At 39.1% G+C, this 461,373-nt stretch carries 462 protein-coding genes, 2 tRNA genes, 1 other RNA gene, 4 pseudogenes, 3 riboswitches and 7 other annotated features (2 of these 479 cut by a window edge); of the genes and pseudogenes, 386 read left to right on the top strand and 83 right to left on the bottom strand.

Annotation, left to right across the window (positions count from 1 at the left end; all coding sequences use genetic code 11):
• From dnaI to RE409_RS20610, 10 genes are all read left to right on the top strand, one after another.
• Positions 1-658, top strand: the 3' portion of a protein-coding gene (gene dnaI / locus RE409_RS20655) for a primosomal protein DnaI (RefSeq protein WP_053347256.1). It extends 281 nt beyond the left edge of the window; the window shows 658 of its 939 coding nt (coding positions 282-939); the start codon falls outside the window, past its left edge; its stop codon occupies positions 656-658.
• A 120-nt stretch (positions 659-778) separates the two neighbouring features.
• Positions 779-1,615, top strand: a complete 837-nt coding sequence (gene ytxC / locus RE409_RS20650; protein ID WP_053347255.1) for a sporulation protein YtxC — start codon at positions 779-781, stop codon at positions 1,613-1,615.
• 440 nt (positions 1,616-2,055) lie between these two features.
• Entirely contained in the window at positions 2,056-3,987 is a 1,932-nt protein-coding gene (gene thrS / locus RE409_RS20645; protein WP_056529270.1) for a threonine--tRNA ligase, read from the top strand.
• A gap of 104 nt (positions 3,988-4,091) precedes the next feature.
• Entirely contained in the window at positions 4,092-4,262 is a 171-nt protein-coding gene (locus RE409_RS20640) for a hypothetical protein (RefSeq protein ID WP_201223415.1), read from the top strand.
• 84 nt (positions 4,263-4,346) lie between these two features.
• Complete coding sequence (locus RE409_RS20635) at positions 4,347-4,841, top strand: GNAT family N-acetyltransferase (protein ID WP_053347253.1); 495 nt, start codon at positions 4,347-4,349, stop codon at positions 4,839-4,841.
• Positions 4,842-4,967: 126 nt separating this feature from the next.
• Positions 4,968-5,104 (top strand) — a sequence feature (ribosomal protein L20 leader region).
• A 98-nt stretch (positions 5,105-5,202) separates the two neighbouring features.
• On the top strand, positions 5,203-5,703 hold the full coding sequence (gene infC, locus RE409_RS20630; protein ID WP_053347252.1) for a translation initiation factor IF-3: 501 nt from the start codon (positions 5,203-5,205) through the stop codon (positions 5,701-5,703).
• 34 nt (positions 5,704-5,737) lie between these two features.
• Entirely contained in the window at positions 5,738-5,938 is a 201-nt protein-coding gene (rpmI, locus tag RE409_RS20625) for a 50S ribosomal protein L35 (protein ID WP_034309070.1), read from the top strand.
• Between the two features lie 35 nt (positions 5,939-5,973).
• On the top strand, positions 5,974-6,333 hold the full coding sequence (rplT, locus tag RE409_RS20620) for a 50S ribosomal protein L20 (protein WP_034309067.1): 360 nt from the start codon (positions 5,974-5,976) through the stop codon (positions 6,331-6,333).
• Between the two features lie 70 nt (positions 6,334-6,403).
• Positions 6,404-6,676: a DUF1294 domain-containing protein gene (locus RE409_RS20615; protein WP_053347251.1), complete on the top strand. Its 273-nt coding sequence runs from the start codon at positions 6,404-6,406 to the stop codon at positions 6,674-6,676.
• Positions 6,677-6,739: 63 nt separating this feature from the next.
• Positions 6,740-7,312 (top strand): TVP38/TMEM64 family protein, encoded by a 573-nt coding sequence (locus RE409_RS20610; RefSeq protein WP_201223417.1) that lies wholly within the window; start codon positions 6,740-6,742, stop codon positions 7,310-7,312.
• A gap of 64 nt (positions 7,313-7,376) precedes the next feature.
• On the opposite strand, the gene RE409_RS20605 is transcribed toward RE409_RS20610, so the two are convergent.
• A complete protein-coding gene (locus RE409_RS20605; protein WP_201186142.1) occupies positions 7,377-7,757 on the bottom strand; it encodes a sigma-w pathway protein ysdB in 381 nt (126 codons plus the stop codon).
• Between the two features lie 109 nt (positions 7,758-7,866).
• Here RE409_RS20605 and RE409_RS20600 point away from each other — a divergent pair, with 109 nt between their 5' ends.
• Positions 7,867-8,355: a dUTP diphosphatase gene (locus RE409_RS20600; RefSeq protein WP_309557995.1), complete on the top strand. Its 489-nt coding sequence runs from the start codon at positions 7,867-7,869 to the stop codon at positions 8,353-8,355.
• Between the two features lie 64 nt (positions 8,356-8,419).
• On the top strand, positions 8,420-9,505 hold the full coding sequence (locus RE409_RS20595) for a M42 family metallopeptidase (protein ID WP_309557994.1): 1,086 nt from the start codon (positions 8,420-8,422) through the stop codon (positions 9,503-9,505).
• A 60-nt stretch (positions 9,506-9,565) separates the two neighbouring features.
• Here RE409_RS20595 and RE409_RS20590 read toward each other — a convergent pair whose 3' ends face one another.
• The 4 genes from RE409_RS20590 to RE409_RS20575 all read right to left on the bottom strand — a co-directional run bounded on the left by RE409_RS20590 (position 9,566) and on the right by RE409_RS20575 (position 13,344).
• On the bottom strand, positions 9,566-10,267 hold the full coding sequence (locus RE409_RS20590; RefSeq protein WP_309557993.1) for a LutC/YkgG family protein: 702 nt from the start codon (positions 10,265-10,267) through the stop codon (positions 9,566-9,568).
• Positions 10,264-11,694 (bottom strand): LutB/LldF family L-lactate oxidation iron-sulfur protein, encoded by a 1,431-nt coding sequence (locus tag RE409_RS20585; RefSeq protein WP_056529253.1) that lies wholly within the window; start codon positions 11,692-11,694, stop codon positions 10,264-10,266. The genes RE409_RS20590 and RE409_RS20585 overlap by 4 nt, the downstream gene beginning before the upstream one ends.
• A gap of 22 nt (positions 11,695-11,716) precedes the next feature.
• Positions 11,717-12,433: a (Fe-S)-binding protein gene (locus RE409_RS20580; RefSeq protein ID WP_201223423.1), complete on the bottom strand. Its 717-nt coding sequence runs from the start codon at positions 12,431-12,433 to the stop codon at positions 11,717-11,719.
• Between the two features lie 179 nt (positions 12,434-12,612).
• Complete coding sequence (locus tag RE409_RS20575) at positions 12,613-13,344, bottom strand: FadR/GntR family transcriptional regulator (protein ID WP_309557992.1); 732 nt, start codon at positions 13,342-13,344, stop codon at positions 12,613-12,615.
• Positions 13,345-13,586: 242 nt separating this feature from the next.
• Between RE409_RS20575 and RE409_RS20570 the strand changes: the two genes are divergently transcribed.
• The 7 genes from RE409_RS20570 (at position 13,587) to RE409_RS20540 (ending at position 21,917) form a co-directional block, all read left to right on the top strand.
• Positions 13,587-15,278: an L-lactate permease gene (locus tag RE409_RS20570; protein WP_309557991.1), complete on the top strand. Its 1,692-nt coding sequence runs from the start codon at positions 13,587-13,589 to the stop codon at positions 15,276-15,278.
• A gap of 75 nt (positions 15,279-15,353) precedes the next feature.
• Complete coding sequence (locus RE409_RS20565; protein ID WP_309557990.1) at positions 15,354-16,469, top strand: CdaR family transcriptional regulator; 1,116 nt, start codon at positions 15,354-15,356, stop codon at positions 16,467-16,469.
• A gap of 114 nt (positions 16,470-16,583) precedes the next feature.
• Positions 16,584-17,996: a glycolate oxidase subunit GlcD gene (gene glcD, locus RE409_RS20560; protein ID WP_309557989.1), complete on the top strand. Its 1,413-nt coding sequence runs from the start codon at positions 16,584-16,586 to the stop codon at positions 17,994-17,996.
• Positions 17,993-19,318, top strand: coding sequence for a (Fe-S)-binding protein (locus tag RE409_RS20555; protein ID WP_201186130.1), 1,326 nt, complete (start codon positions 17,993-17,995; stop codon positions 19,316-19,318). Before glcD ends, RE409_RS20555 begins: the two co-directional genes overlap by 4 nt.
• 259 nt (positions 19,319-19,577) lie before the next feature.
• Complete coding sequence (locus RE409_RS20550; RefSeq protein ID WP_201186129.1) at positions 19,578-20,333, top strand: YsnF/AvaK domain-containing protein; 756 nt, start codon at positions 19,578-19,580, stop codon at positions 20,331-20,333.
• Between the two features lie 179 nt (positions 20,334-20,512).
• Positions 20,513-21,343, top strand: a complete 831-nt coding sequence (locus tag RE409_RS20545; RefSeq protein ID WP_201223433.1) for a YflT domain-containing protein — start codon at positions 20,513-20,515, stop codon at positions 21,341-21,343.
• Between the two features lie 190 nt (positions 21,344-21,533).
• Positions 21,534-21,917 carry a general stress protein gene (locus RE409_RS20540; RefSeq protein WP_309557987.1) on the top strand — a complete coding sequence of 128 codons (384 nt, stop codon included), beginning with the start codon at positions 21,534-21,536 and terminating at the stop codon, positions 21,915-21,917.
• Positions 21,918-21,951: 34 nt separating this feature from the next.
• Here the strand turns inward: RE409_RS20540 and sspI are convergent, their stop codons facing one another.
• The gene (gene sspI / locus RE409_RS20535; protein WP_053347237.1) at positions 21,952-22,161 is read right to left on the bottom strand and encodes a small acid-soluble spore protein SspI; all 210 of its coding nucleotides are present in this window, start codon (positions 22,159-22,161) and stop codon (positions 21,952-21,954) included.
• 122 nt (positions 22,162-22,283) lie between these two features.
• Between sspI and RE409_RS20530 the strand changes: the two genes are divergently transcribed.
• The 4 genes from RE409_RS20530 to RE409_RS30755 all read left to right on the top strand — a co-directional run bounded on the left by RE409_RS20530 (position 22,284) and on the right by RE409_RS30755 (position 27,180).
• Positions 22,284-23,042, top strand: coding sequence for a TrmH family RNA methyltransferase (locus RE409_RS20530; protein ID WP_056529226.1), 759 nt, complete (start codon positions 22,284-22,286; stop codon positions 23,040-23,042).
• Positions 23,043-23,385: 343 nt separating this feature from the next.
• Positions 23,386-24,426, top strand: a complete 1,041-nt coding sequence (gene pheS, locus RE409_RS20525) for a phenylalanine--tRNA ligase subunit alpha (RefSeq protein WP_201250586.1) — start codon at positions 23,386-23,388, stop codon at positions 24,424-24,426.
• Between the two features lie 27 nt (positions 24,427-24,453).
• A complete protein-coding gene (pheT, locus tag RE409_RS20520; protein ID WP_309557986.1) occupies positions 24,454-26,868 on the top strand; it encodes a phenylalanine--tRNA ligase subunit beta in 2,415 nt (804 codons plus the stop codon).
• 18 nt (positions 26,869-26,886) lie between these two features.
• On the top strand, positions 26,887-27,180 hold the full coding sequence (locus RE409_RS30755) for an alanine-zipper protein (protein WP_397444189.1): 294 nt from the start codon (positions 26,887-26,889) through the stop codon (positions 27,178-27,180).
• On the opposite strand, the gene rnhC is transcribed toward RE409_RS30755, so the two are convergent.
• A complete protein-coding gene (rnhC, locus tag RE409_RS20515) occupies positions 27,171-28,124 on the bottom strand; it encodes a ribonuclease HIII (protein ID WP_207196164.1) in 954 nt (317 codons plus the stop codon). The two genes, RE409_RS30755 and rnhC, sit on opposite strands and share 10 nt — an antisense overlap.
• Positions 28,125-28,296: 172 nt before the next feature.
• Here rnhC and zapA point away from each other — a divergent pair, with 172 nt between their 5' ends.
• The 25 genes from zapA to RE409_RS20390 all read left to right on the top strand — a co-directional run bounded on the left by zapA (position 28,297) and on the right by RE409_RS20390 (position 54,561).
• The gene (gene zapA, locus RE409_RS20510; protein ID WP_053347231.1) at positions 28,297-28,557 is read left to right on the top strand and encodes a cell division protein ZapA; all 261 of its coding nucleotides are present in this window, start codon (positions 28,297-28,299) and stop codon (positions 28,555-28,557) included.
• Positions 28,558-28,561: 4 nt separating this feature from the next.
• Complete coding sequence (locus RE409_RS20505; RefSeq protein ID WP_098175815.1) at positions 28,562-29,095, top strand: CvpA family protein; 534 nt, start codon at positions 28,562-28,564, stop codon at positions 29,093-29,095.
• A gap of 216 nt (positions 29,096-29,311) precedes the next feature.
• Positions 29,312-31,030 (top strand): DNA polymerase/3'-5' exonuclease PolX, encoded by a 1,719-nt coding sequence (gene polX / locus RE409_RS20500; RefSeq protein ID WP_309557985.1) that lies wholly within the window; start codon positions 29,312-29,314, stop codon positions 31,028-31,030.
• Between the two features lie 35 nt (positions 31,031-31,065).
• Positions 31,066-33,420, top strand: a complete 2,355-nt coding sequence (locus RE409_RS20495) for an endonuclease MutS2 (protein WP_309557984.1) — start codon at positions 31,066-31,068, stop codon at positions 33,418-33,420.
• A gap of 65 nt (positions 33,421-33,485) precedes the next feature.
• Positions 33,486-33,893, top strand: a complete 408-nt coding sequence (locus RE409_RS20490; protein ID WP_053347227.1) for a DUF350 domain-containing protein — start codon at positions 33,486-33,488, stop codon at positions 33,891-33,893.
• Positions 33,894-34,107: 214 nt separating this feature from the next.
• Entirely contained in the window at positions 34,108-34,269 is a 162-nt protein-coding gene (locus RE409_RS20485; RefSeq protein WP_201223441.1) for a hypothetical protein, read from the top strand.
• 65 nt (positions 34,270-34,334) lie between these two features.
• A complete protein-coding gene (gene tnpB, locus RE409_RS20480; protein WP_201186117.1) occupies positions 34,335-35,540 on the top strand; it encodes an IS200/IS605 family element RNA-guided endonuclease TnpB in 1,206 nt (401 codons plus the stop codon).
• Positions 35,541-35,709: 169 nt separating this feature from the next.
• Positions 35,710-36,018 (top strand): GNAT family N-acetyltransferase, encoded by a 309-nt coding sequence (locus RE409_RS20475; RefSeq protein ID WP_201186116.1) that lies wholly within the window; start codon positions 35,710-35,712, stop codon positions 36,016-36,018.
• Positions 36,019-36,468: 450 nt separating this feature from the next.
• Positions 36,469-38,136: a propanediol/glycerol family dehydratase large subunit gene (locus tag RE409_RS20470; protein WP_190271076.1), complete on the top strand. Its 1,668-nt coding sequence runs from the start codon at positions 36,469-36,471 to the stop codon at positions 38,134-38,136.
• Between the two features lie 13 nt (positions 38,137-38,149).
• The gene (locus RE409_RS20465; protein ID WP_190271077.1) at positions 38,150-38,725 is read left to right on the top strand and encodes a propanediol/glycerol family dehydratase medium subunit; all 576 of its coding nucleotides are present in this window, start codon (positions 38,150-38,152) and stop codon (positions 38,723-38,725) included.
• A gap of 12 nt (positions 38,726-38,737) precedes the next feature.
• Positions 38,738-39,184, top strand: a complete 447-nt coding sequence (locus RE409_RS20460) for a diol dehydratase small subunit (protein ID WP_309557983.1) — start codon at positions 38,738-38,740, stop codon at positions 39,182-39,184.
• Positions 39,185-39,190: 6 nt separating this feature from the next.
• Positions 39,191-41,026: a diol dehydratase reactivase subunit alpha gene (locus tag RE409_RS20455; RefSeq protein ID WP_309559297.1), complete on the top strand. Its 1,836-nt coding sequence runs from the start codon at positions 39,191-39,193 to the stop codon at positions 41,024-41,026.
• Positions 41,023-41,355, top strand: a complete 333-nt coding sequence (locus RE409_RS20450) for a glycerol dehydratase reactivase beta/small subunit family protein (protein WP_201186114.1) — start codon at positions 41,023-41,025, stop codon at positions 41,353-41,355. Before RE409_RS20455 ends, RE409_RS20450 begins: the two co-directional genes overlap by 4 nt.
• Positions 41,356-41,374: 19 nt before the next feature.
• Positions 41,375-41,791, top strand: coding sequence for a GlcG/HbpS family heme-binding protein (locus RE409_RS20445; RefSeq protein WP_309557982.1), 417 nt, complete (start codon positions 41,375-41,377; stop codon positions 41,789-41,791).
• Between the two features lie 287 nt (positions 41,792-42,078).
• Positions 42,079-42,630, top strand: coding sequence for a cob(I)yrinic acid a,c-diamide adenosyltransferase (locus RE409_RS20440; protein ID WP_201186113.1), 552 nt, complete (start codon positions 42,079-42,081; stop codon positions 42,628-42,630).
• 191 nt (positions 42,631-42,821) lie between these two features.
• Positions 42,822-44,075: a sensor histidine kinase gene (locus tag RE409_RS20435; RefSeq protein ID WP_201223445.1), complete on the top strand. Its 1,254-nt coding sequence runs from the start codon at positions 42,822-42,824 to the stop codon at positions 44,073-44,075.
• The gene (locus tag RE409_RS20430) at positions 44,062-44,820 is read left to right on the top strand and encodes a response regulator transcription factor (RefSeq protein ID WP_242486980.1); all 759 of its coding nucleotides are present in this window, start codon (positions 44,062-44,064) and stop codon (positions 44,818-44,820) included. The genes RE409_RS20435 and RE409_RS20430 overlap by 14 nt, the downstream gene beginning before the upstream one ends.
• Positions 44,821-45,207: 387 nt before the next feature.
• Positions 45,208-46,905 carry an AMP-binding protein gene (locus RE409_RS20425; protein WP_309557981.1) on the top strand — a complete coding sequence of 566 codons (1,698 nt, stop codon included), beginning with the start codon at positions 45,208-45,210 and terminating at the stop codon, positions 46,903-46,905.
• Between the two features lie 205 nt (positions 46,906-47,110).
• Positions 47,111-47,698, top strand: coding sequence for a fatty acid metabolism transcriptional regulator FadR (locus RE409_RS20420; RefSeq protein WP_201223449.1), 588 nt, complete (start codon positions 47,111-47,113; stop codon positions 47,696-47,698).
• Positions 47,699-47,824: 126 nt separating this feature from the next.
• Entirely contained in the window at positions 47,825-48,598 is a 774-nt protein-coding gene (locus RE409_RS20415; RefSeq protein WP_201223450.1) for an enoyl-CoA hydratase, read from the top strand.
• A gap of 140 nt (positions 48,599-48,738) precedes the next feature.
• Positions 48,739-49,512, top strand: a complete 774-nt coding sequence (locus tag RE409_RS20410) for an electron transfer flavoprotein subunit beta/FixA family protein (RefSeq protein ID WP_201186103.1) — start codon at positions 48,739-48,741, stop codon at positions 49,510-49,512.
• 71 nt (positions 49,513-49,583) lie between these two features.
• Entirely contained in the window at positions 49,584-50,561 is a 978-nt protein-coding gene (locus tag RE409_RS20405; RefSeq protein WP_201186102.1) for an electron transfer flavoprotein subunit alpha/FixB family protein, read from the top strand.
• A gap of 242 nt (positions 50,562-50,803) precedes the next feature.
• Positions 50,804-51,124: a thioredoxin gene (gene trxA / locus RE409_RS20400; protein WP_328113193.1), complete on the top strand. Its 321-nt coding sequence runs from the start codon at positions 50,804-50,806 to the stop codon at positions 51,122-51,124.
• 103 nt (positions 51,125-51,227) lie between these two features.
• Positions 51,228-53,000 carry an excinuclease ABC subunit UvrC gene (gene uvrC, locus RE409_RS20395; protein WP_201186100.1) on the top strand — a complete coding sequence of 591 codons (1,773 nt, stop codon included), beginning with the start codon at positions 51,228-51,230 and terminating at the stop codon, positions 52,998-53,000.
• Positions 53,001-53,061: 61 nt separating this feature from the next.
• Positions 53,062-53,238, top strand: a riboswitch (Lysine riboswitch).
• Between the two features lie 90 nt (positions 53,239-53,328).
• Complete coding sequence (locus tag RE409_RS20390; RefSeq protein WP_201186098.1) at positions 53,329-54,561, top strand: aspartate kinase; 1,233 nt, start codon at positions 53,329-53,331, stop codon at positions 54,559-54,561.
• Positions 54,562-54,623: 62 nt separating this feature from the next.
• Here RE409_RS20390 and RE409_RS20385 read toward each other — a convergent pair whose 3' ends face one another.
• Positions 54,624-55,082 carry a YslB family protein gene (locus RE409_RS20385; protein ID WP_201186096.1) on the bottom strand — a complete coding sequence of 153 codons (459 nt, stop codon included), beginning with the start codon at positions 55,080-55,082 and terminating at the stop codon, positions 54,624-54,626.
• A gap of 381 nt (positions 55,083-55,463) precedes the next feature.
• Here RE409_RS20385 and RE409_RS20380 point away from each other — a divergent pair, with 381 nt between their 5' ends.
• From RE409_RS20380 to RE409_RS20360, 5 genes are all read left to right on the top strand, one after another.
• Positions 55,464-56,072, top strand: coding sequence for a succinate dehydrogenase cytochrome b558 subunit (locus RE409_RS20380; protein ID WP_201186095.1), 609 nt, complete (start codon positions 55,464-55,466; stop codon positions 56,070-56,072).
• A 70-nt stretch (positions 56,073-56,142) separates the two neighbouring features.
• Positions 56,143-57,894 carry a succinate dehydrogenase flavoprotein subunit gene (sdhA, locus tag RE409_RS20375; protein ID WP_201186093.1) on the top strand — a complete coding sequence of 584 codons (1,752 nt, stop codon included), beginning with the start codon at positions 56,143-56,145 and terminating at the stop codon, positions 57,892-57,894.
• Between the two features lie 17 nt (positions 57,895-57,911).
• Complete coding sequence (sdhB, locus tag RE409_RS20370) at positions 57,912-58,685, top strand: succinate dehydrogenase iron-sulfur subunit (RefSeq protein WP_053347215.1); 774 nt, start codon at positions 57,912-57,914, stop codon at positions 58,683-58,685.
• 165 nt (positions 58,686-58,850) lie between these two features.
• Positions 58,851-59,375: an HNH endonuclease signature motif containing protein gene (locus RE409_RS20365; protein ID WP_201250592.1), complete on the top strand. Its 525-nt coding sequence runs from the start codon at positions 58,851-58,853 to the stop codon at positions 59,373-59,375.
• Positions 59,376-59,398: 23 nt separating this feature from the next.
• Positions 59,399-59,947, top strand: a complete 549-nt coding sequence (locus RE409_RS20360) for an SMI1/KNR4 family protein (protein ID WP_201186090.1) — start codon at positions 59,399-59,401, stop codon at positions 59,945-59,947.
• A gap of 52 nt (positions 59,948-59,999) precedes the next feature.
• Here RE409_RS20360 and RE409_RS20355 read toward each other — a convergent pair whose 3' ends face one another.
• Positions 60,000-60,194 carry a hypothetical protein gene (locus RE409_RS20355; protein ID WP_201186089.1) on the bottom strand — a complete coding sequence of 65 codons (195 nt, stop codon included), beginning with the start codon at positions 60,192-60,194 and terminating at the stop codon, positions 60,000-60,002.
• 593 nt (positions 60,195-60,787) lie between these two features.
• Here RE409_RS20355 and RE409_RS20350 point away from each other — a divergent pair.
• The 14 genes and pseudogenes from RE409_RS20350 (at position 60,788) to RE409_RS20285 (ending at position 69,415) form a co-directional block, all read left to right on the top strand.
• Positions 60,788-61,252: an acyl-CoA thioesterase gene (locus RE409_RS20350; protein WP_309557980.1), complete on the top strand. Its 465-nt coding sequence runs from the start codon at positions 60,788-60,790 to the stop codon at positions 61,250-61,252.
• A 122-nt stretch (positions 61,253-61,374) separates the two neighbouring features.
• A complete protein-coding gene (locus RE409_RS20345) occupies positions 61,375-61,599 on the top strand; it encodes a helix-turn-helix domain-containing protein (RefSeq protein WP_028392149.1) in 225 nt (74 codons plus the stop codon).
• Between the two features lie 226 nt (positions 61,600-61,825).
• Positions 61,826-62,269 (top strand): MarR family winged helix-turn-helix transcriptional regulator, encoded by a 444-nt coding sequence (locus RE409_RS20340; RefSeq protein WP_057218537.1) that lies wholly within the window; start codon positions 61,826-61,828, stop codon positions 62,267-62,269.
• A 10-nt stretch (positions 62,270-62,279) separates the two neighbouring features.
• Positions 62,280-63,083: a glutamate racemase gene (gene racE, locus RE409_RS20335; protein WP_201186085.1), complete on the top strand. Its 804-nt coding sequence runs from the start codon at positions 62,280-62,282 to the stop codon at positions 63,081-63,083.
• 45 nt (positions 63,084-63,128) lie between these two features.
• Positions 63,129-63,653, top strand: a pseudogene (locus tag RE409_RS20330) (dihydrofolate reductase family protein).
• A gap of 62 nt (positions 63,654-63,715) precedes the next feature.
• Positions 63,716-64,789 (top strand): GerMN domain-containing protein, encoded by a 1,074-nt coding sequence (locus RE409_RS20325; protein WP_309557979.1) that lies wholly within the window; start codon positions 63,716-63,718, stop codon positions 64,787-64,789.
• An 88-nt stretch (positions 64,790-64,877) separates the two neighbouring features.
• Positions 64,878-65,660, top strand: a complete 783-nt coding sequence (gene rph / locus RE409_RS20320) for a ribonuclease PH (RefSeq protein WP_309557978.1) — start codon at positions 64,878-64,880, stop codon at positions 65,658-65,660.
• Entirely contained in the window at positions 65,629-66,240 is a 612-nt protein-coding gene (locus tag RE409_RS20315) for an XTP/dITP diphosphatase (RefSeq protein WP_056529166.1), read from the top strand. The genes rph and RE409_RS20315 overlap by 32 nt, the downstream gene beginning before the upstream one ends.
• A gap of 2 nt (positions 66,241-66,242) precedes the next feature.
• Positions 66,243-66,755: a metallophosphoesterase family protein gene (locus RE409_RS20310; RefSeq protein ID WP_309557977.1), complete on the top strand. Its 513-nt coding sequence runs from the start codon at positions 66,243-66,245 to the stop codon at positions 66,753-66,755.
• Between the two features lie 177 nt (positions 66,756-66,932).
• Positions 66,933-67,006, top strand: a tRNA-Arg gene (locus RE409_RS20305).
• A gap of 132 nt (positions 67,007-67,138) precedes the next feature.
• Positions 67,139-67,264, top strand: a complete 126-nt coding sequence (locus RE409_RS20300; RefSeq protein ID WP_274608353.1) for a hypothetical protein — start codon at positions 67,139-67,141, stop codon at positions 67,262-67,264.
• A gap of 329 nt (positions 67,265-67,593) precedes the next feature.
• Positions 67,594-68,340: an alpha/beta fold hydrolase gene (locus tag RE409_RS20295; protein WP_201186074.1), complete on the top strand. Its 747-nt coding sequence runs from the start codon at positions 67,594-67,596 to the stop codon at positions 68,338-68,340.
• Positions 68,341-68,759: 419 nt separating this feature from the next.
• A tRNA-Arg gene (locus RE409_RS20290) sits at positions 68,760-68,833 on the top strand.
• 381 nt (positions 68,834-69,214) lie between these two features.
• The gene (locus tag RE409_RS20285) at positions 69,215-69,415 is read left to right on the top strand and encodes a hypothetical protein (RefSeq protein ID WP_201186072.1); all 201 of its coding nucleotides are present in this window, start codon (positions 69,215-69,217) and stop codon (positions 69,413-69,415) included.
• 161 nt (positions 69,416-69,576) lie between these two features.
• Here the strand turns inward: RE409_RS20285 and RE409_RS20280 are convergent, their stop codons facing one another.
• Complete coding sequence (locus RE409_RS20280) at positions 69,577-69,723, bottom strand: DUF5412 family protein (RefSeq protein ID WP_397444188.1); 147 nt, start codon at positions 69,721-69,723, stop codon at positions 69,577-69,579.
• 242 nt (positions 69,724-69,965) lie between these two features.
• On the opposite strand from RE409_RS20280, the gene RE409_RS20275 reads away from it, so the two are divergent.
• The 3 genes from RE409_RS20275 (at position 69,966) to RE409_RS20265 (ending at position 71,559) form a co-directional block, all read left to right on the top strand.
• Complete coding sequence (locus RE409_RS20275; RefSeq protein WP_201223465.1) at positions 69,966-70,721, top strand: DUF2087 domain-containing protein; 756 nt, start codon at positions 69,966-69,968, stop codon at positions 70,719-70,721.
• Positions 70,722-70,739: 18 nt separating this feature from the next.
• Positions 70,740-71,096 carry a GIY-YIG nuclease family protein gene (locus RE409_RS20270; protein ID WP_309557976.1) on the top strand — a complete coding sequence of 119 codons (357 nt, stop codon included), beginning with the start codon at positions 70,740-70,742 and terminating at the stop codon, positions 71,094-71,096.
• Between the two features lie 184 nt (positions 71,097-71,280).
• Entirely contained in the window at positions 71,281-71,559 is a 279-nt protein-coding gene (locus tag RE409_RS20265) for a 2TM domain-containing protein (RefSeq protein WP_056529148.1), read from the top strand.
• A 111-nt stretch (positions 71,560-71,670) separates the two neighbouring features.
• On the opposite strand, the pseudogene RE409_RS20260 reads toward RE409_RS20265, so the two are convergent.
• Positions 71,671-71,869, bottom strand: a pseudogene (locus tag RE409_RS20260) (IS5/IS1182 family transposase); the annotation flags it as partial.
• 491 nt (positions 71,870-72,360) lie between these two features.
• Here RE409_RS20260 and RE409_RS20255 point away from each other — a divergent pair.
• From RE409_RS20255 to yihA, 18 genes and pseudogenes are all read left to right on the top strand, one after another.
• Entirely contained in the window at positions 72,361-72,534 is a 174-nt protein-coding gene (locus RE409_RS20255) for a hypothetical protein (protein ID WP_162878664.1), read from the top strand.
• Between the two features lie 179 nt (positions 72,535-72,713).
• Positions 72,714-73,073: a YidH family protein gene (locus RE409_RS20250; protein WP_201223467.1), complete on the top strand. Its 360-nt coding sequence runs from the start codon at positions 72,714-72,716 to the stop codon at positions 73,071-73,073.
• 165 nt (positions 73,074-73,238) lie between these two features.
• Positions 73,239-73,784, top strand: a pseudogene (locus RE409_RS20245) (sigma-70 family RNA polymerase sigma factor).
• The gene (locus tag RE409_RS20240) at positions 73,774-74,181 is read left to right on the top strand and encodes a PadR family transcriptional regulator (RefSeq protein WP_309557975.1); all 408 of its coding nucleotides are present in this window, start codon (positions 73,774-73,776) and stop codon (positions 74,179-74,181) included. Before RE409_RS20245 ends, RE409_RS20240 begins: the two are co-directional and overlap by 11 nt.
• A gap of 151 nt (positions 74,182-74,332) precedes the next feature.
• Positions 74,333-74,608 (top strand): GNAT family N-acetyltransferase, encoded by a 276-nt coding sequence (locus RE409_RS20235; RefSeq protein WP_053347192.1) that lies wholly within the window; start codon positions 74,333-74,335, stop codon positions 74,606-74,608.
• A gap of 543 nt (positions 74,609-75,151) precedes the next feature.
• Positions 75,152-75,410: a binding site (T-box leader), on the top strand.
• A 116-nt stretch (positions 75,411-75,526) separates the two neighbouring features.
• Positions 75,527-77,242 (top strand): acetolactate synthase large subunit, encoded by a 1,716-nt coding sequence (ilvB, locus tag RE409_RS20230; RefSeq protein ID WP_201223471.1) that lies wholly within the window; start codon positions 75,527-75,529, stop codon positions 77,240-77,242.
• A gap of 3 nt (positions 77,243-77,245) precedes the next feature.
• Entirely contained in the window at positions 77,246-77,758 is a 513-nt protein-coding gene (gene ilvN, locus RE409_RS20225) for an acetolactate synthase small subunit (RefSeq protein ID WP_053347190.1), read from the top strand.
• Positions 77,759-77,813: 55 nt separating this feature from the next.
• Positions 77,814-78,842, top strand: a complete 1,029-nt coding sequence (gene ilvC, locus RE409_RS20220; RefSeq protein WP_053347189.1) for a ketol-acid reductoisomerase — start codon at positions 77,814-77,816, stop codon at positions 78,840-78,842.
• The gene (locus RE409_RS20215; RefSeq protein ID WP_201223472.1) at positions 78,829-80,364 is read left to right on the top strand and encodes a 2-isopropylmalate synthase; all 1,536 of its coding nucleotides are present in this window, start codon (positions 78,829-78,831) and stop codon (positions 80,362-80,364) included. Before ilvC ends, RE409_RS20215 begins: the two co-directional genes overlap by 14 nt.
• 15 nt (positions 80,365-80,379) lie before the next feature.
• On the top strand, positions 80,380-81,492 hold the full coding sequence (leuB, locus tag RE409_RS20210; protein WP_053347187.1) for a 3-isopropylmalate dehydrogenase: 1,113 nt from the start codon (positions 80,380-80,382) through the stop codon (positions 81,490-81,492).
• A 69-nt stretch (positions 81,493-81,561) separates the two neighbouring features.
• Complete coding sequence (leuC, locus tag RE409_RS20205; RefSeq protein WP_201186064.1) at positions 81,562-82,971, top strand: 3-isopropylmalate dehydratase large subunit; 1,410 nt, start codon at positions 81,562-81,564, stop codon at positions 82,969-82,971.
• 28 nt (positions 82,972-82,999) lie between these two features.
• A complete protein-coding gene (gene leuD, locus RE409_RS20200) occupies positions 83,000-83,599 on the top strand; it encodes a 3-isopropylmalate dehydratase small subunit (protein WP_201186063.1) in 600 nt (199 codons plus the stop codon).
• 166 nt (positions 83,600-83,765) lie between these two features.
• Positions 83,766-84,800, top strand: a complete 1,035-nt coding sequence (locus RE409_RS20195; protein WP_309557974.1) for a tetratricopeptide repeat protein — start codon at positions 83,766-83,768, stop codon at positions 84,798-84,800.
• 185 nt (positions 84,801-84,985) lie between these two features.
• The gene (tig, locus tag RE409_RS20190) at positions 84,986-86,278 is read left to right on the top strand and encodes a trigger factor (protein ID WP_201186062.1); all 1,293 of its coding nucleotides are present in this window, start codon (positions 84,986-84,988) and stop codon (positions 86,276-86,278) included.
• A gap of 432 nt (positions 86,279-86,710) precedes the next feature.
• Positions 86,711-87,979, top strand: a complete 1,269-nt coding sequence (gene clpX, locus RE409_RS20185) for an ATP-dependent protease ATP-binding subunit ClpX (RefSeq protein WP_053347182.1) — start codon at positions 86,711-86,713, stop codon at positions 87,977-87,979.
• Positions 87,980-88,173: 194 nt separating this feature from the next.
• A complete protein-coding gene (lonB, locus tag RE409_RS20180) occupies positions 88,174-89,844 on the top strand; it encodes an ATP-dependent protease LonB (protein WP_053347181.1) in 1,671 nt (556 codons plus the stop codon).
• Between the two features lie 253 nt (positions 89,845-90,097).
• On the top strand, positions 90,098-92,419 hold the full coding sequence (gene lon, locus RE409_RS20175; RefSeq protein ID WP_053347180.1) for an endopeptidase La: 2,322 nt from the start codon (positions 90,098-90,100) through the stop codon (positions 92,417-92,419).
• On the top strand, positions 92,416-92,997 hold the full coding sequence (yihA, locus tag RE409_RS20170; protein ID WP_053347179.1) for a ribosome biogenesis GTP-binding protein YihA/YsxC: 582 nt from the start codon (positions 92,416-92,418) through the stop codon (positions 92,995-92,997). The genes lon and yihA overlap by 4 nt, the downstream gene beginning before the upstream one ends.
• A gap of 72 nt (positions 92,998-93,069) precedes the next feature.
• Here the strand turns inward: yihA and RE409_RS20165 are convergent, their stop codons facing one another.
• Complete coding sequence (locus RE409_RS20165) at positions 93,070-93,552, bottom strand: LiaF transmembrane domain-containing protein (RefSeq protein WP_309557973.1); 483 nt, start codon at positions 93,550-93,552, stop codon at positions 93,070-93,072.
• 252 nt (positions 93,553-93,804) lie between these two features.
• On the opposite strand from RE409_RS20165, the gene hemA reads away from it, so the two are divergent.
• The 8 genes from hemA to ysxE all read left to right on the top strand — a co-directional run bounded on the left by hemA (position 93,805) and on the right by ysxE (position 103,677).
• A complete protein-coding gene (gene hemA / locus RE409_RS20160; RefSeq protein ID WP_201186056.1) occupies positions 93,805-95,154 on the top strand; it encodes a glutamyl-tRNA reductase in 1,350 nt (449 codons plus the stop codon).
• 10 nt (positions 95,155-95,164) lie between these two features.
• Positions 95,165-95,995, top strand: a complete 831-nt coding sequence (locus RE409_RS20155) for a cytochrome C assembly family protein (RefSeq protein WP_053347176.1) — start codon at positions 95,165-95,167, stop codon at positions 95,993-95,995.
• 9 nt (positions 95,996-96,004) lie between these two features.
• Positions 96,005-96,937 carry a hydroxymethylbilane synthase gene (gene hemC, locus RE409_RS20150; RefSeq protein ID WP_053347175.1) on the top strand — a complete coding sequence of 311 codons (933 nt, stop codon included), beginning with the start codon at positions 96,005-96,007 and terminating at the stop codon, positions 96,935-96,937.
• On the top strand, positions 96,937-97,734 hold the full coding sequence (locus RE409_RS20145; protein WP_309557972.1) for a uroporphyrinogen-III synthase: 798 nt from the start codon (positions 96,937-96,939) through the stop codon (positions 97,732-97,734). Before hemC ends, RE409_RS20145 begins: the two co-directional genes overlap by 1 nt.
• Positions 97,731-98,726, top strand: coding sequence for a porphobilinogen synthase (gene hemB, locus RE409_RS20140; RefSeq protein ID WP_053347173.1), 996 nt, complete (start codon positions 97,731-97,733; stop codon positions 98,724-98,726). The genes RE409_RS20145 and hemB overlap by 4 nt, the downstream gene beginning before the upstream one ends.
• A gap of 36 nt (positions 98,727-98,762) precedes the next feature.
• The gene (hemL, locus tag RE409_RS20135; RefSeq protein ID WP_056525582.1) at positions 98,763-100,052 is read left to right on the top strand and encodes a glutamate-1-semialdehyde 2,1-aminomutase; all 1,290 of its coding nucleotides are present in this window, start codon (positions 98,763-98,765) and stop codon (positions 100,050-100,052) included.
• Between the two features lie 964 nt (positions 100,053-101,016).
• Positions 101,017-102,435, top strand: coding sequence for a stage VI sporulation protein D (gene spoVID / locus RE409_RS20130; RefSeq protein ID WP_201250602.1), 1,419 nt, complete (start codon positions 101,017-101,019; stop codon positions 102,433-102,435).
• Positions 102,436-102,597: 162 nt separating this feature from the next.
• The gene (ysxE, locus tag RE409_RS20125) at positions 102,598-103,677 is read left to right on the top strand and encodes a spore coat protein YsxE (protein WP_309557971.1); all 1,080 of its coding nucleotides are present in this window, start codon (positions 102,598-102,600) and stop codon (positions 103,675-103,677) included.
• 56 nt (positions 103,678-103,733) lie between these two features.
• Here the strand turns inward: ysxE and RE409_RS20120 are convergent, their stop codons facing one another.
• Complete coding sequence (locus RE409_RS20120; RefSeq protein WP_056525571.1) at positions 103,734-103,925, bottom strand: hypothetical protein; 192 nt, start codon at positions 103,923-103,925, stop codon at positions 103,734-103,736.
• 236 nt (positions 103,926-104,161) lie between these two features.
• Positions 104,162-104,391: a binding site (T-box leader), on the top strand.
• A gap of 45 nt (positions 104,392-104,436) precedes the next feature.
• Here RE409_RS20120 and RE409_RS20115 point away from each other — a divergent pair.
• Entirely contained in the window at positions 104,437-107,088 is a 2,652-nt protein-coding gene (locus tag RE409_RS20115) for a valine--tRNA ligase (protein ID WP_201223481.1), read from the top strand.
• Between the two features lie 81 nt (positions 107,089-107,169).
• Here RE409_RS20115 and RE409_RS20110 read toward each other — a convergent pair whose 3' ends face one another.
• Both RE409_RS20110 and RE409_RS20105 read right to left on the bottom strand, forming a co-directional pair.
• A complete protein-coding gene (locus RE409_RS20110; RefSeq protein ID WP_309557970.1) occupies positions 107,170-108,030 on the bottom strand; it encodes an ATP-grasp domain-containing protein in 861 nt (286 codons plus the stop codon).
• Entirely contained in the window at positions 107,999-108,940 is a 942-nt protein-coding gene (locus RE409_RS20105) for an ATP-grasp domain-containing protein (protein ID WP_201186048.1), read from the bottom strand. The genes RE409_RS20110 and RE409_RS20105 overlap by 32 nt, the downstream gene beginning before the upstream one ends.
• Positions 108,941-109,039: 99 nt before the next feature.
• Here RE409_RS20105 and RE409_RS20100 point away from each other — a divergent pair, with 99 nt between their 5' ends.
• The 10 genes from RE409_RS20100 (at position 109,040) to minD (ending at position 118,656) form a co-directional block, all read left to right on the top strand.
• Positions 109,040-110,323, top strand: a complete 1,284-nt coding sequence (locus RE409_RS20100) for a bifunctional folylpolyglutamate synthase/dihydrofolate synthase (RefSeq protein WP_309557969.1) — start codon at positions 109,040-109,042, stop codon at positions 110,321-110,323.
• Between the two features lie 453 nt (positions 110,324-110,776).
• Positions 110,777-111,529, top strand: a complete 753-nt coding sequence (locus RE409_RS20095) for a prepilin peptidase (RefSeq protein WP_397444130.1) — start codon at positions 110,777-110,779, stop codon at positions 111,527-111,529.
• Positions 111,530-111,871: 342 nt separating this feature from the next.
• Positions 111,872-112,843, top strand: coding sequence for a hypothetical protein (locus RE409_RS20090; RefSeq protein ID WP_201223487.1), 972 nt, complete (start codon positions 111,872-111,874; stop codon positions 112,841-112,843).
• 182 nt (positions 112,844-113,025) lie between these two features.
• Positions 113,026-113,595, top strand: a complete 570-nt coding sequence (locus tag RE409_RS20085; RefSeq protein WP_201186040.1) for a Maf family protein — start codon at positions 113,026-113,028, stop codon at positions 113,593-113,595.
• 60 nt (positions 113,596-113,655) lie between these two features.
• A complete protein-coding gene (gene radC / locus RE409_RS20080) occupies positions 113,656-114,330 on the top strand; it encodes a RadC family protein (protein WP_201187977.1) in 675 nt (224 codons plus the stop codon).
• A gap of 148 nt (positions 114,331-114,478) precedes the next feature.
• Positions 114,479-115,498 (top strand): rod shape-determining protein, encoded by a 1,020-nt coding sequence (locus RE409_RS20075; RefSeq protein ID WP_053347162.1) that lies wholly within the window; start codon positions 114,479-114,481, stop codon positions 115,496-115,498.
• A gap of 165 nt (positions 115,499-115,663) precedes the next feature.
• Complete coding sequence (gene mreC / locus RE409_RS20070; RefSeq protein WP_053347161.1) at positions 115,664-116,536, top strand: rod shape-determining protein MreC; 873 nt, start codon at positions 115,664-115,666, stop codon at positions 116,534-116,536.
• On the top strand, positions 116,533-117,051 hold the full coding sequence (gene mreD, locus RE409_RS20065; RefSeq protein WP_057218889.1) for a rod shape-determining protein MreD: 519 nt from the start codon (positions 116,533-116,535) through the stop codon (positions 117,049-117,051). Before mreC ends, mreD begins: the two co-directional genes overlap by 4 nt.
• 115 nt (positions 117,052-117,166) lie before the next feature.
• The gene (minC, locus tag RE409_RS20060) at positions 117,167-117,850 is read left to right on the top strand and encodes a septum site-determining protein MinC (RefSeq protein WP_053347159.1); all 684 of its coding nucleotides are present in this window, start codon (positions 117,167-117,169) and stop codon (positions 117,848-117,850) included.
• A 2-nt stretch (positions 117,851-117,852) separates the two neighbouring features.
• Positions 117,853-118,656, top strand: a complete 804-nt coding sequence (gene minD / locus RE409_RS20055) for a septum site-determining protein MinD (protein WP_053347158.1) — start codon at positions 117,853-117,855, stop codon at positions 118,654-118,656.
• 165 nt (positions 118,657-118,821) lie between these two features.
• On the opposite strand, the gene RE409_RS20050 is transcribed toward minD, so the two are convergent.
• Positions 118,822-119,265 carry a S1 domain-containing RNA-binding protein gene (locus tag RE409_RS20050; protein WP_053347157.1) on the bottom strand — a complete coding sequence of 148 codons (444 nt, stop codon included), beginning with the start codon at positions 119,263-119,265 and terminating at the stop codon, positions 118,822-118,824.
• A gap of 281 nt (positions 119,266-119,546) precedes the next feature.
• Between RE409_RS20050 and RE409_RS20045 the strand changes: the two genes are divergently transcribed.
• The 11 genes from RE409_RS20045 (at position 119,547) to RE409_RS19995 (ending at position 128,302) form a co-directional block, all read left to right on the top strand.
• Positions 119,547-120,296 carry a M23 family metallopeptidase gene (locus RE409_RS20045; protein WP_201186038.1) on the top strand — a complete coding sequence of 250 codons (750 nt, stop codon included), beginning with the start codon at positions 119,547-119,549 and terminating at the stop codon, positions 120,294-120,296.
• Positions 120,289-121,155, top strand: a complete 867-nt coding sequence (locus RE409_RS20040; protein WP_201186036.1) for a M50 family metallopeptidase — start codon at positions 120,289-120,291, stop codon at positions 121,153-121,155. Before RE409_RS20045 ends, RE409_RS20040 begins: the two co-directional genes overlap by 8 nt.
• A gap of 42 nt (positions 121,156-121,197) precedes the next feature.
• Positions 121,198-122,667, top strand: a complete 1,470-nt coding sequence (locus RE409_RS20035; protein WP_309557968.1) for an Rne/Rng family ribonuclease — start codon at positions 121,198-121,200, stop codon at positions 122,665-122,667.
• 75 nt (positions 122,668-122,742) lie between these two features.
• Positions 122,743-122,826 (top strand) — a sequence feature (ribosomal protein L21 leader region).
• 13 nt (positions 122,827-122,839) lie between these two features.
• On the top strand, positions 122,840-123,148 hold the full coding sequence (gene rplU, locus RE409_RS20030; protein WP_034308849.1) for a 50S ribosomal protein L21: 309 nt from the start codon (positions 122,840-122,842) through the stop codon (positions 123,146-123,148).
• Between the two features lie 13 nt (positions 123,149-123,161).
• Positions 123,162-123,494 (top strand): ribosomal-processing cysteine protease Prp, encoded by a 333-nt coding sequence (locus tag RE409_RS20025; protein ID WP_201186032.1) that lies wholly within the window; start codon positions 123,162-123,164, stop codon positions 123,492-123,494.
• Between the two features lie 12 nt (positions 123,495-123,506).
• Positions 123,507-123,797: a 50S ribosomal protein L27 gene (gene rpmA, locus RE409_RS20020; RefSeq protein ID WP_034308845.1), complete on the top strand. Its 291-nt coding sequence runs from the start codon at positions 123,507-123,509 to the stop codon at positions 123,795-123,797.
• A gap of 543 nt (positions 123,798-124,340) precedes the next feature.
• Entirely contained in the window at positions 124,341-124,880 is a 540-nt protein-coding gene (locus RE409_RS20015) for a Spo0B C-terminal domain-containing protein (protein ID WP_098174964.1), read from the top strand.
• Positions 124,881-124,928: 48 nt separating this feature from the next.
• Positions 124,929-126,218 carry a GTPase ObgE gene (obgE, locus tag RE409_RS20010; protein WP_056525531.1) on the top strand — a complete coding sequence of 430 codons (1,290 nt, stop codon included), beginning with the start codon at positions 124,929-124,931 and terminating at the stop codon, positions 126,216-126,218.
• A gap of 40 nt (positions 126,219-126,258) precedes the next feature.
• The gene (locus tag RE409_RS20005; RefSeq protein WP_053347150.1) at positions 126,259-126,708 is read left to right on the top strand and encodes an ACT domain-containing protein; all 450 of its coding nucleotides are present in this window, start codon (positions 126,259-126,261) and stop codon (positions 126,706-126,708) included.
• Between the two features lie 131 nt (positions 126,709-126,839).
• A complete protein-coding gene (pheA, locus tag RE409_RS20000) occupies positions 126,840-127,715 on the top strand; it encodes a prephenate dehydratase (protein ID WP_201223491.1) in 876 nt (291 codons plus the stop codon).
• 326 nt (positions 127,716-128,041) lie between these two features.
• Positions 128,042-128,302, top strand: a complete 261-nt coding sequence (locus RE409_RS19995; protein WP_309557967.1) for a hypothetical protein — start codon at positions 128,042-128,044, stop codon at positions 128,300-128,302.
• Positions 128,303-128,841: 539 nt separating this feature from the next.
• Here the strand turns inward: RE409_RS19995 and RE409_RS19990 are convergent.
• On the bottom strand, positions 128,842-129,375 hold the full coding sequence (locus RE409_RS19990) for a transcription repressor NadR (protein WP_201187975.1): 534 nt from the start codon (positions 129,373-129,375) through the stop codon (positions 128,842-128,844).
• Positions 129,376-129,421: 46 nt separating this feature from the next.
• A complete protein-coding gene (locus tag RE409_RS19985) occupies positions 129,422-130,549 on the bottom strand; it encodes an IscS subfamily cysteine desulfurase (RefSeq protein WP_201223495.1) in 1,128 nt (375 codons plus the stop codon).
• A 103-nt stretch (positions 130,550-130,652) separates the two neighbouring features.
• Between RE409_RS19985 and nadB the strand changes: the two genes are divergently transcribed.
• From nadB to nadA, 3 genes are read left to right on the top strand one after another with little or no spacing between them, the layout of a single operon-like run.
• Complete coding sequence (gene nadB / locus RE409_RS19980) at positions 130,653-132,236, top strand: L-aspartate oxidase (RefSeq protein WP_201223497.1); 1,584 nt, start codon at positions 130,653-130,655, stop codon at positions 132,234-132,236.
• Entirely contained in the window at positions 132,217-133,068 is an 852-nt protein-coding gene (gene nadC, locus RE409_RS19975) for a carboxylating nicotinate-nucleotide diphosphorylase (RefSeq protein ID WP_309557966.1), read from the top strand. Before nadB ends, nadC begins: the two co-directional genes overlap by 20 nt.
• Positions 133,065-134,171 (top strand): quinolinate synthase NadA, encoded by a 1,107-nt coding sequence (nadA, locus tag RE409_RS19970; protein ID WP_309557965.1) that lies wholly within the window; start codon positions 133,065-133,067, stop codon positions 134,169-134,171. Before nadC ends, nadA begins: the two co-directional genes overlap by 4 nt.
• 144 nt (positions 134,172-134,315) lie before the next feature.
• Here the strand turns inward: nadA and RE409_RS19965 are convergent.
• Positions 134,316-134,621: pseudogene (locus RE409_RS19965) on the bottom strand (neutral zinc metallopeptidase); the annotation flags it as partial.
• A gap of 498 nt (positions 134,622-135,119) precedes the next feature.
• On the opposite strand from RE409_RS19965, the gene safA reads away from it, so the two are divergent.
• The 10 genes from safA (at position 135,120) to yajC (ending at position 144,071) form a co-directional block, all read left to right on the top strand.
• Positions 135,120-137,150 (top strand): SafA/ExsA family spore coat assembly protein, encoded by a 2,031-nt coding sequence (gene safA / locus RE409_RS30750; RefSeq protein WP_397444129.1) that lies wholly within the window; start codon positions 135,120-135,122, stop codon positions 137,148-137,150.
• Positions 137,140-138,087: a phosphotransferase gene (locus RE409_RS19955; RefSeq protein WP_201223505.1), complete on the top strand. Its 948-nt coding sequence runs from the start codon at positions 137,140-137,142 to the stop codon at positions 138,085-138,087. Before safA ends, RE409_RS19955 begins: the two co-directional genes overlap by 11 nt.
• Before the next feature lie 100 nt (positions 138,088-138,187).
• Entirely contained in the window at positions 138,188-138,793 is a 606-nt protein-coding gene (locus RE409_RS19950; protein ID WP_309557964.1) for a YhcN/YlaJ family sporulation lipoprotein, read from the top strand.
• 132 nt (positions 138,794-138,925) lie between these two features.
• Positions 138,926-139,426, top strand: coding sequence for an intercompartmental signaling factor BofC (locus RE409_RS19945; RefSeq protein WP_053347138.1), 501 nt, complete (start codon positions 138,926-138,928; stop codon positions 139,424-139,426).
• 248 nt (positions 139,427-139,674) lie between these two features.
• Positions 139,675-140,289: a Holliday junction branch migration protein RuvA gene (gene ruvA, locus RE409_RS19940; protein WP_056528317.1), complete on the top strand. Its 615-nt coding sequence runs from the start codon at positions 139,675-139,677 to the stop codon at positions 140,287-140,289.
• Positions 140,290-140,300: 11 nt separating this feature from the next.
• The gene (ruvB, locus tag RE409_RS19935; RefSeq protein WP_201223509.1) at positions 140,301-141,302 is read left to right on the top strand and encodes a Holliday junction branch migration DNA helicase RuvB; all 1,002 of its coding nucleotides are present in this window, start codon (positions 140,301-140,303) and stop codon (positions 141,300-141,302) included.
• Positions 141,299-141,502, top strand: a complete 204-nt coding sequence (locus RE409_RS19930; RefSeq protein WP_201223511.1) for a DUF2905 domain-containing protein — start codon at positions 141,299-141,301, stop codon at positions 141,500-141,502. The genes ruvB and RE409_RS19930 overlap by 4 nt, the downstream gene beginning before the upstream one ends.
• 40 nt (positions 141,503-141,542) lie before the next feature.
• Complete coding sequence (queA, locus tag RE409_RS19925) at positions 141,543-142,571, top strand: tRNA preQ1(34) S-adenosylmethionine ribosyltransferase-isomerase QueA (RefSeq protein WP_309557963.1); 1,029 nt, start codon at positions 141,543-141,545, stop codon at positions 142,569-142,571.
• Positions 142,572-142,607: 36 nt separating this feature from the next.
• Entirely contained in the window at positions 142,608-143,747 is a 1,140-nt protein-coding gene (tgt, locus tag RE409_RS19920) for a tRNA guanosine(34) transglycosylase Tgt (RefSeq protein ID WP_056528321.1), read from the top strand.
• A gap of 39 nt (positions 143,748-143,786) precedes the next feature.
• Entirely contained in the window at positions 143,787-144,071 is a 285-nt protein-coding gene (gene yajC / locus RE409_RS19915; RefSeq protein ID WP_098177930.1) for a preprotein translocase subunit YajC, read from the top strand.
• Between the two features lie 47 nt (positions 144,072-144,118).
• Here the strand turns inward: yajC and RE409_RS19910 are convergent, their stop codons facing one another.
• Positions 144,119-144,490 (bottom strand): TIGR04086 family membrane protein, encoded by a 372-nt coding sequence (locus RE409_RS19910; RefSeq protein ID WP_056528324.1) that lies wholly within the window; start codon positions 144,488-144,490, stop codon positions 144,119-144,121.
• 168 nt (positions 144,491-144,658) lie between these two features.
• On the opposite strand from RE409_RS19910, the gene RE409_RS19905 reads away from it, so the two are divergent.
• Positions 144,659-145,342, top strand: coding sequence for a DUF421 domain-containing protein (locus RE409_RS19905; protein ID WP_201186010.1), 684 nt, complete (start codon positions 144,659-144,661; stop codon positions 145,340-145,342).
• A 27-nt stretch (positions 145,343-145,369) separates the two neighbouring features.
• Here RE409_RS19905 and spoVB read toward each other — a convergent pair whose 3' ends face one another.
• Complete coding sequence (gene spoVB, locus RE409_RS19900; RefSeq protein WP_201186008.1) at positions 145,370-146,932, bottom strand: stage V sporulation protein B; 1,563 nt, start codon at positions 146,930-146,932, stop codon at positions 145,370-145,372.
• Positions 146,933-147,057: 125 nt separating this feature from the next.
• On the opposite strand from spoVB, the gene RE409_RS19895 reads away from it, so the two are divergent.
• From RE409_RS19895 to dtd, 6 genes are all read left to right on the top strand, one after another.
• A complete protein-coding gene (locus RE409_RS19895) occupies positions 147,058-147,405 on the top strand; it encodes a post-transcriptional regulator (RefSeq protein WP_082527668.1) in 348 nt (115 codons plus the stop codon).
• Positions 147,406-147,605: 200 nt separating this feature from the next.
• Positions 147,606-149,867, top strand: coding sequence for a protein translocase subunit SecDF (secDF, locus tag RE409_RS19890; protein ID WP_201223515.1), 2,262 nt, complete (start codon positions 147,606-147,608; stop codon positions 149,865-149,867).
• A 147-nt stretch (positions 149,868-150,014) separates the two neighbouring features.
• Positions 150,015-152,390: a single-stranded-DNA-specific exonuclease RecJ gene (gene recJ, locus RE409_RS19885; RefSeq protein WP_201186004.1), complete on the top strand. Its 2,376-nt coding sequence runs from the start codon at positions 150,015-150,017 to the stop codon at positions 152,388-152,390.
• The gene (locus RE409_RS19880) at positions 152,381-152,893 is read left to right on the top strand and encodes an adenine phosphoribosyltransferase (RefSeq protein WP_053347125.1); all 513 of its coding nucleotides are present in this window, start codon (positions 152,381-152,383) and stop codon (positions 152,891-152,893) included. The genes recJ and RE409_RS19880 overlap by 10 nt, the downstream gene beginning before the upstream one ends.
• 314 nt (positions 152,894-153,207) lie before the next feature.
• Positions 153,208-155,406: a RelA/SpoT family protein gene (locus RE409_RS19875; RefSeq protein ID WP_201186002.1), complete on the top strand. Its 2,199-nt coding sequence runs from the start codon at positions 153,208-153,210 to the stop codon at positions 155,404-155,406.
• Positions 155,407-155,420: 14 nt separating this feature from the next.
• A complete protein-coding gene (gene dtd / locus RE409_RS19870) occupies positions 155,421-155,864 on the top strand; it encodes a D-aminoacyl-tRNA deacylase (protein ID WP_201223517.1) in 444 nt (147 codons plus the stop codon).
• 82 nt (positions 155,865-155,946) lie between these two features.
• On the opposite strand, the gene RE409_RS19865 is transcribed toward dtd, so the two are convergent.
• Positions 155,947-157,713 carry an N-acetylmuramoyl-L-alanine amidase family protein gene (locus tag RE409_RS19865; protein ID WP_309557961.1) on the bottom strand — a complete coding sequence of 589 codons (1,767 nt, stop codon included), beginning with the start codon at positions 157,711-157,713 and terminating at the stop codon, positions 155,947-155,949.
• Positions 157,714-157,841: 128 nt separating this feature from the next.
• Between RE409_RS19865 and RE409_RS19860 the strand changes: the two genes are divergently transcribed.
• From RE409_RS19860 to RE409_RS19775, 18 genes are all read left to right on the top strand, one after another.
• Positions 157,842-158,015 (top strand): hypothetical protein, encoded by a 174-nt coding sequence (locus RE409_RS19860; RefSeq protein ID WP_053347121.1) that lies wholly within the window; start codon positions 157,842-157,844, stop codon positions 158,013-158,015.
• A 79-nt stretch (positions 158,016-158,094) separates the two neighbouring features.
• Positions 158,095-158,333 (top strand) — a binding site (T-box leader).
• A gap of 98 nt (positions 158,334-158,431) precedes the next feature.
• On the top strand, positions 158,432-159,703 hold the full coding sequence (hisS, locus tag RE409_RS19855; protein WP_053347120.1) for a histidine--tRNA ligase: 1,272 nt from the start codon (positions 158,432-158,434) through the stop codon (positions 159,701-159,703).
• Positions 159,704-159,715: 12 nt separating this feature from the next.
• Complete coding sequence (gene aspS, locus RE409_RS19850) at positions 159,716-161,485, top strand: aspartate--tRNA ligase (protein ID WP_309557960.1); 1,770 nt, start codon at positions 159,716-159,718, stop codon at positions 161,483-161,485.
• Positions 161,486-161,572: 87 nt separating this feature from the next.
• Positions 161,573-161,758, top strand: a non-coding RNA gene (gene ssrS, locus RE409_RS19845) — 6S RNA.
• Between the two features lie 473 nt (positions 161,759-162,231).
• Positions 162,232-163,203, top strand: a complete 972-nt coding sequence (locus RE409_RS19840; protein ID WP_309557959.1) for a nuclease-related domain-containing protein — start codon at positions 162,232-162,234, stop codon at positions 163,201-163,203.
• A gap of 281 nt (positions 163,204-163,484) precedes the next feature.
• On the top strand, positions 163,485-164,591 hold the full coding sequence (locus RE409_RS19835; RefSeq protein WP_201250615.1) for a M20 family metallopeptidase: 1,107 nt from the start codon (positions 163,485-163,487) through the stop codon (positions 164,589-164,591).
• Positions 164,592-164,702: 111 nt separating this feature from the next.
• On the top strand, positions 164,703-165,464 hold the full coding sequence (locus RE409_RS19830) for a tRNA threonylcarbamoyladenosine dehydratase (RefSeq protein ID WP_053347117.1): 762 nt from the start codon (positions 164,703-164,705) through the stop codon (positions 165,462-165,464).
• 189 nt (positions 165,465-165,653) lie between these two features.
• Complete coding sequence (locus tag RE409_RS19825) at positions 165,654-166,844, top strand: ABC transporter substrate-binding protein (protein WP_309557958.1); 1,191 nt, start codon at positions 165,654-165,656, stop codon at positions 166,842-166,844.
• A 74-nt stretch (positions 166,845-166,918) separates the two neighbouring features.
• Complete coding sequence (locus RE409_RS19820) at positions 166,919-167,797, top strand: branched-chain amino acid ABC transporter permease (RefSeq protein ID WP_309557957.1); 879 nt, start codon at positions 166,919-166,921, stop codon at positions 167,795-167,797.
• Positions 167,798-167,810: 13 nt separating this feature from the next.
• Positions 167,811-168,782: a branched-chain amino acid ABC transporter permease gene (locus RE409_RS19815; protein WP_053347114.1), complete on the top strand. Its 972-nt coding sequence runs from the start codon at positions 167,811-167,813 to the stop codon at positions 168,780-168,782.
• A complete protein-coding gene (locus RE409_RS19810; protein ID WP_309557956.1) occupies positions 168,757-169,536 on the top strand; it encodes an ABC transporter ATP-binding protein in 780 nt (259 codons plus the stop codon). Before RE409_RS19815 ends, RE409_RS19810 begins: the two co-directional genes overlap by 26 nt.
• Complete coding sequence (locus RE409_RS19805) at positions 169,536-170,243, top strand: ABC transporter ATP-binding protein (RefSeq protein WP_053347112.1); 708 nt, start codon at positions 169,536-169,538, stop codon at positions 170,241-170,243. Before RE409_RS19810 ends, RE409_RS19805 begins: the two co-directional genes overlap by 1 nt.
• Before the next feature lie 580 nt (positions 170,244-170,823).
• The gene (locus RE409_RS19800) at positions 170,824-172,002 is read left to right on the top strand and encodes an ABC transporter substrate-binding protein (RefSeq protein ID WP_309557955.1); all 1,179 of its coding nucleotides are present in this window, start codon (positions 170,824-170,826) and stop codon (positions 172,000-172,002) included.
• Positions 172,003-172,170: 168 nt separating this feature from the next.
• Complete coding sequence (locus RE409_RS19795; protein ID WP_053347110.1) at positions 172,171-173,049, top strand: branched-chain amino acid ABC transporter permease; 879 nt, start codon at positions 172,171-172,173, stop codon at positions 173,047-173,049.
• A 13-nt stretch (positions 173,050-173,062) separates the two neighbouring features.
• Positions 173,063-174,025, top strand: coding sequence for a branched-chain amino acid ABC transporter permease (locus tag RE409_RS19790; RefSeq protein WP_201185994.1), 963 nt, complete (start codon positions 173,063-173,065; stop codon positions 174,023-174,025).
• Positions 174,000-174,779 carry an ABC transporter ATP-binding protein gene (locus RE409_RS19785; RefSeq protein WP_201185993.1) on the top strand — a complete coding sequence of 260 codons (780 nt, stop codon included), beginning with the start codon at positions 174,000-174,002 and terminating at the stop codon, positions 174,777-174,779. Before RE409_RS19790 ends, RE409_RS19785 begins: the two co-directional genes overlap by 26 nt.
• Positions 174,779-175,486, top strand: coding sequence for an ABC transporter ATP-binding protein (locus RE409_RS19780; protein ID WP_053347107.1), 708 nt, complete (start codon positions 174,779-174,781; stop codon positions 175,484-175,486). Before RE409_RS19785 ends, RE409_RS19780 begins: the two co-directional genes overlap by 1 nt.
• Positions 175,487-175,661: 175 nt before the next feature.
• Complete coding sequence (locus RE409_RS19775; RefSeq protein WP_309557954.1) at positions 175,662-177,536, top strand: S8 family serine peptidase; 1,875 nt, start codon at positions 175,662-175,664, stop codon at positions 177,534-177,536.
• A gap of 322 nt (positions 177,537-177,858) precedes the next feature.
• Here RE409_RS19775 and RE409_RS19770 read toward each other — a convergent pair whose 3' ends face one another.
• The 4 genes from RE409_RS19770 to RE409_RS19755 all read right to left on the bottom strand — a co-directional run bounded on the left by RE409_RS19770 (position 177,859) and on the right by RE409_RS19755 (position 181,292).
• Positions 177,859-178,569, bottom strand: coding sequence for a polysaccharide deacetylase family protein (locus tag RE409_RS19770; protein WP_309557953.1), 711 nt, complete (start codon positions 178,567-178,569; stop codon positions 177,859-177,861).
• A 683-nt stretch (positions 178,570-179,252) separates the two neighbouring features.
• Positions 179,253-179,444, bottom strand: a complete 192-nt coding sequence (locus RE409_RS19765) for a hypothetical protein (protein WP_309557952.1) — start codon at positions 179,442-179,444, stop codon at positions 179,253-179,255.
• Positions 179,444-179,635 (bottom strand): hypothetical protein, encoded by a 192-nt coding sequence (locus RE409_RS19760; RefSeq protein ID WP_309557951.1) that lies wholly within the window; start codon positions 179,633-179,635, stop codon positions 179,444-179,446. Before RE409_RS19760 ends, RE409_RS19765 begins: the two co-directional genes overlap by 1 nt.
• Positions 179,636-180,116: 481 nt before the next feature.
• Positions 180,117-181,292 (bottom strand): MFS transporter, encoded by a 1,176-nt coding sequence (locus tag RE409_RS19755; RefSeq protein ID WP_309557950.1) that lies wholly within the window; start codon positions 181,290-181,292, stop codon positions 180,117-180,119.
• A 416-nt stretch (positions 181,293-181,708) separates the two neighbouring features.
• Between RE409_RS19755 and RE409_RS19750 the strand changes: the two genes are divergently transcribed.
• From RE409_RS19750 to RE409_RS19740, 3 genes are all read left to right on the top strand, one after another.
• A complete protein-coding gene (locus RE409_RS19750; RefSeq protein WP_309557949.1) occupies positions 181,709-181,834 on the top strand; it encodes a hypothetical protein in 126 nt (41 codons plus the stop codon).
• A gap of 278 nt (positions 181,835-182,112) precedes the next feature.
• Positions 182,113-182,337 (top strand): hypothetical protein, encoded by a 225-nt coding sequence (locus tag RE409_RS19745; RefSeq protein ID WP_309557948.1) that lies wholly within the window; start codon positions 182,113-182,115, stop codon positions 182,335-182,337.
• Between the two features lie 290 nt (positions 182,338-182,627).
• Positions 182,628-183,458 (top strand): SGNH/GDSL hydrolase family protein, encoded by an 831-nt coding sequence (locus tag RE409_RS19740; RefSeq protein ID WP_309557946.1) that lies wholly within the window; start codon positions 182,628-182,630, stop codon positions 183,456-183,458.
• 225 nt (positions 183,459-183,683) lie between these two features.
• Here RE409_RS19740 and RE409_RS19735 read toward each other — a convergent pair whose 3' ends face one another.
• Positions 183,684-183,995, bottom strand: a complete 312-nt coding sequence (locus RE409_RS19735) for a helix-turn-helix domain-containing protein (protein WP_309557945.1) — start codon at positions 183,993-183,995, stop codon at positions 183,684-183,686.
• A gap of 531 nt (positions 183,996-184,526) precedes the next feature.
• On the opposite strand from RE409_RS19735, the gene RE409_RS19730 reads away from it, so the two are divergent.
• From RE409_RS19730 to RE409_RS19635, 20 genes are all read left to right on the top strand, one after another.
• Positions 184,527-185,207 carry a YveK family protein gene (locus RE409_RS19730; protein ID WP_309557944.1) on the top strand — a complete coding sequence of 227 codons (681 nt, stop codon included), beginning with the start codon at positions 184,527-184,529 and terminating at the stop codon, positions 185,205-185,207.
• A 29-nt stretch (positions 185,208-185,236) separates the two neighbouring features.
• On the top strand, positions 185,237-185,923 hold the full coding sequence (locus RE409_RS19725) for a CpsD/CapB family tyrosine-protein kinase (RefSeq protein ID WP_397444124.1): 687 nt from the start codon (positions 185,237-185,239) through the stop codon (positions 185,921-185,923).
• 147 nt (positions 185,924-186,070) lie between these two features.
• Positions 186,071-186,835, top strand: a complete 765-nt coding sequence (locus RE409_RS19720; protein WP_309557942.1) for a tyrosine-protein phosphatase — start codon at positions 186,071-186,073, stop codon at positions 186,833-186,835.
• 408 nt (positions 186,836-187,243) lie between these two features.
• A complete protein-coding gene (locus tag RE409_RS19715; protein ID WP_309557941.1) occupies positions 187,244-189,064 on the top strand; it encodes a polysaccharide biosynthesis protein in 1,821 nt (606 codons plus the stop codon).
• A 19-nt stretch (positions 189,065-189,083) separates the two neighbouring features.
• A complete protein-coding gene (galU, locus tag RE409_RS19710; RefSeq protein WP_309557940.1) occupies positions 189,084-189,977 on the top strand; it encodes a UTP--glucose-1-phosphate uridylyltransferase GalU in 894 nt (297 codons plus the stop codon).
• Positions 189,978-190,136: 159 nt separating this feature from the next.
• Positions 190,137-191,390 (top strand): DegT/DnrJ/EryC1/StrS family aminotransferase, encoded by a 1,254-nt coding sequence (locus RE409_RS19705; RefSeq protein ID WP_309557939.1) that lies wholly within the window; start codon positions 190,137-190,139, stop codon positions 191,388-191,390.
• On the top strand, positions 191,383-192,012 hold the full coding sequence (locus RE409_RS19700; RefSeq protein ID WP_309557938.1) for a sugar transferase: 630 nt from the start codon (positions 191,383-191,385) through the stop codon (positions 192,010-192,012). Before RE409_RS19705 ends, RE409_RS19700 begins: the two co-directional genes overlap by 8 nt.
• Positions 192,013-192,027: 15 nt before the next feature.
• Entirely contained in the window at positions 192,028-192,768 is a 741-nt protein-coding gene (locus RE409_RS19695; protein ID WP_309557937.1) for a GNAT family N-acetyltransferase, read from the top strand.
• A gap of 79 nt (positions 192,769-192,847) precedes the next feature.
• A complete protein-coding gene (locus RE409_RS19690) occupies positions 192,848-194,071 on the top strand; it encodes a glycosyltransferase family 4 protein (RefSeq protein WP_309557936.1) in 1,224 nt (407 codons plus the stop codon).
• On the top strand, positions 194,071-195,171 hold the full coding sequence (locus tag RE409_RS19685; RefSeq protein WP_309557935.1) for a glycosyltransferase family protein: 1,101 nt from the start codon (positions 194,071-194,073) through the stop codon (positions 195,169-195,171). The genes RE409_RS19690 and RE409_RS19685 overlap by 1 nt, the downstream gene beginning before the upstream one ends.
• Before the next feature lies 1 nt (position 195,172).
• Positions 195,173-196,210: a polysaccharide biosynthesis protein gene (locus tag RE409_RS19680; RefSeq protein ID WP_309557934.1), complete on the top strand. Its 1,038-nt coding sequence runs from the start codon at positions 195,173-195,175 to the stop codon at positions 196,208-196,210.
• A gap of 16 nt (positions 196,211-196,226) precedes the next feature.
• On the top strand, positions 196,227-197,336 hold the full coding sequence (locus RE409_RS19675) for a capsular polysaccharide biosynthesis protein CapF (protein ID WP_309557933.1): 1,110 nt from the start codon (positions 196,227-196,229) through the stop codon (positions 197,334-197,336).
• 3 nt (positions 197,337-197,339) lie between these two features.
• Positions 197,340-198,467, top strand: coding sequence for a non-hydrolyzing UDP-N-acetylglucosamine 2-epimerase (gene wecB, locus RE409_RS19670; protein ID WP_309557932.1), 1,128 nt, complete (start codon positions 197,340-197,342; stop codon positions 198,465-198,467).
• A 78-nt stretch (positions 198,468-198,545) separates the two neighbouring features.
• Entirely contained in the window at positions 198,546-199,751 is a 1,206-nt protein-coding gene (locus RE409_RS19665; protein ID WP_309557931.1) for a glycosyltransferase, read from the top strand.
• Between the two features lie 314 nt (positions 199,752-200,065).
• The gene (locus RE409_RS19660; RefSeq protein WP_309557930.1) at positions 200,066-201,286 is read left to right on the top strand and encodes a hypothetical protein; all 1,221 of its coding nucleotides are present in this window, start codon (positions 200,066-200,068) and stop codon (positions 201,284-201,286) included.
• Positions 201,287-201,322: 36 nt separating this feature from the next.
• Positions 201,323-202,678 (top strand): flippase, encoded by a 1,356-nt coding sequence (locus RE409_RS19655; protein WP_309557929.1) that lies wholly within the window; start codon positions 201,323-201,325, stop codon positions 202,676-202,678.
• A 65-nt stretch (positions 202,679-202,743) separates the two neighbouring features.
• Positions 202,744-204,063 carry a UDP-glucose dehydrogenase family protein gene (locus RE409_RS19650; protein ID WP_309557928.1) on the top strand — a complete coding sequence of 440 codons (1,320 nt, stop codon included), beginning with the start codon at positions 202,744-202,746 and terminating at the stop codon, positions 204,061-204,063.
• A gap of 75 nt (positions 204,064-204,138) precedes the next feature.
• Positions 204,139-205,131 (top strand): glycosyltransferase family 2 protein, encoded by a 993-nt coding sequence (locus RE409_RS19645; protein WP_309557927.1) that lies wholly within the window; start codon positions 204,139-204,141, stop codon positions 205,129-205,131.
• Positions 205,132-205,541: 410 nt separating this feature from the next.
• Positions 205,542-206,747 (top strand): glycosyltransferase family protein, encoded by a 1,206-nt coding sequence (locus tag RE409_RS19640; RefSeq protein ID WP_309557926.1) that lies wholly within the window; start codon positions 205,542-205,544, stop codon positions 206,745-206,747.
• Positions 206,748-207,642: 895 nt separating this feature from the next.
• Positions 207,643-208,566, top strand: a complete 924-nt coding sequence (locus tag RE409_RS19635; RefSeq protein ID WP_309557925.1) for a hypothetical protein — start codon at positions 207,643-207,645, stop codon at positions 208,564-208,566.
• Between the two features lie 180 nt (positions 208,567-208,746).
• Here RE409_RS19635 and RE409_RS19630 read toward each other — a convergent pair whose 3' ends face one another.
• The 10 genes from RE409_RS19630 to RE409_RS19585 all read right to left on the bottom strand — a co-directional run bounded on the left by RE409_RS19630 (position 208,747) and on the right by RE409_RS19585 (position 219,221).
• Positions 208,747-210,288, bottom strand: a complete 1,542-nt coding sequence (locus RE409_RS19630) for a glycoside hydrolase family protein (protein WP_309557924.1) — start codon at positions 210,286-210,288, stop codon at positions 208,747-208,749.
• Between the two features lie 105 nt (positions 210,289-210,393).
• Positions 210,394-211,440: a glycosyltransferase family 4 protein gene (locus tag RE409_RS19625; RefSeq protein WP_309559293.1), complete on the bottom strand. Its 1,047-nt coding sequence runs from the start codon at positions 211,438-211,440 to the stop codon at positions 210,394-210,396.
• A gap of 4 nt (positions 211,441-211,444) precedes the next feature.
• Complete coding sequence (locus RE409_RS19620; protein WP_309557923.1) at positions 211,445-212,248, bottom strand: glycosyltransferase family 2 protein; 804 nt, start codon at positions 212,246-212,248, stop codon at positions 211,445-211,447.
• A complete protein-coding gene (locus tag RE409_RS19615) occupies positions 212,226-213,437 on the bottom strand; it encodes an O-antigen ligase family protein (RefSeq protein WP_397444187.1) in 1,212 nt (403 codons plus the stop codon). The genes RE409_RS19620 and RE409_RS19615 overlap by 23 nt, the downstream gene beginning before the upstream one ends.
• Complete coding sequence (locus RE409_RS19610) at positions 213,427-214,878, bottom strand: lipopolysaccharide biosynthesis protein (RefSeq protein ID WP_309557921.1); 1,452 nt, start codon at positions 214,876-214,878, stop codon at positions 213,427-213,429. Before RE409_RS19610 ends, RE409_RS19615 begins: the two co-directional genes overlap by 11 nt.
• A 17-nt stretch (positions 214,879-214,895) precedes the next feature.
• Positions 214,896-215,882, bottom strand: a complete 987-nt coding sequence (locus RE409_RS19605; protein WP_309557920.1) for an SDR family NAD(P)-dependent oxidoreductase — start codon at positions 215,880-215,882, stop codon at positions 214,896-214,898.
• Between the two features lie 23 nt (positions 215,883-215,905).
• The gene (locus RE409_RS19600) at positions 215,906-216,544 is read right to left on the bottom strand and encodes a sugar transferase (RefSeq protein ID WP_397444121.1); all 639 of its coding nucleotides are present in this window, start codon (positions 216,542-216,544) and stop codon (positions 215,906-215,908) included.
• Positions 216,545-216,561: 17 nt separating this feature from the next.
• Entirely contained in the window at positions 216,562-217,191 is a 630-nt protein-coding gene (locus RE409_RS19595; protein WP_309557919.1) for a CpsD/CapB family tyrosine-protein kinase, read from the bottom strand.
• Positions 217,178-217,921, bottom strand: a complete 744-nt coding sequence (locus RE409_RS19590; protein ID WP_309557918.1) for a YveK family protein — start codon at positions 217,919-217,921, stop codon at positions 217,178-217,180. Before RE409_RS19590 ends, RE409_RS19595 begins: the two co-directional genes overlap by 14 nt.
• A gap of 118 nt (positions 217,922-218,039) precedes the next feature.
• Complete coding sequence (locus RE409_RS19585) at positions 218,040-219,221, bottom strand: acyltransferase family protein (protein WP_309557917.1); 1,182 nt, start codon at positions 219,219-219,221, stop codon at positions 218,040-218,042.
• Positions 219,222-219,910: 689 nt separating this feature from the next.
• Positions 219,911-219,992, top strand: a riboswitch (cyclic di-GMP riboswitch).
• A 21-nt stretch (positions 219,993-220,013) separates the two neighbouring features.
• Between RE409_RS19585 and RE409_RS19580 the strand changes: the two genes are divergently transcribed.
• From RE409_RS19580 to RE409_RS19560, 5 genes are all read left to right on the top strand, one after another.
• Complete coding sequence (locus RE409_RS19580) at positions 220,014-220,151, top strand: anti-repressor SinI family protein (RefSeq protein WP_309557916.1); 138 nt, start codon at positions 220,014-220,016, stop codon at positions 220,149-220,151.
• A 1,012-nt stretch (positions 220,152-221,163) separates the two neighbouring features.
• Entirely contained in the window at positions 221,164-221,301 is a 138-nt protein-coding gene (locus RE409_RS19575) for a hypothetical protein (RefSeq protein WP_309557915.1), read from the top strand.
• A 188-nt stretch (positions 221,302-221,489) separates the two neighbouring features.
• A complete protein-coding gene (locus RE409_RS19570) occupies positions 221,490-221,735 on the top strand; it encodes a YwzD family small protein (RefSeq protein WP_309557914.1) in 246 nt (81 codons plus the stop codon).
• A complete protein-coding gene (locus RE409_RS19565; RefSeq protein ID WP_309557912.1) occupies positions 221,732-222,223 on the top strand; it encodes a VanZ family protein in 492 nt (163 codons plus the stop codon). The genes RE409_RS19570 and RE409_RS19565 overlap by 4 nt, the downstream gene beginning before the upstream one ends.
• A gap of 156 nt (positions 222,224-222,379) precedes the next feature.
• Positions 222,380-222,838, top strand: a complete 459-nt coding sequence (locus RE409_RS19560) for a hypothetical protein (RefSeq protein ID WP_053347070.1) — start codon at positions 222,380-222,382, stop codon at positions 222,836-222,838.
• A gap of 459 nt (positions 222,839-223,297) precedes the next feature.
• On the opposite strand, the gene RE409_RS19555 is transcribed toward RE409_RS19560, so the two are convergent.
• Complete coding sequence (locus RE409_RS19555; protein WP_309557911.1) at positions 223,298-224,227, bottom strand: polyisoprenyl-teichoic acid--peptidoglycan teichoic acid transferase TagU; 930 nt, start codon at positions 224,225-224,227, stop codon at positions 223,298-223,300.
• A gap of 154 nt (positions 224,228-224,381) precedes the next feature.
• Here RE409_RS19555 and RE409_RS19550 point away from each other — a divergent pair, with 154 nt between their 5' ends.
• The 7 genes from RE409_RS19550 to RE409_RS19520 all read left to right on the top strand — a co-directional run bounded on the left by RE409_RS19550 (position 224,382) and on the right by RE409_RS19520 (position 230,212).
• Positions 224,382-225,167 carry a hypothetical protein gene (locus RE409_RS19550; protein WP_309557910.1) on the top strand — a complete coding sequence of 262 codons (786 nt, stop codon included), beginning with the start codon at positions 224,382-224,384 and terminating at the stop codon, positions 225,165-225,167.
• A gap of 3 nt (positions 225,168-225,170) precedes the next feature.
• Complete coding sequence (locus tag RE409_RS19545; RefSeq protein WP_053347067.1) at positions 225,171-225,548, top strand: GntR family transcriptional regulator; 378 nt, start codon at positions 225,171-225,173, stop codon at positions 225,546-225,548.
• The gene (locus tag RE409_RS19540; RefSeq protein WP_397444120.1) at positions 225,545-226,237 is read left to right on the top strand and encodes an ABC transporter ATP-binding protein; all 693 of its coding nucleotides are present in this window, start codon (positions 225,545-225,547) and stop codon (positions 226,235-226,237) included. Before RE409_RS19545 ends, RE409_RS19540 begins: the two co-directional genes overlap by 4 nt.
• Positions 226,238-226,437: 200 nt before the next feature.
• Positions 226,438-226,584: a hypothetical protein gene (locus tag RE409_RS19535; RefSeq protein WP_201223587.1), complete on the top strand. Its 147-nt coding sequence runs from the start codon at positions 226,438-226,440 to the stop codon at positions 226,582-226,584.
• Between the two features lie 262 nt (positions 226,585-226,846).
• Positions 226,847-227,020: a hypothetical protein gene (locus RE409_RS19530; RefSeq protein WP_201250653.1), complete on the top strand. Its 174-nt coding sequence runs from the start codon at positions 226,847-226,849 to the stop codon at positions 227,018-227,020.
• Positions 227,021-227,204: 184 nt separating this feature from the next.
• Positions 227,205-229,106: a hypothetical protein gene (locus RE409_RS19525; RefSeq protein ID WP_309557909.1), complete on the top strand. Its 1,902-nt coding sequence runs from the start codon at positions 227,205-227,207 to the stop codon at positions 229,104-229,106.
• A 458-nt stretch (positions 229,107-229,564) separates the two neighbouring features.
• Positions 229,565-230,212, top strand: coding sequence for a DUF2642 domain-containing protein (locus RE409_RS19520; RefSeq protein ID WP_309557908.1), 648 nt, complete (start codon positions 229,565-229,567; stop codon positions 230,210-230,212).
• A 29-nt stretch (positions 230,213-230,241) separates the two neighbouring features.
• Here RE409_RS19520 and RE409_RS19515 read toward each other — a convergent pair whose 3' ends face one another.
• The 3 genes from RE409_RS19515 to RE409_RS19505 all read right to left on the bottom strand — a co-directional run bounded on the left by RE409_RS19515 (position 230,242) and on the right by RE409_RS19505 (position 233,310).
• Complete coding sequence (locus RE409_RS19515) at positions 230,242-231,513, bottom strand: replication-associated recombination protein A (RefSeq protein ID WP_053347063.1); 1,272 nt, start codon at positions 231,511-231,513, stop codon at positions 230,242-230,244.
• A gap of 452 nt (positions 231,514-231,965) precedes the next feature.
• Positions 231,966-232,946, bottom strand: a complete 981-nt coding sequence (locus tag RE409_RS19510) for a nuclease-related domain-containing protein (protein ID WP_309557907.1) — start codon at positions 232,944-232,946, stop codon at positions 231,966-231,968.
• Between the two features lie 103 nt (positions 232,947-233,049).
• Entirely contained in the window at positions 233,050-233,310 is a 261-nt protein-coding gene (locus RE409_RS19505; RefSeq protein WP_309557906.1) for a hypothetical protein, read from the bottom strand.
• 89 nt (positions 233,311-233,399) lie between these two features.
• Here RE409_RS19505 and cymR point away from each other — a divergent pair, with 89 nt between their 5' ends.
• The 14 genes from cymR (at position 233,400) to RE409_RS19435 (ending at position 246,957) form a co-directional block, all read left to right on the top strand.
• Positions 233,400-233,819, top strand: coding sequence for a cysteine metabolism transcriptional regulator CymR (gene cymR, locus RE409_RS19500; protein WP_053347061.1), 420 nt, complete (start codon positions 233,400-233,402; stop codon positions 233,817-233,819).
• Between the two features lie 60 nt (positions 233,820-233,879).
• Positions 233,880-235,025 (top strand): cysteine desulfurase family protein, encoded by a 1,146-nt coding sequence (locus RE409_RS19495; protein WP_309557905.1) that lies wholly within the window; start codon positions 233,880-233,882, stop codon positions 235,023-235,025.
• A gap of 29 nt (positions 235,026-235,054) precedes the next feature.
• Positions 235,055-236,170, top strand: a complete 1,116-nt coding sequence (gene mnmA, locus RE409_RS19490; RefSeq protein ID WP_053347059.1) for a tRNA 2-thiouridine(34) synthase MnmA — start codon at positions 235,055-235,057, stop codon at positions 236,168-236,170.
• 123 nt (positions 236,171-236,293) lie between these two features.
• A complete protein-coding gene (locus RE409_RS19485) occupies positions 236,294-236,959 on the top strand; it encodes a tetratricopeptide repeat protein (protein WP_201223599.1) in 666 nt (221 codons plus the stop codon).
• 36 nt (positions 236,960-236,995) lie between these two features.
• On the top strand, positions 236,996-239,404 hold the full coding sequence (locus RE409_RS19480) for an SF1B family DNA helicase RecD2 (protein WP_057219079.1): 2,409 nt from the start codon (positions 236,996-236,998) through the stop codon (positions 239,402-239,404).
• Between the two features lie 119 nt (positions 239,405-239,523).
• Entirely contained in the window at positions 239,524-240,090 is a 567-nt protein-coding gene (locus RE409_RS19475; RefSeq protein ID WP_201185915.1) for a LemA family protein, read from the top strand.
• The gene (locus RE409_RS19470) at positions 240,090-240,851 is read left to right on the top strand and encodes a TPM domain-containing protein (protein WP_309557904.1); all 762 of its coding nucleotides are present in this window, start codon (positions 240,090-240,092) and stop codon (positions 240,849-240,851) included. The genes RE409_RS19475 and RE409_RS19470 overlap by 1 nt, the downstream gene beginning before the upstream one ends.
• 58 nt (positions 240,852-240,909) lie before the next feature.
• Positions 240,910-241,452, top strand: coding sequence for a PRC-barrel domain-containing protein (locus RE409_RS19465; RefSeq protein WP_242489061.1), 543 nt, complete (start codon positions 240,910-240,912; stop codon positions 241,450-241,452).
• Entirely contained in the window at positions 241,442-241,657 is a 216-nt protein-coding gene (locus RE409_RS19460) for a hypothetical protein (protein WP_053348138.1), read from the top strand. The genes RE409_RS19465 and RE409_RS19460 overlap by 11 nt, the downstream gene beginning before the upstream one ends.
• A gap of 165 nt (positions 241,658-241,822) precedes the next feature.
• Positions 241,823-242,950, top strand: coding sequence for an AI-2E family transporter (locus tag RE409_RS19455; RefSeq protein WP_207198811.1), 1,128 nt, complete (start codon positions 241,823-241,825; stop codon positions 242,948-242,950).
• Between the two features lie 29 nt (positions 242,951-242,979).
• Positions 242,980-243,198: a binding site (T-box leader), on the top strand.
• A 59-nt stretch (positions 243,199-243,257) separates the two neighbouring features.
• Positions 243,258-245,894, top strand: a complete 2,637-nt coding sequence (gene alaS, locus RE409_RS19450) for an alanine--tRNA ligase (RefSeq protein WP_201253739.1) — start codon at positions 243,258-243,260, stop codon at positions 245,892-245,894.
• A 66-nt stretch (positions 245,895-245,960) separates the two neighbouring features.
• Positions 245,961-246,230, top strand: coding sequence for an IreB family regulatory phosphoprotein (locus tag RE409_RS19445; protein ID WP_034311358.1), 270 nt, complete (start codon positions 245,961-245,963; stop codon positions 246,228-246,230).
• Positions 246,230-246,655: a Holliday junction resolvase RuvX gene (gene ruvX / locus RE409_RS19440; RefSeq protein WP_053347052.1), complete on the top strand. Its 426-nt coding sequence runs from the start codon at positions 246,230-246,232 to the stop codon at positions 246,653-246,655. Before RE409_RS19445 ends, ruvX begins: the two co-directional genes overlap by 1 nt.
• An 11-nt stretch (positions 246,656-246,666) precedes the next feature.
• Entirely contained in the window at positions 246,667-246,957 is a 291-nt protein-coding gene (locus tag RE409_RS19435) for a DUF1292 domain-containing protein (RefSeq protein ID WP_201223603.1), read from the top strand.
• A 62-nt stretch (positions 246,958-247,019) separates the two neighbouring features.
• Here the strand turns inward: RE409_RS19435 and RE409_RS19430 are convergent, their stop codons facing one another.
• A complete protein-coding gene (locus RE409_RS19430; RefSeq protein WP_201188180.1) occupies positions 247,020-247,199 on the bottom strand; it encodes a hypothetical protein in 180 nt (59 codons plus the stop codon).
• 321 nt (positions 247,200-247,520) lie between these two features.
• On the opposite strand from RE409_RS19430, the gene mltG reads away from it, so the two are divergent.
• The 8 genes from mltG (at position 247,521) to RE409_RS19390 (ending at position 256,013) form a co-directional block, all read left to right on the top strand.
• A complete protein-coding gene (mltG, locus tag RE409_RS19425; RefSeq protein ID WP_397444119.1) occupies positions 247,521-248,657 on the top strand; it encodes an endolytic transglycosylase MltG in 1,137 nt (378 codons plus the stop codon).
• A gap of 290 nt (positions 248,658-248,947) precedes the next feature.
• Entirely contained in the window at positions 248,948-249,613 is a 666-nt protein-coding gene (locus RE409_RS19420) for an O-methyltransferase (protein WP_201185907.1), read from the top strand.
• On the top strand, positions 249,600-250,529 hold the full coding sequence (locus tag RE409_RS19415) for a peptidase U32 family protein (protein WP_201187959.1): 930 nt from the start codon (positions 249,600-249,602) through the stop codon (positions 250,527-250,529). Before RE409_RS19420 ends, RE409_RS19415 begins: the two co-directional genes overlap by 14 nt.
• A 32-nt stretch (positions 250,530-250,561) precedes the next feature.
• Positions 250,562-251,833 carry a peptidase U32 family protein gene (locus RE409_RS19410; protein ID WP_201185906.1) on the top strand — a complete coding sequence of 424 codons (1,272 nt, stop codon included), beginning with the start codon at positions 250,562-250,564 and terminating at the stop codon, positions 251,831-251,833.
• Position 251,834: 1 nt separating this feature from the next.
• Entirely contained in the window at positions 251,835-252,473 is a 639-nt protein-coding gene (udk, locus tag RE409_RS19405; protein WP_201185905.1) for a uridine kinase, read from the top strand.
• 307 nt (positions 252,474-252,780) lie between these two features.
• On the top strand, positions 252,781-253,257 hold the full coding sequence (greA, locus tag RE409_RS19400; protein ID WP_056528546.1) for a transcription elongation factor GreA: 477 nt from the start codon (positions 252,781-252,783) through the stop codon (positions 253,255-253,257).
• Positions 253,258-253,418: 161 nt separating this feature from the next.
• Positions 253,419-255,158 carry a peptidoglycan D,D-transpeptidase FtsI family protein gene (locus RE409_RS19395; protein ID WP_309557902.1) on the top strand — a complete coding sequence of 580 codons (1,740 nt, stop codon included), beginning with the start codon at positions 253,419-253,421 and terminating at the stop codon, positions 255,156-255,158.
• A gap of 99 nt (positions 255,159-255,257) precedes the next feature.
• Positions 255,258-256,013, top strand: coding sequence for a YrrS family protein (locus RE409_RS19390; RefSeq protein ID WP_201253737.1), 756 nt, complete (start codon positions 255,258-255,260; stop codon positions 256,011-256,013).
• Positions 256,014-256,101: 88 nt separating this feature from the next.
• Here RE409_RS19390 and RE409_RS19385 read toward each other — a convergent pair whose 3' ends face one another.
• Positions 256,102-256,314, bottom strand: a complete 213-nt coding sequence (locus tag RE409_RS19385) for a DUF2536 family protein (RefSeq protein ID WP_053347042.1) — start codon at positions 256,312-256,314, stop codon at positions 256,102-256,104.
• A 159-nt stretch (positions 256,315-256,473) separates the two neighbouring features.
• On the opposite strand from RE409_RS19385, the gene RE409_RS19380 reads away from it, so the two are divergent.
• From RE409_RS19380 to RE409_RS19355, 6 genes are all read left to right on the top strand, one after another.
• Entirely contained in the window at positions 256,474-257,112 is a 639-nt protein-coding gene (locus tag RE409_RS19380; protein WP_309557901.1) for a class I SAM-dependent methyltransferase, read from the top strand.
• A gap of 16 nt (positions 257,113-257,128) precedes the next feature.
• A complete protein-coding gene (gene mtnN / locus RE409_RS19375; protein ID WP_053347040.1) occupies positions 257,129-257,824 on the top strand; it encodes a 5'-methylthioadenosine/S-adenosylhomocysteine nucleosidase in 696 nt (231 codons plus the stop codon).
• Positions 257,825-257,916: 92 nt separating this feature from the next.
• The gene (locus RE409_RS19370) at positions 257,917-258,840 is read left to right on the top strand and encodes a PLP-dependent cysteine synthase family protein (RefSeq protein ID WP_309557900.1); all 924 of its coding nucleotides are present in this window, start codon (positions 257,917-257,919) and stop codon (positions 258,838-258,840) included.
• Positions 258,841-258,842: 2 nt separating this feature from the next.
• Positions 258,843-259,979 carry a bifunctional cystathionine gamma-lyase/homocysteine desulfhydrase gene (locus tag RE409_RS19365; RefSeq protein ID WP_201223618.1) on the top strand — a complete coding sequence of 379 codons (1,137 nt, stop codon included), beginning with the start codon at positions 258,843-258,845 and terminating at the stop codon, positions 259,977-259,979.
• A 116-nt stretch (positions 259,980-260,095) separates the two neighbouring features.
• Positions 260,096-260,362 (top strand): YrhC family protein, encoded by a 267-nt coding sequence (locus RE409_RS19360; RefSeq protein WP_053347037.1) that lies wholly within the window; start codon positions 260,096-260,098, stop codon positions 260,360-260,362.
• Positions 260,363-260,877: 515 nt separating this feature from the next.
• Positions 260,878-261,018 carry a YrzI family small protein gene (locus tag RE409_RS19355; RefSeq protein ID WP_201185881.1) on the top strand — a complete coding sequence of 47 codons (141 nt, stop codon included), beginning with the start codon at positions 260,878-260,880 and terminating at the stop codon, positions 261,016-261,018.
• A gap of 403 nt (positions 261,019-261,421) precedes the next feature.
• Here RE409_RS19355 and RE409_RS19350 read toward each other — a convergent pair whose 3' ends face one another.
• Positions 261,422-261,613, bottom strand: a complete 192-nt coding sequence (locus RE409_RS19350; protein WP_201185880.1) for a hypothetical protein — start codon at positions 261,611-261,613, stop codon at positions 261,422-261,424.
• Between the two features lie 192 nt (positions 261,614-261,805).
• Between RE409_RS19350 and sigK the strand changes: the two genes are divergently transcribed.
• Both sigK and RE409_RS19340 read left to right on the top strand, forming a co-directional pair.
• Positions 261,806-262,528: an RNA polymerase sporulation sigma factor SigK gene (gene sigK / locus RE409_RS19345; protein ID WP_053347035.1), complete on the top strand. Its 723-nt coding sequence runs from the start codon at positions 261,806-261,808 to the stop codon at positions 262,526-262,528.
• A gap of 660 nt (positions 262,529-263,188) precedes the next feature.
• Positions 263,189-264,979: a M3 family oligoendopeptidase gene (locus tag RE409_RS19340; protein ID WP_201223620.1), complete on the top strand. Its 1,791-nt coding sequence runs from the start codon at positions 263,189-263,191 to the stop codon at positions 264,977-264,979.
• A gap of 64 nt (positions 264,980-265,043) precedes the next feature.
• Here RE409_RS19340 and pssA read toward each other — a convergent pair whose 3' ends face one another.
• On the bottom strand, positions 265,044-265,583 hold the full coding sequence (gene pssA / locus RE409_RS19335; protein ID WP_056528566.1) for a CDP-diacylglycerol--serine O-phosphatidyltransferase: 540 nt from the start codon (positions 265,581-265,583) through the stop codon (positions 265,044-265,046).
• 135 nt (positions 265,584-265,718) lie between these two features.
• On the opposite strand from pssA, the gene RE409_RS19330 reads away from it, so the two are divergent.
• Positions 265,719-266,507: a phosphatidylserine decarboxylase gene (locus RE409_RS19330; protein WP_309557899.1), complete on the top strand. Its 789-nt coding sequence runs from the start codon at positions 265,719-265,721 to the stop codon at positions 266,505-266,507.
• Positions 266,508-266,564: 57 nt separating this feature from the next.
• Here the strand turns inward: RE409_RS19330 and RE409_RS19325 are convergent, their stop codons facing one another.
• A complete protein-coding gene (locus RE409_RS19325) occupies positions 266,565-266,705 on the bottom strand; it encodes a sporulation histidine kinase inhibitor Sda (RefSeq protein ID WP_201185876.1) in 141 nt (46 codons plus the stop codon).
• Positions 266,706-267,169: 464 nt separating this feature from the next.
• Here RE409_RS19325 and RE409_RS19320 point away from each other — a divergent pair, with 464 nt between their 5' ends.
• Genes RE409_RS19320 through RE409_RS19285 form a run of 8 tightly spaced genes read left to right on the top strand, consistent with a single transcriptional unit; the run spans position 267,170 to position 272,182 of the window.
• Positions 267,170-267,691 carry a YqeG family HAD IIIA-type phosphatase gene (locus RE409_RS19320; RefSeq protein WP_201223622.1) on the top strand — a complete coding sequence of 174 codons (522 nt, stop codon included), beginning with the start codon at positions 267,170-267,172 and terminating at the stop codon, positions 267,689-267,691.
• Entirely contained in the window at positions 267,688-268,797 is a 1,110-nt protein-coding gene (gene yqeH / locus RE409_RS19315; protein ID WP_376102761.1) for a ribosome biogenesis GTPase YqeH, read from the top strand. The genes RE409_RS19320 and yqeH overlap by 4 nt, the downstream gene beginning before the upstream one ends.
• 19 nt (positions 268,798-268,816) lie before the next feature.
• Complete coding sequence (aroE, locus tag RE409_RS19310; RefSeq protein WP_309557898.1) at positions 268,817-269,659, top strand: shikimate dehydrogenase; 843 nt, start codon at positions 268,817-268,819, stop codon at positions 269,657-269,659.
• Positions 269,653-269,943, top strand: coding sequence for a ribosome assembly RNA-binding protein YhbY (gene yhbY, locus RE409_RS19305; RefSeq protein WP_053347027.1), 291 nt, complete (start codon positions 269,653-269,655; stop codon positions 269,941-269,943). The genes aroE and yhbY overlap by 7 nt, the downstream gene beginning before the upstream one ends.
• Before the next feature lie 11 nt (positions 269,944-269,954).
• Positions 269,955-270,524, top strand: a complete 570-nt coding sequence (locus RE409_RS19300; RefSeq protein WP_053347026.1) for a nicotinate-nucleotide adenylyltransferase — start codon at positions 269,955-269,957, stop codon at positions 270,522-270,524.
• Positions 270,514-271,086, top strand: coding sequence for a bis(5'-nucleosyl)-tetraphosphatase (symmetrical) YqeK (yqeK, locus tag RE409_RS19295; protein WP_309557897.1), 573 nt, complete (start codon positions 270,514-270,516; stop codon positions 271,084-271,086). Before RE409_RS19300 ends, yqeK begins: the two co-directional genes overlap by 11 nt.
• Positions 271,086-271,442: a ribosome silencing factor gene (gene rsfS / locus RE409_RS19290; RefSeq protein ID WP_057218744.1), complete on the top strand. Its 357-nt coding sequence runs from the start codon at positions 271,086-271,088 to the stop codon at positions 271,440-271,442. Before yqeK ends, rsfS begins: the two co-directional genes overlap by 1 nt.
• Entirely contained in the window at positions 271,439-272,182 is a 744-nt protein-coding gene (locus RE409_RS19285; RefSeq protein WP_201223624.1) for a class I SAM-dependent DNA methyltransferase, read from the top strand. The genes rsfS and RE409_RS19285 overlap by 4 nt, the downstream gene beginning before the upstream one ends.
• 102 nt (positions 272,183-272,284) lie before the next feature.
• Here RE409_RS19285 and comER read toward each other — a convergent pair whose 3' ends face one another.
• The gene (comER, locus tag RE409_RS19280; RefSeq protein ID WP_223305467.1) at positions 272,285-273,115 is read right to left on the bottom strand and encodes a late competence protein ComER; all 831 of its coding nucleotides are present in this window, start codon (positions 273,113-273,115) and stop codon (positions 272,285-272,287) included.
• Between the two features lie 105 nt (positions 273,116-273,220).
• Here comER and RE409_RS19275 point away from each other — a divergent pair, with 105 nt between their 5' ends.
• The 3 genes from RE409_RS19275 to RE409_RS19265 all read left to right on the top strand — a co-directional run bounded on the left by RE409_RS19275 (position 273,221) and on the right by RE409_RS19265 (position 276,830).
• Positions 273,221-273,862 carry a helix-hairpin-helix domain-containing protein gene (locus tag RE409_RS19275; RefSeq protein ID WP_309557896.1) on the top strand — a complete coding sequence of 214 codons (642 nt, stop codon included), beginning with the start codon at positions 273,221-273,223 and terminating at the stop codon, positions 273,860-273,862.
• Positions 273,863-273,945: 83 nt separating this feature from the next.
• Positions 273,946-274,506 (top strand): ComE operon protein 2, encoded by a 561-nt coding sequence (locus tag RE409_RS19270; RefSeq protein ID WP_053347022.1) that lies wholly within the window; start codon positions 273,946-273,948, stop codon positions 274,504-274,506.
• Positions 274,507-274,523: 17 nt separating this feature from the next.
• Positions 274,524-276,830: a DNA internalization-related competence protein ComEC/Rec2 gene (locus RE409_RS19265; RefSeq protein ID WP_201223626.1), complete on the top strand. Its 2,307-nt coding sequence runs from the start codon at positions 274,524-274,526 to the stop codon at positions 276,828-276,830.
• 77 nt (positions 276,831-276,907) lie between these two features.
• Here the strand turns inward: RE409_RS19265 and RE409_RS19260 are convergent, their stop codons facing one another.
• Entirely contained in the window at positions 276,908-277,042 is a 135-nt protein-coding gene (locus tag RE409_RS19260; protein ID WP_081108861.1) for a YqzM family protein, read from the bottom strand.
• A gap of 343 nt (positions 277,043-277,385) precedes the next feature.
• On the opposite strand from RE409_RS19260, the gene holA reads away from it, so the two are divergent.
• Positions 277,386-278,399, top strand: coding sequence for a DNA polymerase III subunit delta (gene holA, locus RE409_RS19255; protein ID WP_056528604.1), 1,014 nt, complete (start codon positions 277,386-277,388; stop codon positions 278,397-278,399).
• 81 nt (positions 278,400-278,480) lie between these two features.
• Here the strand turns inward: holA and rpsT are convergent, their stop codons facing one another.
• The gene (gene rpsT / locus RE409_RS19250) at positions 278,481-278,747 is read right to left on the bottom strand and encodes a 30S ribosomal protein S20 (RefSeq protein ID WP_034308554.1); all 267 of its coding nucleotides are present in this window, start codon (positions 278,745-278,747) and stop codon (positions 278,481-278,483) included.
• A 276-nt stretch (positions 278,748-279,023) separates the two neighbouring features.
• Between rpsT and gpr the strand changes: the two genes are divergently transcribed.
• From gpr to deoC, 13 genes are all read left to right on the top strand, one after another.
• Positions 279,024-280,142, top strand: a complete 1,119-nt coding sequence (gene gpr / locus RE409_RS19245) for a GPR endopeptidase (protein ID WP_201185868.1) — start codon at positions 279,024-279,026, stop codon at positions 280,140-280,142.
• An 85-nt stretch (positions 280,143-280,227) separates the two neighbouring features.
• Positions 280,228-281,427, top strand: coding sequence for a stage II sporulation protein P (gene spoIIP, locus RE409_RS19240; protein ID WP_201185865.1), 1,200 nt, complete (start codon positions 280,228-280,230; stop codon positions 281,425-281,427).
• Positions 281,428-281,447: 20 nt separating this feature from the next.
• Positions 281,448-281,771 carry a YqxA family protein gene (locus RE409_RS19235; RefSeq protein ID WP_056528609.1) on the top strand — a complete coding sequence of 108 codons (324 nt, stop codon included), beginning with the start codon at positions 281,448-281,450 and terminating at the stop codon, positions 281,769-281,771.
• 181 nt (positions 281,772-281,952) lie between these two features.
• Positions 281,953-283,788, top strand: a complete 1,836-nt coding sequence (gene lepA, locus RE409_RS19230) for a translation elongation factor 4 (protein ID WP_056528610.1) — start codon at positions 281,953-281,955, stop codon at positions 283,786-283,788.
• A 79-nt stretch (positions 283,789-283,867) separates the two neighbouring features.
• On the top strand, positions 283,868-285,019 hold the full coding sequence (gene hemW, locus RE409_RS19225) for a radical SAM family heme chaperone HemW (RefSeq protein WP_057218741.1): 1,152 nt from the start codon (positions 283,868-283,870) through the stop codon (positions 285,017-285,019).
• 125 nt (positions 285,020-285,144) lie between these two features.
• Complete coding sequence (hrcA, locus tag RE409_RS19220) at positions 285,145-286,173, top strand: heat-inducible transcriptional repressor HrcA (RefSeq protein ID WP_201185863.1); 1,029 nt, start codon at positions 285,145-285,147, stop codon at positions 286,171-286,173.
• Positions 286,174-286,272: 99 nt separating this feature from the next.
• Positions 286,273-286,869 (top strand): nucleotide exchange factor GrpE, encoded by a 597-nt coding sequence (gene grpE / locus RE409_RS19215; RefSeq protein ID WP_053347013.1) that lies wholly within the window; start codon positions 286,273-286,275, stop codon positions 286,867-286,869.
• A 38-nt stretch (positions 286,870-286,907) separates the two neighbouring features.
• Complete coding sequence (dnaK, locus tag RE409_RS19210; RefSeq protein WP_053347012.1) at positions 286,908-288,743, top strand: molecular chaperone DnaK; 1,836 nt, start codon at positions 286,908-286,910, stop codon at positions 288,741-288,743.
• 326 nt (positions 288,744-289,069) lie between these two features.
• Positions 289,070-290,188 (top strand): molecular chaperone DnaJ, encoded by a 1,119-nt coding sequence (gene dnaJ, locus RE409_RS19205; RefSeq protein WP_053347011.1) that lies wholly within the window; start codon positions 289,070-289,072, stop codon positions 290,186-290,188.
• Positions 290,189-290,220: 32 nt separating this feature from the next.
• Positions 290,221-291,162, top strand: coding sequence for a 50S ribosomal protein L11 methyltransferase (gene prmA / locus RE409_RS19200; RefSeq protein WP_201223629.1), 942 nt, complete (start codon positions 290,221-290,223; stop codon positions 291,160-291,162).
• A 144-nt stretch (positions 291,163-291,306) separates the two neighbouring features.
• Positions 291,307-292,059 carry a 16S rRNA (uracil(1498)-N(3))-methyltransferase gene (locus tag RE409_RS19195; protein ID WP_201187957.1) on the top strand — a complete coding sequence of 251 codons (753 nt, stop codon included), beginning with the start codon at positions 291,307-291,309 and terminating at the stop codon, positions 292,057-292,059.
• 6 nt (positions 292,060-292,065) lie between these two features.
• Positions 292,066-293,403: a tRNA (N(6)-L-threonylcarbamoyladenosine(37)-C(2))-methylthiotransferase MtaB gene (gene mtaB, locus RE409_RS19190; protein ID WP_053347008.1), complete on the top strand. Its 1,338-nt coding sequence runs from the start codon at positions 292,066-292,068 to the stop codon at positions 293,401-293,403.
• A 158-nt stretch (positions 293,404-293,561) separates the two neighbouring features.
• Positions 293,562-294,233 carry a deoxyribose-phosphate aldolase gene (gene deoC / locus RE409_RS19185; RefSeq protein WP_056528625.1) on the top strand — a complete coding sequence of 224 codons (672 nt, stop codon included), beginning with the start codon at positions 293,562-293,564 and terminating at the stop codon, positions 294,231-294,233.
• A gap of 29 nt (positions 294,234-294,262) precedes the next feature.
• Here the strand turns inward: deoC and RE409_RS19180 are convergent, their stop codons facing one another.
• Positions 294,263-295,195, bottom strand: a complete 933-nt coding sequence (locus RE409_RS19180) for a Na/Pi symporter (RefSeq protein WP_309557895.1) — start codon at positions 295,193-295,195, stop codon at positions 294,263-294,265.
• 235 nt (positions 295,196-295,430) lie between these two features.
• Between RE409_RS19180 and rpsU the strand changes: the two genes are divergently transcribed.
• The 24 genes from rpsU to cccA all read left to right on the top strand — a co-directional run bounded on the left by rpsU (position 295,431) and on the right by cccA (position 317,893).
• On the top strand, positions 295,431-295,604 hold the full coding sequence (rpsU, locus tag RE409_RS19175; protein ID WP_028391853.1) for a 30S ribosomal protein S21: 174 nt from the start codon (positions 295,431-295,433) through the stop codon (positions 295,602-295,604).
• Positions 295,605-295,618: 14 nt separating this feature from the next.
• On the top strand, positions 295,619-296,062 hold the full coding sequence (locus RE409_RS19170) for a GatB/YqeY domain-containing protein (protein WP_057218734.1): 444 nt from the start codon (positions 295,619-295,621) through the stop codon (positions 296,060-296,062).
• A 308-nt stretch (positions 296,063-296,370) separates the two neighbouring features.
• Complete coding sequence (locus RE409_RS19165; RefSeq protein WP_397443438.1) at positions 296,371-297,690, top strand: NfeD family protein; 1,320 nt, start codon at positions 296,371-296,373, stop codon at positions 297,688-297,690.
• Between the two features lie 43 nt (positions 297,691-297,733).
• Entirely contained in the window at positions 297,734-298,747 is a 1,014-nt protein-coding gene (gene floA, locus RE409_RS19160) for a flotillin-like protein FloA (protein ID WP_397444186.1), read from the top strand.
• Positions 298,748-298,769: 22 nt separating this feature from the next.
• On the top strand, positions 298,770-299,273 hold the full coding sequence (locus tag RE409_RS19155) for a hypothetical protein (protein WP_201223631.1): 504 nt from the start codon (positions 298,770-298,772) through the stop codon (positions 299,271-299,273).
• 125 nt (positions 299,274-299,398) lie between these two features.
• Complete coding sequence (yqfC, locus tag RE409_RS19150; protein ID WP_053347001.1) at positions 299,399-299,683, top strand: sporulation protein YqfC; 285 nt, start codon at positions 299,399-299,401, stop codon at positions 299,681-299,683.
• Positions 299,684-299,698: 15 nt separating this feature from the next.
• Positions 299,699-300,886: a sporulation protein YqfD gene (gene yqfD, locus RE409_RS19145; RefSeq protein WP_201223632.1), complete on the top strand. Its 1,188-nt coding sequence runs from the start codon at positions 299,699-299,701 to the stop codon at positions 300,884-300,886.
• A 3-nt stretch (positions 300,887-300,889) separates the two neighbouring features.
• Positions 300,890-301,852: a PhoH family protein gene (locus tag RE409_RS19140; protein ID WP_057218726.1), complete on the top strand. Its 963-nt coding sequence runs from the start codon at positions 300,890-300,892 to the stop codon at positions 301,850-301,852.
• 192 nt (positions 301,853-302,044) lie between these two features.
• Positions 302,045-304,216 (top strand): HD family phosphohydrolase, encoded by a 2,172-nt coding sequence (locus tag RE409_RS19135; protein WP_201250664.1) that lies wholly within the window; start codon positions 302,045-302,047, stop codon positions 304,214-304,216.
• Complete coding sequence (gene ybeY, locus RE409_RS19130) at positions 304,213-304,689, top strand: rRNA maturation RNase YbeY (protein ID WP_053346997.1); 477 nt, start codon at positions 304,213-304,215, stop codon at positions 304,687-304,689. The genes RE409_RS19135 and ybeY overlap by 4 nt, the downstream gene beginning before the upstream one ends.
• Entirely contained in the window at positions 304,667-305,044 is a 378-nt protein-coding gene (locus RE409_RS19125) for a diacylglycerol kinase family protein (protein WP_098177895.1), read from the top strand. The genes ybeY and RE409_RS19125 overlap by 23 nt, the downstream gene beginning before the upstream one ends.
• Positions 305,045-305,053: 9 nt before the next feature.
• Positions 305,054-305,482, top strand: coding sequence for a cytidine deaminase (locus RE409_RS19120; RefSeq protein WP_376102825.1), 429 nt, complete (start codon positions 305,054-305,056; stop codon positions 305,480-305,482).
• A complete protein-coding gene (gene era / locus RE409_RS19115) occupies positions 305,475-306,404 on the top strand; it encodes a GTPase Era (RefSeq protein WP_053346995.1) in 930 nt (309 codons plus the stop codon). Before RE409_RS19120 ends, era begins: the two co-directional genes overlap by 8 nt.
• Before the next feature lie 99 nt (positions 306,405-306,503).
• The gene (locus RE409_RS19110; protein ID WP_083450815.1) at positions 306,504-306,647 is read left to right on the top strand and encodes a YqzL family protein; all 144 of its coding nucleotides are present in this window, start codon (positions 306,504-306,506) and stop codon (positions 306,645-306,647) included.
• Positions 306,648-306,680: 33 nt separating this feature from the next.
• Complete coding sequence (gene recO, locus RE409_RS19105; RefSeq protein ID WP_056528660.1) at positions 306,681-307,433, top strand: DNA repair protein RecO; 753 nt, start codon at positions 306,681-306,683, stop codon at positions 307,431-307,433.
• Positions 307,434-307,491: 58 nt separating this feature from the next.
• Positions 307,492-307,666, top strand: a binding site (T-box leader).
• 189 nt (positions 307,667-307,855) lie between these two features.
• Positions 307,856-308,752 (top strand): glycine--tRNA ligase subunit alpha, encoded by an 897-nt coding sequence (glyQ, locus tag RE409_RS19100; RefSeq protein ID WP_053346993.1) that lies wholly within the window; start codon positions 307,856-307,858, stop codon positions 308,750-308,752.
• Positions 308,739-310,808: a glycine--tRNA ligase subunit beta gene (gene glyS / locus RE409_RS19095; protein ID WP_201185848.1), complete on the top strand. Its 2,070-nt coding sequence runs from the start codon at positions 308,739-308,741 to the stop codon at positions 310,806-310,808. The genes glyQ and glyS overlap by 14 nt, the downstream gene beginning before the upstream one ends.
• Positions 310,809-310,970: 162 nt before the next feature.
• Entirely contained in the window at positions 310,971-311,609 is a 639-nt protein-coding gene (locus tag RE409_RS19090) for a transcriptional regulator CcpN (protein WP_056528664.1), read from the top strand.
• A 28-nt stretch (positions 311,610-311,637) separates the two neighbouring features.
• A complete protein-coding gene (locus RE409_RS19085; protein WP_056528772.1) occupies positions 311,638-312,447 on the top strand; it encodes a pyruvate, water dikinase regulatory protein in 810 nt (269 codons plus the stop codon).
• 532 nt (positions 312,448-312,979) lie between these two features.
• Positions 312,980-313,435, top strand: a complete 456-nt coding sequence (locus RE409_RS19080) for a YaiI/YqxD family protein (RefSeq protein WP_056528775.1) — start codon at positions 312,980-312,982, stop codon at positions 313,433-313,435.
• A gap of 48 nt (positions 313,436-313,483) precedes the next feature.
• On the top strand, positions 313,484-315,292 hold the full coding sequence (gene dnaG / locus RE409_RS19075) for a DNA primase (protein ID WP_053346990.1): 1,809 nt from the start codon (positions 313,484-313,486) through the stop codon (positions 315,290-315,292).
• Positions 315,293-315,331: 39 nt separating this feature from the next.
• Positions 315,332-316,465 (top strand): RNA polymerase sigma factor RpoD, encoded by a 1,134-nt coding sequence (rpoD, locus tag RE409_RS19070; RefSeq protein WP_053346989.1) that lies wholly within the window; start codon positions 315,332-315,334, stop codon positions 316,463-316,465.
• Positions 316,466-316,754: 289 nt separating this feature from the next.
• Entirely contained in the window at positions 316,755-317,285 is a 531-nt protein-coding gene (locus RE409_RS19065) for a hypothetical protein (RefSeq protein ID WP_201185847.1), read from the top strand.
• A gap of 242 nt (positions 317,286-317,527) precedes the next feature.
• Positions 317,528-317,893, top strand: coding sequence for a cytochrome c550 (gene cccA / locus RE409_RS19060; protein ID WP_098177900.1), 366 nt, complete (start codon positions 317,528-317,530; stop codon positions 317,891-317,893).
• A gap of 15 nt (positions 317,894-317,908) precedes the next feature.
• On the opposite strand, the gene RE409_RS19055 is transcribed toward cccA, so the two are convergent.
• Positions 317,909-318,046: a hypothetical protein gene (locus RE409_RS19055; RefSeq protein ID WP_309557894.1), complete on the bottom strand. Its 138-nt coding sequence runs from the start codon at positions 318,044-318,046 to the stop codon at positions 317,909-317,911.
• A 69-nt stretch (positions 318,047-318,115) separates the two neighbouring features.
• On the opposite strand from RE409_RS19055, the gene RE409_RS19050 reads away from it, so the two are divergent.
• Both RE409_RS19050 and RE409_RS19045 read left to right on the top strand, forming a co-directional pair.
• Positions 318,116-318,823, top strand: coding sequence for a tRNA (adenine(22)-N(1))-methyltransferase (locus tag RE409_RS19050; protein ID WP_201185846.1), 708 nt, complete (start codon positions 318,116-318,118; stop codon positions 318,821-318,823).
• On the top strand, positions 318,820-319,938 hold the full coding sequence (locus RE409_RS19045) for a Nif3-like dinuclear metal center hexameric protein (RefSeq protein WP_201223635.1): 1,119 nt from the start codon (positions 318,820-318,822) through the stop codon (positions 319,936-319,938). Before RE409_RS19050 ends, RE409_RS19045 begins: the two co-directional genes overlap by 4 nt.
• A 45-nt stretch (positions 319,939-319,983) precedes the next feature.
• Here the strand turns inward: RE409_RS19045 and RE409_RS19040 are convergent, their stop codons facing one another.
• Complete coding sequence (locus tag RE409_RS19040; RefSeq protein WP_201223637.1) at positions 319,984-320,928, bottom strand: 4-hydroxy-3-methylbut-2-enyl diphosphate reductase; 945 nt, start codon at positions 320,926-320,928, stop codon at positions 319,984-319,986.
• A gap of 115 nt (positions 320,929-321,043) precedes the next feature.
• A complete protein-coding gene (gene vrrA / locus RE409_RS19035) occupies positions 321,044-321,736 on the bottom strand; it encodes a VrrA/YqfQ family protein (RefSeq protein ID WP_201185832.1) in 693 nt (230 codons plus the stop codon).
• A gap of 424 nt (positions 321,737-322,160) precedes the next feature.
• Between vrrA and RE409_RS19030 the strand changes: the two genes are divergently transcribed.
• Both RE409_RS19030 and RE409_RS19025 read left to right on the top strand, forming a co-directional pair.
• On the top strand, positions 322,161-323,474 hold the full coding sequence (locus RE409_RS19030; RefSeq protein ID WP_201185830.1) for a DEAD/DEAH box helicase: 1,314 nt from the start codon (positions 322,161-322,163) through the stop codon (positions 323,472-323,474).
• Between the two features lie 15 nt (positions 323,475-323,489).
• The gene (locus tag RE409_RS19025; protein ID WP_098176713.1) at positions 323,490-324,386 is read left to right on the top strand and encodes a deoxyribonuclease IV; all 897 of its coding nucleotides are present in this window, start codon (positions 323,490-323,492) and stop codon (positions 324,384-324,386) included.
• Positions 324,387-324,491: 105 nt separating this feature from the next.
• Here RE409_RS19025 and RE409_RS19020 read toward each other — a convergent pair whose 3' ends face one another.
• Positions 324,492-324,752, bottom strand: a complete 261-nt coding sequence (locus tag RE409_RS19020) for a DUF2624 family protein (RefSeq protein ID WP_053346980.1) — start codon at positions 324,750-324,752, stop codon at positions 324,492-324,494.
• 214 nt (positions 324,753-324,966) lie between these two features.
• Between RE409_RS19020 and RE409_RS19015 the strand changes: the two genes are divergently transcribed.
• Genes RE409_RS19015 through RE409_RS19005 form a run of 3 tightly spaced genes read left to right on the top strand, consistent with a single transcriptional unit; the run spans position 324,967 to position 327,025 of the window.
• The gene (locus RE409_RS19015) at positions 324,967-325,731 is read left to right on the top strand and encodes a metal ABC transporter ATP-binding protein (protein WP_116820721.1); all 765 of its coding nucleotides are present in this window, start codon (positions 324,967-324,969) and stop codon (positions 325,729-325,731) included.
• Positions 325,732-325,752: 21 nt separating this feature from the next.
• On the top strand, positions 325,753-326,586 hold the full coding sequence (locus RE409_RS19010) for a metal ABC transporter permease (protein ID WP_053346978.1): 834 nt from the start codon (positions 325,753-325,755) through the stop codon (positions 326,584-326,586).
• Positions 326,587-326,599: 13 nt separating this feature from the next.
• Complete coding sequence (locus tag RE409_RS19005; RefSeq protein ID WP_056528676.1) at positions 326,600-327,025, top strand: Fur family transcriptional regulator; 426 nt, start codon at positions 326,600-326,602, stop codon at positions 327,023-327,025.
• A 33-nt stretch (positions 327,026-327,058) separates the two neighbouring features.
• On the opposite strand, the gene RE409_RS19000 is transcribed toward RE409_RS19005, so the two are convergent.
• Positions 327,059-327,643 carry a 5' nucleotidase, NT5C type gene (locus RE409_RS19000; protein WP_056528677.1) on the bottom strand — a complete coding sequence of 195 codons (585 nt, stop codon included), beginning with the start codon at positions 327,641-327,643 and terminating at the stop codon, positions 327,059-327,061.
• Positions 327,644-327,811: 168 nt separating this feature from the next.
• On the opposite strand from RE409_RS19000, the gene RE409_RS18995 reads away from it, so the two are divergent.
• Positions 327,812-328,267 carry a DUF308 domain-containing protein gene (locus tag RE409_RS18995; RefSeq protein ID WP_201185829.1) on the top strand — a complete coding sequence of 152 codons (456 nt, stop codon included), beginning with the start codon at positions 327,812-327,814 and terminating at the stop codon, positions 328,265-328,267.
• Between the two features lie 193 nt (positions 328,268-328,460).
• On the opposite strand, the gene ispG is transcribed toward RE409_RS18995, so the two are convergent.
• The 3 genes from ispG to RE409_RS18980 form a co-directional block, all read right to left on the bottom strand.
• Positions 328,461-329,573: a flavodoxin-dependent (E)-4-hydroxy-3-methylbut-2-enyl-diphosphate synthase gene (gene ispG, locus RE409_RS18990; RefSeq protein WP_201225126.1), complete on the bottom strand. Its 1,113-nt coding sequence runs from the start codon at positions 329,571-329,573 to the stop codon at positions 328,461-328,463.
• A gap of 209 nt (positions 329,574-329,782) precedes the next feature.
• Positions 329,783-330,115 carry a LysM peptidoglycan-binding domain-containing protein gene (locus RE409_RS18985; RefSeq protein ID WP_201185828.1) on the bottom strand — a complete coding sequence of 111 codons (333 nt, stop codon included), beginning with the start codon at positions 330,113-330,115 and terminating at the stop codon, positions 329,783-329,785.
• Positions 330,116-330,449: 334 nt separating this feature from the next.
• Complete coding sequence (locus tag RE409_RS18980) at positions 330,450-331,211, bottom strand: DUF1189 domain-containing protein (protein ID WP_201185827.1); 762 nt, start codon at positions 331,209-331,211, stop codon at positions 330,450-330,452.
• Positions 331,212-331,374: 163 nt separating this feature from the next.
• On the opposite strand from RE409_RS18980, the gene RE409_RS18975 reads away from it, so the two are divergent.
• The 9 genes from RE409_RS18975 to phoU all read left to right on the top strand — a co-directional run bounded on the left by RE409_RS18975 (position 331,375) and on the right by phoU (position 341,238).
• A complete protein-coding gene (locus tag RE409_RS18975; RefSeq protein WP_056528682.1) occupies positions 331,375-331,860 on the top strand; it encodes a DUF456 domain-containing protein in 486 nt (161 codons plus the stop codon).
• Between the two features lie 141 nt (positions 331,861-332,001).
• Positions 332,002-332,610: a superoxide dismutase SodA gene (gene sodA, locus RE409_RS18970; protein WP_053346971.1), complete on the top strand. Its 609-nt coding sequence runs from the start codon at positions 332,002-332,004 to the stop codon at positions 332,608-332,610.
• 292 nt (positions 332,611-332,902) lie between these two features.
• Positions 332,903-334,117, top strand: coding sequence for an MFS transporter (locus tag RE409_RS18965; RefSeq protein ID WP_201185826.1), 1,215 nt, complete (start codon positions 332,903-332,905; stop codon positions 334,115-334,117).
• 198 nt (positions 334,118-334,315) lie between these two features.
• On the top strand, positions 334,316-336,484 hold the full coding sequence (locus RE409_RS18960) for a peptidoglycan D,D-transpeptidase FtsI family protein (RefSeq protein ID WP_201185825.1): 2,169 nt from the start codon (positions 334,316-334,318) through the stop codon (positions 336,482-336,484).
• Between the two features lie 356 nt (positions 336,485-336,840).
• Positions 336,841-337,806 carry a PstS family phosphate ABC transporter substrate-binding protein gene (locus RE409_RS18955; RefSeq protein ID WP_053346968.1) on the top strand — a complete coding sequence of 322 codons (966 nt, stop codon included), beginning with the start codon at positions 336,841-336,843 and terminating at the stop codon, positions 337,804-337,806.
• 88 nt (positions 337,807-337,894) lie between these two features.
• Entirely contained in the window at positions 337,895-338,833 is a 939-nt protein-coding gene (gene pstC, locus RE409_RS18950; protein WP_376181771.1) for a phosphate ABC transporter permease subunit PstC, read from the top strand.
• 3 nt (positions 338,834-338,836) lie between these two features.
• A complete protein-coding gene (gene pstA, locus RE409_RS18945) occupies positions 338,837-339,715 on the top strand; it encodes a phosphate ABC transporter permease PstA (RefSeq protein ID WP_201223641.1) in 879 nt (292 codons plus the stop codon).
• A 16-nt stretch (positions 339,716-339,731) separates the two neighbouring features.
• On the top strand, positions 339,732-340,565 hold the full coding sequence (gene pstB / locus RE409_RS18940; protein ID WP_053346965.1) for a phosphate ABC transporter ATP-binding protein PstB: 834 nt from the start codon (positions 339,732-339,734) through the stop codon (positions 340,563-340,565).
• A gap of 19 nt (positions 340,566-340,584) precedes the next feature.
• Complete coding sequence (gene phoU / locus RE409_RS18935) at positions 340,585-341,238, top strand: phosphate signaling complex protein PhoU (RefSeq protein ID WP_053346964.1); 654 nt, start codon at positions 340,585-340,587, stop codon at positions 341,236-341,238.
• 70 nt (positions 341,239-341,308) lie between these two features.
• Here phoU and RE409_RS18930 read toward each other — a convergent pair whose 3' ends face one another.
• Both RE409_RS18930 and RE409_RS18925 read right to left on the bottom strand, forming a co-directional pair.
• Positions 341,309-341,800, bottom strand: a complete 492-nt coding sequence (locus RE409_RS18930; RefSeq protein ID WP_201250667.1) for a hypothetical protein — start codon at positions 341,798-341,800, stop codon at positions 341,309-341,311.
• The gene (locus tag RE409_RS18925) at positions 341,793-342,185 is read right to left on the bottom strand and encodes a hypothetical protein (protein ID WP_201223643.1); all 393 of its coding nucleotides are present in this window, start codon (positions 342,183-342,185) and stop codon (positions 341,793-341,795) included. The genes RE409_RS18930 and RE409_RS18925 overlap by 8 nt, the downstream gene beginning before the upstream one ends.
• A gap of 429 nt (positions 342,186-342,614) precedes the next feature.
• Between RE409_RS18925 and RE409_RS18920 the strand changes: the two genes are divergently transcribed.
• The 5 genes from RE409_RS18920 (at position 342,615) to RE409_RS18900 (ending at position 346,242) form a co-directional block, all read left to right on the top strand.
• The gene (locus tag RE409_RS18920; RefSeq protein WP_201185815.1) at positions 342,615-343,229 is read left to right on the top strand and encodes a hypothetical protein; all 615 of its coding nucleotides are present in this window, start codon (positions 342,615-342,617) and stop codon (positions 343,227-343,229) included.
• A 109-nt stretch (positions 343,230-343,338) separates the two neighbouring features.
• Complete coding sequence (rpmG, locus tag RE409_RS18915) at positions 343,339-343,488, top strand: 50S ribosomal protein L33 (RefSeq protein WP_028391797.1); 150 nt, start codon at positions 343,339-343,341, stop codon at positions 343,486-343,488.
• Positions 343,489-343,690: 202 nt separating this feature from the next.
• Positions 343,691-344,263 (top strand): 5-formyltetrahydrofolate cyclo-ligase, encoded by a 573-nt coding sequence (locus RE409_RS18910; protein WP_053346960.1) that lies wholly within the window; start codon positions 343,691-343,693, stop codon positions 344,261-344,263.
• A gap of 78 nt (positions 344,264-344,341) precedes the next feature.
• Entirely contained in the window at positions 344,342-344,530 is a 189-nt protein-coding gene (locus RE409_RS18905) for a hypothetical protein (protein ID WP_053346959.1), read from the top strand.
• A 176-nt stretch (positions 344,531-344,706) separates the two neighbouring features.
• Positions 344,707-346,242 carry a rhomboid family intramembrane serine protease gene (locus tag RE409_RS18900; RefSeq protein WP_309557891.1) on the top strand — a complete coding sequence of 512 codons (1,536 nt, stop codon included), beginning with the start codon at positions 344,707-344,709 and terminating at the stop codon, positions 346,240-346,242.
• Here the strand turns inward: RE409_RS18900 and RE409_RS18895 are convergent.
• Positions 346,237-347,094 (bottom strand): hypothetical protein, encoded by an 858-nt coding sequence (locus RE409_RS18895; RefSeq protein ID WP_201223647.1) that lies wholly within the window; start codon positions 347,092-347,094, stop codon positions 346,237-346,239. The genes RE409_RS18900 and RE409_RS18895 overlap by 6 nt on opposite strands.
• A gap of 238 nt (positions 347,095-347,332) precedes the next feature.
• Between RE409_RS18895 and RE409_RS18890 the strand changes: the two genes are divergently transcribed.
• The 5 genes from RE409_RS18890 (at position 347,333) to RE409_RS18870 (ending at position 353,268) form a co-directional block, all read left to right on the top strand.
• The gene (locus tag RE409_RS18890) at positions 347,333-347,542 is read left to right on the top strand and encodes a YqgQ family protein (protein WP_309557890.1); all 210 of its coding nucleotides are present in this window, start codon (positions 347,333-347,335) and stop codon (positions 347,540-347,542) included.
• Positions 347,543-347,555: 13 nt separating this feature from the next.
• Positions 347,556-348,527 carry an ROK family glucokinase gene (locus RE409_RS18885; protein ID WP_201185809.1) on the top strand — a complete coding sequence of 324 codons (972 nt, stop codon included), beginning with the start codon at positions 347,556-347,558 and terminating at the stop codon, positions 348,525-348,527.
• Between the two features lie 225 nt (positions 348,528-348,752).
• Entirely contained in the window at positions 348,753-350,603 is a 1,851-nt protein-coding gene (locus RE409_RS18880; RefSeq protein ID WP_201223649.1) for an LTA synthase family protein, read from the top strand.
• A gap of 155 nt (positions 350,604-350,758) precedes the next feature.
• Positions 350,759-351,925: a M14 family metallopeptidase gene (locus RE409_RS18875; RefSeq protein WP_201250670.1), complete on the top strand. Its 1,167-nt coding sequence runs from the start codon at positions 350,759-350,761 to the stop codon at positions 351,923-351,925.
• Between the two features lie 170 nt (positions 351,926-352,095).
• Positions 352,096-353,268 (top strand): YqgU-like beta propeller domain-containing protein, encoded by a 1,173-nt coding sequence (locus RE409_RS18870; RefSeq protein WP_201185802.1) that lies wholly within the window; start codon positions 352,096-352,098, stop codon positions 353,266-353,268.
• A 41-nt stretch (positions 353,269-353,309) separates the two neighbouring features.
• On the opposite strand, the gene RE409_RS18865 is transcribed toward RE409_RS18870, so the two are convergent.
• Positions 353,310-353,483, bottom strand: coding sequence for a DUF2759 domain-containing protein (locus tag RE409_RS18865; RefSeq protein ID WP_082527590.1), 174 nt, complete (start codon positions 353,481-353,483; stop codon positions 353,310-353,312).
• A 233-nt stretch (positions 353,484-353,716) separates the two neighbouring features.
• Between RE409_RS18865 and RE409_RS18860 the strand changes: the two genes are divergently transcribed.
• The 3 genes from RE409_RS18860 (at position 353,717) to RE409_RS18850 (ending at position 356,906) form a co-directional block, all read left to right on the top strand.
• Entirely contained in the window at positions 353,717-354,343 is a 627-nt protein-coding gene (locus RE409_RS18860; RefSeq protein WP_201185800.1) for an MBL fold metallo-hydrolase, read from the top strand.
• Between the two features lie 174 nt (positions 354,344-354,517).
• Positions 354,518-355,690, top strand: coding sequence for a M20 metallopeptidase family protein (locus RE409_RS18855; protein ID WP_201254645.1), 1,173 nt, complete (start codon positions 354,518-354,520; stop codon positions 355,688-355,690).
• Between the two features lie 118 nt (positions 355,691-355,808).
• Positions 355,809-356,906: a class I SAM-dependent methyltransferase gene (locus tag RE409_RS18850; protein ID WP_309557889.1), complete on the top strand. Its 1,098-nt coding sequence runs from the start codon at positions 355,809-355,811 to the stop codon at positions 356,904-356,906.
• Between the two features lie 56 nt (positions 356,907-356,962).
• Here the strand turns inward: RE409_RS18850 and RE409_RS18845 are convergent, their stop codons facing one another.
• On the bottom strand, positions 356,963-357,205 hold the full coding sequence (locus RE409_RS18845) for a DUF2626 domain-containing protein (protein ID WP_053346950.1): 243 nt from the start codon (positions 357,203-357,205) through the stop codon (positions 356,963-356,965).
• Between the two features lie 85 nt (positions 357,206-357,290).
• Positions 357,291-357,992 carry a helix-turn-helix transcriptional regulator gene (locus RE409_RS18840; protein ID WP_309557888.1) on the bottom strand — a complete coding sequence of 234 codons (702 nt, stop codon included), beginning with the start codon at positions 357,990-357,992 and terminating at the stop codon, positions 357,291-357,293.
• 216 nt (positions 357,993-358,208) lie between these two features.
• Here RE409_RS18840 and RE409_RS18835 point away from each other — a divergent pair, with 216 nt between their 5' ends.
• From RE409_RS18835 to RE409_RS18795, 9 genes are all read left to right on the top strand, one after another.
• On the top strand, positions 358,209-358,571 hold the full coding sequence (locus tag RE409_RS18835; protein WP_309557887.1) for a Spx/MgsR family RNA polymerase-binding regulatory protein: 363 nt from the start codon (positions 358,209-358,211) through the stop codon (positions 358,569-358,571).
• Positions 358,572-358,693: 122 nt separating this feature from the next.
• Positions 358,694-359,779: a competence type IV pilus ATPase ComGA gene (comGA, locus tag RE409_RS18830; RefSeq protein WP_053346947.1), complete on the top strand. Its 1,086-nt coding sequence runs from the start codon at positions 358,694-358,696 to the stop codon at positions 359,777-359,779.
• A complete protein-coding gene (gene comGB, locus RE409_RS18825; RefSeq protein ID WP_201253722.1) occupies positions 359,739-360,797 on the top strand; it encodes a competence type IV pilus assembly protein ComGB in 1,059 nt (352 codons plus the stop codon). The genes comGA and comGB overlap by 41 nt, the downstream gene beginning before the upstream one ends.
• Positions 360,798-360,905: 108 nt before the next feature.
• Positions 360,906-361,214, top strand: coding sequence for a competence type IV pilus major pilin ComGC (comGC, locus tag RE409_RS18820; protein ID WP_053346945.1), 309 nt, complete (start codon positions 360,906-360,908; stop codon positions 361,212-361,214).
• A gap of 13 nt (positions 361,215-361,227) precedes the next feature.
• On the top strand, positions 361,228-361,665 hold the full coding sequence (comGD, locus tag RE409_RS18815; protein WP_309559290.1) for a competence type IV pilus minor pilin ComGD: 438 nt from the start codon (positions 361,228-361,230) through the stop codon (positions 361,663-361,665).
• On the top strand, positions 361,652-361,990 hold the full coding sequence (locus RE409_RS18810; RefSeq protein ID WP_056526040.1) for a hypothetical protein: 339 nt from the start codon (positions 361,652-361,654) through the stop codon (positions 361,988-361,990). Before comGD ends, RE409_RS18810 begins: the two co-directional genes overlap by 14 nt.
• On the top strand, positions 361,938-362,417 hold the full coding sequence (comGF, locus tag RE409_RS18805) for a competence type IV pilus minor pilin ComGF (protein WP_116820708.1): 480 nt from the start codon (positions 361,938-361,940) through the stop codon (positions 362,415-362,417). Before RE409_RS18810 ends, comGF begins: the two co-directional genes overlap by 53 nt.
• Positions 362,410-362,796, top strand: a complete 387-nt coding sequence (gene comGG / locus RE409_RS18800) for a competence type IV pilus minor pilin ComGG (protein WP_056526035.1) — start codon at positions 362,410-362,412, stop codon at positions 362,794-362,796. The genes comGF and comGG overlap by 8 nt, the downstream gene beginning before the upstream one ends.
• Positions 362,797-363,027: 231 nt before the next feature.
• On the top strand, positions 363,028-363,228 hold the full coding sequence (locus RE409_RS18795) for a YqzE family protein (protein ID WP_309557885.1): 201 nt from the start codon (positions 363,028-363,030) through the stop codon (positions 363,226-363,228).
• 91 nt (positions 363,229-363,319) lie between these two features.
• Here RE409_RS18795 and RE409_RS18790 read toward each other — a convergent pair whose 3' ends face one another.
• Together RE409_RS18790 and RE409_RS18785 are read right to left on the bottom strand one after the other, a co-directional pair.
• Entirely contained in the window at positions 363,320-364,117 is a 798-nt protein-coding gene (locus tag RE409_RS18790; protein ID WP_201223654.1) for a YqhG family protein, read from the bottom strand.
• Positions 364,095-365,783 carry a DEAD/DEAH box helicase gene (locus RE409_RS18785; protein ID WP_190271218.1) on the bottom strand — a complete coding sequence of 563 codons (1,689 nt, stop codon included), beginning with the start codon at positions 365,781-365,783 and terminating at the stop codon, positions 364,095-364,097. The genes RE409_RS18790 and RE409_RS18785 overlap by 23 nt, the downstream gene beginning before the upstream one ends.
• A gap of 370 nt (positions 365,784-366,153) precedes the next feature.
• A riboswitch (glycine riboswitch) is annotated at positions 366,154-366,241 on the top strand.
• 240 nt (positions 366,242-366,481) lie between these two features.
• Between RE409_RS18785 and gcvT the strand changes: the two genes are divergently transcribed.
• The 3 genes from gcvT to gcvPB are packed head-to-tail and all read left to right on the top strand — an operon-like array spanning position 366,482 to position 370,403.
• Positions 366,482-367,588, top strand: a complete 1,107-nt coding sequence (gene gcvT / locus RE409_RS18780; RefSeq protein WP_201250675.1) for a glycine cleavage system aminomethyltransferase GcvT — start codon at positions 366,482-366,484, stop codon at positions 367,586-367,588.
• A gap of 18 nt (positions 367,589-367,606) precedes the next feature.
• Entirely contained in the window at positions 367,607-368,953 is a 1,347-nt protein-coding gene (gene gcvPA, locus RE409_RS18775; RefSeq protein WP_201185789.1) for an aminomethyl-transferring glycine dehydrogenase subunit GcvPA, read from the top strand.
• Positions 368,946-370,403: an aminomethyl-transferring glycine dehydrogenase subunit GcvPB gene (gene gcvPB / locus RE409_RS18770; protein WP_201223658.1), complete on the top strand. Its 1,458-nt coding sequence runs from the start codon at positions 368,946-368,948 to the stop codon at positions 370,401-370,403. Before gcvPA ends, gcvPB begins: the two co-directional genes overlap by 8 nt.
• Positions 370,404-370,580: 177 nt before the next feature.
• On the opposite strand, the gene RE409_RS18765 is transcribed toward gcvPB, so the two are convergent.
• Entirely contained in the window at positions 370,581-370,964 is a 384-nt protein-coding gene (locus RE409_RS18765; RefSeq protein ID WP_053346934.1) for a rhodanese-like domain-containing protein, read from the bottom strand.
• Between the two features lie 216 nt (positions 370,965-371,180).
• Between RE409_RS18765 and RE409_RS18760 the strand changes: the two genes are divergently transcribed.
• From RE409_RS18760 to RE409_RS18750, 3 genes are all read left to right on the top strand, one after another.
• Positions 371,181-372,017 carry a lipoate--protein ligase family protein gene (locus RE409_RS18760; protein ID WP_201185787.1) on the top strand — a complete coding sequence of 279 codons (837 nt, stop codon included), beginning with the start codon at positions 371,181-371,183 and terminating at the stop codon, positions 372,015-372,017.
• Positions 372,018-372,406: 389 nt separating this feature from the next.
• Positions 372,407-374,977, top strand: coding sequence for a vitamin B12-dependent ribonucleotide reductase (locus RE409_RS18755; protein WP_201223660.1), 2,571 nt, complete (start codon positions 372,407-372,409; stop codon positions 374,975-374,977).
• Between the two features lie 206 nt (positions 374,978-375,183).
• Positions 375,184-376,434, top strand: a complete 1,251-nt coding sequence (locus tag RE409_RS18750) for an MFS transporter (RefSeq protein WP_201185785.1) — start codon at positions 375,184-375,186, stop codon at positions 376,432-376,434.
• A gap of 29 nt (positions 376,435-376,463) precedes the next feature.
• Here the strand turns inward: RE409_RS18750 and RE409_RS18745 are convergent, their stop codons facing one another.
• A complete protein-coding gene (locus RE409_RS18745) occupies positions 376,464-376,649 on the bottom strand; it encodes a hypothetical protein (protein ID WP_201223661.1) in 186 nt (61 codons plus the stop codon).
• A gap of 137 nt (positions 376,650-376,786) precedes the next feature.
• Here RE409_RS18745 and splB point away from each other — a divergent pair, with 137 nt between their 5' ends.
• Together splB and RE409_RS18735 are read left to right on the top strand one after the other, a co-directional pair.
• Entirely contained in the window at positions 376,787-377,812 is a 1,026-nt protein-coding gene (gene splB / locus RE409_RS18740) for a spore photoproduct lyase (protein WP_201187945.1), read from the top strand.
• A gap of 84 nt (positions 377,813-377,896) precedes the next feature.
• A complete protein-coding gene (locus tag RE409_RS18735; protein ID WP_201223662.1) occupies positions 377,897-378,778 on the top strand; it encodes a patatin-like phospholipase family protein in 882 nt (293 codons plus the stop codon).
• Positions 378,779-378,796: 18 nt separating this feature from the next.
• On the opposite strand, the gene RE409_RS18730 is transcribed toward RE409_RS18735, so the two are convergent.
• Together RE409_RS18730 and RE409_RS18725 are read right to left on the bottom strand one after the other, a co-directional pair.
• Positions 378,797-379,171, bottom strand: coding sequence for an SA1362 family protein (locus RE409_RS18730; RefSeq protein WP_053346927.1), 375 nt, complete (start codon positions 379,169-379,171; stop codon positions 378,797-378,799).
• 136 nt (positions 379,172-379,307) lie between these two features.
• The gene (locus tag RE409_RS18725) at positions 379,308-380,261 is read right to left on the bottom strand and encodes a DUF1385 domain-containing protein (RefSeq protein WP_056526006.1); all 954 of its coding nucleotides are present in this window, start codon (positions 380,259-380,261) and stop codon (positions 379,308-379,310) included.
• A gap of 356 nt (positions 380,262-380,617) precedes the next feature.
• Between RE409_RS18725 and RE409_RS18720 the strand changes: the two genes are divergently transcribed.
• From RE409_RS18720 to efp, 4 genes are all read left to right on the top strand, one after another.
• Entirely contained in the window at positions 380,618-381,133 is a 516-nt protein-coding gene (locus RE409_RS18720) for a YqhR family membrane protein (RefSeq protein WP_201223663.1), read from the top strand.
• Between the two features lie 93 nt (positions 381,134-381,226).
• Entirely contained in the window at positions 381,227-381,673 is a 447-nt protein-coding gene (gene aroQ, locus RE409_RS18715; RefSeq protein ID WP_056526000.1) for a type II 3-dehydroquinate dehydratase, read from the top strand.
• Between the two features lies 1 nt (position 381,674).
• On the top strand, positions 381,675-382,736 hold the full coding sequence (locus RE409_RS18710; protein ID WP_098176752.1) for a M24 family metallopeptidase: 1,062 nt from the start codon (positions 381,675-381,677) through the stop codon (positions 382,734-382,736).
• Positions 382,737-382,762: 26 nt separating this feature from the next.
• Positions 382,763-383,320 (top strand): elongation factor P, encoded by a 558-nt coding sequence (gene efp, locus RE409_RS18705; RefSeq protein WP_034308328.1) that lies wholly within the window; start codon positions 382,763-382,765, stop codon positions 383,318-383,320.
• A gap of 140 nt (positions 383,321-383,460) precedes the next feature.
• Here the strand turns inward: efp and RE409_RS18700 are convergent, their stop codons facing one another.
• Positions 383,461-384,819, bottom strand: a complete 1,359-nt coding sequence (locus RE409_RS18700) for an IS1182 family transposase (RefSeq protein WP_201180978.1) — start codon at positions 384,817-384,819, stop codon at positions 383,461-383,463.
• 486 nt (positions 384,820-385,305) lie between these two features.
• Here RE409_RS18700 and spoIIIAA point away from each other — a divergent pair, with 486 nt between their 5' ends.
• From spoIIIAA to RE409_RS18580, 24 genes are all read left to right on the top strand, one after another.
• A complete protein-coding gene (spoIIIAA, locus tag RE409_RS18695; RefSeq protein ID WP_201185774.1) occupies positions 385,306-386,238 on the top strand; it encodes a stage III sporulation protein AA in 933 nt (310 codons plus the stop codon).
• The gene (gene spoIIIAB / locus RE409_RS18690) at positions 386,231-386,746 is read left to right on the top strand and encodes a stage III sporulation protein SpoIIIAB (RefSeq protein WP_201185772.1); all 516 of its coding nucleotides are present in this window, start codon (positions 386,231-386,233) and stop codon (positions 386,744-386,746) included. Before spoIIIAA ends, spoIIIAB begins: the two co-directional genes overlap by 8 nt.
• A gap of 21 nt (positions 386,747-386,767) precedes the next feature.
• Positions 386,768-386,971, top strand: coding sequence for a stage III sporulation protein AC (spoIIIAC, locus tag RE409_RS18685; RefSeq protein WP_034308319.1), 204 nt, complete (start codon positions 386,768-386,770; stop codon positions 386,969-386,971).
• Positions 386,972-386,984: 13 nt separating this feature from the next.
• A complete protein-coding gene (gene spoIIIAD / locus RE409_RS18680) occupies positions 386,985-387,374 on the top strand; it encodes a stage III sporulation protein AD (protein ID WP_098176754.1) in 390 nt (129 codons plus the stop codon).
• Between the two features lie 33 nt (positions 387,375-387,407).
• A complete protein-coding gene (gene spoIIIAE / locus RE409_RS18675; protein ID WP_201185770.1) occupies positions 387,408-388,616 on the top strand; it encodes a stage III sporulation protein AE in 1,209 nt (402 codons plus the stop codon).
• A 16-nt stretch (positions 388,617-388,632) separates the two neighbouring features.
• Entirely contained in the window at positions 388,633-389,241 is a 609-nt protein-coding gene (spoIIIAF, locus tag RE409_RS18670) for a stage III sporulation protein AF (protein WP_201185768.1), read from the top strand.
• Positions 389,242-389,248: 7 nt separating this feature from the next.
• Positions 389,249-389,917: a stage III sporulation protein AG gene (gene spoIIIAG / locus RE409_RS18665; RefSeq protein WP_053346917.1), complete on the top strand. Its 669-nt coding sequence runs from the start codon at positions 389,249-389,251 to the stop codon at positions 389,915-389,917.
• A 14-nt stretch (positions 389,918-389,931) separates the two neighbouring features.
• Positions 389,932-390,531: a SpoIIIAH-like family protein gene (locus RE409_RS18660; protein WP_201185766.1), complete on the top strand. Its 600-nt coding sequence runs from the start codon at positions 389,932-389,934 to the stop codon at positions 390,529-390,531.
• A 622-nt stretch (positions 390,532-391,153) separates the two neighbouring features.
• Complete coding sequence (gene accB, locus RE409_RS18655; protein ID WP_201223665.1) at positions 391,154-391,651, top strand: acetyl-CoA carboxylase biotin carboxyl carrier protein; 498 nt, start codon at positions 391,154-391,156, stop codon at positions 391,649-391,651.
• A 14-nt stretch (positions 391,652-391,665) separates the two neighbouring features.
• Complete coding sequence (gene accC / locus RE409_RS18650) at positions 391,666-393,018, top strand: acetyl-CoA carboxylase biotin carboxylase subunit (protein WP_201185762.1); 1,353 nt, start codon at positions 391,666-391,668, stop codon at positions 393,016-393,018.
• 36 nt (positions 393,019-393,054) lie between these two features.
• Positions 393,055-393,459 carry an Asp23/Gls24 family envelope stress response protein gene (locus RE409_RS18645; RefSeq protein ID WP_376106072.1) on the top strand — a complete coding sequence of 135 codons (405 nt, stop codon included), beginning with the start codon at positions 393,055-393,057 and terminating at the stop codon, positions 393,457-393,459.
• A 476-nt stretch (positions 393,460-393,935) separates the two neighbouring features.
• On the top strand, positions 393,936-394,325 hold the full coding sequence (nusB, locus tag RE409_RS18640; RefSeq protein WP_053346912.1) for a transcription antitermination factor NusB: 390 nt from the start codon (positions 393,936-393,938) through the stop codon (positions 394,323-394,325).
• Positions 394,326-394,398: 73 nt separating this feature from the next.
• Positions 394,399-395,274: a bifunctional methylenetetrahydrofolate dehydrogenase/methenyltetrahydrofolate cyclohydrolase FolD gene (folD, locus tag RE409_RS18635; protein WP_201185760.1), complete on the top strand. Its 876-nt coding sequence runs from the start codon at positions 394,399-394,401 to the stop codon at positions 395,272-395,274.
• Between the two features lie 150 nt (positions 395,275-395,424).
• Entirely contained in the window at positions 395,425-396,777 is a 1,353-nt protein-coding gene (xseA, locus tag RE409_RS18630) for an exodeoxyribonuclease VII large subunit (protein WP_190271226.1), read from the top strand.
• Positions 396,774-397,007: an exodeoxyribonuclease VII small subunit gene (locus RE409_RS18625; RefSeq protein WP_053346909.1), complete on the top strand. Its 234-nt coding sequence runs from the start codon at positions 396,774-396,776 to the stop codon at positions 397,005-397,007. The genes xseA and RE409_RS18625 overlap by 4 nt, the downstream gene beginning before the upstream one ends.
• Position 397,008: 1 nt before the next feature.
• Entirely contained in the window at positions 397,009-397,902 is an 894-nt protein-coding gene (locus tag RE409_RS18620) for a polyprenyl synthetase family protein (protein WP_201185758.1), read from the top strand.
• Positions 397,903-398,153: 251 nt separating this feature from the next.
• Positions 398,154-400,046: a 1-deoxy-D-xylulose-5-phosphate synthase gene (gene dxs, locus RE409_RS18615; protein WP_053346907.1), complete on the top strand. Its 1,893-nt coding sequence runs from the start codon at positions 398,154-398,156 to the stop codon at positions 400,044-400,046.
• Between the two features lie 4 nt (positions 400,047-400,050).
• Positions 400,051-400,878, top strand: a complete 828-nt coding sequence (locus tag RE409_RS18610; protein ID WP_053346906.1) for a TlyA family RNA methyltransferase — start codon at positions 400,051-400,053, stop codon at positions 400,876-400,878.
• A 361-nt stretch (positions 400,879-401,239) separates the two neighbouring features.
• Positions 401,240-401,689, top strand: coding sequence for a transcriptional regulator AhrC/ArgR (gene ahrC, locus RE409_RS18605; RefSeq protein WP_053346905.1), 450 nt, complete (start codon positions 401,240-401,242; stop codon positions 401,687-401,689).
• Positions 401,690-401,711: 22 nt separating this feature from the next.
• Positions 401,712-403,427: a DNA repair protein RecN gene (recN, locus tag RE409_RS18600; protein WP_201250680.1), complete on the top strand. Its 1,716-nt coding sequence runs from the start codon at positions 401,712-401,714 to the stop codon at positions 403,425-403,427.
• A gap of 162 nt (positions 403,428-403,589) precedes the next feature.
• A complete protein-coding gene (gene spoIVB / locus RE409_RS18595) occupies positions 403,590-404,882 on the top strand; it encodes a SpoIVB peptidase (protein WP_056525311.1) in 1,293 nt (430 codons plus the stop codon).
• A 350-nt stretch (positions 404,883-405,232) separates the two neighbouring features.
• Positions 405,233-406,024 (top strand): sporulation transcription factor Spo0A, encoded by a 792-nt coding sequence (gene spo0A / locus RE409_RS18590; RefSeq protein ID WP_056525307.1) that lies wholly within the window; start codon positions 405,233-405,235, stop codon positions 406,022-406,024.
• A 409-nt stretch (positions 406,025-406,433) separates the two neighbouring features.
• Complete coding sequence (locus tag RE409_RS18585) at positions 406,434-408,011, top strand: flagellar assembly protein A (protein WP_309557883.1); 1,578 nt, start codon at positions 406,434-406,436, stop codon at positions 408,009-408,011.
• An 88-nt stretch (positions 408,012-408,099) separates the two neighbouring features.
• Entirely contained in the window at positions 408,100-408,831 is a 732-nt protein-coding gene (locus tag RE409_RS18580) for a glycerophosphodiester phosphodiesterase (RefSeq protein ID WP_309557882.1), read from the top strand.
• Positions 408,832-408,882: 51 nt separating this feature from the next.
• Here the strand turns inward: RE409_RS18580 and RE409_RS18575 are convergent, their stop codons facing one another.
• A complete protein-coding gene (locus tag RE409_RS18575) occupies positions 408,883-409,119 on the bottom strand; it encodes a DUF2627 domain-containing protein (protein WP_053346899.1) in 237 nt (78 codons plus the stop codon).
• 210 nt (positions 409,120-409,329) lie between these two features.
• Here RE409_RS18575 and RE409_RS18570 point away from each other — a divergent pair, with 210 nt between their 5' ends.
• The 15 genes from RE409_RS18570 to RE409_RS18500 all read left to right on the top strand — a co-directional run bounded on the left by RE409_RS18570 (position 409,330) and on the right by RE409_RS18500 (position 428,300).
• Positions 409,330-411,387, top strand: coding sequence for a sigma 54-interacting transcriptional regulator (locus RE409_RS18570; RefSeq protein ID WP_309557881.1), 2,058 nt, complete (start codon positions 409,330-409,332; stop codon positions 411,385-411,387).
• 358 nt (positions 411,388-411,745) lie between these two features.
• Complete coding sequence (gene bcd, locus RE409_RS18565; RefSeq protein WP_201185749.1) at positions 411,746-412,843, top strand: Leu/Phe/Val dehydrogenase; 1,098 nt, start codon at positions 411,746-411,748, stop codon at positions 412,841-412,843.
• A 130-nt stretch (positions 412,844-412,973) separates the two neighbouring features.
• Entirely contained in the window at positions 412,974-414,395 is a 1,422-nt protein-coding gene (gene lpdA / locus RE409_RS18560; protein ID WP_201185747.1) for a dihydrolipoyl dehydrogenase, read from the top strand.
• Between the two features lie 24 nt (positions 414,396-414,419).
• Positions 414,420-415,415, top strand: coding sequence for a thiamine pyrophosphate-dependent dehydrogenase E1 component subunit alpha (locus RE409_RS18555; RefSeq protein ID WP_201185745.1), 996 nt, complete (start codon positions 414,420-414,422; stop codon positions 415,413-415,415).
• A gap of 12 nt (positions 415,416-415,427) precedes the next feature.
• Entirely contained in the window at positions 415,428-416,411 is a 984-nt protein-coding gene (locus RE409_RS18550; RefSeq protein WP_053346895.1) for an alpha-ketoacid dehydrogenase subunit beta, read from the top strand.
• 26 nt (positions 416,412-416,437) lie between these two features.
• On the top strand, positions 416,438-417,718 hold the full coding sequence (locus RE409_RS18545; RefSeq protein ID WP_201223720.1) for a dihydrolipoamide acetyltransferase family protein: 1,281 nt from the start codon (positions 416,438-416,440) through the stop codon (positions 417,716-417,718).
• Positions 417,719-418,089: 371 nt separating this feature from the next.
• Positions 418,090-419,967: a methylmalonyl-CoA mutase family protein gene (locus RE409_RS18540; protein ID WP_201253713.1), complete on the top strand. Its 1,878-nt coding sequence runs from the start codon at positions 418,090-418,092 to the stop codon at positions 419,965-419,967.
• Between the two features lies 1 nt (position 419,968).
• Positions 419,969-422,161, top strand: a complete 2,193-nt coding sequence (gene scpA / locus RE409_RS18535; RefSeq protein WP_053346892.1) for a methylmalonyl-CoA mutase — start codon at positions 419,969-419,971, stop codon at positions 422,159-422,161.
• Positions 422,161-423,288 carry a methylmalonyl Co-A mutase-associated GTPase MeaB gene (gene meaB, locus RE409_RS18530; RefSeq protein WP_201185739.1) on the top strand — a complete coding sequence of 376 codons (1,128 nt, stop codon included), beginning with the start codon at positions 422,161-422,163 and terminating at the stop codon, positions 423,286-423,288. Before scpA ends, meaB begins: the two co-directional genes overlap by 1 nt.
• 212 nt (positions 423,289-423,500) lie before the next feature.
• The gene (locus RE409_RS18525) at positions 423,501-423,938 is read left to right on the top strand and encodes a BrxA/BrxB family bacilliredoxin (protein ID WP_034308239.1); all 438 of its coding nucleotides are present in this window, start codon (positions 423,501-423,503) and stop codon (positions 423,936-423,938) included.
• 330 nt (positions 423,939-424,268) lie between these two features.
• Positions 424,269-425,078 carry a transporter substrate-binding domain-containing protein gene (locus RE409_RS18520; protein WP_053346890.1) on the top strand — a complete coding sequence of 270 codons (810 nt, stop codon included), beginning with the start codon at positions 424,269-424,271 and terminating at the stop codon, positions 425,076-425,078.
• 127 nt (positions 425,079-425,205) lie between these two features.
• Positions 425,206-425,865, top strand: a complete 660-nt coding sequence (locus RE409_RS18515) for an amino acid ABC transporter permease (protein ID WP_053346889.1) — start codon at positions 425,206-425,208, stop codon at positions 425,863-425,865.
• Positions 425,858-426,580, top strand: coding sequence for an amino acid ABC transporter ATP-binding protein (locus RE409_RS18510; RefSeq protein ID WP_201185737.1), 723 nt, complete (start codon positions 425,858-425,860; stop codon positions 426,578-426,580). The genes RE409_RS18515 and RE409_RS18510 overlap by 8 nt, the downstream gene beginning before the upstream one ends.
• Before the next feature lie 189 nt (positions 426,581-426,769).
• Positions 426,770-427,759: an aromatic acid exporter family protein gene (locus tag RE409_RS18505; RefSeq protein ID WP_201185735.1), complete on the top strand. Its 990-nt coding sequence runs from the start codon at positions 426,770-426,772 to the stop codon at positions 427,757-427,759.
• 31 nt (positions 427,760-427,790) lie between these two features.
• On the top strand, positions 427,791-428,300 hold the full coding sequence (locus tag RE409_RS18500; protein ID WP_201185733.1) for a L,D-transpeptidase: 510 nt from the start codon (positions 427,791-427,793) through the stop codon (positions 428,298-428,300).
• A gap of 44 nt (positions 428,301-428,344) precedes the next feature.
• On the opposite strand, the gene prli42 is transcribed toward RE409_RS18500, so the two are convergent.
• Entirely contained in the window at positions 428,345-428,440 is a 96-nt protein-coding gene (prli42, locus tag RE409_RS18495; protein WP_152952297.1) for a stressosome-associated protein Prli42, read from the bottom strand.
• A gap of 172 nt (positions 428,441-428,612) precedes the next feature.
• Between prli42 and mce the strand changes: the two genes are divergently transcribed.
• The 6 genes from mce (at position 428,613) to RE409_RS18465 (ending at position 435,703) form a co-directional block, all read left to right on the top strand.
• The gene (gene mce / locus RE409_RS18490; protein WP_201185731.1) at positions 428,613-429,035 is read left to right on the top strand and encodes a methylmalonyl-CoA epimerase; all 423 of its coding nucleotides are present in this window, start codon (positions 428,613-428,615) and stop codon (positions 429,033-429,035) included.
• The gene (locus RE409_RS18485; protein ID WP_201223722.1) at positions 429,032-430,582 is read left to right on the top strand and encodes an acyl-CoA carboxylase subunit beta; all 1,551 of its coding nucleotides are present in this window, start codon (positions 429,032-429,034) and stop codon (positions 430,580-430,582) included. Before mce ends, RE409_RS18485 begins: the two co-directional genes overlap by 4 nt.
• A gap of 246 nt (positions 430,583-430,828) precedes the next feature.
• Positions 430,829-431,950 (top strand): tripeptidase T, encoded by a 1,122-nt coding sequence (locus RE409_RS18480; RefSeq protein ID WP_053346883.1) that lies wholly within the window; start codon positions 430,829-430,831, stop codon positions 431,948-431,950.
• A 473-nt stretch (positions 431,951-432,423) separates the two neighbouring features.
• Positions 432,424-433,698 carry a DNA polymerase IV gene (locus RE409_RS18475; protein WP_053346882.1) on the top strand — a complete coding sequence of 425 codons (1,275 nt, stop codon included), beginning with the start codon at positions 432,424-432,426 and terminating at the stop codon, positions 433,696-433,698.
• 41 nt (positions 433,699-433,739) lie between these two features.
• On the top strand, positions 433,740-435,152 hold the full coding sequence (gene gndA, locus RE409_RS18470; protein WP_201223723.1) for an NADP-dependent phosphogluconate dehydrogenase: 1,413 nt from the start codon (positions 433,740-433,742) through the stop codon (positions 435,150-435,152).
• A 389-nt stretch (positions 435,153-435,541) separates the two neighbouring features.
• Positions 435,542-435,703, top strand: coding sequence for a hypothetical protein (locus RE409_RS18465; protein WP_201185724.1), 162 nt, complete (start codon positions 435,542-435,544; stop codon positions 435,701-435,703).
• 45 nt (positions 435,704-435,748) lie between these two features.
• Here the strand turns inward: RE409_RS18465 and zwf are convergent, their stop codons facing one another.
• Positions 435,749-437,248 (bottom strand): glucose-6-phosphate dehydrogenase, encoded by a 1,500-nt coding sequence (gene zwf / locus RE409_RS18460; RefSeq protein ID WP_053346880.1) that lies wholly within the window; start codon positions 437,246-437,248, stop codon positions 435,749-435,751.
• Positions 437,249-437,478: 230 nt separating this feature from the next.
• On the opposite strand from zwf, the gene rnz reads away from it, so the two are divergent.
• The 5 genes from rnz (at position 437,479) to RE409_RS18435 (ending at position 442,342) form a co-directional block, all read left to right on the top strand.
• Complete coding sequence (gene rnz, locus RE409_RS18455; protein ID WP_201185723.1) at positions 437,479-438,411, top strand: ribonuclease Z; 933 nt, start codon at positions 437,479-437,481, stop codon at positions 438,409-438,411.
• A 73-nt stretch (positions 438,412-438,484) separates the two neighbouring features.
• On the top strand, positions 438,485-439,306 hold the full coding sequence (locus RE409_RS18450) for a squalene/phytoene synthase family protein (RefSeq protein ID WP_201185722.1): 822 nt from the start codon (positions 438,485-438,487) through the stop codon (positions 439,304-439,306).
• A gap of 207 nt (positions 439,307-439,513) precedes the next feature.
• Positions 439,514-440,509 (top strand): ABC transporter substrate-binding protein, encoded by a 996-nt coding sequence (locus tag RE409_RS18445; protein ID WP_057217394.1) that lies wholly within the window; start codon positions 439,514-439,516, stop codon positions 440,507-440,509.
• 32 nt (positions 440,510-440,541) lie between these two features.
• Positions 440,542-441,543: an ABC transporter permease gene (locus tag RE409_RS18440; RefSeq protein ID WP_309557879.1), complete on the top strand. Its 1,002-nt coding sequence runs from the start codon at positions 440,542-440,544 to the stop codon at positions 441,541-441,543.
• Positions 441,544-441,547: 4 nt separating this feature from the next.
• On the top strand, positions 441,548-442,342 hold the full coding sequence (locus tag RE409_RS18435; RefSeq protein ID WP_053346875.1) for an ABC transporter ATP-binding protein: 795 nt from the start codon (positions 441,548-441,550) through the stop codon (positions 442,340-442,342).
• A 244-nt stretch (positions 442,343-442,586) separates the two neighbouring features.
• Here RE409_RS18435 and RE409_RS18430 read toward each other — a convergent pair whose 3' ends face one another.
• The gene (locus tag RE409_RS18430) at positions 442,587-443,102 is read right to left on the bottom strand and encodes a MerR family transcriptional regulator (protein ID WP_053346874.1); all 516 of its coding nucleotides are present in this window, start codon (positions 443,100-443,102) and stop codon (positions 442,587-442,589) included.
• A 285-nt stretch (positions 443,103-443,387) separates the two neighbouring features.
• Between RE409_RS18430 and RE409_RS18425 the strand changes: the two genes are divergently transcribed.
• On the top strand, positions 443,388-443,819 hold the full coding sequence (locus tag RE409_RS18425; RefSeq protein WP_056525245.1) for a VOC family protein: 432 nt from the start codon (positions 443,388-443,390) through the stop codon (positions 443,817-443,819).
• 180 nt (positions 443,820-443,999) lie between these two features.
• Here the strand turns inward: RE409_RS18425 and proC are convergent, their stop codons facing one another.
• On the bottom strand, positions 444,000-444,845 hold the full coding sequence (gene proC / locus RE409_RS18420; RefSeq protein WP_201185720.1) for a pyrroline-5-carboxylate reductase: 846 nt from the start codon (positions 444,843-444,845) through the stop codon (positions 444,000-444,002).
• Positions 444,846-445,370: 525 nt separating this feature from the next.
• On the opposite strand from proC, the gene RE409_RS18415 reads away from it, so the two are divergent.
• The 3 genes from RE409_RS18415 to RE409_RS18405 all read left to right on the top strand — a co-directional run bounded on the left by RE409_RS18415 (position 445,371) and on the right by RE409_RS18405 (position 447,894).
• Positions 445,371-446,339, top strand: coding sequence for an MBL fold metallo-hydrolase (locus RE409_RS18415; protein WP_201185719.1), 969 nt, complete (start codon positions 445,371-445,373; stop codon positions 446,337-446,339).
• Positions 446,340-446,362: 23 nt separating this feature from the next.
• Complete coding sequence (locus RE409_RS18410) at positions 446,363-447,154, top strand: SDR family NAD(P)-dependent oxidoreductase (RefSeq protein ID WP_053346869.1); 792 nt, start codon at positions 446,363-446,365, stop codon at positions 447,152-447,154.
• Between the two features lie 209 nt (positions 447,155-447,363).
• On the top strand, positions 447,364-447,894 hold the full coding sequence (locus RE409_RS18405; RefSeq protein ID WP_201223728.1) for a hypothetical protein: 531 nt from the start codon (positions 447,364-447,366) through the stop codon (positions 447,892-447,894).
• A 99-nt stretch (positions 447,895-447,993) separates the two neighbouring features.
• On the opposite strand, the gene RE409_RS18400 is transcribed toward RE409_RS18405, so the two are convergent.
• Positions 447,994-448,662 carry a C40 family peptidase gene (locus tag RE409_RS18400; RefSeq protein WP_309557878.1) on the bottom strand — a complete coding sequence of 223 codons (669 nt, stop codon included), beginning with the start codon at positions 448,660-448,662 and terminating at the stop codon, positions 447,994-447,996.
• A gap of 410 nt (positions 448,663-449,072) precedes the next feature.
• Here RE409_RS18400 and RE409_RS18395 point away from each other — a divergent pair, with 410 nt between their 5' ends.
• Both RE409_RS18395 and RE409_RS18390 read left to right on the top strand, forming a co-directional pair.
• Positions 449,073-450,335, top strand: coding sequence for a Y-family DNA polymerase (locus tag RE409_RS18395; RefSeq protein ID WP_201185715.1), 1,263 nt, complete (start codon positions 449,073-449,075; stop codon positions 450,333-450,335).
• A 115-nt stretch (positions 450,336-450,450) separates the two neighbouring features.
• Positions 450,451-450,738 carry a YolD-like family protein gene (locus tag RE409_RS18390; RefSeq protein WP_242485395.1) on the top strand — a complete coding sequence of 96 codons (288 nt, stop codon included), beginning with the start codon at positions 450,451-450,453 and terminating at the stop codon, positions 450,736-450,738.
• Between the two features lie 161 nt (positions 450,739-450,899).
• Here the strand turns inward: RE409_RS18390 and RE409_RS18385 are convergent, their stop codons facing one another.
• Positions 450,900-451,502 (bottom strand): TetR/AcrR family transcriptional regulator, encoded by a 603-nt coding sequence (locus RE409_RS18385; protein WP_098176785.1) that lies wholly within the window; start codon positions 451,500-451,502, stop codon positions 450,900-450,902.
• Positions 451,503-451,615: 113 nt separating this feature from the next.
• Between RE409_RS18385 and RE409_RS18380 the strand changes: the two genes are divergently transcribed.
• The 3 genes from RE409_RS18380 to RE409_RS18370 all read left to right on the top strand — a co-directional run bounded on the left by RE409_RS18380 (position 451,616) and on the right by RE409_RS18370 (position 454,074).
• Positions 451,616-452,344 carry an ABC transporter ATP-binding protein gene (locus RE409_RS18380; protein WP_376182662.1) on the top strand — a complete coding sequence of 243 codons (729 nt, stop codon included), beginning with the start codon at positions 451,616-451,618 and terminating at the stop codon, positions 452,342-452,344.
• Entirely contained in the window at positions 452,344-453,357 is a 1,014-nt protein-coding gene (locus RE409_RS18375) for an ABC transporter permease (protein WP_201185709.1), read from the top strand. The genes RE409_RS18380 and RE409_RS18375 overlap by 1 nt, the downstream gene beginning before the upstream one ends.
• A 393-nt stretch (positions 453,358-453,750) precedes the next feature.
• On the top strand, positions 453,751-454,074 hold the full coding sequence (locus RE409_RS18370; RefSeq protein ID WP_053346861.1) for an iron-sulfur cluster biosynthesis family protein: 324 nt from the start codon (positions 453,751-453,753) through the stop codon (positions 454,072-454,074).
• Positions 454,075-454,126: 52 nt separating this feature from the next.
• Here the strand turns inward: RE409_RS18370 and RE409_RS18365 are convergent, their stop codons facing one another.
• Entirely contained in the window at positions 454,127-455,038 is a 912-nt protein-coding gene (locus RE409_RS18365) for an alpha/beta hydrolase (protein ID WP_201185707.1), read from the bottom strand.
• A 128-nt stretch (positions 455,039-455,166) separates the two neighbouring features.
• Here RE409_RS18365 and RE409_RS18360 point away from each other — a divergent pair, with 128 nt between their 5' ends.
• Together RE409_RS18360 and RE409_RS18355 are read left to right on the top strand one after the other, a co-directional pair.
• Positions 455,167-455,427 carry a YqkE family protein gene (locus RE409_RS18360; RefSeq protein ID WP_201185705.1) on the top strand — a complete coding sequence of 87 codons (261 nt, stop codon included), beginning with the start codon at positions 455,167-455,169 and terminating at the stop codon, positions 455,425-455,427.
• A 182-nt stretch (positions 455,428-455,609) separates the two neighbouring features.
• Positions 455,610-456,047, top strand: coding sequence for a MarR family winged helix-turn-helix transcriptional regulator (locus RE409_RS18355; RefSeq protein WP_056525214.1), 438 nt, complete (start codon positions 455,610-455,612; stop codon positions 456,045-456,047).
• Between the two features lie 48 nt (positions 456,048-456,095).
• Here the strand turns inward: RE409_RS18355 and RE409_RS18350 are convergent, their stop codons facing one another.
• The 3 genes from RE409_RS18350 to mciZ form a co-directional block, all read right to left on the bottom strand.
• Positions 456,096-456,521: an organic hydroperoxide resistance protein gene (locus tag RE409_RS18350; RefSeq protein ID WP_309557877.1), complete on the bottom strand. Its 426-nt coding sequence runs from the start codon at positions 456,519-456,521 to the stop codon at positions 456,096-456,098.
• A gap of 605 nt (positions 456,522-457,126) precedes the next feature.
• The gene (locus RE409_RS18345) at positions 457,127-458,035 is read right to left on the bottom strand and encodes an aldo/keto reductase (RefSeq protein ID WP_309557876.1); all 909 of its coding nucleotides are present in this window, start codon (positions 458,033-458,035) and stop codon (positions 457,127-457,129) included.
• Positions 458,036-458,092: 57 nt separating this feature from the next.
• A complete protein-coding gene (mciZ, locus tag RE409_RS18340) occupies positions 458,093-458,254 on the bottom strand; it encodes a Z-ring formation inhibitor MciZ (protein WP_082527557.1) in 162 nt (53 codons plus the stop codon).
• A 75-nt stretch (positions 458,255-458,329) separates the two neighbouring features.
• On the opposite strand from mciZ, the gene RE409_RS18335 reads away from it, so the two are divergent.
• Positions 458,330-458,881 (top strand): NUDIX hydrolase, encoded by a 552-nt coding sequence (locus tag RE409_RS18335; RefSeq protein WP_053346855.1) that lies wholly within the window; start codon positions 458,330-458,332, stop codon positions 458,879-458,881.
• Entirely contained in the window at positions 458,882-460,060 is a 1,179-nt protein-coding gene (locus tag RE409_RS18330; RefSeq protein WP_201223736.1) for an endonuclease Q family protein, read from the top strand.
• 67 nt (positions 460,061-460,127) lie between these two features.
• Here the strand turns inward: RE409_RS18330 and RE409_RS18325 are convergent, their stop codons facing one another.
• Entirely contained in the window at positions 460,128-460,691 is a 564-nt protein-coding gene (locus tag RE409_RS18325; RefSeq protein ID WP_201223737.1) for a GNAT family N-acetyltransferase, read from the bottom strand.
• Positions 460,692-460,841: 150 nt separating this feature from the next.
• On the opposite strand from RE409_RS18325, the gene spoIIM reads away from it, so the two are divergent.
• Positions 460,842-461,373: the 5' portion of a stage II sporulation protein M gene (gene spoIIM / locus RE409_RS18320; protein WP_053346852.1), read on the top strand. 116 nt of this gene lie beyond the right edge of the window; the window shows 532 of its 648 coding nt (coding positions 1-532); its start codon is at positions 460,842-460,844; its stop codon lies off the right edge, out of view.

The raw sequence follows: 461,373 nt of genomic DNA, 5'->3' as shown, positions 1-461,373 counted from the left end.
TAATTTGAATTATGAAATCTGTCCGCGGAAATTGGCAGAGGATGAAAAGCGAAAACGCGAAAAATTGATTCGCAGTCTTTATGTGCCAAAGGATATTTTAAAGGCTACCATTGAAGACTTTTCACAAACGGATGATGAAAACAAACGTTTAGGCGTTTTAGGTAAAGCGATGTCATTCATTATGGAGTATGAGCCGGGTAAAAGACAAAAAGGATTATATATTTATGGGAAGTTCGGCGTTGGCAAGACTTATTTATTGGGGGCAATTGCCAATGAACTCGCTGAAAGGCAAATATCCTCACTAATCGTCTATGTACCGGACTACTTAAGAGAACTAAAGGGCTCGATTGGCGATAATACCGTCAATGAGAAAATTGAAATGGTCAAAACGGCACCTGTTCTTATGCTGGATGATATCGGAGCCGAGTCTATGACAAGCTGGGGCCGCGATGAAGTCTTTGGGCCAATTTTGCAATTTAGGATGCTGGAAAACCTGCCTACGTTTTTCACTTCGAATTTTGACATGAATGGCCTTGAAAATCACTTAACCTTTTCACAGCGCGGTGAGAAGGAAGAAGTGAAAGCGGCCAGAGTATTGGAAAGAATTCAATATTTAGCAGAACCGGTCAAGCTTGATGGAATAAACCGGAGAAGATAGTGGAAAGTGGTCTCTTATTAGAGGTCACTTTTTTCTATTACAAGCCTTATCCTACTTCTAAACAAGTCCCTATCCCCATATACATGAAAAAAGAAGCAAGGGGGAAGGGGGGATGTCGTAGTGCAAATTTCGTTTCAAAATGATTCAGAGGCATTAAAATTACTGAATTTAGTTTCTGTCCATCCGTTAGGGGCAGAATTTCAACCATACATTCGATTTCTTCCACAACAAGGTATGTATGTGGATATGACAGAGTCAGTAGGTGATAAATGGCTAATCCTGCTCAGTGAAGTATTTCATTCTTTTTTGTTGGAAGAAAAGATGCTTCCTGTGATTGAACAAATCATAATTAGTAAATTTTTCTATAGAGAACGAGAAGAAATTGAAGCGATTACCGAAATTGCATCATCGATTATTGAAGGAGAAAGAGCTAGGTGTCAAGGGATGTTATTCAGTACGGAAAAAAAATTGATTGAGGAAGGGCTTCAAAGCATTTTGGCGGGGAAGGTGTCTTTTTCATTCGATTCCTTTACGACTTTCCGTTTAAAATCATTTCAGCATACGTTGGAAAAGTATGTGGTCAAGGCGATTGATGAATATAAGTTGGAACAGGACTATCAAAATTTTATTGCTACGCTCCGTGATTGCCTGCATGGGCAGGAGTCGAAATTACCAAAGCTTCATCTTGTCAATCGAGACGGTTTTCAATTCTATGATCAGGAATTCAGCAAGCTTGACCGTCCAAAAATCAATAGTATGATTGACAGGCGGCTCCTTGCCAAAAGTTCACTTTTTCTCGATACGGTGATACTTGCCCCGCTGTTATCGATTGCTCCGGAAAACTTGTACATCTATACCGATGACAAGGAAGAAGGCCTAATTCAAACAATGGCGCGGATTTTCGAGGAGCGGGCGACTGTCCTGCCGCTCTCAGCATTTTCGAAGGCGTTTGAATAATCTTTTTTGGGGATAATGAACTAAACAGAAAATTAACCTTGATTTTCACCGTATAACAAATTATAATTTCCTACATACTATTAAAAACAAAAGTTATGATGAGGACACGGGTATTCTAGTCGCCGATTTTCAGAGAGGGGAGCCAAAAGGCTGTAAGCTTCCTATTCGCATAGATCACTTACCACCTTTAAACTTCGGCTCGGAAAGCAATTAGATTGCGACTATGAGTTGACGGGAAGCTGCCGTTACCAAGTTACAAGTGTCATTTTGCCGTGAAAAGCAAGGTGAAACGAGGGTGGAACCGCGGGTTAATGATTATGATTATTAAGCTCGTCCCTGTTTTATACAGGGGCGGGCTTTTTGTGTTGTAATTAGATTTCTCGCTCGGATACCTATAACTGAAAACAGATTGTTCTAAAAATAAGAAGGAGTGAAACTGAATGTCTGAATTACTGAAAATATCATTTCCTGACGGAGCGGTGAAGGAGTTTGCTAAAGGTACAACTACTGAAGACATTGCTGCATCCATCAGCCCTGGTTTAAGAAAAAAATCCATTGCTGGAAAGTTCAATGGTGAATTATATGATTTGAAACGTCCAATTGAAGAAGACGGTACAATTGAAATCGTCACACAAGATGCAGCAGATGCGCTTGAAGTGCTTCGCCACAGTACAGCTCATTTGATGGCACAAGCGATCAAACGTCTTTACAAAAATGCTAAATTCGGTGTCGGCCCTGTCATCGAAGGCGGTTTTTACTACGATATGGATCTAGAGGAATCATTAACACCTGAAGATCTTCCTTTGATTGAAAAAGAAATGAAGAAAATCGTTAATGAAAACTTGGAAATTGCTCGCATCGAAGTAAGTCGTGACGAAGCCATATCTCGTTTCAAAGAAATTGGTGACGAGTATAAATTGGAATTGATCGATGCTATTCCTGCTGATCAGCAAGTAACGATCTATGAGCAAGGTGAATTCTTTGACCTTTGTCGCGGAATCCACGTTCCATCTACTGGGAAAATTAAAGAATTCAAGCTATTAAGCGTCGCCGGTGCATACTGGAGAGGCGATAGCAAAAACAAAATGCTTCAACGTATATACGGAACTGCTTTCTTTAAGAAAGAAGAACTATCCGAACACCTACGTTTCCTAGAAGAAGCTAAAGAACGTGACCATCGTAAAATCGGAAAAGAATTGAACCTGTTCATGAGCTCACAGAAAGTTGGACAAGGTCTGCCAATGTGGTTACCAAAGGGTGCGACAATTCGCCGCACAATTGAGCGATATATTGTAGATAAGGAAGAACGCCTGGGTTACGACCACGTGTACACACCTGTAATGGGAAGTGTTGACCTTTATAAAACATCTGGACACTGGGATCATTACCAGGATGATATGTTCCCAGTCATGGAGATGGAAAACGAACAGATGGTCCTGCGTCCGATGAACTGTCCGCATCACATGATGGTATATAAAAACGGCATCCACAGCTATCGCGAGCTACCAATCCGGATTGCTGAGCTTGGCTTGATGCACCGCTATGAAATGTCAGGCGCTCTTTCTGGTCTACAGCGTGTACGTGGGATGACATTGAATGATGCTCACATTTTCGTCCGTCCAGATCAAATTAAAGAAGAGTTCAAACGTGTTGTGAACTTGGTTCTGGAAGTATATAAAGATTTCGATATTAAGGATTATTCATTCCGTCTGTCTTACCGTGATCCGCAGGATAAAGAGAAGTATTTTGATGATGACGCCATGTGGGAAAAAGCACAAAGCATGCTGAAAAGCGCGATGGACGAACTTGGACTAGATTATTTTGAAGCAGAAGGTGAAGCAGCATTCTACGGTCCGAAGCTTGACGTTCAAGTACGTACAGCTTTAGGAAAAGATGAAACTCTTTCAACTGTTCAACTTGATTTCTTGCTTCCTGAACGTTTTGATCTTAACTATGTCGGTGAAGACGGCAAGCAGCACCGTCCGGTCGTTATCCATCGCGGAGTTGTTTCCACAATGGAACGTTTCGTTGCTTACTTAATCGAAGAATACAAGGGGGCATTCCCAACTTGGCTGGCACCTATCCAAGCACAAGTGATTCCGGTCTCACCAGAAGTTCATTTGGATTATGCCAAAGAAGTGCAAGAAAAACTTAAAGCAGAAGGCATCCGTGTTGATTTGGATACACGTGACGAGAAAATTGGTTATAAAATCCGTGAAGCACAAATGCAGAAAATCCCGTACATGCTGGTTGTTGGTGACAATGAAGCCCAAGAAGGCAGTGTAAACGTACGTAAATACGGTGAACAAAAATCAGAAACAGTCGCGTTTGAAGACTTTGTTTCAGCGATTAAAGCAGAAGTAAGCCGTTAACATCAAAAGAGAGACACATATTGTTGTGTCTCTCTTTTGCATAATGCATGATTAATAACAACAGCATGTGAAAGTATAGTCAACAATGAAAAGGAGTGGTCAGCATGAATAAGAAATTTTCCTATCTATTCGGGCCAACATTTCTTGTCGTCATCATCTTATTGTTACTGGATGGTTATCGACAATATGCTATTGTCCCGGTCCTGCTGTTTTGGATAGTTCTATTTGCGTGGGATGCTATTGAGAAAAAGAAAAGGGCAAAAGAAAACCCGTAACATTTGAAGACTCTAGTTAATAGATCCAAGATGTAAATTCAGCTAATTACCCAATAAAATATTTATATGAGGGAGTGGGGAGAAATGGAGATACGGAAGGCTACAAGGCAAGATGCGGGAAAATTGGCAGCTCTGTTCAATCATGTTGAAGATTCCGGGTTCATGTTGTACAATCCGGGTGAAAGAAAAGCAACAGAGAACAAATTGGAGAGGCAAATCGAGCAAATTGAAAATAACCCCCGCTCCATTTTCCTCGTTGCAGCAAGCGGCCACGACTTGATAGGATATCTCATATTATTGGGCAATGAACTTAGCAGAACAAAGCATTCTGCCAAAATTGTCATCGGCATATCCGAACAAGAGAGAGGAAAAGGAGTCGGAACGAAGCTGTTTCAAAAAATGGAGGAGCAGGCACTGGCATATGAAATCCGGCGCCTTGAATTGACAGTTATTGCTAACAACGAACCAGCACTTTCCCTTTATAAAAAGATGGGTTTTGTACTAGAAGGTACGAAGCGGGACTCATTATTTTTCGATGAAATGTATCATGACGAATACTATTTGTCTAAATTTCTTTAAAAAAACGTATTGTCAAATAACAAAATGTCTGATAAGATTAATTCTGTTGTGAAAAACGAATAAATTAGCATTTGACAAGTCATCAGTGTTTATGATATATTTCTAAAGTGAATTGAATACGTGTTTGAGGAAAAGAAGAAGCACCCGCTTCTCACCTGGTTGACGCAAACGATGCAGTTAACAGGTCATGATTTGATTATTTGGATCTTTCTGAATTAGTCTATCAGTGTGGGTGCAGCATGCATCCACACTTTTTTATTATGATTATATCCTGTAAGCGAGTTGTGAGCGTGACCGAATTGATTCAAATATTCGTATTCGCCAATATCTTTGGAGGTGGCTAACTATTAGTAAAGACGCGATGGTAAACGAGGGCATCCGAGCCCGTGAAGTTCGTCTTATTGACCAAAACGGAGAACAACTTGGAATTAAAACGAAACTCGAAGCATTGGAAATTGCCGCTCGTGTAAATCTTGATCTAGTTTTAGTTGCTGCAAATGCAAAGCCTCCGGTAGCCCGGATTATGGACTACGGAAAACACCGCTTCGAGCAGCAAAAGAAAGACAAGGAAGCACGTAAAAATCAAAAAGTTATCAGTCTTAAAGAGGTTCGTTTGAGCCCGACGATTGAAGAACATGATTTCAATACTAAGCTTCGCAACGGTATTAAATTCCTTGAAAAAGGCGATAAAGTAAAAGCTTCTATCCGTTTCAAAGGACGTGCTATTACACATAAGGAAATTGGTCAACGTGTACTCGTTCGTTTTTCTGAAGCATGTAAAGAAGTGGCTACAATCGAGCAACATCCAAAAATGGACGGACGCAGCATGTTCATTATCTTAGCACCAAAAGCCGAAAAGTAATTGTAAAGTAATTTGTAATGAGGAGGAATACCTTATGCCTAAAATGAAAACTCACCGCGGATCTGCTAAACGTTTCAAAAAGACTGGATCCGGCAAACTTAAGCGTTCTAACGCTTACACAAGCCATTTATTTGCTAACAAATCTACTAAGCAAAAGCGTAAGCTTCGCAAAGCTAGCCTTGTAAGCAAAGGTGACTTCAAACGTATTCGTCATATGCTAGACAATATTAAATAAGTTCGATTTATCGAGTTAAATAGGAGGGAAATAACATGCCACGTGTAAAAGGCGGTACTGTTACTCGCAAACGTCGTAAAAAGGTAATAAAATTAGCTAAAGGTTACTATGGCGCGAAACATATTCTTTTCAAAGTAGCTAACCAACAAGTAATGAAGTCAGGAAACTATGCTTTCCGTGACCGTCGTCAGAAAAAACGTGATTTCCGCAAACTTTGGATTACTCGTATCAACGCTGCAGCTCGCATCAACGGTCTTTCTTATAGCCGTTTAATGCATGGCTTAAAGCTTGCTGGTATCGAAGTAAACCGCAAAATGCTTGCTGATCTTGCTGTTGCTGACGAACAAGCTTTTGCTCAATTAGCAACTGCTGCTAAACAACAATTAGACAAATAAGTCTGACTGATATCAGCCACTCTCTTTTTCAAGAGGGTGGCTTTTTACATATTTAAAGGGGGAGAGAGGAATGCAAGGAGTTTGGATCATACTTGCCTTTATGTTTATCATTAACATCGTAGGCTTTGTCATAATGGGAGTCGACAAAAAGAGAGCACGCAATGGGAAGTATCGTATCAGCGAAAAGACACTCTGGTTTTGGGCAGTCATAGGTGGGGGAACTGGGACCTTTCTTGGAATGAAACATTTCCATCATAAAACGAAGCATACCTCCTTTAAGTGGGGACTGCCGGTTTTGATGGTCATCCAAATAGGGTTACTTATCAAGATCTTAATTCGATAGTCATATGTAGCTCGTTTAGTGTATATGCTTGTAGAAGCAACAAAGAGTAGCTGGGGGGAAAACATGAATGATAAACTGACACTTGTGATGAGCTACGTTCAATCCGGCAGCGTGTTTGCGCCATTAATCTTTATTACCTTTCATTTATTACGGCAATTTTTATTCATTCCTGTTATCGTGGTTTGCATGGCTGGCGGTGTTTTATTCGGTGCAGCATTTGGAACTATCTATTCCATAATCGGTTTGACGTTGTCCAGTATGGCCTTTTATATTGTAATAGGTAAATTTCCGAAAACGAAGGATAAGCTTCTACGACTTAAAAATAAGCTGTTTGGAAACCGAAAGCTTAACAGCCGACAAATTGCGGTGCTGAGGCTTATTCCGTTTATACACTTTTATTTATTGTCGCTTTGCTTGTTGGAATCCAATAAAGGGTTGAAAAACTATTTTTATTTATCCTTCATGACGAATATCCCTGTAGCCTTCGTATATACAGTGTTTGGCCATTATATTGCAGATTTCAGCCCGACATTAATCGTCATTATTTTATTATCATTAACCTTATTGCTTTATTTATTAAGAGAAAAGCAGACGGTCGTTCCCTGGAAAGAATTTTTCCGCTCACATGATAAATAAAGGGCCTTGAGTGTAATTTCCTCAAGGCTCTTAAGTACGTAGTTGTAACACCACTCGATATGTTTTAGTTATCCAAAAATTCCTTTACAGGGCTTTTCCAATCAATCAAGGCATCCGGATATTGTTTTTTTATGGATGCTTCGATTTTTAAAAAGTCATTGCGCTTCAAACCTTTCAAATCGGCTATTTTCTTAGGCCAAATGAAGATGGAGATAACCTCGAAGGAGCGTTCCGTCGTTCCTAAATACTTTTCCCCTTCAAACATAACCCCATTGTACGTCAATAAAAAATTCTTGTGTATATTCTTTGTATCATCGAGCAGAAAGAAATTTTTCTGTTCATGTGCCAGCTCTAATTTTCGTTTTGGATTAAATAGGTATTTGATAGCCGTATATATTAAGAAGATGATGAGAGCCAAAATTAAGAACCGCAATATTAACACCATGTAGCTACCTCCCTAAACAGAGTGATTCCTTTCATTTACGTATGGGTTTTTAATAAGTTTCATTTATTTGTTATAATTTAAGGGATTAAGATAGAAAGTAGTGATAAAAGTGAACATAGCAAAATTGATGGACATGCAGGCGGCCTTAGATAAGCATATAGAGACAAAGCACGATCTGGGTGCAGAAAACTTGGTCGAGCGGAAGACTCTTGCTCTTTTAGTGGAGCTTGGGGAGCTGGCTAACGAAACGAGATGTTTTAAATTCTGGAGTCTTAAAGGTCCTTCGGATAAAGAAACGATTTTGGCTGAATACGTGGATGGCATTCACTTTATTTTGTCACTTGGGATTGAAAAGAGTTTTGTACCAAAAGTTTCATCGGCTTTCAAAATGGGTCATGTTGATTTAACGGCTCAATTCACTTTGATATACGGGTACATCAACGAGTTTCGTGTGCAATTAACAGAGTCCGCGTTTCAAAAGGTTTTTGCTGAATATCTACATTTAGGGAAGTTGCTAGGATTTTCCGCAGAGGATGTGGAAAATGCATACGTCACCAAAAATGAAGTGAATTACGAAAGACAAAAACAAGGCTATTAATTGTTTGTGCAACCGATATTTTGTATAATTATTCTTGTAGTGTAAAAAAGAGGGAGGTAAATGCATGGCTCAATTGGATGAAACTTTAAGGATGCTGAAAGATTTAACGGATGCTAAAGGCATTGCTGGAAATGAAAGTGAAGTAAGAAAAGTAATGGCTGAATACATAACCCCTTTCGCGGATGAAATATCGACTGATGGTTTGGGAAGTTTGATCGCTATGAAAACAGGTGATGAAAACGGTCCGAAAATCGTCGTTACTGGACATTTGGATGAAGTTGGTTTCATGATAACTCAAATTGATGATAAAGGATTTTTGCGTTTTCAGCCGGTAGGAGGCTGGTGGTCACAGGTGATGCTCGCTCAACGCGTGACGATCGTCACAAATAAAGGCGATGTAACTGGGGTTATCGGTTCAAAGCCGCCACATATTTTGTCAGCAGAAGCGAGGAAAAAGCCGGTAGAGATTAAAGATATGTTTATTGACATTGGTGCAACTAGCAAGGAAGAAGTAAAGGAATGGGGCGTTAAGCCGGGCGATATGGTTGTACCGTATTTTGAATTCACAGTCATGAATAATGAAAAAATGTTGCTTGCTAAAGCTTGGGACAACCGAATTGGCTGTGCAATCGCTATTGACGTCCTTAAACAGTTGAAAGATAGCGACCATCCGAATGTTGTATACGGGATTGGCGCAGTACAAGAAGAGGTTGGTCTACGTGGCTCTAAAACGTCAACGTTCAAAATTCAGCCGGATATTGGTTTTGCCGTTGATGTCGGTATAGCTGGTGATACACCAGGTGTAACCGATAAAGAAGCGATGAGTAAAATGGGTGAAGGTCCGCAAATCGTTATATATGATGCATCGATGGTAGCTCATAAAGGACTGCGGGATTTCGTTACCAACACGGCTGACGAAATGAACATTCCTTATCAATATGAATCGATTCCAGGCGGTGGAACGGATGCAGGTTCCATTCACTTAACAGCAAATGGAGTTCCTGCACTGGCAATTACGATTGCAACACGCTACATTCATTCACATGCGGCAATGCTTCATCGTGATGATTATGAAAATGCAGTTAAACTAATTTTCGAAGTGATCAAACGCCTCGACCGTGAAGCAGTGGACCGTATTATTTACGAATAACATAGAGAAATTTAGAAAAGGAGAGGCTCCTTTAAAGGGCCTCTCCTTTTTCATTGATAGTTACTTATCCTCGACAATTATATAGACGGCTTTAATTGGACCATGAACGCCAACGACAAGGTCCATTTCGATATCAGCGGAATTGCTCGGTCCGGTTATGAAATTAATGCAGGAAGGAACGATTTCACCGCGATTAACTTTAGAACGAATGGCCGCTGCAGCTTGTGTCATTCGCGGAACGATGGTGCTCTTTGGGATAATGGAAACATGACAAGCGGGCAGGAAGCTGATGGAACGGCCATGGTTCTTACCGCTAAATAAGACGACGGTCGCTGATTCCGCAAGTGTTATTTCACTGAATGTAATTCCGATATTAGCACTTTCTGCCAGTTCGATATTTTTTTTCCCTGCTTGATGGTCCCAAACGTGGACACCTTTTTCATTCAGCACATCAACTAACTGATAGTCAGAGAATCGATTATCTTTTGGAATGATTAATTGTCCATTTCCAAGTTCCTCAATCACCTGTTTTAAAAGGTGTGCAACTTGCTTTGAGTCGGTAAGGTGAAACTGCGTATGGACCCGTTTGCACTGCTCCTGTAATTCGTTGACAAGATCATCTGGTGTCGCATGTTTCAAAACCTCGAATTGGGGAGCGTGCTTCCAAACAGGACGGGTTATGCCTTCGGTTATAAGAGCTCTTCCTAGGTTTTTGGCAATTTTATTTAAAAACGTGCCTTCATTTTGGATAGTTCCAGTCATGATGGCTTCCCTCCTGTCTCGCGATTTTTAAACCAGTCCCGAAAGCTTTCTTTACTAGGAGCTGGGAATTCACGGCTTTCGGTCCAAGTTTTAAGTGGTCCGGGACCTTTTGAGATGATATCTCCCGTTTTAAAAGGGGACATAGCTGAAGGGGCCATTTTTGAACCAAACTTATAAAGCATTGGAGAAGCGGCGCCGATTCCGAATGCCTTCATTGCCATCTTTTCAGAGAAGGGAGCCATTTTTTCCTTTTCTACGATGACTTCACGATGCTTTCTTAGCAGATCATGCAGAGGGATTTTTACCGGACAGGCATCGGTACAAGCTGCACAAAGAGTTGATGCATAAGGTAGTTCTTTAAAATCATCATAGCCACCAAGTAATGGTGAAAGCACAGCACCAATTGGACCCGGATAAATGGAACCATAGGAATGGCCGCCAACCTGGCGATAGACCGGGCAGACATTGATACAGGCTGCACAGCGAATGCATTGGAGAACAGATTGAAACTCAGTTCCTAAAATGGAAGAGCGGCCATTATCGACGATGACAAGGTGGAATTCCTCAGGTCCGTCGACATCCCCTTCATCACGTGGACCGGTAAGTGCGGTAATGTAGCTGGTCAATCTTTGACCGACCGCGCTTCTTGTCAATAAACTGACAAGAACTTCAAATTCATCGAATGTAGGTACAAGCCGTTCCATCCCCATCACGGTAATTTGCGTTTTTGGCAGGGCCGTGACTAAATCAGCGTTTCCCTCATTCGTTACCAAACCAATCGAGCCAGTTTCTGCAATCGCAAAATTACAGCCGGTAATGCCAACATCCGCACTTAAGAAATCTTTCCGAAGAATACCCCGGACATGAGCGGTAAGCTCCTCCGGATTTTCGGTTTTCGTATAGGCAAGCTTCTCTTTAAAAACATCCCTTATTTGTTCTTTGTTTTTATGGAGAGCAGGCGCGACGATATGGGAAGGCGGATCATGATCATCAACTTGTAAAATGTACTCACCGAGGTCTGTTTCAACGACATCAAGTCCAACAGCTTCAAGAGTGGCATTTAAATTAATTTCTTCCGTGACCATCGATTTGGATTTCACGACTTTTTTGGCCTTCTTTTTTACGATAACGTCCTTAATGTATCCGCTTGCTTCTTCAGCTGTTTCAGCAAAAAAGACATGACCTCCTCGTTTCGAAACATTTTCTGCAAGCTGATGCAAATAGAAATCAAGGTTGCTAAGCACATGCTGTCGGATTTCTTCCCCAAGGGACCGCCAATCCTCCCAGCTTCCCAACTCATCAACGGCAGTCAGCCGCCGTCCGTGTAATCGTTCTTGGGCACTCGATACCGCCAGTCGCATAAAATCATTATGTATTCCTTCATCCACTCGGTCTTTAAACTTGGCAGAGCTGGTTTTCATAGCCATGGTTTATCCCTCCTCGCTTTCCTTAAATACTATTCAATACTTCGGCAATATGTAGAACTTTAATAGGTTGACCCTTACGTTGGATACGTCCGCCGATATTCATTAAACATCCTGCATCGCCGCCAATTAAAAAGTCGGCTCCGGTATCTTCAATATTGCAGACTTTTTCCTCGACCATTTGTTCGGATATATCCCCCATCTTAACTGAAAAGGTTCCCCCGAATCCGCAGCAATTTTGAGCGTCCGGAAGAGGTGTCATTTCCAGTCCTTTAACATGGCTTAACAAAATGGCTGGGGCTTCTTTCACTTTAAGAAGCCGAGTCATATGACAGGAAGCATGATAAGTCGCTTTTCCTTCAAATGTTGCGCCAACATCAGTTACCTTTAGAACGTTCACGATGAATTGGGTCAATTCATATGTTTTTGCCGCCAATGCAGCAGCCTTCGTTTCCCATTCAGCATCGCCTTTAAAAAGGACTGGATATTCTTTGAACATAGCCGCACAGGAACCTGAGGGGGTTACTATATATTCAGCATCCTCGAACGTTTGGATCATCTTTTTCATAGCTTCCTTTGATTCCTTTGTATACCCGCTATTGTATGCCGGCTGTCCACAGCAAATCTGCGATTCTGGAAAATCAATCTCACAGCCTAATCTCTCGAGTAGTTCTACTGTTGCTTTTCCGACATTGGATTGAAACAAATCAACTAAACAAGTTGCAAAGAGAGTTACTTTCAATTTGGTCTCCTCCTTTTTTAAAATAGGTTAACAGGTCATCCGATGACTAGATAATAGAAAAAGGAAATGGTTTAGAGAAAATACCAATTTCCAGGATTATAAATGAAGAAATCGTTTTCAAAATAATATACCAATTTTCTCCTTGGTTGTATAGAGTATTTTTGAAATTTAATGAATAATCAAATATTTGTTTGCTGATTAGTGAGGATGACTTTATCTAATGATTCCTCAACGTTTTGAAGGTGAAAAAGCATAGCGTTGCGGGCTCTTGCTTCGTCTTGCGCCACAATCGCGTCATAAATCTTCGCATGCTGTTGGTAAAGTCGTTTAAGTGTCATTTCTTCGGAATATAGAGCAATTCGCCGAATATCACGCATCTTTTCCGTCATTAACTCTGAAACGTGATGCATCAGCGTAATGAGCAATTCATTTTGGGAAGCGTTTGCGACTGCGACATGAAAGGCTATATCAGCTTTATCACTCAGTTCTTCATCTTCAGTCACCTTTTCCATTTCAGAAAGCCTGAACTCAAGCTCAGTAAGATGTTCATTTGTTCGTTTCTTCGCAGCCACTTCAGCCGCTCCTGACTCAAGGATTTTCCGAACCTCTAGCAAATGCTTGATATTGTCCTTATCCATCAAAAGAGCAGCAGTTAATGGGAGGTTCATGATGCTAGGGTCAAATGTTTTAACAAATGTTCCTTCTCCTTGTTTGATTTCAATGAGTCCCATTGAACTTAATGCACTTAATGCTTCACGGATTGCCGGTCGTCCGACTTGGAAATTTTCCGCAAGCTGTTGAATGGAGTCTAATTGTTCACCTGGTTTCAGGGTGCCTGACCGAATCATTTCATAAAGTTCTTCGCTGACTTCTTCATAAATTTTTTTCGGTTTAATTTTTTTATATACCAAGTAGTAAACACCTCTATTTTCTATGAGTTTCTCTGGTTAATATTATATAACACAAACGATCTTTCTCACTTGTCGAAGATTAAAAATCTAAAAAAAATCTTGATTTTATATTTTTTATCATTTAATTTAAATAAATACTCATCAAGTCATCTGATGACTTTGAATATTTAGACATGTAAGGGTTTTCACCTGATACATAATTTCTGAAATTTTTAAAAATTAAGCAAAAGGAGTCGAAATGAATGACATGGACACAAAACTTTACGCCGATTATCGATAATTTAGTCGTATCTTCCATTGCAGCACTTATCCCAATTATTTACTTTTTCTGGGCTCTTACGATCAAGCGAATGAAAGGGTATATTGCTGGTCTTACGACGTTGCTAGTGGCCCTTGCAGTTGCCGTTTTTGTGTATGGAATGCCAGCAGGAAAGGCCGTAATGTCTGCTTCGCAAGGGGCGGTGTACGGGCTACTGCCAATTGGATGGATTATTATCACTTCAGTATTTTTGTACAAAATGACAATTAAAAGCGGACAATTCAATATTATTCGATCTTCGGTTCTTTCGCTTACCGAAGACCGCCGCCTTCAGGCTTTATTGGTTGCGTTTTCTTTCGGGGCCTTTTTAGAAGGGGCTGCTGGATTTGGAGCACCGGTTGCGATTTCCGCAGCACTTTTAGTAGGTCTTGGGTTTAACCCGCTATATGCAGCTGGCATTTGTTTAATTGCCAACACAGCTCCGGTCGCATTTGGGGCCGTTGGAATACCGATTATTGCTATGGAAGGGCCTACGGGGATTGCTGCCATGGAGATTTCAAAAATGGTCGGTCGCCAACTGCCATTCCTTTCAGCGTTCATTCCTCTGTACCTCATTTTGATTATGACTGGGTGGAAACGATCGCTTGAGGTTATGCCAGCTATCTTGGTTTCTGGTCTATCCTTTGCAATTACCCAATACTTTAGCTCGAATTTTCTTGGACCTGAGTTACCGGATATCCTTTCTGCTCTAGTGTCACTTTTTGCTTTAGCAATCTTCCTGAAATTTTGGAAGCCTAAAACAATCTTCCGGTTTGCGTCTGAAGAAACTGCAGCAGCTGTTGAACCATTGGATGATTCAGTGGAAGTGGAAAAAAGGTATACGAAATGGCAAATATTCCATGCATGGTCACCATTCCTTTTGTTAACGCTTTTCATAACGATATGGGGGATAAATCCAATAAAACCTGCGCTCTCTGGACATTATGAAGGTGACAATATGTTACTGAGCGGCATCAATGAAATTGGAAAACTATTAATCTTCCAAATTGAAGTACCAAGTCTGCATAACGAGATTATCGGGAGCAATGGATTACCGATTGCCGCTTTCTTCAAAATAGAATTGCTCGGGGCAGCGGGTACAGCTATATTACTGGCTGCAATCGTTACGAAGTTTATTGCACACATCTCTACAAAAGTTTTCTTTAACACTTTTGCCGAAGCAATGAAAGAGTTGGCAAAACCAATCTTGATGATTTCTTCTGTTGTGGCTTTTGCGTACGTAACGAATGCTTCTGGCATGTCGACAACATTAGGAATGACACTTGCAAAATCAGGGGATTTGTTTCCGTTCTTTGCACCGGTTCTCGGTTGGCTAGGGGTGTTTATTACTGGATCCGATACATCTGCTAATCTCTTATTTGGCAGTCTTCAGAAAGTTACAGCACTTAAGGTAGGGATGGAACCGGTTCTGGCACTTGCGGCGAACTCATCCGGAGGGGTTACCGGTAAAATGATCTCGCCTCAATCGATTGCCATTGCTTGTGCTGCTGTAGGATTGGCAGGCAGGGAATCAGAATTATTGAGATTCACGATTAAACATAGCTTGTTCTTATTGCTGCTTGTTTGTATAATTACTTTCTTGCAAAATGGCGTCCTATCCTGGATGATTCCATAATTTGAATGAGGCTCTCCCTTTTGAAAAGGGAGAGTCCTCTATGCTTTTATAATCTTATACGAAGGGAGGCAACTTATGCATTTAGCAGCTGTGGCAGAAAAATTAGTTCATGAGGTTCGAAAGTTGATTGATGAGGAAATCATCATTATTAATCATGCTGGAACGATTATCGCCAGCACGGATAAAAGTCGTATTGGTTCCTACCATGAAGGAGCCATCCATGCTTTTAAAAACCGTGAGAAACTGATTATCAATAAACAAGATGAACAACATTGGAAAGGGGTAAAGGCGGGAATCAACCTGCCCATTTTTTTTAATCAGGAAGCCGTTTGTGTAATTGGTATTACCGGTGATCCCAAACAGGTTTCTCCATATGCAGAACTTTTAAAAAAGATGACGGAGATGTTTATTCAGGAAAGCTACCATATCGAACAAGAAGAATCGCAGTCCCGCCTGATGGAATTCTTTGTGTTTGAATGGCATCAGCTTCAAAGGTTCAATGAGTCTTTCCTTCAGAAGGCAAAGCTGCTGGGAATTGATGTTATGGTTGACCGAATTATCATTCTTGGTGAATTTCAGACAGAAAAAATCATTGAACAGCATGTGTGGAGGACGCTGCAGATTTACATAAGGCAGCAGCACCCAAAGGACATCGTAGTTCGTTGGGGAAGGAACCAGTTCGTCATTCTTTCATTAGCTGATTTTATCGGTTCAAAAACCCACCAATTAACGAAATTAAGCCAATTGCAAAAAAAACTTGAGGAAAGTTCCGGATATAAAGTGAGCGTGGGGGCTAGTTCACGTTCACCAGGTTCCGCATTTAGACAAGCCTTTTTTAAAGCAGAACGGTCCTTGAAAATTGCGCTTTCTTCATCGAATATTGTATTTGATGAGGACTTGAAGCTCGAAGTCCTGCTCGATGAAGTTACCCCTGAAACAAGAAAGGAATATTTAACCCGGACAATTGAGAACCTACTTCTTAACGAGGAGTTACTTAAAACGCTGTCCATGTATTTTTCCTGTGATCTTTCTTTGAAAGAAACCGCTGCAGCCCTGCATATACACATTAATACTCTCCATTACAGGCTCAAACGTATAGAAGAGTTGACCCAATTAAATCCTAGGAAGCTGTCAGATTTAGTCACTATGTATCTAGCTGTACAAATTTTAGATAAACATACAAATAAATAATATTAAATGCCAGAAAGTCTATATGTTCATACATAGAAGATGGACTGGCTTTTTTCTATACTTAAACTACATAAAAAATTCGTGAACTATTTTTATTACATAAGGGGGATGTATATGTTAGCAAAACAGGTTAAGCAACAACTACTGAGCATTGTTGGTCCGGAAAATTACGATGATTCTAAAGTGGAATGCCTTGTTTATTCATACGATGCAACGCCGGGATATCAATCGATGCCGGATGCCGTTATTAAACCAGGGTGCACGAATGAAGTGGCCGCAATCGTCAAAGTTTGTAATGAACACAAAGTTCCTATCATTCCACGCGGCTCGGGAACGAATTTGAGCGGAGGCACATGCCCGACTGAAGGGGGCCTTGTCCTTTTATTTAATCGGATGAATTCATTGCTTGAAATAGACGAGGAAAACTTAACGGCTACGGTCCAGCCTGGGCTTATCACATTGGATTTGATTTCTGCGGTTGAAAAGAAGGGCTTATTTTATCCGCCCGATCCAAGTTCGATGAAGATTTCCACAATTGGCGGCAATATAAATGAGAACTCTGGTGGATTACGAGGTTTAAAATACGGGGTCACTCGTGATTATGTTATCGGGCTTGAAGTAGTTCTTCCGAATGGGGACATCATTCGAACAGGAGGAAAGCTTGCCAAGGATGTAGCCGGTTATGATTTAACAAAGCTGTTTGTTGGCTCAGAAGGCACACTTGGTATCGTAACGGAAGCGATCTTAAAACTGATTCCCATTCCGGAAACGACAAAGACCATGCTTGCTTTATATCAAGACCTGGATGCTGCGGCCCAATCTGTGGCTAAAATCATTTCAAATAAAATCATTCCAGTCACCCTTGAATTTCTTGATCGGCCAACCTTGATAGTGGTTGAGGATTTCGCGAAAATCGGTTTGCCTACCAATGTGGAAGCAGTTCTCCTAATCGAACAGGATGGACCGCCAGAAGTTGTAGAACGTGATATGAAAAGAATGGCGGATATCTGTCTAGAGGAAAAAGCTGTCTCTGTTGAAATTGCTGAAACGGAACTCGATGCAGTGGCCTTGAAAACGGCGAGACGGACAGCTCTTTCTGCACTCGCACGTTTGAAACCTACGACAATTTTAGAGGACGCTACAGTACCACGTTCGGAAATTGCCAAAATGGTTAGAGCCATTAATGAAATCGCTACTAAACATAATGTGAACATTTGTACATTTGGTCATGCTGGGGATGGAAATCTTCACCCAACGTGTATTACTGATGCCCGTGATCATGACGAAATGGAGAGAGTAGAGCTTGCCTTTGCCGACATTTTTGCTGTGGCTATTGACCTTGGAGGCACGATTACCGGTGAACATGGAGTTGGAGCCATGAAGGCCCCTTACCTTGAATGGAAGCTGAAAAAAGAGGGCATTGCCGCGATGAAGGGAATTAAACAGGCATTCGATCCGAATAACATCATGAATCCAGGCAAGGTATTCGCCAAAGAAAGTAGGAAAAGGGTGGTGGTGTCATCGTGACGACAGTCCAAGAGAGGGAAATCATTGCCGACCAATTTGCGGAGAAAATGAATGAGGATGAATTGCTTAATTGTATGCGTTGCGGCTTTTGCTTACCCCATTGCCCGACATATATTGAATCAGGATTAAAGGAATCCCATTCACCAAGGGGCCGTATTGCACTTATGAAAGCGGTGACGGATGGCTTGATTGAACCGGATGAAGATGTAGAGCGTTCTTTAAGCCTTTGCCTCGGCTGTAGGGCATGTGAGCCAGTCTGTCCTTCCGGTGTTAAATATGGACATCTACTAGAAGAAGCGAGGGATATCATCCATCAGAATAAAAAACACAGTCTTCCAGTAAAAGCGATGCGTAAGGCGGCTTTTAACGGATTATTTCCTCATCAAGAGCGGATGCAGAACATGACAAGTTTACTGGGCTTTTACCAGCGTTCTGGTCTTCAGTACATTGCTCGTAAAACTGGTGTCCTAAGCATCCTTCCGGATAATCTTGCGAACATGGAAAAAGTGCTGCCGAAAGTTCCCAAAAAATCCGAAATGAAAAATCGGCCAACAGAGCTGCCTGCGATAGGAAATCCGGTCAAAAAGGTAGCCTTCTTTTCCGGCTGTTTAATGGATACAATGTTTTTGGATACAAACAAGGCTACACTAAAACTTCTGCAGCTGGCTGGATGTGAAATCGTAATCCCGAAAGCCCAGGCTTGTTGCGGAGCCCTGCATGGTCATAGTGGTGAAAAAGAAGGCGCAAAACAACTAGCCAAGCGTAATATTGAAGCGTTTGAAGCGGACGAAGTCGATTATATTATTACAAATGCCGGCGGTTGTGGAGCATTCCTTATTGATTATGATCATTTGCTTCAAGATGAGCCGGAGTGGTACGAACGGGCCATTACTTTTAAAAACAAAATGAAAGATATCAGCGAAATTCTTGTGGATTTACGTTTTCAGGAAAAAGTTCGCTTGAAACTGCCCTCACAGTCAGTGACATATCAAGATTCCTGTCACTTACGGAATGTGATGAAAACTTCAAAGGCGCCGAGAATTCTCCTTCAATCGATAGAAGGAATTGATTTTAGGGAAATGAAAGATGCCGATCGTTGCTGCGGCTCAGCTGGGATTTATAATATTGTAGAATCAGAGATGTCTATGAAAATTCTCGATTCGAAAATGGAACACACTAAATCGACACAGGCAGATATTGTTGTTACAGCAAATCCTGGTTGTTTGCTACAAATGCAATTGGGAATCGAAAGAGAAAACTTGAGCGAGTGTACGAAAGCGGTTCATATTGTGGATCTGCTTTTAGAGGCTGTTGTTTTATAGTAGAAGAAAGCGGATGTATTGATTGACTTCAAGTAGTTAATGAAAGTATATAAATGGTATTATTTGGGTAAATGTTAAAATTCAATAAATGAGTAAACCCTTGCTGTGGCTTGGTTTCAAGTAAAATGCCGTTCTGTTTTGAGAAAAAATTGTAATGATATAATCAAAAATGAAATATTACATCCTCGTTTACTTAGGGACCTAGAGGGTAGAGTTTATATATAACATCCACTCAACAAAACCTAAGGAGGAATGAAACATGAATAAAACAGTATATGGTGTATATGAATCGAATGCAGAAGTAATCCAAGCAATTAATGCACTTAAGGCTAAGGGCTTTGAGGGAGACGATATTTTGGTTGTTGCAGACAAGGAAGAGACATTAGATTTTACGAATCATCAACGAGAAACTGATGTGCATACGATGACAAATGTTCCAAACGACGAATCCTTTATGGACAAGGTAGCACGTTTCTTCATGCCAGATAATACGGCTGATCTTTCAACCAGGTTAGCGGATGCAGGGCTTTCTAACAGTGAAGCGGCAGAGCATGTCTATGATGTAGAACAAGGGAAAGTTCTAGTTCTTGTAGAAGAGGGAGAAGGACATCTGGGAACGTCACGAAACAAATTCACTACCGGAGCAAGAGGTGTTGGAACGTCAGGAACAACGCTGGATACGAACTCAGCTAACCCCCTTTATAACGGTACCGAAAAAACGGATGCATTAAATAAAGACGACGTTTATGGAGTAAATGGACGAGGCCGTGAGGATAGTTTGGAAACAAGCAGTATTAATGAAGGGGAAACATTGCGTATCCCAGTTGTAGATGAAAAGTTGGAAGGATCGAAAATACCAGTTGTCACAGATGAAATTGTTATCAAGAAGCATGCTGTACAAGAAACTGAACAAGTCCAGGATACCTTCAAAAAAGAAGATATCCAGCTTGATAGTACTGAAGATACAATCGTACATGAAAAAAAGGCAACTGACCGAAGAAAAGAGCGCTTCTAAAAGAGTAATAAAAAGAGCCTGCAGTTTTTAAACTGCAGGCTCTTTTTATCCTAATTCTTTTTACAAGAGGGAATTTTAGAAAACCGCTTTTGGAGTAAGTCATCATTTGTTTAATTTGGGGCCATCCGGGTATAAATACACATAAGATTCAAATCGGAATTATCAAAGGAGGAAGAAGCATGGGAATAACATTATATGGTGTTTTTGATTCTAATCCGGAAGTTATTAAGGAAATACAAACTCTCAAAGTAAAGGGAGTTCGTGATGAAGAAATAACCGTAATAGCAGATAAAAAAGAAGATTTGAATTTTGGGAATGAAAAGCAGGAATCGGATGTAGACGTCATTACGAATTCATATAAGGATTCTTTTATTGAAAAGGTCAAACACTTTTTCTTAAACGAAGGATCTGGAGACATGAGGAGCCGGCTAGGAGATATGGGACTTGCCGATAGTGAAGCCACTGCTTATATAAACGAAATTCAAGCTGGGAAATTCCTGATTCTCCTGAATGAATCAGAAACCATATCACCGGAGGAAGTAGTAACTACCGACACCATGCAAAAAGCGGACAGGCTTACCGCAGAGAACCCACTTAAAACAGGCATGATGAATAATCCGGACCCTAACCTTTTCCCGGAAACAACAGCTAATGCTTATCAAACAAGGGAAGTAGAAGCCCAGCCTGGAAAAAGCGAAGAGCTTCATGGGAATTCTGCCAACTTATTTGAAAATCAATACCTGAACACGAATCGAGCTGAAGAACGAGAAATAAAGGCGAACTCCACCGAAAAATATAAGGTGGAAAAGCCTGGGGATTATGATGGAACACTAGCGAGCGACCCCAATGTAGACCCATTTTCTGTTGATACTAAAAAAGCACTGGATACAGCAGGGGCACTGGATCGGACTATGAACCCGAATGTTGAAAGTGTGCAGCAAGAAGAAAAGGAAAAGGATATCATGAGAGATGAATACATCAAAAATCGAGTTAACACCGATAATCTGTAAGACGCAAAATAACAGCCTGCGCAAGGCTGTTATTTTTTTAAGGAATGGGTGGAAATCCTTTTATGCAAAGGATTCCTTTAATGATTAGTTAGGATTTCTCATTAGACAATTTGCTTGTTTATTGATCAAGCCGCAAGGTATAATTACTAAGGAATTTATTCTAAGTATAGTAACTAGGAGGGGAAGAAACATGGAAAAAAACGTATATGGTGTTTTTGACTCTAATCCGGAACTACTTGCTGCAATTCAAGAATTACAAGCTAAAGGCGTTACTGGCCCCCAAATGACAGTAGCAGCTGATATAAAAAATGATGTGCAGCTTGGAAACGAACATACGGATATATTGATCATCGCCAATCAGGATAAGGACACTTTTTTTTTGAGAATCTTCCACTACTTCACAGATGAAGGATCTGGAGATTTACGCAGCTTTTTCACGAAATACGGCTACTCCGTTACTGAGACAAAAGCGATGCTTGAGGACGTGAGCGCAAAAAAATTCATTTTGCTGCTCGATGAAGAAGTCTCTATCGATGAACTAAAGTCAGGCTTTGATAAAGTAGTGCCGAAGTAAGCGAATACAAAAAAATAACAGCCTGCGAGGGCTGTTATTTTTTTAATCCTGATTCGAGAACAGTAATCATTTCATGTTTTTCCTGCTCAGATGAATTTTGCCAAATGACCTCGAATAATACGCCCAATCCAGGAAGCATTTTTTCCTCGCCATTCTGAATTGCATCGACAATCGTGTCTTCTAGCTGCTCTTGAGTATTCCCGGTTACGTTTTGAATGATCGCATTCCTTAGGTTTAAATTCACATTTATTCCTCCTCTTACACATAATGACTCACATTAATAGCATTTCACAAACTGGCATGCAATATGTATGTAAATTGCGTTATAATAGGACAATCAGTGTGAAGTTAAAGGAGCGTTTAACCTTGAAATATATTGAATCCGTAAAAAACCCGCAAGTGAAGCAATGGAAAAAGCTATTGACGAAGAAAGAGCGCGACAAAACAGGGAAATATTTAGTCGAAGGCTTTCACCTCGTTGAAGAAGCGTTAAAAGAAGAAATCGTCATTGAAGTGATTGTTAATGAAGAAACAGAAATGCCTGCCCATTTTACACTAGAAGGCACAGAAGTCATTTATGTTAAAAATGATATTATGAAAGCGATTTGTGATACAGAGACCCCCCAGGGAATTGCAGCTGTATGTGAGCAGAAATCAATTAGTATGGCGTCCATTAATCCGGATAAACTATTGTTGATAGATGCGGTACAGGATCCAGGGAATATCGGAACGATGATTCGGACGGCAGATGCGGCTGGAATTGATGCTGTCATTCTCGGCGAAGGCTGTGCAGATCTGTATAATCCGAAAGTGGTCCGTTCGACGCAAGGAAGCCTGTTTCATATGCCTGTCATCAAAGGAAACCTTTCTGAAATCATCGATGAATTGAAGCAAAAAGGCACACCGGTTTACGGCACAGCCCTTGAAGGAGCCTCGCCATTTGAAGAAGTGGAAAAGTCCTCTCGATTTGCTTTGCTTGTTGGTAATGAAGGACAGGGAGTAGCAAAGGGATTGCTAGAGAAAACTACGAAAAACCTCTATATTCCTATCTACGGGAAAAGCGAATCTCTTAATGTAGGGATTGCGGCTGGGATTTTAATGTACCATTTACGAAAATCAATTTGAAACGGCTGACGAATTATAATATAATAAAACAGAATTTTATAATGAAAACAACGATGACAAAGAGTAGTAACTTAAGATATCCATAACCAGGGAAAAAATGCCGTGACTGAAAGCATTTTTATGGCGCTGCTTAAGGGAATTCACCTTTCGAGTTGGCATTGGGAAGACATAGGGTCCGAAAAATGTTCCGGTGAAGAGCCGTTATTTTTATGAAGTGAGTGCGAAGTTTTTTTGCTTGTGCACTAATAAGGGTGGTACCGCGATACATAAACCTCGTCCCTTTCTGGGATTGGGGTTTTTTTGTGTTTATTTTTACAAAAGGAAAATAAAGGAGGAAGACATGATGCAGGAACGTTTACTAGAACTGCAGGAAGAAGCGTTGCAAAAAGTTGCCGCAGCTTCCGAACTAAAGGAACTGAATGAAGTCCGTGTTTCTTATTTAGGGAAAAAAGGACCTATCACTGAGGTATTGCGTGGCATGGGTAAATTGTCAGCGGAGGAACGGCCGAAAATCGGTGCTCTTGCTAATGATGTTCGTGAAGCAATCGCTTCAAAAATTGAGGAGAAACAAAAAGCTCTTGAAACAGCTGCTGTCAATGCAAAGCTAGCAACAGAAACCATTGATGTTACACTTCCAGGACGACCGGTTAACAAGGGGAATCTTCACCCATTAACACGTGTTGTAGAAGAAATTGAAGATTTATTCATCGGTATGGGTTACACAGTTGCAGAAGGTCCAGAAGTCGAAAGCGACTACTACAATTTTGAGGCATTAAACCTGCCGAAAAGCCATCCGGCACGTGATATGCAGGACTCTTTCTACATCACAGATGAAATCCTAATGCGTACACACACTTCACCGGTACAAGCTAGAACGATGGAAAAACATAAAGGCCAAGGCCCTGTTAAAATTATTTGCCCTGGTAAAGTATATCGCCGTGATAACGATGACGCGACACACTCCCATCAATTCCAACAAATTGAAGGCCTGGTCATCGATGAAAACATCAGCATGAGCGACCTGAAAGGTACGCTTGACGTGTTTGCGAAAAAAGTATTTGGTCAAGACCGTGAAATCCGTCTTCGTCCAAGTTTCTTCCCATTTACAGAACCATCTGTTGAAGTTGATATTTCTTGTAAAATCTGCGGTGGAAAAGGCTGCAGCGTCTGTAAACAAACAGGCTGGATTGAAGTGCTGGGCGGCGGGATTGTTCACCCGAACGTACTTGAAATGGCTGGATTCGATTCGGAAAAATACTCAGGATTCGCTTTTGGAATCGGTGTGGAACGAATCGCAATGTTGAAATACGGTGTGGATGATATCCGTCACTTCTATACAAATGATGTTCGTTTCTTAAAACAATTCCATCATCACGAAGCATAAATTTTATTTTAAAAAGGAGGACCTACCATGTTTGTGTCATATAAATGGTTGCAAGATTATGTAGACCTTTCCGGCATCAATGCAACAGAGCTTGCTGACAAAATCACAAAAAGCGGTATTGAGGTTGAAGGGGTAGAAAAGAAAAGTGAAGGGCTTAAAGGAGTTGTCATCGGACATGTACTTGAACGTGAACAGCATCCAAATGCCGATAAATTGAATAAATGTCTAGTCGATATCGGGTCAGAAAATCCCGTTCAAATCATTTGTGGTGCACCGAATGTCGATAAAGGTCAAAAAGTCGCAGTGGCTACTGTCGGCGCTGTGCTTCCGGGCAACTTCAAAATTAAGAAAGCAAAACTTCGCGGAGAAGAATCGCACGGTATGATTTGTTCGCTTCAAGAATTGGGTTTTGAATCCAAGCTTGTGTCTAAAGACTATGCAACAGGCATCTTCGTGTTTCCAAATGATGCGGAAGTAGGTAAAGATGCATTAGAAGAGCTTGGCTTAAGCGATGAAGTGCTGGAACTTGGCTTAACCCCAAACCGCTCTGACGCTTTGAGCATGCTTGGTGTTGCCTACGAAGTAGGGGCTATTCTTGGTCGGGAAGTAAAATGGCCGGTTATCGAGAATGAAGAAGCAGCTGAAAAAGCATCAGATTATATTAGTGTCAAAGTGGAAGCGAAAGCAGATAATCCATTATACATCGCTAAAATCATCAAAGATGTAAAAGTCGGTCCGTCACCGCTTTGGATGCAGACTCGCCTTATGTCTGCAGGTATTCGTCCGCATAATAACGTAGTCGATATTACGAACTACATTTTGCTTGAATATGGTCAACCGCTACATGCATTTGATTATGATCGTTTTGGTTCAAAAGAAATTGTCATTCGCAGAGCAAAAGATGCAGAAAAAGTGGTCACATTGGATGAAACGGAACGTACTTTGACACCTGAACATTTAGTAATCACCAATGGCAACGAGCCGGTTGCAATTGCTGGAGTGATGGGCGGAGCTAATTCCGAAGTGAAAAATGATACAACGAATATAATTATTGAAAGTGCTTATTTTGCCGGTACCGTTGTTCGTAAAGCTTCAAAAGACCACGGTTTACGCAGTGAAGCCAGTGCCCGTTTTGAAAAAGGAGTCGATCCAGCCAGGGTACGTGAAGCTGGAGAGCGTGCTGCTCAATTAATTGCACAGTATGCAGGTGGTACAATTCTGCAAGGAACTGCAGAAGTTGACGAATTAACAATGGAACCTGCTGTAATAAGCATCACACTTGAAAAAATCAACACACTTCTTGGTACTGGCATGACGGTATCTGAAGTAGAGTCGATCTTCAAACGCCTGCAATTTGGAGTAGAGCTTGACAATGAAACGTTCACAATCACAGTCCCGACCCGCCGCGGTGACATTACGATTGAAGCGGATTTAGTTGAAGAAGCGGCACGTTTATATGGGTATGACAACATTCCCGCAACGTTGCCAATCGGTTCAGCAACTCCAGGTCAATTGACGGACTATCAAATCAAACGTCGGAAAGCTCGCCGTACCCTTGAAGGAGCAGGCCTTTACCAAGCAGTAACCTATTCACTAACGAGCCAGGAAAAAGCGGCCCAATTCGCATTGGAGACTCGCGAATCCATTCGTTTGGCAATGCCAATGAGTGAAGAACGAAGCCAATTGCGCTTGAGCATCGTGCCACAATTATTAGAAGTCGTGAAATACAATAATGCTCGCCAACTGGATTCACTTGCCTTATATGAAATCGGTTCAGTATTCTTTAAGCAGGATGGACAAGAGCTTCCTGAAGAGAAAGAACATATTGCTGGGGCTATCACAGGCCTATGGGAATCCCACCTATGGCAAGGCGAAAAGAAACCCGTGGATTTCTATGTAGCTAAAGGCGTGATTGAAGCGTTATTCGATACACTAGGTTTAGCTGATCAAATCAGTTATCGCCAAGCGGAAATCAATGATATGCATCCAGGACGGACAGCTGAGGTACTGTTGAATAGTGAAGTGATTGGCTTCATCGGACAGGTGCACCCAACGGTTCAAAAAGACTTGGATATTAAAGAAACATACATTTTTGAACTTTCCTTAAAAGCATTAGCTGAAGCGGAAGTGGCGCCAATTGCCTATGAAACCATTCCGCGCTACCCATCGACCACACGCGATATCGCGCTTGTTGTTGATAAAGCAACAAAAGCTGGGGACATTCAAAGCATTATTATAGAAGCCGGTGGAAAGCTGCTGAAAGAAGTGGGCATCTTCGATTTATACGAAGGTGAAAGAATGGAGCAAGGTAAGAAATCCATCGCTTACTCACTGAAATACTTCGATCCGGAACGCACACTAACGGACGAGGATATAACAAAAGCACATGATAATGTACTTGCGGCTGTTAAAGAAAAAGCTGGCGCAGAACTACGAGGATAATTTCAAAAAGACAGCCTCCTGAATTTTGGGAAGCTGTCTTTTTATAATCAGAACTCACGAGTAAACAGAGCGAACTCACGAGTAAACAGAGCGAACTCACGAGTAAACAGGGCGAACTCACGAGTAAACGGGATGAATTCACGAGTAAACAGAGCGAACTCACGAGTAAACGGGATGAATTCACGAGTAAACAGAGCGAATTCACGAGTAAACGGGATGAATTCACGAGTAAACAGGGCGAACTCACGAGTAAACAGAGCGAATTCACGTGTAAAGCAAATAAAAATACTCAGACCATTACCTTATTTATGATATTTCTGTTGATATAGTCGCTTCGCTTTTTCCGTATTGGCAAAGTGGGTTTTCGTAAATTCATTTAAAGAGTCGATTCCTTTTTCGTGAATCAATCGTGCTGCCGCTTCATCGACAGCAAAGCCGGCACCTTTAGGGATTTTGAAACCGGCTTTTTCACTCAGCAAATCAAAGCGTTTTACGAATGCATAGCGTGCCAGGATGGAAGCGGCAGCTACCCCAAGGTGAATACCTTCCGCTTTGGTGCACAAATAGGTGGCGTTTGCCTGAAATAGTTCTTGGCCTTTCAAGTAGTTGAAAAATACATCAGGTTGAGCGAATTGGTCGATTAGGACGGCTTCTGCTTGTTCTGGCTGGATTTTTTGCATAAGATTCTTTATTGCCTGGTTATGAAGGAGGGCCTTCATTTTCCCTTGTGACATCCCCTTTGCCTGAAGTGTATTATATTTCGGATTATCACAAGTAAGCAGACTGAATGGCACTACATCTTTAATCTGTTTGGCAATTTCGATAATCTGTGGGTCTTTTAGATTTTTAGAATCCTGGACACCCAGTTCTTTCAATAGAGGCAGCTGCTCTTTTTTTGCATAGACAGCAACGACGGTCATGGGTCCGAAATAGTCTCCTGTCCCGACTTCATCCGAACCAATAACAGACATGGTGCCAATCTGGGCAGGCGGTGAATAACGATGGACATTAACTGATGCGGTAGAGGCTGCTTTTTTCTTTGGAGCAGCGGCACCTTTCTGCCACTTTTCCGCTTCTGTTTCAGCATTCTTTCCTTGAAAAAGGACTTTTCCGGATTTATAGGCGGTCACCGTACATAGGGGTGGCTTAGCTGAAAAGATACTTCCTGGTGGCAGTTTTGCGGCTAAGGAAGAGGAATAATGAGATTTCATTTCCGTTATTTGTGAAGGACTGATAAGTAAAACAACATGAGACATAATTAGTAAACTCCTAACTCAATTTTATTTTTTTAGGGAGTCCTCAACCTAAGGTCGATTTCGTTTGACAAATTATTGCAATTTTATGCAAGAAATGACGTTGTACTCTCTTTCATGACGAAAAACTTCATGATATGATAGAATTAGGATTGTTTAGATTGGGGGCATCATTTTGTCAGACGATAAACGAAATAAAACAACAGTTGATATATACGGACAACCATATACAATCGTCGGTACAGAAAGCGCGAGTCATATGCGCCAGGTTGCTTCGCTGGTTGACGAGAAAATGAGAGAAATCAGTATGAAAAATCCATATTTGGATACGAGTAAGCTTGCGGTATTAACGGCCGTGAATACCGTCCACGAATATATTAAATTAAAAGATGAACTAGACCAGCTTCAACTGGAATTAAAGAGAGAGAAGGACTGAGTACATGCTTGATTTAGCAATTTTGGCCATTCTTTTAATCGGTTTATTAATCGGTTTAAAGCGTGGCTTTATTTTACAAACTGTTCATATGACTGGATTTATAGTAGCTTTCATTGTCGCCTATGTGTTCTACGGCGATCTTGCTCCCAATTTGAAATTGTGGATCCCATTCCCGACGATAGGTGATTCTTCGACCATTAATATGTTTTTCGAGACAGTAGGGCTTGAAACGGCGTATTACAACGCTATTGCCTTTGCAATCATTTTCTTCGCTACCAAAATTCTTTGGCAAATGCTTGGATCGATGCTCAATTTCATTACCTATCTGCCGATTTTAAAACAGCTAAATCGCTGGGGTGGCGGGATATTAGGATTTGTCGAAGTCTATCTTATCATGTTTATTATATTATACATAGCTGCCTTGCTGCCAATGGATTCCATTCAGGAACCATTAACCGGCTCTTTTCTGGCAGAATCTATAGTGAAACATACGCCGTTCCTTTCCGAACAAGTTAAAGATCTTTGGTTTGTGAAATAATCTTAATGACAGTAAACGAGGGCCTATCTACCTTTCTCAAAGTCCTAGATTCCTATACTTTGAAAGGGTGAGGCCCCTTTGTATGGAGAACGATGAAACTTCTTTCTAGTTGATTCGTATAGTAAGAATCGGACTGCTTGTACTTTACCTCCAAGAAAGGTATCTTTAAGAAAGAAAATAAGGGACACCCTACTAATTTTTTCGGCGGTGAAAAAAATGACAGTAAATAAAAAAGATATCATTAAATTATTAGAAAAAATTGCAATATATATGGAGTTAAAAGGAGAGAATCCGTTTAAGGTTTCAGCTTTCCGCAAGGCGGCAGGTGCCTTAGAAACGGATGATCGGAGTTTGACGGCAATCGAAGATTTTACCACTTTAAGTGGAATCGGGAAAGGAACAGCAGCCGTCATTGAAGAGTATATCAATGAAGGAAAGTCGACTGTTCTTGAAGAGCTTCAGGAGCAGGTGCCAAAAGGTTTGATTCCGCTCTTACAACTTCAAGGGTTGGGAGGGAAGAAAATTGCCAAGCTGCATAAAGAGCTTCATATCAATGATGTGAATGACCTGAAACTCGCTTGTGAAGAAGGCAAGGTCGCGGCACTTTCCGGTTTCGGTAAAAAAACGGAAGAGAAGATTTTGTCTGCGATTGCTGAGGCTGGTTCAAGGCCTGATCGGCTTCCGCTTGCCTTCATGAGACCGATTGCGGATGATATTGAATTGGCTATTACCAACATGGAATATATCATCCGTTCATCAAGAGCCGGCAGTATTCGTCGTATGAGGGAAACGATTAAAGATCTCGATTTTATTATTTCGACTGATCATCCCGAAGCGGTGAAGGATCAGCTTCTTTCATTATCGGGCATAAGACAGGTGATTGCAGCCGGCGATACAAAGGTGTCAGTTGTACTTGATTATGAATATGATATATCTGTTGATTTCCGAATCGTGAAGGATAAGGAATTTATCACGACCCTCCATCATTTTACCGGTTCAAAAGATCATAATGTCCGGATGCGCCAACTGGCTAAAGATCGCGGTGAGAAAATCAGTGAGTATGGAGTAGAAGTGGCTGAGACGGGTGAAGTATTGACTTTTGAAACAGAAGAACTCTTTTATAATCATTTTGGACTGCCGTTTATTCCTCCAGAATTACGTGAAGATGGAACGGAAGTGGAGCAATATGATGCAGATGAACCACTTATTTCGGTAGAAGATATTCAAGGTGATCTGCATATGCATACCACGTGGAGTGATGGGGCTTATTCGATTGAAGAAATGATTGAAGCGTGCCGGGCCAAAGGTTATAAATACATGGCCATCACTGACCATTCACAATATTTGAAAGTGGCTAACGGTCTGACCGTGGAACGCTTACGTGAGCAAAAACAAATCATTCATGACCTGAATGAAAAATATGATGATTTTACCGTGCTTTCAGGGATTGAAATGGATATACTTCCTGATGGAACACTTGATTATGACGATGAGTTGTTGGCAGAGATGGATTTGGTTATCGCCTCAATCCACTCAAGTTTTTCCCAGCCTCGTGATACGATCATGGAGCGCTTAAAAACTGCGTTAAATAACCCGCATGTTGATATCATCGCCCATCCAACTGGAAGAATTATCGGCAAACGAACTGGTTATGATGTTGATATTGATATGCTGATTGAACTAGCTCTCGAAACGAATACAGCACTGGAATTGAATGCTAACCCGAATCGATTAGATTTGGCTCCGCCTCATTTACGGAAGGCACAGGAAGCAGGCGTTCCGATTGTGATCAATACCGATGCTCATAGCATTGACATGCTTGAACATATGCCGGTCGGGGTTTCTTCGGCTAAAAAAGGCTGGATTAAAAAATCCACTGTCCTTAATGCTAAGAATACTGATGGATTATTAACGTTTTTAAAGAGAAATGACTAACTATTTGCCCACAAAAGAGGAGGAGCTTTAACTCCATGCATAATAAAGCTTTAAAGACATTGGAATTTCATAAAATTAAAGAACAATTAGTCTCACATGCATCCTCTTCCATAGGAAAGGAGAAGGCACAGCAATTGATGCCTTCTACTGACTTTGAGGAAGTATCGAGGTGGCAGGAAGAAACAGATGAGTCAGCCAAAATTGTCCGTTTAAAAGGAAATTTGCCATTGGGCGGAATTTTTGATATCCGTCCACATGCAAAACGGGCTCAGATTGGCGGTATGCTTTCACCGATGGAATTGATGGAGCTTGCGAGTACGCTTCGTGCCGGCAGGATTCTGAGTCGTTTCTTTGATGAAATCGCGGAGCAGGAAATCGAAGTTCCACTTTTAGCAGAATATATTGATTCACTTCATCCGTTGATTGAATTGCAGCGGGAAATTACTTATGCTATTAGTGAGCACGGCGAAGTGATGGATTCTGCGAGTGATAAGTTGCGTACCCTTCGAAACCAGATTCGTACGAACGAAAGCCGTGTCAGGGAAAAACTCGAAAGTATGATTCGTTCCTCCAATGCTTCGAAAATGTTGTCAGACGCCATTATCACAATCCGCAATGACCGTTTTGTTATCCCAGTAAAACAGGAATATCGAAGTGTGTATGGCGGGATCATTCATGATCAATCTTCATCCGGACAAACGTTGTTTATTGAACCACAGGCAATCGTTCAATTGAATAATGTACTTCAGGAAACACGAGTGAAGGAAACACAGGAAATAGAACGGATTTTAGTCGAGTTATCGGAAAAAGTCGGTGAGTTCACCCCGGAATTGCTTCACAATGTTAAGGTGCTCGCACAAGTCGATTTCCTTGTCGCCAAGGCAAAGTACGCAAAAGCGATAAAAGGGTCTAAACCGATTCTAAATAATGAAGGACGCGTGAAATTATTCAAAGCGAAGCATCCGCTCATTCCGAGTGATGTTGTCGTGGCTAATGACATTTTCCTTGGTGATGAATTTACGACAATCGTCATCACTGGTCCCAATACAGGGGGTAAAACCGTTACCCTTAAAACGATTGGCCTTTGTACGTTAATGGCCCAGTCCGGTCTGCAAATCCCTGCGCTGGATGGTTCTGAAACGGCTGTGTTTTCCTCTGTTTATGCCGATATTGGCGATGAACAGTCGATTGAACAAAGCTTAAGTACATTCTCTTCCCATATGGTCAATATTGTCGACATCCTAAAGAATGTCGATTATGATAGCCTTGTTTTATTCGATGAGCTTGGAGCGGGAACTGACCCTCAGGAAGGTGCCGCATTAGCCATTTCGATTTTGGATGAAGTTTATAAGCGCGGTGCTCGTGTGATTGCAACGACCCATTATCCAGAATTGAAAGCGTATGGATATGACCGGGAAGGCGTCATCAATGCAAGCGTTGAATTTAATGTAGAAACCTTGAGTCCAACGTATAAACTGTTGATTGGTGTACCGGGGCGGAGTAATGCGTTTGAAATTTCCAAGCGTCTTGGCTTGGAAGAGAGCGTTATTAGCCACGCCCGCAGCCATATCGGTGAAGATACAAATAAAGTTGAGAATATGATAGCGTCCCTTGAAGATAGCCGCAAGAAGGCCGAAGAAGAGGAACTAGAAGCCGCAGATCACCTGAAACAGGCTGAAATTCTTCATAAAGATCTTCAAAAGCAAATTGGTGAATACCATGAAGAACGGGATGCGATGGTCGAAAAGGCAGCAAAAGAAGCAGCTGCCATTGTGGAAAATGCAAAAAAAGAAGCAGAAGCAATTATTGCTGATTTACGTAAACTGCGTCTTGAAAAGCATGCTGACGTCAAAGAGCATGAATTAATCGACGCGAAAAAGCGACTTGAAGATGCGGCGCCTAAAATAAAAAAATCAGCAAATAAAGTGGCTACACCGTTGGATAAAAGCTTAAAACCTGGAGATGAAGTTAAGGTTGTTAGCTTTGGACAAAAAGGTCATCTAATTGAGAAAGCTTCAAGTAATGAATGGCAGGTTCAAATCGGAATCATGAAAATGAAGGTAAAGGAATCTGACTTAGAATTCATTAAGACTACAAAAGTAAAAGAAACGAAACCTCTTACCACGATAAAAGGAAGAGATTATCACGTTAGCCTTGAGCTTGACCTTCGTGGGGAACGTTTCGAAAATGCACTGTCCAGAGTGGAGAAATATGTTGATGATGCTCTGCTGGCCGGATATTCGAGTGTCTCTATCATTCACGGTAAAGGAACGGGAGCTCTCCGGTCAGGTGTTCAGGAATACTTGAAACATCACCGCTCTGTCAAACGAATTCGGTTCGGCGAGGCTGCAGAAGGTGGAACAGGTGTGACGGTGGTAGAATTTAAATAAAGGAAAGTGGTCATTCCGGCTATTCTGCCAAGCCGGATGGTCAGTTACCATTCGGGAGTTGTACCATGGAGAACATGTGGGAAAATGAATATGTATATATAGCTGCTCGTTACAGTGTTGTTATTTTGTGCATTATTGTTTTTTTAGCCATTTTTGAACTTGTCACAAAGTACAAAAATTGGGAGGAAATCAAACAGGGAAATCTTTCTGTCGCGATGGCCACAGGCGGCAAGATTTTTGGGATTGCCTATGTATTTCAACAATCTATTCTCCTTCAGAACTCGATAATTACAATGATTGGCTGGGGCGTATACGGATTTGTCCTGCTGCTGATCGGTTATTTTATTTTTGAATTTATGACGCCTGGATTTAAAATAGATGAAGAGATACAAAAAGATAATCGGGCAGTTGGATTCCTATCGATGATCATTTCAATCGCTTTATCTTTTGTCATCGGCGCTGGAATTTCTTAATGCTCTGCATGAGAGGGAGAAAACTGTGGAGAAACTTGCAAAAATCCTAATCGTTTGTTGCGGAATTTTTTTTCTGCTTGGAATCATTTATATGATATTCTTCACCTGATAGAAGCGGCCTTTGTGTCGCTTCTTTTATTTGAGCTCCTATTAAAAAATGATGTTTTGAGTGTATAAATGGTTATATTGACAGTTTGGAAGAGGAGGACGAAAAGTGTATCAGTCTAAACTGATACAAAAGATTGAAGAACTATCAATGAACGCTTTACCGGCACTGCAAACGCAAATTTATCATTTCCCGCCAGAATATTCCCTCTTCAAACGTGTGAAGGGCGAGAGCCCAACGGTAAGGGGAGATGAATGGCGGTTGGCATAAGCCAAAGTAATCTTTTGACAAACATACGTTCGGTGGTTAATAATAACTATAAGGGGGTGAAACCAATGGTCGTAAACAAAGCTTATAAATTTCGAATCTATCCAACTAAAGAACAACTAGTTCTAATCAATAAAACGATCGGCTGCTCCCGTTTTGTCTATAACTTCTTTTTAGGCAAACAAAAGGAGAAAGATGCCTACTGGTATATCTGTGAAGAAATGAAGCAGAACGGCCAATTACCCTCTAATGAATGGAAAGGTTCTTTTCTGAATAAATACGCAACAATCAAAGAACTTCCAGCTTTAAAGAAAGAGTATTCTTTCCTGAAAGAAGTAGACAGTATTGCCTTACAGAAATCGGTGGAAAATTTAGCAGATTCCTATAGTCGATATTATAAAAAGCAAAACAAGTCACCACGCTTCAAATCGAAAAAGAATCCTATCCAGTCCTATACAACTAAACATACGAATGGGAATATTGGAATTGTTGGAAACAAAATCAAATTGCCAAAACTCGGTCTAGTTCGTTTTGCTAAAAGCCGCGAAGTCGAAGGGCGAATCATCAATGCCACAATCAGGCGGAACCCTTCGGGTAAATATTTCATTTCCGTTTTAGCCGAAACCAATGTACAAGTACTTCCTAAAACGAATCGTTCGTGCGGTGTAGATGTTGGTTTGAAGAACTTTGCTATTCTTTCAGATGGTACGGTCTATCAAAATCCAAAATTCTTCCGGACGGTCGAAAAGAAATTGGCCAAAGCACAACGGATTCTTTCAAGGCGACAAGAAATAGCCTTGAATCAAAATAAACCATTGGCTGAAGCCAAAAACTATCAAAAACAAAAACGAAAAGTGGCTATCCTACACGAAAAAATGTCAAATGCCCGAATGGATTACTTACATAAAGTTTCTACCGAAATCATCAAAAACCACGATGTTATTGGAATGGAAGACTTGCAAGTGTCGAATATGATGAAAAATCACATACTAGCTAAAGCTATTAGTGAAGTATCTTGGTACCAATTCAAAAAAATGTTGGAATACAAAGCAAAATGGTATGGTAAACAAATCGTGACCGTATCTAAAACGTTTGCTTCTAGCCAATTGTGTTCTAGCTGCGGTTACCAAAATAAAGACGTTAAACATCTGAATCTTCGTGAATGGGATTGTCCTTTTTGTTCTACTTACCACGATCGAGATATTAACGCAGGACTCAATCTAATGAATGAAGCCATAAGGCTTCTAACCGTAGGAATTACGGGAGTAGCCTAATTAAAAATTGGCCGATAGGCTAATGTTCTTAGGAATCCCCCACTTCAATCAGACCGTAAGGTCGATAAGTGGTGGGTAGTTCAATTATAATCAATTAAATGAAAACTGGTTTCGTAATTTCTGTCTGTTAAACCATATAAGTGATCATGATCAAACAATTTTTAAAAAAATGTTAGAGAATATTATTCCAGACAGATGCTTTATGTTGCTGACTGATGATAGCGGAACAGTGTTAGCGTGTGGACTGGGTGTTTTAGAAGGCGAATACTTAGGGTTGTTCAATATTGTTACGCAAGAAAAATTTCGAAACCAAGGGTATGGAGCAAAACTCAATAAAAATCTCTTGCATTGGGGAAAAGAAAATGGGGCGAAATATGCTTACCTACAGGTTATATTATCGAATGCCCCTGCATTAAACCTGTACGCTAAATTAGGGTTTGAAGAAAAATATAAATATTGGTATAGGATTAAAAACTAAAGTTCAAAAAGGAGTAAAGATTACTCCTTTTTTTTGTTCCATTTTTTAAGGTCTGCAAGGTTAGGAGTTTTCTTAAGATACTGTGTTCAAACACCAAAGGCTAATTCAAAATCGGAGTTTAGTCACTCATCAATAAATTTAATAGCTAAAAAGTAAAAAAAATGCTAGTGAATGCAAATTGTGTCTAGGTACATATATAATTCTGAAAATTATAATAAAACAAACGAAACAAATTTAAGGAGGGACATTGTCATAAAAACTCCATCAAACAGTTAACAAAGTAGAATATGATATCCAAGCTAAAAAAGGGTGGAGATCATTATCATTAAGCCCTTAATATTGCCTTTTGATGGTGGCTATTGTACCCAAGAAGAAGTCTCTACTTCTTTTATTAACTCATTAATGTAGGCTATTCAATAACTAACTAATCATAGAAAGAGGGATTCGCTTATGCTACGCTCAAAACGATTTGAGATCTTAGAAGAAAGACCGGTCAATAAAGATGGATTTGTTAAAGAATGGCCTGAAATGGGATTTGTTGCTATGTCGAGCCCTAATGATCCCAAGCCTTCTATTACAATAGAAAATGGTCAGATAGTAGAGTTGGATGGGAAAAGACGAGAAGACTTTGATATGTTAGATCAATTTATTGCAGATTACACAATAGATAGAAGCTTAACCGAACAAGTCATGGCTCTTGACAGCTTGGAGATTGCTAAGAAACTCGTGGATATTAATGTGTCTCGTTCAGAAATTGTTAGATTGTCAAAAGGGCTCACACCCGCAAAAGTTCTAGAAGTCCTAAATCATATGAATGTTGTTGAAATGATGATGGCTTTACAAAAAATGAGGGCAAGGAAAACACCGTCTAACCAATGTCATGTGACGAATGTACGAGATAATCCTGTATTAATGGCAGCAGACGCTGCCGAAGCCGGACTCTATGGATTTGATGAACAAGAAACAACTGTCGGAGTTGCCCGTTATGCCCCCTTTAACGCATTGGCATTACTTGTAGGTTCCCAAACTGCAAGGAATGGAATCTTGACTCAAGATTCTTTAGAAGAAGCGACGGAACTTCGCTTAGCAATGCTTGGAATGACTTCTTATGCGGAAACTGTCTCTATCTATGGTACGGAATCAGTCTTCATGGATGGGGATGACACGCCTTGGTCGAAATCATTTTTAGCCTCTGCCTATGCTTCAAGAGGTGCTAAAATGCGCTTTACATCAGGTACTGGTTCCGAGGTGCAAATGGCCGGAGCAGAAGGAAAATCAATGCTTTATTTAGAGATTCGCTGTGTCATGATGGCGAAAGGAGCGGGCGTTCAAGGGCTGCAAAACGGTTCCATCAGTTGTATTGGCATACCAGCCTCGGTACCGAGTGGAATCCGCGCTGTCTTAGCAGAAAACCTAGCTACTACATTGTTTGATATGGAGGTAGCTTCGGGAAATGACCAAACCTTTTCTCATTCGGAAATCCGACGTAGCGCTAAAATGCTATGTCAAATGCTTCCTGGTACAGATTTTATCTTTGCCGGATTTGCTGCTGTACCAAACAATGAGGATATGTTTGCAGGCTCTAATATGGATTCTAGTGATTTGGACGATTACTTAATTATTCAAAGAGATATGATGGTGGACGGCGGATTAAAACCGGTGGATGAAGAAAGCCTTATCAAAACCCGTTATCAAGCAGCAAAAGCTTTACAAGTTATTTTCGAAGAGCTAGGATTCCCTGTGATTACAGATGAGGAAATCGAAGCGGCTACTTATGCTAACAGCAGTGTAGATATGCCGCAGCGTAATGTTGTTGAAGATTTAAAGGCAGCAGAGCGAATACTACGAGATGGGATTTCAGGTTTTGATGTAGCTCTTATCTTAGCTAAGCGTGGCTATCGACAAACTGCAGAACGAATTTTCAATATGTTGAAACATAGGGTAGCTGGTGACTATTTACATACATCAGCCATTATTAATAAAGATAATGTGGTTATAAGTGCGGTAAATGATGAAAACGATTACAAGGGACCTGGGACGGGCTATCGACTCAGTCCGGAAAGATGGGAAGAAATTAAAAACATTCGTCAAGCCATTAGTCCGCAAGATTTTGATTAAGGGGGAATTGAATATGACGACAACATTTTTAATAGAGATGAAATTAACAGATATCGGAACGGCCACGAAAGGAACAAATCCGAGAGAAGTGATCGTAGCGATCGCTCCTGCTTTTGGAAAAGAAATGAATAAAACAATTGTGAAAGTCGATCACGCTTCTGTCCTACGTGAAATCCTTTCCGGGATTGAAGAGCAAGGTGCCGTACCACGGGTCATTCGCAGCTTGCGCACTGCTGATTTGGCTTTTATGGCACATGGAGGAGCCCAAATGAGTGGTTCAGGAATCAGTATAGGCCTGCAATCTAGGGGAACAGCAGTAATCCATCAACGAGATTTAGACCCGCTCACCAATCTTGAATTATTTCCTCAATCACCTTTAATTACGTTAGACATGTATAGGGCGATTGGACGAAACGCGGCCATGTACGCGCTAGGGGAAAGCCCTAGCCCTGTACCGGTGTTAAATGACGAAATGACACGGCCTAAATACCAAGCAGCAGCGGCCTTGCTCTATTTAAAAGAGTGCCAATCTATTATTCCAGATCAAAAGCCAGTTGAATTAAAAGTAGAATTTTTAATTAAAGACTAGGAGGGAATTCAGATGGAAAATCTAACAACGAAAAAAAAGGTAAATTTAACAAAAAATGACTATCCACTCGGGATAAAAAGGCCTGATTTATTATTTTCACGTACAGAAAAACCCTACAATGATTTAACATTGGATGCTGCTTTAAAAGGAGACGTAACTGAAACAGACTTGCGTATCAGTCCAAAAACGCTTGAAATGCACGCAGATATTAGTGAAAGTTTAGGAAGAACACAGCTGGCAAAAAACTTCCGTAGAGCATCGGAAATGATTAATATTTCCGATGCCCGTATCTTACAAATTTATAATGCAATGCGCCCTAATCGTTCGACTAAAGAACAGCTTTTAGCGATAGCTGATGAATTAGAAGAAGAGTATGGGGCATTAGAGAATGCAAAATTAATTCGCGAAGCTGCAGATGTGTATGAAAGACGAGGAAGGCTAAAGAGGAATGAGGATTAAAGAGTGATGAAAAAGATTCTAGCTGGTGTAGATATCGGAAATTCATCAACGGAAGTGGCGATTGCAAGTGTGGAAGGAAACCATACAGAGTTTTTTTCACAGTATTTAGTGAAAACAACGGGTATAAAAGGAACGACTGATAACGTGAAAGGCATTCGCCTAGCTTTGCAGGAAGCAGCTAAAAAAGCAGGCATCGAGTTAAAAGACATTGATCTTATTCGCTTGAATGATGCTGTGCCGGTTATAGGTGATTTGGCCATGGATCTCATTAGCGAAACCATTATCACGGAATCTTCTATGATAGGTCATAACCCTGATACTCCGGGTGGAGCAGGGTTAGGAGTGGGAATAACGGTGTTGATTGATCAATTATTGGACGTAGAAAAAAAGGGGCAAGACTATATTGCTGTTATCCCTAGAAACTTTGATTATGAGTGGGCTGCTCACCGATTGAATCGGGTAGTAAGTCAAGGGATTTCTATCACCGGTGCCGTTGTACAAAAAGATGATGGAGTATTAATACACAATCGTCTGAACAAAAAGATTCCCATCGTGGACGAGGTAGCTATGATTGAAAAAGTTCCTCTGTTGAAATTAGCAGCAGTAGAAGTGGCTTTACCGGGCCATGTGATTCGGACGTTAAGCAATCCATACGGTCTTTCTACTGTTTTTCAATTGGATCCTGACCAAACGATACAAATTGCGTTAGTTGCCAAAGCATTAGTTGGCAATCGATCAGCGGTGGTAATTCGAACACCAAAAGGGGAAGTTGTCGAACGAAAAATAGAAGCGGGAAGGGTCCTTCTAAAAGGAGCGAATAACCAAAAGCTAGAAGTGTCCATTAATGATGGAGCTGCAGCGATAATGAATACTTATGAAAAGCTAGAAGTATTGGTAGACGTCTATGGAGAAACAGGCACCAATGTTGGAGGGATGTTTAATGGTCTCCGGCATGATTTAGCCCAACTCACTGGACAATTACCAAATGATATTACAATCTCTGACTTTCTCGCCGTTGATGCAGTAATCCCGACTTCAATTAACGGGGCTATGGCGGGTGAGCTATCCATGGAAAGCGGAGTCGCTTTAGCCTCAATGGTTAAAACAGACAAAGTTCCTGTCCAAAGAGTGGCTTCTTTATTGGAAAAGGAAATTGGCGTCGCCGTAGAAATTGGCGGTATTGAAGCGGAAATGGCCATTCGAGGAGCCCTAACGACCCCTGGTACGAGAAAGCCAATCGTAATTCTCGATATGGGTGGAGGGTCTACTGATGCTGCAATGATGAATGAATCGGGCAAAATTAAATCGAGTCACTTGGCTGGGGCAGGGGACATGGTCACGATGCTCATAAATTCTGAACTCGCTTTAGGCAACAAGGAACTCGCTGAAAAAATAAAAAAGCATCCTTTAGGAAAAGTATTAAGTTTATTCCATATGCAGCTAGAAGACGGAACGATGCTATTTTCTGAAACCCCTTTTCCTCCATATACATTTGGGAAAGTTGTAATCCGGGAAGAAGATGATCTTATCCCTTTAGCAACCAAAGCATCTATGGAGAAAATTAGAGATACCCGAAGAAGTGCAAAACGGAGGGTGTTTGTGACGAATGCGCTGCGCGCCCTTAAGCGGGTAATCCCCACAGGTAATTTAAAGCACCTTTCTTTTGTCGTTATGGTGGGGGGATCTGCACTAGACTTTGAAATTCCACAAATGTTAACAGAGGAATTGGGTAAGTACGGGATTGTAGCAGGTTTTGCCAATATACGCGGCACAGAAGGTCCGAGAAATGCAGTGGCTACTGGATTGATATTAGCCACTGTCAGGCACGAGGTATTTAAATGAATAAACGTGAAGTAAACATTGCAATTTTGTACGACAGCGCTCTTAATGTTAATCAAATTCAAGAAATATGTGCAGGACTAGAAGAAGAAGGGGTTTCGTTTTTAGTGCAAAAATGTGATAAAGCGAGCAACTATATTGAACTAGGGAGTAAAGCAGCATGTATGTCTCCATTGAAAGTGGGGATTGGCATCGATCGCGTTGGGAATATATGTGTACATCACGAGAATTTGAAGCAGGAAGAACCTTATTTACAAGACATCATTCAAAACGGTCGCAAATTAGGGAAGAACGCAGCTCGTTTAGTTAAAGGATTGCCATTAGCTTTTTAAGAGGAAAGGGTGGCGGAAAATGAGTCATATCAATTTAACATTAGCAAAAAATCTGATTGAGAGTGCTGAAAAGAAGGCGAACGAAATTAAAGTACCTGTGGTTATAAGCATTGTGGATGAAGGAGGGAATTTTGTCGCCTGTCACCGAATGGATGATGCTTTATTGGTAAGCGTTGAACTTGCGCAAAACAAAGCGTGGACTTCAATAGCCATGAAAATGACGACAGAGAATTTGGCTCTAGTAGCTGCAAATGGAAAAGAACTTTATGGTATTAATACTACAAATAACGGACGGGTTGTTGTATTTGGCGGAGGCATTCCATTGTATAATAACGGGCAAATTATCGGAGCAGTAGGTGTAAGTGGTGGCTCCGTTGATGAAGATATACGCGTAGCTCAGAGTGCAGTTGATGCACTGTATGAATTTAAAAATTAATTGGGATTCTCCATGAATAAAGCAAAATTACAATCAGTGGAGGTTCCTTATCTTCTTCACTGATTGTTACATGAATCAACTGGGCTTTTATGGACATTCGCCTTAAATAACGTGAACTGAAATGAGGGCATTGATACCAGAGTGATTTCCCATAATGCAGAGATTTTTTAAGCCTCTTAACAATCAGAATTCCACCGATTTCTGGTTTAGCGATTATCATTTTTTATGAAAATCTTCATGATGAGAGCGGTATATAATTATCAAAAAAAATAGAGAGGGTGTAAGTAATGAAGGTTTATACTAAATCTGGTGATAAAGGTGAAACAAGTCTCGTATATGGAAAGAGAGTGTCAAAGGCATCTGTGTATGTTGAAGCTTACGGAACATGTGATGAGGCCAATTCCATGATTGGGTTAGCTTTTTCTTTTGCTCCTGCCGAAGAGAAATGGAAGTCATTACAGGAAACAATACATATTATTCAAACGAAATTGTTTCACATTGGAGCAGAATTAGCTACTCCTATAGGGAAACAAGTGGGGTGGCCGATAGAAGAAGAAGATGTTCACTTCTTGGAAAAAGAAATAGATAAAATGGAAGAACACCTTAAAGCTCTTACTAATTTTATTTTGCCTGGTGGAAGTCCAATCGGTGCATCACTTCATAGTGCAAGAACCATTGTCCGAAGAGCGGAACGTAATGCAATCGCAATTAACAAAGAACAACCGGTAAATCCAATTGTAATAAAATATTTAAATCGATTGTCTGACTACTTATTTGTACTAGCTCGTTATGTAAATCATCAGACAGGGACAATTGAACCGAATTTGCACCAAGTCTAACATCAGAAAGAAGGCTTTCTTAGTTCTAAGGCAGCATGTCTTCAAGTCTTTTTATTTCACAAAAAAATTTATTTGGTTGACTCCGGAACTTTATACTTTTTATTGAAAATTAATTAGTTATAATGTAAAAAGACATATGATTTTTAATTTTCAAAATAAAAAGATAATTAACGTGGAGGTATAGGTTAACTATGTTGACATTACGTAATGTTGTGAATGTGGATATTCTTCAGGATATCCAGAAACGCTTTTCAGATGCTACCGGTTTTGGAGTAATAATTGCGGATCAGCAGGGGATACCTGTAACCATGCCAACTAATTTCACAAGTTTTTGTAACCATATGCGCTCCTCCCAAGAAGGTTTGCAATGCTGTGTATTGTCGGATCAAAAGGTGGGGCTCATTGCAGCAAAACAGGCAAAGCCCATCTTGCATTATTGCCATTCTGGTCTAGTTGATATAGCTGCTCCTATTATTCTTAATGGGGAGTACCTTGGATCTGTTTTATGTGGCCAGGTGCTGTTAGAAAATCGTGATGAAAAGCATGTGAACCAGATTAGGGAGAAAATAAAACATATACCAATGGATCAAGAGCTCATACAGCTTTATGTAGAGAAGATTGAATTTACAGGTCGCAAGCGAATTGAAGCAGTAATAGAAATGCTTCAGCTAGTAGCTAATTATATTATCAAAACTGGTGCTAATAATCTTGCGCAGGATGAGTTAAATGAGAAGAATCAAAAGTTGATGGAGGAGATGGAGGTTCGTGCCACACTGGAGAAATTTCTTGAGGAAGCACAGTTTAAGGTATTGCAATCCCAGATTAATCCTCATTTTTTATTTAACACATTAAACACTATTTCCCGATTAGCTTATTTAGAGAACGCGGAACAAACACAAAAAGTGACGTATTCATTGGCTAAAATCATGAGGTACAGTCTGCGTAATATAGATCAGCATGTTTCGTTAAAAGAAGAATTGGATTATGTTAAAAATTACATAAGTATTCAACAGTCTCGTTTTCGTAACAGAATTCAATACGAAGAAATAGTAGAAGTTGATGCCGAAGCATTGAAAATGCCTATTCTTTCTATTCAACCTATAATTGAAAACGCTATCATTCACGGGTTTGAACCAAATAATAGTACAGTTGATATAAAAATTCATGTTTTTATAAAAAATGACAATGTCGTAATAGAAATCTCTGATACCGGAGTGGGGATGACAAAGGAAACGTTATCCTCTATTTTTTTACAACCAAGTGTGAGAAAAAATAGTCATACTACAGGAATTGGGATGAATAATGTCCATAAGCGAATTCAATTTTATTTTGGGGAAGAGTACGGTATTACAGCGTTAGAAAGCCAACCTGGAAATGGCACAAAGGTACGGATAGTCATCCCTAATCCAGGAGGTGTTTGTCTTGAAGGTAATGATTGTGGATGATGAACCATTAGAACGAGAAGTGCTAACAATGATAATTAAAAGAGCAAATCTAGGAATAAGCCAATTATTCGAAGCTACAAACGGGGTGGAGGCCATGAACATAGCTAAACAAAATCGAATGGATGTTATCCTTATGGATATTAAAATGCCTATCATGGATGGCTTGGTGGCAGCGGAAATGATCAAAAGAGATGTTCCGGAATGCCAAATTATTTTCCTAACGGGGTACGATGAAAGTTACATAGCATTTAAAACGTCTAAGTCAGGAACAGGTGACTATTTATTAAAACCTGCTCACCCGAAAGAAATCGAGCAAGCCTTAAACAAATATATACCTTTAGTAAAGCGCTCGGTTTCAGCTTCTTTAAAAGCACCCTGTGAACATGACGATATTTTAACAGTCATGGAATATATAGAAAATAACTATCACTTAGATATAAATTTAGATACTTTATCCAGGTTGGTCTTTCTTAGTGGCCAATATCTTAGCAGACTTTTTAAACAAGAGACTGGTTATACGATTACTCAATATGTTACGGTCCGTCGACTTGAAGAAGCGAAAAAATGTTTGACCTACAGCAGGGAAAACGTAATGGAAGTAAGCGAGAAATGTGGATTCTCCGATCCAAATTATTTTGCAAGGGTGTTCAAAAAACATGAAGGTGTTACACCAACACAATATCAGCAGCAATCTCTTATAGGAAGAAAAAAAAGAATCAACTCATTCAATAATTTTGTAATGTAGAATGAATTAATCCGTTAGATTAAATCTCTTAGGAGCCATACAAAGTTATTTATGAAAAGCAGCCTTCTCTTATTAAATATTTTAATAAACCCCGGCATATTGCGATAAACTCATTTCATATCATTTAACTTTTTACGACTGAACTTGAAAATTAAGTGAACAAATTAAGAAAAAATTATGCGAGAAGTAAGGAAAGTATCAATCTACCTGCCCCTTTACTCTATTTTAGAACCCCTACCTATAAATCTTAAAGATTCGAGGTTTCACTGCTCTACTACTGATTATCAGCCTTTATGCTTACTTTTTCTAAATTTCAGCAATTGTAAGAAAATCCCGGTTGTATTATAATGGAAAAGAGTATTGAGAATATTCAGAAGGAGGGGGCAAATGAGCAATAAGCCGTGGCAAGCTATTTATCCGGAACAAATACCAGCTGTTTTGTCGTATGAAGATAAACCTCTTTATTCATTTTTGAAAGAGTCCGCTGATGAATTTCCTGATAAGGTGTCGATTCATTTCCAGGGAAAGGAATTAACCTTCAAAGAAGTGTACGTATCAGCTTTAAAGTTCGCAGCCTATTTAAAAGGTATCGGTCTTCAAAAGGGAGAACGAGTTGCCGTCATGCTTCCTAACTGTCCGCAAGGTGTCATTAGCTTTTTTGGGATACTAATGGCTGGGGGAGTCATAGTTCAAACTAATCCAACCTATACGGAACGCGAACTCGAGTATCAAATGAAAGACTCCGGAGCGAAAATAATCGTAGCGATGGATATTTTATTTCCCCGTGTCACTGCGGTTGCCCCAAGAACAGAAATAGAACACATCATTATAACCGCCATCAAAGAATACTTGCCTTTCCCGAAAAATCTTATCTATCCCTTTATTCAAAAAAAGGAATACGGTATTGTCATCAATGTGGAGCATGCGGGTAATCACCATCTATTTACTGAAATCATGAAACGAAAAATACCAGAAGAAGTCGCTGAGCCGATTGATGTGCAGAAAGACCTGGCCCTTTTACAATATACAGGAGGAACAACCGGCTTTCCTAAAGGGGTTATGCTCACCCATAAGAACTTGCTTGCAAATACGAAAATGTGTAATGCTTGGCTTTATAAAAATAAACGTGGTGAAGAACGGATTCTAGCGATTCTTCCATTTTTCCATGTGTACGGTATGACGACTGTATTGGTTCTTTCCGTTATGGAAGGGAACACGATGATCATTATGCCAAGGTTCGATGTTAAAGCAACGCTGAAAACAATTCAAAAGCAGAAACCAACAATGTTTCCAGGCGCACCAACGATGTATATCGGTCTCTTGAACCATCCGGATCTCGCAAAATATGATCTTTCTTCTATCAATGCTTGTATAAGCGGTTCAGCACCACTTCCATTAGAGATTCAAGAGCAGTTTGAGAAAATTACGGGCGGGAAGCTGGTTGAAGGCTTTGGTCTTACGGAAACATCTCCGGTTACCCATGCCAACTTTATTTGGGATCAGCCTCGGGTTAAAGGAAGCATTGGATTGCCTTGGCCGGATACGGACTCAGTAATTCTGTCACTAGAAAGTGGCGAAGAGCTTCCGCCGAATGAAATTGGTGAGATTGCAATAAAAGGGCCGCAGGTAATGCAGGGATACTGGAATCGTCCGGAAGAAACGGAAAACACATTTAAAAACGGCTGGCTGCTTACAGGCGATTTAGGTTACATGGATGAGCAAGGTTTCTTTTATGTAGTCGAAAGGAAAAAAGATACAATCATTGCAGGCGGCTTCAATATTTACCCTCGTGAGGTCGAAGAAGTACTATATGAGCATGAGGCCATTCAGGAGGTAGTCGTGGCAGGAATCCCAGATCCATATCGTGGTGAGACGGTCAAAGCCTATGTCGTTCTGAAAAAAGGTGCAAGTGTGACAGAAGAAGAATTGAATAAGTTTGCGAGAAAGAGTCTAGCTTCCTATAAAGTACCGCGCAGCTATGAATTTAGAGAGGAACTTCCTAAAACGACGATTGGAAAGATATTACGCAGAGTTCTTATTGATGAAGAAAAGAAAAAAATATCAGAGGAAAGAAAAGAAGCCTAAAGAAGCTTAACCTTCTTACGGAGCAGTTGTTCATTTAGCTCCGTGTTTTTACAGAACAACTGGACAACCTAAAGATCTGAGCTGTACAATAAACATATTGGAATGTGTAGGACTCTTAAGAAGTTTTTGCTTGACAGTAAAGGGTCGCCATTTTATGATAGAAATATGAATGATGATTCATTCATTTTCTGAAAGGGGACATCCAGTGAAAAGCAACAGACCGAAGTATAATCAAATTATTGATGCAGCTGTTATCATCATCGCCCAAAACGGCTATTATCAAGCACAAGTATCCAAAATCGCCAAGCAAGCAGGCGTAGCGGATGGCACCATTTATCTTTATTTTAAAAATAAAGAAGATATTTTAATATCATTATTTCATGAAAAGATGGGCTATTTTGTAGAACAGATTGAAGAAGAACTTAAGGGAAAGAGCTCAGCTTCAGAAAAGCTGTATGTGCTCATTCAAAAACATTTTCAAATCCTTTCAGAAGACGTGAATTTAGCAATCGTCACTCAGTTGGAATTAAGACAGTCGAATAAAGAATTACGCCTAAGAATTAATGATGTGTTAAGAGGATATTTAAATTTAATTGATCAGATCATTATAGAAGGAAAAGAGAACGGCGAATTTTCGCCGGATTTAAATCATTTACTTGCTAGGCAGATGATTTTTGGAACGATTGACGAAACAGTGACAACTTGGGTGATGAATGAGCAAAAGTATTCACTCTCAGACCTTGCAAAAGATGTTCACCGCCTTCTACTGGGTGGATGCAGCTTGAAAAGTTAACGATTTTAATAGAGGGTGGCTTAGTCATCCTCAAAAAAATCGATTAATCAGCTTTCCAGTTTTATGGGGAAGTGATACATATTGAATTTTCAAAAAAGTTTGACTAGCATGCCGGGAGGGATAGATATGGAATACCTTAAGCTTTCAATCGAGAATCATGTTGCTTTTATAACGATTAATCATGCACCTGCAAACGCGTTGTCTTCGGTAATCATTAGAGAGCTGTCACAAGCCTTCGATCAAATTGCGGAGAACGAGAACGTACGGGTTGTCCTTCTTCATGGAGAAGGTAGGTTTTTCTCTGCTGGAGCAGACATTAAAGAGTTTACAGAAGTAGAAAACGGTAAAGCTTTCGAGAAACTGACCAAAAATGGTCAATCTGTATTTGAAAAAATTGAATCTTTTCCAAAACCGGTTATTGCAGCTATTCATGGAGCAGCGCTTGGCGGGGGATTGGAACTGGCTATGGCCTGTCACATCCGTTTAGTAACAGAAAGAGCAAAACTAGGTTTGCCTGAGCTACAGCTTGGATTAATTCCTGGATTTGCAGGCACACAACGGTTACCTCGTTATGTCGGTACGGCAATGGCCGCTGAAATGCTATTTACAAGTGAGCCAATTACAGGATTACAAGCTGTGCAATGTGGATTAGCTAATCATGCCTTCACAGATGAAGAACTTATTCCGAAAGCGAAGGAATTAGCCTTTAAAATCGCAAAGAAAAGCCCTCTTGCATTAAAGTCGACTATTGAACTATTAAATTATACTAAGCATGATTCCTACTATAAAGGTGTAGAAAGAGAAGCTGTCCTATTCTGCCAAGCCTTCGATACTGCTGATGCAAAAGAAGGAATTGGTGCTTTTATCGAAAAAAGAGAAGCAATATTTAAAGGGAAATAGTAGTGTTTCATGTCAAAACTAGTGAATTAATAACTTATTTTTATACATTATGCAGGATTTTGATGAAATCTGAAGAATACAAGTAGTATGTTTAAAAAATTCATAATCTTCAAAACTCAAATTATTCGGGAGGTATTATCGTGAACATTTATGTGCTGCTGAAAAGAACATTTGATACAGAAGAAAAAATTACACTTTCTAACGGGAAAATTAATGAGGATGGAGCAGAATTCATCATTAACCCATACGATGAGTATGCTGTAGAAGAAGCAATCCAAGTTCGTGATGCACAAGGTGGAGAAGTAACGGTTATTTCCGTTGGAACTGAGGAAGCTGAAAAGCAATTGCGCACTGCGCTTGCTATGGGTGCTGACAAAGCCGTATTAATAAATATTGAAGACGACATAGAAAATGGCGATCAATTCACGACTGCCAAAATTATTGGTGAATACTTAAAAGGTAAAAATGCTGATTTAATCATTGCTGGAAACGTAGCAATCGACGGAGGCTCCGGCCAAGTAGGTCCGCGCGTTGCTGAGATTTTGGGAATTCCATATATTACAACAATCACTAAATTGGACATCGCTGCTGGAAATGTAAGCGTTATCCGTGACGTTGAAGGAGATTCTGAAACAATCGAAGCCTCTCTTCCATTGCTAGTAACAGCTCAACAAGGATTAAACGAACCACGTTATCCTTCTTTGCCAGGAATCATGAAAGCGAAGAAAAAACCACTTGAAGAATTAGAATTGGACGACTTGGATTTGGAAGAAGAAGATGTTGAAGCAAAAACAAAAACAATTGAAATCTACCTTCCTGCTAAAAAAGAGGCTGGAAAAGTGCTGAACGGCGAGATTAGCGATCAAGTTAGCGAACTTGTTCAATTATTACGCAGTGAAGCAAAAGTAATTTAATAGAAGCGGTTCTTTTCAAAATATACTACACACAACAAAAAGATAAAATAGAGCACAGGAGGTTTTTATAAATGGCTAGAAAGTTTCTTGTATTGGGCGAAGTTCGCGACGGTTCACTAAGAAATGTATCATTTGAAGCAATCGGTGCGGCTAAACTTGCAGCAGATGGCGGAGAAATCGTAGGTGTTTTAGTTGGTGACAGTGTTCAAAATTTTGGGAATGAATTGATCCAGTATGGTGCAGACCGAGTAGTAGCAGTTGAAAATGATCAATTAAAACAATATACATCAGATGGTTATGCGCAAAGCTTGCTTGCTGTCATAGAGCAGGAAAAACCAGAAGGCATTTTCTTCGGTCATACTGCACTAGGAAAAGATCTAGCGCCAAAACTAGCTGGCAAGCTTGAATCAGGTTTAATCTCCGATGTTACTTCTATTGAAGAAGAAGGCGGAAACATCGTTTTCACTCGCCCGATTTATTCTGGTAAAGCATTTGAAAAGAAAATTGTCACAGCAGGAATTGTGTTTGCAACTGTTCGTCCAAACAATATTGAACCATTGCCGAAAGATGAGTCCCGTTCTGGTGATGTTTCTACATTAAGTGTAGATATTAAAGACTTGCGTACGATTATTAAAGATGTTGTGAGAAAAGCAAGTGAAGGGGTCGACCTTTCAGAAGCAAAAGTAGTCATTGCCGGCGGACGTGGCGTAAAAAGTGAAGACGGTTTTGAACCATTAAAGGAACTTGCTCAAGTTCTTGGCGGTGCAGTCGGTGCTTCTCGTGGTGCATGTGATGCAGACTATTGCGATTACTCTTTGCAAATCGGCCAAACGGGTAAAGTTGTTACTCCAGACCTATATATTGCCTGCGGAATTTCTGGAGCTATTCAGCATTTAGCTGGTATGTCCAACTCTAAAGTTATCGTTGCCATCAATAAAGATCCAGAAGCTAACATTTTTAACGTAGCTGATTATGGAATTGTCGGTGATCTTTTTGAAGTCATTCCATTACTAACAGAAGAATTCAAAAAGTTAAAAGTGAACGCGTAATAGAAAGCATTTAAAGTATAAACAATATAGGTAAGGAACAAGGCATTTGACAGTTAACTGATAAATGCCTTTTTTTTTTTGTGTGTTGTATTTTTAATTAATAATTAAGCTATCAGGAAGAGGTAAGAAACCTGTATATTTACTCTGTTTTTGGACATCCTACCACTGAAGCAAAATATTAGCATCGATTCTAGTAACAATGGTATACTGTCTTTAGTTATTTGAGTAAATTTGAGGAGGATATATATATGGCTATTGTAAATGCAACTGACCAAACTTTCACAACTGATACTAGCGAAGGTGTCGTTCTTGTAGACTTCTGGGCTCCATGGTGTGGACCTTGTAAAATGATTGCTCCTGTTCTTCAAGAGCTTGATACTGAAATTGGCGACACAGCTAAAATCGTAAAAGTGGATGTAGACGAAAACCAAGAAACAGCTGGAAAATTCGGCGTAATGAGCATTCCGACATTAATCGTCCTAAAAGACGGTGAAGTAGTAGATAAAGTTGTTGGTTTCCAACCTAAAGAAGCTCTTGCTGAACTTATTGCAAAACACGCTTAATATTAAGTTAGCTAAAAAAAGCTTCAAGTCTGCGGACTTGAAGCTTTTTTCGCTATCTTGATATATAATTAATTGTAAAAAGGGAGAACAGGAGGCTGAATGTATGAACCAACAAATAAAGAATAAACTTGCCCTTCTTCCCGATCAACCAGGTTGTTATTTAATGAAGGATCGTCAGGGAACGATCATTTATGTAGGAAAAGCGAAAGTATTAAAAAACCGTGTGCGCTCTTATTTCACCGGTTCCCATGATGGGAAAACGTTACGACTCGTTAATGAGATAGACGATTTTGAATACATCGTTACCTCGTCAAATATTGAGGCTCTCATTTTAGAGTTAAACTTAATCAAAAAACATGATCCAAAATATAATATCATGCTGAAGGATGACAAGACGTATCCATTCATCAAGTTGACTGCTGAACGGCATCCGCGTCTAATCATTACGAGAAAAGTCAAAAAAGATAAAGGTAAATATTTCGGTCCGTATCCGAATGCCTTTGCGGCCAATGAAACGAAAAAATTACTCGACCGCATCTATCCTCTTAGAAAATGCAATACCCTACCGGATCGCGTTTGTCTCTATTACCACCTCGGGCAGTGCCTGGCTCCATGTGTGTATGATGTAGAGGAACAGGAATATAAAAAAATGGTGGATGATATCAACCGATTTTTAAACGGCGGCCATACTGAGATAAAAAAAGAACTGACAGAAAAAATGTTAGAGGCATCAGAAGAGCTTGATTTCGAAAGGGCAAAGGAGTTCCGTGACAAAATTGCCCACATCGATATCACGATGGAGAAGCAAAAAATGATGACGACTGATTTTATCGACCGTGATGTATTTGGCTATGCCTATGATAAAGGCTGGATGTGTGTTCAGGTATTTTTTGTGCGACAAGGGAAATTGATAGAAAGGGATGTTTCCCTGTTTCCAGTGTATGATGAACCGGATCAGGAACTTCTTACATTCCTAGGTCAGTTTTACGAGATTACCAATCACTTTAAACCAAAGGAAATTTTGCTGCCAGAGTCAGTAGATGCGGAAATGGCTGAAGGGCTGCTTGGCGTGAAGACGATTCATCCAAAACGGGGATCGAAAAAGGATATGCTTAAATTGGCGAATAAAAATGCTGCCATAGCCCTTCAGGAAAAGTTTTCTTTGATTGAACGGGATGAAGCAAGAACGATCAATGCGGTGGAAAATCTTGGGGTGCAATTAGGCATCTATACCCCGCATCGGATCGAGGCTTTTGATAACTCGAACATTCAGGGCAGTGATCCGGTTTCCGCTTTAGTTGTGTTTATTGACGGTAAGCCGGAAAAAAGAGAGTATCGCAAATATAAAATCAAAACTGTCCAGGGACCCGATGACTATGAATCGATGCGTGAAGTTGTACGCAGAAGATATTCACGAGTTTTAAAAGAAGGGCTGCCACTTCCGGATTTAATCATTATTGATGGTGGAAAGGGTCATGTGGAGGCTGTTCGAGATATTTTAGAAAATGAACTGGGTCTTGATATTCCGCTTTCTGGTCTCATTAAGGATGAAAAGCACAGAACATCGCAATTGATGATTGGCAATCCGCTGGAACTGGTACCGCTTGATTCGCGTAGCCAGGAATTTTATCTGTTGCAAAGAATTCAGGACGAAGTGCATCGGTTTGCGATTACGTTTCATCGCCAGCTACGCGGGAAAAATGCGGTTCACTCGCAGCTTGATGATATACCTGGAGTCGGAGAAAAACGAAGAAAGCAATTGTTAAGGCATTTTGGTTCATTGAAAAAAATTAAAGAGGCATCGGTAGAACAAATTATAGAGGCAGGCATGCCAAAAGGAGTAGCTGAAGGAATCGTTAGAAAATTGCAAGAATAATCTTGCTACCTACATTTCTCTATGCTATGATAAGAAGGAATTTTCAACTAGACAACTTAAAAGTGCTGATAGAGGTGCGGAATTCAAGAGTAAAAACCTGGAGAAGTATGAGCTTCGATGAAAGGTTTTGAAAGGGGATAACGCCGAAGGAGGACAAGACTCATGCCTTGTTTTTCTGGTCTGACATTTAATAAATGGCGGATTGTCAGGGGGTATACCCTGGAGAGCTATCTCACTGTGTTTACTGTATTAAATACGTGATCACAGCAATGAGATATTTCTCATTGCTTTTTTTATTGCCTAAAAAAGATAAAGAGGGTGCATTAGGATGGCATTAATCGTTCAAAAATTTGGCGGGACATCCGTCGGTAGTGTCGAGAAAATCAAAAATGTTGCCAATCGAGTAATCGAGGAAGCAGAGAATGGGAATGAGGTAGTTGTCGTTGTTTCAGCTATGGGGAAAACAACAGATGAATTAGTTTACATGGCTCAAGATATTTCCAAAAATCCAAGCAAGAGGGAAATGGATATGTTATTGACGACTGGAGAGCAGGTCACGATTTCCCTGTTAACGATGGCTTTAATTGAAGCGGGGCGTGAAGCTATTTCTTTCACCGGCTGGCAGGCTGGCATGCAAACAGAATCCGTTCATGGGAATGCCCGGATTTTAAACATTGATGCTTCGAGAATTCAAGCTCAGCTTCAGGCAAAGAAAATTGTGGTCGTTGCAGGTTTCCAAGGGAATGATGCAAATGGAGAAATCACGACACTAGGGCGGGGCGGGTCTGATACGACTGCAGTGGCTATTGCTGCAGCATTAAATGCGGACCGATGTGATATTTATACCGATGTAACGGGTGTATTTACAACAGACCCACGTTACATAAAAGATGCTCGAAAACTGCAATCTATTTCTTACGATGAAATGCTAGAACTTGCCAATCTAGGGGCGGGTGTCCTTCATCCAAGAGCTGTTGAGTATGCGAAAAACCACCAGATTCCGCTTGAAGTCCGTTCGAGTATGGAGAAAGAAGCAGGAACTACCATTGAGGAGGAAGCAACTATGGAAGAAAATTTAATTGTACGCGGTATTGCTTTTGAAGACAGTATTACAAGGGTCACAGTGAATGGTTTGCCCCGATCACTAGGATCATTATCCACAATTTTCATGACACTTGCAAAAAACCGGATAAACGTTGACATTATTATCCAAAGCATGACAGCAGAGGATACAACAAACCTTTCTTTCTCCATAAAAAGTGAAGATACGGAAGCTGTTTTAAACGTGCTAGAAAAAAATAAAGACCAATTGGCATTCGATAGAATAGAAACGGAGGGCGGATTGGCCAAAGTGTCTATCGTCGGTTCAGGAATGGTATCTAATCCGGGAGTGGCTGCCGAAATGTTTGAAGTGATGGCTAACACAGGTATTCAAGTGAAAATGGTCAGCACATCTGAAATTAAAGTCTCAACTGTCGTCAATGAAAAGGAAATGGTGAAGGCAGTCGAAGCACTTCATGAAGCGTTTAAATTAGGACAGCATGCAAAAGTGCTTGTTTGATTGCTTGGAGTCTAATGAAAAACAGACTTCCGATAAAAAGGGTAAGTCTGTTTTTAGGCTCATTAGATTGGGTCTCTAGGATCCCATTGAATGGTAAATGTCACTTTTTTTGCACGGCGTTTGATTTCTTCTGTCGATTCACTTAAGAATTTTTTCTGCAGTGTAAACTGCTCGGCAAGGAAACCGGCTTCAAGTTGGAAGTGACAGTCAGGATGAAGATCTAAGCGACGGCTGATTATTTCACCTGTTAAGGATAATTCCATCTCGGTTTTCGAAAACTTTATGATTTCAAGATGGCCCCAGCCTGCATTTTGGAAAAATGCAACAACTTCCTGTTCGCCATTCAGTGGGAATTTTCTCGCTAATTGTTTACCTGCCCAATAGAGAATTTGATTAGAATCTTTTCCGAGAATATCGTTCAATAAAACTTCTCGGATTAATTCGTAGCCGAAAGCTGGAACATGAGATTCTTCTGTTTGAATTTCTTCTTCTTCTATCGCTGCAGCAATATTTTTTTTCATAGTTTATCGCCTCTTTCTGTAAATCTATTATAAACGTTTTTCTTTTGCAAATTATACTGTTTTTTTATTATTTCAATCGTAATTGGGAAAAAATGAGAAATTATTCCGGGATATTAATAGATTAATTACTAATTTCTCCAAGTTATAATCTTGACAATTAAAAATTATACAATTTTAACCAATAAAATCTATTCTGAAAAAGAGAATTCTTGTATCCGTTTTCTTGACGCACATAGAAGTCAGGAGTAAAATGGACATGTCACATAATTGTAAGAAAGTATAGGGATGTTTCAAACTCTATACTTTATTTTCACGCGGAGATAAAAGGTAGCCACCAGTTTATCTTTGCATGATTTTTCACAAATTAAGGGGGGGCACTTAGTGGCAAAAAATCGTGAGTTTGGGAATCGTAAACTTCATTCACTACTTGGAGTTATTCCGATCGGGCTGTTTTTGTTGGAGCATTTAGTTACCAACTATATGGCAACAAAGGGACCGGAATCATTTAATTCAGCAGCACATTTCTTAGAAAGCATACCGTTTCGTTATTTCTTGGAAATCTTCATCATTTTCTTACCTTTGATTTATCATGCAGTTTACGGGATTTATATCGCGTTTACTGCTAAAAATAATTTGGGTAGATTTGGATTTTTCCGGAATTGGATGTTCTTTTTACAACGTCTAAGCGGAATCATTACGTTGATTTTCCTAGTTTGGCATGTTTGGTCAACTAGAATTCAAGCAGCATTAGGTGCAGAGGTTGACTTTGACATGATGGCAGAGATTTTCTCTAATCCATTTATGATTGCATTTTATTTAGTTGGGGTCATTTCGACAATTTTCCACTTCTCTAATGGATTATGGTCATTTGCAGTGAGCTGGGGTCTAACAGTTTCACCTAAATCGCAAAAAATCATGACTTACGTTACTTTGATCGTTTTCGTTCTTCTTTCTTATGTAGGGGTTAGCGCAATTTTCGCTTTCGTATAAGAAGATAGAGTTTATTTATAAGTATTAGGAAAAACATAGCTTTGCTAATGGAAATAAGGGAGTGACAGAATTGGGTAAAGGTAAAATTATTATCGTTGGTGGAGGTCTAGCTGGTTTAATGGCTACGATCAAAGCAGCAGAGCTGGGACAACAGGTAGATTTATTTTCTTTAGTACCTGTTAAACGCTCTCACTCAGTTTGTGCCCAAGGCGGAATCAATGGGGCAGTAAATACAAAAGGTGAAGGGGATTCTCCATATATCCACTTTGATGATACAGTTTATGGCGGAGATTTCTTAGCTAACCAACCACCGGTTAAAGCGATGTGCGAAGCAGCACCATCGATTATCCATATGTTTGACCGTATGGGCGTAATGTTTAACCGTACTCCGGAAGGTCTTCTTGATTTCCGTCGTTTCGGTGGAACTCAACATAGCCGTACAGCATTTGCTGGTGCAACAACTGGTCAGCAATTACTTTACGCATTGGACGAGCAGGTTCGTCGTTATGAAGTAGAAGGCCTTGTAACGAAATATGAAGGCTGGGAATTCCTTGGAGCTGTTATCGATGACGACCAAACAGCACGCGGTATCGTAGCACAGAACTTGACTTCAATGGAAATCAAATCATTCCCTGGCGACGCTGTCATCATGGCGAGCGGTGGTCCTGGAATCATTTTCGGTAAATCAACTAACTCAATGATTAATACAGGTTCAGCAGCATCCATTGTTTATCAACAAGGTGTAAATTATGCAAATGGTGAATTCATTCAAATTCATCCAACTGCAATCCCTGGAGATGATAAGCTTCGTCTAATGAGTGAATCTGCTCGTGGTGAAGGTGGACGTATCTGGACATATAAAGACGGAAAACCTTGGTATTTCCTAGAAGAAAAATACCCTGCTTATGGTAACCTTGTACCTCGTGATATCGCTACTCGTGAAATCTTCGACGTATGTATGAACATGAAGCTTGGTATTAATGGAGAAAACATGGTTTACCTGGATCTTTCTCATAAAGACCCTAAAGAACTTGATATCAAACTTGGCGGAATCATTGAAATCTACGAGAAATTCATGGGTGAAGATCCTCGTAAAGTTCCAATGAAAATCTTCCCTGCAGTTCACTATTCTATGGGCGGACTTTGGGTAGATTATGACCAAATGACAAACATTAAAGGTTTATTTGCTGCAGGTGAGTGTGATTACTCTCAACATGGCGGTAACCGTTTAGGTGCGAATTCACTTCTTTCTGCAATCTATGGTGGTTCAGTTGCTGGACCGAATGCAGTTAAATATATTGAAGGCCTTGATAAAACTTCAGAGTCTATTCCTTCTTCATTGTTTGATGGTTACGAAAAACAACAACAAGAAAAATGGAATGATGTCATGTCTCTTGATGGTAATGAAAACGCGTATGTTCTACACAAAGAACTTGGTGAGTGGATGACACAGCATGTTACTGTAGTTCGTTACAATGACAAGTTGAAAGAAACTGATAACAAGATTCTTGAGTTGATGGAACGTTACAAGAAAATTAACATCAATGACACTGCTAAATGGAGCAACCAAGGAGCTGCCTTCACTAGACAGCTTCAAAACATGATGCAATTAGCACGTGTAATCACAATTGGTGCTTTAAACCGTGACGAAAGCCGCGGAGCTCATTACAAACCTGATTTCCCACAACGTAATGATGAGGAATTCATGAAAACAACAATGGCGACATTCAAAGGCTTGGATCAAGCGCCTGAATTCCATTATGAAGATATTGATGTATCACTTATCGCACCACGTAAACGTGATTACACTACGAAACATTAAAGAGGGGGAGCAAAAAAATGGTTGAAACTAAATCTGAGACTAAAACAGTCCGTTTTATAATCACTCGTCAAGATACACCGGATTCAGCTCCTTATGATGAGGAATTTGAATTAGCGTACCGTCCGAATATGAATGTAATTTCCGCTCTAATGGAAATTCGTCGTAATCCAGTAACAGTACAAGGCAAACACACTACAGCAATCGCTTGGGACATGAACTGTCTTGAAGAAGTATGTGGTGCTTGTTCAATGGTTATCAATGGTAAACCTAGACAATCTTGTACAGCTCTTATTGACCAATTAGAACAGCCGGTTCGTCTTGCTCCAATGCGTACTTTCCCTGTTGTTCGTGACCTTCAAGTCGACCGTAGCCGTATGTTCGACTCATTGAAAAAGGTAAAAGCTTGGATTCCAATCGATGGTACGTACAATCTTGGACCAGGACCACGTATGCCAGAAAAGAAACGTCAATGGGCTTACGAATTATCTAAATGTATGACTTGTGGTGTATGTTTAGAAGCTTGTCCGAACGTAAACAGCAATTCAGACTTCATGGGACCACAACCATTATCACAAGTTCGTTTATTCAATGCACATCCAACTGGTGCAATGAACAAAGCTGAACGTTTAAATACAATTATGTCTGATGGGGGCCTTGCAAACTGCGGTAACTCACAAAACTGTGTGCAGTCTTGCCCTAAAGGAATTCCTTTGACTACATCGATTGCAGCATTAAACCGTGATACTACTATTCAACAATTCCGTAACTTCTTCGGAAGCGACGAAGTTTAATAATGAGAAAAGAACCTGTATCTTAGGATATAGGTTCTTTTTTTGTCTAAAAAAGTGTGAACAGATTCACATCTAAAATTAAGGTGAGAAATAACGGATTTTAATGGTGGGGATATTATCTTTATATTGTTTTATCTGGGGTTCTTTTTATTAAAGACTTATTAATTGTGTCATTTATTCGTTTATAAAAATACGGAAAAACAAACCAAATATGATACGAAGTGGCAAGGTGCAGATATAAAAATAGGTAAAAAAACATCTAAGACTTACAATAATAAAACTACGCATTTTTACCAAACCTATTCAAGAACTACGGCGGGATGGACAGGTAGTGGCACAAAAACTAGTGATGGAGCAACAGAAGAGGTATTAGTTAATAAAAAGACAGTTACTTATCCTGAAATATACAATTCACACAATAGAACGACTATGTGGACTCCGACAAAAGCTAATATAGCGGTAGTACCAGAAGAAAAACGAACTAAGAGAGATACTAAACTTAAGGATAAATTCATGCCATGGTATATTAAAACATATGGAGATCCAAATTGGGGACCAAAATGGCCTAATGCTGATATACATCATGAATTACCATTAAAATATGGCGGAACGAATGCGATGTCTAATTTATTTCCGTTGCCAAGAGATCTCCATCAAAAAACAGTTAATCCTTGGTGGGCTTCCTATTAATTGATATTGGAGGGATTAGTGAAGTGAGTCATTTTGTACAAAGTACATTGTCCGGATTAAAGAAATTGTTGGATAACAAAGACCAAATGAAGTCAGTAGCAGAGGAAGGGGAAGTCTATAGCGTTTCGTGTTCTTTTAACGCTCCAATAAAGACAACTGAAGTTGAAAAGTTTGAAAGTGAACAAGGTATCAAGCTTCCTGAAGACTACAAGGCGTTCTTGACACTCCATAATGGGGCAAGAATATATGAATCAGTCAATGACGACGGTGTTAACATAGGGGGCGGTCTTCATTTTTTTAACTTAGATGAAATAAAAGAAACTCAAGAAGTTGAATATATAAGTGAACATGGGATTCCTATCGCACACCTATTGGAAGACTGTTATCTAATATTAGATATAGAAAAACTAAAGGGTGGGGATCCAAATTACCTTAACATTTTGGAATTTACAGATATAAAAACTCTAAACCTTAACTTTGAAATCTTCTTAGACCGCTACATTATTTCACAAGGTGTACCGTTTTGGAGCTGGCCTATATACACAGCTGAAAACTACTATAGAACTAGATAAAATAAATAAAAGAGCGATTGCTAATTGAATGCAGTCGCTCTTTTTTCGAATATTATTTCGAATCGATTTCAAGTATCACTGTTTGTTTATTGTCGTTTTTGTTTGTTTGATAAATATCCTCTGCGATATCGTTATATTCAGACCCTTCTTTAGATGCCTTTACATTCGAAGTTTTTACATTCGATTGAGAAGAACAACCAATTAGCATTAAGCTAGCAAGTAAAATGACAACAAATATTCTAATCATGTTTACAGCTCCTTATTTGTTTGTTAAAAGCATAACATGGAAAGACATCACTTTTGTGTCACATTTTGAAAAAGAGGGGATAAATATTGAAATCCACTCTTTCAACATAATATCAATTTTGTTGAAAGAGTGAGGTAAAGAAATAAACGGCCCATAAAAATGACACAAATGTGTTGTCTATGAACCGGATACGTATTATTTTTCTAATTGAAATTTTGTAAATGGAATCATATCATCGATATCCCAAATTTCACTCAGTACGCTGAATTGATTGGATTCATCTGGACGACTGTGATACCAAACTATCTCATTTGCAGATCTAGGTTCTATCTGATATAGATGTTCATCGTGGTTGTAATAGATGTTAACGATAGTCTTATTAGCAAAATCAGCTGTGCATTCTTCTACGATATCGTGATCGGTCAATCCGGGATCTAATACAATAAAGCTATTATTTGGGTGTATGTATGCTTCAACAATTAAGTGGTCGAATCCATCATATTTACAGGATGAGAATATAAAATCCTTTCCATTATCTATTTTTTCTTATAAAATGAGTGAATAGTCATTCATTTTATAAGGGGGTGCACAGATTGAACAGAATATCATATATCGATAATATAAAAGAATGGGGCAGCGACTTTTCTTTTAAACATGAAATTAAGGTCCGTTTTTCGGAAACGGATATGTTCGGTCATTTGAATAATACGGTTCCATTTACCTATTTTGAGGAAGCACGAATTGAGTATTTTAATAGCATGGGTTTTATGAAGGATTGGACTTCGGATGGAAGCAATGAGATACCGGTTGTTGCCGATTTACAGTGTGATTATATCCAGCAGGTTTTTTTTAACGATCAATTGATGATCTATGTAAAAGCGGCCCGTGTCGTGAATTCTTCTGTGGACATTCATTACATGGGAACCAAGCAAGATGGTTCGGTTTGCTTGACGGGTAGAGGAACTATTGTCCAAGTCTCTAAAACCACTGGGAATCCGATTCCTTGGCCGGAAGAGATGAAGGAACGTATGGCGCGAACAAAAGTCAAACATTCTTAAATAAAATTTCAATTAGACAAGTAAAAGAGTCACTCCCTTGCCCCAGCCGACATACTATATCTTGACTAAATAGACACCCACTCCGGGTTTTATGCTGGTGAAGGCAAGGAGGGTAACATTACTTGAAGGAGAACGAATTCACTCATAAGCCACTACTCACCAAAAGAGAAAAAGAAGTATTTGAGTTACTAGTACAAGATAAAACAACAAAAGAAATCGCAGGTGAATTGTTTATTAGCGAAAAAACAGTTCGAAACCATATTTCAAATGCGATGCAGAAGCTTGGAGTCAAAGGACGTTCGCAGGCAGTTATAGAACTCCTTCGTATGGGAGAACTTAAGCTTTAATGTGTTGACTCATTAATACGTAAGCCTTATATATTTTTTCTCTCCCATTCATTGGCAGCATTTAAGGAAGTCTGAGATAATTTCTCATTGTGTTGACTTCTTTAGATGCTGCTTATTTTAATGGAGGGGGTTTCATTATATCCTTTAGATAATCTATCTTGAAATTTATTTCACTTTCCCCCAAAATGGTAGTATGATAAGTTTCATGAAGTGGGGAGCTGGGTGTATGGGTGAAGAGAATCAGGCTGCACATGTGGTCGAGATCGAAAGGGAATTGCGCTATGTTTCGTCATGGCTTAAGCAAAGGGGACGGGAAATTCTTAGTGATTATAAAATTACTATTCCTCAGTTTCTGGCTTTGCAATGGCTTTTTGAAGCGGGCGACATGACGATTGGCGAATTGTCTACGAAGATGTTTCTTGCCTTTAGCACAACGACGGAACTGATTGACCGCATGGAGAAACATCAGCTTGTTCAGCGCGTCAAGGATGAGAAAGACCGGCGTGTGGTTCGCATTCACCTTCTTGAAGAAGGCGAACGGATTATCGAAGAAGTGATCAACAAACGGCAGCAGTACTTGAGTGGCGTTTTAGTCAATTTCAGCGAATCCGATATCGTTTCCCTAAGTGGGACTTTAGCAAAACTACATCAAGAAATGAAAGAAAAATGAGGCGAGATTTTTGAAACAACCAATAGGAATCATTGATTCGGGGGTAGGTGGTTTGACAGTGGCTAAAGAAGTCATGCGCCAGCTACCAAATGAAAATATAATTTACTTGGGCGATACCGCAAGATGCCCTTATGGACCAAGGTCGAAAAAAGATGTCCAAACCTTCACTTGGCAAATGACAAGGTTCTTATTGAAGAAGGATATTAAAATGTTAATCATTGCCTGCAATACTGCGACTGCAGCGGTGCTCGATGAAATTAGAGCGATACTTCCGATTCCTGTATTGGGTGTTATTCATCCAGGGGCAAGGGCGGCATTGAAGGTTTCTAATTCTCTACATATTGGAGTAATTGGCACAGAAGGTACAGTGAAAAGCAAGGCCTATGACGACGCTCTTGCCTCCATCAATTCGGATGTGAAAGTGGATAGTTTAGCTTGTCCAAAATTTGTCCCCATCGTAGAAAGCGGAGAGTTTCAAGGGAAAATCGTGAATAGGGTTGTGGCTCAAACTTTAAACCCGTTAAAGAAAACGAAAATCGATACATTAATCCTTGGCTGTACCCATTATCCGCTGTTAGGGCCTGTAATCTCAGAGTATATGGGAGATAAAGTACAAGTCATTTCCTCTGGGGAAGAGACAGCCCGTGAGGCAAGTGTTATTTTGGATTACTATCGATTAATCAATAAAAGCAAGCAGCGTCCGGTTCATCGTTTTTACACAACTGGTTCAAGAGATATGTTTGGGTCAATCGCATCGAGTTGGCTCGGTATTCATATCAATGCAATAGAAACAATTAAAATTGACCACCTATAAGACTTCCATTTGGAGGTCTTTTTTTTGTGGAAAGGAGCAAAAAAAATGGTATCACAAAAGCATATCGTTATGTATATAGCTACAAGCATGGATGGATATATAGCAAGAGAGGATGGAAGCATAGATTGGCTTGAAGAGACAGAAGGTGCAGGGGATAATGGATACGGCGATTTCTTTAAAAATATTGATACGGTGATCATGGGAAACAAAACGTATCAACAGATATACACTAGCAGAAGAATTTCCTTATCAAGATAAAACCTGCTACGTCTTTTCTAGAAGTGCGCGAAAGGTAAAGACGAGCACCTGGAATTTGTAAATGAAGATGTGGAAGATTTCATCGGAAATCTAAAGGGTGACTCAAGGATTTGGCTAGTCGGTGGTGCGGAGTTAGTTAGTGAGTTCATGAGAAAACAGCTGGTGGATGAAATGATTCTTTCTATTATTCCTACAGTATTAGGTAAAGGGATTTCTTTGTTTCAAGCAGGAAATCCTGAAGTCAAATTAAAACTGACAAACATACAACGGTACGGCCAGATTGCTCAGCTGCATGATCAGAGAGAAAAATAATTGGTCTATTTTCCCTTAGGGCTCGTATAAATAGGAGTACAAACTGTCCTAGGAGTGATTTTATGTCCAATAAATCAAAAGTAACAATGGCTGTGACCATTCTGGCATCTTCTTTTTTTCTTTCCGGATGTGGATTATTTGGGGGTGAAGAGAAAAAGGAGATTGACCCGCCTAAGGATGTTTCATTAGTCGAGGATGAATCTTCATTAAAAGAGTCCAACGGGGAGCAACAGCCGGCAACAGATGGGGAAGAGACTGCTGGTGAAACAGCAACAGTGAAGACCGAGTTGTATTTAATTGATAAAAGTGGATATGTGGTTCCACAGACAATGGAACTTCCTAAATCGGAAGCCGTCGCAAAACAGGCCCTTGACTACCTCGTGGATAATGGACCAGTTACAGATAAGCTTCCCAATGGGTTTAGAGCGGTTATTCCTGCCGATACTCAAATAAGTGTAAACATAAAAGAAGGAGTGGCTGTGGCTGACTTTTCACCGGAGTTCAAAAATTATCAAAAAGAAGATGAACTCAAAATTCTTCAAGCTATTACATGGACACTAACTCAATTCGACTCGGTTGATAAAATCCAAATGAGGATCAATGGGGAAGATATTACGGAAATGCCAGTCAATGGCACGCCGATAGATGAAAATATCTCACGGTCTTCCGGAATCAATATTGATACCAGTGACGTGGTAGATATTTCGAATACGAAAGCGTTGACTGTCTATTACATTGGCGGGGACGAGGAGTACACCTATTATGTACCGGTAACACGCCGTATTAGCGAGACGGTGTCCGATAATGTAACAGCAGTTATTGAGGAATTAACGAAGAGTCCTTCTGGAACAAACCTGCAAACGGGCTTCATGAGTGATGTGGCCTTACTTGATCAGCCGAAAATGGCAGAAGGAAAGGTTACCCTCAATTTTAACGAAAACATTCTTGGTAGTTTTAAAGAGAAAAAGGTTTCTCAAGATGTTCTTGATGCCTTAGTTTTATCTTTGACGGAGCAAAAGGGAATTGAAAGTGTTGAAGTACAGGTGCAAGGCAGTGTAGATATTCTTAACGAAGAAGGAAAGAAATTATCAGAACCTGTGGTCCGTCCAGAAAAAGTGAACACAGGTAGTTTTTAAAGAAACGATTTTGTATACTATAGATATAACACAATGAGGCAGCCTTTCGCTGCCTCTTATTCTTTTTTTGAAATTAGGGGGATACAAAATGCGCGTTGACGGCAGGCTGAATACTGAATTAAGGACGATACAGATCCAAAAAGATTATTTGAAGCATCCTGAAGGTTCGGTATTAATTACCGTCGGTGACACAAAGGTCATCTGTGCCGCAAGCGTTGATGAGCGGGTTCCGCCGTTTATGCGCGGTAAAAAGAAAGGCTGGATTAATGCTGAGTATTCGATGCTTCCGCGAGCAACCAATCAACGGACAATCAGGGAATCGGCAAAAGGGAAAATAACAGGGCGCACGATGGAAATTCAGAGGCTAATTGGACGGTCACTGCGGGCAGTGGTCGATTTAGAGGCGCTAGGTGAGAAAACGATCTGGATTGATTGCGATGTTATTCAGGCAGATGGCGGCACTCGGACAGCTTCAATTACGGGCGCATTCGTAGCGTTGGCTCTTGCTTTAAATAGGCTGGATGAAGAGGGGAAACTGGCGGTATTTCCGTTGAAAAATTATCTAGCAGCAACAAGTGTCGGGATTATTGAAGAAGCAGGAGTTGTGTTAGACTTAAATTATCAGGAAGATTCAGCAGCCCTTGTGGATATGAATATCATCATGACAGGCAGTGGTGAATTTGTCGAATTGCAGGGCACAGGGGAAGAGGCAACTTTTACATATAACGAGTTACAGCAATTACTTTCAATAGCTCAAGAAGGACTTCAAACCTTATTCGAGGTGCAAAAAGAAGCACTTGGAGTTATTGCCGATAAAATACAAAAGGGTGAGACAAAGTATGAAGACAGTAATTATTGCAACAAAAAATAAAGGAAAAGCCAAGGAATTCGAAAGTCTATTCTCAGCAAAAGGATATGAAGTCAAAACACTTCTTGACGTACCGGACGCACCGGATGTGGAGGAAACAGGAACGACTTTTGAAGAAAATGCAATTCTTAAAGCAGAAGCCATTGCCCATCAACTAGGTCACTTCGTGATAGCTGATGACTCCGGTTTGATTGTCGATGCATTAGATGGGCGTCCTGGTGTATACTCTGCGCGCTATGCTGGCGAGTCAAAGAGTGATGAAGCGAACACGAAAAAAGTTCTGCAGGAACTAGAGGGTGTACCAGAAGCGGAAAGAACAGCAAGGTTTTATTGCGCCTTAGCGTTAGCGTCACCAAATCAGGAAACAATCACCGTTTCTGGGACGATGGAAGGCTTGATTACCGAACAGCCTTCAGGAACGAATGGATTTGGATATGACCCAGTCTTTTTTGTTAAAGAGCAGGGGAAAACAAATGCTGAGCTGACAAAAGAGGAAAAAAACCAAATCAGCCACCGTGCCAATGCATTGAAGGCTTTGGATGAAAAACTAGGTCAATTTCTAAAAAGGGAAGAAGGAATGTGACGATGAAAGTGCTAATAATGAGTGACAGCCATGGCTTAACTCATGAAATCAGCATGATAACCGACCGTCATAAAGAAGAAGTTGCTACTATGATTCATTGCGGTGATTCAGAGCTAGAAAGCAAAGACCCTCTCATGAAGAGCTTTTTAGCGGTACGGGGGAACTGTGATTATGATGCCACCTATCCAGATGACTCTGTTGAAGGCATTGGCGGCAAGCGCTTTTTCTTAACCCACGGACATCTGTATAACATTAAGATGACTTTAATGAATTTGTCTTATAAAAGTGAAGAAATCGGTGCCGATATTATTTGCTTCGGTCACTCCCACGCCGCTGGTTCCGAGTTGATTGACGGCAAGCTCTTCATCAATCCAGGAAGCATACGCCAGCCACGCGGACGAAAAGAGAAAACATATGCCATTTTGGATATTGGAAGTGACCAACTTGAAATCATCTATTATGATCTTGAAGGAAAAATCGTTGAGGAGCTAAGTAGGGTTTATCGAATCGACTAACTTAATGTATAATGAACAGGAAGCGTTTTTCCCCGCTTCCTGGCTTATAAAAAAGAAAAAAACTTTTTTATGAAAAACCGTTGACTTTCTTTTGGTATCCTACTATAATAAGAAGTGTCCTAAGGGAACAGTTAAGGTAATACATACATAAGTTTTACCGCAACTTATATCATAAATGTCTCAGTAGCTCAGCTGGATAGAGCAACGCCCTTCTAAGGCGTCGGTCGGGAGTTCGAATCTCTCCTGGGACACTAACAAAGTGGCTTTAAAGCCCGATACGAAAACCTTCTATATCGTTTAGTGAAACGGTCAGTATAACGGTCATGTAAGAAATTACACCGTATATCGACTTATCCTACTAACGATATAGGAGGTTTTTTCGTATGACCAAAAGAAAAGGATTATTAGATGTTGAAGTAGACGCAAGGGGACTATTAGAGGAAATACCTGTTTCTAGTTCTATCGCTTCTAAACCAAGGGCGTTCCAATATATTTTTTTCATATATTAGCACCAAAAAAGGTATAAATCATCGAAAATGTTACTTTGTTTTTGGGAATGAGTTTTGATTCTATGAATAAACATAAATAAGTTGTTTTTTTATTAAAGGGATTAATAGCCCCATAAACGCCCGTTTATGGGGCTGGTTTTTTTGAAGTAAGGTGTAGTACAGATGAAGATATTTTCTTTATTTTTGTTCCGCAATCGGGCGATATTCTAGAATAAGGAAGGAAATTAAAGGGTGCTTCTTGAATTGTAAGTTAAGTCAGAAAAAGGCAGGATTATTAAGAAAGATAACATATTTTTAATTATTAAATCGTAATGGGTGGAGGGATTTCAATGGATTTGTATTACGAAGTTAATGGAAATGGTCATCCTGTGGTTCTCCTCACTGGTGGTGCTGATGTACGAAACTGGACATTTGTCGCATCTCTTTTAGCGAAACACTACAAGGTCGTTGCTTTTGACGGACGTGGGACCGGGAAATCACCGACCCCTTTAGAAGATGTCAACCAGGTTGAAGATTTGCTGTCGCTGCTTAATCATCTAGAAATCAATCAGGCGACACTCATCGGTCACTCAATGGGTGGCCAAATTGCCACTGAATTCGCTCTGAATTATCCTGAAAGGGTTTCAAAACTTGTTTTGCTTGCGCCTGGATTATCTGGGTTTAGCTATTCAAAGGAATTTGAAGAGAGAATGAAGACGATTCATGAAGCTGCCCCCGATATCGATAAGATGATTGAGCTTTTGCTCAGTGATCCATCCTATCGTGTTGTAACAATGAGTCCTCACCGGAATTTGATGGTTCAAATGCTCCGGCACCATATGAACCGAATGTTTGAATGGCCGGCTGTTAAATTGATTTGGCCGCAACCACCGGCCATCGAAAGATTAGGAGAATTGACGGCCCAAACATTATTGATAATCGGTAAGGAGGATTCACCCGATAACCTTCGTGTTGCCAATTACTTTCGAAAGCACTCAGACGCTCGAATCATAGAAATTCCAGGTGCTGACCATATGGTCAATTTCACCCATCCCGAGAAGCTGTATCGTCAAATTACTGGTTTTATGAAGGAATGAAAAGTTTACTATGCTAAAGAATCCGGAAAATCATTCGTCAGTTTTGTAACTTATCTAACTAAAATAAACAGGATGACACTGCTTTCTCTAACTGCCTTTTATAACATTGGTTGGTCATCATGAATTAATAAGTTATATATGATAAAAGAAGAGAACGCTTATAACAAAGTGTTCTCCTTTTGTTGATTATTATGATCACTTCGAATTGTTCGATAGAGTGTATTCTGCATTTTTTTACTGCAAGCTTTATTCAAATACCATGATAAATTTTGAATTAATGTAGGGGTATTCTATAACTCTTCAAAATTTATTATTACTAGTATTGCAATGAGTATTATACTAGGTTATAATAAAAATCACGATTACGGACTAAGTTCGAAAAGTGACCGTTATACTGAACTGAAGAAAATCAGCGAAATGTCTCAGTAGCTCAGCTGGATAGAGCAACGCCCTTCTAAGGCGTCGGTCGGGAGTTCGAATCTCTCCTGGGACACTAACAAAAACAGCCAAAACCTTTTTAAGGTTTTGGCTGTTTTTCTTTTATCGGGATAAAGTTAAAATGATTGATTAGGGGGATTCCTTATTTTCGGTATTAATATTATTATGTTCATAGACCTTTACATTGTCGTAGGTTTTTTTCGTTTTAGGGCAAGTGAGCAAGGGTTAATATCTAGTGATTGTATGAACTCCATTTTTACCTTGGGAAAAATCAGAGGGAGAATAATTAGGTTTCTAATTACAAGAATGAATGTCTATTGACTTGTGATTCTAGGACTATTCATGTTCGTATTCCTTCAAGGAAGTTTTTTATTTCTATTTATCGCAGGTAGATTATCTTTTGTGTCGAATTTGTAATAAATAAGGAGTTGTTTAGATGAATAAAGATAAATTATTTAAGTTCATTCAAACTTCCACTCGGGGGAATTTCTTTTCAGTAGAGATAGCCGAAGATGGAACTAAGGTAGTCCAATTAGCCAAGGAATTAGAAGAGGAGGGAAGAATTAAGTTAAGAGCGTGCACGAAAAAAGAACAAGGTGTTTATCTGGAAGGAATACTTAAGTTTGTGCCTAACTAATACTTATTCTTCTTTATCGAATCAAAGGATTTATACTAAATTCAACCAATTTCATATTATTATTTGAAAAAAAGCATCCAACTAGTTGGATGCTTTTTGACTTGGTACATCAATTCCTATTTAATGTTTAAGGGTAATAATTTAATAATTTTTAATAATTCTTAATAATTACCGTCTTTCGCCGCAATGCCATTCGTAAAGTCAACATTCAACGTATATTCGTCGACAAGAGATGATTCTTTTGTAAGAAAATCCGCTGTTGGTAGAATCCGCTTTTCAAAGAACGTCCAATACACTCCGTAAATAATCAGACAATCAGTAATAAACTCCCATTAACCCATCTACTCAAAAACTTCTTAAAAGCTCTCTCTTTACCCAAAACTATATGTTCCCAAAGTCTACCCCCTTTTGTGAAAATGCAACGAAACTAATGTGGAAAATGAATAAATACGATATAAAAATGTCTAATTCACAAAAAATGTTGACATTATATAAACAAATTAATATTATGTTTATTATATTATAAACTTTATAAGGAAGTGTTTGTTTTATGCAGGATGCAGAAATGTTTTGGAGTGCATCGCATGATGAGCTAAAACAGGGGTATATCGAAGAAGAGAATCAGTTTATTTGTTTGCTGTGCGGAAATACAGTTCAAAAAGGGATAGTGTATCCAATAGATGGGACTCTTTATGAAGCAGAAAGGTATATGCGTATTCATATCGAAAATGCGCATCGATCGGTGTTCGAATACTTGATTGATCTCGATAAGAAACTAACAGGTCTCACAGATCATCAGAATCGCCTTCTTCGTCTTTTTTATCAAGGGAAAAACGATGCTGAGGTGCAAGAGGAAATGGGAATTGGGAGTTCTTCTACTATTCGGAACCATCGCTTTGTATTAAAAGAGAAAGAGCGTCAAGCTAAGTTATTTTTGGCCATGATGGAACTTTTAAAAGATAAAGATAAACATGCGCCTGCATTTGTTCCTCTTCATCAAAAAGCAAGGATGGTGGATGATCGTTATAATGTTACGCGGGATGAAAAAGAGGTCATATTGAAAAAATTCTTTCCACAAGGTAGTCAGGCAGCTTTGAGTACTTTTCCACCAAAGGAAAAACAAAGGTTTATTGTTCTTCAAGAAATTTCGAAACGTTTTAAAAATGACCAGAAATATAGTGAAAAAGAAATCAATCAAATATTGGAAGCGGCCTATCATGACTATGTTCTTTTGAGAAGGTATTTAATAGAATATGGATTCTTGGATAGAAAGCCTGATGGAAGCCAATATTGGCTGAAGAAATGACGAATGGAGGCAATGAAGATGGATCGAAAAAAAGAATTGAAGCAATTATATAAGGAAACAAAAGTTGAAGCGGGAGTTTACCAAATAAAAAACTCGATAAATAATAAAGTATTTATAGGAAGCACCAGGAATCTAAAGACATTAAAGGGTAAACAATTTGAATTAGAAATGGGAACAAGTACTAATAAAATGCTGCAAGATGAGTGGAATCAATATGGGAAAGAAGTCTTTTCTTTTGATGTGCTAGAGGTTCTAAAACCGAAAGAAACAGGATATTTTGATGCCAAGCGCGAACTGAAAAAACTTGAGGAAGCATGGTTGGAAAAAATACAGCCATATGAAGAAAGAGGATACAATAGGGTAAAATCCAGCTGACTTTTTAGAAGTGTATCTAAGTTTACAAAGATAGCAGTTAAACAATCTTCGATTATTAACCGAATTCCCGGCATTCCATCATAGGATGTACATCGTCTCCTTTTTGTAATAAAAATTGGGTAAATAAGGTATTATTGATGTGGAGAATAATATATTTAAGTGTTTACGATAAGGGGGCGAGGGAATGGAAAATGAAGATAAATATTTAAGAGCGAAAAAGCGGGTGGAAAACCTTAAGGCATTCTACATTCATCTAACGGTGTATTTCTTGGTTAATGCTATGCTTTTTGTTATGAACCTAATTACGGATACTAGTTATTGGTGGTTCCTCTATCCACTTGGAGGATGGGGAATTGGAGTTCTGGTACACGGTATAACAACTTTTGCAGATGGTAACTTCGGATCAGAATGGGAAGAAAGAAAGATAAAGGAATTCATGGAAAAGGATAAAAAGGATGTCTGACAAAATATGAATACGTTCAATTTAAGGAACCAGCTATGGTTCCTTTCAGTTTGTAGACAAAAGGGGTCCAGAATGTTTTAATTCCGGACCCCTTTTGAAATTCCCTTTGAATATGAATGTCAATTTAGCTAAAATAACTGGATCAATACTTGGGCTGCCTATCTCTGAATACATCTCTTTCACCAAGTCATAAATGAAAGGAAGTCAATGGACCCTCAATTTTACGAACCAAATGGTTCGCTGGCACCAGTTGATCCAAAGTAATCATTTCAAGTTGATCTCGCTGAATAGAATTATGTTTCAAAAGCATTGTCATCACCTCAAGTTTTAATACTCCTATATTAAAACAAAAAAGACTAGGCAAAAGTGTTTATTCTAATTGTTAAAACAAAGTTGATTGGAACGGAAGGTGCGAGACTTCTTCGGGAAAAGCGTGTCCAAGGGAGACCCCACAGGCGCAAAGGCGCCGAGGAGGCTCCCTGACCGCCCGCGGAAAGCGAGTGCCTGGAGTGGAAATCAACGTTCGAATTTTTACAACCCCTCAAAAAAACTGTAGACTAACTCGATTTTCATCGAGTTAGTCTACAGTCTGAAGGAACCAGTTATGGTTCCTTTTTTCGTATAGAGAGATTCTTAGTTCTAGTTAATTTTAAATAAACCCTTTAGAAAGATAATCGTACTTGTTGTAAGTTTTTAAATGGTTTAAGCTATTATTATGGGAATAAGACAGAGTAGTTTTTGCAATAGATGGTGAAACCCTTAGAGGAGCTTCACTAAATAATTAATTTTTAGGAGTTGCGCATGAAAAAATTAGGATGGATTATAACAGGAATAGGGGCTTTTTTCGCACTGGGTGCCTTGCTTTATCCTTTGAATGTTATTGATAAAACACTATGTATTTATTTATTACTTGGTGGTGCGGGGCTTATGTTTGTCGGGTCTATGTTTAGAGCCTTTTCGCTCCTTAAGAGATAAAACAATAAATAAAAAGGTTGGTATACCAAGGGGGATTTAGGAATAATCGAGGTCTCTGGTGTATCAGTCTGTTTATAGTAAAAGGGTATATGATTTTCTTTATTGGCTCCAGTGTCAATGTGAAAAAGCAATCACTGTGATATGATTTATTCATAAAACATTCAAGCTAAGGTGATGATATGGAAAAAAATCAATTAAAGTATGCACAGCAGCATTTGGCCAATGAACGCACCTTTTTGGCATGGATCAGAACGGTGATTGCGATTGTAGGGGTTGGTTTTTTAACTACGAGTTTGCATTTTACGATCGGCAAGTATCGGGACGACCGGATTGATTTGATTAGTATTGTGTTGGGGATGTTTACTTGTACTTTGGGTTTAGTAATTACTGTATTGGCGACTTTCGGTTATTTGCAGAAGAAGCGACAAATTAACGAGGAGACGTTCAAACCCTCTAGTGCGCAGGTAATTCTCATTGCGGTCTTTATGGTGATTATGTTATTGATGATTATTTTATATTTTCTTTTTATAAAATTTTAACATTCTGTCCTATCCAGTATAGGGCAGTTTTTTTAGTTTCTTCCTATTATATACATATCCTTACATGTATATGGAAAGAATCCTTCCATTGATTATAAAGGGTAAATTAAGAAAACTTTAACCTGTTGACAATCGTCTATAAATTAGAAAGAAAGGATGAGTGTTATGGAGGAGTTATTTACAGAATATATGGAGGCTGGTGAAGAAGATATATGGTTGGATGAGATTATGACTGTATACGGTCAGGATATTCTTCAGCTTGTGTACTCATATGTGAAAAATCTCACTATTGCCGAAGACTTAACGCAGGAGATTTTTGTGAAGTGTTATAAAGCATTGCCTACATATAAGAAGCAATCAAAGTTGTGAACATGGCTATGGAAGATTGCCATAAATCACTGTAAGGATTATTTGAAAAGCTGGTACCATCGGAACATCGAATATACCGTGGATGAGCGGGTGGAGCCACAGGCAACGGTGAGTGTGGAAGAAACTATTCTTAAGCTTGATGAGGATCAAATGCTTTCTCATACCGTGATGAATCTGCCGATAAAATACAGGGAAGTGATTTATTTATTTTATTTTCAAGAGTTATCGATAAAAGAAATTTCCGAAATGACGGGAATCAGCCAAGGTACAATAAAAACCCGGATGCGGAGGGCGAAAGCGATGCTAAAAGAGAAGCTGGAGGGGTATAACGATGGAAGATAAATTGAATAAGCTCAACCGTGCAATGAAAAGAACTGTTTTTGCTGATGTAAAGTTTACTGACAAACAAAAGACGGCTATTAAACGGCGACTTGTTCAGGCAAAGGAAAGTGATGAGGAAGTAATGATCGCCATTTTTCGAATTCTTCAGGAGGAACAAAGCGGTTATCAGATTATGTCATCCTTAATAAGGCGGGGCATTGAAAAATTCACCGAGCAGGAGGGAATTTTGTATACGATGCTGCATGACTTGGAACGGAGGGGTTTCATTGAGGCCAAATGGGAACAGACGGAGAAGAAATCATACCGCCTTAGTAATAAAGGGCGCCGAATGCTCGCAAAGTCAGAATCTAAACAAAATGCAGGCTCATACATCTTACAAACGGTTTTAGAGGGGTGAAAATGGTGGGTAGTTCAATTTTGGCATTGTGTTAAGTGTTTATCGAAAAAAAGATGTAATTTGGACGGTTCAATCTTAATTTAGTTTTAAATATTTGTTTAATTTTCATTTTGTGAGATATGATAAAGGGATATAAAAGGAGGTCATCAAAATGGTGGATATCCAAAAAGGTGAAGGTTCTTTTTTTGTCGCGGAATCTGGCGAGAAATTGGCGGAAATTACGTTCTATAAATCAGGTGATAATGAAATCACGGTGGACCATACTGTTGTGTCTGACAAGCTTCGCGGGCAGAAGGTAGGTAATTCTCTTGTTGAAAAGGTGATTGAGTTTGCACGTGAAGAAAAACTAAAAGTCGTTCCGGTATGTACATTCGTTCAAAAACAATTTGAAAAAAATGCCGATTACGAGGATGTTTTAGCCAAATAATTAAAGGGCTGATACGAGGAGGATGAACATGATTATTCATCCATTATCCTATGTATTCAGCCTTTTTCTATGTATTTATACTAATAAACTAAAAACAGATGTTATGATGTGAAATTGGATTTTATGCTGTCTTGCGTACGAGATGTAAGTATTTATATATCAGGTTTTTTAGTTCGGTCATTTTGGGTAAAACAAAAAAGCAGTAATCGCCTTTCAGAAAAAACATAATTTACAGGAAGAAGGGATATTGGGTAAAGTTCGCGGAATAAGTTATTTGCTTTTATGAAGGTCCTTGAGAAAAATCTTTAAATTGATTTACAATTTGAAAATATAGAATATTTAACTTTTTTTAAAATAAATAAATACAATTTATTTATTTAGAGAATGGGATAATAGTAGGTATGTAAGCGTATACAGTAAAACTTGCAATTTAGAATTATCAAAAAATTCTTTAAAAACCTGTTGACTAGTACCCGAAATACAAGTAAGATAATCACAAATACAAGACATCAAACATAAGCGTTTCTAAAAATATGAATTATGCGAAAAGCATTGAAGAGGATAAGTAGTCTTTTTACAAGGCATTCACAGAGAGCCGGGTTGCTGAGAACCGGTATTGTCCCGAAAGATGAACTCACCTTGGAGTTTCGGCTTGAACGTCAGACTAGTAGAGCTGAACGGGTGCGTACCAGTACCCGTTACCAAAACAGAGAATAGTGTAGACTATTCAAAGTGCGCATGGAAGTTCGTGCGAAAAAGGGTGGTACCGTGGAGTGGCTTATCAAGCCTTTTCACCCCTTTAACTTGCAGAGTGCAAGTACATTTGGGGTGGGAAGGCTTTTTTGTATGCTAAAAAAGCAGAAAATTCCGAATTTTAAGAAAAAATATCAAGTGAGAAAGTGGAGGAGGTCTTTACGTATGACACAAAAAGCAGTAGTGGCTGATCGGAAAGGTGGAAAGACACAATTTAGTGGTGCCGAATTCCTGATGGATGCATTGAAAAAGGAAGATGTTGAAGTCATTTTTGGTTATCCGGGTGGTTCTGTATTGCCGATTTATGACAAGCTATACAGTTCAGAGCTTTTTCATATTTTGACAAGACATGAGCAAGGCGCAATCCATGCAGCAGAAGGATACGCCAGGATTACCGGCAAGCCGGGGGTGGTCATAGTCACATCTGGTCCAGGAGCAACAAACATTGTTACCGGTTTAGCGGATGCAATGATTGACTCTTTACCACTTGTTGTTATTTCAGGTCAGGTTGCTACTAGTGTAATTGGTACAGATGCTTTCCAAGAAGCTGATGTACTAGGGATTACAACCCCAATTACAAAACACAACTATCAAGTAAGAAAGCCGGAAGACCTCCCACGTATTATAAAAGAAGCTTTTTATATCGCTTCAAGCGGCCGACCGGGTCCGGTTTTGATCGATATTCCGAAAGATATGGCCATTTTAGAAGGAGTATCAACGGATGATGAGCCTGTAATGGATCTCCCTGGTTATCAGCCGACGACGAAGCCAAATTATTTGCAAATTAGGAAGCTCGTTGAAGCGGTAAGTGGAGCGAAAAGACCGGTCATTCTTGCTGGGGCAGGTGTCCTGCATGCAAAGGCATCCCATCTATTAAAGGAATACGTCGAGCAGCAAGGGATTCCAGTTGTTCACACGCTACTTGGTCTTGGCGGCTTTCCGGCTGACCATCCGCTTTTTATCGGAATGGGCGGTATGCATGGCTGTTTTGCAGCAAATATGGCGTTATCAAAATGTGATCTATTAATAAATATCGGTGCCAGATTCGATGACCGATTGACTGGGAATTTAGCAAAATTCGCACAGCATGCAACGGTTGCCCATATCGATATTGATCCAGCAGAAATCGGTAAAAATGTACCAACAAAGATTCCGGTAGTCGGCAGTGCGAAAGAAGCCCTAACTGAGTTGATTGGGCAAAGTGGTAAAATGCCGGATATTAAAGAATGGACCACACAGCTGACTAAATGGAATGAAGAATTCCCATTGCGTTATACACAGGAAGAAGGCGTGCTGAAACCTCAGCGAGTCATCCAAATGCTTCATGAAAAAACGAATGGAGAAGCCATTGTTACGACGGATGTTGGACAGCATCAAATGTGGGCAGCACAATACTATCCGTTTAACAAACCAAATTCTTGGGTCACTTCCGGGGGACTTGGCACGATGGGCTTTGGATTACCTTCCGCACTCGGGGCGCAACTAGCAGATCCGAAAGCGACAGTACTTTCAATATCCGGAGATGGTGGCTTCCAGATGTGCCTTCAGGAACTTTCGGTTATTGCTGAAATGAATCTACCAATCAAAATTATCATCGTCAATAATGGAGCACTTGGAATGGTAAGACAATGGCAGGAACTCTTTCATGATAACCGTTTTTCACACAGCATTTTCCAATCGCACCCTGATTTCGTGAAATTGGCTGATGCTTATGGAATTCCGGGATTCAAAGTAACTACGGAAGAAGAAGCAAGCAACTGCCTCGATGAAGCGCTAGCAATTGATGGGCCGGTATTAATTGATTTCCGTGTTAAACAAAAAGAAAATGTCTTTCCGATGGTAGCGCAAGGAAAAGGGCTTGATGAAATGGAAGGAGTTTAATCAATGAAGGGAATTCTTAGCCTCACCGTGAACAACAGGCCAGGCGTCCTTAATAGGATTACGAACCTGTTCACAAAAAGAAACTATAACATTGAAAGCATGACTGTCGGACCATCCGAACAGGAAGGTATATCAAGGATGACCTTCGTGGTCGATGTTGATGACGAAAACGTCATTGAACAAATCACAAAGCAATTAAACAAGCAGATTGATGTTTTAAAAGTATATGATATTACGAATCAATCGATTGTGGCCAGGGAGCTGGCACTCATTAAAATATTAGTGAGTACCCAGACCCGTGCTGAAATTTATTCAGTCATTGAACCTTTCCGAGCATCTGTAATAGATGTGAGTAAAGATAGTCTGACGGTTCAAATCACTGGGGAGTCAGACAAAATTGAAGCTTTTATTGAACTAATCAAACCTTATGGCATCAAGGAATTGGCAAGGACAGGGACAGCTGCATTCCCACGTGGAATGCAATTAGCACATGCAAAAAGTGCAACAATCGTTTAAAGACTAAAAACAAAAACAAAAAACTAATGGATAAGAAAAGGGAGATGTAATTATTATGGCAAAAGTATATTATAACGCAGAGGCAAACGAGAATTTCTTCAACAATAAAAAGGTAGCAGTTATCGGATACGGTTCACAAGGACACGCACACGCACAAAACCTACGTGACAGCGGCGTTGAAGTAATCATCGGAATCAGAAAAGGTAAATCCTTCGATAAAGCTGTAGAAGACGGATTCAATGTATACACAGTTAAAGAAGCAGCTGAACAAGCGGATGTTATCATGAATCTATTACCGGATGAAACTCAACCAAAAGTATACCAAGAAGAAATTAAACCAGTATTGCGTGCAGGCCAAGCGTTAATGTTCGCACACGGATTCAACGTTCATTTCAATCAAATCGTTCCGCCAGCAGACGTAGATGTGTTATTGGTAGCTCCAAAAGGTCCTGGACATCTTGTTCGCCGCACATATGAACAAGGAGCAGGTGTACCAGCATTGTTTGCCATCTATCAAGACGTTACAGGGGAAGCAAGAGAATTAGCACTTGCTTACGCTAGAGGAATCGGTTCATTAAGAGCTGGTGGCTTGGAAACAACATTCCAAGAAGAAACAGAAACAGATCTATTCGGAGAGCAAGCAGTACTTTGCGGCGGCTTAACTGCCCTTGTAAAAGCCGGTTTCGAAACCTTGACAGAAGCTGGATACCAACCGGAAGTTGCATACTTTGAGTGTTTACATGAACTTAAATTAATCATCGACCTTATGTATGAAGGCGGAATGGAAAACATGCGCTATTCCATTTCTGATACAGCACAATGGGGAGATTTCGTTTCTGGACCACGCGTTGTAACAGAAACTACTAAAGAAGCAATGAAAGCTATTTTGAAAGATATCCAAGACGGTGAGTTCGCTAAAGGATGGATTTTGGAAAACCAAGCAAATCGTCCAGTCTTCAATGCTATCAATAATCGTGAAAACCAACATCAAATCGAAGTAGTTGGTCGTGAGTTAAGAAAAATGATGCCATTTGTAAAACCTCAACAAAAAGAGAAAGAAGTGGTAGCCGTTGCGAAAAATTAATATATTTGAAACTACACTTCGAGATGGGGAGCAATCCGCTGGTGTAAATTTAAACTTTACAGAAAAGCTTGAAATTGCTTATCAGTTAGAAAGATTGGGTGTAGATATTATCGAAGCCGGTTTTCCGGCAGCATCCAAAGGAGATTTCAACTCGGTTCAGGAAATCGCGCGCAAAATCAGAAACAGCTCTGTTACAGGGCTGGCGCGCGCTGTAAAAGGAGATATTGATGCAGCTTGGGAATCATTAAGAGTCGGGGCAGAACCAAGATTGCATACGTTCATCGCAACTTCTCCCATTCACCGTGAATATAAGCTGAAAATGTCAAAAGAACAAGTGATTGAACAATCGATTGCGATGGTTAAGTACGGGGCAGAACGTTTTCCTATCGTACAATGGTCTGCAGAAGATGCGAGCCGTACAGAACTTGACTATTTGGCTGAAATCGTCGAAGCGGTCATTCAAGCGGGTGCAAAGGTTATTAATATTCCGGATACAGTAGGCTACGCTGCTCCAATCGAATACGGCAACATTTTCCGTTACCTGCGTGAAAACGTTCCTTCTATTGATAAGGTGAGTTTATCTGCACACTGCCATGACGACCTTGGAATGGCAACAGCTAACTCCTTGGCTGCCATCGAAGGCGGAGCAACACAAGTTGAAGGTACAATCAACGGCATTGGAGAGCGTGCTGGTAACGTGGCACTCGAAGAAGTAGCAATGGCTCTCTACATTCGTAAAGATTTCTATCAAGCAGAAACGGGCCTTGTCTTAAATGAAATTAAAAGATCCAGTGATTTGGTCAGCCGTCTAACGGGGATGCAGGTTCCAGCTAATAAAGCCATAATTGGTGCCAATGCTTACGCGCATGAATCGGGTATTCACCAAGATGGTATGTTAAAAGAAAAAACAACGTATGAAATCATTTCACCGGAACTTGTCGGCGTTGCATCTAATTCACTCGTTTTAGGTAAACATTCCGGACGACATGCTTTCAAAGAAAGATTGCAAGAGTTGAATTTTTCGGTAACTAATGAAGAAATGAACTCTTTATTCGTTCAGTTCAAGGAATTGGCTGATAACAAAAAGACAATGACGGATGAAGATATCGTGGCACTAGTGCTTGAAGAAAAAGCGACAGATATCAGTTTTTACGACCTGGTTTCTTTCCAGATTTCTCACGGTACACATCAGGTTGCGACAGCGACTGTTACGCTGAAAAAAGGCGATAACGAAGAAATTCAGGAAGCGGCAACTGGTGCAGGAAGTGTTGAAGCGCTTTATAATACGCTTGAAAGATGTTTGGGTAGCGAGATTAACTTGAAAGACTATCGGATTCAATCTGTAGGTGGCGGAATGGATGCCCTTGCACAGGTTTTTGTGAAAATCGATTTTAACGGTGTGGAAACGAGCGGACGCGGTCTCGATCAAGACGTTTTGGAAGCATCTGCTAAAGCGTATTTGAACGCGGTGAACCGTGTGATCATCATGAAGGAATTAGAAGAAAAAGCAGTATTACAATAGAAAGGGGAGATTTCGATGAAAAGGAATATTGCGGTGCTTCAAGGAGATGGCATCGGGAAAGAAGTAACAAGAGGCGCTGTAGAAATTCTCGAAGCCGTTGCCCAAAGATATGGTCACGATTTTGAATTTCAATATGGTGAAATTGGTGGCGGGGCAATCGATAACACAGGATCGCCCCTGCCGGATGAAACAGTAGAGATTTGTAAAAACAGCGATGCGGTATTATTAGGTGCCGTTGGGGGACCGAAGTGGGATAATCAACCTGCACACCTAAGACCGGAACGAGGATTATTAAAAATCCGAAAAGATTTGAATCTCTATGCTAACATTCGACCAATCAGCTATTATTCCAGCTTATCGGAATCTTCACCTCTTAAAAAGGAATTCATTGAAGATGTAGATTTTGTTATTGTCCGAGAACTAACGGGCGGCCTTTATTTCGGAAAGCCGAGTGAACGGGTAGAAAGAGAAGGAAAAGAAGCGGTTGTCGATACTCTTTTCTATCAAAAAATCGAAATGCAGCGCATCATTGAACTTGCGTTTAAATTAGCATCTGATCGAAAGAAAAAAGTAACATCTGTTGATAAAGCCAATGTGCTTGAATCCAGCCGGATGTGGCGTGAAACGGCTGAAGAAATTGCAAAGGATTATCCGGATGTAGAGCTTGAACATATGCTTGTGGATAATGCAGCCATGCAACTTATTAAAAATCCAAAACAATTTGATATTGTCGTAACAGAGAATATGTTTGGCGATATTTTAAGCGATGAAGCGTCTGTATTAACTGGTTCGCTTGGAATGCTTCCTTCCGCCTCAATATCTACTCAAGGGCCGAATTTATATGAACCAATTCATGGCTCTGCACCTGATATTGCAGGCAAAAATTTAGCTAATCCTATCGGAACTATTTTATCGGCGGCATCGATGCTGCGCTTATCCTTTGGCTTGGAAAATGAGGCAAATGCTGTTGAGCAAGCTGTGGAAACGGTACTCGATTATGGGTTAAGAACAGGTGATATTGCAAATGGGCAATCAAACATTACTTCTACTTCAGAAATGATTGCCGAAATAAAAGCGAATCTTTTAGACCAGGAAGCTATTTCCAACATCATGGGAGCTTATGCATAAACTTCTTTCACGGCCTAACATTAGGCCGTGTTTTTTAAAAAAATATAAAATTAATCGAGGTGGATACAGATGGGCAAGTCGATAATAGAAAAAATATGGGATCGGCATATTGTAAATGATGAGGAAAATAAACCGGATTTATTGTATATAGACCTTCAATATATTCATGAAGTAACCTCTCCTCAAGCATTTGAAGGATTGAGATTAAAAGGGCGTAAAGTTAGAAGACCGGATCGTACATTCGCGACAATGGATCATAATGTACCAACTGTTAATCGCTATTTCATCGAGGATGATATTGCAAGAAAACAGTTAGAAGCACTTGACCAAAACTGTAAGGAGTTTGGCATCCGCCTTGCTGATTTAGACAGTCCGGAACAAGGAATCGTTCACGTTATTGGTCCTGAATTAGGTCTTACACAGCCGGGGATGACGATTGTTTGTGGTGACAGTCATACCTCTACACATGGCGCATTCGGATCGATTGCGTTTGGCATAGGAACAAGTGAGGTCGAACACGTTTTGGCTACACAAACTCTATGGCAAACAAAACCAAAAACATTAAAGCTTGAGGTTAATGGAAAGCTTGGTCAAGGTGTGATGGCGAAAGATGTCATTTTATATGTGATTTCTAAATTCGGTGTCGATTTTGGTACTGGACATATCATTGAATACTGTGGCGAAGTATTCAGAGATATGTCAATGGAAGAAAGAATGACGGTATGTAATATGTCGATTGAAGGCGGAGCAAGAGCGGGGCTTGTGGCTCCTGATGAAACAACATTCTCTTATTTAAAAGGTCGTAAATATGTGCCAAAAGGAGTGGAATTCGAACAATATGTTCAGGATTGGAAGTCGCTTGCCAGTGATGAAGATGCGGTCTATGACCAGGAAATAACTCTTGATGGCAGCCTAATTTCGCCGATGGTCAGCTGGGGAACAAACCCAGGAATGGCGAGTGGAGTTGACGGTAATGTGCCGACCTTTGCTGAAGATATCATCGATTCAAAAGAACTGAATCGTGCTCTGGAGTATATGGGTCTTGAAGAAGGTATGCCAATAACGAATATTCCTGTTCAGCATGTATTCATTGGATCTTGTACAAATTCCCGCATTGAGGACTTGCGACAAGCAGCAGAAATGATAGATGGTCAGACTGTTCAAAAAGGTGTTCGAGCGATGGTCGTACCAGGTTCACAAAGTGTTAAAAGACAAGCGGAAGATGAAGGTTTGGATGAAATTTTCAAATCCGCAGGCTTTGAGTGGCGTGAATCAGGATGCAGCATGTGCTTAAGTATGAATCCGGATGCCGTTCCATCTGGTGAGCACTGTGCATCCACTAGTAATCGGAACTTTGAAGGACGTCAAGGTGCTGGAGCAAGGACTCACTTAGTTAGCCCGGCAATGGCTGCAGCAGCGGCCATTTATGGGAAATTTGTCGATATTAGAAACTTGAAAAAAGCTGAACAAGTTCATTAAGAATACGAATTAGCTGGAGGTGCAGAGAATGGAACCCATTACTATATATAAAGGAAGAGCCGCGGCACTTGACCGTAAAAATGTGGATACAGATCAAATCATTCCAAAGCAATTTTTAAAACGAATCGAGCGAAGTGGATTTGGTGAATTTTTATTCTATAACTGGCGTTTTGATGAGGATGGAAAGGAACGGCCCGATTTTGAATTAAATCAGCCTCATAATCAAAACACGTCCATTTTAATTGCAGGTGAAAATTTCGGTTGTGGTTCTTCACGTGAGCATGCTCCATGGTCGTTGAAAGATTACGGATTTGATATTGTCATCGCACCGTCTTTTGCTGATATTTTTAAAAGTAACTGCATGAAAAATGGGATGGTTCCTATTGCTTTAACGCAGGATGAAGTTAAGTATTTAATGGAGAGAGTGTCAGCGCCTGACTATGAGTTGACGATTGATCTGCCTAATCAAACATTGATAGATGGTCAAGGGTTTGAAGCAAGCTTTGAGATTCATCCATATTGGAAGGAAATGCTAGTCAAAGGCTGGGATGAAATTTCTATTACACTTCAATATGATGAAGAGATTTCTGCTTATGAACAACAAAAAAAGGTTGTTTCTAGTATTTAATTGAAGAACAAATCTCCCGTTCTTTCTTTCTTATTTGAAAGGGGCCGGGATTTTTTTTGTGAAGAAAAAAAGGTGGAAAGTGTTCATTCACCCTTATAATTTTTGTATTTCATACTATTACATGCTAAACTGTTTTTCAAAAAGCGACGGTGAGGCGGAAAACAGGATGGATAATAAGAACAACCAAAAGAAAGCTGAAGAGACCAAGATTATCTCCTTTCCAAATCTCGGTGAAAGGTTGATAGTAAAAGGGTTAGATGAGCTCGGGAACAGAAACTTTAGAGATGCTGCACTGCTCTTTAGCCAAGCTCGGGAGTTTGAGCCCGAAAATGATGAAGTCTGTATGGGACTAGTGGTCTCCCTTGTCGAACTTGAGTATTATGAGGAGTCAAAAGAGTTGTGCCAAGAGATGTTGAACAAAGGCATCGGTGATTATTTTCAACTCATCAATATCTATTTAATGGTACTTTTACAATTAAGTGAGCATCAGGAAATGGTTACGACTATTGAAATGCTATTTGAAGAAAATCAAATACCATTTGATAAAGAGGAACATTTTGAAAAGATGCTTCAGTTCAGTAAAAGGGTTCTTGAAGATAAAAAAGAGGAAGCGGACAGGCAAAAACAACAGCTTGCAGAGGAATTAAAAGAGGATGAGCTGTTTGAAGGGAAAACGGATAATGAAATGTTCTTAGTTATTTCAAAACTGACGAATATAAATATTCGACCATTTATCCCTCAAATCGAACAATTTCTACAACAAGAACAAGGCCATCCGTTTTTTAAAACGATGCTCCTTAACATCCTTACCGACCAGGAATATAACGAAGAAGTGACACTTAAGAAATTCTCTAAAGCAAAGTCCGTAATTCCAAAAGAATTAGCAGGCTTGAAGGAGACGGAATTTTATAAGAAGGTTACCAGTCTTACAGAAGCGGAAATCAGTCAGAAAAACCCAAGCTTATTTGAAATGGTGCATAGTTTAATCGAGCGGCATTCCTTTCTATTATATCCGTTTGAACCGGAACCAGAAAGCCTGCCAGTATGGGCGGCTGCCTATCATGCATTAGCAGAAGAATACATGGCAGGAGAAAATATCAGCGGGAAGATAGCGGACATATACTTGGCTGATGAGGAAGCAGTTGAGGATATTCTATCCTATATTAAAGAAATCGAGGAAATTTCTTATCCCATTATTTAACCTATAGCTGTTGTAACAGATTAATCCTGTGGTATAATGTAGTGGTTGTAATGTATAATCGTCTAATTTTGACGATTTCCCAATAATTTTTTTGGGTATTTTTGAAGGATGACTTGTTAACACTTGCAAAGCATATTCATCCAATGCTTATTATTGAAGTATATAGATTTTTTGGAGGGAAACACATGTCTGTAAAATGGGAAAAACAAGAAGGTAATCAAGGCGTATTAACAATTGAAGTTGACGCTGCAAAAGTAAACGAAGGTTTAGACGCAGCTTTCAAAAAAGTAGTAAAACAAGTAAACGTACCTGGCTTCCGTAAAGGTAAAATGCCACGTCAAATGTTCGAAAAAAAATTCGGCGTAGAATCTCTTTATCAAGATGCTCTTGATATTATTCTTCCAGATGCTTATGCAAATGCTGTCGAAGAAGCTGGAATTCAGCCTGTAGATCGTCCAGAAATCGACATCGAGAAAATGGAAAAAGGCGAAAACTTAATTTTCACTGCAACTGTAACAGTTAAGCCTGAAGTTAAATTAGGAGATTACAAAGGTGTTGAAGTTGAAAAATTCAATACTGAAGTAACTGACGAAGATGTTGAAAATGAATTAAAAACTTTGCAAGAGCGTCAAGCTGAGCTTGTTGTTAAAGAAGAAGGACAAGCTGCTGAAGGCGATACAGTTGTTCTTGACTTCGAAGGATTCGTTGATGGTGAAGCATTTGAAGGTGGAGCTTCTGAAAACCATTCATTAGAAATCGGTTCTAACTCTTTCATTCCTGGTTTTGAAGAACAACTAGTTGGTCTTGAAACTGGCGCTGAAAAAGATATCGAAGTAACATTCCCAGAAGAATACCATGCTGCTGAACTTGCAGGTAAACCAGCTGTATTCAAAGTGAAAATTCACGAAATCAAAACAAAGCAACTTCCTGAGTTGGATGATGAGTTCGCGAAAGATGTTGACGACGAAGTTGAAACATTAGCTGAACTTAAAGAGAAAACAAAACATAAATTAGAGCATGACAAAAAACACGAAGAAGAAAACTTCGTACAAAACACTGTAATTGGTAAAGCTGTTGAAGGTGCAGAAATGGACGTTCCTGAAGCGATGATTTCAAACGAAGTAGACCGCATGATGAATGAGTTTTCTCAACGCATTCAATCACAAGGACTAAACTTGGATCTTTACTACCAATTCTCAGGTCAAGACGAAGAAGCTTTAAAAGCACAAATGAAAGAAGAAGCTGAAGGACAAGTTCGTACAAGCCTAACTCTTGAAGCAATTGCTGAAGCTGAAAAACTTGAAGCAACTGACGAAGATGTAGAAGCTGAACTTGGTCAAATGGCTGAAATGTACAAAATGGAAGTAGAAGCAATCAAACAAGCTCTTGGAAACTTAGATGGAATTAAAGGCGATCTTAAAATTAAGAAAGCAATTGACTTCTTGGTTGAAAACAGCAAAACAGTTGAAGCAAAATAATTTTAATAAGTAAGTAGATTTTAATATTTTCTTCAAAAAAACAAGGCGCGAGTAATCGTGCCTTGTTTTATACATATTGAGAATTTGTGGAAATTTAAAATTATCAGTTATTTCCTGATTGATTTTTTTTGGATTTCAGTGTAGATTAGTTCTAATACCGCATATACATATTTATACAACAAATCCTTATTTTAAAAATCAAAAGTTTTGGGCATACTGGTAAAGGGCAAATACATATTGATTGAATTATTGTACTTATTGAACAACTCGCAAGCGTGAGCATTATTGTTACTAAACTTCCAAGAAACATGATAAAATGCAAAACATACTAGGAGTTTTGGAATGCTTTAGTAGATGTGTGTCTTTTTTTATTAGGAATTAGATACCACTACTGTAATAGAGTTGGAAGAGTATTTAAAGGGGTGAATGTTCATGTTTAAATTTAATGATGAAAAAGGACAGTTAAAATGTTCTTTTTGCGGTAAAACACAAGAACAAGTCCGTAAACTGGTTGCTGGTCCAGGTGTATATATTTGTGACGAGTGTATCGAGCTTTGTACGGAAATCGTTGAAGAAGAGCTGGGTACTGATGAAGAAGTTGAATTCAGGGATGTACCTAAGCCAATGGAAATTCGTGAAATTCTTGACGAATATGTGATTGGACAAGAACAGGCGAAGAAATCTTTAGCTGTTGCTGTTTACAATCATTACAAACGTATCAATTCCAATAGCAAAGTCGACGATGTAGAGCTTTCTAAAAGTAACATCGCTTTAATCGGACCGACGGGAAGCGGGAAAACTCTTCTTGCGCAAACATTAGCACGTCTTCTGAATGTTCCTTTTGCTATTGCTGATGCAACTTCATTAACGGAAGCTGGATATGTAGGGGAAGATGTGGAAAACATCCTTCTTAAATTGATCCAAGCTGCTGATTATGATGTGGAAAAAGCGGAAAAAGGCATCATTTATATCGATGAAATTGATAAAGTTGCCCGTAAATCTGAAAACCCTTCTATTACACGAGATGTGTCTGGTGAAGGTGTGCAACAAGCGTTGCTAAAAATTCTTGAAGGAACGGTTGCTAGCGTACCGCCACAAGGGGGACGTAAACATCCTCATCAAGAGTTCATCCAAATCGACACTACCAATATTTTATTCATCTGCGGCGGTGCCTTTGATGGCATCGAACCAATCATCAAACGCCGTCTTGGTCAAAAAGTTATCGGTTTTGGCTCTGATGTGAAAAAGGATGATGTTGCAGAAAAAGAATTGCTTTCTAAAGTTCTTCCTGAAGACTTACTTCGTTTCGGATTGATTCCGGAATTCATCGGCCGTCTTCCAGTAATTGCTACTCTTGAGCAATTAGACGAAGCTGCATTGATTGAAATCCTGACAAAACCGAAAAATGCTCTTGTGAAACAATACCAAAAATTACTTGAGCTGGACGATGTTGAATTGGAATTCGAACCGGAAGCGCTAAGTGAAATTGCTAAAAAGGCAATAGAACGTAAAACAGGTGCACGTGGTCTGCGTTCTATTATTGAAGGCATCATTCTTGAAGTGATGTTTGATCTTCCTTCCCGTGACGATGTTGCAAAATGCGTAATCACAGGTAGTACGATTTCGAAAAATGAATCTCCAAAGCTAGTCCTTAAAGACGGTACAACCATCAAAGGACAAGAAAAGAAAACATCTGCTTAACTTAATAAAAACGTAAAGACTGTCAGTTCATGCTGGCAGTCTTTTTTTTGCTTTTTAGGATGTCATGATGGAAATTTGCTGATGTTTACGATTAAAACTCCAAAATTTACAACCTGAATTTCTTGGATAATTTCGACCTGCCCTAGGAGATACTAACAGAAATGACAAACTAGGCGAGTGCAGGAGGGAATACGATGAATTGGACAGGAATAGCGTTGTTTATCCAGCTGTTTTTTGGGATTGTAATTGGATTGTATTTTTTGAATTTATTGAAAGGTCAGCGGACGCAAAAAGTTTCTATTGACCGTGATTCACGAAAAGAAATGGATCAATTACGAAAGATGAGGTCGATTTCGTTAACAGAGCCATTGGCCGAAAAGGTTAGGCCATGTACGTTTAACGAAATTGTCGGTCAGGAAGATGGCATTAAATCCTTAAAGGCGGCCTTATGTGGGCCGAATCCTCAGCATGTGATTATTTACGGTCCCCCAGGAGTAGGGAAAACAGCAGCTGCTAGGCTTGTATTAGAAGAGGCGAAAAAAAATGGGAAATCTCCTTTTAAAAATTCGGCTGTGTTTGTTGAATTGGATGCGACTACAGCTAGATTCGATGAGCGGGGTATTGCCGACCCATTAATTGGGTCTGTGCATGATCCAATTTATCAGGGAGCTGGAGCAATGGGCCAGGCTGGTATTCCACAGCCAAAGCAGGGTGCTGTTAGCAATGCTCATGGAGGCGTATTGTTTATAGATGAAATAGGAGAGCTTCATCCAATACAGATGAATAAGCTGTTAAAAGTGTTGGAAGATCGGAAGGTGTTTCTCGAAAGTGCCTATTATCAAGAAGAAAATCAAAATATTCCTACTCACATTCATGATATTTTTAAAAATGGACTCCCGGCTGACTTTCGCTTGATTGGAGCCACAACCAGGACGCCAAATGAAATTGCACCTGCGATTCGCTCGAGATGTATTGAAGTGTTTTTCCGTGAACTTGACCGGGAAGAAATCATTACAGTTGCTAAAAATGCCTCCGATAAAGTAGGAATCACGATTAGTGAAAAAGGATTACAATCGATTTCGGATTATGCCCGAAATGGTAGAGAAGCTGTTAATATGATTCAGACTCTCGCGGGTATTTCGATTAATGAAAACCGATCATTTATAAGGGAAGAAGATATTGATTGGATGGCTCATAGCAGCCAACTGACACCGCGAATGGATCGGAAAATTGAATCTAATTCAAAAATAGGCCTCGTTAACGGTCTTGCCGTCTATGGGCCCAACAGCGGGGCATTGCTAGAAATTGAGGTAACGGTTATGGCGGCCTCTAATGAAACCGGTTCGATAAATATAACCGGTATTGTTGAAGAAGAAAGCATCGGCGGGGGGAATGGGAAATCAATCCGCCGCAAGAGCATGGCAAAAGGTTCAATTGAAAATGTAATCACGGTTTTACGTTCGATGGGAGTGCCGGCCGACCAATTTGATATCCATGTAAACTTTCCTGGTGGAAGTCCTGTAGATGGCCCTTCAGCGGGAATTGCAATGGCTACAGGTATATACTCGGCAATCTATAAAATCCCTGTTGATCACACACTAGCGATGACTGGAGAAATCAGCATTCATGGCGGCGTTAAACCGATTGGCGGAGTTATTCCGAAAATCAAGGCTGCAAAACTGGCTGGAGCAAAGACAGTAATCATTCCAGCAGAAAACATGCAGCCATTGCTCCAAGAAATCAAGGATATTGAGATCATTCCCGTTTCGAATGTGAAAGAAGTATTTGACCGGGCACTGAAAAAAGAGTTGATGTCGGAACAAATTCTCACATCCTTGGACCTATCGAAAAAAGAAAGTGTATAAAAGAAATGCCCCGGTTTGATCAGACCGGGGCATTTTAAGGACCATAACAATTTCACGAAATAAACCTAACAGAAAAATAATAGCTTATTCATACGTGCTTTTTTATCTAATATTGGAGATAATAAAAGCAGTAGAAACGTGTTAAGGTAAACAAATAGACACTTCTATATAAATAGGATAGAATTGTTAAAAGGTTGAGAACATGGGTAAATAGTTTACAACGACGATACTAATTAGATGGAGGTGTCAGGAAATGACTGATAAAGAAATCATCGTCCCCCTCCTGCCGCTTAGAGGACTGCTTGTATATCCAACGATGGTACTTCATTTAGATGTAGGCCGAGATAAATCGGTACAAGCCCTTGAGAAAGCAATGGTGGAAGACCATCTTATATTTTTGACGACACAGCAAGATGTTTCGTTGGACGAACCAGGTGAAGAAGATTTATTTACAATGGGGACTTTAACAAAGGTAAAACAGATGTTGAAGCTTCCAAACGGTACAATCCGAGTGTTGGTGGAAGGATTAAACCGAGCAGAGGTCATCGAATTTTACGATTATGAGACACATTATGGTGCCAAGATTAAAATATATGAAGACAGCGATGAAAAAGATGCGGAACATCAAGCATTAATGCGTACTTTGCTGGATTATTTTGAACAATACATAAAGATGTCCAAGAAAATAACCGGTGAAACCTTTTCAGCTACTTCCGATATTGAAGAGCCGGGAAGACTAGCTGATATAATTGCTTCGCATTTGCCTTTGAAATTGAAGGAAAAGCAAGAAGTACTTGAGACTATTGATATGAAAAAACGTTTAAGCCGTGTTATTGAGATCATTAATAACGAGAAAGAAGTTCTTTTTCTTGAGAAAAAGATCGGTCAGCGTGTTAAACGTTCCATGGAGCGGACGCAAAAAGAATATTATTTGCGTGAACAGATGAAAGCGATTCAAAAGGAATTGGGAGATAAAGAAGGCAAAACAGGTGAAATTACCGTTCTTACTGAAAAGATAGAAGAAGCGGATATGCCGGAGCATATTAAAGAAACAGCATTAAAGGAATTGGACCGTTATGAAAAGGTTCCGTCAAGCTCAGCTGAAAGTTCCGTCATCCGCAACTATATTGATTGGTTAATCTCGCTTCCTTGGTCTAAAGCTTCGAAAGACGACTTGAATATTCATAAAGCTGAAAAAATTCTAAACCGTGACCATTATGGGTTGGAAAAGGTAAAAGAGCGGGTACTTGAGTATTTAGCTGTTCAGCAATTGACCAATTCATTGAAGGGACCAATCCTTTGCTTAGTGGGCCCTCCTGGGGTTGGGAAAACAAGCTTGGCTAAATCAATCGCTGCATCCCTGAACCGGAATTTCGTTCGGGTTTCCTTAGGTGGAGTGCGTGATGAATCAGAAATCCGTGGGCACCGCCGTACCTATGTAGGGGCAATGCCAGGCCGGATCATCCAGGGTATGAAAAAAGCTGGAACGATTAATCCTGTCTTTTTACTGGATGAAGTGGATAAGATGTCAAATGACTTTAGGGGAGATCCATCTGCAGCGATGCTTGAAGTGCTCGATCCGGAGCAAAATCATAATTTCAGTGACCATTATATAGAGGAAACCTATGACCTTTCCAAAGTTATGTTCATTGCAACTGCGAATAATTTGGGCACAATTCCGGGGCCGCTTCGTGATCGTATGGAAATCATTTCGATTGCGGGTTATACTGAAATAGAGAAACTTCATATTGCCAAGGATCATTTACTGCCTAGACAGTTAGAAAACCATGGTTTATTGAAGACCCAACTGCAAATTCGTGAGGAAGCCCTTACTAAAATCATCCGTTATTATACCCGGGAGGCTGGTGTCCGGAGTCTGGAACGACAGCTTGCAAGCATCTGTCGAAAGACTGCGAAAATCATCGTATCCGGAGATAAAAAACGGGTTGTCATTTCTGAAAAGAATGTCGAGGAGTTTTTAGGGAAAACGATGTTCCATTATGGACAAGCGGAAGTCGAGAACCAAGTCGGTGTCGCTAATGGATTAGCTTACACGTCGGTAGGTGGCGATACGCTACAAATCGAGGTTTCTTTATCACCAGGTAAAGGCAAGCTTATTTTGACAGGAAAACTTGGCGATGTAATGAAAGAATCGGCTCAGGCTGCTTTTAGTTACGTCCGTTCGAAAACCGAGAAACTTCATATTGATACGAACTTCCATGAAAAATATGATATTCATATTCATGTTCCTGAAGGTGCTGTCCCTAAGGATGGTCCTTCCGCAGGCATCACGATTGCAACAGCGTTAATATCGGCCCTTACTAATAGGCCGATCAGAAAAGAGGTAGGCATGACAGGCGAAATTACATTACGCGGACGAGTTCTTCCAATCGGCGGCCTTAAAGAAAAATCTTTAGCGGCTCACCGGGCAGGACTTACGAAAATCATCATCCCGCAAAATAACGAAAAGGATATTGATGATATCCCGGAAAGTGTCCGTAAAGAATTAACATTTGTTCCAGTTTCACACGTTGATGAAGTCCTTGAGCATGCATTGGTAGGTGTGAACGAATGAAAGTAACAAGTTCAGATATTGTCATAAGTGCTGTAAAGCCTGAACAATATCCAAACACTCCAATCCCGGAGTTTGCCTTAGCGGGCCGTTCCAATGTAGGGAAATCGAGTTTTATTAACAAAATGATTAATCGAAAAAATTTGGCGCGTACTTCCTCTAAACCAGGTAAGACGCAGACGTTGAATTTTTACATCATAAATGAAGCACTTCATTTTGTGGATGTACCGGGTTATGGCTATGCAAAGGTTTCTAAAACTGAGCGTGATGCATGGGGGAGAATGATCGAAACGTATTTCACCTCCCGTGACCAGCTTCGTGCTGCGCTCTTAATCGTCGATTTGCGTCATCCGCCGACTAAGGATGATATCGCAATGTATGAATTCCTAAAGCATTATGACCTGCCACGGATTGTTATCGCCACAAAAGCGGATAAAATTCCAAAAGGCAAATGGCAGAAGCACTTAAAAGTAACACGCCAAACGCTTAATATGGAAAGGGAAGATGAATTGCTTCTTTTCTCAGGAGAAACAGGCGAAGGAAAAGAACAGGCCTGGGGCGTTCTTAAGAAATATATGTAACAAAAAGAAAAGGGTATTCCGTATATGGAAATACCCTTTTCTGCATGAAATTCGCCTTAGTTTTTTAAAGCTTTATTTTTTTCGGATTAATATGTAAACCCCAATTCCCATCAACACAAACGGCCAAAACTTTTCAATATTTGCCGTACTTGTTTCGAGGATGCCGAAAGAAGTAGAGATTTTATCATAAAATAAAATAAGGATTGAGATGATAAATAATATCATCCCATGTAACATTCCAGAATTTGTTTTGCGGGCACGGAGAATAAATCCTAGAGATATGATTAAAATAAAGATACCTATATTATCCGGCCAAATATCTAGGTTCTCAACGATATGGAAATGAGCGCCGAACCCGAGCAAAATGACGCCGGGAAGGATTGAATCAAATTCATTACCGCTATAAGCCTGTATTAAGAAGGCGATACCAACGATACATAATAAGGTGGGCCAGCTAAAAAAGCCTGGAAAGATTTTTATTTGTGAATGTTCAAGAAAAAAATAGAGTCCGAAACCGATTAAAACGATTCCAGGGAAAATACGTTGCGTTTTCATTTTATCCTCCTATCCAATTCGATTACTTGAAGTTTTTGGGCATTTTTGATATGGTACTTTTGTACACAATGTCGAAGTATGTATATAAATTACAAATCACCGCTCTAATACCTTTTGTAGCTATTCAGGTGTTTTGGCAGTCTTAATGGTAGCATACGTTTTCATAAACTGTTCATATTATTTGCGTGAATCAATTTTAGTACATGGTATAATAAATTTACATGAAAAATTTTGGGGGTGCAAAAAAAAAGGATGCATATTCTAGCGGTTGGTATTAATTACAAAACTGCCCCTGTAGAAATTCGGGAAAAACTGTCGTTTAACGAAGCCGAACTTGCCGAGGCAATGAAAGCTCTTAAAAATAAAAAAAGCATCTTGGAAAATGTTATTATTTCAACATGTAATAGAACGGAAATATTTGCGGTCGGTGACCAACTTCATACAACCCGATATTATATCAAGGAATTTCTTTCAGAATGGTTTAACATCGATAAGGAAGAATTCTCTAAATATCTGTTTATCTATGAAGGCGATGGAGCAGTCGAGCATTTATTTTCAGTTACTTGCGGCTTGAATTCCATGATTCTTGGAGAAACACAGATTTTGGGACAAGTTCGCTCAAGCTATATGTTAGGTCAGAAAGAAGATACGCTTGGTACGGTTTTTAACCATCTCTTCAAGCAATCCCTTACATTAGCAAAAAAGGCTCATTCAGAAACGGAAATTAATACGAATGCAGTTTCTGTTAGCTATGCGGCAGTCGAGCTTGCAAAAAAAATCTTCGGTGGACTAAACGGCAAGAATGTCTTGATTCTTGGTGCAGGAAAAATGGGAGAACTGGCTATTCAAAATCTGCACAGTAACGGTGCAGATAGTATTACGGTTATCAACCGTACGTATCAGAAAGCAGTCGACTTGGCTGAAAGATTTAATGGTAAAGCAAAACAGCTTCAAGAGTTGCAATGTGCCTTAGTGGAAGCGGATATTTTAATTACTTCCACTGGTTCAAAAAATCTTCTCGTAACAAAAGAAATGATGACGTTCGTGAACAAGCTTCGCAAAGGTCGTCCTATTTTCATGGTCGACATCGCAGTACCGCGTGACCTTGATCCAAAATTAGCTGAGCTGGAGAATGTCTTCTTGTATGACATTGATGATCTTGAGGGAATAGTGCAAGCGAATATTGAGGAGCGTAAAAAAGCAGCGGAGAAAATCGAATTAATGATTGAATCAGAAATTGTTGATTTTAATCAGTGGATTAATTTGCTTGGCGTAGTTCCTGTTATTTCCTCTTTACGTGAAAAATCACTGTCGATTCAAAAGGAAACGATGGAAAGCATTGAGAGAAAACTTCCACACTTAAGCGAACGCGACAAAAAAGTTCTGAACAAGCATACGAAGAGCATTATCAACCAAATGCTGAAAGATCCGATTTTATATGCCAAAGAACTTGCAGATGAGCCGAATGCAAAAGAGCAATTAAATAATTTCGTGAAGATCTTTCATTTAGAGGAATTGATTGAAGAACAGTTGGTAGTGGATGACGAAAATGAACGGAACAGCGCCAAGACATCCCTATTAAATCCAGTTCCTGTCCAGTAATGAGGTAGATATGGAATTACTAATGACAAGATTACATGAAGCCACTGTATTGTTGTATGCCATCAGTATGCTTTTATATTTTATTGACTTCCTTAATAATAACCAGAAGGCGAATAAAGTTGCCTTCTGGTTGCTTTCTATTGTTTGGGTGCTGCAAACAATTTTTTTGTTTCTATATGTAATGAAAACGGGAAGGTTTCCGGTATTGACGATTTTTGAAGGCTTATATTTTTATGCATGGGTCCTCATTTCGTTATCATTAATTATTAATCGATTGCTTAGAGTCGATTTTACGGTCTTCTTTACCAATGTATTAGGCTTTATGGTTATGGCTATTCATACCTTTGCACCAGTTCAGATAGAATCAGAAGTGCTCGCACAGCAGCTCGTTTCAGAGCTTTTGCTCATACATATTACGTTTGCCATTCTATCTTATGGGGCTTTTACACTTTCTTTCGTATTTTCCCTACTCTACTTAATTCAATATGATTTATTGAAACGAAAAAAATGGGGGAAACGACTGCTTCGTCTCGGAGATTTAACAAAACTTGAGCATATGTCATATGTCCTTGCAGTAATCGGAGTCCCATTATTAGTGGTCTCCCTTATCTTAGGAATTCAATGGGCCTATATAAAAGTACCTGGAGTATCCTGGCTGGATATGAAAATTATCGGCTCATTTATTTTGCTCATCGGTTACAGCGTGTTTTTATACTTGAAAATTCGGAAACAAATGTATGGAAGGACACTAGCCTTTCTGAATATTGGATCTTTCATGATTGTGTTAATTAACTTTTTCCTTTTTGGAAGCCTTTCAACATTCCACTTTTGGAATACATAGGAGGAAATTATGAGAAAAATTATTGTCGGTTCTAGACGTAGTAAATTAGCGATTACCCAAACGAACTGGGTTATTAATCAACTTAAAGAGCTTGGTGTTCCATACGAGTTCGAGGTGAAGGAAATTGTCACAAAAGGGGATCAAATCCTCGATGTAACGCTTTCTAAAGTAGGAGGCAAAGGCTTATTTGTAAAAGAAATCGAACAAGCTATGCTTGATAAAGAAATCGATATGGCTGTACATAGTATGAAAGATATGCCGGCGGTACTTCCAGAAGGCTTGACGATTGGCTGCATTCCACCGAGAGAAGACCACCGAGATGCCTTGATTTCAAAAAACCATGAAACTCTATCTGAACTGAAGCCAGGTTCTATCATTGGGACAAGCAGTTTACGCCGTGGTGCTCAAATCCTAGCAAGAAGACCAGACCTTGAAATTAAGTGGATTCGCGGTAATATCGATACCCGCCTGAATAAGCTGAAAACTGAAGATTACGATGCTATTATTTTAGCTGCAGCCGGACTTTCAAGAATGGGATGGAAGCAGGACGTCGTAACAGAATTTTTAGATGAAGATATTTGTATACCAGCAGTTGGCCAAGGAGCACTTTCTATTGAATGCCGTGCTGACGATCAAGATTTACTGGCTGAGCTTGCGAAATTCACCTGTGAAAAAACGAAAAGAACAGTTGAAGCAGAACGTGCATTTTTAGATAAAATGGAAGGCGGCTGTCAGGTGCCGATTGCCGGCTTCGCGGTAGCAAAAGACAATGGAGATATTTCATTAACTGCATTGGTCGCTTCTCCGGATGGTAAATTGATTTATAAAGAAATGGTTGAAGGGTCTGACCCAGAAGCAGTTGGACATAATGCTGCTAAACTTATTAGTGAATTTGGCGGTAAAGAGTTAATCGATCGTGTAAAAGAGGAGCTTGATCAGTAATGAAGCCCTTTCAACCTCTCAAAGATTATCAGGTGTTAATCACCAGAGGGAAAAGACAGGCTGTTGGATTAAAAGCTTCGATTGAAAAAAATGGTGGAACTCCGCTTCTCGTTCCTTTGCTTGAGTTCACTCTTCCTGATCATCGGGAAGAAGTGCAGCTGCGGTTAGAAGAATTAGATAGCTACGACTGGATTATTTTAACTAGTCAAAATGGGGTTGAATTCCTCTTTACACTTCTCGGAAAAAAGCCTGTTAGGCTTCCAAAAATAGCTGTTATCGGTTCAAAAACAGAAGAAGCACTGAAGCGCCATGGATATGTGGCGGATTTTATTCCATCTCAGTTTGTTGCTGAAGGTTTTGTTTCGGAGTTCATTTCACTACTTCAACCTGGATCCCGCGTTTTGCTGGCAAAAGGAAATCTCGCGCGCACGGTCATTGCGGATGAGATTAATAAAACTGGTGCCTCCTGTGATGAAGTGATTGTTTATCATACCGTACTTCCTGATGAGAGTGAAAGAAAACTTGTTCAACTGATAGTGAGTCGAAAAATTGATATCATAACCTTTACAAGCTCTTCAACGGTAGAGCACTTCTTACAGATTATAGACCGCAATAAATTGGGTACATACATAGAAAGCATTATCATTGCTTGCATCGGACCAATTGCTGCTAAAACGGCTTCTAAACATGGTTTAACTGTCGATGTGTGTCCAGATGTTTATACAACAGAAGCAATGGTTGAGGAATTAATACGATTCATTGTAAAAAAGAATAATAAGGGAGGAACTTTAAAATGAAAGACATTCCATTCAATCGCCACCGTCGCCTGCGTGCAAGTGCTGGCATGCGAGCTCTAGTCCGTGAAACACAATTGCATAAAGAGGATTTAATCTATCCGATTTTCGTCATTGACGGAGAAAACGTAAAAAATGAAATTAGCTCGATGCCCGGTATTTATCAGCTTTCTATGGATAATCTGGGAGCAGAAATGGATGAAGTCGTGAGTCTAGGCATTAAATCAGTCATTTTATTTGGTGTCCCTTTTGATCATGATAAAGACGAACATGGCACAGGTGCTTTTCATCATAACGGTCTTGTACAAGAGGCGACCCGTCTTATCAAAAAACAATACCCGGAAATCATTGTCATTGCTGATACATGTCTTTGTGAGTATACAAGCCATGGCCATTGTGGAGTCGTTGAGGGAGACAAGATTTTAAACGATGCTTCTCTTAACCTTCTTGCAAAAACAGCTATTAGCCAGGCCGAAGCGGGCGCTGATATCATTGCACCTTCTAACATGATGGACGGATTTGTTGCGGCCATTCGTGCAGGTTTGGATGAAGCGGGTTATGAAGATATCCCAATCATGTCCTATGCTGTAAAATACGCTTCAGCCTTTTACGGCCCATTCCGTGAAGCTGCGAATGGCGCGCCACAATTTGGTGACAGGAAGACGTACCAAATGGATCCTGCGAATCGTCTTGAAGCGTTCCGTGAAGCGGAATCAGATGTTGCTGAAGGTGCGGATTTCTTAATCGTGAAACCAGCCCTTTCTTATATGGACATCATCAGAGATGTAAAAAATAACTTTAATCTTCCTGTTGTTTCATACAATGTGAGCGGAGAATATTCCATGGTAAAAGCTGCGGCCAATAATGGCTGGATTGATGAAAAAGCAATTGTAATGGAAATGCTGACAGGCTTAAAACGTGCAGGATCGGACCTAATCATTACGTATTTTTCAAAAGAGGTAGCACGCTGGATTGATGAAGATAATAAAAGATAAAAAAATATAACCTGTTAGAGAAAAGGGGACTGAATCATGCGGTCATATGAAAAATCGAAAAAAGCGTTTGCTGAAGCAAAAAATTTGATGCCGGGCGGCGTGAACAGCCCGGTCCGTGCCTTTAAATCTGTGGACATGGACCCCATTTTCATGGAGCGTGGCAAAGGCTCGAAAATGTATGATATCGATGGCAATGAATATATAGACTACGTTCTTTCCTGGGGACCGCTTATCCTGGGTCACACGAATGATCGTGTCGTTGAATCACTGAAAAAGGTAGCGGAATCAGGTACAAGCTTCGGAACCTCTACCGTGGTTGAAAATGAATTGGCTAAGCTCGTCATTGAACGGGTTCCTTCGATTGAGATGATTCGTATGGTCTCTTCAGGAACAGAAGCGACTATGAGTGCTTTAAGATTAGCACGAGGATATACTGGCCGTGATAAAATCCTGAAGTTTGAAGGTTCTTATCATGGACATGGTGATTCCTTGTTAATTAAGGCCGGATCTGGCGTTGCAACGTTAGGTCTACCAGATAGCCCGGGTGTACCAGAAGGCATTGCAAAAAATACAATTACAGTGCCATATAATGATCTTGCAGCAACAAAATATGCGTTTGAGCAATTTGGCGAAGACATCGCCTGTATCATCGTGGAGCCTGTTGCGGGGAACATGGGTGTCGTGCCACCACAACCTGGTTTCTTGGAAGGCCTGCGCGACTTGACGACCCAATACGGGGCTCTATTGATTTTTGATGAAGTTATGACAGGTTTCCGAGTCGGTTATAATTGTGCACAAGGCTATTTTGGCATTGAGCCGGACCTGACTTGTCTTGGTAAAGTTATTGGCGGAGGTTTACCGGTCGGAGCTTTCGGAGGTAAACGTAAAATCATGGAACAAATTGCACCGAGTGGAACAATCTATCAAGCAGGAACATTATCCGGAAACCCGCTTGCCATGACTGCCGGACTTGAAACGCTGAGCCAATTGACTCCAGAATCTTATGAAGAGTTTACCCGTAAAGGTGACATGCTCGAAAAAGGCATTGGAGAAGCTGCTAAAAAATATGGTGTTCCGCATACATTTAACCGTGCTGGTTCAATGATCGGACTTTTCTTTACGAATGAAGATGTAGTTAATTATGATACAGCAAAAACTTCTGATTTAGAGTTCTTTGCTTCCTATTATAGGGAAATGGCAAACCAAGGTATCTACTTGCCGCCGTCCCAGTTCGAAGGTTTATTCCTATCTACTGCACATAGTGATGAAGATATCGAAAAGACCATTGCAGCAACTGAACAAGCTTTTGCGAAATTAAAAAAATAATCTAAAGCTAATTGAAACACTAATAAAACTCTTAAAACAGGCTACCATTATCCAAAAACTTTTGGAGAAAGGTAGCCTGTTTTTTTATTGAATTTTAATCAATAAGTAGGCCAAAAAAAGTTTGTAGGCCGAAAGTGGAGGAAGGCCGAATTAAATGGTTGAAGGACGAAATAAATGGTTGAAGGACGAAATAAATGGTTGAAGTCCGAATTAAAGTGGTTGAAGGACGAAATAAATGGTTGAAGTCCGAATTAAAGTGGAGGAAGGCCGAATTAAATGGTTGAAGTCCGAATAAAAGTGGATGAAGGCCGAATTAAAGTGGTTGAAGTCCGAATAAAAGTGGAGGAAGGCCGAATTAAATGGCTGAAGGACGAAATAAATGGTTGAAGTCCGAAATAAATGGTAGAAGTCCGAAATAAATGGTTGAAGGCCGAATTAAATGGTGAAGGCCGAATTAAATGGTGAAGGCCGAATTAAAGTGGTTGAAGTCCGAAATAAATGGTAGAAGGCCGAATTAAAGTGGATGAAGGCCGAATTAAAGTGGATGAAGTCCGAAATAAATGGTTGAAGGTCGAATAAGTGGTTGAAGTCCGAAATAAATGGTTGAAGTCCGAAATAAATGGTTGAAGGCCGAAATATATGGATGAAGGCTGAAATAAATGGTAGAAGGCCGAATTAAAGTGGATGAAGGCCGAATTAAAGTGGATGAAGTCCGAAATAAATGGTTGAAGGTCGAATAAGTGGTTGAAGGCCGAAATAAATGGTAGAAGGCCGAAATAAATGGTTGAAGTCCGAATTAAAGTGGAGGAAGGACGAATTAAATGGCGGAAAGGCCGAATAAAAGTAGATGAAGGGCTTAAGGGCAAGATGGTTTCCAATGAAATTAAGGAATAATCAATAGCCTTTCTTCATAGATTGTTATTGGTATAGGTACCGTTTCCTGAAGCTGAAAGGAGGAGTTGTCTTGTCGCAAGAAAATGAATCGTATTTACGATTTTCTTTAGAGGAATCCGTTTGGTTCCAGAAGGGACAGGAAGTGGCTGAGCTATATTCCATTTCCCTCGATCCAAATGTGACGATTCAAGAAAGTGATCAATATGTTTTTATACGAGGCTCGTTAGATTTATGCGGTGAATACAAGGACTCGGAAAATGGTGAACAAGAGGAGTTTTCACAGACCTTTATGCCAAAAGCCGTTCAAAAGGTTGAGAGGAATCTCGATGGACTCAATGAGTTCACACACCGTTTTCCGGTTGATATAACGATTCCGAATAATCGGATTGCCTCATTAGATGAAATTGATGTCTCGATTCAAAGTTTTGATTATGCTCTACCTGAGCATAACTGTTTAAAATTGCAGGCGGATTTGTTGATAACCGGAATTTATAATGATTCATATGTGGAAGAACGTACCGATACGGAACTGGAGGTCGTGGAAACAGAAACCGAGGAACAAGAAGAAACAGACGAAGAAAATGAGTCATACATTCCATATGCGGCTGGGGTCCCGCCAATCCCAGATTTTCAACCGGTGTTTCGTGATGAGCAGGAAGAAGAGTTATACACGCCATTTTCTGCCGAGGCAAAACGAGTGTCTGAAACCGAGGAAGAAGATGATGAGGAGCCTATCTATTTAAGTGAACAGCATAATGCTCCAGTTTTTGAAATTCCTGTTTCACCGTATCCAGAAGAGGAGCAGTGGGAAGAAGTAAACAGGGAAGAAGCCGAAGAGGAAGAAGAAGTGATTTACCTAATTGATCGCCATAGTCATCCAATTGATAAGATTCCGGAGTCATCCATTCAAGATGAGCATCTAGAAGCAGAAGTTAGCAGACTGGTAAAAGCCGTAGAGAACCCGGAGATTAAGAAAGAAGAAGAATCGGTTTATGTAAGTAATCAACAAAATGTCCCAGTTAGTAAGACTCCTGTATCGCCATTTGGATCCGAGGAAGTCGACCGGCAGGAAAAAGCTGTTGATGAAGCAGGTCCTATCCTCAATGAGCATGTGAAAGTAGCAAACGAAGAGGAACACCAATCGTCTATAAGGGATTTGTTTAAAAGAAAAGAAAATCCAGAGCCACCAGCCAAAGAAGTTAAAAATTATAAAGGCAGAAAAAAAGCCTCGGAACGTGATGATAAAGAGACGACAGAGCAAGCGGATAAGCATTTATCCATTATGGATTTATTCGGACGAAAACAAGAGGAAGAACTGGTCAGGATGAAGGTTTGCATTGTTCAGCAAGGGGAAACGTTGGATGATTTGGCACAGCGCTATGATGTTACTGTTCAATCTATACTCTTCAGCAATGAATTGGAGTCGAATCAGAACGTTCATGAAGGGCAAGTCATTTATATACCGAAGGCGATTGCTTATAAAAATTAAGTACGGCAGAGAGCAGAGCAGATGGCACTGCTCCTGTTTTTTACTATAGTAATTGAGTTGTAATTTAATAAACGAAAGACAATCTAAGAAATTAAGATTGAATGTGACTACGCCTTTGGTGGCTATAGGAATCCAATTGGCGAGTTTTTTTAGAGAAAGTGAGTGAGTCTCGTGAGGGGAAACGAGAATCAGCAGACTAATAAATGGGATAGGGACACAGGAGAAGTTTTGAAAGAATATGCCCTATATGTACAATATATAGAGGATTTCGGACGAGTGAAAAAAGTCTATAGTGATCGCGGTACATTTGCCTTGAAGTCCATTTTACCGCACAACGGCATTGATTTTATCAAAAATGTTCAAAAACTGTATCATCGCGGGTATAACCGAATTGTTCCCATTTATCAAACGATGGATCAACGTTATGCGGTTCTTCATAATGGTCGTTTGTATTACCTGATGCCCTGGTTGAATAACGAGAGAAACGGAGAGCGTGATGAAAGCCATAAGCAAATGTTCAGGGAGCTTGCCCGGATGCATGCGTTGTCTGTAAAAGAAATAGTAGTGGATATTGAGGAACGAGAATCTCATTATGAGCGAACATTGGATTCCTGGAATAACGAGAAGGATTTTATGGATGAGTATATTGATAGCTGTGAAAAGAAATGGTATATGTCTCCATTTGAAATGACGGTTTGTTCCTTTTTCACAGATATATCACAGGCACTGAGGTACTCGATTAAGAAGTTTGAAACGTGGTATGAAAAAACTAAGGAAAGTGAAAAAATCCGGACTGTTGTCACGCATGGAAAGGTCTCATTAAAGCATTTTGTTTATGATGAACGTGGATATGGTTACTTTATTAATTTCGAGAATTCGAATACGGCACCGCCTCATTTCGATTTACTCCCATTCCTAGTCAAATCGGCGAGGACCTATCCTGTCCAATGTGATGACTGTGTCGATTGGCTATATAACTATCTCCGTTATTTCCCGTTAAAAGAAGAAGAATTGCTGCTGATGCAAAGCTATCTTGCTTTTCCGGGATCGGCTCTAGATATAGTGAAGAATTATTCGGACGGCAGAGGCCATAGAACAGAACTAGATAATGTAACCCAACTGCAGCGGCAATTTTGGCTCCTGAAGAATATTGAATATATGGTGATGAAAATCGAAGATATTGAACAGAAGAAAAAGGCGGCTACTGAAGCTGTTAAAGAAGAGCAATCACCCCCAAGCTAAATATACATGATTGGATTACCTCCAGTCATGTATATTTTTTTTCTGTAGGGGAATAATTAAATCCATTCGAAATATAAAGACATAGCTAAGAAAATAAATGCGATTAGCAGAAGCATATCGAAGAAAGTAGGGAAAATCAGCGTCCGCAACCCTTGGAATACTATAAAAGGGATAATGAACTGCTGGCAAACACCGCGGAATTTTTTCATCCAAGGCGGTAAAGTATAAGGGGAATATTTTCGTTTCATATTATTACCTTCCTTTGTAGGACTTCTTATATTCTATGGGTATGAGGTGGAAAAGGTGAGAAAGCCGTCACAGGAACTTATCTTAGAGGATAGAATAAAGAAAAAGACTGAATGACAAGATTTAATAGCCTAAAGTGAGAATACTTTAAGAAAGTATTCGAAAGATGATTGACTGGAGCCCTGTTTTTTTTGTACTATATACTATATGCGTTTAGTGATTTTACATATGAATATAAATGAATGCAAAGACCGGAAATAGTAAGATGAAATGCGCTTTTCAGAGAGGGAACCGTTGGTGAGAGGTTTCTAAGTTGGCAGCATCAGAAGTCGTCCGCGAGCAGTTTTCGTGAAAGTTATTTAGTAGCGATGGCCGGTGAAGAGCCGTTATCCCATTTGAGAGCCGAAGAAGATTCTTTTCTTTTTCGGAAAAAAGGTGGCACCGCGAACAACTTCCTTCGTCCTTTTGTGATGATGGAAGTTTTTTTTATGCCCTTAAAAGGAGGAAATGATTATGGAAGAGAACCAAATTTCGATGCCGACTAAATATGATCCGCAGACGATAGAGAAAGGCCGCTATAAGTGGTGGCTTGATGGAAAGTTTTTTGAAACAAAAGGTGATGACAAAAAAGAGCCATATACGATTGTCATTCCACCGCCGAACGTAACAGGTAAGCTGCACCTAGGCCATGCTTGGGATACAACACTTCAAGATATATTAACTCGCATGAAACGGATGCAAGGCTATGACGTTTTATGGTTGCCAGGTATGGACCATGCTGGTATCGCTACGCAAGCAAAAGTTGAACAAAAGCTTCGTGCAGAAGGCGTAAGCCGTTACGACTTAGGCCGTGAGAAGTTTGTAGAAGAAACATGGAAATGGAAAGAGGAGTATGCGAGTCATATCCGTGAACAATGGTCAAAGCTTGGTCTTGGTCTTGATTATACACGTGAGCGCTTCACGCTTGATGATGGGCTTTCTAAAGCGGTACGTGAAGTATTCGTGTCCCTTTATAACAAAGGCTTGATTTATCGCGGGGAATACATTATCAACTGGGATCCATCAACGAAAACAGCGTTATCTGATATCGAGGTTATTTACAAAGATGTTCAGGGCGCATTTTACCATATGAAATATCCATTAGTTGACGGATCAGGTGAAATTGAAATAGCTACAACTCGCCCAGAAACCATGCTTGGCGATTCTGCTGTTGCCGTACACCCTGAAGATGACCGTTATAAGCATTTAATCGGTAAAATGGTTTGCTTGCCAATTACAGGTCGAGAAATTCCGATTGTCGGTGATGATTATGTGGATATGGAATTCGGTTCTGGTGCGGTTAAAATTACACCTGCCCATGATCCGAATGACTTTGAAATTGGGAACCGTCACAATTTGGAGCGCATCCTTGTCATGCATGAAGACGGTTCGATGAATGAAAAGGCCGGTAAATACGAAGGTATGGACCGCTTCGAGTGCCGTAAGCAAATCGTCAAAGACCTTCAGGATGAAGGAGTACTCTTTAAAATAGAAGATCACCTTCACTCAGTTGGTCACTCAGAGCGAAGCGGTGCTGTTGTTGAACCATATCTTTCGACTCAATGGTTCGTCAAAATGCAACCTCTTGCGGATACATCAGTTGAGCTTCAAAAAGGGTCTGATGATGAAAAAGTTCATTTCGTTCCAGATCGATTCGAAAAAACGTATCTGCACTGGATGGAAAATATTCGCGACTGGTGTATTTCCCGTCAGCTTTGGTGGGGCCACCGCATTCCGGCTTGGTATCATAAGGAAACAGGCGAAGTGTATGTAGGACATGAAGAGCCTGCGGATGCTGAGAACTGGGAACAAGATACAGATGTTTTGGACACGTGGTTCAGCTCTGCTTTATGGCCGTTCTCAACTATGGGCTGGCCAGACAAAGATAGCGTTGATTTTAAACGATACTATCCAACCGGAGCACTTGTGACAGGCTATGATATCATTTTCTTCTGGGTTTCACGGATGATTTTCCAAGCACTTGAGTTCACGGGCGAACGTCCTTTTGAAGATGTACTGATTCACGGTCTTGTTCGTGACGAACAGGGACGCAAGATGAGCAAATCGCTTGGTAATGGAGTCGATCCGATGGATGTTATCGATCAATACGGTGCTGATTCCCTGCGTTACTTCTTATCAACGGGCAGCTCACCAGGTCAGGACCTTCGTTACAGCACCGAAAAAGTGGAAGCGGTTTGGAACTTCTCCAACAAAATCTGGAACGCATCCCGTTTTGCTTTAATGAATATGAATGGCATGACGTATGACGAAATCGATTTAAGCGGTGAAAAATCTGTAGCCGATAAATGGATTTTAACGCGTTTGAACGAAACGATTTCAAACGTAACAAGACTCGCTGACCGTTATGAGTTCGGTGAAGTCGGCCGTGTGCTTTACAACTTCATTTGGGATGATTTCTGTGACTGGTATATTGAAATGGCGAAACTTCCGTTATATGGCGAAGACGAAGCAGCGAAGAAAACGACTCGTTCAATCTTAGCTTACGTGCTAGATAACACGATGAGATTGTTGCATCCCTTCATGCCATTCATTACCGAAGAAATCTGGCAAAACCTTCCTCATGAAGGTGAGTCGATCACTGTTGCTGCTTGGCCGGAAGTGAACGAAGAATTGACAGATTCAGCTGCAGCCGAGGAAATGAAGCTGCTTGTTGAAATCATCCGCTCCGTTCGTAACATTCGTGCTGAGGTGAACACACCGTTAAGCAAAAAAATCAATTTGATTTTAAAAGCGAAAGACGAGTCCATCTTAGCAACATTACAGAAAAACAGCAGCTATATCGAGCGTTTCTGTAATCCTGAACACTTGACGATCGGCATCGAAGTCGAAGAACCAGCTCAAGCAATGACGGCAGTTGTAACTGGTGTTGAACTAATCCTTCCGCTTACAGGACTGATCAATATCGACGAAGAAGTGAAACGTCTTGAAAAAGAACTCGACAAACTTAATAAAGAAGTCGAACGCGTACAGAAAAAATTAGGGAACGAAGGCTTTGTTAAAAAGGCGCCAGCAAGCGTTATTGATGAAGAACGTGCCAAAGAAAAAGACTACAGCGAAAAACGTGACTCTGTGATCCACAGAATCAACGAATTGAAACAGCTGTAAAATGCAAAAGGATGAACCGGCCTATTATGCTGGTTCATCCTTTTTTGTGTTTAATAAATATTAATCTTCAATCAGTCGTGATTAAATGTCCGGTTGAGAGGAAATTCTATCTTTAATAAAAATAAGATACTCTCTTACAATATTAATGTCACTTAGTGCACTAAGTGTCCTGCTACCCACTACATCCTCGATTTCATTGAGCATTAGGCTGTCATCTTCGGCAAAAATAAAATCGATTCCGACCATGCCAAACTCAAAAGCTGCGATTACTCTTTCAACAAGCGCTTTTTCAGGTACAGACAGCTCATATAATGAAGCTGATCCACCTAACGTATAATTTGCCTTGAAGCTGGAGGAGGACTCTCGAAGTACAGCGGCCACCACTTTTTTACCAATAACAAAAACGCGGATATCCTTGCCGAATACGCAGGGCTTTTGGACAATCCAATTTCCTTCCGACAATTCGGCTAAATCATGTGCGTGTTCAATCAAATATACTTGTTTCCCGCCGCGCCCATGGGCTTCTTTAGCGATGAACGGGAAATCCATATCATCAGCACTCGGCATTCCTTGGCAATACACGGTATCGGCCATCGGAATTCCGATTGAGGTCAAATATTGATGCGTTTTTGCTTTGTCATTCGCCATTTCGGATACGAAAGAGGAGTTAAAGCAGGCAATACCCACTTGCTCCAACTGTTTTGTGAGAAAAGGATCGATGGTCCGAACAATCGCAAAGTCTGGCAATTCAATAGGATGTTGCTTATGTTCCACGAACAACTCATTGAAACGATGACCAATTTTGATGTCTTCTCGGAAGTGAAAATGTAAATCAAGATCTAGCCTTTTAGCTTCGTCGAGCATCCAGTCTATGTATCCGTATCCTCTGTTTTTTTCGGCATCATCACGGTTATAGATCAACCAACCTGTTTGTTTGTTCATCTGAAATACTTCCTTTTTCTAATTTGTCCAACACATAATCAAACATGCTATCAGCGATGTTGATGCCAGTACAGTCGTAAATATTTAGTAAATGCGAGTTCGAATTCACTTCGCATAGAAGTGGGCCATCTTCACCGAACAATAAATCGACGCCTGCAAAGTCTGCACCGAGAATCGAAGCACATCGGATGGCCAGATCCGCTTCTTTCTTGGTGGGGCTGTATGGTAATGCATGGCCTCCAACTGTCATGTTAGCTCGGAAGTCATGTTCGGATTTGCGGTGCATTGCAGCTATGACTTGATCTCCGACGACATTCACGCGAATATCACGGCCCTTACTGTGCTCGATGAATTCTTGAATAATAAATGGTTTGTGTCCAAGCTTATGGACTGTCTTCAAAAATTCAGCCTCTGATTGAATTAAATACACTTGTTCACCAAATGAGCCGTATGCTTCCTTTACGATAAGCGGGTATCCAAGTTCAAGGCCGATATCTTTAAAAGCATCCACATTTATTCTTTCAATTCCTTCATACGTAAACGGAGGAAATAAGGTTTTCGGCATTGGAATGCCATGCCCTGCTAACGCTTGATGCGTTTTTGCTTTGCTATCGCAAATATCAATCGCTGTGCTGCTGTTATATACGGGAATGTCGAGCAATTCCAAATGGCGAGCCAAATGAATGTCTTTATCCATGAACAGGACAAAATCAGGCAACTTTTCAAAATTTCCTTTTAGCATAGGCAATCCTTTTTCAATTACAGGAATAAGTTCGGAATTACGGACAAGGGTTGCCGAAATCTCTTTTCTTTCAGCTGCTTCTTTAATAAATAAAGCTAAACTAGAAAACTTATCATGTTGTAAATAGCCGTTGACGACAATCCAACAGTGGAGTGCAGAAGGTTTCACGGTAAATCACTACCTTTCATCTAGGTAAATCGTTAATATATTGATAAAATAATTTTAACGCATAAGAGCGGTGTAAAGAAAGAGGAGGCTTATTGATAAATGGGAAAGACCATGAAAGAAATCAATCATTTTTTCGAACAACGACAGGTTCAATTAGGTATGAATTTTGGCCTATCACGAATGGAAACATTATTAACTAAATTAGGTAATCCCCAAGAAGGTCTAAAGTATATTCATATTGCAGGCTCAAACGGGAAAGGATCTACCTTGCATTATATAAAAGAAATCCTGCTAGCAGAAGGAATTCGGGTCGCTTCCTTCACATCGCCGTATTTAATACGCATGAATGAACAACTGAAGATAAATACAGATGAAATCAGTGACAATGACTTTGTCGCTGCCTTCCAGGAACTCTGGCCAATTGTACAAGAGATGGATAGTGCGGGGAACGGACCCACTCAATTTGAAATCCTAACAGCGATGGCATTCTCTTATTTTAGCAAAAAAGAAGTCGATCTAGTTCTAATGGAAACGGGACTTGGAGGCAGGCTCGATACAACGAATGTCATCCAGCCGCTTCTTTCGATCATTACCTCTATTTCTTTGGAACATACGAATATTCTAGGAAACACCCTTGCGGAAATTGCATCAGAGAAAGCTGGCATCATTAAAAGTGGTGCACCGATTATCAGTGGAGTCACGGCCGAGGAGCCAGCAAAAGTAATCGAAGAAAAAGCAGCTTCAGCAAACGTACCCTATTATCAATTAGGAAGGGACTTTTATGTGAATGATGTGAAGCAAAGTAAACATGGGCAAAGCTTCTCAATCTCACTTGATAATAGGTCTATCCGGAATATTGACCTTCAGATGTTAGGTCGTCACCAAATAGATAATGCAGCACTGGCCGTCGCTGCTGTCATGTTAGTTATAGAAGGCATAGATGAAAAAAGCATTCGAAAGGGAATAGGGGAGGCGAAATGGAATGGCCGTTTTGAAAAAATATCTGACGAGCCGTTGGTAATCATTGATGGGGCGCATAACCCTGCTGGCATCGAAGTACTGATAGAAACACTTAAGACACATTATCCAGATTACACTTACCGATTTATCTTCAGTTCATTTCGGGATAAAGATTATTCACAGATGCTGCATATGCTGGAAAAGGAAGCGATTGAAATCATCATTACCGAATTCAACCATGAACGAGCGGCTGATGCGGAAAAACTTTATAAACAATGCAGTCATGAAAATAAAAGCATAGATAAGGATTGGCAGTCGGCGATAAGGAAAGGGAGACAGAAAACAGGGGAAAAAGAGATTCTTGTCATTACAGGTTCCCTTTATTTCCTTTCACTTGTGAGGGAATTTATATCTGAATTTTGATAGATCTATAATCAATAACGGGTTTCATGACAAAATGAGTTATTTTCACAAAAAGGACCTGTTCAAGGTCCTTTTTATTTTTGGTAACTATCAGCATAATCGTTTAACAGAGCCTTAAAAGAAGAAAACTACTTTTAATAAAAACCTATATATCAATTCCCTATTATCCTGTATTTTTGTTAAAATATGTTTAAGTATTGATTCTATAGGACTAAAGAATAATTCGGCAATCTAAAGAGAAATACACTAGTTACTAGGAGGGAGATCTACTGAAGGCAGAAGTAGAGATGGCAAATTAAAGAACGAGAGGAATGAATAATTATGAAGAACCCTGGTGATTATGACAAAGTAGAATGTTCTGTAAAAGGAATTAGAATTTCTGATATAGGCACTTTTACAATTGATGCTAAGGATTCAATCGAAGTAAATAGATTCCGAGTGCAAGTAAAATAAATGATGCCTTTCTATCTCTTTCTCTTCGCCCTAGGTCTAATTTTAGGCTCATTCTATAACGTTGTCGGCTTAAGTGTTCCTATAGGAAATTCATTTACCAATCGGCGCTCTGCTTGTCAATCTTGTGGACGAACCTTGACGTCGTTCGAGTTACTACCAGTTGTTTCTTATGTGATACAAGGCGGTAAATGCCGTGGCTGTGAGGCCAGGATTTCCCCCCTTTATCCGGTTGTAGAAATGCTAACAGGTGTTTTGTTTGTTTCAGCTCCTTTATTCCTTGGTAGGGTGGACGAACTCTGGATTGCCTGGGCATTGATTTCTTTGTTTATGATCATCTTTGTTTCTGACGTGGCCTATATGCTCATTCCTGATAAGGTACTACTTTTCTTTGCAGTGATTTTTTTATTTCTACGCGTTCTCTTTCCACTATCTCCTTGGTGGGATTCAATTGTAGGGGCCACGGTTGGCTTTAGTTTGCTTCTATTAATCGCTGTGGTGAGCAAGGGAGGTATGGGTGGCGGTGATATCAAGCTGTTTGCAGTGATTGGTTTTGCACTCGGATTGAAGTTGGTGCTGTTATCGTTTCTGTTTGCGAGCTTTTATGGGGCATTTTTTGGCATCATCGGTATGCTAACAGGCGTGATTAAAAAGAAAACACTGATTCCTTTTGGACCGTATATCGTTTTTGGGACATTGACTGCTTATTTTTGGGGCGAGTCCATTCTACAGTGGTATGTGCACTTTTTAAGATGATAATAATTAGGGGAATCTATTTCATAAAGGGACGATCCTTGTTTTGATGAAATTTGTCAAAAACTTTCTGGACATCTTGCGTTTTTGATTTTAAAGGACATGGTTACTATTTTAACTGACATAGTTTACTAGGAATTTATTTAAGGTGAGAAATGCAAATTATGCGACGGCAAAGGATCAGAAATAACGGAACCTATACATTTTGAAGAATGTCCTTAGTTTAGGGAAATATGAATAGAGAAATTTGACGAAACCTATTAATGACAAGACGACAAAAGTCTTGTTATTTTTTTTTGCCTCTATGATAGGATGGAAAAAATGATCAGGAGAGGAGGAAAAAAAGTGGACAAGTCCGAAAAAAGCAAAGGTATTAAGATAAAAATAAATGGGGAAGAAAAAGTATTTGCCGATAAAAATAAGAATGTAGATCAAGAGGCAGCGGGTGAGGAGCAGGAACAAACTGATGATAGTTTTGAATGGATTCTACCGGATGATTCAATCGAGAACAAGGTTGTATTGGTCCCTGCCCCGAAAAAGAAGAAAATGCCGAAGCTTATCGGTTTTGGTACTGGCACGTTAAATAGTCCGGACAAAAGACCAATAAAACCATTCTTGATTGCAGTCATTTGCGCGGTGTTTTTCGGGTCGATTCTTGGCTTAATTGCCGTTAAAACCATTACTAAGGAAAAGGCAGCTGATACTTCAGTTGAGACCTCTATCAAAACGGCATCTCCTGCTGAGGATACAAAACCAGAAACTATGGAACAAGGAGCTCAGCTGAAAACATTCCTTGTACAAGGCGGTGTATTCAGCAGCGAGGATGCGGCGAAACAAATTCAAAAAAAAATCATTGAAAAGCAGGTTCCTGCTGAAATTTTCAAATTAGAAGACAGCTATTATTTATTTTTAGGATCAGCGGAGAGCCTAACTGCAAGTAAGGAGCTGGCATTGTTTTTAAAGTCATATGATGTAGACGTTTATTGGAAGGAAATCAATTTTGAAGCGGCGAGTAAAAGCCAAAAAGATGAGGAAACACTCGACACTATGAAGGCTGTATATTCTTCATTAGCAGAAACATCCGCAACCAAGCTTCGGGGTAAGGAAACAACAGTAAACGAGGAAACTCTGAAAAAAAATATGGAAAAGCTAAAGGGGGAGAACTTATCATCAGAACTTTCCCAAATGAATAATAATCTATCAGCTGCGGCAAAGTTGATAACCGAATATGAAACATCAAAAAAGGAAGAATATCTTTTACAGGCTCAAGGAAGTCTGCTTGACTTTTTATTGAATTACCAAAAAATAACAGGGTGAAAGTTGATGATCTAGGGGAGTTATTTAACAGGACAAGCTCCCCTTTATGACAACTTTTTTTTATTTTCCGGGAAATAAGATACGGCCATTGTCGATTCCTAGTAAACAATAATTGTGGATTTCTCCATAATTTGATAGGATAGAAATGTATCTCCCTATGTAAAGAAAGGTGACTTTTTATTATGCAACCATTGATTTTAGCTTCATCATCACCGCGTCGTAAAGAACTTCTACAATTCCTTCAAATACCCTTCGAAAGTATGAATTCCAATGTCGATGAAAGTATTGATGAAAACATGCGTGCGGAAGAAGCGGTACAAGAATTAGCTTCTAGGAAAGCGGCAGCCATTGCGGCTGATCATCAGGAAAGCTGGGTAATCGGCTCAGATACAGTTGTTGTCCTTGATGGTGAGATATTGGGCAAGCCAATCAACCGTGCCGATGGAAAAAGAATGCTCGAGATGTTATCAGGAAGAACACATGAAGTGTACACAGGTGTCGCTATTATATTCGGTAAGCACAGCAAAGTATTTGCAGAAAAAACGGAAGTGACTTTTTGGGAGCTGTCAGAAGCTGAAATCGAACGTTATCTGGACAGCGGCGAACCTTTTGACAAGGCAGGCGGCTATGGTATTCAAGGATACGGTTCACTTCTTGTCAAACAAATTAATGGGGACTATTTCACTGTTGTCGGACTTCCGGTTTCAAGACTAGCTCGCGAACTTAAGGTGATGCAATCAGACATGACGTAATAGATTTCTCCTCTGGCACTCTCCCTTTTATAAGGAAGGGTGGATGCTTTGAGTGAAAAAATGCAAATGCGGGGTTACCCGAAAGAAGAGATGCCTCGCGAAAGATTCCTGCAAGACGGGCCGCAAAGCCTCTCCAATCAAGAATTGCTTGCTCTGCTGTTGAGGACTGGAACAAAGGAAGAATCTGTTCTTCAGCTTTCTAGTCGTCTCATCAAATCTTTCGAGGGTCTGCGTCTGTTAAAAGAAGCCTCTGTCGAAGAAATGACCGGGATTAAAGGGATTGGTGAAGCGAAAGCGATTCAAATTTTAGCCTCGGTCGAACTTGGCAGGAGAATTCAAAAATTAAATGATCCAGACCGCTATGTGATCCGCTCTCCTGAAGATGGTGCCAATTATTGCATGGAAGAAATGCGTTTTTTGACACAAGAACATTTCGTCTGTCTCTATTTAAATACGAAAAATCAAGTTCTTCATAAAACGACAGTCTTCATCGGCAGTCTCAATGCTTCGATTGTGCATCCGCGTGAGGTCTTCAAAGAAGCTTTCAGAAGGTCTGCTGCCTCTATCATCTGTCTTCATAACCACCCCTCCGGAGACCCGTCTCCCAGCAGAGAAGATATTGAAGTAACGAAAAGATTAGTCGAATGTGGTAAAATAATTGGGATTGAAGTATTGGATCATATCATTATTGGGGAGCACAAATATGTTAGTTTGAAGGAAAAAGGTTATTTATGACACTATCAAAATTTTTGATGATACGATATAATATTGTTTATGATTTTTAAAAGAGGAAACTTTTTCAAAACTCTTATTGTCAAAAAACGACAAATTATTATTTGAACTTATAAAAAGGCATTTTTGTTTACGAAAGGGAGATACCATAATGTTTGGAATTGGCGCTAGAGATATAGGAATTGATTTAGGAACAGCTAATACGCTTGTTTATGTAAAAGGAAAAGGAATTGCCGTACGTGAACCATCTGTTGTTGCTGTGCAAACAGATACAAAACAGATTGTCGCAGTCGGAAATGATGCGAAAAACATGATCGGTCGTACACCTGGAAACGTGGTTGCCCTTCGCCCGATGAAGGACGGAGTTATTGCCGATTATGAAACAACGGCTACAATGATGAAGTATTATATGAAAGAAGCTCAAAAAAAGGGCGTATTCGGTAACAAACCGTATGTCATGATTTGTGTGCCTTCTGGAATTACAGCAGTTGAACAGCGTGCAGTTATCGATGCAGCTAGACAAGCTGGAGCTCGTGATGCCTATCCAATTGAAGAACCGTTTGCAGCAGCTATCGGAGCTGATCTTCCTGTTTGGGAACCTACAGGCAGCATGGTCGTTGATATTGGCGGGGGAACAACGGAAGTAGCGATTATTTCCCTTGGTGGAATTGTAACAAGCCAATCAATTCGCATTGCTGGTGACGAGATGGATGATGCCATTATCGTTTACATTCGTAAGAACTACAATCTAATGATCGGTGAACGTACTTCTGAAGCGATTAAGATGGAAATTGGTTCTGCAGGTGACACGGAAGGTATTGAAAATATGGAAATTCGCGGCCGTGACCTTTTGACTGGATTACCAAAAACGATCGAAATTACAGCTGAGGAAATCTCTAAAGCATTAAGTGATACAGTTTCTGCGATTGTAGATTCAGTGAAAAACACTTTAGAAAAAACACCACCTGAACTTGCAGCTGACATTATGGACAGAGGTATTGTACTAACAGGCGGAGGTGCTTTGCTGCGCAATTTGGATAAAGTCATCAGTGAAGAAACGCAAATGCCAGTAATCATTGCTGAAAATCCCCTTGATTGTGTTGCAATCGGAACGGGTAAAGCATTGGACCACATTCATTTGTTCAAGACTAAATCAAGAGATTCAAGATAAGCATTACAAGCATTACTTCTCAAATAGGGCCGGCTCAACAAAAGGTTGCAATTTTGGGCCGGCTTTGCTTTTTCTTTAAGCCGTCTAAAAACATTTGATGGCTAGCTGTTATTAATGTGTTTAATCATTACAATTGAGTAAATTAAAAATAGAGGTGCAATCATCATGCCACAGTTTTTTAATAAAAAACTCCTTCTCTTGCTCGTTAGCATTATCGTTCTCGTGGCATTGATCGGTTTTTCATTAAGAGAGAGAGAAGAGTTAACTTGGCCCGAGAAATTCTTAAAGGATACAACAGGCTGGGTCGGAAATGTGTTTAATAAACCTGTATCGGGTATAACGGGGTTTGTAGGGGACTTAAAAGAACTTCAACATACATACGATGAAAACAAAAAGTTGAAAGCCCGTTTGGATGAATATGTTTTATTGAAAACCCAGGTTCAAGATTTAAAAGAGGAAAATGAAGAACTTCGTGATAACCTCGGTAAGGAAGACGATCTGCGGAAGTATTCGCCAATTCAGGCGACGGTTATAGGGCGTAATCCTGAACGCTGGCATGAAATGCTTACGATTAATAAAGGAAAGCGTAATGGAGTAGAAAAAAATATGGCTGTCATTACATCCACTGGTTTAGTTGGTAAGGTAAAAGTAGCCACTGATTTCACTGCTTCTGTTCAACTTTTAAGCTCAATCGACAAAGCTAACCGCGTCTCTGCAATCATTCAAGGCAAAGATAAAGCATTTGGTTTGATTGAAGGGTTCGATGATGAAAAGAATCTTTTATTAATGAAACGGATTCCTTATGATAAAAAAATCAAGAAAAATTCATTGGTCATTACTTCTGGTTATGGAGGGATCTTCCCGAAAGGTCTGCCAATCGGAAAAGTGGTCGATGTTAAAGTGGATCAATATGGATTGAACCAAACCGCGTATATTGAACCATCGACGGATTTTTATGATATTAATAATGTAATGGTCGTCAAACGTGAAGTTGGCGGCGTAGAAGATGAGATGGATGGGGAGGATGAAGTTAAGTGAAACATTTCATCCTTTCTTTTATAGCCTTGCTTTTTTTTGTTTTTGAAAGCATCTTTGCCCAGTTATTTGCAAGTGATGTATTTGGCGCTGATAAAATCCTAGTTCCTCGGTTTATTATGATTTTTGTTTTTTTCCTGACTATGTTCGGATCTAGAAAAATAGGGATGCTTTATGGAGCAATTCTTGGGTTAACATATGATGCCGTATATACAGAAATTTTAGGGGTTTACATGTTCCTTATCCCTTTTCTTGCGTATTTGATTTCAAAATGCATGAAAATCTTGCAAAATAATATACTTATTTCCTGCCTTGTAGCTCTCTTGTTTACGGCAGTTTTAGAGGTCGTTATTTTTCAAATGAATATCATCCTATCTTTTGCAGATATGGGATTTGCGGAATATATGGACCGGAGATTCGTCCCGACATTATTATTGAACCTCGTATTTATTATTATTAGTTGCTATCCATTAAAGAGAATTATCGAAAAGCTTGATTTGCAAGGAGAATTAGAATAACGTTTCTGTGTTCTAATAGTAGGTTAAAAATGTATTTTCACTTTTCCATGTAAGTAGAAAAAGGAAATTTGTTTTCCTATGTCGAATTATATTTCATTGAGGTGAAACAAACGTCATGAATAAAAGAATTCAGCAAAATGTTATGATTAAGGGAACAAAAGACGGGTTTATGCTTCATCTCGATGATTCTTGCTCATTTTCCGAATTATTGAAAGAGTTAGAAGCGAAGCTTTCTGCAAACTATCAGTTTCAAGAAAATGACCCGTCTATTTCCGTAAAAGTACATACAGGGAACCGCTATCTAGATGATGAACAAGTGGAAAAGATTAAAGAGGTTATCCATAAAAAGAAGAAACTTTTCGTTGACGAGATGCTTTCGAATGTCCTGACAAAGGATGAAGCGAAACGCTGGAAAGATGAAAACCAAGTGACAACTGTGACCAAGGTGATAAGATCGGGACAGGTGTTTGAAGTTCCCGGCGATCTACTGCTAATTGGAGATGTTAATCCGGACGGAACGGTTCGTGCGGGTGGTAACATATATATTATGGGACAGTTAAAAGGGATAGCCCATGCCGGATATAAGGGGAATAATGAGGCTATTATTGCAGCCTCTGTTATGAAACCCGCTCAGTTGCGTATTGCTGGACAAGTGAATTTATCTCCTGACCAATATACGAAATGGGGGCATGACTTGGAATGTGCCTTCATGGACGAAGAAGAAAATATAATAATAGAAAAGCTGCAAGTTTTAAAGAAATATAGACCTAATTTAAATAGATTAGAAGGGGGTCTCTAATCGTGGGAGAGGCAATAGTTATTACATCTGGTAAAGGTGGTGTCGGAAAAACAACCACCTCCGCCAACTTAGGAACATCGTTAGCTCTTCTAGGTAAAAAGGTTTGTTTGATTGATACGGATATTGGTCTTCGGAACTTAGATGTGATTATGGGATTGGAAAATCGAATCATCTACGATTTGGTCGATGTGGTCGAAGGGCGCTGCAAAATACATCAAGCGCTTATTAAAGATAAGCATTTCGAGGATCTGCTTTATTTGCTTCCGGCTCCACAAAATAGTGATAAATCAGCGGTAAACGAAGAGCAGATGAGGAAACTCATTAGTGATATGAAACCGGACTATGATTATATCCTCATTGACTGTCCTGCAGGTATTGAGCAGGGCTTTAGGAATGCCATAGCTGGTGCTGACAAAGCAATTATCGTGACGACTGCCGAAAGACCGGCTGTCAGGGATGCGGACCGTATTATTGGTCTGCTCGAAAAAGAAGAGCAGATTGAACCGCCTCAATTGATTATCAACCGGATACGCGGCCATTTACTTCATGAAGATGAGGAAATGGATATCGATGGAGTAACCGATTTTCTTAAAATTGATTTGATCGGCGTCATTCCGGATGATGATCAGGTCATTGTAGCAGCTAATAAAAAGGAACCCATTGCCTATAATCCGGACAATAGAGTCTCGCTTGCCTATAGGAACATTGCCCGAAGGATTCTTGGTGAATCTGTGCCCTTGACTCCGATAGGCGTCGAACCAAAAGGTTTTATGTCAAAATTGAAAAAATTCTTTAGCGTGCGGTAAATTTGAATCAAAAATTATGAAGTGAGTGCATTCAATGCCCTCGCTTTTTTTCTTTTATCCTATCGCAAGCTTAAGGATGGAGAGTTAGATTATATAAAAAAGGCAAGCCATCTATCTTGGCTTGCCTTTTTTATGTGTTGATTAAGTATTAATAAATGCGACAGGTTATCCGCGTCTTCCGCCTCTACCGCCACGTTTTGATTCGGTGCTACGTTTAAGAGTAGATAAATTTTCTTCACTAGTCTTTAAAAAGCGAACCATTTTATCTTCGAAATTTTCCTTTGGTTGGAAATTACCTTTTGAACGAAAGTCTTTAGAACGGCTATCCCCTTGGCGTGGTGGGCGTTTGGTATAAGAAGAGGTTTGCCCTTCGGGTTTATCTATAGCCTTTTTGATGGACAAGGCAGTTTTTCCGTCTTTCTCACTAATCACTTTTACTTCAATTTGGTCGCCTACTTTAAGATGGTCATTAACGTCTTTTACATAGCTATCCGCTACCTCACTGATATGCACAAGACCTGTTGAGCCTCCTGGTAATTCTACGAATGCTCCAAAATTAGTGATACCTGTTACTTTACCTTGTACTTTGCTGCCTATTTCGATTGACATAAAAAAATGTTCCCCCTCAATAATGTTAAAACAACTTCATTATAACAAATTAAGAAGAACAATATCAATTGGATTTTTTTTCTCCATGATTTCATTTTCTAAATCAAAGCATAAAATACATCAAAACTCATAGTTTTCAATTAAATTGTTGTTCCGAAATTTATTTTAGAAAGAAAAATTCAGAGGTGTTTAGAAAGAAAATCTTTTCTCCGTCATAGTCTGGACAAGTTGCTCATACGTTGTAATATAGCGCTTTGACATGAGCAGGGGGTGGATTTGGAATGGATGATCGCAGGAAAGATATCCGCAATCGTATTGCCAAGAGACGGAAGTTTAATGATAAACCAGCAGGAAATGGTAGTTGGACGGAGATCAATAATGAGGAACCGTATGGTTTTGATTCATTTAACGGGTATTCCGAGAAAGATCATCCGCTCTTTAAGAAAGAATATTTCTTTTTTAAAATCTTGGCCAGTGTATGTCTATTTCTTATTATTGCGGTGATGTTTAAGCATCCTTCAACGCGGCTGGATTCTGCAAGGAGTTTTGTCACGGAAAACATGAAGCAGGAATTTCAGTTTGCTTCGATTTCCAATTGGTATGAAAGTGCGTTTGGTAAGCCTATCGCTTTTTTACCGACTAAATCTGGGAAAGAAACAGTCGATTCAGGTGAAGGCTATGCGATGCCTGCTTCTGGGAAGATTACCCAAACCTTTGAGACAAACGGCGAGGGAATCATATTGGAAACAAGCAAAGGGTCTAAGGTTGAATCGATCAATGAAGGGGTGGTCATTTTTGCCGGTGAAAAGGAGGGGATTGGAAAGACGGTTGTTATTCAGCATGCTAACAAGAGTGAATCCTGGTATGGGCAACTAGAAAAGATTGATGTGAAACTTTATGAGTTTGTTAATAAAGGGAACGAAGTCGGACAGGTTACAGTAAGTGAAGACGGTTCCAAGGGCAGGTTTTATTTAGCAATAAAAGAAAATGACGCCTTCATCGATCCTAAAAAGGTGATAACCTTTGAGTGAGTATGGAAAATTGCTATTTAAAATCAGAGTACATCCGACACTGTGGTTCGTCATTGGAATCGCCATCCTTACGGCCCATTTCGTTGAAGTGATGATGTTGTTACTCATCGTTTTTATTCATGAGATGGGGCATGCAACCTGTGCTCAGCACTTTAAATGGCGAATTAAGTCAATCCATCTGCTTCCTTTTGGAGGGGCGGTCGAGACTGAGGAGTATGGAAATAAAAGTTTGAAGGAGGATTTGGCCGTCGTGCTTGCCGGTCCGCTTCAACATGTTTGGCTCATCGGAGCGGCTTTTTTGCTCTATTCCCTTTCCTTTATTTCCTATGAGCTTTATCAGCCTTTCTTATATATGAATCTTATGTTGTTGGTTTTTAATTTGCTGCCAATTTGGCCATTGGACGGAGGGAGGCTTTTATTCATTGGTGTATCTCTTTACTGCACCTTTCTTGAAGCACAGAAATATACGCTCTATTTTTCTGCCGCATTCGCACTCCTGGCTTTTTTAACTTGGCTCATTCTCGAACCACTTAACTTGAATATCTGGCTGATCATCTTGTTTATTAGTCTGTCACTTGTCATGGAATGGCGGCAGCGGTATTACGCTTTTATCCGCTTTCTTTTACAGCGTCATTATGGTCATACAAACGATTTGGCGAAACTAAAGCCGATTATGGTGGATTCCCAAGAACCGATTTATAAGGTGCTGGAAATGTTTCAACGCGGCTGTAAGCACCCCGTTATCATTATGAAAAACGGCAAAGAGAGTGGTTCGTTGGATGAAACGGAAATCCTCCATGCCTATTTTTCAGAGAAAATGACAAATGGGAAAATAGGTGACCTATTATATTCTTATTAAATATGATATCCTTTCTTCAAATTGAGGAGAGGATTTTTTTTAATGAAAAAGATGATCGCTAACCTATCTTCGCGCGAAAAAAGAGTGGCTGTGCTGGAGAATGATGTGCTACGTAAAATTGAAATCATGCCGCCTCACCAATGCAGTACGGTCGGTAATATTTATCTTGGGAAAGTAACAAAGGTATTACCGGGTATGGATGCAGTCTTTATTGATTATGGAGTAGACAAGAATGGCTTTTTGCATCGTGACGAAATTCCGTCTTTCCAACTGACAAAACGAGACGGAAAAGCGGCAATTGGTCAATACGTCCGCCAAGGAGAAAAGCTGCTAGTTCAGGTGACTAGGGATGCAACCGGTACAAAAGGAGCAAAATTGACAGGGTTGATCGAGTTTTCAACAGATTCCCTCGTTTACATACATGGAATAGATTATGTTGGCGTTTCTAAGAAATTCAAAAACGAGCACTTGCAAAAACAGTGGCGGGAAACGGCTGTACAGTTTAAACAGCCTAATGAGGGGTTGATTGTCCGCACATCGATGGAGAATGAAAGCGAAACTGTTTTTTTGAACAGATTATCTTCATTGCGTCAGCTCTATAAAAATCTTGAACTGAAAGTAGCCTCTCTAAAGGCTCCAGCTCTCCTCTATGAGAGAGATAATTTCTTAGAGATGATTATCTCTGAAATGTCGAGAACGGGTTCAGGGGAACTTGCTACCGATGATTTCGAGGCATATCAAGAGTTAAAAAAATGGATACAGGAAAACGGTAAGGAATGGATATTATCCTATGAAACGGGACCAAAAAACATTTTTTCTGAACGGAATGTGGATGGGCAAGTTGAGAAAGTGATGAAGAAAATAGTCTGGCTCGATAACGGAGGCTATTTAATTTTTGAAGAAACGGAAGCGTTCACTGTAATCGACGTCAATTCGGGTAAGTTCACTGGTAAAGTGGAAAAGGAAGCAACGCTGTTTGCAGTGAATCAGGCGGCAGCGAAAGAGGTTGCCCGTCAACTGAGATTGAGAAATATTAGCGGGATTATCCTAATAGATTTCATCAATATGGAGAAGTCACAGCATAAGCTTGAAATTATCGACATTGTCAAAAAGGAAGTAGCGAGGGATGAGAAGCGCGTCCAGGTTATTGGCTTTACAGAACTAGGCATCTTACAGGTTACGAGAAAGAGAACCTCACCGTCACTTAGCGAAATATTGACGATACCCTGTCCTGTATGCAGCGGAAGCGGGAAAGTTGAGAGTGCTGAAACAGTGGCCTTCCGGTTGGAGCGAGAATTGCTGGAACATCGCAAAGCGGATGATGAAGCGGTCTGGGTGGAAGTAAACAAAGCGGTGGCAGACGTGTTACTAGGTGAAAATGAATCATATAGGCCGACATTGGAAGAATTGATTTCTAAAAAGTTATTTCTTTCATTTCTCTCCGGTTCTATAAATACGTATTCTATTAAGCGCTTTGGGAGCATTCAGGAAATCGAGCGAGCTTTCAAGTGATGGACGAGAATTCTTACAAATATATTGACAGCTCTTCCGGTTTCATGATAGGATTTTAATGTTATGTTTGTAGCACCCGTGCTACAACCGCTCAACAACAGGTCTTAAGCTTTTGTCTTTTTGACAAGACGCCTGTGATTGGCGAGTCTGAGACATTTAAGGAGGTGCAAGTATGTACGCAATTATCGAAACTGGCGGTAAACAAATTAAAGTAGCAGCTGGCGAAGCGGTTTACATTGAAAAATTAAACGCAGAAGCAGGCGAAACTGTTACATTTGACAAAGTTTTATTCGTAGGTGGCGAAGACGTGAAAGTCGGTGCTCCACTAGTGGAAGGCGCTACTGTAACAGGTACTGTCGAGAAACAAGGTAAGCAAAAGAAAATCACTGTTTTCAAATACAAAGCGAAGAAAAACAATCGTAAAAAACAAGGTCATCGTCAACCATACACAAAAGTTGTTATCGAAGCAATCAACGCGTAAGGGCTGATTCTAGATGATTAAAGTTGTCTTTGATGCTCCGCAGGAACGGATTACTTCGTTCACCTTAAGCGGACATGCTAATTTTGCTAAAAAAGGTTCAGATATCGTTTGTGCAGGTGTATCGGCTGTTTCCTTCGGGTCAGTCAATGCGATTATGTCCTTAACGGATGTAGAGCCTGAGATTGAGCAAGGGAGAGAGGGCGGCTATCTTCGCTGCGTCATTCCGGAGAATCTTTCACCGGAATCCGAAGAAAAGGTGCAGCTGCTCTTGAACAGTATGCTCATATCGCTGCAAACTATCGAACGTGATTATGGTAAATACATGAAAATTATCCTCAACCAATAGGAGGTGGAACAAATGTTAAGATTAAATCTTCAGTTCTTCGCTTCGAAAAAAGGAGTAGGTTCTACAAAGAACGGACGTGACTCTCAATCTAAGCGTCTTGGCGCTAAACGTGCAGATGGTCAATTCGTTTCTGGTGGTTCTATCCTTTACCGTCAACGCGGAACAAAAATCTATCCAGGTGAGAACGTAGGCCGTGGTGGAGACGATACTCTATACGCTAAAGTAGACGGTGTTGTTAAATTCGAACGTTTCGGACGTGACCGTAAAAAAGTAAGCGTATATCCAGTTGCACAAGAAGCATAATTGGCATCTTTGAACAGAGGCTGACTCAAAAGGGTCTGATTCCTTCTACAAGACACTATATATCGCGTCATTTTTAATAATGGTATGGTATATAGTGAAGAAGGGGTCCGGCCCTTTATTTATACTATAGGAACGATAAATAACCAGCTTTTTGCAGGAGACTTTAGTCATTAGTATAAGAAAAACAACCTCTGACTTACAAAAGGCTCGCCAATAGGCGGGCTTTCTTACCTTTTAGGGGAAAATCTAAGATTACTTTATCCATCACATTTGGTTAGGCCAAATAGACAGTCCAATTCAACTATAATATCTCCAATTGGTGCATAAATAAGGCCCATTCTCTTTATAAGTTCAAATGGCTCTACCATCGTCCAAAGAACTCAGGGTGTGTGGCTGTATTTTTTGGACGGGGGCTTTCATGTGAAGGCATGTGAATCGAGCTTCATTTCCTGTTTGTTGTTTTTTTGATATACTGTACAAATGGAAGTATTCAACATGATAGAGCTGAAAAAAGTTTCTTTATCATAATTGAAGGTGTTAATAATGGATAAAAATTGGACGACTATTGAAACTCTTCGTCAAACCAGGCATGATTGGCTGAATAGAATTCAAATAATAAAAGGGAATCTGGAGTTAAACAAAATTGATCGTGTCAAAGGCATTATTGATGAAATCATTATTGAAACCCAGAATGAAGCACGCCTTACCAATTTGAATTTGCCAAAGTTCAGCGAGATGTTGTTGACGTCGAATTGGAATAACGGATCATTTTATTGCGAATATGAAATTATTGATGTTTTTGAAGGCTCTACTGAGCTGGACGAGCTGATGTATCGTTGGACGAATGATTACTTTAAAGTTTTGGAAAAGAATCTAGACCCATTTTTTGAAAATATTCTAGCTGTTTCTATGTGTAAGAAAGAGATAAGCGATATGCGTTGTTCATTTCATATGCAAGGCAGATTTATCGACCAAGCCGCTGTGATGGGATTTTTAGAAAAGTCGTTAACTGCGGAGCAATCAATTGATATTCTCGAATGTAATGAAGATGAATTATTTTTTAAGATGGATATTAAGTTTTAGAGAAGTATACAGCAAGAAATGACTTGCAGAAAACAAGGAAGTGATAGCATGTTTGTCGATCAAACGAAAGTCTATATAAAAGGCGGAGACGGTGGTAACGGGATAGTTGCTTATCGTCGTGAAAAATTCATACCAAAAGGCGGACCTGCCGGCGGAGACGGTGGTAATGGAGCGAACGTCGTTTTTGAAGTAGAAGAAGGCCTGCGTACGTTAATGGATTTCCGTTATCAGCGCCACTTTAAGGCACCGCGCGGAGAACATGGCATGTCCAAAAACATGCATGGTGCTGCTGCTAAAGATATGATTATTAAAGTTCCACCAGGTACAGTTGTAATTGATGAAAAAACCAAGGAAGTTATTGCTGATTTAGTAGAACACGGACAACGCGCCGTTATCGCTAAGGGTGGACGCGGAGGTCGTGGAAACTCTCGTTTTGCGACTCCAGCTAATCCTGCTCCAGAAATTGCGGAAAACGGTGAACCTGGCCAAGAGCGCGATATAATTATGGAATTGAAATTATTGGCTGATGTAGGTTTGGTTGGTTTTCCAAGTGTCGGAAAATCCACTTTACTTTCTGTCGTATCTGCAGCAAGACCTAAAATTGCCGAATACCATTTTACAACGATTGTACCAAACCTTGGAATGGTAGAAACGGAAGATCACCGTAGCTTTGTAATGGCCGATTTGCCTGGCCTGATTGAAGGTGCTTCTGAAGGAGTAGGTCTTGGACATCAATTCTTACGCCATATTGAAAGAACAAGGGTAATTGTTCATGTAATTGATATGTCAGGCCTTGAAGGTAGAGATCCTTATGAAGACTACCTGACAATCAACAAAGAGCTTGAAGAGTATAACCTGCGCTTGACTGAACGTCCGCAAATCATTGTAGCAAGTAAAATGGATATGCCGGATTCAGCAGAGAATTTAGCCGCATTCAAAGAAAAGCTTGAAGAAGACTTCCCGGTCTTCCCGATTTCTGCCGTAACACGTGTAGGAATCCGAGAGCTACTTTATGCGATTGCTGATAAAATCGAAGAAACACCTGAGTTCCCTCTTGATCATGAAGAAGAGAATACTGGAATCCACCGTGTTCTTTATAAACATACATCACAGTCAGATGAATTTGACATTGAACGCGAATCGGATGGAAGTTTTGCCGTCTCTGGATTCAAGATCGAGCGTCTATTCAAAATGACTGACTTCACTCGTGAAGAGTCCATCCGTCGTTTCGCTAGACAACTTCGTTCATTCGGAGTCGACGAAGGCCTTCGCCAAAAAGGTGCGACAAATGGTGATATCGTCCGTATCCTTGAATATGAATTTGAATTCGTTGATTGATTAGATACCATGATGGCAGGCAAAAGGAGGCGTGCTGAGTTTGAATAAGGCCGATCAGAAATTTTTCCTCGTTCGAGAGGATGTCCTTCCCGAAGCGATGAAAAAAACGCTGGATGCAAAAGAAATGATTGAACGGGGAAAAGCAGAATCAGTTTGGGAAGCAGTACAGCGAGTGGACTTAAGTAGAAGTGCCTTTTACAAATACCGTGACACGGTTTTTCCATTTCATACAGTTGTTAAAGAAAAGCTGATTACCCTGTTCTTCTATCTCGAAGATCGTTCTGGTACTCTATCGGAGCTCTTACGGCTCGTCGCCTCATCAGGTTGCAACATCATGACCATTCACCAAACGATTCCCTTGCAGGGACGAGCCAATGTTACCCTATCTCTAAACACGGGTGGGATGACGATGGATATTAATGATCTGCTTACTAAACTGCGTAAAATGGAGTTCGTCGAAAAAGTCGAAATTATTGGGAACGGCGCATAAAAAACAGCCTGTACATTTCACATGTGCAGGCTGTTTTTTTATCAGGGGACGATTTATCGATTAACTATTGTAAAAAATCAGAAAATGACATAACATAAATAGTAGATATTCCGTGAAAAGGGGATTATAATATGACATCAAAAATAGCATTTCTTGGACCGAAAGCAACGTTCACGGATTTAGCTGTATCGCGACTATTTCCTAATGATATAAAAATACCAATGAATACGATTCCAGACTGCCTTGATGCTGTTCGTGACGGGGAAGTGAATCACGCACTCGTCCCAATCGAGAATGCTTTGGAGGGTTCGGTAAATATTACGATGGATTACTTAGTCCATGACGTGACATTACCGATTAAAGGGGAAGTAACGATTCCAATCCAACAACATTATATGGTGCATCCGGATCATGCATATCCTGGTTTTAAACCGGATATGGTTTATTCGCACTCACATGCTATCGCACAATGCCGCAAATTTCTACATAAAGAACTAAGGGGCATACCTTATGAATATGTCACGTCCACTGCGGCAGCTGCGAAAATGGTGATGGAGAATTCCGATATCAATATTGCTGCGATTGCAAATGACATGGCTGCTGCGGAGTATGGTTTGACGATTGTAAAACAAAATATTCATGATTATGAACATAATCATACAAAATTTATCGTCGTATCTAATAGCGATGTAGATTTTGAAGGGCATTTGACTACTGAGGGCGACAGGAAAACGACGCTTATGGTTCAGCTTCCTGCCGATCATTCAGGGCAGCTGCACCAAGTCCTTTCCGCTTTCTCTTGGAGGAAACTTAACCTTTCTAAGATTGAATCACGACCAATGAAAACAGGATTAGGCAATTACTTTTTCATTATCGACGTCGGAATGGCTCTTGACGATGTTCTCATCCCAGGTGCGATTTCTGAGCTTGAGGCTCTTGGATGTACTGTTTCAATCATGGGCAGCTATCCATGCTTTAAAGTCCAAAATGGTGTACCGCAAAGTTGATTTCTTTAAAGTTGAGAGTAAAGGTTCCTTTCCTCAAAGTTTGACCCAGATGCGGAATTAAACCGTTTAAGCTTACAAGGTTGCAAATTGTTTTCACAGAGAGGTAAATGGTACAACCCTCTTAGTGCATTGATGAGGGAAAATACTTAATAAGAAAAGTGCCCCAGAAGTCTATTCCGGGGCATTTTTTTGTGCAAGTGTTCAATAGAAATTGTATTTCTCTCGTGTACGAGTTCCTAAAACGATTGCCTTACATTTTGTAAAAATATAAAGAAAATAGGCAAAAAGAAATGAATGTCCATTGAAGGATTTTGAAGGTAACTGAAATGGCTATTTTTATTGCGGATAGAGATAAGGATAAGGATCAAGATAAAGAACAGGAAAAACAAAAATATCAATATCGGAATATAGAGGAGGAACAGTCAGAAGGGGAATTATTACAGGTAATGGGAGGCTGGATACAAGCGGTGAGTTCTATTATTAGTCTTATAGGGCAATTGAGAAGTAATAATGAAGATAACGGCGATGGAGATAGCTCTAGTGTAAGCAGAACCAATGATGATAGAATAGGATTATTTTTTCCTTAGTAAATCGTCAAATGGCCGTTCCGAAAAGCGATAGAAACTCATGTTATGGAACGCAAACTGTTTTTTCTAATTTGTGAAATGATGGAAGAGCGATTTATTTGTAACGACGGACGAATAATCTCTTTGAAGGTCGAATTATTCCTGGCGACGGACGAATAATCTCTTTGAAGGTCGAATTATTCCTGGTCACGGACGAATAATCTCTCTGAAGGTCGGATTATTCCTGGCGACGGACGAATAATCTCTCTGAAGGTCGAATTATTCCTGGCGACGGACGAATAATCTCTTTGAAGGTCGAATTATTCCTGGTCACGGACGAATAATCTCTCTGAAGGTCGAATTATTCCTGGCGACGGACGAATAATCTCTCTGAAGGTCGAATTATTCCTGGTCACGGACGAATAATCGGAGGTGTTTTGCATGTGAAAAACGTATTTATATGTGAAGGAAATTGGTCCGTTGTGGATATCAATAAGACCATTTCTTATCTAAAAAAAACATCCTCAAAAGGTATAACTTTTGAGGATGTTTTCGTTTATTCAATCAACTAAAATGCCGGCATTTTTCAAGGCGTTCTCGGCTTCGTCAAGTAGTTCTTCAGAAGACGCGCTAAGTGTATGGAGATGAATGCCGCTTGTTAGTTCTGATAAAAAAGAAGCATTTGTTGCAGTTACTTTGGTGAGGAATTGCTGAACTTCTTTACGATTGCTGACCATAATGGAAGCAGTTAGATCACCGTAAACGGGGTGCTCGATTTTGACATCTTTCACCGTAATGCCGATATCGACGAGTAAAAATAACTCTTCTTGGGCACGAGATGGATCGTGCTGGCAGGCAATGGTCCGCTCCGGCTTTTGAGTGTTCCCTGTTTGTAAATACATATAGCCTTGGCTAGTAGCGATGATAGGTTCATTTCGTGCTTTCAAGAGTGTGATGTCACCGACGATAACCTGCCGGCTTACATTCGTTATTTGTGAAAGCTCGCTACCGGTTACTGGTTGCTCGCTTGTTTGTAATATATGTAAGAGTTTCGTCCGTCTTTCTTCACCAAGTAATTTCTTTTTTTCCATAATAATTCACCTCGTTATTTACAAACAGTTTACCACAGAATAGAGAATCTTATCGAATCACAGCTATTCCTGCAAGACAGTCTGCTAAGATACGAATATCGTCCACTGTCGTGTTTTTTCCAAAAGAAAGCCGGACAAATTGATGGGCTTCTTCTTCGCTTTTTCCAATAGCTATCATTGTTTTTGACGGATTTTGTTTGCCGATTTGGCAAGCGCTACCCGTGGATACCGCAAAGCCCTGCTGATTTAATTCTAGCATGATGTATTGTCCTTGTAATCCGGAAAATGTCAACGCCAGAATGTGAGGCAATTGCTGGTTTGACGCTTCGATAACTTGAAAATCAATCTTTTTTTCCTCGAGTAGCCGAATCAATTGCTGCCGAATCTGAAAAATCCGGTTTCGTTCATCTTCCATGGTTTTCGCTAATTTTTTTGCAGCCGTAACGAAGGAAGCTATACCAGGAACATTGACAGTCCCTGCACGAAAACCATGTTCATGAGTGATATTGGGTATTGAGGACTTTAGATGATGGATGCCCGGGAAAATGACGGCCCCAATGCCTTTTGGGCCATATACTTTATGGCTCGAAATAGCAAGACTATCACATACGGCAGATATCTCATCAAGCGGTAATTTAGCAAATGATTGAACACAATCTACATGCAAAAAGGCATCATGGTCGCGAACGATTTTGCTTAATTGTTCGATAGGTTGAATGACTCCGATTTCTGAATTTACATGTTGAACAATGACTAAGCAAGTCCGCCCCGAAATACAATCTTGTAGATGTTCGATGTCAACACGTCCGTCTTTCAAATGACGTAAATACGTAACATCGAAGCCGTTGTTTGCAAGTTTGCTGACATAATTGGCTATGGATGCATGTTCAGTTTGGCTTACAATTAAGTGATTCTGCCAGGCAGGCTTTGAGGCGATGAATGTATCTATTGCGATCATGTTGCTTTCTGAACCGCCGCTCGTAAAGACGATCCCTTCCTTTTTTATGTCTAGCATTTCCGCTATTTGCTGCCGTGACATATCTAATAAACGTGCTGCATCTGATCCGATATCATGCAAACTGCTCGCATTGCCAAAAAACTTCCGAGATGCTTCAACAAAGACATCTAGTGCTTCATTATCCATCGGTGTTGAGGCCGCATAATCTAAATAAATCAAGAAATCACTTCCATCCTCTAAACTTAAAAAACTCTTGATAATAGTTTAATAATATGTAAATATAGTTGTCAAGACACCTGTCGTAAACAGGAGGAATGAAATAATGGAAAGAACGGAAGTCGTAGTGATAGGAAGCGGCATTGCTGCCTTGAAAACTGCATTAGAAGTAAGCCAGCATAAGCATGTGATACTCATCACAAAATCAAAGATTCGTCACAGTAATTCCTATTTAGCGCAAGGCGGAATTGCTGCAGCAATATCTGATCAGGACGAAGTATCTTATCATAAAAAAGATACGTTGGCAGCCGGTCAGAAATATAACGATGTACATGCTGTCGTAAAATTAGTAGAAGAGGCTCCCTTGGTGATATCTGAACTCATCCAATCCGGTATGCAATTCGACCGCGATCAAGATGGCGGACTTATGCTTGGCATGGAGGGTGCGCACAGCCAAAGAAGAATCCTTCATAGTCATGGAGATGCTACAGGTAAGTACATCATGGAGCATCTAATAGATGGCTTGAAAAAATCAACGATACAGGTGCTCGAGGATACTGCAGCGGTGGAATTGATTATAGGAAAAGATGGTTCTTGTATTGGGGTCAAAACGCTGCAAAAGGAAGGCGGATTTGTATCTTACTATGCAGAACAAACTGTATTGGCAACAGGTGGCTGCGGTTCTCTATACAGAATTACTTCTAATTCACAGACTGTTTCAGGAGATGGAATCGCACTTGCTTTCAAAGCTGGGGCACGAGTGCGTGATATGGAATTTATCCAGTTTCATCCGACTCTTCTTTTTATTAATGGTAAAGCAGAGGGGCTCGTTTCAGAGGCGGTCCGCGGTGATGGTGCACAATTAGTGAATGAAATGGGCAAGCCCATCATGGAAGATGTCCACAGAATGAAAGACCTTGCACCAAGACATATTGTGGCACAGACGATTTTTTCTTATTTGCAGCGCGGTGAAAAGGTATTTTTGGATATTTCGATGATTAAGGATTTTAAAAAACGTTTTCCAACTGTGACTTCATTATGTGAAAAAAGCGATATCGACCTTAAATTCGGAAAAATCCCGGTTGCACCTGGAAACCATTTTTTGATGGGTGGAGTTGAAGTGGATCAATGGGGACAAACTTCTGTCGCCTCCTTATATGCAGTTGGTGAAGTAGCTTGTACTGGCGTTCATGGAGCAAACCGTTTGGCAAGCAATTCACTTCTAGAAGGGCTTGTTTTTGGAAATACGCTTGGTCATTTCCTTGCTCATATGCCCTCTAGAACCATACCGTTAGAAAAAGAGCATTCAAAATGTTACACCCTTTTATCCGCAATACCTGATTTGGCTACATTGCAGGAAATGTTAATGAGCGAAGCAGGGATTGTTCGAGATGAAGCGGGTTTAACTCGTTTAAAGGACTATCTTGAATCTTTTGATATAGAAAAATTGCTGCATATGGAAGTTACTGCATTATCAATAAACGAAATAACAAAAATCAATGCCATACTCGTAGCGTGGCTGATTGCTGAATCCGCTTTGACTAGAACGGAAAGCAGGGGCGGTCATTTTCGCAGTGACTATCCAAGGGAAGATGACTCCTTGTGGCTGAAAAACTCTGTTATCCTTGCTTGCACGGATGTGAAAAACCGAGTGAAAGGGAGAAGACTATATGAACACATTGAAGCTTAAGCAGATGCTGCAACAATTTTTGATAGAAGATATAGGTGAATGCGATGTAACGAGTGATACGATTTTTAATCAAGATGAACAGGGTACTTTGACGTTCATCGCAAAAGAAGATGGCGTCTTTAGTGGGAGTGCTGTCATCAACACGGGATTTGCGCTACTGGATCACCAAATACTGATTGAACTGTTTGTCCAAGATGGAGAAGTGTTTGAAACAGGCCAACAGCTTGCAAGAATAACCGGCAATATGGCTGCGCTTCTAAAAGGGGAAAGAGTAGTTTTGAATTTAGTGCAACGCATGTCCGCTATTGCAACACAGGCGCATAAAGCAACCATGATTTTAGCTGGTACAAAAACAAGGGCTTGTGATACTAGGAAAACTACACCAGGTCTGAGGATGCTTGAAAAATATGCGGTCCGATCTGGTGGGGCCTTCAATCACCGATATGGATTGTATGATGCCGTCATGATTAAGGACAACCATATTTCTTTTGCCGGTTCTATCACGAAGGCAGTACAAACAGTCAAAGCTAAGCTGGGACATACCACGAAAGTCGAAGTGGAAACGGAATCAGCAGATCAAGTGCAAGAAGCAGTTGAAGCAGGTGCTGATATTATCATGTTCGATAACCGGAGTCCTGAAGAAATTAAACAACTGATCAAATTGGTGCCTGAACATATTATCACTGAAGCTTCAGGCGGGATTAACTTGACTAATTTAGCTTTATATCGGGAAACAGGGGTTGATTATATATCATTGGGCAGTTTAACGCACAGTGTTAGGGCACTTGATATTAGTGCAAAGGTTGCAGAACGTGAGGGGGTAATTAAATGAACATACTGGAGATGGCCAAAACAGCAGGGAATGTATTACCTGAAACATATAAAGCGATGACAAAGGAGGAAATGGAGAGGCGGGTCCGTAAGATTAAACAGCAACTTGGGAGCCGATTGTATATTCCAGGTCATCATTATCAACGTGAGGAAGTCATTCAATTTTCGGATGTAACTGGTGATTCACTTCAGCTAGCTCAACTTTCTGCGCAAAATCGTGAAGCGAAGTACATCGTGTTTTGTGGCGTGCATTTTATGGCTGAAACAGCCGATATTTTGACAACAGAAGGACAGACAGTTATCCTGCCGGACATGCGTGCAGGCTGTTCGATGGCAGATATGGCGGATATTGACCAAACAGAACGTGCTTGGACAAAGCTGCAGTCCATGTTTGGTGATACGATTCTTCCACTAACATATGTCAATTCAACAGCGGCAATCAAGGCTTTTGTCGGAAAAAACGGCGGAGCGACTGTAACTTCTTCAAATGCACAGGGAATGGTCTCTTGGGCCCTCTCGCAAAAAGAACGAATTCTCTTCCTTCCGGATCAGCATCTTGGGAGGAATACAGCCTATGACCTTGGAATCCCGTTGAAGCAGATGGCTGTTTGGGACCCACATAATGATGAATTAATCTATGAAGGGGAGCTAGAAGACTTGAAGGTGCTTCTTTGGAAAGGGCATTGCTCTGTTCATGAAAACTTTACAACAGCGAATATTGAAACGCTTAGGGCTGAGCAACCGGAAATGAATATAATTGTTCATCCAGAATGCCGCCGTGAAGTAGTCGCCTTATCAGACTATAATGGCTCGACATCCTATATCATTAACATGATTGAAAAAGCAAAATCAGGAAGTTCCTGGGCAATTGGCACGGAAATGAACCTTGTCAAGCGGCTTATCGCAAATAATCCTGACAAAAATATCATCTCTTTGAACCCGAATATGTGTCCATGTCTCACGATGAACCGAATTGATCTGCCGCATCTGCTTTGGGCTCTCGAATCAATTGCAGAAGGTACAGTAATTAATCCGATAAAAGTAGAAAAGAAGATTGCGGATAACGCCATTCTAGCTTTGAACCGAATGCTTGAACGTGTTTGAATAGATTATTTGTTTTTTTCGGAGTCTTAAAAACATCTACTGATGATTATGATTAGCATCTTGTTTAAATAATAAATAGGGGGTTCATAAAAGACCCTCTATTTATTAGTATCGATAGAAAAAATGAGAATCTTTTAAAAAAACCTAGAGATTACTTGCTTTAAAGGTATCGCCTTCATTCATGTTTCCGGATTTAAATCCTTTATTAAACCACCGCTTTCTCTGTTCGAAGGTACCGTGCGTGAAGCTATCCGGAACAACATAGCCTTGTGCTTTTTTTTGAATACGGTCATCACCAACTCCGCTGGCTGCATTCAATGCTTCCTCGAGATCACCTTCCTCAAGTAAATTCTCTCCCTGGACATGATGGGCCCAAACTCCGGCCAAATAGTCGGCCTGTAATTCAAGACTAATCCAACTCCGCCTCCAATTCCTGCTACACCTTTGCCGCTCATTCCTCTTTTGTCCTCAACGTTTGAGCTACCCTATCTTCCCTTCCATTTCATTATTTTTTTCCCCCTAGAATGCAATTTATGTACCTGAAATACCTTAGGTTATTTACTTTCTTATACCCGAATTTCCTTCAGTTTAGACAGAGGGAAGCCTTTGCAGGAAGAATTTCAATTCATGAAGAATCCAATGATAAAAAACCACTGCGATCCCTTTTCTAGGAATTCATGCAGTGGTTTCACTTCTAGTTATATTTTTTCTACATCAATCAAAGATAATGTTTCCTGAAAAAAGGATGTCTCCAAAGTGAATGATTTTTCTTTTTTCAGTATTTGAACCGTAACTTTTTCTTCTCTTAAAAGTTCCATCCTTGTTCCTTATTTAGTGATCCAATCATAAAAGTCAATTTTCATGCATAAGTTTTCATGATAAAAATAATAGCAATTTACCCACTACATCATAGTATATATGGACATATGCACAGGAGGGGTTAACAGCGTGAAAATTCATATAGTCCAAAAAGGCGATACGCTTTGGAAGCTCGCCAAAAAATACGGCGTCAGTTTTGAAGAACTGAAAAAAGTAAACGCTCAATTAAGCAACCCGGATATGATGATGCCGGGAATGAAAATTAAAATACCTGGAACATCTGGAGCTGTAAAAAAAGAAACCATTATTCCCAGCACAAACATTCCATCAGGAATGAAAGAAACTCAAATTCAGCATGCACATAAGAAAGAACAGCAAATTATGCCGAAACCGCCTATGAAAGAACAGCAGATCATTCCTAAAAAAGAACAACAAATTGTTCAGCCAAAGCCTATTATTAAAGAAAAACAAATAGTTGTTCCGAAAGAAGTACCGGTACCCATTCCGGTAGTCCCGGAAATCGATATTAATAATTATTATATGGTCAATATGACTAATATGAGTGTGCAAAAGCCCCCAGCGCCACCTCCTTTACCAAAGAAAAAAGAAAAGGCAGTGGCACCAAAAAAGAAAAAGCCAGCAGTTCAGGAGGTTTACGAAGAGCAGCCAGTTGTTCAGGAAATTTGTGAGCCTGTCGATGATTGCATTCCCGTAACACCAATCATGCCTGGAAGTGGTTTTTGTATTCAGCCGCCCCCTTGGGCGTGTATGCCTATGCAAGGAGTCCCTTATCAAGGTGTTCCTGGGTTTCAGCCTGCTCCAGCTATGCAAGGCTATCAAATGATGGAAGAAAGTTCAGACGTATGGGGAGAATCTCCTGACATGCATACAATGGGTCAAGGATATGTCCAAGGAGCCCAGCAAAATTATCCATATCAAGCATCAGCACCGGTTCCACACCATTTTTATGGAGGAATGGCGCAACAGTATCAAGTAGCAGGTTCTCATATGCAAGAAGCTTATGAGTCATCTGCTGAATCGCCATCTTTCCACGATTATCAAAATTTCCCTCAGCAACATTTTACACAGCATGCGGGTCAAAAAGAGGAAGATTGCGGCTGTAATAAAGGAATAATTGGATCATACGGACCGGAAGTGAAGGGTCAGTACCATGCCAATCAGGCGGGAAATCCTTATGCACATCACCATCCTGATTATCATCAATATCAAGCAGCTCAACCACAACAGATGCAACATCAATATGAAGAAGAGTCTTCAGAATCCGGTTTTATGGGAATGGGAGGTCAGCAAGGAGGTCAACCGGGAATGATGGGAGGCCAGCAAGGAGGTCAACCGGGAATGATGGGAGGCCAGCAAGGAGGTCAACCGGGAATGATGGGAGGCCAGCAAGGAGGTCAACCGGGAATGATGGGAGGCCAGCAAGGAGGTCAACCATGGATGATGGGTGGCCAGCAAGGAGGTCAACCGGGAATGATGGGAGGCCAGCAAGGGGGTCAACCGGGAATGATGGGAGGCCAGCAAGGAGGTCAACCGGGAATGATGGGTGGCCAGCAAGGAGGTCAACCGGGAATGATGGGTGGCCAGCAAGGAGGTCAACCATGGATGATGGGAGGCCAACAAGGAGGTCAACCGGGAATGATGGGAGGCCAGCAAGGAGGTCAACCGGGAATGATGGGAGGCCAGCAAGGAGGTCAACCGGGAATGATGGGAGGCCAACAAGGAGGTCAACCATGGATGATGGGTGGCCAGCAAGGAGGTCAACCGGGAATGATGGGAGGCCAACAAGGAGGTCAACCGGGGATGATGGGAGGCCAACAAGGAGGTCAACCATGGATGATGGGAGGCCAGCAAGGAGGTCAACCGGGAATGATGGGAGGCCAACAAGGAGGTCAACCGGGAATGATGGGAGGCCAGCAAGGAGGACAGCCGGGGATGATGGGAGGCCAGTATAGAGGTCAACCAGGAATGATGCCAGGTCAATTTGGAGGTCAACCAGGAATGATGCCAGGTCAATTTGGTGGTCAGCCGGAAGCAATGTTACCTGGACAAATGGGAGGCCAACCAGGTCAATTCGGGGGCGTTCGTGCACCTGAAACGTTTGGAATGCCAACTTATGTAGATGAAAGCGATGACTACTAATTATCAGCAAGACAGTGTATTTTACACTCGTCTCCTCTCTTATTTAAATCGTAGGCCAAAGAATATCCACCATCTTCAAAGTAGTGTCTATTTAATTACCTTTGAAAAGGATCCTCCGCTGATTCTTAAAGGATTTGACAGTTTTGAAAAGTGGGATCGACAAAGAGAATTGACTTCTTTGTTAAAACAAAAGGGATTCACTCAAACGTATTATATTCATCAGAATTTAATGCCTTTCCAATTTGAAGGGAAATGGTATGGCAGTATAGACTATTTGCCACCTAGTAAGAAAAAATTCCGATATTCCAATCAAAAGGATCGCCTTGAAGGAATTCAGTTACTTGAAAGCTTCCATGATGTTTCGGAACATCTGTATATTAAAGCGCCAGTTTTTGATCAATTAAAAAAATGGAAAGAACGGTTATCGCTATTCAAAAAGAACTTTTCTTATATTCGCCAATATGTTTCCGAAGAGATTATTAAGGAATGGATTGGCTGGGGTGAGTGGGCCCTTGATGGTTTTGAAAAAAATCAGTCTTTGTGGAATAAGGAAAAAAAAGTAATCATTCACGGTGATTGTGCTCATCATAATTTTTTGCGGAAAGCAGATGGCACCTTAACCTTAATCGATTTTGACTTAATGGCCAGCGCTCCAAGGTGCATTGATTATTTACAGTATGCAAATCGAATATCCAATCATTTAGAAGACGCTGCTACGATGTTATGGCAAATACCTCAACTGAAAAAATATCAATCAGACCCAGCCTTTTTATATGCTTTAACTTATCCAACGGATATTTTCCGTGAATGGAACCGCCAAAATAAAAGTTCTTCTCAGCTTCATTCTGTTTGGAAAATGACGGTGGAAGATTTTTCAGAGCGGATGGAGATGAATGAAAAATTGAAAGAAAAGATTTCCTCCCTAAATAGGAAATAAAACGTGCTTTTGGCCGTAACTAACAGAGTAAAATTCCCTTTAGACAACCATGATAATTATGAGCGAAATATAGGCTCTATTGTAATGGGGAGGGTTGTTGGTGCGGAAAATAAAATGGGTATTACCGCTTTGCACGGTATTAGCTGCCACAGGCTTGGTTGGGTGCGCTAATAATAATGCAGCGGAAAACGAGAATATTACGAATGAGACAGGATATCATTCCACTGAAAAAGATGCGTTAGTTCGCAACATTAATTATCAGAATGTGGTTCAAGGCCTTTACAACAAGGATGATGAGTATAGTAAGCGGGATCGTAATTACCATGGTCATGAAAGTAAACCACTTCGGGCTCGATCATCATATTATAATGCGTATGAAGGTGAATTAGCCGACCAAGTTAATGGGGTGGCCAATTCAGAGGATTCAGTTATTGACTCCCGGGCCATTATTATGGAAGATGAAATGCTTGTAGCCTTGTTGCTCGATGACTACAACCAGGCAAAAGCTGTTAAAGAATCAGTAATGAAAAAAGTCGAACCACTCACTGAAGGTCGGACCCTTAACGTAACGACTGATAAAGGCGTGTATTTCCGGACAATGACACTCGATAACAACCTTCGTGATGGCGATACGAGAGACTCAATCATTCTGGATGCCAATGACATGTTCGATAACCTAAACATTCATGAAAATCATTTACAATGATTATGTGAAGCTGACTTAATTTTTGGAGTCAGCTTTTTTTGTTTTATCAACCCGGCCGGATTTTTTCTGGTTAATAATCCTAATTTCGGGTCAAACTACTTAAAAAGTAAACTCCCTTAAGAGGTGAGAATATTGACTAATCAACTTAGAATTCAGTTTTTCTTGACACTTTTTATACTGCCATTTTGCTATACCGTTTTTGCAGAAGAGTTGGTGCAACAGGAAAATAATCCAATTGAAAGAAAGGTAATTCTTCAGCGTATGTATCTTGATGGTGAGTTAAGTGAGGAAAAATTGACAGAAACAATTTGGACGATGGAAGACTTTTGGTTAAAATATCAAGGCTGGAAAGTAGTCGATCAGAATGAAGACCAGATTGTACTTAAGAAAATAGAAAATGATATATCTCCGCTTTTAAAGGCAAATGGATATCTAGGCATGAAAAAAGATGGTACGTTATCCATTTTTATTGGTCGACCGGAGCACGCTAAGATCATTCATACTTTCTACCAAATAGACGTTGGTAAACTCGAAGTATACAAGCAAGAAGAATTGCAAAAAGGCATACCAATCGTGAATAAAGACCAATATAAACAGCTCATTAAAGAATATGAGCCATATTCGGTAAATTAGGATGGGAATAACACCCGTCCTTTTTGTATGGGAACAGGTTTTTTTTAAAAAGTGAATTTCATTCAAGTGGAAAAATTATATCACCGTTTTTCAGCAGAAGCATAAAACTCCAATAAAATAAACAAGGTGTTAAAAGGTAGCAAGATCTAGGGAAATAGCCCTGATCAATTGCTAAATAACTTTTAATAAACTTCCACCCTTTTTTATGATAAAATGAGAGGTACAGCAAAATCAGGGAGAGAAATAATTTGTATGATTATATAAAAGGCAAGGTCGATTATATCGGACCTGAATACATAGTTGTGGAAAATGGGGGGATCGGATATCAAGTGATGACGCCGAATCCTTTTATTTTTTCCGCTCAATATCAAAAAGAGATTCAAGTTTTTCTGTATCATTATGTGCGAGAGGATATGGCCGCATTTTACGGATTTCAGACTCGTCAAGAAAAGGCATTGTTCACCAAGTTGTTGAATGTTACTGGAATTGGTCCTAAGGGGGCGCTTGCCATATTAGCGTCAGGCCAGGTCGATCAAGTGGTGCAAGCGATTGAAAATGAGGATGAAACGTTTCTTGTTAAATTCCCAGGAGTCGGAAAGAAGACGGCACGCCAAATGATTCTTGATTTAAAAGGAAAACTCGAGAACATAATTCCGGATGCGTTTCCAAACTTGTTTAACGAAGGTATTACAGCGGCAATCAGCCAAAACGGTTATACCGAGGAGCTGGATGAAGCCATTCTCGCCTTAAAGGCTCTTGGTTATTCTGAAAAAGAAATTCAAAAGGTCGCAAAGAAATTACAAACGGAAGAAATGACGACCGAGCAATATATTAAGAAAGCATTGCAAATGATGTTAAGATAAGGAGTGGCGCAATGGAGGAGAGAGTATTCAATCAGGAAGCCGATTTGAACGAACTATCCTTTGAACAAAGCCTGCGACCGCAAAACTTAAAGCAATATATTGGACAGGATAAAGTGAAGGCGAATTTGAGCGTGTATATCGAAGCGGCAAGGATGCGTGAAGAAACGCTAGATCATGTTCTTTTATATGGACCCCCAGGACTTGGGAAGACGACACTAGCTGTCATCATCGCCAACGAAATGGGTGTCAATATCCGCACGACTTCCGGGCCAGCCATTGAGCGGCCGGGAGATCTGGCGGCAATTTTGAGTGCGCTCGAACCCGGTGATGTGTTATTCATTGATGAAATTCACCGTTTGCCTCGTGTTGTCGAAGAAGTTCTATATCCCGCTATGGAGGATTTCTGTCTTGATATCGTAGTCGGCAAGGGACCAGAGGCACGTTCGATCAGGATTGACCTGCCTCCGTTTACCCTTGTTGGGGCCACGACAAGGGCAGGCTCGCTGTCGGCACCGCTCAGGGACCGTTTTGGCGTTTTGAGCCGTCTTGAATACTACACGGAAAATCACTTGACTGATATCATCATCCGTACGGCAAGAATCATGGACACGGAAATGGATGATCAGGCCGCAGGCGAACTTGCTAGAAGATCACGGGGAACCCCAAGAATTGCAAACCGTCTTTTGCGTCGGGTCAGGGATTTCGCCCAGGTCCGTGGAGATGGGACGATAACGGCGGAACTCGCCGATTATGCACTTGAATTAATGCAGGTCGACCGTTTAGGACTCGATCATATTGACCATAAATTACTTAAAGGGATTATTGAGAAATTTCGTGGTGGTCCCGTTGGGTTGGAGACGATTGCAGCAACAATTGGTGAGGAAGCACATACGATTGAAGATGTGTATGAGCCATATCTGTTACAGGTCGGTTTTCTACAACGGACCCCAAGAGGACGAATGGCAACGCCGCTTGTTTATGAGCATTTCGAAATGGAGATGCCTGAAGGATGAATGTACCAAAAATGGTTATGATACTTGGCGTGATTATATTTGTGATTGGTTTTGCGATGAAATATATACATCTTGGTAGGCTGCCGGGAGATATTTTGTTCAAAAAGGGGAACACAACTTTTTACTTTCCAATCGTAACATCAATCATTGTCAGTGTTGTGTTGTCAGCTATTTTTTATCTAATCAGCCGTTTTAAATAACAAATTACTGCTTTGATAGACAGGTTAGGAAGTGGAACAGATGAAATTGGATATGTTTGATTTTCATTTACCAGAGGAACTGATTGCCCAAGTTCCTTTGGAAGATAGGGAAGCAAGTAGATTGATGGTGCTAGACAAAGTAACTGGTGAGCTAAAGCATGATGTATTCAGTCATATCACGGAGTATATTAAACCTGGTGACTGTCTTGTGTTAAACGATACGAAAGTACTGCCGGCACGACTATACGGCAGTAAAGGGGAAACAGGTGGAAAAGTAGAAGTCTTGCTGTTGAAACAAGAACATGATGATGTATGGGAGACACTTGTAAAACCAGCGAAACGAATTAAAGAAGGCACTACAATCATCTTTGGCGATGGTAAGCTGAGTGCCGTCTGCACAGGTGTACTTGAACATGGCGGTCGAATCCTAAAGTTTCAATATGAAGGTATCTTTTATGAGATATTAGAGGAACTTGGCGAAATGCCGCTACCTCCATATATCAAGGAACAGCTCGACGACCAAGACCGTTATCAAACGGTATATGCGCGTGAACGCGGGTCGGCTGCAGCGCCAACGGCAGGGCTGCACTTTACGGAGCATTTGCTTGAGAAACTTAAAGGCATGGGCGTTCATATCGCTTTTATCACGCTTCATGTTGGACTAGGTACGTTCCGCCCAGTCAGCGTGGACGATATTGATAGTCACGAAATGCATTCTGAGTTCTACCAAATGACCGAAGGAACAGCCCGATTACTGAATAAAGTTAAAGAAGACGGTGGGAAAATCATCACGGTCGGTACTACGTCGACGAGAACGCTGGAAACGATTGCGTCTCGTAATGATGGAGTTTTTAAGGAAGAGAGTGGCTGGACAAGCATTTTCATTTATCCTGGTTATGAATTCAAAGGGATTAATGCGATGATTACGAATTTCCATTTACCAAAATCAACTTTAATCATGCTTATCTCCGCCCTCGCAGGCAGGGAGCATGTTCTTCATGCCTATGAAACGGCTGTGGAAGAAAAATACAGGTTCTTTAGTTTTGGAGATGCAATGTTAATTAAGTAATATAAGAGTGAGATGCTCTTGAAGGGAGTTATTGCGTTGACTGCAATACGATATGAGTTAATCAAAACATGTAAACAGACAGGGGCACGGCTAGGTCGTGTTCATACGCCGCATGGTTCTTTTGAAACACCAGCATTTATGCCGGTTGGAACAATGGCAACTGTCAAAACGATGTCACCAGAAGATTTGAAACAAATGGGGGCAGGCATCATCCTAAGCAATACGTATCACTTATGGCTGCGTCCTGGACATGAAATTATCAAGGAAGCTGGCGGATTGCACAAATTCATGAACTGGGACAGGGCGATATTAACCGACTCTGGCGGTTTTCAAGTGTTCAGTTTGAGTGAATTCCGTAAAATTGAAGAAGAGGGCGTACATTTCAGAAACCATATCAATGGTGATAAATTATTCTTATCTCCGGAAAAAGCGATGGAAATACAAAATGCACTTGGCTCTGATATTATGATGGCATTCGATGAATGTCCGCCATTCCCGGCAACCGAAGAGTATATGAAGAAATCAGTTGAACGGACATCACGCTGGGCAGAACGCTGCTTGAATGCGCATGAGCGTCCAAAAGATCAAGGGTTGTTCGGTATCGTTCAGGGTGGAGAGTTTGAAAATCTTCGTAAACAAAGTGCGAAAGACCTTGTCTCCCTTGATTTCCCGGGTTATGCTATTGGAGGATTATCTGTTGGGGAACCGAAGGATATCATGAACCGTGTCCTTGAATTTACAAGTCCATTACTGCCAACTAACAAACCGCGTTACCTAATGGGAGTCGGTTCACCGGACTCATTGATTGATGGTGCGCTCCGCGGCGTAGATATGTTTGATTGCGTACTCCCTACACGTATTGCACGTAATGGTACGTTGATGACAAGCAATGGCCGACTGGTTGTGAAAAATGCGAAGTATGCTCGTGATTTTGGTCCAATAGATGAAAATTGCGATTGTCATGTTTGTAAAAATTATAGCCGGGCTTATATCCGCCATTTGATTAAATGTGAAGAAACCTTTGGTATTCGTCTTACGACTTATCATAATCTTCATTTTCTGTTAAACTTGATGGAACAGGTCAGACAAGCTATTCGAGAAGATCGCCTTGGAGACTTTAGGGAAGAGTTTTTTGAACAATATGGTTTCAATAAGCCAAATGCAAAAAACTTCTAATTCCATAAATATTTTAAAGAATGAAAGGAGTGAAGAAAAATGGGTAATTTAACACAAATACTTCCGTTAATTTTAATGTTCGTATTGTTCTATTTCTTATTAATCCGTCCGCAACAAAAACGTCAGAAGGCTACGCGAAACATGCAAAGTAGTTTGAAAAAAGGTGATAAAGTTGCAACTATCGGCGGCATGCACGGAACAATCGATGCAATCGATGAATTGCAAATTGTCATTAAATCACCAGACGGTTCAAAGCTTACATTTGACCGTGCTGCCATCCGTGAAATTACGGAAAGCGCACCAAATAAAGAAGTAACTGTATAAGACAAACTAAAACCGGGCTATTGTGCCCGGTTTTTTGCTGTGGTTTTTTAATTGGTTCGCGATTCTGAACTCATATTTACTCCAAGCACACCACCCATCATGGCTGTGATCACAAAACAGCCGTAATAAATCCATTGCTTGATGGTGAAAAGTGCATCATTACCTAAATATTGAAAAAGAAACACAACTAAAAGGTAAAGCAAACCAGTACTTCCACCTAAGAAAAGTCCTTGCTTTTTCCCTTTACCTCCTGAAATAAATCCACCAATGAACAGCGATAAAAAGGACACAATCATGATCACGTAGGTCAGGGATGATTCCGTCAATGAAGTAAAACGAAGAAGGATAGAAAAGAGTAAGCTTGCAATCATCGCTATGGCAAAGATGGAGCCGACGCCATAGATTACGGCGACACTCATTTTTTTAGTTTCGATGGTTATTCCCCCTTTTTAAAAGGCTGATACATTTAGCCTGTTGATGTGTTTGTACAAGCATATTCTTCTATTGGAACCTTTAGACCTGGTTTAAGAAGTTCTATGAAATTTGAAAAAGAATATAGAGTAATTTTTCATTTCCAAAGCCATGCTATGGATGAAGGAAGTGTTATTGAATTGGATATCTATCTAGGTATTATTTTTCGAACGACGGTAATCTATTTAGTCATCTGGTTCCTTTTTCGATTGATGGGTAAGCGGGAAGTAGGAGAACTGAGCGTTCTTGATTTAGTGGTATCTATCATGATAGGGGACATTGCTGTGCTATCCTTTGAAGATTTGGAAAAACCGTTTATCCGACAGACTATCCCAATGTTTGTCCTCGCGACCCTCCAAATTACATTAGCATTCATCTCATTGAAAAGTGTCAAGTTTCGCTATTTCATGGATGGTAAGCCACAGATCATCATCAATCAGGGGAAAATAGATGAAAAAGCGATGCGCAGACAACGATATAATTTTGATGACTTATTGACCCAGCTTCGTGAACAAGGAATTATTGATTTAAACGAAGTTCGATTTGCGATCCTTGAAACTTCAGGAAAGCTCTCGGTGATTAAAAATAGCGAAGAAGAAAGGTCGGAAAGTGAATCAATACCCTATCCGCTAATAGTCGACGGAGTGATACAGGAAGAAAATCTTAATAAAATTGGAAAAAATCATTTTTGGCTTCTGCATCAGTTAAAAGAACATGGGGATACAAAGGTTAAAGAGATATCGATTTGCGGATACATAGATGGCCAATTTTACATTGATACAAATGAAACGAAGAAATAACCGAAGCTGCTGTTACTTCGGTTATTTCTATTTCCATGCAAACCTTGATAAAAACACGCCTATTACAGGGATTCGAATTAAGTCTGCTTTTTTTATGAAGCCAGTCAAGAGCATGAAAAATGTGAACAGCAGGAACACAACGGTAACGGAAAGCAACAGTCGGGTTCCTAGAGGCTGAGAGGAGAGTGGATCTTGATAAATATAATAACCACCCCAACCGGAAATTAATGCAATAACTAAAGCCAACATATAACTCCGAAAATGAAGTGTAAAAGGAACAACTTTTAACACAGTTGAAAAATGCAGAAAGGTAACGAGCATCGAACCGACTGCTATTCCGATTGCGGCCCCCATAATACCGAAACTTTCCTTGGATGCCAGCAGCCAGATAACACCAATTTTAAGAATGTTTCCTGCAAGGCTGTTAAACATTGCGGCTTTTGCAAGGTCCAGTGCCTGAAGCATCGACTGCAACGGATATTGAAAATAATAGAGTATGAAAAAAGGTGAAAGAAATTTAATGAAAACAGCAGCGTGGGAAGAGCCATACATTACTTGTAAAATCGGTTCAGCAAAGATGAACAGAGTGACGACAGCTAAACAACCTGTAATAAAGGTGATTTTCAGGGCCTGCTGAAGCCTGTGTTCAACGAGTGAAAAGTTTCCTGTTGTCCTTGCTTCACTAACTGCAGGAACAAGAGCTGTAGCTAAGGAAGCCGTAACAAAAGAAGGAAGCATGAGCAAAGGCAGTGCGTATCCTGTTAACTCTCCGTATTGACTGGTAGCTGCGGCCGCGGTCACACCGGCAAGTGCCAAACTCTGAGCGACCACAATTGGTTCAAAAAACCAAGAAATTGACCCAATCATCCTGCTTCCAGTTGAAGGCAGGGCAATCCCCATCAATTCAGTAAATGTTCCTTTCCCGGATTTGACATTTTTGAAGAAGCCTTTCCGGAATTTAAAATGTTTCTTTAATTTAAAGCTTGTCAATAGGTAGACAAGTGATACAAGCTCACCAATTATTGAGGCAAACATTGCGCCAGCTGCGGCATATTCGATTCCGTATGGCAAAAAGGCCTTTGTCAGGACGGCAATGAAAGTGATACGGGCTACCTGTTCTATAACTTGTGAGAAAGCGAAGGGCTTCATATTTTGCTTGCCTTGGAAATAACCGCGCAAGACAGATGAAATAGCGATAATTGGAACAATAGGGGCAATCGCCATAAGCGGCCATACCGTTCTTTCATCTGTGAATAAATATTCGGATAGAACCGGTGCAAAAAATAGCATCGCAGGAGTAAAGATCATTGATAAAGTAAATGTACAGGCCAAAGAGACGACAAGGATTTTCTTGATTTTCCTTTCATCACCTCGGGCATTGGCTTCGGCCACATATTTGGATATGGCGATTGGCAGGCCTAACTGGGTAATGTTGACGACAAGAAATAGGGTCGGTAAAGCCATCATATATAAACCAACGCCTTCTTCGCCGATAAAACGGGCGATGACGATGCGGTTAATGAACCCAAGAACCCTTGTTATCAGGCTTGCGATTAATAAAATCAGCGTCCCTTTTAAAAACTTAGACATTGAACTCCCTCCCTGCCTTCTCAAAAAAGCGGTTATGCTATACAATTATCTATATGCTTGTACTTGGACAAAGCATGACAAAAGTGTTTGCGTTCTTACAAATGATCGAATTTCCTTCTTAGAAAATGCGCATTCAATTGAGAATCATTTTTACTGGAGGCAAAGTGATGACGAAAAAGAATCACCCATATCAACGTTATTATGTAAAGGTACGTCCATTCTTGAAGAGCAAACGTGAGGAATTCCAAATGGTTGGATTGAATGCTGTTACAGAGGAAGATATATGGGCAACCTTAACCAAGAACAAATGGAAGCGGCCTCAGGAAAACATTCACCTTCACGAACTCGTAGCCGACATTGTGACATTTTCGAGCAACCAGTTCATGACCTTTCAAATGGTCGAAGCTTATAAATCACCAAATCTTTTTGAACCGCTTTCTGAAGAAGAGCTTAAAGAACTTTTGAAAGAATAAAACTGCGAAATACTTAAATTGACAGCAGTTTGTAAATGAATCATAATAGATATGGTTATGCTTTTTTTTGGAAAAAGAGTATGGAGAGCGGTGTCTTTTTTCTAACGATTTGAAGAGAATGCAACCTTATAAAACGAAAAAAAATGACAGTTTTTGAAACTCCATGAACAGGCGTATTATAGAAAGGGGCCTACTACATAATGGTAAAAAGAAGCAGAATCGTTGCGTTTTTTCTAATCGTACTTTTGATTTTCGCAGCGATGGGAACGACTTCAAAAGGAATCCTAAAGGATATCAAGCTGGGTCTTGATCTTCAAGGCGGTTTTGAAGTGTTATATGAAGTAAAACCGCTTTCTGGGGAAAAGATCACTCCGGATGTTTTGAGGGCTACAGTAAGCTCACTGGAGCGGCGTGTCAATGTATTAGGTGTAAGTGAACCTAATATTCAAATCGAAGGGAAAGACCGGATCCGTGTTCAATTAGCCGGTGTTAAAGACCAAAACAACGCTCGGGAAATCCTTTCGACTCAAGCAAAATTATCGTTCCGTGATTACAACGATAAGGAAATGATGACCGGTGCTGACCTGAAAGAAGGCGGCGCGAAACAAACGTTCCAAGATAATAAACCGGTTGTTGAAGTCACGCTGAAAGACGTGAATAAGTTTAAAGAAATCACTCAAAAAATTTCCTCAATGGAAAGCCCGACAAATGTACTTGCAATCTGGTTGGATTTCGAGGAAGGAAAAGATTCCATTAAAGATACAGCTTCACAAGACAATATGATTTCAGCTCCAGCTGTCAGTGAAGTTTTTAATACGAAGAAGGTGTATATTACCGGTCAATTTACGGTGGAAGAAGCGAAAGAGCTTGCAGCCCTTCTGAATGCAGGTGCGCTGCCTGTAGATTTAAAAGAAAAGTACTCTACTTCTGTAGGTGCCCAATTTGGTGCAGGTGCACTAAATGATACTATTTTTGCCGGAATCATCGGAATTGCACTTGTTTTTATCTTTATGCTTGTGTATTACCGCTTCCCAGGATTCATTGCAGTCGTCACTTTAAGCATCTACATTTTCTTGACGCTATTAGTGTTTGATTGGATGAATGCAGTCCTTACGCTTCCTGGTATTGCGGCATTAGTACTCGGAGTTGGTATGGCTGTCGACGCCAATATCATAACCTACGAGAGAATTAGGGATGAATTGAAACTTGGTAGATCTGTTAAAGCAGCCTATAAAGAAGGTACGAAAAATTCACTTAGTACGATCATGGATGCCAACTTAACAACCTTGCTGGCTGCGGCCGTTCTGTTTTATTATGGAACAAGCTCAGTTAAAGGGTTTGCGACTACTTTGATCATTTCGATTTTAATGAGTTTCATTACAGCCGTCTATGGTACACGTCTTTTCATGAGCCTGTGGGTAAATAGTGGGTTCTTGGACAAACGTACAACATGGTTTGGCGTGAAGAAGAAATACATTCACAATTTATCTGAGAAAATTAATTTAATGTCATTGCCAACTCGCTTTGATAAAATCGATTTCGTCAAACATAGGAAAGTCTTTTATAGTATTTCAATCGGTGTTACCCTTATCGGGATTATTTTCTTGTTCGTCTTTAGATTAAATCTTGGTATTGATTTTACTAGTGGTACCCGCATTGAGATTGCGTCCAAAGATGTTTTAACGACTCAGCAAGTCAAAACCGAAATGAAAAAGGTCGGTATTGCTGCGGATGATATCAAGGATGTTAGGCTCGCTGGACAAGAAAATAAAAATGCTGTCGTTCGTACAGTCGGTGTGCTTAATAAACAGGAAATCGCTGAGTTGAAGGACTACTTCAAGAAGGATTATGGAACAGAACCGAATGTCAGCACCGTATCCCCGACAGTCGGAAAAGAACTCGCGAAAAATGCTATGTTTGCGTTAGCGATTGCATCACTCGGCATTATCTTGTATGTATCCATACGATTTGAATGGCGGATGGCTGTTCCTGCCGTCGTAGCGCTTATACATGACGCGTTCTTTATTATTACGATATTTAGCCTACTTCGACTTGAAGTAGATATCACCTTCATTGCTGCGGTTCTGACGATTGTCGGTTATTCCATCAATGATACGATCGTAACCTTTGACCGTATTCGTGAAAACCTACGCTTCAGTCGTAAAATCAAAACCGTTGAAGAGCTTGAGAATATTGTAAATATCAGTATCAGGCAAACATTGACGAGATCCATTAACACCGTACTAACCGTTCTCATTACGGTTATCGCGTTGGCGATCTTCGGTAGTGAAGCTATCCGAAACTTCTCAATTGCCCTGTTTATCGGTTTAATATGTGGCGTGTATTCGTCTTTATTAATCGCATCTCAATTCTGGCTTGATTTGAAAATCAAAGAATTGAAGAAAAAAGGACCACTGAATACAGCAAAAGAAAAGAAACAAAGTCTTGAAGGACAAGTTTAATATGTGAGAGGGGGGGCTGGCATGATGCCAGCCTTCTTTTTGTGAGACTAGCTTTTTGAATTGGGAAATACAGCCATTTTTGAGTTTGAAATAAAATTGAAACCGTTATTGTCGTTTTGTATAATAAGTAAGTTGAGGGGTGAATTTATGTTAAAGCCAAAAACACGGTGGAACTTACGAACTGCCGATGAAAACAAAGTTGCTGAACTAGCGGAAGAGCTTCATATCACACCCTTAGTTGCGGCCTTACTTGTGAATCGTGGCCTGGATACAATTGAAAGTGCCCGATCATTTTTATTTGTAAAAAATCAAACTTTTCATGATCCATTTTTACTGAAAGATATGGATAAAGCAGTATATAGAATAAAAGAAGCCATTCAAAACGGAGAGAAAATCAGGGTTTTTGGTGATTATGATGCGGACGGCGTGACATCGACTACGGTGATGATGACGACGCTTACTAGACTAGGAGCCGATGTGGACTTTTATATTCCTAATCGGTTTACAGAGGGCTACGGGCCGAATCCAATGGCATTCCGCTTGGCTGCTGAGCAAGGTGTAAAGGTATTAATAACCGTGGACACGGGAATTTCCGCAGTTGATGAAGCGAAACTTGCTAGCGAGCTTGGCATGGATTATATTTTGACGGATCACCATGAACCGGGGCCGGAACTTCCCGAAGCACTAGCGATTATTCATCCAAAACTTGAGGACAGTTCCTATCCATTTGAAGATCTTGCTGGCGTAGGGGTTGCTTTTAAACTGGCACATGCCTTGCTAGGTGAACTGCCAGAGGATTTGCTGGAGATTGCGGCAATCGGTACCATTGCGGATTTGGTACCTTTAAAAGGAGAAAACCGCCTCATTGCAGCGAAAGGGATTGAGCAGTTACGCTTAACTAGACGTCCGGGGCTTGTTGCCCTAATGAAAGTGGCGAATATTCAGCAGGAAGCATTGAATGAGGAATCAATCGGCTTTGCAATGGCACCACGAATCAATGCAGTTGGCCGCCTTGGTGATGCTGACCCGGCTGTTGATTTATTGATGTCTGAAAACTTGGCTGAAGCGACGGAACTGGCTAATGAAATCGATGATATTAATAAAGAGCGTCAGGCGATGGTTGCTGCAATGGCGGAAGAAGCGATTCAAGAGGTTGAGGAAAACTTCCCACCGGAGTCAAATGGTGTGCTTATTATCGGGAGAGAAGGCTGGAACGCAGGGGTAGTGGGTATTGTAGCCTCCAAACTGGTTGAACGCTTTTACCGTCCGACCATTGTGTTGAGCTATGACCGAGAAAAGGGGCACGCGAAAGGTTCAGCCCGGAGTATTGCTGGATTCGACCTTTTTGAGAGTCTCTCTACTTGTCGCGAATTGCTGCCTCATTTTGGTGGACATCCGATGGCTGCGGGAATGACCTTGAAAATAGAAGACGTACAGGAGCTTAGAGATCGCATGAACATGATTGCGAAAGAACAGCTCAGCGAAGAAGATTTCACACCTATTACCAACTTGGATGGAGCCACAACATTAGCGGAAGTTTCCATTCAAACGATTCAGGAAATGAGCCTGCTAGCGCCATTTGGAGTTACCAATCCAAAGCCTAAAATCTTGATAGATTCCGTCCAGCTTTCAAGTGTCCGTAAAATTGGCGCCAATCAGAATCACTTGAAGGTGCAGCTTGAAGATAGTGAGAATCATAAACTCGACGGCGTTGGGTTTGGTCTAGGTCATTATGTGGATGAAATAGCTCCGCATGCAGAAGTCTCCGTGATCGGCGAGCTTTCCATTAATGAGTGGAATAATATCAAAAAGCCGCAAATCTTTGTTCAGGATGTATCGGTCAATCATTGGCAGCTCTTTGATTATCGCGGCAAGGGACAGGCAGAGAAGTGGCTAGCTGAGATACCGGTTCATAATCGGAAAATTGTTATTTTCTCGGAAGATATTTATAGAAGATATCCTTTTTTACAAAACCATCCCGATCTTGTTTTAATCAAGAATGAACAGGAAGCAGATCAGCTCGACTGCATGCAAGGACATGTGGTTCTTATGGACATGCCCCCGTTAAGAGAGTTGTTAAAACGGGTGATTGAAAATAAGAAGCCGTCGCGGATATACGCACATTTTTCTCATGAACAGGATCATTTCTTAAGTACGGTGCCAACACGGGACGACTTTAAATGGTTCTATGCCTTTCTTGCTAAAAAGGGTCCGCTTGATGTGAAAAGGTATGGTGATGATCTTGCCAAATACCGAGGCTGGTCAAGAGATACAGTGGATTTTATTTCAAAGGTGTTTTTTGAGCTTGATTTTGTTACAATAGAGAATGGGTTAATTATGCTCACAGCCAATGCGAAAAAACGCGATCTCAGTGAGTCTGAATCGTTTATAAGAAAGAAAGAGCAATTTGAGCTTGAACAAGAGCTTGTCTATTCTTCCTATCAGCAATTATTCGATTGGTTCAATCATTTTTTAGTTCATGAGGCAACAGACCTTGAGGAGGAAACAAAGCAATGGATTTAAAGCAATATGTAACAATTGTGCAAGACTGGCCAAAACCGGGTATTGTCTTCAAAGATATTACAACATTAATGGATAACGGCGCAGCTTATAAATACGCAACAGACCAAATCGTCGAGTACGCTCGCGATAAAAATATCGATTTAGTGGTCGGACCGGAAGCACGCGGATTCATTATCGGATGTCCAGTCGCATACTCATTGGAAGTGGGCTTTGCGCCAGTGAGAAAAGAAGGAAAGCTTCCACGTGAAACGATAAAAGTCGAATATGGCTTAGAATATGGTAAGGATGTATTGACTATCCATAAAGATGCCATTAAACCAGGACAACGTATCCTGATTACGGACGATTTACTTGCTACTGGCGGTACAATCGAAGCAACGATCAAATTAGTGGAAGAGCTTGGCGGAATTGTAGCCGGGATTGCATTCCTTATTGAATTAACAGACCTAGACGGTAAAGATAAATTAGAAGGCTATGATGTTTTAACACTAATGAACTTTTAATAAAGAAGAGCACTCTGACCAGGGTGCTCTTTCTGTTTTACCCGTTTTTCATAGATTTTGTCGAATTTCCAGTGAAAAAAAGAACTATTCTTAATAAAATACATGTTTTACCCTTTACATCCATGCCATTTTTTTCGATAATAGTAATAATAAAGAGTTTTCTGCTATTAAGTTTATTTGCACTTGTATCCGTTTCGGCGGATTTATTTTTTTCGCAAAAATTGTCACGTTTTGCTGAACAAAGAGAAGTGCTACCAATCATACTCAATCCGGTTAATATCCGGTGGCAGTTAAAGTGGGGTTAAGGTGATTAAATGGCTAACGATCAAATATTGACTGCCGAGCAAGTTGTAGAAATGGCCAGCTTATATCTTCAGCCGGAAGAAGCTGAATTTATTCATAGAGCGTTTAAGTATGCAGAGTATGCTCACCGAGAACAATTTCGTAAATCGGGAGAACCGTATATTATTCATCCGATTCAAGTAGCGGGTATTCTGGCTGATCTTGAAATGGATCCTGCAACTATTGCGGCAGGCTTTTTACATGATGTTGTTGAAGACACGGAGGTCACTCTGAAGGATATTGAAGAGAATTTCAGTCCTGAAGTCGCCATGCTCGTTGATGGTGTGACCAAATTAGGGAAAATTAAGTATAAATCACAGCAAGAACAACAGGCGGAAAACCATAGGAAAATGTTCGTTGCGATGGCCCAGGATATCCGGGTCATATTGATTAAGCTTGCTGACAGACTGCACAATATGCGGACATTGAAGCATCTGCCGCAGGAAAAGCAGAGAAGAATTTCGAACGAAACATTAGAAATCTTTGCGCCGCTTGCTCATCGTCTTGGGATCAGTACGATTAAATGGGAACTTGAAGATACGGCACTAAGGTATTTGAACCCGCAGCAGTATTACCGAATCGTCAACCTTATGAAGAAAAAGCGTGCAGAACGTGAACAGTATTTAGAAGAAGTCATTGATGAAGTGCGTAAAAACGTGGAAGAAGTCAATATTAAAGCAGACCTCTCTGGTAGACCGAAACATATATACAGTATTTATCGCAAAATGGCGTTGCAGAATAAGCAGTTCAGTGAAATTTATGACCTGCTTGCGGTTCGGATTGTCGTCAATAGCATAAAAGACTGTTATGCCGTTTTAGGGATCATTCATACATGCTGGAAGCCGATGCCTGGCCGATTTAAAGACTATATCGCGATGCCGAAGCCGAATATGTATCAATCCTTACATACGACGGTAATCGGGCCAAAAGGCGATCCGCTTGAAGTGCAAATCCGTACCTCCGATATGCATCGCATTGCCGAGTTCGGGGTTGCCGCACACTGGGCTTATAAAGAAGGAAAAGATGTTGGTGAACAGCCTTCATTAGAGGAAAAATTGACTTGGTTCAGGGAAATTCTTGAATTCCAGGATGACGCAACAAACGCCGAGGAATTCATGGAATCCCTTAAAATCGATCTTTTTTCTGATATGGTGTTCATTTTTACGCCAAAAGGCGATGTTATTGAACTTCCGTCAGGATCCAATCCGATTGACTTTGCTTACCGGATTCACTCGGAAATCGGTAACAAAACGATAGGGGCCAAAGTGAACGGGAAAATGGTACCGCTGGATTATAAACTAAAAACAGGCGATATTATTGAAATTTTAACATCCAAGCATTCATATGGTCCAAGTCAAGATTGGCTTAAACTCACGCAAACATCTCAGGCGAAAAATAAAATCCGTCAATTTTTCAAAAAGCAGCGCCGAGAAGAAAATATCGAAAAAGGCAAAGAACTTGTTGAAAAAGAAATCAGGATCATGGAGTTTGATCTGAAGGAAATCCTGACATCTGAGAATATTAAGCGCGTTTCGGATAAATTCAATTTCCTGAATGAAGAAGATATGTATGCAGCGGTTGGTTATAACGGAATTACAGCCCTTCAGGTAGCGAACCGCCTTACTGAAAAATGGCGTAAGCAGAAGATGGTCGAGCAAGAAGCAGATATTTCGGAAGCTGTTGCTGATCTGAAAACTTTCCCTAATTCCTCCAAAAAACGTGACTCAGGTGTACGTGTACCGGGAATTGAGAACCTCCTTATCCGTTTATCACGCTGTTGTAATCCGGTTCCTGGGGATGAAATCGTTGGTTATATTACAAAAGGCCGTGGAGTATCTGTCCATAGACAAGACTGTCCGAACCTAGAAAGCGGTGATTCCGATCATCGTCTTGTGCCTGTTGAATGGGAAAGCAAGATTAACGAACGTAAGGAATATATCGTTGAAATTGAGATCAGCGGATATGATCGCCGCGGCTTATTAAACGAAGTGTTGCAAGCTGTCAACGAAACAAAGACAAATATTTCAGCAGTATCAGGTAAATCGGACCGGAATAAAGTGGCGACCATTCACATGTCGATTTATATCCATAACATTGCACATCTACAAAAGGTCGTCGACCGTATAAAACAAATTTCAGATGTCTATTCCGTTAGAAGGATTATGAACTAAGGAGTTTTATTACTATGCGTGTTGTTTTACAACGTTCCAAAGCTGCCAAAGTTGTTGTGGCAGGCCAAACAATCGGGCAAATTGACAGCGGACTAGTCCTGCTAGTTGGTGTCACCCATGGCGATACAATAGATGACGCCATCTATTTGGCCGATAAGATTGTTAATCTTAGAATTTTTGAAGATGAAAATGAAAAGATGAACCACTCACTACTAGACGTTGGTGGTTCGATTCTATCAGTTTCACAATTTACGCTATATGGCGACTGCCGTAAAGGCCGTCGTCCGAACTTCATGGACGCCGCCCGTCCTGAAGAGGCGAACAAAATTTATGAATCATTCAATGAAGAACTACGCAAAAAAGGCGTCCATACTGAAACCGGTCAATTTGGCGCAATGATGGACGTTCAGCTTACTAATGACGGACCTGTAACATTAATAATGGAAAGTAAAAAGTAACCTGCTGCGGCAGGTTTTTTTGTTGAGAAAAAGTGATTGTAAACAAATTGAAAGCCAGCTTCCATGGGAAGCTGGCTTGTCATTATTTGAAATACCGCGCCAATCCATTATAGATAGCGGTTGTAATGGTTTCTTGATATTCATTCGTTGTAATCCTCAACTCTTCAACAGGATTACTTAAATAGCCTAGTTCAATAAGTGTAGCTACACGATTGTTTTCACGGATAACATGGTAATCTCCGTATCGGGAACCTCGGTTAGGCACCTGCATCGTGGATCCTAGTGAATTGGCAAGTGTTGAGGCAAAATTCTGTTGATAGTCATGATAGTAGAATGTAGTTATTCCACTCGCAATCTGATCTTTGGTGCTATCATAATGGAGGCTGATGAATGCATCCGCGTTATTGATATGTGAAGTGCTAACCCTTGAAGGCAGTGGAACATATGTATTACTGCTTCTTGTCAGAATCACTTTTGCACCTGCCGCATGAAGCTTGTCACGCAGCAACTCAGCGGTACGGATTGTTAAGTTTTTCTCAAGAGTACCACCGACTCCAACTGTACCGCTGTCCCTGCCGCCATGGCCGGGATCGATTACGATGACTTTATCCGCTAAATATTTTTCAACGCCTGGACGCTGGATCTGCTCAGCATTACCTTCAATCGTCACAATCCAACCAGCAACATAAGCGGTTTGGCCATTCTTGAGTTTAATGGAGTACCAATTGCCCTCCATACCGAGAACGGAGAATGTTTCTCCTTCTTTCACCTGCGCTACAATCTGCGAGTTGCCATCTGGCTTACTTCTAAGGATTGTCCCATCATGAATGGTGGTAATCTTACTGCCTTTTACGTCAATCTTCTTTTTCTTTGTTGTTTGTTCGGCATTCTCTATTTCTAAATACCAGCTCACCACCCAGCCTTTTTTTGAATCAGAAAGCTGAAGCTGTGTCATTTGGCCTGCTGTCTGCAAAACTTGGTAGGTTTCATCCTTGTTTACCGAACCAATGATTTTACTGTTAGGAGAGGCCTTTTTCCGCACATTTAAACCAGAAACGGTTACTCTTGCAGTGGCACCTGCCTTATTGATTTTCGTCTCACTCTTATTCTTGCCCAATTCTATGTAAGATTCGGCGACCCAGCCATGGCTTCCTTGAAAATCAATTTCAACCCATTCGTTTTCAATTCGATAAACAGTAACCATCGTATTTTTATTCAGCTTACCGAGCGAGGCACTGCTTTTTGAAGCTTCAGAACGAACATTGAGACGGTCGACCAAAGTGACTCCCGTTTGCACGGATTGTTCCGATTCTTCTTTCTTCTGCTTCGTATCTTTCTCTACTGCGTTCTCGGAAGCCTTAGTGAGCTCGAGATAGTCAGAAGAGACCCAACCCTCGATTTCTGCATGTTTGATTTGAATCCAATTTTCATTTTTTTCAATAATGTCAACAGCCGTTCCTTTCGTTATCGAACCAACTGTTTGAAATGTAGTACCGGGGCCTGTACGGACGCGGACAGAGCTACCGGTAATTATTCCCTGACCTGATTCCTGCTTAACCTGATTTGAATCTGATTTTTTTCCCACAAGCCAATTGGCAACCCAACCCGTTTTACCGGCGCCAATCCGAATTTCAATCCAATCGCCATCTTCATTCACAATCGGATACGTTTCCCCTTTTGTAAGTTTTTTCACAATAGGAAAACTGAGGCCTGCGCCATCACGGACATTGACCACCTTGGTCGTCACGACAATTTCCCCTTCGTTTTCTCCAAATGCTTGATTGACGGGGAAAATCGCTGCTATTATCAGCAATAGGATCAGGCCAAATAATCCTGATTTCTTCTTCATAAGTTGTCTCTCCCTTTTATCTCTATTTGTATGTATTCTCGTTCAATAAAAAATTTCCCTCCTTAATTGTGCAAAAAACATTTTTTTTAGGAAAGAATAAGTCTTATTAACTAATGGAGGGAAGCCATATGAAATTCAGCGAAAAAGACCAAACGAGTTTAAGTGGGGGCAATCAAGTACTAGGAGTCGATTTTCACGATTTTATTCAAAAGGAACAAAGCGCAAATCTAATTGAATTAGCATCCGAATTCGGAGTCAATGTCCGAACAATCAAGAATATGAAAAAACATTTGAACCAATAAAATACGACAAAATTCCTTAGCCTATCTTGACATTTGATGTTAACGTCCGTATGATTATAAAGTATCAGACCTATTACTGCAATAACCAATGATGGAGAAGAGTAATTAAGAAACACATGAAAAGAGAGGAAATGCCGAGGCTGAAAGCATTCCACATGATGACTTAATGAAAGAACCCTCCGTAGGCTTCACTCTGAACGAATTTTTTTAGTAGGAGATGGACGTAAAGCAGGCGTTAACTGTTTTTGAGCGGAGGCACTTATTTAATTGTGTTTCAACTAGGGTGGCACCACGGGATATCCAACTCTCGTCCCTTGTAACGACTATGTTACAAGGGGCGGGAGTTTTTTGTTTGGAAAAAATTCAGTGCAGCGTCGTATAAGAAATGACGCATTGCTTTAAAGGAGGAAACAAATATGTCTATTCAGATTCCTAGAGGTACGCAGGATTTATTGCCTGGTCAAACGGAAATTTGGCAGTATATCGAAAAGACAGCGCGTGAGATTTGTCACCGTTATCAATATAAAGAAATCCGTACACCGATTTTTGAGCACACAGAGCTGTTCTTACGTGGTGTGGGAGACACAACCGATATCGTGCAAAAAGAGATGTACTCATTTCAGGACCGCGGTGAACGGAATTTGACCCTTCGTCCTGAAGGCACTGCATCTGTTGTTAGATCATACATTGAGAACAAAATGTTTGGTTGGGCAAATCAACCGGTCAAACTTTATTATATCGGGCCAATGTTCCGTTACGAACGTCCGCAAGCAGGTCGCTTCCGTCAGTTCGTTCAATTTGGCATCGAGGCATTAGGAAGTAAAGATCCAGGAATTGATGCAGAGGTTCTATCGCTGGCAATGAATCTTTATAAAGAGCTTGGGTTGACAAAACTGAAGCTCGTGATAAATAGCCTTGGTGATAATGAAAGCCGGACAGCGCATCGCAATGCGTTAATCAAGCATTTCGAACCCCGTATCGGCGAGTTTTGTAGCGATTGTCAAAACCGTCTTGAAAAAAATCCATTGCGTATTCTGGATTGTAAAAAAGATCACGATCACGAATTGATGAAAACGGCACCTTCCATCATTGAATATTTAAATGATGAATCGCGTACCTATTTCGAAAAAGTGAAACAACACTTAACAGATTTGGAAATTGAATTCGTTGAAGATCCGACGCTTGTGCGCGGCCTGGATTACTATAATCATACGGCCTTTGAAATCATGAGTGATGCGGAAGGTTTTGGTGCGATTACGACACTTTGTGGAGGCGGCCGTTATAACGGGCTTGCTGAAGAGCTTGGTGGACCGGAAACACCTGGGATTGGCTTTGCTCTGAGCATTGAACGTCTGATTGCAGCACTTCAAGCAGAAAACATCGAACTTCCGATCAAAAAGGGCATTGACTGCTACCTTGTTTCACTAGGTGAGTCCGCTAAGGATTATAATGTCAAACTTGCCTACCAATTGCGTAATGCCGGTTTCACAGTCGAAAAAGACTACCAAGACCGTAAAGTAAAAGCTCAATTTAAATCAGCCGATCGCCTTGAAGCAAGATACGTGGCGACACTTGGAGATGATGAATTGAAAAATAATACAATTAATCTAAAGTTCATGGCAACCGGTGAACAAGTCCATATGGATCTTGCTACATTCGTTGAACAATTTAAAAAGCTACAGGCTTAAGGGGGAAATACCATGTTTGGCAGAACATACTTCAATGGAGAAGTTACAGAAGCAGCTATTGGTGAAAAAGTTACATTAAAAGGATGGGTACAAAAACGTCGTGATTTGGGCGGAGTAATCTTTATCGACCTTCGTGACAGAAGCGGAGTTGTACAAGTTGTTTTCAATCCGGACATCTCGGCAGAAGCATTGGCGACAGCTGAAAAAATTCGTAATGAATACGTTCTTGATATCCAAGGTACAGTCATCAAACGTGATGAAGCCAACTTCAACCCGAATGTATCAACAGGCACAATTGAAGTTCAAGCAGAAAGCGTAACAATTTTAAATGAAGCAAAAACACCTCCTTTCATCATTGATGAAAGAACAGATGTTTCTGAAGATATTCGCTTAAAATACCGCTATTTGGACTTACGTCGTCCGGCAATGTTTGAAACGTTGAAAATGCGTAACCAAACAACTAAGGCGATTCGTGATTACTTGGACGGCGAAGGCTTCCTTGATATCGAAACACCTATTTTAACGAAAAGTACACCAGAAGGCGCACGTGATTATTTAGTGCCTAGCCGTGTACACGAAGGTGAGTTTTATGCACTGCCACAGTCACCGCAAATCTTTAAGCAACTATTGATGGTATCCGGTTTCGAACGTTATTATCAAATTGCCCGCTGTTTCCGTGATGAAGATTTACGTGCTGACAGACAGCCTGAATTCACACAAATCGATATTGAAACTAGCTTCATGAGCCAGGAAGATATCATTAAAACGGCTGAAAACATGATGGCTAAAGTTATGAAAGATGTAAAAGGGCTGGACGTAACACTGCCATTCCCAAGAATGACATATAACGAAGCGATGAGCCGTTATGGTTCCGACAAACCTGATACACGTTTCGAAATGGAACTTAAAGATGTTTCAGAAATCGTGAAAGACAGTGATTTTAAAGTGTTCACAGGTGCTGTTGCAAATGGTGGACAAGTTAAAGCGATCGTAGTTAAAGGAGGAAATGCAGATTATTCCCGTAAAGACATTGATGCATTGGCTGAATTTGCAGCTATTTACGGTGCAAAAGGCCTTGCTTGGTTAAAAGTAGAAGAAGATGGCGTAAAAGGACCAATTGCAAAATTCTTCGCTGAAGACCAACAGCAATTAGTTGCAGTATTGGAAGCAGAAGTAGGCGACCTGATCTTATTCGTTGCAGATAAGAAAAGCATTGTTGCGGATGCACTTGGCGCGCTTCGTATTAAGCTAGGTAAAGAAAGAGACTTGATCGACCAAAGCAAATTCAACTTCCTATGGGTAACGGACTGGCCATTACTTGAATACGATGAAGAAGAAGGACGCTATTATGCAGCTCACCATCCATTCACAATGCCATTCCGTGAAGACCTGGAAAAACTGGAATCAGACCCAGCCAGCGTCCGTGCACAAGCGTATGACCTTGTCTTGAACGGCTACGAACTTGGCGGTGGATCACTGCGTATTTTTGAACGCGATGTTCAAGAAAAAATGTTCAAAGTGCTTGGATTCACAGAAGAAGAAGCAAACGCACAATTCGGCTTCTTAATGGATGCTTTCGAATATGGAACACCTCCACACGGCGGAATCGCACTTGGATTGGACCGTATGGTAATGTTGCTTGCGGGTCGTACAAACCTTCGCGACACCATCGCGTTCCCGAAAACAGCAAGCGCAAGCGACTTGCTAGTTGACGCTCCAAGTACTGTAAGTGATAAGCAATTAGCAGAACTTAGCTTAAGACTTGCTGCATTAAAGAAATAATTTTATTGGGAAAAAATATGAAAATTTACCTAGATGCTTTCTCTTGAAACGGAGTAAAGCAATATGATATGATATTTTCAACAAGTAAGAGTCCTGATGTGTTCGTTCTTTAACCTATAAGTTTTGACCGAACACTTATAGTTACCGGGAGCACTAGTTTCCTGGCCGCGTACATGCCTCCCTCGTAGAGGACTTACAAACGCGAGGAACCGAGCACCCACCTGCGGAGAGCGGGTTCAAAACAAAGGCGTAAACGGCACAATTGGGACTCTTATAACTTACAAAGCAACTCATGTTGAGTAAACATGGGTTTTTTTGTGCTGAAAAATCTGTATTCACGAGTAAAAGGCTGAAACTCAGAGTAAAAGCTGAAACTCACGAGTAAAAGCTGAAAGTCACAAGTAAAAAGCTGAAACTCACGAGTAAAAGCTGAAACTCACGAGTAAAGCGGTGAAACTCACGAGTAAAAGCCCAAACTCACGAGTAAAAGCTGAAACTCACGAGTAAAGCGGTGAAACTCACGAGTAAAAGCTGAAACTCACGAGTAAAGCGGTGAAACTCACGAGTAAAAGCTGAAACTCACGAGTAAAAACTGAAACTCACGAGTAAAAAGCCCGAACTCACGAGTAAAAGCTGAAACTCACGAGTAAAATGCCCGAACTCACGAGTAACCACTATTTTTCAGATACCCAGGCAGGAATCAAAAGCATGATCACAGAAAATATAGAAGAAGGAGTGATGAATTAATGAAAAAACCATGTGAAAAGCCAATGAAAATGCTTAAACTGGAGGCATTAAGCAGAAGGCTCTCACCAAACCATCCTAAACAGAAAAAAATAACGAATGATTACCGGAAAATCCGTACTGGTTTTTATGGAGAATCAAGTATTGGAAAAGAGTTAAAGGATCTTTCAAAAAAATATCAAGTATTTCATGACCTCAGACTGAGCCGCGATGAGAGCAGCTTTTTCCAAATGGACTTTCTTATCGTATCTACAAATTGCTGCATTATCATCGAGGTGAAAAACTTTGCCGGTTTGCTCTATTTTGACCGCACCTATCCTCAATTGATTCGGACAAAAGATGGACAGGAACAAGCCTATCTTGATCCGATTATCCAGGTTGATGTGCAAAAATCACGCTTAATCAATTGGCTTAACCTTCATAAATTCCCGCTGCTTCCGATTGAAACGCTCATTGCAAATGCAAACTCGAACACCATCATTAAGACTACTCCTGGTCATGCCTCCATCTTCAAGCAAATCACCGGAAAAGAAACACTCATCTCAAAAATTCAAACTCTTGAAAAAAAGTATCCATCTGCGCAATTAACCCAAAGGCAACGCAATAAACTATCAAACACATTCCTTCAAAAAAATACTCCACATAATCCAGATATACTCAAGTGGTATCAAATCTCTGAAACGGATCTGCTCAAAAGTGTTCACTGCCCAGAATGTTCAATTCTCCAAATGCAACGTCACTGGGGAAAATGGATCTGCGCGCATTGTTCTTACTCTTCTAAAGATGCCCACATTCAAACTCTTCGTGATTATGCCCTCCTCATAAGGCCCAAGATTACAAATAAACAAGCGCGGTTATTTTTACAGATTGAATCAATAGATATCATGCAAAGAATACTCTCTACTATGGAATTGCCTTATACAGGGCAATATAAAAATCGAGAATATACCCTTGATTGCTTATTTCACGAGTAAAAAGCTGAAACTCACGAGTAAAAGCTGAAACTCACGAGTAAAAAGCTGAAACTCACGAGTAAAAGCTGAAACTCACGAGTAAAAAGCTGAAACTCACGAGTAAACGCCCTAAACTCACGAGTAAATGGCTGAAACTCACGAGTTAGCATCAAAAACCCCCATTTAAGGAACACTCCACAATATACATTCGTAAAGTATGTAGTAAGGTTGAAATAATTAGAGCAAGGAAAAAGAAAGTAGTGAGGGCTTTGAAAGACTTATTGGATGCTAAGAGGAGAGAAATGCTTCAATTAGTGGAGCAGCTTGTGAATATTGATAGTGGTTCTTATACAAAACAGGGAATTGATAAAATTGGTACGATTTTAAAAACGAAATTTGAGAGTCTTGATTTTATTGTGAATATTGTGGAACAAAAGAATTATGGCAATCAATTAGTTATTCAGCATCGTGATGCGCTTCAACCACATATTCTTGTTGTCGCACATATGGATACAGTTTTTCCAGAAGGGACGGTACAAAAACGTCCTTTTAAAGTGATAGGAGATCGCGCATACGGACCTGGTGTTGCTGATATGAAGGCAAGCTTAGTCGAACTTTTTTATGCGATTCTTTGTATGAAACAGGCAGGGAAGACCGGGTATAAACATATTCAAATCATTCTCAATAGTGATGAAGAGATAGGGTCTCCTTCTTCTGCTTCACTCATTTCTGAGAATGCGGCAAATAAGAAATTTGCGTTAATTCTAGAGCCGGCGAGGTCGGATGGTTCACTTGTTACGGCGAGAAGAGGCTGCGGGCAATTTAAAGTGGACATAGTAGGAGTGTCTGCCCACTCAGGGATTGAACCGGAAAAAGGACGAAGTGCAATTGAAGAATTGGCTCATAAGATTATCGCACTGCACAGGTTAAATGATCTTAAGCAGGGGATTAGTGTAAATGTCGGGATAATTGAAGGCGGTTCAGCTGTCAATACCATTGCCTCCCACGCCGCTGCCTTTGTGGATGTGCGTATCTCAGAAAAAAAACAGGAAGTTATGATCCTAAAACAAATGAAAAAAATCTGTGCTCACACTTATATTGCTGGAACGAAAACGACGCTTAGCGGCAAAATGGACCGGCCACCTATGGAAAAGAACGAACAAACGACCATTCTATTAGAGGCTATCAATCAGGCGGGGCAGGAAATCGGCATCAATATTACCGATACGGCTACGGGCGGAGGTTCAGATGCTTCTTTTACATCTGAATTAGGAATTGCAACCGTAGACGGATTAGGTCCAATTGGCGGGAATGCACATAGTGAAGACGAGTATTTAGAAATTCCTAGCCTGACAGAACGAACACTTCTTCTAGCAACAGTTCTTCAAAAATTGTCTACAATGAACTAGTATACTAATTCCGATAACTCTGCTCATATTTCGCTTGTCATAAATGATGTTTATGATATATTGTTAATTGGGAATCTAAATAAGAACAGAATTTATTGGAGTTGAATATATATGCTGCATCAGTTTTCTCGAAATGAATTAGCGATTGGTAAGGAAGGCATAGATATACTGAAGAACACGACCGTTGCTGTTCTAGGTGTAGGTGGCGTCGGTTCCTTTTCAGCTGAGGCATTGGCACGTACAGGAGTAGGTCGAATTATCCTTGTTGATAAAGATGATGTCGACATCACTAATGTGAACAGACAGATTCATGCTCTTCTCTCAACTGTAGGTCAGCCGAAAGCGGAATTGATGAAGACCCGCATTCAAGATATTAATCCGGACTGCGAAGTAATCGCGCTAAAAATGTTCTATACAGAAGAAACGTTTGAAGAGTTCTTCAGTTATAATCTTGACTATGTCATTGATGCATCAGATACGGTCATTTATAAAATGCATGTGATGAAGGAATGCCTGAAACGAAATATTAAGGTGATTTCAAGCATGGGAGCTGCCAATAAAATGGACCCAACCCGTTTCCAAATTGCTGATATTTCTAAAACGCATACAGATCCGCTTGCCAAGGTCATTCGTACAAGATTACGAAAAGAGGGCATCACAAAGGGAATTCCTGTCGTCTTTTCCGATGAAAGCCCGATTGTCATTCGTGAGGATGTTCGAAAAGAAGTCGGCAATGACAATGCAAAAATCCGTAAAGCTCAAATGCCGCCATCTTCCAATGCTTTCGTACCATCTGTAGCTGGCTTAATTGCGGCCAGTTGGGTAATCAATGATATTGTAAAAGACATTGAAGTTCGCCGTGTTAATGACTGATAGACATTTAACTGACTCTAAACGGAGTCAGTTTTTTTTGTTCATATTATCACGAAAATATTTTTTATTAACATTTTTTTCTATGACATATAGACGGAGTCGATAGAATGAGATACACTGTTTTCAGAATATTATTTTTATTTAAATATTCTGTCAATGAGAATAATATACTAAATTAGGGGGTTTCAAATGAAGAAGAAGAAAAAGCTAGCAGGAGTGTTTCTATCACTTTCACTAGTAGCTGGGGCGCTGGCAGGTTGTAATAGCGACTCGAAAACTAGCAGTTCAAGTGGGGGCTCATCCACCTCGGGTGACACCATTAAAATTGGTGCCAACCTTGAATTGTCAGGTGGTACTGCATCATTCGGTCAGTCGGCTGCGAATGGTTTGAAACTGGCCATCGAAGAAATTAATAAAGAAGGCATTGACGGAAAAAAGCTAGAAATCATTAAAGTTGATAATAAATCTGATGCAGCAGAAGCTACAAGCGGTTCAATTAAATTAGTCAGTCAGGACAAAGTTGTCGCTGTAGTTGGATCAGCTACAAGCACGAACACTTTGGCACAGGTTCAAGTCGCACAAGATAATAAAGTTCCTCTTCTCACACCAACTGCAACAAATCCCGACATAACAAATAAAGCTGGAAAATTAAACGATTATGTGTTCAGAACTTGCTTTATCGATCCTTTCCAAGGGACGGTTGCAGCTAATTTCGCATCTGATGATATTGGGGCGAAGACTGCAGCAATCTATGTAGATAGCGCAAGTGATTATTCAAAAGGATTAGCCGCTGCATTTAAAGAAGCATTTACTGCAAACGGCGGTAAAATTGTAAGGGAAGAAGCCTATGTAACGAAAGATACTGATTTCCGCGCAACATTAACACGTATCAAATCTGCAAAACCGGAATTCGTTTTCCTTCCTGGTTATTATGAAGAAGTTGGACTTATCTTAAAGCAAGCTCGTGAAGACGGCATCGACGTTCCATTCATGGGTGGAGATGGCTGGGATTCTCCGAAAGTCGTTGAAATTGCTGGGGCAGAGGCATTGAAAAATACCTTTATCACTAATCACTATTCTCCAGAAGATGAAGATGCAAAAATCCAAGATTTCGTTGCTGCTTACAAAAAGAAATACAATAAAACACCAGATGCTTTTGCTGCCCTTGGCTATGACACTGGGTACTATCTGGCTGACGCTATCAAAAGATCTGGAGATGCTTCTCCCGAAAAAATCAGACAAGCATTGGAAGATGTCAAAGATCTTCAATTAGTATCAGGGACTCTTAACCTCGATGAAAATCATGATCCAATCAAATCAGCTACTATTTTAGAATATGTAGATGGTAAACAAACATTTAAAACAAAAATCAATCCATAATAGTTAAGCGGATAGGGGGCAAGTCCCCCTATTCTATCTTCACTAAAAAAACACCTTTTCGGGGAGAGTGCAATATGGAACTGATTCAGCAATTGGTAAATGGCATTTCACTCGGCAGTATTTATGCATTGATTGCCCTTGGCTATACGATGGTATACGGGATCGTCAAGCTGATAAACTTTGCTCATGGTGACGTATTTATGGTTGGTTCATTTGTTGGTTTTTACTCAATTACGGTATTGGACTTATCGTTCATCCCTGCTTTATTGATTTCAATGATTGTATGCGCCATATTTGGTGTCTTAATTGAACGTATTGCTTATAAACCCCTTCGAAATGCAACACGGATTGCGGCCTTAATTACGGCCATCGGTGTTTCCCTTCTAATAGAAAATGGTCTGATCTACATCCGTGGCGCTCAGCCAGAAGCCTATCCAAACGACGTCCTTCCGATGGATAAACTCGATATATTAGGAGTTTCCATCAGCAGCCAATCTATATTAATTTTATCCGTATCTATTATTTTAATGATTATCCTACAATTTGTTGTACATAAAACAAAAATCGGCAAAGCCATGCGTGCCGTTTCATTTGATTCCGAAGCGGCTACGCTTATGGGCATCAATGTCAATAATACAATTTCTGCTACCTTCGCAATAGGTTCGGCTCTTGCAGGGGCGGCAGGTGTTATTTTTGGAATCTACTATATTAAGATTGAGCCGTTAATGGGTGTCCTTCCTGGCCTTAAAGCCTTTGTTGCAGCAGTTTTAGGCGGCATTGGCATTATTCCTGGAGCAATGGCCGGCGGTCTACTGCTTGGAGTTATTGAGGCGTTGGTCAGTGCCGCCGGTTACTCTTTATGGCGTGACGGTGTGGCTTTTATCGTACTCATCTTGATATTAATTTTCTTGCCACAGGGCTTATTCGGTAAAAATAAAAGAGAAAAAGTATAGGGGAGACATAGCGATGACTACTTTAAAGAATTCAAAGGGTTTTTGGCTCTCGATTGTGTTGGCACTTATTTTTTTCTCGGTCATGCAGTTTACCATTTCAAACGGCATGCTCAATCCATTTTATATCAATACGCTCATGTTTATCGGCATCAATATTATGCTGGCAACGAGTCTTCATTTAATCATCGGAATCACCGGACAGTTCTCTATTGGTCATGCTGGGTTTTTAGCAGTAGGGGCCTATGCTTCCGCTGTGATGACAATGAAGCTAGAACTACCATTCATTATTGCCTTATTGGCAGGGGGGATTTTAGCCGCTGTAGCAGGTATGGTAATAGGAATTCCGAGCTTACGTCTGAAGGGGGATTACTTGGCGATTGCTACACTTGGATTTGGGGAAATTGTCCGGATAGTCCTCTTGAATATTGATTATGTAGGCGGAGCAAGCGGGATGCAGGTGTCCCATTTGACAACGTGGCCATGGGTATTTGCCTGTGTAATGATTACCATTATTGTGATTCGGAATTTCACGAATTCAACCCATGGGCGTGCATGTATTTCCGTAAGAGAAGATGAAACGGCCGCTGACGCGATGGGAATCAATACGACTTATTATAAAGTGGCAGCTTTCGTCATTGGAGCCTTTTTTGCCGGAGTTGCTGGCTCGCTTTACGCTCATAACTTCTATATTATCCAGCCGTCGAATTTCGGTTTCCTAAAATCATTCGATATTCTGATCTTCGTGGTTCTCGGTGGTCTTGGAAGTCTATCAGGTTCTGTTTTGGCCGCGATTTTATTAACAATCGTGACCACATTCCTTCAGGATTACCCGGAAACAAGGATGATTATTTACAGCCTTGTACTGATTTTGATGATGATATTCCGCCCGCAAGGTTTAATGGGGACAAGAGAAATTACGACATTGTTCACTGGTAAAAAAACTAAAGGGGGACCTAAGGATGGAAGCCACAATACCGTTGCTTAAAGTAGATTCAGTGGGAATCCGCTTCGGTGGACTGAAAGCTGTTTCAGATGTTAACGTGGAATTACTTCCGGGGGAACTTGTTGGCCTGATTGGTCCGAATGGTGCCGGGAAAACGACCTTCTTTAATTTGTTGACGGGTGTGTATGTTCCTACAGAAGGAACGATTGCTTTAAATGGGGAAAACTTAAAAAAACAACCGCCTTATAAAATTACGAGAAAAGGAATTTCCAGGACCTTTCAAAATATCCGCCTCTTTAGTGAGTTATCCGTGATCGATAACGTCAAGGTTGCTTACCACTCACTCGCCAAGCATATGATTGCAAGCTCTGTATTCAGATTGCCGGGACACTTTTCCGGTGAAAAGGAAATGGATGATAAGGCGATTGAGTTCTTGAAGATTTTCAACCTGGACCAATATAAGGATGAAAAAGCGAAGAATCTGCCATATGGACAGCAGAGACGACTGGAAATTGCTCGGGCTCTTGCAGCAAATCCGAAACTTCTTTTACTTGACGAACCAGCAGCTGGGATGAACCCGCATGAAACGAAAGAATTGATGAACCTAATTGCGTTTATCCGAAAGGAATTCAATCTTACGGTATTGCTCATCGAACATGATATGTCACTTGTCATGGGTGTATGCGAACGTATTTACGTACTCGATCATGGTCAGCTTATCGCCCACGGAAAGCCTGAAGAAATCCGCAACGATCCAAAGGTTATCGAAGCGTATCTTGGCGAGGAGGTTTCATAATGCTGAAAATCGAGGACATCAATGTCTATTATGGGAACATCCAAGCGTTAAAGGGAGTTACGATGGAAATTAACGAAGGGGAAATAGTCACCTTAATCGGAGCAAATGGAGCCGGGAAAAGCACATTGCTCAAAACGATTTCGGGGTTGTTAAAACCGAAACAAGGAAAGGTTCTTTTCGAAGAGGGTTCGATTGGAGGAAAAGCTGCCCAATCAATCGTGAAAATGGGCATCTCCCATGTCCCCGAAGGCCGTCGTGTCTTTGCTAACATGACGGTTGCCGAAAACTTGGAGCTTGGAGCCTATTTACGAAAAGACAAAGAAGGCATCAAAAAAGATATGGAGAAAGTCTATGAACTATTTCCGAGGTTACTAGAAAGGATCAAACAACAGGCTGGCACCCTATCAGGTGGTGAACAGCAGATGCTTGCAATGGGGCGAGCTTTAATGGCGAAACCACGTTTATTACTGCTCGATGAACCTTCCATGGGACTTGCTCCGTTGCTGGTGAAACAAATCTTCAACATCATCCAAGAGATCAGCGAGGCTGGCACAACGATTCTTTTAGTTGAGCAAAACGCCAACCTTGCTCTATCCATTGCAGATCGGGCCTACGTCGTTGAAACAGGACGGATTGTCCTTTCTGGCAACGCCGATGAACTCACTTCTAGTGAAGAAATAAAAATGGCCTACTTAGGAGGCCACTAAACCGCCGTTTGGCGGTTTTTTGTTGTGTAGAGAAAGAACAGTATTTCTGATTATGATCATAATGCTAGCAAGAAAGCACCCATTCCAGATATGAAATAGAATAGAATTATATACAGCATTTTATACATTTAAGAGAATCTAGTTCAATTATAAACTAGGAACAAAGACTAAAACATAGTAAAAAAATGGGTTTAATTCCCTACCGTTATACTTGTTTTTTGGAAAAAATGTATTAAATAGGATGAAAATAATGGAAAGTGGAATAAAATTTTTTTAGTATTAATTTAGAACTTTATAATATCAATATAATAAAATTAATCTGTATATTCTGATAATACGAGCTATTTTCACAATAATTAAAATATATAAAAATAGAAACAGTGAGTAGCCTCTGTGAAAAATATACCATTTAGCAAAATATTCATTCAATTATTGTATAGACGGAATGAAATTTATGCGGTAAACTAATTTTCGAAATATTTATTTAATTATAAACATTTAATCTAATCAATTTTTTCTGGGGCGTTTTGAATAAATATTCATGCATCAGAGCTATGATTACAAAATGGAGGGGTTAATTATGAAAAAGAAAAAACTAGCAGGTGCATTCCTTTCTTTAACACTTGCAGCAGGCGTTTTAGCGGGTTGTTCCGGCTCTGGTTCATCAGAGAAATCAAGTGGAGAGGGAGAAACAATTAAGATTGGGGTCAACCTTGAATTATCAGGTGGTGTAGCCTCATATGGTCAATCGATTGCGGAAGGTCTAGAGCTTGCGACTGCAGAGATTAACAAAGAAGGAATTGACGGTAAAAAAATCAAACTTATAAAAGTTGATAATAAATCTGAAGCGTCTGAAGCAACAAGCGGTGCTATCAAGCTGACTTCACAAGATAAGGTTACAGCAATTGTTGGTGCAGCTACAAGTACGAACACGATTGCACAAGTACAGATTGCACAAGATAATAAAGTTCCAGTTATCAGCCCTTCTGGGACAAGCCCGGAAATCACATATAAAGATGATAAATTGAACGATTATATTTTCAGAACAAGCTTCATCGATCCGTTCCAAGGTACAGTTGCTGCGAATTTTGCAACTAGTGAAGTCAAAGCAAAAAGTGCTGCCATCTATATTGATAGCGCAAGTGATTATTCAAAAGGATTAGCGGCAGCGTTTAAAGAACAATTCATTGCAAATGGCGGGAAAATCGTTAGAGAAGAAGCTTACATTGCGAAGGATACTGATTTCCGTTCTACATTGACTCGTTTGAAATCAGCAAAACCGGATTTTATTTTCCTACCTGGTTATTATGAAGAAGCTGGTCTGATTGTGAAACAGGCACGTGAAACAGGACTTGACGTACCATTTATGGGCGGCGACGGTTGGGACTCTCCTAAACTAGTAGAAATTGCCGGTGCTAAAGCGCTAAATAACACATTCATCACGAACCATTATTCTTCAGGTGATCCTGATGAGAAAATTCAGAATTTTGTGTCTGCATTTAAAGCGAAATACAAAGATAAATCTCCTGATGCTTTTAATGCTTTAGGATATGACACAGGATACTACCTTGCAGATGCAATTAAACGGGCAGGCTCGACAGATTCAGAAAAAATTAAGGATGCCCTTGAGAAAACAAAAGACCTTGAACTTGTAACTGGGACATTTACTTTGGATGAAAAACACAATCCAATCAAATCTGCTACCATTCTTGAGTTTAAAGATGGGAAACAAGTATTTAACACAAAAATCAATCCTTAATGATAGAGTAAAAGTTTTAATCCTTTCGCCGGCCTTTCTTACAATAGAAGGTGCTGGCGAATTCTCATTTTTCTAGTATATAAAGGCTTATGGAACTTCCATTTTGAGTGGAAACGAGAGTCTGAACTTGCCATATTATAAAATTAGATTTTTCAAGGAGAGTCGAACATGGAATTGATACAACAGCTAATTAACGGGGTTTCACTAGGAAGTATTTATGCCCTTATCGCTCTCGGTTATACGATGGTTTACGGGATTGTTAAATTAATTAACTTTGCTCATGGTGATGTTTTCATGGTTGGGTCATTCGTTGGTTTTTACTCAATAACGGTTCTGGATCTATCATTCGTACCTGCTCTATTAATCTCGATGACAGTCTGCGCTCTCTTTGGGGTATTAATCGAGCGGATTGCGTACAAGCCGTTGAGGAACGCAACGCGTATTGCCGCACTTATCACAGCTATAGGGGTTTCGCTTTTAATCGAATATGGATTCATCTACGTTCGTGGTGCACAGCCAGAGGCTTATCCAAGTGATGTATTGCCAACAGACAAATTTAATATTTTTGGAGTTTCTATCAACAGTCAATCGGTCTTAATTTTCGGTGTAGCTGTAGTTTTAATGATCATTTTACAAATCATTGTTCATAAAACAAAAATAGGAAAAGCCATGCGTGCCGTTTCTTTTGACGCGGATGCGGCTAAGTTGATGGGGATAAATGTTAATAACACAATTTCGGCAACATTTGCAATCGGTTCCGCTTTAGCTGGAGCAGCAGGTGTCATTTTCGGTATTTATTATATTAAAATTGAGCCGCTTATGGGTGTTCTGCCAGGTTTGAAGGCATTTGTTGCTGCCGTACTTGGAGGAATCGGGATTATACCGGGCGCGATGGTTGGAGGCTTACTGCTTGGTGTCATCGAGGCATTGGTCAGTGCCGCCGGTTACTCATTATGGCGTGATGCTGTAGCCTTCATCGTACTGATTCTTATCTTGATTTTCATGCCACAAGGCTTATTCGGTAAAAACAAAAAAGAAAAAGTATAGGGGAGACAAAGCAATGACTACATTTAAGCGAGCAAAAGGTTTTTGGCTCTCGATTTCGCTATCACTGATCTTTTTCGCCGTGATTCAAGTTTTAATCGGCGGCGGATCGCTAAATCCTTTTTATCAAAATACGCTCATGTTCATCGGGATTAATATTATCCTAGCAGCAAGCTTACACTTAATCATCGGGGTGACCGGACAGTTTTCCATCGGACATGCTGGATTCCTGGCAGTTGGTGCCTATGCTTCAGCAATAATGACCATGAAGTTAGAAATGCCGTTTGTTGTGGCATTGATAGTTGGCGGTTTGGTGGCAGCGTTGGCCGGTTTGATCATCGGAATCCCAAGTTTACGTCTTAAAGGAGACTACTTGGCGATTGCGACCCTCGGTTTTGGGGAAATCGTCCGGATTATTCTTTTGAATATTGATTATGTTGGAGGGGCGAGCGGCATGCAGGTTTCCCATTTAACTACTTGGCCATGGGTGTTTGTTGCCGTTCTCGTTACGATCATCGTTATCCGAAACTTTACAAGCTCGACCCACGGAAGAGCCTGCATTTCGATCCGCGAGGACGAAACGGCTGCAGATTCGATGGGAATTAATACGACGTATTACAAAGTTGTCGCGTTTGCGATTGGTGCTTTTTTTGCAGGGATTGCTGGAGGGTTATACGCGCATAACTTCTATATTATTCAGCCATCGAACTTCGGATTCTTGAAATCATTTGATATTTTGATTTTAGTAGTACTTGGTGGTCTTGGAAGTCTTTCCGGTGCCGTATTGGCCGCAATATTATTAACGGTTGTTACGACTTTCCTGCAAGATTACCCGGAAACACGAATGATCATCTACAGCCTTGTGCTTATCGTGATGATGATCTATCGTCCACAAGGTTTAATGGGTACAAAAGAAATAACATCCATGTTCAAACGTAAAGGAGGCAGCAGCCATGAAAATAAAAACACCGCTGCTTAAAGTCGATTCAGTCGGCATCCAGTTCGGCGGGCTTAAAGCCGTTTCTGATGTTAACGTCGAGTTATATCCAGGAGAACTAATTGGCTTGATTGGGCCGAACGGTGCTGGAAAAACAACTTTCTTTAACTTGCTGACAGGAGTTTACGTCCCTACAGAGGGCACGATTTCTTTAGAAGGTGAGAACTTAAGAAAACTGCCCCCATATAAAATCACACAAAAAGGGATCAGTCGGACATTCCAAAACATTCGCTTGTTCAGTGAACTTTCAGTGATTGATAATGTAAAGGTTGCCTATCATTCTCTTTCGAAACATAGTATTTTGAGTTCGATCTTCCGTTTGCCTATCCATTTTAAAGGGGAAAAGGAGATGGATGATAAGGCTATTGAGTTCTTGAAAATTTTTAACCTGGATCAATACAAGGATGAAAAGGCAAAAAACCTGCCATATGGTAAACAGCGACGCTTGGAAATAGCCCGTGCGCTTGCAGCAAATCCGAAACTGCTTTTACTAGATGAACCGGCAGCCGGGATGAACCCGCAGGAAACGCATGAACTAATGAACTTGATTGCCCTCATCCGTGAAAAATTTGATCTGACCGTTTTATTGATTGAACATGATATGCCGCTTGTCATGGGTGTTTGCGAACGCATATACGTACTCGATCACGGACAGCTAATCGCTCAAGGAAAGCCAGAAGAAATTCGTAACAATCCAAAAGTCATCGAGGCCTATCTTGGCGAGGAGGTTTCATAATGTTAAAAATCGAGGACATTAACGTATATTACGGAAACATTCAAGCGCTGAAAGGTATCTCACTTTCAATAAACGAAGGTGAAATCGTAACCTTAATCGGGGCTAACGGTGCAGGGAAAAGTACGATGCTGAAAACAATTTCCGGCCTATTAAAACCGAAACAAGGAAAAATAATGTACGAAGGGCAATCTATCGGCGGAAAAGCCGCACAATCTATTGTGAAAATGGGAATCTCTCATGTTCCAGAAGGCCGCCGCGTCTTCGCGAATATGACGGTGGAAGAAAACCTTCAGCTCGGTGCCTATTTACGAAAAGATAAAGCAGGCATCAAGCAAGATATGGAGAAAGTTTATGAATTATTCCCGCGTTTGCTTGAACGACTGAAGCAGCAATCTGGAACTCTTTCCGGAGGAGAACAACAAATGCTTGCGATGGGCCGAGCCCTTATGGCAAAGCCGCGCCTCCTGTTATTGGACGAGCCATCTATGGGACTTGCACCATTACTAGTTAAACAAATCTTTAATATTATAGAAGAAATCAATAAAACCGGTACAACCATCTTGCTTGTCGAGCAAAATGCCAACTTGGCCCTATCTATCGCGGACAGAGCCTATGTAGTCGAAACAGGCCGTATCGTTCTATCCGGTAAATCCGAGGAACTAACCGCAAGCGAAGAAATCAAGAATGCATATTTAGGAGGACATTAAACCGCATATAGCGGTTTTTTGTTTTTGCCAGAAATGAGCTATTTTAACTAGATGAAAAGGTTAGTAAATCTAAATCACTAGGTATACAATCTAATTAGGAATAATAGTAGAGTTGGTTCAAGTATCAAACCTCCTCATCCATATCTATTCTTAATCATACTTTTGGAGTGATTTTATGCACAAATTCATTCAGTTGAGCCTTTCAGTTATATTAATACTTATGATTCTACCAAGCTATCAGCCAGAAGCTGCTGAGAGTCCACAAACTGACGGTGTTCTTGTAAAATATAAAGAGACGAACAATGAGCCAATCAGAGATTTAATAGAGACGGTCGACGTTCCTAAAGGGGAAACAACCGACAATCTTATCGAGGAACTTGAAGATCAGAAGAATGTAGAATATGCAGAGCCTAACTATCTTTTTAAGAAGATGGAAAGCCCGAACGATCCAGCCTACATAGACCAGTGGCATCACAAAAAACTTGGTACACAAGCTGCATGGACAAAAACCATGGGTTCAAAGGAAATGGTCGTGGCCATCATTGATGATGGAATTGATCGTAATCACGAAGATTTAAAAGGGAAAATCGACAGTCCCTATGATGCTGTACGCAATCGGAAGAATATTGTACCAGTAGGGGAACATGGAACACATATTGCAGGAATCATCGCAGGTTCTGCCAACAATGACTTAGGTGGAACAGGTGTTGCGCCAAACATTAAAATTATGCCGATTAACGTTTTTAATGGCAAATATGCCGATACTGCTGATATCATTGAGGCCATTCATTATGCCGTTCAGCAGGGGGCAGACATTATTAATATGAGTCTAGGCGAGACCAGTTATTCGGAAGCGTTAAACAAGGCTGTCCAAGAGGCTTATAATAAAGGCTTATTGATTGTCGCAGCTGCCGGAAATGAAGGAGATATGGGGAAAAGTTTACAGCGCGTATATCCAGCTGCATTCAGTCATGTCATTTCTGTGGCCGCTACCGATTCAAAAGATAAGCGAACTAGTTATTCCAACTATCATTCAACAGTCGATATTGCCGCCCCTGGCGACTATATTCTTTCAACATTACCAAATAATAGATATGGTTGGATGAGTGGAACATCAATGGCTACGCCTATGGTGGCCGGTGTAGCAGCACTGATTTGGTCCAATGAGCCAAAACTCACTAAATATGAGGTGGAATACCGCCTCTATGATTCAGCTCTTGACCTAGGTACAAAAGGGAAAGATATATACTATGGAAATGGCCGAGTGAATGCCAAAAAAGCGCTTGAAATGAAGACGCTGACTAGGCCAACTGTGACGGCGATTTCTGATAAGGATACGTTGATCAAAGGGAAAATTCCAAGTGATTTCAAAACAGGCACCCTTTCCATTTATACTAATGAAAAAACACTCGCCACAGTGAAGATTAACGGGGAAAAGACGTTTTCAGCGACTATCGCTAAACAGACAGCTGGCACGTTAATCTATACAAGAGTTGTCGATAATGCGGGAAATAAAAGTGTTCCTGTTTTAGTTAAGGTAGAAGATAAAACAGCACCTACGAAACCGACTGTGAATAGTGTCGGTGACAATACGACAAAAGTAACTGGCAAAGCGGAAGCAGGCTCTACTGTTACTGTCAAAATAGGCAGCACTGTGCTTGGAAAAGCAAAGTCCAATAGCTCAGGGAATTTCACTGTTACGATGACGAAAAAACAAAAGGCCGGTAAAGTTCTATCCGTAACAGCAACCGACAAAGCAGGAAATACGAGCTCGGTCAAACAAGTCACCGTCGCAGATAAAACAGCACCAGGTATACCGTCAGTCAATACAGTAACAACAAAAACGACAAAAGTAACCGGCAAAGCAGAAGCCAACTCCACTGTATACGTAAAAGCATCTAAAAAAGTCATCGGCTCTGCCAAAGCAACGAGTAAAGGCACATACTCAATCAAAATCCCTAAACAAAAAGCCGGGAAAAACCTATATATCTATGCCAAAGATAAAGCGAAAAACGTAAGTGCGTCAAAGAAAGTTACTGTTAAAAAATGACGAGAATATTTTTTGAATATGTGAAGCCTCTGAGTGAATCTCGGAGGGTTTTTTATGTAGCTGGTAGTTTCTGATGAAATTATACTTTGGGAGGGGTATAGGAACTATCTCATCATTGCATGAAAAAAGCCGCCCAAATGGAACGGCCTAACTTCCTTAATCTATGAGGAAGTTTGTGAATTATTTAAATCAACCAGTTTAAATTTATGGTAAGCTATTTTTCTTTGAAATTCAGAAATCTGCTACCATAGGTCGCTAAATACCTTTGGTTAGCACTCTCATATAACATCAATGGATATTTGGGTTCGATTCTTTAGGTATCTTAGAATCTTTTATCTTCCCAAAAATTCATGACAATATGGTTTTTTGGATTGTAAACCTCAACCTTATACCCTTGTTTTCTTAGATAGTCAATAATCTCCGGAAGCTGTTGTGCGGTTCCTTTTGAATCGTGAAAAAGAATGACGATTGGACCTTTTTTTCCTTTCAAACCTGCTTTAACGTTAGACGTTATCTTGCTAGGGTTTGTTTTATTATACTTCCAATCTAGTGTATCAATATTCCAATCCCACATTTTGAACCCCTTTTTGGCTAAGGTATCTCGAAACGGTTTTGTCATATAGGGTTTACTACCGTATGGAACTCTAGTCAGCTTACTGTCAAACTTTGAAACCTTTAACAACGTTTGTCTTGTCTTCTCCATTTCGATTGCGACATTACTTGAACTCCCTCTATATAATTTTTTTGCATCATGGGAAACACTATGTAACCCAGGATAATTTCCCTCTTTAATCATTCGATTTACGGTTTTTGGATTACGTTTAATATTTCCTTCAATCATAAAAAAGGTCGCTTTTGCTTTTTTCTGTTTTAAGATATCTAAAATTGTTGGCGTGTACTGATTCGGACCATCGTCAAACGTTAAATAGACAACCTTACTTGTTTTATCTTCTGCTGCAGATGCAGAAGAAAAACCCCAAATACTACATACAAGTACGAGTAAAAGAAATAATAGGCTAACTTTTTTTAACACTCACATCATTCCCCCTAAAAAACTCCTAGTATATTAGCCCATAATATTACTCAAGGTTGTAAATGTGCGTCTTAAAAAATATAAAATTTATTGATCCTTCTCACCCTGTTACATACAAATGAAATTCAATATGTCTACAGGAATAAAGTCAAATAAATAAAGATAAATTCTCTATTTTAATTGTAAATAAGTCACACTTTATTAAAAATTAATTCTAACCAAAAGGATGTATAGTCTTGTTGTCATAATTATGGTTGATGATATGGAAGGGAACCCTACATTCTATAAGAAGGTTAATAATGACTGTACTGCATATCAGAATTTGAAATCCGTGATCCAATAGTCGATGTCATCGGCTCTGCCAAAGCAACGAGTAAAGGCACATTCTCGATCAAAATCTCTAAGCAAAAAGCCGGAAAAAACTTGTATATCTATGTCGATTTTTTTAAATATTAAAAGCCTCTGAGCAAATCTCGGAGGCTTGTTTTTATTTATAGCTGATAGTTGTTATAGTGAAGTAAACTTTGAGAGTAGGGTGGAAGTGGGGGGAAGTATGATGAAGTTATTTCTTTATTATGTGCAACCATATTAGTTGTGATGGTGTTAAGGCAAGTCGAAACATGAATAAAAAGCCTCCGAGAATCATTCGGTTGCTTAAAAAAAGCCAATACTTTTATATACCATTACTCTTTATTTGCATACATCAATTCGGCACTTCGACTGTAAAGTTCAATAATATTACCGATTGGATCTTCACAATAAATTAAGTAATAAGGATTGTTCTTCCATATATCACATATTTCGCTAGTGTAACTGAGATTGATAGCTGTCAGTGAATTAGAGTTATCGCGAAGTTTCTTCTTATACGAAACCATTAAATTTCACCTTCTTCAATCATCCTATTATACTCCATTTTACTTATTAGCCCTTTTCCATTACAAGTAAGACAGTCCGTATATATATCATAGGCACCTGTACCGTCACAGACGTGACATTTATTATGAGTTACTGGTATTTCCTTTTGTATAATTGAAAATAATTTGACAATATACTTCAAAAATTTCATCCCAAGAACCCCCTTTTTTTCAATCATACTACTAAAAGTTAGGAGACAAACAAGGATTCCAATAAAATTACGAAATACACATAGATTCATTACAAACTTTACATAGAATCAAAAAAATCTTTACCTGAGACGATTCATGGCCTAGTTTATTAGGATGTAAGTAGGGGGAGAGGCACTCTCTCTTCATTGCATGAAAAAAGCCGCCCAAATGGAACGGCCTAAACTTCCTTTTTAAACTTTCTGGAAGTTTGTCTGCATGCATAATTTAATTCACCCAGTTTAAGTTTATGGTAAGATATTTTTCTTTGAAATTCACATTTCATTTTATCATTTAAACAATCCTTAAAAAGGATTTCATAATAGCGTATATTAAATTTATGCCATAACTTTTTCATGCGAATTCCCCCAAAAATGTTCCCTACAAATATTATCGGTTAATGTGGAAAGATTTTTAGATTTTAGAAATGATTCATAGAATACTTCATTTTTTTTTCAAAATCCATAGGTAAGCCAAAATGGAGATCAGAACTGAGATTGCTGCCATTATGTAAATACTTCTATACCCAAACAGATAGCCGATTTGTCCGAAGAGGATGGCACCGAAACCGATTCCAAGATCAAAGAAGGAATAGAAAGTGGCATTGGCCATGCCTTTTCTATTTCGAGCCGCGTATTCAAGTGACCACGCTTGAAGAGCTGGTTGGACAGCACCGAATCCAATGCCGTAAAAAATAGCTGCAATATACAGAATCATGTTACTTGGCATCCAGGCAAGCAGTAGCATCGCCGCTACGATAAAAAGGGTAGATGGAATGAAGACGGCTTGATGTCCTCTTTGATCATAGATTTTGCCAGCGAACATTCGTGTGAAAATAAGAGCTAATGCGTATAGAAAAAAGTAAACTTGAATACCTGTCAGGCCTTTTTCCATTGTATAAAGCGGTAAGAAGGTGGCAATCCCACCAAAAGATACCGTAATGAAAAAAACAAGAACGGACGGAGCAACAGCGCTTTTTTCATAAATATCAAACCTATTAGTTTTAACGGGAACAGAAGGTTGTTCTACTTTCTTATAGGAAATAGTCGAAGCCATGATCCAAGCGGCTAGACTTAATGCACCGCAAAACAGAAACAACTGTTGAAACGTTAACACATCCGCTAAGAAAAGTCCAAATGAAGGTCCAAAAGCCATCGCCAAATTTCCCGATAAAGTGAAGTATCCCATTCCCTCACCACGACGCTTTGCTGGGATAAGATCGGAGGCAATCGTACCTGAAGCGGTGGTCGTATATCCCCAGCCAATCCCTTGAACAACTCTCATTGCACATAAAAGGAAAATACTCATCATAAATCCAAACGAGCCAATCGCTACAGCTAAAAAGGCTAGACCGAAAAGGAAAACAAAACGTCTTCCTTTTGTTTCCAATGCCTGTCCAGCAAAGGGGCGGACAATCAGAGCAGAAAATAGAAACATGCCAGCAACCAACCCAATATACCGTTCATTTCCACCAAGCTCTTTTACAAAAAGCGGGAGGGTAGGGGAAGTCATCTGAAAGGATAAAAAAACAAAGAAGTTAGCTAAGAAAATCATCATAAAATCACGTGTCCAGATTTTATTAGAAACCGGAAGTTCTTCTTTTAACAAGGGTACACCCATAATAGTTATTCTCCTTAATTGATAGTAATTATCATTCTCATTTTACTAAAGTTATAGAGAACAATCTATAAAAATTAGAAATACAAAATAAGTGATCACTATGAATCTAAGTAATATTGACTAATAGTTAGTCTGTAAAATTATTATAGAAACAAAAAATTAGGATGGAGGTCACTTTATATTCAGAATATACTTAATTTAATTTGTGAAAATCAATAAAGATGTTATATTTAGGTAAATAAATAAGAGAATAGATCTACGAGAGGAATGGGTTTTTTAGGTGATAGATAATAGCTCTATATCTTACCTTATATGAAGGTGCTAAGAGGAGACAAAAAGTTTAGCCATGGCGAAGTTCTCTGTTTCGGAAATGATTCAGACCATTATTGGCACGCCTCTTCATAAAAATGTTCTCTTTGCAAAATACGAAAACGGAAATTTTGGAAAAAGTGGCTGAACTAAATGAAGTGTTGAAAGTGGAATCTATTGGATTGAACGTTTTAGTGGGCAAGAAAACACACAGGGATTGTATAGCGGATTAATATTGGATTGCTATTAGATTATGCTTCTGCTTCTGCCTATACAGAATCCTTATGTAGAGTGGAGTTACCTTGTATACCAGTTGTAAGTGTTATCTTTATCGTGCAGCTCTATTGGAAACCAATAATTCTCCTTGAAAAGCAGGGCAACTTTGTAAGAAATTAGGTAGTGTTGTTAAGAGTTCGTATCATTAATGTGAAATTTTAATTAAGGACCTTTTATTTTCCATTTAATAATGTATATTATGATGGGTAAATGAGAGAGATTAAAGGAGTTAATTATGGGTACAGAGATATTAATGGAGAAGGAAGAAGAGACTCTTAATAGTAGAAAGAAACCTATGGTTGTTAAACTAAATTCTGAACAACTTGATGATTTTATACAAAGATTCCCAGATGCCGGAGAGTTTTTTGGTTTAAGCTATCAAATTCATGATGATAAGACGGTCACTTTTAACTATAATTCAGATGGTAGAGTTCTAGAAGTATTGAATTTGGTTAAATGATTGTTACTATGGAGTATCCAGCAGAAATGCTGGATTTTTTTAATCTTAAATATAGGTATATTAATGAAAATTGGTGATTATCAAAGTCGAGAGATGTCGGAATTATTTGGAAAAACATCCTTTATTGCTGTTAGTATGATAGGTATAATTAATAAGAGAAAACAGATATAAATAGAAAATCACAAGCCGCTGCGTAAAGAATAATACTGCTTGCTAGAGTGCTCATAGAAAGCATTCTAATGTTAAGACTTCCATGTCAGTCCGTAACGTTCAAAAATTTGGAGGTAAAGATGAAGAAATATGGTTTATTATTTATGGCTGGAATTTGTTTAGTAGTATTGGTTTTTGGTCATCTTCATTGGAAAAACATGAGTCAGGCAGCGGGGATAGAGGGTAAAAAAGCTGAAGAAAGAATAAAAGAAAAGGAAAAAGAAGATAGGGAAGCTAGTTTAAAACCAGAAAATAATAAACAGCAGTCACTAATAGATTACCTGCATTACAAGTCGCTTACACAAGATAAGGTTATTGTATCCCTTATGGGCAGTAATGGTACTTCAGGAACCGGTGCAAGTAATTCTTCTAATAGTTGGGCAGGACGCCTAGAGAAGAGTCTACGTTCTGAAAGCGCTGAATTGGAAACATTAGGTTTTATCAATCATGGCCAAGAGGGGTATTCAACAAAGGATTTGTTAGAAGGTAAAAAAATTGATGCGGTCATTCATGATAATCCTGATCTGGTTATATTTGAAAACCCCTTGATTAACAATCAATATCAATCGATTAGTTTGGAACAGACAGAAAAAGATTTAAAAAACATCATGTCAAAATTACAAAAAGAGCTACAGAATGCAAAGATTCTAATCATTTCACCGAATCCAGTGGCCAATAGTAAAACAGAGAATAGCTTAGAGCTGAATTATGTGGATTATATTAAAGTTTCTGAGAGTGCTATTAGAAAAAATAAATGGACTTATATGAATAGCATGGAAGGGATTGAAAAAAAACTAAAAGAAGAGAATATGAGATTGGCTGATATATTAACAAATGATAATATCCATCCCAATGATCAAGGACATATCATATGGTTCGAGGTGTTGGACGAATTTATTAAGGGGGAGTAGTGTCACAAATATTTGTATCTCAATTATAAAAAAAGAAATACAGATTATAGAGTTTTTGTGTTGAATGCTTCCATTAGTAGTCTAATAGGGAATAATGAGGGGGAAAGTGGTTATAATCACTTTTCCCTCTCTGGAAATAGTTTGAATCATGAATACTAAGTGGGGCTTTTCGATGTTAATGAGCTAAAAAGAAAAAAGAGAAACCTTAGCATAATTTCTCCATGTTTAACGAACAGAACATTTCCTAACCTCGATAAATTCCCGCATTTCCTTTTTCGATATTCCTGACCTCATAATATCCTTCATGATTTCCTTCCACTCATCATCCATGCTGTGGTCTACTTGTTCATACAAGAGGGCATCAACAGTTATACAAAGGATACTTGCGATTTTTTCCAAAACTAAAATAGTAGGGTTTGTTTGAAGGTTTCTTTCTAGGGAGCTTATATAAGATTTTGCCACTCCGGATTTTGCTGAGAGTTCACTAATTGACATTTTTTTTTCTTCTCTAAGCATTTTAACACGGTAACCTATCATTTATATCACACCTAACCATAGATATAGATATGTATTATTAATTATTAAATATTTTCAAAAAAATACTTTAATAGTTACTAAATTGTATTGTTCTACTATCTCTTTAAGTTTACACAGTTTTTCTCCATTTTTAATGATAAATAGGCACTAAAATACTTGACCCAATCATATGTATAAACAGATTTTCTTGTTTCTATAGGCATTTAGTTAGGGCTTGTTTTTCATAATTATTTCTAATATCATTAGTTCTTAAGGTGGATGTAGTGTTTACTAATATTTACTGAATGCCCGCCTAAAAACCCATTCTTTGAATGGGTTTTTAGGCGGGGGGGTATATGAAATCGCTAAATTGACACAAATAATTGTAATTGTTTCGTTTGGAAAACTATTAAATAATTTTCGAGAGCATTTTTTTATTGAAAAAGTAGTCATTCGATGTAAATTTCATGTAAATTCCCTTGAAAATACATAAATATAGTAAATATTATGCTATAATGCAATAGGTCATTTTTAATATTTTGGGAGGATAATATGGAAGAAACTATTAGTATTAAAGATATTTTTCAAACATTAAAGAAACGTTGGAAGTTAATAACGCTACTGACATTAATTGCCGCGTTGATTAGTGGTGCAATATCTTATTTTTTATTAACACCTGTTTACGAATCATCCACACAGGTTTTAGTTAATCAGAAACAATCGAAGAACCAACTTGATTCAAATCAAATACAATCTAATATTGACATGATTAATACATACAGTGTGATCATAAAAAGCCCTGCTATATTAGAGAAGGTCATTGATGATCTGGAACTAGAACAAAGCGTGGATCAACTTAGTCAAAAAATTACGATTAACAGCCAAGCAAATTCTCAAGTCTTCTCTTTAACGGTTCAAGATAGTAATCCATCCAAGGCAGCCGAAATTGCAAACGCAGTGTCTGGAACATTCCAAAATGAAATCAAAGATATAATGAATGTCGACAATGTTAGCATACTTGCGAAGGCAGAAGTAAAGGAAAATCCTACACCTGTAAAACCATCTCCATTATTGAATATCGCTATTGCGGTGGTAGTTGGGTTGATGGCTGGAATAGGTTTGGCATTCCTACTAGAGTACATGGATAATACGATTAGAGACGAGAAGGATATTGAGAAACTCCTTGACTTGCCATTACTTGGATCCATCCAAAAAATATCGCAACATAAATAAAGAACTATTCAGTGACATGAAGAAAGGAAGTGGGATTTTTGAGAAGTAAAGATGAAAAACAAGTGAATTTAATTGCGCAAACTAATCCTAAATCGCCTATTACAGAACAATATCGAATAATTAGGACAAACATACAATTTTCTTCAGTGGATAAAGAAATCAAAACCATTGTGGTTACTTCCGCGGAGCCTAATGATGGGAAATCGACTACAGCTGCCAACCTAGCGATTGTGTTGGCTCAAGAAGAGAAAAAAGTATTACTTGTGGATGCGGACTTAAGGAAACCATCCATTCATTATGCTTTTAAAATTAGTAATATACATGGGCTTACTAGCGTATTGACAAAGAAAATGGACTTAAGGAAAACTATCTCGAATTCAAATGTTTTAAATTTAGACATTTTAACAAGTGGACCGATTCCACCTAATCCTTCAGAGTTATTAAATTCCAAAGCGATAGAAACAGCTATTAATAAACTAAAAGATACCTATGATTATATCATTTTAGATACACCGCCAGTTCTTGTAGTCACTGATTCTCAAATTGTAGCTAATAAATGTGATGGCGTGATCATGGTAGTAGCAAGCGGCAAGACAAACAAACAAAGTGCAGTAAAAGCAAAAGAACTTTTAGAAAAAGCTAATACTGCATTACTTGGGGTCGTTTTGAATGGAATGGAATCAGATACCAGCAATTATTATTACTCTGAATCCTAAATAAAATAAAATTCGACAAAATAAGACAAATTAATACCCTATTTTATAGCAGTTTTCTATGCTACTATTAACGGGGTATTAATTCCTATCTGATTTCTATGTAATTAAGCCCATTATCCTATTATTTATAAAGGAAGTGTGTGAAATTTGATTGACTTGCATTGCCACATTCTCCCTGGAGTTGATGATGGATCCCCGGATATGCAGGAAAGCTTGGCCATGGCAAAGAAAGCGGTAGAAGCAGGGATAACTGATTTATTTGCCACACCACATCACTTAAATGAGAGATATGTAAATGTGAAGGATAACATTATTGATCGTGTATTTGAGTTAAATGAGTGCTTACAACAAGAGAATATTCCTCTTTCTGTTCATCCTGGACAAGAAGTGAGAATACATAGAGAATTATTTGTTTCAATTGAAAAGGGAGAAGTATTAACGCTTGATAATACCGACAAGTATTTATTGCTTGAACTCCCATCAGGACATGTGCCTACATACACACAAGAACTGATTTATGAGCTTTTGTTAAAAGAGATTACACCAATTATTGTACATCCTGAGAGAAATAAGGAATTATTAAAGAATCATAATCTATTATTTAAATTGGTTAAAGAAGGTGCCTTAACACAGCTTACCTCTGGTAGTATTATCGGTCTCTTTGGTAAAAATATTAAGTCATTTTCAAAAAAAATTATTGAACATAATTTGGCTCATTTTATTGCAACAGATGCCCATAATATTGCCTCTAGGGGATTCACTTTACAAGAGGCCTATGCAGCCATCACAAAAACATATGGAATCGAGCGTGCATTTTACTTCAAAGAAAATGCTGAACAGCTTATTCAGGGGCAAGGTCCTTCTATTGAAAAACCAGTACCGTTTAAAAAGAAGATCTTAGGAATCTTTTAGAATTTTAGTTAATCAGGAAACGCTTTCATTATTATAATATAACCTTCTATTATGTGTAAAGTTTTGTAAGGGTACTTAGAAAAAATAATGGATTCGGTGTAGATGGATTATCCGAAATCCATAGAGAAGCATTAATTTACATAAAACAAGATGCTCCCTTAGTCTTATTAATCCAATTAAATACGACACTGACAAAGACTATTGACTATTAAAAAAAGAAACTCCACAAAAGTGTAACGTTGCACTTTGATAGACATGATTATGTAGAACGAAAACATATTCTGATTATTAAATGAAATTTATATTTTTTTATTACAAAGAAAAGCTTGAGAGCATTATAAGGTCACTGCTTTATGCTGAATTTGTAAGTGATTATCATGAATGCATTATTTAAAGGGGGAAATTTGGTTGGCCTACCGAAATCGACTAACACTTCTGGCGCTATTAGATTCCTTAATTGTATTATCGGCCATTTATGTAAGTTATTTAGTCCTACATCCATATTTAGAAATATTTAAGCTAACAGCACTCTTAGTCAGCTCAGTCTCTCTATTAATTAGCCATCATATTTTTGCTTCTATTTATAAGCTGTATAAAAAGGCCTGGGAGTATGCAAGTATTGGAGAGTTAATATCCATAGTAAAAGCCGTAACCTTATCAGTCATCAGTGTAGTTATCATTCAAATTTTGGTTTTTCAAGATGTGTATGTAAGAGCAATGGCATTAACTTGGATGATGCATGTCATTCTTATTGGTGGTTCCCGTTTCTCGTGGAGAATGCTGCGTGACCGTTTAGTAAATAATCAAATGAAAATCAAAAATACATTGGTAATTGGGGCGGGATCGGCAGGAACTATGGTCGTTCGTCAACTTCGTAATAATCATGATACTGCACTTAAGCCGGTAGCTTTCATTGATGATGATCCGAAAAAAGATAAATTAGACATCTTAGGAATACCCGTTGTTGGCAACTCTAAACATATTCCTGAAATGGTTGAAAAATATCATATTGATAATATTGTCATTGCGATTCCTTCATTAAGTAAAAAAGAATTAAAGGTCATCTTTGATGAATGTGTGAAAACAAATGCCAAAACACAGATCATGCCGATGATTGAAGATATTATGTTAGGAAAAGTAGCTGTTAATCAATTTAAAGAAGTGGAAGTAGAAGATTTATTAGGAAGAGAACCCATTGAGTTAGATATTAATAGTATTTCGAAATATGTAACCGGTAAGACCATTCTAGTAACTGGGGCTGGTGGGTCTATTGGCTCCGAGATTTGTCGTCAAATATGCAGATTCTCTCCTGGAAAACTTATTCTACTAGGACATGGAGAAAATAGTATCTATCAAATTGATATGGAACTTAAAAAATTACATGCTGATCATATTGAAATAATACCTGTTATTGCAGATATTCAGGATCGAGAAAGAATCTTTGAAGTGATGGACAATCACAGACCAAATGTAGTATATCATGCGGCTGCACACAAACATGTTCCACTTATGGAATATAATCCACGAGAAGCTGTGAAGAATAATATTTTTGGTACAAAGAATGTTGCAGAAGCGGCAGAAACGTTTGGTGTAGGGGCGTTTGTGATGATTTCATCTGATAAGGCGGTTAATCCAACAAATGTAATGGGGTCGACAAAACGAATTGCAGAAATGATCATACAGCAGTTAGCAAAATATAGCACAACGAAATTTGTTGCCGTTCGTTTCGGAAATGTCTTAGGTAGCAGAGGGAGTGTTATCCCGTTATTTAAGAGACAAATTCAAACAGGTGGACCAGTAACAGTCACCCATCCAGATATGACGAGATACTTTATGACTATACCGGAAGCATCTAGGTTGGTTGTTCAAGCTAGTTCTTTAGCGCGTGGTGGAGAGATCTTCGTACTTGATATGGGTGAACCAGTTAAGATCGTAGATTTAGCGACAAATCTTATACAACTTTCGGGTTATACAGTTGAGGAAATTGGAATTGAATTTTCCGGAATCAGACCTGGTGAGAAGATGTATGAAGAACTATTAGGGGAGAAAGAGGTTCATAGTGAAGCTGTGTTCCCTAAGATCTTTATTGGGAAAGCAGTTTTGGAACAGGAAGAGGAAATACAGTACCTTCTAAGCGCACATGATACTCTATCTTCAATAGAACTTAAAGAATTCGTTATAAATTTAGCTAATAGGAGAAAGAACAACATTTTCTCAGTAGTGAAATAGATTTAAGGAGGAATAATAATTGAAGAAAGTCAGAAAAGCAATAATTCCTGCAGCAGGTTTGGGTACTCGGTTTTTACCTGCCACAAAAGCAATGCCAAAAGAGATGCTGCCAATTGTTGATAAACCAACGATTCAGTACATCGTGGAGGAAGCCGTTGCATCAGGAATAGAAGATATAATCATCGTAACTGGAAAAGGCAAACGTGCAATTGAAGATCATTTCGATTTTGCTCCAGAACTTGAACAAAATCTAATGGAAAAAGGAAAGTCAGAATTGCTAAATAAGGTACAGTACTCTACTAACCTTGCTAATATTCATTACATTAGACAAAAGGAGCCTAAAGGATTAGGTCACGCTGTATGGTGCGCACGTAAATTTATTGGGGATGAGCCATTTGCCGTACTTTTAGGTGATGATATTGTACAGAGTGAGACCCCATGCTTAAAGCAGCTGATTAATGAGTATGAAGAAACAAATCATTCTATAATTGGAGTTCAAACTGTACCTAATGAAGAAACTCATCGATATGGAATAATAGATCCTGCTTTTCAAGATGGACGACTTTACCAAGTTGAAAATTTTGTAGAAAAACCAACATTAGGAACAGCCCCTTCCAATTTAGCAATAATGGGACGCTATATTCTTACTCCTGAAATCTTCAGTTTTCTTGATCAGCAGGAAGCTGGTGCAGGAGGAGAAATTCAGTTAACAGATGCGATACAAAAGTTAAACCAAATTCAACAAGTTTTTGCTTATGATTTTGAAGGAAAACGATATGATGTTGGGGAGAAGTTGGGGTTTGTGAAAACGACGGTAGAGTTTGCTCTACAGAATGAAGAAATAAAAGATGAGTTAGTAGAGTTTTTAGAACAAATGGTTAAGAATATTTCGTCGCAAAAGATCAATGCGTAGGAATCCCTGTCTTTCATGAAAAAAAGGAATCCTTTACTATCATTTTGGACTCGGTCAATGTTTTATCTGCCATCTTCCTTGGATACTTTATTTTGAATCCTTATAAGAAGCATTTTAATTCAGAAAAACCTAAACTTTAAAAAAGCGAGGAAAACTAAAATGATTGACTATAAATTGAGAAATATACCCTTCTCTCCGCCAGATATTACAGATGGCGAAATTGAAGAAGTTATAAAAGCAATGAAGTCTGGTTGGATTACAACTGGACCTAGAACAAAAGAGTTTGAAAAAAGAATAGCTGAATTTGTTGGGACAAATAAAGCTGTTTGCTTAAATTCCGCAACAGCAGCTATGGAGCTTACTCTTCGTATTTTAGGAATTGGCCCAGGAGATGAGGTCATTACATCGGCATATACATATACAGCATCTGCTTCCATTATAGATCATGTAGGTGCAAAAATTGTACTGGTTGATACCGCTCCAGATTCTTTTGAAATGGATTATTCACAACTTGCTGATGCGATTAATGAGAAGACAAAAGCGATTATTCCAGTTGATATAGCTGGAAAGATGTGTGATTACGATGCGATATTCGAAATAGTGGAGAGTAAAAAAGAACTGTTTAAGGCTAATAATGAACTTCAAGAGTTATTTAATAGAGTAATTGTAATGACTGATGCTGCTCATGCTTTTGGAGCTGAGAGAAAAGGTAGAAAAAGTGGTCAAGTTGCTGATTTTACCTGCTACTCTTTCCATGCAGTAAAGAATCTGACAACGGCAGAAGGTGGTGCAGTTGTTTGGAGTAATGAACTTGGATTAGATGATGAATGGCTTTATAAGCAATTCATGCTATACAGTCTTCATGGTCAATCTAAAGATGCATTTGCGAAAACTCAAAAAGGCGCATGGGAATATGACATTATCTATCCCGCATACAAGTGCAATATGACCGATATTATGGCTGGGTTCGGTTTGATACAGTTAAATAGATATGAAGGACTGATGGAAAGACGTAAAGAGATTATTGAGATGTATGATAAAGTACTTTTGCCTTTAGGTATTCAAAGCTTGCAACATTATGGCGAGGACTTTTCTTCATCAGGTCATCTATATCTAGTGAGGATACCTGGTATTGGGGAAGCTGAGAGAAATGAAGTAATCGTAAAAATGGCTGAGGCGGGTGTTGCATGTAATGTCCACTATAAGCCATTGCCTATGTTTACGGCTTATAAGAATTTAGGATTTAATATTAAGGATTATCCTAATGCTTTTGATGTTTATAAGAATGAGATTACATTGCCGCTTCATACACTACTTAGTGATGAGGATGTGGAGTATATTATTGAGATTTTCATAAAAAATATTAATAAAGTCTTAAGTATTGATTCTCTAGTGAGGCAACGCAATGTATAAGATCTTTTTTAAAAGAGTAATTGATTTAATTCTAGCAGTAATTGCCCTGCCATTTTGGCTAATTATCTTAGCTATTGTTAGTTCGATTATTTACTTTCAAGACAAAGGGCCAATTTTTTATAATGCACCAAGACTTGGTGAGAACGGAAAAGTATTCAAGATGTATAAATTCCGTTCTATGAAAGTGAATGCTCCGGATATAAGAAATAAAGATGGCTCTACATTTAATGCAGAAAATGATCCTAGATTAACTAAAATAGGTAAGTTTATTCGTAAGACAAGTTTGGATGAAACACCCCAGCTTTTAAATATTATTAAAGGAGACATGAGTATTATTGGACCTAGACCAGATTTGCCAGAACATGAAGCGCTATACGAGGGTAACGAAAATCGTAAGTTAGAGGTTAGACCTGGTGTAACTGGTTTTAATCAAGCGTATTATAGGAATACTGTACCATGGAAAGAACGTATTCAACACGATATTTACTATATTGATAACCTATCCTTATGGCTTGATATAAAAATATTCTTTAAAACTGCGGTATCAGTATTGAAGCGTGAAGATGTATTTGTTTCTGAAAATAGTAAAAAGTCAAGTGAGAACAAAAGAATAGGCGTGTAGGGGGTAAGAGAATAAATGAAAGAGGAAATAACAGATAAAGCAGTAACCTTCTACGACTTAGAATGGGATACAGAATATTTTGGTGTCACTAGCGCCAAAGCCATTTTAAAGAGGCCACTTACATTGAATGATTGGGATGAACTGAAAACAAGATTTAGAGATTATCAGTTTATATCAATTGTAAATCATAATTCAGAACCAATTAATACACAGATGATAGGGAAAGATACTTCTGCGTTTTTGGCAGATGTGAATATTCAGTTTGTGAAAAAGATAGAGGGCCCACATAAAAAGCCAAAAAACATTACAGTTCATCAATCGTTAAAGAGAAATGATCAAGTGATTGAGATTGCAGATTTTCAGTTCTCGAAGTTTACAGAGGATCCGGAATTGGCTAAACGTGGTGGCGATCAAGTTTATCGTAAATGGCTTTTAAATTCATTTGATAAGTCCGAGAAGTTTTATGCGTTATCTAAGGATGAGAATGGTGATCTAAACGGTTTTCTATTACATTCTTATTCAGATAATGCCTGTGTAATAGAGCTTATTGCTGTGTCACAAAATTTTGCTAAAGGTGGTATTGGTACAAGTTTATTCAAAGCAGTTGAAAGTGAAGCACATCAACGTGGCTGCGGTGAAATAAGAGTTGGTACTCAAGTGCGGAACATGGGTGCAATTAACTTTTATAATAAGGTTGGTTGTAAACAAGTTGGTTGCCATCAAGTGTATCATTTGTGGAATAAGGCGGATGTTTAAAAGTATTTTAATTAAAGATATAAATACTACATGTGAAATAAATAAACAGAAATAAAGTTAGTATGAAAGGGAGAGAGCTATGAAGAATATTTTATTCATATGCACTGAAGGATTTGATACACCTGGGCCTTCTAATCATCTAATTAGTTCTTTGATAGAAGATATGTTGGAGGGTGGTTTCAAAGTTACTCTAATTCAAAGTAGAAGAACAAAGATTAACGATGATCTCCCAGAAACATTGAAAAATAAAGAACATTTAAGTGTAAATATAGTTGATAGAAAGATTATTGAGAAAAACTCATTTATTCTTAGGTATCTTGAAGAAGCATCGTATGCTTTTAGATGTTTTAAAATATGGAAAAAAACGAAAGATATTGATGCAGTTTTTGTCCAATCTTGCCCAACTGTTATTTTTTCAATAATATTACTAAAATTTTTTTTGAAAAAACCTACTTTATATAGTGTTCAAGATATGTGGCCGGGCAGTGCTGTTAATAGTGGCGTTCTTTCAAATAAGTTTATTGCAAGCATATTTTACAAGATTCAAAAAATAGCATATAAAAATAGTGATTTGTTAACAGTTATTTCAGAAGATATGAAGACAAAGGTAGTAGAACAAGGAGTACCAAAAGAAAAGATATATCCCATTGTAAATTGGTTTGATGATCGTACTGTTCATGAAGTGTCTTTTGAAGAAAATCGATTTGTAAAGAAAAATAATCTTTCGAAGGACAAGTTCTATGTACAGTATGCAGGCACTATGGGATACGTTTTTGATTACAAAATGGTTTTGAATGTTGCTGAACTATTGAAAGAATATAAAGATATACAGTTTCAGATGATTGGACAGGGTAGTCAAAAGGATGCCTTTATGAAAGAAAAGGAAAAACGTGGGTTAGATAATATAATCTTTTATCCCCTCGAACCACAAGAGATGGTTTCGGATGTGTATAGTACCTGCTCAATTTGTTTAATTCCTTTGAAAAAGGGTATCATAGGAAACTCCGTTCCAAGTAAAGCTGGATTATTGATGGCATGCAACCGTACTATCGTGAATTCAGTGGATAAAGACTCTGATTATTATAGGATGTTTAATGAAAATGAAATAGGAATCTCAGCTTCAAACGATAGTCCAAAAGAAGTAGCAGATGGGATTCTTGACCTATATCATAACAAAGAAAAACGTGAACGTATGGCTAAAAATGGACAAGAATTTGGAAAACAATATTATTCTAGAAGTGTTAATACACAAAAGTTTATAAAGCTATATAAGAAAATGGTAAGAGTAGAAGGGGAAAAATAATGAAGGTTCTTGTTCTTGGTTTTACTAAAATTTCATACATGCCTTATATGCATTTTTATCTTGAGCAACTGAGGAAGAATAACTGTGAAATACATCTCCTTTATTGGAAGAGGGACAGCAATCCAGATTCAGAAAGCCCTGAGGGGGTAGTTACACACGTATTTGATCGTTATCAAGAAGATAGTGTACCTTTAAGAAAAAAAATTGGGAGTTTTTGGGGATATCGTAAGTACGCAGTACAAATTTTAAAGAAACATAGTTTTGATATGATTGTTATATTACACTCAACACCTGGTGTACTTTTATATGATGTATTGACAAAAAAATATAACAAAAAGTATATACTCGACTATCGAGACTTTACTTATGAAAATCAAGCTATCTATAAAAAGATAATACACAAATTAGTTAATAACTCATCTGCGACATTTGTTAGTTCGGATGCATATAGAAAACATTTGCCTTTAGCAGAAAACCTCTATACATCTCATAATATATTAATAAATGCTTTAGAAAGTCGTGATCTTAGGAAAAGTAAAAGCAGAGACGTTGCCCCTATAAGGATTAGGTTTTGGGGATTTATTAGGCATAAGAATATAAATATGACGATAATTGGAAAATTAGCAAATGATAAAAGGTTCGAGCTTCATTATCATGGGCGTGAACAAAAAACCGGCCAATTTTTAAGGGAATACTGCGAAGAAAATCAAATTAAAAATATTTTCTTTCATGGAGAATATAAGCCAAACAATAGATATGATTTTATAGTAAATACTGATTTGGTTCATAACTTATTTGATAATGATAAAACGATGCAACCAGCAATGTCGAATAAGTACTACGATGGAGTGACTTTTTATATTCCGCAACTTTGTAATGAAGGTTCATTCATGGGTGATCAAGTGGAAAAAAACAAAATTGGGATAGCTCTGAATCCAGACTCTCCAGACTTTGCTGATGAGATATATGAGTACTATATATCTTTAGATTGGTTAAATTTTGAAACTTGCTGTGATAAGACCTTGAATAGCATAATTATGCAATATAATGATGGGGTTAATAAAATTAAAAAGATAATAGATGGAAAGAAGGAAAATTAAAATGTTTACAGATAAAACTTTATTAATAACTGGTGGTACAGGATCTTTTGGTAACGCAGTAATGAAAAGATTCTTAGATACTGACTTGAAAGAAATTCGTATTTTTTCCCGTGATGAAAAAAAACAAGATGATATGAGAAAACAATATAAAAATGATAAACTGAAGTTTTATCTTGGAGATGTTAGAGATTTAGCAAGTGTAAAAAATGCTATGCATGGTGTGGATCATATCTTTCATGCCGCAGCATTGAAACAAGTTCCATCATGTGAGTTTTTTCCTCTGGAAGCTGTAAAAACTAATGTTTTAGGAACAGACAATGTACTCACAGCTGCCATAGAATATGGAGTTGAAAAGGTAATCTGTCTTTCAACTGATAAAGCAGCATACCCAATTAATGCAATGGGGATTTCAAAAGCAATGATGGAAAAGGTTTTTGTTGCGAAATCAAAAACCGTATCTCCAGACAGAACTCTTATTTGCGGTACAAGATATGGTAATGTAATGGCCTCGCGTGGATCGGTTATTCCTTTATTTATTGAACAGATTAAAAGTGGACAACCTTTAACTGTAACTGATCCAAATATGACAAGATTTCTTATGAGTTTGGAAGAGGCAGTTGAGCTAGTTGTATTTGCTTTCCAAAATGCTGAGGCAGGAGATATTATGGTTCAAAAATCTCCCGCAAGTACAATTGGTGACCTTGCTCAAGCTGTAAAAGAACTTTTTAATGCTGATACTGAAATTAATATAATTGGAACTCGTCATGGGGAAAAGAAATATGAAACTCTTCTCACTAAAGAAGAATATGTAGTAGCTGAAGATTTAGGTGGCTTCTTTAGAGTTCCAGCTGATCAAAGAAATCTTAACTATGATAAGTATTTCGCAGAAGGAGATCAAAAGCTCACTACGGTAGAAGAATATAATTCGGATAATACTCAAATTCTAAGCATTGAACAAATTAAAGAAAAATTACTTGAGTTAGACTATGTGCAAAATGAGCTCAAGGAATGGAAGAAAAAGATTCACGTAACGAACTAAAAGGTGGAATCAATTGATGAATATTCTTGTTACTGGTGCAAAGGGTTTTGTGGGGAAAAATCTTATCGCTGAACTTAAAAATAAAGGGTATAATGAAATATTTGAGTTTACTAGAGAAAGTGATCTATCATTACTTGAAAAATATACAAAAGAGTGTGACTTTGTCTTTCATTTAGCTGGAGTAAATAGACCAAAAGATGAAAATGAATTTATGGAAGGCAATTTTGGCTTCACACATAATTTGCTAGAACTTTTAAAGAAACATGGCAATAAAGCTCCTGTACTTATTACTTCATCAATTCAGGCGGAAAAGGATAATTCATATGGAAGAAGTAAAAAGGCAGGAGAGGATTTATTATTTAATTATTACAAAGAAACTGATATAAAAGTCTTTGTTTATAGACTACCAAATTTATTTGGTAAGTGGAGCAAACCTAACTATAATACTGTAGTGGCTACATTTTGTCACAATATAGCTAGAGGCCTGGATATCCAAATAAACAATCCTGATGCAGAACTTAATCTTTGTTATATAGATGATCTATTGGAAGAGTTTATAAGAGCTCTAGAGTATAATCCGACTATGCAGGATGATTACTGTGTTGTACCTGTAACACATAATATTAAACTTGGCGACTTAGCAGAACTTATAAAAGGCTTCAAACTAAGCAGAACAAATTTAAGTATTCCAAGTATGGAAGCTACTCTAACTAAGAAGCTTTATAGTACTTATTTGAGTTTTTTACCCGAAGATAAGTTTTCTTATGATCTTAAAATGAATTGTGATCAAAGAGGATCTTTTACAGAATTTATAAAAACGCCTGAAAGAGGGCAAGTTTCTGTAAATGTATCAAAACCAGGGATCACCAAAGGGAATCATTGGCATCATACAAAAAATGAGAAATTCTTAGTCGTTAGTGGAGAGGGTTTAATTAGGTTTAGAAAGATAAATTCAGACGAAATTATTGAATATAGAGTAAGTGGAGACAAGTTACAAGTTGTAGATATTCCTACTGGATATACGCATTCCATTGTAAATGTTGGAGAGAATGATTTAGTAACAGTAATGTGGGCAAATGAATGTTTTGATCCTAATAGGCCAGACACATACTTCTTGGAGGTATAACTGATGAAAAAATTAAAAGTCATGACAGTCGTTGGTACGAGACCAGAGATTATAAGATTGTCGGCTGTTATAAATAAATTAGAAGAGTCTAATGCAATAGAACATACGCTTGTCCATACAGGACAAAATTATGATTATGAATTAAATGAAGTGTTTTTTAAGGATTTTAATTTGAAAAAACCAGATTACTTTCTTAATGCAGCAACCGGAACAGCAGTAGAAACCATTGGTAATATTTTGGTTAAAATAGATCCCATTATGGAAGAAGTAAAACCAGACGCGTTTTTGATACTTGGAGACACTAATAGCTGTTTATGTGCTATTGCAGCTAAAAGAAGGCATATACCCATTTTCCATATGGAAGCGGGAAATAGATGTTTCGACCAAAAAGTACCAGAAGAAACGAACAGAAAAATCGTTGATCATACAGCTGATATAAATTTAACTTATAGTGATATTGCAAGAGAATACCTTCTTAGAGAAGGATTCCCATCGGATAGAATCATTAAAACAGGAAGTCCTATGTTTGAAGTGCTCAAATCTAGAAAAGATGACATTGAGAAAACAGATGTATTAGAGAGATTGGAACTTGAAGAAGGTAAATATTTTGTAGTATCAGCTCATAGAGAAGAAAATATCAATTCAGAAATCAACTTCCAAGATTTGGTGGATAGTTTAAATGCGATTGCTGAAAAATATAAGATGCCTGTAATTGTAAGTACACATCCTAGAACTAAAAATATGATTGATGCAAAAGGGATAGAATTTAACTCATTAGTTAAAACGATGAAACCTTTAGGATTTAATGATTATGTCAAACTTCAAATCAAAGCAAAAGCAGTACTTAGTGATAGTGGAACGATTAGTGAAGAATCTTCAATTCTGGGATTTAAAGCTTTAAATATCAGACAAGCTCATGAAAGACCAGAAGCGATGGAAGAAGCAACGGTAATGATGGTGGGTCTAAAGAAGGAGAGATTACTTCAAGGACTTGAAATATTAGAAGGACAAGAAAGAGAAACATTAATGCTGGTTAAGGATTATAGTATGCCCAATGTTTCGGATAAAGTTTTAAGAATAATCTTGTCTTATACGGACTATGTAAATAGAGTTGTTTGGGGGAAAGTGTAAATTAGAAAAACATATTCCCCATAATCACTCTATTTAAAGAAATAATAATTTAATAATTTAAGGTGAAGGAATGTAGAAATGCATATATTATATGTTTCAAATCTATGCTCAGATGAAAAGTTTAAAGAGATATTTAACAATAGTAGTATTAAGCCTCAACAACAGGCTCAGAAGTTTCATAGTTTATTAAGCAAAGGGCTGATAAATCAAGTTGAAAGCGTTTATGTCATGTCTTCCCTTCCGATTAACCGATCTACAGATAATAATGTATCGTTATCTGGATGTAAAGAAATAAAAAACAGTACAACATATCACTATCTAAAAGGTATAAAATATCCGGTTTTAAAGCATCTCTCCATTTTTATAAGAGGCATTTCTAATAGTTTTATATGGTGTTTTCAAAATAGAAAACGGGACAGACTAGTTATCTGTGATGTTTTGAATTTAACTGTTTCAATATCAGCTTTTTTAGCTTCAAAGATATTTGGTGTGAGATCTATAGCTATTGTAACGGATATACCTGATTATATGCAAAACTATACATTACTAAAAAAGAATGGTATTAGATCATTATTTTCTAACTTATATAAAAGATTATGTAATTATTTTATGTATAGATATGATTCATATATTATACTGACAGAGCAAATGAACAATGTTGTAAATCCAAATAGAAAACCGTTTGTTGTTATTGAGGGAATGGTTGACTTGGATATGAAAGATGTACCGAACATTTTAGATAACAAGTATAGTGAAAAGATCGTAATTTATGCGGGTGCTCTTTATGAAAAGTATGGTGTGAAAAAGCTTATTGAGGCTTTCTTAAAATTAAAAATGGATGATGCTAGATTATGGTTATTTGGCTCCGGAGAAATGGAAGATGAGATAAGAAGTTATGAACAGCTAGATAATAGAGTTAGATACTTTGGAGTGGTACCAAATGAAGACATTGTAAAAAAGCAACTAAAAGCAACTCTTTTAGTTAATCCAAGACCTTCGAATGAGGAGTTTACGAAATATTCATTCCCATCGAAAAATATGGAATATATGGTGTCTGGAACACCAATCTTGACAACCCCACTGCAAGGAATGCCTAAGGAATATTATGATTATGTATATTTAATAGAAGATGAATCTGTAGAGGGCTTAACCCAGACATTAATTGATATTCTTTCTAAGCCTAAAGAAGAATTACATGAGAAAGGATTAAAGACAAAGGAATTTGTACTTGAGGTCAAAAACAATGTGGTACAAGCTACTAAGGTATTAAAGAAGCTGAGTTGAATTTTGAATAAGAAACTTAAAACAATTAAAGTTAGATACCTTATATTATTCTAATTACAAGAGATAAAGGGTAGTTGGTGTATTAGAAATGTTTCTCTCATACTTATGTTTATTTTGAAAAATTGCCAATAAAGTAAATTAAATAAATCGAAGATGATATATGAGATTTATTGTGTAAGCAAACATAAGATTTGAGTATTGAAAATGAAATAATCAACGAAAGTGAAGATCTGCAAAAATAATTAAAAATGTAATTTGTTTTGTGACACATTTATTTGGGAAAAGATTCGCTCCGTTAAAAGGAAGTAAAAGATATGAAAAATAATGAATTTAGAATTATTAAAAGAGATAACTTTGATAAGGTTAAACTAGACTGGATATGGCTTTTATTAGTTTTCTTATTTTCACTTAATCTATATAATAATGCTTTTTATATATTAATTGTCACATTACTAGTTGGCGCAGGAATAACTTATTATAAGGGTTCTAGGTTTAAAGTAACTGTCGAATTTATTTTGCTAATATTATTTTCTTTTAGCTATTTTCTAATTCTACACATTAATTCAATTTTAGGATTCTTTGAAATGGCTTTATATTTATTTTGTCCTATCGGATGTTTTTTTATAGGTTATTTTATTGTTCAATCAAAAAAAAAGCTAATTGTTAATACTATATTTGCTATTGCCGTTGGTAATTTTCTTTATGGGACTCTTAATATGTTTAATTATTTTAATGCGTATGGATTTACGTCCACGGAAAGAAATGTTCCTGATATTTGGACTGGAATTTATATGGCCGCAACGTTACAAGGAGCTCATTTTACACTGCTGACAAGTTTATTATTTTTCGGAATAGCTATTACAAAAAATAATAACATGGCAAAGGTTATTATTTTATTAGCAGGAATTATCTTTTCAATATTTTCCTCATTAATTCTCGGGAACAGAACACTTATTATAACTACGATAGCAATATTTCTTGTTAATACTTTATTGTATTTTGTATTAACAAAAAATAATATAAAACAGTTAATAAGAATGTATATGTACATTGGTTTTTTTATTTTAATTATGACACTTATTTATAACATGAATTTATTTGGAGTAAAAGATTTCATTTTTAGTTCTCAATTCGCTAATAGAATAGAAGAAACCTCGATTAATGAAGATCCAAGGCTAGCTGTATATGGGAATGCATTAAACCAAATGTTTGATTATCCTTTTGGAGGATATCAAATGGATTTGGGCTTGGAATATGCTCATAATTTATGGATCGATGTTTTATATGCTTCTGGGTTAATACCTTTTTTCTTTCTATTATTATATACAATAAAAACATTATATAATTTGTATTTCATTTTAAGAAATCAGCATATTGAGTTATTGTTTAAAATACTGATATTAAGTATATATCTAGGTTACTTACTAAACTTTATGGTAGAACCAATCTTAGAAGGTACTCCATACATGTTTTTCTCATTTTGCATAATAAATGGAATGATTTCTAAGTATAAGTTTATTTCAAAAAATCCTTAAATAAAACTAATTGTTTAAGATAAGTGGGGCAGCAAGATGGCACTAAAACAACAATTAATAACATTAAAAAAACGATTTTCAGGGGAAGTAGTAGATAAAATAATTAAAAATGCAAGCTGGTTAATAAGCGACAAAATGTTTACTATGGCGATAGGAGTGTTTGTTACAGCTGTTATCGCTCGTTATTTTGGACCGGAGCAATTTGGACAGTTTAATTACGCATTAGCTTTTGTATCATTATTTACCGCAATTTCTACTTTAGGTCTTGACACGTTAATCGTAAAGTCTATTATCGATAAGAAGGTTAATGAAGGAGTCATTTTATGTACAAGCCTGGTTCTTAGGGTAATCGGAGGCAGTGCATTAATCTTTTTAGCGGCATTGATTATTAGAATCATAGAGCCCATGGACACAAATCTACACATGTTAGTACTCGTTATGTCATTTACGATGATAGTTAAGTCTTTCGAAGTAATTGAGTACTGGATACAGGCTTATCAAAGAGCAAAGATTTCTTCTCTTATTCGCATGTCTGTGTATGTAATTATATCAGCTTTGAAAATTCTCTTAGTTTTAAAGGGTGGAACTTTAATCCAGTATGCGCTTATTTATACCTTGGATGCTGTTGTAATTAGTGCTGCTCTCTTGATAGCGTATTTTAATGTAAGAGAGGAAAAATTAACTTGGAAGTTTAATTTTTCCTATGCAAAAAATATTTTATCTCAGAGTTGGTATCTTATTGTCTCAGGACTTATGATTACAATTTATATGAGAATTGACCAAGTAATGCTAGGAGCAATGATGCCAACAAAATCTGAAGTTGGTATCTATTCAGCAGCAGTCCGAATTGCAGAAATGTGGTATTTTGTTCCAATGGCAATCATTACCTCATTTAAACCTGTTATTATGAAGTATAAAAATATCAATGAAGAGAAGTACATTAATTCAATACAACTTTTATACACCCTCATTGCATGGACCGGAATAGGATTTGGGATAGCAATATTAATTCTGGCAAAACCTTTAGTAAGTGTACTGTATGGTGTTGGTTATTTAGAAGCAACAAGTATTTTATCCATTAGTGTTTGGGCAGGAACTTTTGCGCTTCTTGGATCAGCACGATCTGTTTGGTTAATAACTGAAGGATTACAAAAGTATACTCTTGTTTTTATGATGACTGGAGTAATTGTAAATATAGTCTTGAACATTTTTTTAATACCTTACTTTGGAGGAATAGGAGCTGCGATAGCGACATTAGCTTCACAAATAATGGTAGCTATAATTATTCCCCTTTTCTTTTCCAAAACAAAAATCTCTTCCATTGCAATGTTTAGAACACTAAGATTTGATGGAATTATTAAAAGAAATAATGGAAAGAGTAAAAAATTATAATCAAATATTTCATTAAATATATAAATCTGAAATGAAAAATAAAAATATAGAAAGAGGAATGAAAAGTGAAAATTGCAATTGCTGGAACTGGGTATGTTGGCTTAGTAACTGCTGTTTGTCTTGCGGAACATAAGCATTCAGTAACTTGTGTGGATATAGATGAAGAAAAAGTAAGTTTAATGAAAGCGGGTATATCTCCTATTTTTGAACCAGGACTTGAGGAATTAATGGTTCGTAATAAAGAGAGTATTGAATTTACAACGAATTATAAAGAAGCATATAAAGATGCAGATGTCATTTTCATTGGTGTTGGTACTCCAGAAAAGAAAGATGGTTCAGCCAATTTAAGTTATGTTTATTCTGTAGCTATTCAGATTGCTGAAAGTATTGAAAAAGATTGTGTTGTAGTTGTTAAATCAACTGTACCTATCGGTACAAATGATAAGATTGAAGCTATTATCAATAAAAATCTTGTAAGTGATGTGAAAGTGTATGTTGCTTCAAATCCAGAGTTTTTATCACAGGGTACGGCTGTGCGTGATACATTACACGCATCTAGAATTGTAATTGGAGTTGAGGAGGAAATTGCTGGTAATACATTAATGAAGGTTTATCAAGATTTTAACGCGCCTATTATGGTAACTAATAGGCGCAGCGCAGAGATGATTAAGTATGCTTCCAACGATTTTCTTGCTCTCAAAATATCTTTTATAAATGAAATAGCGAACCTTTGTGAAATTATTGATGCTGACATAGATGATGTTGCTCGTGGAATGGGCTATGACAGCCGGATTGGAAGTAAATTCTTAAACTCAGGTATTGGCTATGGTGGGTCTTGTTTTCCAAAAGATACAAAAGCTTTGCATTGGTTAGCAAGCTTCTACGATTATGAACTGAAAACAATTAAGGCTACCATAGAAGTAAATGAGAACCAAAAGATAAAGTTAATCAAAAAGTCTAGAAAATACTTTGATGGCTTAAATGGTTTAACTATTGCAGTATTAGGGTTAACATTTAAACCAGGAACAGATGATTTAAGGGAAGCCCCATCTTTGGTAAATATCCCTATCATGATTGAGGGGGGAGCAAATATTAAGGCATGGGATCCTGCCGGAGTTAATAACTTTAAGAAAATATATCCAAGTGAAGTCATTTATTGTGAAACAATTGAAGAAACAATTGAGGATGCAGATATATGTTTTATCTTTACTGAATGGGATGAAGTTAAGAATTTTGATATAAACAACTATTCCAAATTAATGAAACATCCTATTATATTAGATGGAAGAAATTGTTATGATGTAAATCACACAAAAAATGCAAACATAGTTTATGATTCAATAGGAAGAGCAACTATTAAAAATTATGAATTTGCTATTGTTTAAAATCTGACCTCGTCTTTGGTGCATATGGATTGAAAAATACAGAAAAAAAGTAGTAGTAATGGAGAATCGTTTAAAATGAAAAAAGGAAAAGTAAGTATTATTGTACCCGTTTACCAAGCAAAGGATTATATTAGAAGTAGTGTCGAAAGTTTATTAGGCCAAACCTATAATAATATTGAAATACTTTTAATAGATGATGGCTCAAATGATGGTAGTGAAATTATTTGTGATGAGTTAGCAAAAATGCACACAGTTATTAAAACTATTCATCAAGATAATAAAGGTGTAAGCGCAGCAAGGAATAGTGGAATTCAACAAGCAAAAGGAGAATATCTATTGTTCGTTGATAGCGATGACTTTATTTCTCCATTGGCCGTAGAACAGTTAATGAAAATAATAGAGCAAACTAAAGCAGATATTATATTTTTTGATTTCATAAAAGTTTATAGTAAACAAAAAGTTGATGTGAGCGCAAATATAACCGAAGGTCTTTATAGTAGTGAAGAATTCAGCGATGTGTTTCTTCAGTTGGTTAAGACAAATATAGCAAATAATATCGGAACAAAACTTTATAATGCAGAACTGATTAAAAATAACAACCTTTTATTTAGCGAAAAATATAACATATGCGAAGACATCTCATTTTGTTTGAATGCTACTCGAAAAAGTAAACAGGTTTACTATCTTAAAGAGAAATTGTATTTTTATAATATTCACGAAAACGGGTCGCTAATGTCGTCTTATAAGGAAAATTTCTTTGAAGCTGAAAGAGAGCTTTATGAGAATATAAAGCATTATTTGCAAGAACATAACCAATTTTCCAAGCATGCAAATGATTATTATGACTTATATATGACTAATATTTTGACGGTGTTATTTAATGAAATAATTTACAATAAAAACGTAAAAGAAGTATTTTATAAAATTATGAACGATGAAAATGTACAAGAAGCAATGTTTCATTTAAAGGATTTGAGCGTTAAAAAGAGATTTGTTTATAATTTGATATGGAAGCGGAAATATCATATGTTTTATATTTTTTCAAAACTATATCTCAAGCTAATGTGAATATTGAGTTTAGATAAGGATGAATCATTATAATGCAAAAAATCATTTAGTAAAAATGCATAACCTTGGGTGTATGTTAATATTTCATTTATAAGTGATTATAAATATAATATATTTATATATGGTAAGAGGTAATATCCTGCAATAATACTACTCCATGTTTATTTGATATCTCCACCGTACCTTTTGTTTCTGTAACCTCAGGATTTATAGATAAATAATACTATTATTGTTAAGGATGAATTTTTTGTAATTTATTTGTATGCATTGAAAAAATCTTTAACAAGTGAAATCAGCGTAATAAAATGCTCTCTTAGGTAGTAGTTTGCATTAATTACAACTAAATTTATTCTTCAAATCATAAGATTTTTTCGGAAACTTATTGATTCGCTCGGTAAGTGGAAGCATTGATGAAAAATGAATATTTAAGGAGAAACTATATGAGTGATTTTTTTAAACCCGCTATAGTTGCTATAGGTTATAATCGACCTGATTCCATGCAACGTTTGCTAAATTCTATTGGGCGGTCCAATTTTCATGATAAAGACATCACGCTTGTTATAAGTATAGATAATTGCGAAAAAACCCAAGAAGTAGTTGAGGTAGCTGAAGCTTTTTCTTGGGAACATGGCAATAAGATTATTCGAACATTTGAAACAAGGCAAGGTCTTCGTAATCATATTTTACAATGCGGAGATTTATCCCAAAAATATGGTGCAGTAATTATATTGGAAGATGACCTTGTTGTATCACCTACTTTTTATTCATACACGCAGGCAGCTTTAAACTATTATAAAGATAATGATGAATTAGCGGGAATAGCCTTATATAGTCATCAATGGAATGGCTATGCTCAAAGATTCTTTTTTCCTGTTTCTGAAGGCAATGATGTTTATTTTGCTCAATTTGGTGTTTCTTGGGGACAATGTTGGTCCGAAAAGCAGTGGTCATCTTTTAGGAGTTGGTATGAAAGTAACCAAAGTAAATTGGAATACACAGATGAGATACCAAATCAAATAACTAACTGGCCGGAGACTTCCTGGGGAAAGTACTTCGTGTACTATATGGTTGAAAAAAATAAATATTACATTATGTCTTATAATGCATTGGCAACTAACTTTACAGAAGTTGGGCAACATGCAAAAAGTTCTGATAATACATATCAAGTACCATTATTATACGGGGAGAAAGACTTTAAATTTGTGTCATACGAAACATCTGTCAAGTATGATATATTTTTTGAACGTCAGGAGATGGAAAAGTATTTTCCTGTTGAAATTCTAAAAGGAGGAGTATGCGTTGACTTGTATGCAACCAAAGAAGGATATGGTAATAATAGATATTTGCTGACAACTTCATCAAAACCATACAAAATTATTAAATCATATGGGCTTCAAATGAGGCCTCAAGAATTAAATATTATATATAATGTCGCCGGTAATGATATATTTCTTTACGATATGGAGACTGTGGACAAAACACAAAATCTAAAGAATAAGTATAACTATTCGCTATTTAAGTATGATGTGAGGGGCTTGACATGGAGACAAGCGTTAATATTTGGAGTAAATGAATTTATAAAAACATTCAAAAGACGTTTCTCCTTAAAGCAATAATTTGATAACAGGATGAGGATCCATCCTTGTTTTATTGAGATTTTTTCCTCGTGTTCCATTTTTTGCGATTTCATAATTAACCGGGTGTAGGTGCATTGAAATTCTAAAAAGTCACCTAAATAGTGAATACATTTTAGATTACTGAAGGAATCAGTGCATATTGCTCTGGTTCTTTTTTATCATCATGTTGTATTTGGCAATCAAAAATGTATCCACTTGCCAAAATTTAAACAGTTCGGTGTACCCCTTATGTTAGGCTAGTTGTCGTATATCTATGTTAAGCCACTGGGTGGATGATAAATCTTTTTGTGCTAAGGAGTAGCCTTCTTTCATTGGCTTATTTTTTATGCAAAAAGAGAATAACATACTACATTATTTGATTACCAAAAAAACACTGTTTCAAGTCCAAAGGCTTTTAATACGCCTACACTTACAAATAATATAGGAGTTTTTCAAGGTTATCAGTGGGGAAATTTCATTTTAAGATGATAGATTGTAAAAAAATCTAATACATAAATGCATAAACCTCCTGAGAGATTTTTCTATAGCTATACTTGAACTTTAGATCCCTAAAAGCCTGTCCTTATAGATGGAAAGCTAGTAATAGAATGGGGCTAGAAACTGAGGGGAAATATGCTGGACTAGCGTGTGCGATTTAAAAGTGTATTCTTGTTATTTAGGTGTGGTCCGTAGATTTTATTGTTTCTTACTTGTTCAAATGAGTTAGCGGAATAGATTCACCCGTGCTGACGATGCTCTAAGGCTAAGTGGGTATTGTGTAATTATCACTTTTGTACAGATAAAGTAATTAATTATAATTAAATAAGATCCTCAGACAGGAATAGAACAATGATATAGCGAACTGAAATTAAATAACGAAAAAAGGATGTATTTTATGAAAAAAATGATTGGTTTTTTCTTATGTTTTTTGTTGATTGTTTTCGTCATTTATCAACAGAATAATTCTGCTTCTAACCATAAAGAGAAGATATACGTTGAAGATTTTAAAGGGACTAATGATTCTGCTAAGATTCAAGCTGCCATTGATAAAGCAAAGGCCAATAAATTAAAGACGGTTATGCTTGATGATAGGAAGTATAAAATTTCATCACCAATCATCGTTAGGAAAGGTGTTAAGCTGCAATTCGGATACGGAACGAAGTTCATTGTTGAGGGGAACTTCAGGGTGCTTGAACTTGAGCAGAATGCTTCTATTGAAGGTGCTTATGTAGCAATAAATGATACTAAATTTAATTCAGAGGTCATTTACTTAGATGGTAAATATAAATATTATAATACCTGGAACAAAACACAAGTAAAGGATGTAAATATTGTAAACTGGTCTGAAAGTAATAAGGGTACAGGAATATCTTTATATGCTGGCGGAAAAGAACATGAGATTTCTTTCGTGAATTTTGAAAATGTTCAGGTGGCAGGAATGGAGACTGGAATAAAGTTAATAGCTGAAAAGCCGCCTTCTGGAAAGGCCTGGATTAATGCTAATCGGTTTATGAACCTATCTTTAGAAGATTGTGTAAACATGATTTACATGGATAGTTCTTTAACCATACCGAATGAGACTAGTGGTAATCAATTTACTAACTTACAGATACAACCTTCAAGCAAAACAAAGAGCATTTTGAATGTAAGTGGGCAATATAATAAGTTTGAGGGTATGTTCTGGGATTTGGACCAAATCACTCTTCAAAACGATGTTATTGAACTTACAGATAAGAGTATGGGTACCACCATTAACATTCCTTCCTTGCCTATGAGTAGAATTTCCGACACAGGTCAAGCAAATATAGTAAATCAATGAGGAGTAAGAGTCCTTCTCTATTATTCATAGTTGATATAGTAGTATTCATACCCAAATCTCATTAAAAATATGGATCAAAGGGAAAGTCTAATATTATTTAATAGAAAAAAGCGGCTTCATTTATTTTATTAAATAAGAAAAGCTGCTTTTTTGAGCTGTAACCATTTAAGGTTAAGATTTTCAAAGTTTCGATGTGATAATTTGTCCTTGATCATTAATACTCACTTTCCACTTGGTTCCGTTTGGAGAAACCATTGTCACAACTTTCCCTTTTTGAAGTTCTAAATCTCCATATAATGTCCCACCTGTGGTCGATAACCAAGAGGACCCATACTGTAAAGATGATCTTGCAAATATGCGATTAATCCGAAATCGTTTGTGATCTTGGGTATATCCGCTTAGAGTCAGTTTAATTTTGTACAACGTATCGGCTCTTGCTTCTGAAATAACAGTGTTTCCTGCATTAAATGGAACATTTTTTGCAACTGTCCAGGGGCCATTTAAGCTCTGTTGGTATTCTATCAAAATACGACTTGGGCTTTCATTCCATCCAAAATAGATACCCATGCAATTTAGCATTTTAATAGGCTGGTTAGAAAAATCTAATTCAATCACAACAGGTTGAGAACTTGGAACATCAAGGTAATTCACACTTTGTTCATCGAGTAAGTTAAAGCAATTATTAATATTTCCTCCATATGGAGCTTTCCCAGAAAGCTGACGTACGGCGTATCGGACGTTTGCGTTCACTAAGATATCGTCTTGATTCCCAACCAGATGGGCTGTACCTAAGGCAAGAGGAGGATATACTTGAAGGGATTCTTCATGTGGCGATGTGCACCGATTGTATTGGCCACGGTCTAGAATTGATGTAGCTAGTTGGTTTGAAAAGAGGTAGTTGTGATGAGAAGTAGAAGAGAATTCGATGACCAGAGGAGGAGCATCCATACGGTAGGTATCCCATATCACTCCTTCAAAAATATTATAGGCACCCGAGCAACGGATGACTTTCTTTGTTTGACTCCGGCATTGAACTTGGATTCCGGTAAACATATTCCCTGAAATTTCGTACGGTAATTCACCGTTTCCTACAATCTCAATACCATACTGACAACCATCTATAAAAATAGAATGGAAGGAGTTCGCATTAATCCAACAAGGGGTATTTATATTTAGAAGCTTTTCTGTTTTTAAATAGATAGCCGTATGGAAGTTTGTGATTTGGAGGGAGCTTACCTTAAAGAAACTGATGAAATCCCATGCTTTTTCACAGTACAAATGTATGGCTATACCCTGGTACGTTGTTGTACGGTTTATAATATTAATATTGGATATAGTTGTATGATTATGAATTTCTATTTGTTGGGCACCAGAAAGAAAAATGACGGATGAATTAAAGCTATTATCCACGATTTCAATCGTGCCACCTGAGATGGAGGCATCCTTCTGAAGTTCAAAAACTCGGAAATTCCCTTTGATGATTAATGTTACAGTAGGATCAATTTCAAGATGTACATTCGACTTAATGACAATGGGGGAGGAGAGGGTATATTGTTTCTTTCCTGTGATGACAACTTTAGAGTGATTATTGGCATCACAATAATTAATCGTATCTTGAATGGCTGGGGAATTGTCTACCAAATTTGGATTAGCGCCAAAACAATCAATATTAAGAACATCTCTGTTCTGGCAATCTTCAGACAAGTTTAGTGAGTCTGTCAATTTTATAACACTCCTTATAAAGTGATGTTATACAGCATATGTTTGTCCAAAAAAAAAGTATAGGTATAAAAAACAAAAAACAAACGAGTCATCGTTTGTTTTAAATCAATGATAGGTTTCCAGCGTAGAATGAATCATATTTTTAAGGGAAAAGGATTTTTCTACTTTTTGTCTTGCTGTGCTACCCAATCGTTGTCTTATACCCTTATCATCGTGAAGTATTCTAATTCTTTTTGCAAATTCTTTTTCCGAATGATGGGAAATGAGAACCCCTGTTTCATGATCCACAACGGCTTCTTTAATGCCGCCTACATCTACAGAAACAATTGGTGTACCTGTTGCCATTGCTTCAAGGACTACCATTGGAAAAACTTCTCTTAAGGATGTAAGGAGCAGCAAGTCCATATTGCAAATAAATTCATAAGGATTTGATGCATTACCCAAAAGCTTCACTTTATGGTGTAACTTTAGGTCCTTAATCATTTTTTCAACAAATTCCCGCTCAGGTCCATCTCCAGCAATATAAAACATCACGTTAGGTATATCTTTTAACTCATTAGCAATTTTTAAAAAGAGTTCATGGTTTTTTTCTTTTGATAACCGTGCTAGAATTCCGACATTGAACGTTTCTTTAGGCTGTGCCTGTTGAAAAGAAAAGTGTTCCACATCCACTCCGTTGTAAATGGTCCGAATAAGATCCTTCCTTACACCTAACTGAAGTAAGTTTTCCTTTTCAAAATTACTAATTGCGATAATTTGTTCCACATTCTGATTTAACACCTTTTTAAATAGTAAGGGCGTCATTTTTTCAAGTATGGTTACATTATGTTTGGTATACACCAGCTTGATTTTTCTTTTCGTGATTTTCTTTATTGCGATGGAATATAGTAACATTCTTAAACTATTTGCATGGATAACATCAATTTCTTTTTGGTTAACTTCTTTACTCAGTTTCTTGAGATTAGCGAGGTGATTTTTTAAGCTTAAAGGAATAAATTGATGTTTATTATGAATTTGATTGTACAACTCACCAGTAGCAGCTGCTGAGTAAAACGTCATGTTTTCATCCTTAAGATGGTTTTCTAATTTACAAAAATACATCTCAGCGCCGCCTGTTATGAGTTTATCGGTTAGTAGTAGGACATTGTTCATTTCCTTATTTACCCCCATTTTGTATAGAGGTAGGCCGCGAACCTCTGTTTTTATTGTATGCATGATAGGCATATTTGCTAAAATAATAGTTTGCTTTTACAAAGTTTAATTTTTCTTGGCTCCGTAACAGTTTCCAATATCGGTAAGCAGCCTTTAATTTATTCCTTGAAGTAGAGTTACTAACAATACGATACTTGGATAAAACCTTTTGTAAGCCATGCGCTTGATACCCTTGTCTTAACAGTAACAACCATAATGCCGAATCCTCAGGCTGAATATCGGGCATTTCAATTTGCTTAATTTGTAGCCTATCTAACATCACAGTTAAACAGCCAATCGTTGTATTTCCAATCAGATTATAATAATCTACCGTTTTTGGTGCACTTACTTCAATATCTAGAGGATTGCCTTCTTCATCCATTAAAGAATAGGAGGTAAAAGAAAAAGCAAGGTTTCCCTTTTGCATAAAGGTGACTTGTTCTTCCAATTTAGTAGGCATCCATAGATCATCGCTATCAAGAAACGCAATATAATTTCCTTTGGCTTCTTTTATAGCGACATTTCTAGCCATAGCAGCACCAACGTTTTGAGTTAAAGGTATAAGTTTAATCCGTGGATCGCTTTCTGTATACGATTTAATGACATGAACCGAGTCATCCTTTGATTGATCATCAACAATAATCATTTCCCAGTTAGAATAGGATTGATCTTGGACAGATTTAATAGTCTCTTTAATAAAAGACGAGCTGTTATATGAGGGAGTTATAACGGAAACTAAAGGTCTGCTATCCTTTTTGTTGTTTATCATAAACATCCACCTCTTTTCTTTCATATACGGTAATATATCTTAAAGTAAGTGCTAAAAAGGAAAAAAATGATTCATTAATCATGAGAGAAAGGGACATCATCTGTATTAAAAAAGCAAAAAGTGTAAGCACAATGTAGGGTTTTTCCTTATGTAATTTAGCCTTAAATAAGGTGATAACGAGCATCAATAAAAAGGAAATGTAAAAAAGAAAACCAATGATTCCTGACTCTACTAGGACTTCTAGATACGTATTGTGAACATATAGCTTTTCATTATGCTCAAATGCGTAGTAATCGGAAAAGTTAAAGGCACCAATACCAAAAAGGGGATTTGACATAAAATAGTTAATCGCCTGACTCCATAATTCAAACCGGCCACTACCACCATCAGTAGAAAAGTCGGTAATACGGCTAGCAATAATCTCATTGAAATCTATTTGAATGAAAGAGCCTGCAGCATAGATCCCAACTAGACATAACAGAGAAACAGTCATCATTTTTATTTTTTTTGAAAAATTCGCTAACAACATGTACAAAATGACCACCAGTATGAGAGCTAGAATTCCACCTCTTGAAAAAGTAAGAAGAGAGGTGATCACACATAAGATGAATCCAATTGAATGCTTGAATCCTTTTAAATTTGTTAAATAAAAGGAAAAAAACAATGTATTAAAAAAAATGAAGATGTTTGGGTCATCAAGCAATCCAATTAATCTCGGATAATCTCGGTCTAATAATAATCCATAAGATGTTACCTCAACACCTGTTGGGAATCGTCCGGTCATCTTTATCCCGATGACGTACAATAACAGACTAATGACGTTAAATATGATTCCGACATTTGCAATGGAATTTTCAATGGCACCTATCGTTGTTAGCTCCAGTATATATCTCATAATGAAATAACAGCCAAGTACAAGTATCACTCCTAGAATGACTCGAATGCTTGATTCCGGATACTGTGAAAAAGCGCCACTCAGACAATAGGTGAAATAAAATAAAAACAATAAAATTTCATAATGATAAGGGGTATGAAAGTAAAAATCCCGAAAATAAATGCACAAGAAAATGGCTAGAAAAATCATGTAAATTTTCAACGAAAAACCGATGGACAAATTATATTTACTAAGTGTAATAAAAAATAACAAGAGAAAGACTGGCCACATAGAGGTGTTTTTATTAATTTGCAATCTTTCCATTCTCTTTTTGTCTCCCATCTTGATTTTTCTTTTTTATAAAACCTACTATTAAGTCCTTAATTGGCTTATCTAATAGTAAAATTAAGGTAGAAACTAAAATGATGGTAGATAACATGGCTATAAAAGGGTATTGGGATAATGAGTAGTGTATAAGGATAAAACTTATAGAAAAGAAGAACCCATATGGAATAATAACCTTTGCTAATACCGTTCTTTTTACCGGATTAACCGCTACATAACCAATGAAAGATACAATCTCCATAATTAAAACGGCAAAAGCTGAACCAGCCACTGCATAGCTAACGCTCAGATAATAGAAGGACAACAAACCAATAGCGATGGTTATAAACTGTACAATAGTACGCCGGTTCTGTAACCCTCTTGTCGTTAGACCGTCCGCAATAGCAATGTTAAAGCCTTGTAGGACTATAATAAAGGACAATATTTTTAAAGGTAGCACCGCTGCTCCCCATTCGTCTCCGAATAAGATAGTGACGAGATATTCAGCCAAATAGAATAGGGATATGGTCATACACATACCGGTATAGGACATAATTTTCATTTGTAGAATATTTAATCTAGTATGTTCCTCCAACTCGCCTTGGTTATATCGCTTAAATAAGAGGGGGAAAAATGCGCCTGCAATAACCCCGGGTATTTGGTATAGAGCAGAAGGAATCCGATAAGCTACCGCAAATAGACCAACAAGCGTTAAAGGCAGTGTTTTTTCTAACACTAAGGGACCTAATTGAGGGGTTAACATAATAAATAACCCACTGATTAAAAAAGGACTAAGATTTGTTAATAATTGTTTTTCAAAAGGAGATTTCCATTTTAATTCCGCTTTACTGAGAAGTAAATATAGGCTATAAAGGCCGCCTACTAAATAAGAAAATCCATATAAAAATGCTGCTAGATGGACATCCACTTTTAAGCCCATACTCACCGTGGTTGAAATGATTAATGCAATGGCTGAGAAGATTTTAATGGACGCGATAAACTGCATCCTTTCCGTTAATTGAAAATAGGTGATTCCTATACTTTGTATCGCCAAACCAATGACCATGGGAATCATTAAACTATAAATCATATAAAGAATTTGTTGTTCTTGATAAAGAATGTGTATACCGACAAAGAACACCAAAAAGGATAAAAGCAAACATACAACCCGGATCTTTATATAAGAAGAAAATGTAGTACCTAAGTTTCCTTTCTTCGATCCTTCTCGAAGGAAAGTGTTACTAACTCCGAGGTCTGTGAAAAAGTTCATAATCATAGCTAGAGCTAGAGCGACACTAAAAATTCCATAATTTTTTGAGTTAAAATAATTGGCCAATAATATAAGTGTAATTGCATTTAAAACATTAGATAGAATTGTACTGTAAAATAAATGGATAATGTTTTTGAAAATAGAGTTTTTCTTCTTATTCACTTGTTTCTATCCCCATTTTATGACGATATAGTAGTTGGATTGAGTTGTGGTACAGGTGATTTATCTGTAGTTATAGTAGACTGATTTTGTTTAAGGTAATAGTCATATGTATTCGCAAGTCCCTTTTCAAGCGAATAAACGGGGTGCCAACCCAATTTTTGGATACTCACTTTGTTACATAGTAAACTATCTTTGATGTCTCCATTTTTGGCTGGTTGATAAATAGGGGATAAATCATGTGTGCCAAATGATTGAATAATCGAGAATAATTGATTGATACTTGTACTAGTAGTTGATGAAACATTAAATGTTCCACTTCCATCAAATTCTAACGCTTTTAGATTGGCATTTGCTACATCTTTTACATAAACAAAATCCCTTGTTTGGTAACCATCACCATAAATAACAGGCCGCTTATTGTTAATGACAAGATTTGTGAAGATTGATATAACACCGCCTTCACCACTTGCTGTCTGTCTTGGACCATACACATTACTGTAACGGAGGTTCACATAGTCTAAATCATATAATTCTTTTGCAAGCTCTAGATAATCTTCAGCCGTTTTTTTTGAGGCACCATAAGGTGATAATGGATGAGTATCATGCGATAAGGTAATTGGCATAACATTAGAGTTTCCATATACAGCCGCTGATGAGGCAAATACAATCTTTTTAACTTTATACTTGTGAGAAAGCTTAGCAATATTTATGGTTCCCATGATATTGATCTGAGCATCATTTGTAATATCTGAAATTGATTGTTGTACACTAACTTGTGCAGCTTGATGAACGACATAGTCAGGCCTAAATGTTTCCATCGCCTTTTCTAGTGAGCCTTCATCTTCTACATCTCCAAAGAAGGTAATGACTTTTGAATGGACATTCTCGGTATATCCGGTAGATAAGTTATCATAAACAGCCACTTCATAATTATTACGAATTAATGTATCCACAATATGAGACCCAATAAAACCAAATCCTCCGGTTACTAGTACTTTATCCATTTTTCAAAACCCCTTTTAATCGATTATCTAGCTCCATTACCAGTAAATACAATGGCCACTGTTCGAAACAAAATCTTGATTTCCATAGCAAGTGAGCGGTGTTGAATATAATATAGGTCGAAATTCAACTTCTCTTTTGGTGTTAAATCATAACCCCCATTTACTTGGGCCCATCCAGTTATTCCTGGTTTAACAAATAAACGATTTTTAAAGCCAGGCAAAAACTTATCAAATTCCTTATAGAAAAACTCTCTTTCAGGCCTTGGACCAATGAGTGACATATCTCCTTTTAAAACATTAATAAGTTGAGGAATTTCATCAATGCGGGTTTTTCGTATAAATGCTCCTATTCTTGTAACTCTAGAATCTTTTTCACTTGCCCATTGTGGCCCGTTTTTTTCGGCATCTAAACTCATGGAACGTAATTTAATCATATTGAAAGATATCCCATTTAATCCCAGTCGTTGTTGACAAAAAAAGGGGGAACCAGTTGAGTCAATAGGGATAAGAATACAGAATAAAACTAAAATAGGTGTTAAAAGAAGTAACATAAAAAATGAAATGATAAAGTCTATTGAACGCTTAAAAGTAAAATATGATGATGTCGGTATTGGTTTTATCAGTATTTCTTCCTGTCCATCTACTCTAATCTTTGAATCCAATGGTTACCCTCCTTTATTCATGAAATGATCATTGTACCGGTTATTTCATGTTTGCCCCTTTCAAATTGTGTTTTCACATTCACAATCTTTTCTAACTTATCTCTTCCTTCTTGTATCGCTAAAATAATGCCATCACAATGTTTCGCTAGAATTTGTGCATCAGGTTTGTTTATACTATCTGAAGTATGAAATAGAATAATATCAAAATGCTCTTTCCACTCCTCAATTAAGGAGGGAAGGGTCTCTAAAGTTAATAATGTCGTTGGCTCATACAGGACTTCACTTGTGGGTAAACAGAAAAGACTATCCTTTATATGTATAGCATGATCCCTATTTTTGGGGTGCTCACCTAAGAGCAAGTTGGTCAAACCAAATGAATTATCGATATTAAACACATGATGTAGAGAAGGTTGGCGAAGATTAGCATCCACTACCAGCACTCGTTTACGCTGTTCAGAAAAGGCAAGGGCTAAGAACGCGGTTGCATTAGCTATATTTTGTGAATGTGTAAGTGATGTAACCATTAATAGTGAATCTTCTTTTTTGAGATTGGATTCGATATTGTTACATATCGAATAAAATTGTTCTTTATTGTTGACATCATTTAGATAAAAGGATTGTTTCCTTGTGAATTTAATAGCCACCATGTTCACCTCGTTCCGTAGAGGAAAATGTCTGATAAGGTGTTTTCCGTTTTTTGTTTTTCATTTTTGTATTTAAGTTCACTCTTCCTAACAATGGAAGTCCAAGACGCTCAAGCTCACGATCGCTGTAAGCCGCATCATCAAAGTGTTCTCGAAGAAGTGCTAAACCTATTCCAGCAAAAAAGCCTATTACGATGGAAATGGCTATAATAAACTTTGGTTTTGGAAAAAGAAGTTCTGCTTGTTCCATTTCGTTATCATTAAGAATATTAATCTGTTTTACATTTGCAAACTCTTTAAATTTAGTTATGGACTGAATTGCGACAGCCTGTGCAATGGCTTTAGCTGATTCAGGATTAGAATCTTTGACGGTAATAATAATAATCTGCGAATTATCTCTATTGGTAATGGAAACTTGCTTGAGTAACTCATAACTTGAAGTCTTTAGGTTTAACGAATCTTTAACTCCTGTCATAATTTGTGGGCTTTTAATGATATCCATGTACGAAAGAGCCAACTGTCTGTTTTCTTGCACTTTATTTATGGAAGTTTCCTTTTCTCCCATACTTAAAGATCCTGCCAAAACTTGAGTAGAGTACTGATAAGTTGGTTTCATAATGTACATGGACGAAAAAATAACGAAACCAGTAATACAAAGTGTAGAAAGTATAATGATTAATATTCGCTTTTTTAAGATTCGTATAAAATCTTTAATTTTTACTTTTTCATTCATCAATTTCACCACTTTTTTAGGAATCGTAAAAATTTTGTTTGAGACTCATATTCAATAAATATTTACCTTTCATTTCGCACTATCAGTTTGAAAAATCCCACTTAATATAGGTAAGCTTTTACCCTATTTTTCGTTTTACAGGTTTAGGATTCACGGATATTTCTGTTACTGGTTTTTTTCTTCTCGTAATATACGATCCAAGGTTCATGCATGGTTTTTCAACGAATACATACGCCAATGAAGATAGTAAAAAGGAAAAGAAGAATGAAAACATTAATATCAAGCCGGTAGGCAACTTATCATAAAATAGGTACATGAAGGAGAATAACGAGATGAGATGATACAAATACAGACTATAAGAAATTTTACCGAGAAATGTAAGTGCTTTAGACCGTAATAATGATGAAAGTTTTAAGGAAGATATGCTCATAATCATAAAGATACAAACACCACACGATACAACATAGTCCCTGAAAATATAATTGTTTAATAAATCTACTTCACCAATTATTCCTTCGTACATAAAACAAATAAATGCGATCATCAGTACTACAATTTTTACAGTTTTTTTCATCTTGGAAGTATAGTTAAATAGGTCATGGCGATACTTCGCTAATAGTGCTCCCATTAAAAAAATAGTTATGTAGTGGAAACTCAAAAGACTGCTAGTTATGTTCAAATTGGAACCAAACAAATATAAAACCATAGTTGATGAAAAACTTAAAATCATAAACCAAAATAAGGAATATTTGAATTTTTTTCGTATAAATAGAAAAATCAAAACTGGAAATATAATCGAGATCCTCATTTCGTGAACAAGAGACCATATTACATTGTTATAGGCGTCAGTATTGTAACTCCCAATAAACAAAAGATGTTGTAATAATAGAGCCGGTGTGTCTGAAACGGTCCAGGATTTGCTAAACCAGTTACTAATAAACGGCATATCATTATGGCTTAAAAGCATTTTAGCCAATATAGCTATAATTATTGCTACTAGATATGGTAAATAAATTCGAAAAACTCGTTTTATTAAGTATGTAGGATAATGGAATTTCACATTATTAATAGATAAATACAAAACAAAACCACTTAATACAAAGAATAGAATGACAGACTCATTGCCGCTACTGAAAAAAAGTCTTAGAGGAGTTTCCTTGAATAAATAGAATATGAAGGGACTGCTTGAATCATACCGATAACTTGCATATGATGGGTATATCATCATATAATGCCCAATTAATACAATAAGTGCAGCTAATCCTCTTAGTGAGTCTAATTCCTCATATCTACTAGACATATTCCCCCTCCATAAGAACCGTTTTTTTTATAATATAGCATTTGTTCTTTATAAAGTATAGTTAGTTCTCTAAAACAGACAAAGGTAGACAAAAATAGACAAAAAAAGTAAAAAGGTGAACCATGGTAACCTAATCTATTAGCAAATTATTAGGGGAAGTTTAAATTTGAATCTACAAGGAAATCCCGGAAAGCTGGTACATTTCAATCTTCTTGGAATTTGAATTTAAAAAACTTTAAAGAAAGTGTAACTGACCAGTTGATATTTAGGGGAGGTTATATAAGGGATATACAGTTGTTCATTTAAAGTAAATGGGGGACGGACAAAACTGTTTATGTCAAAGGTTTTTATATTAAGAAGATATTTGAATTACTTACTAATTAAAACTTTATCGAATAATGTTATAAAGTAATTAATAGTTATCTATTAACAATTGTTAACTTATTAAGTATAATTAATCTCAATATAGTAATTGAAAAGTAAGGGCGCAAACCCCAGATCTAAGGCATTTGCTAGAAGGCTGGTTTACCGCAAAAAGGATGAAATGAATTTATGCCTTTAATTCAAATGAGAGAAATCTGGACACTCATTAAATTAATTTGAGTTAAGCTTTTTAAATCAGATAATGGAAGTGTCTTCATCAATGTTTTAATAACCATCGTAAGAAGATTATGTAAAATGTTCAATACTCCTGAGAAGGGCAAACCTATTGAAAAGTAGGGACGCAAAATTACAGGTCTAAGGCTAGGCTAAGACGGCTGTGTTACCACAAATAGGGTGAAAAAAGAAGATATGCAGAAAAAAATTGATGCTGAATGGATTAATTTAATTTTGGAAGCAAAAAGTTTAGGGGTTTCCATTCAAGAAGTGCGAGATTTTATTCAGAATGAACAGAACTTGAATAATCAGCCCCACACGAATTGGAATTAGAAAAACGAAAAGATACATACTTTGGAGGGCTGTTATTCAGCCTTTTTTTTATGAACTGGATTCTACTGTTCACTTTTGTTAGAACTTAAAAGCTTGCGGATGATGCGATCTTTTATCAACAAAACTATTCATTTTCGTGGGATGATACCTAAGAGTTTCTTATAGATTAGAACAATATATTGTTAGTTCCCTATAGTATTGTTCGGAAATTGTAAGTACTAATATTTCTATAGAATATTCGGATATAATTAGATATATTTCCTGACTGGAATGTTCCGGCGCTAAAACTTTTCAATAAGTAGTAAAACAATATTTAATAAAAAGTAAGGGTTATCAGTATATAGCACTATTGTAAGCGTTTTCTTATTGGATTAATATGAAGAATATAGTAAGTAGAAAGAAGCTGCATTATTTTGAGAGAAGATAATTCTTATTGTGATACTTGATTTATAAAATAATGGTTGAACAATATTAAAATTTAACAACAGAAAAACAATCGAAAAAAATCCTATACATGGGAGATGCTTTATTATGAATGAATCCAGCAATGTTGTTGTGGGACTATTGTGGGGAACGTTTTTAAGCTTTCCGTTGTGGTTATCAATTTTCGGTTGGATCAAAATTATAATGAATTTTATAGGATAAGAGATTAAAGACTTGGAATAAAAAATGCACTATTCAAATATCAGTAAAAGGTTTCTAGCTTAAACAAATTGCAGCCCTAAAAACAGTTCTTTAGCATCAGATAGAGATAGAAAACTTTTTAGTGGTGGATGAAACCTTGGACAGTTTAATAGGGTAATTGGTATATTGGAATATTTTGAATTAATGTATTTTGTATGATTTATAGTAGACTATAAAGTGACGAATAGATATAAATACCCAACAAAAAAATAGTGAATAAAACAGTTAATATTTTTGTGTATTTGACGATACTATACTATAAAGAAAAAGCTAAAAGGACTTCGCAGAGGGCGATGTCAAGCTGCCATCAAAATACAAGGAGAATTTGATGACAAAAAATAAATATATTACGTTCGAGGAAGTTTATGAAAAGAAAGAAAGAAGCAAGAAAATTTTTATTGGGTCTTATATTACTATTACTTTAATCTTGATTTCTTTATTGACTTATTTTCTTGGTCGATCATAAGGGTGTTTATCAAATAGGGCTGAGAAATCGGTCCTTTTTGATTTCTTTTTCTTTTGTTTTTTACACCTAATGAACTACATTTTTTCAGCTGATGATATTAATAATCCTTCAGTTATGAACTTTTTGTGATCATTCTATTAATATTTCTTTAAAAATTCTGATTTTACCCTTTTTGAATTTATTTCCGCTTGCCAATACACATTTTATATGTGATTATCAATGAAAAGAGCTATATTCCTTATTTTAGAAAAATAGGTTTAGTACAACTTAGTGGCTCTATACATATTGGAGTGAATATTCTAATGGATTTTATTGATATATTAATAGATACGTATACAAAAGGCGAGTTTCAGCAGGATGTTACAGTAAATGATCTTGTGGAAGATCTTAAGGAAAAACTAAGCGGTATCATTGAGGAACATGATAGAATATGATCCGTAAGTTCCGTAAGTGGTTAATCCCAGCTTTGTTCGTTTTATGGGCCATGTTAATCTTCTTTTTTTCCTCACAGACGTATGAGGAGCAAAGGATTTCTCCCTTTTTAGGACAGTTAAATACCCCGTTTTTGTATGAAAAACTCGGTGGTATTTCATTTATGTATGGTGGGCTTGAGGTGAGTGTTCATACAGCTGGAGTGGCTGGGTTTTTGGAGTTTTTTATTCGAAAGGGTGCCCATCTTATTATCTTTTTTGTGTTCGGTTTTTTGACGATCAGTGTTTGGCGCACTTTTGTAAAAAACGGCGTTATTTCGTCTTTAGGTGCTCTTTTGTGTGTCCTTTTTTATGCTAGTGCGGACGAACTGCATCAAAAATTCACAGGTGGACGTACCCCCTTGTGGCAGGATGTTATGCTTGATACGTTTGGTGGATTACTAGGTATTTTATGCTTTCTTATAATAAATCGACGGCGAAAGCGTCATTGAATGATTTCCCCTTTATCCTTCAACTCCTTATAAATAAGAAATCTCCCATGAAACCGTACCCATACAATACTTAAGAAGTATGTCTAACAACATGCTTCTTTTTTATCGTTTATCCCATATATATTATAGCAATGACCTTTGTGAAGGTGATGAAAGATGAAAAGACAAAATAAGAGTCCAAAAGGAATATTGGCAAGTATGCTCCTAGTTTTAGCTGTAGGAGGTTGTATCTTTTTTCTTTGGCCGAGTGGCCCTGTACGCTTGGTGGAGGATTTTTATGAGTATGAGAGTGGGGCGGAGTTCGGGAAATCATGGGATTTATTAAGTTCTGAAATGAAGCTGCGGTTCCCGAATCGAGGTGATTATGTGCAAAATCGGGCCCATGTTTTTATGTCGCATATGGAAGTGGAAACCTTTCAGTATGATGTAGGGCGATCAAAGAAAGTGAAGAACTGGAGCCTGGCTAAGGATGGAAAAGTGCATAAAACTGCCTATATGATTCCTGTAACACAGGTCTTCGATTCTCGCTTTGGCGTGTTTACAATAGAACAGGATTGCTATGTGGTAAAGGAAAAAGGCGAATGGCGTTTGTTATGGGATTATCGTTTTGAATAGATTCCTCTCCTTTTTCGAGGTTTAAGATTCCTTTAATTATTGAAAATGGAGAGGGTATATACCTAGGAAATCAACAGTTTTCCTTCTCATGAAACATATTTCATTTTAGAGCGATCACTGATGGCTTTCAGAATAAACATTTTGTCCTGCTTGCTTAGCATTGTCCAACTACCTGCCTTGATTTTCATACAATTCACTCCTTTTATGATTGTTATAGAATATGAAGGATATTTAACATAATTTCGTGTCCAAAGAATAATAGTGTCTAGTGATAAAAAAGGTTCAAGTGGAAGAAAGGAATATTCAACTCATACTAGATTATACCGTCTTTTTGCGCCTAATAAACAACAAAGATTCCAACAAATCTCTACAATTGATGTCCGTTTTTTGTCAGAATATTGGACGAAGAAAATGAAAAAGCTGTCTGGATGCGGGTCCAGACAGCTTTTTTATTATTTATTATTTTATGGCTAAATGTTCTTTTAATTCGGTTTGAACTTTTTCTTGTTCTTCTTCCGACACAATATAATAGTAGATTCCGTCGATTTTCGTTCCAGTGCCATTAATGGATGATTCGGAAATGTCTTTGCTTGCGGCCCGGTAGTTCTTTTGGATGTCCATCATGTCATCAAACGTCAAATTTGTCTGAATATTTTTACTTAGTGCACCGAAAACTTCATCGTATTTCGTCAAGGATGAAATGCTTGCGCCTTCCTTGATAACAGCCTCGATAATGGAGCGTTGTCTGGATTGACGGCCAAAATCACCATTCGGATCATCATGTCTCATTCGTGCATAACTTAGCGCATCTTTCCCATTAAGGGTAAGCGTACCTTTTGCGAAATGAACACCATCAGAGCTGAAGTCCAAATTATTTTGCACAGTCACACCGCCGACAGCGTCAACGATATCCTTAAAGCCTTCCATATTGATCTTCATATAGTAGTCAATCGGAATATCGAGGAAGTTCTCGACAGTATCCATTGACATTGCCGCGCCGCCAAATGCATACGCGTGGTTGATTTTATCCTGTGTACCGTGTCCGACAATCTCGGTGCGTGTATCACGCGGGATGCTCAGCATTTTAACCGATTTCTTTTGTGGATTAACGGTTAAGACGATCATTGTATCAGAACGGCCTCTGTCGCCATCTCGTTCATCGACACCGAGCATGAGTATAGAAAAGGGCTCCTGATCTGATAGGGCAAGGTCCTTAGTTCGTTTATCCGTGTTACGGTCTATGGGCGTATGCATCGTTTCTACAGTTTTTGTTAGGGCATTCCATACGGAGAAGGCAAAGGCCCCACCGCCTAGTATAATAAGAAGGACGACAATTCCGACTACTTTCAGCCATGTCCGTTTCTTTTTCTTCTTTTTTTCTTTTCTCATATCTTACTTCCTTCCTCGTTTTGTAATCACTTAGTCTATTATATTTAATTTCAGTTTAAAAGAATAGTTTATTTTGTTATTTTATAATACCTTTGACAATTTTTGGTGTTATTGTGTACTATGTAACTAACACAGTGGTAAAGGGGTTGAGAAGTTGAATTCATTTAAAGGTTTAATGAAAAAGGAGTGGCTGATTGGGAAAAATGCTCTGCTCTGGCTGTTGGTTGTACAAGTGGGTTTAGTGTTTATTTCTTTTTTATTATCCAGGTATTGGGAAGTTGCAGGTCTTTTTTATATGTGCACATGGTTGATCATTATGATGCATCCGCTTATCATGATTCTGCTCATTTTAGGCTGTTTGAGTTCTGACGGGAAGACGCAGTTGTGGATTTATAATCCCCAGTCTGCGGGAATGCTGCTAGGCTGTAAGTTATTAATTAGTATGGTATTTCAAATGGTTTCGATTATTTTTTCCTCCTGTCTTATTTTTGTGGCATCGACAATACCGGTGAGTTATTTTCAGGCAGACTTTCAGGTGGAAAATAAGTTGGGAATAATGGGCTTACTTAAGATAGACGCGTTTATGTTAACGGTTAGTATCGTAATTTCCGTATTTTTACTGTTTTTATGGGTGGTATATCATGCGCTCGCCCGGTTTCATTCTATTAAACATCTTCGTTGGCTGTTTGTTTCTGCTCTTTGTATAGGGATAATTATGCTTCGGGATAGTATTGTGAATACGGCCTTTTATCAGAAGCTTGATGACATGTGGGTTATCCAGACGATAAGCGAAACTTCGATGACCATGACTGATTTCAAGTTGGGGTTTTATTTTAAAGCAGGGGATACTTCACTTTTGGCAAGCGGGTTGGATGTTATTGGAGTAGTATTATTGTTTCTCACTTCATGTTGGCTGCTAGACCGAAAGATTGAGGTGTAAGTGATGTCAGAGGATTTTCATGCATCAAAACCAATTTATTTACAAGTAGCCGATCGAATTTGTTATTCGATTGTGCGTGGCGAGATAAAAAGCGGCGAAAAACTGCCATCAGTTCGCGAAATGGCTGTTGAGATGGGGGTCAATCCGAATACGATTCAGCGTACCTACGCCGAGATTGAGAGGGATGGAATTGTGGAGACGAGAAGGGGGCAAGGTACATTCGTTAAAAATGATCCGGCGTTGATTGCTTCACTGCGTACCCGGATTCAAACAGAAGTTATTGAAACGTTCGTTGAAAACATGAAAGAAATCGGCTTGTCCAGAACAGAAATGTTGGCAGCAGTACAGCAATTTTTGATGAAGCAGGGGGAAGCAGAATGATGATTGAACTGCGTGAAATAACGAAAAAATATGGAAGCGTCGTTGCCCTGGATAATGTTTCGCTCACGTTTGAAGTGGGGAAGATTTACGGGGTGTTAGGAGCGAATGGAAGCGGTAAGTCGACCTTGCTCAAGCTGATTGCTGGTCTGGCGAAACCGGATCATGGTGTTGTGACGGTCGAAGGAGTGGCGGTGAGCAGGAGGATTGCCGCGGCAGTCTCTTATCTAACTGAGATTGATTTTTTCTATCCTAATTTTACGGTGGGTCAGTATATTGATTTTCATGCATCGCAGTTTGCTGATTTTAATCGGGATAAGGCAATCGAAATGCTGGCATTCATGAAGTTGGATGTCCGGAAGAAGGTACGCTCGCTGTCGAAAGGTAATCGGGGTCGGCTTAAATTAGTGCTCGCTCTGTCACGGGATGCTCCGGTCGTGCTATTAGATGAACCATTTTCAGGGTTGGATGTTATGGTCCGCGAGTCGATTGTACGTAGTTTGCTGTCTTATATCGATTTTGAAAAGCGAACGGTTATCATCACGACTCATGAAATCGAGGAAATCGAGAATATTCTAGATGAAGTCATTCTGATTAAGGATGGGAAGATCATGGCCAAGGAAAATGTCGAGGACCTTCGCGAAAGTAGTGGGAAATCGGTGGTCGGGTGGTTGAAGGGACATCATAGGTAATTATGAAGGGAAAATAATCAAGTAGCTTCGGAAAAGTTTTCCGAGGTTTTTTTGTTTGAAAAAGAGAAGGCCTTTGAATCTAATTAAAATAGATTACTTTAAAATGGGCGATTAGCAAAGTCACTATTAGAAAGAAGGCGCATATATATGCAGTACGGATAGCATTAAAGTATAAATAACTATTGGAGGCTAAAGGAAAAATGACAATTTCAAATGAAAGTAATTCAACTGAAAACACATTAAACGAGAGTAGTTCGACTGAAAGCTCATCAAACGAGAGTAGTTCGACTGAAAGCTCATCAAACGAGAGTAGTTCGGCTGAAAGCTCATCCGATGAAGGTGAGTGATTCTCGAGAAAATTCTTGATGAAGTCATTCTGATTAAGGATGGCCAGATCATCGCCAAGGAAAATGTCGAGGACCTCCGCGAAAGTAGTGGAAAATCGGTGGTCGGGTGGCTGAAGGGATATCATAGGTAAATTGTATGACTCCAAATTAGTATTTGGAGTTTTTTTTATTGTGAAAAAACTATTGGTTGCATCTAAAAAAAACCAAGAGAATGCATCGAATAATAAAGGAAAGACCGATACCGTGAAAGTGAGTAGTTAAGGTGAACAACTCAAAAGGTGGTGTGTTTGCTAAATTAACGGTAAAGGGGAAAGGAGTGACATCTTCCATTAAGCAACTCGGTAAAAAATCAGGAAAGGTCTATGTGACAGTTACAAAATCTGGGCAAAAGGAAAGTGCCCGTGTGCTCATATATGAAGGAAAAATAATAATGTAGCTTCGGAAAAGTTTCCGAGGTTATTTTTTTGTTTGCAAGGAGAAAAGCGCTTGAATCTTTTCTAGGGGAACGAGGATTTACTTTAAAATGGGTGATTAGCAGAGTCCGTATTAGAAAGGAGGCGCATATATATGCAGTACGGATATCATTAAAGTATAAATAACTATTGGAGGCTAAAGGAAAAATGGCAGAGACTGTTAGTTTACCGTACCTTGAAGCTTTGAAAGGTAAATTTGTGAAAGTGTTTAAAGGCGGGCCGGATTCTAGAGAAGGCAAGCTATTAGAAGTGAAGGACGATTATATTATTCTTCAAACAGAAGATAATCAATTAGTTTATTATGCCAGTCAGTATTTGAAAATGGTAATCGGGCAAGCGAAAAAAGCAGGTGTTGATGTTTTAACGGTAGATGAAGCGCGTGTTTTTCCAAATACTTATTTGGGATTATTGGAAACACTTGTCGCTAGCTCCATTAAAGTGAATGGAGGAGGGCCAGAATCAAAGATTGGCCGGGTTTTAGATGCAAAAGAGGAGTTTTTAGTGTTATCCACCGAGAAGGACGGGCTTGTCGTATTCCCGTTATCAAACGTTAAAAATGTAACCATCTTGGAAAGCCAATCTAATGATGATTCATCTGAGGTTACCTTTTCGGGTGCAATTACACTTAATGACGTCCTATCCTTGCTTATCCACAACTGGGTTTCGATTAATACCGGCGGACCTGAAAAGGTAGGCGGAGTACTGGTTGAAGTGGCAGACGAGCACGTCATTGTTGTCAAAAATGAAGAAATATTTTATGTTACCACCGAACAAATCAAAGTTTTGTCCTTAGCAAAGGATGAGGATGAAAATAGTTCAAACAACGGCTCAACAGAAAACAGTAATTCAAATGAAGGATCAACAGAAAACAGTAATTCAAATGAAGGATCAACAGAAAACAGTAATTCAAATGAAGGATCAACAGAAAACAGTAATTCAAATCAGAACTCATCAGAAAACGGTAATTCAACAGAGAGCTCATCATACGAAAGTGATACAACAGAAAGCTCATCATACGAAAGTGATACAACAGAAAGCTCATCATATGAAAGTGATACAACAGAAAGCTCATCATACGAATGTGATACAACAGAAAGCTCATCATACGAAAGTGGTACAGAAGAAAGCTCATCATACGAAAGTGACACAACTGAGAGTTCATCATACGAAAGTGGTACAGAAGAAAGCTCACCATACGAAAGTGGAACAACTGAAAGCTCAGAAGAAGAAGGTACAACAGAAAGCTCATCAGAAGAAGCCGGTACAACAGAAGGCTCAACAGAAGAAGCCAGTACAACAGAAGGCTCAACAGAAGAAGGCAATCCAACAGAAAGTTCATCGGATGAAAGTAGTTCAAATGAAAGCTCATCAGAAGAAGGCAATCCAACAGAAAGCTCATCAGAAGAAAGCAATCCAACAGAAAGCTCATCAGAAGAAGGTAATCCAACAGAAAGCTCATCAGAAGAAGGTAATCCAACAGAAAGCTCATCAGAAGAAGGTAATCCAACAGAAAGCTCATCAGAAGAAGGCAATCCAACAGAAAGCTCATCAGAAGAAAGCAATTCAACAGAAAGCTCATCAGAAGAAGGCAATCCAACAGAAAGCTCATCGGAAGAAATTAATTCAACAGAAAGCTCATCGGAAGAAGGCAATCCAACAGAAAGCTCATCGGAAGAAAGTAGTTCAACAGAAAGCTCATCAGATGAAAGTAGTTCAACAGAAAGCTCATCAGATGAAAGTAGTTCAACAGAAAGCTCATCAGAAGAAGGCAATTCAAATGAATGCCTTATCGAGGGATTTGGTACAATTGAATTCTCAACAGAAGAAAATAATTTAAATGAAAGTCCAGCTGAGGGTGAAGAGAGTGTCGATCCTGAGGGTGAAGAGAGTGTCGATCCTGAGGGTGAAGAGAATGTCGGTCTTGAGGGTGAAGAGAATGTCAGACCTGAGGGTCGTCGTCGTCGTGTAAATATATTTAAGCAAATGTGGCTTGAAAATATGATTAAAGCAGCGAATGGTACCTATAAATATAAAAAAGAAGAAGATTGACCATACAGGTACAGCAACCAACAAAGTTGTTGTGCCTTCTTATGAAAAGTGGACATGCCGCTAGTGCTCGTAATGGAAAATGTATTCTATTACTCTTAAAAGTGTAATCCTTTTACTGGATACGAGGAGCGATTTTACTGCGGCTACAAGCGCGTTGATAGTAGTCCACAATGGTCTAAATTTAATGCTGTAAAGGTCATCGGGATAGAATTGAGAGATTGAAATGTTGCTTCTCACTGATGAAACCCTAACACAGTTATGACTAATTTCCGGAAAAAATTGGCCAAGCAAGGCGATTCAAATGCAATTTAGCTAAGTGTTCCGGTTACAAAATAAGAAAGGCTTAGTCTTAGTGTTTAACTGACAGTTTTACATCCTGCCTGTGGATGATTTGGACAAAATGGCTTATTGGTGGGATTTGAGTTTTTTAAACAATAAAATAGAAAGGTGGTCACAACTTGTTATCTAAAAATATTGGTCAGTATATTGAACTAGAACTCTCTGGAAATATTCAAGTAGTTGGGATTTTAATAGAAGCAAGTTCGGACATTATTGTCCTGTATACGGGAAAAGTGTACCGCTACATTCCATTAAGGCACATTAAAAATTTTTCCTTTCCAATAACGGATGAGGAGATTGAGATGGGGGTAGATCCAGAAATCAGTGAGACGTCGTTCCGCAAATTGTTGATGAACGCGAAGGGCATGTTTGTTGAAATTTTACTCGCTAAAACAAATCCGGTCTATGGCTATATCGTGGGCATTATGAATAACTACTTCGTCTTTTATTCACCTGTTTTTAAAACGATGTTCATCTCGATGGATCATTTGAAGTGGCTTACAGTTTGTGGTGAAGAAAAAGTGCCGTACGGCTTGAACAAAAGTGAACAACTTCTTCAAGTCTCTACTTTAAGCTGGGCACGGACATTAGAGGAACAGTTAAAAAAGTTAACTAATAAACTGGTCGTGCTCAATTTAGGTAGGCATCCGATGGATATTGGGAAAATCAGTCATCTGCAAGACAGCATCATTGAGATGGTGAATGCTCAAGGTGATACGGTTTTTGTCAATATGAGACATGTGAAAAGCTTTCATTTTCCACAATGAAAAAACTCCGGGTCTGGTGTGATCCGGAGTTATTTCTTTTTCTCAATATTTTCATAGACCGAGGCAAGGGCTTGTTCAAATTTCCCGCTCTTTTTCGGTTTATAATATTTTTTGTTGCGCAGTTTGTTCGGTAAGTATTGCTGCTTCACCCAGCCGTTTTCGTAGTCATGCGGATATAGATAGTCGATGCCTCGGCCGAGATCTTTTGCCCCTTTGTAATGGGCATCCTTAAGATGGTCAGGCACGTCACCGCTATGGCCGCTGCGAATATCAGATAAGGCTGCGTCAATAGCGATATAGGCTGTGTTTGATTTCGGTGATAAGCACAGCTCGACAACTGAGTTGGCCAGTGGAATCCGGGCTTCTGGAAAACCGAGCCGTTCAGCAGCTTCAACTGCAGCGAGGGCTCGCGGGCCAGCCTGCGGATTAGCAAGACCAATGTCCTCGTAAGCAATGACGACCAAACGGCGGGCAATGCTGACAAGGTCGCCGGCTTCCACCAAGCGCCCTAAATAATGAAGGGCAGCATTCACATCGCTGCCACGGATTGATTTTTGGAAAGCGGACAGGACGTCATAGTGAGCATCTCCATCCTTGTCATGTGAAAAGCTTTTTTTCTGCATGCACTCCTCGGCAATTTGTAAATCTATAATAATCGTTTCAGACTCGTCAGGTTCGGTAGAGATAACAGCAAGCTCTAGGGCGTTCAGAGCGCTGCGGACATCTCCGTTCGAAGCGGTCGCAAAATGCGTAAGGGCATCAAAGCCGACCTCTGTTTTATATTGACCAAGTCCACGCTCTTCATCATGAAGTGCACGTTCCAGGGCTTTTGTGATATCGCTGATTTCCAATGATTTGAGCTCGAAAATCTGGCACCGGCTGCGGATTGCCGGATTGATTGCATGATAAGGATTACTAGTCGTCGCGCCAATTAAGGTAATCATCCCGTTTTCGAGATAAGGCAATAGGAAATCCTGTTTCGCTTTATCAAGGCGATGGACCTCGTCAAGCAGTAATATCACTTTACCAGACATCTTCGCTTCAGCAGCGACAATCTCCATATCTTTCTTGTTATTGGTTACCGCGTTCAGCGTCCGGAACGCAAACTTCGTACTTCCGGCAATCGCACTAGCAATCGATGTCTTACCAATTCCAGGCGGACCATACAGAATCATTGAAGATAACTGCTTGGCTTTGACCATCCTTGCGATAATCTTTCCTTCACCGACCAGATGCTCCTGTCCAATGATTTCATCAATCGACCGAGGCCGCATCCGGAAAGCAAGCGGTTTAATATTCATTGCGCACCTCTCCTTTTTATATAAGGTATCACAAATAAAGGGTAAAATGCTCTGATTATGCTGTGAATCCAGTTGAATTAGTATTTAAATCGACCTTCAGTGAGAAAATTCGTCCGTGGGTCGGAATAAATCGACCTTCAGTGAGAAAATTCGTCCGTTGAGCAAACTAATTCGACCTTCTGGAAGTTAATTCGTCCGTTGAGCAAATTAATTCGACCTTCAGGAAGTTAATTCGACCTTCAGGAAGTTAATTCGTCCGTGGGTCGGAATAAATCGACCTTCAGTGAATGAATTCGTCCGTTGAGCAAATTAATTCGACCTTCTGGAAGTTAATTCGTCCGTTGAGCAAACTAATTCGACCTTCAGGAAGTTAATTCGTCCGTGGTTCAAATTAATTCGACCTTCAGGAAGTTATTTCGACCTTCAGGAAAATAATCTGTCCTTCACACCAATTATTTCGTCCTATCCTCAATAATCGAACGTAAAGAGTAAACTCTTCCTTTGGTGTGGCCAGAATGATTTAACTTTAATGAAGTTAATAATTTTTTTGCGCTGGATGGAGATTTGAGTTGGAGGAATTGCCGGAATTCGCTGTTGGTAATGGTAGGTTTAACGAGGCATACATAATCCTGAAGTGCGGAGATGTGGGCATCATGGGAAGAATGCAAACATATGCGGCAAATCCACTTTCTTAATCGCCTCTCCATAGAAAATGCATAGCATTTATGGCAGTACACTCCTGTTTGAAGGGCGTTAATAGGAATTCCATAACCTTCTAAAAGCTTTGGAATATAAGGTGTATGTTCGTCGAGCAATAAAGTAGATATTCTCTTCATATCTCTAGTTGAAAGGATTTTCTTTTTATATTTTTCTTTGAATTCTCCAATTTTTATAAGAATACTATCTTTACGTATCACTTTTCTATTAATATCTCTATTCTCAGCTCGTATTATAGTTGACGAATTGGCACTGACGACTAATGTTTCTACTGGAATGTTGATGATTTTTTTTGATTTCAACCATTCTAACAGCTGTTGGCGCTGCCGATTCACTTGCAGAATTGGATCATCAAAAGCTTCCGTTTTTCCATCTGTATTTGTGCGGATAAGTTGATTGAATGTGTTGTCGAAATAGATTTCACCAGCCATGTTTTTCACTTCAATAATTAATAGAAAATAAGAAGTTAGAATAAGGATGTCCATTTGGAAGGGGAAGGGTAATCCGATTAGACGGAGGTCATGAAAGAGTAGATACTCTTTTTCAGGAAGGGCATTTAGAGTTGATAAGACTCTATATTCTCCGCTATATCCAGCTTTGATTTTATTGATATCTAAGTTTAATATCGGTTGCCTAGCATGATCAGGTGGTAAGCGCCTCATTAGAGCTTCTATCATATGTACTTTTAAAGGTATCTCGCATTCTTTAATAATCATTTAACCACTCCTTATCGATATTTTAATAGAAATATTCTCTATTAATGATAGGTTTCCTGTATTTTTAGTGAAAATAAATGTGTCAAAGAACAGAACTTTCATTTTAAAAAATGAACGTTGGTTTTACAAAGAAGATAATTCGTCCTACATGTGGGATAATTCGTCCTTGAGAGAAGATAATTCGTCCGTCAGCGGAACAATCACCCTTGAGAGAAGATAATTCGTCCTTCAGCGGAATAATTCGTCCTTGAGCTAAGATAATTCGTCCGACAAGAGGAATAATTCGTCCTTGAGAGAAGATAATTCGTCCTTGAGCAATATATTTAACTCTTTTCCTACCTCTCCAATTAGGATAATTTGACAAATGAAGGGCGGGTGAATGCATTTCTAGTGGGAATATGCTATAATTTCAACAGAATTTATAAACGGATAAATAATATGAGGTGTATATTAATGAAGATATCTACTAAAGGCCGCTATGGTTTAACGATCATGATTGAGCTTGCTAAACATTATGGAGAAGGTCCGAAAAGTTTGAAATCGATTGCTCAGACGCATAGTTTGTCAGAGCATTACTTGGAGCAGCTGATTGCGCCACTTCGTAATGCAGGATTGGTGAAGAGTGTTCGTGGTGCATATGGTGGGTATGTCCTATCAAAAGATCCTCAGGAGATTACTTCTGGTGATGTCATTCGCGTATTGGAAGGACCGATTACTCCTGTTGAGGGAATTGAGGATGAAGAGCCGGTAAAACGTCAGCTTTGGATTCGGATTCGTGATGCTGTGAAGGATGTATTGGATAATACTACGTTGATGGATTTGGCGAACTACAAGGATACTGGTGAAATCAATTCTTATATGTATTATATTTAAGTGATTAGCAACGCGCCTATTATATAGGCGCTTGCGTTTTTTAATGGAGGCGACAAAAAAGTGAACAGAATATATTTAGATCATGCTGCGACTTCACCGATGCATCCGAATGTGATTGATAAGATGATGACAGTCATGAGCCATGACTTTGGTAATCCGTCTAGTATTCATGCGTTCGGGCGGGAAGCGCGCCATGTTTTAGATGAAGCGCGTTTAAGTATTGCCACAAGTATCGGGGCCGGGCGGAATGAAATTATTTTTACGAGCGGTGGAACAGAAGCAGATAATACGGCGATCATTGGGGTTGCGAATGCATATAAAGAAAAGGGAAAGCATATCATTACGACAGAGATTGAGCACCATGCAGTATTGCATACATGCCAATTCCTTGAGAAGTCTGGCTTTGAGGTCACATATTTACCTGTGAATGAAGCGGGGCTTATTTCACTTGCCGATTTAAAAGCGGCATTGCGGGACGATACAATTTTGGTTTCGGTTATGTTTGGTAATAACGAAGTTGGGACTATCCAGCCGATTGCTGAAATCGGACAACTGCTTAAGGATCATCAAGCCTTTTTCCATACTGATGCGGTACAGGCATATGGACTGATTCATATTGATGTCCGCGAGTTGGGCGTGGATTTGCTGAGTGTATCAGCGCATAAAATCAACGGACCAAAAGGAATCGGCTTTTTATATATACGCGAAGGGTTAAAGCTGAATCCCCATTTATATGGCGGAGAACAGGAGCGTAAACGCCGAGCTGGTACGGAAAGTGTGCCGGCAATTGCTGGTTTTGCCGAAGCGGTTTTGATTGCTCAAAGCATGATGGATAAGAAAACGGAGCAATACTTGCAATTTAAAGACGTATTGCTTGCCGTCTTTGACGAGGCGGATGTACAATATGAAATTAACGGATCTATGGAGCAGTCGCTGCCACATGTGCTGAATGTTAGTTTTCCGGGTACGAATGTTGAATCGATGCTCGTTAATCTGGACTTGGCCGGTGTTGCGGTATCAAGTGGATCTGCTTGTACAGCTGGGTCAATTGAACCGTCGCATGTGCTCGTAGCGATGTTTGGAAAAGGTTCGGAGCGGACGAAGAATTCGATTCGTTTCAGCTTCGGTCTGAACAACACCGAACAGGAAGTTAGGCAGGCTGCTGAAACAACCGTGAAGATCGTTAAAAGATTGGTACAACAATAATTTTTTCTTTAAATAAATGAGGTGACAGAATGAATAAAGCACCACAAGACACCCGCGTTGTCGTTGGGATGTCAGGAGGCGTCGATTCTTCTGTGTCAGCCCTGCTATTGAAAAATCAAGGCTACGACGTAGTTGGTATTTTCATGAAAAACTGGGACGATACAGATGAAAACGGAGTCTGTACAGCAACGGAAGATTACAATGATGTGATTGCCGTTTGTAATCAAATCGGTATCCCTTATTATGCAGTCAACTTTGAAAAGCAATATTGGGATAAAGTTTTTACGTATTTCTTGGATGAGTACAAAGCAGGCCGTACGCCGAATCCGGACGTAATGTGTAACAAGGAAATTAAGTTCAAGGCATTCCTTGAGCATGCGGTAAGCCTTGGTGCTGACTATGTAGCAACAGGTCATTACGCACAGGTTGAATACAGAGATGGCGAATATAAAATGCTTCGCGGTGTCGATAATAATAAAGATCAAACGTACTTCTTGAACCAGCTTACTCAAGAACAATTGGAAAAAGTCATGTTCCCACTTGGTCACATTGATAAGAAGGAAGTTCGTGAAATTGCGAAAGAAGCGGGTCTAGCAACGGCAACGAAAAAAGATTCAACCGGTATTTGTTTTATCGGGGAACGCAATTTCAAAGAATTTTTAAGCAATTATCTTCCAGCACAACCAGGTGATATGGTTACGATGGAAGGCAAGGTAATGGGTAAGCATGACGGTTTGATGTATTACACAATCGGGCAACGTCACGGTCTTGGTATTGGCGGCAGCGGCGAGCCTTGGTTCGTTGCGGGAAAAGACTTGAAGCGCAATGTTTTATATGTGTGTCAAGGCTTTGATAACGATGTGCTTTATTCCAATTCCCTGAATGCTGTGAATGTCAGTTGGGTAGCGGAACATAAACCTGCAGCGGAATTTACGTGTACGGCAAAATTCCGGTACCGTCAAGAGGACAGCGGCGTTACGGTGAAAGTATTGGAAAGTGGCGATGTCGAAGTCATATTTGACGAGCCAATCCGCGCGATTACACCTGGACAAGCAGTCGTTTTCTATGATGGCGACGTATGCCTAGGTGGCGGTACGATTGATGAAGTATTTAAAAAAGGTGAAAAACTGACTTACGTAGGGTAAAATAATCATGTCCCCAGCTGTGTTTGCGGTTGGGGACTTCTTTTGGATTGTGAACAGCATCGTCTGAATTACACTGCTAGCTTATGCTATACTTTTTAATATAAAAATGGAGCGTGAATGATCATGGATAAAAATCAACAAGGTATTGAGTTTATGCAACAAGGAAAATACGAAGAAGCGGCTAAAGTTTTTAATGAGGCTATAGAAGAAAACCCGAAGGAGCCGGTTGCATACATAAACTTTGGAAATGTACTTACAGCTGTCGGTGAAACGGAAAAAGCCATCAAGTTTTATAAAAAGGCGATTGAGCTTGATGAAAATGCAGCGGCAGCTTATTATTCGCTAGGGAACTTATACTACGAATTAGATTCTAAATTAGTCGAAGCGAAAGATATGTTTGAAAAAGCAATCCGTTTGGGTCTTGAGAACAGCGATGCTTACTTTATGCTTGGATTGACGTTGATGGCGTTAGATCAACCGAAATTGGCTATGCCTTATTTACAGAGAACGGTGGAATTGAGTCCTGAGGATGTGGATGCAAGGTTCCAGTATGCGCTTTGCCTAGCAAATGCGGAACTGTATGATGAATTGATCAATCAATTGAATTTAGTGGTTGAACAGGATCCAGACCATGCGGATGCTTATTATAATTTAGGGGTTGCGTTTGCAGGGTACCGTGAAGATCCGCAAGCTGCGATAACATATTTTGAAAAAGCATTGGAAGCACAGCCAGACCATATGTTGGCGGCACACGGTAAGAAATTGATGGAAGAAATGAATGCTGAATAAATAGACGACATATGTATGGAAGGGTGGGGAGAAGCGTTGAGCCAGCAAGATTCGATGGATTTGTTTGCAGAAGAGAAAATGTTTATGAAAGGAAGTCATTTAGTGACGATCTTTCATAATGAAGAAAATATGTACTCGGTTGTAAGAATCCGTGTGAATGAAACGAATTTGAACTATGACGAGAAGGAAGCGGTCGTCACGGGTTATTTTCCGAGGATGCATGAGGATGAGACGTATATTTTTTATGGAGCAATGAAAGAGCACCAACGTTTTGGTCTTCAATTTCATGTCGAGCATTTTCGAAAGGATTTGCCCCAATCCAAGGAAGGAATCGTCAGTTATTTATCTGGTGAACTGTTCAAAGGTATTGGGAAAAAAACAGCCGAAAGCATTGTCGAAACACTCGGGGAGAAGGCAATTTCTAAAATTCTGGCTCAGCCTTCCATACTTGATGATATTCCGAAGCTATCCGGGGAAAAGGCGAAGAGTCTCTATGATACTTTAGTCGAACATCAAGGTCTGGAACAGGTAATGATTGCTCTTAATCAATATGGCTTTGGTCCACAGCTGTCTATGAAGATTTATCAAATGTATAAGCATGATACAATCACCATGGTTCAGGGAAATCCATATAAGCTTGTGGAGGATATCGAAGGAATTGGTTTTGGGCGAGCGGATGAGCTTGGGCATCAGCTCGGCATTTCCGGTAACCATCCTGATCGTATCAAGGCTGCGTGCTTATATACACTAGAATCACAATGTCTGCAGGATGGAAATATCTACATAGAAGCTGAGCAGCTGTTGGAAGCTGTCAAGCGGCTGCTTGAGGAGAATAAGCGCGATCGAATTGAGTTCACAAACATTTCCTCGGAAATAATCGAATTAACGGAGGCGGGGAAAATCGTTGTCGAAGATCAACGAATTTACCTGCCATCCCTTTACTATTCTGAAAAGGGAATTGTTATGAACATCAAGCGGATGCTAGCACAAACCGAGTATGAAGACCAGTTCCCAGAATCGGAATTTTTACTGGCACTTGGTAAGCTGGAAGAGCGTCTAAATGTTTCCTATGCCTCAGCTCAAAAAGAGGCGATACAAACAGCCCTGCAGTCGCCTATGTTGATTTTGACGGGTGGACCTGGTACGGGGAAGACAACGGTTATCAAAGGGATTGTCGAGTTATATGCCGAACTTCATGGTGTATCTATGGACATTAACGATTATAAAAAAGAGGGCAGCGATCCGTTCCCGTTTGTGCTTGCGGCACCTACTGGACGTGCAGCGAAACGCATGGCTGAATCGACGGGTCTTCCCGCTGTTACGATTCACCGCTTGCTCGGATGGAACGGAAGTGAAGGCTTTTCCCATGATGAAGATAATCAGTTAGAAGGCCGCATTGTCATTATTGATGAGGTTTCTATGGTGGATACGTGGTTAGCTCATCAATTGTTTAAAGCCTTGCCGGAAAATTGCCAAGTGATTTTAGTTGGTGATGAAGATCAGCTGCCTTCAGTCGGACCGGGACAGGTGCTAAAGGATTTGCTTGCTTCGAATTGTGTGCCGACTGTCAGTCTTGAGCATATTTATCGTCAAGCGGATGGTTCATCAATCATTGAATTGGCCCATGATATAAAAAAAGGCCGGCTTCCAAATGATGTTACGAAGCAGCAGGAAGATCGATCGTTCATTCGCTGTAAGACTGACCAAATCGCTCAGGTTATTGAGAAAGTTGTTGCGAATGCCAGGACGAAGGGTTTCACTGCCAAAGATATTCAAGTGCTGGCCCCGATGTATAGAGGACCTGCCGGGATTGATGCGTTGAATAAAATGCTGCAAGAAGTGTTTAATAGCAATGTGAATGAAAAGCGGCGGGAAATCAAGTTTGGAGACGTGATCTACCGAACGGGAGACAAAGTGCTTCAACTGGTGAACCAGCCGGAAGAAGGCGTCTTTAACGGTGATATGGGTGAAATCGTGTCAATTTTGTTTGCGAAGGAAAATACTGATCATGTCGATAAGATCATTATATCGTTTGAAGGCATTGAAGTAACTTACACGAAGCAGGATTTGAACCAGATTACCCACGCGTATTGCTGTTCAATCCATAAATCGCAGGGAAGCGAGTTTCCCATTGTGATTTTGCCTGTTGTAAAAAGTTATTATCGGATGCTCCGACGTAATCTATTGTATACAGCGATTACCCGAAGCAAGAATTTCTTGATACTTTGTGGTGAAGAAGATGCTTTCCGTTTAGGTATCGAGCGCAATGATGAAATGCGCCGGAAAACTACATTACTTGAAAAACTTCGTGAAACTTTGAATGATGAAGAAATGCCAGCTGAATCTGCAGAGTTGCCAATGCAAGAGGAAAGTTATTTTGACATACTGATGCATGAAGATCCGATGATTGGGATGGGTAATGTCACACCTTATGATTTTATGTAGGTGGAGATTAATGTCTGGTTCTTTACCTGGTTTGGATAAATTTTGTTTAAAATTCATAGTTTTAGTGGAACTAATATAAAATATAGTTTATATGTGCAGAAAGAGTAAGGAGGATTTGGATGAAAAAGGGATGGATTATAGGATTAGTTGTTGTCGTTTTAATTGTCATATATGGGGTTTCTTCTTACAATGGTCTTGTAAGTGCCAATGAAGACGTCGACAATAAGTGGTCACAGGTAGATAACCAATTAAAACGAAGAGCAGATTTGATTCCGAATCTTGTGGAAACGGTAAAAGGTTATGCATCGCACGAAACTGAAGCCATTAAAGCGGTCAGTGATGCACGTTCAAAGTTGGCAGGTGCTAATTCAACGGAAGATGCCATTAATGCAGATCAAGAACTGAGTGGGGCGTTAAGCCGCCTTTTGGTGGTCGTCGAGAACTATCCGGATTTGAAAGCCAATGAGAACTTTAAGGGCCTTATGGATAGTTTAGAAGGAACAGAAAATAGATTGACCGTCGCAAGAAAGGACTATAATGACGAAGTAACCACGTATAACAAGACCATTAAACGCTTTCCAAAGAATATGATGGCTAGCGCATTTGGGTTCGATGTAAAACCATATTTTGAAGTGACTGATCAAGAAAAAGAAACGCCGAAAGTTGATTTCGGGAGCGATAAATAATGAAAAAACTCGCTGTGTTTGCGCTATTTTTTATTTTCACTTTCAATTTAGCAAACGTAGTCGCAGCAGAACCTAACATTCCGAAACCTGTTGGAGATATTTATGTCCAGGATTTTGCTGGAGTCCTCGATGATCAGGAAAAATCAGAGCTTATAGAATTGGGAAAACGATTAGATGATGCTACAAAAGCACAAATCTCTGTTTTGACCGTTGACTCAATGGAAGGCTCTGAAATAGAGGAATACTCGGTCGAAGCATTTAGGAAATTCAAGCTCGGGGATGCAGAGCTAAATAACGGAGTCCTCATTGTTCTGGCCGAAGAGGAGCAGAAAATCCGGATTGAAGTGGGGTACGGGTTAGAAGGTGCCATTACTGATATAAAATCAGGACAGATTTTGGACAATGTGGCAATCCCTCAGCTGAAAGAAGGTAATTACAATCTTGCTCTGACTGAAACCTATAAGGCTGTTTATAACGAGGTCACCGAGGAATATAATTTAGGTGACGAGTTTTATCAAGATCTTTCCGTTCAGACAGATACAGGAACTTTTAAGCCATCAGGTTTACAGATTTTTCTCATCATCGTTGTGGTCATCATTTTGTTCATCCTCGATGCCAAATTGTTTAAAGGATTTTTCCTTCAAATTATCATCAATATCCTATTGATGTTCATTAGTCGCGGAGGCGGAGGTGGAGGCGGAGGCTCACGAGGCGGTGGCGGAGGAAGCTCCGGTGGCGGAGGTTCTAGCCGTGGATGGTAAGGTAGATTTGACCGGGAAACCGGTCTTTTTTTTATGCCTGAAACTTTAGTTTTCTAAGATGATTCAACAATGGAAAACCTTTCAGCACATCTATTTACGAGATGAAAGAAATAATAAAAATGTTCGGAAAGGCGGGATGACCTTGCGGACGTTTTCTGTATTGAAAGGAATGCCGGTTTTTACTATCAAAGGAGAAAGAATCGGCACGGTCCATGATTTATCTATTTCTGAAGCGGGTCAGGTAACAGGTTTGGTCATTCATCAACAAGCATTGTTTAAGAGATCTTTTCATTTGACTCTGGACGATATTTCTTCATATGGTCCGGATGGGATTGTCATCATACAACAGGAGTCAACCCCAAAGAAGGTGCCTGATAATTCCATCTGGCTAACAAAGGATGAAGTATTGGGACGAATGCTTCTTTCAGAAATGGGCGAGGAGCTCGGTTTACTGCAGGATGTATATTTTAGGGAAAAAATGGGCACGATTATAGCGTATGAAACAACAGATGGTTTTTTCTCAGAGACGACAGTGATTGAATCTAAACAGCCGCCTACATTAGGGAAGGATACCATCATTGTTTCAGTTTATGAACAGTGAGGTGTCCATTTTGGAAATAAATTGTCCGAATTGCCGCAGTAAAGATGTTGGGAAGATTGGTGTAAATCAATATTATTGTTGGAATTGTTTTATTGAAATGACCATTTCTGAGGGAATCATTAATACGCACCAGGTCGAAGAAGATGGAAGTTTAAGCTCATTAGACGACTTGTTTGAGGAAAATGACCGCCGCTTCAGCATGTAATTAACGGAAGAGGTGCTTGCAATGGCTAGACGTTCACGTAATGGTCTTATGAACATGATGAACACAAAAATGATTAACCGAAGTATCAAAAAAATACGCAAAAGAATAAAATCATTACTTTAAAGGGAATGGGTGTCCTGATGCTAAGGGCACTCTTTTTTATGTATGAAAACCTCTCACCTTTCGAAGAATAAACGAGCGGGAGGTGTAGATTTTGTGAGTATTCGTCTCAAGTGGTTTTATAGGCTTGGTTTTTTATTGCTCTTATTTTTTGTTATATATATTTTTATGAAACTGAAGCCTATGTGGGGACCGGCTGTAACTATAAGTGTAACAGTACTGCTGCCTTTTCTCATTGGTGCATTCATCAGTTATTTATTGCACCCTGTTGTGGAATTTTTAAATAAGAAAGGTATGCATCGCTGGCTTTCGATTACAATCATTTACTTGCTGTTTTTTGGAGGCATTGGATTTGCGGTTTATAAAGGCATTCCGGTGATGGTTAGTCAGGTGCGTGAGCTGTCAGAAAGTGTTCCTGAGCTGGTCGAGCAGTATCAAGGCAGGGTAGACAGGCTCAATCATCAAACGGCGGCCTGGCCTTTCGGGATACATGAAAGGTTTGAAGAAGGGGTCGTTCTTTTCGAAGGCTGGCTAAAAGGTATGCCGGAAAAAGCAATGGAGTATGCGATGAAGCTGTTTGATTTTGTTGTTCTGATTGCGCTTATTCCCTTCATTGCTTTTTATATCCTGAAAGACTTTGCTGCGTTAAAAAAAATGGCCTGGTATATGACCCCGAAAAAATGGCGCAAGCAGGGACGTGCATTCGTACGGGATGTTGACGCTTCCCTAGGTGGGTATATCCGCGGGCAAATTATCGTCTGTGTTGCAATTGGAGTGATCTCATCCATTCTTTTTTGGATAGTCGGAATGCAATATCCGTTGTTGTTAGGAGCGATTATCGGAATAACCAATGTCATACCGTATTTTGGACCGATTATCGGGGCCATTCCTGCGGTTATAATTGCCGCCACAATATCTGTGAAAATGGTGATGATTATAATAGTTATCGTGCTTGTGCTTCAATTTCTTGAGGGGAATATTCTGTCACCTCTTATTGTCGGGAAAAGCCTCCATATGCACCCACTTTTCATCATGCTTGCATTGGTAGCTGGAGGTGAAATAGGCGGGATTACGGGAATGGTACTTTCAATCCCTATCTTGGCTGTACTGAAAGTTTTTGTGCTTCATGCCCGTGTTCACTTCAGAAAGAGGCCGCCCCTTATTGACAAATAAAAGTCTTGTGAATATAATCCATTACATAAGATAATTCGTTGAAGGATGAAGTATGCTGAAGTCCATCTAAAAGAGAGGGGTCCCCCTGGCTGAAAGGGACTTCAAGGTGAAGAGCAGCAGAAAGCTAGTCCGGAGAGCAGCTAATACCTGCCGTCATGCCGCGTTAAGGCTTTTATGAAGGTGATGGACGAAGGCTTTTTCTACGTCCATAATCAGGGTGGTACCGCGAGTTAACTCTCGTCCCTGTTTTTGGGATGGGAGTTTTTTGTGTGCTCAAAATTACATAATTTTAAAGGAGGATATATAGATGAAGTATTTAACTGGTGCTCAAATCCGCCAAATGTATTTAGATTTTTTTAGTGAAAAAGGCCATAACATTGAACCAAGTGCGTCATTGGTTCCTCATGAAGATCCATCATTGCTATGGATTAACTCTGGGGTAGCAACGTTAAAGAAATATTTTGATGGACGGGTGATCCCTGAAAATCCAAGAATTACAAATGCACAAAAAGCAATTCGTACAAACGATATTGAAAACGTGGGGAAAACTGCGCGTCATCATACGTTTTTCGAAATGCTTGGTAACTTCTCAATTGGTGAATACTTCAAAGAAGAAGCAATCACATGGGCATGGGAATTTTTGACCGACGAAAAATGGATTGGCTTTGACAAAGAGAAATTAGCGGTGACAATCCACCCGGAAGATGACGAAGCATTTGAGCTTTGGAATAAAAAAATCGGTGTTCCTGCTGAAAGAATCATTCGTTTGGAAGAGAATTTCTGGGACATCGGTGAAGGTCCAAGTGGCCCGAATACGGAGATTTTCTATGACCGTGGCCCAGAATATGGTGATGACCCGAATGATCCAGAACTATATCCAGGTGGCGAAAATGAACGGCATTTAGAGGTTTGGAACCTTGTGTTCTCTCAATTTAACCATAATCCTGACGGTTCTTATACACCGCTTCCGAAGAAAAATATTGATACAGGCATGGGTCTAGAACGTATGGCTTCAGTCGTGCAAAATGTGGCGACAAACTATGATACAGACCTGTTCATCCCAATTATTAGAGCTGTTGAAGAAATTTCTGATGTGAAATATGGTGTCGATGTAGAAAATGATGTGGCATTTAAAGTCATTGCCGACCATATACGTACAGTAGCATTTGCTGTTGGAGACGGAGCACTTCCATCCAATGAAGGTCGCGGCTATGTGCTACGTCGCCTACTTCGTAGAGCGGTTCGTTATGCGAAGCAAATCAACATTAACCGTCCATTCATGTTCGAGCTTGTGACAGTGGTTGGTGAAATCATGAAAGATTTCTACCCAGAAGTTCTCGTTAATAAAGAATTCATTGCGAAAGTAATCAAGAATGAAGAGGAACGGTTCCATGAAACGCTTCATGATGGACTAGCTATTCTTTCTGAAGTCATCAAAAAAGAAAAAGAAAAAGGCGGCACAGTCATTCCAGGTAGCGATGCATTCCGTTTGTATGACACATACGGCTTCCCAATCGAATTAACGGAAGAATATGCGGAAGAAGAAGGCATGACGATTGATCAATCTGGCTTCGAAAAAGAAATGGAAGCACAGCGTGAACGTGCTCGCTCTGCTCGTCAAGATGTGGATTCCATGCAGATTCAAGGTGGAGTATTAGGCGACATTAAAGTTGGAAGTGAATTTGTCGGATATGATCAGGTGGCAGTTGATGCAAAAGTTGCGGCAATCGTGAAAAATGGCGAGCTTGTAACAGAAGCGCAAGAAGGCGAAGAAGTTCAGGTGATTCTGAACCAAACACCTTTCTATGCAGAAAGCGGCGGACAAATAGCTGATAAAGGAACGATGGCTAGTGAATCCGTTAAAGTGAATGTACATGATGTTCAAAAAGCACCAAATGGCCAAAACCTGCACCGTGTAACTGTTGTAGCCGGTACTTTGACTACAGACACTGAAATTGTTGCTGCGGTAGATCAAGAAAACCGCATCCATATTACGAAAAATCATACGGCGACACATCTTTTACATCAAGCCTTGAAAGATGTACTAGGAACACATGTTAACCAAGCTGGTTCACTGGTACAAGCTGAGCGTCTTCGTTTTGACTTCTCTCACTTCGGTCAGATTACAGCAGAAGAGATTGAACAGATTGAAACGATTGTAAATGAAAAAATTTGGCAAAGCTTACAAGTGAATACGGATTATAAAAACATTGAAGAAGCAAAAGCAATGGGCGCGATGGCCTTGTTCGGCGAAAAATACGGCAAGATAGTCCGTGTCGTTCAAATTGGTGATTATAGTCTTGAGCTTTGCGGCGGTGTTCACGTCCCGAATACAGCGGTAATCGGCTTGTTCAAAATTGTTTCTGAAAGCGGCATCGGTGCGGGTACACGCAGGATCGAAGCAGTAACAGGAGCAGGAGCATACAAATTGATGACGGACCAAATCGGTGTATTAAAAGACGCAGCTGCTAAATTGAAAACAAACTTGAAAGATGTACCTTCAAGAATTGAAACAGTTTTAGCGGAAGTGAAAGATCTTCATCGTGAAAATGAAAGCTTGACTGCAAAATTAAGTAATATTGAAGCAGGAAGCCTTGTTTCTAACGTAAAAGAAATTAATGGTGTACAAGTATTAGTGGCAAAAGTTCAAGCTACTGACATGAATAATCTGCGTGCTATGGCAGATGATTTGAAACAAAAGCTTGATTCTGTCATTATCGTATTAGGATCGGCTCAAGGCGATAAAGTCAATTTGATTGCCGGAGTTACGAAGGATTATATCGAACGCGGTTTCCATGCCGGTAAATTAATTAAAGAAGTCGCATCTCGTTGCGGTGGAGGCGGCGGCGGCCGACCAGATATGGCACAAGCCGGTGGAAAAGACCCAGAAAAATTGGATGCAGCACTTAATTTTGTTGAAGAATGGGTCTTAACGATTTCATAATCAATGAAAAGTGTTGTACAATGAAGATAATAATGGATTCTGGACGCTGAGGAGAGGTGCATGATAATGAGTTCCTTTGATAAAACGATGAAATTTAATTTTCCCGAAGAACCATTCGAAAGAGATGTACAGGAAGTATTGTCTCAAGTTTATGTTGCACTTCAGGAAAAAGGTTATAACCCGATTAACCAGATTGTCGGTTATTTATTATCTGGTGACCCGGCCTACATCCCGCGCCATATGGATGCTCGAAACATTATTCGTAAGCTTGAACGCGATGAGATCATTGAAGAATTGGTTAAATCGTATCTTAAGAACCATCGAGAGGAATACTAATGCGCACAATGGGACTTGATTTAGGTTCAAAGACTATCGGCGTTGCCGTGAGTGACGCGATGGGTTGGACTGCACAAGGATTGGAAACAATCAAAATTAACGAAGCTGGAAATGACTTCGGCTTTAAACGTCTCAATGAAATAATAAAAGAACATGAAGTTTCTAAAATTGTCCTCGGTTTACCCAAAAATATGAACGGAACCGTTGGACCGCGCGGTGAGATCAGCCAAGATTTCGCCAAGCGATTAGAAAACAAATTCAAGCTGCCAGTGTTTCTCTGGGATGAACGGTTGACAACGATGGCGGCTGAACGTGTTCTTCTTGAGGCGGACGTGAGCCGAAGCAAACGTAAGAAAGTCATTGATAAAATGGCGGCTGTCATGATTCTACAAGGTTTCTTGGACAGACAAACAAATTCAATATGAGGTGAATACAAATGGAACACGGCGAAAACAACATTACAGTAGTAGATGAAAACGGAAACGAGCAGCTTTGCGAAATCCTGTTCACATTCGATTCTGATAAATTTAACAAATCTTATGTACTTTACTATCCGATGTCTGCTGAAGATGAAGAGGAAGAAATTGAAATCCACGCTTCATCATTCACACCAAGCGAAGATAATAAAGATGGTGAACTTGCACCAATCGAAACAGAAGAAGAATGGGATCTAGTCGAAGAAATGTTAAACACATTCCTTGACCAAGAAGAAGCTGAAGAAGAATAATATATATATAAAAACTGACCTTAAACCAAGGTCAGTTTTTTTCATTATGTACCAAAAAATCCTTATCTTTTCTCCACAAACAAAAGAATAAAAGTGGCGAGTGGACCTAAAAATAATGATAATATGAACCAATTCAAAGCCGTTCTATTTTTACCTTGAGCAAGCCCGGCATTAATGAGTGCTAGTGTCCCCCAACCAACAAAATAAGAATTATCCAACTCCTTCACACCTTTCTTTATCATAAAATTAATAGTAGCATAACCACATAAATATTCTTTTTATTTTATCAAATGTCTGAAACACCAATCGTATTCGAAGAAAATCTCATGAAAGTCTATTACAGCTAATTCTAAAAAATATCACTAATTCCCTATTAAATAACACCTGTATATTGACAAAACTAGTGCGATTTTGCCATAAATAGAGTAATAACGAATGTAGTTTTGCAAAAAACATGTATTTATTTGTTGGTTTTAGTATAATATTCGAAGCAAAGTCTAATTAGAGAAAGCATCTTCTAGGAACTATTATGTAGTTGGTGTGAGTTTGCAGGGGGAATGAAAATGGATGAAAAAGATCATAAGTTATCAAAAAAGGAACATATTCGAATGAAATTGTTAGAACAGCAAGGAGAAGCAAGGCTTGTTCGTAAAATTATCATGATTACGATAGCTTCGCTAGTTTTATTAATCGGGATAGTTGGTCTTGTTGGCTTTTTATATATCAACTCAGCCATGAAGCCAGTTGATCCTGACGATGACACGATTAAGAAAGTGAAGATTCCAATCGGTTCTTCCGTGAATGGAATTTCAACATTGCTTGAAGAGCAGGGGATAATCAAGGACGCCCGTGTATTCAAATATTATATTAAATTCCGTAATGAATCCGGTTTTCAGGCAGGGGAGTATAAATTATCACCATCCATGCCAATTCAAGATATTGTGACTAGCATCAAAACCGGGAAACTTATGAAAGAAGCGACCATGAAAATAACGATTCCAGAAGGAAAGCAGCTAATTCAGATTGCTGATATCATTGCCGTGAAGACGGATCAAGATCCAAAAGAAATTTTTAAGAAATTGAATAGTGAAAAGTTCGTTAATTCCATGCAAGAGAGATTTCCGGAGCTGTTAACGTCGGAGATTGAGAATAAAAATGTTTTGTATCCGCTTGAAGGGTATCTATTCCCAGCGACCTATGACTTTTATGAGGAAAAACCGTCTTTAGAAGCAGTAGTAATTGAGATGCTGAAGAAAACGGAAGAGACCTTGCAGGCATATGAAACTCAGATGAACAAAAAAGATTATTCTGTTCACCAGATGTTGACATTTGCTTCGCTTGTTGAAGAAGAGGCAACTGCCCAGGTAGACCGTGGGAAAATTGCTTCCGTCTTCTATAATCGTATCAAGAAAGATATGCCGCTACAAACGGATCCGACCGTTTTGTATGCAAAAGGTTCACATAAAAGTAAGGTGCTATACAAAGACCTTGAGGTGAAGTCTCCGTATAATACGTATAAGAACAAAGGGTTGCCGCCGGGTCCGATTGCCAATGCCGGAACGACATCGATTGATGCGGTGTTAAAGCCTGAGAAGACAGATTTCTTATACTTCTTGGCAACACCTGAAGGAGAAGTTCTTTATTCGAAAACGTTGGAAGATCACAATAATAAAAAGGCAGAACATATTACCAATAAATAATAGCTGATAGCTAAAGCGACTAGGGGGGAGGGATATTACTTTCCCCTTGTTTTTATGATAGAATAGTAAAAGTGAAATTTCAGATCCGATTTTTATCGATGACTGTAACTCGGCGATTGCCGGGTTTTATTTTGAAAGATAAGGAAATATAGATCGTCAAGCATACTGGTTTCAGCATGTTGTGTAAAGATGATGGCACTTGAAAGGTACTGATTATCTTTCGGTCCAGCCCATCTTCTGCTTGAACCAACCAAAGCGCTTTCGTTTTTCTTATTATTGGAGGAAATGTCTTGAACGGAAAAATAGAACAATATCTTCATTCCTTAATCCCGGAACGTACGGGTTTAATTAAGGAGTTAGAGGATTTTGCACTGGAAAATAATGTGCCGATCATGGAGCCGGAAGGTATAGAGGTGCTACTCCAGATTTTGAGGCTTCATCAACCGCAGGCGATATTGGAAGTTGGTTCAGCGATTGGCTATTCGGCTATAAGAATGGCTGAAACCTTGCCAGAAGCACGTATCGTCACACTTGAACGGAATGAAGCTAGAATTCAACAAGCGAGAGCTAATTTTGCTAAGGCTGACCTTTTGGAACGGATTACCCTTATTGAAGGGGATGCCCTTGAAGCAGGGCCGCTAGTAAAAGAACATGGTCCGTTTGATATCATCTTTGTTGATGCAGCTAAAGGGCAGTACAAGCGCTTCTTTGAGCTGTTTGAGCCATTCCTGAAGGATGCTGGCATTATTATTACTGATAATGTATTATTTAAAGGCTTGGTTGCTGAAAACATAGAAGAAATGGAAATGACGAGACGAAAACGTGCTCTTATAAAAAAAATTAGAGACTTTAACAATTGGTTACACAACCATCCACATTACGATACAGTAATTCTGCCGATTGGTGATGGTGTGGCCATAAGTAAACATAGAGGTGACAAAAATGAAAAAGCCTGAATTACTCGTGACTCCGACAAGTGTCACTCATATTACAGCGCTTATCGATGCGGGTGCTGATGCATTCGTTATCGGGGAACAACGTTATGCGCTTCGTCTAGCAGGGGAGTTCAAACGTGAGGACGTCAAGAAAGCAATTGAACTTGCACATGCAGCAGGTAAAAAAGTATACGTGTCTATGAATGCTATTTTTCATAATGAAAAAGTGGACGAGCTTGAAGAATATGTCGTTTTCCTTAAGGAAGCAGGGGCCGACCGGATTATCTTCGGAGATCCTGCTGTCCTAATGGCCGTTCGAGCTGTAGCGCCGGATATGCCGTTGCACTGGAATACAGAGATGACGGTAACGAACTGGTACACGTGTAATTATTGGGGAAAACGCGGTGCTGTCCGTGCCTTGGCTGCTCGTGAAATAAGTTTGGACGAAATTGTTGAAATGAAGGAAAATGCCGAAGTCGAGATTGAAGTGCAGGTCCATGGAATGACGTGCATGTTCCAATCGAAGCGCACACTGCTAGGTAACTATTTCGAATACCAAGGCAAAGCGTTAGAAGTGGAAAATCGGAAGGAACAAAAAAGTATGTTCCTGCATGACAAGGAACGTGAAAATAAATATCCGATTTATGAAGACGAAAATGGAACGCATATCATGAGTCCGAACGATATGTGCATGATTGATGAACTTCAGGAATTAATTGAAGCGGATATTGATTCTTTGAAAATTGAAGGGGTGTTACAAACGCCTGAGTATATCGTAGAAATAACAAAATTATATCGTGAAGCGATTGATGTATGTGTAGAAGATACGGATCGTTATGATGATATGAAAACAGAACTATATGAAAAGGTTAAAGCGATTCAGCCGGAAAACCGTGAGTTGGATACAGGATTCTTCTTTAAAGAATCGGTTTATTAAAGAAAAGGGTAAGAGAAAGAGGAGGAATAGCCTTGAATGCTATTGCTAATAAAATTTCCAAAATAGTTGATGGAAAGAGAGTCATTGTTAAAAAACCAGAATTGCTGGCTCCCGCTGGCAACCTGGAAAAATTAAAAATAGCTGTCCATTATGGCGCAGATGCCGTGTTTATTGGCGGACAGGAATACGGACTTCGTTCAAATGCCGGTAACTTCACTTTTGAGGAAATGAAGGAAGGCGTCGAATTCGCTAAAAAATATGGTGCTAAAGTATATGTGACTACGAATATCTTCGCTCATAATGAAAATATCGATGGACTTGAAGAATATCTGGAAGGCCTTCAGGATGCCGGAGTTCATGGAATTATCGTTGCTGATCCATTAATCATTGAAACTTGTAAGCGGGTTGCTCCTAACGTTGAAATCCATTTAAGCACACAGCAGTCGTTGTCGAATTGGAAGGCTGTTCAGTACTGGAAAGAGGAAGGTCTGGAGCGTGTTGTTTTAGCACGTGAGACAAGTGCTGAGGAAATCCGTGAAATGAAGGAGAAAGTCGATATTGAGATCGAAGCGTTCGTTCACGGTGCAATGTGTATTGCCTATTCTGGTCGCTGTACCCTTTCAAACCATATGACTGCACGTGATTCGAACCGAGGCGGCTGTTGCCAGTCTTGCCGTTGGGATTATGATTTATATGAATTAAATCAAGACGGGGAAAAAGCTTTATTTGATAAAGAAGATGCTCCATTCGCAATGAGTCCGAAAGACTTGAAATTGATTGAATCTTTGCCTGGCATGATTGAAATTGGCATTGATAGCTTAAAAGTCGAAGGCCGGATGAAGTCCATTCATTATATCGCTACAGTAGTCAGTGTCTATCGTAAGGTGATTGATGCGTATTGTGCCGATCCGGATAATTTCAAGATTAAGCAAGAATGGTTGGAAGAGTTGGACAAATGTGCGAACCGCGAGACAGCATCAGCGTTCATGGAGGGAGAAATTCCTGGGTATAAACAGCAAATGTTCGGGAATCATACCGTAAAGACTCGCTTCGACTTCGCTGGACTGGTACTTGATTACAATGAAGAATCTCAAATCGTCACCCTGCAGCAGCGTAACTTCTTCAAGCCTGGCGATGAAGTGGAATTTTTCGGACCGGAAATCGAAAACTTCACTCAAAAAATTGGCACGATCTGGGATGAGTCAGGTAATGAGTTGGACGCAGCACGCCATCCGCTTCAAATTGTCCGCATTCAAGTAGATAAGCAAGTATATGTGAACAATATGATGCGGAAGGAGAATTAACATGACAGGGAAAAAACCAGTAGTAATCGGAGTTACCGGCGGATCAGGGTCAGGTAAAACAAGTGTTACCCGTTCAATTTTTGAATTCTTTCAAGGGCATTCAATCTTGATGATCGAACAAGATTATTATTATAAAGATCAGAGCCATCTGCCGTTTGAAGAACGATTGAAAACAAATTATGATCATCCGCTTGCATTTGACAATGATTTGTTAATCGAGCATCTTAATGCGTTGCTAAGCTATGAAACGATAGAAAAGCCTGTTTATGATTATTCGATTCATACACGTTCAGATGAAGTCATCACCGTTGAACCACAGGATGTTATCATTCTTGAGGGGATTCTGGTGCTGGAAGATGAGCGCCTTCGAAATTTGATGGATATGAAGCTCTATGTAGATACTGATGCAGACTTGCGGATACTTCGCCGAATGACGCGAGATATTAAAGAACGCGGCCGTTCCATAGATTCTGTCATCGATCAATACATCAGTGTCGTTCGCCCGATGCACAATCAGTTCATCGAACCGACAAAACGTTACGCGGACATTATTATTCCTGAAGGTGGTCAAAACCATGTGGCGATTGACCTTATGGTGACAAAAATTCAAACAATCCTTGAACAAAAGTCTTTTTTGTAATAACATAGCATAAATAATGATAGGTGCCATTTTCCTTCGTTTTTTATAAAAATCCCATTTATTTATTGGGAAAGACTGGACAAATGTTGGAAAACGCAATACTCTATTCTTGATACAGAACGAACCGGCTGCTCAATGCAGTCGGTTTATATACTAAGGAACAGTTTGTTTCTTAGTATCAAAGCGTGTGCTTTATTAAAGGCGTGCACTTATAAATCTGATTCAAGTTTTAGGGTTAAGAACTATATAGTACATAAACTTGTCACAGCGAATGCTTGCTGTAAAGAATTAGAAGGAGTGAAGGGTTTTGGCAATTGAAAAAGAATATCCAATGACTAAAGAAGGTAAGTTAAAGCTTGAACAGGAACTGGAACAATTAAAAACAGTTAAACGAAAAGAAGTTGTAGAGAGAATTAAAATCGCCCGCAGTTTTGGAGATCTTTCTGAGAACTCAGAGTACGATTCCGCAAAAGAAGAGCAGGCATTTGTTGAAGGGCGTATTACTACAATCGAAAACATGATTCGTAATGCAAAAATCATTGAAGGCAATGATTCGAATACAGATACAGTTTCACTTGGAAAGTCTGTAACGTTTGTAGAACTTCCAAACGGTGACGAAGAAACCTATTCTATCGTGGGTAGCGTTGAAGCGGACCCATTCGAAGGGAAAATTTCAAATGATTCACCAATTGCCAAAAGCTTAATTGGAAAAAGAGTCGGCGACAAGGTTTCGATTATGACACCTGGCGGCGAAATGAGCGTCAAAATCGTTTCTATTAGCTAATGACATTTAAAGAGGATGCCCCTTAGGGCATCCTCTTTTTGTCGGTTTCATGTTAGTCTCTCTATAAGTTGAATGAAAGTAGAAATTCAAGCTACTTTAAATTTGTTCATAATTGTTTAAAAATTCACACCTCGTCAACAATGGTTACGAGGTGTATTTTTATGAAAAAGAAACGAATGAGGATGCTGGCTATTGTATTGGCTACTTTGATGCTAATGCTTATAGGCAGGCTTGCCTACATCCAACTTGTATCGACAGAATCTTTCTCTAAACATGATGTGAATTTAATAGAAGCAAGTGTAAACCAGCGGTCGCAGATTTTAAAGATTGATGATGGACGGGGGAAGTTTTATGACAGAAATGGAGAGCCGCTTGCCCATGAAGAGATTCCAACCCTTGTGCTGTTTCCGTTTTTGAACAAAATGACATGGCCTATAGAAGAAATTGCCTCGATTATCGGCAGACCGGAATCGGAGTTGAAAAGGGCAATTGCGGAATCGGATGAACCATTTGTTTTTGGCGGAGATAAACCGATTGAGTTAACGGCCAGCCAATCGAAGGCTATCAATGAAATGAAGATCCCTGGGGTTTTTGCTGTGAAAGAAAAGCTATATCACGATCAAACTCCGGCAGCGCAATTGATTGGCACGACGAATATATCAGATGCCGAAAAGAAAAAGCGTTACCCGGATGTGGAACTAGCTGCCGAAACGAAGATCGGCAATACTGGACTGCAAAGAACCTTTGACGAATTCTTGCTTTCAGCAGGAGAATCAAAACTCGTTTTTCATGTAGATGCCACTGGCGGTCCAATGTTCGGTGTGGATGTAAAATACGTAGAACCTGCAAACCCGCTCTACCCAGTGAAGGTTGTAACAACGATTGATAAAGAAATCCAGGAAAAAGCGGAGAAGCTTGTTGACGAACGCGGAATAAAAAAAGGGGGTCTCGTACTGATTGATATAGAAAAAAGTGAGATCGTAGCCATGGTATCACGTCCAGCACTTGATATAAAGGATCCGAATGGCGAAGGAGCCATCAATATGATGCTAACTCAAAAAACGCCAGGTTCCGTTTTCAAAACGGTCACAGCTGCTGCTGCAATTGATTATGAAGCAGCTAGTCCTACAAGAACATTCAATTGTAATTTGACGATTGACGGAAAAACAGATAAACAGAGGGGTCTGGGCATGCTTAATTTTGAAAACAGCTTTGCTCAAAGCTGTAACAGGACATTTGCTGAGTTGTCACAGGAAATCGCTGTGAAAGATCCTGACTATCTGGATAAATATGCGAAAATGTTAGGCTTAACCGGCGAATCAGGATGGCAGGGAGATGTGTATCATACAGCAGTTACTCAACTGTATCATGAACAACAAGGGAAGGTCTGGCATGATGACGATTTAAAAAAGGACCCTAAAATGATTGCCCAAACAGCAATTGGTCAGAAGGATGTCCAAACGACACCGCTTGCAATAGCCAACATGATGGCGACGATTGCCCGCGGCGGTAAGAAAGAACAGGTTAAAGCCGTGTCAAAGGTTGAATTTAACAACAGTACGACCGTTGTAAGCTTTCCAAATAAAAGTATGGATGGAAATTCCCTTTCTCCCTATACAACAATGAAGCTGCAGCATCTTTTACGGAAAGTCGTAACCGAAGAGAAAGGGACTGGCGCTTCCTTGAAGGATTTGCCTGTAGAGGTCGCAGGCAAGTCTGGAACAGCGCAGACGAAAACTGAAAAAGGGGAGCTCAATAAATGGTTTGCAGGCTATTTCCCTTATAAAAATCCTAAATATGCATTGGTTACAGTCAGTTTTGAAACGAAAGAAGATAGTGCCAGCATGACGCCTCTTTTTTCAGATATTGTAAAAGTTATGTACTCCAAGAACCAGGACTAGTGCAAGAATTGACGAAAAGTCTAGGAAAGCCTTCCCTTCTATCTCTAGCCAAATCATGTTAAAATGAGGCAGGACGAAATGGTAAGGGAGGAATGGACCTTGGGCTCAAGATACAATCAGAGAGATCAAAAAAGAAAAGTAAATAAAATATATAATATCGCAATCACCGTTGTCTCGATTCTTATTGTCATTGTCGCCGTCTCTATTTTCTTAAGTGATGATGGCACTGATACAGAAAAAGCTACAACTGAACCAAAGCAGACCGTTGAAAAAGATGCGAAGAAGAAAGTGGATAAACCTGCTGGCAAAGAAGAAGATACTGATTTGACTAAGGAAGATGAAGACGAGGATAGCAAAGCAACTGAAGAAGGTACAGAAGAAAATACTGAAGATGGCACTGATACAGACGCAAACACAGACACAAACACAGACACAAACACAGACACAAACAAAGACACAAATCCAGACACAGACACAGACACAGATACAGATAAAGCAGAGGACGCTAAGCTTGTCGAGGTGGAAGGAAGCGGAGATGGCAATGTCGCGACAACATACACGAGCGAGAGCTGGAAACCAGTTGGCACAGAGCAATCCGGTGAACACACAACAAGCTTTCAAAAGAACTCTGTTGATTGGAATGAAATGAGTAAAGCCATTGCTCATGGAGCAGGTATTGACCAAGGTAACATGAGACTGTGGTGGCTTCAAAACGGCGGATCATCTAACACTGCAATCGGTACCGTATCAGAAGGGGACAACCCTAAAACCTTCCGCGTTTATATTGAATGGGTAGACGGATCAGGTTGGAAGCCCGTAAAGGTTGAAGAATTGAAGACGAACGATAAGAAATAAAAGTCAGAGTTTATATGAATATATCTTCAAAATGAAAAACCCCCGAAAAGAATGCCTCTTTTCGGGGGTTTTTCATTGATAATAAAGATTACTTTTTGGCTTTAAAGTGAACGACTGCACTGTAAAATCTTCTGCCCTCTTCACTGACATACATTTGGTGCGATACGGAGTGGACTTGAAGCATGATCGCTTTATTGATTTCGATTTGTGATTGGATTTTTTCTTCTAGGTTCTTGATGCTTTCTGCTTCAAAAAATTCAATTTTATCTTCGAATAAGTTTAAGTCAAGTTGAAAATTCATTTCTGTATTCCTCCAACGTTTTAATAGTGTTAGTTTAACACCAAATGAATTGAATCTGAACTTGAATGATAGATTTGCCTAAAAAATAAGAACTGTTCTTAGATTCATTTCATATTATGCTTATAGGTTTTATTATCTTATCATAAAAAGGTGATTAAAATGGGCAGAGAATTTGTAGAGTTATTTGAGGAATGGTCGAAATCGTATGATGATACCGTCGGTGGACACGATATTGAATATCAAGAGGTTTTTAAACATTATGACAACATATTAGACAGCGTCACGAGTCGGGCTCACGGTCATGTGCTGGAGTTTGGGGTAGGGACCGGGAATTTAACGGCAAGGCTGCTGAAGAAAGGTCTTAAGGTGTCTGGAATTGAGCCGTCACCAGCAATGAGGGAAGTAGCGGTTAGCAAGTTAAGGGGAAAAACAGAAATTATCGATGGTGATTTTATGGATTTTCCGGAGCCTAAACAAGTAGATTCGATTGTGAGTACGTACGCTTTTCACCATTTAACCGATGAAGAAAAAGAAAAAGCTATAGCGAACTATGGAAAGTTACTGAATACAGGTGGTAAAATAGTGTTTGCGGATACAATGTATCAATCGAGAGACGCGCATGAACAAGCGATTCAAGATGCAAAGCATGCAGGCTTTCATAATTTGGCAAACGATTTGCAAACGGAATATTATACGACCATTCCTTTTTTAGAAAAAGCACTTGAAACACATGGATTTAAAGTGAACTTTGAGCGCTGCAATCAATTTGTCTGGATTATGGAGGCTGAAAAATTATAGGAAGAGGTTTTTACTAATGAAGGTAGCCATAATCGGAGCAATGGAAGAAGAAGTTACGATTTTACGTGATAAATTGGAAGGTTTGGAGCAGGTTACGATTGCCGGATCCGAATTCAACACAGGGACACTGAACGGAATTGAGGTCATTTTACTTAAATCGGGAATCGGTAAAGTGAATGCTGCGATGTCCACAACCATTCTTTTAGAAAAATTCAAACCGGATGCGGTCATTAATACAGGATCTGCAGGAGGTTATCATCCAGCGCTTAATGTCGGGGATGTGGTCATTTCAACAGAAGTGCGCCACCATGATGTTGACGTGACAATCTTTGGCTATGAATACGGTCAAGTACCGCAATTGCCAGCAGCATTTATCCCGGACGAGAAGCTTTTTGCTATCGCAGAAGAAGCGGCGAAAGAAATTGAAGATATTCAAGTGGCGAAAGGTTTGATCGTGACGGGAGATTCTTTCATGAATGATCCTGTTCGGGTTGAATTCGTCAGAGGGAAATTTACAGATTTATACGCGGTGGAAATGGAAGCGGCAGCTATTGCTCAGGTAGCACACCAATTCCAAACACCGTTTGTTATCATTCGTTCCCTTTCAGATATCGCTGGCAAGGAGTCGAATATATCCTTTGATAAGTTCTTAGAAACGGCGGCGCTTCATTCATCCGCTTTGATTTTAAAAATGGTTGAAAAAATGAAATAAATGCCCAGTGATCAGCGGGAATCTTTTCCGCTGATTATTTCTTGCATATAACACACTAAATTGGTAGGATAACTATGAAAGGATGTCCGATTATGAAGTTCTATCAAAATATTCATGAATTGATTGGGGAGACCCCGATAATGGAAATCACCCACTTCCCTCTTCCGGATCAAGTCCGGATCTTTGCCAAGCTGGAATACTTTAACCCTGGCGGCAGCGTGAAAGATCGGCTTGGCCAGGAACTTTTGGCGCAAGCATTACAGTCAGGGAATGTGAAAAAGGGCGGAACCATCATTGAACCGACTGCAGGGAATACGGGGATTGGCCTAGCCCTTGCTGCGATAAACAGTGGTGTTGATGTAATATTTTGTGTACCCGAGAAATTCAGCGCCGAGAAACAGGAACTGATGCGTGCCCTTGGAGCAAAAGTGGTCCAGACCCCGACAGAGGAAGGAATGCTAGGTGCAATCCGCAAAGCGAAGGCGCTGCTGGATGAAATTCCAGGATCCTATTGTCCAGAGCAGTTTTCCAACCCATCCAATCCGGATGCCTATTATAAAACATTGGGACCTGAAATTTGGGAGCAGCTGGCTGGCAATGTGGATGTGTTTGTTTCCGGTGCGGGAACAGGGGGCACTTTCATGGGTACATCGCGTTATTTAAAAGAAAAAAATCCTGCGGTCAAAACGGTCATTGTCGAACCGGAAGGATCTATTATAAACGGAGGCAAAGCTGGTCCCCATAAAACAGAGGGGATCGGGATGGAATTTTTACCAAGCTATATGGATGAAACGTACTTTGATCAGATTCATACGATAAGCGACGATGAGGCGTTCCATATGGTGAAGGAATTGGCGCTTAAAGAAGGACTTCTTGTTGGAAGTTCTTCTGGCTCGGCATTTGCAGCGGCATTGAAAGAAGCAGCTAAAGCTACCCCGGGTTCGAATATCGTTGTGATATTTCCGGATTCCAGTGAACGGTACTTAAGCAAAAACATTTATCAGGGAGGTCTTTGAAAATGAGGAAAAAAACACAAATGATCCATGGCGGTATTTTTGGTGATGAAAAAACGGGAGCGGTGTCGGTGCCGATTTATCAAGTGAGCACTTATAAACAGGATGGTCTGGGGAAAGATCGAGGATATGAATATTCACGTACAGGCAACCCAACCCGCCATGCCCTTGAGGAATTGATCAAGGATCTTGAAGAAGGAAAAAGAGGATTCGCCTTCGGTTCAGGAATGGCAGCGATAACGGCGGTTATGATGCTGCTGAGTCAAGGTGATCACGTTTTATTGACGGATGACGTTTATGGAGGCTCTTTCCGAGTGATGACAAAAGTGCTGAACCGCTTCGGGGTGGAAGCTACGTTCATCGATACGAGTGACATACATTCGATCCAAAACGAGATCAAAGACAATACAAAGGCACTGTTCATTGAAACCCCGACGAATCCATTATTGAAGATCACTGATCTAGAGGCGGTTTCAAAAATCGCTAAAGAAAACGGTATCCTCACTGTTGTGGATAATACCTTCAGTACGCCATATTGGCAAAATCCACTTACACTTGGTGCTGATATCGTGCTTCATAGCGCTACGAAGTACTTAGGGGGGCACAGCGATGTTGTAGCGGGTCTTGTCGTGGTGAATGATGAAAAACTTGGCGAGGACCTTCATTTCATCCAAAACTCCACAGGAGGCGTGCTAGGGCCTCAAGATTCATGGCTGCTGATGCGCGGCATTAAAACGCTTGGAATCAGGATGGAAGAACATGAAAAAAACACCTCCCAAATCGTTCGTTTCTTATCCGGGCATAAAGCCGTTTCGAAAATTTATTACCCAGGTCTTGAAGACCATCCTAACCATGATATTGCTAAAGAACAATCGCGTGGCTTCGGCGGCATGGTTTCATTCGATGTCGGCAGTGCCGAAAAAGCCGAATCCGTTTTGAATAAAGTGAAATACTTCACGCTGGCTGAAAGTCTAGGGGCAGTGGAGAGCTTAATTTCGGTTCCAGCCAGGATGACACATGCCTCGATTCCAGCCGAGCGCCGTGCAGAGCTTGGGATAACAGATGGGTTGATTCGAATATCCGTTGGTCTGGAAGACGTTGAAGACTTATTGGAAGACTTGGAACAAGCGCTAAAAGGGTAAATCGGAAGAGGGACCGCTTTAAAGCTAACTGCCATTATTTACACCGTAGCATTTGGAATAAATATGGTAGAATGAGATATCGATTACTTACTAGCTTGAAAGAAGGTGGAAATGGCATGAAAAATCGTAAAAAACAAACGGCTGCAGTCCTACGCTCAAAAAAGACGGATTTTAAACAATTTGCGATTACCTTGCTATGTGTGGGATCGTTCTTCTATTTAGGAACCATACTCCCTTCTGTTGAAAAAACGATGGTTTCCACGAATGTCTATATGGGAGCCACAATTTTGTTCCTCGGTATGTCTATTCTATTTTTCAGATTATCTAATAAATATAAAAAGATCTTGGCAGAAATGGATGACCATGACTCTTTAAAACAATAAAAGCAAGCCTGATTCTTCGTAGATGTTGACGGAGAATCAGGCTTTTTTGTTTTTCAAACATCTAGAGAAAATCAATAACAGGATAGGGCTGCTTTTTCATACTAATTTCCTCCCTTAGCTGTGAATTTCTAATAAAAATAGGAAAAAAGAAAGAACTTTCAAAAAAATAGGCAAAAGCCGTTTACAAAAATGCCATTTGTGGATATACTTACCAGGTAATAAAAAATATTCCAAAGGAGGTCGATGAAAATGAAATTGTATCTACAAGGATCTATCACTAATCAGATTGGCTGGACTGTTTCAAATAACAATCACATACTATTCGACCTGTGCCAAGCGGAATATTTCTAAAGCAATTTTGGCTTTATTAATCATTCAGACATAGCGGCCGCAGGGAGAAGTCTTTTATCCTGCGGTCTTTTTATATTCTCTTAAAAATCCCGCAGGAGGAAGTAACTTTCTGCGGCCTTTTTATGCCTTTTTTGGTAAGCCGCTCCCTTAAAGGAGGTGATATTATGACACTGAATATGCTATTTTTTACAATCACAATAAAAATGAAAAAAATGACTGCTGAAGAATGTTTGCAACAGGAGAGAATTAACAAGCTTCGTGAAGAGCACTTAAACAATGCAATGAAGCATCGTCCTTTTTTCTAAGACTTGATATGTACGGTTATCCGTTAGGATTTATAAATTTTAGGAAAGGTGGAGGTAAATATGATTAAATTGGTTTATATAAAAGGAGATAAGTATTGTTATTGGAATGAGAAGGATACCGGCTAATGGATTTGTTTACCTTTCACAGTATTGCCATTGTTTGTATGTAAATTGTTCAAATAAGCAATGGTTAAGAGCAGCGGAAACATGATAAATTGAAGATAAGTTAGATATGGGGAGTGATTCTTGATGTTCTCAATGGTAATGATCCTTATTTTTACTACTGTCATCGGAACTGTAATCGCTGTAAATGTTTCCGTCGATGCCGATCAGCCGCTTCACAGTTTGAAGTAATAATGTAAAGTAGAAAACTCGGCATTTCAGCCGAGTTTTTTATATGCTTTTAACAGCAGCAGGGACCGAGTCCACCGTCTCCAAACCCACATCCCGGCAGCCACCAAAAGCCGAATATGAGCAATAAAATCAAGAGGACAATAAATAGGCCATACCCAAACCCGTAACATCCTCCTCCATAATAAGGTGCTGGACCCGGATAACCATAGTTGTACCCGTATGGTCCATAGTTATATCCCATAGTAAAAACCCCCTCTCCCTAAAAATTCACTATCATTATATGAATTTTTGTATTTGTCCGATTGGGATTTCAACCATTCTTGTTTTAGACATTTTTTTACTTTCATGATTTCTTTTAGTGGTACAGACACGAACAAGCCCACTGTTGCATAGTTATGAATAGGGAAACCAAAGAAACGGGAGGATGAGACCAATGCCCGGAATACTTACAGCTGTAGGCTATATTATCAAAGAATTTTACTTATTAGTTTCCTATGTAAAAAACAACGCTTTTCCCCAGCCCTTGTCATCCCAGGACGAAAAGAAATACCTGAAGCTCATGGGTGAGGGTGATGGTGATGCCCGTAACATTCTTATCGAGCATAACCTCAGACTTGTTGCCCATATCGTCAAGAAATTCGAGAATACAGGCGAAGATACAGAGGATCTGATTTCGATTGGGACAATAGGCTTGATAAAGGCCATTGAAAGTTATTCCGATGGAAAGGGTACGAAGCTGGCCACATATGCAGCACGTTGTATCGAGAACGAGATCCTGATGCATTTACGAGCAACAAAAAAAACGAAAAAGGATATTTCATTACATGACCCGATTGGTCAGGATAAAGAAGGAAACGAAATCAGTTTAATTGATGTGTTGAAATCAGAATCAGAAGATGTCATTGATACGATTCAGCTCAATATGGAAATTGAAAAGGTGAAAAAGTATATTGATATTTTGGATGAACGGGAAAAGGAAGTCATTGTTGGCAGGTTCGGATTAGATTTAAAAAAGGAAAAAACCCAGCGGGAAATTGCTAAAGAACTTGGGATTTCCCGTAGCTATGTATCGCGTATTGAAAAACGTGCCTTGATGAAGATGTTCCATGAGTTTTATCGAGCGGAAAAAGAGAAAGAAAAGAAAGCAAAAGGATAAAAATCATTTTTTAAAGCAAAAAGAGTGCGGTCAAACTTCCCGCACTCTTTTTGTTTTAATATTTATTTCTGAATAGTTCTGCAAAGGCATGATAAATCTCAATACCTTGGGAAAGGAACAGACGTGAAGCAGTTAAAGAAAAGACACCAATCATTATTAGGCGGAACCACATGTTCATCACTCCTCGATTTTATTTTTTTATAAAATCTTAGAGTTTGTGGATACGTAATTCGCCTGGAAAAAGACTGGGCTGAGAAATCTCCGTCGAATATTTGAATGAAAATAAAGAAAATTAAAAATACAAAATTCGAAAGTAAGAAAAAGGATAACGTCCTGCCAGGAACCTAAGAAAGGTATGAACGGGAGCTTTTTCTCGGCCTTATCCCAGTGATGAACATCAGTGTGTTCTTCAAGGTTTAATGGCTGTGCGTGATGTTGAAGAGGTATATGCAGTGTCCAAAGAAGCAGGGTAATGGCTGACAGCTGGATAAATAGTTTCATGTAAACCTTCCCCTTTCCTAAGGATGTAACCATCATAACATGCTTTTAATTATGGATATAGAAAAATGTTTCGAAAAATTACTGAAAATTCTTTTTAGTTAGAAAAATATAGGTAAAACCTCTATAATAGGTTTATTGATAAAAGGGGGCAAACAGAAAATGGAATATTCTTTAACATGGGATTTGGATATCTTTTTTAAAGGAGGAAGCTCTTCTAAGGAATTCCTGCTTTTTTTAGATGAAATCAATCAAGAGGTTCAAGAATTTGATCGTCTTGTAAGTAAGATAAATTCAGAAGAAAATGATGAAATCAGTTTGATCCAGGCATTTGATCTTTTTAAAAATTTAAATATGAAATCGAGACAGGCTAGCGCCTTTATAGGATGCCTGGAAGCTCAAAATGCACAGGATAAAAAGGCAGGTCAACTGCGAATAAAACAATTGAAGAGTGTGGCGTCACTAAAAATGGTGGTAAGTAAACTGGATGAAAAGCTAGTGGAGCTTGATGAGGTGTTTTTTCAGAGTATCCTCAATAAAGAACCGTTGAATGAACTGAAATATGTATTGAATGAACGTAGAGAAAGAGCGAAGGAAAGGCTGTCTGTTAAGGAAGAGTCACTAATCACCCAGCTATCCATGGACGGGTTTGAAGGCTGGAGCCAAATGTATGATACAATTGTGGGCTCGATGACCATCCCTTTTAAGGGTGAAGCACTTTCTGTTGGTCAGGCGGCTAATAAATTTTCTGATCCGGATAAAAACGTCCGGAATGAATTGTTTACTGCTTGGGAACAGGCTTGGGATGAAAAAAGTGATCTTTTTGCCCGGACTTTGAATCATTTAGCAGGCTTTCGTCTCAGTGTGAATGAAAAAAGAGGCTGGGATGATATTTTGAAGGAGCCGCTAGAAATCGGCAGGATGAAGAAAGAAACCCTCGAGAGCATGTGGACCGTAATTGCTGAAAATAAGGAGCCGCTAGTGAAGTTTTTACATAGGAAGGCGGAATTACTTGATTTGGAGAAATTAAGTTGGGCTGATTTGGATGCTCCTCTCGCTGTTACAGCAGAGTCAAAGGTAATGAATTATCAAGAAGGTGCAGATTTTATCGTGCAGCAATTTTCTAAATTTGGAACTCAGTTAGCGAACTTCACTCAAAAAGCATTTGAAGACAGCTGGATTGAAGCAGAAGACAGACCAGGAAAGAAGCCAGGCGGTTTTTGCACAAGTTTCCCTTTGGATAAGCAATCCCGGATTTTTATGACGTATTCGGGCACCCCTTCGAATGTGTCGACATTGGCTCATGAATTGGGGCATGCTTTCCATTCATATGCGATGAGGGATATCCATCCATTGAATCGATCATATGCAATGAACGTGGCAGAAACAGCCTCTACGTTTGCAGAGATGGTCGTTTCGGATGCAGCAGTGAAAGAAGCGACAAATGAGGAAGAAAAACTGATTCTTTTAGAAGATAAAATTCAACGTTCTGTGTCATTGTTGATGAATATCCATGCTCGTTTCTTATTTGAGACAAGATTTTACGATGAGAGAAAACAGGGATATGTCAGTGCCGAACGCTTAAATGAACTAATGGTTGAAGCGCAAAAAGAAGCCTATGGTGATGCGCTAAGTGAGTATAATCCAACGTTTTGGGCTTCAAAGCTTCATTTCTATATAACAGGTGTACCGTTTTATAATTTCCCATACACATTCGGATTCTTGTTCTCATTAGGCATTTACGCGAATGCGCTTAAAGAACCTTCTGGGTTTGAAGAAAAATATATTGCTTTACTAAAGGACACCGGTTCCATGAAGGTCGAGGACTTGGCAGAGAAACATTTAGGCGTGGATTTAACTACCCGTGATTTTTGGGAAGAAGCGGTTACTGCCTGTATGGAGGATGTCGAAGAGTTCATCCGTTTGACCGATCCTCTAGTTCAAAAAGCATAAACTTGGTCTAGTTAAAATAAGAACAAAAAAGCGGATGTCCGGTTTAGGACATCCGCTTTCCCATTTAAACTTTTTTCAGTTTAAATGGACTGACCATAAGTAATGATAATATAATCATGAGGGATAAGAAAAAGACCGGGTGGAGATAAGGAATGGCTAAATAACTAACGGTGGCTAAACAGCCTGCAACGGTAATCGGAACGCCGGTAAAATATCCATTGCTTTCACTGATGTTAAAACGGGCTAGACGAAATGCGCCACAGCCGATGTAAAAAACCGTAAATAGTGTGCCTGGAGCTCCGAATTCTATTAAAATTCCTTGGTATAATAATAGAGCTGGTGCAACGCCGAAAGAAATAATATCGCACATGGAATCAAGTTGCTTACCTAATTCCGATTCAATGTTAAACTTCCTGGCAACCATACCGTCAAAGCGATCTGCAAGGGCAGCTAGGAAAATTAAAAGCAAGCTTAAATTCAATTGGCCGTGCATCACGGCAATTATTGCAAATCCACCAAGGGATAAATTCATTAAAGTAAGTATATTTGCTGTTTGGGCTTTCACTTTTTTAATGGTTTGATCTAGGGCGTGTAATAAAAACATCTTTTCACTCCTTTCAAATAAAACAAATAAAAACAAAATATAGTAAACATAAGTATTTATTATATAATAATATTTTATTTAACACAATTTATGCAAGGGGTTTTAGAATTATTTTACAATTTGGAGTGGTTTTGTTTGTATCAATCTTTTTATCGTATTCTTATTGAACTGACGAATGGAAGGTATTCGTCAGGTATATTAAAGCATTTTAGCCAATCTCGTTGGAGTAAGCCGTTGATTTTATTTTATGTAAAAACTTTTAACCTTAATCAACAAGAATTTGGTAAGGACCTAAAAACGTATAACAATCTGCATGAGTTATTTACAAGACACTTAAAGCGGGAGGCAAGGCCAATTACGGTGGAATCTTCTGCAGTAGCATGTCCTGTAGATGGTGTGCTCGAGGATGCAGGGGAAATTCGAGCTGATAAAAAAATTGTAGTAAAGGGAAAAGTATATTCGATAGAGGAAATGCTAGGGGACGCACTTTTTTTAGAAAAGTACCTAGGTGGTAAATATCTCGTGTTATACTTAAGCCCGAGTCATTATCATAGGATTCATGCGCCTATTTCGGGTTCTGTGGTAAAACGTTGGACGCTTGGAAAGAAATCTTACCCTGTTAATAAATGGGGAATGAAATATGGAAAAGAGCCATTATCGAAAAATTATCGTACAATAACAGAGCTTCAAAATGAGGCGGGATGTTTAGCAATGGTGAAAGTCGGTGCCATGTATATTAATTCCATCGTTATTACTGATGAATCGAATCACTTAGAAAAAGGACAGGAATTTTCTTATTTCAGTTTTGGTTCAACAGTCGTGATGCTTTTTGAGAAAAACAGTTATCAACTCGATGAAAACTTATCTATTCCCGCTGATGTCCGTGTCGGTGAAAAGATTGGGTACATGAGGAGAGTCGTTTAATAATCATCAAATAAAAATAAGAAGGCTGACATGTTTTGTCAGCCTATGTATTTCATTTTAAAATATTGATCGGATTTTATGTGTCAAAGATCTTCGATGAATTTCCGTTTCTATGAGGCGGATGAAATCGGTACTTAACTTTAAATATTGCGCTTTAAAATAGGATTCCAGCAACAGATCATCAGATAGTTTTTGCATCAGAACGCCATTTACGGCTGCTCACCTCCAGTAGGGATTGCGAGGAATATTTTTGTAATTACTTGCATATATTAGTAGGTCATCCATGATGTACCCCTACTGTATCAGAAATAAACGTAGAGAACAATCGTTCTGTTATCCACAGTTGAAAGTGGATAACCTGTGGTTAAGTTGTTTACAAGGTGAACGAATAGATACACAACAGTATGGAAAATGTTAGTAAAGTTATCCACAGGTCAGGTTAATGAAATTTTTGTCGAATTCTTTTAGTAATAATTAGTTCTTTCGTCTGTTCAGACAGTTGGATTTTCTAGTCTTTTCGAAAAATGCCTTTCCATATTAGAAAACTTACATTATGATGATTTTTTACCGATAGCCCTTCGTTCCTAATTTTTTTTGAAAGTAAGCCAAAAATTCGATATGATGGAGACGGTAAATTTTATGAAAATTATAGAGGTGTCAATATGCTTAAATTATTTTTGCCGAGCGAACATGTTAAAAGCATTTTTAATATAGATCCTCAAGATTTGAAAAAAAGAGGGATTAAGGGAGTTATTACTGATTTAGACAATACACTCGTTGAATGGGACAGGCCAACCGCTACCCCTGATTTAATCAAATGGTTTGACAATATGCGGGACCATGGGATTTTAGTGACGATTGTGTCCAATAATAATGAAAAACGGGTACGTGCTTTTTCCGATCCGCTTCATATTCCATTTATTTTTCAGGCTAGAAAGCCGATGGCGAAAGCTTTCCATAAAGCCCGTAAGGCGATGGGATTGAAGGTAGAGGAAACAGTGGTAATCGGCGATCAGTTATTGACGGATGTATTGGGCGGAAATAGAGGTGGGTTTCATACCATCCTAGTGGTCCCTGTCGCGCAGACTGACGAATTCAGAACGAAAATCAATCGTTATTTTGAAAGAAAGATTATGGCGTTTTTTAAACGAAAAGGAATGATAGAATGGGAGGATCACAATTGAACAATCATCAAGAATTAGTGTGCATCGGCTGCGGCGTTAAGGTCCAGACGGAAGATCCGAAGGAATTAGGCTTTGCGCCTAAATCAGCACTTGAAAAAGAGAGCATTGTTTGTCAGCGCTGCTTTAAACTGAAACATTATAACGAAGTTCAGGATGTTTCCTTAACAGACGATGACTTCTTGAAAATCTTGAATAAAGTAGGCGAAACTGATTCATTAATCGTCAAAATCGTCGATATTTTTGATTTCAATGGAAGCTGGCTGCCAGGCCTTCATCGCTTTGTAGGCAGAAATGATGTTCTTTTAATTGGTAATAAGGTGGACTTACTGCCCAAATCAGTAAAGCCGAACAAATTGATTAATTGGATGAAACAATCTTCGAAGGAACTGGGATTGAATCCGGTTGATGTTCTCCTTGTCAGTGCCGAAAAAGGAAAGCACATTCTTGAAGCTGCTGATGCGATTGAACGGTATCGTCAGGATAAAGATGTTTATGTTGTTGGCTGTACGAATGTTGGTAAATCGACTTTCATCAACCGTCTTATTAAAGAGGTGAGTGGTGAAGGGGATATCATCACGACTTCTCATTTTCCAGGCACAACTTTGGATATGATTGAAATTCCTCTAGATGATGGACAGGCCTTGATCGATACACCAGGAATCATTAATCATCATCAAATGGCTCATTATGTAGATAAACGTGATTTCAAGGTGATTATGCCGAAGAAGGAAATCAAGCCGAGAGTGTATCAGCTGAATGAAGAGCAAACGCTATTTTTCGGCGGTTTGGCTCGGTTGGACTATGTTTCGGGTGGCAGACGCTCGCTGACTTGCTATCTTTCGAATGAATTAAATATCCACCGGACAAAACTGGAAAAAGCGGATGAATTATATAAAAATCATGCAGGAGAATTGCTGACGCCTCCGCGTCCTGAACAGATGGAAGAATTTCCGAAGCTTGTTCCTCATGAATTCTCCTTAAAAGATGGTAAAATGGATATTGTGTTTTCAGGCCTTGGCTGGGTAACTGTCAATGAACCAGGTGCGAAGATCGTTGCGCACGTTCCAAAAGGTGTGAACGTCATAGTTCGAAAATCTTTAATCTAAATATAGGGGTCGTCTGTCTATGAATAAGATATATGGGGTAATAGGAGATCCAATTGCGCATTCGATGTCTCCGGACATTCATAATGATGCATTTGAAAAAGTAAATATAGAAGCGGTTTATCACCATTTTCATGTAAAACCAGAGAGCTTGATTGAAGCGGTACAGGGTATGAAAGCCCTTGGTGTAGCAGGGTTTAACATCACGATTCCTCATAAAACTACGGTCATCCCACTTCTTGATGAAGTAGATGAACTGGCCCTTGCAATTGGGGCGGTTAATACAGTTATTAACGAAAATGGACGATTTATAGGGTATAATACAGACGGAATAGGATTTTATAAATCTTTATGCGATGAAATATCAGGTGACATTAAGGCTAAAAAAACGTTAGTGATCGGAGCGGGCGGTGCTGCACGTGCGATTTATTTTACTCTTGTAAAAGAAGGTGTAAAGCACGTTGATATTGCAAACCGGACAAAGGAAACAGCAGCCCACCTTGTTTCTGATTGCCCATATGATAAAGAATCAAAGGCGCTCACGATTGCCGAAGCGGAAGAAGGCTTATCACAATATGATTTAATCATCCAAACAACTTCTTCTGGAATGAGTCCGCACATTGAACATTCTCCGTTGAAGTTGGACCAGTTGAAGGCTGGTGCATTTGTCAGTGACATCATCTATAACCCTTTGCAAACGAAATTGCTTCGTGAAGCGAGGAAAAAAGGGGCGGAAACGCAAAATGGTGTTGGTATGTTTGTCTACCAGGGTGCGCTCGCTTTTGAGATATGGACGGGCATCATGCCTAATACAGCAAGAATGACAGATATTGTCTCGAACAAACTAGGAGGTAACACATGTTAACAGGTAAACAGAAAAGATTTTTACGATCAAAGGCCCATCACCTAAATCCAATTTTTCAAGTTGGAAAAGGCGGTGTTAATGATAATCTCATTAAACAAATTGGTGAGGCGCTAGAAGTACGCGAACTAATCAAGGTTAGCATATTGCAAAACTGTGAAGAAGACCGTAATGATGTGGGTCTTGCATTATCAAAAGGGGCAAGAGCAGAATTGGTTCAAATTATCGGTAACACAATTGTGTTATATAAAGAATCAAAAGAAAACAAACAACTTAAACTACCTTAAGGAACCTATCTATGAAAAAAATTGGAATTCTTGGCGGTACATTTAATCCTCCTCATATCGGTCATTTAATTATAGCTAATGAAGTGCTGGATGCTCTAGAGTTAGATGAAATTAGATTCATGCCAAATCATGTTCCTCCTCACAAGGAAAAAACGGAGGAAGTAACCGATATGGACAGGTTGGCTATGTTGGAAAATGCCATAGCTGGACACCCATCTTTTTATATTGAGGATATTGAAATAGAAAGAAAAGGCACATCCTATACGTATGATACGATTAAATTGCTGAAAGAACGCGAACCAAGCAATGAATTTTATTTTATAATAGGTGCAGATATGATTGAGTATTTACCTAATTGGCACCGGATCGACGAGCTTATGCACCTAGTCAATTTTGTCGGAGTGAAACGTCCCGGCTATAATGAAAAGACAGAATATCCAATCACGATGGTGAAGGTTCCACAAATGTTCATTTCTTCCTCTATGATACGAAGGAAATTGCGAACAGGAAAAACCGTGAAATATTTAATAGCAGATCCAGTGGTGAAGTATATTAAAGGGAATGGTTTATATGAATCGTGAGAAAGCATTAGCGCTCGTCAAAGAACAAATAACCGAGCGCAGGTATATTCATACGTTGGGCGTGGTCAAGTCAGCAATAGAACTTGCCGAATTGTATGGTGCAGATGTCAAAAAAGCGGAACTGGCAGCTATTTTCCACGATTATGCAAAATTTCGTCCAAAAGAGGAAATGGAACAAATAATAATCTCTGAAAAAATGGCGCCGGATTTACTTGAATTCAATATGGAACTGTGGCATGCTCCTGTAGGGGCTTATCTGGTAGAAAAAGAAGCCGGGATCACTGACCGTGAAATATTGGATGCGATTGCCTATCACACATCAGGCAGGGTCGGTATGAGCCTTTTGGATAAGGTCGTATATCTTGCTGACTATATTGAGCCTGGGCGTTCTTTTCCTGGAGTCGACGAAGTAAGGCAGACAGCAAAGGAAAACTTGGATCGTGCTGTCATTCAAGCTTTAAGGAATACAGTTGTATTTTTAATGAAAAGAAATCAGGCAATTTACCCTGATACATTTAAGACATATAATGATTTAATCATGAATTTGAAGGAGAAGATGTAATGACTGAACGTGAACTTCTTGTAATTGCAGCAAAAGCGGCGGACGATAAAAGAGCGGAGGATATCGTTGCTCTAAATATGCAAGGTATTTCTTTGGTGGCGGATTACTTTTTAATCTGTCATGGTAATTCTGAAAAACAAGTACAAGCTATTGCTCGAGAAATGAAAAGCAAAGCAGACGAATCAGGGATCAATGTAAAACGCCTTGAAGGTTTTGACGAAGCGAAATGGGTACTTGTAGATCTTGGAGATGTTGTAGCCCACATTTTCCATAAGGATGAAAGAAACTATTATAACCTTGAACGTTTATGGGGAGATGCACCTTTTGAAGATCTAGAGAGTGAATTGACTCCATGACTTACGAACGCTTTGCCTATGTATACGATGAATTGATGAAGGACGCTCCATATGAAAAATGGCTGATGATCCTGACGGCGAAGCTGGAACAGTACGGAATTGGTGGAAGGAAAGTCCTGGACTTAGCATGCGGCACTGGGGAAATAACAGTAGAACTGGCGCAGCATGGATTTGATGTCTCTGGTGTAGATTTGTCTGATGAAATGTTGATGGTTGCCAATGAAAAAGCGGCGAAGCTAGGGTTATCGATTCCCTTTTTTCAGCAGAATATGGCAGAACTCGAAGGGCTTGGTCTATATGACTGTGTCACGATTTTTTGTGATTCGTTGAACTATCTTCGTGAGGAAGCGGATATTGTAAAAACGTTCTCCAGGGTGCATGAACATCTGAAGGATGGCGGATTATTTTTGTTTGATGTTCATACTATTTATAAGATGGAAGAAATCTTTCACAATAATACGTTTGCCGTCAATGATGAAGAGGTCTCCTATATTTGGGATTGCTTCCCGGGTGAAGAAGAATACAGTGTTGAACATGATTTAAGTTTTTTCGTGAGGGACAATGATAGTGGCTTGTACGACCGTTTTGATGAGTTGCATTATCAGCGTACCTATCCGGTTGAGCAATATAAAAAATGGTTGCAACAAGCAGGTTTTGAAGTTTCTGAACTTCTGGCGGACCTTGAAGAAGCACCGGTCGGTAAAGAAACCGAAAGAATCTTATTTGTAGCCAGAAAATAAATCAAGGGGTCAGGCCTCCTATCGTACATCACTGTGCGAAAGGATGCCTGACCCTTTATTTTTTTATATTTTTAGAAGGAGAATAGATTTCGGATGCGAATATTAATAAGGATGGCCAAATTGTTTTTCAACCTCGTGAAGATCTTCTGCGAATTTTTCGTGTGTCGCTTGAAACAGATGATGAAACATTTCTCCGGTTTCAGCTTCTAAAACCTTAATTCCTTCCCCTGTGATCCCACCTTTTACGCAAACCTTTTCCTGTAAGGTCGGTAATGTGTAAACTCCCTTACCAAGCAATTCACCTAACCCAATCAGCATGTTCTCGGTCAAAGTCGTTGCGGTTTCTTTATCTATCTTCGTTGTTTGACAGGCGGCTTCAATAAAAGCTTGTGCTAAAAAGCTAAAGAAGGCAGGTCCGCAGCTTACAATGTCGGAAGCTACCCGGGTGATATCATTTTCAATGATGACCGGTGCCGATATGGCAGATGCCAGATTAAATAAGGATTGCTGTGTCTCTTTGCTGCACCCTTTGCTGAAGCTCAGTAACGATACCCCTGATCCCACACGGTTCGTTATGCTTGGGATAAAACGGGCGCATGGAGCATTCACTTCTGATTCAAGCTGTGCCACTGAAAGCGGGCTTGTAATGGAGATAAGTAGTTGTTCTCTTTTTATATGGTGTTTGATGCCCTGTAAAAGGCTGTGAATTTGTAATGGTTTTACGCAGAGAAAAATAAAGTCTGCCTGTTGGACGATCTCGGCGGCGCTTTTCGCTACCTCGATACCGGGATGCTTTTCTTTCAGCACCAATGCTTTGGAGAGCGTTCTATTTGTAATGAGTAGATCAGCCGGATTTAGTATTTTAGCCTCCAGCCACGCTTCGATTAAAATCGTTCCCATATTGCCTGTTCCAATTACACCGATTTTCTTCAATACTTTCAACTCCTCTCACTAAAAGCGAATCTCCTAAAAACACTATGTATTTTTAATCTGTCCTATGACAATGTAATGTTCGAATTCAAAGAAGGAGGCTAAGAAGTGGATAAAATATTAAAAAAGAAAATGGCGATGATTGCCGCTGCAGTAGCTACTGGGGCGATAGGAGTTTACTTTTTCTTTCAACCTGGGAAGGAACTGGTTGAATCAGAAGATATCTTTGCAGTATCAGCAAACGATGGCATTGATGAAATGACAACTGAAACGAAGGCAGAACCTCTTATCATTAAAGTCGATGTTAAGGGAGCGGTACAGGCACCTGGTATATTTACTGCGGAGGCAGGTGACAGGGTGATTGATTTGATTTCGAAAGCGGGAAGTTTCACAGACAAGGCCGATAAGGATAAAGTGAATTTTGCCCAACTTGTTGAGGACCAAATGGTCATTTACGTACCCAAAATAGGTGAAGAAGGCATAGAACTTCCCGGAAATGCATCAGCCGCCTCGAGCGGAACTGCGGCTACTGGAGGGGCATCTGAGAGTTCAAGGGGCCAGGTTAACTTGAACACAGCCACAAAGGAGGATTTAGAAACCCTGTCTGGGATTGGCGCATCAAAAGCAACGGCCATCCTTGAATACAGAGATACGATAGGGAAATTCAAGCAGATAGATGAATTGAAGAATGTATCAGGGATCGGTGATAAAACATTTGAAAAATTAAAGGATTCTATTTCCGTAAAATGATTGATTGAATTCTCTACACAAATGGACAGGAAGAAGGTAAAATTGAAGAAAATCAATTTTATTAAGTAAAAGGGGACCACAACATGAACAGGATTAGCTGGGATCAATATTTCATGGCTCAAAGCCATTTATTAGCTTTAAGAAGCACATGTACACGACTAACTGTAGGCGCAACAATCGTTAGGGATAACCGGATTATTGCGGGAGGCTACAATGGTTCGATTGCCGGGGGAACGCACTGTATTGATGATGGTTGTTATGTAATAGATAATCATTGTATTAGAACGATACATGCTGAAATGAATGCACTTTTACAGTGTGCCAAATTCGGTGTGCCGACGGCAGAGGCGGAAATATATGTTACGCATTTTCCATGCCTGCAATGCTGTAAATCACTCATTCAAGCTGGAATCAAAGCTGTTTATTATGCAGAGGATTATAAAAACCATCCATATGCAATTGAATTGTTTGAGCAGGCTGGGGTCAAAACGGAAAAGGTTGAAGCAAGAGGAGCCATCGATGTATACGGAAAAGAAAAACAGGACTTTGTACGTTCGTTGCTAGGTCAACTAGAACAATCCGGTTTAGAGAAAGAAGCTGTGCTGGAGCTAGAAAAGGAGGCAAAACTGTTATTTAACAAATAATTAGACAGGGGGTTGGCATGGCAAGACAACTTCTCTTTTTAGCCGTTTCGGCCACGTTTGGCGTTTCGGCCCATTCATTTTTTAGTGTAAGACTTTTAATCGTTTTCCTTATTTTCCTCTGTTTTATTTATTATTCGAGTGCGGGTGAAGGGAAGACCCTTATACTTCATGTGGTGATTATGGGGATTTTTTTAGGGTCCGCTACTGCCTCCGAACATCGAAACATCTCTTCTTATCAGGGAACGGAAAGTCATTTTGTTATTACATTTACAGACCAACCGAAAATAGATGGAAATCTATTAAAAGGTTTCATCATCAGTGAACAAGGAGAACGGCTGATGCTTCGATATAAAATAGCCTCCGAACAAGAAAAGGAAAAGCTTGATCAGTATCTTCGCATCGGTTTATCTTGTCCGGCCGAGGGAAATCTGCAGGTTCCTGACAAACACCGTAATGAAAATAGCTTCGATTATCAACGTTATCTCCTCCAGCAAAACACTCATTGGATATTTAAAGCGAGTTCTATTTCTTTTTCGAAATGCAAAAAGGTTGGAAACTCGATTGTCGTTTCAATTCGAAATTTGCGGATGAAAGGAATTTCGTATATAAAAAAACACTTCCCAGAAGAATCGAGTGGATTTGTCACAGCCCTTATTTTCGGTGATCAGACGGATATCGATGAAGGGGATCTTACTAACTATCAGCGTCTAGGTCTTGTACATTTACTGGCGATTTCGGGACTTCATGTCAGTTTTTTAACGGGGATGTTGTTTTATCTTGGTATCCGCTTCGGAGTTACTCGCGAGAGAATGATGATTGCCATCCTTATCTTTCTTCCGATTTACATGATACTTTCAGGAGCAAGCCCGTCAGTGATGAGATCATGTTTGATGGCTATGGTATTCTTTTTGCTCATGCTTTTCAAGAAACGAATTTCAGCAGGTGCCACAATCGGTGCGGTCTATATGACCCTGCTATTTTTTCAGCCACTTATGCTCTATAATATTGGGTTTCAGCTTTCTTTCGCTGTCACCTTTTCAATCATTATGTCTTCGAAAATCTTTTTGCAGTACCCACAAAAGACACTACAACTTTTCATTGTCAGCTCAATCAGCCAATTGGCAGCCCTTCCGATTTTACTTTTTCACTTTTATGAAGTATCTTTCCTTGGTGTGTTTCTAAATGTACTGTATGTGCCTCTTTATTCCATCATTTTGCTGCCTTTTTCACTAATCACCCTCTTTATCCATCTGTTACTTCCTGTTTTAGGTCAACCCCTTATTTCGTTATTAAACTTCACCTTCCTGCTCAGTAATAGGGTCGCCGATGCTGCATCGAATCTTCCTCTTGCCTCCATTCCGTTTGGAAAACCACTTTTCATTATGATGTTGTTGCTTGTTGTTGCAGTTTTAGGACTGTTCCTGACTTGGGAGAAATCTTTTAGTAAATGTAAAATCTGGTGTGGAATAATGATTTTACTATTACTTTTTCAATACAATCTACAAAAGCTATCTCCATTTGGTGAAGTACAGGTAATTGATGTTGGACAGGGTGATTCAATTTTAATTACTCTTCCGTTTAACCGGGGAAATTACTTGATTGATACGGGGGGACAAATTACGTTTCCTATGGAAATGTGGAAAAAAAAGCGAAAGACTTATAATACGGCTGATGATATCATTATCCCGCTGCTGAAAAGTAAGGGTATTCACCATTTGGACAAGCTGATTTTAACGCATGCCGATGCTGATCATATAGGAAGTGCAAAAGACCTCATTGAAAATTTCAAAGTTAAGGAGATAGTTATTGGAGGTTGGAGTGAGGACGATTATCGAGATAAAGACTTTGTTTCCATTGCAAGAGATAAGAGGGTAAAAGTGACAGTCGTACAAAGGGGCGAACATTGGAAAGTTGGGGAAGCTGAGTTTTTCGTTCTAGATCCACATAAAAAAGAAGAAAATAAGAATGATTCATCCATTGTTTTATATACAGAGTTAGGGGGATTGTCCTGGGTATTTACCGGAGATATGGGGGAAGAGGGGGAAAAAGAATTGATGGATACTTACCCTCAGTTGCGGGCTCATATTTTGAAGGTCGGTCATCACGGCAGTAAGACTTCTTCCTCGAAGCCTTTTCTCGAACAATTGCAGCCAAAAGCAGCGCTTATTTCAGTTGGAAAAGAGAATAGGTACGGTCACCCACATGAACAAGTTATTGAGGCCTTGAAAGAATATAATATTTATTTGTTTAGGACGGATGAAGATGGTTCTATTATTTACAAGTATTACAAAAGTGAAGGAACCTTTCGGAAGACTATTCCATAGTATGTAGAAATCAAAAAGAAAGAGACTGCATCAGCAGCCTCCTTCAGGGAAAAATAAGTGCATTTTGAAAAATGAAATCAGGATCCGACTGCTTTAATGACGACAGCAATGGTGAACATGGCAGCGAAAAATACAAAAGAACCGATGAATCCCATAGCGGAATCAGCGACGTCATCAGTCTTTGATTGAACATTCTTTTCGAATTCGTTCATTGTTTACCCCTCCTATTTCTGCTAATAGTATAAAACATTACCAAAAAAAAATCTACAGGCCACATTTCTTCATTTCCTTTACTGACAAGAGTTGTCACAAATAGTTTGAAATTTTGAGGTCAAAATAAAGGTACAAACAAAGCAAGCGAAAAAGAAAAGTTCACTTTTTTGTTCTACATGAATACTTTACCCGCTTTCAAGGGAGTTTACCCGGGCCTTTCTTGAAAGTGTTCATATAGATCCGGAATTAGTCCTTTAGAGGGCTAGTTCCCTTTATAGCTTGTCAAATGGTTCATCCACCTATACCATTAGAGAAGAATACATAAAAAAGAGGCGGATTCTATTGGTATTAGACGTATGGAAAAGTATTAAAAAAGGGCAATTCGCGCCTGTATATTTGTTATATGGAACAGAAGCTTATTTAATTAATGAAACAAAGCAGCTTTTGATTGAGCATGTCCTTCACGAAGATGAAATGGATTTTAACTTTTCTCAATTTGATTTAGAAGAGACGCCGATTGAAACAGCGCTTGAGGACGTTGAAACTCTTCCTTTTATCGGGGAAAAACGCCTTGTCTTCATGCAAAATCCATTTTTTTTGACAGCTGAAAAAACGAAATCGAAAGTTGAACATAATGTAAAAAGACTGGAAGCGTATTTGGCTGACCCAGTTCCTTATTCTATTGTTGTTCTGACAGCTCCTTATGAAAAACTGGACGAACGGAAAAAGATTACCAAAGAACTGAAGCGTAATGCGGTTCTCGTTGAAGCGAAAAAGCTTGGCGATCATGAATTAAAGGCATGGGTTAAGGAGCGCGTTGCAGCTTATTCTGTCCAAATAGATGAACAAGCCACAGAACTTTTGCTCGAACTTGCAGGAACGAATCTGATGATGTTGACAAATGAACTTGATAAAATGGCACTTTATGTAGAAGCTGACAAACGAATTACCATTGAGGTTGTTGAAAAGTTAGTCGCTAAATCTCTAGAACAGAATATCTTCACACTTGTTGATCATGTTTTGCAGCGAAAAATGGAAAGTGCTATGACGATTTTTCACGATCTTCTTCGGCAGAATGAAGAGCCGATTAAAATCTTGAGTGTAATGGCCGGACAGATCCGACTTATGTATCAAGTGAAGGAGCTTTCGCGTCAAGGGTATAGTCAGCAAAAAATTGCAGGGCAATTGAAGGTGCATCCATACCGAGTAAAGCTAGCCCTAGAAAAAACGGGGAAATTCCAGGAACGCGAGTTGTTGAGTATAATGAACGATTTAGCTGAAGCGGATTATAAGATGAAATCGGGTCAAGCCGATAAGGCGATCACACTTGAGTTGCTGCTTTTGAAAATTAGATAACAATAAAAGGTGACAGAAATTCCTGTCACCTTTTTGGTGCGTAAAAAAAAACGATCCATAAGGATCGTTTAATTTTTGTCATTATGCGTTAAGAGCGTTAAGTCTTTTCGCTAAACGAGATTTTTTACGGGCTGCCGCATTTTTATGGATTAATCCTTTAGATGCAGCTTTGTCTAATTTTACAGCAGCTGTTAAAAGAGCTTCTTTAGCAGCTTCAACGTTTTCACCAGCTAATGCAACTTCAGCGTTTTTCACTGTAGTACGCATAGTTGATCTAACAGTAATGTTATGAACGCGTTTTTTGTCGTTGATTTTCACACGTTTAATAGCAGATTTAATGTTTGGCATTCCGTTCACCTCCTACAAAGAAATCGAGATTATATGAACTCGACTTTTCAAATCCATATCAAATAGCACAAGTGATATTCTATCAGACTGCTCATGAATATGCAATACTTCAGATTGAGAATCGAAAAGGAATTATAATTTCAGTAAATAAATTCATCTCGTCATATTTCATTGTACCAAAAAAATGAATAATAAAAAAGCTAAAACGACAGAATGTTTAAGAGAGACTATGGAAATTACTAGAGTTAGATACAAATCAAACATCAGGAGGCCGCTATGGAAAATCATTTGGACCTTAGTAAGTTCGGAATTCGGACAGATTTGGCGATTGAAGCAAAAGATATTGCTCTTGAAAATAAGGGTGTTGTTGAAGAAGTTGATGTTTCCCATATCGAAGGGGTCATAATAAAGGAAAAAGAAGTGGATGATCTGAAAATTTCCTTAGTCGAGGTCACGGCTGAGGGAGAAAAAGAGATTGGTAAAAAACAGGGGAGCTATTTAACCATTGAAGTTCAGGGTATCCGCCAACAGGATACGGACACACAGCAACGAGTGGAGAAGGTGTTTGCTGAAGAGCTAGCCTACTTCTTAAAAAGAAATAATATCACGAAAGAAAGCAGTTGTTTAGTCGTCGGCCTCGGTAATTGGAATGTGACCCCGGACGCTTTGGGGCCAGCCGTGGTCGAGAACCTGGTAGTCACAAGGCATTTGTTCGAGTTGCAACCAGAGTCTGTTAAAGAAGGTTATCGGCCGGTAAGTGCGATCTCTCCAGGTGTTATGGGGATTACAGGAATCGAGACGAGCGACATTATCAAAGGAGTCATTGAAAAAAGCAATCCTGATTTTCTCATCGTCATTGATGCCTTGGCAGCCCGTTCGATTGATCGGGTAAATTCAACGATTCAAATAACTGATACAGGCATTCATCCAGGGTCAGGTGTTGGAAATAAACGAAAGGAATTGAGTCAGGAGACACTGGGGGTTCCTGTTATAGCAATTGGAATACCTACCGTCGTTGATGCTGTATCAATTACTAGCGACTCGATTGATTATATTTTGAAGCACTTTGGCAAGGAACTGAATGAGGGTGACCGCCCATCACGTTCATTAGCCCCCGCAGGATTTAGTTTTGGGAAACGTAAAAAGTTGACTGATGAGGATATGCCAGGTGAAAAGGAACGGAAAACCTTCTTGGGCATGATTGGTGTCCTTCCGGACGAAGAAAAGCGGAAACTGATTTATGAAGTGCTTTCACCGCTCGGTCAAAATTTAATGGTTACACCAAAAGAAGTCGATGTTTTCATTGAGGACATGGCCAATTTGATAGCCAATGGATTGAATGCAGCGTTGCATGGGTCAATTAATCAAGAAAATACTGGCTACTATACCCGCTAGTTCATTTTAGTGCCCAAAAATGGTGTTCTACCCTTTCTAGCAAAGTCATAGGTATTAATAGACAAGCTATAGAGAGGGTGGAAGGATGAAAAGAAGAAATTCCCCAGGGATCATAACAGCTATTCACGGTTCAACTATAGTAAAAACTTTTCTAGGTATTCTCGCCTTGCTTCTTTTTGTTTTTTCCGTCAGCGGGGTCATGACGTCTCTACGACCGGAGTATCGGATATCTTCGGATTCCGTACATACCGTAGCGAACCAATTTTCAGGGAAAATGCTGTTCTCGATGCTGGCTAATGAAAATCATTACTTTTTTAATGCCCTGCCTGAAGGTAAACAAGAATCGGTGATCACAAATCAATTGATAAAAATCTCGACTAATATTTCTATGGAGGATCCGCGAAGCTTGCTTGGTCGGGAACTTCCAGGCTTCTCGATTTTTGATAATGAAATCCTTGTTGCTGGTGAAGGAACCAATTATACGAATATGCCGTATGAATCTTCGCCGCCGGTAGATGTCCTGAACGAAGAAAGGGATGCGTCCCTGCAAAATCTGGATGAGATCGAAGAACCTGAAAAAGGAGTGGCTAATCAGCCAAATCAGACAACCAATGGGCGAAAAGTTGTTGAAATTTATCATAGCCATAATCGGGAGTCATATCTCCCTTATTTAAAAGGGGTTACAAATCCTAATCTCGCCTATCACTCTAAAATCAATATTACAAAACTCGGGGCACGAATGGTGGAGGACTTGGCTGATAACGGGATAGGCTCATCGCTTGATAATACGGATATTATGGGCAATTTGAATAATAAGGGATTGAATTACAACAAATCCTATCAAGAGTCTCGTAAATCCGTTCAAACGGCATTGGCTACCAACAAAGATCTAGAATATATGATTGATATCCATCGTGATTCAAAACGAAAAAAACATACGACCATTAACATTAACGGTAAAGATTATGCCAAGATTGCCTTCGTCATTGGGGGAAATAACCCGAACTTTGAGAAAAATGCAGCGCTTGCCAATAAACTTCATAAAGCTCTGGAAAAAAAATACCCTGGCATTTCACGAGGGGTTATGAAACAAGGCGGAGCGGGTCATAATGGAGTATACAATCAGGATTTGTCAGGCAATGCCATGCTCATTGAAGTTGGCGGTGTTGATAATACGTTTGAAGAAATGTATTTAACCGTTGATGCATTTACCGATGTATTCAGTGAATTTTATTGGGATGCTAAAGCGGTGGATAAAACAACTGGAGAATCAGAAGCGAAGTAATTTGAGAGGAGTTCTCTAACATGGTTCGATTTTGGTTAAAATGCACGGGGATTATACTCGTATTATTTTTAGGCGTCCTTATTGGAATGCAGCAGGCGAATGACGGCATGAAAAAAATGAAGGGATATGAAGACCCCTCTTTGAATAGTGCATTTATTATCAACCAATCGGACCAAGGGGAGATGGAGGCGGATATCCTTGGTGAAAAAGTAACAAGTCATGATTTAGAGACGAAAAAAGAAAAGCTTGAAGAAATGAAGGCTTTCAACTTTTTCTCATCTCTTGGCAAGACTCTCGGCGAAACGATATCAGCGGCCTTTCAAGCGCTTATAAATATGATTTAAGCTTGCGCAAGAAAAGTCGAATAACTCTGTCGAAAGGCTGCATCCGAGAATTCGGAATGCAGCCTTTTTTTATCCCTGGCACTACAATGATGCTTCTTTTGTAACTATTCTGTTGAATCTTGCATTTTCTATTGATATAATAAAAAATAGTGTATTGTGTCGACTAGTGGGAGTGAACGTTATGAATAGAGAAGAAAAATTAAAAAGACAATCCAAGATTCGTAACTTTTCCATCATCGCTCATATTGATCATGGTAAATCTACATTGGCGGATCGTATCATAGAAAAAACGAACGCTATGACTCAACGTGAAATGAAGAGTCAGCTGTTAGATTCCATGGATTTAGAGCGTGAGCGTGGAATTACGATTAAATTGAATGCAATTCAATTAAAATATAATGCGAAAGATGGCGAAGAATACATTTTCCATCTTATTGATACACCAGGGCACGTCGATTTTACCTATGAGGTTTCGCGAAGCCTTGCTGCGTGTGAAGGTGCAGTCCTTGTTGTCGATGCGGCGCAGGGTATTGAGGCCCAGACGCTTGCAAACGTATATTTAGCATTGGATAACAATTTGGAAATCATCCCGGTCATCAATAAAATTGACTTGCCGAGTGCTGATCCAGAACGTGTTCGTAATGAAATTGAGGAAGTAATCGGGTTGGATGCTTCTGATGCAGTTTTGGCTTCAGCTAAAGCCGGTATCGGAATCGAGGAGATTTTGGAGCAGGTCGTTGAATTAGTACCGGCACCACAAGGAGATCCTGAAGCACCGTTTAAGGCGCTTATTTTCGACTCGCTATTTGATGCATATCGGGGTGTAGTTGCCTATATCCGGGTTGTTGAAGGGTCTATTAAAGTGGGCGACAAAATTAAAATGATGTCCACAGGCAAAGAATTTGATGTCACGGAATTGGGTGTCTTTAATCCAAAAACACAACTGCTTGATGAACTAAACGTAGGTGATGTTGGTTTCCTTACAGCAGCTATTAAAAACGTTGGTGATACGACAGTTGGTGATACGATTACTAGTGCTGTGAATAGTGCGACAGAGCCGCTGCCAGGTTATCGGAAAATGAATCCGATGGTATATTGCGGTTTGTATCCGATTGACGCATCGAAATTCAATGATCTACGGGATGCATTAGAGAAATTGGAATTGAATGATTCAGCGCTGCAGTTTGAGGCGGAATCATCTCAAGCATTAGGCTTTGGTTTCCGTTGCGGTTTCCTAGGACTTCTTCATATGGAAATCATCCAAGAGCGTATTGAACGTGAATTCAAAATTGATCTAATTACTACTGCGCCAAGTGTTATTTACGATGTCGTTCAAACTGATGGAACGGTTTTGAAGGTTGATAACCCATCTAACATGCCGGATGCCCAAAAGATTGAACGTGTTGAGGAGCCATATGTAAAAGCAACAATGATGGCACCAACAGAATTTGTAGGCACAATCATGGAAATCTGTCAGAATAAACGCGGGAACTTCATTGATATGGAATATATCGATGAGACACGTGTAAGTATTCACTATGAAATACCATTGTCGGAAATCGTATATGATTTCTTTGATCAATTGAAATCAAATACAAGGGGCTATGCTTCATTTGATTATGAATTAATCGGCTACAAACCGTCCAAGCTTGTGAAGATGGATATTTTACTGAATGCTGAGACGGTCGATGCTTTAAGTTTCATCGTTCATAAGGACTTCGCTTATGAGCGTGGTAAAGTTATTGTTGAGAAATTGAAGAAATTGATTCCAAGACAACAGTTTGAAGTTCCAATTCAAGCAGCTATTGGACAAAAAATCGTGGCTCGTTCTTCTATTAGTGCAATGCGTAAAAACGTACTCGCTAAATGTTACGGTGGCGATATTTCCCGTAAACGTAAATTGCTTGAAAAACAAAAAGAAGGTAAAAAGCGGATGAAACAGGTAGGTTCTGTTGAAGTACCGCAGGAAGCTTTCATGGCTGTTTTGAAAATGGATGATACGACTCCAAAAAAATAAATGATAGATAGAAAAAAGAGGGTAGAGAAGATCTAGCCTCTTTTTCTATCGACTCAATCGATTAAAGGTTGTGAACACAATGATTAAAAGTGCCTACCTCCACATACCGTTTTGTGAACATATTTGTCACTATTGTGATTTTAATAAAGTGTTTTTGCAGGGGCAGCCAGTCGACGAATATTTACGGATGATGAAAAGAGAAATGGAAATGCAACTTGCAAAGTATCCAACAACAGGATTGGACACGGTTTTCGTCGGCGGAGGGACACCAACCTCTCTTGATGAAAAACAACTTGCATTCTTATGTGAAGCAATCAATGAAACCCTTCCTTTTGATTCAAAGAAGGCTGAATATACATTCGAGGCTAATCCTGGGGATCTTTCAAAGGAAAAGCTTGAAATACTATTTCATTCCGGTGTGAATAGGCTTAGCTTTGGGGTGCAAAGCTTCAATGATGAATTATTAAAGCGAATTGGTCGGACACATCGGGCATCTGAAGTATATGAAACGATTCATTTGGCTCAAGAGGTTGGCTTTACAAATATAAGTATCGACTTGATTTATGGATTGCCAGGTCAAACGATGGAAGACTTCAAGGATACGCTAGATAAGGCCCTTGCACTACAGCTTCCTCATTATTCCAGTTACTCATTAATTGTTGAGCCTAAGACGGTTTTCTATAATCAAATGAGAAGAGGGAAATTAAATCTTCCGCCTCAGGAGCTTGAGGCTTCCATGTATGAACGGCTGATGGAAGAGATGGAGAAACATGGTCTGCATCAATATGAAATCAGTAATTTTGCTCGTCCTGGATTTGAAAGCCGACACAATTTAACATATTGGGATAATGTAGAATATTATGGGATTGGTGCGGGAGCACATGGCTATACTGGGGGAAAAAGAGTGGCCAATCATGGGCCAGTGAAAAAATACATTACGCCATTGACGGTGAACGAGTTACCTGTTTTGGAAGAACATCCTGTACCACTCCATGAAAAGATGGAAGAGGAGATGTTTTTAGGACTTAGAAAAACAGAAGGAGTTTCATTGGAAAACTTCAAGAATAAATTTTCTGTTGAAATGACGGAAATTTTCGGGAAATCGCTCGAAGAAGAATCGGCAAAGGGTCTGCTTACGATTGAAGGTGGGTTTGTCCGATTGACTGAGCAGGGGAAATTGCTTGGTAATGAAGTGTTCCAATCGTTTTTAGGCGTTGCTGATTCCGAGTGATGGAAATCTCTTGTTATTTTATCAATGAATTAGCGGTTTTCATTGTTGACATCATAAGCTTCATTTGATAATTTATTAGTATATTAGCACTCAAAGAGACAGAGTGCTAACAGAGGTGATCATACATGCTAACTGATCGTCAATTATTGATTCTGCAAGTGATAATCGAGGATTTTATCCATTCTGCCCAGCCAGTCGGGTCGCGAAGCTTGTCGAAGAAAGATGAAATTACGTTCAGCTCTGCCACAATCCGTAACGAAATGTCTGATCTTGAAGAATTGGGTTTTTTAGAAAAAACTCATACATCTTCTGGTAGAATACCTTCTGAAAAAGGGTATAGATATTATGTGGATCATTTGCTTTCTCCTCAAGCTCCGAAAAAGAATGAAATGAAATTGTTAAAATCTGTTTTTGTTGAGCGAATCTATGAGCTAGAAAAGATTGTTCAAAAGTCAGCAAAAATTCTTTCTGAACTGACGAATTATACGGCAATTGTACTAGGTCCAAAAGTCAATGAACATAAGTTGAAAAAAATTCAGATCGTTCCATTGAGTCCGGATGCTGCAATTGCAATCATTATTACTGATACAGGTCATGTGGAAAATCGAATGATTTCCTTGCCCCCTTCTTTTGATATAAATGAAATTGAAAAGATGGTGAACATTTTAAATGCCCGTTTAGTCGATGTTCCGCTTGTTGATTTAAAAGATAAGATCTATAAGGAGGTGGCTGCTCTATTAAGCCACCACATTCATAATTATGGATCGATTGTTTCTGTTCTAGCGGATACCTTGACGGATACAAAGCCTGAAAAAATATTTTTCGGCGGGAAAACGAATATGCTAAGGCAGCCGGAGTTCCATGACATTGCAAAGGTAAGTACACTTTTATCGATGATTGAGCAGGAACAAGGGTTTTATGATCTTATTACTCAAAATCCAGCGGGCATTCACGTCAAGATTGGCCGTGAAAATCAAAATACGGTACTTGATGACTGCAGCTTAATTACCGCAACCTACTCAATCGGACATGAACAAGTGGGCACATTAGCGATACTAGGTCCAACGAGAATGGAATATTCGAGAGTAATCAGTCTGCTTTCGTTTTTCTCGAAAGATTTAACGACTCTGATGACTAAACTGTATCAAAAATAGGAGCAAAGGTAATATTGTTAAGGTGGCGGGGATGTAAATTCCCCAGCCTGACTTATTACTTAAGCATAAATTGTATAACCCTTTTAGGGAGGTGAGATTGTGACAGAAAATAAAAACGAAGAACAAACATTAGAAAATGAAACAATCGAGGAAAGCGCTGCAGAAGCTGTATTTGCTGAAGAGGAAATTCCAGCGGAACAAAATCAGGAGGAAACTCCGGTTGAGAAAGATGAACTTCAATTGGCTCATGAAAAGATTGCTGAGCTACAGGCTAAAATCGAAGAAATGGATAACCGTTATCTTCGTCTGCAGGCCGATTTTGATAATTCAAGACGCCGTGCCAAGCTTGATATGGAAGCGGCTCAAAAATATAGAGTTCAAAGTATTGCTGGTGATTTAGTCGAGGCTCTTGATAATTTTGAAAGAGCGACAAAAATCGAAGCTGATAATGAACAGACAAAATCCCTGCTTCAAGGGATGGAAATGGTCTACAAAGCGATTATTGATGCATTGACTAAAGAAGGCATCGAACCAATTAGTTCGGTTGGTGAAGAATTTGATCCGCGTTTACATCAAGCGGTCATGCAAGTTCAAGATGAAAACTTTGGTTCTAACATCGTTGTCGAGGAGTTCCAAAAAGGATATGTTCTTAAAGACAGAGTGCTTCGTCCTGCAATGGTAAAAGTAAACGAATAATAGAAATTACATACAAATAATTGGGAGGTAGTGAAACTATGAGCAAGATTATTGGTATTGACTTAGGTACAACAAACTCTTGTGTATCTGTACTTGAAGGCGGGGAACCAAAAGTTATCCCGAATCCAGAAGGAAACCGTACAACTCCATCCGTAGTGGCATTCAAAAATGGTGAAAGACAAGTAGGGGAAGTGGCAAAACGCCAAGCAATTACAAACCCGAACACGATCATTTCTATTAAACGTCATATGGGTACTAATCATAAAGAAGTAATTGAAGGAAAAGAATACTCACCGCAGGAAGTTTCTGCAATCATCCTTCAATACTTAAAATCATATGCTGAAGAGTATCTTGGTGAAAAAGTTACAAAAGCGGTTATCACTGTACCTGCTTACTTCAATGATGCAGAACGTCAAGCAACGAAAGATGCTGGTCAAATTGCTGGACTTGAAGTAGAACGTATTATTAACGAACCGACAGCTGCAGCACTTGCATACGGTTTAGATAAAACAGATGAAGATCAAACAATTCTTGTATTCGACCTTGGTGGCGGTACATTTGACGTATCAGTCATGGAACTTGGCGATGGCGTATTCGAAGTTAAATCCACTGCTGGTGACAACCGTCTAGGTGGAGATGATTTCGACCAAGTCATCATTGATTACCTAGTAGAAGCATTCAAGAAAGAAAATGGAATCGATCTTTCTAAAGACAAAATGGCAGTTCAACGTTTGAAAGATGCAGCTGAAAAAGCGAAAAAAGATCTTTCAGGTGTAACTTCTACACAAATTTCATTGCCATTCATCACAGCTGGAGATGCTGGCCCGCTTCACTTAGACGTAACAATGACTAGAGCTAAATTCGATGAACTTTCTTCAAGTCTTGTGGAACGTACAATGGGACCTACTCGTCAAGCGATGAAAGATGCAGGTCTTTCAGCATCTGAAATCGATAAAGTCATCCTTGTTGGTGGATCTACGCGTATTCCTGCGGTTGTTGAAGCAATCAAAAAGGAAATCGGTCAAGAACCAAGCAAAGGTGTTAACCCTGATGAAGTAGTAGCTATGGGTGCTGCGATTCAAGGTGGCGTATTAACAGGGGATGTTAAAGACGTTGTTCTTTTAGACGTAACTCCACTTTCACTTGGAATTGAAACAATGGGCGGCGTGTTCACGAAATTAATCGACCGTAATACAACAATTCCAACAAGTAAATCACAAGTATTCTCAACAGCGGCTGATAATCAAACAGCTGTAGATATCCATGTTCTTCAAGGTGAACGTCCGATGTCAGCAGACAACAAAACGCTTGGTCGTTTCCAATTGAGTGACATTCCACCGGCACCGCGCGGAATTCCACAAGTCGAAGTAACTTTCGACATTGATAAAAATGGTATTGTAAACGTTCGTGCAAAAGATCTTGGCACAAACAAAGAACAAGCAATCACAATCAAATCATCTTCAGGACTTTCTGATGAAGAAATCGACCGCATGGTACGTGAAGCAGAAGAAAATGCTGATAGTGATAAACAACGTAAAGAAGAAGTTGAACTTCGTAACGAAGCAGATCAACTAGTCTTCCAAACGGAAAAAACGCTTAAAGATCTAGAAGGTAAAGTAGACGAAGCGGAAGTAACAAAAGCAAACGAAGCGAAGGATGAACTGAAAGCAGCAATCGAGAAAAATGAGCTTGAAGAAATCCGTGTGAAAAAAGATGCACTTAACGAAATCGTTCAAGCTTTGACAATGAAGCTTTATGAAGAAGCTGCAAAAGCTCAGCAAGCAGGCCAAGAGGGTGCTGGCGAAGCTGGTGCAAAAGACGATAATGTAGTTGATGCAGAATATACAGAAGTAAACGAAGAAGAGAAAAAATAAAAAAGTGACCCTGTTGGGACGCTGATATATTGGGCAGGGATTTCTGCCTGTAATTGTAGAAAAGTCAAAGTCAGGTTATCTTGGCTTTGGCTTTTTTACAATGGGTGAAATCAAAGTCCGGAAGTAATGGCAGCTGGTATTCTTTTATTCTTACAATCGCTAGTGAGGAATCATAAGACTATGGAGAAAAATAGGTGCAAATTTGAGGCAGATGTCTTCTTTTACGAAAAAGTGTTCAAGCCGTTTGTACTTTTCTAGTTGATTATTATCTTCGTTCAGTGATAATATTACCTTTATGTGAATCGAATCGGGAGTGGATTTTAGATATGAGTAAACGTGATTATTATGAGGTGTTAGGCCTTTCGAAGAGTGCTTCGAAGGATGAAATCAAAAAAGCGTATCGAAAGCTCTCCAAACAATATCATCCTGATATTAATAAAGCGGAAGATGCTGCGGATAAATTCAAGGAAATTAAGGAAGCTTACGAGGTATTAAGCGACGAGCAGAAAAAGGCTCATTATGACCAATTTGGACATACAGATCCAAATCAGGGCTTCGGTGGCCAGGACTTTGGCGGTTTCGGTGGTTTTGAAGATATTTTCAGTAGTTTCTTTGGTGGAGGCGGACGTAGAAGAGATCCTAATGCACCGCGCCAAGGGGCTGATTTACAGTATACGATGACGCTTTCTTTCGAAGAGGCTGCATTCGGAAAAGATACTGAAATTGAAATTCCGCGTGAAGAGAATTGTGATACTTGTAAAGGATCGGGTGCTAAGCCTGGCACAAAAGTGGAGAACTGTTCACACTGTCATGGAACAGGTCAATTAAATGTTGAACAAAACACGGCATTCGGACGTATTGTGAACCGGAGAGCATGTCACCATTGTCAAGGAACAGGAAAAATCATTCCTAATAAATGTTCAACTTGCGGCGGAGACGGTAAAGTTCAAAAACGCAAAAAAATCCAAGTCAAGGTGCCAGCCGGAATCGATGATGGCCAGCAACTGCGTGTATCCGGTCAAGGCGAGCCTGGAATCAATGGTGGTCCAGCTGGAGACCTTTATGTAGTCTTCCATGTTCGTAGCCACGAATTCTTTGAAAGAGATGGCGATGATATTTATTGTGAAATGCCGGTTACTTTTGCTCAGGCAGCATTAGGAGATGAAATTGAAGTTCCGACTTTGCATGGTAAAGTTAAGTTGAAGATACCTGCAGGAACACAAACAAGCACGCGTTTCCGTTTAAAAGGAAAAGGGGTTCCGAATGTAAGAGGATATGGCCAAGGAGATCAGCATGTGGTCGTATTAGTGGTTACACCTAAAAAATTAAGTGAAAAACAAAAGGACCTTCTTCGTGAGTTCAACGATATCAGCGGACAATCAGGTATAGATGAACAAGAAGATGGCTTTTTCTCAAAGGTAAAGCGTGCTTTTAAAGATAGGTGAAGACAAGTAAAGAAATTGGGAGCTGGTAGATTATGAAGTGGTCTGAATTTGCAATCCATACAACAAATGAAGCGGTTGAACCTGTTTCAAATATTCTTCATGAGGCAGGTGCAAGCGGTGTTGTCATTGAGGATCCCCTTGAATTAGTCAAAGAACGTGAAAATGTTTTTGGCGAAATCTACCACCTAAACCCAGCTGATTATCCGGATGAAGGTGTGTTGATTAAGGCATATTTGCCGGTTAACAGCTTCCTTGGCGAAACTGTTGATGCTATTAAGGAATCAATTAATAATCTCCTTCTTTTTGATATCGATCTTGGGAAGAATGTTGTTTCAATTAGTGAAGTGAATGAAGAAGAATGGGCAACGGCTTGGAAAAAATATTATAATCCGGTCAAGATTTCTGAACGTTTTACTATTGTTCCTACATGGGAAGATTACACTCCTGTAAGCAGTGATGAATTAATCATTGAACTTGATCCTGGTATGGCTTTTGGAACAGGTACCCACCCGACAACGGTTATGTGTATCCAAGCACTTGAACGTACAGTTCAGCCGGGTGACTTAGTTGTTGATGTAGGAACGGGTTCCGGTGTTTTAAGTATTGCAGCGGCATTATTAGAGGCGAAACAAGTTCAGTCGCTTGATTTGGATGACGTAGCTGTACAGTCTGCTAAGCAAAATGTAGAACTTAACAACGTTCAAGACAGAGTTTCTGTTTCTCAAGGTAACTTGTTGGACGGCGTAAACGAACAAGCAGATGTCGTTGTAGCTAATATATTAGCTGAAGTCATTATGCTCTTTACAGATGATGTAGCAAAAGTGGTTAAACCTGGTGGGTATTTTATAGCTTCTGGGATTATCCAGCCAAAGAAACAGGATGTGAAGGATGCAATTATAGCTTCCGGATTCACAGTTGAGGAAACCATTTTGATGGAAGATTGGGTAGCAATCATCGCGAAAAGAAATGATTAAATGAAAAGTTACTCTGATTATCGTATATTTGGATAGTCAGAGTACCTTTTTTTAGCTTGAGTTTTTGCATGGCGCGCAATCGGAAAATAAGCCTCTGACTGCTAGCCTGTGAGTTTTTTTAGACTAGACGAAGTAGGTGGCAGTGTGCAACGGTATTTTCTTAACGAGGAAGACTTTAATGGTAAAACAGTGACGATATCAGGCGATGATTTTCACCATATTTCCAGGGTAATGAGAATGGAACCTGGGGAGCAAATCATCACCGTAAAGGGCAACGGAATGACTGCGGTCACGGAAATTTCTGAAATAACAAATGACGCTGTTATAGGAACCATTATTGAATGGAAGAATGAAGAAAAGGAACTTCCGGTAAGAGTTACGATAGCGAGCGGTCTGCCTAAAGGGGATAAGTTAGAATATATCGTTCAAAAGGGGACGGAATTAGGTGCTGTTGAATTTATCCCTTTTATTGCTGCTCGTTCGGTGGTAAAATGGGACCACAAAAAGGTTGGTAAGAAATTGGAACGACTCCAGAAGATTTCAAAGGAAGCGGCCGAACAGTCCCACCGCACAGTTATCCCTGCCATCAAGGAACCGATGACGGCAGATCAGCTAGCTGGATATGCTTCTGGTTTCGACCATAGATTAATTGCTTTTGAAGAAGAAGCAAAGCGTGGAGAAACGTCTGTACTTGCTTCTGTTTTGAAAGATATCACTGCCGGACAATCGATTTTATTCGTGTTTGGTCCTGAAGGGGGCATGGCAGAGAAGGAAATCGAAAAATTGTCGGCTGCCGGATTTGTAGCTTGTGGTCTTGGACCTAGAATATTAAGAACTGAAACAGCACCTTTATATGCACTTTCCGCTGTTTCTTATCATGTAGAACTTTTGAGGTGATGAAAAATGGCAACGGTCGCTTTCCATACATTAGGTTGTAAAGTAAATCATTATGAAACAGAAGCTATTTGGCAATTATTTAAGACAGAGGGATATGATCGTGTTGAATTTGAAAATACATCAGATGTATACGTCATCAACACTTGCACGGTAACGAATACTGGCGATAAGAAGAGCCGTCAGGTCATCCGTCGTGCAATCCGTAAAAATCCGAATGCTGTTATAGCAGTAACGGGTTGTTACGCACAGACATCTCCTGCAGAGATCATGGCAATTCCAGGTGTAGATATTGTTGTTGGAACACAGGACAGGGTTAAATTGCTTGAATACATCGAGCAGTTCAAGGTAGAACGTGAACCAATCAATGCGGTTGGGAATATTATGAAAAATCGTGTCTACGAAGAATTGGATGTACCGGCATTTACTGATCGTACTCGTGCCTCACTAAAGATTCAGGAAGGTTGCAATAATTTCTGTACTTTCTGTATCATCCCATGGGCTCGTGGTTTAATGCGTTCCCGTGATCCAAAGGAAGTCATTCATCAAGCTGAGCAGCTTGTCGAGGCAGGATATAAAGAGCTCGTCTTGACGGGCATTCATACCGGTGGTTACGGAGATGACTTGAAGGATTATAATTTGGCGATGCTACTACGTGACTTGGAAAAAATTGATGGGCTAAAGAGGATCCGTATTTCTTCCATTGAAGCCAGTCAAATTACAGATGAAATCATTGAAGTACTGACGAATTCGAAAAAGGTAGTTCGTCATTTGCATATCCCTATCCAATCGGGTTCTGATACGGTTTTAAAACGGATGAGACGTAAATATACAATGGCTTTCTTCGGTGATCGAATTGAAAAATTAAAAGTTGCACTGCCAGGCCTTGCTGTTACATCTGATGTAATCGTAGGCTTCCCGGGTGAAACCGAAGAAGAATTTTTGGAGACGTATAATTTTATAGAAAAATATAAATTCTCCGAACTTCATGTCTTCCCGTATTCAAAACGGACAGGGACTCCTGCCGCACGTATGGAAGACCAAGTGGATGAAGATGTGAAAAACGAACGCGTTCACCGTCTGATTTCATTATCGGATCAGTTGGCAAAAGAGTACGCTTCTCGATTTGAGGGAGAAGTGCTTGAAGTCATTCCTGAGACTAAGTTGGAAAATGGTCTTTATGAAGGCTACTCGGATAATTACATGAAAATAGTCTTCCCGGCTACAGAGGAAATGGTTGGTGACATTGTAAAAGTGAAAATTACAAAGTCTGGCTATCCACATAGCGAAGGACAGTTCGTGACGGTTGTGAAAGATATTCCGTTGCAGCAAGTAGCTAATATATAAGACAGCGATTTTTTCGCTGTCTTTTTTTTTATCCTTTGTTTAACGTGTTTTCTTAGTACATTAGGGTAAAGACTATATATATCGTCAAAATGGAAGAACTATGGTATGATGAGAGGTACGTACAACTAGTTTTAAAATGTTTTTAAGGAGGAATATAAATGTCACAAAATGTAGCAGGTTTAATTGACCACACTTTATTAAAAGCAGATGCAACGAAAGAGCAAATAAAGGTATTATGTGAAGAAGCGAGAGAGTATAATTTTGCTTCAGTATGCGTAAACCCGACTTGGGTGAAGTATGCAAGTGAGCTTTTAGAAGGCTCAGAAGTAAAAGTTTGTACGGTAATTGGTTTCCCTTTAGGTGCCACTACACCAGAAACTAAAGCTTTTGAAACAAAAGACGCCATCAGCAATGGCGCACACGAAGTTGATATGGTGATCAATATCGGCGCATTAAAGGACAAGGATAATGAATTGGTAGAGCGGGATATTCGAGCTGTGGTAGCGGCATCGACAGGTAAAGCTCTTTCAAAAGTAATTATTGAAACCTCTTTACTTACTGAGGAAGAAAAAGTCCGTGCTTGCGAACTTGCCGTAAAAGCGGGAACGGATTTTGTTAAAACCTCAACTGGTTTTTCAACTGGCGGTGCAACAGTTGAAGATGTTGCGCTTATGAGAAAAACAGTAGGACCAGATATCGGCGTTAAAGCTTCAGGCGGAGTTCGTAACACGAGTGATGCTCAGAAAGTGATTGAAGCGGGTGCAACAAGAATTGGAGCGAGTGCAGGTGTCTCCATCTTAAAGGGCTTAACAGCTGACTCTGATTATTAATTTACAAGCCGCATTCTTAAGAGTGCGGCTTATTTTTTTATATGCGGACGATGGATCAATAAAATAAAGTTGGAAAATTGACGTGCAAATGGTAAAACGATCAAGGAAGTCACGATATTGAAAATAACACTAGCATGCGCGAGTTGTGTACCCTTATCATCGGTGAAAAAAGCAGCTGTTCGTTCTAGGACGTCCACAAGAGGGAGAAAAGCTGCAACTCCGATTACATTTAACCAAATATGTGCATAAGCTGTAAAAGCAGCTTGTCTACCAGAACCGATGCTGGCCATGTAGCCAGTGATACAAGTGCCTATATTAGAGCCGAGCATCATGATAATGGCGGAAGCGACGGATAACTCCCCGCTCATTAAAAAGCTCATTGCTATTCCTATAGTCGCGGAGCTAGAGTGAATCATTGCCGTTAACAAGATACCAGCCAATAGAGCAATACTCATATGATCCTCTATGTTGCTGATTAGAGTCTGAACTGATGGATAGACTGCAATAGGTTTCGAAAGCATTTTAAAGCCACTCATCGCTGCGAAGATAGCTGAGATACCGATCAGGGACATCCCAGCGCTTTTCGATAATACTTTTGGCATTAAACAAAGAATAGCACCACTGATGACACCAGGAATTATCCAACGATCCAAGGAAATGGTCATAAATTCTGCTGTGAAGGTAGAACCGATATTTGTTCCTAGAATAATACCGATTGTTTGTGGGAAAGTTAAACTTCCAGCAGAAACGAGGCCGACCGTCATAACCATGACCGCTGAGCTGCTCTGGAGAATTCCTGTAAAAATGGTACCGGCAAAAAAACCTTTCCAGGGTCTATCTGTTACCTTTGAGAGGAAAGTTTTTAATGCAGCACCGGACATATTGAACAATCCGATACGTAAAACAGCCATACCGGCTAAAAATATCGCAATGAATAATAGAAATAAAATTAGCTCATACATGACTCTCACCCCTTAATCAGCTTATGGTCCAAAGGGGGTAGACATGCTATAAAAAGGATTTCTTTGCTCTAGAATGATTGTTTAGTGAAAAATTATGACATAAACATGATAATATTCGAAATAAGTTTGATTTTATTGGTTGACCTGTTAAAGATGATATATTATAATTGTTTAGTACATGTATAACATGTTGACAACTTGAGTTAGTGTGTTGTTTTCGGAGGGAGGGAAAGAGATGTCTAAAACCGTCGTTCGTAAAAACGAATCGCTTGAAGATGCTCTTCGTCGTTTCAAACGTACTGTATCTAAAGCAGGATCGCTTCAGGAAGCTAGGAAGCGTGAATTTTATGAAAAACCAAGCGTAAAACGTAAGAAAAAGTCTGAAGCTGCAAGAAAACGTAAATTCTAAGAGAGGGTGGAAAGATGAGTCTTCTCGAGCGTTTAAATAATGATATGAAACAAGCGATGAAGAACAAGGAAAAGGACAAACTATCTGTTATTCGGATGCTGAAAGCTTCTATTCAAAACGAAGCTCTAAAGCTGAGACAAGATTTAACAGATGATGAAGAATTGACAGTGCTCTCTCGCGAATTAAAACAACGCAAAGACTCCCTCCAGGAGTTTGAAAACGCAGGTCGTTCCGATCTCGTGGATAAAGTCCGCACCGAACTAGTATACGTAGAGGCATATATGCCTGAGCAACTTTCAGAAGAAGAGATTTCTAAAATTGTTAAACAAACAATTGAAGAAGTCAATGCAACGTCCAAAGCAGATATGGGGAGAGTTATGGGAGCTTTAATGCCTAAAGTTAAAGGTAAAGCAGATGGTTCTCTAGTAAACAACTTAGTACAACAACATCTATCTTAAACTCGAAACCTAACCGCAGGCAAATTGCCTGTGGTTTTTGTGTATTAAAGGATTAGATTACAATATTTATGCGTATATTATTGGGACAAATGGCGAGATATTATGGATACTTTTAAATTTATTTGCTTTTTTTGAAACCTTTTTCATATACATACGTAATAACTAAGGAACAGAGTAAAGGGTAGCTTCATTTGCAGGGGCCTCTTATTCAATTTTTAGTTACGGGCTGAATTTATCTGGTAAGTATTCTTCGGAAATCGGAGGCCGCTTACAGCGTTAAGTACGGGAAAGGAGGCGTTCCGTTGAAAATTTGGCGTTATATTTCTTTGCTCTTATTTGGATTGCTGTTTACCATGTCTTCACTGATGGTGCCGGCTGTTTCTGCAAAGGAGAAGATCGTTTACCATGTTCCAATTGAAGAAACGGTGGAAAAGGGACTCTCTGCTTTTTTAGAACGTGCGTTGACCACTGCAGAAGCCGCTAATGCAGATCTTGTCGTTTTCGAGGTGAATACCCCTGGTGGTGCTGTTGATGCGGCAGGGAAAATTGCTAAGTTAGTGTCCGATTCACCAATAAAGACAGTTGCCTACGTCAATAACAGAGCTCTTTCTGCAGGCGCTTATATTTCTCTGAGTGCCGATGAAATCTATATGGTTCCGAGTGCGACAATGGGATCAGCAGCCGTTATTGATTCATCAGGAAACGCTGCAGGAAAGAAAGCGCAATCTTATTGGCTTGCTGCCATGACGACTGCTGCTGAACAAAATGGACGCGACCCGATTTTTGCCCAGGCGATGGCGGATGAAGACATCAACCTTCCTGAATATGGTGCAGAAACCGGAAAGCTGCTGACATTTACAGCGGAACAGGCTAAAAAGTCTGGCTATAGTGAAGGTACCGTTTCTGGGATAGAAGAGCTGTATAGTATACTTGGGGTTGAGGATGCCGATATTCGATCTATCGAAGAAAGCTTTCCTGAGAAACTTGCCCGCTTTTTGACCAATCCAATTGTCATTCCTATTTTATTAACAATAGCAGGAATCGGGATTGTGATTGAATTGTTTTCACCTGGTTTTGGAATTCCGGGTGTTATAGGGATTTCCAGTCTTGTGTTGTTCTTTTATGGCCATCTTGTCGCAGGTATCACCGGGTACGAATCGTTAGCATTGTTCATTATTGGAATCATTCTTGTACTAGTAGAATTTTTTGTCCCAGGGGGGATTATCGGGCTGCTTGGGTTTACCTCGATTGTGGGAAGTTTATTCCTCGCTTCAGGTGATCCTGTTCATATGACGATTTCCTTGCTAATTGCGATTACTGTATCCATTTTGGTATTCATCCTACTTGTAAAGGTGTTTGGAAAACAGATGAAATTTTTCAGGAAAATGATATTAACCGATGCAACAAAAACGGAACAAGGGTATGTGAGCAATCCGAATCGAGTGGATTTATTAGGTGTTGAAGGGAAGGCTCTTACAGATTTAAGGCCTTCAGGAACAGCTTTGATTAATGATGAAAGAGTTGATGTCGTGACTGAAGGAAGTTTTGTTTCCAAAGGTTCGGCAATCATAATTGTTAAAGTTGAAGGATCTAGGGTTGTCGTCCGGGAAATTCCGGAATCAAATTAAAGATACAGGAAGGATGAATCATTAAGTGATAAGTTCAGGAACGATTTTTATTGTACTGGCAGTGATTGCTGCTATCATCGTATTGGCAGTATTTTTCACATTCGTACCAGTAATGTTATGGATTTCCGCCTTAGCGGCAGGAGTCAAAATCAGTATTTTTACATTAGTTGGGATGAGGCTTCGCCGCGTTATACCAAGCAGAGTTGTCAATCCACTTATTAAGGCCCATAAGGCTGGAATCAATGTTTCAACGAATCAATTGGAGAGCCATTACCTTGCAGGCGGTAATGTCGATCGCGTCGTGAATGCATTAATTGCTGCGGAACGTGCGAATATCGTGTTACCTTTCGAAAGAGGTGCGGCTATTGATCTTGCTGGTCGTGATGTACTGCAAGCTGTTCAAATGAGCGTTAACCCGAAAGTGATCGAAACTCCGTTCATCTCTGGTGTTGCAATGAATGGGATTGAAGTAAAAGCGAAGGCAAGGATCACGGTTCGTGCCAATATTGAACGTCTAGTCGGTGGTGCCGGTGAAGAGACGATCATTGCCCGTGTAGGGGAAGGGATCGTATCGACAATTGGTGCTTCGAAAATGCACACGGATGTACTGGAACATCCAGATTTGATTTCAAGAACAGTTTTATCAAAAGGGTTGGATTCAGGAACAGCATTTGAAATTCTCTCCATTGATATCGCTGAAGTGGATATCGGGAAAAACATCGGGGCGATCTTGCAAACAGACCAAGCCGAAGCGGATAAGAAAATTGCCCAGGCAAAAGCAGAAGAACGACGTGCCATGGCTGTTGCGCTTGAACAGGAAATGGTTGCCCGCGTTCAGGAAATGCGAGCGAAGGTTGTCCAATCCGAAGCAGAAGTTCCGTTGGCTATGGCAGATGCACTAAAAAGTGGAAACCTTGGAGTGATGGATTATATGAATATCCAAAATATCACGGCTGATACGGATATGCGTGATTCCATCAGTAAAATATCCGACAATCCAAAAGATAACAACATTAACAATAATAGTAATAATAACAATAACAATAATAATAATTAGATCAGGAAAGGGAGGTCTTTAAATGGGAGATTTTATTGATTTCTTTCTCAAGAACCCATTCCTTATCATTGTCTTGATCGGTATTTTAACGTCCATGTTAGGAAAGAAAAAGCAGCCTCAGCAAAGTGGTGATCCAAACACGCCTCCGAAAAAGAAATGGCAGGAGGTCATCCGGGAGCTTCAAGGTGAAATGGCACAAGGTAATCAACAGCAAAGGCCTGCACCTGCTCCCGTAAGGAAAGTCGAACAGCAGGCAGCACAGGCTGCTGAAGTAATCGATGAGACGAAAACTGAAGCTAACAAAAGGATTGCGGAGCTTAGGCGTCTGCAGCAGAAGTACGATCAAGAGCGTTTATATCAAAAAGCGAAGGCGGATCAAATTACATCAGCGATATCTGATAATAACAGTCCGGTCTATCGCAAAGGACCGTCTTTTGGCAAAAAACAGCTGATTGATGGCATCATCATGTCAGAAGTGCTGGGACCGCCAAGGGCGAAGCGAAGTCTTCAGAGGTCAAGGAGATAACTCGATAGGGGACCTGTGTGCATTATGTATTTGATGCAATAAAAAAATAGACTTTTGTTCCTTTATAATTTTGTGCTAGAACTCTCTTTCATTTCATACATTGAGATGAAAGGGGGTTCTTTTTTATGGCTCGTAATTGGGGAAAAAAAATGAAACAGCTTATGACCAAAACAATGGACCTTCCGCAAGATGTCATGATGGACCTGCCGCGAATTACTATGATCGGACAATTACATATTTATATTGAAAATCATCGTGGCTTATTAGCTTTTACTGACAGTGAAGTACGATTGATGCTGAAAAATGGTCAGCTGCTAATAAAGGGAACAGCCTTTGTCATTAAGACGATTTTGCCGGAAGAAATCATGCTCGAAGGCAAGATTGACAAGGTATATTTTATCAATGAATGATCCCGGGAGGTCTCCATGAAAAACCAATGGACAAACTACTATACAGGCTATGTTAAAGTGAAGGCTTATGGCAGAGGTGCGGAACGGTTGATTAACATGCTGACAAGGAGAGGGCTTCATATCTGGGATGTGAAGCGTGTTGGAAGTGAATCTCTAATTTTTCATATGGATTTTAGAGATATTCCAAAGCTCCGTCAGGTTATGCGTAAAAGTGACTGCAAAGTAAAGTTCATGCAGGGAAAAGGCGTTCCGTTCCTATTGAAGAGAGTTATGAAAAATAGCGGGTTTTTGGCTGGTCTAATTGCCTTCCTGCTTTGTATTTTTGTACTTTCCAATATGGTTTGGGGCATTGATGTGCAAGGTGCAAAGCCGGCAACCGAGCATGCCATCCGAAAAGAGTTGGACAAGATGGGCTTGAAAATTGGTAAGGTACAATTTTTTGTTGATGATGTGGATACAATCCAGCGTAAATTATCTGATCGGATTGGTGCATTAACGTGGGTGGGAGTTGAGCTGAAGGGAACAACTTACCATTTTAGAGTTGTTGAAAAACGGCAACCGAAAGAAATCGAGAAAACGTCTCCACAGAATTTGGTAGCTTCGAAAAAAGCAATAATCACTGATTTGTTCGTAAAAAAAGGACAATCTATAGTAAACGTAAATGATTATGTCGGCAAAGGGCAGCTTCTTGTTTCAGGTGTGATTGGGAAAGAAGACAAGCCGGAAATTGTATCAGCTCAGGGAGTAATAAAAGGGAAAACATGGTATAAAGCGGAAGTGAAGGTTCCATTGAAAACTAAATTTTCTGTTTTAAACGGAAATGAAACGAGTAAGCACTATATAAAAATGAGTGGCTTTTCTTTGCCAATCTGGGGTTTCAAAGATCAGGGATATGAAAAACAGGAAAAAGAAACGACTGTGAGGCCGTTTCACTTTCTTCAATGGGAACTGCCTATTTCCTATAAAGTTGTGACCTTAAGGAGCAAGGATGATATTGTCCGAAGTTATACGAAGGAAGAAGCGATAAAGGAAGGTAAAAAAATGGCCCGAGCCGATTTGCAAAAGCTGCTCGATGAGGAAGATGAAATCGTGGGAGAAAAAATTTTGCACGAAAGCATAGAGAATGGTAAAGTTAAATTATCTATACATTACCAAGTTATTGAAGATATAGCGATTGGACAGCCAATCATTCAAGGAGACTAACGAATGGCAGATGATGTGAAAGTAATTAAGTTAGAAATAGAATCACCTAATGAAGCAATTGCTTTATTGGGCAATGGGGATTCAAATGTAAAAGTGCTTGAAGAAGAGCTTGGAATTTCAGTTATTACCCGAGGTGAAGCAATCAGTGTTGCTGGAGAAATCGAGCGGGTAACAATGGGTCAGGAAATATTGAAAGCACTATTAACAGTAATTAGAAAAGGAATTACAATCAGTTCCAGGGATGTTCTATATGCAATTGAATTGGCTAGAAAAGGGACCTTGGAATATTTCGGTGAATTATATGAAGAGGAAATCGCTAAAACAGCTAAAGGGAAATCCATTAAAGTCAAAACAATCGGTCAGAGATACTATATTCAAGCTATAAAGAAGCAAGACTTAGTATTTGGAATTGGGCCTGCTGGAACCGGGAAGACCTACCTTGCTGTAGTGATGGCGATTAATGCATTAAAAAATGGCCATGTTAAAAGAATTATCCTGACTCGACCGGCTGTTGAAGCGGGTGAAAGCCTAGGTTTCCTGCCAGGAGATCTGAAGGAAAAAGTAGATCCGTACCTACGGCCGTTATATGACGCCCTACATGACCTTCTGGGGATGGAACAGACCCAAAGGATGATAGAACGTGGAACGATTGAAATTGCTCCTCTTGCCTACATGAGGGGACGTACGCTTGAAGATGCATTTGTCATCTTGGATGAGGCACAAAATACGACTGAAGCCCAAATGAAGATGTTCTTAACTCGGCTTGGATTCGGTTCAAAGATGGTCATTACGGGAGACCGTACACAGATTGACCTTCCCAAAGGAATGAAGTCTGGTTTGGTTCGGGTTGAAGAAATCTTGAAAAATGTTAAAGGTCTTTCATTTGTTTATTTTGAACAAAGTGATGTTGTAAGACATCCACTTGTAGCCAAAATCATTACTGCTTACGAGCAGGCAAAGGAATAAGAAAAAAATCCGCCAATTCCACTCGGCGGATTTTTCGTGCTGTGTGTAGATTGTGTGTCTTTATTAGCAAAAAGTAGAAATAGAACGGAAGAAGCTTTACATTTATCATAACCAGGGTGAAAATTAACAAGAAAACTGTTATGATTTTACATATCTAGAATATTACATCACTTTTTTATAGGAGGACCTTCCTTGAATCGTATCCAGAAATTTTTTACTAAAATAAAGGGGCTATTGGTCCATCGTTTTTTTCAAGTACTGTTGTTTCTGATACTTGGTTTGTTTACGTATGGATTAATGTTTTCCAATGTCAAACCGGAAAAAGTCCAGGTAGAGCTTTTTAAGCCGGCAGAACAAACTATTCGTTCAACAAAGACTGTAGAAGATACATATAAGACCGAACAAGAAAAAGAAGAGATTTCAAAACAAGTGGCGGATGTCTATACATTAAAAAAAGAATACGCCAAAAATAAAGTCGATCTGATTTCATCCATTTTTGATTCGGCGATTGAGGTGAATAAAGAAACAGATCCTGAAAGAGATAAAAAAGAGGAAGGAAAGGAAGATAAAAAGGAACCAATAAAAACTGATGCTCAGAAGGTTTCCATTTTAAAAGAAAAATTGACAGATGAAGTCAATAGAAATATTGAGGATTCTGTTTTCCTTGCTTTAGTGCAGGCGAATGAAGATGAGCTGGAAATTGCAAAAGACTCAACAATCACGGCTGTTAATAATGTGATGAGCTCACGAATTGCGGCCAGTGATGTCGAAAATGCCAAGAAAAAGGTTGTAGAAGAATTAGGGTATATGAGCATTAATAGCGATATGAAAAAAGCCTCTAATTCCCTTGCACGCACGGCAATCATCCAAAATGTGTTTTTCGATAAGGATAAAACCGAGGAGCAACGTAGGAAAGCAGTCGAAAGCGTAGAGCCTATTAGAATTCTTCAGGGGCAGATTATTGTTGAAGAAAATCAGTTAGTAGACCGGGATGTGTACAGGCAACTTGAACTGGCAGGTTTTTTAAGTACAGAGTCTACTATTTATCCTTATATTGGGCTACTGCTATTTATCCTTTTAACTTTTGGAGCTTTTTATTACTTTTTTTACATTTCAATTTCCAAAAGGGATAACAAATACAATCAGTTATTGATCTTCAGTCTTGTCTTTATCCTTTCGATGGCAACTATGAAAACTGTCAGTGTTTTCGCAGATCTTAAAAATTCGAATTTAGAATACATTTTCCCAGGTGCCATGGCGGCTATGCTTATTAAGATTTTATTGAATGATAAGCTAGCTGTAGCAATGATTATTTTATTAGGTTCGTATGGTACGATTATATTTAATGGTGATACACCTGGAAATCTAGATTTCTCTATGGGACTTTATATTATTTTCGGGGGTTTGGCGGCAATCATTATATTATCGCGCCCCAATTTCAAATCAAAAGTTCTGATTGCAGGACTTCTGATGTCTTTAATCAATATGGCATTTGTATTTTCGCTTATCTTTATAATGGACGGGCATTATACTAAAATGGAGTATTTGTACTATGCTGCCGCAGCAATAGGATCGGGAGTGGGTTCAGCTGTTTTGACAATGGGCCTGTTACCGTTTTTTGAGGCAGGTTTCGGGATCTTATCATCGATGAAGCTAATCGAACTTTCAAATCCAAACCACCCTTTACTACGAAAAATTTTAATTGAAGCACCAGGAACCTACCATCACAGTGTAATGGTGGCCAATTTAGCGGAATCAGCTTGTGAAGCTATTGGATCAAATGGATTGCTTGCAAGGGTCGGCAGTTATTATCATGATATAGGCAAGACGAAACGTCCGCATTTTTTCATCGAGAATCAGATGAATGAGGAAAACCCGCATGATCGACTGCAGCCGGAAACGAGTAGGGATATCATCATTGCCCATGCTGTTGATGGTGGAGAGATGTTGCGCAGTCATAAATTCCCGAAAGAGATTGTTGATATTGCGGAGCAGCATCACGGGACTACTTTATTGAAATTTTTCTATCATAAGGCGAAGAAGCAGGATGATACGACAGTTGAAGCCTGTTACCGTTACCCAGGCCCGAGAGCGAAAATGAAGGAAGTCGCTGTCATAGGGATTGCTGATAGTGTAGAGGCCGCGGTGAGATCGATGCAGCACCCTACACCTGAGAAGATTGAAGAGCTGGTAAGTTTTATTATTCAGGACAGAATTCAAGACGGTCAATTTGATGAATGTGACATTACTATGAGAGAATTAAGTATCGTGAAGCATTCCTTATGTGAATCGCTTAATGGTATCTTCCACTCCAGGATTGAATATCCGGAGCCGGATAAATTAGGACAGAAGGTGAAAGAATGATTTTAGCAATCGATTTAATGGATGAAACGAACGAAGTTACGGAAAAAGCTCAGAACCTTGTTGAAAGTATTCTGCAATTTGCGGCTAAAAAAGAAAATATTGAAGAAGATACGGAACTGTCTGTCACTTTTGTAGATAATAAAAGAATTCAGGAAATCAATAAAGAATATCGCCATAAAGATGCAGCTACCGATGTCATTTCTTTTGCACTGGAAGAGATGGGTGAAGATGAAGTAGAAATTATCGGGGCCGAAATGCCTCGTATGCTGGGTGATATTATCATTTCCATTGAGCGTACTAAGGAGCAGGCAGAAGAATACGGACATTCTTTTGACCGTGAACTTGGGTTTTTAGCTCTTCATGGTTTTCTTCATTTACTAGGCTTTGATCACATGACTGAAGAAGATGAAAAAGTGATGTTTACTAAACAAAAGGAGATCTTGGAAGAATATGGACTTTCAAGAGAAGGGTAAAAAAAAGTATCCTTTAATAAAAAGCTTCTCTTTTGCCTGTCAGGGGATTTTGGAAGCAGTTCGAACAGAACGTAATATAAAGATTCATTTCGTATTAACAGTAATCGTCGTATTCTTTGGTTGGTATTTCTCATTGAATGGGATGGAATGGCTGTTCATTTTGGCTGCCATTGCTGGTACGATTACATTAGAGCTCGTTAATTCAGCGATTGAAAGAGTTGTAGACCTGGTAACAGACCAAATCCATCCCCTTGCTAAGCAGGCAAAAGATATTGCAGCCGGAGCTGTATTCATATATGCTATATTTTCTATAATAGTTGGATTGATTATCTTTTTGCCGAAGTTTGGTCTATAGGTGGTTGAAATGGTATCCAATTTGAAAGGAAGATGTGAATTGAATACGAATGAATTGATTGAGGAAGCTAAAAAAGCAAGGGAAAAGGCTTATGTACCTTATTCAAAATTCAAAGTAGGGGCTGCTTTATTAACTGCCGATGGTAAGGTTTATCATGGGTGCAATATAGAAAATGCTGCATATAGTATGTGCAATTGCGCAGAAAGAACCGCTTTATTTAGTGCCTATGCCCATAATGATAAGAAGTTCACAAAACTAGCAGTCGTGGCAGATACTGATCGTCCTGTTTCCCCATGCGGAGCGTGCAGGCAGGTTATTTCAGAACTATGTGAACAAGATATGATGGTTGTTTTAACCAACTTAAACGGGGATATTAAAGAACTAACAGTACAGGAATTGCTTCCAGGAGCTTTTTCACCGGAGGATTTAAATGAATAAACTATTTGACGAAACACAAGTAAAAGGTTACAAATCAGGTTTTATTTCGATTATAGGACGACCTAATGTTGGCAAGAGTACATTTTTGAACCGGGTTATTGGTCAAAAAATTGCCATTATGAGTGATAAACCGCAAACAACGAGAAACAAGGTTCAAGGTGTACTTACACAAAACGATTCACAAATGATATTCATTGATACACCGGGTATTCATAAACCGAAGCATAAGCTTGGGGACTTTATGATGAAGGTAGCAACAAATACATTGAAAGAGGTCGATTTGATTCTCTTCATGATTAATGCGACAGAAGGATACGGACGTGGTGATGAGTTTATCATTGAAAAACTACAAACCGTAAAAACACCTGTTTTCCTTGTAGTCAACAAAATTGATGCTATGCACCCTGATGATTTACTTCCAATTATTGAGAAATATCAAAAGCTTTATCCGTTCGCGGCCGTCGTTCCAATCTCAGCGCTTGAAGGCAATAATGTCGATACACTGCTTGAGCAAATCAAGGAGCATCTTCCTGAAGGTCCACAGTTTTATCCAGCTGACCAAGTAACTGATCATCCGGAGCGTTTTATTATTTCTGAATTGGTCCGCGAAAAAGTTCTGCACCTGACTAGGGAGGAGATTCCCCATTCAGTGGCTGTTGTTATCGATTCAATAAAAAAAATGGATAACAGTGATACAATTAATGTTATGGCTACGATTGTGGTAGAACGTGATTCACAAAAAGGTATTGTTATTGGTAAGCAAGGGAAAATGTTGAAAGAAGTCGGTAGCCGTGCGAGGGTTGATATCGAGAATTTATTAGGCTCGAAAGTATTCCTGGAACTATGGGTGAAGGTACAGAAGGATTGGCGTAACAAAGCGAGCCAACTTCGCGATTATGGTTTCAATGAAAGTGAGTATTAATTAGCAAAATTTACGCTTCATGAAAGTGTGGAAAAAGGTCAAGCTAATCATATGGTCGGATATTTATATTGCTAGTTAAAAATGAAAGGTGGGCTTTATATGTTGGATTTTACCTGGGAGTTATTTAGTGAAACAGGTAATGTGGACACCTATTTGCTGTTTAAGGAGATAGAAGTCGAAAGACAGGAAAGACCCTTAGTATTGAGTGATGAGCTAGCAGATATTGATTTTCCTGTTTCATAAGATAGTCTTGGCAAGCATGGGTGGTGTCTTGGTATGCTCCAAAAATGTGAAGGCATTGTCATAAGACGGACTGCATATGGAGAAAACAACAAAATTATTACTATTTATACCCGTGAGCTAGGGAAAATTGGAGTTATGGCTAGAGGAGCCAGTAAACCTAATAGCAGGCTTGCTGCCGTCACCCAACTTTTTTGCTCCGGGTATTTCCTTGTTTCTACATCAAGCGGACTCGGAAGTCTTCAACAAGGAGAAATGGTCGACTCCCTTCGTTTTATAAGGGAGGACCTTTTTGCCACTGCATATGCTTCATACATTGTTGAATTGGTTGATAAAAGCGTAGATGATAAGAAACCAAATCCATATCTGTTTGAATTACTCTCGCAAACCTTGCATTACATAAACGAAGAATATGACGCGGAGGTTTTGAAATTTATTTTCGAAATGAAGATGCTGCCCGTCAACGGGATTAACCCAGTACTAAATCAATGTGCTGTTTGTGGTGAAACAGAAGGAGAATTCTCCTTCTCGCTACGGGAAGGTGGTTTTATTTGTCACCGCTGTCTGGGAAAAGACCCATATCACTATAAAATTTCACCCGCAGCCGTTAAATTGCTGCGAATATTTTATTATTTGGATTTATCAAGGCTCGGAAACATTTCGGTTAAGCCTGAAACGAAAAAAGAACTGCAGAAAATCATTGATGCTTATTATGAAGAGTATTCAGGCCTCCATTTAAAATCAAAAAAGTTCTTAAAACAGATTGATACGATGAAAGATATGTTTTAAGATTTGACCTATTGACATTCCAGGCTTGATTGTATAAAATTCTAATCATTAAAATAAGAAGATTGCGTTGATGGAAAAGAGTATCTGTCATTCTCCATAAAAAGCGAACCCGGGATGGTGAAAGCCGGGGTATGGATTTACAGGGAAGGCGTTCCGGAGCATGTAGCTTTGAAAAGAGGCCGGTTTATTAACGGCAATTAGGGTGGAACCGCGGGTAAACTCTCGTCCCTATGCATTTCGCATAGAGACGGGAGTTTTTTGTTTGCAAAAATGCGAAAGAATAACAATGAATGGACCGGTAAAACACTTGAATTAATTGGTGAAATGCCATGCGTGGCCGATAAACGATTCAAAATTACTGGTATAGGAGTTCCCGTCCCTAATTTCATAAAGAGGCGTTTTAAATAATCTGGAGGTGTACGATGAATATTCAAAATATGATTTTAACTTTACAAAAGCATTGGTCTGAACAAGGCTGCATATTAATGAATGCTTATGATGTCGAGAAGGGGGCAGGAACGATGAGCCCTTATACTTTCCTTAGAGCAATTGGACCTGAACCGTGGAGTGTTGCTTATGTGGAGCCATCCCGCCGTCCAGCAGACGGTCGTTATGGAGAGAATCCTAACCGTCTCTATCAACATCATCAATTCCAAGTAATCATGAAGCCATCACCAGACAATATCCAAGAGCTGTATTTGGATTCATTGCGCGCATTAGGTATTAACCCGCTTGAGCATGATATTCGCTTTGTAGAAGATAACTGGGAAAACCCATCATTAGGTTGTGCTGGTCTTGGCTGGGAAGTTTGGCTTGATGGAATGGAAATTACACAATTTACGTATTTCCAACAGGTAGGCGGTCTTGAGTGTAAGCCGGTTTCCGTGGAAATTACATATGGAATCGAGCGTCTTGCTTCCTACATTCAGGAAAAAGAAAATGTGTTTGATCTAGAATGGACAGAAGGATTTACAGTACGAGATATTTTTGGACAGCCGGAATACGAGCATTCAAAATATACGTTTGAAACATCCGACCTTGATATGTTATTTCAACTTTTCACAATGTATGAAAAGGAAGCACATCGCCAAATGGAAGAAGGGCTTGTACATCCTGCCTATGATTATGTTTTAAAATGTTCACATACATTTAATCTTTTGGATGCAAAAGGTGCGATTTCAGTAACGGAAAGAACGGGATATATAGCCCGCTGCCGTAACTTAGCACGTAAGGTTGCCAAAACCTTCTATGAAGAGCGGGAAAAATTAGGCTTCCCGATTCTAAAAGTGAAAGGAGAGAATACAAATGAGCAAGCGTGATTTGTTATTGGAAATTGGATTGGAAGAGATGCCGGCTCGTTTTGTGACAGCGTCTATGAAACAGTTGTCAGATAAAGTACAGAAATGGCTTAAGGAAAAAGCAATTGAATTCGGAGCGGTTGAAGCTTTTTCCACACCAAGACGTTTGGCCATATTGGTAAAAGACGTTTCAGAATCACAAAAAGATATCGAAGAAGAAGCAAAAGGACCAGCTAAAAAAATTGCTTTGGACAGTGAAGGAAACTGGTCTAAAGCAGCATTAGGGTTTGTTAGAGGCCAAGGGATGACCGCTGAGGATATTTATTTTAAAGAACTTAAGGGTATTGAATATGCCCATGTAAATAAATTCATTAAAGGACAACCGACTTCCCAGCTTTTATCTGAGTTGCAGGAAATTATCAGCGGGATGACGTTCCCGAAAAATATGCGTTGGGCCAACCAAGACCTTCGTTTTGTCCGTCCGATTAAATGGCTGATTGCATTATTCGGCAACGAAGTAGTGCCATTTTCCATAGCTGATGTTGAAACTGGCCGTGAAACAAAGGGACATCGCTTCTTAGGAGAAGCTGCAAGGATAGAGGATCCTGAACAGTACGAAGCAACGTTAAGAGACCAGTTTGTCATGGCTAATCCAGAAAAACGTCGTAGTGTTATTTTAGAACAGATTAAAAGTCTTGAGCAGGAAAAAGGCTGGATCATCCCAGTTGATGAAGATCTGCTTGAAGAAGTCAATAATTTGGTAGAGTACCCAACGGTGTTATTTGGCCATTTTGAAGAAGAATTCCTTGAACTTCCAGCTGAAGTTTTGATCACTTCAATGAAGGAGCACCAACGTTATTTCCCAGTTAAAGATCAAGGCGGCAAGTTACTTGCATTCTTTGTAACCGTTCGTAATGGAGATGACCGTCATCTAGAAAAGGTATCTAAAGGAAATGAAAAAGTGTTGCGTGCGCGTTTATCGGATGCGGCATTCTTCTTTAAAGAAGATCAGAAAAAAGAGATAGCAGATGCTTTGAAAAAACTCGACAGCATCGTTTATCATGAAGAAATAGGTACCTTAGCTGAGAAAACAGCCCGTGTAACAGCGGTGACAGGCGTTCTGGCAGATGCTTTGAATTTAAAGGCAGAAAAGGATCTGGCGCTTCGTGCTGCTGAAATTGCTAAATTTGATTTAGTAAGTCATATGGTTTATGAATTCCCCGAATTGCAAGGGTATATGGGTGAGAAGTATGCGCTCCTAAAAGGAGAAGCAAAAGAAGTAGCGGCTGCAATCAATGAACACTACATGCCAAGACATGCGGATGACAATGTGCCGCCTTCTGTTATTGGAGCAGTTGTAAGTATAGCCGAAAAAATTGATACTCTCGCATCATTCTTTGCTATTGGCGTCATTCCAACCGGCTCCCAGGATCCATACGCATTGAGAAGACAGGCAAGCGGTGTTGTTCAAATTTTAGCGGAGAAAAAATGGAATATCTCTTTAGAAGAGCTTATTACTCTAGGACTTAAAGGACTTGAATCAAAAGGTCTTCTAAAACGCGATTTAGAGGAAGTAAAAGCAGACATGTTTACCTTCTTTAAAGCGCGGGTAAAACATTTACTTCAAGAACAGCAGATTCGTTATGATTTAATTGATGCCGTTCTGATCGACGAGATTGGGTTTATACACTCTTTAGTAGAACGTGCTCATGTATTGGACGCGAAAAAAGATGAAGCAGGCTTTAAAGAAAGCCTCGAAGCATTAAGTCGTGTTATGAATATTGCTGTAAAGTGTGACCATAAAGTGACAGTTGACCCGAATGCTTTTGAAAATGAGCAGGAAAAAGCGCTTTATGAAAAATATCAAACAGTAGCATTGCGATATGCTGAAACTAAAAAAGAGAAAGAGCGTTTTGAACATCTTATCTCGCTTCAATCGGAAATAGAATCATATTTCGAGAATACAATGGTCATGGCAGATGATGAAGCAATCCGTAATAACCGCTTATCCCTAATGAAAGAAATTAGCGATTTAGTTTCAGGCTTTGCGGCTATGAATAAAATTATCCTTTCATAATTGAAAGGATTCATCGAAATCGGAGACACTTTATATAAAGGTTTCCGATTTCTTAAAATATTAAATGGTCAATAAATAGGACAAACCTGCTTTTATTAAATAATATAGTATATAATTGTTAGATGAATAACTTTTGTTACTTTTCTCTGCGAAAGCAGTGGGGTGGTGATTATAATCCAATTGAATAAGCGTCAGGAGCATATTTTACAAATTGTTAAAGAGAATGGACCGATTACAGGTGAACATATTGCCGATAGACTGAGCCTTACAAGAGCGACACTTCGTCCGGATCTTGCTATCTTAACGATGGCAGGCTTTCTTGATGCGAGGCCGCGTGTCGGGTATTTTTATACAGGCAGGTCAGGAACACAGCTTTTGACAGATAGTTTGAACCATCTTTATGTACGAGACTATCAATCGATCCCTGTGGTTGTTGATGAAGGCATTTCCGTATATGATGCAATCGTCATGATGTTTTTAGAAGATGTCGGTACCATGTTTGTTGTCGATAAGCATGCTCTGCTAGTTGGTGTCTTATCAAGGAAAGACTTGTTGCGTGCAAGTATAGGTAAGCAAGAACTTAACTCCATTCCAGTCAATATTATTATGACTAGGATGCCCAATATTACAATGTGTTCAAAAGAAGACTTATTGATTGATGTTGCCAAAAAATTGATTGATAAACAAATCGACTCATTACCGGTCGTCAAAGAAACAGAAAAAGGCTATGAAGTAATCGGAAGAATTACAAAAACCAATATAACAAAAGCATTCGTAGCTTTAGCTGATGAAGGCTATTAGGGGGCTTGCAAAAGGAATGACGGAGAATATGAACGGTTCTATTATATATGTTGTATCGGATTCAGTGGGGGAAACAGCGGAATTGGTTACTAAAGCAGCTGCAAGCCAGTTCTCGGGATCTGCTTTTTCCATAAAACGGATTCCGTATATTGAAGATGAACAAAACGTGGATGAAGTAATTTCACTGGCAAAATTAGATGGAGCAATCATTGCCTATACCCTTGTTAAGCCAACTATTAGAGCTTACATGAAAGCACAGGTCGAAAAAGAAAATCTGTCTGCTTATGACATTTTAGGGCCGCTCATGGACATCCTTCAGAAAAGAGCGCCAAAAGGGCCGCTTAATGAACCTGGTCTCGTTAGAAAGCTTGATGATGATTATTTCAAGCGAGTCGAAGCCATTGAATTTGCGGTAAAATATGATGATGGGCGGGATCCCCGTGGTATTTTACGAGCAGATATCGTCCTTGTAGGTGTATCACGCACTTCCAAAACACCTCTATCTCAATATTTGGCCCATAAACGTTATAAAGTGGCTAATGTACCTTTAGTGCCTGAAGTGGAACCACCAGAAGAATTATTCCTGGTCCCACCTGAAAAATGTATTGGTTTAAAGATTAGTCCGGAAAAGCTGAACCATATTCGTAAAGAGCGATTAAAGTCCCTGGGGCTTAATGATCATGCTATTTACGCAAATGTGGAACGGATAAAAGAAGAGCTGACGTACTTTGATACAATCATTTCGAGGTTGAATTGTCCAATCATTGATGTTACGAATAAAGCTGTTGAAGAAACAGCCAATTTGATTATCAATATCCTTCAAAAAAAAGATCGTTGATAGGTGGATTTATTTAATTCTTAAATTAAGGTAAACCAAAATGTGAGCTAGGCACTTTAAGTGTCAGCTCACATTTTAATGCTAAGGGGATTTAAGGGAATTTCGCACATAAATAGGAAATAATTACATAAATTTCTTCTCTTTTTACATTTGAAATTCCATCGATTTGTATAAAATAAGAATCGGAATTTAAATGTTGGCATCTTCTAATCAAATAGACTATAATAAAAAATTGTGAGAAAAAAGTAATCTTAAGGTTTAGACTTAATTAATAAGGAATAAACTAAAGGTTAATGAGAAGTCAAGGTTTTTATCATAAAAATAATTCGACATGTTCCGTATAATTTTAAATTGGCTGACTCTGAATCAAGGTAAAAGCAGCATTGTAACTTTACTAAGAAGAGATTCCTTGAATTAAAAAGGTTGGCTCTTTTAGAGAATATTCTCTGACCCATGGCTGAAAGTTACATTATATCTCGATAAAGTTTAGGGGAGAAAAAGGATTATGCAGAAAGATGTAGAATTAAAAGGTATGAATAATAAACCAACCATACACGTCGATGCCGATGCATGTCCGGTGAAAGACGAGATCCTTCATTGTGCACGATTGCACGATGTCGAAGTCTGTTTTGTTGCGTCATATAAAAATATGATGAACAACCCTGAAGGTAAATGGGTATATGTCGATGCGGACAAAGAAGCGGCCGATCTTTATATAGTAAATTCAGTAAAAAAGGGTGATATCGTTGTAACTGCAGATATTGGATTGGCTGGAACCCTGCTTCCAAAAAGCGTTTATGTTCTTTCACCGAGGGGAAAAGAATACACAGACGAGAATATTTTTATGCTCCTAGATATGCGTTATCAGTCAGCGAAACTTCGCAGGCAGGGTAAACATACGAAAGGGCCGAAAGCATTCACAAAGGAAGATCGAACATGTTTTACAAATAAACTTTTGAAAACTTTGTCGAATTTTGCAGGGAATTAGAAGTCGGTATCGAATTAGAAACTATCACCAAAATTGCAAGGTGGAAAAATGACAAATGGCCGTATAGAAGATGAGAAAATAAACCAAATTCGTGAAGCTGTTGACATTGTTGATTTAATTGGAGAATATGTCCAGCTGAAGAAGCAAGGGCGAAATTACTTTGGCCTTTGTCCTTTTCATGGTGAAAACTCGCCGTCGTTTTCCGTTTCAGCTGAAAAGCAAATCTTTCACTGTTTCGGTTGTGGGGCAGGCGGGAATATTTTCACTTTCTTAATGGATATAGAAGGCTACAATTTTGTGGAATCTGCGAAAGTTTTAGCTGAAAAAGGAAATGTTCCTTTAGATGTTGAAATAAATAAGGACTCCCAGCGTTCTAATATGCCTGCTGGCTCGCAGCAAATGTTTGAAGCACATGACTTGTTGCGAAAGTTTTACCACCATCTCCTCGTAAATACGAAGGAGGGTCAAGAAGCTCTTGAATATCTTCTTAAACGCGGATTTACAGAAGAGACGATAGAAAAGTTCCAAATTGGTTACTCATTGGATTCATGGGACTTTGTCTCCAAGTTTCTTTTAAAACGTGGGTTTCCAGCGGAATTTATGGAGCAAGCAGGGCTAATTATTTTTAGGGAAAAAGACGAGTCATATTTTGACCGTTTCAGAAATAGAGTCATGTTTCCAATTATGGATCACCAAGGGAATACGATTGCGTTTTCGGGAAGAGCAATGGGGGACGATGAGCCCAAATATTTGAATAGTCCCGAAACGCCAATCTTCAATAAAAGTAAAACTTTATATAATTTTCATCATGCAAGACCTCACATACGAAAGAAAGAACAAGTAGTTATTTTTGAAGGCTTTGCCGATTGTATTTCAGCTGTTCGTGCGGGTGTAGAGAATTCGGTCGCTACGATGGGGACCGCCTTAACCGATCAGCATATCCAGCTATTAAAAAGAAATACTGATCAGATACTAATCTGCTACGATTCGGACTCTGCGGGATTGAATGCGGCAAACCGTGCAGTTAATATGTTACAGGACAACGATTTTACAGTTAAGGTCGCGCTGATGCCTGATAACTTGGACCCCGATGACTACATAAAGGAATTCGGTGAAAAAAGCTTTGTTTCTGAAGTAATAGGGGCCAGTTTAACCTACATGGCATTCAAAATGCATTATTTACGACGAGGAAAAAACGTAAATAATGAAGGAGATCGAATTCAATATATCGAAGAAGTTCTTAGAGAAATTTCGCGATTGCCCAATGCTGTGGAGAGGGATCATTATCTCCGGCAGTTATCCTCTGAATTTTCTCTATCATTGGATGCGTTGGAACAGCAGCAGCGACAGGTATTTTTTGCGGAACGCAAGAAGGGGACACTGCCGCAGCCTGCAATACAAAAGAAAATGACCCTGCAATATGAGCATAAGTTAAAGCCAGCTCACCATAATGCTGAAACTAAGTTAATTGCCCATATGCTGAAAAGCAGGGATATGACTTTCAAAATTCAGCAGTTGCTTGGGCAAACAGTCTTTCATGTAGATGAACATCAGGCAATCATCACCTATTTATATGCGTTCTATGAAGATGGACACGAGCCGGATACAAGCTTTTTCCTTACTTATTTACCGGATCCGAACTTGAGAAGGATCGTTTCGGAAATAGAAATGATGTCAGTGAATGAGGAAGTTACCGAAAAAGAACTGACCGATTGTATAAATCAAGTGTTGAAATATGAAAAGTTGTTAAAGATAAAAGAAAAACAAGTTGAAGAAAAAGATGCAGTCAGACGTAGTGATTATGTAACTGCTGCACAAATTGCCATGGAAATCATCAAATTGCGTAAATTGTTGTAGTAAGTTGTTTAGGTGTAAGTCCTGGAAGGAGGGGAACTAATGGCTGAAAAACCAGCACGTTCCAAACAAGTTGATAATGAATTTAGCCTTGAGCAGGTGAAAGAAAAATTAATAGAGCTAGGTAAAAAACGGGGCTCTTTAACTTTAGAAAAAATCGCAGAAAAAATTGGCGGTTTTGAGTTAGATTCCGATCAAATGGATGAGTTCTATGAGGTGTTAACTGAAAACGGAGTCGAAATACTCACTGATGGTGAGGAAGACGAAGATGAAGATGATCCCGATGAGAAGAAACTTGCAAAAGAAGAAGAGTTTGACTTAAATGATTTAAGTGTTCCTCCTGGCGTAAAGATTAACGACCCTGTCCGTATGTATTTAAAGGAAATTGGTCGCGTTGACCTTTTATCAGCCGAAGAGGAAATCTCTTTAGCGATGCGAATTGAAGAAGGAGATGAAGAAGCAAAACGCCGTTTAGCTGAAGCCAACCTGCGTCTAGTTGTCAGTATTGCTAAGCGTTATGTTGGACGCGGTATGCTCTTCCTTGACCTTATTCAAGAAGGTAATATGGGACTTATCAAAGCGGTAGAAAAATTTGATTATCGCAAGGGATACAAATTTAGTACGTATGCAACATGGTGGATTCGCCAGGCCATTACTCGTGCCATTGCTGACCAAGCAAGAACGATTCGAATCCCGGTGCATATGGTTGAAACCATCAATAAATTAATTCGTGTTCAAAGGCAGCTTCTTCAGGATCTTGGACGTGAACCATCTCCAGAAGAAATTGCAGAGGATATGGATTTAACTCCGGAAAAAGTTCGTGAAATCTTGAAAATAGCTCAGGAGCCTGTTTCCTTGGAAACGCCAATCGGTGAAGAAGATGATTCCCACTTAGGTGACTTCATTGAAGATCAGGACGCGACTTCTCCATCTGAACATGCAGCATATGAACTATTGAAAGAACAGCTTGAAGACGTATTAGACACACTGACAGATCGTGAAGAAAATGTCTTGAGACTTCGCTTTGGACTTGATGACGGCCGTACACGGACGCTTGAAGAGGTAGGTAAAGTGTTTGGAGTTACCCGCGAGCGTATCCGTCAAATTGAAGCGAAAGCATTACGTAAGCTGAGACACCCAAGTCGCAGCAAACGCTTGAAAGACTTCTTAGAATAGAAATAAATATGCCCTTCACAAGAGCCACTCTTTGAATGCCAAGCGTTCGGGAGTGGCTTTTTTTCACGTGATTAAATGTAAAAATATACATATAAGGACAATATTTATGTACTTATCTATATAATGGAGACGAGATTCAGTACATTAAATATCTAATAATCGGAACATAGGTATCCACTGGTATCGTACGAACGTTCCCCTTAGTGCCGAGCAAAATGTAAAAATCAATCTTAAATGAATCGCTTTATTAGCCGATATAAAGAACAAACGGGCATGAGGATGTGTATTCATGGATGAGACGAGAAAGAAAATTATCATTCAAGAAATTAACTCCTGGAAGGAAAGTCATATGATTCCGGAGCAATATTGTAATTACTTACTTGCATTATACTGTCAAGGAGAATTACCACCTGCTTATTCGAATAAAACCGGAAGCGATAAAAAAGACATTCTTTCAGGGCTGATAATAGGAGCCTTTTTTGTATTTATTGTATTTTTGAATTATTTTACTGAAATACCCATAAGAATGCAAATTGTTGTGACAACAATTTCTATCATCATCTTTGGGTTTTTAGTTCGCCGCTTTATTAACAAAAAGATTGTTTTTCAATTGACGTTAATAGGAATGGCATTATTAATGCTTTTATTTACAGTTAAATTGACTGAATTAATTGCCCCTGGCAAGGAAAGTATTCTTAATACTTGTTTGTTTATCCATTGCGGGCTCTGGATTTTAATAGGGAAAAAGCTAAAGCTGATCTATTTCTCCATATCGGGGTGTCTAGGGGTTATTATCACTATTTACTTTTTATTAATATAATTAAAATGGACAATAAAGTGTTTTAATAGAAATTTTAGGGTATTATGGAATATATATATATATATATATAAGAAAAAACTGTTTGGAAATATACATAAGTTTTTGACAATTTTAAGAAATTATATAATATCTTCTATTTTTGGGCTTTTACTTGAAACTCTTTTCAAGTAAAATAATATATAGCTGTTTGTATATAATATTAAATATGGTAGGTTTAGGTTCTACATAGGGGAGGAAATACTATGAAAAATCCAGTAATGCCTTTTATTATTATCATGGTTTTTGGTATTGGACTTATGTTTTTACTTTCGTTTAAAGGTTTGGGTGATGCCAAAGATCTTGCTAAGGAAAAAGAAGGCGGCGCAAAGACAGAAGAAACAGAAAGTGCCTCAGCATCACCTGAAGACATCTATAAGCAGACCTGTATCTCTTGTCATGGTGATGCCTATCAGGGTGGTGTCGGTCCAGCTCTAAAAGGAGTTGGCGATCGTCTATCAGTAGACGAAGTTAAAAATGTAATTACTAATGGACGAGGTGCCATGCCACCAGGTTTAGTCGAAGAGCAAAACATTGATGCCATGGCCGAGTATATTCACGGACTGAAATAATTTATGAAAACTGACTCAAAAAATCGTTGGAAGGCGAGCTTTTTGAGTCAGTTTTTCTTTTCTTCCGCAAAACAAAGATTCCAATGATGGAAGTTGTCCTTTGTCTAGTGATTGAGAGAGAGCCATATTTCTCTCGTTCTGTAATTTTTCCATAGAACTTGTTATAATCGAATGGGAAACTAAACTATGTAAGACATTATTTGAGTTAAGAGAGTTGATAATATGAATCATGAAAAACTATCGATGAGATTAGAACGTGTTGCTATACATATACCAAAAGGAAGCATCCTTGCAGATATTGGTTCAGACCATGCGTACTTGCCTTGCTATGCAGTGAGTAATGGACTGTGTGACCAGGCTATAGCCGGGGAGGTTGTAGAAGGACCATATCAGTCAGCTCGCAAGCAAGTGGCTATAACAGGGCTTCAGGACAAGATTGAGGTCCGTAAAGGAAATGGACTTGAGGTGTTGAATCCTGATGAAGCTACATGCATTACGATTGCAGGCATGGGCGGGACATTAATCTCAAGTATATTGGAAAGTGGAAAAGAAAAACTGGGCAAGGCAGAGAGGCTTATCCTTCAGCCGAATGTTGGTGCAGCAAATGTTCGTAGCTGGCTAATCGATAACGGCTGGGAATTAACTGGAGAAGAAATCCTCGAGGAAGATGGAAAAATCTACGAAATCTTAATTGCTGAAAAGGGGGACCCGCTTCAACCTTATCGTGTAAATAAGCAAATTGGCCTCATGTTTGGGCCGTTCTTGACAAAGCAATTCAGTGACACTTTCATAAAAAAATGGCAGCTTGAGAAAAGACATTTGGAAAGAATCATCGAACAATTGGATGAAAGCGGCCGAAGCGGCTTAGAATCGAAGCGTAATGAATTAGAAGCTCAAATTTCTGTAATTGAGGAGGTGCTTAAAGGGTGAAGACAGCAAATGGTTTTCAAATCATTGAGATGTTTGAACAGTTCTCTCCAAAGCAATATGCGATGGAGGGAGATCCAATCGGATTACATGTCGGACAATTGAATAAGCCGGTTACAAAAGTGATGATTGCCCTTGATGTGCTAGAAGAGGTTGTGGACGAAGCAATTGAATGTGGTGTGGAACTAATCATTGCCCATCATCCCCTTATTTACCGTCCATTAAAGAAAATAGATACAACCGTTGCTGGCGGACGTATCATAGAAAAGCTGATCAAGCATGATATTGCTGTTTATGCTGCACATACTAATTTGGATGTTGCTAAGGGCGGGGTAAATGATTTACTTGCAGATGCTCTTCAATTACAGGATACAGAGGTACTTATTCCTACTCATGAAACAGCTCTAAAGAAATTGGTCGTGTATGTGCCTAAGGTTGATGAACAAAAGATAAGAGAAGCCTTAGGTAAGGCTGGAGCAGGAGCAGTCGGAAATTACAGCTATTGTTCGTTTTCAGGTGAAGGTACTGGACGATTTTTACCAGGTGAAGGCAGTGAACCGGCAATTGGCTCACTAGGGAAGCTTGAAGCGGTTGCTGAAGTTCGGGTTGAAACGATATTCCCGGAAAATATCGAGAAGAAAGTGCTTTCTGCGATGATTAAAGCCCATCCGTATGAAGAAGTCGCTTACGATATTTATAAGCTGGAGAACAAAGGAGAATCACTTGGATTAGGTAAAATTGGTGTGCTTGCAGAAGAAATGTCACTTGAGCAATTTTCACAACATGTGAAACAAACACTAGATGTTGATAAGGTACGTGTCGTCGGAGATTTGCATAGTCCGATAAAAAAAGTAGCAGTTCTTGGAGGAGACGGTAATAAATACTTTACCACCGCGAAATTTAAGGGTGCTGATGTGTATGTTACAGGTGATATGTATTATCATACGGCCCATGACGCGATGATGATTGGTTTGAATATTGTGGACCCTGGCCACAATGTTGAAAAAGTGATGAAAAAAGGCGTTGCGCGAATCCTAAAAGAAATGTGTCACGAAAGAAACTTCGATGTAGAGTTCATTCCATCTGAGATAAATACCGACCCTTTTCGATTTATTTAAACATACGAAAAAAGGCAACCACTATGGCTGCCTTTTTTTGAGAATTTATTTCTTTACTTTAATTTTAGGTAAAATTTTATGCAATGGTGTTTTCTTTTCCGTATTCCAGGTCTCTTCATTATTTGGGTCATATTGCTCTATGAATGCAATAACTTCTTTTGTAATCGGTGTTGGTGTAGAAGCACCAGAAGTAACAGCAACGGTTTCTGCACCTTTTAGCCACTCGAGGTTCAGCTCGGAAATGTCAGCAATGCGATAAGCGGTTGTGCTGGCAATTTCTTGGGATACTTGTGCAAGACGATTAGAATTGTTACTTTTCGGATCACCAACAACGATTAAAACATCGGCTTCTCCAGCTTGCTGGGCAACTGCTTCTTGACGTACCTGTGTGGCTAAACAGATTTCCTTATGGACTTCAGCGTGTGGAAACTTTTCTTTAACCTTATCCATGATATCCAATACGTCCCATTGGCTCATGGTGGTTTGATTGGTCACAATAATCTTTTCACTGTTCAAAGTTAAGGCTTCAACATCTTCATCCTTTTGAACCAGGTGAACGACATCGGGGGCAACTCCAACTGCGCCCTCTGGTTCAGGGTGGCCTTTTTTGCCGATATAGATAATTTGATACCCTTCAGCTTCTTTTTCCCGTATTAAGTCATGTGTTGCGGTAACATCAGGGCAAGTAGCATCGAGTGTAACAAGCCCTTTTTTCTCAGCAATCTTCCGAATTTCAGGGGAAACACCGTGAGCAGTAAAGATAACGGTTCCGCTGTCCACTTGTTCGATGATCTCGTTACGGTTACTGCCATCTAACGTGATGATTCCTTCTTCTTCAAAAGCATCAGTTACATGTTTGTTATGAACAATCATACCTAAAATGTATATAGGACGTGGCAAGGTTTTATCTAAAGCCGCATTTCGGGCGATGACCATGGCATCGACAACGCCATAACAATAGCCGCGCGGGGAAATTTTAATCACTTTCATCTATGTGTCCTCCTTCAAAGGCAAGAAACTCTCACTATTTATACCTTTCTATTATATAAGACCATAGATGATATTACAAAACATCCTATTTGCCTAAAATTAGCTTTTTCGAATTTTAAATATAAAGCTTAGGGCCAGAAGACCTTACCCTTGTGGTTTCAGGACGAACTTTAGAGATTGGTTTTTCAGGGGTAACGGTTTCTTGTTTAGTTGTATCCTCCTTTATCTCATTGGTATTTGGTGACACATCTTTTGCTTTTGTTTCAACTTCACTTTCACCTTCTGATTTCACTGTATCATCACTGGATGATATGCTTCGGAAAACCTTCCACATGGACGGCAAGTTTTTAATAACTGGGCCATATTGCTCTACCATTGGAGTGAATTGTTCGGCTGCCTGCAGCACTTTTTGCGTGTTGTTGAGCATATTGTTCAGGGAATCAGGGTTTTTTAATGTCTCTAAAATCCCACCTCCACTACTTCTTGAAGAATTTTGGTTGGTAGAAGAAGCAGCTGGCGCAAATAAGTTTGGGGAAGCTGCATTCTGTTTGGACTTACCCAGAATTCTTGATAACAATCCTTCTTTCTTCGCAGGTGGCTGTTCCGGCCTCTGTGGCTGATTGAATGGGCCACGGAAACCTTGAGGTATTTGTTGAGGTCTATTTGGTGCAACAGGTCGACGCATCTGTTGAAAAGCGTTTGGATTTTGCTGCTGGGGTCCTCTAAATGGGCCTGGTGGCTGGGGCATTCGCCTTCCATTAGGTGGTTGAAAACCGGGTCCGGGTGGCCGATTTCTACCTGGGAACATAGGTTTCACCTCCTCTAAGTTTATATGCTGGTGTTTTCTTCTATATAAATTATGCAGTTCAACAAAAAAGGTTTGAGGAAAGAATGACTGGGCTGTTGTGAAGTAACCGGAAAGAAGGTAAGATGGTAACGGTAGTCTTTTAGCTCCATGTCTGCGGGGGATACGCTATGGCCAGGACAGGGGCTTTTCGTTTGCAAGAGTCCATTTAAGAGAACTAACCAAAGCGCTTGCGCTTTTTATATTTTTTTAGCTTCAGCGCCTAGCTCGTTGTGAAAAAGATGATGGACCTCAAAAGGCAAAAATCGCCTTATGGGTCAATCCCTATTTTCTTCACGAGCTACCCAAGGCGCTTGCGCTTTTTGTATAAAATTTATTATAATAATAGGACATGTCTATTGACTGACAAGGATAAAGGAGTTTTTTGATGAAACAAAACCAATTTGAACGATTTAATTTGAAAAGCTACATTCTAGATGCGGTTCGTACTTTAGGGTTCGATAAGCCGACGGAAATTCAAGAACGTGTGCTTCCGTCGCTTTTAAAGGGAAGTAGCTTAATAGGACAGTCGCAGACAGGTACGGGTAAGACACATTCCTATTTGCTGCCAATTATGAACAAGCTTGATGCTGGTAAAAATGAAGTTCAAGCGATTATTTCCGCACCAACCCGTGAGTTAGCGAACCAAATCTACAAAGAAGCTTTGAAAATTGCAGACCATTTCCCAGAGGATGAGCAGATTCAAGTCCGTTGCTTTATCGGTGGTACTGATAAACAGCGAATGATTGATAAATTAAAGATACAGCCACAACTGGTTATTGGGACTCCTGGTAGGATTAAGGATTTGGTTGAAGCTCAGGCCTTACAAGTGTATACAGCAAAAATGCTCGTAGTCGATGAAGCGGACCTAATGCTTGACATGGGATTCCTTGAAGATGTCGATTTATTTGCTTCACGTATGGCTGAAAAAATTCAAATGCTTGTTTTCTCGGCAACTATACCAGAAAAATTAAAGCCATTTTTGAATAAATATATGGAGAATCCGAAATATGTTCAAGTGAACCCTAAACAGGCGACTGCTGCAAAAATTGAACATGTCTTAATTCCGCTCCGCCATCGTAACAGAGAGCAGTTACTGCATGATATCATTGTTCGTTATAATCCGTATTTGGCGATTGTTTTCACAAACACCAAAAAAATGGCAGATCATGTGGCTAATTCTTTGATTGAAAAAGGGTTGAATGTCGGTCGTATTCACGGAGATTTAACACCGCGTGAGCGTAAAAAAATGATGAAGCAAATTAAAGATTTGGAATATCAATTTATTGTTGCGACAGATTTGGCTTCGCGTGGAATCGATATTGAAGGTGTCAGCCATATCATTAACTATGAATTGCCATCAGATTTGGACTTTTATATCCATAGAACAGGAAGAACAGCTCGTGCAGGATATTCAGGTATCGCCGCAACGATCTATGATACATCTGATGAAGATTCATTGAACCGTCTTGAAAAAATGGGAATCGAATTTCATGATGCCGATATCCAAAACGGCGATTGGATTAATATAGACGAGCGTAATAAACGGAAAAACCGTAAGAAACAAAAATCTGATATTGATGTCAAAGCAAGTAGGCATGTTAAGAAGCCAACTAAAGTTAAGCCTGGTTACAAGAAGAAAATTCAACGTGATGTGGAAAACTTTAAAAAACGTGAACGTCGTATACAGAGAAAGAAATAATAAGGGAGTAATTAGATGCTGAAGATTGGATCGCATGTTTCAATGAGCGGGAAAAATATGCTTCTTGCTGCGAGTCAAGAAGCGGTTTTATATGGCTCCAACACATTCATGATCTATACGGGAGCCCCTCAAAATACAAGACGTAAAAAAATCGAGGATTTAAATATCGAAGCCGGTAGATTGCATATGGAAGAAAATGGAATTAGTGATATTGTGGTCCATGCCCCCTATATCATCAACATCGGAAATACGACGAATCCAGCCACATATGAGCTGGGAGTCAACTTTTTACGTAGTGAAATCGACCGGACAGAAGCGTTAGGTGCAAGACAGATTGTTCTTCATCCAGGTGCACATGTTGGTGCAGGCAGTGAACTCGGAATCAAGAGAATCATCGAAGGCTTAAACGAAGTGCTCACTGCCGATGATAAAGTTCAAATTGCCCTTGAAACGATGGCTGGTAAAGGAACTGAATGTGGCCGTTCTTTCGAGGAGTTAGCGATGATCATCGACGGTGTAACCCATAATGATAAGTTATCGGTATGCTTCGATACATGCCATACTCATGATGCTGGATATAATATCATCGAGGATTTCGATGGTGTTCTAAATGAATTTGATAAACTAGTCGGTATTGACCGCATCAAGGTCCTTCATATCAACGACAGCAAAAACGAACGCGGTATGCGTAAAGACCGCCATGAAAATATTGGTTTTGGCCATATTGGTTTTAATGCGTTGAATTATATTGTCCATCATCCGCAATTAAGCGATGTTCCGAAAATACTGGAAACACCTTATGTAGGAGAAGACAAGAAAGACAAAAAGGCACCTTATAAATTTGAAATTGATATGTTTAAGAACAATCAATTCGAAGAAGATTTATTGGAAAAGATCATGTTACAAAAATAATAATGTTGAAAGGGCGATTCATCGAAATAACGATGAATCGTCCTTTCATTTTACTTACAATGTGGACGAATGCCTAGGTAACTAAGTCAGACAGCCAGCAGTTATTTAAAAATTGGAAGTAAGATTGTTGAAGAGGGTTTCAATTTCCCTAGCTGTGCTGGCTCCGGCAACATTAGTAATTTGACCAAGAACGTTCTGTCTTTGACGTATATCAAAAATGTTAATGTTTTTACCTTTTAGAAGTGCGCTGATATCTTGTGCTTGTTTTTGAGTTAGTGAAACCTGGTGCTGCCTCGCAAGGGAAAGTAGTTCATCGGGTCGTATATTGTTAATTTTATGATTAACCATCATTTCAAATAATTTCATACGATCTCCTCCTTTTTTAAAACATATGAAGAAGGTAGACGTATGTGAACATGAAACTTTGTTTGATTCCCGAGAAATTGATTTAAATAATGAATTTTAGTATATCAGGGCGAAAAAGCTCTTGATTAGAGAGCCGGATTCTTTACATCTGAACTTCTTTGATTTATACTAACCATTGTTAATCGTAATGATTCTTAAAAAAAAGGTGATCTCTTTGGATAATGTAGTAAACCCCATTGTTAAATTAGAAGATATATCTTACAAATATACAAAAGATCTAGTGTTGGAACATGTTTCGCTTGAAATCCCTAAAGGGGCTTTTTTAGCAATTGTCGGACCAAATGGATCCGGTAAGTCCACGCTTTTGAAGTTGCTACTTGGTTTATTTAAGCTCCAAAAAGGAAAAATTGAAATATTTGGGGAAGATATACGACGCTTTAAAGATTGGCAAAAGGTCGGGTTTGTGTCACAAAAGGCGAACTCCTTTAACTCAGGATTCCCTGCAACTGTATTTGAAGTGGTTCAAAGCGGTTTGACCAAAAAAATCGGTTTATTTAAATTTGCAAGTAAAGAGGATAAGCAAAAGGTAAAGAAAGCTTTGGAATCTGTGGACATGCTCGATTATCAGAGCCGCAATATCGGTGAATTATCCGGGGGCCAGCAGCAGAGGGTATTCATTGCCCGATCACTTGTCAGTGAGCCGGAATTGATGATCCTGGATGAACCTACGGTCGGAGTGGATTCAAAGAACGTCCACCAATTTTATGAAATGCTGGAAATGTTAAATGAAAAATTAGGAATTACCCTAATTTTAGTCACTCATGATGTTGGTACGGTGACCGATAAAGTCACACATGTCGCCTGCTTGAATAAAAAGCTTCATTTTCATGGGGATGCCTGTGAATATAATGATTTGGATGAGGGAGAACTGTCATCAATTTATGGGCACGGCGTCCAACTGTTAAATCATAATCATTAAAATGTTTTGGAGGATAGCCCAATGATATCGGGGATATTGCAATTTGAATTTTTGCAGAACGCTTTTTTGACTGGAATCATCATCGGAGCGCTTGCGCCATTAGTAGGCGTTTTTGTCGTGGTAAGAAGGATGTCGATGATTTCCGATGCACTTAGTCATGTAGCGCTTGCTGGAATAGCATTTAGTTTATTGCTTCAAAAGAGCTTTCTATCACTTGCTGGATTGAATCCGCTATATATAGGGATGGCTTTTTCGGTAGGGGGTTCTTTATTTATTGAAAAATTAAGAGGGGTGTACAAGCATTACCAAGAACTTGCAATCCCAATCATTATGTCCGGTGGCATGGGTCTGAGTGTAATTTTTATTTCAATTGCGGATGGTTTCAATACGGATTTATATGGTTATTTATTCGGAAGTGTCAGTGCAGTCAGCCGTTCAGATTTGTATGTCATTTTGGCAGTGGGAATAGTAGTTTCCTTGATGCTTACCCTATTGTATAAAGAACTATTTCTGTTATCATTTGATGAAGAGCATGCTAAAGCTTCTGGAATACCTTATAAAGCGATTCACTTTATATTTATTGTCATGGTAGCATTGGTCATTGCTGCTTCGATGAAAATTATTGGAATATTGCTAGTCTCATCGCTCATGACGCTACCAGTTGCAGCTAGCCTCCGCTTTGCGAAGGGTTTTAAGCAGATGATTGTTTATTCCGTATTATTCGGTGAAATTTCCGTTGTCGGCGGATTATTTTTATCATACAACCTTAATCTCGCTCCAGGTGGGACAATTGTTATTATCGCAGTGCTAATTCTCATCTTGTCAATTTTGTTTGATAAGTGGAAAAATCGATAGATGGGGTGATGTTTTGAACGTAACAACTGCCATGCAATTACTAAAAGATAAAGGCTTTAAACATACAGGAAAGAGAGAAGAAATGCTTCAGCTTTTTTCTTCCAGTGATAAATATTTAACCGCTAAAGATGTGTTGGAGAATATGAAACAGGAATATCCAGGCTTAAGCTTCGATACGATTTACCGTAATCTTTCCTTGTTTGTCGAACTCGGAATCTTTGAGACAACCGAGTTGGAAGGAGAAAAGCATTTTCGCTTTACATGCGGACATTCTTCACACCATCACCACTTCATCTGTTTGAATTGCGGTAAAACGAAGGAAATCGAATTATGCCCGATGCAGGAACTTCAGGAAAGTTTGAAGGACTATGATGTTTCGGGACATAAATTTGAAATTTACGGACGCTGTCCTGCATGTAGTGTTTCTGTAGAAGCGTAAAAAACCATTGACTTCAGTCAATGGTTTTTCTTTTTATTTTATAGTAAGGGGCTTTTCTGCCATCCAATTATTCACCCAGTGAGAGGCTTCTTGCCAATTGTTGACTCGTATCACTCTATCGGGCACAGGATCTTGGTTATAAGGGGTATTAAATAAAATTACGGGTATTTTGCACTCTTCAGAAATGGCCACCGCATTATCATGCTTGTCTTCCAAAAAGAGATCGACGGCAAATTTTTTGGCTGTAGCAACTTTATCGTGTGAACCAACCAACTCTAGGTGGTTATAAATGACCTTATTCGTTGAAAACCAATTCTTTGTTACATCTAGCAGGCGGTTGCTTCTGGCACTGATAAAATATAAGTCAGCTTGGTCTGTCCACTTTTCCAATATATCTTTTGCTCCCTCAGCCAATATAGACTCGGAATAAATGAGTGGCTCGGTTTCTATGAACCATTTGGTGAAGTCTTCTTTTGGTACATTTACAAAAGGGAATAAGTCATACTCAGTAATATCTTCATAAGCTAAATTCAGTTGAAAAGCTTTATTTAAATAGGGGACCATGGTATCAGGTCTTGTAACAGTCCCATCTATATCAATGCCAAAACGTTTTTTCATGATGAATCTCTCCTCATTTTCAATACTTGTAATAGTGTACCATATACCAACTTAGCAATGGAAAAAAACCATATTTATTTCCAAGACATGAAACCTTTTTCACGGTAGTTTCTTTAGATTGTACATACACTATAAATGCTCCTACAAATGAAAGTGAGGGATGCACGAATGGAAAAAGATGAATACTCCAGTATTGACGATGAGATGCGATCTAAAGAGGAAAGTGTACCAGCAGTTGTAGATGATCAGCATCATGAGCGTTATTATAATGAAGATACAGCTGCAGATGACAGGCGATATGAAAATCGGGAGTCTAATGTAAAGACGGATAACCGCTATCGTGAAGAAACTTCTGCCGAAATATCAACACCACCTCAGCGAAGCAGAGGATATAATGACGAGTCGGTTGATTCTGAAGGTATAACTTCAAGAGGAAACGTTGTTGGAGTTATATCCTTAATCATCTCCATAATATCGTTATTTATGATGCCCTTCATCTTAGGGGCTTTAGGGATAATTGTCGGTATTTTTGCTCGCGTTCGAGGATCAAAAATGGGTACATGGGCCATAGTTATTGGTGCAGTCTCCATCATTGTCGGCATATTTATTCTGCCGTTCTTTTAAAGGAGCATATGCTTGCCTTCGATGTCGTTTTCATGACATTGAAGGCGCTTTTTTTGTTTGTAATCAGTACAAATTTTATGCTTAACACTTTTCTAATGGCTTATCGACTAATGGTGAGTTATATTTATTTGAATTTAGTGCAATTAGTGAATTAAAAAAAAAAAAGTCCCGAAAATAAAATTCGGGACTTTTTTTATTTAGTTAAGGCTGCAGCAGCAGCAGCTTCTGCTCTTTGTTTTTCATAGTACTCTTCAGCGATTTTGTCAATTTCCTTTTTCAGTTCCTCGACCATCGTTTCTTCAGGCACTTTACGTACGATTTGTCCTTTTCTAAACAGTAAACCTTCACCACGTGCTCCAGCAATGCCGATATCCGCCTCACGAGCTTCACCAGGGCCGTTTACCGCACAACCTAGAACAGATACCTTAATTGGTGCTTTAATCGTCTGGATGTACTCTTCAACCTCATTAGCGATTGAGATTAAATCAATTTCGATACGTCCACATGTAGGACAAGAAATTAAAGTAGCCATGTTAGAAGCAAGTCCAAATACTTTTAGAAGCTCCCTTGCCACTTTCACCTCTTCGACAGGATCAGCACTTAAGGAAACACGCATCGTGCTTCCGATACCTTGGCTTAGGATGGCACCTAGTCCGGCAGCACTTTTTACAGTTCCGGAGAACAGTGTACCTGATTCCGTAATCCCCAGGTGTAGAGGATAATCGAATGCTTTTGAAGCTTTTTCATATGCTTCTATGGCTAAATTTACATCAGAAGCCTTCATGGAAACGATAATGTCATGGAAATCGTGATCTTCCAGGATCTTGATATGGTGTAAGGCACTTTCAACCATGCCATCGGCAGTTGGGTATCCATATTTATCGAGGATCTTCTTCTCGAGAGAACCAGCATTGACTCCAATACGAATCGGAATTCCTTTTGCTTTCGCCGCTTTAACAACTGCTTCAACTTTTTCACGTCGTCCGATGTTACCAGGATTAATCCTGATTTTATCTGCTCCGCCTTCTATTGCTTTAAGAGCCAGCTTATAATCAAAATGAATATCAACTACAAGTGGGATGTTTATCCGTTTTTTTATTTCAGGAATGGCATCAGCTGCTCTTTCATCTGGGCAGGCCACACGTACGATTTGGCAACCAGCTTCTTCAAGACGAAGAATTTCTGCAACTGTTGCTTCAACATCATGTGTTTTTGTTGTAGTCATGCTTTGTACAATAACTTCATTATTGCCGCCAATTGTTAAGTTTCCGACTTTAATTGGCCGCGTCTTAGTGCGATGTATGATTTCACTCAAGTGGAATTCTCTCCTTTAGGAAAAAATCAGTTTTGATTTTTAATTTATTTCTCTAAAATATTGTATCAATGTACATACCGCTTTACAAGGAATAGGATGTATTATCTTTTTTTGTATCAAGAAAGTATTCCGTTTTTGGTGTATTTGGATGCTTTACGACAAGTCTAAGGCGCTTTTTGAAACCGTGGACCCTTTGATAGTTATTTATAAACAGGAATTTTATATGTTTTGCCAATTTGCATTTGTTCGGGCTTCAACCCTTCGTTCAGTCCTTGAAAGTCAGATATAATTGTCTCAATCGGCTGGTTTGATGCGCCGATTTCCTTTTCAACGATGGAGAGTAATGTATCACCAGGTTTGATGGTGATTTCATTGTAAGCCACTGAAGGGACAGATACAGGCTTACTTGCAGGAACAGATGGCTCGACTGAAGTGGTTGATGGATGGGAATCCGGCAGTGTACCTGTTGTTAAATCAAAATAAATAATAAATATAATGAAACAGAATGAGATAAAAAGCAGTAGCCGTTTCATTTTTCCATCCTCCCAAGCTTGTCTTTAATACATATATACTTGGAAGGTTTAAAGATTATGCCTAAAATTGGGCAGATTTTTCAAATGAAAATTAGTACTTGCTTGTACGACTTTTTATTTTGTAGTGTAAAAGCCCTTTTATATGAATTGGTGTTAAGAAAGTAGCGGATTTCCTTTGGCGTCAGATCAATCTTTTTTTGCCTCCATTATTAAGATTAAAGGTTAATAAACCTAATAAATAACAACTGAGTGATTGTATAACAGTGATATTTCCAAAGTAAAAACCCGGGCCTTATCGGCGCGGGTTTTTTGCAATTCATTAGCATATAATTCATTATTCCTTAACAGCTGATGTTTCTTTAATCGATAAGTACATCATAATTAATGTCACAAACCAGCTAAGGAGCGAAGCAAATGGAACATTTGCCTTAAAGATGTCCATGATGGTAAAGAAAATAGTGGAAAGTGTAATACTGTATGCACCAATTCTCCATAGATGCCTATAAGCAAGCGAACGACCAAGAGTGCTTTTGAAAAGAAGACCAAAAGCGGCTAGAATTGTCACTTTAATGAATGTTCCACAAGCAGTAAACAGGTATAATATGAGAAGCAGTAGCGAAAGGATAATCGGCAGCACAGAATCGACTGAATCAAGCCAAATGGATATGTCCTGATTATTTCCTTCTAAAAGGGAATAAGGAGAAGTTTGAACGTTACCACCAGAAACGAAAACCAGCTCAGATTTTAAAAGGGCGATTGCCTCATCGGCTTTAGAGCCCACATCTTCTGGGGTCAAGGTCCCTGAACCGTCTACAAAAATTTGGTATCCGTTTTTATTCAAGATAAATGGCTCGCTACTTTCAGACGTTAATGTGCCATTTTTAATTTCAAATTCCGGCAAATCTTCAGATACTGTTTCGTGCATCGCATCAATCCCATCCGCAACCATTGTACCGAAGTAAAAAGCTGAAGGGAGAAAGGCAACAAGGCTTAATAAAAATACAAATAGAATCGTTTTTCCAATTCCTTGGTTTTGAAAGGAAGCGATATCTTTAGGTGAATACAAGCTTACCCATAGTTGTTTGAATATGTTCAATGTTTTCAGCACCTATCTATTGTAATATACCTATCCAATTTTAACTACATGGTAAAAATAAAACAACCTGTATTCTACTTCAATGGTTTCACATATCTGTAAACAGGTAATTATGAAGAGATAGAGGCAAATTAAAAATGAAATGTGAAAGGGCGTTTTAATTGTGGATACAATATTTTGGATAATTATAGTCCTGATGTTCATAGTGGGCTTTGTCGGATTGATTTTTCCAGTTATTCCAAGCGTTTTATTTATATTTGGGGGGATTTTGTTATATGGGCTATTTTATTCCTTTGAACCTTTTGGATGGTTCTTTTGGACAGTCCAAATTTTATTTGTCATTCTCTTATTCGCAGCAGATTATATCGCAAACATGGTCGGGGTCAAAAAATATGGAGGGACCAAAGCGGGGGTTTGGGGCAGTACAATCGGGCTTCTTGTCGGACCATTTGTGATACCATTTGTCGGGATATTAATCGGGCCTTTTATAGGCGCATTCCTGGCAGAAATCATAGTCCATAAAAAAGACCCTATTACTGCATCTAAAATCGGCCTTGGTTCCGTTATCGGATTTATAAGCAGTGTGATTACAAAAGGTATCATCCAACTTTTGATGATTGCGTATTTTTTATTCGTGGTATTCTCATAGGAAATAGAAATGAATTGAAAAAATGAGGCATAAGGTTTGAAACCGTTTCAAAAATTTGATACTCTATTGCTAGCGAGCTTTAGGTATCTTAAGAGAACTAGAGCCCTCAAAAAAACAGCTTACATAGGGAGGAATTTTATTATGGCTTTCGAACTTCCACAATTACCGTATGCATATGACGCATTAGAACCACACATCGACAAAGAAACAATGAACATTCACCACACTAAACATCACAACACGTATGTGACTAACTTGAACAATGCTCTAGAAGGCAACCAAGAACTTCTAAGCAAAAGCGTTGAAGAAATTGTTGCTAATCTTGATGCAGTACCTGAAGCTGTTCGTACAGCTGTACGTAACAATGGTGGTGGACATGCTAACCACTCATTATTCTGGGAAATCCTTTCACCAAACGGTGGCGGACAACCAACTGGTGAATTAGCTGATGCTATCACTTCTAAATTTGGCAGCTTTGACAGCTTTAAAGAAGAGTTCGCTAAAGCGGCTACTACTCGTTTTGGATCTGGCTGGGCATGGCTTGCTGTAAACAACGGTGAGTTAGAAGTAACAAGCACACCGAACCAAGACAACCCATTATCAGAAGGTAAAACTCCACTTCTTGGATTGGATGTTTGGGAGCATGCTTACTACCTAAACTACCAAAACCGTCGTCCTGAATACATCAATTCTTTCTGGAATGTTGTTAACTGGGATGAAGTTGCAAAACGTTACAGCGCAGCTAAATAATTAGTAGGAATTAAAAAGACGGGAATCCCTTTTACGGGGATTCCCGTTTTTTGTTTATCTCTGTCTACGCCTTACAGGCTAGCCAATCGATGAGTTTTCTTTACACTGCTCTAACCCGTTGTGGGGAAGGGAATTCGAGGAAGTAACGGGTTAAGGTAACAAGTGTAAGGGCAACTACATCTCTGTCTACGCCTTACAGGCTAGCCAATCGATGAGTTTTCTTTACTTTTTTCCACATAAATACCCTTGTTTTTTCAAACACTAGAGTGGAATTTAAAGGAGAGTTAAAACAATGGGTATTTTAGAGAGATGGATGGGTGAAGCGGGAGCGAAGAAGGATTTGCATCTCCTCTTGCTGATTGGCGGCCTGTACAGCCTCAGTATCGCTTTATCCAATACATTTGTTAATGTGTATCTGTGGAAACAATCCGGTCAAATTGTTGATATTGCCGTATATAATCTAACCGTGGTGCTTTTTCAACCGCTAACCTTTGTATTCGCTGGCAGATTAGCGAAAAAAGTAGACCGGATCATTGTCCTGCGTTTGGGTGTTATCTTTTTGGCCCTATTTTATTTATCAGTTCTTTTGGTCGGCACACGGGCCACGGATTTCATTTGGCTACTTGGTGCACTGTTAGGGATTGGGTATGGGTTCTATTGGCTTGCTTATAATGTGTTGACTTTTGAGATTACGGAACCAGAAACAAGAGACTTCTTCAATGGATTTTTAGGGATTTTATCTTCATTTGGAGGGATGATTGGTCCCATTCTTTCAGGGTTTATTATTTCGAGGCTCGAGAAATTCACAGGTTATTCTATTGTTTTCGGATTATCGTTACTTTTGTTTTCCATAGCAGTGTTTCTCAGCTTTTCATTAAAAAGGCGTCCGGCTCATGGGAAATACTTTTTCATACGGATAATGAAGGAACGAAAAAATAATCGCAATTGGCTTTTAATAACTCGTGCTCACTTTTTTCAGGGGATACGAGAAGGAACATTCATGTTTATCATTTCGATTATTGTTTTTATTCAGACGGATAGTGAACTTGCTTTGGGCAGTTATGGGCTCTTAAATTCAGCTATATCTTTTATTGCTTATTTTGTTGCTTCTCGATATATAAAACAGCCGATGCGAAAAAAAGCAATTCTTGTTGGGGGAATCCTGTTGTATGCAGGAATCTTGCTAATTGCTTTTGATATCACATTTGGAAAGATTCTCATTTATGGGGCAATCGTTGCAATCGCCTACCCAATTCTACTCGTACCGTATATATCATTGACTTATGATATTATAGGCCGGGCTTGGAATGCCGCAGAAATGAGAATTGAATATATCGTAGTTCGTGAGCTGTTCGTTCATTTTGGAAGAATCGTTTCTATATTAGGATTTATTTTGTCAGTCAAGTTTTTCGATTTAAAACAGATCCTGCCAATATATCTGCTAATCGTCGGGGCGGGGCATACTATGATTTATTGGTTTGTGCGGAAAATCGACATCAATGACTAAAATTGAAAAGAGCCCTTTGAGGCCTCTTTTCAATATCTAAGACTTACGATTTTTGAAATTATGAGCCGTAAGTCACTTTTTATGTAAAGTTCGTTAGATGTTTAATATTTCTAGAACACTAAGGTAGAAAAAAATATAAATGTTCTATAGAATGGTATAGGACTATTATGACTATGTAAAAAGGATGTGTGGCTTAGTGTGAATAAAAAGAAAAAGAAAAAGACGCATGTGCCTTTCAGATTGAATATTCTTTTCTTTTTAGTATTTGTTTTGTTTTCTGCTTTAATTTTGCGTTTGGGTGTTGTACAGATTGTGTATGGTGATGATTACCGGCGCGAGATTGAAAGAACAGAGGAAGTGACCGTGAATAATTCGGTGCCCCGTGGGAAAATGTATGACCGTAATTTAAAACTGATGGTCGACAACCAACCACTGGATGCAATTACATATACAAGAAAGCAAGGTACGAAACAAAAAGAAATGGTCGAAACGGCTGAGAAACTTGCGAAGTTGATTGATAAAGAAACGGATAAAGTGACGGATCGTGATAAAAAGGATTTTTGGATTTTAAATAATCCAGAGCTTGCCGAGAAAAAGATTACGGATAAAGAGAGAAAACAAGTAGAAGAGGGCGAGCTTGAAGAAGGTGATTTGTATAAGCTTCAGCTTGATCGAATTACTGAGAAAGAAATGGAGATTCCTAAAGAAGAAATGGAAGTCCTTGCTATCTATAGAGAATTCGCAAGCGGATATGCTCTGACTCCGCAAATTGTGAAAAACAAGAAAGTAACGAAGGAAGAATTTGCAAAGGTGAGTGAACACCTTGATTCGCTTCCTGGGGTTGATGTATCAACGGATTGGGATCGTTTCTATACGTATAATAAAACACTCAAGTCTGTGTTAGGGAAGGTCTCTTCCTCTGAAGAAGGATTGCCTAGTGAGAGTTTGAACTATTATCTAGCACGTGATTATAGTCGGAATGACCGAGTTGGTAAGAGTTATATTGAGGCGCAATATGAGGATATTCTTCAAGGACAGAAAGCTAAGGTAAGGAATGTGACCGATAAATCAGGGAACATTGTGGATTCCGAAGTGATTACAGAAGGTTCGCGAGGAAAAGATCTTATATTGACAGTTGATATGGATTTACAACTTGCAACAGAGGAAATCATTGAAAAGCAATTGATTGCCAAGAAAAGAATGGGCAACACTAAGTTCTTGGATAGAGCTTTTGTCGTTATGATGGATCCTAATACAGGGGAAATTTTAACGATGGCTGGTAAGAAATATGAGAAGGATTCAAAAACAGGGAAATCTTCCATAGAGGACTTTGCATTAGGGAATATTACGACTTCCTATACGATGGGCTCCTCAGTAAAAGGTGCTACCGTTTTAACAGGTTATCAGCAAGGAGCTATCCAACCGGGTACATACTTTTATGATACGAAGTTGAAAATCAAAGGTACCAAGCCTAAAGGTTCTTACAGTAACTTCGGGAATATTAATGATTTAACCGCCTTAAAAGTATCCTCGAACGTTTATATGTTTAGGACAGCGATTAATATTGCAGGTGCAAATTATGTTCCGAACGAACCATTAAATATAAGTTCAAGCGCATTTTCAACCATGCGTAATTCATTTGCCCAGTTTGGCTTGGGTGTCCGTACGGGGATTGACCTACCGAATGAAATGAGTGGATTCAAAGGTTCGGAAACGTCACCAGGTAAGCTGCTTGACCTCGCAATCGGACAGTATGATACGTACACACCGATGCAGCTTGTGCAGTATGTTTCAGCCATTGCGAATGGTGGAAATCGTATGAAGCCGCATATGGTTAAGGAAATCCGTGATCCTGTTGATAATAATGAAGAATTGGGTCCTGTTGCGGAAGACGTTTCACCAACTGTCCTTAATCGTCTTGAAATGAAGGAAGAATGGATAGAACGTGTGCAGAGCGGTTTCGAGAAAGTTTCGATGGAACAAGGCGGAACAGCATATACTTACTTTGGGAATAAATCATATACGGTAGCGGCTAAAACTGGGACGGCGCAAGCGTTCTATGATGGTCCGAACCGAGCGGATTATAGCGAACCTCAAGATACGATGAATATCACGTTGGTCGGCTATGCACCTGCTGAAAACCCTGAAGTTGCTTTTGCTGTTGTTGTCCCGTGGGCGTACCAGGGCCATTCGGGACATAATATGAGTAAAGAAATTGGCGAAGAGATTATGGATACTTATTTCAAACTGAAAAAAGAGCGTGCTAAGAAAGGGAAGACTGAAGAAACGACTGAGTTGAAGGTAGAGAATGGTAAAGACGTTCAAAAAGAGCAGGCTGAAATAAGAAATAGTCAGGAAAATGAATAAAAAGTCATAAAACACGTTTTTGGGTAAAACCGAAAGCGTGTTTTTTTGTCATAAAGTAAAATTGCTCTGCCTCGACCTTTGCACTTTCCACATATGAAAAAGACTTATAATCACTTCAGTTGGAGTTGGAGTAATTTCCCTCTCATGTAAACAGGCACTGGGCACAAAATAAGAGAGTGATTAATGGAAAAGATACTGTTGTTAATTAGTACCATATTACTTTCTGACTACCTTTACAATATATAAACAATTATTTACTTAATGTTTACAATTGCTTTAAACGGAATTTACAGTCAAAACGTATGATGTGTTTGTAGGACAAAATATTCATATAAAATTCTTAGGGGGATTTACAAATGAGACGTTTCAAATTTATGGCAATGACTGCAGTAATGGGTGGAGTAATAGCAGTGGCAGCTGGATGTGGATCAAATGATACTTCAAACAGCGGTAAAGGAAATGAAACGGCTTCAGATAAACTCAAGGGCGAAGTGATTATGGATGGTTCATCGACTGTATTTCCAATCATGGAAGCAGTTGCTGAAGAATATATGGCGGCACAACCTGATGTTAAAGTATCTGTAGGATCATCGGGAACAGGTGGAGGATTTAAAAAATTCATCGCTGGAGAAACGGATCTAACTAATGCGTCCCGACCAGTCAAAGACGAAGAAAGTGCGTTACTTGATGAAAAGGGAGTTAAGTATACAGAAATGAAGCTTGCGTTTGATGGTATTTCTATCGTTGTCAATAAAGATAATGAGTTCATCGATAAAATGACAGTTGACGAACTAAGAAAGCTTTGGGTTGACAATGGATCAGTGAAGAAATGGTCTGATATACGTCCGGAATGGCCGAAGGAAGAAATTAAATTTTACTCTCCGGGAACTGATTCTGGCACATATGATTATTTCAACGAAGTTATTTTAGAGGAAAAACCAATGGTTGAAAATGCGACTCTTTCTGAAGATGATAACGTTCTTGTACAAGGGGTAGAAGGTGACAAAAATGCGATTGGTTTCTTCGGATTTGCTTACTATGCAGAAAATAAGGATAAATTAAAAGTTGTATCCATCGATAATGGTAAGGGTGCTGTTGAGCCTACACATGAAACGATTAAAAGCGGAGAGTATGCACCACTGTCTCGTCCTTTGTACACATATGTATCCAATAAAAGTGTAGCTGAAAAAGAACAAGTGGCTGATTATACTCAATTCGTCATTGAAAATGCTGGAGAGCTTTCTGAAGAAGTAGGCTACGTCAGCTTACCGGAAGAAGAGTACAAGAAGGATCTTGAAAAATTGAACGAACTAAAAAAATAATCAGTTTAACAGGCTGCCCAATCTCTTAGTATAAATAGAGGGATTGGGTAGCCCCTTAATATTGCGTGTCTGAAATGGAGGATACATGTTGGAACCGAAACAAACAGATACCTATTCTGTACAGCAATTAATTCTAGAAAAGAAAAGCAAAAAAAGATGGAATATAGAAAAACTCATTCCTAAGCTGTTGTTCCTTACAGCGGTAATTTCTGTATTAATTACCATTGGGATAGTCCTTACGTTGATTTTCGAAACTTTTATATTTTTTGAGAAAGTGTCCATCGTGGAGTTTTTAACAGGACATAAATGGTTACCCTTTGCATCCACGCCTTCATTTGGGGTTATGCCACTTGTTGTTGGAACATTAAAGGTAACGGTAATAGCGGCGATAGTTGCAGTTCCGATAGGTCTTGCAACCGCCATTTTCTTGAGTGAATATGCATCAGAGAAAACACGGAGAATCATTAAGCCGATTTTAGAAGTTTTAGCTGGAATCCCTACTATCGTTTACGGCTTCTTTGCCTTAACCTTTGTAACGCCAGTATTGCGGGATATATTCCCTTCCCTTGACATGTTCAATGCTATAAGTCCTGGGATTGTGGTAGGAATCATGATCATGCCGATGATTGCCTCTTTATCGGAAGATGCACTTGTCTCAGTACCGAAATCGATTCGTGAAGGTGCGTATGCTCTAGGAGCTACAAAGCTGGAAACGACGATTAAAGTGGTATTGCCAGCAGCCATGTCCGGTATCGTTGCTTCAATTGTCCTGGCTTTATCCAGAGCAATTGGAGAGACCATGATCGTAAGTGTCGCAGGTGGATCGACTCCAAGTATGAGTATGGACGTCACAAATTCTATTCAAACGATGACTGCCTATATCGTACAGGTGAGTACTGGAGACGCAGGGTACGGGACAACGATTTACTACAGCATATATGCGGTTGGAATGACACTGTTCGTCTTTACGCTTATTATGAATTTATTGGCGCAGTTCATCTCCCGCAAGTTCAGGGAGGAATATTAAAACATGAAACTGATAAACAAAAATCATGTTGTAAAAAAAATGCCCACTCGGCTGGCGGTTAACTCGATATGTAAAGGATTATTCTTCTTAGCAACCTTATTTGGCCTTCTGGTATTGGCCATCTTATTTTATCGGATATTGACTCAAGGAATTGGTCATTTAAATTTAGATTTCTTCCAGAATTTCGCTTCAAGGAGACCGGAAGAGGCTGGTGTAAAGGCAGCTCTTATCGGTTCGATATGGTTAATGGCCGTCGTTACCCCAGTTTCCCTTCTTCTCGGTGTGGGAACGGCGATTTATTTAGAGGAATATGCACGAAAGAATTGGATCACATCTTTTATAAAGCTGAATATATCCAACCTGGCAGGTGTTCCGTCAATTGTATTTGGATTGCTCGGTTTAACGGTTTTCGTTAGGGCTCTAGCCTTGGATCGCTCCGTGTTGGCAGCAGGTTTGACGATGAGCCTACTCGTCTTGCCAGTCATCATTGTTGCAGCTCAGGAAGCCATACGTTCTGTACCGCGTGACTTAAGGGAAGCTTCTTATGGAATGGGTGCAACAAAGTGGCAGACAATTTTAAAAGTGGTTCTTCCAGCTGCGATACCTGGTATTTTGACAGGTGGAATACTAGCTTTATCCCGGGCGATTGGGGAAACGGCTCCATTAGTTGTGGTTGGTATCCCGTTGTTCATCGCCTTTTTACCACAATCGGTCATGGATACTTTTACGGTGCTACCGATGCAAATCTATAACTGGACATCCCGACCACAGGAAGAATTTCAGCAGGTTGCGGCTGCAGGTATCATCGTTTTACTTGCCCTGTTAATTTTAATGAATTCGATAGCTGTCATAATCCGTAACAAGTTCCAGAAAAGATACTGATTGGAGGAAGGAAAGAATGAATATGACATTAACGGGACCCAAAAAGGCTCCAACAGTTGGAATAGAAAATGAAAATGCAGATTCTGTTTTCTTAAAGGAAACGGTGTATGAAACGTCAGATCTCAATTTATGGTACGGTGAAAACCATGCTTTAAAAAATATTAACCTAGATATGTATCAAAATGAAGTGACCGCCATTATCGGGCCTTCAGGATGTGGAAAATCTACCTACATCAAAACGTTAAATCGGATGATTGAACTTGTTCCAGATGTTAAAACGACTGGGCAGATTAAATATAGGAACCGCAATATTCTAGATCAGTCTTACAAGGTAGAAGATTTAAGGACACAGGTTGGTATGGTTTTCCAAAAACCTAATCCCTTCCCTAAATCAATTTATGAAAATGTTATATACGGACCAAAAATCCACGGTATCAAAAATAAAAAGATTCTAGACCAAATCGTAGAAAAGAGTTTAAAAGGGGCAGCCATTTGGGATGAAGTGAAAGACCGTCTGCATGAAAATGCGTATGGACTTTCTGGTGGACAGCAACAGCGCCTTTGTATCGCTCGTTGTCTGGCGATTGAACCTGATGTCATTTTAATGGATGAACCGACCTCTGCCCTTGATCCTATTTCCACTTTGAAAATAGAAGAATTAGTCCAAGAGCTAAAAAAAGATTTCAGTATAATCATCGTTACTCATAATATGCAGCAGGCAGCTCGTATCTCTGATAAAACGGCCTTCTTCTTAAATGGGGAAGTCATCGAGTATTCAGACACTAACACTATCTTTTCGAACCCGAATGATAAGAGAACAGAAGATTATATTACCGGACGTTTTGGCTGAATGAAAGGGAGATGCGACAATGGTTGTTCGTGAAAATTTTGAGCTTCAATTAAAAGAATTGCAAGAGAAAATAGTGAGGTTGGCTAATTTAGCTTCAGGTGCGATATCAAAATCATTCACCGCTTTGGAAAACAAGAATCTTGAAGAGGCCCTTGAAGTTATTGATAATGATACAATAGCTGATTTATTAGAAGAGGAAATTAATGACTTTGCGATTTTACTGATTGCTAAGCAACAGCCGGTTGCGATTGATTTGCGGAGAATAATTGCTGCTATAAAAATAGCTTCAGATATTGAGAGGATGGCGGACTTTGGCGTCAATATCGCTAAATCAGCCATCCGAATCGGTGACCAGCCATTTATTCTGCCTTTAACACCATTAAAGCAGATGCATGATATTACATTAAAGATGATTGAACTTTCGATAGATGCATTTGAGAAGGAAGATGTTGTTCTTTCAAGAGAAATCATTGAAATGGATGATGAGGTCGATCGCTTTTATGGAGAGATGATTCGAAGTCTCCTTCGACTTTCAGATGAAAAAAACCTTCAGCAGATCACACAGCTTTCTTTAATTGCCCGTTATTTAGAAAGAACGGCTGACCATACAACGAATATAGCTGAAAATATCTACTTTCTGGTAAGAGGGAGATATATTGGCAGGAATGAATGAATACATTCCTAAATGGAAAAAGAGAGACTTTTTTTTCGGACAAAGTCCAATTAAAAAGTCTCTCTTTTTTTTAATGAGTTAAAGTATGGGCCAACTGTCTGTATGTCATATTATTTGTAACGACAAAGACGCCGATTTGAACATTTTTAGAGAAATCATGTTCATTCATATAAGCTTCAAAGCCAGCAGCATCATCGATGATTTTCTCTTTAGCTAGAATCTGGGTAATTTCTGTAGCGGTCATATTCGATTTCACTTTTAAAGTATAGGGGACGATTGTGTCTTCCTTTTTGGAAACCTCTTTCTCTTTCGTTTCCTGAATCGGGCTTACATCTTGTTTTTTCTGTTTTTCTTTGTCCTCACTCTTCGATGGCTTGCCTGCTATTTCGCCTTCATCCGTCGGAGATGACACGATAAATCCTTTTTTTACGAGCAATTCCTTAGCTTCCTCCGTAGTCGGAGCGTGGCCTGCATTCGCCCCTGTGCCATAATAAAAGCCAGCAAAGATTGCGGTGGAAAAAATGATACCGGCGGAAAGACCCTGCAGTGTTGCTTTATTCATCTTCGTTTCCCCGCAATCTATGTTGTTCGATGACAGAGATGGTTTGTTCTTTTGTTAAAGAGGATTGCTTAGCGATTTGATTCAAAGAAAGGCCTTGGCTGTATAAAGAAAGAACCTGGCTTTTTAAAATTTTATGAATAGGCTCCAATTCATTGGTAGAAACAGCTTGTTGGAATTTGGATTCAGGATTAATCAGCTCATCCTGAATAACAAATTCCTCCTCAAGAATCTTCACTTTCTTCTTTAATTGGTAGATATCCTGCATATAGGTTAAGGTCATTTGCTCTAGATCTTCTTCTAACTTGGCAATCTTATCTTGTTTGAAAAAAGATATCATAAGTATAACGATGGCTAATGAGAATAATAGAATAATAAGGGCTTCCATGCTTTCACCTCAGAAGAGAATTTTCGACATTTACTTATATTTTACACATATTTTTTAAAAAATTGGTGATTTTCATATTTTTATATCAACTAAAATAACATGTAACTTCATATTAAGTTTTTTTTGTATCGAATTTTTGTCGAAAAGCATGATGCCTTTTACTGAGGTGGAAAATTTTTGATTTTAAAACATGGAAAAACCCTTTGCTAGCCAACTTAAATAAAATTCGACAAAATGTGTTTATTGTCCATAAGCCAATTCAATGCTAACATGAAGATAGAATAAAAAGAAAAGACGAAATATTTTGAATAGTTAATTATAAGTGAAAACCAAAGAAGAATATGGTGTGCAGAATCTAAAAAGGATAGTTTCGCTGTCAGCGCCTAACGATAAGTTATATATAAATTAATTAGAGAAAGGGATGATTGTATGAGTTCACTATCCGCGTATATGCCGCAGGATAACCAGGAATTATATCGAAAGGGGTTAAAGGCTGGGCTATGGATGGACGAGAGTTTTGATTGGTATCCTGAAGAGGATATAATGAGTCATCCTAATGGGGAGATACGGACGCTTGTACAAACTTATACTCAGGGACAGGTAACCTTTTCAAAGTTTACGATAAGGAATACCTCATTTGAGCCTAAACATCCGAAGGTGTTTTTTCACTATGAAAACGCTTTCGAAAGGCAGGCAGTGGCTTTTTACAGTCCAAATGAAAGGGCAATTTTACATGTTGCTCCTCAATCGATTGCTTTATTAGGGGGATTGGTAAAGGGTAAAAGTATCTCGCAATATTGCATTCAAGGTAAAGGAAGCCTTTATCAAGAGGGGTGTTTTAAATCACTGAAAGAAGGACTACTTGCCTATTCACCGCTTGCCAAGGGAGAGGTCACGAGTATGTTTACCTTAGAGACGGAGATCTTGCCGAAGGAATGTGTAGAGGCAGTCGCTTGGGCCATTCATGCTGAAACTAGAGAAGAAGCGAAAATCATAAATAATCAGCTTCTCCTGGCGATGCAAAACATGGGTAATAAACTATAAAAAAAGTTTATGTTGTATTTCCCGAAAACATACTAGCAATTCACAACAAATAATGCTATTATAGAAAAGTCCTATGTGAAAAAGTCAATATGTTTGGAGGGAAATACACATGCGCGTGAATATTACGTTAGCTTGCACTGAATGTGGAGACCGTAACTATATTTCTAAAAAAAATAAACGTAACAATCCAGACCGTCTTGAGCTTAAAAAATACTGCTCAAGAGAAAAACGCAGCACCACTCACCGTGAAACAAAGTAAGCAACAGGATTTTTCCTGTTGTTTTTTTTATGCTTTTTTGATTGTCTCCGCTTTAATATTCGATTTTTGAAAGAATCTAGCCCCTTTTATTAAACCTTTTTCTAATATGCACGGAATAATTCGACAATTTTCTACTTCGTATTTAGTAAATGAATAAATATTATGAGATAATAATAGAAGTAGACTAAAGGAGTCGGAAAAGATGAGAGAACATAAGAAAAAGCTCCGGCAGGAAGTTAGATCTCGTTTAATGGAGCTAACCAAAGAGGAGCACGAAGAATTATCGAATAAAATTGCTGAAAACTTATTTTCCCTTGATGAATGGAAAAAAGCTAAAACCATTGGGATTACTATTTCAATTCCTCCGGAAGTTCCAACTGTCCGTATTATCGAGCAAGCATGGAGTGAGGGAAAAGAAGTAGCCGTTCCAAAATGTGACCCTGAAAAGAAGACGATGGAGTTCAAAAAGATTATGTCCTTTAATCAGCTGGAATCTGTTTATTATGGACTACTTGAACCTGTAGCTGAAACAAATAAAGCTACTATTGAGGAATTAGATGTATTAGTTGTACCAGGTCTTGCTTTTACAAAAGAAGGATATCGACTGGGGTTTGGGGGCGGCTATTATGACCGTTTTCTCTCTTATTACCGAGGAGCTACATTAGCTCTTACATACGAAGTTCAAATAATAGATGATCTGCCTATTGAGGTGCATGATATCGCGGTGGGTAAACTTATTACCCCAACAAAGGTTTTACGGACATATGCCCATTAGAAGATGAAGTTCATTAATTATCATTTTTAGCTCATAAAAATCCTATCCTGTATCACACTAACGGTAGGAGGGATTGTTATGCTTCGATTAATTGTTCAGATTTTCTTGGTTGGATTAGTGGTTTATGCAGGCTATCAAAACAGGTATCGCTTGATAAATGTTGCGCTATCTAACGGCTTAGTAAGAAGGTTTCTAGTGACCAAATCCTTGGATATGCCAATTGTCAGGGATAAAATGATGCAAAGCATGTTCAGTCAGACCAAATGATGATGTCAGCCTTTTAAAAAGGAACCTGAATAAGGGTTCCTTTTTTATTTAAAAGGAGATAAAGATTGGAATTAAACAGTCTCTTTTTTTACTTTTTTCTTAATTTCGTCTATAGTTTTAATTAAATGAAACAGGAATTTTAGAAGGAAAAGATTCATTGGAAAGTGGGGAAGGTATTGGGATTTAAAGAGGATTATTTGTTTTGGGAGACTGTAAGGCAGTTGTCAACCCAATATGATTATCGAATGATCACTGTCACGGAAAACCATCAGGAGATTTGGCTCGAAAGCGATAAAAATAAGGAGTTCCCGGTCATCAGACTTATTCGTCATGATTTGGATTGGGCAAACTGGCTGAAACGCGATATTGACCGAACCTTGCAGAATGGGGAAAAAATCCGAAGGAAATTATACAAAAAACCCATTTCGATATTAAGTATCTACGTGAGTAAATTTGCTCCAGTAGATGATTATGAATTTAGTTTGCAGCCTGCATCATTTCAAAAAACGAAGGTTAACACGTTTATTTTAGCTTGTGAAACGTTTCCCGCTTCGTTACAAAATCTTGAGCATGTCCTAAAAAAACCGCTAATCATTCACGATCTGAAAGCTGAAGATTTAGATGAAGAAAAAGTTCTCACGTTAAAGCAGGCCGCCATCACAGAATCCGTTAAAAAGACTAAGGCTGAGCAAAAAGTGTTTCAAAATTCTAAACCATTCTTTACATATATATTCATTGCGATACAAATAGCTGTTTTTATCTTGATGGAGTTCAATGGTGGAAGCACCAATTCGAAGACGCTGATTGAGTTTGGAGCTAAATATTCTCCCTACATCATGCAAGGGGAATGGTGGAGATTCTTTAGCCCGATGATCGTTCATATTGGCTTTATCCATTTACTTATGAATACATTTTCGTTGTATTTAATCGGTGCTGAAGTAGAAAGGATTTATGGAAACGCCAGGTTCTTATTCATTTATATTTTTGCTGGGTTTGCCGGGACTTTGGGCAGCTTTATTATGACACCAAATCTTTCAGCAGGAGCGAGCGGTGCTATTTTCGGCTGCTTTGGGGCACTTCTGTATTTTGGAATTGTATATCCGAAATTATTTATGCGATCTATGGGCTCTTCGGTCATCGTTTTAATTATTATTAATCTGGTTTATGGTTTCACTGTTTCAGGCATTGACAATGCAGGGCATATTGGCGGATTGATTGGCGGCTTCTTGGCTGCTGGAGTGGTCCACCTTCCAAAAGCTAAAAATCTCTTGCGTCAGCTGGCCTTTTTAATAGGAACGGCAATACTGACATATATCTTGCTGCAATTCGGTTTTAACCATCAGAATAGTGCAGCTATAGATGATAAAACCATGGCTAGGTTGGCCCTGGAATACATTGACAATGAAGAAGGAGATAAAGCGGAGGATATATTGGTCAAATATGTGAATGAAAATTCTGACGCACCGCTTTCACTTTTTATACTAGGAAATTTATCTTTTGGTGCAGAGGATATAAATCAGGCTCGTGATTATTATGAAAAAGCGATTGAACAAAACCCTGAATTACATGAAGCCCATTACAATCTGGCCTTAGTTTATGTGAATCTAGGGTTGTATGATCAAGCTAAAGAACAAGCTCAAAAGGCAATTGAGCTTGCTCCAGAGAAAAAATCATATACTAAATTGTTAACAGAAATTGAAAATCAACTATAGCTTCTGACGTAGCATAATAGGGGTACCGTCTTCCAGTGTAAATAAGACAAGTATTTCACTTTGATTCTTTGCTACAAGCAATTGGGGGATGGTGCTACCTTGTGAACTCACAGTAGAGCCGTCCTCCTTTTTTACGCCTAACACATAATTTTTATAAAGTCCTTCCCAAAGCTTTCCTACAATTTCTTCACGTTGGAATTGGGGAAAGGCAGAAAGCCATTGGTTTTTTTTTGAGGGTAACTCGGTTAATGAGATAATTTTGTACTGATCTTGATTAATTTGAAATGTATTACTAGCTTCCTCCAAACTGTTTTGAGTAATTTCATCGGTCAAGTTGTCCAGCGTTTTTTTCCATTCGTTCTGTACTTCGGAAAGAGGTCTATGGAAATATTGAAAAGTTGGTGTAGTTACGGTATAAAGTTTATCTTTACTTAGTTGTTGAGCACTGGTAAAAATGGTTTCAGTTGGGTGTACCTCGGCATAGTGAAAAGTTACGGCTTCATAACGCCCGCTTTCGCTTTCTTTGGATTTAGCTTTTTGGGAGAGTCCTTGTTTATTTTGTCTCCAATTTTTTAAAGATCCAGTCAATTTCCCATTTTTGTATAGCAGGGAGACATCTTGGCGTAGGTAGGCAGACCGGTCCAACGAAGAATTGACCTTCCAAGTTATAGAGTATGTTGAATCTCCTGTTTTTTTCGGCGTCAAATGAGTGGCAGCTTGTTCAAAATGGAGAGAGGTATCGATAGGAAAATAAATAATGGTTTCCTCTACCTGATTTTTATTTGAAAAATAAAGGATGACAAAAATGGTAGTTAATACTAATAAAGCAGTATACTTCAATTGTAGTTTCATTTTTCCCCTCCGTTTTAACGTATGATGTCTGTTCAAAATACTAGGTTGGTTCGAATAATGAAATATGGAAATTTCAAAAGACCTTCAATGAACGTTCACTTTCCTAATGTTTCATCATATGAATAGAGTTGGACATCTATGAGGGGATGGGAAAAATTATCATAAGGGGAAATCTGCGCTTGTTACATAGCGGCGGATTCGTTATACTTTCCTATAGAATAGAGTAAAGAGGTTTATTATGAAAACATTTTATGATCTTCAACAATATTGGAAAAGATTCGGGACATTTATTTATATTGGTGATCGTTTAGCCGAGCTTGAACTGATGGAAGCAGAAATCAGAGAAATTCATCGAATGCAGATGATGGACACAAAAGATTATCAAATGGCGATACTTTTAATTAGGCAGCAATTGTCTCTTGAAAGGGAAAAGCAGAAAAAAAATTGATAAAAAGGTGAGAATGATGGAAAAGTGGCTGATGGGTGTCGATTTAGGCGGTACAACTACCAAGCTTGCTCTAATTAATCTATACGGAGAGATTATTCATAAATGGGAAATCAGCACTGACATCTCCGAAAATGGCAAATTCATTACGATGAACATAGCCAAAGCGATTGATGCGAAGCTTGAAGAACTCAATGAACCGAAGAGTAAGGTGTTAGGTATAGGAATGGGCGCCCCTGGTCCTGTGAAATTTGTTAACGGTTCCATTTATGAAGCCATCAATATAGGATGGAAAGACTATCCTTTAAAAGATCTATTGGAAGTGGAGACATCTCTTCCAGCTGTAATCGATAATGATGCCAATATGGCAGCATTGGGGGAAATGTGGAAAGGCGCGGGTAATGGAGCCAAGGACCTTGTATGTGTTACTCTTGGAACAGGTGTAGGTGGCGGAATCATCCATAATGGGCAAATCGTCCATGGTACAAGTGGGGCGGCGGGTGAAATTGGACATATAACCGTTGTAACAGATGGTGGAGCTCCATGCAATTGCGGGAAAACGGGTTGTTTGGAAACGGTTGCTTCAGCAACAGGAATCGTCCGACTGGCTTTAGAGGCTTTGCACAATTCCGAGCAAATGTCCCTTCTTCAGCAGAAAATCAACGAGGGAATTATGCTCTCTTCTAAATTGTTATTCCAATGTGCAAATGCAGGTGATCCTCTATCTAAAGCTGTGGTAGATAAGGTATGCAATTACTTAGGGTTAGCCTTATCACATGTTGGGAATGTCATGAATCCAGATAAAATCGTTATTGGTGGAGGCGTTTCACAAGCCGGAGACATTCTGCTCGCCAATGTCCGTTCGGCATTTGAAAAATATTCATTTAAGCGGGTTTGTAAATCAACGGAAATTAGCCTTGCAACACTAGGCAATGATGCAGGGGTAATTGGAGCAGCTTGGCTTATTAAAAATCAATTAAATCCATGATTCTTTCCTTATAACCCTGTACAAACAGGGTTATAAGGTTAATTAATGCAATTTTCAAATAAGTTTGTGCATCTAACAAATTGTAAGGCTTCATCTCAGTTATGAAGTTCAATTTTTCTACTAACTATCAGTTGTAAGTGAACAATGAATCGTGATGGAAAGTGTTTTGTTGTTTGGAAGTAAAAGATTATAGCTCCAACGCTTTTTTTATTAGGAGGGACCAGATTGAAAAGGGACTTCAAGAAACAGAAATATTCGTTATTTTGGGTTGTGTTTTTATCACTTTGGCTTAAAACATACATCGCTTATAAAACAAGTTTTGAGATAGATATTGAAAATTGGATTCAGGAAATCATATTATTCATTAATCCGGTCAGCTTCCTTTTGCTTGCTCTTGGCGTAAATATTTTTTTGAAAGAAACCAGACGAACAGCCTATTTGTTAACCATGAGTTTCTTAATTACCTTAGTACTGTTTGCCAACCTTGTTTTTTTTCGCTTTTTTAATGATTTTTTAACCATTCCAGTGCTTTTTCAGACGAGCAATATGAGCGACCTTGGAAGCAGTGTTCATGAACTGATTAATGCGAGTGACCTTTTGTATTTTGTTGATCTTCTTTTCTTGATAATACTTTTAAAATCCAAACCGAAATTATTCTATAATCGAGCGAACAATCTGCAGGATCGGAAATTCTATTTACTAATGACGATAGGAATTACGTTTTTTAACCTAGCGTTAGCAGAAGCGGAGCGTCCTGAACTCCTTACTCGTACTTTTGACCGTGAAATCCTCGTTAAAAACATCGGTACGTACCATTACCACCTGTATGATGCAATATTACAGACAAAATCATCGGCTCAGCGTGCTTTAGCAGATGGCAGTGAATTGACTGAGATTGAAAATTATGTTCGCGCCAATCATAAAGCAGAGAATGATGACTTCTATGGGCTTGCCAAAGGAAAAAATGTGATTCTTGTATCATTGGAATCCACCCAGAGCTTTGTCATCAATAAAACCGTGAATGGTGAAGAAATCACCCCGTTTTTGAATAAATTTATTAAAGAGAGCTATTACTTTGATAACTTTTATCACCAAACTGGTCAAGGAAAAACGTCCGATTCCGAGTTCATTATTGAAAATTCTCTCTATCCATTAGGACGAGGCGCGGTATTTTTTACACATGCCCAGAATGAATACAAAGCTACTCCTGAAATATTAAAGGAAAATGGCTACTATACAGCTTCCTTGCATGCCAATAACAAAAGTTTTTGGAATCGTGATTTGATGTATGAATCTCTTGGGTACCAGCGTTTTTATAATAGTGATGATTATGAGGTTTCAGAAAAAAATTCGGTCAATTGGGGTTTGAATGATAAGTCATTTTTCCAGCAATCAATTGCTCACTTAAAGGGAATGCCGGAGCCTTTTTATGCAAAGTTCATAACTTTAACCAATCATTTCCCATTTACATTGAATGAAGAAGACAGGACACTGGAAGAATACAATTCTAATTCCAAAACATTGAATCAATATTTTCCGACTGTCCGCTATACTGACGAAGCGCTAGAACAATTTATCACGGATTTGAAACGTGACGGTTTATATGAAGATTCTATTATTGTATTATATGGCGACCATTATGGAATTTCGGAAAATCACAACTCAGCGATGAGCCAGTTCCTTGGGAAAGAGATCACGCCGTTCGAATCGATTCAACTTCAGCGTGTCCCATTGATCGTTCATATTCCTGGGGAGAAGGGACAAACCATTTCCACCGTTTCTGGTCAGATTGATGTAAGGCCTACTCTCCTTCATTTACTGGGTATTGAAAATGATGATTATATCGAATTCGGAAAAGACTTATTTTCTAAGGAGAAAATTGATTTTACCGTTCTTCGCGATAGCAGCTTCATCATGAAGAATTATCTCTATACTATGGATACCTGCTATGATAAAAAAACCGGAGAGCCTACGGAAAAGGAATCATGTGAAAGGTATTTGGAAAAGGCAAAGCAAGAGCTTGAATACTCAGACAAAATCATATACGGAGATTTGCTTCGATTTTATGAGCATTGATGTAAGGAACCTGGTGAAAACCAGGTTTTTTGTTTTTCAAAGATAATTCAACTGGAATTCAGGATAACCGTATCCTTTTATAAAACGCTGGAGCTTGGTGAACATCTTTCGGCTTTTCGTTTCATAAAGATTAAACAATGAAAGGGGCGAAGGCTATGAGAGTTGTGAGCAGAAGCGGTGATAGGTTGGCGTATTACAGTGTTTTGTTTCAAATTCCAAAAGAATTAATTGAGGATGCCAATCCCGATATTCATGAAGGAATTTTGCCAGAAGGCCTGGATGTGGAAATTCCCGGTTTCATTCTTCAGAAGGAAACCCGGCTAGATATCGATTTAGCAGCTATTGCTTTACAATATCAACTGCCTATTGATGCGTTATTAATGGTAAATCATGTTGAACAAAGACCATTTTCTGTACCCGTTCGAATCATGGAACCTCTCCTTGTCACCGAAAAGCTCTATGATTATCAGTCGCTTCTTGATGACCTAGAAATTTTATCTTTTCATTACCCTTTTATAAAAGTTGAATCGATTGGTGTGAGTGTGTTAGGGAAAGAGCTCCTTGAAGTAAGAATAGGTAAAGGTGATAAGGTTATTCATTACAACGGTTCTTTTCATGCAAATGAATGGATTACATCGGCGGTCTTGATGAAATGGTTGAATGATTTGCTACTTTCAGTTACGAATGGTAGTTCTCTTTGCGGAATGGATTGCCTGCCCTTCTATAGAGATGTGACTATTTCGATGGTTCCAATGGTAAACCCGGATGGGGTTGATCTTGTTCTTAAGGGGGCAGTGGCTGCAGAGGAAAAGGTTGATGTGCTGAAAATAAATAATGATAACCCTGCATTTTATGCCTGGAAAGCCAATATCCGTGGAGTAGATCTGAATAATCAATATCCAGCTAATTGGGAGATTGAAAAGAAGAGGAAGGTTCCAAAGGCGCCTGCACCGAGGGATTTTCCAGGAGAGACCTGTTTATCAGAGCCAGAAGCAGTGGCCATGAAGGAGTTGGCTGAAAGACGAAATTTTGAAAGAGTGATAGCGCTTCATACACAGGGAAAAGAGTTTTATTGGGGATATGAAGGACATGAACCAGAGCAGGCAGCAAATATAGCAAAAGAGTTTGAGGAGAGGAGCGGATACCGTGCTGTCCAATATGTTGACAGCCATGCAGGGTATAAGGATTGGTTTATTCAGGAGTTCAAGCGGGTAGGATTCACAATTGAATTGGGTAAGGGAATTAATCCACTTCCACTATCGCATATGCCTACCATATATGAAGATTCAGTGAAGATTTTAATGGCAGGGCTGTATATGTGATGACGATTTTCGAAGGAATATACTTCCACGAAAATATAAGATAATTATTCGCCACATTTTCTCTTTTTTACTTTATAATGAAAGTCGTAAGGGTTTCGATTGGAAATCTTTACTCTTTCTAATGTCTCGCTCACATATGCCAGGCGTTTTAGTTTTGAAGTGGGAGGTGTGTGGAGATTAAAGTATCCAAAGCAGCTCTTTGTAAGCAGCTGTCTATCTGTAAGATGTTGTGTTTCGTAGCATTATTTATCTCCACTATCCTACTTATCTCGGCTTGTGAGCCTTCCAAGGACCTTAGTAAACCCGTAAATGATACGGAAAAAGAACACTCCCAATCTAACCAAGAAACTTCATTAAGCACATTAAAGATCCCAGCTTCAAAAACAGAAAAGATCGAAGCTATTTATGGATGGCTTGATTCTAAAACCATTTTATATTCTGTGAAGCAGGATGGTAATGATTTATCACAGTTGATGGTATGGAATTTGGAAACGAATGATACTTCCATTTTTTATCAGCCGTCTTTTGCGCTTTCTGAAGTATCAATCAGTCCAGCTGGTACGCATATTTTGGTATCGTCCTTCACGTCTTCAGGTAAAGCATCAATAGCGATCCTTGATCAAACAGGAAATCCGCTGTATTCTGTGGCAATACCAGCCTATGAATTAACTTATGAGTGGAATTCATATCAAGATGGCATGTTGTTTTTATCTAGTTTTAATGAAGACTGGACATACAGCAGTTATGTGTTAAATCCAGAAAAGCAAACAATGGAAACGCTCGACTTTCCGCAGCCATTTGCTCAGTGGTCAAGTGAAAAAGAACTGATGTTTCTTGATTGGAATAGGGAAGAACCCGCTTTGACGGCTCCTTTAGAAAGAAAAGCGCTGAATGATGATGGAGTAGAAAGCCTAATGCTCGATGTTATTCACTTTAAAAAAATGAAACAGGCGCTAATGACGATTCAAGTGGAGACAGAAAAACAAGATCGGGGTACATATGCTTTTTATGATGAGACAAACAAACCGATCCACTCTTTTTCCGTACCGCTATTGAAAAGCTTTTCAGATTGGGTGATTCCATCCTATGATTTCATTGAAAAAAATAAGGAATTTATAACCTTTATTCCTAATGAATCAAAAGATGTTGACCAATATGATGGCAGGTTTACCTTAACTAAATTAAATTGGGAAAAAGGCACACAAGAAGAATTGATGAAGGACATGGAAAATGAACCATTAAGCTGTTCGCTTGATGGCAGCCTATGCTTATATGGATATCAATTTGAGAAAATCATTGATATGAAAACCCATCAAATACAGAGATTATTTAAAGAAAGTTAATGACCTAAAACAAAAGCCCGCCGCATGGCGAGCTTTTTTCTTTAATGTGCAACAGGAAAACCGCTGTTGATGACAGTCATAACAGTAAACCAACCAAACACGACTGCACTACCTGCTGCAAAAATGAATCCTAAGAAGTTTCTGTGTTTTAATGAGGTAACCACTGCTGCTGCACCTAGGATAGCCACAAGTCCGAAAACAACCATTAATATCATATCAAAACCCCCTTTTAAGTAATGAAAACCTAATCTCTAATAATATACCCAGAGAATAAAGTAACTACCAAAAATATGTAGAAAAGATTGCATTTGTTAATATTTTAATATTTTTTCAATTGTTTGTCGAGGTTTAAAAGGTGACACTTCCATGGCTTGAGTAAACTGGATTAACAATAGCAGCCTAAATTGGTGTAAGATAAGGGTAGAAAATCATAATGGAGTTGATGAAAATGAAATGGACTCAAATTCCTTTAGGCCCGCTGCAAACGAATTGCTATGTAGTTTCCGATGGACAGAACTGCATTATTTTCGATCCGGGTGAGGAGCCGCAGAAAATTATTCAGTACATACAAACTAAAAAGTTAAAGCCGCTAGCGATTTTATTAACACATGCTCATTTTGACCATATCGGAGCACTTGATGCAATCCGCGACTATTATGAGATACCTGCGTATATTCATGAAAAGGAAGCAAAGTGGTTGCTTGATCCTGCATTAAATGGTTCACAGAAGTGGTTCCCGGAAAACCCAATGCGGATGAAGCCGGCCGACCATATTCTCGTAAATGAGCAGGAACTTACTATTGGTGGGTTCACTTTTGAAGTATTCGAAACCCCTGGGCACTCACCGGGCAGCGTGTCTTATTATGCGAAGGAAGAGCGGTTGCTCTTTTCCGGGGATGTTTTATTCCAGGGAAGTGTTGGCAGAACCGATTTAATTGGCGGAAGCGAAGCAGTGCTTTTAAAAAGCATTGATACAAAACTGCTAACGCTTTCTGATGATACTATTGTTTTTCCTGGTCATGGGCCAGTTACGACGATCTTAGATGAAAAGAATACAAACCCCTTTTTGAGATAAAAACTTTTGCAGGTGCCAGGTTTGGCACCTTTTTTTATTGTTGAATTTAAAAATGTAAATTTATTGAAAAATATTACTTTCACAATTATACTGAATATTAAAATAAATCGTGCTGTTTTCTAGGTTTTAAAAACATGAAAGGAGGTTGGGATTATGGAGAGTGAGAACAAAGGTATATTGGAGAAGGCCTTGTTAGATTTAGAAAGTGGTTTTACTGACATTGTAAATTGGCGAAGGCATTTGCATCAGTATCCTGAATTATCTTTTCAAGAAACGGAAACCTCGCATTTTATTGCAGAGAAACTAATTAGTTTTGGAATAGAAGTTAGGAAAAATGTTGGTGGTAATGGTGTGATAGGCATATTATCCGGAGAGAATCCTGGTAAAACCATTGCATTGCGAGCGGATTTTGACGCATTGCCCATTCAGGATGAAAAAGAGACACCCTATAAGTCTTTAAAATCAGGAGTTATGCATGCGTGCGGTCATGATGGTCATACTGCGGCTCTATTAGGAACAGCCCGAACATTAAGCAAGTTCCGTGAAAAATTAAAGGGGCGTGTTATTTTTGTTTTCCAACATGCAGAAGAAAAGCCACCAGGCGGTGCGAAGGATATGCTGGGAGATGGGGCCTTAGAGGGCGTGGATGCCGTTTATGGGGCGCATTTAGCCACAGATATACCTGTAGGGAAAATAGCGGTGGGTAGCGGGTACAAAATGGCTGCAGTGGACGCATTTGAAATCACCATTGAAGGAAAGGGCGGTCACGGGGCTAGACCTCAGGAAGCCATTGATTCGATTGTGATTGGAAGTGAGATTGTCCAAGCATTGCAAAAAATCGTGAGCAGAAGAATAAGCCCTCTACAATCTGCGGTTGTAACTATAGGAGTTTTTCATGCTGGCTCGGCCTTTAATATCATCGCGAATACGGCCAAACTCGAAGGGACTGTACGTACATTCAATCAAGAAGTAAGATTCCAAATCGAAGAAGAAATTCGCTCGATAGTGAAAGGGATTACCGAGGCAAATCATGCAGCCTATAAAATTGACTATCTGAATGGTTATCCTGCTTTATACAACCATAGGAAGGAAACAAAGATGGTTCGAAACATTTTTGTGAATACTTTTTCTGAAGAAGCTGTAGTTGAATTTTCCCCTTCCATGGGAGCAGAGGACTTTTCTTATTTCTTACTAGAGAAACCAGGTACATATTTTAAAATCGGTGCAAGAAATGAGAATGACAACACCCATTTTCCTCATCACCATCCTCGATTTGATTTTGACGAAATCGCACTAATAGATACGGGGAAGGCTTTTATAGCTATAGTATCAAAAGATATGTTCTGAGTTTGCTTTTTTTTGGAGCAGATCAAATTACACGTTTATTGAACAAAGAAGTAATATAGTCAAAAACTATTTTGTGCATGAGCTTATTGTGGAAGGGGATCAAAGAAGAGGTGTTAAAATGAAAAATCTCCTGAAAGAAATGATTGTAAACAGTCCCCAAGATAGAATTTCCTATCATGATTATATGGAAGCCGTCTTATATACACCAAATATAGGTTATTATATGCGTGAAAAGGAGAAAATCGGTACAACTGGGGATTTTTATACATCTGGTAATGTTGGGGATGCATTTGGGAGGGCACTAGCCAGGTGGTTTATCTATTTGATAAAAGAATGCGGATTGCCTCCGAGAATAATCGAAATCGGTGCAGGGGATGGGAAGCTTGCCTATGATATCCTGACCTTTATAAAAGAAACAGAGCCGGTGCTGTGGAGCTCAATCACCTATACCCTAGTAGACAGTAGCCCTTACCACAGAAAGGTTCAGCAAGAGCGTGTAGGGGTGTTTAACCAGGTTGCTTTTATGGATAGTCTAGAAAATTTGCCGAATGTAAATGGAGTTGTCTTCTCTAATGAACTTTTTGATGCGTTGCCTGTACATGTCATTGAAATGTATAAGGGAGCGCTAGTAGAGGTATTTGTCACTGTAGAGGAAGGACAGTTAGTAGAAATAAAGGAACCTTTGAAAAATCAAGATATTCTTAACTACCTATCAAAAAAGAATATCATGTTAAATGAAAAACAGCGCTATGAAGTACCACTTAAAATGATACAAGAATATGAGGAAATCGTTTCGCATATTCAATCAGGTGTTCTTCTTACAATCGATTATGGCTATACGGAACAGGAGTGGAAGGAACCAGCCCATCTTCAGGGAAGCTTAAGAGGGTATTATCAGCATAAAATGATGAAAAAAGTACTTGAGTATCCGGGTGAGATGGATCTGACATCACATATTCATTTTGACATATTAATCGAAAGCGGAAAAAATGTGAATTTTTCTATGGAAGGACTATTTCAGCAAAATGAATTTTTACTCAAAACAGGGATTCTTGAAGAACTGAAAGACCACCAAGAGACGGATCCTTTCTCAAAAACAGCAAAGCGGAACCGAGCAATACGGGGGTTAATTGTTCCTGGTGGCCATAGTGAGTATTTTAGGGTGTTGCTGCAATCGAAGAATTTAGCCGAGAAAGTGAGACTATTTCCTGAATAAGGACATGTAAAAACCCATGAATCAAGATTCATGGGTTATGTATATTGCTCTGTTCCTTAATGTGCAGTACCTGGCGTCATCATAAATACGCTCCAGTAGGAAAATCCTGCAAAGAAAACGGTAAGATAGGCGCCAAAAACATAAATATACATGCGCTCAGATAATTTTAAATAACTTAAGAGTACAAAAAAGCCGGTTTGTGCGAAGAAAAGTAAAGAAGTTTGATGCATATGGCCAAGATAAAAGAATATTGCCATAATTCCTGTCCAAAAACCACATACTCTGAACATGCGTTCCATCCGAATCCCTCCTTTTGTCTAGTCGTGTGCATTCAAAATAATTATAAATGAAATTGTAAGGTAATGTAAAGGATGCCTTTTGTTTCTATGCGAGAACCGAAGCCTGATAAGAACATGTTACACAATTTCCCATCATATTTCCTAATTCCACAATCTTGACATTGTCAAACAATGCTTCAAACATACCTTTTAAGAATGAGTTGTGCATTGCACAGATCGTACTAGGCTCGACATTGGTAACTTCTTTAAAAGGACAATTGAAGATTCGAAAGAGAATGCTGTTTTCTTCTTCGCTTGCCTGTATTTCAGGCGAGAACCCAGCAATGGTAGCTGCATTTTTAAGCATGCTGACTTTTTCATCAAAAGTCAGATCGTCAATCGACGTTGAGCTTAGGGTTAGCTGCTGATTCATTAATTCCTCGCCAAATACCTTCCCTGTTTCATAAAGAGCCTTTTTTCCTTGTTCTCCTAATGACATCATCGTCTTAATGGCAATTCTTGAAAGAAGCTGATAGTCCCTGTATGGAAAATGAAGTTGAATGACTTTATCGGATAATCGATAAAGCCTGCTAGGGCGTCCCCCTTTCCCTGTCTTACGTGCATCCGAGGTAAGCATGTCCACATCTTCAAGTTTAGATAAATGTAGTCGTGCTACATTTGGATGAATTTTAAAAGAATCGGCAATTTGCTGTACAGATACATCTTGATGGTTGTTAACGATATATTGATATATATAATATCGGGTGGGATCTGCTAACACGTTTGTAATTCTTAACGTTTGTTCCATTATACCCTCCTGCTGTTCCAATAGTTTAACTATATTCCATTATAATACAGGCAGAAAAAAATGGAATAACAGAAACAGCAATCTCCCTTAAGTTAAGAAAAAGTTCACATTTCAATCAGAGATATAGTACAAATGAATATACAAAACTTAAACAAATGTTATACAATTGTTTTATAGAATCTTTAAAAAACAAAATGTGAACGGAGAGTGTTAAGAATGGGACGGTTAAAACGTTTAACTTTCTTTTCATACCCAAGCTGTACATCTTGCCGAAAAACAAAAAAATGGTTAAAAACCAATCAAGTATCCTTTGATGAACGTCATTTATTCAAAGAAACTCCAACAGAAGGAGAATTAAAAAGAATCCTTGAATTGACAACGGAAGGACTTGATGAGGTTTTAGCAACAAGGAGTGAAGCCTATAAATGCTTACATGTTAATATTGACGAAATGCTACTTTCTGATGTCATCCAATTATTAACAAAAGAACCTAAATTATTAAGAAGACCCATCCTCATTTATGGAGAAAAGCTTGTGGTTGGACATAATGAAGATGCGTTAAGAAATTTGGTTTTATAAAAGCAAAATTTGAAAATGAGCATATGGTTTATTCTCGAATCTTTTTTCGGGGATTTTTTTATTTTATAAGGAGGAATTTGTCGTGCAATGTCGAAACACTACTACAAGATACTTAGGAGGTGATGAAAGATTTGATATCGATTGAAAAGAAAGCTGAAAAAATCCTTTCCCGTGCCATTCAATTATCGGCATCGGATATTCACGTTTTACCACGCAGAGAGGGCCCTCTCATTCAATTCAGGATTGACAACAAACTCGTTCCTCAGGAAACATTGTCATTCTTTGAAACGGAACGACTGATCTCCCATTTAAAGTTCCTTGCCGCTATGGATATAGGTGAGAAAAGAAGACCTCAGAGTGGTTCAATTACCGTCAATTTATCAAAAAAAGTGGTTGGACTTCGCCTTTCCACATTACCAACTGCACATCTCGAAAGTTTGGTCATCCGCTTGATTCCCCAGCAGAATATCCTTCCTTTAGAACAATTATCCCTATTTCCAAACACCGTTCAAAAACTGGTTGCCCTTCTGAAACATTCCCATGGCATGCTCATATTTACCGGTCCGACTGGTAGTGGGAAAACCACGACATTATACTCCTTGCTTCATCATTCAAAAGAGATGATCAACCGGAACATCATTACCCTTGAAGATCCCATTGAAAATGTGTCAGAAAAGGTCCTACAAGTTCAAATTAATGAAAAGGCAGGTATTACGTACTCTGTTGGTCTAAAAGCTGTGCTTAGGCATGATCCTGACGTGATTATGGTCGGGGAAATCAGGGATTCTGAAACAGCAAAAATTGCAGTTCGTGCTGCATTAACGGGTCATTTAATCCTCACGACCATGCATACAAGGGATGCACAAGGAGCTATCTCTAGGTTGCTCGAATTTGGAATCAGCTTGCTTGAGATAGAACAGAGCTTGATTGGTGTGACCGCTCAGCGGCTAGTTGAACTAACATGTCTGCAATGTAAAGAGGTTTGTACATCTGCTTGCCAAATGATTGCTCGTAATAAAAGGGCAAGTGTGTATGAACTGCTATATGGAAAAAGCTTGGCAGAAGTATTGAAGATGACGAAAGAGGAAAAAGGGAAGGGGACGGTCTCCTACCGCCAATTAAAGGATGAGATAGGAAAAGCGGTGGCAATGGGCTATGTGGATTCACATGAATTTGAACGGCTGGTATACGATGAAGGCAAAAAGTAAATGGAGGATAAAAGAACAAGCGGTCTTTATCTCGAAGCTGGGGGAATTATTAAGTCATGGCTATCCCTTAGCCGAGGCGATACATTTTCTGGAGTTTCAGGAATCAAAGAAGAAAGCTGAGGATTTTACTCAGGCTATTCAGGATTTAAGGAACGGGCATCCGCTGCATCAAGTGTTAACCCATCTTAATTTTCATCCACAACTTGTAAGTTATATATTTTATGGAGAACAATGCGGCGACCTCAATAGGGCGTTGATAGAAGGAGGTAGATACTGGAAGAAGAGGACGGAAGATTTGGATAAAGTGAAAAAGTTGATGGTGTATCCAATTTTCTTATTCTTTTTTGTGAACATCGTGTTTTATATCCTGCAGAGTGTCCTCCTTCCAAAATTCCAGACAATCTTTATTACGATGGATGTTGAACAGAATATCATCCTGAAATTACTGGTAGCCTCTTCAGTTATCCTCCCTGTCATCCCCTTCATCTTGCTCGCATTGCTCCTTTTCTTTTTTTTACTCAAACAATTTTGGTTTAACAAGTTATGCCCCTTAAGGCAGCGAAGAATATTATTAAACATTCCTCTCGCAGGCACATTCATTAAGTTATATGAAACGTATTTTTTTGCAAGCCAATTCAGTGGCTTACTCTTTGGAGGGCTTTCCATTAACGAAAGCATCAAATTATTCTCCATAAATCAGCAGCAGCCTTTTTACCAGAAACTTTGCTCAATTATTAAAGATGATTTAATTGAAGGCAGATCGCTAGAAATGATTTTTCAGGAGCTGCCTTACTTTGATAGAAATTTACCATTAATAGCCGCAAATGGTCAAAAGTACGGCAGGCTTGATTCAGAGTTACTTCATTACAGTCGTTTTTTGCTAGAGAAAATTGAAGAAAGAATGAATTCAATTTTGAAAATCATTCAGCCTCTTATGTTTTCATTGATTGGTCTGCTGATTGTTTCCATTTATTTAGCGGTCTTACTGCCAATGTTTTCTCTGCTCGAGGGGATATAGAATATTCTTAATAAATTCTGGAGGTGAATCTGCGCTGAAATAATTTTGGGAATAGGATAGGTGTGTGAAATTTCTAATCTATTTTCATTTATTTAGAAGCAGAATGATATGAAGAAAGTGTTGAATGAAAGAGGTTTTACATTAATTGAAATGCTTATTGTTTTACTCGTAATTTCCATTCTATTGATTATTACAATCCCAAATATAACAAAGCATCAATCGACGATTCACTCTAAAGGTTGTGAAGCGTTTGTTAAGATGGCTCAAGCACAGGTGCAAGCCTATGAAATAGATAATGGCAAACTTCCTGCTAGTATTGATGAAATGGAAAGTCAAGGGTATCTTAAACAAAAATCATGTCCGAATGGGGATGGTATTAGTCTGGATAACAAGGGAAAGGTTACGGTAATTGAATAGCAGCAAATTGATTGTGCGGCCTTCCTGTGGAGGTTATACCCTGTCAGAAACCCTCATCGTCCTCGTTATTTTTGTACTGCTAAGTGGCATCGGTCTAAATTTATATCCAAGCTTTATTAAAGGAATGGAAAATAAGATTTTCATTTCTCAATTGAAAGAGGACATTTTCTATGCGCAGCAGTATGCCATCAGCCATGAAAGTCTGATTTACCTTCATATGGATAATACGAATAGGATTTACACGGTAACATCCTATAAGGAGGGGGTTGTGCTTGAGAGAAGCATACCAAAGGATATACAGTTCTTAAGTGGAACATTAGGACTTACGTTTCATTTTAATCAGTATGGAAATGCTTCAAAAGCAGGGACGATGATGATTGATACGACAAAAGGGAAGTACAAGTTAATCCTTAATATCGGTAAAGGGAGGTTTAGGATTGAGAAACAGTAGAGGTTACGTCTACTTAGAAATGATAGCCGCTTTTTCGATTTGTATAGTCTTGGTCATTTCGATTCTGCCGATACTTGAGGAGATAATGACCAATCGGAAAAATGTTGTCTTAAGGACAGAAGCCCACTATTTGTTATATGAAAGATTGACTGCCTTCATGGATGGGGAGGTAAATGCTGTCGACCAGGAAATCCATTATCAGAAAAGATTGTATGAACTAACATGGAAGGAACAGAAGGATTTCCCAGGTATGATTGAAGGATGTGTACGATATGAAAATGAAGTGGGTAAATCAGAATCCATTTGTGATGCTGCGAAAAAATGATGGCTTTACAATAATTGAAATGCTTTTTTCTTTAATGATATTAATGACCACCTCTATTTTCATCTTACAACTTTTTTCAATTATTCACACACAGTTGGAATCAAAAGACAAATTGCATCCTAAAGAGTGGGAGATCTTTACGATGCAAATGCAACAGGAGGTCAGGGGTGCTAAAAGTCAGGATGTAATAGAAAATAAATTATATTTACTTTCAGGTGACCAGTTATCTTTTATTGAACAATATGAAGATAAGCTCCGCAGGCGAGTGAATGGAAAAGGTCATGAGGTCATCCTGCAGAACATTTCAAAATTTAAGGTTGAGAAGGATGGTAACGTCATTGTGTTAAATATAACGGATAAAGCAGGGAATACTGTTATTCGCAGGTTTCATCCTTTCTTTAAAAGTGAGACGAAAGTTGATGAATAATCAAAAAGGGGTCGTTTTCCCGATGGTCATGATTGTAGCGAGTGTTTTTATCATGTTCACGATATTAATGATCGATCAATTTGTCATCGATAAAAAATTTTATAAAGAAGTGGAAGAAACGCTTGTGGCCGATCATTTAGTGCATCTAGCCGTTAATGAGGTAACAGCTGGATGGGGTGAAGATATACCGAAGAACCTTCAGGGGGATATCTCATATCCCAATGGTGATGTCCATTATATATTAACGAAACAAGATGCCCGTTATGCCTTTATTGAATTTGCTTCCTCGACTAAAGATAACCGAGTTGGTAGAATCATTATTCAATATGACAAAGAGTTAGGTAGAGTTGTAGAATGGATAGAAAAACAGTCCGTATAACACGTATGAAGGCAACCTGATGGTGCGGATTCAGGAAGGATGAAAACGTTTTTGGCTGACTGTGAATGGGGTATCGAACGGAATGATTAGACTAATGTCAGGCTTCCCCTAAATGGAAGTGGAGAACTTACCATCGATACAACAAGCAGGCCCAAATAGTAACCATCTCGGGTAAACTAGAAAGAATAAAAGAAGCATAAGCAGGGCATACTTTATTTAGGGTGATATTGTATGTCTACTAACGCTTATATCAAATATCTTACACAGCAGCTTGTCGAATATTTTAATTTGACCAAGAAAGAACGGAAAGAAAAACGTCGTCATCGGAACGAGGATAAAAATACTGGTGTGTCCCACTGGTTTGGTATTGTCCCTTTCGCTTTGTCGATGTTTGTAAGAAAAAAAATCAAAAAAAGAAAACAGATGTCCTAAGCTTTTGGACATCTGTTTTTTTTTGTTTAGTCAGGAAAAACCTAGCTAGGCGGTTGTAGTAGAGAAATCATTTCTGAAAAAATAGATCCATTTATCCTAACGCTCTATCTGATAAGTAAAATAAACCGCCATTGATGATTGATATTAGGATATTTGGCTCATATTGGGCCTGTAATGCCTGTTTTTCAGTGAAATAACTTTCGCTTTTTTCATCCATATCCTTATAAAAATGCTCCAATAAATTTAAGTCATTCTGCCAGCGCTCCATGGCTTCTTCCGCCCAAGAATGGTCATCGTTCTCGAAGCTGGTTCGGATATATGTATCAAGTCTTGCTAACCCACTCTTTGGCATGATTAATGGTGAGAGGGTGAAGGAGTAATCCGGTATCTTTGGGGTGACTTTAACCGGTAAAACACGATTGTGAAATCCTTCCATGATCTCCCCGGAGATTAAATTCAATCCAACAGACATAAAGGTATCTTTTTTTCGATCACATTGATAAGATATTTTAACATTTAGTGTAAGCCAGGGGAACAATGGATTATGGCGACCATTTGAGGGGAGTGTATCCTCGAAAAGTCTAGTATATCCAGCCAGCCTTTTTGTTGATTCGATAATTTGATGGAGACGGGGCGAACCAAAGTGAATTCGTTCTCCTTTCATATTGGGTGGAGCCTGATCAGGATTAGTAATGAAAGTAATCTGGGCTGGGTTTGGAATCCCGCCCGTTTTTTCAAGATAATGCCAATAAAAGGGACGGTTCATTAACTCTTTATCCATTTCAATCGTCAGTTGAACAGTGATATGGGATGGGGCATTCTCTAGTACTTCACAATCATTAGCTTCAAAGAAAGTTATTAAAAAATCATGAATTTCCTGTTGCTGCATGAATCTCACCTTCCTTCATAGTTTGAGCGAATTGAATCATCGATGAAAAATTATCCATCTTGATTTTCATTTCACCCTCAGTTCGGGACTCGCCGACCACGTCAATTAAATATTCTTCGATGTTGGTAATATCCAGCTTCGTTAAAATATCATCCAATTCACCAATTACTTTTTCAAACAAATGGATTTTTTCATATAATAATTTCAAAATATGTTCTTCAACTGTATTTTTCGTTGCAAAGTTATATATCATGACATCTTCTTCCTGGCCAAGTCGGTGAATCCGTCCAATTCTTTGTTCAAGTCTCATTGGATTCCATGGCAGGTCAAAATTAATCAAGTGGTGGCAAAATTGAAGGTTTATTCCTTCCCCACCGGCTTCGGTAGCAATTAAAACTTGAATCTGCTTTTGGAATAATTCTCTCATCCAGTCTTTTTTTCCACGCTTAAAGCCGCCGCGGAAGGGAACTGAGGAAATTCCATTCTGTTGTAAATACCATTGTAAATATAGCTGAGTGGCTCTGTATTCGGTAAAGATAATCACTTTGTCATCAATTTTCTTGATGAGTTCTAAAGCTTTTTCAGCCTTGGAGTTTTGTTCTGTTTCATTTACCTTCTCAAACAGCTCATCTAGCTTTGCTAAAAAGTCAGGGGAAGGCTGTTCATATTTGGCTTTCATGTTTTTCAATGTATAAAAAACGGCTTCTCTGCTGCTGCATGCTTCTCTTTGGAGGGTGAGTGCTGAAAAAGAACTTCCCTTCGATCCATCTGAAATAGGCTTAAATTTGGAAACAGCGTCGTACAAGGCTTGTTCAGTTGGAGAAAATTCAATGATGATTGTTTCCACCTGCCTTTTTGTCCATTCAATTCCAGTATCAGCCCGTCGGTTCCGAATCATAACAGTGTTGACGAGTTCCTTTAGGTGCTCATCCTCAATAACATTTCGGCCTTTGCCTTTATATTTCTCAGAAAAGAGTGTTGCATTTCCCAAGTGTCCCGGTTTCAATAACGAAACAAGATGGAAAATTTCTTCGACTTTATTTTGAATTGGCGTAGCTGTCAGCAATAAACAAAATTTCTTTTTCAGATTTTGGACAAATTCATAGTTCTTCGTTTTATTATTTTTAAGTTTATGAGCCTCATCAATAATGATAAAGTCATATTGCTGATTAAAAATGATATCTCGATGGGGAGCTCGTTTCGCTGTATCAATGGATGATATAACAACATCGCATGATTCCCACACATAGCTTTTTCTTTGAACAACAGCCGGAATATGAAACTTGGTATTCAATTCAAAAGCCCATTGACTTACAAGTGAAGCGGGGACAAGAATTAATACTTTTTTAACAAGACCACGGATCATATATTCTTTTAGAATCAAGCCAGCTTCGATTGTTTTCCCGAGACCTACTTCATCAGCTAAAATGGCTTTTCCATTCATCTTTTCAACTACCTGCTTTGCCGCTTCCAATTGGTGGGGAAGCGGGGTGAGCTGTGGAAGATGCTTGGGTGCCTGTAAACCTTCAAAATCAGGAATAATGAGGTTTTCTTCCATTTGAACAGCCAATTTATAAAGCTCCCAATTACCCCATGGACCGTCATTTTCCATCTTTTGTAGAAACTCGTCATTCCAATCAGAACTGAAGGATATATTAATTTTCATTGAAACTACTCCTTCTAAAATCATAATTTTCTTATTTAAGGTTGAAACCCGAACATTTTATATGTGAAGTAAGAAAAATATTTCTCTGTAAAAGATATTGCAGAGAAAAGTTTCTTAAGGTAGGATGTAAGTATATTTAGAAAATTCCAATTTCCCAAAACGCTTAAAAGATGAATGTAGTTCATGTTTTTCATAGTATGGGCAACCGCCTCTTACTTTATCCCAGATTAACAGACTAGAGATCATTCATTAAGTTCTGAAGTTTTAAGGAGAGTTGGTAGAGAAAGCATTTTGTAAATGCACAGAGGTTTTACTAACTATCAGTAGGATTAATTACTTTCCTAATTGGTGGAGACACATTTATATGCGGGTGAAGATAAGGGGAGAGACTACGAATGTAGCGCCGAAGGAGCAAACTTAGCAGTGAATCTCTCAGGCAAAAGAACTCTTATTGGACGCAACTCTGGAGAGCGCCGCTCGTTGCAGGACGGCCACCAAAGGGGAAAACCTATTATATAGGTAAACTTTCAGGTTTCAGGACAGAGAAAAAGCTCTTTAGGGCTTTCTCTGTCCTTTTTTGTGCCCTTTTTTCCACATTATGAATCAGGCTGAGAAGTATAAGAAGATCTGACAAAATGGAAAGAAGCTTTTAGAAAAGTGAGCAAAGTAAATCTAAAAAATCTAAGGGGGGTCATTTTTTGACCAATTTAAAAAGAACACCACTATTTGAGGTTTATCGTGAATACGGAGGAAAAACGATCGATTTTGGCGGCTGGGAACTTCCTGTCCAATTTTCGGGTATCAAGGACGAACATGAAGCAGTTCGTACAAAAGCTGGCTTATTTGATGTTTCCCATATGGGTGAGGTTGATGTGAAGGGCCCAGGGAGTCTTGCCTTTTTACAAAAAATGATGACCAATGATGTATCAAAGCTAAAACAGGGCGGAGCAATTTATACGGCTATGTGTTATGAAAACGGCGGTACTGTTGACGATCTTATCATTTATAAAAAGGCAGAAGACGACTATCTGCTCGTGGTCAATGCCGCCAATACAGAAAAAGATTTTAACTGGCTACAAGCTAATTGTTCAGAGGATGTCCAACTTTCGGATGTATCAAGCGATTATACACAGTTGGCACTGCAGGGACCTTTGGCAGAGAAAATATTACAAAAACTATCTAATGATACACTTTTGAGTGAAATTGGCTTTTTTAAATTCAAGGAAAATGTCCTGATAAATGGGCTTTCCACGATGGTTTCACGTACAGGATATACGGGTGAAGATGGTTTTGAAATATATAGCAACAGTGAAAATGGCCCGGCCCTTTGGAGAGCTATTCTAGATGCAGGAAAAGAAGAAGGGATACAGCCGATAGGTTTAGGGGCACGTGACACACTCCGCTTTGAAGCTAAACTTCCGCTTTATGGACAGGAGCTTTCACCGGATATTACCCCAATTGAAGCCGGGATTGGTTTTGCGGTTAAAGTGGATAAGGAAGCCGACTTTTTCGGGAAAGCCGTTCTTACTGAACAAAAGGAAAAAGGGGCACAACGTAAGCTTGTCGGAATTGAAATGATTGACCGCGGCATTCCTCGTCATGGCTATAAGGTATACAGTGGGGATAAAGTCATTGGTGAAGTTACGACTGGCACTCAATCACCAACATTGAAGAAAAATGTAGGATTGGTACTTATCGATAAAGACTTTTCGGTGATGAATTCTGAAGTCGAAGTGGAAATTCGTTCAAAACGATTGAAAGCTGTTATTATACAAACACCTTTTTATAAAAAACCACGTAAATAGAGAGGAATGGTCATTAAGATGAAACATCGTTACTTACCCATGACAGAGCAGGATAAACAACAAATGCTGGAGGTAATAGGGGTCCCTTCTGTTGAGAACCTTTTCAACGATATTCCTGAAAGTGTCCGCTTTCAAGGCGAATATGACATTAAACCAGCTAAATCAGAGCCAGCCTTAATGAAAGAATTATCAAAACTTGCTTCTAAGAATGCTGATCTTAAAAACTATGCTTCCTTTCTTGGTGCGGGCGTGTATGACCATTATTCACCGGTCATCGTTGATCATGTTCTTTCCCGCTCGGAGTTTTATACAGCCTACACCCCTTATCAGCCAGAAATTTCACAGGGGGAGCTTCAGGCCATTTTTGAATATCAAACGATGATTTGTGAAATGACAGGCATGGATGTAGCCAACTCCTCCATGTATGACGGAGGGACGGCATTAGCGGAAGCAGCGATGCTTGCATCCGGTCATACACGACGTAAGAAAATTCTAATTTCAGCGGCAGTACATCCTGAATCAAGAGAAGTCGTTAAGACGTATGCGAAAGGTCAGCGAGTGGAAGTCATTGAAATTCCATTTAAAGATGGTGTGACAGATCTAGCTGCCTTAAAGGAATTGGCGAAAGACGATATTGCGGGAGTCATTGTGCAATATCCAAACTTCTTTGGACGTATTGAACCGTTGAAAGAAATGGAAGAAATCATTCATGATGTGAAATCCATGTTTATCGTTTCGAGTAACCCGCTTGCACTAGGTGCATTGACCCCTCCAGGTGCCCTTGGTGCTGATATCGTAACAGGCGATGCTCAGCCATTCGGTATTCCAGCAGCTTTTGGCGGACCGCATTGCGGATACTTTGCGGTCACGAACAAACTTGTTCGTAAAGTGCCAGGCCGTCTCGTCGGGCAAACAGTGGATGAAGATGGTAAACGGGGATTTGTGCTGACGCTTCAAGCTCGTGAGCAACACATTCGTCGTGACAAGGCCACATCCAATATTTGTTCCAATCAGGCGTTAAATGCTTTGGCAGCTTCTGTTGCGATGACCGCACTTGGGAAAAAGGGTGTCAAAGAAATGGCAGTGAATAATATTCAAAAAGCCTATTATGCGAAAAAAGCTATAAAGGAAAAAGGAATAGAAGTGGTGTTTGAGGGACCATCGTTTAATGAATTTGTCATTAAACTGCCGGCATCTTACCAAGAAATTAATCAAAGTCTTTTTGAAAAAGAAATTATCGGCGGCTTCGACTTAGGGACTGTTTATCCACAGCTGAAAGACCATATGCTTGTGGCTGTAACAGAACTTAGAACAAAAGAAGAAATTGATGCACTTGCGCAGGAATTGGGGGATCAACATGAATAATCAAGATCAATCACTCATTTTTGAAATCAGTACGTCCGGTCGAATAGGGTACAGTCTACCGGAAATGGATGTTGAAGAAATTTCACTTGAAGAGATTTTTCCTGCCGAATACATCCGTCAAGAAGAGGCTGAGCTTCCAGAAGTATCGGAATTAGATATCATGCGTCATTATACAGCTCTTTCCAAACGGAATCACGGGGTGGATTCGGGCTTTTATCCACTCGGTTCTTGTACGATGAAGTATAACCCGAAGATAAATGAAAATGTGGCGCGTTTTAACGGTTTCGCCCATATCCATCCATATCAAGATCCGGCGACTGTACAGGGAGCCTTGGAACTATTATTTGACTTGCAAGAACATTTAACAGAAATCACAGGGATGGATCAAGTGACCTTACAGCCAGCAGCAGGTGCACATGGTGAATGGACAGGATTAATGATGATTCGTGCCTTCCATGAAGCAAACGGCGATACAGCACGGACGAAAGTGATAGTTCCTGATTCGGCACACGGTACGAATCCAGCTTCCGCCACTGTTGCGGGGCTCGAAACGATTACGGTAAAATCAGATGAAAATGGCTTAGTTGACCTTGAAGATTTAAAGCGCGTGGTAGGTTCGGATACAGCGGCTTTAATGCTGACGAATCCCAATACATTAGGATTGTTTGAAGAGAATATTTTGGAAATGGCAAAACTTGTCCACGATGCTGGTGGGAAGCTTTATTATGACGGAGCCAATCTTAATGCAGTCCTATCTAAAGCCCGTCCAGGTGATATGGGCTTTGATGTGGTCCATTTAAATCTCCATAAAACATTTACAGGTCCACATGGTGGCGGTGGCCCGGGATCTGGTCCTGTCGGAGTAAAATCGGATTTGATTCCCTACTTGCCTAAACCACTCGTGGTCAAACGAGATGAGCAATTTATGCTGGATTATGATCGCCCGCAATCCATCGGAAGAGTTAAACCTTATTACGGAAACTTCGGAATAAATGTGAGGGCTTATACGTACATTCGTTCTATGGGTCCTGATGGTCTTAGGGCTGTCACGGAGAATGCGGTCATCAATGCGAATTATATGATGCGTAGGTTGGAACCATATTTTGATTTACCATATAATCGCCATTGTAAGCATGAGTTTGTGCTTAGTGGCCGCCGGCAAAAGAAGTTGGGCGTCCGAACACTCGATATTGCCAAAAGATTACTAGACTTCGGCTATCATCCACCTACTATTTACTTCCCGTTGAACGTGGAAGAAGGAATGATGATAGAACCGACTGAAACGGAGTCAAAGGAAACTCTCGACGCGTTCATTGATGCGATGATTCAGATAGCTAAGGAAGCGGAAGAAACTCCGGAGATCGTACAGGAAGCGCCACATACAACAGTTATTAAAAGGCTGGATGAAACGCTTGCTGCAAGAAAACCAGTCCTCCGTTATCAAGCTTAATAGCCTAAATAAAAATCCCCGCCATCTGAGCGGGGATTTTTATTCATTATATGTATAGAGAATGACCAGCTGGAAATGAATATACAATAAGACATAATAAGCTTTAAGACGGCATTTCATTTCAATTTTTAGTATGATAGCTTTTTAATTAAAAAGAGCCCATGCGGAGATGGGTTCTTATTTCTTTGCTTTAATTTTACCGGTCCACATTTTGAAACCGCCTTTTAGGTGAAACAGTTCTTTGTAGCCTTTTTTGTATAGCATGGCTGCAGCTCTTCCGCTGATGATTTCGCTTTGAGCGTACAAGTATACAGGCTTGTCCGGCCTAATTTCGACCAGGCGTGTTTTCATTTGAGTCATAGGGATGTTTCTTGCGCCTAAGATATGACCATTATCAAATTCATTTGGTTCCCGCACATCGATTAGTTGTACTTTTCTGTAGTTAGCAATAAATTCATCCTGTGTTAACGTTTTAACGATTTTACGCTGGCGGTACCAATTAAAAAGTGAATACGCAATAACCACTCCTATGATGATGAGCAGTGTATATAATAATTCCAAACATAAAAACTCCCTTCTACCTAACGAATACAGACAATCTTTATTATATAATTGCTTTAACTAATAATCAAAAAATATTTTCGTAAAATTCTTTATCGACTTAATGGTACTTTCTTTTTTAGAGTGTTAAAGTCTGTTAAACTACTAAATGTGAGTTTTTTTATGACGGAATTACTGACTTACTTTTAAACAGTCTACATGAAATGAGGGGTAAGGATGACAAAAGAAAAATGGGGATTTATAGATTCTGGATATTGTTCACCGGCTTTTAATATGGCGATGGACGAAGCTCTTTTAAACTGGCAGAGTAAAGGGGAAATACCACCGATTATCCGCTTTTACGGTTGGGACCCAGCTACATTGTCGATTGGTTATTTTCAAAAGGCAGAATCTGAAATTGATATAGAAGAAGTTAAAAGGCAGGGCCTCGGTTTTGTTCGCAGACCAACAGGAGGACGTGCTGTACTGCACGAACATGAATTGACTTATAGCGTAATTGTCCCAGAATCCTATCCGGGAATGCCTACTACTGTTACTGAGGCATATCGAGTTATTTCTGAAGGAATATTAATGGGGTTCAGGAATCTTGGATTGGATGCTTATTTTGCTGTACCTCGAACCGATCAGGAGAAAGCGGCTTTAAAAGCACCCAAGTCTTCCGTCTGTTTTGATGCGCCAAGCTGGTATGAATTGGTCGTTGAGGGCCGTAAGGTAGCTGGCAGTGCACAAACAAGGCAAAAGGGCGTCATCCTTCAACACGGGGCCATTTTACTTGAACTTGATGATGAAAAGCTCTTTAGCGTGTTTAAATTCTCAAATGACAGGGTTAAAGAGAGAATGCAAAAAAACTTAAAAAACAAAGCCGTGGCCATAAATGACATTGCCGGAAGAAAGATTACCATCCCAGAAGCAAAAGATGCTTTTGAAAAAGGTTTTGCCGATGGACTTTCGATCGAATTAGAGCCATACGTCCTCACTGAACAGCAATTGCTGGAAGTGAAAGCCATTGCAGAAAGCAAATATGAAAGCGATGAATGGAATTTTTTGAGATAGAAGAAGCAGGATAATTAGAACAGATAATAAAAATGTTTTTTCAGATTTTTGCAAACAAATAAGCTTTTCCTTGCAACGATAAGCACTAACAAGGACAGGGAAAAAGCAAGGTTCAAATTAATTGAAATCTGATGAAAAATTATTATAAATCGACATTTTCCTCCCTTTTACTAACTATATTAATTGATTTATCGTTTGACAAAATTAAAAGTTAATCAACACAAACACAATATATAGTAGTCGAAATATTTATTACGACACTATATATTGATTTTTGAGTTTCGCTATGATAAATTTAGGGTAACTTGTTAAGCGAAACGGACATGTAAGACTACATATAAATTTTTGCAGCAAGAACGGATCTTGAAACATATAAAGGAGAGGGAATTATGTCGGTTGTAATAAAAGAAGCTTTAAAGGTTGATCTAGAAAGGTTGAATAAGGATATTTCTTTATTTCCCCAGGTCCATCCTGTAACAGCTGATATGAAAATGACGCATAAAGGCGTGTCCCGTCTAGTTATGCTTGACCGCTATTCTTTTAAGGATACTGAAAAAATTACGCTCTCGACTGGCGATTTTGTAGTATTGACGATTAAGGAAGATCCGAAATTCCCTGCACGGGGTCTTGGTTACATCGTTGAAATAGATTGGGAAACGAAAAAAGCTAAGGTATTAGTGGATGATGAATTTCGCGGAGCATTAGATAACCCGGAAGAAGTGGCAACGGGGATTGTAAATCGACCGCTTGATATCATTGAAAAGCCGCTTGAAATATACTATGAACAAATTGCAAAACGTAATGCAACGGGATTGGCTTCAGTGGAAAAGACTGAGGAAAAAAGAACGGAATGGTTCAATAAGTTCTATGAAGAATTAAAGAACCTTAATTTTGTCCCAGCAGGACGTGTATTATATGGAGCCGGTTCTAACACGGATGTTACTTATTTTAATTGCTATGTAATGCCATTTGTTCCGGATTCACGCGAAGGAATTTCCGAACATAGAAAGCAAGTCATGGAAATCATGAGCCGCGGAGGCGGTGTAGGTACGAACGGATCGACACTTCGTCCAAGAAATACATTGGCAAAAGGGGTAAATGGAAAATCCTCCGGTTCAGTTTCATGGCTTGATGATATTGCGAAATTGACCCATCTTGTTGAACAGGGCGGAAGCAGACGCGGTGCACAAATGATTATGCTTGCGGATTGGCATCCAGATATTGCTGAGTTCATTATTTCGAAAATGCAAAATCCACGGATTCTTCGCTACTTAGTGGAAAACACAAAAGATGAAACCATCAAAAAGTACGCTACAGATAAATTAAAATTCACTCCGCATACCGAACAGGAAACGGCTATGTACCAAGGTATCATCAACTATAAAGAGATTCCGGGTTTAGGCGGATTTAACGAGAAAATCATTAGAGAGGCCGAGGAAAAGGTTCGTACAGGCGGAACGTACAGTGTCCATAATGCCGATTTTCTAACAGGCGCCAATATCTCGATTTGCTTGACTAAGGAATTTATGGAAGCTGCCGAACAAGATGGCGAATATGAATTGCGTTTCCCGGATGTTGAAAGCTATAATGCTGAAGAAATGGCGATTTATAATGAAGAATGGCACAATGTCGGTGATGTACGTGAGTGGGAAAAAATGGGCCGCAAAGTCCGTGTTTACCGTAAAATCCGAGCTAAAGAGCTTTGGAACTTAATTAATATTTGTGCTACTTATTCTGCAGAGCCGGGTATTTTCTTTATTGATAATGCTAACGAGATGACAAATGCAAAAGCATACGGACAACAAGTTGTAGCAACGAACCCATGTGGTGAACAGCCACTGGCTCCATACTCTGTGTGTAACCTAGCAGCTGTAAATTTAGCAGAAATGGCTGATAAAGATAACAAAACAGTTAACTTTGAGAAACTTAAGCAGACCGTAGAAGTGGGTGTGCGTATGCAGGATAACGTCATTGACGCGACCCCTTACTTCTTAGATGAAAACAAGAAACAAGCACTCGGCGAGAGACGGGTTGGTCTTGGTGTTATGGGTCTGCATGATTTGTTAATCTATTGTGAAACGGAGTACGGATCTGAAGAAGGGAATATCCTGGTAGACAAGGTGTTTGAAACGATTGCAACTACAGCTTACAGGACTTCAGTAGACCTTGCTAAAGAAAAGGGCAGTTTCCCGTTCCTAATCGGGTCAACTGATGAAGAAACGAATGAGCTTAGAACGCGTTTCACTCAAACCGGGTTTATGGAAAAAATGCCAGAAGATATCAGAGAAAGTGTTGCTGCACATGGCATCCGTAATTCTCATTTATTGACAGTTGCTCCTACAGGCAGTACAGGTACGATGGTTGGGGTATCAACTGGTCTTGAACCATATTTCTCTTTCACCTATTTCCGTAGCGGTCGTCTTGGTAAATTCATTGAGGTTAAGGCTGACATCGTACAGGAATACTTGGATCGTCATCCAAAAGCGGATCCAGAAAAGCTTCCGAAATGGTTCATTTCTGCAATGGAATTGGCTCCTGAAGCACATGCTGACGTTCAATGCATTATTCAACGCTGGATTGACAGTTCGATTAGTAAAACGGTTAACGCTCCTAAAGGATATACCGTTGAACAAGTAGAAAAAGTATATGAACGTCTATACAAAGGCGGAGCAAAAGGCGGTACGGTATATGTAGATGGAAGCCGTGACAGTCAGGTTCTTACGCTTAAAGCGGAAGAAAATCAAATGGATGAGCAACTTGAAATGGATGAATTAACAGATGTGGAAGAAAAGAAAAAAGTCGTATTGGTTGATACGATAAATGAACTGCGTTCGACGAATGTTACGATTGGGTCGGAAGTAGGTAACACCTGTCCTGTTTGCCGTAAAGGTGAAGTTCAGGAAATGGGCGGATGTAATACATGCACGAATTGTGGCGCACAATTAAAATGCGGCCTATAAGCTTGATTTAAGAAAGTCGTTAAGGTATAGCTGAAAAGCTGATCTTAACGGCTTTTTTTTGCAAATCTAAGAGTGTATTCAATATTTTGAAATTTTAAATGTTACCTTTTATTGGTCTGTAAACTATTAATTGTTATTCATTTTCGTGAAAGCTTTTCTTTATATATGGTTAAACTACAATGTATTAACTATGATGGGGTGTATGAATGGAAAATCAGAAATGCGATAATACGAAGGTAAGTGCTTGGTGTATTGTAAGCATGGCTTCGATTCCGCTCGTCATGACACTAGGAAATTCTATGCTTATTCCGGTGTTGCCGGTTTTTGAAGAAAAAGTGAACATAACATCCTTTCAGTCGAGTATGATAATCACCAGTTATTCAATCGCTTCCATTTTTCTAATTCCAGTAGCAGGTTACTTGTCTGATCGCATTGGAAGGAAAAAAGTTATCCTACCCAGCCTGATTTTAGCTTTGATAGGTGGTTTGATTGCTGGTTTTGTTTCCTGGAAGATGGACAATCCGTATACCTGGATTATCTTGGGCCGCGTTCTACAAGGGATTGGTGCGGCTGGGGCAACTCCAATCGTCTTGCCGTTAGTAGGCGACCTTTATAAAGCTGATGATGAGAAAACAAGTTCCTGTTTAGGCATAATTGAAACATCGAATACCTTCGGGAAAGTGTTAAGTCCGATTTTAGGATCCTTATTCGCTTCACTTATTTGGTTTTTACCGTTCTTTTCTATTTCCTTTTTTAGTTTAATTTCGATTGTTCTCGTTTTTTTCTTTATAAAAGTACCGAAGAATAATCATGCACCAATAAAGTTCAAAGAATTTTTAAATAAAACGAAAGTAACCTTTGAGGAGGGAGGAAAGTGGCTTTCCGTTGTATTCCTATTGGGCGTTTTTGTCATGCTTGTTCTTTTTGCAGTGCTATTTTTTTTATCGGAAAGTCTAGAAAAATTACATGATTTAAAAGGCATTAAAAAAGGCTTTGTCTTGGCGATCCCTTTGTTCTTCTTATGTATCTCCTCTTATGTGGCGGGAAGGAAGATAAAAGGAAGCATACCGTTGATGAGAAGGATTATATTGATTAGCTTAATATTAATGTCAGGAAGTATAGTTTTTGTTGGCTATACGAAGGAAAAAATTGTGTTGCTGCTTATAATAACAAGTGTATTAGGAATCGCGATTGGTGCCATGCTTCCAACTTTGGATGCGCTCATTACTGAAAATATTGAAAAGACACAGCGGGGAACAATTTCCTCTTTCTATAGTTCTGCACGATTTATTGGTGTTGCAGCAGGACCACCACTCATGTCAGTGTTAATGAAAAACTATTTAAATATAAGTTATATTATTGCCGGAGTATTTGGTATAATCTTGCTTTTCCTTGCGTTTAAACTCCTTAAAGAAAATACAATGAAAATGAATGCAGAAGAGAAGACCGAGTCTTAGGATTCGGTCTTCTCTTCTGCATTCATTTGTCAGCCATTTTCATTTTGTTGGGCAATTTCCTTTTCGGCCAAGTATTGGTTTCCATCCTTTAACACCGAGTATTCATCGACAGAGTCTCCAGGGACATTCCGGGGATTGGGAAATTTATTATCTGTTTGTACGGTAATTACTTGTTTACCCATTCCATTTGCCAAGAAGTCTTGCTTTTTAGTCATATCACATCTCCCATACTTGAATTTACCAATTAGAATCAATCATGAGGATAATTAAATTAAGAAAAACTATCCTTATAAGTTAGATTGTCTAGTTTGAATAAAAGTATGAACAAATCCGAAAAAGAATGGAGAAGTATATGAAACCATTTATCCCACAGCTAGTATATATTGAGCCAAGAGCACTGGAATACCCGCTTGGCCGAGAATTAAAAAAGAAATTTGAGGATATGAATATTGAGATCCGTGAAACCACTTCACATAATCAAATTAGAGATTTACCTGGGGATAATGATTTGCAAAAATATCGTGTCGCCAAGTCGACGCTGGTTGTGGGAATCAGGAAAACGTTGAAGTTCGACTCGTCTAAGCCATCTGCAGAATATGCTATCCCGCTTGCTACTGGGTGTATGGGTCACTGTCACTATTGTTATTTACAGACGACGCTAGGTACAAAACCATACATTAGGACATACGTGAATCTTGATGAGATTTTCGAAGCAGCTGAAAAATATATAAACGAAAGAAAACCTGAAATTACCCGCTTCGAGGCGGCATGTACTTCTGATATTGTCGGCATTGACCATTTGACACATTCATTAAAAAGGGCCATTGAATATTTTGGTAAAAGTGAAAACGGTGTTCTCCGATTTGTAACTAAATTTCATCATGTCGATCATCTATTGGATGCCGAACATAATGGGAAAACAAGATTTCGGTTTAGTATTAATTCACGTTACGTGATCAAGAATTTTGAGCCTGGAACTTCGAGCTTTGAGGAAAGAATGGAAGCGGCACGCAAGGTAGCAGGTGCAGGATACCCATTAGGTTTTATCGTTGCACCAATATATCGTCATGAAGCATGGAAGGAAGGCTACTTTGAACTATTCGAGCGGTTAAGTGAGGCATTAGAAGGGGTGGATATTCCTGATTTAACTTTTGAGTTAATCCAGCATAGGTTTACTGGTCCTGCAAAAAAAGTGATTCAAAAAAATTACCCTAAAACAAAATTGGAACTTGATGAAACGAAACGGAAATATAAATGGGGTCGCTATGGCATTGGGAAATATGTGTATCAAACTGAAGAAGCAGCAGAACTTGAATCAACTATCCGAGGGTATATAGCGAAGTTTTTCCCAAAATCGGAAATTCAGTATTTTACCTGATGAAAGGTTGTTTCTATATAAATCAGTCATAAATCGCTCTAATCCTGCTTAAAAATGTAAAGACCGGAATAGAGGAGGGCAGCAATGATTATTGACGGCGTTTTTTCCGGAGGCGGGATTAAGGCATATGGTTTAGTAGGAGCCCTGCAGGAATTGGAGGAACGTGGATTTGTATTTAAAAGGACAGCTGGAACGAGTGCAGGCTCAATTATAGCAGCTTTTTTAGCTGCAGGTTATACAGGAAAAGAAATGGAAGAGGTTTTTCTTGATATAGAATTAAGTAGCCTGTTGGATAAGAGGCGGGGCCTTTTGCCTATCCCACTTGCCAAGTGGCTACTTGTTTATTGGAAATTAGGTTTATATAAAGGGGAGGCCTTGGAAAATTGGGTTGCGGGTAAACTAGCAGAAAGGAATGTAGTCACCTTTAATGATGTTCCACCAAATTCTCTCCGTATTATTACCTCTGATATTACACATGGGAAATTGGTAGTGCTTCCTGATGAGTTACCGAACTATGGAATCGATCCAAGCACTTTTCCAGTGGCCAAGGCGGTAAGAATGAGTTGTAGTATTCCATATTTCTTTGAACCAGTAAAGCTGAATGTTGGGAAAAGTACGTTTCTATTTGTTGATGGAGGCGTGTTAAGCAATTTTCCAATGTGGTTATTTAATTCAGACCATGTAAGAAAGGAACGACCAGTCATAGGCTTACGTCTTAGTGCAGATGAGATATGGAAGCCGCATGAAGTGGATAATGCGGTTGAATTGTTCTCAGCACTATTCAAGACGATGAAAGATGCCCATGATGCACGTTATATTTCCAAGAAACATGTTCAGAATATTGTATTTATCCCGATGAAGGGGATCTCCGCTATGGATTTCAACTTGAATGATGAAAAAAAAGGAGAGTTAATGAATCGTGGTCGTCAGTTTACTAAAGAATTCTTAAAGCATTGGACATATTAAAAAAGAAAAATCGGGCTCTTAAAAAGAAGCCCGATTTTTCTTTTTATTCTTTTTCCCTTCGATGACGGTTAAGTGACTATCTGATTTCTTTCGCACTTTTATTTTTTTAGACGATTTTGCTGCAGAGAAGCTAGCCACATTATCCTTTTTCGAAGTTCGGTTCTTTAGCCTTTTTTTCGATTGGCGTGCAGCCTTTCGAAATGCCTGTTGCTCTTTTTTTACTGGTTTTCCCTTTGTTAATCCGGTATAAATCATATAAATAATCCCTGCGACAATGGCAATTATAAGAATGTTTCTAAAAAAGCCAATCGGGTCATTAAACAGTCGGCTCATTAGTCCGAGGACTCCGAGGGCGATGATTCCGTATATCATGAATGATATGAAACGTTTCAACAAAGACACCTCCTTAAGAGCATCATAAGCATTTTTAGCTTATTTTAAACATTATTCATGTAAAATATTTGAAAAAATGAAGATTATTCTCTTTGTTTAGTATATGATTTTTCATAATCATATTGTGATAGATGTTTTACACAATAACATCCGTTTCTAAACCTTTTTCCGTCCTTTTTTCCAACCTTAACAGTTCATGAAAGGAAGCCAATGCGACTTCGACCTGATCGTCGGAAGGAGCTTTTGTAGTCAATAATTGAAGCCAAAGTCCAGGATAACCAAGGTAACGCAGAACTGGAATATCTCTCACTTTGTTTGTCAACTGCAATACCTCGAAGGAAATGCCAAGCACGACGGGAATAAGTAACACTCGATCCACGACACGTAGCCATAAAGGGTCGATTGGGACGAGCATATAGACAAACATACCAACAATGACAGTAAATAAAATAAAGCTGCTACCGCAACGATAATGAAGCCGTGAACTTGCCTGCACATTGGCGACAGTCAATTCTTTCCCGCTTTCAAAACAATTAATCACTTTATGCTCTGCACCGTGATATTGAAAGACTCGCTTGATTAATGGTGTCATGGATACTAGGTAAATGTAAATGAGCAGTAATATCAACTTAAACAAGCTTTCCATTAAAACCTGAGCCATATGACCAGGAAAAATAGGTCTTGTTAATGCTGCAAGAAAGACTGGAATCAGTGTAAACAGCAATTTACCAAATAAGAAGGAAAGTACCCCGATTACGGCAACTCCAAGCCATACACTTAGTTTTGAAGATTCCTTTGTTTCTGTTTTCTTTTCTTCTATCTTTTCCCCGCCTTCTTCTTCATACTGCTCTGTGGAAAAGTTTAGATGTTTTGAGCCGGTAGCGCTCGACTGAATCAGTGAGACAATTCCCCGTAAAAACGGTATTTTTTTTAAGCGATTGACAGCAGGCTTGGATTCACGCGGTATATGGTAATACACAATCGTTGAATCTTTGCGGCGGACAGCAGTGACTGTATGGTGTTTGCCGCCAAACATGACGCCTTCCACTACAGCCTGCCCTCCATAAACAGGTTTTTGAACCTCAGACATTTCTACACCAACCTAATAGTTATTCACGTAGCTCTCTCATGGGTGCTATCATGTTTATTATCAAGTATTCACAAGGTATAAGGCCCTATAGAACCGCCCCTCTCAAAGATCAAGGGACGAATAAATGGAGGACTAATCCTTGCAAATACTTTATGAATGATGAATCGCAGGAAAGAAGTATCCTGTGTACATATAAAATTCAACAGAGGATGGACATAATCCTCTGAAAAAAGCACATTATTTATGTTTTTATCATACAGAATAAATCCAAAAACCTCTAGTAAATCTCCTCACTACGGATAAAATAAAATAGTTCTATTTAACAAAGGGCATACTACGTAGCGGAGGTGTTTGATATGTCTTCTAATGAAAAAGGACAAAATCAACAGGAAAATAGAATCATGTTAATCAACAATGTATTAGCTATCGGTTTTGTTGGAGGGCTCCTTGCCAGTTTTGCCGGAATAATAGCACATTATTTTAATTTTATGGAGTTTAGCCCCAAATTTATACTTACTTCTTGGTCGAATATGACATGGATCGATCGCTGGCTTGGTACGGTGATGACCATGCTCGTCTTCGGAATTCTGTCCGTGGGGATTGCTTTAATATACTATGGACTTTTTAGAAAAATGAAAAGTATTCTTTCAGGTGTTTTTTTTGGTGCGGTTTGCTGGGCTTTGCTGATATTTGTCTTAAAACCGATGTTCTCTGATTTGCCATCCTTTTCGGAAATGTCGTCAAAGTCCATTATAACCAGTATCTGTATTTTTATTTTATACGGTCTTTTTGTCGGATATTCTATTTCTTACGACCATCAGGAATATATTCGTCATAATAATAAAGGTGCTGAAAATCAGTCGAGAAGCTGAACGCCTGGGTTGTAAAAAAGTAGTAAGACAATTTGTAATTATGATAGAATGTTCATGGAAAGCATTCTTTTAATTATGAGCAGGTGTTTGATAATGACAAAAATCTTATTAATTAACGGTCCGAATTTAAATCGCTTAGGGAAACGTGAGCCTGCGCATTATGGGTCTTCGACGCTTTTGGATGTGGAAACTCTATTACAACAGCAGGCTCAAGGGTTAAATGTGGAAATCACTTGTTTTCAATCTAACCATGAAGGAGCGATTATCGATAAGCTCCATTGGTCAGAAGATCATGGGATAGACGGGATTATTATTAATCCAGGAGCATTTACTCATTATAGCTATGCGATTCGCGATGCAATTGCCGGAATTGATGTTCCAGTTGTGGAAGTACATATTTCGAACATCCATGCCCGTGAAAGCTTTCGGCATGAATCAGTTACCGCACCGGTGTCGGCGGGACAGATTGTCGGCTTGGGGATACACGGATATGAATTGGCTTTGCAGGCGATTACAAAGATTGCAAAGGGGGAGAAATAAAATGAATAATCTGAAACGTTTAAGAGCCTCAATGGAAAAGGTGGGCATTGATGGTTTTTTGATTACCAGTACATATAACCGCCGATTCATGACCAATTTTACTGGAAGTGCCGGTGTTGTTTTAATTTCCCAAAAAGAAGCTAAATTCATTACTGATTTCAGATACGTAGAACAAGCGGGCAAGCAGGCAGCAGACTTTGAAATTGTTCAACACAAGGGGACAATTATTGAAGAAGTCGGTAAACAGGCTAAAGAGATGAATATAAGCATACTCGGCTTTGAGCAAGATCATCTGACTTTTGCGACATATAAAGCATACGAAAAGGTCATTGAAGGACAACTTTTGCCGGTGTCGGGAGTAATTGAGAATTTACGCTTGATAAAGACCTCATCAGAGATTAAGATATTAAAGGAAGCGGCTGCTATTGCTGATGCTGCCTTTACACATATTCTGGATTTTATGCGCCCAGGAATTTCAGAGCTGGATGTGTCCAATGAGCTTGAATTCTTTATGAGGAAACAAGGGGCCACCTCTTCTTCCTTTGATATTATTGTTGCTTCTGGGAAAAGATCTGCTCTTCCGCACGGAGTGGCTACGAATAAAATCATTGAAAAAGGCGATTTTGTCACATTAGATTATGGGGCGTACTATAACGGGTATGTGTCTGATATAACTCGGACATTAGCAGTTGGCCAGCCAAGTGAAGAACTTATTAATATTTATGACATTGTTTTAGAAGCGCAACTGCGTGGCATGGCCGGGATAAAACCTGGGATGACAGGCAGGGAAGCGGATGCACTAACTCGTAATTTAATTGAAGAAAAAGGATTTGGACAGTATTTTGGACATTCAACAGGACATGGAATTGGTCTTGAAGTTCATGAAGGTCCAGCATTATCCTTGAGGTCTGATATCATTCTAGAACCAGGTATGGCTGTTACCGTTGAGCCGGGTATTTATTTACCGGGAGTTGGCGGAGTACGGATTGAAGATGATACAATCGTTACAATAGAAGGTAACGAAGCACTTACACATTCATCAAAAGAGTTAATCATTCTGTAAACATGTACATGTAGGAGGACAATTTTATGATTTCTGTAAACGATTTTCGCACAGGTGTTACAATTGAAGTAGATAATGGAATTTGGCAGGTTATCGAGTTCCAACATGTTAAACCAGGTAAAGGCGCTGCCTTTGTACGTTCTAAGCTTCGTAATCTTCGTACAGGATCCATCCAAGAGAAAACATTCCGTGCGGGTGAAAAAGTGGCGAAAGCACATATTGAAAACCGCAAAATGCAGTACCTTTATGCAAGTGGAGACAGCCATGTCTTTATGGATAACGAAACTTACGACCAAATCGAGCTACCAGCTTCAAGTATTGAACGCGAATTAAAATTCCTAAAAGAAAATATGGAAGTGCATATTATGACTTTCCAAGCCGAAACACTTGGTGTCGAGCTTCCTAACACAGTTGAACTTGAAGTTGCAGAAACAGAGCCTGGTATTAAAGGCGATACATCTTCAGGTGGAACAAAATCAGCTGTACTTGAAACAGGCCTTTCAGTTCAAGTGCCATTCTTCATCAATCAAGGTGACAAATTATTGATCAATACAAACGAAGGTTCATACGTATCACGCGCATAATTAGAAGAAGTCCGAGATTATATCTCGGGCTCAGTTTGTAGACAAAAGGGGTTCGGAATGTTTTAATTCCGGACCCCTTTTGAAATTCCCTTTGAATTTTGCTCAAGATTAAGAGATTGGGCCTCTACGAGCCCACTTTATTAAGCCATTCTTGGACCTTGCCATGTCCAATTGGCTATCTTCTTTAAATTCATGGCAGCGAAAGTAAGCATCGCCTGCATCGACAATTTTTTAAGTCCCCTTAAAGTAGTCCAACGCATACCATGCTTTTCTTTTGCATCTGCGAATACACGCTCTATTGTTTCTTTACGTTTCGCATATATAGGTTTTACATCCTTGTGATGACGCAGATGATCTGCTTCTTCCATATAATTTTGCCAGATATGGCGTGTCACCACTTTTTGATGGTCTTTGCTTACTGTACACTGTGATAAAAATGAGCATGTCGCACAAGTGTGTTTGGGTGATTTGTACTCGCGATAGCCCTCTTTATTTGTTGTTGAGTACTTTAAAATCTCGCCCGATGGGCAGAGATAACAATCAAAATGTTCATCGTAAACATAGTCATGCTTGCGAAAGAACCCTTCTTTTGTTCGTGGACGTGTATAGGGTAAAGCTGGTGTGATTTCTTTCCCAAAAAGGTAGCTTGTAATGGCTGGTGTTTTGTAAGCTGCATCTGCGGCAACAGCTTCAGGTTTTCCAACTTTCTCAATCACTTGTTCAACAAGAGGCTCTAAGATATGACTATCATGCGTATTTCCCGGTGTTACAATCGTCCCCAGCACAAAACCGTTGCGGTCCGCAGCCGCATGAAATGAATAGGCAAACTGTTTTGTTCGTTCATCTTTTACATAGTAGCCACTCTCAGGGTCAGTTGTACTTTCTTTAATTTCTTTGGTTTCTTCTTTATCAAATTTATCCGGTGGAAAAGGCTTCTTTCCATTGTTTTCACGATCTTGATTTATTTCTTCTTGAAGGCGTCCTTGATATGCTCGTGTTTCCTTACGAACGATTTTCTTTTCGAATTTTCGCTTATTCGCACTGGCTTTCACATGTGTTGAATCAACGAATACGTGCTCTGCACTTATTAACTTTCTTTCTGAAGCTGTCATTAAGATACGATAAAAAATCCGTTCAAACAGGTCTGTATCTTTAAAGCGACGCTCATAATTTTTCCCGAACGTTGAGAAGTGAGGTACTTTATCATGGAAACCGTAACCTAAAAACCAACGGTAAGCCATATTCGTTTCAACTTCTTCAATCGTTTTACGCATCGAACGAATACCGAAGGTATATTGAATGAATGTCAATTTAACTAAAATAACTGGATCAATACTTGGGCGCCCTATCTCTGAATACATATCTTTCACCAAGTCATAAATGAAAGTGAAGTCAATGGCTCCCTCAATTTTACGAACCAAATGGTTCGCTGGCACCAGTTGATCCAAAGTAATCATTTCAAGTTGATCTCGCTGAATAGAATTATGTTTCGAAAGCATCGTCATCACCTCAAGTTTTAATACTTCTATATTAAAACAAAAAGGACTGTAGGCAAAAGTGGTTATATCTAATTGTTAAAACAAAGTTGATTGGAACGGAAGGTGCGAGACTCCTGCGGGAAATGCGTGTCCAAGGGAGACCCCACAGGCGCAAAGGCGCCGAGGAGGCTCCCTGACCGCCCGCGGAAAGCGAGTGCCTGGAGTGGAAATCAACGTCGAATTTTTACAACCCCTCAAAAAAACTGTAGACAAACTCGATTTTCATCGAGTTTGTCTACAGTCTGAGTCCGAGATTATATCTCGGGCTTTTTTTTTGTCTTTTTTCATTCCTTTTTATGTATGACTTTTTCTATAGCTAGGGATTGAAGTAGCTAAGAAGTTCTCAAAAGGATTACTAAAAGGTCAGTTTCTTTATTAGCTTGTCATTATTACAGGATGATCGGCATATATTTTATTGAAAGTGGTGTATACAGGAGGATTGTCAAAATGGAAACGATTCTTTCTTTTTTACCGAAAAAATTATACGAGCAGCTCCGGGGTATGACACCGATGATGATTGAAAAAATGGAAGAGTTGAGAATTCGGATTGGAAGGCCTCTAGAGGTCATTGTAGGGGGGGACCCTTTCTTCTTTTCATATAAAGTGACCCATTCGGATGCCGAACAATTACTGAATCAAATAGGTCAATTTTCGTTATATACGCTTGAGGAAGAATTAAAGCGAGGATATATAACTATAGCAGGTGGACATCGGGTTGGTCTTGCAGGAAAGGTAATTCTTGAAAATGGGGCGGTCAAAGCGATAAGGGATATTTCTTCCTTCAATATTCGGATAGCACGCGAAAAAATAGGTGCAGCGGAACCGCTCACTTCTTATTTATATAATGGCGAATGGCAGCATACTTTGTTAATCGGTGCTCCACAAACAGGAAAAACGACGATATTACGTGATATTGCAAGGATGATATCTAGTGGAAATGAAAAAAGAGGTATTGCCCCTCAAAAGGTGGGAATTGTGGACGAGCGATCAGAAATTGCGGGAAGTGTTCATGGAGTACCACAGCTCGAATTTGGAACAAGGGTGGATGTGCTCGATGGATGTCCTAAAGCGGAAGGAATGATGATGATGATCCGTTCTATGTCTCCGGATGTGTTAGTCGTAGATGAAATTGGTCGCGCAGAGGATACACAAGCAGTACTAGAGGCCGTAAACGCCGGTATTAAACTCGTGATAACTACACATGGTCATACTTTGGATGAAATTAAAAAACGACCCTTTTTCGCCGAAATCTTAAGGCAAAACATTTTTGAACGGTTTATAGAATTGCAAAGAAGTAAATCTGGTAAGCGGAGCTACAATGTTCTCGACTCAGCGGGCCTCCCTTTATATTTGGGTGAAAGTGTGAATCCACATGTTTAAGTTAATAGGAGCGGCAATTATAATCATAGCCACAACATGGGCAGGCTTTGAAGCTGCAAAAAAATTAAGTATGCGTCCTCGCCAACTGAGGCAGCTAAAAGTCGCCATGCAATCTCTGGAGGCTGAAATAATGTATGGTCATACACCGTTGAAAGAAGCGGCCCAGAAACTTTCCAAGCAGATGCCCAAACCTTTATCCTTATTTTTTGATACATTTGCGAATCGACTTGAATCAGGTGAAACCACTGTAAAAGATGCATGGGATGAAAGTTTGAAGAAAATATGGCAGTCCCTTGCCTTAAAGCAGGGAGAGTTCGAAATTCTTTCACAGTTTGGTGAGACCCTAGGAAAAAGTGATAAATATCATCAGCAAAAACAAATTATGCTAACGATGGCACACTTGGAACGGGAAGAGAGCGATGCACTAGACCGGCAGGGGAAATATGAAAAGATGATGAAAAGCCTTGGTTTTTTATCGGGATTATTACTAATCATTTTGCTGATGTAGGAATAAGTGGGGGGAATGAAAATGGGCATTGATGTGGACATCATATTTAAAATAGCTGGTGTTGGGCTGGTAGTGGCATTTCTTCACACGATACTCGATCAGGTTGGAAAGAAAGAATATGCCCAGTGGGTAACGCTTTTTGGATTTATTTATATTTTATTCATGGTAGCTTCTGTTGTAGAGGATTTATTCCAAAAAATTAAATCAGTATTCCTATTTCAGTAAGGGGGGATTCGCGATTGAAATCATAAAAATCGTGGGCATTGCCCTAGTTGCCACTTTTTTGGCCCTAATCGTCAAGGAGCAAAAACCTAATTTCGCTTTCCTGCTTGTCGTTTTTGTAGGCTGCTCCATTTTTCTTTTTTTAGCAGATAAAATATACGAAATCATTTTAATGTTAGAAAAAATTGCGGTAAATGCAAATGTAAATACCGTTTATTTGGAGACTATCTTGAAAATAATCGGAATCGCCTATATCGCTGAATTTGCCTCCCAAATTACAAAAGATGCAGGGCAGGGATCACTGGCTTCCAAAATAGAATTGAGCGGGAAAATCTTGATTCTGGCGATGGCAATTCCGATTTTAACCGTCATTATTGAAACGATTATACAGATGCTTCCAAGTTAATGGGCTATTCCTACTAGTCAATGAGGTGAAAGTATGAAGCAGCGGATGCCTTACTTATCCATTCTATTCGTTTTACTCTTTTTTTTGCATACATCTGTTGGACAAGCTGCCGAAAATGGTGAAAGTGGAGAAGTTGATCAAGAGCCAATTATGCAGTCTGAATTGGTACAAGCTCAAATAGAGAGACTCGGTGTTGATGAGCTCAAGAAATATTGGGATGACATTGTCACGGAGTATGGAGGGTTTTTACCTGAAAGTCAGAAAGGAAGTTTCATGGATTTTGTAAGCGGAGATAAGAAATTTTCATTTGATCAATGGATAAAAGGGATTATAAAGTTCGTTTTTCATGAACTGCTCGTGAACGGGAAGCTCCTAGGATCACTCATTTTATTGACCGTGTTCAGCATGTTCCTGCAAACTCTGCAGAATGCGTTCGAGCAAAGCTCGGTGAGTAAGGTCGCTTATGCAATCGTTTATATGGTATTAATCATTTTAGCGTTGAACAGCTTTCATGTGGCGATTGAATATACAAAAGATACGATAGATTTGATGATTTCTTTTTTAATGGCGCTCATCCCTTTGCTATTAGCTTTAATAGCAGCTTCTGGAGGACTTGTATCTGCAGCGTTCTTTCATCCTGTCTTAATGTTTTTAATGAATACCAGTGGCATCTTGATACAATATATCGTCCTACCATTATTATTCTTCGCAGCGATTTTAAGCATAGTCAGCACGCTGACCGAACATTATAAAGTGACTCAGCTGGCCCAATTGCTCCGCAACTTTGCTATCGGGATTCTGGGTGCTTTTATGACCATTTTTCTTGGTGTTATATCCGTTCAAGGAGCATCCTCTGCTGTTGCAGATGGAGTGACAATCAGGACGGCGAAATTTGTGACAGGCAACTTTATACCGGTAATAGGGCGCATGTTTACTGATGCAACCGATACGGTCATTAGTGCCTCCGTTCTTCTGAAAAATACAGTGGGTTTGTCAGGTGTCATTATCCTCCTGCTTATAACTACATTCCCAGCTATAAAAATCTTAATGATCTCCTTTGTCTATAAACTAGCGGCGAGTCTTTTGCAGCCGCTTGGTGGAGGGCCTGTAATAAAATGTCTCGACATTATAAGTAAAAGCATGATTTATATTTTCGCAGCATTGGCCATTGTCTCACTCATGTTCTTTTTAAGTATCACAGTAATTATAGCCTCTGGAAACATTACACTGATGGTTCGTTAGAAAGGAGGAGGGCTTGGTGAGTTTTTTAGCTGGCTGGGTATCCAATATTATCGTATTTGTATTGCTGGCTACTGTAATCGATATGCTCCTTCCCAATTCAGCTTTACAGAAATATGCCAAAATGGTAATCGGACTTTTACTGATTGCGATTATCATCACTCCTATATTGGGATTATTCAATAAGGATTTCGACGAAATTCTGTCAGCGGCTACAAGTGAATTTGAAGATCAGAAAAAAAAAGATTTAGGAAATTTGACAGAAATGAAGAAAAAAGAAATACAAGCTACCCAGGGTGCATATATTTTAAAACAAATGGCTGTTGAGTTACAGGCAGAAGTAGAAGAGGAGCTGATGGTGGATTATAACATGAAGATTAGTTCAATTGATGTAGGAGTCAAGAATGAGGAAGAACCAAGCATTAATGACTTGCAAAACATAACCATATCATTGGAAAAGGCAGAAGGGAAAGAAGACTCGGAGATAGAGGCAGTAGCGAAGGTTGATATTAATGCAGAGAGACCGTCTTCATCCAATGATGCCAATCTGGATGCTGTCAAAAGGTTTCTGGCAACAAGTTGGTCTGTCGATAAAGAGATCATTGAAATCGCCGGGGAAAGGAAGTGACTGAGTATTGAACAAAGACAAAGGTCCATTATCCTGGCTGCAAAAACTTGTAAATAAAGACCCTGACCAAAAAGAGCCTAAAGAAAAAAAACCTTCCCTGTATGTCTATGCTCTAATAGTTGTCCTTTTGGGAGCAGGAATTATGATGGCCGGGAATTTGTTAACCACCAACCAGACTGGACAAACATCCGAAGTAAAGACGGTATTCAATAATAAACAGGATGATGATGGAGATGTAGAAACATTCGGCCAGAAGAATAAATCCGAATTCAAGACGACAAAAGATTATGAAATATATCTTCAGAATGAAATGAAGGAAGCGCTTGAATCCATCGCGGGTGTCGATGATGTAAAAGTCGTAATCTACGTGGATGCATCCGAGAAAAAAGTTTATGAAAGAAATAAAGTCACTCAAAAACAAGTAACTGAAGAAACTGACCAGGAAGGCGGTAAAAGAACGGTTGAAGACACATCTGTTGATGAGCAGCTAGTCTTGATCAAAAGCGGTGAAAAAGAAGGACCAATCATTTCAGAAACAAAAAAACCTAGTGTACGAGGGGTCCTAGTGGTCGCTAAAGGGGCCGAAAATATTCAAATAAAGAAGTGGATTATCGAAGCTGTCACTCGCTCACTTGATGTACCAAGTCACCGGGTATCTGTTATGCCTAAAAAATAAGGGGGAAAATCTACATGTTATTAAAAAAACAAACCGTTTGGTTATTGACTATGCTAAGTCTGGTAGTGGTACTGTCTGTCTATTATTTAACCGCTCCTGAAGAAAATGCTGCTGATATGACAGCCACTGAACAGACAGAAAGTAAAACAGAGAGTAAAACGGAAAGCAAAACAGAAAGTAAAACAGAAAGTAAGGGAGAAACTAAGAGTGGTAAAGAGACCTCTTCTAAGAATGCTGCTGGTTCTTCTGTAACCATAGCATCAGGCGACGAGTTCGAATCATTAAGGATGCAGATTGAAGATGAACGGGCAAAGTTGAATGAAGAATTGACTGTGAAGATGGGCAATACAGAACTATCAGCTGAGGAAAGAGAAGATGCATATGCGAAAATCGAACAATTAAGCGAGACAAAAGTAAAGGAAAATATCATCGAAAACCTAATTGTGGCCATGGATTATAATGCCGCACTCGTACGAGTCGATGGAACGGATGTAAAAGTGAGTGTCAAAGCTGATAAACAAACAAAAACAGAGGCTAATAACATTATTCGCCTCGTACGTAAAGAAGTGGATGATGCTCAAAATGTAGTTGTGGATTTCCAACCAGAAAAGTAATCATATATTCTATAAAAAGAGCTGATACACAACAGTTTATAAATAAAAAAAATTAGAAGGGTCCTCTTTTTTAGAAAAAAAGGACTTTTTTTTTTGGTTTTTTATCAGTATAAAACATCTGGGAAACTTTGGGGGAAAAGGTTTTTTGGTGTAAATTGATTCCAGTAATTCGAATAGAAATAGTGATATTGAACCTTTCGTAATATTCTAGAAAAGTAATTAATGTAAATTTTTAGCTGATTTTCCTAGGTAATTTGGTAAAACAAGCTAGAAAACGCTTACAATTTTTAAATCAAAAAATATTCACAATCTTATAATAAAGGTGTAATATAGGAGTATAGATATCGAGTTGCAACTAATCTATCATTGAATTTTTATAAGCTAATATTGTATGATGTTAGAAGCTGGTCATAAACTTTTCAGTCCTCTAAAGATAACAATATTTTAAGAAAGTGAAATTTCTGTTATAATACAGACGAGGTATTTATTCAGTCAATCGCTTTCTGGTTTAGAAAGCGACTTCATTGTGAAGAATTGGACAAGGTATGGACAAGCTAAGTTAAAAGGTACATAAAATATTGCCTCAAAAAATTAATATCAAATTAGACAAGGGGTGCCACAAATGAAAGTGCAAGAAATTCGTGAAATTATTAAGCTAGTCGATCAATCTAACATCAGTGAATTCGTTTATGAAAATGAAGGAACAAAAATTAAACTAAAGAAACCTGAAACAGAATTAGTAGGACACCCAGCGGCTGCTCCAGAAGTTGTTCAAGCTAATGCAGCTGTTGAAGTTAAGCCTGTAGCAGCGCCTGCCCCTGCAGCGCCAAAAGCTGTTGAACCAGCTAAGCCAACTGTTGCTGTCACTGAGCAAGAAAATTTACATAAAATCACTTCTCCAATGGTTGGAACTTTCTACCAATCTCCATCTCCGGATGCTGCTGCATACGTGAAAGCAGGGGATAAAGTTACAGCAGATTCTATTGTTTGTATCGTAGAAGCTATGAAACTTTTCAATGAAATTGAGGCCGAAGTAAACGGTGAAATTGTAGAGGTTCTTGTAAAAGAAGGCCAACTTGTAGAATATGGTCAACCATTATTTTTAGTAAAGCCGGAATGAGGAGCTGTTTCTAAATGATCAAAAAGGTATTAATTGCCAATCGTGGGGAAATTGCAGTCCGAATTATCCGGGCATGCAAGGAATTAGGTATTGAAACTGTAGCGGTCTATTCAGAAGCCGACAAAGAAGCATTACATGTTCAAATTGCCGACGAAGCTTATTGCATCGGTCCTAAATTATCAAAAGACAGTTATTTAAATACAACGAACATTATCAGCACAGCCAAGAAAACAGGATCGGATGCTATTCACCCTGGTTATGGATTCCTTGCCGAAAATGCTGACTTTGCAGAGCTTTGCCGTGAATGTAATATCATATTCATCGGTCCTAGTCCCGAAGCAATAAATAAAATGGGGACAAAGGACGTAGCAAGGGAAACCATGCGCAAAGCTGGTGTACCGATTGTTCCTGGTTCTAAAGGAATTATTAAAGATACAGATGAGGGTGTAGCCCTTGCTAATGAAATGGGCTACCCTGTCATCATTAAAGCTACAGCCGGTGGCGGAGGTAAAGGTATCCGGGTCGCTAGAACGGAAGAAGATCTTATTAAAGGCATTAGCATTACGCAACAAGAAGCTGCTACAGCTTTTGGAAATCCAGGCGTGTATATTGAAAAATTCATCGAAGACTTCCGTCACGTTGAAATCCAAGTCATGGCTGATAATCATGGGAATGCAATCCATTTAGGAGAGCGTGATTGTTCGGTACAACGACGTTTGCAAAAACTGGTTGAAGAAACTCCTTCTCCTGCACTTGACGGTGAAATGCGTGCGGAAATGGGGCAGGCTGCAGTAACGGCTGCCCTTGCTGTTAACTACTCTGGTGCTGGTACAGTTGAATTTATTTATGACTATGTGAATAGAAGATACTATTTTATGGAAATGAATACACGTATCCAGGTTGAGCATCCAGTTACAGAAATGGTCACAGGTGTAGATTTGATTAAAGAACAAATCAAAGTTGCTTCAGGTGACAAACTTTCTCTTTCGCAAGAAGATGTTACATTTAACGGTTGGTCAATCGAATGCCGGATCAATGCCGAAAATCCAGAGAAAAACTTTATGCCTTCTGCCGGTAAAATTCAAATGTATTTACCGCCAGGTGGCTACGGAGTACGTGTTGATTCTGCAGCATATCCTGGGTATACGATACCGCCATATTACGATTCTATGATTGCTAAATTAATTGTCCATGCACCGACAAGGGAAGAGGCAATTGAGAAAATGAAACGTGCTCTAGGTGAGTTTGTCATTGAGGGAATCAATACTACAATTCCTTTCCATATTAAGTTACTTCAGCATGACCAATTTGTTTCTGGAGAATTTAATACCAAATTCCTTGAAATATATGACGTAATGAACTCATAATGTAAAGGAAGACAGGAGGTGCTTTGAATGAGTGAAATGGAAGGCCAATTACTCGAAATGAATGATTACAATAGTGGACTAGGCAGAGTGGAGATTGCGCCTGAGGTGATAGAGGTAATCGCGGGCATAGCTGCATCGGAAGTTGAAGGTGTCGCACATATGCGCGGGAATTTTGCTACTGGCGTAGTTGAAAAGCTTGGCAAAAAGAACCACGGTAAAGGTGTTAAAGTAGACTTAACTGGAGAAACAATTAAAGTCGAGCTTTATTGTGTCATGAAATTTGGTGTTTCTATTCCGAAAGTTGCGCAGGAAGTACAAGACAACATTCGTGAAGCTTTATTAAATATGACCGCTATCGACGCGGGCGAAGTGAACATTCATGTTGTCGGTATAGCATTTGAGAACGCAAAACAGGAAGCGGATTACGAACAAGAAGTGTAATTAGCATCATTCAACTTACACCTGCAAAAACCCGGCAATAGGCCGGGTTTTTGTTTTTTTATTTTTACCCCATCGATTACTTTCGTATAAAAAGCCTGCTTATAATATTACGTTAAATGAACATAATAAGGCGGTGTCTGGAAGTTTCCCTTTAATTCAAGGGTGATTTCTGTTAGAGTGTAAAAGATGAAATATGAGCATGAAAGCTAGGCAAGAGCTTTTTGACACTTTCGAAATGTATACATCTCTGTTGTGAATTAAACATATATAAGGTTTTCAATTTAACTTAAAAGCACCTTGGAAAAAATGTTATGAATAATAGGTGAGTGAGGGTATTTCGACCTTAATATTAGTGAAATTTAGCTAAACCTTGAAAAAATACAGCAAAAATCTTAATATTTTCGAAAAAAAGTTATTTAATGTTCGTTTGTTCTAGCATTTTCATATATAATAGTAGATGTTAAAGGAGTAAGATTATGAAAAGAAGAGTAGCCCGTGAAAAATCCCTTCAAGCACTATATCAGATAGATATCGCCAAGTCAGATGCAGAAGAAGCAATGGAAAGCGTTCTGAATGGCGCTCCTACTGATGAATATTTCAAAAAATTAGTTACTGGGATTACGGAAAATCGTGAACAACTTGATGGAATGATCAGGGACAATTTAGAGAACTGGACGTTGGAAAGATTAGCGAACATTGATCGGAATTTACTGCGTATCGCGGTTTATGAAATGGTTCACAGTGAAGATGTTCCTGTAAGTGTTGCTATGAATGAAGCTATTGAAATTGCTAAGAAATTCGGTGATGATCAATCGAGCAGCTTTGTGAATGCTGTTTTATCCAAGGTTAAGGTGAAAATCGGTTAAAGCAGCTGCCCTTTAAAAAAGGGTAATCTCAGCAATTTCTTTAGCAAAATTAACTTGGGAGGAAATATTACACATGTCAGCTCAAATCATTAATGGTAAAGAAATTGCAGAGGCAGTTAGACAGGAAATCAGTAAGGAAGTTCAACAATTAAGTGAAAAAAATATCGTACCAGGTTTGGCAGTTATTTTAGTCGGTGACAATCAAGCTTCACAAACCTATGTGCGCAATAAGCAAAAAGCCTGTGAGGACTTAGGAATGCATTCTGTATTGATTAAAAAGCCTGCAGATTTAACTCAGGAGGAATTAATTCAGAACATTGATGAATTAAACCAGGATGATAGCATTCATGGTATTTTGGTGCAGCTACCATTGCCTGGACATATTCAGGAAAAAGCGATCATTGAAGCGATTTCCCCTGAAAAGGATGTTGATGGATTCCACCCGATTAATATTGGGCGAATGATGACAGGGCAGGATGCATTTTTACCATGTACGCCTTACGGGGTAATGGTAATGCTTGAGCATATTGGCTATGAACTTGAAGGTAAGCATGTGGTCATAGTAGGGAGAAGTAATATCGTTGGCAAACCGGCCGGACAACTGTTTTTAAATGCGGATGCAACAGTTACCTACTGTCATTCAAAAACAAAGGATCTTGCTTATTATACGAAGCAGGCTGATGTGGTTGTTGCAGCTGTCGGAAAAAGAGACACAATTACTAGTGACCATATTAAAGAAGGTGCAGTCGTCATTGATGTCGGAATGAACAGGAATGATGAAGGGAAGCTTTGCGGCGATGTGGCGTTTGAAGAAGTGAAAAATAAAGCTTCATACATTACTCCTGTTCCTAAAGGGGTTGGTCCCATGACGATCACAATGCTAATGAAGAATACAGTCAAATCTGCTCAAAAAACACTTAACTTGAACAAACAAGCACTAAAAAGTTAAAAAAATCGCTAAATTATTTTAAAGAAGCGGACCTCTTGTTTTATAATAACGAGAGACCGCTTTTTTTCTATTTATAGATTTACGAAAGTTTTAAGTGTAACCTATAGGTGAGCTTTCTTATATCCGATTCTTGTCGGAAGGAGACATTATATGAGCAACCAACAATATTTGAGTGTATCGGCTTTAACGAAGTACATTAAAAGGAAGTTTGATGCCGATCCTCATTTGCAAAATGTATACATAAAAGGTGAAATTTCCAATTTCAAACAACATACAAGTGGCCATATGTACTTTACTTTGAAAGACGAGAAGGCTCGCTTGCTTTCCGTTATGTTTGCTGCAAATAACAAAGGGATGAAATTCCTTCCCGAAAATGGGATGAAGGTACTTGTGAAGGGCGATATTTCATTATATGAAGCGAGTGGACAGTATCAGCTATATGTGAAAAGCATGGCTCCTGATGGTGTTGGAGACCTGTATCTTGCATATGAACAGTTAAAGAAAAAGCTAGAAGCAGCAGGCTTGTTTTTAGCAGAACATAAGAAGACGATTCCACTATACCCTAAATCTGTAGGGGTCATAACATCTCCAACAGGTGCTGCACTGAGGGATATTTTAACAACCATTAAGCGCCGTTATCCAATTGCTAAAATTATCGTTTATCCAGCTCTTGTTCAAGGGAATAATGCCGCTAAATCGATTGCCCAGGCGATCACGATGGCTAACTCGAGGGCTGAAAGCGATGTATTGATTGTCGGAAGGGGCGGCGGTTCCATTGAGGAGCTCTGGGCCTTTAATGAGGAGATAGTAGCTGAATCCATTTATGATTCGGATATTCCAATTATTTCAGCTGTTGGACACGAAACAGATTTTACAATTGCGGATTTTGTAGCAGATATGCGGGCACCGACTCCTACAGGGGCAGCGGAGCTTGCGGTTCCTCATCTGAATGAAATACTTGAACGGCTGATGAACCGTAAGAATCGTTTGACGCGTTCCATCCAGGAAACGGTGAATTTCGAACGTACCCGCTTGACTAGGATGGAAAGATCTTATGCCTTTCGCTATCCACACAAAATGTATGAGCAGAAACTCGAACAGCTTGACAAGACTTTGGACAGGTTAGGGAAGACAAGTACCCGGTATTTCATGAAAAAAAGGGATGAGCTAAATCAGGTGACCGATATTCTGAAAAAGCAACATCCTGAACAAGCTGTGAAAAATTCAAAAGATGATTTGCATCAGCAAGAAAAAGCATTACGTCGGGCCATGGAAGCCATTTATCGTCAAAAGTCACAGCAGTTTGTTCATATCACTGCAACTTTGTCTGCCCTCAGTCCATTAAAGATTATGGAACGGGGCTATGGGCTGGTTTTTGCTGAGGATGAAACATTAATAAAAAGTACACAGCAAGTATCCAAAGGGGATAAGATAGCTGTTTCAATAAAAGATGGAACCCTAGAATGTGAAATTAAAGAAATAAAGGAGCGAATTGAACCATGACAAAGAAACAAGAAGTTACATTTGAAGAAGCAATGGAGAATCTCGAAAAAATTGTAGAGCAGTTGGAAGAAGGGGACGTGCCTCTCGAAAAAGCGATTTCCATATATAAACAAGGGATGGATTTATCCCGACTTTGTCATTCGAAGTTGAAGACTGTTGAAGAACAATTGACTCAAATTTTACGCGAAGATGGGGAACTTGAAACCTTCGCTGTACAGGAGGAAGAATAATATGAGTACGGCGTCCTTTGAAACGTTTTCAAAAGAATATAAAGCTGTAATAGAGAGAGAAATCGTTGAATATGTAAATAAGCTTGAAGCTCCAGCTGTTGTCAAGGAAGCGATGACTTATTCATTGGAAGCAGGAGGTAAACGGATTCGTCCTTTATTGGTTTTTGCGGTTTTAGAGGCCTTCGGAAAAAATTTAAAGACAGGAATCCCAGCAGCGGCGGCCATTGAAATGATTCATACATATTCCTTGATTCATGATGACCTTCCAGCGATGGATGACGATGATCTACGACGTGGAAAACCTACGAATCATAAAGTCTTTGGTGAAGCGGTAGCTGTCCTGGCAGGGGATGCCTTGCTAACATACAGTTTTCAATTGGTGACGGATATGATTGATCCTGAGGTGACTGCGGAAATGAAGTTGAACTTAGTAAGTGAAATTGCTAAATCTGCTGGCGCTGAAGGGATGGTTGGAGGTCAAGTCGCCGATATGGAAGGTGAAAGTAAACAGTTGACCCTTAAAGAATTGGAATATATTCATGAACATAAAACGGGGAAGCTATTGACTGCAAGTATCATTTCAGGTGCCATATTAGCTGGAGCAAATAACGAACAGCACCAGCATTTACGTGATTTTGCATACCATCTGGGACTTGCTTTTCAAATTCGGGATGATATTCTGGATATTGAAGGATCAGTAGAGTTAATTGGCAAGCCAGTTGGCAGTGATGAAGGCAATCATAAAAGCACATATCCTTCTTTACTTACGCTTGATGGGGCAAAGGAGAAGTTGGATTATCATATTAAACTTGCCCATAACGCTTTAGGAAAAACAAATTTACAAACAAGTTTATTAAACGAACTAACCAATTTAATTGCGACCCGTGACCATTGAGTGTGGCTAAATTTGTTATCAAATGAGGTTTTATGGTATACTCATTGTGCAAAAATATGTAAAGATAAAGATGAATTTTTTAGATAAGATACGTGATAAAATAGGTAAAAATAAGCCGCCGAAATCACCTGGGTGTTGGCGGCCATTTTTACCTTATAACGAATTTTTCGGTCAAGTCTTCTAAATAGCACTCTTTTTTGAGGCTTTGTTTATGCTTACAACCGAAAATGACAGAAAGTGAGTGGTCCAGTTTGGATCTTCTATCTATAAAAGACCCTTCTTTTTTGAAGAATATGAATAATGAAGAGCTTGTCGAATTAAGTGTAGAAATTCGTAAGTTTCTTGTAGAAAAATTATCGGTAACCGGTGGGCATATTGGGCCCAATTTAGGCGTAGTCGAATTGACAATAGCGTTGCATAAAGAATTCGATAGCCCGAAGGATAAAATATTATGGGATGTAGGACATCAATCATATGTTCATAAAATCCTGACTGGAAGAGCTGGAGAGTTTGATACTTTAAAGAAGTATAAAGGTCTTTGCGGGTTTCCTAAAATGATTGAAAGCCCTCATGATGTATGGGAAACCGGACACAGTTCTACTTCCCTTTCAGCTGCTATGGGAATGGCAGCTGCTCGTGATATTAAGGGAGAGAAAAGTTTTATTTTACCTGTAATTGGTGATGGAGCGCTTACAGGGGGAATGGCACTTGAAGCCTTGAATCACATCGGTGATGAAAAAAAGGACATGATTGTAATCTTAAATGATAACGAAATGTCAATTGCACCTAATGTCGGTGCTTTACACACGATATTGGGAAGATTACGGACAGCAGGTAAATATAATTGGGCAAAAGACGAGTTGGAACTGCTTTTGAAAAAAATCCCTGCAGTTGGCGGGAAACTTGCAGCTACTGCTGAACGCTTGAAGGACAGTATGAAGTATTTATTGGTCTCAGGGATCTTTTTTGAAGAACTAGGTTTCACATATCTTGGACCAGTGGATGGTCATAATTATGAAGAACTGTTAGAGAATTTAAGGTATGCCAAGAAAACAAAAGGACCAGTCCTGTTACATGTCATTACGAAAAAAGGTAAGGGGTATTCTCCCGCTGAGTTGGATACAACAGGGAATTGGCATGGGACAGGTCCATACAAGATTGAAACAGGTGATTTCGTTAAATCCCCTAGTAAAGGTCCTGCTTGGAGTGCACTTGTAAGTGATACTGTAAGCAGACTTGCACGCGAAGATGAACGAATTGTCGCGATTACACCTGCGATGCCTGTAGGTTCGAAATTGGTAGGGTTTTCTGAGGAATTTCCGGAACGTTTTTATGATGTGGGGATTGCCGAGCAGCATGCAGCAACTTTTGCTGCTGGATTGGCAACGCAGAAAATGAAACCATTTTTGGCGATTTACTCAACCTTCTTACAAAGAGCATATGACCAGGTAGTACATGATATCTGCCGCCAGAATTTGAATGTCTTTATTGGAATTGATAGGGCCGGCCTTGTCGGTTCTGATGGTGAAACACATCAAGGCGTTTTCGATATTGCGTTCTTACGCCATATTCCGAATATGGTTTTGATGATGCCAAAAGACGAAAATGAAGGTCAGCATATGGTAAATACAGCTTTAAACTATAATGATGGTCCGATTGCGATGCGCTTCCCGCGTGGAAATGGTTGGGGAGTTGTAATGGATACAGAATTACAGCAGATTCCTATCGGTTCATGGGAAGTCCTGAAAGAAGGAACAGATGCCGCCATTTTAACGTTCGGGACAACGATTCCTATGGCACTTGAAGCTGCAGCACTTCTGGAGAAAGAGGATTATTCTGTAAAAGTGATTAATGCTCGGTTCATAAAGCCACTGGATGTAAAAATGCTAAGTCGCCTTCTGGGTGAGAAAATGCCTATCTTAACAATAGAAGAAGCTGTCCTTCAAGGTGGCTTTGGTAGTTCTGTTCTTGAATATGCTCATGATCAAGGATTTTATGGTGCGATTATTGACCGAATGGGAATCCCTGACTATTTCATTGAACATGGAAGTGTTGACGAGCTACTTGAAGAAATAGGTTTAACGACTAAGACAGCTATGAAAAAGATTAAAATGATTACACCCAAAAAAGAAAAAAGGGCCTGACAATATGAAAGTAATGAAAGAAAGATTAGATGTATTACTAGTAGAACAAGGCTTAGCTGAAACGCGTGAAAAAGCTAAGCGTATGGTTATGGCAGGTCTTGTCTATGCAAATGAAGAGAGATACGAAAAGCCGGGAGAAAAAGTACCGGTTGATCTTGAATTAACGATTAAAGGGAAAGTAATGCCTTACGTTTCAAGAGGTGGCCTCAAACTAGAGAAGGCATTAAAAGAATTCGATTTACATGTGAATGGAAAAGTTCTCCTTGATATCGGTTCATCTACTGGAGGCTTTACTGATTGTGCTTTACAAAATGGTGCCGTCATGTCTTATGCGCTTGATGTAGGGTATAATCAACTAGCTTGGAAGCTTAGACAGGATGAAAGGGTTAAAGTAATGGAACGGACCAATTTCCGGTACGTCACTCCAGCCGATCTCGATGGGAAGATGCCAGACTTTGCAAGCATTGATGTTTCTTTTATCTCGCTCACGTTAATTTTACCGGTTCTAAAGACCTTGCTTGTACCCAAAAGCGACGTTGTAGCCCTAGTTAAACCGCAATTTGAAGCTGGGAAGGATCAAGTCGGCAAAAAGGGTATTGTTCGTGAACCCAAGATCCATAAAGAAGTGTTAAATAAAATAATTTCTTTTGCAAAAAAAGAAGGCTACGATATTAAGGATGCCTCCTTTTCTCCGATTACAGGTGGCGATGGAAATATTGAATTTTTGCTTCATTTATATTGGGAAGGGTCGAAAGTAGATGGAGACCTAATGCTCTCAAAAACGGTTGATGACATAGTTGGAGAAGCACATGCCCAGTTTAAAAAAGAATAAATAGAACTATGTATGGCTCCTTTAGCTGAATGGTTGGCTGAAGGAGCTTTTTCACTTTAGGAAGTGAAAGGCAAAAGGCCCTCGAATTATAGGGGGAGTTTACATTAAGAAATTTAAGAACAAAATATAGACATGTTATGTATTTTTGAGAAAAAGTTGTACAATTGCATAAAAATCCGATAACATTAATATTAGCAGCATCCTATAGCGTCAAATCTGTACGCAAGGGACGTTGTTAAAGGCAAGATAGATGTTGTTTATAATGCGGAAGCAACGCCTGCTTGGCAGCTTGCTTAAACGCTTATATAACGGTTATTTACTAAATTAAATTAGCCACAGTCGAGAAGAGGTGCTTCTACTTATGAATAAGGGACAACGACATATAAAAATCAGGGAAATTATTACGAATAACGATATTGAAACTCAAGATGAGCTAGTTGAAGAACTGAAAATTGCTGGATACAATGTTACTCAGGCTACTGTATCAAGGGATATTAAAGAGCTCCACCTTGTTAAGGTCCCGTTAACAGACGGAAGGTATAAATACAGCTTACCAGCCGACCAACGCTTCAATCCACTTCAAAAATTAAAGAGAATGCTGATTGATGCTTTTGTTCGCATTGATGCGGCAAATAATTTGCTTGTTATGAAAATGCTCCCGGGAAATGCCCAGGCAATCTGTGCATTAATTGATAATTTAAATTGGCAAGAAATACTCGGAACAATCGGCGGCGATGACACATGTTTAATTATCTGCCGTTCTGAGGAAGATGCGAAGATCATTTCCGGCAAATTCTTGGACATGCTCTAATAATTTTGTGAGGTGACCTAGTTTGTTAACAGAACTTTCGATTAGGAATTTTGCGATCATTGACAGCTTGTCTGTTTCATTTGAAAAAGGCCTGACTGTATTGACCGGCGAAACAGGGGCAGGGAAATCCATTATCATAGATGCCGTTCATTTATTGGTTGGTGGCCGTGGTTCGGCAGAGTTCATTCGACATGGTGAGTCGAAGGCCGAAATAGAAGGGCTCTTTCAAATTGATGATGACAAACATCCGGTCTTTGCCAAGGCTGAAGAATTTGGCTTGGATATGAATGATGGGATGGCTATCCTCCGAAGAGATATCTCACTCAGCGGCAAGAGCGTCTGCCGGGTAAATGGAAAGCTCGTAACGATTGCAATTTTACGTGAGATAGGACGGACTTTGATAGATATACATGGTCAGCATGAACATCAGGAATTAATGGATGAACGACTCCACCTTCCTTTGCTTGACCAGTTCGGCGGCGAAAAAGTTGCTTCAGCTCTTGCCGAATATCAAAAGTTATTTAAACGGTATGAGACAGCTTCTAAACAACTGAATAGTTTAAGTCAAAATGAACAGCAAATGGTTCATCGTCTCGATTTAATCCAGTTTCAATTCGATGAAATTCAGAAAGCGGATTTGAAACTACGCGAAGATGAAGAATTGATGGAAGAACGGAAAAAAATTAATAATTTCGAAAAAATTCATGAAGCGTTGCAAACCAGCTATAATGCTTTAAATGGAGAACAACATGCAATTGATTGGCTATCCGTGGCCATGAATAACCTAGAAGAAGCAGCGGGTCTCGATGAGGGTTTAAAAAATAGCTCGGAAACTGTTTCAAATAGCTACTTCCTTCTCGAAGAAGCGGTCTCGATCATCCGAGATCAGTTAGATTCTTTGGATTATGATACAGAACGAGTCGAATTTATTGAAAGTCGCCTTAATGAAATAAATCAATTAAAACGTAAATACGGACGGACCATCGAGGAAATATTGGAGTATGGTGCTGGGATTGAAGAAGAAGTCGAAAAGCTTCAAAATCGGGAAACCCATATAGCGAAGCTTGAAAAAGAAATAAAATCTATTAAAGCTGATTTAATTGTTGAAGCAAAAAACCTGTCTGAACTTCGGCAAACATTCGCACAGCAGTTAACAAAGAAAATACATCAGGAATTAAAAGATTTATACATGGAAAAAACAATTTTCGAACCGCATTTTCTTCAAACAGCTTATACTTTCGATGAGTTATCAGACAGGGGAATTAATCAGTCGGGTCTGGATTCCATGGAGTTTTATATATCCACCAATCCAGGAGAGCCGTTAAAACCTCTTTCGAAAATTGCTTCTGGCGGAGAGTTATCTAGGATTATGTTGGCTTTGAAAAGTATTTTCTCCAAACATCAAGGCATTACTTCCATTATATTCGATGAGGTGGACACAGGTGTAAGCGGCAGGGTTGCACAATCTATTGCCGAAAAAATCTATAAAGTGGCAACGGGTTCCCAGGTACTTTGTATTTCACATTTACCACAGGTTGCGGCAATGGCAGATACCCATTTATTTATTGCAAAAAATGTTAGAGCAGGACGAACCAATACTTCGGTGAAGCCTCTTATAGAAAGTGAAAAAATAAAAGAAATTGGCAGGATGATCTCCGGTGTCGAGATTACGGATTTAACGAAGCAACATGCCAATGAATTAATTCAGCTAGCCAAAAGGTTGAAAATTACGTCTTGATACGGTCTTTATAAGAGTACTTACAACTAATCATAAGCATTCATTGTAAAGCTATCCAAAAACGGATAGCTTTTATTTTGTGCTTCTGTTATAAATGACTGTCATGAAGGCTAAATTAAAGGTGTAGCCATAAAGTGTCAGAGAGCGAGGAGAGTGAATGGATTGAAATTTGTATGGATTAACAGAATCATCGGTGGAATTCTCCTTGTTTCGCTATTAACATTAGGGTTATACCAGCCATCTCGTGAATATTTTTTAATTCCAAATCATCTTGTACTATTTGAAGGAAGTCAATATAGTATTTCCAAATCATTACCCGTTTCTGCAAAAGTTTCGGAATCCAGTGATGGGATTTCGCTTCATGATGAGCAAGCTTCAATCACGCTTGGTGCTGAGAAACCAGGTACAAATGAGGTATTACTTGATGTAGCAGGCTTGCCTGCTAAAAAGGTCGATATTAGGGTGTTAAAAGACTTTAAAGTTATGCCTGGAGGCCAATCTATTGGAGTAAAGCTTAATACTCTCGGGGTTCTCGTTGTAGGTCATCATCTAATTGATACTGAGCAGGGAAAAAAATCACCAGGAGAAAAAGCGAAAATTGAAATCGGTGATATTATAACAGAAATCAATGGTCAGACGATAAAGAAGATGGGGGATGTAACCCCTTTTGTTCAGCAGGCAGGTGAAAAGGGAGAAGCGTTAAATATTGTTATCAACCGTGATAATAAAGTGCTTCACAGTATACTCTTGCCTCTAAAGGATAAGAATGAAGGAACTTACAAATTGGGCTTGTATATCCGCGATTCAGCGGCTGGAATTGGGACGATGACGTTTTATCACCCCGATTCGAAAAAATATGGAGCACTGGGGCATGTCATCTCGGATATGGATACAAAAAAGCCAATTGTTGTAAAGGATGGGCAGATTGTTCAATCGACTGTTACGTCCATCGAAAAGGGAAGCAATGGTGACCCAGGAGAAAAATTAGCACGTTTTTCTTCTAACAAAGAAAAAATAGGAAATATTAATCGCAATAGTCCCTTTGGGATTTTCGGGAAGTTAAATCAAGATTTCAAAAATGGAATTAGGGACAATGCCCTTCCAATAACTCTTTCTCACGAAGTGAAGGAAGGACCAGCAAAAATCCTTACTGTAGTGGATGGTTCTAAAGTAGAGGAATTTGATGTGGAAATAGTCAGTTCCATTCCACAAAAGTTCCCTGCAATTAAAGGAATGGTTTTAAAAGTGACAGATAAAGAATTGCTTCAAAAAACGGGTGGGATCGTTCAAGGTATGAGCGGTAGTCCTATCATACAAAATGGGAAATTAATCGGTGCAGTTACCCATGTATTTGTTAATGATCCTACAAGTGGGTATGGTGTCCATATCGAATGGATGTTAAACGAAGCCGGTATCAATATATACGACAAAGATAATTATGAAAAGGCAAGCTAAAGAGTCAGGGTATCCATTTGGATGCCCCTTTTTAATTTAATGGGCAATGTCGGACCATTCTATCTTCATTTTATAAGGAAAATAATCAGGTTTAAAAATGATTTCTTCAAAAATTGAGGTTTTTTTGAATTGATGTGATAAAATGATAACAAAATGAAGATTTTTCGACAATCTGTTTATTCGAATAGCAAACGAAGTCGAAAACAAGAGATATCCGGAGAATAATATTGAATTCCTTATATTTTTTCAAAAATAAAAGGAATTTAGTTTCCATTGTCGAAAAGTTCAATTACAATAGAATTTAGTCATATAGAAAAAAAGACCAATTGTAGTTGAGGAGGAAATCAAGCGTGAAAAAAATTAAGGTGTGCGTTGTAGACGATAATAGAGAACTTGTTGGCCTTCTGGAAGAATACATTTCAGCACAGGAAGACATGGAAGTAATTGGGGTTGCACATAACGGTCAAGATTGCCTGGGTATGTTAGAAAACGTAGACCCGGATATTTTGATTCTCGATATTATCATGCCTCATTTAGATGGGTTAGGTGTCCTTGAAAAACTTCGTGAAGTAAAACGGGGTGCAATGCCTAATGTAATTATGCTTACTGCATTTGGTCAAGAAGATGTTACGAAAAAAGCTGTTGATTTGGGTGCGTCTTACTTTATTCTAAAGCCATTTGATATGGAGAATCTGGCCAATCATATTCGTCAGGTGAGCGGCAAAGGACAGGCTGTATTGAAAAATCATAGTCAGTTTAGTTATCGTCCTCAAAATGAATCAAAGCCGAAAAACCTGGATGCCAGCATCACAAGCATAATTCACGAAATTGGAGTGCCTGCGCATATTAAAGGCTATTTATATTTAAGGGAAGCCATTTCAATGGTGTATAACGATATTGAACTATTAGGATCGATTACAAAGGTTCTATATCCGGACATTGCAAAAAAATACAATACAACCGCCAGCCGTGTTGAACGTGCCATCCGACATGCGATTGAAGTGGCTTGGAGCCGGGGGAATATTGAATCAATTTCATCTTTATTTGGTTATACCGTTAGCATGACTAAGGCAAAACCTACGAATTCCGAGTTCATTGCAATGGTTGCTGATAAGCTTCGTCTTGAGCATAAAGCTTCTTGACAGGGGTAGGGGGAGAACCGATTGTTGAGATTTAATATTTAACAATTGACCATATAAAGGCTAGAGCCGCTAAATATATATAGTAATTCTCCGTCTAGATGATAAGCAGACATGAAGAAGTTGCTTTGTGATTTTTTCTAATCAGCAACTTCATTATTTTTAACGCTGCCGATTACAAAAATTAAGCGCCTTTTATTTATTGGATTTTACAGGAAGAATCCAATAAATAAAAGGCGTTTTTGTTTGGGGTTCGTTATAGTCTCTTAGGAAGTAATCAGAGACAGTAACATCTTGCTACTTCATTTACTATCTGAATTATTAGTTAGTCAAATATGTATGTTTTTATTTTTTCTCTCAATTTTTAGATTATAATTAGGTATATATAATTATATTCACAAAGGGGAAATATATGATATATGAGAAAAATGAGTATTTTGTATTAGAATTGGAAAATGAAATAATTTATATTACTGTTTTTCAAAAGGGTTTTTCCATTCTGCATTTAAATCCTATTTTAATAAAATTTCCACAAATCCTACTGGAGAATTTTAATGACTTAAAGGATGCCCTTGCACAAGCAAGTGGAGCGAAAATTCAAATTGGAAAACAAAAACCGACCATAGAGTTGGATATAGCTGAAGATAAAATGTCAACTAGTGTCAAACTTAATTGTTCAAAAGAGTATCTGAAAGAGAATTATTCAGTAATTATGAACAATATTTTAAAGGAGCTTCAAAGGGAGAATATTTCAGAAGGGATTTTAATGCATATATTACAAAATGGACTTAGAATCAAAGATTCAATAGTTATCGCTAAGGGAATAGAACCGGTCCACGGAAAGGATGCGGTGGTTACCTATTTCAAACAATCGGAAAGAAAACCAGCGGTTCGAGAAGATGGAAAAGCCGATTATTATGACATGAGTTTTCTCGATGAAGTAAAAAGCGGTGATTGGTTAGGAGAAAAAGTCCCGCCAACAACTGGAAAGATGGGAAGGAGCATAACAGGAGAATTTGCATTGGCTAATAAAGGGAAGAATAAGAAACTACTTTATGATCGAACAACAGTTGCTGCTATTGAAGAAAATGGAAAGATTATTCTGAGAGCATTAATTAATGGAGTTGTGGAATTTAGAGGGGGAAAGATTGCTGTTGGTGATCACCTAGTCATTGAGGGAGATGTAGGTATTGAAACAGGGAATATCGAATTTGATGGAAGTGTGACCGTAAAAGGAGCGATTATTGATAATTTTTCAGTAACAGCAACCAAGGATATTTCTATTTTAAGTGAGCTTGGGGTAAGTAATGTTAAAGAAATCAAGTCAAAAGTGGGTGATGTATTCATTAAAGGAGGCATTTTTGGTAAGGGTGTGTCGAAAATTTCTGCTGGAAGAAACATCTTTGTAAAGCATGCCAATGAATGTCATATAATCGCGGGTGAAAATATACATATTGGTTCTTATTCATTGGGAAGTTTTCTGAAAGCAAAAAATATCTTCACAGATGAAAAAAAAGGAAAGTTAATCGGCGGGGTAATTGAAGCACATGGAAAAGTGAGAGCGGCGGTCATTGGTAATCGAATGGAACGTAAAACGATAATTAATGTACAAGGATTTAACCGCGAAATCTTAAAAGAGGAATTGAATAAAACATTACTTCTATACAAATCCAAAATTCAAAACCTCGAATTAGTAAAGGAAAAGCTGGAAGTATATGATATGTTTGTAGGTCAATTGAATTTAGCACAAAATTATCAATATGAACAAACAAGGAGCCAACTTGAAAGCTTGACGGCTGAAATTTTTCAATTAGATGAAAAACGAAAGTCATTAATGGATACACTCGATTCAAAAGGAGACGGGGAAATTACCATTGGTCAAATGGCCTTTCCTGATACCCGATTACAAATTAAAAGTTTGGAAAAAAAATTAAATGAACTTACAAAAGGAACTTTTTATGCAGAAAATAATTACCTGCATTTCGATTAGTTTCTATTAAATAACCGTAGTGAAATAATTTTCTGTTTCTTTTCATAAAATTGGGGAAATAGCGATTTTAGGGAGAGGGGCAGATTTCATGATGACCTTAATCTTTGCTCATCGAGGATCAGCAGGAACCCATCCGGAAAATACGATGTCGGCTTTCAAAGAAGCTGCCCGAGTTGGGGCGGACGGTATTGAAACGGATGTTCAGCTCTCGAAAGATGGTGAAGTAGTCATTATTCACGATGAAAAGCTTAATCGAACAACGAATGCCTCTGGGTTTGTGAAGGACCGGACTTTAATGGAGTTAAAAACTTTTAATGCGTCCAATAGTTATAAAGGGAAATTGGGTAATGAGAGAATTCCTACGCTTGAAGAATTATTGATATGGCTAAAGAATAATCAGCTTTTATGCATTATTGAATTGAAAAATACCCTCTTTCTATATCCAGGTTTAGAAGAGAAAGTCATTAGGCTCATTCGTAGCTACGAAATGGAAGAGAGGATAATCATTTCTTCTTTTAATCATTATAGTTTAGTTAATTGTCATCAACTGGCACCTGAAATAGAAACGGCACCACTTTACCGAGATGGTCTGTTTATGCCGTGGATTTATGCCAAGGCAATAGGAGGAAGCGCTATTCATCCAAATATCAGAGCTGCCCCTGATATCATCATTCAATCGTCGATGTGTGCGGGTGTTCCTGTACGACCATATACCATTAATAAAGAATCAGATATGAAACGATTATACAGCTTGAGATGCAGCGCCATCATCACCGATTTTCCAGAGATAGCGAAGCGAGTCAGAGAAGAATTTGAATAGAGGTAAGAAAGAAGGTGTCCATGATTCATTCATGGCACCTTCTTTTGCGTTTTAAAATTTATTAAACCTGCTTTGTACCTTATTTTGTTTCCGATCCCGATGAAGAACGAATCCTGCTATAAAGGCTATCCCGCCAATTGTGATAAGCAGCCCAATTAAAAATTGTAGCCAAAGGACTGGGTAGGGGGGCTGTAAAATACCAAAGACCATGTCCCGCATTATTTTTATACCATAGGCAGCGAAGGCACCAGGAATAAAAAGAACTAAAAAAGCGATTAAACGTTTCATGCAGTCAAATCCCTTCCAAAAATTCCGTCTTTAAAAAATGATAAAGGATATAAGAAATTTGTCAAGTTTCGGGAACTTAGAAAAAGCCTGGAAGATGGTGACTATTTATAGTCGATACTAATATGGTAAAATGAGGGTATATAGTATGAAAAAAATTGCAGAGATAATAAAAATTGAGAAAAAAATAGCAAAATAAAAGGGGGAATGAAAATGCAAAAAGTCATGATAGTAGGAGGAGGAGTAGGGGGGACAACGGTGTTGAAGCTCCTTTCGGAAATCGAAGAATTCTCAATTGTTTGTATGGCAGATACGAACGAAGCTGCTGAAGGTATACTTGCTGCAAAAGAACGAGGGATTTCTACTGTATCAAATTGGAGCAGTGCGCTAGATAAAGGCTTAGACATTATTATTGATACAACAGGAAATCCGTCTGTCTTTAATAAGATAAAAAAAGATATGGATGATCAAACAATACTCATTCCAGGAATCGTCGCTCATATTCTTACCAACCTATTTGAAGAGAAAAATCGTCTTATAAATAAATTGGAGAATGCTTCAGCAAAAATGGACTTAATACTTAATACAACCAGTGACGGAATGATAGTCATCGATCACAATGGATATGTCATAATGTTTAACGATAGTGCGGAACGAGTATCGAATACAAAGCGTGAATCAGTGATTGGTAAGCATATTAAAGATATCATCCCTTCAAGTGGATTACTGAGAGTAATGGAAACTAAACAGAGGGAAGAAAATCGACGGATCACCCTCGAGAATGGGATGGATTTCATCACGACAAGAATCCCTTTAATGAATGCAGAGGAAGAAATTATAGGGGCATTTTCTATGTTTAAGGATAAAACGGAAGCGGTACAATTAGCTGAACAGATTACTGATTTAAAAGAGATTCAGACGATGCTTGAAGCGATTATTCACTCAAGTGACGAAGCTATATCTGTCGTTGATGATCAAGGAAGGGGGCTTTTGATCAATCCAGCATATACAAGACTTACTGGTTTAACAAAGAATCAGGTGATTGGAAAGCCGGCTTCTATAGATATTTATGAAGGTGAAAGTATGCATATGAAGGTGCTTCAAACAAAAAAGCCGGTTCGTGGTGTCAATATGCGTGTCGGTCCAAAGCATAAGGAAGTAATTGTTAATGTTGCTCCGATTATTGTAGACGGACGTCTAAAAGGAAGTGTTGGGGTCATACATGATGTTTCAGAAATTCAAGCTTTAACTCACGAATTGAATCGAGCACGTCAAATTATTAGGACTTTGCAGGCCAAATACTCCTTTGATGATATAATTGGAGCTTCTGAAGAAATGAAGCTTCCGGTTGAACAGGCGAAATTATCTGCAAGAACCCCGGCCACTGTTTTGTTGAGAGGGGAATCAGGGACAGGCAAGGAGTTGTTTGCCCATGCTATCCATAATGCGAGCGATAGGAAATTTAATAAGTTTGTACGTGTAAACTGTGCGGCAATTTCTGAATCATTACTTGAAAGTGAACTGTTTGGTTATGAGGAAGGGGCCTTTACCGGTGCGATAAGAGGCGGGAAAATCGGTTATTTTGAAGAGGCAAATCAAGGAAGTATATTTTTGGATGAAATTGGTGAATTACCAGCTAACATTCAGGCAAAATTACTTCGAGTATTGCAGGAACAAGAAATCATCAGAGTTGGTGGAACAAAGCCTATTCCAATCAATGTCCGGGTAATAGCTGCTACTAATATTAATCTTGAACAAGCCATTGGTAATGGATTATTCCGGGAAGACCTATATTTCCGGTTAAATCGCATGCCCATTCTCATTACCCCGTTACGAAAACGAAAAGAAGATATGCGAGAATTAGCGGAGCATTTAATTAATAAAATCAATCAAGAATACGGACGGAGTATTGAAGGGATTACCGAAGCAGCCATCCATAAAATGCAAATCTATAATTGGCCAGGAAACGTAAGAGAGCTGGAAAATATTTTAGGGCGAGCGATTATCTTCATGAAATTAAATGAGACAATTATAGATATACAGCATATTCCGGATTTTATCGAGGCGATTCCATTAAAACAGGATAAAGTCGTGACAAAACCTTCTACCTACGTATTGGGGAAACCGCTCTCGGAAATAATAGATCAGTATGAAGCCGAAATTATTCAGCAAGCGATATATACTCACAAGGGAAATAAAACACTTACAGCTAGGGCCCTTGGAATTTCAGTAAGAAATTTATATTACAAGATGGAAAAGTTAGAACTGTGAAGTTATTTGCGTGCAAAATATTGCATTATGTGAAATAATTTGCGTATGATTTTAGAAAATATTCTAATGTAAATTGGTTCAACTTCTAACATGAAATATTTAAAAAATATGTAAAGGTTATTATTGGCCGCTTATTAACCGGAATATTCGTTTTTAGTAAAAAGATACCTTTTATTGGCATGTAATTTGCATATTGAATAGTACATGGGTTTCTTCCGGGAACCATTCTCCAAAGGGAAAAATATCATGAAATTAGCGGATATTATTTGCATGAACGAAGTAACCCAGTAAGAATGAGGAGTAATTGTCAGCCTCTCTTATCTGTCACTTAATAAAAACATCTAGGGAGGATTCTTTTATGGAAATTTTTAAATATCTTGAAAAATATGATTACGAACAACTTCTTTTCTGTCAGGATAAACAATCTGGATTAAAAGCGATTATTGCTATTCATGATACGACTTTAGGGCCTGCTCTTGGAGGCACGCGGATGTGGACGTATGCTACAGAAGAAGAAGCCATAGAAGATGCTTTAAGGCTTTCAAAAGGAATGACTTATAAGAACGCAGCCGCTGGCTTAAATTTAGGCGGAGGAAAAACGGTCATCATCGGCGATCCACGCAAGGATAAAAATGAAGAAATGTTCCGTGCATTCGGCAGATATATCCAAGGATTGAATGGTCGTTATATAACAGCTGAAGATGTTGGAACAACGGTTGAAGATATGGATCTCATTCACGAAGAAACAGACTTCGTGACAGGTATCTCCCCTGCATTCGGTTCTTCAGGTAACCCTTCACCTGTTACTGCTTACGGGGTATATCGGGGTATGAAAGCTGCAGCAAAAGAAGCATTCGGCACTGATTCTCTAGAAGGCAAGGTGATTGCAGTCCAAGGTGTCGGGAATGTAGCTTATAACTTATGCCGTCACCTTCATGAGGAGGGCGCTAAGCTGATTGTTACGGATATTAATAAAGAGAGTGTAGCCAGAGCAGTCGAATCCTTTGGTGCAACTGCCGTAAATCCTGATGAAATTTATGGTGTTCAATGTGATATTTATGCACCTTGTGCATTAGGTGCTGTAATAAACGATCAAACGATTAATCAAATCAAAGCTAAGGTCATTGCAGGTGCAGCTAATAATCAGTTAAAAGAACCTGTTCATGGTGACCAAATACATGAAAAAGGAATTGTGTATGCTCCTGATTATGTAATTAATGCAGGTGGAGTCATAAATGTGGCTGATGAGCTTTTAGGTTATAACCGGGAAAGAGCTCTTAAGAAAGTGGAAACGGTTTATGATACCATTGAACGAGTCATTGAGATTGCAAAACGTGATAATATCCCAACCTATAAAGCAGCTGATAGGATGGCAGAGGAGCGCATTGAACGTATGCGGAATTCACGGAGTCAATTTCTACAAAATGAAAAGCATATCTTAAATGGACGAAGATGATTTAAGTTGTAAAAGATATAGATTCCTGTGTTTTTTTTTGATAAACACAGGAATTTTCAACATTGATAACGTAATAAACATAGGGCAAGTAAAAACGGTAACAACTGTTTAATAGTGAGGAGGAGTGGTTTTGGCTGAAGAATTTGACCTTGTTATCCTAGGCGGAGGAACAGGCGGGTATGTGGCAGCAATTAGGGCTGCTCAATTAGGTTTGAAAACGGCTGTCGTGGAGAAAGGCAAACTCGGCGGGACGTGTCTACATAAAGGCTGTATCCCTTCAAAAGCGCTTTTAAGAAGTGCAGAAGTGTATCAGACTGCAGTGAAAAGTGAGGAATTCGGTATTGTCACCGGGGATGTTAATGTAGATTTCCTTAAGGTGCAGGACAGAAAAAATAAAATTGTTGATCAACTTTATAGAGGGGTTCAACACTTAATGAAACAAGGGAAGATAACGGTTTATGAAGGCTTAGGGCGTATACTTGGTCCATCTATATTTTCACCGATGCCCGGAACGATTTCCGTAGAAATGAATAATGGCAGTGAAAATGAAATGCTTATCCCTCAGAATATCATTATTGCTACCGGTTCACGCCCGAAGACATTACCCGGTTTACCTATTGATGGAGAATATGTACTTACGTCTGATGAAGCACTAAAGCTAGAGAGCTTGCCAAAATCAATTATTATTGTAGGCGGGGGTGTGATTGGTATTGAATGGGCCTCGATGCTGAATGATTTTGGTGTGGAAGTAACGGTTCTGGAATATGCAGATAGAATCATCCCGACTGAGGACCATGAGATTTCAAATGAAATGCTTCGTCTTCTAACGAAAAAAGGCGTCAAGTTTGTTACAGGGGCTAAGGTATTATCGGAAACGCTGAAAATAGAAGATTCGGTATCTATTTCTGCTGAAATAAAAGGAACCACCGAGGAATTCACAGCTGAAAAAATGCTGGTTTCCGTAGGCAGATCGGCAAATGTTGAAGGAATCGGCCTTGAAAATACAGAAATAGTGAAAGAAAAAGGTTTTATCGAAACCAATGAGTTCTTCCAAACTAAAGAAACACATATCTATGCAATCGGTGATTGTATCGGTGGTTTGCAGTTGGCACACGTTGCCTCCCATGAAGGTATTACAGCTGTTGAACATATGACAGGCAATAAACCTGAGCGTATAGATTATTCGCTTATTTCAAAATGTGTATATTCAAGTCCCGAAGCTGCAAGTGTTGGTTTGACAGAAGAACAGGCAAAAAAGGAAGGCTATGACCTTAAAACAGGAAAGTTTCCGTTCAGGGCAGTAGGTAAGGCCCTCGTTTTCGGGGAAGCAGATGGTTTTGTCAAAATCATTGCAGACAAAAAAACGAATGATATCTTAGGCGTTCACATGATTGGACCACATGTAACCGATATGATTTCTGAAGCAGGTCTTGCAAAAGTACTAGATGCGACACCTTGGGAAGTAGCAAAAACGATTCATCCACATCCAAGTCTTTCTGAAGCAATCGGCGAGGCAGCGTTAGCAGTCGATGGACTTGCCATTCATTCATAAAGAATAAGGTCAGGAGGTTTTATGATGGTAGAAAAACGTCATGAACAATTAGGCTTAAATGAGGAAACAGTTTTAGATATGTACCGGACAATGCTTTTGTCCCGTAGGATTGATGAGCGGATGTGGCTGTTGAACCGTTCCGGGAAAATCCCCTTTGTAATTTCTTGTCAGGGACAGGAGGCAGCTCAGGTTGGGGCTGCGTTTGCATTGGATCGTCAAAAGGACTATGTATTACCCTATTACCGAGATGTTGGAGTGGTTCTGACATTTGGAATGACCGCAAAGGACTTGATGCTTTCAGGATTTGCAAAAGAGGAAGATCCCAATTCTGGTGGACGGCAAATGCCAGGTCATTTTGGCCAGAAGAAAAACCGAATTGTCACTGGGTCTTCCCCTGTAACGACTCAGGTTCCCCATGCAGTGGGAATTGCCCTTGCCGGGAAGATGGAAGGGAAGGATCTAGTTACATTCGTCACATTTGGAGAGGGTTCATCCAACCAGGGAGATTTTCATGAAGGAGCAAATTTTGCAGGTGTGCATAAGCTTCCGGTCATCTTTATGTGTGAAAATAATAAATATGCGATTTCTGTTCCTATTTCGAAACAACTTTCCTGTGAAAATGTTTCGGATCGGGCGATTGGCTATGGTATGCCTGGAATAACTGTGGATGGCAATGACCCATTAGAAGTATACGAAGCGGTTAAAGAAGCGGCAGACCGTGCTCGCAGGGGCGAGGGACCCACTTTGATTGAAACGGTTTCGTATAGGCTCACCCCTCATTCAAGTGATGATGATGACAGAAGCTACCGAACTGCGGACGAAGTGGCAGAAGCGAAGACAAAGGATTCCATCAAGACCTTTGGAGCGTATTTAAAGGAAACAGGAATTATGGATGATGCGCTTGAAAAACAAATGAATGATGAAGTGATGGTAATAGTCAACGAAGCAACTGACTATGCCGAAAATGCTCCATATCCGAAGGCTGAAAGTGCTATGAATCATGTGTATGCACAAAAGTAAGGGGGTAATAGAATGCCAGTGATTTCTTATATAGATGCCGTTACAATGGCAATGAGGGAAGAGATGGAAAGAGATTCTCGTGTGTTTGTACTGGGAGAAGATGTAGGGAAAAAAGGTGGGGTCTTCAAAGCTACTAATGGATTATACGACCAATTTGGTGAAGCCAGAGTTATTGATACTCCCCTAGCTGAATCAGCAATTGCAGGAGTTGGAATTGGAGCCGCTATGTATGGTCTTCGGCCGATAGCTGAAATGCAATTTGCTGATTTTATCATGCCGGCTGTAAACCAAATTGTCTCAGAAGCGGCCAAAATTAGATACCGTTCTAATAATGATTGGAGCTGTCCTATCGTCATACGTGCACCTTATGGGGGAGGGATTCATGGAGCCCTATATCATTCGCAATCTGTTGAAGCTCTCTTTGCAAATCAACCGGGCTTGAAAATTGTCATGCCCTCCACTCCCTATGATGTAAAAGGGTTGCTTAAAGCAGCCATTCGAGATGAAGATCCAGTGCTTTTCTTTGAACATAAACGCGCTTACCGCTTGATTAAAGGTGAGGTACCAACTGAAGATTATGTACTTCCCATTGGCAAAGCCGATGTGAAAAGAGAAGGGGAAGACATCACGGTCATATCCTATGGTCTTTGTGTGCATTTTGCACTCCAGGCAGCAGAAAAATTAGCTGCAGATGGTATATCTGCTCATATTCTGGACTTGCGAACCGTGTACCCATTAGATAAGGAAGCTATCATTGAAGCGGCTTCTAGAACGGGGAAAGTCTTACTGGTTACAGAGGATAATAAAGAAGGAAGCATTATGAGTGAGGTCGCAGCCATCATTGCCGAACATTGCCTATTTGATTTGGATGCTCCGATTAAACGGTTAGCCGGTCCTGATATTCCTGCCATGCCATATGCTCCTACGATGGAAAAACATTTTATGGTGAATCCAGATAAAGTGGAAAAAGCGATGAGAGAACTGGCTGAGTTTTAATGACTGATAAGTAGGAGGAACAAATCATGGCTACGGAACTAATGAAAATGCCTCAACTAGGTGAAAGTGTCACAGAGGGAACTATCAGTAAATGGCTTGTTAAGCCAGGGGATCGTGTCACTAAATATGACCCGCTTGCTGAAGTGATGACAGATAAAGTAAATGCTGAGGTTCCTTCTTCCTTTACCGGTATCATTAAGGAATTGAAAGCAGACGAAAATCAAACGTTGGCAGTAGGAGAAGTTATTTGCTCGATTGAAGTTGAAACGGTAAAAGCAGAAAAAACGGAAGGTCAAGCAGAGTCATATAGTGAGAAAAATGATTCAAATGAAACAAGGGATGTTCACACATCTAGTGAAGCACCAGGGAAAACCCGCTTTTCACCAGCTGTATTAAAACTCTCTCAGGAACATGGAATTGACCTTTCCAAAGTAAAAGGTACAGGAAGTGAGGGACGGATTACCCGTAAAGATTTACTGAAACTTCTTGAATCCGGTACTCTTCCTAAAGCTGATGCTCCTTCGGCTATTCCCGAATCCGTTCGCGAAGAGACTATCTCACCAGTCACTCAGCGAGCTAGTACAGAAATCATAATTCCGACTGCGACTGGGGACAGGGAAATACCCGTTACCGGGGTGAGGAAAGCGATTGCTTCCAATATGTTAAAAAGTAAGCATGAAATTCCTCATGCTTGGACGATGGTAGAAGTTGACGCAAGCAACATGGTAAAGTTACGTGATTCACTAAAAACCGATTTTAAACAAAAAGAAGGCTACAACTTAACTTACTTTGCATTCTTTGTAAAAGCAGTTGCTCAAGCTCTTACGGAATTTCCGGAAATCAACTCGATGTGGGCAGGAGATAAAATCATTCAAAAGAAAGAAATCAATATTTCAATAGCCGTTGCCACAGAAGATGCCTTATTTGTACCTGTCATAAAAAATGCAGATGAAAAATCAATTAAAGGTATTGCTAGGGAGATAAAAGAACTTGCATCTAAAGTGAAGGCAGGTAAATTAAAATCGGAGGACATGCAAGGAGGTACGTTCACTGTAAATAACACTGGTTCATTCGGTTCCGTCCAATCCATGGGAATTATTAATTATCCACAGGCAGCTATTCTACAAGTCGAAACAATAGTAAAACGGCCGGTGATTATTAACGACATGATTGCGGTCCGTGACATGGTAAACCTTTGTTTGTCACTAGACCATCGTGTATTGGACGGACTGGTATGCGGTCGATTCCTTGCAAGAGTTAAAGAAATCATCGAAAAGATTACCGAAGACAATACATCTATTTACTAGAATAAGGGAAGAAGGAGGAAGAGCCTAGAAGGTTTCTTCCTTTTTTTCTGTGCTTCATTACTTGTTTATTAATAAATTTTTATTGGAAAATAGAAAAACATCGACAAAATTTTTATTTTTGCTTATTATTTTATAGAGAGCTGTTCTAATACACAGCTAACTGTACTTCAATAGAAATGGTATAGACTTTCTATACAACAGACTGTACTAATTTCTATTAGCTTAAATTTCAAGAAAAATATGGTAGAATGTTATTATAATTCAGATTATTAGATGGGAGGGCGGTTTTCTTATTAACTGACTGAGCGTTCGGTCTCCGTTATTAAGGGATAGAGCGATTCGGGTAGTAAACGATAAGAAAGCGATTACAGATGGAACTGAAAGATGTAAAAAACATAACCTTTCCTAAACCTTCGTTAGAAGAGTGGAAAGAAGCTACAGAAGTCAGTTTAAAAGGTAAAAGTGTTGAAAAATTAAAAACATATACATATGAGGGTATTACTTTAAATCCACTCTATACAGAAAAGGAGGATTCAGCAGCAAAAACAGCAGAATTACCGGGATTTTTTCCATTTACTCGCGGAATTACTCCGACAGGTTATTATGAACAACCTTGGCTTGTCGTTCAGCCTGTAAGCGGTATCACAGCAGATGAGGCAAATGAAAAGATGCAAGCGGCATTTAAGCGCGGTCAAAATGTCGTTGCATACCCGGCTCGTTTACTTGCTGAGGGGGCAAGAATTGAAAAATTGTTTAATAATATCCCGTTAAAGGAACTCCCAGTGTTCATTGACCTTAAGGGGAAACAAAAAGAATTTTTCCCACAAATCAAAGCTGTTGCGGATCTGCAAAAAGCCCAGTTGAAAGGTGTGCTGGCAGAGGATCCAATTGCAGAATGGCTTATTGGTGGTCAGCTCCCAGAAGATACAGACCAATATTTTGCTGAATGGATAAAAACAGTTCAAGATTATCAAAAAGTTGGACCAAATTTAAAGACAGTTCTGGTTAATACTGCTGTATTCCATAATGGCGGGGCCAATGCTGTTCAAGAGATTGCTTACGGATTGGCTGTAGCTGTCCAATATGTATTGGAAGGTCAAAAACAAGGGCTTTCTATATCTGAGATTACAGAAAAAATCGTATTTTCTTTTGCAGTTGACTCCAATTACTTTATGTCAATTGCGAAGCTGAGAGCGGCTAGGCGACTTTGGGCTGGTCTTGCTGAAGCCTTTGATACAGCTCCACATCATTTTAAAATGGCAATACACGCTGTAACGTCCGAATTGACAGAAACCCTATATGATCAGCACGTCAACATTCTTCGTACCACCAATCAAGCTTTTGCTGCTGCGATTGGAGGAATTCAATATTTGCAAATTCATCCATTTAATCATGCATTCGGGGAATCTGATGATTTTTCAGAAAGAATCGCACGAAATACACACTTGATATTAAAAGAAGAAACGAATATTACGACAGTGGTCGATCCTGCAGGCGGTTCTTGGTATGTAGAGCAATTGACGGATGAACTGGCTGAAAAAGCGTGGATGAAGTTCCTTGAAATCGATACAGCTGGTGGAATTTTTGAAGCAATTAAGCACGGCTCCTTACAGGCAGATTTAGTTGAAGTTTACCAAGGAAGAATTCAAAATGCTGCGTTAAGAAAAGAAAGTATTATCGGAACGAATGTATATCCGAATCCCGCAGATAAGATCAAAACTCCAACACAAGAAAAACAGGTGTCATATATGGTTGTAGAGAAGCCAGTGGAGATTACACCAATTACGTTGGAGCGCATTTCAGTCCAATTCGAACAGTTAAGATTACGGAGTGAAACTTTTAAACAACGTAGTGGAGAAGCCCCGAAAATCGGATTAATTAATTTAAAAGAACTTAAATCCTACAAACCTCGTGCTGATTTTGTTAAGGGGCTAGTTGCAGCAGGGGGCATTGAAACAGTAGAAAGTGCAGGCTGTCAATCAATCCAGGATGCAGTCGATTACGTAGCATCAACAAATCTTCCCATCTATTGTGTTTGTGGCAGTGATAATGACTACTCGGAATTAGCAAAAACGACAATCAAAGAAATTAAAAAGCAGTTCCCTGAAATTAATCTTTATATAGCCGGTAAGCAGACAGAAGAATTGGAAATCTCACTAAGTGAAGCCGGAGTTAAAGAATTTATCCATGTTAAAACGAATGCTGTAGCAATTTTGATAGAATTACTACAAGCGCTAGGGGTGAACTAAGATGAAAAAACCGAATTTTTCTACCATAAATCCTGCTAAGGCTGAGATAAAAGGAACGGTTGAAGCATGGAGAAAAGAAGCCGAGATAGCAGTTGAACAAAATATTGACGACCTTTTGTTTGAAACGAATGAACAAATAAGGGTTAAACCGCTTTATGTCAAAGAAGATAATCACAAGTTGGAGCATATGGAAAGTGTGCCAGGTATTGCTCCGTTTACAAGAGGGCCATATCCTTCCATGTACGTTAATCGCCCTTGGACCGTCCGGCAGTATGCAGGCTTTTCGACAGCTGAGGAATCCAATGCGTTTTACCGACGTAATCTAGCGATGGGGCAAAAGGGTCTCTCAGTTGCCTTCGATTTAGCTACTCACCGTGGCTATGACTCAGACCATCCGCGTGTTGTCGGTGATGTTGGAAAAGCGGGAGTTGCAATTGACTCCATTCTTGATATGAAAATCTTGTTCGACGGAATTCCGCTTGATCAAATGTCAGTATCGATGACGATGAATGGTGCGGTATTACCTATTCTGGCTTTTTATATTGTGACAGCTGAAGAGCAAGGGGTTACACAGGATAAACTTTCAGGTACGATTCAAAATGACATTTTAAAGGAATATATGGTTCGGAATACGTATATCTATCCACCTGAGATGTCGATGAAAATTATAGCTGATATTTTTGAGTATACATCCAAATATATGCCTAAATTTAATTCGATCTCCATTTCCGGTTATCATTTGCAAGAAGCAGGTGCTCCGGCGGACATCGAGCTCGCCTATACGTTGGCTGATGGACTTGAGTATGCACGTACAGGAATGAAAGCCGGAATCGATATCGATAAATTTGCACCACGTCTTTCATTCTTCTGGGCTGTAGGAATGAACTACTTCATGGAAGTAGCGAAAATGAGGGCGGGCCGTTTTATTTGGTCAAAACTAATGAAACAATTTGAACCGAAAAATAAAAAAGCAATGGCATTGAGAACCCATTCTCAAACCTCAGGATGGAGCCTTTCTGAGCAGGATCCGTTTAACAATGTCGCACGGACTTTGATTGAAGCACATGCGGCTGCACTTGGTCATACACAATCCCTGCATACGAACGCATTAGATGAGGCGATTGCCTTGCCAACTGATTTCTCGGCTCGTATTGCTCGTAATACACAGCTTTATCTGCAGGAGGAAACAGGAATTACAAAGGTTATTGATCCATGGGCGGGTTCATATTACGTTGAGTCGCTCACTAATGAATTAATTGAACGGGCTTGGGCTCATATCGAAGAAATCGAAGGGCTTGGCGGGATGGCTAAGGCAATTGAAACTGGTCTTCCAAAAATGAGAATCGAAGAAGCGGCAGCGAAACGTCAGGCTAAAATTGACTCTCAAGATGAAACAATCGTTGGCGTCAATAAATATCGTCTGAAAAAAGAAGATCCGATTGAAATACTGGAAATTGATAATACGGCAGTTCGCGAAAGTCAGCTAAAGCGTTTGAGCGAATTAAAAGCGAACCGTGATCAGGCTATGGTCGATGAAGCTCTTCAAGCGCTAACTCTGGCTGCTAGAACAGGTGAAGGCAACATGCTTGAATTAGCTGTGCAGGCTACCCGCGTACGGGCTTCGCTTGGTGAAATTTCTGATGCTATCGAAGACGTGGCTGGACGTCACAAAGCAACAATCCGTTCTATCAGTGGTGTATATAGCTCTGCTTATTCAAAAGAAGCAGAGATTGAGGAAGTCGTCCAAATGACAGAAGAATTCCTTGAAAATGAAGGAAGAAGACCACGGTTACTGATGGCTAAAATGGGTCAGGACGGACATGACCGTGGAGCGAAAGTAGTCGGAACAGGTTTTGCTGATTTAGGCTATGATGTTGATATAGGACCGCTATTTCAAACGCCAGAAGAAACTGCGCTTCAAGCCGTTGAAAATGATGTTCATGTTGTCGGTATGAGTTCGCTTGCTGCCGGCCATAAAACATTGTTGCCACAGCTGATGTCAGAATTAAAAAAATTAGGTCGTGAAGATATTATTGTCATCGTCGGCGGTGTTATTCCTGCGCAGGATTATGATTATTTAATGCAAAATGGTGCTTCTGCCATTTTTGGTCCTGGTACAGTCATTCCTCAGGCAGCGAAAAAAGTGCTTCAGGAAATATACAATCGCCTCGGATATGAGGAAGTGGCGCAGTAATGAGTGAAGACAAGAAGCCGGAATGGGTCGATCTCAACAATCAGGAAGGTTTTGCTTCTTCATTAAAGCCAGGTGTGGAATTAGCAGCCAGCCATAATAAAGCTTCGAAAAACAAATTCGTCAAAAAGCACAATGTAAAGATTTCGATCCCTGAACTTAAAGAAGGTATCATAAAAGGCGAAAGAGCAAAGCTTGCTAAAGGGATTACACTGGTAGAAAGTAATGCTCCCCACCACTTTGATTTGGCACAAGAATTATTGCATTCTATTTTGCCTCATACAGGGAACTCGCTTCGCATCGGGATATCTGGCGTACCGGGTGCCGGAAAGAGTACATTTATCGAGACGTTTGGTAACTATTTATGTGATAGGGGTTATATGGTGGCAGTCCTGGCTGTCGATCCGAGTTCCTCAATCAATGGAGGAAGTATACTTGGGGACAAGACGAGGATGGAGGAGCTTGCACGAAATCCTCGTGCCTTCATCAGGCCATCCCCATCGGAAGGAACCTTGGGCGGGGTTCACCGTAAAACGAGGGAAACGATGTTGCTCTGTGAGGCGGCAGGATTTGATGTCATATTGATAGAAACAGTAGGTGTTGGTCAGAGTGAAGCAATTGTCCGGAGCATGGTCGACTTTTTCATGTTGCTTGTCCTTACAGGTGCAGGGGATGAATTACAGGGCATGAAAAAAGGGATTATGGAACTTGTAGATGGAATTGTGGTCAATAAAGCAGATGGTGAGAACATTCCGCTTGCGATTAGAACAAAGTCAGAATACAGTAGAATTTTGCATTTCCTTCAGCCTGCAACCAAAGGATGGGCAGGAAAAGCATACACTTGTTCTTCAGTAACTGGTAAAGGGATTCCCGAGCTTTGGGATGTGCTACAGGAGTTCTCTGATACAACGAATGAGTCAGGTGTTTTTCAAGAGCGGAGAAGGATGCAATCTAAAGAATGGTTATATTCATTAATTGATCACCAACTCAAAACGATGTTCTATAAAAATGAAACCGTTAAAGGTCTGCTTCCTGTGCTCGAAAACCAGGTAATGTCCGGGAATAAAACCGTTACTACTGCTGTTCAGCAAGCATTTCAATCTTTCACGGATACTTTTAAGTCAAATTAAAAAAGAAAAGGATGGGGCATAAATGCTACGCATAATGCCCCATCCTTTTGTAGATGAAATTATCTTGTTGTAAACTATATGATTCCCGCTTCTTTTTCGTTTAAACATGTTAGTTCTGTGCTTTCTGTTGTTTTACAAGGTAAATATATTGAATCAAGATGAGGCAATTGTTATGATAGGATTGAAGAGAAAACTTGGAAGGAGCACATACTATGAATATGGATTTCAATTTTTTAATGAACGACGTGGTCAAACAAGCTCGCGATGAGATTAAGACTGCTGGATATACAGAACTGACTACCCCTGAGGAAGTAGAAGAAGTTTTTGCACAAAAAGGAACGACTCTTGTTATGGTCAACTCTGTTTGTGGATGTGCAGGAGGGATTGCTAGACCGGCTGCAGCTCATGCCATTCATAATGATAAGCGCCCTGATCAGCTTGTAACTGTTTTTGCTGGTCAAGATAAAGAAGCAACGGAGAAGGCCCGTGATTATTTCGAAGGTTATCCACCGTCTTCACCATCATTTGCTCTACTGAAGGATGGAAAAATCATTACGATGATAGAACGTCATGAAATCGAAGGGCATCATCCAATGTCTGTTGTCGAAAAATTGCAAGATTACTTCGATCAATATTGCGAAGAAGTGTAAGTTACTTTTTTGTAAGCTAACTTACAAGGATGAAATCCGCCAATTTGGCGGGTTTTTTTATTCATTATTCTGCATAATTAAGGAACTTTTAGGATAAAAGATAGATAAGGCAAACAGATATGCTTTAAATGAAGTAAATGTATGAAAAATAAAATTAGTTATGAGAATATTCTAAAAAATAAATCTATTTTTAACGTTATTGAATAATTACTAGAGTGTGTTAAAATACATATTAGTGTATGAATATTAGTTAATCAAATTAATTAATAATTTAACAAAAACTAAATTTAATACCAAGAGAATTGAAAATATCATTTTGGAGGAATAATAATGAAGTTGAAAAAGCAGTTAGCATTGTTGCTTACTTCTGTTTTATTAGTAGGTATTTTAGCAGCATGCGGAACATCAGAGAAAAAAGATACTAACACAGCTGATAATAAAGACAAAAAAGTTCTAGTAATGGGAACCTCTGCGGATTATCCGCCTTTTGAATATGTTGAAACTTCGAAAAGCGATGAAATAAAAGGATTTGACATTGATATCGCTAAGGCCATCGGTAAAAAATTAGGTTATGAGGTTGAAGTGAAGGATATTGACTTTAATAGCCTTGTACCGGCACTTGAAAATAAATCAATCGATTTTGTTATCTCTGGAATGACTCCGACAGCTAAACGTGAGCAATCAGTCGATTTTAGTGACATTTACTATACAGCTAAAAACATGATTGTTACGACAAAAGACAGTAAGATTAAAACCGTTGAAGATTTAAAAGGGAAAACGGTAGGCGTACAGCTTGCGTCCATCCAAGAGACATTGGCAACTGACTTGAATAAAAATAAAGATATCGGGATGAAAGTTGAAAAACGAAATAGGATTCCAGAAGTTGTTCAAGAAATGTCTTCAGGACGTTTTGATGCAGTAATAATGGAAGATACTGTGGCTAAGGGCTATTTAAAGGACAATAAAGATTTAGTAGGCTATGTGATCGAGTCTGGTGAAGAGGATGCTGGTTCAGCAATTGCTTTCCAAAAAGGGAGCAAGTTAACAGAAGAATTTAATACTGAATTGAAAAAAATGCTAGAAAATGGTGAAATGGAAAAATTAATACTAAAATGGTTTGGCGGCAGCGAAACTGAATAATACAGAGAGATGAAAAGCGTTCAGAAGCATTTAGTATGCCTTCTGAACGTTTTTCCGCGCTTTATTGTTTTTGAAAATGAAGCAAGAAGGGCCTAGGTACTGGCCTTCATAAGAGAGGATGAATGGAGTGAATCTGGATTTTGAGACGATTAGGCCGTCCCTTCCATATATTATGGAGGGAATACCGACTACTTTAAAGGTTGTAGCGGTTGCGGCTGTCATCGGTTTTATATTGGGGATATTATTATCAATACTGAAAATCAGTAGAATTAAGCCATTAAATTGGATTGCTGACTTTTATACATCGATTTTCCGCGGTACACCATTAGTCCTGCAATTGATGCTTATTTATTTTGGTTCACCACAAATATTAGGAATTCAAATCGAAGCATTTCAAGCAGCATTCTTAGCTTTCGGCTTAAACTCTGCCGCATATATCTCAGAGATAATCAGGGGAGGTATATTAGCGGTTGATAAAGGTCAGCGTGAGGCTGCGCTTGCACTTGGGGTGCCCTATTCTAGCATGATGCTTAACATTATTCTGCCGCAGGCGATCAAGAATATCTTGCCATCTCTTGTGAACGAATTGATTTCTTTAACAAAGGAATCTGCAGTTGTTACAATTATTGGATTAGGAGATATTATGCGCCGTTCTTATATTGTCGGCGGTGAGACATATAAATTCTTCGAGCCGATTTTATTTGCCGGTCTCATTTATTATGTGATGGTAATGGTTCTTACCATCTTAGGCAAAGTAATTGAAAGGAGAATGAGACGCAGTGATTAAAATTGATAAACTAAAAAAAAATTATGGTAAGCTCGAAGTATTAAAGGGGATTAGCACCGAGATAGGACAGGGTGAAGTGTTAGCGATTATCGGTCCTTCTGGTTCAGGAAAATCAACTTTCTTACGATGTATCAATATGCTTGAGACACCAACTGATGGCCAAATTTGGTTTAAGGATCAAAGTATTACTGAAAAAAAGACCAACATAATGAAAGTCCGTGAAAATGTAGGGATGGTATTTCAGCATTTTCATTTATTCCCTCATAAAACCGTGCTAGAGAATTTGACATACGCGCCTATGAAGGTGAAAAAATTATCGAAGGCAGAAGCGGTAAATCAAGCTCGTGAGCTTTTGAAAAAAGTCGGGTTGGCTGATAAAGAATCGTCTTATCCTAACCGTCTATCCGGTGGACAAAAACAAAGGGTCGCTATTGCTCGCGCATTGGCGATGAACCCGGAAGTAATGCTTTTTGATGAGCCTACTTCAGCACTTGATCCTGAGATGGTAAAAGAAGTACTCGACGTTATGAAGTCGCTTGCTCATACAGGGATGACTATGCTGATTGTAACGCATGAAATGGGGTTTGCTAAAGAAGTGGCCGATCGTGTACTTTTCTTAGACGAAGGCCTGCTTGTTGAAGAAAGTGCTCCTGAAGAGTTCTTTTCCAATCCGAAAAGTCAGCGTGCAAAAGACTTTTTAGAAAAAGTTTTATAAGCCAAAGTATTCGTATATAATTATAAAAAAAGGTAACTTTTGGTTACCTTTTTTTATTTTATCCATATAATGTATTTTTGAGAAAATGTATTTTTAAAAATTGAAAATTTTCGTTCTAAGGACTGTAAAATTATCTGAATTGCTGATAGTATTATAATAGATAGTGAAAGAGCCAGGTGATACATAACAATGTTTAAAATCGGATACAGAACGATTAAAACTGCTTTGGGGGCAACCTTGGCAATTATTATTGCACAAATGCTTAACCTGGATCATTTTTCGGCAGCGGGAATCATTACGATTTTATGCATACAAGTTACAAAAAAGAAATCGGTGTATGCCTCCTGGCATCGATTTTTGGCTTGTATAATCGCAATGGTTTATTCCACCCTATTGTTTCAGTTTATTGCCTTCCATCCATTGATAATAGGATTGATTCTTTTGATTTTCATTCCAACTACAGTTGCTTTGAAGATTAATGAAGGGATTGTAACGAGCAGCGTCATTATCATGCATCTATATGGGTCGGGTGACATTTCTTTTGCTCTTCTGATTAATGAAACGATATTAATCGCCGTAGGAGTAGGGGTAGCGCTTGTCATGAATCTGTACATGCCTAGTCTTGATGAGAAACTGCTTGCCTATCAGGAAAAAATTGAAACTAATTTTAGTGCGATTTTGATGGGGATTGTTCGCTATTTACGGGATAATGATCACACCTGGGATGGAAAGGAAATTACAGAAACAGCTAATCTTCTTAATCAAGCAAAAAGCCTTGCTTTCCGAGACGTTGAAAATCATTTTTTAAGGGAAGAAGACCTTTATTACCATTATTTCAAGATGCGTGAAAAGCAATTTGAAATAATTGAGCGGATTCTTCCTTTAGTTACAAATATTCCTCTGATAGTTAAGCAAAGCGGGATAGTGGCTGATTTTATAGAAGATCTTGCAGAAAATGTTCACCCGCAAAATACAGCCATACTTTATCTGAAGAAGCTTGAAGAAATGGAGATATTTTTTAGGGGAATGGAACTTCCGCTAACCCGAGAAGAGTTTGAATCAAGGGCCGCGTTACTGCAGCTCATGAAGGAAATGGAGCGCTACTTATTGCTTAAGCATTCCTTCAAGGGATTACCTAAGCCGACCAATAATCGAATGAAAAAGAGGCACTTGGCTTAAACTAAGCAAAAAAGTAAAGGAATTGATAGAAATGAAATGCATCCTTTCTTTATTGCTTATCCTGTCTATGTTGCCACTTCAGGTACAGGCTCAACCTGTTAAGACCGGTGACCCGTTTATAATCATCAATAAAGCTAACAACAAATTGGCCTTTATCGATGATAACGCGGTTCAGGAGATACTACCGGTCGGCACAGGAAAGAGTCAAGAATTGACACCTGAAGGATTATTTACGGTTAAGGTCAAAGCGGTTAATCCCTATTATCGAAAAAAGAATATTCCGGGTGGCGACCCTAGGAATCCACTTGGATCAAGGTGGATTGGATTTGACGCACGAAATACCGATGGCAGAATTTATGGGATACATGGTACAAATCAACCTGCATCAGTTGGAAAATATATTTCAAATGGCTGCGTACGAATGCATAAATCCGATGTAGAGCGTTTGTATGAAAAAGTCCCGATTGGATCAAAGGTGTTAATTACTATATCAAACGAGGATTTTAAAACATTGGCAAAAAAATATGGAGCCATTAAATAAAGAAGAGGGAAGCTTTTGGCTCCCCTCTCCCTTCCGGATATCTATTACAAAAGAAATGCGATACCTGATAATAAGGTCGTTAATATCATCGAGATAAGCATTAAATACACAACGATCTTTCTTATTTTTTTATTTCTCATTATGCTCTCTCCTCAAAACAGTTTGATTAATATTATTTTAACTTGAACATTTAGTAGAAACAAGCAAAAGTATAATGTTCTCATTATTCCGAAAGTTAAAGGCTTTTTCAACCAGATTAGTAGAATTTTAATAGAGGTGTCTAATAGTACATAGCAAAAGGGGTTTATTTGAATGATTAAAAATATCGATCATATCGGCATAGCTGTTAAGTCACTTGATGAAGCTTTGCCGCTTTACACTGATACGCTAAAGTTGGAGCTCGAAGGAATTGAGACAGTAGAAAGCCAAGGCGTTAAAGTGGCCTTTATCTTAGCAGGAAATACTCGTTTAGAGTTGTTGGAAGCGTTGTCACCAGAAAGCCCAATTGCCAAATTTATCGAAAAACGCGGTGAAGGTATTCATCACGTTGCCCTAGGTGTAGAACATATCGAAGATCGGATTAAAGAAATTAAAGAATCAGGCATTCGGATGATTGATGATACCTCAAGAAAAGGAGCGCACCATGCTGATGTTGCTTTCGTTCACCCTAAATCAACAGCGGGTGTATTATATGAGCTTTGTGAAAGAGCTGAATCAAAGGAGGAGCAGAAATGACAGATATATATGAAACAATTAATGACTTGTACGACAGACGCCGGAAAGTAGAACTAGGTGGCGGTGAAGAAAGAATCGATAAGCAGCATGAGAAGGGTAAACTTACAGCAAGGGAAAGAATTGAACTTTTAGTGGACCCAGGCACGTTCATTGAACTAAATCCTTTTATCAAACACCGTAATACTAATTTTGGTATGGAAAAGGCAGAAGGGCCAGGAGAAGGGGTTGTCACTGGTTACGGAAAAGTCAATGGGCGCGATATTTATTTGTTCTCACAAGACTTTACCGTATTTGGTGGAGCACTAGGGGAAATGCATGCTCTGAAAATTGCCAATGTTATGGATTTGGCAGCAGAAAATGGAGCCCCGTTCATTGGTTTAAACGATTCTGGTGGAGCACGTATTCAAGAAGGAGTAGTTTCTCTGGACGGATATGGTCAGATTTTCTATCGTAACTCTATATATTCAGGGGTTATTCCACAAATTTCTGTTATTATGGGACCTTGTGCTGGTGGAGCAGTATATTCTCCAGCGATAACGGACTTCGTCTTCATGGTTGAAAAAACGAGTCAGATGTTCATTACAGGACCAAAAGTTATTGAAACGGTTACAGGCGAAAAGATTTCATCTGAAGGATTAGGTGGGGCAACAGTACATAACACAATAAGTGGCAATGCTCATTTCAAGGGAGCTTCAGAGGAACAAGTTTTAGAGGATGTTAGACGTCTTCTAAGTTATCTGCCACAAAACAATGAAGAAAAGCCACCAGTTTTGGAGGCAGACGATGAAGATGACTACCGTCCAGACTTAACGGATGTTGTTCCATATGAAGGGATTCGTCCATATGATGTTCGTAAAGTATTGGAGCAAGTTGTCGATGATGGTTCGTTCATGGAAGTACAAGCTGGATTTGCGAAAAACATTGTGGTCGGTCTGGCACGTATTAAAGGAAAAGTGGTGGGACTTGTCTGTAACCAGCCAAAAGTATTAGCAGGAGGGCTGGATATTGATTCATCTGATAAAGCTGCCCGTTTTATTCGTTTCTGTGATTCGTTTAACATTCCATTAATTACGTTTGAAGACGTTTCTGGCTTCTTTCCTGGTGTTAAACAAGAACACGGTGGCATAATTCGTCACGGAGCAAAGCTGCTATATGCGTATTCTGAAGCAACAGTGCCAAAATTGACAATCATTCTCCGTAAAGCATACGGCGGCGCCTACGTGGCTCTTAATAGTAAATCAATCGGTGCGGACCTTACGTTTGCATGGCCTAATGCTGAAATTGCGGTTATGGGATCTGCTGGAGCAGCGAATATCATTTTTGCCCGTGAAATTCAAAATAGTGAAGACCCGGAAGCAACTCGTGCAGATAAAATTGAAGAATACCGTGAGAAATTTGCCAATCCATATGTAGCTGCAAGTCTTGGGATGGTAGATGACGTTATTGATCCTCGAGAAACCAGGATCAAGATTATTCAATCTCTTGAAATGCTACGCAACAAAAAAGAAACTCGACCATGGAAAAAACACGGAAATATTCCGTTGTGATTCTAACTTGTAAGGAGCCCAAAACAAATCTGTTTTGGGCTTCTTTTTGGCGAAGTTAAGTATGAAGTAGTAAATAACTTATCATAGATCCGTGTCCTCCTCTGCATTCGATAGTTCAATTTGATCTATCGACATGTAAGAAGACACAAACAATTTTAATGAAGGCTCTTTTTTCGGATTATTTGCCGGGTTACCACTTTTAGAAGTATACTTAAAGAGGAAAACTTTTTTTGGAGGTTTTATTTTATGATTAATGAAGAACGTTTGGTTAGCGAATTTATGGAATTAGTACAAATTGATTCTGAAACAAAAAATGAAGCCGCAATTGCCAAAGTGTTGAAAGAAAAATTCACGGCACTTGGTGTAAATGTTTTTGAAGATGATACAACGGCAGTTACTGGCCATGGGGCAGGTAATTTAGTTTGTACTCTAAAAGGTACCAAAGAGGGCGTAGATACCATTTATTTCACGTCTCATATGGATACGGTTGTGCCTGGGAACGGAATCAAGCCTTCCATTAAAGATGGATACATAGTGTCAGACGGAACGACTATTTTAGGAGCGGATGACAAAGCTGGATTAGCGGTTATGTTAGAAACGCTTAAAGTGATTAAAGAACAGAATATCGAACATGGAACGATTGAATTCATTATTACTGTTGGTGAAGAATCAGGGTTAGTTGGGGCAAAAGCACTAGATCGCTCCCTTGTGACGGCCAAATTTGGTTTTGCACTCGATAGTGATGGAAAAGTAGGAAATGTTGTGGTTGCCGCACCTACTCAGGCTAAAGTTTCAGCTGTAATTTTAGGTAAGACAGCTCATGCTGGTGTTGCTCCTGAAAAAGGCGTTTCAGCGATTACGATTGCTGCCAAGGCAATTTCAAGAATGCCCCTAGGCCGTATCGATGATGAAACAACAGCCAACATCGGACGTTTCCAAGGCGGACAGCAAACCAATATTGTTTGCGACCATGTTGAAATCTTAGCAGAAGCAAGGTCCTTAATTCCTGAAAAAATGGAAAAACAGGTAGCAAGAATGAAAGAGGCATTCGAGACCGCAGCCATCGAAATGGGTGGACGGGCCGAAGTAGAGGTCAACGTCATGTATCCTGGCTTTAAATATGGAGCTGGTGATCATGTAGTCGAAATCGCGAGAAAAGCAGCAGAGAATATCGGACGTCCATGCGAGTTAGTTAAAAGTGGCGGTGGAAGTGATGCGAATGTGATTGCAGGATTTGGAATTCCTACTGTCAATCTAGCTGTAGGCTATGAAGATATTCATACTACGAATGAGAGAATTCCTGTTGAAGAATTAACGAAGCTTGCTGAAATGGTAGTCAGTATCATTAAGGAAGTTGCTGGGGAATAGTAATCACGCTTAAAACCATTGATTGAAATAAATCAGGTGCTATTTCCAGGTAAACCTGAGTCGGACATGCATGAACAGAGATGGATTGCGATAAGGACAGATGGCCTGTCCATAGGACTTGTTGTGCAAGCAGCTCGATGAAATACTTGTTTTACAGACTTACCTAATGAACAAATCGGTTTATTAGGCAATCAAAAAACTGGATATATGCAGGGGGTTGCCAGAATAGGTAACCTTTTGATTACAATCATTGATTCGCAAATATTCGTATCATCTCTAGAAGGCGTTCAAGTATTGCAGGAATATATCTACAGTCATCAATAATATGATGGCTGTTTTTCTTGGAGTAGAAGTATCATTTCACTTTGGTTACCAAGGATAAATATGGGTACCTTAAAAGAAATAGAAATAGTTATTTTTAATTGACCCTATTATATACGGTATTTTTTCTTGTACAAGGATGTGACGGTCACATGAAGGACATGTATCCCAAAAATGGCAGGGTCATTCTCCATGTAGACATGAATAGTTTCTATGCTTCAGTGGAAATGTCCTATGATGTTTCATTGAAAGGTAAGCCGCTTGCCATAGCCGGTAATGTAGAGGAAAGAAGAGGCATCATCGTCACGTGCAGCTATGAAGCAAGAAAATTCGGCGTTAAAACGACTATGCCTATTTGGCAGGCGAAAAAACTTTGCCCTCAATTAATTATTCGGAAACCGAATTTTGAACGTTATCGAAAAGCATCACTGGCTATTTTTGAGGTATTGCGACAATATACAGAGATGGTTGAACCGGTTTCCATCGATGAAGGGTATCTGGATATTAGCGAATGCGTCGAATTAGGTTCGCCTCTAGAAATTGCCAAAAGCATTCAGGAAAGAATTTATAAAACGATGGACCTTCCTTGTAGCATCGGCATTGCCCCTAATAAATTTTTGGCCAAAACTGCCTCTGATATGAAAAAGCCAATGGGCATCACCGTGTTAAGGAAAAGAGATATTTCTAAGAAGCTTTGGCCTTTACAAGTGGGCGAAATGCATGGCATCGGCAGTAAGACATCGGAAAAACTTCACTCCATCGGTATTATGACAATAGGGGACCTTGCTCATGCTCACGATAGGCAACTGAAGCAACTGCTTGGAATCAATGGCGCCCGTTTAAAGGATAGAGCAAATGGTATCGATCCTCGGGTTGTTGATCCGGAAGCCATTTTTGATCATAAAAGCATTGGAAATTCGACAACTCTCCCACATGATTCTACTAATCAAAAGGAACTGATTGGGATATTGGAAAAGCTTTCAGAAAAGGTTGCTGTCCGATTAAAAAATAAACGTCTGCTTGGTCAGAAAATTGGTGTGACGATCCGCTATAAAGACCGTCGCACCATTACCAGAAGTAGAACAGTTCCTAATCCAGTTTTTGAAAAAGCGGATATTTTGAATAGAGCTGTTGACCTGTTTTTGAAAAATTGGAATGGGGAAGGAATTAGGCTTCTTGGTGTTACTGCGTATGATGTTATTGAAAAAGAATCGGCCTTCAAACAGCTTGATATATTTTCCTTTCAAGAAGACGCCGAAAAAGAACCTTTGTACGAAGCGATGGAACACTTGCAAAATAAGTACGGAGAAAATATTATTAAAAAGGGATTATCCTTGAAAAACCGTTCGATCGGAACAGACACAAGCTTCAGCAAAGATTTCTTTGAACAATCAAGGAGGAAGAATCCTTCTGATGACAAAGATTAGCTTATAAGTTGTGTAAAGATATAGAGAAGGGAAAGATAACCATGAAAAAACAACAGATTGGCGTTATCGGACTAGCCGTAATGGGTAAGAATCTTGCATTTAATATTGAAAGCAGAGGATATTCAATTTCAGTCTATAATCGCTCAGGATCAAAAACAGACGAAATGATGAATGAAGCAGAAGGTAAAAATGTATTTGCAGCGTATACCCTAGAAGAATTCGTGAATTCTCTGGAAACACCTCGCAAAATTTTATTGATGGTTAAAGCTGGTGCTGCAACTGATGCTACAATCGAACAATTAAAACCACTGCTTGAAAAAGGCGATATCGTCATTGATGGTGGAAATACGTTCTTTAAGGACACTCAGCGCCGTAACGAGGAATTAAGCCAGCTAGGTATTCATTTCATCGGTACGGGTGTCTCAGGAGGGGAAGAAGGAGCTTTAACAGGTCCTTCAATCATGCCTGGCGGTCAAAAAGAAGCATATGAACTTGTTGCACCAATTTTGAAGGATATTTCGGCTAAAGTAGATGGCGATGCTTGCTGTACATATATCGGACCAGATGGAGCCGGACATTATGTTAAGATGGTGCATAATGGAATTGAATATGGAGACATGCAGTTGATTTCCGAATCTTATTTCCTTTTGAAAAACCTTCTTGGTCTGACTGCTGAAGAATTCCATGAAGTGTTTACAGAATGGAATAAAGGAGAGCTTGATAGCTATTTAATCGAAATTACTGCTGATATTTTCAAAAAATATGATGATGAAACCGGCAAGCCAATGGTCGATATCATTTTAGATAAAGCAGGCCAAAAAGGAACAGGGAAATGGACAAGCCAAAGTGCCCTTGACCTTGGGGTTCCGCTTCCAATCATCACGGAATCTGTATTTGCGCGGTTTATCTCAGCAATCAAGGAAGAGCGTGTAGAAGCGAGCAAAATCCTTCGTGGACCAAAAGCTGAGTCATTTACTGGTGATAAAAAGGCATTGATTGAAAGTATTCGGAAAGCTCTTTATATGAGTAAAATTTGTTCATATGCACAAGGCTTTGCCCAAATGAAGGCAGCATCCGAAGAAAATAACTGGGATCTCCAATATGGAGAAATCGCAATGATCTTCCGTGGGGGCTGTATCATTCGTGCACAATTCCTACAAAAAATCAAAGAAGCGTACGATCGTAAAGCGAACTTGAACAATCTGCTTCTTGATCCTTATTTCCAAGGTATTGTCGAAAGCTATCAAGGTGCTTTACGTGAGGTAGTATCTACAGCAGTTATGAATGGAATTCCTGTTCCATGCTTGTCATCTGCACTTGCTTATTTTGACAGTTATCGTACAGAAACGCTACCAGCAAACCTGATTCAAGCTCAACGCGACTATTTTGGTGCACATACGTATCAACGTATCGATAAAGAAGGAACTTTCCATACAGAATGGATGGAAAAATAAATGAAAGTAGCCGGCTTAAAAAGGGAGATTTCCTTTTTAAGTCGGTTTTTTTGGCCTTTTAACGCCAATGCAGTTTGGTCACTTTGCCATTTAAGCCACTTCCTCCTCACATAGAACATGAAAAGGGGTGTACGAATTAAAGCATGTGGAGGAAATATGGTGAATAAAATTTTTATATATTGGCTGGAGAAGGATAAAATGGTAATGTTATACTGGTAATAAATAGGGCCTTTGTATTTTCTTTTTTGATAAAAAACATAGTATTATATATGTCATTCAATCTTGTTCTTTAGGTTTAAACACCTGCAATATAAGGAATGGTTAGTAAAGTCTAATGAAGATCGAAGGATACAGTATGACGTTAAGAGAGAGAGAAGGAGCGGGTAACTGTGTATATCATTTGGGTGGCTTTAGCTATAATGTTATTTTTTATTGCCTTTGAATTTGGTGTATCATTTTGGCTTAATTCAGAAACAGATAAAGAAATGTCGAAATCCAAGGAAATGATTCATACTATCCGAGCGAAATTAGTCAGGAAGAGTGCCTCATGAATAGAGAAGAGGATGCAGGTTCACTGCATCCTCTTTATTATTTAATTAATCATTTTTCTTTTCTGATTTCTCGATTTGCCACCAAATATGTCCATCTTCGGCTAGAAGCTCATCGGATGCAAGGGGGCCTGTCGATCCTGCTTCATAATTAGGGAACGATTCTTCTTTAGTATTTTCCCATGCATTAGAAATGGTGTCGACAAACTTCCATGAAAGGGCCACTTCGTCCCAGTGTGTGAAGTTTGTAGCATCTCCACGCATGCTGTCAAACAATAGCTTCTCATAGGCTTCAGGAGAGTTAATATGTTCAATTCCTTTGTTGGAGACGGTAAGCTTCACAGGCTTCGTATTCGACGTTGTCCCAGATTTTTTAACATTTAAGTATAGAGTGATTCCTTCATCAGGCTGGATATGAATAACCAGAAGATTCGGGTTCAAGGTTTCTTCCGTTTTATAATACAGATTCATTGGAATATCTTTAAATTGGACGACAATTTTTGTTGATTTTACATCCATTCTCTTACCTGTTCGGATATAAAAGGGAACACCGGCCCAACGGAAGTTATCAATCATCAATTTACCTGCAACATAGGTTTCTGTGTTGGAATCTGGATTTACGTTCAATTCATCGCGATAAGCCGAAAGTGTTTGTGCGCCTACTTTACCGCTGCCATATTGACCACGGACAAAGTATTGATTGACTTCTTCCACTTTCATTGGCCGTAGCGAACGCAGTGCTCGTACCTTTTCGCTACGCACCTCTTCTGTTGTCAAAGCAATCGGAGGTTCCATAGCAAGTAGGGCAACCATCTGCAGCAGATGGTTTTGGACCATATCTCTAAGGGCACCGCTGGTTTCATAGTAACGACCCCGTTCTTCAACCCCTAGCGTTTCGCTTGATGTAACTTGAATGTTAGAAATATAGCGGTTATTCCAAAGCGGTTCAAAGAGAGCATTGGAAAAACGAATGACTTCAATATTCTGAACCATTTCTTTTCCTAGGTAATGATCGATTCGATAGATTTCATCTTCCGCGAAAGCGGTACGAATTTGCTCATTCAATATTTGTGCTGTTTCGAAACTGTGTCCAAACGGCTTTTCTATGACAAGACGCTTATAGCCAGTCGTATCAGTTAAGCCTTGTGCTTTAATCTGCTCGGCAATTGTCCCGAAAAACTCCGGTGCCATCGCTAAATAAAAGATTCTATTACCTTCTAATTGATACTGTCCGTCTAAATTTTCAGCAAAACCTTTTAACTGCAAATACGATTCAGAGCTCGTTACATCATGAGAATGATAATGGAAATGGGAAATGAATTCATCGACTCTTTCTTCCGCATGTCCGAACGTAAGGATGGATTCTTTAACACTTGATTGAAACTCCTCGGTGGACAATGGTCTTCTTGCTACACCAACGACCGCAAATTTGTTGATTTTCTGTTTTTGAAATAGTCGATATATGGAAGGAAACAGTTTCCGTTTCGCTAAATCTCCGGTAGCACCAAAAATCATGATTAATGCTGTGGGTTTATTGTTTTCTGTCATGTTAAAACCTCAACTTTCCGTTAATTCCGTCGTATGAAGTTGGAATTTCTGTATATGTACCAATTTCTAATTTTACGGTTAGCTTACCCTCAAAGCAATCAATTTGCGCATTTTTTCTCATATTTCATGAAAAGATTAAAATGGCTCTAGTTTTAAAAGAGTCATAAATGAAAGAGCACCTTTGTTATGCTATAGTTAAATTATAAAGTTTTTGCAACGGAGGTAGGAATGTGGATTTTGTTTTATTAGGTACAGGCGCTGGTGTTCCGGCAAAAGCGCGTAATGTGACGGCAATCGCTCTTCAATTATTGGAAGAACGAGGAACGGTTTGGTTATTCGATTGTGGGGAAGCAACACAGCATCAAATTTTAAAAACGGCAGTTAAACCGCGTAAAATAGAAAAAATTTTTATTACCCATTTACATGGTGACCATATCTTTGGGCTTCCTGGTTTGTTAAGTAGCAGGTCTTTTCAGGGCGGGGTAGAAAAATTGACTGTGTATGGCCCAAAGGGTATTGATGCCTATATTACGACAAGCTTACAAGTCAGTGGCACTCATTTAAAATATCCATTAGAAATTATTGAAATAGAGGAAGGCATAGTGTTTGAGGACGAGCAGTTTACAGTGACTGCTTTGTCTCTTGATCACGGTATTTATAGTGTCGGTTACCGAATTGTAGAGAAAGACCGTCCAGGAAGCTTACTTGTAGATCAGTTGCTTCAGGAAGGTGTGAAGCCGGGACCTCTTTTTAAAGCGTTGAAAAACGGTGAAATGGTCCGACTCGATGATGGTCGCGTCTTGAATGGAAAAGATTATCTTGGTGATCCTCAAAAAGGTCGGATAATCACAGTTCTTGGTGATACAAGAGTATGCAGTAATGCCCTTATTCTTGCTGAATCTGCGGATTTTCTTGTTCATGAAGCTACCTTTTCGGCAGAAGAAACTGAAATGGCATCGGCCTATTTTCATTCGACCACCGTGCAGGCTGCAGAAACGGCGATGAAAGCAGGAGCTAAGCAGCTAATTCTTACTCATATTAGTTCTCGCTATACTCTCGAGGATTCGGAACGGCTAAAAGAGGAAAGTAAGGCAATTTTCGCAAACACGATAATGGCAGAAGATTTAATGGCGATTAAAATTCCCTTATATGTAGAGGAATAGAGAAGCTGAAATCAAAGCGATTGTTTGATATAATAATTCAATTGTTTATTGGATATACAAAGGAGTGTAAAAAATGACTGACCAAAGCAATCTACATACTAAGGCAATGGATTTTCTTTTAAAAACAAGCCGGACTTTTTTCATTCCAATCAGCTACCTTCCAAAGGGATTACAGGAAGCCATTGGAGCTGCTTACCTTTGCATGCGGGCTATCGATGAAATTGAAGACCATCCCGAATTACCTGCCGATAGTAAGATTTCCCTATTACAGACTATCAGTGAGCTGCTTAAGACTGATGATTATAGTGAAAAGGGACTTCAGACCTTGTTTGAACCGTATAAGGACGATTTACCTGAAGTGACCTTGCTTCTTTCGGATTGGATTCAATATTGTCCGCCTAGTGCGACCGCAAAAGTCTTGGGCTCGACACAGGAAATGGCCGAAGGCATGGCAAAGTGGGTTGCGAAGGACTGGCAGATACACAATAAGGAAGAACTTGATGATTACACATATTATGTTGCTGGTTTAGTTGGAGTCATGCTATCTGATATTTGGAACTGGTATGATGGAACTGAAACAGATCGTGATCTTGCTATTGCATTTGGCCGTGGACTTCAAACTGTTAATATTCTTCGAAACCGTGAGGAAGATGCAGAGCGCGGTGTTAACTTTTATCCAGATGGTTGGGGTTTCGACGAGATGCTTGCCTATACGGAACATAATCTTGCATTAGCTGATACGTATATAGCAGAGATTGAAACAAAGGAAATTATCCAATTCTGTAAAATACCATTAGAATTGGCAAAAGCTACTTTAAAAGCCTTGAAAGAAGGAAAAGAAAAAATCGACCGGGCGACTGTTACCAAAATTGTTAACCAAGTCGTCGAACACTGACATTTTAGTATGCTGCTGTGAAAGTAATAATAACTTTCACAGCAGCTTTTTTATTGTTTTAAACATAAAAACTTGTAAAATTCTAAAAAGTTAAAAAATATATTGATATAATTGAGAATAAACGATTATAATTTAGTAAATAAAAGCGTAAGAGCTGCCATCGTAGAAAGGCAGAATCTTAAAATAAGAAAAAAGCGGGGGGAAAATATGAAGAAGAAATTATATTCGACTGCAGCAATGACCTTAGTAGCGGGATTATTACTGGCAGGCTGTGGAAATGACAAAGCGAATGATACTGCGAAAAATGAAAGCGGTAAGGATACCTTCAATATTGGGGTAACACAAATCGTTCAGCATGATTCACTTGATCAAGCATATGAAGGGTTTCAGGCTGCATTGAAGGATAGTGACATCAATGCCAAGTATAATCTTCAGGTCGCACAAGGGGATCAAAACAACAGTCAGACGATTGCCAATAACTTCGTTGGGGATAAAGTGGATTTGATTTTTGCTAATTCGACTCCAAGTGCATTAAGTGCTTTAAATGCAACAAAGGATATTCCTATTGTATTTACATCTGTAACGGATCCAGTCGCAGCGGAACTTGTTACATCCATGGAGAAACCAGGTGGAAATGTGACGGGTACGACGGATTCTCATCCGGAAGCGATTGCAAAGTCTATGAAATTTCTAGCAGAAGAACTTGGCGCCAAAACAATTGGGACCGTTTATAATACAGGGGAACAAAATTCGGTCGTCCAAATAAAAAACGTAAAAGCGGAAGCAAAAAAAGCCGGATTAAAAGTCGTGGAAGCATCTGTCTCGACTTCTGCTGAGGTCAAACAGGCAGCAGAATCATTAATCGGGAAAGCAGATGCTTTCTATATCATTACTGATAATACAGTAGTCTCGGCATTGGAATCAGTCATTTCGGTGGCGAATGATCAAGATATTCCATTATTTGTTGGTGAACTTGATTCTGTGAAAGCTGGTGGTTTTGCAGCCTATGGCTTCAGTTACTATGATATTGGCTATGAGGCAGGGCAAAAAGCGGTTGAAATCTTAAAGGATGGTAAGAAACCGGGAGACATCGCCGTTCAATATCCACAAAAGTTGAAATTGGTTATTAATGAAACAGCAGCAAAAGGTATGGGTGTTGAAATAAAAGAAGAATGGAAAGCAGATGCTGAGTTTGTAAAATAAACTCTGCTTTAGTTCAGGGAAGGAAGAAAAAAATGTTCTCAGCCTTATTCAACTCTTTTGAGTCGGGAATGATTTATGCGATTATGGCACTTGGTGTCTATTTAACATTTAGGATTCTCGACTTCCCGGATATGACAGTGGAAGGTAGTTTTGTGACAGGGGCCTCTGTTGCCGCTATTATGATTGTTAACGGTTTCTCGCCGATTGTAGCCACGTTTTGTGCCATGGTTGCCGGGTTTATCGCAGGGACGATGACGGGACTGCTGCATACGAAAGGGAAAATTAATCCACTTCTTGCAGGAATTTTAATGATGATTGCCTTATATTCTATCAATTTAAGAATTATGGGTGCATCGAACATTCCGTTGCTTTCTCAAACAACAATTATCACGAATATTCAGGATGCTTGGGCTGGCACTGGGTTGGACAATATGTTGAATGGTCTATTATCAATCATGGGCGCTGGTGATAGTTTGCCAAATACATGGGCTATTTTAATTGTGATGCTTATTGTAGCTGTAATTATTCAGGCTGGAATGTCTGCATTTTTAAAAACGGAAATTGGTCTTGCACTACGTGCGACAGGTGACAATGAAGCCATGGTTAAGAGTTTTTCCGCCCATACGGGTAATATGAAGATTTTAGGACTCGCAATTGGAAATGCACTTGTTGCTTTCTCTGGATCTTTAGTTGCTCAATATAACGGTTTTAGTGATATTGGGATGGGGATTGGAATCATTGTCATTGGATTGGCATCCGTCATTATTGGGGAAGCGTTATTCGGTGCAAAAACGATTGCGCGGGCGACGCTTGCAGTTATTGGTGGAGCGATTATATACCGAATCGTCGTTACTTTGGCACTTCGTGTAGAGTTCCTTGATACGGGTGATGTTAAATTAATTACCGCGCTTATCGTGGTTGGAGCCCTTGTTATTCCAAAAATTTCTGATAAACGAAAAGAAAAAAGCCGTAAGAAAAAGCGTCTCAAAGAATTACAGATGCGTCATATCGAGACTTTATCGAAGGGGGGATAAGAATTTGCTGCAACTAAATCAGATTTATAAGGTCTTCAATGAAGGCACACCGGATGAGAAGCTGGCCCTTGGAAATCTTGAATTGCAAATGACAAAGGGGGAATTTGTAACGGTCATTGGCAGTAACGGCGCAGGCAAATCGACGTTGATGAATATGATATCCGGTAAGATTCTCCCTGATGCCGGTGAAGTCATCATTGATGGCGAAAATGTGTCGACAATTGAGGAGCATGCTCGTGCAAAAATGATTGGCCGTGTTTTTCAAGATCCGATGCTTGGTACAGCCCCGCATATGACCATTGAGGAAAATATGGCCATTGCCTATGGCAGAACTAATAGAAGAGGCTTTGGCTTTGGGGTGACAAAAAAAAGGAAAGCACTTTTTAAAGAAAGTTTGAGTACGCTTCATTTAGGATTAGAAAATCGAATGAGTGCAAAAGTCGGATTATTATCGGGAGGGGAGCGCCAGGCATTATCATTGCTGATGGCCACCTTTACCGATCCTAAAATCCTGCTTCTAGATGAACATACAGCTGCTCTCGATCCCTCTAGAGCAGAGCTCGTTACAAATCTGACGAAGGAAATCGTTGAAAAAAACCAGTTAACGACACTTATGGTGACTCATAATATGCAGCAGGCAATAGATCTTGGAAATTCATTAATCATGATGGATAAAGGTCAAATCATTTTTGAAGCAAGGGGCGTCGAAAAGCAGGAGCTTACCGTTGAAAAACTGCTGAACGAATTCCAGCGTATTAAAGGTGAAAAAATGCTCAACGACCGTGCTGTGCTTATTTAAATGATGAAAAGGCCCGGCCCTTAGGTGAAAGTTTAACCTTGGGGCCGTGGCCTTTTTATATTTGAGGTAATTACTAGCTCGGGTTCTTGAACTATTTCTGCCTTCGAAGAGTCATGGGCTAAAGGATGTACATCGAGGTCTAATGGTATTTGTATGATCTTAAATTTGCAGGTAGAAGAAGGAAGGCTATCATATTCTTTGGTATTAATCGTTGACGGCTGTGCTCTTCGAAGTAGCATCACGTTCAGTTATTTCCAAAAATCGTTTTCATGAATGGCCATTTCTTCGTTTTTTTAGTGGCAGCCGTTTCTTCAGCAGCCAGAAAATAATCGATTGGCGGAACTTTTTTTGTTTCTAACTCTTCAATACGTGCTTCAAGCTTCTTAACGAGTTTTTGTAGGTCTTCCATATCGCTTCTGTGCTGTAAAATTTGATAGGAGACAACGTCATCAGCTTTTGTCTTTAGTCCATTTTCAAGCCTAACAATCCTTTCTATCATTCGATCATGTTCTTTATTCGTTTCGGAATGTTGTTTCTGTACTGTTGCCTTTCTAATCTTTTTCTCTGATATGCTGACCTTTTGGAGAATGATTCCTTCGTTCAGCTGATCTTGGACTTTTCTCAATAATGCAATGTCATCGTCTGAAAACTGATAGTGTCCGAGCTGATTTCGTTCTACCTCCATATTCAATTGGGTAACCCAGCGTTGAATCGTACTATGGGAAACGTTCAGTAACCGGGCAACTGCACTTGTATTCATCGAAATTCCCCCTTTTGTGTGTAGAATTCTAGATGGAAGAGGCAATTCCTTTACAGGTGACAAAACAAGTAATCATTCGGCAAAGAAAGTGAATTTCCTACGTAATTTGCATCCATATGGATTATTAAAGGAATCACTTCGGCATTTTATGCTCCTTTTTTAAAGGCTGATAAAGAATGGATTTTGTTATAGAGCTATTTTAGTAACAGTGATGAAGTGATAAAAAAGGAAAAAAATCCTAAGTGTCGAACTATCATATGAAGAAAGAAAATGGGGGGGACAAGTATGAACAGAATAAACCTTATTACTTTAGGGGTTAGAGATATTAATAAATCTCTAAGATTTTATAGGGATGGATTAGGATTCCATACACCATGTAAAGAGGACAATCCTGCTGTTGTTTTTTTTAATAATGCAGGAACAAAACTTGCTTTATATCCTATAGAAGAGTTAGCAAAAGACATTAATGAGAAAGAACAGCCTAAACGGAATGGATTTTCAGGTGTTACCTTTGCTTATAACGCTAAATCAATTGAAGAAGTTGATGACATTATTAAAAAGGCTGAAAAGGCTGGAGGAATAATCGAGAAATTACCACAACGTGTTTTTTGGGGAGGATATAGCGGCTATTTTTCAGACCTCGATGGTTACTATTGGGAAGTTGCGTATTCGGAGGATTGGAGTTTTGATGAAGCAGATATGCTGATTATTAAGTAATAGTTATCAACAATTGAAGGGAATTGGTCCCTTTTTGCTGAGATAATAAAAAACAACGTTTTAGTGTTTCTCTTGTTCTGGTAAATTCCTTAACAGGTACTAGCTCCCTACATAAATAGGCTGTTGGCTTAACACTTCCGATTAGGGGGTGTAAGTCAACAGCCTATTATGATGTGCTTTTTACTGCGGTACTACATACTTGGCGAGCTCTTTGCTAATTTGATTACCCATCCGCTTAGATTGCTCGGTCGCTTCTTCAACACAGGCAATGAACGCTTCCTGAACTTGATGCGCTTGAAGTGCTTTCAAACCGGCTTCTGTGGTTCCGCCCGGTGATGTTACTTCCTTTCGAAGCACGGCAGGAGTTTTCGGTGATTTCTGCAACATCTCAGCCGCACCTATCAGTGTCTGAAGGATTAATTGCTTCGCAGTTTCAGAATCGAGCCCTATTGATTCTGCTGACTTTTCTAATGCCTCGACCAAGTAATAAATATAAGCGGGGCCGCTCCCAGATAAGCCTGTTACGGCATCGAGCTGCGTTTCTTCAACAATGGAAACCGATCCTACCGTTTCAAAAAGGGTAATCGCTGTTTGTAATTGTACTTCGTCTGTATGACTATTCGCTGCAAGAGCCGTTGCTGATCTTCCGACAGCTGCCGATGTATTAGGCATAGCGCGGACGATGGAGACCTGCTTATCGGCAATTCCTTCTAAACTAGTTGTATGAACCCCTGCCACAACGGAAATGAACAGCATTTCTTCGTGAATGTATTCTTTTATTGATTGCATCGTTTCTAAAATATCTTTCGGCTTCACTGCTAGTACGACTAGATTTGCATCTTGTAGTAATTGCTGCAGTGACCTTGTTGCAGTCACACCGTATTGCTTCTTTAAATAATCAAATCGTTCATCATTTGATTTATTTGTAACAAAAATATTTTCTGAGTCAATTACCTGTTGAGTGACCAATCCCGAAATGATTGCTTCCGCCATCGATCCAGCTCCGATAAATGCGATTTTTTTCATATTTCTCGCTCCTTCTGTACATGCTATTTATGGTCCGCTTTTTTTGAAAAGTAAAAAGACCCATCATCCGATAAAGGACGAAAGGTCTAGCTTCCGTGGTACCACCTTTGTTCAACTTTCCATAAAAAATAAATAGAAAAGCTGCACTTGAATCCTCTAACGCGGGATTTACGTCAGGTTTTCCTGAAGGCTCATAAGGTAGGTTCAATAATGAGAGGGCGATGAAGCCTTTCAGCACTTTCCGAGCTTCACTCTCTTTACGCCATCAATAAATTTACTTGGCCTTAATCTCAGCCATTCCGTCTTTAATTACTTGTGATTATGAAGGATGCATCAGTACTCTGTCAATGATAATATATGTTTTAGCTTCAAAAATAATACGTGAATTATGTGAAAATAATGACAATATTTAAGAATACATGTAAAATGGTAATTAAACATTCATTTTCTTGATAAATGGACAGGTTTATCGGTATTGTGTATAAAAAGATTTATATAAATATAATATTTAAGGTGGAAATGATTATGGTGAATTGGAATGGAGATATTGCTAAACTTGCTTTGCCAACGCCGTTTGCAGTTGGCGATGTAAATGTTTATGTAGTTAAAGGGGATGCTTTAACTTTAATTGATACTGGCGTTAAAACAAAACAATCAAAAGAAGTTTTGACTTACGGGCTTGGAGAATTGGGGCTAAAACTGTCTGATATTGAACAAATCATCTTGACCCATCATCATCCGGACCATGCCGGTGCACTCGATTTCTTTGATAAGGAAGTTCCTGTTTACGGACATAAAAATAATCAGCGGTGGCTGACTATCAGTGATGAGTTCCTTGAAACCCATAATCGTTTTTTTCTGGACTATGCTACGAAGTTTGGAGTAGCTGAAGAGTTGAAAAATAATTTGATTCATTACCGCGACGAAATCAAATTCCTTAGTGAAAGAAAGTTACAGGGGTTTTTAGCTGAGGGAGATGAACTTCCTGGACTTCCAGGATGGCGAGCAATCGAGACTCTTGGACATGCACAAAGTCATTTATCCTTTTACCGTGAAAGTGATGGTTTGATGATTGCGGGTGATCATTTACTTGCGAAAATTTCACCTAATCCGTTAATGGAACCGCCTTTACTTCCGGGCGCTGACCGTCCACGTCCGTTACTGCAATACAACGCTTCGCTTCAGAAATTCTTAGGAATATCTATATCCACTGTATACTCTGGGCATGGATCTGAAGTGGATGGAGACGCGGTTGCTGATTTGATTCAATATAGATTTGAGCGGCAGCATAATCGGGCCATGCAGGTGAAAAGTATGCTTCAAGATAAACCTTTATCAGCATTTGAAGTGTGTCAGCAGCTTTTCCCGAAAGTATATCTTCAGGAAGTCGGCCTAACACTATCGGAAACGATCGGTCAGCTAGACTATTTAGAAGATTTAGGTGAAATCGAAACAGAAACTCAATCAGGGGTAATTCTGTATTCAATCGCTTAAACGTTCTCGAGGAGGATAATTTTTTGAATAAGTTGCAAGGGAAAGTTATTGTAATTACCGGGGCTTCCGGAGGGATTGGCAAGGAAGTGGCGATTCAAGCAGCAAAGCAGGGAGGGCGCCTTGTTCTCTTGGCTAGAAGCCTGGATAAATTACATCAGCTAAGGGATGAACTAACTAATCAATATGGTGTTGATGCATATGCATATAAACTTGATGTGGCAGACACCGACCAGGTGGAAATGGTATTTGGCGATATCCATGCTCAAATCGGTGAGGTGGATGTATTGGTTAACAATGCTGGTTTCGGCACGTTTAAAGAAGCCCTGGATACAGAATTAGATGAGACAAAAGCGATGTTTGCTGTCAATGTGATTGGATTGATGGCCTGTACAAAGCTAGTTCTCCCTTATATGAAGCAGCGAAAATCGGGGCATATCATTAATATTGCCTCACAGGCCGGTAAAATTGCCACTCCCAAATCTACATTGTATTCTTCGACCAAGTTTGCGGTGCTTGGCTATTCAAACGCGCTTCGACTTGAACTAATGGAAGATCATGTTTTTGTGACCACCGTCAATCCTGGGCCAATAGAAACGAATTTCTTTAGCATTGCGGATGAATCTGGGACATATGTGAAAAATATCGAAAAATTTATGCTTAAGCCGGGGGATGTCGCAGCCAAAATCGTGGCGGCTATGCTGACTAATAAGAGGGAAATCAACCTCCCTGGCTGGATGGATTTAGCTGGGAAATGGTATAACATGTTTCCAAGAATCACCGAGACTTTTGGGAAAAAAGCATTTTTTAAAAAATAGGCTAAACTTTTGATATCGGGACAAAACGAACGGTGGCTTATAATTAAAAGGGGGACTGTCAAATGACATTCCTCTTTTTTGTATGAAGGAAAGCTAGAAAAATGGAGGAGCTGGGACATAAGTCCCTTTTACAAGAGGTTCAGTTTATTTTCAGATAAATTAGTAACTCTTTTACTGGAAAATTCGTCTATTTTATAGGAGGGATTTTCATGAAGATGATGTTAAACCTTTTTGTATATACACTAGTGGCTTTTATTCTGGGAAGCTGTCAATCCTCTTCGGAAAAAAACACGCAGGAGGCCATTGATAAGGGGGAAGAAGGCTTTATTACGGATCTAGACGATAATCGGATTTTGATTAAAGAGACGTACTACAAGGTAACCAATCGTACATATATACAAGATCAACATGGGAAGGACCTCAGCTACTCGGACTTGGTTATCGGGATGAAAGTAAAACCATGGCATCGGGGTGGTATTAAGAAAACATATCCTGCGATAGCGGAAGCAGAATTGATTCGCGTGCTAACGGACGAAAAGAGCTTGGAGGAACAAAAGACGGTAACTGCTGCAATTGAGCACATGAGCAAAGCGGAAAGTCAGCGATTCATGGTACTTGAAGTCATGCATTTACCTTCAGAGCATGTGTATAATATCGAAATGATGAATCGTTCTAACTTAGATTCATCATTTATAGTGACTGTAGAAGATTTCACGGATGAAATTTTATATATAAAATAAACCGGACAGAATTATATATAAATTCTGTCCGGTTTATTTTTAGGAATTTCTCTATGAATCGGCTGATTAGAACTTAGCCTATGTTCTTATTATCGGATTTTATAAAGTTTTCGCACCTAGGTATTTTGGTTTCCAATAAGAATTATCCATATCAGTGATGGTTATTCCTTTTGAAGACGTAGCACTAATGAATTGACCATTTCCGATATAGATCCCAACATGTGATACTCCTGTTCTTCCAGAAGAAGTATCAAAGAATACAAGATCACCTTTAGATGGTGAAGATACTTTTAAACCAGTATTGGAATAGAGCAATGATGTTGTACGCGGTAAGGTAATTCCTTGTGATTTCTGAAATACATAATAGATGAATCCTGAACAGTCGAATCCAGCTGGTGTTGTCCCGCCCCATTTGTAGGGTTTGCCTATCAAGGTTTTCGCATAGTTTATCATGCTTGTATTATTGACCTTATAAACACCAAGCGCATTAAATGTGCCTCGGCCGGCAATTCCGTCGGCAGTTAACCCTTTAGATTTTTGGAATTTTTTTACTGAAGATGTAGAATAGGTGCCGTAATATGTAGTCAGTGAACCTGAATATGTGAAATAACCTTTAGTTTTTAAAAGTTGTTGTAGTTGTTTGACATCGCTATGAGTCATTCCGGGTCTGAGGGTTTGATCTCCAATATTTGCAAAGGCTTGTAGTGGGGTTAGCATCATTGCAGAAGCAACGGCAGCTGAAGCAATCCATTTCTTCATAATTCTCATTTCCTCTCTCTCTCTATCTTTCTATTGTTCTTAACAATATTATCCTACAATACCATTGTGACAATATGACATATTTTTGATTACAGTTTCATTACAAAAGATGGGCAGTAAGACTAAAATAAGATTAGACTAAAGGCTATTGAAAAGGGATGTTGTTTTAAATGAATAATGGGAATTTAGTTGTATTTTGAATTATTCAAGATACTAATTAATCTATTTTCAAAAAAACTATTTGGTTATAATGTATTTTTATGGTAATTGAGTATTTATTAGGGTTATTTTGTTTTTTGAAGGCGATTACCTTAAAAAGTAGAAATTTGTAATAAAACTTCCATTGAAAGAGAACGTATATTCGGTTAAAGTTATGAATATAATAAAAAGCGAACGTATATTCCTATTAGGGTGAAGAAATGATGGATTATAGGACGATGCCGAAACAATCAATTATGTGTATCGATATGAAAAGTTTTTATGCAAGCTGTTCAGCGGTCATGCTTGGTTTGAATCCACTCGAATGTTATCTAGCGGTGGTTGGTGATTTGAATAGGACGGGTAGCATTGTGCTTGCGGCTTCTCCAAAAATGAAGAGGGAATTTGGTATTAAGACAGGTTCGCGGATGTTTGAGATCCCGAATGATCCAAGAATTGTCCTCGTTGAACCTAAAATGGCAACCTATTTAAGGATTTCGACGGAAATTACCCGCTTGTTCAACCGCTATGTCCCGAAAGAAGCGATTCATGTATATAGTGTGGACGAAAGTTTTGTGAAAGTCGATGGAGCCGCTTCTTTATGGGGAGATACCCGGGTGATAGCTGAAAAAATAAAAGATGAAATCGAACGGGAATTGCAACTCCCATGTGCCATTGGAATTGGGCCAAACATGCTGATGGCGAAGCTTTGCCTTGATTTGGAGGCCAAACATAAAGGGATTGCCGAATGGAAGTATGAAGATGTTCCAAACAAACTTTGGCCGATTTCTCCGCTTCGTGAAATGTGGGGGATCGGAAGACGCGTAGAAAAAACTCTTCATGGAATGGGGATATTTTCGGTTGGCCAGCTTGCCAATTATGATCTTGAATTACTTGAAGCGAAGTTTGGAATTATGGGCAATCAGCTCTACCACCACGCTTGGGGAATAGATTTATCGGATATGGGAGCAGCGATTATTGAAGGACAGGTCAGCTTTGGCAAAAGTCAAATTCTACTGCGAGATTATAAGGAGGAGCATGAGGTCAAGCAGGTCATAGTGGAAATTTGCGAAGAAGTTGGAAGAAGAGCACGTACCCATCGAAAGGCAGGAAGGACGGTCAGTCTAAGCATTGGCTACAGCAAGAATGAGTTTGGCGGAGGTTTTCACCGTTCTCGTTCGATTAACGAACCGACCAACATTACGATGGAGTTATATAAAGTCTGTCTGGAGCTTTTTCATGAGAACTATAATAAGCAAAAAACAGTTCGAAGCATAGCAGTCACGCTCTCAAATATTGTGGATGATAACGAGATGCAGCTGACTTTATTTGACGCTTCGCGCTGGAAAAAACGGGAGTTGGGTTATACGGTTGACCGGATTCGCCATAAATATGGATCAAAATCACTGTTGCGTGCGGTTTCGTATACAGAAGCAGGTACAGCTGTTTACCGAAGTAGGCTGCTTGGTGGGCATAAGGCGTGATAGAAAGCTCAGTAGTGACAAATGATTTTATATAATAATGTCACACAAAATGCAATGGAAAAGTGGGTGTTTCGAGGTGATTCGCGACAGGGGCCGTATCAAATGGGTTTCAATGATGTTACCAGAACATGTAAAATTACTAAGAGAATATAATGAAGGTCTGGATAAAGTCGAAAAGCCGGTTTTAGATGAACAAAAATATGAAGAATTCAATGAAATTATCTGTAGGGCCATGGAAGAGAACATTACCCTACAATTTACTTATTATCAAAATGGTGAAATTAAAAAATTTCTTGGTAATATTCATTATATTGATGGACTAAAAGGAGATTTACGAATTATTAGTCATGCATCCGAGAAGTGTATCTTAAAGTTAGTAAACATTATTGAAATTGAATATTAAGTATGATTTTTGGTTTAATTGCCATTGAAAAATAGGGATAGCCTGTTTTTTAAAACAAAAGGATTGATTAAAACAGGCTATTTCTACGATTTAACCAACTAGATAGTAAGGCAAGTCAAAATTTCATAGCTCCCCGAACGAAAATTCGAATAGCATTCAGGTTATTTCTCAATGAATGCACGCAAATGACTGATAAAGTTTAAAATTTGAAAATGGATTTTCGCCATTTCTTCTACCGTTTGCTCTTCGCAATTATCCAGCCACTCCTGGATTACACCTAAAATGGCTGATGTCATAAAGGCGTGCATATAATTACGAAAAGCATCATTTTGTGCTGCTGGATGTTGACGAATTAAACGTTCTAATAGTATTTCACCAAATACATGCTTCAATTTTTTGGCAAAAGAGGGGTCTCCGTGATCGCCAAGAATGGCACGCAATGCACTGGCATGCTCACTAATGAATTGAAAAATCGCTATAAAGGGTGGATATAGTTGTTGCTGATGAAGGGCTAAAAAAGCCTCTTTTGGTAGAATAGAAGTAATGCGTAATTGAAGTTCTGCTAATAATTCCTGTTGTAAGTGATCCATCAACTCATATTTATCTGCATAATGCAAATAGAATGTACCTCGATTAATGCTCGCGCGATCTGCAATTTTTTTCACCGATACATGCTGAAATCCTTCTTTTTCAACAAGTGCAATAAAATGCTGTTGAATCTGCAGTTTCGTTTTTTGAGCCTTTTGCTCATGAATCGTCGCCATCGAATTTCTCCTTCACTAAACAGTCTTCAAAAATGTGTTGATTGTATTTGACCAAATACTACCTTAGAATGTTGATACATTCAACACCGTGTTAATTATAAAAGAGGAAGGGTGTGCGTGCAGTGAATGCGATTACCATTGAGGAAATTGCTAAAGGCTTTAAACACAAAAAAGTCATTCAGCCATTAAACCTAAATATTGCAGAAAGAAAAATTTTCGGCTTATTAGGACCATCTGGTTGCGGGAAAACGACCTTAATTAAAATGATTGTCGGTATGATGAAGCCGGACACTGGAAAAATCACAGTGCTTGATTGTGAAGTGCCAAATGAAGCATTGCTATCAGAAATCGGCTATATGGCGCAGTCCGATGCCTTATATACAGAGCTGACGGGTGCTGAAAATCTTGAATTTTTTGCAAAGCTTTACCGTTTATCGAAAAAGGAACAAAGAGAACGCATTCAGTATGCAGCCGAAATTGTACAGTTAACGAATGATTTGTCTATTCGGGTTGCATATTATTCTGGGGGCATGAAGCGTCGCCTGTCACTTGCTATTGCCCTTATCCAAAATCCGAAAATTCTAATTTTGGATGAACCAACTGTCGGTATGGACCCTGTGTTGAAACAATCCATCTGGAAGGAATTAGAACGTTTAAAAAATGATGAGCATAAAACAATCCTCATTACAACGCATGTAATGGATGAAGCAGAACGTTGCGATAATCTAGCGATGCTGCGTGAAGGGAAAATCATCGCATCCGGCACACCTGCCGCATTAAAGACACAATACGGGGTACAAACGTTTGATGAAGTGTTTTTAAAGATAGTAGGTGAGCTGTAATGCGAATTACAGCTCTTGTTACACGAATTACACGACAAATGCTCCGAGATCGAAGAACACTCGCATTGCTCTTCTTTGCACCATTGCTCATCTTAACGCTCATGTATTTTATTTTTCATTCAGAAGCGAGTGATTTAAAAATCGTTGTTACAGGTAGTAATGAAAACATCGCTGAAGCATTGAAACAAGCAGATTTTCAAGTAACGGTTGCCAAGCATTTTTCAAAAGAGAGCATGGCCAAAAATAACATCGACGGCTGGCTGCAATTTGAAAATGGCAACATGAAGCTGACCCTTTTAAACGATGAACCGTCTCGTGCAAAGGCCGTTCAAATGCAATTAGCGCAAGGCTTGCAAGGAGATGCAAACAATCCTTCGATTGATTCGCATTATGTGTATGGTGATGCCGATTCGAAGATTTTTGATATTTTTAGTCCTATGCTCGTGGGCTTTTTCGTTTTCTTCTTTGTTTTTTTAATAGCGGGGATTGCGCTGCTAAAGGAACGTACAAGTGGTACATTAGAACGGTTACTTGTGACACCGATTAAACGATATGAAATTGTTGCAGGCTATGTAATTGGATATGGTTTGTTTGCACTCATTCAAACTATAATTGTTGTACTATACGCGGTAAATGTACTGGATATTGTGCTCGTCGGCTCCATTTGGCTCGTTTTATTGACGAATATTCTCGTCGCGCTTGTGGCATTATCCCTCGGTACATTATTATCAAGTTTCGCAACATCTGAATTTCAAATGGTACAATTTATTCCACTCGTCATCGTGCCACAAATCTTCTTTACGGGTATTTTTCCATTAGATGGTATGGCAGACTGGCTGCAGCAAATTGGCAAAATCATGCCGCTTTACTACGCGTCGGATGCATTGAACGGTATTATGTACAAAGGCTTAACCTTCGCTGAGGTAGTGATGGATTTACTCATTCTCCTTGCATTTGCTGTTGTTTTTATCACTTTCAATATTTTGAGTTTGAAAAAATATCGTGCCTTATAAATGAGAGGAGTTGTAAGCTACTATTTCTTTATGGAGTAGAATCAGGAATTTGAAGGAAACCGTTTGGCGGGATTCATAATGATAATGAGCTTATCCAAAGATCCATATCGTCGCTTGTTTTTAACAGGTTCACTATATCCGTCTCGCCGATATAGCGGGCGTAAGGTTAATAGAATAATAGTGGAAGGGCTGTTTCCTAGAGATAGGCCTTTTTATCGAAAATAAGAGGAAATATGAGTAACATTGGGCTGTGATTTTCTTAATGGAAGCAACATTGGTGGAAAGGACCTTCATTTGAGTATCTTGAAAATGGCATAAAGCAGTTTCATTAACAGAAACGTTTTTATCGTTTATAATGAGGGAACGAAAACACATGAGGAGGTATGTAAAATCATGTATATTGAATGGACGGAAAGAGCGGCAGATAAAATAGCCGATAAGATACAGGGGCAAGAAGGATTTTTACAGTTAAAATATGACACAGATGGCTGTGGCTGCGTTGTGAGTGGTGTGACAGCCCTATGGTTAGTCAACGAACTTGATGAAGGTAACGAGAGAGTGGAAACAAACGGAATCTCTCTATACGTAGAAAAGTCAAAAATGATTTTTCTCGATGAAGTTATGAAAATAGACTTTGTACCGGAAGCGAACAGCTTTCAGTTAAAAAGTCCGAATCAAATCTTAAATCCGAGAATGAGCTACTTTAATAAAATCTAAAAGAAGAAAAAGAGAGGATATCAAGCTTTCATGATAGGTATCCTCTCTTTTTCTATCTCAATACAAGCTGTTTAAGAAACTGATCAATTTGTTCTTCATATTCTTTTGGATTTTCATTATAAGATTGAGCGTGGGCGCCCTTTTTAGCAATGTACAGCTGCTTTGGCCCCTCTTTTGCTGCATATAATTCCGTTGTCATGGAAACGGGGATAAAGGTATCATGTTCACTATGAATGAACAGTACTGGTTTTTTAATATTTTTTATATAATTAATCGGTGACACTTCTTTAGTCCAATATCCGTCACGAAGTTTGATGAACGTACGACCAAGCGGAAACACGGTCCAAGATGGTAAAGGGATTTCCGCGCTGATTTGGTGTTTGATCTGCTCCTCAAAGTTTGAAAATGGGCAATCGGCAATGTAAAAATCAGCGCCATCTTCAAGCATCCCGGCATACAGAAGCAGAGTTGCGGCTCCCATGGATTCCCCATGAATGCCAATGTGAAGGTCGTCGGAGCCTTTACGTCTTTTCAATTCGTCGATTACGGCCTTCAAATCGAATTTTTCATAATGGCCATAACTGCTAGTCTTACCACCAGAATCTCCATGACGGCGATGATCATAAATGATAGCATTGAAGCCGCGCTTAAGAAAAATGTTCATGTACTTAATCGAATTAATTTTGTTCTCCGTCACACCATGTGAAATAATAATCCACTTATTCGTCTCAAACGGTTCGATAAACAAACATTTCAAGGAATATCCGGATGGTGAAGGTACCCAGATTTCAGTTTTAGGTAGGATATCAAAATCCTCTTTAATTAGACGTTTAGCCATAATTTCACGATTCTGGATAAAATCATCTTCCTTCTTTTTCATGTACATGATCCGATTAGAAAAATAAATGCCGACGCCGATGATATAGGTCAGAATTCCAGCCAATGCAAGCCACCATTTTTTCATGAAAATCCTCCTCAGTTATTTTCTTTATTTTACCATGAGGGAAATGGAGAAAACACTGTTTGAAAATCATAACGAGAGAAACCGCAGTCGTGATATAATAATTTCATAATGGCTAGGAGGTTTTAGGGATGAAAAAGAAACAGTCGCGGAATCAAAATCAAAGCAAAATACAAGATAAAGAGTCATCATCATTGAAACTTGGTGATATGCTTAATCAAGATATCATGTCCCAGCTTCGTCAAAAGCAAAAAGAACTGAATGATGCTGAACAAGAGAAAAAAGCAGCGGAAGAAGAAAAAAAACGCGAAGAAAGAAAACGGCGTGAGAAAAATAAATCATTCGAAGAGCTGCTGGGAGAAAGCAATCTTAACTGGAAGAACTATAAATAATGTAAAAAGGGAGCAGACTTGGTACTGTCTCCCTTTTTGATAAACCACTCTTTCTGAAAGAGTACGCCGACATTTGTTCAATAACGAATATTGCTTTATTTTATAAAGTATAACGATTATATTAAAGATAAGTTTGATATGTATTCACAATATCAAACGGACTACTACTAGCTGGTGATATGATGGAAAAAAGATTAGAAAATGTACTGGAAAACCAATTATGTTTCCTGCTTTATGCAAGTTCAAGGGAAATGACGAAAAAATATAAACCGCTGCTTGATAAACTCGAAGTGACATATCCACAGTACCTCGTTCTCCTTCTACTATGGGAGCAGGATACACTTACAGTTAAAAAATTAGGGGATTTACTTGCCCTCGACTCAGGAACGCTTACCCCCATGTTAAAACGAATGGAACAGAATGGCTTAATTGTCCGTGAACGTTCCACTCAAGATGAACGGTCTGTCATGATTCAGCTGACCGAAAAGGGAAAGGGTTTACAGGAAGAGGCCTGTTTCATTCCCGATCGCATTTCAGCTATGTCGGGTGAGGATAAGAGGGTGGTTGAGGATTTGAAAGCTTCGCTGCTCCAACTGTTGACAACATTACAGAAATTTTAGCGAAAAGAAAAAACGCTTGGGAGCCCAAGCGTTTTTTTGTCGGATATATTAATCTACATCGATTTCAATAGTGACGTCCACATTGCCGTTGATTGCTTTTGAATAAGGACACATTTGGTGCGCTTTATGAACAAGGGTTTCAAATGTCTCTTTATCGATCCCAGATCCTTTCACAGCTAAAGTGACAGCCAAGCTGTACTGATGCATCTCACCCATCAATAAACTGACACTAGCAGTGACTTTAGAATCAAATTTAATGCGTTCAATTTTACCAACGGATTGCAAAGCACTATCAAAACAAGCAGCATACCCAGCTGCAAAGAGCTGTTCAGGATTAGATGCTTCAGGCATCTTATTAGCCCTCGGCGTTCCAGGCATCGCAATATCAACTGTGAAGTTTCCATCGGCAGAAATGGCCGTTCCTTCTCTGCCCCCATTAACCGTTACAGACGTAGTAAATAATGTTTTTGTCATCATTTTCTCCTTTGCTTCCTATTTAGATTGTGCACAATTGAATTGTATAGCATATATTTAAGAAAAGCAACAGAAAAGAATTTGTGAAAATCATTAGTATCGTTAAATCTCTCAATTAATTAATAGTATGTTCAGTAACTCTTGTTACATTAAATGGCAATACATCTCCCCATAAAAACACCAATCCTTCAGGTTCTCTGTCGCATTGTTTACTAAATATCTTGTTTAATGGGAGTGATCGAATCTTTTTCAATTGGGTGTTTAATAAGTATAATGACAGTGTGCTGAAAAAAAGTGACGTTAGCCGAGATAATCTAATAAAGGAAATAAACACTATTCTTAATTAAGAAAAAAGTGATAACACATATTGTTGTGATACCCTAAAAAACAGAGTCAATACAATGCAATCAAAAGGAGTATATCCAGGAGGGGAAAATGTTGGAAGAAGGCAATTAGATGGGGTTAAGCTTGCGATAAATCAGATAATGAATATAGCGTTTAAACGAAATTAGACTACCTCAGCCCGCTTGTTTTACGGAGATAAGGTAGCCTATTGCTGGTTTTTATTTTTCTTGGAAACACTAGGTTAGTTTAAGGTCTCCCTTTTATTTCCGATGACTTTCATATTTGTTTGCTTTGGTCAACTGCTTCAACACATCAAGTTCAGCTTCAGTAAGCGAAGAGCTGTTAACGGCACGGCAGTTTTCACGGAGCTGCTGCACTGAGCTTGCTCCAGGTACGACAGCAGCAACGCTTTGGTGTGACAATACAAATTGCAGGGCCGTATCATTCAACTTTCTGCTGGAAAGCTTGTCCTTTAATTGTGGAAGCAGATCTTTAAGTTCTTGATAACTATAGTCAAGATAATCATCTTCATTTGCCTTTTCAAGCATTTTCTCACTAAGCAGTCCTTTAGCAAGGGGGCCACGGGCAATGATGCTGATCTGTTTGTTTTCCAAAAGAGGCATCCACTCTTCTGGGCGGCGGTCGAGTAGGCTGTATTGCATCATCACGGAGTCAAGATCAGATTTTTCGGTAAATTTCTTAATTACGTTGGGGCGAATTGAGGAAATTCCATAGTACCGGATATAGCCTTCCTTTTTCAACTCCTCAAATGCTTCAACAGTTTCTTCGATATTGTCTGAAATCGTGCCCCCGTGCAGCTGATAAAGATCAATATAATCGGTTCCTAGCCGTTTTAAGCTGTTCTTTACTGCCGTTTTGATATGGGTGCCAGATGGATCCCAGCTCCAACTATCCTTATTTTCATTCCAGTGGTTTCCGACCTTCGTAGCTATGTATACTTGGTCGCGGACCGATTTTAAGTTTTTTCCGACGATTTCTTCATTCACACCGAAATTATATAAGTCAGCAGTATCAAAATAATTGATTCCTTCATCCAAAGCAGCCTGTATGATCTCAGATGCCTGACTTTCGACAGTACCCAATGACATGCAGCCGAGCCCGATTTCAGATACGAATAACTCTGAATTTCCTAGTCTACGATTTTTCAATTTTATCCACTCCCTTTACCTACATTGTAAAGGACAAATCCATTTCGCTCAAAGAATTCACTTGATTCGTTTTAAAGGAGAGGTTGCCTGTTGATCGTGTATGTCGGCAATCCAATCATTGATATAGACATATTTATTTTGCAATTGTTTTAGTTTTTGAACGATCTCCCAACTCTTTCCAGATAAAATGACGCCTTTGTCCAATACATAAACTTTCATCGAATCGCCCTCCATCTCTATTATGGTAAAATGTATGAAGAATAATACTGCAATTAGAACAGAGGAGTGGTCAGGATGAAAAAATTTGAAGAAAAAACGATATCTTCGGAAAAAGTATTCACCGGTAAAGTAATCAGCCTACAGGTGGATGATGTAGAGCTTCCAGATGGAAAAACAAGTAAACGTGAAATCATCAAGCATCCGGGAGCGGTTGCAATCATAGCTGTTACAGCAGACAATAAAATCATCATGGTCGAACAGTACCGTAAAGCGCTGGAGAGAAGTCTGGTTGAAATTCCTGCAGGAAAGCTCGAAAAAGGCGAACAACCGATTCTGTCGGCAGAACGGGAACTTGAGGAAGAGACAGGGTATGTATGCGAAAAAATGGAACACATCATATCCTTTTATACGTCCCCAGGCTTTGCCGATGAATTGGTTCACATTTATGTAGCCCACAATTTGAAAAAGAAAGAAAATGCGGCCCCCTTGGATGAGGATGAATTTGTCGAGGTGATTGAGCTGACGGTAGAGGAAGCTCAAACCTATATAGATGAAGGGAAAATCCAGGATGCCAAAACGGCATATGCAGTTCAGTACCTGCAGTTGAAAAAGGTCATGACTTCATAAATGAAAGAGTATTACGCTGACCTGCATATCCACATAGGCAGAACAAGAAGTGGAAAGGCCGTAAAAATAACCGGTGCTAAAACGTTGACCTTCAGCAAGGTGATACAAGTGGCAAGTGAGAGAAAAGGTCTCGATTTAATCGGGATAATTGACTGCCATTCTCCTGAAGTTATCGAAGAGATTGAAGCAGGAATTCTGGACGGGGAAATTACAGAGAAGGATGAAGGCGGTCTTCTTTACCGGAACACAACAATCATTCCAGGCTCTGAAATTGAAATTTATGATCAGCATTGTAATGGCCCAATCCATGTTCTTGCCTATTTTCCAACATTGGAAGCGATGAAGAATTTTTCGGTGTGGATGAGCGGTTATGTTAAAAATATCACCTTAAGCTCTCAAAGAATTTATTGTGACGGAAGAACACTGCAAAAAATAGTAAAATCACTTGGCGGCTTGTTTATCCCAGCACATGTTTTTACCCCCTTTAAAAGTTTATATGGTAAAGGGGTAAAGTCGAGTCTGGCTGAAGTATTCGATCCAGAGTTAATCGACGCCATCGAGCTTGGGTTAAGTTCTGATACAGATATGGTCAAGGATATAAAAGAGTTGGAATCCTTTGTCTTCGTGACGAATTCTGACGCACATTCGCTTGGGAAAATAGCTCGTGAATATCAAAAAATTCGACTTAAAGAACCAAGTTTTAACGAGTTGGCAAAAGCCCTTCAAGATACAGAAGGACGAAAGGTATCAGCCAATTATGGGTTGAATCCCTTATTGGGAAAATATCATCAAACCGTTTGTTCAGGATGTTTACATCAATTGTTAAGGGATAATGAACAATGTCCTGAATGTGGAAACAAGACTATCATTAAAGGGGTGTCGACTCGAATAGAGGAACTATCTATTCCTAAAATGAATGGAGAGAAACGAAGGGAAAGACCGCCATATATCCATCAAGTACCCCTCGATTTCATCCCGGGACTTGGTCCTAAATCAATGGAAAAACTGCTAAAGGCATTTGGAACCGAGATGAATATCCTTCATGAGGTAACCCTTGAACAACTCAAAGAAATCGTTCCTGAAAAATTGGCCCACTATATCGATTCTGCCAGAAAAGGGGAGCTTACTTTTGAAGTTGGGGGCGGAGGTAAGTATGGGAAAGTAAAAAAGAACAGCTAATTATTTGTTTATGTAAGGGAACAAAAAAGAGTCCTGACAGAGGAGGTTTATACTGTCAGGACTTTTTTTAGTTTGTTGTTTTTGCATATATATAGGTGTCTCGCAATTCCTTGCCGTCAGCACTTATACAGTCATTATGTAAAGTTCCTTCAAGAGTATACTTTAGTTTTTCGGGAATTCGTTTACTAGCAAGGTTATTAGGGTCACAGCGGATTTCAACCCGCTTTGCCCCATAATGATGAAAAGCAAATTGGGTTAACTTTTCAATCGCTTCGGTTATGTACCCTTTTTTACTGTGCATCGTATCAATCCAATAGCCAATCTCAAATTTGGGGATATCCCAGTTAATTCGGTGCAGACCAGTGGAACCGATGAATTGGTCGTTTTCTTTCCTATAAATATGAAGTCTAATATCCTCTTTTAAAATAAAGTCCGCAAAGGCTTTTAGGACGTTCTGTTCTGAGGTTTCCAAGGACGGTTCCTGATGGGCAAATGGAAGCCATTGTTTTAATTCATTCTGGGAACGGACAATGGCTTCATACACATCTTTGCCATCTCCAGGTTGACAAGGTCTTAGATATAGCCGTGGAGTTTCAATTTTTTCTGGGAAATCCATTAATATAGCTTTCATATCACACCTCCAAGTAATGGTTATGGAAAATTATAACATGATATTGCTTTGAGGTGTTCTTCCTGATTAGGGAATTCATACTTGTTTTCTTTAGCATAAATGAAAGAGTGAAAACATAGATTCTAGTAAGCGGAGTTGGGAGGATGAAAGATGAAAAAAAAATCTGTCGTACAAAATGCCGTAATGAAACACATTAACGAACATTCCTCATTATATGTCTTTATCACTGTGCTTTTTTTAATGGGTGTCATTTTTGGCGCTGTACTCGTAAATAGTTTGAGTTTTACCCAAAAAGAGGACTTGTTCTATTATTTATCACAATTTTTTGGACAAGTTACCAAAGGAGAATTTGCATCTTCGCATGATATGTTTAGCCAAAGTATTATGCATAACATAAAATATATAGGCCTCATCTGGATTCTTGGGATTTCGGTTATTGGGTTGCCGGTTATCTTGATATTGTTATTTATTAAAGGAATGGTTGTAGGGTTTACAGTCGGCTTTTTAGTTAATCAAATGGGGTGGAGCGGGTTCTTATTATCATTTGTCGCAATTCTACCACAAAATATATTCATTGTACCGATTTTCATCGTAATAACGGTCCTTGCTGTCTCGCTATCAATGAAAATGATCAGCCGGATTTTCCTCAAGCAAATTCGAGAGCCGCTGAAGCCAATTATAT

The sequence above is a fragment of the Peribacillus sp. R9-11 genome (assembly GCF_031345095.1).
Classification (GTDB): domain Bacteria; phylum Bacillota; class Bacilli; order Bacillales; family DSM-1321; genus Peribacillus; species Peribacillus butanolivorans.
The sequence above is the reverse complement of the archived record's forward strand: the minus strand, read 5'-3'. Positions and strand labels throughout refer to the sequence as shown.

Coding starts and splice junctions, on each gene's coding strand:
- thrS (WP_056529270.1), top strand. CDS start 2,056: ATGTCTGAATTACTGAAAATATCATTTCCTGACGGAGCGGTGAAGGAG.
- RE409_RS20640 (WP_201223415.1), top strand. CDS start 4,092: ATGAATAAGAAATTTTCCTATCTATTCGGGCCAACATTTCTTGTCGTC.
- RE409_RS20635 (WP_053347253.1), top strand. CDS start 4,347: ATGGAGATACGGAAGGCTACAAGGCAAGATGCGGGAAAATTGGCAGCT.
- infC (WP_053347252.1), top strand. CDS start 5,203: ATGGTAAACGAGGGCATCCGAGCCCGTGAAGTTCGTCTTATTGACCAA.
- rpmI (WP_034309070.1), top strand. CDS start 5,738: ATGCCTAAAATGAAAACTCACCGCGGATCTGCTAAACGTTTCAAAAAG.
- rplT (WP_034309067.1), top strand. CDS start 5,974: ATGCCACGTGTAAAAGGCGGTACTGTTACTCGCAAACGTCGTAAAAAG.
- RE409_RS20615 (WP_053347251.1), top strand. CDS start 6,404: ATGCAAGGAGTTTGGATCATACTTGCCTTTATGTTTATCATTAACATC.
- RE409_RS20610 (WP_201223417.1), top strand. CDS start 6,740: ATGAATGATAAACTGACACTTGTGATGAGCTACGTTCAATCCGGCAGC.
- RE409_RS20605 (WP_201186142.1), bottom strand. CDS start 7,757: ATGGTGTTAATATTGCGGTTCTTAATTTTGGCTCTCATCATCTTCTTA.
- RE409_RS20595 (WP_309557994.1), top strand. CDS start 8,420: ATGGCTCAATTGGATGAAACTTTAAGGATGCTGAAAGATTTAACGGAT.
- RE409_RS20590 (WP_309557993.1), bottom strand. CDS start 10,267: ATGACTGGAACTATCCAAAATGAAGGCACGTTTTTAAATAAAATTGCC.
- RE409_RS20585 (WP_056529253.1), bottom strand. CDS start 11,694: ATGGCTATGAAAACCAGCTCTGCCAAGTTTAAAGACCGAGTGGATGAA.
- RE409_RS20570 (WP_309557991.1), top strand. CDS start 13,587: ATGACATGGACACAAAACTTTACGCCGATTATCGATAATTTAGTCGTA.
- RE409_RS20565 (WP_309557990.1), top strand. CDS start 15,354: ATGCATTTAGCAGCTGTGGCAGAAAAATTAGTTCATGAGGTTCGAAAG.
- glcD (WP_309557989.1), top strand. CDS start 16,584: ATGTTAGCAAAACAGGTTAAGCAACAACTACTGAGCATTGTTGGTCCG.
- RE409_RS20550 (WP_201186129.1), top strand. CDS start 19,578: ATGAATAAAACAGTATATGGTGTATATGAATCGAATGCAGAAGTAATC.
- RE409_RS20545 (WP_201223433.1), top strand. CDS start 20,513: ATGGGAATAACATTATATGGTGTTTTTGATTCTAATCCGGAAGTTATT.
- RE409_RS20540 (WP_309557987.1), top strand. CDS start 21,534: ATGGAAAAAAACGTATATGGTGTTTTTGACTCTAATCCGGAACTACTT.
- pheS (WP_201250586.1), top strand. CDS start 23,386: ATGCAGGAACGTTTACTAGAACTGCAGGAAGAAGCGTTGCAAAAAGTT.
- pheT (WP_309557986.1), top strand. CDS start 24,454: ATGTTTGTGTCATATAAATGGTTGCAAGATTATGTAGACCTTTCCGGC.
- rnhC (WP_207196164.1), bottom strand. CDS start 28,124: ATGTCTCATGTTGTTTTACTTATCAGTCCTTCACAAATAACGGAAATG.
- RE409_RS20505 (WP_098175815.1), top strand. CDS start 28,562: ATGCTTGATTTAGCAATTTTGGCCATTCTTTTAATCGGTTTATTAATC.
- polX (WP_309557985.1), top strand. CDS start 29,312: ATGACAGTAAATAAAAAAGATATCATTAAATTATTAGAAAAAATTGCA.
- RE409_RS20495 (WP_309557984.1), top strand. CDS start 31,066: ATGCATAATAAAGCTTTAAAGACATTGGAATTTCATAAAATTAAAGAA.
- RE409_RS20490 (WP_053347227.1), top strand. CDS start 33,486: ATGGAGAACATGTGGGAAAATGAATATGTATATATAGCTGCTCGTTAC.
- tnpB (WP_201186117.1), top strand. CDS start 34,335: ATGGTCGTAAACAAAGCTTATAAATTTCGAATCTATCCAACTAAAGAA.
- RE409_RS20475 (WP_201186116.1), top strand. CDS start 35,710: ATGTTAGAGAATATTATTCCAGACAGATGCTTTATGTTGCTGACTGAT.
- RE409_RS20470 (WP_190271076.1), top strand. CDS start 36,469: ATGCTACGCTCAAAACGATTTGAGATCTTAGAAGAAAGACCGGTCAAT.
- RE409_RS20465 (WP_190271077.1), top strand. CDS start 38,150: ATGACGACAACATTTTTAATAGAGATGAAATTAACAGATATCGGAACG.
- RE409_RS20460 (WP_309557983.1), top strand. CDS start 38,738: ATGGAAAATCTAACAACGAAAAAAAAGGTAAATTTAACAAAAAATGAC.
- RE409_RS20455 (WP_309559297.1), top strand. CDS start 39,191: ATGAAAAAGATTCTAGCTGGTGTAGATATCGGAAATTCATCAACGGAA.
- RE409_RS20450 (WP_201186114.1), top strand. CDS start 41,023: ATGAATAAACGTGAAGTAAACATTGCAATTTTGTACGACAGCGCTCTT.
- RE409_RS20445 (WP_309557982.1), top strand. CDS start 41,375: ATGAGTCATATCAATTTAACATTAGCAAAAAATCTGATTGAGAGTGCT.
- RE409_RS20440 (WP_201186113.1), top strand. CDS start 42,079: ATGAAGGTTTATACTAAATCTGGTGATAAAGGTGAAACAAGTCTCGTA.
- RE409_RS20435 (WP_201223445.1), top strand. CDS start 42,822: ATGTTGACATTACGTAATGTTGTGAATGTGGATATTCTTCAGGATATC.
- RE409_RS20430 (WP_242486980.1), top strand. CDS start 44,062: ATGATTGTGGATGATGAACCATTAGAACGAGAAGTGCTAACAATGATA.
- RE409_RS20425 (WP_309557981.1), top strand. CDS start 45,208: ATGAGCAATAAGCCGTGGCAAGCTATTTATCCGGAACAAATACCAGCT.
- RE409_RS20415 (WP_201223450.1), top strand. CDS start 47,825: ATGGAATACCTTAAGCTTTCAATCGAGAATCATGTTGCTTTTATAACG.
- RE409_RS20405 (WP_201186102.1), top strand. CDS start 49,584: ATGGCTAGAAAGTTTCTTGTATTGGGCGAAGTTCGCGACGGTTCACTA.
- uvrC (WP_201186100.1), top strand. CDS start 51,228: ATGAACCAACAAATAAAGAATAAACTTGCCCTTCTTCCCGATCAACCA.
- RE409_RS20390 (WP_201186098.1), top strand. CDS start 53,329: ATGGCATTAATCGTTCAAAAATTTGGCGGGACATCCGTCGGTAGTGTC.
- RE409_RS20385 (WP_201186096.1), bottom strand. CDS start 55,082: ATGAAAAAAAATATTGCTGCAGCGATAGAAGAAGAAGAAATTCAAACA.
- sdhB (WP_053347215.1), top strand. CDS start 57,912: ATGGTTGAAACTAAATCTGAGACTAAAACAGTCCGTTTTATAATCACT.
- RE409_RS20355 (WP_201186089.1), bottom strand. CDS start 60,194: ATGATTAGAATATTTGTTGTCATTTTACTTGCTAGCTTAATGCTAATT.
- RE409_RS20340 (WP_057218537.1), top strand. CDS start 61,826: ATGGGTGAAGAGAATCAGGCTGCACATGTGGTCGAGATCGAAAGGGAA.
- RE409_RS20325 (WP_309557979.1), top strand. CDS start 63,716: ATGTCCAATAAATCAAAAGTAACAATGGCTGTGACCATTCTGGCATCT.
- rph (WP_309557978.1), top strand. CDS start 64,878: ATGCGCGTTGACGGCAGGCTGAATACTGAATTAAGGACGATACAGATC.
- RE409_RS20315 (WP_056529166.1), top strand. CDS start 65,629: ATGAAGACAGTAATTATTGCAACAAAAAATAAAGGAAAAGCCAAGGAA.
- RE409_RS20310 (WP_309557977.1), top strand. CDS start 66,243: ATGAAAGTGCTAATAATGAGTGACAGCCATGGCTTAACTCATGAAATC.
- RE409_RS20300 (WP_274608353.1), top strand. CDS start 67,139: ATGACCAAAAGAAAAGGATTATTAGATGTTGAAGTAGACGCAAGGGGA.
- RE409_RS20295 (WP_201186074.1), top strand. CDS start 67,594: ATGGATTTGTATTACGAAGTTAATGGAAATGGTCATCCTGTGGTTCTC.
- RE409_RS20285 (WP_201186072.1), top strand. CDS start 69,215: ATGAATAAAGATAAATTATTTAAGTTCATTCAAACTTCCACTCGGGGG.
- RE409_RS20275 (WP_201223465.1), top strand. CDS start 69,966: ATGCAGGATGCAGAAATGTTTTGGAGTGCATCGCATGATGAGCTAAAA.
- RE409_RS20270 (WP_309557976.1), top strand. CDS start 70,740: ATGGATCGAAAAAAAGAATTGAAGCAATTATATAAGGAAACAAAAGTT.
- RE409_RS20265 (WP_056529148.1), top strand. CDS start 71,281: ATGGAAAATGAAGATAAATATTTAAGAGCGAAAAAGCGGGTGGAAAAC.
- RE409_RS20255 (WP_162878664.1), top strand. CDS start 72,361: ATGAAAAAATTAGGATGGATTATAACAGGAATAGGGGCTTTTTTCGCA.
- RE409_RS20250 (WP_201223467.1), top strand. CDS start 72,714: ATGGAAAAAAATCAATTAAAGTATGCACAGCAGCATTTGGCCAATGAA.
- RE409_RS20240 (WP_309557975.1), top strand. CDS start 73,774: ATGGAAGATAAATTGAATAAGCTCAACCGTGCAATGAAAAGAACTGTT.
- RE409_RS20235 (WP_053347192.1), top strand. CDS start 74,333: ATGGTGGATATCCAAAAAGGTGAAGGTTCTTTTTTTGTCGCGGAATCT.
- ilvB (WP_201223471.1), top strand. CDS start 75,527: ATGACACAAAAAGCAGTAGTGGCTGATCGGAAAGGTGGAAAGACACAA.
- ilvN (WP_053347190.1), top strand. CDS start 77,246: ATGAAGGGAATTCTTAGCCTCACCGTGAACAACAGGCCAGGCGTCCTT.
- ilvC (WP_053347189.1), top strand. CDS start 77,814: ATGGCAAAAGTATATTATAACGCAGAGGCAAACGAGAATTTCTTCAAC.
- leuB (WP_053347187.1), top strand. CDS start 80,380: ATGAAAAGGAATATTGCGGTGCTTCAAGGAGATGGCATCGGGAAAGAA.
- leuC (WP_201186064.1), top strand. CDS start 81,562: ATGGGCAAGTCGATAATAGAAAAAATATGGGATCGGCATATTGTAAAT.
- leuD (WP_201186063.1), top strand. CDS start 83,000: ATGGAACCCATTACTATATATAAAGGAAGAGCCGCGGCACTTGACCGT.
- RE409_RS20195 (WP_309557974.1), top strand. CDS start 83,766: ATGGATAATAAGAACAACCAAAAGAAAGCTGAAGAGACCAAGATTATC.
- tig (WP_201186062.1), top strand. CDS start 84,986: ATGTCTGTAAAATGGGAAAAACAAGAAGGTAATCAAGGCGTATTAACA.
- clpX (WP_053347182.1), top strand. CDS start 86,711: ATGTTTAAATTTAATGATGAAAAAGGACAGTTAAAATGTTCTTTTTGC.
- lonB (WP_053347181.1), top strand. CDS start 88,174: ATGAATTGGACAGGAATAGCGTTGTTTATCCAGCTGTTTTTTGGGATT.
- lon (WP_053347180.1), top strand. CDS start 90,098: ATGACTGATAAAGAAATCATCGTCCCCCTCCTGCCGCTTAGAGGACTG.
- yihA (WP_053347179.1), top strand. CDS start 92,416: ATGAAAGTAACAAGTTCAGATATTGTCATAAGTGCTGTAAAGCCTGAA.
- RE409_RS20165 (WP_309557973.1), bottom strand. CDS start 93,552: ATGAAAACGCAACGTATTTTCCCTGGAATCGTTTTAATCGGTTTCGGA.
- hemA (WP_201186056.1), top strand. CDS start 93,805: ATGCATATTCTAGCGGTTGGTATTAATTACAAAACTGCCCCTGTAGAA.
- RE409_RS20155 (WP_053347176.1), top strand. CDS start 95,165: ATGGAATTACTAATGACAAGATTACATGAAGCCACTGTATTGTTGTAT.
- hemC (WP_053347175.1), top strand. CDS start 96,005: ATGAGAAAAATTATTGTCGGTTCTAGACGTAGTAAATTAGCGATTACC.
- RE409_RS20145 (WP_309557972.1), top strand. CDS start 96,937: ATGAAGCCCTTTCAACCTCTCAAAGATTATCAGGTGTTAATCACCAGA.
- hemB (WP_053347173.1), top strand. CDS start 97,731: ATGAAAGACATTCCATTCAATCGCCACCGTCGCCTGCGTGCAAGTGCT.
- hemL (WP_056525582.1), top strand. CDS start 98,763: ATGCGGTCATATGAAAAATCGAAAAAAGCGTTTGCTGAAGCAAAAAAT.
- RE409_RS20120 (WP_056525571.1), bottom strand. CDS start 103,925: ATGAAACGAAAATATTCCCCTTATACTTTACCGCCTTGGATGAAAAAA.
- RE409_RS20115 (WP_201223481.1), top strand. CDS start 104,437: ATGGAAGAGAACCAAATTTCGATGCCGACTAAATATGATCCGCAGACG.
- RE409_RS20110 (WP_309557970.1), bottom strand. CDS start 108,030: ATGAACAAACAAACAGGTTGGTTGATCTATAACCGTGATGATGCCGAA.
- RE409_RS20100 (WP_309557969.1), top strand. CDS start 109,040: ATGGGAAAGACCATGAAAGAAATCAATCATTTTTTCGAACAACGACAG.
- RE409_RS20095 (WP_397444130.1), top strand. CDS start 110,777: ATGATGCCTTTCTATCTCTTTCTCTTCGCCCTAGGTCTAATTTTAGGC.
- RE409_RS20085 (WP_201186040.1), top strand. CDS start 113,026: ATGCAACCATTGATTTTAGCTTCATCATCACCGCGTCGTAAAGAACTT.
- radC (WP_201187977.1), top strand. CDS start 113,656: ATGCAAATGCGGGGTTACCCGAAAGAAGAGATGCCTCGCGAAAGATTC.
- RE409_RS20075 (WP_053347162.1), top strand. CDS start 114,479: ATGTTTGGAATTGGCGCTAGAGATATAGGAATTGATTTAGGAACAGCT.
- mreC (WP_053347161.1), top strand. CDS start 115,664: ATGCCACAGTTTTTTAATAAAAAACTCCTTCTCTTGCTCGTTAGCATT.
- minC (WP_053347159.1), top strand. CDS start 117,167: ATGAATAAAAGAATTCAGCAAAATGTTATGATTAAGGGAACAAAAGAC.
- RE409_RS20050 (WP_053347157.1), bottom strand. CDS start 119,265: ATGTCAATCGAAATAGGCAGCAAAGTACAAGGTAAAGTAACAGGTATC.
- RE409_RS20045 (WP_201186038.1), top strand. CDS start 119,547: ATGGATGATCGCAGGAAAGATATCCGCAATCGTATTGCCAAGAGACGG.
- RE409_RS20035 (WP_309557968.1), top strand. CDS start 121,198: ATGAAAAAGATGATCGCTAACCTATCTTCGCGCGAAAAAAGAGTGGCT.
- rplU (WP_034308849.1), top strand. CDS start 122,840: ATGTACGCAATTATCGAAACTGGCGGTAAACAAATTAAAGTAGCAGCT.
- RE409_RS20025 (WP_201186032.1), top strand. CDS start 123,162: ATGATTAAAGTTGTCTTTGATGCTCCGCAGGAACGGATTACTTCGTTC.
- rpmA (WP_034308845.1), top strand. CDS start 123,507: ATGTTAAGATTAAATCTTCAGTTCTTCGCTTCGAAAAAAGGAGTAGGT.
- RE409_RS20015 (WP_098174964.1), top strand. CDS start 124,341: ATGGATAAAAATTGGACGACTATTGAAACTCTTCGTCAAACCAGGCAT.
- obgE (WP_056525531.1), top strand. CDS start 124,929: ATGTTTGTCGATCAAACGAAAGTCTATATAAAAGGCGGAGACGGTGGT.
- pheA (WP_201223491.1), top strand. CDS start 126,840: ATGACATCAAAAATAGCATTTCTTGGACCGAAAGCAACGTTCACGGAT.
- RE409_RS19995 (WP_309557967.1), top strand. CDS start 128,042: ATGGCTATTTTTATTGCGGATAGAGATAAGGATAAGGATCAAGATAAA.
- nadB (WP_201223497.1), top strand. CDS start 130,653: ATGGAAAGAACGGAAGTCGTAGTGATAGGAAGCGGCATTGCTGCCTTG.
- nadC (WP_309557966.1), top strand. CDS start 132,217: ATGAACACATTGAAGCTTAAGCAGATGCTGCAACAATTTTTGATAGAA.
- nadA (WP_309557965.1), top strand. CDS start 133,065: ATGAACATACTGGAGATGGCCAAAACAGCAGGGAATGTATTACCTGAA.
- RE409_RS19955 (WP_201223505.1), top strand. CDS start 137,140: ATGACTACTAATTATCAGCAAGACAGTGTATTTTACACTCGTCTCCTC.
- ruvB (WP_201223509.1), top strand. CDS start 140,301: ATGGAGGAGAGAGTATTCAATCAGGAAGCCGATTTGAACGAACTATCC.
- RE409_RS19930 (WP_201223511.1), top strand. CDS start 141,299: ATGAATGTACCAAAAATGGTTATGATACTTGGCGTGATTATATTTGTG.
- queA (WP_309557963.1), top strand. CDS start 141,543: ATGAAATTGGATATGTTTGATTTTCATTTACCAGAGGAACTGATTGCC.
- yajC (WP_098177930.1), top strand. CDS start 143,787: ATGGGTAATTTAACACAAATACTTCCGTTAATTTTAATGTTCGTATTG.
- RE409_RS19910 (WP_056528324.1), bottom strand. CDS start 144,490: ATGAGTGTCGCCGTAATCTATGGCGTCGGCTCCATCTTTGCCATAGCG.
- RE409_RS19905 (WP_201186010.1), top strand. CDS start 144,659: ATGGATGAAGGAAGTGTTATTGAATTGGATATCTATCTAGGTATTATT.
- spoVB (WP_201186008.1), bottom strand. CDS start 146,932: ATGTCTAAGTTTTTAAAAGGGACGCTGATTTTATTAATCGCAAGCCTG.
- RE409_RS19895 (WP_082527668.1), top strand. CDS start 147,058: ATGCGCATTCAATTGAGAATCATTTTTACTGGAGGCAAAGTGATGACG.
- secDF (WP_201223515.1), top strand. CDS start 147,606: ATGGTAAAAAGAAGCAGAATCGTTGCGTTTTTTCTAATCGTACTTTTG.
- recJ (WP_201186004.1), top strand. CDS start 150,015: ATGTTAAAGCCAAAAACACGGTGGAACTTACGAACTGCCGATGAAAAC.
- RE409_RS19880 (WP_053347125.1), top strand. CDS start 152,381: ATGGATTTAAAGCAATATGTAACAATTGTGCAAGACTGGCCAAAACCG.
- RE409_RS19875 (WP_201186002.1), top strand. CDS start 153,208: ATGGCTAACGATCAAATATTGACTGCCGAGCAAGTTGTAGAAATGGCC.
- dtd (WP_201223517.1), top strand. CDS start 155,421: ATGCGTGTTGTTTTACAACGTTCCAAAGCTGCCAAAGTTGTTGTGGCA.
- RE409_RS19865 (WP_309557961.1), bottom strand. CDS start 157,713: ATGAAGAAGAAATCAGGATTATTTGGCCTGATCCTATTGCTGATAATA.
- RE409_RS19860 (WP_053347121.1), top strand. CDS start 157,842: ATGAAATTCAGCGAAAAAGACCAAACGAGTTTAAGTGGGGGCAATCAA.
- hisS (WP_053347120.1), top strand. CDS start 158,432: ATGTCTATTCAGATTCCTAGAGGTACGCAGGATTTATTGCCTGGTCAA.
- aspS (WP_309557960.1), top strand. CDS start 159,716: ATGTTTGGCAGAACATACTTCAATGGAGAAGTTACAGAAGCAGCTATT.
- RE409_RS19840 (WP_309557959.1), top strand. CDS start 162,232: ATGAAAAAACCATGTGAAAAGCCAATGAAAATGCTTAAACTGGAGGCA.
- RE409_RS19835 (WP_201250615.1), top strand. CDS start 163,485: ATGCTTCAATTAGTGGAGCAGCTTGTGAATATTGATAGTGGTTCTTAT.
- RE409_RS19830 (WP_053347117.1), top strand. CDS start 164,703: ATGCTGCATCAGTTTTCTCGAAATGAATTAGCGATTGGTAAGGAAGGC.
- RE409_RS19825 (WP_309557958.1), top strand. CDS start 165,654: ATGAAGAAGAAGAAAAAGCTAGCAGGAGTGTTTCTATCACTTTCACTA.
- RE409_RS19820 (WP_309557957.1), top strand. CDS start 166,919: ATGGAACTGATTCAGCAATTGGTAAATGGCATTTCACTCGGCAGTATT.
- RE409_RS19815 (WP_053347114.1), top strand. CDS start 167,811: ATGACTACTTTAAAGAATTCAAAGGGTTTTTGGCTCTCGATTGTGTTG.
- RE409_RS19810 (WP_309557956.1), top strand. CDS start 168,757: ATGGAAGCCACAATACCGTTGCTTAAAGTAGATTCAGTGGGAATCCGC.
- RE409_RS19805 (WP_053347112.1), top strand. CDS start 169,536: ATGCTGAAAATCGAGGACATCAATGTCTATTATGGGAACATCCAAGCG.
- RE409_RS19800 (WP_309557955.1), top strand. CDS start 170,824: ATGAAAAAGAAAAAACTAGCAGGTGCATTCCTTTCTTTAACACTTGCA.
- RE409_RS19795 (WP_053347110.1), top strand. CDS start 172,171: ATGGAATTGATACAACAGCTAATTAACGGGGTTTCACTAGGAAGTATT.
- RE409_RS19790 (WP_201185994.1), top strand. CDS start 173,063: ATGACTACATTTAAGCGAGCAAAAGGTTTTTGGCTCTCGATTTCGCTA.
- RE409_RS19785 (WP_201185993.1), top strand. CDS start 174,000: ATGAAAATAAAAACACCGCTGCTTAAAGTCGATTCAGTCGGCATCCAG.
- RE409_RS19780 (WP_053347107.1), top strand. CDS start 174,779: ATGTTAAAAATCGAGGACATTAACGTATATTACGGAAACATTCAAGCG.
- RE409_RS19775 (WP_309557954.1), top strand. CDS start 175,662: ATGCACAAATTCATTCAGTTGAGCCTTTCAGTTATATTAATACTTATG.
- RE409_RS19765 (WP_309557952.1), bottom strand. CDS start 179,444: ATGGTTTCGTATAAGAAGAAACTTCGCGATAACTCTAATTCACTGACA.
- RE409_RS19760 (WP_309557951.1), bottom strand. CDS start 179,635: ATGAAATTTTTGAAGTATATTGTCAAATTATTTTCAATTATACAAAAG.
- RE409_RS19755 (WP_309557950.1), bottom strand. CDS start 181,292: ATGGGTGTACCCTTGTTAAAAGAAGAACTTCCGGTTTCTAATAAAATC.
- RE409_RS19745 (WP_309557948.1), top strand. CDS start 182,113: ATGGGTACAGAGATATTAATGGAGAAGGAAGAAGAGACTCTTAATAGT.
- RE409_RS19740 (WP_309557946.1), top strand. CDS start 182,628: ATGAAGAAATATGGTTTATTATTTATGGCTGGAATTTGTTTAGTAGTA.
- RE409_RS19735 (WP_309557945.1), bottom strand. CDS start 183,995: ATGATAGGTTACCGTGTTAAAATGCTTAGAGAAGAAAAAAAAATGTCA.
- RE409_RS19730 (WP_309557944.1), top strand. CDS start 184,527: ATGGAAGAAACTATTAGTATTAAAGATATTTTTCAAACATTAAAGAAA.
- RE409_RS19705 (WP_309557939.1), top strand. CDS start 190,137: ATGATTGACTATAAATTGAGAAATATACCCTTCTCTCCGCCAGATATT.
- RE409_RS19700 (WP_309557938.1), top strand. CDS start 191,383: ATGTATAAGATCTTTTTTAAAAGAGTAATTGATTTAATTCTAGCAGTA.
- RE409_RS19695 (WP_309557937.1), top strand. CDS start 192,028: ATGAAAGAGGAAATAACAGATAAAGCAGTAACCTTCTACGACTTAGAA.
- RE409_RS19690 (WP_309557936.1), top strand. CDS start 192,848: ATGAAGAATATTTTATTCATATGCACTGAAGGATTTGATACACCTGGG.
- RE409_RS19685 (WP_309557935.1), top strand. CDS start 194,071: ATGAAGGTTCTTGTTCTTGGTTTTACTAAAATTTCATACATGCCTTAT.
- RE409_RS19680 (WP_309557934.1), top strand. CDS start 195,173: ATGTTTACAGATAAAACTTTATTAATAACTGGTGGTACAGGATCTTTT.
- RE409_RS19675 (WP_309557933.1), top strand. CDS start 196,227: ATGAATATTCTTGTTACTGGTGCAAAGGGTTTTGTGGGGAAAAATCTT.
- wecB (WP_309557932.1), top strand. CDS start 197,340: ATGAAAAAATTAAAAGTCATGACAGTCGTTGGTACGAGACCAGAGATT.
- RE409_RS19665 (WP_309557931.1), top strand. CDS start 198,546: ATGCATATATTATATGTTTCAAATCTATGCTCAGATGAAAAGTTTAAA.
- RE409_RS19660 (WP_309557930.1), top strand. CDS start 200,066: ATGAAAAATAATGAATTTAGAATTATTAAAAGAGATAACTTTGATAAG.
- RE409_RS19655 (WP_309557929.1), top strand. CDS start 201,323: ATGGCACTAAAACAACAATTAATAACATTAAAAAAACGATTTTCAGGG.
- RE409_RS19645 (WP_309557927.1), top strand. CDS start 204,139: ATGAAAAAAGGAAAAGTAAGTATTATTGTACCCGTTTACCAAGCAAAG.
- RE409_RS19640 (WP_309557926.1), top strand. CDS start 205,542: ATGAAAAATGAATATTTAAGGAGAAACTATATGAGTGATTTTTTTAAA.
- RE409_RS19635 (WP_309557925.1), top strand. CDS start 207,643: ATGAAAAAAATGATTGGTTTTTTCTTATGTTTTTTGTTGATTGTTTTC.
- RE409_RS19625 (WP_309559293.1), bottom strand. CDS start 211,440: ATGAACAATGTCCTACTACTAACCGATAAACTCATAACAGGCGGCGCT.
- RE409_RS19620 (WP_309557923.1), bottom strand. CDS start 212,248: ATGATAAACAACAAAAAGGATAGCAGACCTTTAGTTTCCGTTATAACT.
- RE409_RS19605 (WP_309557920.1), bottom strand. CDS start 215,882: ATGGATAAAGTACTAGTAACCGGAGGATTTGGTTTTATTGGGTCTCAT.
- RE409_RS19595 (WP_309557919.1), bottom strand. CDS start 217,191: ATGGTGGCTATTAAATTCACAAGGAAACAATCCTTTTATCTAAATGAT.
- RE409_RS19590 (WP_309557918.1), bottom strand. CDS start 217,921: ATGAATGAAAAAGTAAAAATTAAAGATTTTATACGAATCTTAAAAAAG.
- RE409_RS19585 (WP_309557917.1), bottom strand. CDS start 219,221: ATGTCTAGTAGATATGAGGAATTAGACTCACTAAGAGGATTAGCTGCA.
- RE409_RS19580 (WP_309557916.1), top strand. CDS start 220,014: ATGCAGAAAAAAATTGATGCTGAATGGATTAATTTAATTTTGGAAGCA.
- RE409_RS19575 (WP_309557915.1), top strand. CDS start 221,164: ATGACAAAAAATAAATATATTACGTTCGAGGAAGTTTATGAAAAGAAA.
- RE409_RS19565 (WP_309557912.1), top strand. CDS start 221,732: ATGATCCGTAAGTTCCGTAAGTGGTTAATCCCAGCTTTGTTCGTTTTA.
- RE409_RS19560 (WP_053347070.1), top strand. CDS start 222,380: ATGAAAAGACAAAATAAGAGTCCAAAAGGAATATTGGCAAGTATGCTC.
- RE409_RS19555 (WP_309557911.1), bottom strand. CDS start 224,227: ATGAGAAAAGAAAAAAAGAAGAAAAAGAAACGGACATGGCTGAAAGTA.
- RE409_RS19545 (WP_053347067.1), top strand. CDS start 225,171: ATGTCAGAGGATTTTCATGCATCAAAACCAATTTATTTACAAGTAGCC.
- RE409_RS19540 (WP_397444120.1), top strand. CDS start 225,545: ATGATGATTGAACTGCGTGAAATAACGAAAAAATATGGAAGCGTCGTT.
- RE409_RS19535 (WP_201223587.1), top strand. CDS start 226,438: ATGACAATTTCAAATGAAAGTAATTCAACTGAAAACACATTAAACGAG.
- RE409_RS19525 (WP_309557909.1), top strand. CDS start 227,205: ATGGCAGAGACTGTTAGTTTACCGTACCTTGAAGCTTTGAAAGGTAAA.
- RE409_RS19515 (WP_053347063.1), bottom strand. CDS start 231,513: ATGAATATTAAACCGCTTGCTTTCCGGATGCGGCCTCGGTCGATTGAT.
- RE409_RS19510 (WP_309557907.1), bottom strand. CDS start 232,946: ATGATTATTAAAGAATGCGAGATACCTTTAAAAGTACATATGATAGAA.
- cymR (WP_053347061.1), top strand. CDS start 233,400: ATGAAGATATCTACTAAAGGCCGCTATGGTTTAACGATCATGATTGAG.
- mnmA (WP_053347059.1), top strand. CDS start 235,055: ATGAATAAAGCACCACAAGACACCCGCGTTGTCGTTGGGATGTCAGGA.
- RE409_RS19485 (WP_201223599.1), top strand. CDS start 236,294: ATGGATAAAAATCAACAAGGTATTGAGTTTATGCAACAAGGAAAATAC.
- RE409_RS19475 (WP_201185915.1), top strand. CDS start 239,524: ATGAAAAAGGGATGGATTATAGGATTAGTTGTTGTCGTTTTAATTGTC.
- RE409_RS19470 (WP_309557904.1), top strand. CDS start 240,090: ATGAAAAAACTCGCTGTGTTTGCGCTATTTTTTATTTTCACTTTCAAT.
- RE409_RS19465 (WP_242489061.1), top strand. CDS start 240,910: ATGATTCAACAATGGAAAACCTTTCAGCACATCTATTTACGAGATGAA.
- RE409_RS19460 (WP_053348138.1), top strand. CDS start 241,442: ATGAACAGTGAGGTGTCCATTTTGGAAATAAATTGTCCGAATTGCCGC.
- RE409_RS19455 (WP_207198811.1), top strand. CDS start 241,823: ATGAAAACCTCTCACCTTTCGAAGAATAAACGAGCGGGAGGTGTAGAT.
- alaS (WP_201253739.1), top strand. CDS start 243,258: ATGAAGTATTTAACTGGTGCTCAAATCCGCCAAATGTATTTAGATTTT.
- RE409_RS19445 (WP_034311358.1), top strand. CDS start 245,961: ATGAGTTCCTTTGATAAAACGATGAAATTTAATTTTCCCGAAGAACCA.
- ruvX (WP_053347052.1), top strand. CDS start 246,230: ATGCGCACAATGGGACTTGATTTAGGTTCAAAGACTATCGGCGTTGCC.
- RE409_RS19435 (WP_201223603.1), top strand. CDS start 246,667: ATGGAACACGGCGAAAACAACATTACAGTAGTAGATGAAAACGGAAAC.
- RE409_RS19430 (WP_201188180.1), bottom strand. CDS start 247,199: ATGATAAAGAAAGGTGTGAAGGAGTTGGATAATTCTTATTTTGTTGGT.
- mltG (WP_397444119.1), top strand. CDS start 247,521: ATGGATGAAAAAGATCATAAGTTATCAAAAAAGGAACATATTCGAATG.
- RE409_RS19415 (WP_201187959.1), top strand. CDS start 249,600: ATGAAAAAGCCTGAATTACTCGTGACTCCGACAAGTGTCACTCATATT.
- udk (WP_201185905.1), top strand. CDS start 251,835: ATGACAGGGAAAAAACCAGTAGTAATCGGAGTTACCGGCGGATCAGGG.
- RE409_RS19395 (WP_309557902.1), top strand. CDS start 253,419: ATGAAAAAGAAACGAATGAGGATGCTGGCTATTGTATTGGCTACTTTG.
- RE409_RS19385 (WP_053347042.1), bottom strand. CDS start 256,314: ATGAATTTTCAACTTGACTTAAACTTATTCGAAGATAAAATTGAATTT.
- RE409_RS19380 (WP_309557901.1), top strand. CDS start 256,474: ATGGGCAGAGAATTTGTAGAGTTATTTGAGGAATGGTCGAAATCGTAT.
- mtnN (WP_053347040.1), top strand. CDS start 257,129: ATGAAGGTAGCCATAATCGGAGCAATGGAAGAAGAAGTTACGATTTTA.
- RE409_RS19370 (WP_309557900.1), top strand. CDS start 257,917: ATGAAGTTCTATCAAAATATTCATGAATTGATTGGGGAGACCCCGATA.
- RE409_RS19365 (WP_201223618.1), top strand. CDS start 258,843: ATGAGGAAAAAAACACAAATGATCCATGGCGGTATTTTTGGTGATGAA.
- RE409_RS19360 (WP_053347037.1), top strand. CDS start 260,096: ATGAAAAATCGTAAAAAACAAACGGCTGCAGTCCTACGCTCAAAAAAG.
- RE409_RS19355 (WP_201185881.1), top strand. CDS start 260,878: ATGACACTGAATATGCTATTTTTTACAATCACAATAAAAATGAAAAAA.
- RE409_RS19350 (WP_201185880.1), bottom strand. CDS start 261,613: ATGGGATATAACTATGGACCATACGGGTACAACTATGGTTATCCGGGT.
- sigK (WP_053347035.1), top strand. CDS start 261,806: ATGCCCGGAATACTTACAGCTGTAGGCTATATTATCAAAGAATTTTAC.
- RE409_RS19340 (WP_201223620.1), top strand. CDS start 263,189: ATGGAATATTCTTTAACATGGGATTTGGATATCTTTTTTAAAGGAGGA.
- pssA (WP_056528566.1), bottom strand. CDS start 265,583: ATGTTTTTATTACACGCCCTAGATCAAACCATTAAAAAAGTGAAAGCC.
- RE409_RS19325 (WP_201185876.1), bottom strand. CDS start 266,705: ATGCAAAAACTATCTGATGATCTGTTGCTGGAATCCTATTTTAAAGCG.
- RE409_RS19320 (WP_201223622.1), top strand. CDS start 267,170: ATGCTTAAATTATTTTTGCCGAGCGAACATGTTAAAAGCATTTTTAAT.
- aroE (WP_309557898.1), top strand. CDS start 268,817: ATGAATAAGATATATGGGGTAATAGGAGATCCAATTGCGCATTCGATG.
- yhbY (WP_053347027.1), top strand. CDS start 269,653: ATGTTAACAGGTAAACAGAAAAGATTTTTACGATCAAAGGCCCATCAC.
- RE409_RS19300 (WP_053347026.1), top strand. CDS start 269,955: ATGAAAAAAATTGGAATTCTTGGCGGTACATTTAATCCTCCTCATATC.
- yqeK (WP_309557897.1), top strand. CDS start 270,514: ATGAATCGTGAGAAAGCATTAGCGCTCGTCAAAGAACAAATAACCGAG.
- rsfS (WP_057218744.1), top strand. CDS start 271,086: ATGACTGAACGTGAACTTCTTGTAATTGCAGCAAAAGCGGCGGACGAT.
- RE409_RS19285 (WP_201223624.1), top strand. CDS start 271,439: ATGACTTACGAACGCTTTGCCTATGTATACGATGAATTGATGAAGGAC.
- RE409_RS19270 (WP_053347022.1), top strand. CDS start 273,946: ATGAACAGGATTAGCTGGGATCAATATTTCATGGCTCAAAGCCATTTA.
- RE409_RS19265 (WP_201223626.1), top strand. CDS start 274,524: ATGGCAAGACAACTTCTCTTTTTAGCCGTTTCGGCCACGTTTGGCGTT.
- RE409_RS19260 (WP_081108861.1), bottom strand. CDS start 277,042: ATGAACGAATTCGAAAAGAATGTTCAATCAAAGACTGATGACGTCGCT.
- rpsT (WP_034308554.1), bottom strand. CDS start 278,747: ATGCCAAACATTAAATCTGCTATTAAACGTGTGAAAATCAACGACAAA.
- gpr (WP_201185868.1), top strand. CDS start 279,024: ATGGAAAATCATTTGGACCTTAGTAAGTTCGGAATTCGGACAGATTTG.
- spoIIP (WP_201185865.1), top strand. CDS start 280,228: ATGAAAAGAAGAAATTCCCCAGGGATCATAACAGCTATTCACGGTTCA.
- RE409_RS19235 (WP_056528609.1), top strand. CDS start 281,448: ATGGTTCGATTTTGGTTAAAATGCACGGGGATTATACTCGTATTATTT.
- lepA (WP_056528610.1), top strand. CDS start 281,953: ATGAATAGAGAAGAAAAATTAAAAAGACAATCCAAGATTCGTAACTTT.
- hemW (WP_057218741.1), top strand. CDS start 283,868: ATGATTAAAAGTGCCTACCTCCACATACCGTTTTGTGAACATATTTGT.
- hrcA (WP_201185863.1), top strand. CDS start 285,145: ATGCTAACTGATCGTCAATTATTGATTCTGCAAGTGATAATCGAGGAT.
- dnaK (WP_053347012.1), top strand. CDS start 286,908: ATGAGCAAGATTATTGGTATTGACTTAGGTACAACAAACTCTTGTGTA.
- dnaJ (WP_053347011.1), top strand. CDS start 289,070: ATGAGTAAACGTGATTATTATGAGGTGTTAGGCCTTTCGAAGAGTGCT.
- prmA (WP_201223629.1), top strand. CDS start 290,221: ATGAAGTGGTCTGAATTTGCAATCCATACAACAAATGAAGCGGTTGAA.
- mtaB (WP_053347008.1), top strand. CDS start 292,066: ATGGCAACGGTCGCTTTCCATACATTAGGTTGTAAAGTAAATCATTAT.
- deoC (WP_056528625.1), top strand. CDS start 293,562: ATGTCACAAAATGTAGCAGGTTTAATTGACCACACTTTATTAAAAGCA.
- RE409_RS19180 (WP_309557895.1), bottom strand. CDS start 295,195: ATGTATGAGCTAATTTTATTTCTATTATTCATTGCGATATTTTTAGCC.
- rpsU (WP_028391853.1), top strand. CDS start 295,431: ATGTCTAAAACCGTCGTTCGTAAAAACGAATCGCTTGAAGATGCTCTT.
- RE409_RS19170 (WP_057218734.1), top strand. CDS start 295,619: ATGAGTCTTCTCGAGCGTTTAAATAATGATATGAAACAAGCGATGAAG.
- RE409_RS19155 (WP_201223631.1), top strand. CDS start 298,770: ATGGGAGATTTTATTGATTTCTTTCTCAAGAACCCATTCCTTATCATT.
- yqfC (WP_053347001.1), top strand. CDS start 299,399: ATGGCTCGTAATTGGGGAAAAAAAATGAAACAGCTTATGACCAAAACA.
- yqfD (WP_201223632.1), top strand. CDS start 299,699: ATGAAAAACCAATGGACAAACTACTATACAGGCTATGTTAAAGTGAAG.
- RE409_RS19140 (WP_057218726.1), top strand. CDS start 300,890: ATGGCAGATGATGTGAAAGTAATTAAGTTAGAAATAGAATCACCTAAT.
- ybeY (WP_053346997.1), top strand. CDS start 304,213: ATGATTTTAGCAATCGATTTAATGGATGAAACGAACGAAGTTACGGAA.
- RE409_RS19125 (WP_098177895.1), top strand. CDS start 304,667: ATGGACTTTCAAGAGAAGGGTAAAAAAAAGTATCCTTTAATAAAAAGC.
- RE409_RS19120 (WP_376102825.1), top strand. CDS start 305,054: ATGGTATCCAATTTGAAAGGAAGATGTGAATTGAATACGAATGAATTG.
- era (WP_053346995.1), top strand. CDS start 305,475: ATGAATAAACTATTTGACGAAACACAAGTAAAAGGTTACAAATCAGGT.
- RE409_RS19110 (WP_083450815.1), top strand. CDS start 306,504: ATGTTGGATTTTACCTGGGAGTTATTTAGTGAAACAGGTAATGTGGAC.
- recO (WP_056528660.1), top strand. CDS start 306,681: ATGCTCCAAAAATGTGAAGGCATTGTCATAAGACGGACTGCATATGGA.
- glyQ (WP_053346993.1), top strand. CDS start 307,856: ATGAATATTCAAAATATGATTTTAACTTTACAAAAGCATTGGTCTGAA.
- glyS (WP_201185848.1), top strand. CDS start 308,739: ATGAGCAAGCGTGATTTGTTATTGGAAATTGGATTGGAAGAGATGCCG.
- RE409_RS19085 (WP_056528772.1), top strand. CDS start 311,638: ATGAACGGTTCTATTATATATGTTGTATCGGATTCAGTGGGGGAAACA.
- RE409_RS19080 (WP_056528775.1), top strand. CDS start 312,980: ATGAATAATAAACCAACCATACACGTCGATGCCGATGCATGTCCGGTG.
- dnaG (WP_053346990.1), top strand. CDS start 313,484: ATGACAAATGGCCGTATAGAAGATGAGAAAATAAACCAAATTCGTGAA.
- rpoD (WP_053346989.1), top strand. CDS start 315,332: ATGGCTGAAAAACCAGCACGTTCCAAACAAGTTGATAATGAATTTAGC.
- RE409_RS19065 (WP_201185847.1), top strand. CDS start 316,755: ATGGATGAGACGAGAAAGAAAATTATCATTCAAGAAATTAACTCCTGG.
- cccA (WP_098177900.1), top strand. CDS start 317,528: ATGAAAAATCCAGTAATGCCTTTTATTATTATCATGGTTTTTGGTATT.
- RE409_RS19055 (WP_309557894.1), bottom strand. CDS start 318,046: ATGGAAAAATTACAGAACGAGAGAAATATGGCTCTCTCTCAATCACTA.
- RE409_RS19050 (WP_201185846.1), top strand. CDS start 318,116: ATGAATCATGAAAAACTATCGATGAGATTAGAACGTGTTGCTATACAT.
- RE409_RS19040 (WP_201223637.1), bottom strand. CDS start 320,928: ATGAAAGTGATTAAAATTTCCCCGCGCGGCTATTGTTATGGCGTTGTC.
- vrrA (WP_201185832.1), bottom strand. CDS start 321,736: ATGTTCCCAGGTAGAAATCGGCCACCCGGACCCGGTTTTCAACCACCT.
- RE409_RS19030 (WP_201185830.1), top strand. CDS start 322,161: ATGAAACAAAACCAATTTGAACGATTTAATTTGAAAAGCTACATTCTA.
- RE409_RS19025 (WP_098176713.1), top strand. CDS start 323,490: ATGCTGAAGATTGGATCGCATGTTTCAATGAGCGGGAAAAATATGCTT.
- RE409_RS19020 (WP_053346980.1), bottom strand. CDS start 324,752: ATGAAATTATTTGAAATGATGGTTAATCATAAAATTAACAATATACGA.
- RE409_RS19010 (WP_053346978.1), top strand. CDS start 325,753: ATGATATCGGGGATATTGCAATTTGAATTTTTGCAGAACGCTTTTTTG.
- RE409_RS19000 (WP_056528677.1), bottom strand. CDS start 327,643: ATGAAAAAACGTTTTGGCATTGATATAGATGGGACTGTTACAAGACCT.
- RE409_RS18995 (WP_201185829.1), top strand. CDS start 327,812: ATGGAAAAAGATGAATACTCCAGTATTGACGATGAGATGCGATCTAAA.
- RE409_RS18985 (WP_201185828.1), bottom strand. CDS start 330,115: ATGAAACGGCTACTGCTTTTTATCTCATTCTGTTTCATTATATTTATT.
- sodA (WP_053346971.1), top strand. CDS start 332,002: ATGGCTTTCGAACTTCCACAATTACCGTATGCATATGACGCATTAGAA.
- RE409_RS18965 (WP_201185826.1), top strand. CDS start 332,903: ATGGGTATTTTAGAGAGATGGATGGGTGAAGCGGGAGCGAAGAAGGAT.
- RE409_RS18955 (WP_053346968.1), top strand. CDS start 336,841: ATGAGACGTTTCAAATTTATGGCAATGACTGCAGTAATGGGTGGAGTA.
- pstA (WP_201223641.1), top strand. CDS start 338,837: ATGAAACTGATAAACAAAAATCATGTTGTAAAAAAAATGCCCACTCGG.
- pstB (WP_053346965.1), top strand. CDS start 339,732: ATGAATATGACATTAACGGGACCCAAAAAGGCTCCAACAGTTGGAATA.
- phoU (WP_053346964.1), top strand. CDS start 340,585: ATGGTTGTTCGTGAAAATTTTGAGCTTCAATTAAAAGAATTGCAAGAG.
- RE409_RS18930 (WP_201250667.1), bottom strand. CDS start 341,800: ATGAATAAAGCAACACTGCAGGGTCTTTCCGCCGGTATCATTTTTTCC.
- RE409_RS18925 (WP_201223643.1), bottom strand. CDS start 342,185: ATGGAAGCCCTTATTATTCTATTATTCTCATTAGCCATCGTTATACTT.
- RE409_RS18920 (WP_201185815.1), top strand. CDS start 342,615: ATGAGTTCACTATCCGCGTATATGCCGCAGGATAACCAGGAATTATAT.
- rpmG (WP_028391797.1), top strand. CDS start 343,339: ATGCGCGTGAATATTACGTTAGCTTGCACTGAATGTGGAGACCGTAAC.
- RE409_RS18910 (WP_053346960.1), top strand. CDS start 343,691: ATGAGAGAACATAAGAAAAAGCTCCGGCAGGAAGTTAGATCTCGTTTA.
- RE409_RS18905 (WP_053346959.1), top strand. CDS start 344,342: ATGCTTCGATTAATTGTTCAGATTTTCTTGGTTGGATTAGTGGTTTAT.
- RE409_RS18895 (WP_201223647.1), bottom strand. CDS start 347,094: ATGAAACTACAATTGAAGTATACTGCTTTATTAGTATTAACTACCATT.
- RE409_RS18890 (WP_309557890.1), top strand. CDS start 347,333: ATGAAAACATTTTATGATCTTCAACAATATTGGAAAAGATTCGGGACA.
- RE409_RS18885 (WP_201185809.1), top strand. CDS start 347,556: ATGATGGAAAAGTGGCTGATGGGTGTCGATTTAGGCGGTACAACTACC.
- RE409_RS18875 (WP_201250670.1), top strand. CDS start 350,759: ATGAGAGTTGTGAGCAGAAGCGGTGATAGGTTGGCGTATTACAGTGTT.
- RE409_RS18865 (WP_082527590.1), bottom strand. CDS start 353,483: ATGATATTAATGGTTGTTTTCGGACTTGTGGCTATCCTAGGTGCAGCA.
- RE409_RS18860 (WP_201185800.1), top strand. CDS start 353,717: ATGAAATGGACTCAAATTCCTTTAGGCCCGCTGCAAACGAATTGCTAT.
- RE409_RS18850 (WP_309557889.1), top strand. CDS start 355,809: ATGAAAAATCTCCTGAAAGAAATGATTGTAAACAGTCCCCAAGATAGA.
- RE409_RS18845 (WP_053346950.1), bottom strand. CDS start 357,205: ATGGAACGCATGTTCAGAGTATGTGGTTTTTGGACAGGAATTATGGCA.
- RE409_RS18840 (WP_309557888.1), bottom strand. CDS start 357,992: ATGGAACAAACGTTAAGAATTACAAACGTGTTAGCAGATCCCACCCGA.
- RE409_RS18835 (WP_309557887.1), top strand. CDS start 358,209: ATGGGACGGTTAAAACGTTTAACTTTCTTTTCATACCCAAGCTGTACA.
- comGA (WP_053346947.1), top strand. CDS start 358,694: ATGAAAGATTTGATATCGATTGAAAAGAAAGCTGAAAAAATCCTTTCC.
- comGB (WP_201253722.1), top strand. CDS start 359,739: ATGAATTTGAACGGCTGGTATACGATGAAGGCAAAAAGTAAATGGAGG.
- comGC (WP_053346945.1), top strand. CDS start 360,906: ATGAAGAAAGTGTTGAATGAAAGAGGTTTTACATTAATTGAAATGCTT.
- comGF (WP_116820708.1), top strand. CDS start 361,938: ATGAAAATGAAGTGGGTAAATCAGAATCCATTTGTGATGCTGCGAAAA.
- comGG (WP_056526035.1), top strand. CDS start 362,410: ATGAATAATCAAAAAGGGGTCGTTTTCCCGATGGTCATGATTGTAGCG.
- RE409_RS18795 (WP_309557885.1), top strand. CDS start 363,028: ATGTCTACTAACGCTTATATCAAATATCTTACACAGCAGCTTGTCGAA.
- RE409_RS18790 (WP_201223654.1), bottom strand. CDS start 364,117: ATGCAGCAACAGGAAATTCATGATTTTTTAATAACTTTCTTTGAAGCT.
- RE409_RS18785 (WP_190271218.1), bottom strand. CDS start 365,783: ATGAAAATTAATATATCCTTCAGTTCTGATTGGAATGACGAGTTTCTA.
- gcvPA (WP_201185789.1), top strand. CDS start 367,607: ATGAAACATCGTTACTTACCCATGACAGAGCAGGATAAACAACAAATG.
- gcvPB (WP_201223658.1), top strand. CDS start 368,946: ATGAATAATCAAGATCAATCACTCATTTTTGAAATCAGTACGTCCGGT.
- RE409_RS18760 (WP_201185787.1), top strand. CDS start 371,181: ATGACAAAAGAAAAATGGGGATTTATAGATTCTGGATATTGTTCACCG.
- RE409_RS18755 (WP_201223660.1), top strand. CDS start 372,407: ATGTCGGTTGTAATAAAAGAAGCTTTAAAGGTTGATCTAGAAAGGTTG.
- RE409_RS18750 (WP_201185785.1), top strand. CDS start 375,184: ATGGAAAATCAGAAATGCGATAATACGAAGGTAAGTGCTTGGTGTATT.
- RE409_RS18745 (WP_201223661.1), bottom strand. CDS start 376,649: ATGACTAAAAAGCAAGACTTCTTGGCAAATGGAATGGGTAAACAAGTA.
- splB (WP_201187945.1), top strand. CDS start 376,787: ATGAAACCATTTATCCCACAGCTAGTATATATTGAGCCAAGAGCACTG.
- RE409_RS18735 (WP_201223662.1), top strand. CDS start 377,897: ATGATTATTGACGGCGTTTTTTCCGGAGGCGGGATTAAGGCATATGGT.
- RE409_RS18725 (WP_056526006.1), bottom strand. CDS start 380,261: ATGTCTGAGGTTCAAAAACCTGTTTATGGAGGGCAGGCTGTAGTGGAA.
- RE409_RS18720 (WP_201223663.1), top strand. CDS start 380,618: ATGTCTTCTAATGAAAAAGGACAAAATCAACAGGAAAATAGAATCATG.
- aroQ (WP_056526000.1), top strand. CDS start 381,227: ATGACAAAAATCTTATTAATTAACGGTCCGAATTTAAATCGCTTAGGG.
- RE409_RS18710 (WP_098176752.1), top strand. CDS start 381,675: ATGAATAATCTGAAACGTTTAAGAGCCTCAATGGAAAAGGTGGGCATT.
- efp (WP_034308328.1), top strand. CDS start 382,763: ATGATTTCTGTAAACGATTTTCGCACAGGTGTTACAATTGAAGTAGAT.
- RE409_RS18700 (WP_201180978.1), bottom strand. CDS start 384,819: ATGCTTTCGAAACATAATTCTATTCAGCGAGATCAACTTGAAATGATT.
- spoIIIAA (WP_201185774.1), top strand. CDS start 385,306: ATGGAAACGATTCTTTCTTTTTTACCGAAAAAATTATACGAGCAGCTC.
- spoIIIAB (WP_201185772.1), top strand. CDS start 386,231: ATGTTTAAGTTAATAGGAGCGGCAATTATAATCATAGCCACAACATGG.
- spoIIIAC (WP_034308319.1), top strand. CDS start 386,768: ATGGGCATTGATGTGGACATCATATTTAAAATAGCTGGTGTTGGGCTG.
- spoIIIAE (WP_201185770.1), top strand. CDS start 387,408: ATGAAGCAGCGGATGCCTTACTTATCCATTCTATTCGTTTTACTCTTT.
- RE409_RS18660 (WP_201185766.1), top strand. CDS start 389,932: ATGTTATTAAAAAAACAAACCGTTTGGTTATTGACTATGCTAAGTCTG.
- accB (WP_201223665.1), top strand. CDS start 391,154: ATGAAAGTGCAAGAAATTCGTGAAATTATTAAGCTAGTCGATCAATCT.
- accC (WP_201185762.1), top strand. CDS start 391,666: ATGATCAAAAAGGTATTAATTGCCAATCGTGGGGAAATTGCAGTCCGA.
- RE409_RS18645 (WP_376106072.1), top strand. CDS start 393,055: ATGGAAGGCCAATTACTCGAAATGAATGATTACAATAGTGGACTAGGC.
- nusB (WP_053346912.1), top strand. CDS start 393,936: ATGAAAAGAAGAGTAGCCCGTGAAAAATCCCTTCAAGCACTATATCAG.
- folD (WP_201185760.1), top strand. CDS start 394,399: ATGTCAGCTCAAATCATTAATGGTAAAGAAATTGCAGAGGCAGTTAGA.
- xseA (WP_190271226.1), top strand. CDS start 395,425: ATGAGCAACCAACAATATTTGAGTGTATCGGCTTTAACGAAGTACATT.
- RE409_RS18625 (WP_053346909.1), top strand. CDS start 396,774: ATGACAAAGAAACAAGAAGTTACATTTGAAGAAGCAATGGAGAATCTC.
- RE409_RS18620 (WP_201185758.1), top strand. CDS start 397,009: ATGAGTACGGCGTCCTTTGAAACGTTTTCAAAAGAATATAAAGCTGTA.
- RE409_RS18610 (WP_053346906.1), top strand. CDS start 400,051: ATGAAAGTAATGAAAGAAAGATTAGATGTATTACTAGTAGAACAAGGC.
- ahrC (WP_053346905.1), top strand. CDS start 401,240: ATGAATAAGGGACAACGACATATAAAAATCAGGGAAATTATTACGAAT.
- RE409_RS18585 (WP_309557883.1), top strand. CDS start 406,434: ATGATATATGAGAAAAATGAGTATTTTGTATTAGAATTGGAAAATGAA.
- RE409_RS18580 (WP_309557882.1), top strand. CDS start 408,100: ATGATGACCTTAATCTTTGCTCATCGAGGATCAGCAGGAACCCATCCG.
- RE409_RS18575 (WP_053346899.1), bottom strand. CDS start 409,119: ATGAAACGTTTAATCGCTTTTTTAGTTCTTTTTATTCCTGGTGCCTTC.
- RE409_RS18570 (WP_309557881.1), top strand. CDS start 409,330: ATGCAAAAAGTCATGATAGTAGGAGGAGGAGTAGGGGGGACAACGGTG.
- bcd (WP_201185749.1), top strand. CDS start 411,746: ATGGAAATTTTTAAATATCTTGAAAAATATGATTACGAACAACTTCTT.
- RE409_RS18555 (WP_201185745.1), top strand. CDS start 414,420: ATGGTAGAAAAACGTCATGAACAATTAGGCTTAAATGAGGAAACAGTT.
- RE409_RS18550 (WP_053346895.1), top strand. CDS start 415,428: ATGCCAGTGATTTCTTATATAGATGCCGTTACAATGGCAATGAGGGAA.
- RE409_RS18545 (WP_201223720.1), top strand. CDS start 416,438: ATGGCTACGGAACTAATGAAAATGCCTCAACTAGGTGAAAGTGTCACA.
- RE409_RS18540 (WP_201253713.1), top strand. CDS start 418,090: ATGGAACTGAAAGATGTAAAAAACATAACCTTTCCTAAACCTTCGTTA.
- scpA (WP_053346892.1), top strand. CDS start 419,969: ATGAAAAAACCGAATTTTTCTACCATAAATCCTGCTAAGGCTGAGATA.
- meaB (WP_201185739.1), top strand. CDS start 422,161: ATGAGTGAAGACAAGAAGCCGGAATGGGTCGATCTCAACAATCAGGAA.
- RE409_RS18525 (WP_034308239.1), top strand. CDS start 423,501: ATGAATATGGATTTCAATTTTTTAATGAACGACGTGGTCAAACAAGCT.
- RE409_RS18520 (WP_053346890.1), top strand. CDS start 424,269: ATGAAGTTGAAAAAGCAGTTAGCATTGTTGCTTACTTCTGTTTTATTA.
- RE409_RS18505 (WP_201185735.1), top strand. CDS start 426,770: ATGTTTAAAATCGGATACAGAACGATTAAAACTGCTTTGGGGGCAACC.
- RE409_RS18500 (WP_201185733.1), top strand. CDS start 427,791: ATGAAATGCATCCTTTCTTTATTGCTTATCCTGTCTATGTTGCCACTT.
- prli42 (WP_152952297.1), bottom strand. CDS start 428,440: ATGAGAAATAAAAAAATAAGAAAGATCGTTGTGTATTTAATGCTTATC.
- mce (WP_201185731.1), top strand. CDS start 428,613: ATGATTAAAAATATCGATCATATCGGCATAGCTGTTAAGTCACTTGAT.
- RE409_RS18485 (WP_201223722.1), top strand. CDS start 429,032: ATGACAGATATATATGAAACAATTAATGACTTGTACGACAGACGCCGG.
- RE409_RS18480 (WP_053346883.1), top strand. CDS start 430,829: ATGATTAATGAAGAACGTTTGGTTAGCGAATTTATGGAATTAGTACAA.
- RE409_RS18475 (WP_053346882.1), top strand. CDS start 432,424: ATGAAGGACATGTATCCCAAAAATGGCAGGGTCATTCTCCATGTAGAC.
- gndA (WP_201223723.1), top strand. CDS start 433,740: ATGAAAAAACAACAGATTGGCGTTATCGGACTAGCCGTAATGGGTAAG.
- zwf (WP_053346880.1), bottom strand. CDS start 437,248: ATGACAGAAAACAATAAACCCACAGCATTAATCATGATTTTTGGTGCT.
- RE409_RS18450 (WP_201185722.1), top strand. CDS start 438,485: ATGACTGACCAAAGCAATCTACATACTAAGGCAATGGATTTTCTTTTA.
- RE409_RS18445 (WP_057217394.1), top strand. CDS start 439,514: ATGAAGAAGAAATTATATTCGACTGCAGCAATGACCTTAGTAGCGGGA.
- RE409_RS18440 (WP_309557879.1), top strand. CDS start 440,542: ATGTTCTCAGCCTTATTCAACTCTTTTGAGTCGGGAATGATTTATGCG.
- RE409_RS18430 (WP_053346874.1), bottom strand. CDS start 443,102: ATGAATACAAGTGCAGTTGCCCGGTTACTGAACGTTTCCCATAGTACG.
- RE409_RS18425 (WP_056525245.1), top strand. CDS start 443,388: ATGAACAGAATAAACCTTATTACTTTAGGGGTTAGAGATATTAATAAA.
- proC (WP_201185720.1), bottom strand. CDS start 444,845: ATGAAAAAAATCGCATTTATCGGAGCTGGATCGATGGCGGAAGCAATC.
- RE409_RS18415 (WP_201185719.1), top strand. CDS start 445,371: ATGGTGAATTGGAATGGAGATATTGCTAAACTTGCTTTGCCAACGCCG.
- RE409_RS18405 (WP_201223728.1), top strand. CDS start 447,364: ATGAAGATGATGTTAAACCTTTTTGTATATACACTAGTGGCTTTTATT.
- RE409_RS18400 (WP_309557878.1), bottom strand. CDS start 448,662: ATGAGAATTATGAAGAAATGGATTGCTTCAGCTGCCGTTGCTTCTGCA.
- RE409_RS18395 (WP_201185715.1), top strand. CDS start 449,073: ATGATGGATTATAGGACGATGCCGAAACAATCAATTATGTGTATCGAT.
- RE409_RS18390 (WP_242485395.1), top strand. CDS start 450,451: ATGTTACCAGAACATGTAAAATTACTAAGAGAATATAATGAAGGTCTG.
- RE409_RS18385 (WP_098176785.1), bottom strand. CDS start 451,502: ATGGCGACGATTCATGAGCAAAAGGCTCAAAAAACGAAACTGCAGATT.
- RE409_RS18375 (WP_201185709.1), top strand. CDS start 452,344: ATGCGAATTACAGCTCTTGTTACACGAATTACACGACAAATGCTCCGA.
- RE409_RS18370 (WP_053346861.1), top strand. CDS start 453,751: ATGTATATTGAATGGACGGAAAGAGCGGCAGATAAAATAGCCGATAAG.
- RE409_RS18365 (WP_201185707.1), bottom strand. CDS start 455,038: ATGAAAAAATGGTGGCTTGCATTGGCTGGAATTCTGACCTATATCATC.
- RE409_RS18360 (WP_201185705.1), top strand. CDS start 455,167: ATGAAAAAGAAACAGTCGCGGAATCAAAATCAAAGCAAAATACAAGAT.
- RE409_RS18355 (WP_056525214.1), top strand. CDS start 455,610: ATGGAAAAAAGATTAGAAAATGTACTGGAAAACCAATTATGTTTCCTG.
- RE409_RS18350 (WP_309557877.1), bottom strand. CDS start 456,521: ATGACAAAAACATTATTTACTACGTCTGTAACGGTTAATGGGGGCAGA.
- mciZ (WP_082527557.1), bottom strand. CDS start 458,254: ATGAAAGTTTATGTATTGGACAAAGGCGTCATTTTATCTGGAAAGAGT.
- RE409_RS18335 (WP_053346855.1), top strand. CDS start 458,330: ATGAAAAAATTTGAAGAAAAAACGATATCTTCGGAAAAAGTATTCACC.
- RE409_RS18330 (WP_201223736.1), top strand. CDS start 458,882: ATGAAAGAGTATTACGCTGACCTGCATATCCACATAGGCAGAACAAGA.
- RE409_RS18325 (WP_201223737.1), bottom strand. CDS start 460,691: ATGAAAGCTATATTAATGGATTTCCCAGAAAAAATTGAAACTCCACGG.